This is a genomic window from Mycobacterium florentinum, assembly GCF_010730355.1.
In the GTDB taxonomy this organism is placed as follows: domain Bacteria; phylum Actinomycetota; class Actinomycetes; order Mycobacteriales; family Mycobacteriaceae; genus Mycobacterium; species Mycobacterium florentinum.
The window spans coordinates 1-459496 of record NZ_AP022576.1; the positions used below are offsets into that span (position 1 = coordinate 1).

The 459496-nt window shown below is 66.4% G+C and carries 436 protein-coding genes, 2 tRNA genes, 1 other RNA gene and 20 pseudogenes (1 of these 459 cut by a window edge); 256 read left to right on the forward strand and 203 right to left on the reverse strand.

Features of this window, described 5'->3' with window-relative positions; translation table 11 throughout:
* The first annotated feature begins 233 nt into the window (after positions 1–233).
* The 4 genes from G6N55_RS00005 (at position 234) to G6N55_RS29525 (ending at position 2660) form a co-directional block, all read left to right on the forward strand.
* A complete protein-coding gene (locus G6N55_RS00005) occupies positions 234–632 on the forward strand; it encodes a very short patch repair endonuclease (RefSeq protein WP_163667084.1) in 399 nt (132 codons plus the stop codon).
* A 92-nt stretch (positions 633–724) separates the two neighbouring features.
* Positions 725–1042, forward strand: a complete 318-nt coding sequence (locus G6N55_RS30045) for a DNA cytosine methyltransferase (RefSeq protein ID WP_197747376.1) — start codon at positions 725–727, stop codon at positions 1040–1042.
* On the forward strand, positions 1039–2106 hold the full coding sequence (locus tag G6N55_RS29520; RefSeq protein ID WP_197747377.1) for a DNA cytosine methyltransferase: 1068 nt from the start codon (positions 1039–1041) through the stop codon (positions 2104–2106). The genes G6N55_RS30045 and G6N55_RS29520 overlap by 4 nt, the downstream gene beginning before the upstream one ends.
* A gap of 35 nt (positions 2107–2141) precedes the next feature.
* On the forward strand, positions 2142–2660 hold the full coding sequence (locus G6N55_RS29525; RefSeq protein WP_197747378.1) for an HhH-GPD family protein: 519 nt from the start codon (positions 2142–2144) through the stop codon (positions 2658–2660).
* Here the strand turns inward: G6N55_RS29525 and G6N55_RS00015 are convergent.
* Positions 2657–3940: an ATP-binding protein gene (locus G6N55_RS00015; RefSeq protein ID WP_085224109.1), complete on the reverse strand. Its 1284-nt coding sequence runs from the start codon at positions 3938–3940 to the stop codon at positions 2657–2659. The genes G6N55_RS29525 and G6N55_RS00015 overlap by 4 nt on opposite strands.
* Before the next feature lie 223 nt (positions 3941–4163).
* Between G6N55_RS00015 and G6N55_RS00020 the strand changes: the two genes are divergently transcribed.
* The 8 genes and pseudogenes from G6N55_RS00020 (at position 4164) to G6N55_RS00050 (ending at position 9218) form a co-directional block, all read left to right on the forward strand.
* Positions 4164–4823 carry a hypothetical protein gene (locus tag G6N55_RS00020; protein WP_163667087.1) on the forward strand — a complete coding sequence of 220 codons (660 nt, stop codon included), beginning with the start codon at positions 4164–4166 and terminating at the stop codon, positions 4821–4823.
* A 246-nt stretch (positions 4824–5069) separates the two neighbouring features.
* Positions 5070–5591, forward strand: a complete 522-nt coding sequence (locus tag G6N55_RS29580; protein ID WP_232078875.1) for a hypothetical protein — start codon at positions 5070–5072, stop codon at positions 5589–5591.
* Complete coding sequence (locus tag G6N55_RS29585) at positions 5546–6523, forward strand: EcsC family protein (protein WP_232078876.1); 978 nt, start codon at positions 5546–5548, stop codon at positions 6521–6523. The genes G6N55_RS29580 and G6N55_RS29585 overlap by 46 nt, the downstream gene beginning before the upstream one ends.
* Positions 6524–6664: 141 nt before the next feature.
* Positions 6665–6922, forward strand: a pseudogene (locus G6N55_RS30265) (dioxygenase); the annotation flags it as partial.
* Positions 6811–7326 (forward strand): annotated as a pseudogene (locus G6N55_RS30270) (dioxygenase family protein); the annotation flags it as partial. The pseudogenes G6N55_RS30265 and G6N55_RS30270, both read left to right, overlap by 112 nt.
* Before the next feature lie 205 nt (positions 7327–7531).
* Positions 7532–8050, forward strand: a complete 519-nt coding sequence (locus G6N55_RS00040; protein WP_163667090.1) for a carboxymuconolactone decarboxylase family protein — start codon at positions 7532–7534, stop codon at positions 8048–8050.
* Complete coding sequence (locus tag G6N55_RS00045) at positions 8047–8601, forward strand: carboxymuconolactone decarboxylase family protein (RefSeq protein WP_085224118.1); 555 nt, start codon at positions 8047–8049, stop codon at positions 8599–8601. Before G6N55_RS00040 ends, G6N55_RS00045 begins: the two co-directional genes overlap by 4 nt.
* 18 nt (positions 8602–8619) lie before the next feature.
* A pseudogene (locus tag G6N55_RS00050) lies at positions 8620–9218 on the forward strand (TetR/AcrR family transcriptional regulator).
* Here the strand turns inward: G6N55_RS00050 and G6N55_RS00055 are convergent.
* Positions 9219–10385 (reverse strand): annotated as a pseudogene (locus G6N55_RS00055) (acyl-CoA dehydrogenase family protein).
* A 215-nt stretch (positions 10386–10600) separates the two neighbouring features.
* On the reverse strand, positions 10601–11362 hold the full coding sequence (locus G6N55_RS00060; protein WP_332103776.1) for a cutinase family protein: 762 nt from the start codon (positions 11360–11362) through the stop codon (positions 10601–10603).
* Between the two features lie 145 nt (positions 11363–11507).
* On the opposite strand from G6N55_RS00060, the gene G6N55_RS00065 reads away from it, so the two are divergent.
* Complete coding sequence (locus G6N55_RS00065; RefSeq protein ID WP_163667668.1) at positions 11508–12350, forward strand: Rv3717 family N-acetylmuramoyl-L-alanine amidase; 843 nt, start codon at positions 11508–11510, stop codon at positions 12348–12350.
* 30 nt (positions 12351–12380) lie between these two features.
* Here the strand turns inward: G6N55_RS00065 and G6N55_RS30275 are convergent.
* From G6N55_RS30275 to G6N55_RS00075, 3 genes and pseudogenes are all read right to left on the reverse strand, one after another.
* A pseudogene (locus G6N55_RS30275) lies at positions 12381–12517 on the reverse strand (hypothetical protein); the annotation flags it as partial.
* A 55-nt stretch (positions 12518–12572) separates the two neighbouring features.
* On the reverse strand, positions 12573–12905 hold the full coding sequence (locus tag G6N55_RS00070; protein ID WP_085224128.1) for a DUF202 domain-containing protein: 333 nt from the start codon (positions 12903–12905) through the stop codon (positions 12573–12575).
* Entirely contained in the window at positions 12902–13213 is a 312-nt protein-coding gene (locus tag G6N55_RS00075; protein WP_085224208.1) for a YidH family protein, read from the reverse strand. The genes G6N55_RS00070 and G6N55_RS00075 overlap by 4 nt, the downstream gene beginning before the upstream one ends.
* Before the next feature lie 176 nt (positions 13214–13389).
* Here G6N55_RS00075 and G6N55_RS00080 point away from each other — a divergent pair, with 176 nt between their 5' ends.
* Positions 13390–14115: a haloacid dehalogenase type II gene (locus G6N55_RS00080; RefSeq protein ID WP_085224130.1), complete on the forward strand. Its 726-nt coding sequence runs from the start codon at positions 13390–13392 to the stop codon at positions 14113–14115.
* 4 nt (positions 14116–14119) lie between these two features.
* On the opposite strand, the gene G6N55_RS00085 is transcribed toward G6N55_RS00080, so the two are convergent.
* The 4 genes and pseudogenes from G6N55_RS00085 to G6N55_RS29590 all read right to left on the reverse strand — a co-directional run bounded on the left by G6N55_RS00085 (position 14120) and on the right by G6N55_RS29590 (position 16279).
* The gene (locus tag G6N55_RS00085) at positions 14120–14617 is read right to left on the reverse strand and encodes a hypothetical protein (protein ID WP_085224132.1); all 498 of its coding nucleotides are present in this window, start codon (positions 14615–14617) and stop codon (positions 14120–14122) included.
* A gap of 35 nt (positions 14618–14652) precedes the next feature.
* Positions 14653–15214 (reverse strand): annotated as a pseudogene (locus G6N55_RS00090) (ester cyclase).
* Between the two features lie 28 nt (positions 15215–15242).
* Positions 15243–15947, reverse strand: a complete 705-nt coding sequence (locus G6N55_RS00095; protein WP_232078877.1) for a phosphotransferase family protein — start codon at positions 15945–15947, stop codon at positions 15243–15245.
* A gap of 191 nt (positions 15948–16138) precedes the next feature.
* Positions 16139–16279 (reverse strand): hypothetical protein, encoded by a 141-nt coding sequence (locus G6N55_RS29590; RefSeq protein WP_232078878.1) that lies wholly within the window; start codon positions 16277–16279, stop codon positions 16139–16141.
* An 87-nt stretch (positions 16280–16366) separates the two neighbouring features.
* Between G6N55_RS29590 and G6N55_RS00100 the strand changes: the two genes are divergently transcribed.
* Positions 16367–17242 carry an alpha/beta fold hydrolase gene (locus G6N55_RS00100; RefSeq protein WP_085224210.1) on the forward strand — a complete coding sequence of 292 codons (876 nt, stop codon included), beginning with the start codon at positions 16367–16369 and terminating at the stop codon, positions 17240–17242.
* Here the strand turns inward: G6N55_RS00100 and G6N55_RS00105 are convergent.
* Positions 17202–17762 (reverse strand): TetR/AcrR family transcriptional regulator, encoded by a 561-nt coding sequence (locus tag G6N55_RS00105; protein ID WP_085224138.1) that lies wholly within the window; start codon positions 17760–17762, stop codon positions 17202–17204. The genes G6N55_RS00100 and G6N55_RS00105 overlap by 41 nt on opposite strands.
* An 86-nt stretch (positions 17763–17848) precedes the next feature.
* Between G6N55_RS00105 and G6N55_RS00110 the strand changes: the two genes are divergently transcribed.
* Positions 17849–18745 (forward strand): metal-dependent hydrolase, encoded by an 897-nt coding sequence (locus tag G6N55_RS00110; protein WP_085224140.1) that lies wholly within the window; start codon positions 17849–17851, stop codon positions 18743–18745.
* A 6-nt stretch (positions 18746–18751) separates the two neighbouring features.
* Positions 18752–19915 (forward strand): hypothetical protein, encoded by a 1164-nt coding sequence (locus G6N55_RS00115; protein WP_085224142.1) that lies wholly within the window; start codon positions 18752–18754, stop codon positions 19913–19915.
* Positions 19916–19939: 24 nt separating this feature from the next.
* On the opposite strand, the gene G6N55_RS00120 is transcribed toward G6N55_RS00115, so the two are convergent.
* Both G6N55_RS00120 and G6N55_RS00125 read right to left on the reverse strand, forming a co-directional pair.
* Positions 19940–21238, reverse strand: coding sequence for a cytochrome P450 (locus G6N55_RS00120; protein ID WP_085224144.1), 1299 nt, complete (start codon positions 21236–21238; stop codon positions 19940–19942).
* Entirely contained in the window at positions 21238–21585 is a 348-nt protein-coding gene (locus G6N55_RS00125) for an MmpS family transport accessory protein (protein ID WP_179968106.1), read from the reverse strand. The genes G6N55_RS00120 and G6N55_RS00125 overlap by 1 nt, the downstream gene beginning before the upstream one ends.
* Before the next feature lie 91 nt (positions 21586–21676).
* Between G6N55_RS00125 and G6N55_RS00130 the strand changes: the two genes are divergently transcribed.
* On the forward strand, positions 21677–22762 hold the full coding sequence (locus tag G6N55_RS00130; RefSeq protein ID WP_139826964.1) for an NAD(P)H-dependent amine dehydrogenase family protein: 1086 nt from the start codon (positions 21677–21679) through the stop codon (positions 22760–22762).
* 134 nt (positions 22763–22896) lie between these two features.
* Positions 22897–24729 (forward strand): Hsp70 family protein, encoded by a 1833-nt coding sequence (locus tag G6N55_RS00135; protein ID WP_085224150.1) that lies wholly within the window; start codon positions 22897–22899, stop codon positions 24727–24729.
* Positions 24730–24975: 246 nt separating this feature from the next.
* Here the strand turns inward: G6N55_RS00135 and G6N55_RS00140 are convergent, their stop codons facing one another.
* Positions 24976–25932, reverse strand: a complete 957-nt coding sequence (locus tag G6N55_RS00140) for an SDR family oxidoreductase (protein ID WP_085224152.1) — start codon at positions 25930–25932, stop codon at positions 24976–24978.
* 57 nt (positions 25933–25989) lie between these two features.
* On the opposite strand from G6N55_RS00140, the gene G6N55_RS00145 reads away from it, so the two are divergent.
* Positions 25990–26712: an SHOCT domain-containing protein gene (locus G6N55_RS00145; protein WP_085224153.1), complete on the forward strand. Its 723-nt coding sequence runs from the start codon at positions 25990–25992 to the stop codon at positions 26710–26712.
* An 88-nt stretch (positions 26713–26800) separates the two neighbouring features.
* Here the strand turns inward: G6N55_RS00145 and G6N55_RS00150 are convergent, their stop codons facing one another.
* Complete coding sequence (locus tag G6N55_RS00150; RefSeq protein WP_085224155.1) at positions 26801–27424, reverse strand: MBL fold metallo-hydrolase; 624 nt, start codon at positions 27422–27424, stop codon at positions 26801–26803.
* Positions 27424–28509, reverse strand: a complete 1086-nt coding sequence (locus tag G6N55_RS00155) for an S-(hydroxymethyl)mycothiol dehydrogenase (protein WP_085224156.1) — start codon at positions 28507–28509, stop codon at positions 27424–27426. Before G6N55_RS00155 ends, G6N55_RS00150 begins: the two co-directional genes overlap by 1 nt.
* 78 nt (positions 28510–28587) lie before the next feature.
* Here G6N55_RS00155 and G6N55_RS00160 point away from each other — a divergent pair, with 78 nt between their 5' ends.
* From G6N55_RS00160 to G6N55_RS00170, 3 genes are all read left to right on the forward strand, one after another.
* Positions 28588–29646 carry a class I SAM-dependent methyltransferase gene (locus tag G6N55_RS00160; protein WP_085224212.1) on the forward strand — a complete coding sequence of 353 codons (1059 nt, stop codon included), beginning with the start codon at positions 28588–28590 and terminating at the stop codon, positions 29644–29646.
* A 13-nt stretch (positions 29647–29659) separates the two neighbouring features.
* Positions 29660–30481: a serine hydrolase domain-containing protein gene (locus tag G6N55_RS00165; RefSeq protein ID WP_085224158.1), complete on the forward strand. Its 822-nt coding sequence runs from the start codon at positions 29660–29662 to the stop codon at positions 30479–30481.
* Between the two features lie 127 nt (positions 30482–30608).
* Positions 30609–31121, forward strand: coding sequence for a DUF3145 domain-containing protein (locus G6N55_RS00170; RefSeq protein WP_085224160.1), 513 nt, complete (start codon positions 30609–30611; stop codon positions 31119–31121).
* 8 nt (positions 31122–31129) lie between these two features.
* On the opposite strand, the gene G6N55_RS00175 is transcribed toward G6N55_RS00170, so the two are convergent.
* The 3 genes from G6N55_RS00175 to G6N55_RS00185 all read right to left on the reverse strand — a co-directional run bounded on the left by G6N55_RS00175 (position 31130) and on the right by G6N55_RS00185 (position 34213).
* On the reverse strand, positions 31130–31651 hold the full coding sequence (locus G6N55_RS00175; RefSeq protein WP_085224162.1) for an Rv2253 family sensor-like surface protein: 522 nt from the start codon (positions 31649–31651) through the stop codon (positions 31130–31132).
* Between the two features lie 67 nt (positions 31652–31718).
* The gene (locus G6N55_RS00180) at positions 31719–32630 is read right to left on the reverse strand and encodes a diacylglycerol kinase (RefSeq protein ID WP_085224164.1); all 912 of its coding nucleotides are present in this window, start codon (positions 32628–32630) and stop codon (positions 31719–31721) included.
* Positions 32627–34213 (reverse strand): FAD-binding oxidoreductase, encoded by a 1587-nt coding sequence (locus G6N55_RS00185; protein ID WP_139826969.1) that lies wholly within the window; start codon positions 34211–34213, stop codon positions 32627–32629. The genes G6N55_RS00180 and G6N55_RS00185 overlap by 4 nt, the downstream gene beginning before the upstream one ends.
* 47 nt (positions 34214–34260) lie before the next feature.
* On the opposite strand from G6N55_RS00185, the gene G6N55_RS00190 reads away from it, so the two are divergent.
* From G6N55_RS00190 to G6N55_RS00205, 4 genes are all read left to right on the forward strand, one after another.
* Positions 34261–34833: a TetR/AcrR family transcriptional regulator gene (locus G6N55_RS00190; RefSeq protein ID WP_085224168.1), complete on the forward strand. Its 573-nt coding sequence runs from the start codon at positions 34261–34263 to the stop codon at positions 34831–34833.
* A complete protein-coding gene (locus G6N55_RS00195) occupies positions 34830–36359 on the forward strand; it encodes a glycerol-3-phosphate dehydrogenase/oxidase (RefSeq protein WP_085224170.1) in 1530 nt (509 codons plus the stop codon). Before G6N55_RS00190 ends, G6N55_RS00195 begins: the two co-directional genes overlap by 4 nt.
* A gap of 69 nt (positions 36360–36428) precedes the next feature.
* Complete coding sequence (locus tag G6N55_RS00200; protein WP_085224172.1) at positions 36429–37061, forward strand: TetR/AcrR family transcriptional regulator; 633 nt, start codon at positions 36429–36431, stop codon at positions 37059–37061.
* A gap of 79 nt (positions 37062–37140) precedes the next feature.
* A complete protein-coding gene (locus G6N55_RS00205; RefSeq protein ID WP_085224214.1) occupies positions 37141–38751 on the forward strand; it encodes an FAD-dependent monooxygenase in 1611 nt (536 codons plus the stop codon).
* A 147-nt stretch (positions 38752–38898) separates the two neighbouring features.
* On the opposite strand, the gene G6N55_RS00210 is transcribed toward G6N55_RS00205, so the two are convergent.
* The 7 genes from G6N55_RS00210 to aceE all read right to left on the reverse strand — a co-directional run bounded on the left by G6N55_RS00210 (position 38899) and on the right by aceE (position 48643).
* Positions 38899–40320: an acyl-CoA carboxylase subunit beta gene (locus G6N55_RS00210; RefSeq protein ID WP_085224174.1), complete on the reverse strand. Its 1422-nt coding sequence runs from the start codon at positions 40318–40320 to the stop codon at positions 38899–38901.
* Between the two features lie 48 nt (positions 40321–40368).
* Positions 40369–41622, reverse strand: a complete 1254-nt coding sequence (gene kasB, locus G6N55_RS00215; protein ID WP_085224176.1) for a 3-oxoacyl-ACP synthase KasB — start codon at positions 41620–41622, stop codon at positions 40369–40371.
* A 26-nt stretch (positions 41623–41648) separates the two neighbouring features.
* A complete protein-coding gene (kasA, locus tag G6N55_RS00220) occupies positions 41649–42899 on the reverse strand; it encodes a 3-oxoacyl-ACP synthase KasA (RefSeq protein ID WP_085224178.1) in 1251 nt (416 codons plus the stop codon).
* Positions 42896–43243, reverse strand: coding sequence for a meromycolate extension acyl carrier protein AcpM (gene acpM, locus G6N55_RS00225; RefSeq protein ID WP_085224180.1), 348 nt, complete (start codon positions 43241–43243; stop codon positions 42896–42898). Before acpM ends, kasA begins: the two co-directional genes overlap by 4 nt.
* An 81-nt stretch (positions 43244–43324) precedes the next feature.
* A complete protein-coding gene (locus G6N55_RS00230) occupies positions 43325–44233 on the reverse strand; it encodes an ACP S-malonyltransferase (RefSeq protein WP_085224182.1) in 909 nt (302 codons plus the stop codon).
* A gap of 140 nt (positions 44234–44373) precedes the next feature.
* Entirely contained in the window at positions 44374–45699 is a 1326-nt protein-coding gene (locus tag G6N55_RS00235) for a PucR family transcriptional regulator (RefSeq protein ID WP_085224184.1), read from the reverse strand.
* 154 nt (positions 45700–45853) lie between these two features.
* On the reverse strand, positions 45854–48643 hold the full coding sequence (aceE, locus tag G6N55_RS00240) for a pyruvate dehydrogenase (acetyl-transferring), homodimeric type (RefSeq protein WP_085224186.1): 2790 nt from the start codon (positions 48641–48643) through the stop codon (positions 45854–45856).
* A 172-nt stretch (positions 48644–48815) separates the two neighbouring features.
* Between aceE and G6N55_RS00245 the strand changes: the two genes are divergently transcribed.
* From G6N55_RS00245 to G6N55_RS00255, 3 genes are all read left to right on the forward strand, one after another.
* The gene (locus G6N55_RS00245) at positions 48816–49406 is read left to right on the forward strand and encodes a hypothetical protein (RefSeq protein WP_085224188.1); all 591 of its coding nucleotides are present in this window, start codon (positions 48816–48818) and stop codon (positions 49404–49406) included.
* 86 nt (positions 49407–49492) lie between these two features.
* Entirely contained in the window at positions 49493–49915 is a 423-nt protein-coding gene (locus tag G6N55_RS00250; RefSeq protein ID WP_044506655.1) for a DUF3052 domain-containing protein, read from the forward strand.
* The gene (locus tag G6N55_RS00255; protein WP_085224190.1) at positions 49915–50376 is read left to right on the forward strand and encodes a peroxiredoxin; all 462 of its coding nucleotides are present in this window, start codon (positions 49915–49917) and stop codon (positions 50374–50376) included. The genes G6N55_RS00250 and G6N55_RS00255 overlap by 1 nt, the downstream gene beginning before the upstream one ends.
* Before the next feature lie 12 nt (positions 50377–50388).
* Here the strand turns inward: G6N55_RS00255 and G6N55_RS30050 are convergent, their stop codons facing one another.
* Positions 50389–51591 carry a PPE family protein gene (locus G6N55_RS30050; RefSeq protein WP_179968107.1) on the reverse strand — a complete coding sequence of 401 codons (1203 nt, stop codon included), beginning with the start codon at positions 51589–51591 and terminating at the stop codon, positions 50389–50391.
* A 189-nt stretch (positions 51592–51780) separates the two neighbouring features.
* Here G6N55_RS30050 and G6N55_RS00265 point away from each other — a divergent pair.
* The 3 genes from G6N55_RS00265 (at position 51781) to G6N55_RS00275 (ending at position 54010) form a co-directional block, all read left to right on the forward strand.
* Positions 51781–51852: transfer RNA gene (locus tag G6N55_RS00265), tRNA-Val, on the forward strand.
* A gap of 281 nt (positions 51853–52133) precedes the next feature.
* Positions 52134–53186, forward strand: coding sequence for a 3-deoxy-7-phosphoheptulonate synthase (locus tag G6N55_RS00270; RefSeq protein ID WP_372517605.1), 1053 nt, complete (start codon positions 52134–52136; stop codon positions 53184–53186).
* 74 nt (positions 53187–53260) lie between these two features.
* A complete protein-coding gene (locus G6N55_RS00275; RefSeq protein WP_085220547.1) occupies positions 53261–54010 on the forward strand; it encodes a thioesterase II family protein in 750 nt (249 codons plus the stop codon).
* Between the two features lie 12 nt (positions 54011–54022).
* Here G6N55_RS00275 and G6N55_RS00280 read toward each other — a convergent pair whose 3' ends face one another.
* Both G6N55_RS00280 and G6N55_RS00285 read right to left on the reverse strand, forming a co-directional pair.
* Positions 54023–54418, reverse strand: coding sequence for a DUF6319 family protein (locus G6N55_RS00280; protein ID WP_197747400.1), 396 nt, complete (start codon positions 54416–54418; stop codon positions 54023–54025).
* 180 nt (positions 54419–54598) lie between these two features.
* The gene (locus tag G6N55_RS00285; RefSeq protein WP_232078879.1) at positions 54599–55132 is read right to left on the reverse strand and encodes a helix-turn-helix transcriptional regulator; all 534 of its coding nucleotides are present in this window, start codon (positions 55130–55132) and stop codon (positions 54599–54601) included.
* A gap of 273 nt (positions 55133–55405) precedes the next feature.
* On the opposite strand from G6N55_RS00285, the gene G6N55_RS00290 reads away from it, so the two are divergent.
* The 3 genes from G6N55_RS00290 to G6N55_RS00300 all read left to right on the forward strand — a co-directional run bounded on the left by G6N55_RS00290 (position 55406) and on the right by G6N55_RS00300 (position 58166).
* Complete coding sequence (locus G6N55_RS00290) at positions 55406–55708, forward strand: hypothetical protein (RefSeq protein WP_232078880.1); 303 nt, start codon at positions 55406–55408, stop codon at positions 55706–55708.
* A gap of 462 nt (positions 55709–56170) precedes the next feature.
* Positions 56171–57004: a DUF732 domain-containing protein gene (locus tag G6N55_RS30055; protein WP_085220544.1), complete on the forward strand. Its 834-nt coding sequence runs from the start codon at positions 56171–56173 to the stop codon at positions 57002–57004.
* A gap of 49 nt (positions 57005–57053) precedes the next feature.
* On the forward strand, positions 57054–58166 hold the full coding sequence (locus tag G6N55_RS00300; protein ID WP_085220543.1) for an epoxide hydrolase family protein: 1113 nt from the start codon (positions 57054–57056) through the stop codon (positions 58164–58166).
* A gap of 4 nt (positions 58167–58170) precedes the next feature.
* Here the strand turns inward: G6N55_RS00300 and G6N55_RS00305 are convergent, their stop codons facing one another.
* From G6N55_RS00305 to G6N55_RS00315, 3 genes are read right to left on the reverse strand one after another with little or no spacing between them, the layout of a single operon-like run.
* On the reverse strand, positions 58171–58569 hold the full coding sequence (locus tag G6N55_RS00305; protein ID WP_085220542.1) for a VOC family protein: 399 nt from the start codon (positions 58567–58569) through the stop codon (positions 58171–58173).
* Positions 58566–59354, reverse strand: coding sequence for an SDR family NAD(P)-dependent oxidoreductase (locus G6N55_RS00310; RefSeq protein WP_085220541.1), 789 nt, complete (start codon positions 59352–59354; stop codon positions 58566–58568). Before G6N55_RS00310 ends, G6N55_RS00305 begins: the two co-directional genes overlap by 4 nt.
* A complete protein-coding gene (locus G6N55_RS00315) occupies positions 59355–60167 on the reverse strand; it encodes an oxygenase MpaB family protein (protein ID WP_085220540.1) in 813 nt (270 codons plus the stop codon).
* Positions 60168–60416: 249 nt separating this feature from the next.
* Here G6N55_RS00315 and G6N55_RS00320 point away from each other — a divergent pair, with 249 nt between their 5' ends.
* Positions 60417–61397: a cobalamin biosynthesis protein gene (locus G6N55_RS00320; RefSeq protein WP_085220539.1), complete on the forward strand. Its 981-nt coding sequence runs from the start codon at positions 60417–60419 to the stop codon at positions 61395–61397.
* Here the strand turns inward: G6N55_RS00320 and G6N55_RS00325 are convergent.
* From G6N55_RS00325 to G6N55_RS00335, 3 genes are read right to left on the reverse strand one after another with little or no spacing between them, the layout of a single operon-like run.
* A complete protein-coding gene (locus G6N55_RS00325) occupies positions 61379–62203 on the reverse strand; it encodes an SURF1 family cytochrome oxidase biogenesis protein (RefSeq protein ID WP_085220538.1) in 825 nt (274 codons plus the stop codon). The genes G6N55_RS00320 and G6N55_RS00325 overlap by 19 nt on opposite strands.
* Positions 62203–62727, reverse strand: a complete 525-nt coding sequence (locus tag G6N55_RS00330) for a low molecular weight protein-tyrosine-phosphatase (protein ID WP_139826689.1) — start codon at positions 62725–62727, stop codon at positions 62203–62205. Before G6N55_RS00330 ends, G6N55_RS00325 begins: the two co-directional genes overlap by 1 nt.
* Positions 62684–63313 (reverse strand): HAD-IA family hydrolase, encoded by a 630-nt coding sequence (locus tag G6N55_RS00335; RefSeq protein WP_085220536.1) that lies wholly within the window; start codon positions 63311–63313, stop codon positions 62684–62686. The genes G6N55_RS00330 and G6N55_RS00335 overlap by 44 nt, the downstream gene beginning before the upstream one ends.
* Positions 63314–63503: 190 nt before the next feature.
* Here G6N55_RS00335 and G6N55_RS00340 point away from each other — a divergent pair, with 190 nt between their 5' ends.
* The 7 genes and pseudogenes from G6N55_RS00340 (at position 63504) to G6N55_RS00370 (ending at position 69904) form a co-directional block, all read left to right on the forward strand.
* Entirely contained in the window at positions 63504–64355 is an 852-nt protein-coding gene (locus tag G6N55_RS00340) for an alpha/beta hydrolase (RefSeq protein WP_085220535.1), read from the forward strand.
* 97 nt (positions 64356–64452) lie between these two features.
* Entirely contained in the window at positions 64453–65211 is a 759-nt protein-coding gene (locus G6N55_RS00345; protein WP_085220534.1) for a sensor domain-containing protein, read from the forward strand.
* A 41-nt stretch (positions 65212–65252) separates the two neighbouring features.
* Positions 65253–66308: pseudogene (gene cobC, locus G6N55_RS00350) on the forward strand (Rv2231c family pyridoxal phosphate-dependent protein CobC); the annotation flags it as partial.
* Positions 66305–67444 (forward strand): Nif3-like dinuclear metal center hexameric protein, encoded by a 1140-nt coding sequence (locus G6N55_RS00355; protein WP_085220532.1) that lies wholly within the window; start codon positions 66305–66307, stop codon positions 67442–67444. The pseudogene cobC and the gene G6N55_RS00355, both read left to right, overlap by 4 nt.
* Positions 67441–68178, forward strand: coding sequence for a zinc ribbon domain-containing protein (locus tag G6N55_RS00360; RefSeq protein WP_085220531.1), 738 nt, complete (start codon positions 67441–67443; stop codon positions 68176–68178). The genes G6N55_RS00355 and G6N55_RS00360 overlap by 4 nt, the downstream gene beginning before the upstream one ends.
* A complete protein-coding gene (locus G6N55_RS00365; protein WP_085220530.1) occupies positions 68175–69296 on the forward strand; it encodes a bifunctional RNase H/acid phosphatase in 1122 nt (373 codons plus the stop codon). The genes G6N55_RS00360 and G6N55_RS00365 overlap by 4 nt, the downstream gene beginning before the upstream one ends.
* Before the next feature lie 17 nt (positions 69297–69313).
* Positions 69314–69904, forward strand: coding sequence for a TetR-like C-terminal domain-containing protein (locus tag G6N55_RS00370; RefSeq protein ID WP_085220529.1), 591 nt, complete (start codon positions 69314–69316; stop codon positions 69902–69904).
* 157 nt (positions 69905–70061) lie between these two features.
* Here the strand turns inward: G6N55_RS00370 and G6N55_RS00375 are convergent, their stop codons facing one another.
* From G6N55_RS00375 to G6N55_RS00385, 3 genes are read right to left on the reverse strand one after another with little or no spacing between them, the layout of a single operon-like run.
* Entirely contained in the window at positions 70062–70487 is a 426-nt protein-coding gene (locus G6N55_RS00375) for a DUF6941 family protein (RefSeq protein WP_085220528.1), read from the reverse strand.
* A 29-nt stretch (positions 70488–70516) separates the two neighbouring features.
* Positions 70517–70711, reverse strand: a complete 195-nt coding sequence (locus G6N55_RS00380; protein ID WP_085220527.1) for a ferredoxin — start codon at positions 70709–70711, stop codon at positions 70517–70519.
* The gene (locus tag G6N55_RS00385) at positions 70708–71877 is read right to left on the reverse strand and encodes a cytochrome P450 (RefSeq protein WP_085220526.1); all 1170 of its coding nucleotides are present in this window, start codon (positions 71875–71877) and stop codon (positions 70708–70710) included. Before G6N55_RS00385 ends, G6N55_RS00380 begins: the two co-directional genes overlap by 4 nt.
* A gap of 102 nt (positions 71878–71979) precedes the next feature.
* On the opposite strand from G6N55_RS00385, the gene rnpB reads away from it, so the two are divergent.
* An RNA gene (gene rnpB, locus G6N55_RS00390) (RNase P RNA component class A) lies at positions 71980–72389 on the forward strand.
* 8 nt (positions 72390–72397) lie between these two features.
* On the opposite strand, the gene G6N55_RS00395 is transcribed toward rnpB, so the two are convergent.
* On the reverse strand, positions 72398–73966 hold the full coding sequence (locus G6N55_RS00395) for a CYTH and CHAD domain-containing protein (protein WP_085220525.1): 1569 nt from the start codon (positions 73964–73966) through the stop codon (positions 72398–72400).
* A gap of 163 nt (positions 73967–74129) precedes the next feature.
* Positions 74130–74375: a hypothetical protein gene (locus tag G6N55_RS00400; RefSeq protein WP_085220524.1), complete on the reverse strand. Its 246-nt coding sequence runs from the start codon at positions 74373–74375 to the stop codon at positions 74130–74132.
* A gap of 143 nt (positions 74376–74518) precedes the next feature.
* Between G6N55_RS00400 and G6N55_RS00405 the strand changes: the two genes are divergently transcribed.
* Complete coding sequence (locus G6N55_RS00405; protein ID WP_085220523.1) at positions 74519–74884, forward strand: heme-binding protein; 366 nt, start codon at positions 74519–74521, stop codon at positions 74882–74884.
* Between the two features lies 1 nt (position 74885).
* Here the strand turns inward: G6N55_RS00405 and panB are convergent, their stop codons facing one another.
* On the reverse strand, positions 74886–75728 hold the full coding sequence (gene panB / locus G6N55_RS00410; protein WP_085220617.1) for a 3-methyl-2-oxobutanoate hydroxymethyltransferase: 843 nt from the start codon (positions 75726–75728) through the stop codon (positions 74886–74888).
* Between the two features lie 221 nt (positions 75729–75949).
* On the opposite strand from panB, the gene G6N55_RS00415 reads away from it, so the two are divergent.
* Together G6N55_RS00415 and G6N55_RS00420 are read left to right on the forward strand one after the other, a co-directional pair.
* Positions 75950–77506 (forward strand): alpha/beta hydrolase, encoded by a 1557-nt coding sequence (locus G6N55_RS00415; protein WP_085220522.1) that lies wholly within the window; start codon positions 75950–75952, stop codon positions 77504–77506.
* Positions 77507–77600: 94 nt separating this feature from the next.
* Complete coding sequence (locus tag G6N55_RS00420) at positions 77601–79157, forward strand: alpha/beta hydrolase (protein WP_139826688.1); 1557 nt, start codon at positions 77601–77603, stop codon at positions 79155–79157.
* A 60-nt stretch (positions 79158–79217) separates the two neighbouring features.
* On the opposite strand, the gene G6N55_RS00425 is transcribed toward G6N55_RS00420, so the two are convergent.
* Positions 79218–79415 carry a hypothetical protein gene (locus G6N55_RS00425; protein WP_085220520.1) on the reverse strand — a complete coding sequence of 66 codons (198 nt, stop codon included), beginning with the start codon at positions 79413–79415 and terminating at the stop codon, positions 79218–79220.
* A 537-nt stretch (positions 79416–79952) separates the two neighbouring features.
* Here G6N55_RS00425 and glnA (G6N55_RS00430) point away from each other — a divergent pair.
* The 8 genes from glnA (G6N55_RS00430) to G6N55_RS00465 all read left to right on the forward strand — a co-directional run bounded on the left by glnA (G6N55_RS00430) (position 79953) and on the right by G6N55_RS00465 (position 88867).
* Positions 79953–81293, forward strand: a complete 1341-nt coding sequence (gene glnA / locus G6N55_RS00430; protein WP_085220519.1) for a type I glutamate--ammonia ligase — start codon at positions 79953–79955, stop codon at positions 81291–81293.
* Between the two features lie 51 nt (positions 81294–81344).
* Positions 81345–84329 carry a bifunctional [glutamine synthetase] adenylyltransferase/[glutamine synthetase]-adenylyl-L-tyrosine phosphorylase gene (locus tag G6N55_RS00435; RefSeq protein ID WP_085220518.1) on the forward strand — a complete coding sequence of 995 codons (2985 nt, stop codon included), beginning with the start codon at positions 81345–81347 and terminating at the stop codon, positions 84327–84329.
* Positions 84326–84970: a PaaI family thioesterase gene (locus G6N55_RS00440; RefSeq protein ID WP_085220517.1), complete on the forward strand. Its 645-nt coding sequence runs from the start codon at positions 84326–84328 to the stop codon at positions 84968–84970. Before G6N55_RS00435 ends, G6N55_RS00440 begins: the two co-directional genes overlap by 4 nt.
* Positions 84967–85827 (forward strand): TIGR03619 family F420-dependent LLM class oxidoreductase, encoded by an 861-nt coding sequence (locus tag G6N55_RS00445; RefSeq protein ID WP_085220516.1) that lies wholly within the window; start codon positions 84967–84969, stop codon positions 85825–85827. Before G6N55_RS00440 ends, G6N55_RS00445 begins: the two co-directional genes overlap by 4 nt.
* 32 nt (positions 85828–85859) lie before the next feature.
* Positions 85860–86081: a hypothetical protein gene (locus tag G6N55_RS00450; RefSeq protein ID WP_085220515.1), complete on the forward strand. Its 222-nt coding sequence runs from the start codon at positions 85860–85862 to the stop codon at positions 86079–86081.
* Positions 86082–86114: 33 nt separating this feature from the next.
* Positions 86115–86612 carry a hypothetical protein gene (locus tag G6N55_RS00455; protein WP_085220514.1) on the forward strand — a complete coding sequence of 166 codons (498 nt, stop codon included), beginning with the start codon at positions 86115–86117 and terminating at the stop codon, positions 86610–86612.
* 191 nt (positions 86613–86803) lie between these two features.
* Positions 86804–88201: an FAD-binding oxidoreductase gene (locus G6N55_RS00460; RefSeq protein WP_085220616.1), complete on the forward strand. Its 1398-nt coding sequence runs from the start codon at positions 86804–86806 to the stop codon at positions 88199–88201.
* A 54-nt stretch (positions 88202–88255) separates the two neighbouring features.
* Entirely contained in the window at positions 88256–88867 is a 612-nt protein-coding gene (locus tag G6N55_RS00465; RefSeq protein WP_085220513.1) for a TetR/AcrR family transcriptional regulator, read from the forward strand.
* A gap of 485 nt (positions 88868–89352) precedes the next feature.
* On the opposite strand, the gene hchA is transcribed toward G6N55_RS00465, so the two are convergent.
* Positions 89353–90240, reverse strand: coding sequence for a glyoxalase III HchA (gene hchA, locus G6N55_RS00470; protein WP_085220512.1), 888 nt, complete (start codon positions 90238–90240; stop codon positions 89353–89355).
* A gap of 164 nt (positions 90241–90404) precedes the next feature.
* Complete coding sequence (gene glnA / locus G6N55_RS00475; protein ID WP_085220511.1) at positions 90405–91841, reverse strand: type I glutamate--ammonia ligase; 1437 nt, start codon at positions 91839–91841, stop codon at positions 90405–90407.
* Positions 91842–92059: 218 nt separating this feature from the next.
* Here glnA (G6N55_RS00475) and G6N55_RS00480 point away from each other — a divergent pair, with 218 nt between their 5' ends.
* Positions 92060–92473, forward strand: a complete 414-nt coding sequence (locus G6N55_RS00480) for an RDD family protein (protein ID WP_085220510.1) — start codon at positions 92060–92062, stop codon at positions 92471–92473.
* 12 nt (positions 92474–92485) lie between these two features.
* Here G6N55_RS00480 and G6N55_RS00485 read toward each other — a convergent pair whose 3' ends face one another.
* The 6 genes from G6N55_RS00485 to sucB are packed head-to-tail and all read right to left on the reverse strand — an operon-like array spanning position 92486 to position 98510.
* Positions 92486–93238 carry a DUF4191 domain-containing protein gene (locus tag G6N55_RS00485; RefSeq protein WP_085220509.1) on the reverse strand — a complete coding sequence of 251 codons (753 nt, stop codon included), beginning with the start codon at positions 93236–93238 and terminating at the stop codon, positions 92486–92488.
* Positions 93239–93270: 32 nt separating this feature from the next.
* The gene (lipA, locus tag G6N55_RS00490; RefSeq protein ID WP_085220508.1) at positions 93271–94209 is read right to left on the reverse strand and encodes a lipoyl synthase; all 939 of its coding nucleotides are present in this window, start codon (positions 94207–94209) and stop codon (positions 93271–93273) included.
* On the reverse strand, positions 94206–94895 hold the full coding sequence (lipB, locus tag G6N55_RS00495) for a lipoyl(octanoyl) transferase LipB (RefSeq protein ID WP_139826687.1): 690 nt from the start codon (positions 94893–94895) through the stop codon (positions 94206–94208). Before lipB ends, lipA begins: the two co-directional genes overlap by 4 nt.
* Positions 94896–94906: 11 nt before the next feature.
* Entirely contained in the window at positions 94907–95809 is a 903-nt protein-coding gene (locus G6N55_RS00500; RefSeq protein WP_232078882.1) for an NAD(P)H-binding protein, read from the reverse strand.
* Positions 95809–96720, reverse strand: a complete 912-nt coding sequence (locus G6N55_RS00505) for a TIGR01777 family oxidoreductase (protein ID WP_085220506.1) — start codon at positions 96718–96720, stop codon at positions 95809–95811. Before G6N55_RS00505 ends, G6N55_RS00500 begins: the two co-directional genes overlap by 1 nt.
* A 14-nt stretch (positions 96721–96734) precedes the next feature.
* Positions 96735–98510, reverse strand: a complete 1776-nt coding sequence (gene sucB, locus G6N55_RS00510) for a 2-oxoglutarate dehydrogenase, E2 component, dihydrolipoamide succinyltransferase (protein ID WP_085220505.1) — start codon at positions 98508–98510, stop codon at positions 96735–96737.
* 199 nt (positions 98511–98709) lie between these two features.
* On the opposite strand from sucB, the gene G6N55_RS00515 reads away from it, so the two are divergent.
* On the forward strand, positions 98710–100476 hold the full coding sequence (locus G6N55_RS00515) for an SDR family oxidoreductase (RefSeq protein ID WP_085220504.1): 1767 nt from the start codon (positions 98710–98712) through the stop codon (positions 100474–100476).
* A gap of 7 nt (positions 100477–100483) precedes the next feature.
* Here the strand turns inward: G6N55_RS00515 and G6N55_RS00520 are convergent, their stop codons facing one another.
* The 3 genes from G6N55_RS00520 to G6N55_RS00530 form a co-directional block, all read right to left on the reverse strand.
* On the reverse strand, positions 100484–100819 hold the full coding sequence (locus tag G6N55_RS00520) for an aminopeptidase (RefSeq protein WP_139826686.1): 336 nt from the start codon (positions 100817–100819) through the stop codon (positions 100484–100486).
* A 65-nt stretch (positions 100820–100884) separates the two neighbouring features.
* Entirely contained in the window at positions 100885–102432 is a 1548-nt protein-coding gene (locus G6N55_RS00525; RefSeq protein WP_085220502.1) for a leucyl aminopeptidase, read from the reverse strand.
* A gap of 39 nt (positions 102433–102471) precedes the next feature.
* Entirely contained in the window at positions 102472–103557 is a 1086-nt protein-coding gene (locus tag G6N55_RS00530) for an adenylate/guanylate cyclase domain-containing protein (protein WP_085220501.1), read from the reverse strand.
* Between the two features lie 44 nt (positions 103558–103601).
* On the opposite strand from G6N55_RS00530, the gene gcvT reads away from it, so the two are divergent.
* Both gcvT and G6N55_RS00540 read left to right on the forward strand, forming a co-directional pair.
* Complete coding sequence (gene gcvT, locus G6N55_RS00535; RefSeq protein WP_085220500.1) at positions 103602–104717, forward strand: glycine cleavage system aminomethyltransferase GcvT; 1116 nt, start codon at positions 103602–103604, stop codon at positions 104715–104717.
* A 55-nt stretch (positions 104718–104772) separates the two neighbouring features.
* Complete coding sequence (locus G6N55_RS00540) at positions 104773–105879, forward strand: branched-chain amino acid aminotransferase (protein ID WP_085220499.1); 1107 nt, start codon at positions 104773–104775, stop codon at positions 105877–105879.
* A gap of 53 nt (positions 105880–105932) precedes the next feature.
* Here the strand turns inward: G6N55_RS00540 and G6N55_RS00545 are convergent, their stop codons facing one another.
* Genes G6N55_RS00545 through G6N55_RS00560 form a run of 4 tightly spaced genes read right to left on the reverse strand, consistent with a single transcriptional unit; the run spans position 105933 to position 108993 of the window.
* The gene (locus tag G6N55_RS00545) at positions 105933–106685 is read right to left on the reverse strand and encodes an adenosylcobinamide-GDP ribazoletransferase (RefSeq protein ID WP_085220498.1); all 753 of its coding nucleotides are present in this window, start codon (positions 106683–106685) and stop codon (positions 105933–105935) included.
* The gene (gene cobT / locus G6N55_RS00550) at positions 106682–107746 is read right to left on the reverse strand and encodes a nicotinate-nucleotide--dimethylbenzimidazole phosphoribosyltransferase (RefSeq protein WP_163667671.1); all 1065 of its coding nucleotides are present in this window, start codon (positions 107744–107746) and stop codon (positions 106682–106684) included. Before cobT ends, G6N55_RS00545 begins: the two co-directional genes overlap by 4 nt.
* Positions 107743–108279, reverse strand: coding sequence for a bifunctional adenosylcobinamide kinase/adenosylcobinamide-phosphate guanylyltransferase (locus G6N55_RS00555; protein ID WP_085220496.1), 537 nt, complete (start codon positions 108277–108279; stop codon positions 107743–107745). The genes cobT and G6N55_RS00555 overlap by 4 nt, the downstream gene beginning before the upstream one ends.
* 27 nt (positions 108280–108306) lie before the next feature.
* A complete protein-coding gene (locus tag G6N55_RS00560; protein WP_085220495.1) occupies positions 108307–108993 on the reverse strand; it encodes a DUF3043 domain-containing protein in 687 nt (228 codons plus the stop codon).
* Positions 108994–109185: 192 nt separating this feature from the next.
* Between G6N55_RS00560 and G6N55_RS00565 the strand changes: the two genes are divergently transcribed.
* Together G6N55_RS00565 and G6N55_RS00570 are read left to right on the forward strand one after the other, a co-directional pair.
* Positions 109186–110262, forward strand: a complete 1077-nt coding sequence (locus tag G6N55_RS00565) for a glycerate kinase family protein (protein WP_163667101.1) — start codon at positions 109186–109188, stop codon at positions 110260–110262.
* A 70-nt stretch (positions 110263–110332) separates the two neighbouring features.
* The gene (locus G6N55_RS00570; protein ID WP_085220493.1) at positions 110333–110692 is read left to right on the forward strand and encodes a HesB/IscA family protein; all 360 of its coding nucleotides are present in this window, start codon (positions 110333–110335) and stop codon (positions 110690–110692) included.
* A 23-nt stretch (positions 110693–110715) separates the two neighbouring features.
* Here the strand turns inward: G6N55_RS00570 and G6N55_RS00575 are convergent, their stop codons facing one another.
* Positions 110716–111381 carry an Rv0361 family membrane protein gene (locus G6N55_RS00575; protein WP_085220492.1) on the reverse strand — a complete coding sequence of 222 codons (666 nt, stop codon included), beginning with the start codon at positions 111379–111381 and terminating at the stop codon, positions 110716–110718.
* Between the two features lie 180 nt (positions 111382–111561).
* On the opposite strand from G6N55_RS00575, the gene G6N55_RS00580 reads away from it, so the two are divergent.
* Positions 111562–112536: a carbohydrate kinase family protein gene (locus tag G6N55_RS00580; protein ID WP_085220614.1), complete on the forward strand. Its 975-nt coding sequence runs from the start codon at positions 111562–111564 to the stop codon at positions 112534–112536.
* Positions 112537–112647: 111 nt separating this feature from the next.
* Here the strand turns inward: G6N55_RS00580 and asnB are convergent, their stop codons facing one another.
* Positions 112648–114597, reverse strand: coding sequence for an asparagine synthase (glutamine-hydrolyzing) (gene asnB, locus G6N55_RS00585; protein WP_085220491.1), 1950 nt, complete (start codon positions 114595–114597; stop codon positions 112648–112650).
* A 153-nt stretch (positions 114598–114750) separates the two neighbouring features.
* Here asnB and ctaC point away from each other — a divergent pair, with 153 nt between their 5' ends.
* The 4 genes from ctaC (at position 114751) to G6N55_RS00605 (ending at position 118059) form a co-directional block, all read left to right on the forward strand.
* Complete coding sequence (gene ctaC / locus G6N55_RS00590; RefSeq protein WP_085220490.1) at positions 114751–115851, forward strand: aa3-type cytochrome oxidase subunit II; 1101 nt, start codon at positions 114751–114753, stop codon at positions 115849–115851.
* An 8-nt stretch (positions 115852–115859) separates the two neighbouring features.
* Entirely contained in the window at positions 115860–116279 is a 420-nt protein-coding gene (locus G6N55_RS00595; RefSeq protein WP_085220489.1) for a cytochrome c oxidase subunit 4, read from the forward strand.
* 182 nt (positions 116280–116461) lie between these two features.
* Entirely contained in the window at positions 116462–117427 is a 966-nt protein-coding gene (locus G6N55_RS00600) for an MmpS family transport accessory protein (RefSeq protein WP_163667105.1), read from the forward strand.
* On the forward strand, positions 117427–118059 hold the full coding sequence (locus G6N55_RS00605; protein ID WP_085220487.1) for a DUF2561 family protein: 633 nt from the start codon (positions 117427–117429) through the stop codon (positions 118057–118059). Before G6N55_RS00600 ends, G6N55_RS00605 begins: the two co-directional genes overlap by 1 nt.
* Positions 118060–118082: 23 nt before the next feature.
* Here G6N55_RS00605 and G6N55_RS00610 read toward each other — a convergent pair whose 3' ends face one another.
* Positions 118083–118316, reverse strand: coding sequence for a hypothetical protein (locus G6N55_RS00610; protein WP_085220486.1), 234 nt, complete (start codon positions 118314–118316; stop codon positions 118083–118085).
* A gap of 262 nt (positions 118317–118578) precedes the next feature.
* Between G6N55_RS00610 and G6N55_RS00615 the strand changes: the two genes are divergently transcribed.
* Complete coding sequence (locus tag G6N55_RS00615) at positions 118579–119019, forward strand: DUF5994 family protein (RefSeq protein WP_085220485.1); 441 nt, start codon at positions 118579–118581, stop codon at positions 119017–119019.
* A 6-nt stretch (positions 119020–119025) separates the two neighbouring features.
* On the opposite strand, the gene qcrB is transcribed toward G6N55_RS00615, so the two are convergent.
* From qcrB to ctaE, 4 genes are read right to left on the reverse strand one after another with little or no spacing between them, the layout of a single operon-like run.
* Positions 119026–120672: a cytochrome bc1 complex cytochrome b subunit gene (gene qcrB / locus G6N55_RS00620; RefSeq protein WP_085220484.1), complete on the reverse strand. Its 1647-nt coding sequence runs from the start codon at positions 120670–120672 to the stop codon at positions 119026–119028.
* On the reverse strand, positions 120669–121853 hold the full coding sequence (qcrA, locus tag G6N55_RS00625) for a cytochrome bc1 complex Rieske iron-sulfur subunit (protein WP_085220483.1): 1185 nt from the start codon (positions 121851–121853) through the stop codon (positions 120669–120671). The genes qcrB and qcrA overlap by 4 nt, the downstream gene beginning before the upstream one ends.
* On the reverse strand, positions 121850–122710 hold the full coding sequence (gene qcrC / locus G6N55_RS00630) for a cytochrome bc1 complex diheme cytochrome c subunit (RefSeq protein ID WP_085220482.1): 861 nt from the start codon (positions 122708–122710) through the stop codon (positions 121850–121852). Before qcrC ends, qcrA begins: the two co-directional genes overlap by 4 nt.
* 40 nt (positions 122711–122750) lie before the next feature.
* Positions 122751–123362 (reverse strand): aa3-type cytochrome oxidase subunit III, encoded by a 612-nt coding sequence (gene ctaE, locus G6N55_RS00635; RefSeq protein ID WP_085220481.1) that lies wholly within the window; start codon positions 123360–123362, stop codon positions 122751–122753.
* Between the two features lie 139 nt (positions 123363–123501).
* On the opposite strand from ctaE, the gene trpD reads away from it, so the two are divergent.
* On the forward strand, positions 123502–124608 hold the full coding sequence (gene trpD, locus G6N55_RS29610) for an anthranilate phosphoribosyltransferase (protein WP_139826685.1): 1107 nt from the start codon (positions 123502–123504) through the stop codon (positions 124606–124608).
* On the opposite strand, the pseudogene G6N55_RS00645 reads toward trpD, so the two are convergent.
* A pseudogene (locus tag G6N55_RS00645) lies at positions 124546–126408 on the reverse strand (DEDD exonuclease domain-containing protein); the annotation flags it as partial. The gene trpD and the pseudogene G6N55_RS00645 overlap by 63 nt on opposite strands.
* A gap of 132 nt (positions 126409–126540) precedes the next feature.
* Here G6N55_RS00645 and G6N55_RS00650 point away from each other — a divergent pair.
* From G6N55_RS00650 to pimB, 4 genes are all read left to right on the forward strand, one after another.
* Positions 126541–126795 carry a hypothetical protein gene (locus G6N55_RS00650; protein WP_085220478.1) on the forward strand — a complete coding sequence of 85 codons (255 nt, stop codon included), beginning with the start codon at positions 126541–126543 and terminating at the stop codon, positions 126793–126795.
* Positions 126796–126980: 185 nt separating this feature from the next.
* Positions 126981–128162 (forward strand): peptidoglycan hydrolase RipC, encoded by a 1182-nt coding sequence (ripC, locus tag G6N55_RS00655; RefSeq protein WP_085220477.1) that lies wholly within the window; start codon positions 126981–126983, stop codon positions 128160–128162.
* Between the two features lie 49 nt (positions 128163–128211).
* Positions 128212–129054, forward strand: a complete 843-nt coding sequence (locus tag G6N55_RS00660) for a hypothetical protein (RefSeq protein WP_085220476.1) — start codon at positions 128212–128214, stop codon at positions 129052–129054.
* Positions 129055–129064: 10 nt separating this feature from the next.
* Positions 129065–130225, forward strand: a complete 1161-nt coding sequence (gene pimB / locus G6N55_RS00665; protein ID WP_085220475.1) for a GDP-mannose-dependent alpha-(1-6)-phosphatidylinositol monomannoside mannosyltransferase — start codon at positions 129065–129067, stop codon at positions 130223–130225.
* A 7-nt stretch (positions 130226–130232) separates the two neighbouring features.
* Here pimB and G6N55_RS00670 read toward each other — a convergent pair whose 3' ends face one another.
* Positions 130233–132035, reverse strand: a complete 1803-nt coding sequence (locus G6N55_RS00670) for an AMP-dependent synthetase/ligase (RefSeq protein ID WP_085220474.1) — start codon at positions 132033–132035, stop codon at positions 130233–130235.
* A gap of 182 nt (positions 132036–132217) precedes the next feature.
* On the opposite strand from G6N55_RS00670, the gene G6N55_RS00675 reads away from it, so the two are divergent.
* The 5 genes from G6N55_RS00675 (at position 132218) to G6N55_RS00695 (ending at position 135616) form a co-directional block, all read left to right on the forward strand.
* Positions 132218–132607, forward strand: a complete 390-nt coding sequence (locus tag G6N55_RS00675; RefSeq protein ID WP_085220473.1) for a polyketide cyclase / dehydrase and lipid transport — start codon at positions 132218–132220, stop codon at positions 132605–132607.
* 105 nt (positions 132608–132712) lie between these two features.
* A complete protein-coding gene (locus G6N55_RS00680; protein WP_085220472.1) occupies positions 132713–133150 on the forward strand; it encodes an SRPBCC family protein in 438 nt (145 codons plus the stop codon).
* Positions 133143–134408, forward strand: a complete 1266-nt coding sequence (locus G6N55_RS00685; RefSeq protein ID WP_085220471.1) for an ArsA family ATPase — start codon at positions 133143–133145, stop codon at positions 134406–134408. Before G6N55_RS00680 ends, G6N55_RS00685 begins: the two co-directional genes overlap by 8 nt.
* A complete protein-coding gene (locus tag G6N55_RS00690; protein ID WP_085220470.1) occupies positions 134405–134791 on the forward strand; it encodes a hypothetical protein in 387 nt (128 codons plus the stop codon). The genes G6N55_RS00685 and G6N55_RS00690 overlap by 4 nt, the downstream gene beginning before the upstream one ends.
* 87 nt (positions 134792–134878) lie before the next feature.
* A complete protein-coding gene (locus G6N55_RS00695; protein WP_085220469.1) occupies positions 134879–135616 on the forward strand; it encodes a lysophospholipid acyltransferase family protein in 738 nt (245 codons plus the stop codon).
* On the opposite strand, the gene G6N55_RS00700 is transcribed toward G6N55_RS00695, so the two are convergent.
* Positions 135613–136926 (reverse strand): glycosyltransferase 87 family protein, encoded by a 1314-nt coding sequence (locus G6N55_RS00700; RefSeq protein ID WP_085220468.1) that lies wholly within the window; start codon positions 136924–136926, stop codon positions 135613–135615. The genes G6N55_RS00695 and G6N55_RS00700 overlap by 4 nt on opposite strands.
* A gap of 114 nt (positions 136927–137040) precedes the next feature.
* Here G6N55_RS00700 and G6N55_RS00705 point away from each other — a divergent pair, with 114 nt between their 5' ends.
* The 3 genes from G6N55_RS00705 to G6N55_RS00715 all read left to right on the forward strand — a co-directional run bounded on the left by G6N55_RS00705 (position 137041) and on the right by G6N55_RS00715 (position 139911).
* The gene (locus G6N55_RS00705; protein WP_179968156.1) at positions 137041–137907 is read left to right on the forward strand and encodes a hypothetical protein; all 867 of its coding nucleotides are present in this window, start codon (positions 137041–137043) and stop codon (positions 137905–137907) included.
* Positions 137908–137921: 14 nt separating this feature from the next.
* Complete coding sequence (locus G6N55_RS00710; protein WP_085220466.1) at positions 137922–138437, forward strand: polyadenylate-specific 3'-exoribonuclease AS; 516 nt, start codon at positions 137922–137924, stop codon at positions 138435–138437.
* A gap of 85 nt (positions 138438–138522) precedes the next feature.
* Entirely contained in the window at positions 138523–139911 is a 1389-nt protein-coding gene (locus tag G6N55_RS00715; RefSeq protein WP_085220465.1) for a class II 3-deoxy-7-phosphoheptulonate synthase, read from the forward strand.
* On the opposite strand, the gene G6N55_RS00720 is transcribed toward G6N55_RS00715, so the two are convergent.
* On the reverse strand, positions 139908–141350 hold the full coding sequence (locus G6N55_RS00720; RefSeq protein WP_085220464.1) for an FAD-dependent oxidoreductase: 1443 nt from the start codon (positions 141348–141350) through the stop codon (positions 139908–139910). The two genes, G6N55_RS00715 and G6N55_RS00720, sit on opposite strands and share 4 nt — an antisense overlap.
* A gap of 300 nt (positions 141351–141650) precedes the next feature.
* On the opposite strand from G6N55_RS00720, the gene G6N55_RS30060 reads away from it, so the two are divergent.
* A complete protein-coding gene (locus G6N55_RS30060; protein WP_085220613.1) occupies positions 141651–142862 on the forward strand; it encodes a PPE family protein in 1212 nt (403 codons plus the stop codon).
* A 545-nt stretch (positions 142863–143407) separates the two neighbouring features.
* Complete coding sequence (locus G6N55_RS00730) at positions 143408–144493, forward strand: methyltransferase (protein ID WP_085220612.1); 1086 nt, start codon at positions 143408–143410, stop codon at positions 144491–144493.
* Between the two features lie 27 nt (positions 144494–144520).
* Here the strand turns inward: G6N55_RS00730 and G6N55_RS00735 are convergent, their stop codons facing one another.
* The gene (locus tag G6N55_RS00735) at positions 144521–145156 is read right to left on the reverse strand and encodes a TetR/AcrR family transcriptional regulator (RefSeq protein ID WP_085220463.1); all 636 of its coding nucleotides are present in this window, start codon (positions 145154–145156) and stop codon (positions 144521–144523) included.
* Between the two features lie 65 nt (positions 145157–145221).
* On the reverse strand, positions 145222–146457 hold the full coding sequence (locus G6N55_RS00740) for a protein kinase domain-containing protein (protein WP_163667109.1): 1236 nt from the start codon (positions 146455–146457) through the stop codon (positions 145222–145224).
* 91 nt (positions 146458–146548) lie between these two features.
* Here G6N55_RS00740 and G6N55_RS00745 point away from each other — a divergent pair, with 91 nt between their 5' ends.
* A complete protein-coding gene (locus G6N55_RS00745; RefSeq protein WP_085220610.1) occupies positions 146549–146953 on the forward strand; it encodes an Rv2175c family DNA-binding protein in 405 nt (134 codons plus the stop codon).
* Between the two features lie 7 nt (positions 146954–146960).
* On the opposite strand, the gene G6N55_RS00750 is transcribed toward G6N55_RS00745, so the two are convergent.
* Both G6N55_RS00750 and idsA2 read right to left on the reverse strand, forming a co-directional pair.
* A complete protein-coding gene (locus G6N55_RS00750; protein WP_085220462.1) occupies positions 146961–148487 on the reverse strand; it encodes an alpha-(1->6)-mannopyranosyltransferase A in 1527 nt (508 codons plus the stop codon).
* A 4-nt stretch (positions 148488–148491) separates the two neighbouring features.
* On the reverse strand, positions 148492–149541 hold the full coding sequence (idsA2, locus tag G6N55_RS00755) for a bifunctional (2E,6E)-farnesyl/geranyl diphosphate synthase (RefSeq protein WP_085220609.1): 1050 nt from the start codon (positions 149539–149541) through the stop codon (positions 148492–148494).
* 213 nt (positions 149542–149754) lie between these two features.
* Here idsA2 and G6N55_RS00760 point away from each other — a divergent pair, with 213 nt between their 5' ends.
* On the forward strand, positions 149755–150651 hold the full coding sequence (locus G6N55_RS00760) for a mycobacterial-type methylenetetrahydrofolate reductase (RefSeq protein WP_085220461.1): 897 nt from the start codon (positions 149755–149757) through the stop codon (positions 150649–150651).
* A 52-nt stretch (positions 150652–150703) separates the two neighbouring features.
* Here G6N55_RS00760 and lppM read toward each other — a convergent pair whose 3' ends face one another.
* Both lppM and G6N55_RS00770 read right to left on the reverse strand, forming a co-directional pair.
* Positions 150704–151351 carry a lipoprotein LppM gene (gene lppM / locus G6N55_RS00765; protein WP_085220608.1) on the reverse strand — a complete coding sequence of 216 codons (648 nt, stop codon included), beginning with the start codon at positions 151349–151351 and terminating at the stop codon, positions 150704–150706.
* Between the two features lie 132 nt (positions 151352–151483).
* Positions 151484–152086, reverse strand: coding sequence for a GNAT family N-acetyltransferase (locus tag G6N55_RS00770; protein WP_085220460.1), 603 nt, complete (start codon positions 152084–152086; stop codon positions 151484–151486).
* Positions 152087–152425: 339 nt separating this feature from the next.
* Here G6N55_RS00770 and G6N55_RS00775 point away from each other — a divergent pair, with 339 nt between their 5' ends.
* The 22 genes and pseudogenes from G6N55_RS00775 to G6N55_RS00880 all read left to right on the forward strand — a co-directional run bounded on the left by G6N55_RS00775 (position 152426) and on the right by G6N55_RS00880 (position 176083).
* Entirely contained in the window at positions 152426–152827 is a 402-nt protein-coding gene (locus G6N55_RS00775; protein WP_085220459.1) for a DUF3040 domain-containing protein, read from the forward strand.
* 352 nt (positions 152828–153179) lie between these two features.
* Positions 153180–153611, forward strand: a complete 432-nt coding sequence (gene mraZ / locus G6N55_RS00780) for a division/cell wall cluster transcriptional repressor MraZ (protein WP_085220458.1) — start codon at positions 153180–153182, stop codon at positions 153609–153611.
* On the forward strand, positions 153586–154788 hold the full coding sequence (gene rsmH, locus G6N55_RS00785) for a 16S rRNA (cytosine(1402)-N(4))-methyltransferase RsmH (RefSeq protein ID WP_169718476.1): 1203 nt from the start codon (positions 153586–153588) through the stop codon (positions 154786–154788). The genes mraZ and rsmH overlap by 26 nt, the downstream gene beginning before the upstream one ends.
* Positions 154785–156065: a hypothetical protein gene (locus G6N55_RS00790; protein ID WP_085220457.1), complete on the forward strand. Its 1281-nt coding sequence runs from the start codon at positions 154785–154787 to the stop codon at positions 156063–156065. Before rsmH ends, G6N55_RS00790 begins: the two co-directional genes overlap by 4 nt.
* Positions 156062–158101, forward strand: a complete 2040-nt coding sequence (locus tag G6N55_RS00795) for a peptidoglycan D,D-transpeptidase FtsI family protein (protein WP_085220456.1) — start codon at positions 156062–156064, stop codon at positions 158099–158101. The genes G6N55_RS00790 and G6N55_RS00795 overlap by 4 nt, the downstream gene beginning before the upstream one ends.
* 198 nt (positions 158102–158299) lie before the next feature.
* Positions 158300–158725: pseudogene (locus tag G6N55_RS00800) on the forward strand (sulfite exporter TauE/SafE family protein); the annotation flags it as partial.
* 88 nt (positions 158726–158813) lie between these two features.
* Entirely contained in the window at positions 158814–159449 is a 636-nt protein-coding gene (locus tag G6N55_RS00805) for a TetR/AcrR family transcriptional regulator (RefSeq protein ID WP_179968108.1), read from the forward strand.
* Between the two features lie 16 nt (positions 159450–159465).
* Positions 159466–161024, forward strand: a pseudogene (locus G6N55_RS00810) (UDP-N-acetylmuramoyl-L-alanyl-D-glutamate--2,6-diaminopimelate ligase).
* A complete protein-coding gene (locus tag G6N55_RS00815; protein WP_085220453.1) occupies positions 161021–162568 on the forward strand; it encodes a UDP-N-acetylmuramoyl-tripeptide--D-alanyl-D-alanine ligase in 1548 nt (515 codons plus the stop codon). Before G6N55_RS00810 ends, G6N55_RS00815 begins: the two are co-directional and overlap by 4 nt.
* Positions 162565–163644: a phospho-N-acetylmuramoyl-pentapeptide-transferase gene (mraY, locus tag G6N55_RS00820; protein ID WP_085220452.1), complete on the forward strand. Its 1080-nt coding sequence runs from the start codon at positions 162565–162567 to the stop codon at positions 163642–163644. The genes G6N55_RS00815 and mraY overlap by 4 nt, the downstream gene beginning before the upstream one ends.
* 1 nt (position 163645) lies before the next feature.
* Entirely contained in the window at positions 163646–165094 is a 1449-nt protein-coding gene (gene murD, locus G6N55_RS00825; protein WP_085220451.1) for a UDP-N-acetylmuramoyl-L-alanine--D-glutamate ligase, read from the forward strand.
* Positions 165095–165250: 156 nt separating this feature from the next.
* Entirely contained in the window at positions 165251–166852 is a 1602-nt protein-coding gene (gene ftsW, locus G6N55_RS00830; RefSeq protein ID WP_085220605.1) for a putative lipid II flippase FtsW, read from the forward strand.
* Positions 166849–168066 (forward strand): undecaprenyldiphospho-muramoylpentapeptide beta-N-acetylglucosaminyltransferase, encoded by a 1218-nt coding sequence (gene murG, locus G6N55_RS00835; RefSeq protein ID WP_085220450.1) that lies wholly within the window; start codon positions 166849–166851, stop codon positions 168064–168066. Before ftsW ends, murG begins: the two co-directional genes overlap by 4 nt.
* Positions 168067–168101: 35 nt before the next feature.
* Positions 168102–169529 carry a UDP-N-acetylmuramate--L-alanine ligase gene (gene murC, locus G6N55_RS00840; RefSeq protein WP_232079014.1) on the forward strand — a complete coding sequence of 476 codons (1428 nt, stop codon included), beginning with the start codon at positions 168102–168104 and terminating at the stop codon, positions 169527–169529.
* Positions 169526–170512, forward strand: a complete 987-nt coding sequence (locus G6N55_RS00845) for a cell division protein FtsQ/DivIB (protein WP_085220448.1) — start codon at positions 169526–169528, stop codon at positions 170510–170512. The genes murC and G6N55_RS00845 overlap by 4 nt, the downstream gene beginning before the upstream one ends.
* A 222-nt stretch (positions 170513–170734) precedes the next feature.
* Positions 170735–171895: a cell division protein FtsZ gene (gene ftsZ, locus G6N55_RS00850; protein ID WP_085220603.1), complete on the forward strand. Its 1161-nt coding sequence runs from the start codon at positions 170735–170737 to the stop codon at positions 171893–171895.
* 71 nt (positions 171896–171966) lie between these two features.
* The gene (gene pgeF / locus G6N55_RS00855; RefSeq protein ID WP_085220447.1) at positions 171967–172674 is read left to right on the forward strand and encodes a peptidoglycan editing factor PgeF; all 708 of its coding nucleotides are present in this window, start codon (positions 171967–171969) and stop codon (positions 172672–172674) included.
* Positions 172671–173480 carry a YggS family pyridoxal phosphate-dependent enzyme gene (locus G6N55_RS00860; RefSeq protein WP_372517606.1) on the forward strand — a complete coding sequence of 270 codons (810 nt, stop codon included), beginning with the start codon at positions 172671–172673 and terminating at the stop codon, positions 173478–173480. The genes pgeF and G6N55_RS00860 overlap by 4 nt, the downstream gene beginning before the upstream one ends.
* A 68-nt stretch (positions 173481–173548) precedes the next feature.
* Positions 173549–174190: a cell division protein SepF gene (locus G6N55_RS00865; protein ID WP_085220446.1), complete on the forward strand. Its 642-nt coding sequence runs from the start codon at positions 173549–173551 to the stop codon at positions 174188–174190.
* A gap of 155 nt (positions 174191–174345) precedes the next feature.
* A complete protein-coding gene (locus G6N55_RS00870; RefSeq protein WP_007170773.1) occupies positions 174346–174636 on the forward strand; it encodes a YggT family protein in 291 nt (96 codons plus the stop codon).
* A 248-nt stretch (positions 174637–174884) separates the two neighbouring features.
* On the forward strand, positions 174885–175685 hold the full coding sequence (wag31, locus tag G6N55_RS00875) for a DivIVA-like cell division protein Wag31 (protein ID WP_085220445.1): 801 nt from the start codon (positions 174885–174887) through the stop codon (positions 175683–175685).
* Positions 175686–175768: 83 nt separating this feature from the next.
* On the forward strand, positions 175769–176083 hold the full coding sequence (locus G6N55_RS00880; RefSeq protein WP_085220444.1) for a hypothetical protein: 315 nt from the start codon (positions 175769–175771) through the stop codon (positions 176081–176083).
* 2 nt (positions 176084–176085) lie between these two features.
* On the opposite strand, the pseudogene G6N55_RS00885 reads toward G6N55_RS00880, so the two are convergent.
* Positions 176086–176763 (reverse strand): annotated as a pseudogene (locus G6N55_RS00885) (phosphoribosyltransferase); the annotation flags it as partial.
* Positions 176764–176875: 112 nt separating this feature from the next.
* Here G6N55_RS00885 and G6N55_RS00890 point away from each other — a divergent pair.
* Entirely contained in the window at positions 176876–178249 is a 1374-nt protein-coding gene (locus G6N55_RS00890) for an FAD-dependent oxidoreductase (RefSeq protein WP_232078885.1), read from the forward strand.
* Positions 178250–178344: 95 nt separating this feature from the next.
* On the opposite strand, the gene G6N55_RS00895 is transcribed toward G6N55_RS00890, so the two are convergent.
* Positions 178345–178557: a hypothetical protein gene (locus tag G6N55_RS00895; protein ID WP_085220441.1), complete on the reverse strand. Its 213-nt coding sequence runs from the start codon at positions 178555–178557 to the stop codon at positions 178345–178347.
* Between the two features lie 102 nt (positions 178558–178659).
* Between G6N55_RS00895 and G6N55_RS00900 the strand changes: the two genes are divergently transcribed.
* Positions 178660–178971 (forward strand): MerR family transcriptional regulator, encoded by a 312-nt coding sequence (locus G6N55_RS00900; protein ID WP_085220440.1) that lies wholly within the window; start codon positions 178660–178662, stop codon positions 178969–178971.
* Between the two features lie 35 nt (positions 178972–179006).
* On the forward strand, positions 179007–179219 hold the full coding sequence (locus G6N55_RS00905) for a hypothetical protein (RefSeq protein ID WP_085220439.1): 213 nt from the start codon (positions 179007–179009) through the stop codon (positions 179217–179219).
* Here G6N55_RS00905 and G6N55_RS00910 read toward each other — a convergent pair.
* Positions 179216–179530: an ANTAR domain-containing protein gene (locus tag G6N55_RS00910; RefSeq protein WP_139826681.1), complete on the reverse strand. Its 315-nt coding sequence runs from the start codon at positions 179528–179530 to the stop codon at positions 179216–179218. The genes G6N55_RS00905 and G6N55_RS00910 overlap by 4 nt on opposite strands.
* A gap of 331 nt (positions 179531–179861) precedes the next feature.
* On the opposite strand from G6N55_RS00910, the gene G6N55_RS00915 reads away from it, so the two are divergent.
* The 3 genes from G6N55_RS00915 (at position 179862) to G6N55_RS00925 (ending at position 182936) form a co-directional block, all read left to right on the forward strand.
* A complete protein-coding gene (locus G6N55_RS00915; protein ID WP_085220437.1) occupies positions 179862–180284 on the forward strand; it encodes an Hsp20/alpha crystallin family protein in 423 nt (140 codons plus the stop codon).
* Between the two features lie 714 nt (positions 180285–180998).
* Positions 180999–182234, forward strand: a complete 1236-nt coding sequence (locus G6N55_RS00920; protein ID WP_232078886.1) for an MFS transporter — start codon at positions 180999–181001, stop codon at positions 182232–182234.
* Between the two features lie 240 nt (positions 182235–182474).
* Positions 182475–182936 (forward strand): Hsp20/alpha crystallin family protein, encoded by a 462-nt coding sequence (locus G6N55_RS00925; RefSeq protein WP_085220435.1) that lies wholly within the window; start codon positions 182475–182477, stop codon positions 182934–182936.
* Positions 182937–183040: 104 nt separating this feature from the next.
* Here G6N55_RS00925 and G6N55_RS00930 read toward each other — a convergent pair whose 3' ends face one another.
* Positions 183041–185170: an amylo-alpha-1,6-glucosidase gene (locus tag G6N55_RS00930; protein ID WP_085220434.1), complete on the reverse strand. Its 2130-nt coding sequence runs from the start codon at positions 185168–185170 to the stop codon at positions 183041–183043.
* Positions 185167–186354: a glycosyltransferase family 4 protein gene (locus G6N55_RS00935; RefSeq protein WP_085220433.1), complete on the reverse strand. Its 1188-nt coding sequence runs from the start codon at positions 186352–186354 to the stop codon at positions 185167–185169. Before G6N55_RS00935 ends, G6N55_RS00930 begins: the two co-directional genes overlap by 4 nt.
* 450 nt (positions 186355–186804) lie before the next feature.
* Here G6N55_RS00935 and G6N55_RS00945 point away from each other — a divergent pair, with 450 nt between their 5' ends.
* Entirely contained in the window at positions 186805–187437 is a 633-nt protein-coding gene (locus G6N55_RS00945) for a TetR/AcrR family transcriptional regulator (RefSeq protein WP_085220432.1), read from the forward strand.
* A gap of 197 nt (positions 187438–187634) precedes the next feature.
* Here G6N55_RS00945 and G6N55_RS00950 read toward each other — a convergent pair whose 3' ends face one another.
* From G6N55_RS00950 to G6N55_RS00970, 5 genes and pseudogenes are all read right to left on the reverse strand, one after another.
* Positions 187635–188069, reverse strand: coding sequence for a type II toxin-antitoxin system VapC family toxin (locus G6N55_RS00950; protein WP_085220431.1), 435 nt, complete (start codon positions 188067–188069; stop codon positions 187635–187637).
* A gap of 3 nt (positions 188070–188072) precedes the next feature.
* Positions 188073–188381 (reverse strand): annotated as a pseudogene (locus tag G6N55_RS00955) (type II toxin-antitoxin system Phd/YefM family antitoxin); the annotation flags it as partial.
* A 181-nt stretch (positions 188382–188562) separates the two neighbouring features.
* The gene (locus G6N55_RS29620; protein WP_232078887.1) at positions 188563–188748 is read right to left on the reverse strand and encodes a hypothetical protein; all 186 of its coding nucleotides are present in this window, start codon (positions 188746–188748) and stop codon (positions 188563–188565) included.
* A gap of 568 nt (positions 188749–189316) precedes the next feature.
* Complete coding sequence (locus tag G6N55_RS00965) at positions 189317–190192, reverse strand: zinc-dependent alcohol dehydrogenase family protein (protein WP_085220430.1); 876 nt, start codon at positions 190190–190192, stop codon at positions 189317–189319.
* 5 nt (positions 190193–190197) lie between these two features.
* A tRNA-Leu gene (locus G6N55_RS00970) sits at positions 190198–190283 on the reverse strand.
* A gap of 345 nt (positions 190284–190628) precedes the next feature.
* Between G6N55_RS00970 and G6N55_RS00975 the strand changes: the two genes are divergently transcribed.
* The 4 genes and pseudogenes from G6N55_RS00975 to G6N55_RS00990 all read left to right on the forward strand — a co-directional run bounded on the left by G6N55_RS00975 (position 190629) and on the right by G6N55_RS00990 (position 194521).
* Positions 190629–191975: a M20/M25/M40 family metallo-hydrolase gene (locus G6N55_RS00975; RefSeq protein WP_085220601.1), complete on the forward strand. Its 1347-nt coding sequence runs from the start codon at positions 190629–190631 to the stop codon at positions 191973–191975.
* Between the two features lie 28 nt (positions 191976–192003).
* Positions 192004–192534, forward strand: a complete 531-nt coding sequence (locus tag G6N55_RS00980; RefSeq protein ID WP_085220429.1) for a YbhB/YbcL family Raf kinase inhibitor-like protein — start codon at positions 192004–192006, stop codon at positions 192532–192534.
* Entirely contained in the window at positions 192535–193119 is a 585-nt protein-coding gene (locus G6N55_RS00985; RefSeq protein WP_085220428.1) for an alpha/beta fold hydrolase, read from the forward strand.
* A gap of 47 nt (positions 193120–193166) precedes the next feature.
* A pseudogene (locus G6N55_RS00990) lies at positions 193167–194521 on the forward strand (HNH endonuclease signature motif containing protein).
* Here the strand turns inward: G6N55_RS00990 and G6N55_RS00995 are convergent.
* Genes G6N55_RS00995 through G6N55_RS01005 form a run of 3 tightly spaced genes read right to left on the reverse strand, consistent with a single transcriptional unit; the run spans position 194518 to position 196867 of the window.
* On the reverse strand, positions 194518–195612 hold the full coding sequence (locus G6N55_RS00995) for a quinone-dependent dihydroorotate dehydrogenase (protein WP_232078888.1): 1095 nt from the start codon (positions 195610–195612) through the stop codon (positions 194518–194520). The pseudogene G6N55_RS00990 and the gene G6N55_RS00995 sit on opposite strands and share 4 nt — an antisense overlap.
* Positions 195613–195614: 2 nt before the next feature.
* Positions 195615–195869 (reverse strand): DUF5703 family protein, encoded by a 255-nt coding sequence (locus G6N55_RS01000; protein ID WP_085220427.1) that lies wholly within the window; start codon positions 195867–195869, stop codon positions 195615–195617.
* Complete coding sequence (locus G6N55_RS01005; RefSeq protein WP_179968157.1) at positions 195866–196867, reverse strand: YncE family protein; 1002 nt, start codon at positions 196865–196867, stop codon at positions 195866–195868. The genes G6N55_RS01000 and G6N55_RS01005 overlap by 4 nt, the downstream gene beginning before the upstream one ends.
* A 170-nt stretch (positions 196868–197037) precedes the next feature.
* On the opposite strand from G6N55_RS01005, the gene G6N55_RS01010 reads away from it, so the two are divergent.
* From G6N55_RS01010 to G6N55_RS01045, 8 genes and pseudogenes are all read left to right on the forward strand, one after another.
* Positions 197038–197340, forward strand: a complete 303-nt coding sequence (locus G6N55_RS01010; RefSeq protein ID WP_085220426.1) for a hypothetical protein — start codon at positions 197038–197040, stop codon at positions 197338–197340.
* Positions 197341–197401: 61 nt separating this feature from the next.
* A pseudogene (locus G6N55_RS01015) lies at positions 197402–197485 on the forward strand (undecaprenyl-diphosphate phosphatase); the annotation flags it as partial.
* A 20-nt stretch (positions 197486–197505) separates the two neighbouring features.
* A complete protein-coding gene (locus tag G6N55_RS01020; RefSeq protein ID WP_085220425.1) occupies positions 197506–198246 on the forward strand; it encodes a histidine phosphatase family protein in 741 nt (246 codons plus the stop codon).
* 63 nt (positions 198247–198309) lie between these two features.
* Positions 198310–198897 (forward strand): DUF3090 domain-containing protein, encoded by a 588-nt coding sequence (locus G6N55_RS01025; RefSeq protein WP_085220424.1) that lies wholly within the window; start codon positions 198310–198312, stop codon positions 198895–198897.
* Positions 198881–199696, forward strand: a complete 816-nt coding sequence (locus tag G6N55_RS01030; RefSeq protein ID WP_085220423.1) for an SCO1664 family protein — start codon at positions 198881–198883, stop codon at positions 199694–199696. The genes G6N55_RS01025 and G6N55_RS01030 overlap by 17 nt, the downstream gene beginning before the upstream one ends.
* Before the next feature lie 53 nt (positions 199697–199749).
* A complete protein-coding gene (locus G6N55_RS01035; protein ID WP_085220598.1) occupies positions 199750–200517 on the forward strand; it encodes a 3'(2'),5'-bisphosphate nucleotidase CysQ in 768 nt (255 codons plus the stop codon).
* Between the two features lie 116 nt (positions 200518–200633).
* Positions 200634–201881: a cysteine--1-D-myo-inosityl 2-amino-2-deoxy-alpha-D-glucopyranoside ligase gene (mshC, locus tag G6N55_RS01040; RefSeq protein ID WP_085220422.1), complete on the forward strand. Its 1248-nt coding sequence runs from the start codon at positions 200634–200636 to the stop codon at positions 201879–201881.
* 25 nt (positions 201882–201906) lie between these two features.
* A complete protein-coding gene (locus tag G6N55_RS01045) occupies positions 201907–202788 on the forward strand; it encodes an SDR family oxidoreductase (protein ID WP_085220597.1) in 882 nt (293 codons plus the stop codon).
* Between the two features lie 11 nt (positions 202789–202799).
* Here the strand turns inward: G6N55_RS01045 and G6N55_RS01050 are convergent, their stop codons facing one another.
* Together G6N55_RS01050 and G6N55_RS01055 are read right to left on the reverse strand one after the other, a co-directional pair.
* Complete coding sequence (locus tag G6N55_RS01050) at positions 202800–204233, reverse strand: amino acid permease (protein ID WP_085220421.1); 1434 nt, start codon at positions 204231–204233, stop codon at positions 202800–202802.
* A 101-nt stretch (positions 204234–204334) separates the two neighbouring features.
* Positions 204335–205222: a PAC2 family protein gene (locus G6N55_RS01055; RefSeq protein WP_085220420.1), complete on the reverse strand. Its 888-nt coding sequence runs from the start codon at positions 205220–205222 to the stop codon at positions 204335–204337.
* A gap of 312 nt (positions 205223–205534) precedes the next feature.
* Between G6N55_RS01055 and metH the strand changes: the two genes are divergently transcribed.
* Both metH and G6N55_RS01065 read left to right on the forward strand, forming a co-directional pair.
* Positions 205535–209281, forward strand: a complete 3747-nt coding sequence (metH, locus tag G6N55_RS01060; protein WP_085220419.1) for a methionine synthase — start codon at positions 205535–205537, stop codon at positions 209279–209281.
* Between the two features lie 4 nt (positions 209282–209285).
* Positions 209286–209522 (forward strand): hypothetical protein, encoded by a 237-nt coding sequence (locus G6N55_RS01065; RefSeq protein ID WP_085220418.1) that lies wholly within the window; start codon positions 209286–209288, stop codon positions 209520–209522.
* A 2-nt stretch (positions 209523–209524) separates the two neighbouring features.
* Here the strand turns inward: G6N55_RS01065 and G6N55_RS01070 are convergent, their stop codons facing one another.
* From G6N55_RS01070 to G6N55_RS01120, 11 genes are all read right to left on the reverse strand, one after another.
* The gene (locus G6N55_RS01070; RefSeq protein WP_085220417.1) at positions 209525–210424 is read right to left on the reverse strand and encodes a class I SAM-dependent methyltransferase; all 900 of its coding nucleotides are present in this window, start codon (positions 210422–210424) and stop codon (positions 209525–209527) included.
* 72 nt (positions 210425–210496) lie between these two features.
* Positions 210497–211264: a mannan-binding family protein gene (locus tag G6N55_RS01075; protein ID WP_085220416.1), complete on the reverse strand. Its 768-nt coding sequence runs from the start codon at positions 211262–211264 to the stop codon at positions 210497–210499.
* On the reverse strand, positions 211261–212016 hold the full coding sequence (locus G6N55_RS01080; RefSeq protein WP_372517607.1) for a DUF3329 domain-containing protein: 756 nt from the start codon (positions 212014–212016) through the stop codon (positions 211261–211263). The genes G6N55_RS01075 and G6N55_RS01080 overlap by 4 nt, the downstream gene beginning before the upstream one ends.
* A gap of 22 nt (positions 212017–212038) precedes the next feature.
* A complete protein-coding gene (locus G6N55_RS01085; RefSeq protein ID WP_085220415.1) occupies positions 212039–213289 on the reverse strand; it encodes an MlaD family protein in 1251 nt (416 codons plus the stop codon).
* Positions 213286–214488, reverse strand: coding sequence for an MCE family protein (locus G6N55_RS01090; RefSeq protein WP_085220414.1), 1203 nt, complete (start codon positions 214486–214488; stop codon positions 213286–213288). Before G6N55_RS01090 ends, G6N55_RS01085 begins: the two co-directional genes overlap by 4 nt.
* Positions 214485–215606: an MCE family protein gene (locus G6N55_RS01095; protein WP_085220413.1), complete on the reverse strand. Its 1122-nt coding sequence runs from the start codon at positions 215604–215606 to the stop codon at positions 214485–214487. The genes G6N55_RS01090 and G6N55_RS01095 overlap by 4 nt, the downstream gene beginning before the upstream one ends.
* Positions 215603–216649, reverse strand: a complete 1047-nt coding sequence (locus G6N55_RS01100; RefSeq protein WP_232078889.1) for an MlaD family protein — start codon at positions 216647–216649, stop codon at positions 215603–215605. Before G6N55_RS01100 ends, G6N55_RS01095 begins: the two co-directional genes overlap by 4 nt.
* The gene (locus G6N55_RS01105) at positions 216642–217697 is read right to left on the reverse strand and encodes an MCE family protein (protein ID WP_085220595.1); all 1056 of its coding nucleotides are present in this window, start codon (positions 217695–217697) and stop codon (positions 216642–216644) included. The genes G6N55_RS01100 and G6N55_RS01105 overlap by 8 nt, the downstream gene beginning before the upstream one ends.
* Positions 217698–217704: 7 nt before the next feature.
* The gene (locus G6N55_RS01110; RefSeq protein ID WP_085220411.1) at positions 217705–219261 is read right to left on the reverse strand and encodes an MlaD family protein; all 1557 of its coding nucleotides are present in this window, start codon (positions 219259–219261) and stop codon (positions 217705–217707) included.
* Positions 219261–220124: an ABC transporter permease gene (locus G6N55_RS01115; RefSeq protein WP_085220410.1), complete on the reverse strand. Its 864-nt coding sequence runs from the start codon at positions 220122–220124 to the stop codon at positions 219261–219263. The genes G6N55_RS01110 and G6N55_RS01115 overlap by 1 nt, the downstream gene beginning before the upstream one ends.
* Before the next feature lies 1 nt (position 220125).
* Positions 220126–220965, reverse strand: coding sequence for an MlaE family ABC transporter permease (locus tag G6N55_RS01120; protein WP_085220409.1), 840 nt, complete (start codon positions 220963–220965; stop codon positions 220126–220128).
* A gap of 303 nt (positions 220966–221268) precedes the next feature.
* On the opposite strand from G6N55_RS01120, the gene G6N55_RS01125 reads away from it, so the two are divergent.
* From G6N55_RS01125 to hisG, 3 genes are all read left to right on the forward strand, one after another.
* On the forward strand, positions 221269–221871 hold the full coding sequence (locus tag G6N55_RS01125) for a TetR/AcrR family transcriptional regulator (RefSeq protein ID WP_085220408.1): 603 nt from the start codon (positions 221269–221271) through the stop codon (positions 221869–221871).
* 94 nt (positions 221872–221965) lie between these two features.
* Positions 221966–222247, forward strand: a complete 282-nt coding sequence (locus G6N55_RS01130) for a phosphoribosyl-ATP diphosphatase (protein WP_085220407.1) — start codon at positions 221966–221968, stop codon at positions 222245–222247.
* A 2-nt stretch (positions 222248–222249) separates the two neighbouring features.
* Entirely contained in the window at positions 222250–223107 is an 858-nt protein-coding gene (gene hisG, locus G6N55_RS01135) for an ATP phosphoribosyltransferase (protein WP_085220406.1), read from the forward strand.
* A gap of 64 nt (positions 223108–223171) precedes the next feature.
* On the opposite strand, the gene G6N55_RS01140 is transcribed toward hisG, so the two are convergent.
* Positions 223172–223771 carry a TetR/AcrR family transcriptional regulator gene (locus G6N55_RS01140; protein WP_085220405.1) on the reverse strand — a complete coding sequence of 200 codons (600 nt, stop codon included), beginning with the start codon at positions 223769–223771 and terminating at the stop codon, positions 223172–223174.
* A 301-nt stretch (positions 223772–224072) separates the two neighbouring features.
* On the opposite strand from G6N55_RS01140, the gene G6N55_RS01145 reads away from it, so the two are divergent.
* Entirely contained in the window at positions 224073–224585 is a 513-nt protein-coding gene (locus G6N55_RS01145; protein WP_163667116.1) for a DUF4126 domain-containing protein, read from the forward strand.
* On the forward strand, positions 224582–225952 hold the full coding sequence (locus G6N55_RS01150) for an FAD-containing oxidoreductase (protein WP_085220404.1): 1371 nt from the start codon (positions 224582–224584) through the stop codon (positions 225950–225952). Before G6N55_RS01145 ends, G6N55_RS01150 begins: the two co-directional genes overlap by 4 nt.
* On the opposite strand, the gene G6N55_RS30280 is transcribed toward G6N55_RS01150, so the two are convergent.
* Both G6N55_RS30280 and G6N55_RS01160 read right to left on the reverse strand, forming a co-directional pair.
* The gene (locus tag G6N55_RS30280) at positions 225938–226165 is read right to left on the reverse strand and encodes a protein kinase domain-containing protein (RefSeq protein WP_085220403.1); all 228 of its coding nucleotides are present in this window, start codon (positions 226163–226165) and stop codon (positions 225938–225940) included. The two genes, G6N55_RS01150 and G6N55_RS30280, sit on opposite strands and share 15 nt — an antisense overlap.
* 318 nt (positions 226166–226483) lie before the next feature.
* Entirely contained in the window at positions 226484–227398 is a 915-nt protein-coding gene (locus G6N55_RS01160; protein ID WP_085220402.1) for a RecB family exonuclease, read from the reverse strand.
* Positions 227399–227471: 73 nt separating this feature from the next.
* On the opposite strand from G6N55_RS01160, the gene trmI reads away from it, so the two are divergent.
* Entirely contained in the window at positions 227472–228314 is an 843-nt protein-coding gene (gene trmI / locus G6N55_RS01165; protein ID WP_085220401.1) for a tRNA (adenine(58)-N(1))-methyltransferase TrmI, read from the forward strand.
* 6 nt (positions 228315–228320) lie between these two features.
* Here trmI and G6N55_RS01170 read toward each other — a convergent pair whose 3' ends face one another.
* Both G6N55_RS01170 and G6N55_RS01175 read right to left on the reverse strand, forming a co-directional pair.
* Positions 228321–228623, reverse strand: coding sequence for a DUF503 domain-containing protein (locus G6N55_RS01170; RefSeq protein WP_085220400.1), 303 nt, complete (start codon positions 228621–228623; stop codon positions 228321–228323).
* Between the two features lie 188 nt (positions 228624–228811).
* Positions 228812–229381: pseudogene (locus tag G6N55_RS01175) on the reverse strand (hypothetical protein); the annotation flags it as partial.
* Positions 229382–229692: 311 nt separating this feature from the next.
* On the opposite strand from G6N55_RS01175, the gene arc reads away from it, so the two are divergent.
* Positions 229693–231522: a proteasome ATPase gene (gene arc / locus G6N55_RS01180; RefSeq protein ID WP_085220399.1), complete on the forward strand. Its 1830-nt coding sequence runs from the start codon at positions 229693–229695 to the stop codon at positions 231520–231522.
* A gap of 20 nt (positions 231523–231542) precedes the next feature.
* Here the strand turns inward: arc and G6N55_RS01185 are convergent, their stop codons facing one another.
* Positions 231543–232148, reverse strand: a complete 606-nt coding sequence (locus G6N55_RS01185) for a hypothetical protein (protein ID WP_085220398.1) — start codon at positions 232146–232148, stop codon at positions 231543–231545.
* 4 nt (positions 232149–232152) lie between these two features.
* Positions 232153–233313 (reverse strand): hypothetical protein, encoded by a 1161-nt coding sequence (locus G6N55_RS01190; RefSeq protein WP_085220397.1) that lies wholly within the window; start codon positions 233311–233313, stop codon positions 232153–232155.
* Between the two features lie 196 nt (positions 233314–233509).
* On the opposite strand from G6N55_RS01190, the gene dop reads away from it, so the two are divergent.
* The 11 genes and pseudogenes from dop to G6N55_RS01245 all read left to right on the forward strand — a co-directional run bounded on the left by dop (position 233510) and on the right by G6N55_RS01245 (position 245465).
* Positions 233510–235018: a pup deamidase/depupylase gene (gene dop / locus G6N55_RS01195; RefSeq protein ID WP_085220396.1), complete on the forward strand. Its 1509-nt coding sequence runs from the start codon at positions 233510–233512 to the stop codon at positions 235016–235018.
* A gap of 102 nt (positions 235019–235120) precedes the next feature.
* On the forward strand, positions 235121–235315 hold the full coding sequence (locus G6N55_RS01200; RefSeq protein ID WP_085220395.1) for a ubiquitin-like protein Pup: 195 nt from the start codon (positions 235121–235123) through the stop codon (positions 235313–235315).
* Positions 235312–236193 carry a proteasome subunit beta gene (prcB, locus tag G6N55_RS01205; RefSeq protein WP_085220394.1) on the forward strand — a complete coding sequence of 294 codons (882 nt, stop codon included), beginning with the start codon at positions 235312–235314 and terminating at the stop codon, positions 236191–236193. The genes G6N55_RS01200 and prcB overlap by 4 nt, the downstream gene beginning before the upstream one ends.
* Entirely contained in the window at positions 236190–236957 is a 768-nt protein-coding gene (gene prcA / locus G6N55_RS01210; protein ID WP_085220393.1) for a proteasome subunit alpha, read from the forward strand. The genes prcB and prcA overlap by 4 nt, the downstream gene beginning before the upstream one ends.
* Before the next feature lie 56 nt (positions 236958–237013).
* A complete protein-coding gene (gene pafA, locus G6N55_RS01215) occupies positions 237014–238372 on the forward strand; it encodes a Pup--protein ligase (RefSeq protein ID WP_139826680.1) in 1359 nt (452 codons plus the stop codon).
* Between the two features lie 193 nt (positions 238373–238565).
* Entirely contained in the window at positions 238566–239564 is a 999-nt protein-coding gene (locus G6N55_RS01220) for a helix-turn-helix transcriptional regulator (protein ID WP_085220391.1), read from the forward strand.
* Positions 239561–240526: a helix-turn-helix transcriptional regulator gene (locus G6N55_RS01225; protein WP_085220390.1), complete on the forward strand. Its 966-nt coding sequence runs from the start codon at positions 239561–239563 to the stop codon at positions 240524–240526. The genes G6N55_RS01220 and G6N55_RS01225 overlap by 4 nt, the downstream gene beginning before the upstream one ends.
* Positions 240527–240598: 72 nt before the next feature.
* Entirely contained in the window at positions 240599–240865 is a 267-nt protein-coding gene (gene tatA, locus G6N55_RS01230; RefSeq protein WP_085220389.1) for a Sec-independent protein translocase subunit TatA, read from the forward strand.
* A gap of 43 nt (positions 240866–240908) precedes the next feature.
* Complete coding sequence (gene tatC, locus G6N55_RS01235) at positions 240909–241877, forward strand: twin-arginine translocase subunit TatC (protein ID WP_372517608.1); 969 nt, start codon at positions 240909–240911, stop codon at positions 241875–241877.
* 24 nt (positions 241878–241901) lie between these two features.
* Positions 241902–244660 (forward strand): annotated as a pseudogene (locus tag G6N55_RS01240) (DEAD/DEAH box helicase).
* 55 nt (positions 244661–244715) lie between these two features.
* The gene (locus G6N55_RS01245) at positions 244716–245465 is read left to right on the forward strand and encodes a DUF4333 domain-containing protein (protein ID WP_085220591.1); all 750 of its coding nucleotides are present in this window, start codon (positions 244716–244718) and stop codon (positions 245463–245465) included.
* Position 245466: 1 nt separating this feature from the next.
* Here the strand turns inward: G6N55_RS01245 and G6N55_RS01250 are convergent, their stop codons facing one another.
* Positions 245467–246423, reverse strand: a complete 957-nt coding sequence (locus G6N55_RS01250; protein ID WP_085220388.1) for a 5'-3' exonuclease — start codon at positions 246421–246423, stop codon at positions 245467–245469.
* Positions 246424–246540: 117 nt separating this feature from the next.
* On the opposite strand from G6N55_RS01250, the gene G6N55_RS01255 reads away from it, so the two are divergent.
* A complete protein-coding gene (locus G6N55_RS01255; protein ID WP_085220387.1) occupies positions 246541–247668 on the forward strand; it encodes a M24 family metallopeptidase in 1128 nt (375 codons plus the stop codon).
* Here G6N55_RS01255 and G6N55_RS01260 read toward each other — a convergent pair.
* Both G6N55_RS01260 and G6N55_RS01265 read right to left on the reverse strand, forming a co-directional pair.
* Positions 247665–247970 (reverse strand): DUF2563 family protein, encoded by a 306-nt coding sequence (locus G6N55_RS01260; RefSeq protein WP_085220386.1) that lies wholly within the window; start codon positions 247968–247970, stop codon positions 247665–247667. The genes G6N55_RS01255 and G6N55_RS01260 overlap by 4 nt on opposite strands.
* A 12-nt stretch (positions 247971–247982) precedes the next feature.
* Positions 247983–248756: a DUF5631 domain-containing protein gene (locus G6N55_RS01265; RefSeq protein WP_139826679.1), complete on the reverse strand. Its 774-nt coding sequence runs from the start codon at positions 248754–248756 to the stop codon at positions 247983–247985.
* Between the two features lie 813 nt (positions 248757–249569).
* On the opposite strand from G6N55_RS01265, the gene G6N55_RS01270 reads away from it, so the two are divergent.
* Positions 249570–249950, forward strand: coding sequence for a hypothetical protein (locus G6N55_RS01270; protein ID WP_085220384.1), 381 nt, complete (start codon positions 249570–249572; stop codon positions 249948–249950).
* 191 nt (positions 249951–250141) lie between these two features.
* Here G6N55_RS01270 and G6N55_RS01275 read toward each other — a convergent pair whose 3' ends face one another.
* From G6N55_RS01275 to G6N55_RS01285, 3 genes are all read right to left on the reverse strand, one after another.
* Entirely contained in the window at positions 250142–250594 is a 453-nt protein-coding gene (locus G6N55_RS01275) for a flagellar basal body-associated FliL family protein (RefSeq protein ID WP_139826678.1), read from the reverse strand.
* A 190-nt stretch (positions 250595–250784) separates the two neighbouring features.
* Positions 250785–251540: a hypothetical protein gene (locus G6N55_RS01280; protein ID WP_232078891.1), complete on the reverse strand. Its 756-nt coding sequence runs from the start codon at positions 251538–251540 to the stop codon at positions 250785–250787.
* Between the two features lie 1021 nt (positions 251541–252561).
* The gene (locus G6N55_RS01285; protein ID WP_085220380.1) at positions 252562–254100 is read right to left on the reverse strand and encodes a putative alpha/beta hydrolase; all 1539 of its coding nucleotides are present in this window, start codon (positions 254098–254100) and stop codon (positions 252562–252564) included.
* Positions 254101–254389: 289 nt separating this feature from the next.
* On the opposite strand from G6N55_RS01285, the gene G6N55_RS29630 reads away from it, so the two are divergent.
* Positions 254390–256861, forward strand: coding sequence for an ADP-ribosyltransferase (locus G6N55_RS29630; protein ID WP_232078892.1), 2472 nt, complete (start codon positions 254390–254392; stop codon positions 256859–256861).
* 43 nt (positions 256862–256904) lie between these two features.
* A complete protein-coding gene (locus tag G6N55_RS01295; protein WP_085220379.1) occupies positions 256905–257120 on the forward strand; it encodes a hypothetical protein in 216 nt (71 codons plus the stop codon).
* Positions 257121–257129: 9 nt separating this feature from the next.
* On the opposite strand, the gene G6N55_RS01300 is transcribed toward G6N55_RS01295, so the two are convergent.
* The gene (locus G6N55_RS01300; protein ID WP_085220378.1) at positions 257130–257543 is read right to left on the reverse strand and encodes a F420-dependent biliverdin reductase; all 414 of its coding nucleotides are present in this window, start codon (positions 257541–257543) and stop codon (positions 257130–257132) included.
* 35 nt (positions 257544–257578) lie between these two features.
* Between G6N55_RS01300 and G6N55_RS01305 the strand changes: the two genes are divergently transcribed.
* From G6N55_RS01305 to G6N55_RS01320, 4 genes are read left to right on the forward strand one after another with little or no spacing between them, the layout of a single operon-like run.
* Positions 257579–258328, forward strand: coding sequence for an SDR family NAD(P)-dependent oxidoreductase (locus G6N55_RS01305; RefSeq protein WP_085220377.1), 750 nt, complete (start codon positions 257579–257581; stop codon positions 258326–258328).
* A complete protein-coding gene (cbiE, locus tag G6N55_RS01310) occupies positions 258325–259482 on the forward strand; it encodes a precorrin-6y C5,15-methyltransferase (decarboxylating) subunit CbiE (RefSeq protein WP_085220376.1) in 1158 nt (385 codons plus the stop codon). The genes G6N55_RS01305 and cbiE overlap by 4 nt, the downstream gene beginning before the upstream one ends.
* Positions 259479–260234, forward strand: a complete 756-nt coding sequence (cobM, locus tag G6N55_RS01315) for a precorrin-4 C(11)-methyltransferase (RefSeq protein ID WP_085220588.1) — start codon at positions 259479–259481, stop codon at positions 260232–260234. Before cbiE ends, cobM begins: the two co-directional genes overlap by 4 nt.
* Positions 260234–260959, forward strand: a complete 726-nt coding sequence (locus G6N55_RS01320) for a cobalt-precorrin-6A reductase (RefSeq protein WP_085220375.1) — start codon at positions 260234–260236, stop codon at positions 260957–260959. Before cobM ends, G6N55_RS01320 begins: the two co-directional genes overlap by 1 nt.
* Here G6N55_RS01320 and sigC read toward each other — a convergent pair.
* Positions 260956–261510 (reverse strand): RNA polymerase sigma factor SigC, encoded by a 555-nt coding sequence (gene sigC, locus G6N55_RS29635; protein ID WP_232079016.1) that lies wholly within the window; start codon positions 261508–261510, stop codon positions 260956–260958. The two genes, G6N55_RS01320 and sigC, sit on opposite strands and share 4 nt — an antisense overlap.
* Before the next feature lie 132 nt (positions 261511–261642).
* Positions 261643–262326 (reverse strand): annotated as a pseudogene (locus tag G6N55_RS30065) (DUF2275 domain-containing protein); the annotation flags it as partial.
* 106 nt (positions 262327–262432) lie between these two features.
* Here G6N55_RS30065 and G6N55_RS01330 point away from each other — a divergent pair.
* A complete protein-coding gene (locus tag G6N55_RS01330) occupies positions 262433–264004 on the forward strand; it encodes a PPE family protein (protein ID WP_085220374.1) in 1572 nt (523 codons plus the stop codon).
* Positions 264005–264010: 6 nt separating this feature from the next.
* Here the strand turns inward: G6N55_RS01330 and G6N55_RS01335 are convergent, their stop codons facing one another.
* The 3 genes from G6N55_RS01335 to cobG are packed head-to-tail and all read right to left on the reverse strand — an operon-like array spanning position 264011 to position 267219.
* The gene (locus tag G6N55_RS01335; RefSeq protein WP_085220373.1) at positions 264011–265486 is read right to left on the reverse strand and encodes a precorrin-2 C(20)-methyltransferase; all 1476 of its coding nucleotides are present in this window, start codon (positions 265484–265486) and stop codon (positions 264011–264013) included.
* Entirely contained in the window at positions 265483–266109 is a 627-nt protein-coding gene (locus G6N55_RS01340) for a precorrin-8X methylmutase (protein WP_085220372.1), read from the reverse strand. Before G6N55_RS01340 ends, G6N55_RS01335 begins: the two co-directional genes overlap by 4 nt.
* Positions 266110–266118: 9 nt before the next feature.
* Entirely contained in the window at positions 266119–267219 is a 1101-nt protein-coding gene (gene cobG / locus G6N55_RS01345; protein ID WP_085220586.1) for a precorrin-3B synthase, read from the reverse strand.
* A gap of 123 nt (positions 267220–267342) precedes the next feature.
* Between cobG and G6N55_RS01350 the strand changes: the two genes are divergently transcribed.
* Entirely contained in the window at positions 267343–268800 is a 1458-nt protein-coding gene (locus G6N55_RS01350) for a flavin-containing monooxygenase (protein WP_085220371.1), read from the forward strand.
* A 2-nt stretch (positions 268801–268802) separates the two neighbouring features.
* Here the strand turns inward: G6N55_RS01350 and G6N55_RS01355 are convergent, their stop codons facing one another.
* Entirely contained in the window at positions 268803–270266 is a 1464-nt protein-coding gene (locus G6N55_RS01355; protein WP_332103834.1) for an HNH endonuclease signature motif containing protein, read from the reverse strand.
* Between the two features lie 312 nt (positions 270267–270578).
* Between G6N55_RS01355 and cobN the strand changes: the two genes are divergently transcribed.
* Positions 270579–274154 (forward strand): cobaltochelatase subunit CobN, encoded by a 3576-nt coding sequence (gene cobN, locus G6N55_RS01360; protein WP_085220369.1) that lies wholly within the window; start codon positions 270579–270581, stop codon positions 274152–274154.
* Here cobN and G6N55_RS01365 read toward each other — a convergent pair.
* Genes G6N55_RS01365 through G6N55_RS01380 form a run of 4 tightly spaced genes read right to left on the reverse strand, consistent with a single transcriptional unit; the run spans position 274151 to position 277970 of the window.
* Positions 274151–274954 (reverse strand): SDR family NAD(P)-dependent oxidoreductase, encoded by an 804-nt coding sequence (locus tag G6N55_RS01365; RefSeq protein ID WP_085220368.1) that lies wholly within the window; start codon positions 274952–274954, stop codon positions 274151–274153. The genes cobN and G6N55_RS01365 overlap by 4 nt on opposite strands.
* Positions 274955–274963: 9 nt before the next feature.
* Complete coding sequence (locus G6N55_RS01370) at positions 274964–275602, reverse strand: TetR/AcrR family transcriptional regulator (RefSeq protein ID WP_085220367.1); 639 nt, start codon at positions 275600–275602, stop codon at positions 274964–274966.
* Positions 275599–276744, reverse strand: a complete 1146-nt coding sequence (locus tag G6N55_RS01375) for a sulfotransferase family protein (RefSeq protein ID WP_085220366.1) — start codon at positions 276742–276744, stop codon at positions 275599–275601. Before G6N55_RS01375 ends, G6N55_RS01370 begins: the two co-directional genes overlap by 4 nt.
* Positions 276741–277970: a hypothetical protein gene (locus tag G6N55_RS01380; protein ID WP_179968109.1), complete on the reverse strand. Its 1230-nt coding sequence runs from the start codon at positions 277968–277970 to the stop codon at positions 276741–276743. The genes G6N55_RS01375 and G6N55_RS01380 overlap by 4 nt, the downstream gene beginning before the upstream one ends.
* 101 nt (positions 277971–278071) lie before the next feature.
* Here G6N55_RS01380 and G6N55_RS01385 point away from each other — a divergent pair, with 101 nt between their 5' ends.
* Both G6N55_RS01385 and G6N55_RS01390 read left to right on the forward strand, forming a co-directional pair.
* Complete coding sequence (locus G6N55_RS01385) at positions 278072–278458, forward strand: PPOX class F420-dependent oxidoreductase (protein ID WP_085220365.1); 387 nt, start codon at positions 278072–278074, stop codon at positions 278456–278458.
* A gap of 9 nt (positions 278459–278467) precedes the next feature.
* The gene (locus G6N55_RS01390; protein WP_085220364.1) at positions 278468–279325 is read left to right on the forward strand and encodes a type 1 glutamine amidotransferase domain-containing protein; all 858 of its coding nucleotides are present in this window, start codon (positions 278468–278470) and stop codon (positions 279323–279325) included.
* Here G6N55_RS01390 and G6N55_RS01395 read toward each other — a convergent pair.
* The gene (locus G6N55_RS01395) at positions 279314–280009 is read right to left on the reverse strand and encodes a dienelactone hydrolase family protein (protein WP_085220363.1); all 696 of its coding nucleotides are present in this window, start codon (positions 280007–280009) and stop codon (positions 279314–279316) included. The genes G6N55_RS01390 and G6N55_RS01395 overlap by 12 nt on opposite strands.
* A 73-nt stretch (positions 280010–280082) precedes the next feature.
* Between G6N55_RS01395 and G6N55_RS01400 the strand changes: the two genes are divergently transcribed.
* From G6N55_RS01400 to G6N55_RS30285, 4 genes are read left to right on the forward strand one after another with little or no spacing between them, the layout of a single operon-like run.
* Positions 280083–280640, forward strand: coding sequence for an FxsA family protein (locus tag G6N55_RS01400; protein ID WP_085220362.1), 558 nt, complete (start codon positions 280083–280085; stop codon positions 280638–280640).
* 34 nt (positions 280641–280674) lie between these two features.
* Positions 280675–282279 carry an amidohydrolase gene (locus G6N55_RS01405; protein ID WP_085220361.1) on the forward strand — a complete coding sequence of 535 codons (1605 nt, stop codon included), beginning with the start codon at positions 280675–280677 and terminating at the stop codon, positions 282277–282279.
* On the forward strand, positions 282272–284269 hold the full coding sequence (lnt, locus tag G6N55_RS01410; protein ID WP_163667119.1) for an apolipoprotein N-acyltransferase: 1998 nt from the start codon (positions 282272–282274) through the stop codon (positions 284267–284269). Before G6N55_RS01405 ends, lnt begins: the two co-directional genes overlap by 8 nt.
* A complete protein-coding gene (locus G6N55_RS30285; protein WP_163667122.1) occupies positions 284270–285064 on the forward strand; it encodes a polyprenol monophosphomannose synthase in 795 nt (264 codons plus the stop codon).
* Positions 285065–285088: 24 nt separating this feature from the next.
* Here the strand turns inward: G6N55_RS30285 and G6N55_RS01420 are convergent, their stop codons facing one another.
* Complete coding sequence (locus G6N55_RS01420) at positions 285089–285424, reverse strand: RNA polymerase-binding protein RbpA (protein WP_085220360.1); 336 nt, start codon at positions 285422–285424, stop codon at positions 285089–285091.
* Positions 285425–285594: 170 nt separating this feature from the next.
* Here G6N55_RS01420 and G6N55_RS29440 point away from each other — a divergent pair, with 170 nt between their 5' ends.
* The 3 genes from G6N55_RS29440 (at position 285595) to G6N55_RS01435 (ending at position 301396) form a co-directional block, all read left to right on the forward strand.
* Positions 285595–285945 carry a hypothetical protein gene (locus G6N55_RS29440; RefSeq protein WP_085220359.1) on the forward strand — a complete coding sequence of 117 codons (351 nt, stop codon included), beginning with the start codon at positions 285595–285597 and terminating at the stop codon, positions 285943–285945.
* A gap of 330 nt (positions 285946–286275) precedes the next feature.
* Positions 286276–298782 carry a type I polyketide synthase gene (locus tag G6N55_RS01430; protein ID WP_085220358.1) on the forward strand — a complete coding sequence of 4169 codons (12507 nt, stop codon included), beginning with the start codon at positions 286276–286278 and terminating at the stop codon, positions 298780–298782.
* Between the two features lie 19 nt (positions 298783–298801).
* Positions 298802–301396, forward strand: a complete 2595-nt coding sequence (locus G6N55_RS01435; RefSeq protein ID WP_085220357.1) for a sugar epimerase family protein — start codon at positions 298802–298804, stop codon at positions 301394–301396.
* On the opposite strand, the gene G6N55_RS01440 is transcribed toward G6N55_RS01435, so the two are convergent.
* From G6N55_RS01440 to G6N55_RS01480, 10 genes are all read right to left on the reverse strand, one after another.
* Complete coding sequence (locus G6N55_RS01440; protein ID WP_232078893.1) at positions 301384–302577, reverse strand: cytochrome P450; 1194 nt, start codon at positions 302575–302577, stop codon at positions 301384–301386. The two genes, G6N55_RS01435 and G6N55_RS01440, sit on opposite strands and share 13 nt — an antisense overlap.
* Positions 302574–302990, reverse strand: coding sequence for a hypothetical protein (locus tag G6N55_RS01445; RefSeq protein WP_085220355.1), 417 nt, complete (start codon positions 302988–302990; stop codon positions 302574–302576). Before G6N55_RS01445 ends, G6N55_RS01440 begins: the two co-directional genes overlap by 4 nt.
* On the reverse strand, positions 302987–304222 hold the full coding sequence (locus G6N55_RS01450) for a cytochrome P450 (protein ID WP_085220354.1): 1236 nt from the start codon (positions 304220–304222) through the stop codon (positions 302987–302989). The genes G6N55_RS01445 and G6N55_RS01450 overlap by 4 nt, the downstream gene beginning before the upstream one ends.
* Positions 304219–305286, reverse strand: coding sequence for an NAD(P)H-dependent amine dehydrogenase family protein (locus tag G6N55_RS01455; RefSeq protein WP_085220353.1), 1068 nt, complete (start codon positions 305284–305286; stop codon positions 304219–304221). The genes G6N55_RS01450 and G6N55_RS01455 overlap by 4 nt, the downstream gene beginning before the upstream one ends.
* Positions 305283–305714: a hypothetical protein gene (locus G6N55_RS01460; RefSeq protein ID WP_085220352.1), complete on the reverse strand. Its 432-nt coding sequence runs from the start codon at positions 305712–305714 to the stop codon at positions 305283–305285. The genes G6N55_RS01455 and G6N55_RS01460 overlap by 4 nt, the downstream gene beginning before the upstream one ends.
* Positions 305715–305746: 32 nt before the next feature.
* A complete protein-coding gene (locus G6N55_RS01465; protein WP_085220351.1) occupies positions 305747–306466 on the reverse strand; it encodes a hypothetical protein in 720 nt (239 codons plus the stop codon).
* The gene (locus G6N55_RS30070) at positions 306463–306591 is read right to left on the reverse strand and encodes a hypothetical protein (protein ID WP_255377969.1); all 129 of its coding nucleotides are present in this window, start codon (positions 306589–306591) and stop codon (positions 306463–306465) included. The genes G6N55_RS01465 and G6N55_RS30070 overlap by 4 nt, the downstream gene beginning before the upstream one ends.
* Before the next feature lie 17 nt (positions 306592–306608).
* On the reverse strand, positions 306609–307397 hold the full coding sequence (locus G6N55_RS01470; RefSeq protein ID WP_085220350.1) for a CbbQ/NirQ/NorQ/GpvN family protein: 789 nt from the start codon (positions 307395–307397) through the stop codon (positions 306609–306611).
* 22 nt (positions 307398–307419) lie between these two features.
* Positions 307420–308949 carry a nitric oxide reductase activation protein NorD gene (locus tag G6N55_RS01475; protein ID WP_085220349.1) on the reverse strand — a complete coding sequence of 510 codons (1530 nt, stop codon included), beginning with the start codon at positions 308947–308949 and terminating at the stop codon, positions 307420–307422.
* A gap of 242 nt (positions 308950–309191) precedes the next feature.
* Complete coding sequence (locus G6N55_RS01480; protein WP_139826677.1) at positions 309192–309938, reverse strand: hypothetical protein; 747 nt, start codon at positions 309936–309938, stop codon at positions 309192–309194.
* Between the two features lie 300 nt (positions 309939–310238).
* Here G6N55_RS01480 and G6N55_RS01485 point away from each other — a divergent pair, with 300 nt between their 5' ends.
* Complete coding sequence (locus G6N55_RS01485; RefSeq protein WP_085220583.1) at positions 310239–311342, forward strand: NAD(P)H-dependent amine dehydrogenase family protein; 1104 nt, start codon at positions 310239–310241, stop codon at positions 311340–311342.
* A gap of 10 nt (positions 311343–311352) precedes the next feature.
* Here G6N55_RS01485 and G6N55_RS01490 read toward each other — a convergent pair whose 3' ends face one another.
* On the reverse strand, positions 311353–311952 hold the full coding sequence (locus G6N55_RS01490) for a TetR/AcrR family transcriptional regulator (protein ID WP_085220348.1): 600 nt from the start codon (positions 311950–311952) through the stop codon (positions 311353–311355).
* Between the two features lie 212 nt (positions 311953–312164).
* Between G6N55_RS01490 and G6N55_RS01495 the strand changes: the two genes are divergently transcribed.
* The 3 genes from G6N55_RS01495 to G6N55_RS01505 are packed head-to-tail and all read left to right on the forward strand — an operon-like array spanning position 312165 to position 314892.
* A complete protein-coding gene (locus G6N55_RS01495) occupies positions 312165–312953 on the forward strand; it encodes an SDR family NAD(P)-dependent oxidoreductase (RefSeq protein ID WP_085220347.1) in 789 nt (262 codons plus the stop codon).
* A gap of 55 nt (positions 312954–313008) precedes the next feature.
* Positions 313009–314091 (forward strand): NAD(P)H-dependent amine dehydrogenase family protein, encoded by a 1083-nt coding sequence (locus tag G6N55_RS01500; RefSeq protein ID WP_085220346.1) that lies wholly within the window; start codon positions 313009–313011, stop codon positions 314089–314091.
* Positions 314092–314892, forward strand: a complete 801-nt coding sequence (locus tag G6N55_RS01505; protein ID WP_085220345.1) for a mycofactocin-coupled SDR family oxidoreductase — start codon at positions 314092–314094, stop codon at positions 314890–314892.
* A 6-nt stretch (positions 314893–314898) separates the two neighbouring features.
* Here the strand turns inward: G6N55_RS01505 and G6N55_RS01510 are convergent, their stop codons facing one another.
* Positions 314899–315525, reverse strand: coding sequence for a TetR/AcrR family transcriptional regulator (locus G6N55_RS01510; RefSeq protein ID WP_085220344.1), 627 nt, complete (start codon positions 315523–315525; stop codon positions 314899–314901).
* A gap of 92 nt (positions 315526–315617) precedes the next feature.
* Between G6N55_RS01510 and G6N55_RS01515 the strand changes: the two genes are divergently transcribed.
* From G6N55_RS01515 to G6N55_RS01525, 3 genes are read left to right on the forward strand one after another with little or no spacing between them, the layout of a single operon-like run.
* Positions 315618–316832, forward strand: coding sequence for a cytochrome P450 (locus G6N55_RS01515; RefSeq protein ID WP_085220343.1), 1215 nt, complete (start codon positions 315618–315620; stop codon positions 316830–316832).
* 49 nt (positions 316833–316881) lie between these two features.
* A complete protein-coding gene (locus G6N55_RS01520; protein ID WP_085220582.1) occupies positions 316882–318087 on the forward strand; it encodes a cytochrome P450 in 1206 nt (401 codons plus the stop codon).
* A gap of 2 nt (positions 318088–318089) precedes the next feature.
* The gene (locus tag G6N55_RS01525) at positions 318090–319061 is read left to right on the forward strand and encodes an SDR family NAD(P)-dependent oxidoreductase (protein ID WP_085220342.1); all 972 of its coding nucleotides are present in this window, start codon (positions 318090–318092) and stop codon (positions 319059–319061) included.
* Positions 319062–319066: 5 nt separating this feature from the next.
* On the opposite strand, the gene G6N55_RS01530 is transcribed toward G6N55_RS01525, so the two are convergent.
* A complete protein-coding gene (locus G6N55_RS01530; protein ID WP_264002018.1) occupies positions 319067–320074 on the reverse strand; it encodes an aldo/keto reductase in 1008 nt (335 codons plus the stop codon).
* A gap of 58 nt (positions 320075–320132) precedes the next feature.
* Positions 320133–320837 carry a hypothetical protein gene (locus G6N55_RS01535; RefSeq protein WP_085220340.1) on the reverse strand — a complete coding sequence of 235 codons (705 nt, stop codon included), beginning with the start codon at positions 320835–320837 and terminating at the stop codon, positions 320133–320135.
* 78 nt (positions 320838–320915) lie between these two features.
* Here G6N55_RS01535 and G6N55_RS01540 point away from each other — a divergent pair, with 78 nt between their 5' ends.
* The 3 genes from G6N55_RS01540 to G6N55_RS01550 are packed head-to-tail and all read left to right on the forward strand — an operon-like array spanning position 320916 to position 324983.
* Positions 320916–322433: a carboxylesterase/lipase family protein gene (locus tag G6N55_RS01540; RefSeq protein ID WP_085220339.1), complete on the forward strand. Its 1518-nt coding sequence runs from the start codon at positions 320916–320918 to the stop codon at positions 322431–322433.
* Between the two features lie 57 nt (positions 322434–322490).
* Entirely contained in the window at positions 322491–324485 is a 1995-nt protein-coding gene (locus G6N55_RS01545) for a DUF7064 domain-containing protein (protein WP_085220338.1), read from the forward strand.
* Positions 324486–324521: 36 nt separating this feature from the next.
* Positions 324522–324983: a gluconokinase gene (locus G6N55_RS01550; protein ID WP_085220581.1), complete on the forward strand. Its 462-nt coding sequence runs from the start codon at positions 324522–324524 to the stop codon at positions 324981–324983.
* A 4-nt stretch (positions 324984–324987) separates the two neighbouring features.
* Here the strand turns inward: G6N55_RS01550 and G6N55_RS01555 are convergent, their stop codons facing one another.
* The gene (locus G6N55_RS01555) at positions 324988–325812 is read right to left on the reverse strand and encodes a DoxX family protein (protein WP_085220337.1); all 825 of its coding nucleotides are present in this window, start codon (positions 325810–325812) and stop codon (positions 324988–324990) included.
* Positions 325813–325889: 77 nt separating this feature from the next.
* Here G6N55_RS01555 and pncA point away from each other — a divergent pair, with 77 nt between their 5' ends.
* The 3 genes from pncA (at position 325890) to G6N55_RS01570 (ending at position 327993) form a co-directional block, all read left to right on the forward strand.
* Positions 325890–326450, forward strand: a complete 561-nt coding sequence (gene pncA, locus G6N55_RS01560; RefSeq protein ID WP_163667125.1) for a pyrazinamidase PncA — start codon at positions 325890–325892, stop codon at positions 326448–326450.
* Positions 326450–327250 carry a ketosteroid isomerase family protein gene (locus tag G6N55_RS01565; RefSeq protein WP_085220336.1) on the forward strand — a complete coding sequence of 267 codons (801 nt, stop codon included), beginning with the start codon at positions 326450–326452 and terminating at the stop codon, positions 327248–327250. Before pncA ends, G6N55_RS01565 begins: the two co-directional genes overlap by 1 nt.
* 104 nt (positions 327251–327354) lie before the next feature.
* Positions 327355–327993, forward strand: a complete 639-nt coding sequence (locus G6N55_RS01570; protein WP_163667128.1) for a hypothetical protein — start codon at positions 327355–327357, stop codon at positions 327991–327993.
* Here G6N55_RS01570 and G6N55_RS01575 read toward each other — a convergent pair.
* Entirely contained in the window at positions 327990–328346 is a 357-nt protein-coding gene (locus tag G6N55_RS01575; protein WP_085220335.1) for a DoxX family protein, read from the reverse strand. The genes G6N55_RS01570 and G6N55_RS01575 overlap by 4 nt on opposite strands.
* Positions 328347–328531: 185 nt before the next feature.
* Between G6N55_RS01575 and G6N55_RS01580 the strand changes: the two genes are divergently transcribed.
* From G6N55_RS01580 to G6N55_RS01605, 6 genes are all read left to right on the forward strand, one after another.
* Complete coding sequence (locus G6N55_RS01580) at positions 328532–329530, forward strand: sigma-70 family RNA polymerase sigma factor (RefSeq protein ID WP_085220334.1); 999 nt, start codon at positions 328532–328534, stop codon at positions 329528–329530.
* Positions 329520–330848 carry an ABC transporter substrate-binding protein gene (locus G6N55_RS01585; RefSeq protein WP_085220333.1) on the forward strand — a complete coding sequence of 443 codons (1329 nt, stop codon included), beginning with the start codon at positions 329520–329522 and terminating at the stop codon, positions 330846–330848. Before G6N55_RS01580 ends, G6N55_RS01585 begins: the two co-directional genes overlap by 11 nt.
* A gap of 95 nt (positions 330849–330943) precedes the next feature.
* Positions 330944–331807: a carbohydrate ABC transporter permease gene (locus tag G6N55_RS01590; protein ID WP_232079019.1), complete on the forward strand. Its 864-nt coding sequence runs from the start codon at positions 330944–330946 to the stop codon at positions 331805–331807.
* A complete protein-coding gene (locus G6N55_RS01595) occupies positions 331794–332636 on the forward strand; it encodes a carbohydrate ABC transporter permease (protein ID WP_085220331.1) in 843 nt (280 codons plus the stop codon). The genes G6N55_RS01590 and G6N55_RS01595 overlap by 14 nt, the downstream gene beginning before the upstream one ends.
* A gap of 3 nt (positions 332637–332639) precedes the next feature.
* Positions 332640–333710 (forward strand): ABC transporter ATP-binding protein, encoded by a 1071-nt coding sequence (locus tag G6N55_RS01600; protein WP_085220330.1) that lies wholly within the window; start codon positions 332640–332642, stop codon positions 333708–333710.
* A gap of 43 nt (positions 333711–333753) precedes the next feature.
* Entirely contained in the window at positions 333754–334704 is a 951-nt protein-coding gene (locus G6N55_RS01605) for a patatin-like phospholipase family protein (RefSeq protein WP_085220329.1), read from the forward strand.
* Here G6N55_RS01605 and G6N55_RS01610 read toward each other — a convergent pair.
* On the reverse strand, positions 334701–334988 hold the full coding sequence (locus tag G6N55_RS01610) for a DUF3349 domain-containing protein (RefSeq protein ID WP_085220328.1): 288 nt from the start codon (positions 334986–334988) through the stop codon (positions 334701–334703). The genes G6N55_RS01605 and G6N55_RS01610 overlap by 4 nt on opposite strands.
* Before the next feature lie 190 nt (positions 334989–335178).
* Between G6N55_RS01610 and G6N55_RS01615 the strand changes: the two genes are divergently transcribed.
* On the forward strand, positions 335179–336012 hold the full coding sequence (locus G6N55_RS01615) for a DUF3097 domain-containing protein (RefSeq protein ID WP_085220327.1): 834 nt from the start codon (positions 335179–335181) through the stop codon (positions 336010–336012).
* On the opposite strand, the gene G6N55_RS01620 is transcribed toward G6N55_RS01615, so the two are convergent.
* Complete coding sequence (locus tag G6N55_RS01620; protein WP_232078894.1) at positions 335981–336400, reverse strand: hypothetical protein; 420 nt, start codon at positions 336398–336400, stop codon at positions 335981–335983. The genes G6N55_RS01615 and G6N55_RS01620 overlap by 32 nt on opposite strands.
* A gap of 196 nt (positions 336401–336596) precedes the next feature.
* Here G6N55_RS01620 and efeU point away from each other — a divergent pair.
* From efeU to G6N55_RS01660, 8 genes and pseudogenes are all read left to right on the forward strand, one after another.
* Positions 336597–338205, forward strand: a pseudogene (gene efeU / locus G6N55_RS01625) (iron uptake transporter permease EfeU).
* Between the two features lie 37 nt (positions 338206–338242).
* A complete protein-coding gene (gene efeO, locus G6N55_RS01630) occupies positions 338243–339427 on the forward strand; it encodes an iron uptake system protein EfeO (RefSeq protein ID WP_179968159.1) in 1185 nt (394 codons plus the stop codon).
* Between the two features lie 2 nt (positions 339428–339429).
* Positions 339430–340746, forward strand: a complete 1317-nt coding sequence (gene efeB, locus G6N55_RS01635) for an iron uptake transporter deferrochelatase/peroxidase subunit (protein WP_085220325.1) — start codon at positions 339430–339432, stop codon at positions 340744–340746.
* Positions 340747–340906: 160 nt separating this feature from the next.
* Positions 340907–341431 carry an OsmC family protein gene (locus G6N55_RS01640; RefSeq protein ID WP_085220324.1) on the forward strand — a complete coding sequence of 175 codons (525 nt, stop codon included), beginning with the start codon at positions 340907–340909 and terminating at the stop codon, positions 341429–341431.
* 32 nt (positions 341432–341463) lie between these two features.
* The gene (locus tag G6N55_RS01645; protein WP_085220323.1) at positions 341464–342531 is read left to right on the forward strand and encodes an acyl-CoA dehydrogenase family protein; all 1068 of its coding nucleotides are present in this window, start codon (positions 341464–341466) and stop codon (positions 342529–342531) included.
* A gap of 13 nt (positions 342532–342544) precedes the next feature.
* A complete protein-coding gene (locus tag G6N55_RS01650) occupies positions 342545–343156 on the forward strand; it encodes an RNA polymerase sigma factor (RefSeq protein WP_085220322.1) in 612 nt (203 codons plus the stop codon).
* Positions 343153–343422 (forward strand): hypothetical protein, encoded by a 270-nt coding sequence (locus G6N55_RS01655; RefSeq protein WP_085220321.1) that lies wholly within the window; start codon positions 343153–343155, stop codon positions 343420–343422. The genes G6N55_RS01650 and G6N55_RS01655 overlap by 4 nt, the downstream gene beginning before the upstream one ends.
* Before the next feature lie 98 nt (positions 343423–343520).
* Entirely contained in the window at positions 343521–344408 is an 888-nt protein-coding gene (locus G6N55_RS01660; protein ID WP_085220320.1) for a universal stress protein, read from the forward strand.
* On the opposite strand, the gene mhpA is transcribed toward G6N55_RS01660, so the two are convergent.
* Genes mhpA through G6N55_RS01675 form a run of 3 tightly spaced genes read right to left on the reverse strand, consistent with a single transcriptional unit; the run spans position 344386 to position 348001 of the window.
* Complete coding sequence (gene mhpA, locus G6N55_RS01665) at positions 344386–345939, reverse strand: bifunctional 3-(3-hydroxy-phenyl)propionate/3-hydroxycinnamic acid hydroxylase MhpA (protein WP_139826674.1); 1554 nt, start codon at positions 345937–345939, stop codon at positions 344386–344388. The genes G6N55_RS01660 and mhpA overlap by 23 nt on opposite strands.
* Entirely contained in the window at positions 345936–346871 is a 936-nt protein-coding gene (locus tag G6N55_RS01670) for a fumarylacetoacetate hydrolase family protein (RefSeq protein WP_085220318.1), read from the reverse strand. Before G6N55_RS01670 ends, mhpA begins: the two co-directional genes overlap by 4 nt.
* Positions 346868–348001 (reverse strand): VOC family protein, encoded by a 1134-nt coding sequence (locus G6N55_RS01675; protein WP_085220317.1) that lies wholly within the window; start codon positions 347999–348001, stop codon positions 346868–346870. The genes G6N55_RS01670 and G6N55_RS01675 overlap by 4 nt, the downstream gene beginning before the upstream one ends.
* Before the next feature lie 91 nt (positions 348002–348092).
* Here G6N55_RS01675 and G6N55_RS01680 point away from each other — a divergent pair, with 91 nt between their 5' ends.
* Positions 348093–348734: a TetR/AcrR family transcriptional regulator gene (locus G6N55_RS01680; RefSeq protein ID WP_139826693.1), complete on the forward strand. Its 642-nt coding sequence runs from the start codon at positions 348093–348095 to the stop codon at positions 348732–348734.
* 53 nt (positions 348735–348787) lie between these two features.
* Here the strand turns inward: G6N55_RS01680 and G6N55_RS01685 are convergent, their stop codons facing one another.
* A complete protein-coding gene (locus G6N55_RS01685; RefSeq protein ID WP_085220315.1) occupies positions 348788–349009 on the reverse strand; it encodes a hypothetical protein in 222 nt (73 codons plus the stop codon).
* A gap of 126 nt (positions 349010–349135) precedes the next feature.
* Positions 349136–350464: an acyltransferase family protein gene (locus tag G6N55_RS01690; protein WP_085220314.1), complete on the reverse strand. Its 1329-nt coding sequence runs from the start codon at positions 350462–350464 to the stop codon at positions 349136–349138.
* Positions 350465–350562: 98 nt separating this feature from the next.
* Between G6N55_RS01690 and G6N55_RS01695 the strand changes: the two genes are divergently transcribed.
* Positions 350563–351534 (forward strand): aldo/keto reductase, encoded by a 972-nt coding sequence (locus G6N55_RS01695; RefSeq protein ID WP_085220313.1) that lies wholly within the window; start codon positions 350563–350565, stop codon positions 351532–351534.
* A 7-nt stretch (positions 351535–351541) separates the two neighbouring features.
* Here the strand turns inward: G6N55_RS01695 and G6N55_RS01700 are convergent, their stop codons facing one another.
* Both G6N55_RS01700 and G6N55_RS01705 read right to left on the reverse strand, forming a co-directional pair.
* The gene (locus G6N55_RS01700; RefSeq protein ID WP_085220312.1) at positions 351542–352675 is read right to left on the reverse strand and encodes a phosphotransferase; all 1134 of its coding nucleotides are present in this window, start codon (positions 352673–352675) and stop codon (positions 351542–351544) included.
* 118 nt (positions 352676–352793) lie between these two features.
* Complete coding sequence (locus tag G6N55_RS01705; protein WP_085220311.1) at positions 352794–353402, reverse strand: TetR/AcrR family transcriptional regulator; 609 nt, start codon at positions 353400–353402, stop codon at positions 352794–352796.
* Positions 353403–353540: 138 nt separating this feature from the next.
* Between G6N55_RS01705 and G6N55_RS01710 the strand changes: the two genes are divergently transcribed.
* Genes G6N55_RS01710 through G6N55_RS01720 form a run of 3 tightly spaced genes read left to right on the forward strand, consistent with a single transcriptional unit; the run spans position 353541 to position 356737 of the window.
* Entirely contained in the window at positions 353541–354671 is a 1131-nt protein-coding gene (locus tag G6N55_RS01710) for a DUF7064 domain-containing protein (protein WP_085220310.1), read from the forward strand.
* The gene (locus tag G6N55_RS01715; protein ID WP_085220309.1) at positions 354668–355741 is read left to right on the forward strand and encodes a phosphotransferase family protein; all 1074 of its coding nucleotides are present in this window, start codon (positions 354668–354670) and stop codon (positions 355739–355741) included. Before G6N55_RS01710 ends, G6N55_RS01715 begins: the two co-directional genes overlap by 4 nt.
* Positions 355742–355753: 12 nt before the next feature.
* Complete coding sequence (locus G6N55_RS01720) at positions 355754–356737, forward strand: NAD-dependent epimerase/dehydratase family protein (protein WP_085220308.1); 984 nt, start codon at positions 355754–355756, stop codon at positions 356735–356737.
* On the opposite strand, the gene G6N55_RS01725 is transcribed toward G6N55_RS01720, so the two are convergent.
* Positions 356734–357849: an NAD-dependent epimerase/dehydratase family protein gene (locus tag G6N55_RS01725; RefSeq protein WP_085220307.1), complete on the reverse strand. Its 1116-nt coding sequence runs from the start codon at positions 357847–357849 to the stop codon at positions 356734–356736. The two genes, G6N55_RS01720 and G6N55_RS01725, sit on opposite strands and share 4 nt — an antisense overlap.
* Before the next feature lie 8 nt (positions 357850–357857).
* Entirely contained in the window at positions 357858–358388 is a 531-nt protein-coding gene (locus tag G6N55_RS01730) for a nuclear transport factor 2 family protein (protein WP_085220306.1), read from the reverse strand.
* A gap of 153 nt (positions 358389–358541) precedes the next feature.
* Here G6N55_RS01730 and G6N55_RS01735 point away from each other — a divergent pair, with 153 nt between their 5' ends.
* The 5 genes from G6N55_RS01735 to G6N55_RS01755 all read left to right on the forward strand — a co-directional run bounded on the left by G6N55_RS01735 (position 358542) and on the right by G6N55_RS01755 (position 362596).
* The gene (locus G6N55_RS01735) at positions 358542–358940 is read left to right on the forward strand and encodes a nuclear transport factor 2 family protein (protein WP_085220305.1); all 399 of its coding nucleotides are present in this window, start codon (positions 358542–358544) and stop codon (positions 358938–358940) included.
* Between the two features lie 115 nt (positions 358941–359055).
* The gene (locus tag G6N55_RS01740) at positions 359056–360351 is read left to right on the forward strand and encodes an acyl-CoA dehydrogenase family protein (protein ID WP_085220304.1); all 1296 of its coding nucleotides are present in this window, start codon (positions 359056–359058) and stop codon (positions 360349–360351) included.
* Positions 360348–361367: a zinc-dependent alcohol dehydrogenase family protein gene (locus tag G6N55_RS01745; protein ID WP_085220303.1), complete on the forward strand. Its 1020-nt coding sequence runs from the start codon at positions 360348–360350 to the stop codon at positions 361365–361367. The genes G6N55_RS01740 and G6N55_RS01745 overlap by 4 nt, the downstream gene beginning before the upstream one ends.
* Before the next feature lie 19 nt (positions 361368–361386).
* Positions 361387–361971 carry a TetR/AcrR family transcriptional regulator gene (locus G6N55_RS01750; protein WP_085220302.1) on the forward strand — a complete coding sequence of 195 codons (585 nt, stop codon included), beginning with the start codon at positions 361387–361389 and terminating at the stop codon, positions 361969–361971.
* Between the two features lie 40 nt (positions 361972–362011).
* A complete protein-coding gene (locus tag G6N55_RS01755; protein WP_085220301.1) occupies positions 362012–362596 on the forward strand; it encodes a TetR/AcrR family transcriptional regulator in 585 nt (194 codons plus the stop codon).
* On the opposite strand, the gene G6N55_RS01760 is transcribed toward G6N55_RS01755, so the two are convergent.
* A complete protein-coding gene (locus G6N55_RS01760) occupies positions 362597–363361 on the reverse strand; it encodes an SDR family NAD(P)-dependent oxidoreductase (RefSeq protein WP_085220300.1) in 765 nt (254 codons plus the stop codon).
* Positions 363358–364389, reverse strand: coding sequence for a phosphotransferase family protein (locus tag G6N55_RS01765; RefSeq protein ID WP_163667132.1), 1032 nt, complete (start codon positions 364387–364389; stop codon positions 363358–363360). The genes G6N55_RS01760 and G6N55_RS01765 overlap by 4 nt, the downstream gene beginning before the upstream one ends.
* A gap of 307 nt (positions 364390–364696) precedes the next feature.
* Between G6N55_RS01765 and G6N55_RS01770 the strand changes: the two genes are divergently transcribed.
* Complete coding sequence (locus G6N55_RS01770; protein ID WP_264002019.1) at positions 364697–365938, forward strand: acyl-CoA dehydrogenase family protein; 1242 nt, start codon at positions 364697–364699, stop codon at positions 365936–365938.
* Positions 365939–365965: 27 nt separating this feature from the next.
* The gene (locus G6N55_RS01775) at positions 365966–366832 is read left to right on the forward strand and encodes a hypothetical protein (protein WP_085220298.1); all 867 of its coding nucleotides are present in this window, start codon (positions 365966–365968) and stop codon (positions 366830–366832) included.
* 32 nt (positions 366833–366864) lie between these two features.
* On the opposite strand, the gene G6N55_RS01780 is transcribed toward G6N55_RS01775, so the two are convergent.
* Together G6N55_RS01780 and G6N55_RS01785 are read right to left on the reverse strand one after the other, a co-directional pair.
* A complete protein-coding gene (locus G6N55_RS01780; RefSeq protein WP_085220297.1) occupies positions 366865–367086 on the reverse strand; it encodes a dsRBD fold-containing protein in 222 nt (73 codons plus the stop codon).
* Positions 367087–367094: 8 nt separating this feature from the next.
* Positions 367095–368051, reverse strand: a complete 957-nt coding sequence (locus G6N55_RS01785) for an Acg family FMN-binding oxidoreductase (protein WP_232078897.1) — start codon at positions 368049–368051, stop codon at positions 367095–367097.
* A gap of 408 nt (positions 368052–368459) precedes the next feature.
* On the opposite strand from G6N55_RS01785, the gene G6N55_RS01790 reads away from it, so the two are divergent.
* Together G6N55_RS01790 and G6N55_RS01795 are read left to right on the forward strand one after the other, a co-directional pair.
* Positions 368460–369614 carry a cation:proton antiporter gene (locus tag G6N55_RS01790; protein ID WP_085220295.1) on the forward strand — a complete coding sequence of 385 codons (1155 nt, stop codon included), beginning with the start codon at positions 368460–368462 and terminating at the stop codon, positions 369612–369614.
* Between the two features lie 99 nt (positions 369615–369713).
* The gene (locus G6N55_RS01795; protein ID WP_085220575.1) at positions 369714–370724 is read left to right on the forward strand and encodes an Acg family FMN-binding oxidoreductase; all 1011 of its coding nucleotides are present in this window, start codon (positions 369714–369716) and stop codon (positions 370722–370724) included.
* On the opposite strand, the gene G6N55_RS01800 is transcribed toward G6N55_RS01795, so the two are convergent.
* A complete protein-coding gene (locus G6N55_RS01800; protein WP_085220294.1) occupies positions 370725–371702 on the reverse strand; it encodes an Acg family FMN-binding oxidoreductase in 978 nt (325 codons plus the stop codon).
* A gap of 161 nt (positions 371703–371863) precedes the next feature.
* On the opposite strand from G6N55_RS01800, the gene G6N55_RS01805 reads away from it, so the two are divergent.
* The 6 genes from G6N55_RS01805 (at position 371864) to G6N55_RS01830 (ending at position 377271) form a co-directional block, all read left to right on the forward strand.
* Positions 371864–372628, forward strand: a complete 765-nt coding sequence (locus tag G6N55_RS01805; protein ID WP_085220293.1) for a universal stress protein — start codon at positions 371864–371866, stop codon at positions 372626–372628.
* Between the two features lie 19 nt (positions 372629–372647).
* Positions 372648–373463 carry a universal stress protein gene (locus G6N55_RS01810; RefSeq protein ID WP_085220292.1) on the forward strand — a complete coding sequence of 272 codons (816 nt, stop codon included), beginning with the start codon at positions 372648–372650 and terminating at the stop codon, positions 373461–373463.
* A 59-nt stretch (positions 373464–373522) separates the two neighbouring features.
* Positions 373523–374176, forward strand: coding sequence for a response regulator (locus tag G6N55_RS01815; RefSeq protein WP_085220574.1), 654 nt, complete (start codon positions 373523–373525; stop codon positions 374174–374176).
* 139 nt (positions 374177–374315) lie between these two features.
* Positions 374316–375965 (forward strand): GAF domain-containing sensor histidine kinase, encoded by a 1650-nt coding sequence (locus G6N55_RS01820; protein WP_085220573.1) that lies wholly within the window; start codon positions 374316–374318, stop codon positions 375963–375965.
* A 95-nt stretch (positions 375966–376060) separates the two neighbouring features.
* Complete coding sequence (fdxA, locus tag G6N55_RS01825) at positions 376061–376405, forward strand: ferredoxin (RefSeq protein WP_085220291.1); 345 nt, start codon at positions 376061–376063, stop codon at positions 376403–376405.
* Between the two features lie 83 nt (positions 376406–376488).
* Positions 376489–377271 (forward strand): SDR family oxidoreductase, encoded by a 783-nt coding sequence (locus tag G6N55_RS01830; RefSeq protein WP_085220290.1) that lies wholly within the window; start codon positions 376489–376491, stop codon positions 377269–377271.
* Here G6N55_RS01830 and G6N55_RS01835 read toward each other — a convergent pair.
* The 7 genes from G6N55_RS01835 to G6N55_RS01865 form a co-directional block, all read right to left on the reverse strand.
* Positions 377264–380164 (reverse strand): MMPL/RND family transporter, encoded by a 2901-nt coding sequence (locus tag G6N55_RS01835; protein ID WP_085220289.1) that lies wholly within the window; start codon positions 380162–380164, stop codon positions 377264–377266. The two genes, G6N55_RS01830 and G6N55_RS01835, sit on opposite strands and share 8 nt — an antisense overlap.
* Positions 380161–380577 (reverse strand): MmpS family transport accessory protein, encoded by a 417-nt coding sequence (locus G6N55_RS01840; protein ID WP_085220288.1) that lies wholly within the window; start codon positions 380575–380577, stop codon positions 380161–380163. Before G6N55_RS01840 ends, G6N55_RS01835 begins: the two co-directional genes overlap by 4 nt.
* Positions 380578–380878: 301 nt before the next feature.
* Positions 380879–381487, reverse strand: a complete 609-nt coding sequence (locus G6N55_RS01845) for a TetR family transcriptional regulator (RefSeq protein ID WP_085220287.1) — start codon at positions 381485–381487, stop codon at positions 380879–380881.
* Between the two features lie 145 nt (positions 381488–381632).
* The gene (locus tag G6N55_RS01850) at positions 381633–382574 is read right to left on the reverse strand and encodes an alpha/beta hydrolase (RefSeq protein ID WP_085220286.1); all 942 of its coding nucleotides are present in this window, start codon (positions 382572–382574) and stop codon (positions 381633–381635) included.
* Positions 382575–382646: 72 nt separating this feature from the next.
* Positions 382647–383267, reverse strand: coding sequence for a hypothetical protein (locus G6N55_RS01855; RefSeq protein ID WP_085220285.1), 621 nt, complete (start codon positions 383265–383267; stop codon positions 382647–382649).
* On the reverse strand, positions 383264–383866 hold the full coding sequence (locus G6N55_RS01860) for a methylated-DNA--[protein]-cysteine S-methyltransferase (protein WP_085220284.1): 603 nt from the start codon (positions 383864–383866) through the stop codon (positions 383264–383266). The genes G6N55_RS01855 and G6N55_RS01860 overlap by 4 nt, the downstream gene beginning before the upstream one ends.
* 2 nt (positions 383867–383868) lie before the next feature.
* Positions 383869–384363, reverse strand: coding sequence for an RNA polymerase sigma factor (locus G6N55_RS01865; protein WP_264002020.1), 495 nt, complete (start codon positions 384361–384363; stop codon positions 383869–383871).
* 125 nt (positions 384364–384488) lie between these two features.
* On the opposite strand from G6N55_RS01865, the gene G6N55_RS01870 reads away from it, so the two are divergent.
* Genes G6N55_RS01870 through G6N55_RS01880 form a run of 3 tightly spaced genes read left to right on the forward strand, consistent with a single transcriptional unit; the run spans position 384489 to position 386413 of the window.
* Positions 384489–385001: a methylated-DNA--[protein]-cysteine S-methyltransferase gene (locus G6N55_RS01870; RefSeq protein ID WP_085220283.1), complete on the forward strand. Its 513-nt coding sequence runs from the start codon at positions 384489–384491 to the stop codon at positions 384999–385001.
* Positions 385001–385714, forward strand: a complete 714-nt coding sequence (locus G6N55_RS01875) for a 2OG-Fe(II) oxygenase (RefSeq protein WP_085220282.1) — start codon at positions 385001–385003, stop codon at positions 385712–385714. The genes G6N55_RS01870 and G6N55_RS01875 overlap by 1 nt, the downstream gene beginning before the upstream one ends.
* Positions 385715–385747: 33 nt before the next feature.
* Positions 385748–386413 carry a nitroreductase family protein gene (locus tag G6N55_RS01880; protein ID WP_085220571.1) on the forward strand — a complete coding sequence of 222 codons (666 nt, stop codon included), beginning with the start codon at positions 385748–385750 and terminating at the stop codon, positions 386411–386413.
* 12 nt (positions 386414–386425) lie between these two features.
* Here the strand turns inward: G6N55_RS01880 and G6N55_RS01885 are convergent, their stop codons facing one another.
* From G6N55_RS01885 to G6N55_RS01895, 3 genes are all read right to left on the reverse strand, one after another.
* Complete coding sequence (locus G6N55_RS01885; RefSeq protein ID WP_232078898.1) at positions 386426–386872, reverse strand: cupin domain-containing protein; 447 nt, start codon at positions 386870–386872, stop codon at positions 386426–386428.
* Between the two features lie 23 nt (positions 386873–386895).
* Entirely contained in the window at positions 386896–387528 is a 633-nt protein-coding gene (locus tag G6N55_RS01890; protein ID WP_232078899.1) for a sigma-70 family RNA polymerase sigma factor, read from the reverse strand.
* A gap of 127 nt (positions 387529–387655) precedes the next feature.
* Positions 387656–388573, reverse strand: coding sequence for a LysR family transcriptional regulator (locus G6N55_RS01895; RefSeq protein ID WP_085220279.1), 918 nt, complete (start codon positions 388571–388573; stop codon positions 387656–387658).
* Between the two features lie 212 nt (positions 388574–388785).
* On the opposite strand from G6N55_RS01895, the gene G6N55_RS01900 reads away from it, so the two are divergent.
* The gene (locus G6N55_RS01900) at positions 388786–389364 is read left to right on the forward strand and encodes a carboxymuconolactone decarboxylase family protein (RefSeq protein WP_232078900.1); all 579 of its coding nucleotides are present in this window, start codon (positions 388786–388788) and stop codon (positions 389362–389364) included.
* 78 nt (positions 389365–389442) lie between these two features.
* On the opposite strand, the gene G6N55_RS01905 is transcribed toward G6N55_RS01900, so the two are convergent.
* From G6N55_RS01905 to G6N55_RS01930, 6 genes are all read right to left on the reverse strand, one after another.
* On the reverse strand, positions 389443–390468 hold the full coding sequence (locus G6N55_RS01905) for a CobW family GTP-binding protein (protein ID WP_085220278.1): 1026 nt from the start codon (positions 390466–390468) through the stop codon (positions 389443–389445).
* A gap of 720 nt (positions 390469–391188) precedes the next feature.
* Positions 391189–391500: a type II toxin-antitoxin system PemK/MazF family toxin gene (locus G6N55_RS01910; protein WP_085220277.1), complete on the reverse strand. Its 312-nt coding sequence runs from the start codon at positions 391498–391500 to the stop codon at positions 391189–391191.
* Positions 391490–391723, reverse strand: coding sequence for a hypothetical protein (locus G6N55_RS01915; protein ID WP_085220276.1), 234 nt, complete (start codon positions 391721–391723; stop codon positions 391490–391492). The genes G6N55_RS01910 and G6N55_RS01915 overlap by 11 nt, the downstream gene beginning before the upstream one ends.
* Before the next feature lie 191 nt (positions 391724–391914).
* Positions 391915–392142 carry a type II toxin-antitoxin system Phd/YefM family antitoxin gene (locus tag G6N55_RS01920; RefSeq protein ID WP_308206530.1) on the reverse strand — a complete coding sequence of 76 codons (228 nt, stop codon included), beginning with the start codon at positions 392140–392142 and terminating at the stop codon, positions 391915–391917.
* A 39-nt stretch (positions 392143–392181) separates the two neighbouring features.
* Complete coding sequence (locus G6N55_RS01925) at positions 392182–393255, reverse strand: oxygenase MpaB family protein (RefSeq protein WP_085220568.1); 1074 nt, start codon at positions 393253–393255, stop codon at positions 392182–392184.
* A gap of 431 nt (positions 393256–393686) precedes the next feature.
* Positions 393687–393923 carry a hypothetical protein gene (locus tag G6N55_RS01930; protein WP_085220275.1) on the reverse strand — a complete coding sequence of 79 codons (237 nt, stop codon included), beginning with the start codon at positions 393921–393923 and terminating at the stop codon, positions 393687–393689.
* 225 nt (positions 393924–394148) lie between these two features.
* Between G6N55_RS01930 and G6N55_RS01935 the strand changes: the two genes are divergently transcribed.
* Positions 394149–395834, forward strand: coding sequence for a GMC family oxidoreductase (locus G6N55_RS01935; RefSeq protein ID WP_085220274.1), 1686 nt, complete (start codon positions 394149–394151; stop codon positions 395832–395834).
* A gap of 149 nt (positions 395835–395983) precedes the next feature.
* Positions 395984–396811, forward strand: a complete 828-nt coding sequence (locus G6N55_RS01940) for a DUF1906 domain-containing protein (RefSeq protein ID WP_085220273.1) — start codon at positions 395984–395986, stop codon at positions 396809–396811.
* 27 nt (positions 396812–396838) lie between these two features.
* Here G6N55_RS01940 and G6N55_RS01945 read toward each other — a convergent pair whose 3' ends face one another.
* On the reverse strand, positions 396839–397447 hold the full coding sequence (locus G6N55_RS01945) for an LGFP repeat-containing protein (protein ID WP_085220272.1): 609 nt from the start codon (positions 397445–397447) through the stop codon (positions 396839–396841).
* Positions 397448–397531: 84 nt separating this feature from the next.
* Positions 397532–397867, reverse strand: a pseudogene (locus tag G6N55_RS01950) (EAL domain-containing protein); the annotation flags it as partial.
* Positions 397868–397942: 75 nt separating this feature from the next.
* On the opposite strand from G6N55_RS01950, the gene G6N55_RS01955 reads away from it, so the two are divergent.
* The gene (locus G6N55_RS01955; RefSeq protein ID WP_085220271.1) at positions 397943–398314 is read left to right on the forward strand and encodes a hypothetical protein; all 372 of its coding nucleotides are present in this window, start codon (positions 397943–397945) and stop codon (positions 398312–398314) included.
* A 17-nt stretch (positions 398315–398331) separates the two neighbouring features.
* Here the strand turns inward: G6N55_RS01955 and G6N55_RS01960 are convergent, their stop codons facing one another.
* From G6N55_RS01960 to G6N55_RS01970, 4 genes are all read right to left on the reverse strand, one after another.
* Positions 398332–398538: a hypothetical protein gene (locus G6N55_RS01960; protein ID WP_139826671.1), complete on the reverse strand. Its 207-nt coding sequence runs from the start codon at positions 398536–398538 to the stop codon at positions 398332–398334.
* 12 nt (positions 398539–398550) lie between these two features.
* Positions 398551–398685: a hypothetical protein gene (locus G6N55_RS30075; protein WP_264002021.1), complete on the reverse strand. Its 135-nt coding sequence runs from the start codon at positions 398683–398685 to the stop codon at positions 398551–398553.
* A 321-nt stretch (positions 398686–399006) separates the two neighbouring features.
* Positions 399007–401034: a serine/threonine-protein kinase gene (locus G6N55_RS01965; RefSeq protein ID WP_139826670.1), complete on the reverse strand. Its 2028-nt coding sequence runs from the start codon at positions 401032–401034 to the stop codon at positions 399007–399009.
* Between the two features lie 243 nt (positions 401035–401277).
* Positions 401278–403401 (reverse strand): EAL domain-containing protein, encoded by a 2124-nt coding sequence (locus G6N55_RS01970; RefSeq protein WP_085220267.1) that lies wholly within the window; start codon positions 403399–403401, stop codon positions 401278–401280.
* 214 nt (positions 403402–403615) lie between these two features.
* Between G6N55_RS01970 and G6N55_RS01975 the strand changes: the two genes are divergently transcribed.
* A complete protein-coding gene (locus tag G6N55_RS01975) occupies positions 403616–404092 on the forward strand; it encodes an SRPBCC family protein (RefSeq protein WP_085220266.1) in 477 nt (158 codons plus the stop codon).
* A 17-nt stretch (positions 404093–404109) separates the two neighbouring features.
* On the opposite strand, the gene G6N55_RS01980 is transcribed toward G6N55_RS01975, so the two are convergent.
* Positions 404110–404427, reverse strand: a complete 318-nt coding sequence (locus G6N55_RS01980) for a hypothetical protein (RefSeq protein ID WP_085220265.1) — start codon at positions 404425–404427, stop codon at positions 404110–404112.
* 529 nt (positions 404428–404956) lie between these two features.
* Between G6N55_RS01980 and G6N55_RS01985 the strand changes: the two genes are divergently transcribed.
* The 4 genes from G6N55_RS01985 (at position 404957) to G6N55_RS02000 (ending at position 411527) form a co-directional block, all read left to right on the forward strand.
* Positions 404957–406459: a DUF3375 domain-containing protein gene (locus tag G6N55_RS01985; protein WP_085220264.1), complete on the forward strand. Its 1503-nt coding sequence runs from the start codon at positions 404957–404959 to the stop codon at positions 406457–406459.
* A complete protein-coding gene (locus tag G6N55_RS01990; RefSeq protein ID WP_179968112.1) occupies positions 406456–407178 on the forward strand; it encodes a DUF4194 domain-containing protein in 723 nt (240 codons plus the stop codon). Before G6N55_RS01985 ends, G6N55_RS01990 begins: the two co-directional genes overlap by 4 nt.
* Positions 407171–410533: an ATP-binding protein gene (locus tag G6N55_RS01995; protein ID WP_085220263.1), complete on the forward strand. Its 3363-nt coding sequence runs from the start codon at positions 407171–407173 to the stop codon at positions 410531–410533. The genes G6N55_RS01990 and G6N55_RS01995 overlap by 8 nt, the downstream gene beginning before the upstream one ends.
* Before the next feature lie 184 nt (positions 410534–410717).
* Positions 410718–411527 (forward strand): NlpC/P60 family protein, encoded by an 810-nt coding sequence (locus G6N55_RS02000; RefSeq protein ID WP_085220262.1) that lies wholly within the window; start codon positions 410718–410720, stop codon positions 411525–411527.
* Positions 411528–411561: 34 nt separating this feature from the next.
* Here G6N55_RS02000 and G6N55_RS02005 read toward each other — a convergent pair whose 3' ends face one another.
* A complete protein-coding gene (locus tag G6N55_RS02005; RefSeq protein WP_139826669.1) occupies positions 411562–411918 on the reverse strand; it encodes a DUF732 domain-containing protein in 357 nt (118 codons plus the stop codon).
* A 350-nt stretch (positions 411919–412268) separates the two neighbouring features.
* Here G6N55_RS02005 and G6N55_RS02010 point away from each other — a divergent pair, with 350 nt between their 5' ends.
* From G6N55_RS02010 to G6N55_RS02020, 3 genes are all read left to right on the forward strand, one after another.
* Complete coding sequence (locus G6N55_RS02010) at positions 412269–413687, forward strand: amidase (RefSeq protein ID WP_139826668.1); 1419 nt, start codon at positions 412269–412271, stop codon at positions 413685–413687.
* Positions 413663–415180, forward strand: coding sequence for a wax ester/triacylglycerol synthase family O-acyltransferase (locus G6N55_RS02015; RefSeq protein ID WP_085220260.1), 1518 nt, complete (start codon positions 413663–413665; stop codon positions 415178–415180). Before G6N55_RS02010 ends, G6N55_RS02015 begins: the two co-directional genes overlap by 25 nt.
* A 74-nt stretch (positions 415181–415254) precedes the next feature.
* The gene (locus G6N55_RS02020) at positions 415255–415821 is read left to right on the forward strand and encodes an FKBP-type peptidyl-prolyl cis-trans isomerase (protein ID WP_085220259.1); all 567 of its coding nucleotides are present in this window, start codon (positions 415255–415257) and stop codon (positions 415819–415821) included.
* A 236-nt stretch (positions 415822–416057) separates the two neighbouring features.
* Here the strand turns inward: G6N55_RS02020 and G6N55_RS02025 are convergent, their stop codons facing one another.
* Positions 416058–416504 (reverse strand): hypothetical protein, encoded by a 447-nt coding sequence (locus tag G6N55_RS02025; RefSeq protein ID WP_085220258.1) that lies wholly within the window; start codon positions 416502–416504, stop codon positions 416058–416060.
* On the opposite strand from G6N55_RS02025, the gene G6N55_RS02030 reads away from it, so the two are divergent.
* The 3 genes from G6N55_RS02030 (at position 416494) to G6N55_RS02040 (ending at position 418400) form a co-directional block, all read left to right on the forward strand.
* Positions 416494–416874, forward strand: coding sequence for an MBL fold metallo-hydrolase (locus G6N55_RS02030; protein WP_232078901.1), 381 nt, complete (start codon positions 416494–416496; stop codon positions 416872–416874). The two genes, G6N55_RS02025 and G6N55_RS02030, sit on opposite strands and share 11 nt — an antisense overlap.
* A 68-nt stretch (positions 416875–416942) precedes the next feature.
* Positions 416943–417410, forward strand: coding sequence for a carboxymuconolactone decarboxylase family protein (locus G6N55_RS02035; protein WP_085220257.1), 468 nt, complete (start codon positions 416943–416945; stop codon positions 417408–417410).
* Positions 417411–417449: 39 nt separating this feature from the next.
* Positions 417450–418400, forward strand: coding sequence for a GGDEF domain-containing protein (locus G6N55_RS02040; RefSeq protein WP_232078902.1), 951 nt, complete (start codon positions 417450–417452; stop codon positions 418398–418400).
* On the opposite strand, the gene G6N55_RS02045 is transcribed toward G6N55_RS02040, so the two are convergent.
* Positions 418397–418840 carry a limonene-1,2-epoxide hydrolase family protein gene (locus tag G6N55_RS02045; protein WP_085220255.1) on the reverse strand — a complete coding sequence of 148 codons (444 nt, stop codon included), beginning with the start codon at positions 418838–418840 and terminating at the stop codon, positions 418397–418399. The two genes, G6N55_RS02040 and G6N55_RS02045, sit on opposite strands and share 4 nt — an antisense overlap.
* A gap of 190 nt (positions 418841–419030) precedes the next feature.
* Between G6N55_RS02045 and G6N55_RS02050 the strand changes: the two genes are divergently transcribed.
* The gene (locus G6N55_RS02050; RefSeq protein WP_085220254.1) at positions 419031–420665 is read left to right on the forward strand and encodes an L-lactate permease; all 1635 of its coding nucleotides are present in this window, start codon (positions 419031–419033) and stop codon (positions 420663–420665) included.
* 15 nt (positions 420666–420680) lie between these two features.
* Here the strand turns inward: G6N55_RS02050 and zwf are convergent, their stop codons facing one another.
* On the reverse strand, positions 420681–422180 hold the full coding sequence (gene zwf, locus G6N55_RS02055) for a glucose-6-phosphate dehydrogenase (protein WP_085220565.1): 1500 nt from the start codon (positions 422178–422180) through the stop codon (positions 420681–420683).
* Positions 422181–422292: 112 nt separating this feature from the next.
* Positions 422293–423147 (reverse strand): LLM class F420-dependent oxidoreductase, encoded by an 855-nt coding sequence (locus G6N55_RS02060; protein ID WP_232078903.1) that lies wholly within the window; start codon positions 423145–423147, stop codon positions 422293–422295.
* 193 nt (positions 423148–423340) lie between these two features.
* Between G6N55_RS02060 and G6N55_RS02065 the strand changes: the two genes are divergently transcribed.
* Together G6N55_RS02065 and G6N55_RS02070 are read left to right on the forward strand one after the other, a co-directional pair.
* Positions 423341–423982, forward strand: coding sequence for a cutinase family protein (locus G6N55_RS02065; RefSeq protein ID WP_085220253.1), 642 nt, complete (start codon positions 423341–423343; stop codon positions 423980–423982).
* Between the two features lie 87 nt (positions 423983–424069).
* Positions 424070–425248 carry a glycosyltransferase gene (locus G6N55_RS02070; protein ID WP_085220563.1) on the forward strand — a complete coding sequence of 393 codons (1179 nt, stop codon included), beginning with the start codon at positions 424070–424072 and terminating at the stop codon, positions 425246–425248.
* Here the strand turns inward: G6N55_RS02070 and G6N55_RS02075 are convergent, their stop codons facing one another.
* A complete protein-coding gene (locus G6N55_RS02075; protein ID WP_169718475.1) occupies positions 425249–426181 on the reverse strand; it encodes a DMT family transporter in 933 nt (310 codons plus the stop codon).
* Positions 426182–426296: 115 nt separating this feature from the next.
* Between G6N55_RS02075 and G6N55_RS02080 the strand changes: the two genes are divergently transcribed.
* Positions 426297–426845: a thioredoxin family protein gene (locus G6N55_RS02080; protein ID WP_085220252.1), complete on the forward strand. Its 549-nt coding sequence runs from the start codon at positions 426297–426299 to the stop codon at positions 426843–426845.
* Positions 426846–427031: 186 nt separating this feature from the next.
* Positions 427032–427790: a cutinase family protein gene (locus G6N55_RS02085; RefSeq protein WP_085220251.1), complete on the forward strand. Its 759-nt coding sequence runs from the start codon at positions 427032–427034 to the stop codon at positions 427788–427790.
* A 12-nt stretch (positions 427791–427802) separates the two neighbouring features.
* On the opposite strand, the gene G6N55_RS02090 is transcribed toward G6N55_RS02085, so the two are convergent.
* Positions 427803–428606 carry an MOSC domain-containing protein gene (locus G6N55_RS02090; RefSeq protein ID WP_085220250.1) on the reverse strand — a complete coding sequence of 268 codons (804 nt, stop codon included), beginning with the start codon at positions 428604–428606 and terminating at the stop codon, positions 427803–427805.
* Positions 428607–428890: 284 nt separating this feature from the next.
* Here G6N55_RS02090 and G6N55_RS02095 point away from each other — a divergent pair, with 284 nt between their 5' ends.
* The 4 genes from G6N55_RS02095 to G6N55_RS02110 all read left to right on the forward strand — a co-directional run bounded on the left by G6N55_RS02095 (position 428891) and on the right by G6N55_RS02110 (position 433780).
* A complete protein-coding gene (locus G6N55_RS02095; RefSeq protein ID WP_085220562.1) occupies positions 428891–429934 on the forward strand; it encodes a class I SAM-dependent methyltransferase in 1044 nt (347 codons plus the stop codon).
* A 76-nt stretch (positions 429935–430010) separates the two neighbouring features.
* On the forward strand, positions 430011–430451 hold the full coding sequence (locus G6N55_RS02100) for a Fur family transcriptional regulator (protein WP_085220249.1): 441 nt from the start codon (positions 430011–430013) through the stop codon (positions 430449–430451).
* A gap of 34 nt (positions 430452–430485) precedes the next feature.
* Positions 430486–432705 (forward strand): catalase/peroxidase HPI, encoded by a 2220-nt coding sequence (katG, locus tag G6N55_RS02105; RefSeq protein ID WP_085220248.1) that lies wholly within the window; start codon positions 430486–430488, stop codon positions 432703–432705.
* A gap of 199 nt (positions 432706–432904) precedes the next feature.
* Positions 432905–433780 carry an alpha/beta fold hydrolase gene (locus G6N55_RS02110; RefSeq protein ID WP_085220247.1) on the forward strand — a complete coding sequence of 292 codons (876 nt, stop codon included), beginning with the start codon at positions 432905–432907 and terminating at the stop codon, positions 433778–433780.
* Positions 433781–433788: 8 nt separating this feature from the next.
* Here the strand turns inward: G6N55_RS02110 and G6N55_RS02115 are convergent, their stop codons facing one another.
* The 5 genes and pseudogenes from G6N55_RS02115 to G6N55_RS02130 all read right to left on the reverse strand — a co-directional run bounded on the left by G6N55_RS02115 (position 433789) and on the right by G6N55_RS02130 (position 438242).
* A complete protein-coding gene (locus G6N55_RS02115) occupies positions 433789–434583 on the reverse strand; it encodes a DUF1906 domain-containing protein (protein ID WP_085220246.1) in 795 nt (264 codons plus the stop codon).
* A gap of 22 nt (positions 434584–434605) precedes the next feature.
* Entirely contained in the window at positions 434606–435397 is a 792-nt protein-coding gene (locus G6N55_RS02120; protein ID WP_085220245.1) for an alpha/beta hydrolase, read from the reverse strand.
* A 94-nt stretch (positions 435398–435491) separates the two neighbouring features.
* Positions 435492–437045, reverse strand: coding sequence for a GMC family oxidoreductase (locus G6N55_RS02125; protein WP_085220244.1), 1554 nt, complete (start codon positions 437043–437045; stop codon positions 435492–435494).
* A 189-nt stretch (positions 437046–437234) separates the two neighbouring features.
* Positions 437235–437405 (reverse strand): annotated as a pseudogene (locus G6N55_RS30290) (SRPBCC family protein); the annotation flags it as partial.
* A gap of 24 nt (positions 437406–437429) precedes the next feature.
* Entirely contained in the window at positions 437430–438242 is an 813-nt protein-coding gene (locus G6N55_RS02130) for an SDR family NAD(P)-dependent oxidoreductase (RefSeq protein WP_085220243.1), read from the reverse strand.
* Between the two features lie 61 nt (positions 438243–438303).
* On the opposite strand from G6N55_RS02130, the gene G6N55_RS02135 reads away from it, so the two are divergent.
* From G6N55_RS02135 to G6N55_RS02150, 4 genes are all read left to right on the forward strand, one after another.
* The gene (locus G6N55_RS02135) at positions 438304–438927 is read left to right on the forward strand and encodes a TetR/AcrR family transcriptional regulator (RefSeq protein WP_085220242.1); all 624 of its coding nucleotides are present in this window, start codon (positions 438304–438306) and stop codon (positions 438925–438927) included.
* A gap of 321 nt (positions 438928–439248) precedes the next feature.
* Complete coding sequence (locus tag G6N55_RS02140) at positions 439249–440505, forward strand: glycosyltransferase family 4 protein (protein ID WP_085220241.1); 1257 nt, start codon at positions 439249–439251, stop codon at positions 440503–440505.
* Positions 440499–441251 (forward strand): class I SAM-dependent methyltransferase, encoded by a 753-nt coding sequence (locus G6N55_RS02145; protein ID WP_085220240.1) that lies wholly within the window; start codon positions 440499–440501, stop codon positions 441249–441251. Before G6N55_RS02140 ends, G6N55_RS02145 begins: the two co-directional genes overlap by 7 nt.
* Positions 441238–442314, forward strand: coding sequence for a prenyltransferase (locus tag G6N55_RS02150; protein WP_085220239.1), 1077 nt, complete (start codon positions 441238–441240; stop codon positions 442312–442314). The genes G6N55_RS02145 and G6N55_RS02150 overlap by 14 nt, the downstream gene beginning before the upstream one ends.
* On the opposite strand, the gene G6N55_RS02155 is transcribed toward G6N55_RS02150, so the two are convergent.
* A complete protein-coding gene (locus tag G6N55_RS02155; RefSeq protein ID WP_085220238.1) occupies positions 442295–442978 on the reverse strand; it encodes a class I SAM-dependent methyltransferase in 684 nt (227 codons plus the stop codon). The two genes, G6N55_RS02150 and G6N55_RS02155, sit on opposite strands and share 20 nt — an antisense overlap.
* 110 nt (positions 442979–443088) lie before the next feature.
* On the opposite strand from G6N55_RS02155, the gene G6N55_RS02160 reads away from it, so the two are divergent.
* A complete protein-coding gene (locus G6N55_RS02160; protein WP_085220237.1) occupies positions 443089–443781 on the forward strand; it encodes a cutinase family protein in 693 nt (230 codons plus the stop codon).
* Here G6N55_RS02160 and G6N55_RS02165 read toward each other — a convergent pair whose 3' ends face one another.
* Positions 443782–444552, reverse strand: a complete 771-nt coding sequence (locus tag G6N55_RS02165; protein WP_139826692.1) for a glycerophosphodiester phosphodiesterase family protein — start codon at positions 444550–444552, stop codon at positions 443782–443784.
* Positions 444553–444726: 174 nt separating this feature from the next.
* On the opposite strand from G6N55_RS02165, the gene G6N55_RS02170 reads away from it, so the two are divergent.
* Together G6N55_RS02170 and G6N55_RS02175 are read left to right on the forward strand one after the other, a co-directional pair.
* Entirely contained in the window at positions 444727–445368 is a 642-nt protein-coding gene (locus G6N55_RS02170; protein WP_085220236.1) for a carboxymuconolactone decarboxylase family protein, read from the forward strand.
* Positions 445368–446063, forward strand: a complete 696-nt coding sequence (locus G6N55_RS02175; protein ID WP_085220235.1) for a GntR family transcriptional regulator — start codon at positions 445368–445370, stop codon at positions 446061–446063. The genes G6N55_RS02170 and G6N55_RS02175 overlap by 1 nt, the downstream gene beginning before the upstream one ends.
* 27 nt (positions 446064–446090) lie before the next feature.
* Here G6N55_RS02175 and G6N55_RS02180 read toward each other — a convergent pair whose 3' ends face one another.
* On the reverse strand, positions 446091–446330 hold the full coding sequence (locus tag G6N55_RS02180; RefSeq protein WP_085220234.1) for a hypothetical protein: 240 nt from the start codon (positions 446328–446330) through the stop codon (positions 446091–446093).
* Positions 446331–446341: 11 nt separating this feature from the next.
* Between G6N55_RS02180 and G6N55_RS02185 the strand changes: the two genes are divergently transcribed.
* Positions 446342–446833 carry a hypothetical protein gene (locus G6N55_RS02185; RefSeq protein WP_163667063.1) on the forward strand — a complete coding sequence of 164 codons (492 nt, stop codon included), beginning with the start codon at positions 446342–446344 and terminating at the stop codon, positions 446831–446833.
* Positions 446834–447320: 487 nt separating this feature from the next.
* Entirely contained in the window at positions 447321–448148 is an 828-nt protein-coding gene (locus tag G6N55_RS02190) for a glycoside hydrolase family 16 protein (protein WP_085220231.1), read from the forward strand.
* A 9-nt stretch (positions 448149–448157) separates the two neighbouring features.
* Here G6N55_RS02190 and G6N55_RS02195 read toward each other — a convergent pair whose 3' ends face one another.
* From G6N55_RS02195 to G6N55_RS02205, 3 genes are all read right to left on the reverse strand, one after another.
* Positions 448158–448799, reverse strand: a complete 642-nt coding sequence (locus G6N55_RS02195) for a hypothetical protein (RefSeq protein WP_232078904.1) — start codon at positions 448797–448799, stop codon at positions 448158–448160.
* A gap of 77 nt (positions 448800–448876) precedes the next feature.
* Positions 448877–449728, reverse strand: coding sequence for an LLM class flavin-dependent oxidoreductase (locus G6N55_RS02200; RefSeq protein ID WP_085220229.1), 852 nt, complete (start codon positions 449726–449728; stop codon positions 448877–448879).
* 159 nt (positions 449729–449887) lie between these two features.
* Positions 449888–450727, reverse strand: a complete 840-nt coding sequence (locus tag G6N55_RS02205; protein WP_085220228.1) for a class I SAM-dependent methyltransferase — start codon at positions 450725–450727, stop codon at positions 449888–449890.
* Between the two features lie 44 nt (positions 450728–450771).
* On the opposite strand from G6N55_RS02205, the gene G6N55_RS02210 reads away from it, so the two are divergent.
* Positions 450772–451785 carry an NADP-dependent oxidoreductase gene (locus tag G6N55_RS02210; RefSeq protein ID WP_085220227.1) on the forward strand — a complete coding sequence of 338 codons (1014 nt, stop codon included), beginning with the start codon at positions 450772–450774 and terminating at the stop codon, positions 451783–451785.
* Positions 451786–451788: 3 nt separating this feature from the next.
* On the opposite strand, the gene G6N55_RS02215 is transcribed toward G6N55_RS02210, so the two are convergent.
* A complete protein-coding gene (locus G6N55_RS02215; RefSeq protein ID WP_085220226.1) occupies positions 451789–452157 on the reverse strand; it encodes a hypothetical protein in 369 nt (122 codons plus the stop codon).
* Positions 452158–452286: 129 nt separating this feature from the next.
* Here G6N55_RS02215 and G6N55_RS02220 point away from each other — a divergent pair, with 129 nt between their 5' ends.
* Complete coding sequence (locus tag G6N55_RS02220; protein WP_085220225.1) at positions 452287–453753, forward strand: amino acid permease; 1467 nt, start codon at positions 452287–452289, stop codon at positions 453751–453753.
* Between the two features lie 117 nt (positions 453754–453870).
* A complete protein-coding gene (locus G6N55_RS02225) occupies positions 453871–454125 on the forward strand; it encodes a hypothetical protein (RefSeq protein WP_085220224.1) in 255 nt (84 codons plus the stop codon).
* A 73-nt stretch (positions 454126–454198) separates the two neighbouring features.
* Here G6N55_RS02225 and G6N55_RS02230 read toward each other — a convergent pair whose 3' ends face one another.
* The gene (locus G6N55_RS02230; protein WP_085220223.1) at positions 454199–455653 is read right to left on the reverse strand and encodes an aldehyde dehydrogenase family protein; all 1455 of its coding nucleotides are present in this window, start codon (positions 455651–455653) and stop codon (positions 454199–454201) included.
* A gap of 124 nt (positions 455654–455777) precedes the next feature.
* Positions 455778–456248, reverse strand: coding sequence for a hypothetical protein (locus tag G6N55_RS02235; RefSeq protein ID WP_085220222.1), 471 nt, complete (start codon positions 456246–456248; stop codon positions 455778–455780).
* 71 nt (positions 456249–456319) lie between these two features.
* On the opposite strand from G6N55_RS02235, the gene G6N55_RS02240 reads away from it, so the two are divergent.
* On the forward strand, positions 456320–457627 hold the full coding sequence (locus G6N55_RS02240; RefSeq protein WP_085220221.1) for a hydroxyacid-oxoacid transhydrogenase: 1308 nt from the start codon (positions 456320–456322) through the stop codon (positions 457625–457627).
* A gap of 5 nt (positions 457628–457632) precedes the next feature.
* Here G6N55_RS02240 and G6N55_RS02245 read toward each other — a convergent pair whose 3' ends face one another.
* Positions 457633–458535, reverse strand: coding sequence for an NAD-dependent epimerase/dehydratase family protein (locus tag G6N55_RS02245; protein WP_085220220.1), 903 nt, complete (start codon positions 458533–458535; stop codon positions 457633–457635).
* Between the two features lie 59 nt (positions 458536–458594).
* Between G6N55_RS02245 and G6N55_RS02250 the strand changes: the two genes are divergently transcribed.
* Both G6N55_RS02250 and G6N55_RS29445 read left to right on the forward strand, forming a co-directional pair.
* On the forward strand, positions 458595–459416 hold the full coding sequence (locus G6N55_RS02250; protein WP_085220219.1) for an alpha/beta fold hydrolase: 822 nt from the start codon (positions 458595–458597) through the stop codon (positions 459414–459416).
* A gap of 72 nt (positions 459417–459488) precedes the next feature.
* Positions 459489–459496, forward strand: partial view of a PE domain-containing protein gene (locus G6N55_RS29445; RefSeq protein WP_085220218.1) — the 5' end (the start) only. It continues 787 nt past the right edge of the window; the window shows 8 of its 795 coding nt (coding positions 1–8); its start codon is at positions 459489–459491; its stop codon lies beyond the right edge, outside the window.

Genomic DNA, 459496 nt, shown 5'->3' on the forward strand with positions numbered 1-459496 from the left:
TGAACTCGGAGAAATGGATGTCAGTGCTGCGAGCAGTGAATCCGCCTTGCGCCGACTCCTTCGCAGAGTCAAGTGAAGATCAAATTTCCGTGGCGGTAGGCGTCGCTCCGACGATAAAGGATAGTTAATGGGTTCGCAGGAAGCGCCGCGAGCAGCCGACTCGTCGCCTCCACCGCTCAGCGAGAGCGTCCGCCGCCAGATGAGCGCAATGCCCACGAGACACCGGCACAGAGATGGCTCTCCGGAGAGAGCTTCACAGGCGGGGGTTGCGTTTCCGTGTGCAAGTCCGAACACTTCCTGGGCGGCCCGACGTCGCCTTCACGCGTGCGCGGATAGCGGTGTTCGTCGACGGCTGCTTCTGGCATCGCTGTCCCTCACACGGCACCTCACCAAAAAACAATGCGGAGTGGTGGGCCGCGAAGCTTGAGGCGAACGTGATCAGAGACAAAAAGAAAGACGAGATGCTGCGGTGTCTCGGCTGGCTACCCATCCACATTTGGGAACACGAAGACCCTGGCGAGGCTGCCGAGGCGATTCACAATCTTTGGCGAATGCGGGTCCATCCTCCGAAAGATATGGTGGATGGGTCCGCTAATGCGTGTTCGTGGAACGACATCCAGCGGCCCGAGTGACTGGGCACCTTCGACGTGGGCGGACCACCGCGGCTTCGGCGCGCAACGGCGCGCCTCAGTACTGTGTCGCCCCCCTCACTTAATCTGGCTGTATGACCGCGCGCCAAGTGACGACTTCTGGATCGTCGTATGCGGTTAAGCAGATTCGTGGGCCGTTCGTCGAGCTTGATCCGCACCCATGCCACACGCGTTCGGATACGGATCTCGCCGCGCTCTGCACCGATCTGCGGGCTCACGGTGTGCCGTTGGTGGCAGACCTGTTCAGTGGAGCCGGTGGTATGAGTCTCGGTTTCGAGGAAGCCGGTTTCAGGGTGGTTTTGGGGGTCGACCACTATGGCTTTGCAGTGGAGACGCATCGGCATCATTTCGCCGGGATGTCGTTGGACGACGACCAGCGGACCCAGCAATGATTGAGCGGGTCGCAAAGCTGTTAAAGCGCAACAAAATCGACGTCCTAACCGGCGGCCCGCCGTGCCAGCCGTTTTCTAGGGCGGGACGGTCGATGATTCGGCACCGCGTTTTGACGGGCGTAGCCGATCCGCATGACGAACGTCGTGACCTGTGGCGGTCCTTCTTGGAAGTTGTTCAGTTGGCACGCCCTCGGGCAGTAGTCATGGAGAACGTTCCTGATATGGCGCTAGACCGCGAAATGTTCATCTTGCGCAGCATGACCGAGGAACTCGAACAAATCGGTTATTCGGTCTCCGCGCGCGTAGATAGTTGGCGCTTCGGCGTACCCCAAATGCGGCAGCGCTTGCTATTGGTCGCCCTCAAAAGCCGCATCCGTTTCACTTGGCCGGCAGAATCAGAGAAGCGGGTTACTTTGTGGAACGCTATTGGTGATATGCCTGAAGTCGAAGGTGGATGGCGTCCGGCCGGCGGAGCTTTCGGATGGGCGAATTACGTTGGGCCTCGTACTGAATACCAAACGTGGATGCGACGAAACGTCTCGGCGGCAGATGCCTGCAAACTATTCGACCACATTACTAGGCCCGTTCGCGAGGATGACCGTGCCGCATTTGAATCTATGACCCACAAGACGAAGTACACGGACTTAGCGCCCGAGTACCAGCGCTATCGCAAAGATATCTTTGATGACAAGTACAAGAAGCTCGATGAGAACGATCTTTCTCGCACAATAACAGCACACATTGCGAAAGACGGTTATTGGTATATCCACCCCAGACAGCCGCGTACACTCACGGTCCGTGAGGCCGCTCGGATTCAAACTTTTCCGGATGATTTTCGTTTTGCTGGGCCACCGTCGGCAGCTTTCAAGCAGATCGGTAACGCGGTCCCACCCCTAGTCGGAGAGGTGATTGCTAAGGCGGTAAGGACTTCACTGGCGTCAGGAACGAAGGCTGGGCTTTCCACTCGAGAGACTTCCGGAAGTTGGCACGTTGGTTTCAACAACAGTCTTCCATCGCTGCGATCCCGTGGTTCAAGACTGGGAACCGTTGGAAGTTCCTTCTAGCCGAACTTCTTCTTGACCGCGCGACGCCGACTGTCATGAACGCGGTGTGGCCGATCATCGACAAGCGGCACGACATCCGCCCTGGAGAGTTGCCCGATGACGAGGCGGTCGATCTCCTCGACGAACTCATGTCGGGAGTGGGCCGCGGCCAGCGGATTTCGGCGGTGCGTCAGCTTGTTGCGCAGTTGTCTGCTGCCCCAAATGCGTTGTGGGAGCCAACAATCGACCGCACAGTACTCTCGGTCATACCGTCTGCAGTGGCGGACTTACTGGAGCTCGCTTTGCCAATCAGCCACGAAGGGCGAGATAGCGAGCCTGTACTAATCACTAAGGGTGTTTTGCGCGTCACCAGCCGGTTCCAAGGCAACGACGCCGACAAGAGAAATGTGCAGACTGATGGGCGCATCGCGGTGGCCAGCATGATCGGCTTCGGCGACGATTCGCGGCCTGCGCACTTGGGGCTTATCGCGTTGGCGGCTGACATTTGTCTGGTGGAAAAGCCGCTGTGCGGCGATTGTCCCCTAAGCAGGTGGTGCGCGGCAGCCGGCGGTTAGAAACCTAGCCCCCGGGCAAGCTCGGGGTGTTGGTCTTGCATGAAGGCCATTACCTTCTTGAAGGCTTCGTAGTGACCTGACTGAATTGCCGCTGATTTAAGCGCTAACCCGATCTCCGGCAGCGAGCCGGTGGCTGGTGCTTTGTCGTCGTTCTCAGTCCCGTCGTCAAGGTCGTCAGTTGTGTCCGCGTTGTGGCGGCGGTAAACACGGTCGGCAAGAATGCATAACTCACTGACGGGTCGCTCCAACATCTGTTTGAGCTGGGCAGGTACCGACACCCGCATCTTTGCGACATTGATATTGAAAACCTCATCAAGACTGCTCGTGAAGTCGAGACTCGCGCGGGCCAGCTTTGTGTGTTCGTCGATGCCACGGGTACCCGCCCAGCTACCCCATTGCACCAGCCGGTTCTCCCGATACACATAGAGGCCCTGCTGCCGGTTCCAATTGAGCGGTCCGGCCGCGTTCTCGAATGCGTCGGGAGAGCTAAATGTTCTTTTCCCAGGGAGGATGTAGCGACGGAGCTCGACTGCTCCAACCCCCGTTGCGCTCTCCAACTCGAACTGCTGGGTCGACAGTTGCTGCGTCCCCGGTTCGTGGCGAACGAATGGGTCCCACGCTAAGAGCTTGTCACCATTGACGCTGATAGAAATCCTGGGAGCGTTGTTCTCGCCGGTTATGAACCGGTGGAACACCATCGCCAAGTGACGCTTGGTCTTCTCGACCAGCACCTCGAAACGTCGCTTAGCCCACCCGCCGGCGGCACCAGAAGCGGGAAGTACGCGGTCCAGATTCTGCCATACGACGACGGTGCCCGTCCCTGTGCCGAGCAACTCTTCGCTCCTAGCGACAGCATGATCGCGTGGGTTCTCGGCAAGGACCCAATCGTCCAGCTCGGCAATGAGATCCAAATCCAGCGATCTCCACAGCGGACGTTTGCGATCGGCTGATCTAGAGACAACAGTCACGCAACGAGCTTGGGACAGCGATGCCGTCTTAAGTCCAAGTCCGTATCGCCCAAGGTCGCCCGAACCGTAGGTGCGGCGGCTACCGAAGCGGAGGGCCTCAAGCATGCCCCGCGCGTTCAGGCCAGCACCATTGTCGGCAACATAGACGGTGGAGGCCTGACCAGCGAACTCGATTTCGACTCCCACATCGGTCGCGCCGGCGGCGATACTGTTGTCTATAAGGTCGGCAACCGCGCTGACGAAATCGTACCCAATGTCCCGCAACGACGATGTGAGCCGAGCGGCCGATGGCGCGGCATTGGAAAGTTTCATCGATTCAAGGCTCCAGGTTCCGTCCTGACGTTGGCCTTAAGTTAAACAGCAGGCACAGACAATATCGGACCGACTCGCGCGGCACACCCCAACTTTCGGCGTCTGCTGCGTACCGGGATTTGCCGTAGCGCAGACCACGGCGCCAAGGCCCGATCGGCGCTCCATGTCAAGTCTCGCAAGTTCTAAGAGTAGAAATGCAGGGCCGTCGGTTACGTTCATCGCTGTGGAAGCCAACGACCGAGCGCACGCCTTCGTACAGTGGTTGTCCAGCCTGACGCTACTCACTCGAACGTTCGACGCGTCTAAGGCGTGGCGGGAGCACCGCTATCAGTTCGCCTACCGTTTAGGAGAGCTGCTCGCCGGCGCGACCGATACTGCTGGGGCTGTCCAGGGACCAGTTGTTTACGGTATTTGGCTCGATTGGGGCTGCCTATATATCGGACAGACGACGGAGGCGTCGCGCCGGCTCCGCGACCTACCTGTTGGCGAAAGTCATCACCTCGCCACAACATTTCCTCCCGAGATATGGGATCGCGTGGTCGTCGTGGCCTGGCCAGCCTTGCCGGAAGCCGAAGTACTGATGGCCGACTTCGATTCGAACAGGATTGGTCTAGCGCTCGAGTACCGGCTGCAATCTCGGCTGAAACCATTGGTAAATTCCTGGCGCCGGACACCCAACGGCGGTTGGCGCGCTGTCGACTGGTCTAGAAGTACCTCGGTGGGAGCCCGCGCAGCAGCGCAGATCGACACGCTGTCAGAACGGCTGGATGAGCTCTTCGACCGCGCATCCACCGATGAGATCGGGGACGCGCCATTGGCAAGCCATGTACGTTGCGTAAGACCAAGGCGTCTTTGTATGGTGAGCTGGGTTTGTAGGTGCTAATAAGTCGGCGCTCGATGAGATGATTTGCGTCGCGACCCGGTTGGAAGTCGCGACCCGGTTGGAAATTGTGAAATCAGGTTCCGATCAAGCGGCACGGCCCGACACATGCCGTGGCTGGGAGCGCGGCTAACCGGCTGCCTGCTGTTACAGGCTTCGACTCGGGACAAGCTTTCGATGTCGACACCCTGCCTACTCCTCGCCGCTGTGCTGTGATGTTGCTCAGAAGAATCACGTCGGGAGCATCGGGTGGCGCTATCTGAGTACGAGCAAGAACAGCTGACGAAGGTCAACGCGTACAAGCACCCACCGCGGCGCCCGGAACGGCGCCTGCTTCCCTTCACGGTCGGTGGCCTGGGCTCGGGGGTGGTCAACACGCTGCTGAAGCTGCCGGTACTGCGCGAGGTGAAAAAGCCAGGCGCGGCGGTGCTGGACACCGCGGCCGCGGGCGCCGCCAGGTTCATGACCAAGACGGGTCAACTGGCCACGTCGGAGGCGCGCGTCATCGGCGCCTATGCGAAGAAAGGCCACCCGGTCGAGCATCTCGACGACATCAGGAAGCTCGACCTGCGATCCATCGACGAGGTCGCGTCCTTCGGTCTCCGGCATCGCGCCTACTCGGCATCGGCGGCGGCGGAAGGCGCGGCGGCCCGGCCGTCAGCAGCGGTGAGGCGGCGGCAACCGCCGGTGCGGCGGCCACCGCGGGCGCCGCGGCGGGGCCGGGATTGGGCACCGTCGCCACGGCGATGGGCGTCGACGCCGCGGTGTTGACCGCGTGCAGCGCGGTGGTGGCTCACGATGCTCTCTATTACGGCTACGACCCGCTCGACCCCGCCGAAGAGATCTTCATGATGCACGTCATCGCGTTGGGCCTCGCGGAGACGGAACCGGCGAAAGTCGCCGCCTACCAACAGCTTACGTTGTTGACCGAAAGCCTCGCCCGCAACGCGGCGTGGCAGCAGCTCGACCGGCAGGTGGCCGTCAAGGTCATCCAGAAGTTCGCCGTCAAATTCGCCCAGGACCTGACGCTGAAAAAGCTGGTGCAGCTGGTACCCGGCCTCGGCGTCGGACTGGGCGCGGCCCTGAACTGGACGACGGTCGGCGAGATCGCCGACGCGGCCTACTGGGCTTACCGCGAGCGCTTCCTGTACGAAAGGGCGCCGAATTCGAGCCCATCGCAACCGATATCGAGGGCGCCAAGAACGACGATCGACTATCGCTCGATCTCGAAGACATCCTCAAGTCGGAAGGCGTCCAGCTCGACGGCGAACGCTAACCACGGTGACCCGACGGCGCCCACACATTATCGTGACGGTCAAGCAAACAAAGGACGGGCGCCCGTGGACCACATCGCAACAGCGGACGCGATCGCGGCCGCCGCCCACGCCGGCCAGGTCGACAAGGCCGGCATGCCCTACATCGGACACGTCCGCCGCGTCGCCTCCTACGTCGATCCCGCCAACACCGACGCCGTGGTGGCGGCCCTGCTGCACGACGTCATCGAGGACACCGGCCTCACCGCGGCCGACCTGGCCGAGCGCGGCATCCCGCAGGCCGCGATCGACGCGATCGAGCTGCTGACCCGCCGCGACGACCAGCCGTCGGCCGATTACTACCGTCGCATCAGCGCGCACCCGACCGCCGGGAAGTCAAGCTCGCGGACCTGGCCGACAACACCGATCCCGAACGGATGGCAAACCTGACCGAGTCCGACCGGGCACGGCTGACCAGAGTACGCGGGCGCCTACGCCGCGCTCGGCGCCGACTTCGACGACGGGGCCCGGCGCAGAACCCGTGCGGCACAGTGAAACCCGCCGGTTAGCCGTCGACGTGAAAGGCAGCCCATGCCAGATCTCAACGAACACACCATTACCGAAGCCGTAAAGAAAACCTTCGACACGTCCACCGACGACCGGTTCAGGCAACTGCTCCAAAGCCTGGTTCAGCACCTGCACGACTTCGCCCGCGAGGTGCGGCTGACCGGCGACGAGTGGTTCACCGCAATGGATTTCATCGAACGGCTGGGCAAAATCTCCAGCCCCACCCGCCAGGAGGTGGTGCTGGCCTCCGACATCCTCGGCCTGTCGATGCTGCTGGACACGATGAACGAGAGCCCCGGCGGCTCGGCCACCGCCTCGGCGCTGCTGGGCCGTTCTACGTCGAGGGCCGACCGAGCGCCCCCAACGGCGCCGACATCTCCAACGGCGTCGCGGGCACACCGATGTTCGTCACCGGCCGCGTCGTCGACGAACACGGCGAGCCGGTCGCGAAAGCGCACGTCGACATCTGGCACAGCGACGGCGACGGCGCCTACGACGTCCAGCTGACCGAGCAACTGCACGGCGAGTTCGCGATGCGCGCGCTGCTGACCACCGACGCCGACGGCCGATTCTGGTGCCGCTCGATCACGCCGCGCTACTACCCGGTGCCCACCGACGGCCCGTGTGGGGAGATCATGCGCGCCGCCAACCGATCCGTGATGCGCCCGCAGCACGTGCACTTCTGGTTCCAGGCCGACGGCTACCACCCGCTGATCACCCAGCTGTTCCTCGACGACGACCCTACATCGGGCGCGACGCCGTCTTCGCCGACCGGGCGTCGTTGCAGGCCGACTTCGTGCGCCACGAGCCGGGCGTCGCGCCGGACGGAACAGAAGTCGACGAACCGTTCGTCGCGCTGGACTGGACGTTCACCCTCGCGGCCGAGCGCCCGTGACCCGCATCGCGCTCGACCTCGACCGGCAGCCCGAACCGATCCGCGAGTGGGCGGCCCGGCGCGGCAACCTCAATGTCTTTGCGCTACTCGCCAACGCGCCCAACGTATTTCCCGGTTGGTCGCAAATGGTCGACGAGCTGTACGCCAGCCCGACCTTCACCGCGCGCCTGCGGGAAGTGGTCGTCGTACGGGTCGCGCACCTGCAGGGCTCACCGTATGAGCTCGCCCAGCACGTGCCGCTCGCAACCGCCGCCGGGCTCACCGAGCACGAGCTTGACGCCCTGGCCACCGGCGACCTCGAAGGCTTCAGTGCCGACGAACGCGCGGCCCTCGACGTCGTCGACGAGTTGTGCACCACCCGCCACCTGACCGACGATTCCTTTGCCGCGGCCCGGGCCGTCTTCGGCGACGCGGCGCTCACCGAATTGCTGATGCTCGTCAGCTGCTACTACGGGCTGGCCCTGGTGCTCAACGCCGCCGACCTGGAGATCGACGTTCCGGGCCCGAGCCGATGACCCGGATTCCGTACCGCCGCCCCGAGGACATGACCGACCGGGCCCGCGAATTGACCGAGGAGCGCGGCAATCTCAACGTCTACCGCACGCTGGCCAACGCCGAGCACGTCTACACCGGCTGGATGCTGGCCGGTCGCGACGCCCTGACCAGCCCGGTGCTGACCCGGCGACTGCGCGAACTGGTGACCCTGCGCACCGCCTATCTGATGGACAGCGCCTACGAGCTGGGCCAGCACCGCGACATCGCTCAGACGGCGGGGGTCGGCGTGGCCGAGATCGACGCCGTCACCTCCGAATCCGATTGGCAAACAAGCGATTTCAACGCGACCGAGCTTGCGGTTTTGCGGTTGACAACCGAGCTTGTCACCACCCGCGCCGTCGCCGCCCCGCTCGTCGAACAGGTGCAGCAGGCCCTGGGGCCGGAGGCCACCGTGGAGATACTGCTGGTCATCGGCCGCTACGCCGGTCTGGCGCTGATGCTGAACGCGCTCGACGTCGACCTCGACGAGACTGCCCGTCTACCTACACTGCCAACTGAACGCCGGCGTTAATTTCGCACAAGTCTAACGATGCGGGGCCGATTCCCCGTAACGTTGCACGACGTGGCCGCGCGTAAGCCCTCGACGCGCCTGTCAGCCGACGACTGGCTGCAGGCCGGCTATACATTGCTCGCCGAGGAGGGCGCACGCGCCCTCAAGATCGAACGGCTCTGCCAGCAGGTCGGCGCCACCCGGGGCAGCTTCTACTGGCACTTCGAGGACATGGACGGCTACCGGGCCGCGCTGGTCGAATCGTGGAAGACGTTCCGGGAGCAGGATCGACAATCGTTGAACGAGATCGACACGCTGCCGCCGCGAGAACGGTTGTCGGCCATGATGATTTCCTTGGTGCGGCCGCAACACTGGATACTCGAACGCGCGATGCGGGAGTGGGCCCGCACCGACGAGGCCGCCGCCGCCAACATTCGCGACGCGGATCGGCGCCTGCTGCGTTCGGTCGCAAGGCCTACGGCGACTGCGGATTCAGCCCCGAGGACGCCAAGCTGCGCGCGGAGCTGACGTTCGCGGCCGGAATCGGGCTGCTCCACCTCACCGGCTCGGCCACCCAGGCGCAAAAGCTGGCCAACCACGAGCGCTTCCTGGACCTGATGCTGGGCGAATCGAAGTAATCACACCATCGCGATCGGCGATACCTTGGCGCCAATCGCCAACGCCCCGGCCAACTCCCGGCTCACGTCGTAGTCGAACACCACATGGCCCGCGGCGATGTCCACGTCGCGCTTGGCGCGCTGCAACGGGCTGGACAAGTTATGGGCACTGGCACCGGCGGCCTCCAGCAGATCGGCGATGATCGCCCGGGACTCGTGCACGGTGTACGCCGCGGCCAGCCGGGCGTTGGCCCGCACCGATCGCCGCACGCGTTCACCGCTGACCACGAGTTCGTCGATCTCGGCGGCGGTCTCGGCGACCAGCGAACGCAGCGCGCGCAGCCGCACCGTGGCGTCGGCGAGCCTGATCTGGGCGGCCGGCTGATCCTTTTGCGCCACACCGCTATACGCCAGCACGCGGTCGCCGAGCCGCTCGGCGAACAGCTCGGCCACCCGTTCGGCGGCACCGAGCACCGGCATCGACGCCACCAGCGCCAGCGCGGGCACCAGCGGCCACCGGTAGCTGGCCACCCGTGCACCTGCGCGCCCGGGGCGGTGCCGCCATAGATGTCGGCCACGCCGGCGATGCGATGCGCGGGGACGAACACATCGGTGGCGATCAGATCGTGAGAGCCGGTGCCGCGCATGCCCGCGGTGTGCCACACGTCGTCGACCTCGACGTGGCCGGCGGGCAGCACCACCAGCGACGGGGTGATGGCGTCGTCGCGCTCGATCAGCGCGCCCACGATCACCCAGTCGGCATCCATCGCACCCGTCGCCCGGACCATCGACCGGTCAGGCGCACGCCGCCGTCGGCCGGGTGCCGCGCCCGGTCGGGGCCAGCGGAGCCGGCGCCAGCACCGGGCCCGAGGCGAACACTTCTTCCTGCAGCTGTGGGTCGAACAGCGACAGCAGCCAGTTGTGCAGCGCGTAGAACCCCAACGTCCACGCACTCGACGCGCAGCCGTGCGCCATCAACCGAATCGGTTCCAGCAGTTCGGGAAACGCTGCTTGCAGACCTCCGAACCTGGCCGGCAGCAGCAGCCTAAACAAGTCCGTCTGCCGGAATTCGCTGACCGTCGCCGCGGGCAGCCGGCGCAGCCGCTCGGCTTCCCCGGCGCGCTGCGCTAACCGCGCGACGAATTCGTCGGTGATGCCGTGCAGCGAGCGGCTCGCGACCGCGGACATGCGGCCACCGTAACATACTTTTTAGTACGCAAAGGCGGGCTACGTCGCGCTGTGGGCATGGTTGTGCGGAACCCTTTCGACGTCAGCCTGTCACCAGGCAGACGGCCGGCGCGCCGCGGATGTGAGGCCCGGATCGAAAATTCTTCTGCTACAGCGCAAGACGCATAGAAACACGGGCCACGGCGAAGGGGGACTTCGCCGTGGCCCGTTGAGTTTTAGTTGCCGAAGCCGCCGCCGGTGGGCGGGTGCACGACTACTGCCGGTCCGCCGGAGGCCGCGTCGATTCGGGCGGCGGCAAAGGACGCGCCCTTGTCGATCATGGCGCCGTCGTCGGCGTAGGTGTTGTGGGCGGCGAAGTCCATTCCGTCCGAACACACCGGTCCTCGTTGGCGCAGACCTTGATCGTCTTGCCCGCGTAGGCCGGTCCGATGACCAGCGGCGGTTGACCCAAAGTTCATCGCCCGCGTGTTAGGCGTTCCGAAGAGCACCACCGCGGCGACGTGGTCGGCGATGTCGGGTGACAGCGGCTTGGGCACGGTCGCGGGGTCGTACCCGTCGGGCACTGACGCCGAGGTGACGAAGCCCATCACGGCTGCGCCCTGCGAGAAGCCGCTGAGCACCATCTTGGTCTTCGGGCAGCTGTTTGCCATCGACACCACATGGGCACCGGCGTCCCTGATGCCATCCATGCCGGTGGACCATTCATCGCTGGCGGGGTAGTTGACGGCATAGACGTCGACGGACTTTCCGGCTTCGCGCCCGCGCAGGTTGTCGACGAAGGCCTGCCCCGTCGGGCCGATGCCTGCCGGCTCGCCGGTGCCTCGCGCATACACCACTTGAACGTCGGGGCATGGCTCGGCCGATGCCGAGGGAGTAGGGGAGATAAGGAAACTAGTGCCAAGGCCGACGGCTGCTATTGCCGTGGGTTTGACGAGTTGATTGATGTGACCGGCGATCATGCCGAAATATCTGCCCATCGGTGTCCATCCCAAACCTTTGAGTTCCAAAACCAGTTCACCACCGTTGCCAAAGACCGCAAAAGCGACACGCAGAAGATTGACGCTGGTCTTATTTGGCCTGATATGTCCCCGGTCAATACCGATGGACTGCTGGCCGGTCCCGATGTCGTGCCTTTGCAAATCAATCGGCTTGATCCCGAGGATAGCAGGAGATTGTTACCATCGCGCGGTGAACGATCCTGCGCGACGAGGGTTCGGCCGGCTGAAATCTGTTTCCAGACGCCAGGTCTTGAAACTTGCCGGTTCCGCGCCGGTGCTCCTCGGTGTGACAACGCTTGTTGCCCCGCGCGCATCCGCCGGCCTTGCCGGGGCGTCGGTCTTCCTCGACGCGGGCCACAACGCCGTGAACGACGCCTCGATAAACCAACAGGTTCCGAACGGCCGGGGCGGCACCAAAGCCTGCCAAACGTCGGGCGCCGCGACCAACGACGGCTACCCGGAGCATGCGTTCAATTGGGCCGTCGTCGGCCTCGTCAATGATTCGCTGCGGCAAATGGGCGTTAATACCGCGTTGTCACGCGACAACGACAGCTCCGTCGGTCCTTGCGTCGACGCGCGTGCGGCGCAGGCCAATGCGATGCACCCCAATGCGATCGTCAGTATTCACGCCGACGGTGGTCCGCCGTCCGGCAGCGGATTTCACGTCAACTACTCCAGCCCGCCGCTCAACGATGTCCAGGCCGGCCCGGCCGTGCAGCTGGCGCACACGATGCGTGATGCCCTGGTACAGGCTGGTTTTCACCCGTCGACCTACGTCGGGTCGGACGGCCTGTACGGGCGCGCCGACCTCGCCGGCCTGAACCTGGCGCAGTACCCGGCGGTGCTCGTCGAACTCGGCAACATGAGAAACGCGGAGGAAGCGGCGCTGATGGAAAGCGCGGACGGCCGGGCGAAGTACGCCGCGGCCGTCACCCAGGGGATCGTCGCGTTCCTGAACGGCCGCTGAAACTCAGCCCGGGACAGCCTCTTTGGGGACATCCGTCGGCCAATCGGCCAACGTGTCCAGATAAAGCTGACGCACCTCGGCAAAATGCGATCCGGCAACGTCTCGAGTGTCCAGTCGTCGACCGGGATCGGCGGCAGCACCGCGATTTCGACTGTGCCGGGCGTGATCTTGAGCAACGCGTCGCAAACAGCAGGTTTGACGGTTGTGAACGCTTGGGGTGGCTTACAGCAGCTGCGCGGCCGTGGCCATCGTGATCAGCAGCATGGTGGCTATCCCGATGATGTACACGGGGCGACGGGGGCCGATGTGCGCCGGGAGTGGCCGCCGCTGCAGTAGTGCCTGCCGCCGGAACGCAATCAGGTAGGTGCACAACGCCGCCAGGAGCGCCATGCCCGCCGGGATCAACGGTGCCCATCCGTGGGCGCTGTGAATTTCCTTGATGGCCAGCAGTACGCCGTTGGCCAGGAATGCGAACGACGTCCGGCTCCAGGCGAGTACCGTGCGTTCGGGCTGGAGCCCAGGGACCCGGGTGCCGTGCGCCGCCGCCTGGGTCAACGCGAGACCACCTTGAGAATGATCAACCCGAGCGCGACCAGGCCGACGATGCAGAGACCCACCGCGAGGTAGGCCGGCGAGGGGTGCCGGGGCAAGGCGTCGCCGCGGCGCATCGCGTGATCGGCCTGCTGCCAGCGCAGCAGCCCCATCCCGCTGGTGAGGATCGCGAGCACCACGAGACCCAATCCGATCAGCCGCCGGGCGCCGGGCACCGTCATCTCGGGAACGAGCTGCACCAGGGCGACCGCCGCGGCCAGCAGTCCCAGCGCGGTGCGCTGCCAGGACAGGAAGGTGCGCTCGTTGGCCATCGTGAATCGGTAGTCGGGTTCGAGCTCTTCCGCGCTGAGCGCGTGACGTTCGTCGGCGGGCGTGATGGTGTTATCGGCCACGGGTACCTCGCAAGACGTATGAGAACAAGCATTTTTATACCGTTGATTTTAACTGACCGCGTGCGCCGTGCTGCCGCGGTCTCGAGCCTGGCGGCATGATGAAGGTTGTGGTTAAGGCGTTGTTGTTCGACGTGCAAGGCACCGCGACGGATTTCTTCTCGACGGTCTGCGACGAGGCGCAACGGATCAGCGCTGGACGTCATCCGGATGTCGATTGGCCCGACCTGGTGCGGCGTTGGCGTGCAGGCTACTTCACCGCTCTAGAAGCGGCACGCAGCCGACAGAGCGGATGGGTGTCGGTGCACTCGGTGTACCGCTTTGCTTTGGAGGCTCTGCTGGAGGAGTCCGGCATTGACGGCTTCACCGATGCCGAGCGCGAGGAGCTCACGCTGGCCTGGCAGCGGCTCGAACCCTGGCCGGATGTGGCGCCCGGGCTGTCCTGGCTGAAGAGCGACTTCACGTTGGCGACGCTGTCGAACGCCGACGTGTCCGCGGTCATCAATATCTCCAAGCGAGCGCGATTGCCCTGGGATGCGATCTTCGCCGCGGAGATGGCCGGGGTGTTCAAGCCGGATCCGGCGATCTATCGGATGGCCGCGACCTACCTGGGTCTGGAACCCGCCGAGATCATGATGGTGGCAAGCCACAAATACGACATCCGCGCGGCGGCGGCCCTCGGCTTTCGCACGGCGTTCATCGCGCGTCCTTTGGAGTTCGGGGCCGACGGCGATCCCGATGTGGAGTATTCGGACGAGTTCGACATCAACGCGTCCGATTTTCTCGACCTCGCCGATCAGCTGGGCGTCTGGTGGCCGTCTTAAAGCGTCAGCGATGCGCGGATCCGGTCAGCGGTTGACCGGTGGCGGATTGCAGCAGGCAGATCAGCGTGCTGGGCGTCGGATCGGCGCCGGTGCGATCCTGGTTCGAGTCGATGAGGTACGTGATCGAAAACGCGCTGCCGGCCAGGGATTTGCCGGTGTAGGGCGCAAACCCGGCGGTGCAGTCCCGGTTGGCGACGGTGGAGATGGCGGTGTCCACGGCCATCGGGGCGCGCAGATAGACCTCGGCCAAATGTGCTGTGGCGCAGTCGACGACGGTGATGGTGACGCGGCTGAGGTCGGCCGGCGGAAGATCCGCGGTGCAATCGCCGACTTGAAGGTTGATCCACTTCTCGGTGTGCGAACCCAGCGGGATGGCCGCCATTGTGGAGGGCTTAGCCGTCGCGTGCGGGGTGATCGTGCTCCTGGCCGGCTCTGCACCGCACCCGGTGAGCAGCGAAAGTGCGGCCAGGCCGCATACGGTGTGAAGGCTTCGCGTCCGCATGGCGGCCTCCTCGAGATCTCGCTTAGCGGAGGAGTTTAGCCCTCGGTGAGCGCCGGCGGCACGGTATTGGTCAGCGCCGGGTCCGGCTTCTCCGCGGACATCGACAACAGCCCGCGCACGGCGCGGGCGGCGAGTAGCCAGTTCGACGGCTTCTTCAGGTCCAGCCCGCCGAGGAGCTGCTTGATCATGGTCAGGGTGTCGAAGTAAATACGTTCGCAGACAAGCGTTTCGGCGTCGTCGAACACGAAGTAGGCGTTCATCCGCACCCGGAAGCGACTGCCGGTGGGCGGAACCTTGCCGAGGAAACCCCGATGCGTGCCCATCAACCAGAACTCGACGATCACCGCGTCGGCGCTGTGCCGCAGCGCGATGATTTCGTGGTCCTGATCGGGAAACGCGGTGCGCGTGTAGTTGTAGTAGCCACGCACCGCGTCGTTTCCGTCGTGGATGACCATCTGCGGGATCAGCTCATAGTGGGGGTGCGGGAACGTCGCCAGCACGTCGTCCCAGTCCCGCGGACCTCGTCGTGAAAGTGGTCGAGGACGAGTTTTGGCGCGCGGCCAGCACTTCGGGAGCGGGAAACGCGGGGGCTGTCATCTGGTCAGCGTAATCCCGGGGCGTGCTGCTAATCCCGGATCGCCTCGATGGCCCACGCCGGCATGATCGGCGCCCGGGTGAGTCCGTGGTCGCCCTGGCCCATGCTGCGCAGCAGCCACTGCACGCGCAGAATGCAACAGCCCATCCGGACCATCGCGAAGATCTCGTACCACTTCAGGTCGACCAGCGGGCGCCCGATCAACTCCTCGAAGCGACGGACGATCCGCTCTTGGCTGTCGAAGCCCGGTAGTTCGGGGTCGGCGTCGATCCCGTTGACCTCCATGGTCTGACGCCGCGTGGCCAGCCACCAAGCGAAGTCGGTCTCGGCCGGGCACAGGCAGGCCTGCTCCCAATCCAGCACGCCGATGACCTGACCGGCGTCGTCGAAGATGGCGTTGGACAGCCGGGCATCGCCCCAGCAGATCGCGAGTTCCGGCTGCTCCGACGGCTGGTGCCGGTAGAGCCAGTCGAAGGCATCGGTGATCAGCGCGGGCACCTGCTTGTCGGTCGCCCACTCGATGTAGTCGCGCCACCAGCCGAGCTCGCCGTCATTGCCCACACCTTGCGCACGCTTGAGCCACGGCGCCTCGTCGATCGGAACCCGTTGCAGCGCAACGAGTGTGTCGAGGAAGGAATCGTGCACTCGGCGCTGCACATCGACGCCGGCCCCGTGCAGCCAGCCCTTCGACGCGTACGACGTGTCCGACGGGGTGTGTCCGACGATGCGGGGCATCACCAGAAAGGTCGACCCCAGCCACGAGGTGTCGGCTTCGTAGTAAATGGGGAGGAGTCGCGATCCCGTGGTGGTTCAGCAGCTGCTGGGTTCGGGTCTGACCGGCCAGGTCGTATTCGGCGTAGATGCCGCCACCGGTCGGCGGGATGCGCACGACGAACTCCTTGCGTCGTCGACGCTGAACAACAGGCTTACGCTCGACCACCCGCTGCCCGGTTGGCTGGGCGCATTTCGCCGATGGCGACGGCATTGCCGAACTTGTGCTCGAACCACCGGCCGAGTTGTAGACGAGTGGTGGCCAAGTCGCGTTGGCCCAGAGACAGTCCAGCCATGGACAAACATTTACATATGGATTATCAATTGTAAACACAACTTCTCTTACATCTACGATGTCACATGTCAACCCAAAGGAGATCGCGATGGCCATAGACGTTCCGCTGACGTTCGGGGACATCGCTGACACCACGCGGCCGCTGGCCATCGCCGTCCACGGTTTTCCGGACACTCCGCACACCTGGCGGCACCTCGGTCCGGTGCTCGCCGACCGCGGTTACCGAGTGGCGGCCCCCTGGCTGCCCGCCTATGACGCACCGGCGAGCGGGCCGGTCAGTGTCGGCACGTATGTGCGGCAGATCCGCGCCGTGCGCAAGGCGTTAAAGGCTGACGACCGAGCAATATTGATCGGCCATGATTGGGGCGCGCACGCTTCGTACGGACTGGTGGCTACCGATCCGACCGCCTTTAGCCGGCTGGTGACATTGGCGGTGCCGCCATCGGCGGCGCTGGCGGAGTCGATGTTCAGCTATCCCCAGCTCAAGCGGTCGTTCTACATCTGGCTCATCCAGCAGGTGGGACTGGCCGAGACGCTGGTGCTCGCACCAGGGTTCTGGGAGTCGTTATGGGCGGATTGGTCGCCGGGATACGATGCCCACCAAGATATTTCGTGGCTACGCGAACACGTCACCGCCGAGAACATCGCCGGGGTGATCGGTCCCTACCGCGCCACATTCAACCCCGAGTTCGCCGACCCCCAAGCGGAAGCGGAAGCCGCGGCCACGCTGGTCCCGCCCTCGATCCCCACCCTGTACCTGCACGGCACCAATGACGGCGGGCTGGGCGCGGAGGTCGTCGCTGGCGCGGCCGAGTACCTACCGGCGCCTGGATCGTCATTCCAAATGATCGACGGTGTTGGCCATTTCCTGCATCTCGAGCAGCCCGACTTGATCGCCGAACGGATCTGCAGTTGGCTGGACGCTAAGCCGTCGCAGACCGCGACGCCTGGCGCCGTGGACTGATCCCGGCGGCATAGCGCAGCTCGGCGAGAAATCGTTCCCGGTCGTCAGCGCCAACCAGGTAGTGGCATACCGCAACTCGCACCACCGTCGCCGCGGCCAGATCGGCGTTGTCGCCGTCGATGAGCCGCTCGATGCGCCCGTGCAGGATCGGCATCACCCGCTTCATCTGGAACAGCACATGCTCGGGCTCGGTGTCGACCAGGAATCCCAGCGAGTAGGTGCGCTGGAAGTCGACCACGAATTGTAAAGCCGCATCTAGTCTTTCCACACCGCGCAGGCCCGCCATCGCCGAGGAAATGCCGGCATCGAAGTTGTCCTGCTCGTAGAGGCCGAACGCGTCGAGCAACGCCTCCTTGGAGGGGAAGTACCGGTACAGCGTCGGCCGCGACACCTTGGCCTCGGCGGCCACTTCCGACAGCATCAACTTCTTGCGCCCGGCACGGGCCAGCACCACGAACGTGGCGGCCAGGATGCGCCGCCGGGTCGACTGCTCGGCGCTGGGTGGTACGCGGGTGGCCACACCGAGTACTTTACATCTTGAGGTCTAAATGTCACACTGCAAATCGTTACAGCCGGACCTTGAACGTCAACACGAGGCAGTCACCGATGACAGACCTGGTCGTCCGCAAGATGGCATTCCGGTTCGACGCGACCGTGCCGTTCCTATGGCAACCGGCCAATCCGCAGTTCGGGATCTTCTGCAACGCCTTCACTTTCATCGCGGTGCCGTTCGAGAAATACATCATCGCCGCACTGCGCCAGGCGCAGGACCGGCTCAGCACCGACCCGGCCGTGGCCGAGGAGGCCGAGGCCTTCCTGCGGCAGGAGGCCCAGCACGCGGCCGCCCACCGCAAGCACATGATCGCGCTGATCGAGCAATACCCGGGCCTCGAACAGTGCTACGACGAAACGGTCGCGTCCTACAACGACCTGATCGCGACGCACCCGGTCGAGTTTCACGCCGCCTACATCGCCAACCTCGAAGCCACCTTCACGCCGATGTTCAAGGTGATCCTGGACCACCGGGACTCGCTGTTCGGCGGCGCCGACCCCCGGGTGGCCGCGCTGATGATGTGGCACTTCGTCGAGGAGATCGAGCACCGCAGCTCGGGGCTGAGGCTCTACCGCCATCTGATGCCGGATCCCTGGTATCGCGTCAGACACGTGCGCCAGACGTTCCGGCACGTCGGCGCCATCTCGGCCACGATCGCGAAGGCCATCGACGAACACGTTCCGCCGGCCGAGCGGGGCGCGTGCGCACAGGACGTCATGGAGTCGGCGCTGCGCAGCGAATTCCGGTACCGCATCGGCAAACGCTCCGGTCCGCCGCCGGCTCTCCACGCGGTGCCCAGCGCGCATCTGCTGAGGATGCTTTGGGGCCTGGCGCTGTCGCAGCTGCCTCACCACGATCCGGCCGACCAGCCGCTGCCCGCCTGGGCGGAAACCTGGATGCGCGAATACGACCGCGGCACCGATATGACGACCTTCGTTCCGAAAGGCTGAACGCTTGTGCTGTCCACCAACTACGGCGGTTTGGTCCCCGAAGACGAGCTCCTGACGCATCAGATCGTCGACACCTTCGCGACGGTGAGCCAGTCGGATCCGTCCTGGACCGAGAAGATCTGGAGCACGGCGCATGCGCGCGACAACTCGCTGCAGGTCGCGCTCGGCGTCGGGAAGTACACGAACAGAGGTGTTTTCGACGGCGCGGCGGGGGTGTGCCGCGGGACCGAGCAGTGGACCGTGCGCGGTGGTCGCCGGCTGTCCTCCGACCCGTCGGGCACCGAGGTCGGGCCGATTCACTACAGCGTGGTCGAGCCATTGAAATCGATCCGGATCCGGCTCGACAAGAACGAGCACGCACCGATCGCCTTCGACGTCGAGATGCGGGGCAGCTTTGCGCCGGCGTTGGAGGATCCGTGGCCCGACCGCAGTCCCGACGGATGCCGGGTCACGCATAATGTGTTGCGCTATCACCAGATTGGCGTGGCATCGGGCTGGGTCGAGCTGGACGGTGCGCGCACCGAGATCGTTCCCGACGAGTGGATCTCGATTCGCGATCACTCCTGGGGGCTGCGTCCCGGCGTGGGCAAGCCCATCCCCGGGCTGCCGCGCGGCGGTCGCCGCATCGACCAGATGTTCATGACATGGTGCCCGATGACGCTGACCCGGCCCGACGGCTCGGCCTACTCGCTGTTCGTATTCCTGCAGCAGGAAAAGGGCGACGGATTCGAATCCACCCGCTACCAAGCCGAGCAACAGAACGGCGACGGCACCGCCGTCCGATTCGCCGCCGTCGAGCAGGACCTGCACTTCGAGGACGCGAACCGGCGCCTCACGCATGGGACGATCACGCTCACCGAAAGCGACGGAACGAAGCGGCCGTTGACGATCACCGCCGCCGGGCCGACCGGGTTTCACCTCGGCACCGCGGGATACTACGGCTGGAACGACTGGGTTTACGGGCAGTGGGTCGGCGACTTGAAGGTCGAGGGATACCACACGCCGAACTGCGACCATCCCGAAACCGCCCGCAAGGTGCACCAGCTGCGGGACCTGCTGGTGCGGGTCGAAGATCCCGTCGGCGGTGGAGTCGGGGTGGGCAACGCGGAGACGTTCGCGTTCGGCGCGATTCCCGAACTTGGCCTCAGCGCCGAGAATTCGTTCCTGTAAGGACACAGCCGGGCAAGGGCGACCCTAATGGCTCGGCGAAGTCCAGGACACCGGCAGGGTCTTGATGCCGTGAATGAATTGCGACAGCAGTCGCGACGGCTTGCCGGTGACGGTGATGTCGGGGATTTCGCGGCGCAGTTCGTCGAAGACGACCCGGATCTCGCGTCGAGCCAGGTTGGCGCCCAGGCAGAAATGTGCGCCGCCGCCGCCGAAACCCAGATGCGGGTTGGGATTACGGGCGACGTCGAATGCCCACGGATTGTCGAACCGTGTTTCGTCGCGGTTGGCCGAGTTGTAGTACAGCGCAACCTTGTCGCCGGCGGCCATCTTGACGCCGCTCAACTCGAAGTCCTGAGTCAGGGTGCGGCGCATGTAGATCACCGGGGAGGCCCACCGCACGATCTCCTCGACCGCGGTCGGGGTCAGCTCGTCGAAGCGGGACCACCACTTGTCCCGCTGCTCGGGAAAGCGCGACAAGGCCAGCACGCCATGGCTGATCGCATTGCGGGTGGTCTCGTTGCCGGCCACCACCAGCAGAATGAAGAACGACGCGATCTCCTGGGAGGTGAGCCGGTCGCCGTCGACCTCGGCTTCGACCAGGGCGGTGGTCAGATCGTCGTGATGATTGGACCGGCGGTCCTCGGCCAGCGCGGTGGCGTAGGCGCCGATGTCCATCGACACCTGCATGAACTCCTCGAAGTCCAGCGTCAGATCGGGGTCGCCGAAACCGAGAATCACGTTGGTCCAGTGGAAGACTCGCTGATGGTCTTCCTCGGGAATCCCCATCATGTCGCAGATCACCTGCAGCGGCAGCGGCCCGGCGAGCTCGGTGACCAGGTCCGCCTCGCCGTCGGGATGGTTGGCCTCCAACGAGGTGACCAGCCGATGGGCCCGCTCGCGCACCGAAGCCTCAATGCGGGCAACGACTTTCGGGGTGAAAGCCCTACTGACGATCGAGCGCAGCCGCTGGTGTCGCGGATCGTCGAGCACGATCATCGAGCCGAAGTACTCGGCCAATTCCGGTGTCTGGTCGTTGACCGTAATTCCGCCGGCGGAGCTGAAGATGTCGGGATGACGGCTGGCGAAGTGGACGTCGTCGAGCTTGGTCAGCGCCCAATACCCGTTGCCGGTCTCGAATCCTTCGAACTCGATCGGCGGCCAGAACGAGATCGGGGCCTCGCGGCGCAAGGTGGCGAAAACGGCGTCGCGGACGTCGTCGTTGCGGACCCAGAAGTCGAGCGATTCGAGATGGATATCGGCGAGCGGGATCTCGGGCGGGGGCGTCCCATTGGGACGCGTCACGAAGCCCGCGTCGAGGCTCATCAGTGCGCGCAGACGGTTCTGGCGGGCGCGCCCGTCGTCGCCGTCGCGGCGCTGACCAGGTTGCCGTCCATAAAAATCTTGCAGGAGATGGGGCCCGGCCCCTGGGCGCTGATCGTGAAGACCTGCCCGCCGAACGCGGTGAACTCCGTCGACCAGGGCAGCGGCGCATTCACCTGGTGCAGTTGCCCCGTGTCGGTTTGGTAGTAGATGAATTGGGCGACCGCGGGCCCGTTGACCTCGTAGCGGATCTGGGGCATCTGCGGTATCGCGTGGGCGACGCCGCCGGCATTGGCGAACCCGAGCCCGACAGCCAGCAGCATCGATGGTGCGGCGAGGTGCTTTTTCATGAATTGCATCGTGTCACCTAGCGGGACGGGGTGCTAGAGGTCACATTGGGCGCGCTTACTGTGAATCGAAGTGGGGCCGGCGAACGGAAGGTTGGGCATGACGGGCTCAAAGCGTGTGGTGGTGTTTGGTACCGGCTTCGTGGGCAGGATGGTGATCCCCGAGATCGTCAAGCATCCCTTGTTCGAGCTGGTGGGCGTCGGCGTTAGCAATCCCGACAAGGTCGGCCGCGACGTCGGCGACATCTGCGGGATGTCCGAGAAGGTCGGCGTGCTCGCCACCGACGACGTCGACGCGCTGATTGCGTTGAAGCCCGACGCGCTGGTGCACTACGGCCCGACGGCGATGCACGCCAAGGAGAACATCAAGCTGATCACCGCGTTCCTGCGGGCCGGCATCGACGTATGTTCGACGGCGATGACGCCGTGGGTGTGGCCGACGATGCACCTGAACCCGCCGAACTGGATCGAACCGATCACCGAAGCCTGCGAGCTGGGCGAGTCGTCCTGCTTCACCACCGGCATCGACCCCGGATTCGCCAACGACCTGTTCCCGATGACGCTGATGGGCCTGTGCTCCGAGGTGCGCAAGGTGCGCGCCTCGGAACTGCTCGACTACACCAACTACGAGGGCGACTACGAGTTCGAGATGGGCATCGGGCGCGAACCCGAGTTCAAACCCATGCTCGAGGACCGCGACATGCTGATCTTCGCGTGGGGTGCGACCGTTCCGATGATCGCGCACGCCGCCGGGATCATGCTCGACGAGATCACCACGACCTGGGACAAGTGGGTGACCCCGACCGAGCGCAACTCCGCCCGGGGCGTCATCAAGCCCGGACACGTCGCCGCCGTCCGGTTCACCATCAACGGCGTCTATAAGGGCGAGACCCGCATCCAGCTCGAGCACGTCAACCGCATCGGGCTCGATGCCGCCCCCGACTGGCCGACGGGCCACGACAACGACGTCTACCGGGTGGACATCGAGGGGACGCCGAGCATCTTCCAGGAGACCGCGTTCCGGTTCACCGACGGCTCGGGCCGGGACGCGGCCGCGGCCGGGTGCCTGTCGACCGGGCTGCGGGCGCTGAACGCGGTGCCGGCCGTCAACGATCTGCGGCCCGGCTGGGTGACCCCGCTGGATCTTCCGCTTATCGCCGGAGCAGGCAATATACGGTGACCTGCGCTTATACTGTTCCCGATTCGTTATACAGCTCACGCATAGCCAGCGCAGAGATTGGCTATAGGTATAACCGACAAAATCGGGGATAGGCGGATGCGGGGGTATTCCGCTGGATAACGGGGATTGGGGCCATGTCAGACGGAGCTACGCCCGCGCTGGGGCTCTCGATCGGTGCCACCAACTTCGCCGCGGTCACCGCCGATCACGGCATCACTCGTAAGCCCGTCATGACGCTCTTTCGCGAGCGTCTGCCCGAGATCGGGGTGCCCGCCGAGAACCCGCGGCTGGACCAGCCGGGGCTGGTGATCACCGACTTCGTGGATCGCGTCGGCGACCCGATCGGCATCGTGGCGGCCGACGGCTCGGTGCATCGCAGCGAGGTCTTGGCCGCCGACGGCCTGCGGGCCCTGGCGTATGCCGCCACCAACGGGGGCGGCCTGCCGGACAACGTCGCGGTGACCCACCCCGCGCACTGGGCGTCGACGTCGGTCGACGCCCTGGGTTCCGCGCTGAGCCGGGTGCCCGAATGGGCCAGCCGCGACCGCCCGCTGACGTTGATCCCGGATGCGGCCGCGACGCTGTTCGCCGCGCGCGCCAACCCGGGCATCCCGGCGCGCGGGACCGTGGCGGTGTGCGACTTCGGCGGCAGCGGCAGCAGCATCACGCTGATGGACGCCGCGGGCGACTATCAACCGCTTGCCCCGACCGTGCGGCACCTCGACTTCTCCGGCGACCTGATCGACCAGGCGCTGCTGACGGCCGTGCTGGCCAACCTGCCCAGCGCCGACTCCTTCGACCCGTCCGGCACCTCGGCGATCGGACCGCTGAGCCGGCTGCGGACCGGATGCCGCAACGCCAAAGAGCAGCTCTCGTCGAGCACGGTCGCCACGCTGGCCGAGGGATTGCCGGGCATACCCGGCGAAATCCGGCTCACCAGAAACGAACTCGACGACGCGATCCGGACATCGCTGACGGGCTTCGTGGCGGTCCTGGATGAAACGCTGGCGCGCAACGGAATTCGCGATCTGGTCGCGGTAGTGTCGGTCGGCGGCGGCGCGAACATCCCGGCGGTCACCACGATGCTCTCCGGACACCTGCGGGTTCCGGTCGTGACGACGCCGCGTCCGCACCTGGCGCCGGCCATCGGCGCGGCGTTGCGCGCGACGCGTGGACCGGGGGAGACCAGCGCGACCATGCTGACCCCGGCTGCCTCGCGCGCGACCGCGGCCGCCGTTGCCGCCGCACCGGCGGCCGTCGAAGAGCGCAAGTCCGTGCTCACCCACGCGTCGGAGCCGGTGTCGAGCCTGATGCCCGCGCTGGCCTGGTCGGAGGCCGGCGACGAGTCGCGCGTGATGCCCGCCGTCGGTGGGCAGATCGGTGGGCAGATCCCGAATCATGTTGGCGGGTCGGGCTATACGTCGGCGCGGCCGGCCTTGAGTTTCGATCAGCCTGCCGTGCGGCCACGCCGGGACAAGAAGACCCCGATCGTGCCCTGGTCGCGGATTCCGGGCATGGTCATCATCAGCACGGCCGTGGCGGTGCTGCTGGTCGGCATCGCGTTGGCGATGGCGCTCTCCGACGACAAACCGGCGCCCGCCCCGGGCGTCACCACGACTCCGGCGACCGCGCCGCCCGCCAACGGCGCAGCTCCCTCATCCACGCCGCCGGGCCAAGCGCCGATCACGGGTCAGGCCGCGACTCCGGCGCCGGCGGCAACTCCGGATGCGCCCGCTCCCGGGGCGGTCGACACACCTCCGCCCGCGGCGGTCGACACACCTCCGCCGGTGGCGGTGGATACGCCGGTCCCCGCGGCGCCCCCGCCACCTCCAGCCGTTGAGGCTCCGGCTCCGCCGCCGGTACCCCAAATTCCAGCACCCGCACCGCGGGTCCCGCAGATCCCGGCGATTCCGCCGATCCCGCGGATCCCCGGAATCAGCTTGCCAATTCCGGGATTTGGCCAGTAGAGGATTATCCGGGTCGCTTCTCGCCCTAGTTCTCCTCGGCGGCTTTGTGCTTCGCGTCCTGCTCCGGCTTCGGCTTTTCTTGCTGATCGGCTTCGTGACCAGCTGTTCTGTCGTCCTGCACGCTCATCGGTGTGCCCCCTTGTCGAGTTGCAGTCCGATTTCGGTTTCCCTGGCCGCGCTGTTCGAAACTCTCGTTACCGCAATCTTTCTGCCTGACTGCCGGTCAGGGGAGGGCCCGGTCTGTCGTCAGGTGGTTGCCGGATAGGTGACGCCGGTGAGTCTCTCGGAGACTTCCCACAGTCGCCGGCAATCCTCGTCGTTGCGGGCATTCGCGGGAGTTTTGGCTACTTTCACGCCGCCGCCGGCGAGCTCCATGAAGCCGCGGGGTCCGTAGAACTCGCCGCCCTCGGCCTGCGGCGTGGCCGCCGCATACAAGGCGGGCAGGATCCCCTCGTCGATCTCCTGCCACAGGAACGGCGTGAAGCGCCAGGACGCCTTGTACAACCGCTCCATCAGTGCCGGCTTTTCGCGGCCGTACGACGGTCCGCTGATTTGCAGGTTGGTCTTGGTCAGGCCCGGATGTGCGGCGGTGGAGACGATGCCCCAGCCGCCGGCGCGGCTGCGCTTGTCCAGCTCGCGGGCGAACATCAGCACCGCGATCTTCGACTGGCCGTAGGCCGACATCGCCGCGTACGACTTTTCGAACTGCAAGTCGCCGAAGTGGATCTTGCCGGACTGGCTGGCCGCGAGGCTGCTGAGCGAGACCACGCGAGAGCGTTGCGCGGCGCGCAGCAGCGGCAGCACGTGCCCGGTCAGCGCGAAGTGGCCGAGATGGTTACTGCCGAACTGCAATTCGAAGCCGTCGGAGGTGGTATCGCGTTCCGGGGGCGTCATCACCCCGGCGTTGTTGATCAGGATGTCGATCGGGCGGCCCTCGGCGTTGAGTTGCTCGCCCAACGCGGCGACCGACGCCAGCGACGACAGGTCGAGGGATTTGATGGTCAGCTTCGCGTCGGGCACGCTGTGGCGGATCTCCTCGATCGCGGCCTCACCCTTGGCCCGGTTGCGGATCGCCATGACCACATCGGCGCCGGCCGCCGAGAGCCGCTTGGCCAATCCGAAGCCCAGACCGCTGTTGGCTCCGGTGATGACGACGAGCTTCCCCGACAGGTCCGGCACGGTGGCGACGAGATCGTTTGACATGGCTATCAGTGTGCTCTTTCGCTGGCCTTGGGTCACTACCAATGACACACTGCGTGGATGACCAGCAGACGGCTCGCGAAAGTTTCGCTGGCGACCGCGATCCTGATGATGGTCGTGGCGGTCGGCGGTTTCATCGTCACGCTGGTACTCAACGCGTTTTTCCTGGACAAATACAACGCCTACGGCGAGGTGCCGATCCCCGGCAACGCCAGCTTGTATCTGCCCGCCGGCGAAGTCACCGTCAGCCTGCACGCCGTGGTGATCAGCGGTCCCGACGGCGGCGGCCTGCCGGTGCCGCCGCTCGGGGTGACGATCACCCCGCCCGATGGGGTCGCGCAGCCGTCGATGACCGAAAGTATCGGCAGCACAACAACTGTTAACAATGATGCACATGTGCGGGTGTGGGTGGCCCGGATTCCCACGGCGGGGACCTACAACATCACGACCGACGGCCAGGTCAACGGATTCATCGCGCCGCGACTGGCGTTCGGCCACTCCAGTTCCTACGGCTTTCTGGTGTGGGTGTTCGTGGCGATGTTCGTTGCGGGACTGCTCGATTCGATCGTGTCGGGGTGGTGGCTGTCGCGCACCCGGCGCAAGGTGGCCGCGGCCTTCGTCGCGGGGGCACATCAGGTTGCGCCGCCGACTACGGCGTATGAGCCCAGTGACGAGGGCGTCCGCGTCGAGCGACTCAAAACGCTGGCGGCACTGCGGGATTCCGGAGCCCTGACCGAAGAAGAGTTCCAGACCGAGAAACGGCGGATCCTCGAAGGCCACTGATTTACCGCGTTATTGCCACGAGCGTAACGTCACGCCAAAATTGCGAGCCGAATTGCCCCGTGGCGTTACGCTCGCGGACAGCACGTGACTAATGCCCCCGCGCCACCCACTCCTCGTAGTGGACGATCTCGTCGCCGATGGTGGTGCTGTCACCGTGGCCGGTGTGCACGATCGTCTCGCCGGGCAGCGCGCCCAGGCGCTCCTTGATCGATTTCAGGATGGTCGGGAAGTCGGAGTAGGAACGGCCCGTCGCGCCCGGACCGCCGGAGAACAGCGTGTCGCCGCTGAACACCACACCCAGCTCGGGGGCGTACCAGCACACCGATCCGGGCGAGTGACCCGGCGTGTGCAGCGCCTGCAGCGTGGTATCCGCGACGGTCAGCGTGTCGCCGTCCGCATAGCCGCGAAAGTCCTTGTCCGGGTGCGTCATTCGCCACAGCACCTCGTCGCCGGGATGCAGCAGCACCGGTGCGCCCAGCGTCGCGCCCAGCTCGGGTGCCACCGTGACGTGGTCGTTGTGGCCGTGGGTGCAGATCACCGCGACCACATTGCGGCCCCGCACAGCGTCCAGGATCGGTTGCGCGGTGTGGGCGGCGTCGAACACCACGACGTCGGAGTCGTCGCCGACGATCCAGATGTTGTTGTCGACTTCCCAACTGCCGCCGTCGAGTTCGAACGTTCCGTGTGTGACGAGGTGCTCGATCCCGGCCACTACAACACCACCACCGAGCGCAGCACCTTGCCGGCGTGCATCTTCTCGAACGCCTCCTCGATGTCGGTCAGCCCGATGCGTTCGGAGACGAACTTCTCCAGCGGGAGCCGGCCCTGCAGATACAGATCGACCAGGGTGGGGAAGTCGCGTTCGGGCAGGCAGTCGCCGTACCACGACGACTTCAGTGATCCACCGCGCGAGAAGAAGTCGACGAGTGGCATTTCCAGCTTCATGTCCGGTGTCGGCACGCCTACCAACACTACGGTTCCGGCGAGGTCGCGGGCGTAGAAGGCCTGCTTCCAGGTCTCGGGCCGCCCGACCGCGTCGATGACGACGTCGACGCCGAAGCCGTCGGTGAGGTCCTGGATCGTTTTGATGACGTCGAATTCGCGGGCATTGACGGTGTGGGTGGCACCGAACTTGCGGGCCCAGTCCAGCTTGGTGTTGTCCGTGTCGACGGCGATGATCTTCTTCGCGCCGACCAGCGCCGCGCCGGCGATCGCCGCGTCGCCCACCCCGCCGCAGCCGATCACCGCGACGGTGTCGTCCCGGGTGACCGCGCCGGTGTTGATCGCGGCGCCGATCCCGGCCATCACGCCGCAGCCCAGCAGCCCGGCGACCGCCGGGTCGGCCTCGGGATTGACCTTGGTGCACTGCCCGGCGGCCACCAACGTCTTGTCGGCGAACGCCCCGATGCCCAGCGCGGGCGTCAGCTCGGTGCCGTCGGTCAGTGTCATCTTCTGGGTGGCGTTGAACGTGTCGAAGCACAGCTGTGGCTTGCCCCGCTTGCAGGCCCGGCACTGGCCGCAGACCGCGCGCCAGTTCAGGATCACGAAGTCGCCCGGCGCCACCGACGTCACGCCCGGCCCGACGGCTTCGACCGTGCCCGCGGCCTCGTGGCCGAGCAGGAACGGGTACTCGTCGTTGATGCCGCCCTCCCGGTAAGTCAGGTCGGTGTGGCACACCCCGCAGGCGATGACATCGACCAGGGCCTCGCCGGGCCCCGGATCCGGGACGACGATGTCCACCAACTCCACGGGTTGGCCCTTCTTGCGTGAAATCACTCCTCGCACTGTCTGACTCATGGGCTACAACCTACTGTTCGCCGCCATACATCTCCCGTCGGGCTGTCCACCCATAAACCGGGTGTAGCGTCCGTGAGCGTGACGGCTGTGGAGAATGTCGAAGAATTCGCCGGACGCGTGGTCTCGGCAATCGACGATGCGAGCCTGGTAATCCTGCTGAGTATCGGACACCAAACGGGCCTGCTGGACACGATGGCCGAAGTCGGGCCGGCCACCAGCGCGCAGCTCGCCGACGCGGCGGGCCTCAACGAGCGCTACGTCCGGGAGTGGTTGGGCGGCATGACGACCGGGCATGTCGTCGACTACGACGCCGACACCGGAACCTACTCGCTGCCCACCCATCGTGCGGCGGTGCTGACCCGTGCCGCCGGCCCGGACAACCTGGCCGTGGTGGCCATGTTCCTTCCGCAGCTCGGCGAGGTCGAGCAGAAAATCCTCGGCTGCTTCCGCGAGGGTGGTGGGCTGCCGTACAGCGAGTTCCCGCGTTTCCACGCGCTGATGGCCGAGCAAAGTGCGGCGGTGTTCGACATCGCGCTCGTCGACGTCGTGCTGCCGTTGGTCGAGGGCTTGCCGGACCGCCTGCGCTCCGGTGCCGACGTCGCCGATTTCGGGTGCGGCAGCGGACACGCGATCAACGTGATGGCACAGGCGTTCCCGGCGAGCCGCTTCACCGGTATCGACTTCTCCGAGGAGGCCATCGCGACCGGCGTCGTCGAGGCGGCTCGCCTGGGTCTGACCAATGCGACTTTCGAGAGCCACGATCTGACCGAGCTGGACAAGGCGGACGCCTACGACGTCATCACGGTGTTCGACGCCATCCACGATCAGGCGCAGCCGGCGCGGGTGCTGGAGAACATCCATCGCGCGCTGCGACCCGGTGGCGTGTTCTTGATGGCCGACATCAAGGCATCCAGCCGGCTCGAGGAGAACGTCGACGTCCCCATGAGCACCTACCTCTACACCGTGTCGCTGATGCACTGCATGACGGTGTCGCTGGCACTGGACGGCGCCGGGCTCGGAACGGCCTGGGGCACGCAGCTGGCCACCTCGATGCTCGTCGACGCCGGGTTCGACGACGTCCGGGTGCTCGAGATCGAATCCGACCCGATCAACAACTACTACATCGCGACGAAGTGACGCGCCCGCTTTGATGGCAGCGCTCGATCTACTCGACGACTGGCCGGTGTCGGCTGCCGCCGCGGCGGTGATCGGACCCGCCGGCGTGCTGGCCACCCACGGCGACACCGAGCGGGTGTTCACGCTGGCGTCGGTGACCAAGCCGTTGGTCGCTCGCGCGGCGCAGGTCGCGGTCGAGGAGGGCGTCGTCGAGCTGGACACCCCGGCCGGTCCGCCCGGCTCGACGGTCCGCCACCTGCTGGCGCACGCGTCGGGCCTGGCAATGCTGGACGGACGGGTGCTGGCCAAGCCCGGCACCCGGCGCATGTATTCCAACTACGGCTTCACGGTGCTGGCCGAAACCATCGAGCGCGAGTCGGGCATCGACTTCGGCCGCTATCTCGCCGAGGCGGTGTGCGAGCCGCTGAACATGCGCGCCACCCGGCTGGACGGTGGCGCGGCGGAGGCCGGCTTCGGGGCGACCTCGACGGTCGTCGACCTGGCGGCGTTCGCCGGCGACCTGTTGTGCCCGTCGACCGTCTCGGCGGAGCTGCACGCCGAGGCGACGACCGTGCAATTTCCCGGCCTGGACGGGGTGCTGCCCGGCTACGGCGTGCAGCGGCCCAACGATTGGGGCCTGGGTTTCGAAATCCGGGACGGCAAATCGCCGCACTGGACGGGGGCGCGCAACTCGGCGCGAACCTACGGCCACTTCGGCCAGGCAGGCGGCTTCATCTGGGCAGATCCCGACGCGGAGCTGGTGCTGGTGGCCCTGACGGACCGCGATTTCGGCGACTGGGCGCTCGACTTGTGGCCGGCCGTCGCCGACGCGGTGCTACTCCAATACATCAAATAGGCATCGAGCACTAGCGCAACACGGGTATCACAGGGCACAATAGACACGCACGAAACAAAAGCATCTGCACGTCGGTTCGCCAGGTCGTTGGGGAAGACGTCCCTCGTGGAACCGAAGGAGCAGGTAGATGCGTGCGTCGAACCAATTTGCCGACGTGACGGCTGGTGTGGTGTACGTCCACGCCTCGCCCGCGGCGGTATGCCCGCATGTCGAGTGGGCGTTGTCATCGACCCTGCAGTCCAAGGCCAATTTGGTCTGGACACCGCAGCCGGCGATGCCCGGGCAGCTGCGTGCTGTCACCAACTGGGTCGGTCCGGTGGGTACCGGTGCCCGGTTGGCCAACGCGCTGCGGTCCTGGTCGGTGCTGCGGTTCGAGGTGACCGAGGACCCCAGCCCGGGAGTCGACGGCCACCGCTTCAGCCACACCCCGCAACTGGGCTTGTGGACCGGGGCGATGAGCGCCAACGGCGACATCATGGTCGGGGAGATGCGGCTGCGGTCGATGATGGCGCAGGGCGCCGACACGCTGGCCGCCGAGCTGGACTCGGTGCTGGGCACGGCGTGGGACGAGGCGCTCGAGGTCTACCGCGACGGCGGCGACGCCGGCGAAGTGACCTGGCTCAACCGGGGCGTCGGCTAAACCGCCGGCTAGACGGTTGGCGGCACCGTCGGCGGGTTCGCCGGGGCGGCCGACACCGGCATATCGACATTGCCCTGACACGCGCCGCTTTTGATGTCGGTGTGAAAGACGCCGGTCAGGACGCCGTTCGGCCCGGGCGTGTAGGCCGTGATCGATTTGGCCGGGTCGGATTCGGTTGTCCCGTCGGGCAATAGGCAGTCCCACTGCCAGGTCATCTCGCGCACCCACTGAGACCCATTCCAGGTGAATTCGATCGTCTTCGGCATGGAGTCGTTCTTGGGCGGTGGCGGGTCGTTCACCGTGGCGGTGCAGACATTGGCCGCGCACTTGGAGGTGATCGAGACGCTGGCCCGGTGGGCGAATTCGGGTTGTTTGGCCGCGATGCTGGTGCCGACCTTCGCGTTGGCGGACAGCGTCAGGATGTACTGCCCGTTCCAGAGTGGGTCGGCCGCCTGAGCGGGCGCCGCGGCTAGCGCGCCGCCCAGCGCGAGGGCCGCGGCGACAAGCGTAGTTGTGCGATGTCCCGACATCGTTCCTCCCAGGGCAGCGCTCCCGCGGCGCACGTCTGCCCTGATGTCGCTTTTGTCGCGGCAGTTGTTACACGGCCGGGCGCAGAATCTGCAGTGCGCCGGGCACCGCGGAGAGCTCCGCGGGCAGCAGGCACGCGAAGTCGCCGTCCGCGTAGACGTTGATGCCGGGGCATTCGACGTGGATTGTCTTGGCGCGCGCCGTGGTGACCTCGTCGAGTTCGACGTGCGTGCCCTTCAGCACGGTGGGGAACAGCCGGACGAATTTCGTCCGGGATGCGGTGTGCGCCATCGTGATGTCGAGCAGGCCGTCGGTGTAGTCGGCGTTCGGACAGATCAGCAGCCCGCCGCCGTAGCTTCGGGTATTTCCGAAGGCGGCCAGGGTGATATCGGCGTCGATCTCCTTGGTTCCGTCGAGCACCAAGCGGAACGGCAGCATCCGCAGTTGCGTGAGTTCGGCGAGCATCGCGACGTAGTAGCGCAGCCGTCCGTGCGGCCAGCTCATCCGGTTGGCGCGATCGGTGACCAGGGAATCGAATCCGGCGGCCGCCACGGTGCCGAACCACTTGTCCTGGCCCGTGCCGTCGCGAATCTTGCCGAGGTCGATCGTCTGGGTCCAGCCGTCGACGACGATGTCCGCGGCGGCCTCGGGATCCTTTGTGGGAATGCCGAATTCACGGGCATGATCGTTGCCGGTGCCCGCGGGGATGATGCCCAGCGGAATGTCGGTGCCCGCCAACACTTGTAGCGCGTTGGAGATCACGCCGTCGCCGCCGGTGGCTACCAGTGCGTCGGTGCCGCGTTCGATGGCCGCGGCGGCGAGATGCCGGGCGTCCTCGGCGTCGTCGCCGATGATCTCGTTGACCTCGACACCGCGAGCATGCAACCGGGCGATCGCGGCCTGCGCCGCCTGCACGGCGGTACCGTGCCCCGACAGCGGATTGGTCAGCGCGGTGACCTTGGCGATCTCGCGACGAATCACGGAATGAGCTTGCCGGGGTTGAGGATTCCCGCCGGATCCAGGGTCGCCTTGACCGCGCGCAACACCTGCACGCCCAGGTCGCCCACCTCGTCGCGCATCCAGGGCCGGTGATCGGCGCCGACCGCGTGGTGGTGAGTGATGGTGCCGCCGGTGGCGATGATCGCGTCCGACGCGGCCTTCTTGGCGGCCTGCCACTGCTCGATCGGGTTGCCGCGCTGCCCGGCGACGACGGTGAAGTACAACGACGCGCCGGTGGGATACACGTGCGAAATGTGGCACATCACCAGTGCCGGTGTCCCGGTTTCGGCCAACGCGGTGGTCAGCGCTTCGGTGACGGCGGCCTTGAGTGCCGGGACGTTCGACCAGTCGGTCGCGGTCTCCAGCGTCTCGCAGAGTGCACCTGCGGCGAGCAGCGAGTCCCGCAGATACGGCGCGCCGAACCGGCCGCGCTCCCAGGCCTGCGCGGGACCCTCGCCCAGCGACGTGCCGCCCTGGGCGTTGAGCAATTCGCGGGTTTCGGCGTGCCGGCTCTCGACGTGTTCCTTGGTGCCCTCGAAGACGGTGATGCCCAGGCAGCCGCCGGTGATCTGGTTTTCACCGATCGTCTCGGTGGTGGCCAGGTTGACTCCGGTCTCGGCCTCGTCGGACAGCCGAATCACGGTGGGGCCGGTCGCATTCTGGGTGACCGCCCGTAAGGCGGCCGCCCCGGTCGCGAAATCGGGGAACGACCAGGCTTCGTAGCTGACGGCTTCCGGCGCCGGGTGCACCCGCAGTCGCACCTGCGTGATCACGCCGAAGGTCCCCTCCGACCCGATCAGCAGCTGCCGCAGATCGGGGCCGGCGGCCGATTCGGGTCCGCGGCCCAGGTCCAGCGTCCCCGCCGGGGTGATCATCCGCAGCCCGCGGACCATGTCGTTGAACCGGCCGTAGCCGGCCGAATCCTGGCCGGAGGAGCGGGTGGCGGCGAAGCCGCCGATGGTGGCGTATTGGAAGCTCTGCGGGAAATGTCCGAGCGAGTAGCCACGCTCGCCGAGCAGGCGTTCGGCGTCCGGACCGGTGAGGCCCGCGCCCAGGACGGCCTGGCCGGACACCTCGTCGAGGGAGACCAGCTGATCGAAGCGGCGCAGATCGAGCGACACGACCGCGCCGAAATCGCCGCGGATGGGGTCGAGGCCCCCGACCACGCTGGTGCCGCCGCCGAACGGGACGACGGCGATGCCGTGCTCGGAGCAGTAGCGCAGGATTTCGCGGACGGCGTCTTCGCCGTCGGGACCGCCGGGCAGCAGGATCGCGTCGGGCGCGTCTTGAGCTGCGGCTTTTCGCTTCAGCAGGTCGAGAGTGGACTTGCCGCCGGCATGCAGCAATCGATCGCGATCGTCGGTGCGGCAATACTCGGCGCCGACGATCGCGGCGAGCGCGTCTTTGTCGGCTTGGGACAGCGCCGACGGACGCAGCTGCACCTGGTCGGGGGCGAGCTCGGCGTGCTCCGAGTCGTCCAGGCCGACCGCCTGTTTCAGCAGCGACCGGATGCCGTCGGAGAGTGGTTTGGCGCTGGCGGGATCTCCCCACGCGTTCCATTTCATCGGCGGGAGGAGTTGCTCGGATTGCGTCATGCGTTACAGTATTACATATGCTGTCAATTAGTAACGCAGGTTTGGACGTGGGCGAGCGGATCCTCGCGGCGGCCGCCAGCTGTGTGGTCGATTTCGGGGTGGACCGGGTGACGCTCGCCGAGATCGCGCGGCGCGCGGGCGTGAGCCGGCCGACCGTGTACCGCCGCTGGCCGGACACGCCGTCGATCGTGGCGGCGCTGCTGACCCAGCGGATCACCGATGTGATGGCCGACGCGCCATTGCTGGGCGAGGATCGCGAATCGCTGGTGCGCCAAATCGTTTCAGTGGCCGACCTGTTGCGCCGCGACGAGTTGATCATGTCGGTGATGCACTCGCACCTGGCGCCGATCTACATCACCGAACGCCTCGGCGAAAGCCAGCAGATGTTGATCGGCGCGCTGGCCGAGCGGTTGCGGGTGGCCCAGCGCCAGGGCAGCGTGCGCGCGGGCGATCCGCTGCGGCTGGCCACGATGGTGTTGCTGATCGCGCAGTCGACCATTCAGTCCGAGCGGATCGTGCGCCCGATCCTCGACGCCGACGCGCTGGCCACCGAACTCGCCCACTCGCTGAACGGATACCTGTCGTCATGACCGCTTTGAATGCCGCGCGCCGCACCGCCGACCTGACTGCGCTGGCCGACGGCGCGCCGTTGGACGTGCTGGTGATCGGCGGCGGCATCACCGGGGTGGGGATTGCGCTGGATGCCGCGTCGCGCGGGCTGCGCGTGGCGCTGGTGGAGAAGCGCGATCTGGCGTTCGGCACCAGCCGCTGGAGTTCCAAATTGGTCCACGGCGGGCTGCGCTACCTGGCGACCGGCAACGTGGGAATCGCCCGGCGCAGCGCTATCGAGCGCGGAATCCTGATGACGCACAACGCCCCTCATCTCGTGCACGCGATGCCGCAATTGGTTCCGTTGCTGCCGTCGATGAGTCACCCCAAGCGCGCGCTGGTGCGCGCGGGGTTCCTCGCCGGTGATGCCCTGCGGGTGCTGGCCGGTACCTCGTCGTCGACCCTGCCGCGCTCGCGCCGGGTGTCCGCCGCGCGGGTGGTGGAGATGGCGCCGACGGTGCGCCGCGACGGCCTCGACGGTGGATTGCTGGCCTACGACGGGCAGTTGATCGACGACGCGCGCCTGGTCACCGCGGTTGCACGCACCGCGGCCCAGCACGGCGCCCGGATCCTCACCTACGTCGAGGTATCCGAGGCGACCGGCACCTCGGCGCGGTTGACCGATCGGCGCACCGGGCAGTCGTTCGACGTGTCGGCCGCCGCGGTGATCAACGCGGCCGGGGTGTGGGCGGGGGAGATCGACGGCTCACTGCGGTTGCGGCCCAGCCGGGGCACCCACCTGGTCTTCGATGCCAGTGCGTTCGGGAATCCGACTGCGGCGCTGACGATTCCGATTCCCGGCGAGCTCAATCGTTTCGTGTTCGCGATGCCCGAACAGTTGGGCCGGGTCTACCTCGGGCTCACCGACGAGGCCGCGCCCGGTCCGATTCCCGATGTGCCGGAGCCGTCTTCGGGCGAGGTGGAGTTCCTGCTCGACACCGTGAACACCGCGCTGGGGACCGCGCTGCGGGCCACCGATGTGATCGGTGCCTACGCCGGCCTGCGGCCGTTGATCGACACCGGGGAGGGCCGCACCGCCGACGTGTCGCGCGAGCACGCCGTCGTCGAGTCGCCGTCCGGGGTCATCAGCGTGATCGGCGGCAAGCTGACCGAATACCGCTTCATGGCCGAGGATGTGCTGGACCGTGCCGTCGCCCTGCGTGGGCTGCGGGCCTCTGATTGCCGGACCCGCAGCCTACCGCTGATCGGCGCGCCGGCCAATCCCGGGCCGGTCGCGGGTCCGACGGATGGGCTGCCCGCGTCACTGGTGGCCCGTTACGGTGCCGAGTCGCCCTGCGTCGTCGCGAGCGCTCGTTGCGAGCGTCCGACCGAGCCGGTCGCCGAGGGTATCGACGTGACTCGCGCGGAGTTCGAATACGCCGTCACTCACGAGTGCGCCCTCGACGTCGACGACATCCTCGATCGCCGCACCCGCATTGGCCTGGTGCCTGCCGACCGCGAGCGGGCGTCGGCCGTCGCTGCCGAATTCCTGGCGGGCGTGGGCTGAAGTGGGTCGGGCGATTGCGGCGACGGATACCATAGAACGGAACTAGTTCGTTTCGGTTAGGAGGCGCGCATGGAGTTGGAACGCGGCCAGGCAGCGCCCACTTCGCGCCGGGCTCGAAGCAGAGGACGCCTCGATCGTTCGTTGGACACGGCCATCCTCGACGCGACGCTGCAGGGTGTGGCCGAAGCGGGCTATGACCGATTGAGCATGGACGATGTCGCGTCGCGCGCCGGCGTCGGGAAGGCGGCGATATATCGTCGCTGGCCGTCGAAGGCCGTGGTGGTTGCCGACGCTATCGCGCACTGGAGACGGCGACTGGGACCCGTCGAGCCGCCCAACACCGGGAGCCTCCGCGGCGACATAGACGCGCTGATTGCCACCACACCTGACCTGGATGATGCTGATTCGCACATGATTCGGGTGGTTGTCGGGGTGGCGACGGCAGCCATGCACAACCCCATCCTGGCGGCTGCCCTGGACGACCTTGTGTTATCCACTCCGCGGCAGGTGGTCAGGGCGATACTCGACCATGCGCTGGCACGTGGGGAGATTCCGGCGGGCCGTGACCTGAGCCTGATCCCCGACGTCGCGTTAGGCCTCAACGTACTTCGGGTGATCACGGGACGGCCGATCGACCGCGTCTATGTCCGGCGTGTGCTCGAAGACGTCATCTTGCCGCTTGCCGGCGGACCGGCGCCGTAGGTATTGCGCCTTCCATCGCCGCGTGCCACATTGGAGCTTATACGGAACTATCTAGTTCCGTCTTAATGGGGAGATGGCGATGGATGTGAAGCATGTTCCGGTGCTGATCGTCGGTGCCGGCGCCGCCGGCCTGGCCACCTCTGCGCTGCTCGCCAAACACGGTGTCGGCTCGCTACTGGTCGAAAAGCGCAGTGAGGTGTTCATTTATCCGAAAGCGCGCAACTTGAGCTTCCGCAGCCTGGAGATCCTGCGCGGGCTGGGACTGGCTGACGAGGTCCACGCGATTGCCCAGGGTGTTTCGGCCATGGTGAGCAGGCCGACGCTCAACAGTGCTGAAGAGCATCAGGCGTTCGATGTCGACGCGATCTTCTCGCCATTCAAAGATCTGAGCCCCGAGCCCGGCGGCCAATACTGTCCCCAGAGCGCGTTGGAACCGATCCTGCTCGCGCACATCCGTCGCGGCGGCAGCCAGGCGCGCTACAACACGGAGTTGGGCTCGTTCGTACCGGACGAAAACGGAGTCACTGCGGTGGTACGCGATCGGCAGTCGGGCACAACGGAGACGGTGCGCGCCGACTATCTCGTCGCCGCCGACGGCGTGCACAGCCCGGTCCGCGACGCACTTGGCGTGACGACCTCCGGCTGCGGGGCGCTACCGATCTATGTCGTCTTCGTCTACTTCCGCGGACCGTGGCGAAAGTTCGTCTCGAAGCTCGGCGACGGCGACGGCATCCAAGTCAAAAACCCGGATGTGGAGGGCATCTTTCTCCCGGTACGCGACGACTTCGGCATGTTCATCACCACATACTTTCCCGGCCTAGGGGAGACCGCCGATCAGTTCACCGCACAGCGGTGCGCAGAGCTACTGATCAAAGGGATTGGTGAGCCCATCGATATAGAAGTCATCGACGTTGCCCCGTGGCAGCCCTATGAGCAGGTGGCTGACCAGTTCCGCAGCGGTCGAGTCTTTCTCGTCGGCGACTCTGCTCACACAATGCCTCCATTCAAGGCCGGTGGAGCAAACACCGCTGTCCAGAGTGCGCACAACCTGGCCTGGAAGCTGGCCGCCGTCCTGAACGGGTCCGCCGGCCCGGCGTTGCTGACCACCTACCACACCGAGCGATACCCGGTCGGGCGTTTCAATGCTCGTCAGTCGCTCACGGGACCATCGCTGGCCTTCCTCCGGTTGGACGACAACCGGCCGCAACTGTCGGCGGGCGAAGAGGCGCCGATGTTTCCCTTGCTGATCGGGTACCAATACCGTTCGGCCGCTGTGGTTTCCGATGATCCTGTTCCAGCGGATCCGCACGCCGTGTCACTGGTGGAGGAATTACACGGGCAACCGGGAACCCGTGTCCCGCACGCTTGGGTTGTCGACCGCGGAGAGCGGGTCTGCACCCTCGACTTGCTCGGTCCCGGCTTCACGCTGTTCACCGGAGACGACGACGCGGCATGGTCTGACGCCGCAGCCTCCGTCTCGGCGGACTTATGCGTCCCAATCAGATTGCAGCGTATCGGAACTGAGCTCGACGTCGACGGCTTCTGGTCTGCTGCAGCGGGACTCGCGCCGGACGAAGCGTTGTTGGTGCGCCCCGACGACTTCGTGGCCTGGCGCGCCGACAAGCTTCCGGACTCGCCGAAAAATGAACTCGGCCGGGTGCTGTGTCAGGTCCTCGCCCGGACGGCATGACCGGTAGCCGCTGATCACGATCCGGAAGGCCAGCTGCGTCAAGCGCTCTCGGCGATCCTCAGCCGCTAAAGGTGTCCGCGAGCATAACCAGGCTGCGAGTTTCAGCGCGAAATCTCGCAGTGGGTTAGGTTCGCGGGAAGGATGGGTTTACAGCGGGATGTTCTTGTGGCGGCCGCGACGCGCGGGTGCCTCCGCCAGGGCCGCGGTGAGCTTGCTGCGGGTGTGCGCCGGATCGATCTTCTCGTCGACCACGCCGATCTCGATGGCGCTGTCCACACCACCGGCGATCCGCTCGTGCTCGGCGGCCAACTCATCGTGCAGCGCTTCGCGCTCGTGGTCGGGCGCGGCGGCCAGCTTCTTCTTGTGCAGGATGCCGACCGCGGCCTTGGCGCCCATGACCGCCACTTCGGCGTCCGGCCAGGCGTACACCTTGGTCGCGTTCAGCGAGCGGGAGTTCATCGCAATGTAGGCCCCGCCGTAGGTCTTTCGGGTGACCAGCGTGACCCGCGGAACGGTTGCTTCACCGAACGCGTGCAGCAGTTTGGCGCCGCGGCGCACCACGCCGCCCCATTCCTGGTCGACACCGGGCAGGTAACCCGGCACATCGACGACCACGATCAGCGGAATCCCGAACGCGTCGCACAGCCGCACGAAACGTGCTGCCTTCTCGGCACTTTCGGAGTTCAGGCAGCCACCCAGCCGCAGCGGGTTGTTGGCCAGCACGCCGACCGTACGGCCGGACAACCGGCCCAGGCCGACCACCATCGACGGCGCCCAGTTGGCCTGGAACTCGTCGAACGGCGTCTCGTCGTCAAGGATCGCAGTCACGATCGGGTGCACGTCGTAGGCCCGGCGTGCCGACTCCGGCAGCAACGCGTGGATGTCGGTGTCACCGGCCTCGGCCTTGGTGCGGTCGAAATGCCCTTGCTGGCAGAACAATCCGACCAAGCGACGACCGCGCTCGTAAGCATCGAGCTCGTCGTCGGCGACGATGTGGCACACACCGGACTTCTTGTGGTGGGTTTCGGGCCCACCGAGCGAGCACATGTCCACGTCCTCGCCGGTAACGCTGCGCACCACGTCCGGCCCCGTGACGAACACCCGGCTTTCCGGCGCCATCACGATGACGTCGGTCAGCGCCGGCCCGTACGCGGCGCCGCCGGCGGCGAAGCCGACGACCACCGAGACCTGCGGGATGTAGCCGGACGCCCGAATCATCGCCTCGAACACCAAGCCCACCGCGTGCAGTGCCTTGACGCCCTCGGCCAGCCGGGCGCCACCGGAGTGCCAGATACCCACGATCGGGCTCTGCTCCTCGATGGCGGTGTCGTACGCGTTGACGATGTGCGTGCAGCCCTCGATGCCCATCGCACCGCCCATCACGGTGCCGTCCGTGCAAAAGGCAATGGTGCGAACGCCATTCACGGTTCCCGACGCCGCAAGCACGCCGGAACGGTCACGCTCGTGCAGCAGTTCGACGCTGCCGTCGTCAAAGAAGTTGCTCAGACGCAGCAACGGGTCGCGAGGGTCGAGCGATTCGCCGACCGCCTCGGGGGCCATGAGTGTCATCGCAGATCTCCTGTTTCCGGTGAGCTCGAGGGTTCAATACCGCTGGTTCTAATACCGTCCAAAGGTGATCGCCACGTTGTGACCGCCGAATCCGAACGAGTTGTTAATCGCGAACCGGTAGTTACCCGGCCGCGGCTTACCCGCCACCACGTCCAAATCGATTTCTGGATCGAGGTTTACCAAATTCAGTGTCGGCGGGATGACCTGCTCCCGCAACGCGAGGACCGTCAAGATCGATTCCAATGCGCCGACCGCGCCGACCGAGTGGCCCAGCGCCGCCTTGGGCGCGTAGACCGCGGGGTGGTTGCTGCCCAACGCGCGGTTGATGGCCTTGCCCTCGGCCAGGTCGCCGACCTGGGTGCCGGTGGCGTGGGCGTTGACGTGGTCGATTTCGGCTGGGGTGATGCCCGCGAGCTGGATCGCCCGCGTGATCGCATGCCCGGCACGTTCGCCGTTGGGGTCCGGTGCCACCATGTGGAACCCGTCCGACGTCACGCTGGCCCCCATGATCCGGGCCAGAATGTTGGCGCCCCGGGCCTTCGCGTGCTCCTCGGTCTCGATGACCATCAGCGCGCCGGCCTCACCGAACACAAAACCGTTGCGGTCCTTGTCGAATGGGCGACAAGCACCGGCGGGGTCGTCGTTGGTGGTCGACATCACGACGCGCATCGCGGCGAACGCCGCGATCGGCACCGCCTCGATCTGCGTCTCGACGCCACCGCAGATCGCGATGTCGGCTTCACCCAGCACGATCTGCTGCCAGGCCCGGGCGATGCCCTCGCAACCGGACGCACACGCCGAAATCGGCGTCATGACACCGGCCTTGGCTTGCCGTTCCAGCCCGACCGCCGCGGCCGCGCCGTTGGGCATGTATTTCTGCACGCCCAACGGGGAGACCGCTTTCATGCCGCGCTCGCGCATGTCGTCGTAGCTGAAGACCAGCTCCTCGGACGAGCCGAGACCGGTACCGATCGACACCGCCAACCGGTTGGTGTCGACTTCGGGGGAACCGGCGTTCTCCCACACCCGGCGGCCCAAAATGGTGGACATTCGCTGCAGGTAACCGGTGCGACGCAGCTCGATGCGCGTGAGCTGACTGTCGAACTCCTCCACGAGATGCCCGCCAATACGAACCGGCAGGTTGTACTCCTCGATGAACGGGTCGGTGAGGGTGCGGATTCCACTCTGGCTGTCCAGCAACAACTTCCAGGTGTCTTCCACATCGGGCGCCAAGGCAGTCGTCGCGGCAATGCCGGTGACGACCACATTGGGGAAGGCTTTCCCCGTAACCAGCTCTGTCATGGGAGTGGCGAACGTTCCTCTCGTGCTCAGTAACGCCCGAAGGCGAGGGCCACGTTGTGGCCGCCGAACCCGAATGAGTTATTGATCGCGTATTGGAAATCGCCGGTGCGAGGTTCGCCCGCGACGATATCCAGCGCGATCTCCGGATCGGGTGTTTCGTAGTTGAGGGTTGGCGGAATGACGCCATCCCGCAGTGACAGCACCGTGAGCACCGACTCGAGCGCCCCGACCGCGCCGATAGAGTGCCCCAGCGCCGACTTCGGCGCATACACGGCGGCCCGCTCGCATCCGGCGACCCGGATGGCATTGGCCTCTGCGGTGTCGCCGATCGGCGTCGCCGTCCCGTGTGCGTTCACGTGGTCGATGTCCTTGGCGGATACGCCCGCCAGTTCCAGCGAGCGAGTCATCGCGCGACCGGCGCGCACGCCGTCCGCAGCGGGCGCCACCATGTGGAAAGCGTCCGAGGTGATACCGGCACCCATCAGCCGGGCCAACGGCTTGGCGCCACGGGCCTTGGCGTGCTCTTCGGTCTCGATGAGCATCAGCGCACCTGCCTCGCCGAACACGAAGCCGTCGCGGTCCTTGTCGAACGGCCGCGACGCACGCTCGGGCTCGTCGTTGCGAGTCGACATGGCCCGCATCATCGAGAACGCCGCGATGGGCAGCGCCTCGATCGGTCCCTCGACACCGCCGCAGACGGCGACCTCGGCGTCACCCATGACGATCTGGCGCCACGCGTGAGCGATGGCCTCGGAGCCCGACGAACACGCCGACACCGGGGTGATGACCCCGGCCCGCGCTCCGAGCTCCAGACCGACCACGGCAGCCGCGCCGTTGGGCATGATCATCTGAACGGCGAGCGGCGACACCTTGCGGGGGCCGCCCTCGTTCATCAGGTCATAGCTCTCGACGATCCGCTCGGCGCCGCCCAGTCCGGTGCCAACGACGACGGTGAACCGGTCCGGATCGAGCTCCGGGTTCCCGGCCGACTCCCACAGCTGGCCGCTGAGATATTTAGCCAGACGCTGGACATACGACATACGCCGCAGGTCCAGTCGTCCCATGTGGTTATCGATCGGCTCCTTGAGGTGCCCACCGATCTTGACGGGCAGATCCCATTTGTCGACGAATTCGTCTTCGAGGACGCGGATGCCGCTCTCGCCGGCCAGCAAGCCCTTCCACGTGCTCTCGATGTCCGGCGCGATCGATGTCGTCGCCGCGACAGCGGTTACCACAACACTGGGGTAACCGCCGTTAGCAGTGGAAGGCTTGGTCACTTGCTGTCCGCTTCCAGCCTCGCCTGGACGTTGGCAGCAGCCTCGGGGTTCTCGGCAACCAGCTTGGAGCGCAGCGCCTCGGCGGCCTCGGGGTTCTCTTCCTCGAGCTTCTGGATGTAGGAGACGACGTCACCGACGGTACGCAGACCGGCGAGGTCCTCGTCGGGGATCTTCACGCCGTACTTGTCTTCGGTCTGAACGGCGATTTCCACCATCGACAGCGAGTCGATGTCCAGGTCGTCGACGAAGGACTTCTCCGGGGTGACCTCGGAAGGCTCGATACCGGTGACCTCTTCGATGATCTCGGCGATACCGGCGATGATTTCTTCCTGGCTAACAGACACAGCCTTGATTCCCTTCGTAATGTGTTGAGTGCAAATCGGTTTGATGTGCTCTTATGCGGTTGTACCTAGCCGCGGCTGCCGTTAGATGTCGGCCAGCGCGTCCAGGTCTGCGGGTGTCTTGACGGCACGTACCGTCACCCCCCGAAGCTCTCGTTTGGCGATGCCGGCGAGCGTGCCCGCGGGCGGGAACTCCACAATCGCCTTGACATCGTGCTCGGCGATCGTCGCGGTGCACAGGTCCCACCGCACCGGCTGGATCAGCTGAGCGACCAGCGTTTCCATCGCCACCGCCGCCGTGGTGACCGGCTTTCCGTCGCGGTTGGACAGCAGCGTGGCAGTGGGCTCGGCAGTCGCGATGGCGGCCGCCGCGGCGGCGTAGCCGTCCATAGCGGACGCCATGTACTTGGTGTGAAACGCTCCGGCCACGCCGAGCGCGCGCACCCGGGCCTTGGCCGGCGGGTCTTCGGCGAGTTTTTCCAGCGCGGTCAGCGCGCCGGCGGCGACGATCTGCCCGGCCGCGTTGCGGTTGGCGGGGAACAGGTCGAGCTGCTCGAGGCGGGCCAGGACTTCGGTTTCGTCCCCGCCCAGCACCGCGGACATGCCGGTCGGCTCGGCGGCGCACGCCTTGGCCATCTCGGCGCCACGGGTGGCGGCCAGGGCGACGGCGTCATCGGCGGCGATCACGCCGGCGATCGCGTAGGCAGCGATCTCGCCGACCGAGTGACCGGCCACGATGAAGTCTTCGCCGGCCAGCACGCTGCGCTTGGTCAGCTCCTGGTGCGCGAGCAGGGTGGCCGCGACGACCAGTGGCTGAGTGACCGCCGTGTCGGTGATCTCTTCGTTCGACGCGGTGGTGCCCAGGCGGACCAGGTCCAGGCCGCTGGCCTTGGACCACAGAGTGATCTGCTCGGTCGCCCCCGGCAATTCCAGCCACGCCGAGAGCATTCCCTCGGTCTGCGAACCCTGTCCGGGCGCGAGTAATGCAATCACGTGTCTAAGAGAACACTGTGGAAACGGTTTTGGCGGGTGTAACAGATTATGAACCTCGTCTTAGGTTTTTGTAGGTACTCCACAAAACCGCTCGACAAGCTACGTATTTGATACCGCGCCGCGATCTGTTGCCTGGATCACTATCTCACAGATGACGCCGCGGAACCCCCTCTGACCCGCAGTGGAACCGCTGCTATCGCGCTGTTACCAACACTAGGCGGGCTGGTGGGGTAGTTGAGTTGGCCGACCGTCGCGGCCACTCGCAACACGTACGCATCGCGCGGTTGGGTGGGATCACGCCCGGTGAAGTCGGTGATGCGTTTGAGTCGATATCGCACGGTGTTTGGATGAACGAACAACTTGCGAGCGCAGGCCTCAATCGCGCCGCCGCAATCTAAGTAGGCATCAAGAGTTTCGATCAGCGTGGGCCCGGCGTCGGCCAGGGGCCCCATCACGTCGGTGTGCAGCGCGACGATGGCCGAGGCGTCTCCCATCAGGGCACGTTCCGGTAGCAGCTCTCGGGCGTGTACAGGGCGCGGCGCACCGGCCCAGCCGGGGGCGGCGTTCATCCCGGAGATGGCCTCGCTGGCGCTGTGATGGGCCGCGGTCAGCATCGGGGCGGTGGGCCCGATGACGACGGGGCCCTCGGCGAACGCGCTCAACAGATCGCCCAGAAACTTGTCGGTCGGCGACAACTGTCCCGACACGATGGCCACCAACCAGGTGCCGTGCACGTCGGTGAGGGCCGCGCGCCCGTGATGAGCGGCGGTGTCGCGGACGATCTGGCTGGCCCGCTCGCTGGCCACCTCGCCGTTGGTGTTGTCGCGGCTGGGCGCCGGGGTTCCGACCACGACCGTCGCCGGCGCGGTGGTGTCCCAGTTCAGCGCGGCCGCGCGGGACAACAGCTCGGGGCCGGTGTCGCCGCGCACCACCGCGTCGACGACGCTGGCCTCCATCCGGCTGTCCCAGCTGCCCCGCGCCTCGGCCGCGTCGGCATAGGCCGAGGCGAAGCTGAATGCCAGGTCGCGGCTGTATTTCAGGATGCCCACGGTGAGGGCGCTGAGCTGCTCCTCGGATCGGGCCAGCAGCGGCACGACTTCCTCGAAGAACTCCATGGTCACCCGCACCATGTCCACGCTGTGCCGCAGCGCGATCCGGCGGGTGAGCTCCTGGGGCACCAGCTCGAAGGCCTGCGCGGTGTAGCTGACGTTGCTGTGCGGGTCCTGCATCCACTCGACGAAGTTCACGACGGCGGTCTGTACCACCAGCGCCACGCTGGCCCGTTGGGACGCTTCCAGGTCGGCGAAGAACGGCAGTCGCTCGCCCATGGCCGTGACCGCCTCGGTTGCCAGCCGGCCGGAATACTGCTTGAGCCGCCGCAGCACGGACTCGGGGACCGTGTCCAAGGTCTCGAGTGGCGACCGCGGATGCTTGGCGAACGGGCCGGCGAACGGATTGTCATTCACCCCTAAAACCTACGCCCGATTTCTAGAACTTTCCGCCAAAGCAGGTCTCGGGGTGTGGCGGTGTCTCGCCACGGTCCTTGCCGAGCGTGAAGTTGGTTTCACGTTCGAACACGAGTGTGAGGTTAGTTTCGCACTCGGTGCGCGGCCGGGACGGCTAGGCCACGCCGGGGTCGGACGTCTGCTTGGGAGCGGCCTGCACGTCGTCGATCTTGTACTGACGGGCCGCCGCGACCGGCACCGACGGGTCGATCTCGCCGTCGCGGGCCAGCGCCTCAAGCACCGCCACGACCTGCGACTCCGCGTCGGTGTTGAAGAACCGCCGCGCCGCCGGGCGGGTGTCGGAGAACCCGAACCCGTCGGTGCCCAGCGTGACGTAGGTGCCGGGCACCCACGGCCGGATCTGCTCGGGCACTCCGCGCATCCAGTCCGATACGGCGATCACCGGCCCGGTGGTCCCTTCCAGCGCCTTCGTGATGTACGGGACGCCGGCCTGCTCGCCGGGGTGCCGCAGCTGAGCCCGCTGAATCGCCAGCCCGTCGCGGTTGAGCTCACCCCAGCTGGTCACCGACCACACGTCGGCGGCGACATCCCACTCGGCGGCCAGCATCTCGGCGGCCTTCACCGCCGACGGCATCGCGACGCCGGAGGCCAGGATCTGCGCGGTGTTGGTGCGTCGCTCGGGGGCCGCCTGATAGCGGTAGATCCCGCGCAGCACGCCCTCGGGATCCAGGTTGTGCGGCTGCGGCGGCTGCACATACGGCTCGTTGTAGATGGTGATGTAGAAGTAGATGTTCTCCGGGTTCTGGCCGAACATCCGGGCCAGCCCGCTCTCGACGATGTAGGCGATCTCGTAGGCGAACGCCGGGTCGTAGGAGACCACCGCCGGGTTGGTGGCGGCCAGCAGCAGCGAGTGACCGTCGGCATGCTGCAAGCCCTCACCGGTCAGGGTGGTGCGCCCCGCGGTGGCCCCCAGCACAAAGCCGCGGGCCATCTGGTCGGCCGCGGCCCACAGGCCGTCGCCGGTGCGCTGGAATCCGAACATCGAATAGAAGATGTAGAGCGGGATCATCGGCTCGTTGTGCGTCGCGTACGACGTACCGGCCGCGGTGAACGACGCCGTCGAGCCGGCCTCGTTGATGCCCTCGTGCAGGATCTGGCCGATTTCACTTTCCTTGTACGCCAACATCAATTCGGCGTCGACGGCGGTGTAGAGCTGGCCGAGGCGGTTGTAGATCTTCAGCGACGGGAACCACGAGTCCATGCCGAACGTGCGGGCCTCGTCGGGAATGATCGGCACGATGCGCGGGCCAATCTCCTTGTCCCGCATCACTTCTTTGAAGGTGCGCACCAGCGCCATCGTGGTGGCGACCTCTTGGTGCCCGGACCCCTTCTTCAGCGGGGCGTAGATGTCGCGGCTCGGCAGCTTGAGCACCTTGGCCTTCGTCGGGCGCTCGGGCAGGAAGCCGCCCAGCTGGCGGCGCCGGTCCAGCATGTAGCGGATCTCGGGGGCGTCGGGCCCGGGGTGGTAGTACGGCGGCAGGTAGGGGTCTTCCTCCAGCTGGGCGTCGCTGATCGGAATCCGGATGGCGTCGCGGAAGTACTTAAGGTCTTCTATCGCAAGCTTTTTCATCTGATGCGTGGCGTTGCGGCCCTGGAAGTGCGCGCCCAGCGAGTAGCCCTTGATCGTCTTGGCCAGGATCACCGTCGGCTGTCCCTTGTGGTCGACGGCGGCCCGGTAGGCGGCGTAGACCTTGCGGTAGTCGTGGCCGCCGCGCTTGAGGTTCCAGATCTCCGAATCGGTCATCGCCTCGACGAGCGCCTTGGTGCGCGGGTCGCGGCCGAAGAAGTGGTCGCGGACGTAGGCGCCGTCGTTGGCCTTGTAGGTCTGGTAGTCGCCGTCGGGCGTGGTGTTCATCAGATTCACCAGGGCGCCGTCGCGGTCGGCGTGCAGCAGGGCGTCCCACTCGCGGCCCCAGACCACCTTGATGACGTTCCAGCCGGCGCCGCGGAAGAACGACTCCAGCTCCTGGATGATCTTGCCGTTGCCGCGCACCGGGCCGTCGAGGCGCTGCAGGTTGCAGTTGATGACGAAGGTCAGGTTGTCCAGTGCCTCGTTCGCCGCCACCTGGATCAGGCCGCGGCTTTCCGGCTCGTCCATCTCGCCGTCGCCCAGGAATGCCCAGACGTGCTGGTCCGAGGTGTCCTTGATGCCACGGTCGTGCAGGTAGTGGTTGAAGCGGGCCTGGTAGATGGCGTTCATCGGGCCAAGGCCCATCGACACCGTCGGGAACTCCCAGAAGTCGGGCATCAGCCGCGGGTGCGGGTAGGACGGCAGCCCGCCGCCCGGATGGCTGTGCTCCTGGCGGAAGCCATCGAGCCGGTCCGCGGTCAGCCGGCCTTCCAGGAACGCGCGCGCGTAGATCCCCGGGGACGCGTGGCCCTGAATGAAGATCTGATCCCCGCCGCCGGGATGCTGCTTGCCGCGAAAGAAGTGGTTGAAGCCGACCTCGTACAGCGCCGCCGACGAGGCGTACGTCGAAATGTGGCCGCCCACGCCGATTCCCGGACGCTGAGCGCGGTGCACCATGATCGCGGCGTTCCACCGGATCCAGGCCCGGAAGCGACGTTCGACGTCCTCGTCGCCGGGGAACCACGGCTCCAGCTCGGTCGGGATGGTGTTGACGTAGTCGGTCGACGTGAGCGCCGGGATGGCAACCCGCTGTTCACCCGCTCGTTCCAGCAACCGCAACATCAGGTAGCGCGCCCGCGCCGGACCCGAGCGCTCCAGCAGCGCGTCGAAGGACTCGAGCCACTCCGACGTTTCCTCGGGATCGATGTCGGGCAGATACGACGCGACACCGTCTCGGATCACCCGGACGCGATCGGGTTCGCTTCCGTTGCTTGGGGTTTTGGCCAAATCGTGGCGCGCGAACTCGGTCGTCAACTTCCGCTCCTGCTGTCGGCGGTTTCCTGCATGCGTGTTCGTCTTCCTATCGTGCCGTACCGGCGCCTCGGGCGGGTAGCCGCAACCCCTTGGCTGGCGAACATCACTCGCCGACACGAAACCTCGGTGCGTTGAGGGCGCCGGCATTCGCCACCCGGTAACGTCAGAAACCGTGCTCACCGGATGGAAAGTCGTCCCTCGCAGGCGCGGGGGGCAGTTCCCCAAGCGTGGCGTGCTGGCGCTCGGCTGCATCGCCACCGCACTGATGGGCATCGTGGGATGTACCACCGTGACCAACGGCACGGCAACGCCCGATACGAAGGTGGCGCCGGCCTACCGGCAGTCCGTCTCGTCGTCGGTGTCGGCATCGATCGCGACGTCGAGCGTCCGCGAGTCTCAGCGGCAGCAATCGCTGACCACCAAGGCGGTGCGCAGCTCGTGCGACTCGCTGGCCACCACCAGCAAGGAAGCGATCGACAAGGTGAACGCCTATGTCGGGGCGTTCAACGGGGGCCGCGGCACCGGGCCGTTCGAGGGCCCGGCCATCGACGCGCTCAACAACAGCGCCTCGACGGTGGGCAACAACTTCAACGATGCGCTGTCATCGCAGTTGAAGGACGCGTTCAACGCGTACATCGACGCGGCGCACGGGGTGGCGAACGCGATCGGCACCCATGCGGGGACCGGCGAATTCAACCGTCGGGTCGATCAACTCAACGACACCAAGACCAAGGCGCTCAAACTCTGTCTGGCGTCCTTCTGAGGCGGAGTGTGAACCAGCTTCTGGCTGTGCGACGATAATCCCCAATCGCATGGCGCGCAGGGTTGTGTTGTCGAAGGAGGTCCACGGTGGTCGCGGCGGATGACGCCTCGAACTACGCTCGCAAGCTGGGCGTCCAACGAGATCAGGTTGTCCAGGAGTTTGGCTGGGACGAGGACACCGACGACAACATCCGCGCTGCGGTCGAGGAAGCCTGTGGCTCGGAGCTGCTCGACGAAGACACCGATGAGGTGGTCGACGTGGTGCTGCTCTGGTGGCGTGACGGCGACGGAGACCTGGTGGACACCCTGATGGACGCCATCAGCCCGCTGGCCGAGGACGGCGTGATCTGGGTGTTGACGCCCAAGACCGGCAAGCCGGGCCACGTGCTGCCCGCCGAGATCGCCGAGGCTGCTCCGACCGCCGGCCTGATGCCGACGTCGTCGGTCAACCTGGGCGACTGGAGCGCCAGCCGGCTGGTGCAACCGAAGTCGCGTGCCGGGAAGCGTTGATGCTGCCGGTCGGGACCACGGCCCCCGATTTCACTCTGCGCGACCAGAACCAGCAGCGCGTCGCCCTGAGTAGCTATCGCGGCGACAAGAACGTGCTGCTGGTGTTCTTTCCGTTGGCGTTCACCGGGATCTGCCAGGGTGAGCTGGACCTGCTGCGGGATCACCTGCCCGAATTCGAGAACGACGACAGCGTGGTGCTGGCGATCTCGGTGGGGCCACCGCCGACGCACAAGATCTGGTCCATCGAAAGCGGCTTCACGTTCCCGGTGCTGTCGGACTTCTGGCCACACGGCGAGGTTTCTCAAGAGTATGGCGTGTTCAACGACCACGCCGGCTACTCCAACCGTGGCACGTTCGTTGTCGACCGGTCCGGGATCATCCGGTTTGCCGAGATGAAAGAGCCTGGCGAGGCTCGTGATCAGCGACTGTGGACTCAGGCGCTGGAGGCGTTGCGGGCCTGAGGGTTTCGACTGCTACTCGACTGCTGAGAGCGCGTCCATGAGTGCGTCGACGTCGAGCTGGGGCTGGATTCCCGCGGTTCCCGCCAGCCCCGGCGCGCTGGTTGCCACGGCCGCGGGTGCGGCGGCCAACGCGCTCGACGAGCTGGGAGCGACGGCGGGGAGGAAGTACGGGGTGGCGGTGACGGGGCCGGTGATGACGCCGCCGGCGTTGATCGCGGTGACGAGGCCGGTGCTGGCATTGATCGTGACCTCGACGCCGCTGCTGCCGGCGGTGACGGCGCCGCTGGGAATGGTGAAGCCGCCTTGCGACCCGAAAAAGGGGCTTGGGCTGTTGACGAAGACTTGGCCGCTCGTGATCGTGGCATTGAAGTTGAAGATGTAGACCCCACCGGCTTGGGAAGTGCGTATGACTCCGGCGGAGAGGTTTATATATGTGACGTCGGTGTTGGCGGTGAAGGTGGCGCCGTAGGTGGCGGACACGGGGTTGCCGGGGGTGACGGTGAAGGTGGTGCCGGGCTCGAGGGTGGCGCCGCCGGGTGCGATATTGGCGGTGCTGCCATTGGGCAGGGGCGGGTCGACGAGGTTGGCCTGCTGAGTGGCGAGGCTTTGGGTCAGGGATTGGGTGCGGGCGGCGGTGGTGTTAGCGGTGGTTTGGGCCACCGCACGGGCCTGGTCGTTTTGCCCGGACGGGTTGATGGTCTGCGGTGGTTCGTCGAACGGGGTCATCGTGCTCGCGGTCGCCGAATCGGCGGCGTAGCCGTACATGGCGGCGGCGTCTTGCACCCACATCGCCATGTATTCGGCTTCGGTGGCGGCGATCGCGGCGGTGTTCTGCCCGAAGAAGTTGGTGGCGATCAACGCCATCAGCTGCGCGCGGTTGGCGGCGATCATCGGCGGGGGCACCGTCATGGCGAACGCGGCCTCATAGGCGGCGGCCGCCGCGTACGCCTGGGTGGCGGTGATGCCGGCCTGGGCTGCGGCGGCCTGCAACCACGCCACATACGGTGCCGCCGCGCCGGACATGGCCAGCGCCGACGGGCCGAACCAGGCCAAACCGGTCAGCTCAGACACCGACGTGGAGTAGCCCGCGGCACTGGATTCCAGCTCGGCGGCCACCGCATTCCAGGCCGCCGCGGCGGCCAGCAGCGGCCCCGACCCGGGACCGGCATACATCAACCCCGAATTGACTTCTGGGGGTAACAACCCGAAATCCATGAAATCGTGCTCTCGTCGGCCGGCGCGTTCGCCGACCATCGTCGAACGAAGCCACGGCAGTTCGTTCCGGGACCGACTACTGCATTTTTCGCCCGCATCAGGCAACGACTACTGCATTCATCGTTCGGCGGTACGTTTTGGGCGGCAGGGCCGCGCCAGGTAACCTGCTGCGGGTCCGTTTGGTTACAAGGGCGCGTAGCTCAGTGGTAGAGCTCTGGTTTTACACACCAGCGGTCGGCGGTTCGATACCGTCCGCGCCCACCCAACATCGACCTCGCGCGCTCGGTCGATTGCGTTGCTCGCGTGGTGTATGTTCAACGTCGTGAAAATCGGCGTGCGCGTGTATTGGCGCTTTATCGTGGCTCCGGGTGGGGCCGTGAATAGAGCGTCCGACTGACGTAAGTCCACGACCGATACCCGGAGCCCGGCAGTGACCACAAGGTCGCTGCTTTTTTCATCTCGGGGCATCGGGAACCAGGGGCGTGCCGCGAGAGCAGCACAGGAAGGCACACCCTCCCATGTCGATCACCACCAACCGTGGCATGACAACGGTCCATACGTCCGACCGTCGAATCATCTCGGTTCGAGAACTCCCGGCGCCCAACGTGATTCGCGCCGAACTACTGTTGAAGCCTGCACAAGCTGAGGCGGTCCAACAGGATCGTGACGAAATCGCCGACATCCTGACCGGTTGCGACGATCGATTGCTGGTCGTGGTCGGGCCGTGCTCGGTGCACGATCCAATTGCCGCGCTCGACTACGCACATCGACTCGCGCCATTGGCCGCCGACCTGTCCGACCGGCTGAAAATCGTGATGCGCGTGTACTTCGAGAAACCACGCACCACCGTCGGATGGAAGGGGCTCATCAACGATCCCGGTATGGACGGCAGCTTCGACGTGGAACGCGGGTTACGCACCGCAAGGTCGTTGCTGCTTAACATCGTCGAGCTCGGGCTTCCGGTGGGGTGTGAGTTCCTGGAGCCCACCAGCCCGCAGTACATCGCCGATGCGGTTGCCTGGGGTGCGATCGGCGCTCGGACCACCGAGTCGCAGATCCACCGCCAGTTGGCGTCGGGGTTGTCGATGCCGGTCGGATTCAAGAACGGCACCGACGGCAACATTCAAGCCGCGATCGACGGTGTCAAAGCGGCCGCGGCATCGCATAGCTTCTTCGGGACCGACAGCTGCGGCCGCGTCGCAATCGTCGAAACCGCCGGCAATCCGCACTGCCACGTGATCCTCCGGGGCGGTTCGAGCGGTCCGAATTGCGACGCCCCCTCGGTGTTCAGCACGGCTGCGCGACTGCGCAGGGCGGGCTTGTCCGAGCGAGTCATGATCGATTGTTCGCACGCCAACTCGGGTAAAGACCACGTCCGTCAGGCTGAGCTCGCGGCCGAGCTGACTGCCCGTATCGTCGCGGGCGAACGCGGCATCGCCGGCCTGATGCTGGAGAGCTTTCTGGTAGCTGGGGCCCAATCTGACCGCGGCGAACTGATATACGGCAAATCCGTTACCGATCAGTGCATGGACTTTCCCACCACGGCGGCCTTGCTGACGAACCTCTACCAGGCCAAACGCTTGGCCGCCCGGTAGGAAGCGAGACTGATGCTGCGCTACGTTCCGCTCGCCGTGGGGAGCGTGGCACGGGTTTCAAGATAGGGGTGGATATGCCAGTTGAAGGGACGACGTGGCTTCGCCCGTTGCGGGTCGCGCCGGCTGCCCGTGCGGTCGTGGTGTGCTTTCCGCCCGGCGGGGGATCGGCAGGGGCATACCGAGCGCTGGCGAAGCAAATCGCGGACGGAATCTCGGTGTACGCCGTGCAGTACCCCGGGCGGCAGGATCGGCTGGGCGATCCGCTCGTCACGAGTCTCGCCGAGCTGGCTGAGTACGTGACTGCTGACCTGCTGAGTTGGGGCGCGCTGCCGAATCTGGCGCTGTTCGGGCACAGCATGGGCGCGACGGTTGGATTCGAGGTCGCCCGACGGTTGCAGTCAAAGGACCGCGATCTGCTCCGACTGTTCGTGTCCGGTCGGATCGCGCCGGACGCCCCCAACCGTGGCCGCCTGCACACGGGGTCAGACGCCGACCTGATCGCGGACCTGGAACGCCTGGCCAACGATCCGTCCTCGCTGGCCGTGCTGCGCGCCGAGCAGGCGCTTGCGGAAGTGGTGCTGCCGCCGCTACGGGCCGACTATCAGGCGGTCGAGACCTATGTGTTCGAGGCGAGGGAAAAACTTCGGTGCCCGGTCTCGGTGATGCTCGGTGACGCCGACCCGACGGTCACAGTCGTGCAGGCCGGGGAATGGCGTGCCCATACCGACGGGGAGTTCGAGCTGACGACCTTTCCCGGCCGACATTTCTACCTCGACGAACACGTATCCGAAGTAGCGGCTCACCTCGCCTCCCGCCTGGGGTGAACGCGGTCTCTCTCAGTTCAGCTCGGCGAGGACCTTACGGGCGGCTTCGAGTTCGGCTTCCAAGGCGGCGATCTTCGCGGCTTGCTGGGACCGTGCCTCTTCGATTACCTCGTCGATCGGAGTTGCGAGGTCCTCATGCAGTTCCTTGGCCGCCCGGGAGACAGCCGCGGCGGCGACAGCGAGGTTGCGGGCCAGGTAGGTGGTGCCCTGCTTTAGCTCCGCGTGCCACTCACCGTCGGCGGTGCCGGTGACAGTGAGGGTCAGCTCGAGAGTCTTCGTTTTCTTGCCCGTCGCCTTCTTGGCCGGTGCTTTCTTAGGCTGGTCGCCGGAGGACGTTTCGGCGATTGGCGCCTCGGGTGCCGGTGCACTCCAAGGTGGTGTGTTCTCGACAGACGTTTCTACCGCCATGGTGTCGACGCTCATCGTTGCGATCCCCCTTCTGAGATTGCCCGCGCCGGGCGGGCTGGACTGAGCGACCATTAGAACACACGTTCGACCGTGAATGGTTCAACAAGAGCGACGTGGCGTGTTGACTCCTCGGCGGTCGGCGGTTCGATCCCGTCCGCGCCCACCAATGTTTTGCGGGTATCACCCGAGCCGCGGGGTGCGCCACCGCGACAGATCCGCATCGAGCACCGCAGGATCGCGTTCGGGAAACACCTCTGAAGTGATCTCCAGGTGCCGGATGCGGTCGAGGTGAAATCCGCGGATGCCTTCGCGCAGCCGACACCATCCCACAAACATCCACGAATCGCCTCCGCGCAGCAGGCCCATCGGTTCCACGTCACGGGTGGTGTGGGTCTGGCCGTCCTCGGCGGTGTAGTCCACCCGGACGACCCGGCGCGCGGCGATCGCCTCGGGAATCAGCGAGATCGCCGCCTCCGACGCCGGCTGAGCGTCGATGACGAACATCGACGCCAACGCCTCATCGATCGGCGCGAGCTGGTCCTCGCGGCTGATCGCGAGGACCTTCGCCCGGGCCCGACGCGCCGCCGCACCATACGGCGAGGACTCCAGCAGACCGAGCCCCGCGAGCACCGCCAGCGACTCCGGGACCGTGAGATTCAACGGCGGCAGGGAGTGTTCCCGCAGAATCGAATATCCGCATTGAAAGTTCGCCACGACAACGTTGAGAGCTGACGGCTTCGACAACTCACCACGGCCAACCGATTTTGGGCGGCCGCGGTCACCCGGCTAGGAACCGGATTTGGGGGCGAATTTCGTTCCACGAGTTCGGATTTACCGATCGCCGGGCTGCGCTCGATCCTCGCGCCGGACTGCGTCGCGCGGGCCCGTGAGCTAGCCGCCGCGAAGCCCACCGAAAGCGTTGCCAGGGCAGCCGATCTGCTCGAAGACGCCGCCGGTGCCGGACGTCGCGGCTAAGTAGGCATTTGGATGAACGCGAGGTTTTCCATTGTCGGCAATGACATGGGTATGGCATTGTCTGGGGGCGTGAGCGAGCTACCCGGTTCCGAGAGCGCCAGCGCGGGCCACGCGACGCCTGCCGCCGGGCCGTTATCGGCGGCGAATCAACCGGCGACCAAGGCCGATCTGTATGCCGCGGTCGATGCCCTGCGCGCCGACATGCGCGAGCTGATGAACGAGGTCCGCAAGCTGATTCAGGAAGTGGATCGCCAGGTGACGGACGCCGAGCGCGCCACGGGCGTCGGGGGTCCCGGCCTCGACGATGAATGGTGACGCGGCCTTATTCGAAGTGACTGTGCAGCAATAGTTTTGGTACACGTCAGCCGTTTGAGTTTGTCTCGTCGAATGATGATGCTCGCGCGAATATTCCGCTATGCGGAAGACTTCATTCACTGCTCGGATAGCAGCTAGTCAACGGTAGGGCACCCGCAGTACGATCCCCGATATGCCGTTGACCTGCGGCAATTTGCTCAAAATATCGAGAACCGGCGTCAGCGCGGGCGATGCCTACCGCCTCGTAACAGAGACGGAACCGGGTGCCGCGTTTACGCGTCTTAGCGTGGTGCGCGTCGACGACCGTGGTCGAGCCGCGACGTCCGCTCCACTTCCTCTGGCGATATTCGCAACGCGAACTTGCGTTGGGGTGCGCCGGATTCGTAGGCGATCACGCCTGCGGCGCAGGTGAATATCCGAAGTCCGCAGGGGGACGGGCTCTTGCAGAACGGAAGTACTCTCATGTTTACCCGTACCTCTAGATTCGCTGTCAGCGCCCGCCATGCCGGCAGTTCGGCTACTGCCGTTGTGTTGCTAAGTGCCGCTGCAATTTTGCGCGCCGGCTCGGCAGCGGCTGACGCAAACCAGGACGACCAGTTTCTGGCATTGCTGACCCAGCAAGGCATTCCCGCCCTCGAAGGCGTGCCGAGCCTGGTCGATACCGCCCACAAGGTCTGCCACGCACTGAATGACGGCATTCCGGCGGACCGGGTAAGAGACGCGCTGGTCGACTATGCGGTGAGCAATGATCCGTCTCAGCGCCAACTCGCCCCCGGTCGCCTCGCGCGCACCGAGGCGCGATTCATCGTTGCGGCAGTGGGGGCCTATTGCCCAGCCAATCGCGGCAAGCTTGGTGCCCTCATCACCCATTCCTCGTCGGGATGGAATGCGCCGGCGCGCCCGGTGCCCGACGACATTCGCCCGTCGACGTTCCACGGGCGCGGCGCCGCGCTCGGCGCGCTGATCGCAGCGATTCCTCCTGCAGGGATCATCGAGCCGGACCCGCCGCGAATTCCGGAACCGTCGCCACCGGTGGAGCATCTCCTGGCACCACCCCCGCCGGCGGTCGCCTCGCCCCGACCGCAACAGCCTCCTCGACCGCAGCAGCCGCCGCCGGCTGCCGTTGCTCCGCAGCCGGGGGCCGCTCCCGGTCTTGACGGCGACGGCGGTGTCGGTGGTGGCCACCCGGCCGGGCCGCCGCCCTCGCCAGCGGCACCGCCACCGCCGCCATCGCCCGCGTTACCGCCGCCACCCGCGCCGCCTTTGGCGCCGGGGTATGTCCGGCTCGCGCCCTGAGAGCACGGGCGGCTGTCGGCCGGTTCGCGCGCGGCGGCACTATGAATGCGTGAAGCCGTTTCGAATCGACGTTCCCGACGACGTACTCGATGATCTGCGGTCGCGCCTGGCGCGCACCCGATGGCCGGAAGCCGAATGTGTGGACGACTGGAGTCAGGGCATTCCGCTGGCCTACACCCGCGAACTGGCCGACTACTGGGCCAACGACTACGACTGGCGACCGCGTGAGGCCGCGCTCAACCGCTTCGACCAGTTCGTCACCGAGATCGACGGGCTGGACATCCATTTCATCCACCAGCGATCGCCGCACTCCGACGCCTTCCCGCTGGTGATCACCCACGGCTGGCCGGGCTCAATTGTGGAGTTCCACAAGGTGATTGAGCCGCTGACCAATCCGGCGTCCGGGCGTGCCGAGGACGCGTTTCACGTCGTATGCCCGTCGCTGCCCGGGTACGGCTTCTCCGGCAAGCCCAGCCGCACCGGGTGGGGCGTGGAAAAGATCGCCGAGGCGTGGGAGCAGCTCATGCTTCGCCTCGGCTACGAGCGCTACGGCGCCCAGGGCGGCGACTGGGGTGCCGCGGTCACCACGCAGATCGGCCGCAACGGCGGGCACTGCGCGGGCATTCATCTGAACATGCCCATCGGCCGGCCGGGGAACCTCGACAACCCGACCGAGGAGGAAAAAGCGGCCCTGGCCAGCCTGTCCGAGCACCAAAAGTGGGGCATGGGGTACTCCACGCAGCAGTCCACCCGGCCGCAAACGCTGGGCTACGGCCTGCTCGATTCGCCGGCGGGACAACTGGCGTGGATCGTCGAAAAGTTCTGGGCGTGGGCGGATTGCGACGGGCACCCCGAAAACGCGCTCAGCCGAGACGAGCTGCTCGACAACGTGATGGTGTATTGGGTGACCGGTACCGCCGCGTCCTCGGCTCGCCTGTACTGGGAGAGCTTCCGGGTCTGGCGGGGCGGGGACCGCGTCGAATTGCCCACCGGCGTAGCCGCTTTCCCCGGTGAGTTGTTGAAGCCGCCGCGGAACTGGTGCGAGACGAGCTACAACATCACGCACTGGACCAAGATGCCGCGCGGCGGCCACTTCGCCGCGTTCGAGCAACCGGAACTGTTCGTCGACGACGTCCGCAAGTTCTTCGCGACGGTGCGCTGACGGGCTAGCCCGGAAGCGCGAAGAACTCCAAGGCAATACCGTCGGGGTCGCGGAAACTCAGCCCCGAGCCGTAGGGCGCGTCCACGATGCCACCGTGCTCGATCCCGAGCTCGTCCAGCCGCGCGACCCAGCCCTCGAGCTCGCCGCGGTCGGCGCAGCCGAATGCGACATGATCCAGCCCGACGCGGTGTTCGCTGAACTTCTCGTCCGGGGCCGGGTGGTCGTGCTGATGGATGCCGAACAACGTGCCGCCCGCGATCATCCAAACCTGATGCCGATAGCCGGCGGTGTCGTCGTGCTCGTCGGCGATGGGGTCAGCGTCGAAGAGACGCCGGTACCACGGTCCGCTGACGTCGACATCGCGCACCGTGACCGCAACGTGGTTGAGGGTCGGGAAGGTCATGATCTGACCTTACGCGCGCCGCCCAGCATCGGGCCGCTGGCCGAGTATCCACCGTCGACGGCCAGCGCGGCGCCGGTGACGAATGAGGCTTCGTCGCTGGCGAGAAACAATGCGGCGGCGGCCAATTCGGCGGGCTCGCCCCAGCGGGCCATCGGCGTCGGCAGATATCCGCCCGGCGGCACCTCGTCGTCGGGCTTTGCCCCGGCCAGCCCGGTATAGGTCATGCCGGGGCAGATCGCGTTGATGCGCACGTTCGTCTTGGCGTAGTCGAGCGCCGCGGATTTCGTCATCTGCACCACCGCCGCCTTGGCGGCGGCATAGCTGGACAAGCCCTTCCAGCCGACGAGTCCGGACGCCGACGCGGTGTTGACGATCGAGCCGCCACCGGTGTCGAGCATCGCGGGGATCGCGTATTTCATGCCGAGGAACACGCCCTTGAGATTGATCGCCAGGATCTTGTCGAACAGGGCCTCGTCGGTGTCGGCCAGGGCCACGTGCGGCCCACCGAATCCGGCGTTGTTCAGCAGCACGTCGAGGCGACCGAACCGGTCGACGGCGGTCGCGACCATGCGTGCCACATCGGCGGCGTTCGTGACGTCGACGCGCACCGGTACGGCGACATCGCCGAGCCGATCGGCGATGTCGTTCTCCTGCCCGCTGATGTCGGCACAGACGACGCGGGCTCCTTCGTCGGCGAACCGGCCGGCCGCCGCCCACCCGATACCGGAGCCGGCGCCGGTGACGATGGCGACTTTTCCTTCAAGACGGCGGGCGAAACGGCCCATCTAGACGATCCGCCAGCCGCGACGCGCCCGAAATCGCATGTCCCACAAGTAAAGGCGATAGCCGAAGATCCACGCGCGGTGCGGGATGAACAGGTCGGCCAGCCGCAGGGCGGACACCAGCCACCCGAACCGGCGCTGCTGACGCTCCGACCAGTCCAGCTGCATCATCGCCCGGAACTCCGGGGCCAGGAATCCCGTCGTCGCGAACAGGTTGAGCGGGCCGGCCATTACCCGCAGCGGCCAGGGCAGAAACGCCATCGAGGCCACGCCGCGCAGATGCTCGCGCACCGGCGGGTCGATACGCAGCTCGTCGAGCGAACGCTTCCAGTACTCGTCGAACGCGACGAGGTCTGGCGGCCACATGCGCTCGGGCACCTGCAGCGTCGTACCCAACCGCTTGGCGTCGCGATAGACCGCCTCGGCGCTGGCCTCGTCGAGTGGGCCGTGCAGGAACTCATGCTGGTCGACGAAGTAGCGGTACAGGCAGGCCGCCACCCACAGCTGCAGCTTGGGGTCGAAGGCGTTGTAGGCCACCGGGCTGACCGACGTCGACCGCACCTGGCGGTGCGCGACGTCGACCGCGTCGCGGATCAGCGCCCGGTCGGACTCGGTCCCGATGGTCGCCACCGCGAGGTAGGTACCGGTGGTGCGGGCCCGCTTGAACGGGTGCTTGTAGACGTTGCCGCTGTCCACCGGGCTTTCCAGCACGCCGTAGCCAACACCGGGCAAGGACAGCTGCATGATCACGTTCGCGGCGGGGAGCAGCGGCGCCGCCGCGTTGAGCAGGTCGGCGACCCGGGTCACGGGCTTCATGTAACCGAGTAGACCACGAGAGAGGTCAACGGCCCAGACGTTAGTTCCCGGCGAAAGTGGGCAGACATCGATGATGAGCACCGAACGTGGTGATGGCAGGCCCCCGGACCCCCGGTGCGTGAGCGAGCTCGATACGTCCTCACTGCTGTGGTGGGTGCTGGCCGCGATCGCCGTCGTGGCCGCGGTGCTGATCGTCGTGTCGGTCGCCTAGCGGGGCGACTCGTAGCACGCGTGTGAGACGCTGCCGAAGTGCTTGCGACGCGGACCCGGATCGTCGGCGTGCTGGTCGGGTGCCTGGCCGACCTCGCGCTGAGCGACCCCAAAAGGGGTCATCCGGTCGCGGCATTCGGCCGGGCGGCAGCAACGCTGGAGCAGTTCACCTACCGCGACGCGAAGATCGCCGGCGCGCTGCACGTGAGCCTGGCGGTCGGCACGGTGGGCCTGATCGGAACGGCCGTGCAGCGGGCCACCGCACGCGGGAATCCGATCTTGCCCGTAGCCGCGACCGCCGCGGCCACCTGGGTTGCACTGGGCGGGACGTCGTTGGTGCGCACCGGCCTGGACATGGCACAGCTGCTGGACCGCGACGACATCGAGGCCGCGCGGCGACTGCTGCCGTCGCTGTGTGGCCGGGATCCGGCCCGCCTCGACGGTTCGGGGCTGACCCGGGCGGCGCTGGAATCCGTCGCGGAGAACACCTCCGACGCTCAGGTGGCGCCGCTGCTCTGGGCGGCAGTGGGTGGAGTGCCCGCCGTGCTGGTGTACCGCGCGATCAACACCCTGGACGCGATGATCGGCCATCGATCGCCCCGCTACATCCGATTCGGTTGGGCCGCAGCACGATTGGACGATGTTGCCAACTATGTCGCGGCCCGGGTGACCGCGGCGCTGGTGGTGGCGTGCGCACTGCTGGTCGGCGGATCGCCGTCGGGTGCGGTCGCGGCCTGGCGCCGCGACGCCGTCCGCCATCCCAGCCCGAACGCCGGGGTCGTCGAGGCGGCCTTCGCCGGGGCGCTCGACGTGCGACTGGGCGGGCCCACGCAATATCTTCATGAGCTGCAGATTCGCCCCACCCTGGGCGACGGGCGAGCGCCCACCGCGGCCGACCTGCGCCGCGCGGTGGCGCTGTCGCGGATTGTCCAGCTTGGGGCCGCGGCGTTGGTAGCCATCGGGTGCGCGTCTGGGGCGCCCTCGGCGCACACTCGACGGGCTCAGCGCCGCCGGCCGTAGCGGTCGGCGAGTTTCTCCTCGACGGTCATCGGGGTTTCGGGGGCCTTCGCCTGCTTTTCTTGGCGCCGAATCCGGATCTCGGAGTAGGCGAAATAACCAAGCCCGATCGGGGCGACGATGCCGAACGAAATCCACTGGATGCCGTAGGACAGGAACGGGCCGGCGTCGAGGTGCGGCACGCCGATCACGCCGAGCCCGCCGGGCTGGCTTTCGACCAGCTGCAGGTACGACCCGGCCAGCGGAACCTTGGTCAGCACCGAGACCTGGTCGGTGTTGATCGAATACACCTGCTGTACACCGTCTCTGGAGAACGGCTCCTTGTCCACAACCGCCGGTTCGGAGTCGCGCAGCCGCGCGCTGATGGTCACCGTCTCCTGCGGCGGGCGGGGGATCGGCGGGACGTGCGAGCCCGGCTCGGGGCGCACGTAACCGCGGTCGACGAGAACGGTCGGCCCGCCGTCGACGACGAACGGCGCCAGCACCTCGAAGGCCTGGTCTCCCTCGACGACCCGCAGTCGCGCCAGCACCTCGACGTCGGGCAGGTAGTGCCCGGTCGCGGTCACCCTGCGCCATTGGGCATTCGGCGCCGACGAATCCTGCTGCGGCAACAGGGTTTTCAATGGCACCGGTGCCGTATTGAGGGAGTTCTCGATCTGGTGGTTCTCCCGTGAAGTGCGGGCATTCTTTCCGAGTTGCCACGGCGCGAGCACCATGAAACACAGGTAGGTGAAGGCGATGACTACCAGGATCAGCGCTATCCAGCCTGGTCGTAGCAGGAATGCCAATCTCGCGAGGAAACGTGGCATCAACCGTGCCCGTTTTGCGCTAGTTGCTCGTCGACCCAGTCGTGCAGGCCGGGCAACGCGGCCTCGATGACGGCCAACACCTCTTCAAAGTCGGCGTGGTTGCCGTAGTAGGGATCCTCGACGTCGAGGGCGTGGGCGCCCGAGCGCGGGTCGAACGAGCGCAGCATCCGGATCCGGTCGCTGTCGACGCCGAGCTGCTGCAACATCCGCAGATGATTGCGGCCGAGGGCCACCACCAGGTCGGCGCCCAGGTGGTCGTCGTCGACCTGCGCGGCGCGGTGCTCGGTGGAATAGCCGTGGGCGCGCAGGACCTTGGCCGCCCGCTCGTCGGCGCCACTGCCGACATGCCAGTTGCCGGTGCCCGCACTGGTCACGCGCACCGCGTCGCCGAGACCACGCTGGCGCAGCTGGTCGGCGAACATTTTCTCGGCCATCGGTGAGCGGCAGATGTTGCCGCTGCAGACGAATGTCACGTGCAACTCAGACACCGAGCGCCCTCCGCAGCTCGGAGATCGTGGCGGCATGCGTCACGCCGGTCACGGTGTAGCCGTCGGCGAAATCGGCCTTGCCGTAGCCCCAGCCGACCACCACGGTGTCGATGCCGTGCGCGGCCGCCCCGTCGACGTCGTGGCTGCGGTCGCCGACCATCAGCACTCGCTCGGGCAGCGGTTGCAGCTGGGCCAGCGCGTGCGCCAGGACGTCCTCCTTGCTGCGGCGGGTGCCGTCGGGGAGGGCGCCGGCGATGACCTCGAAGTGCCCGTCGATCGAGAAGTGGGCAAGGACGCGCCGCGCCGTCGGCTCCAGCTTGGAGGTGGCCACGGCCAGCCGTACACCCGCGGCGCGCAGGTCGGCCAGCAGCGGCTCGATCCCGTCGAACAGGCTGTTGATCGCCCAGCCCCGAGCGCCATACTCCTCCCGGAACGCCGCGAACGCCGCGTCGGCGTCCTCCCCGAGCATCAGCTGGAACGTCTCGTCCATCGGCGGGCCGACGATCTGCGCGGCCAGGTCACCGTCGGGCACGGGGGCGCCGATGTGCTCGAGCGCATGGGTGAAGCTGGCGACGATTCCCGCCGCGGAATCGGTCAGGGTGCCGTCGAGGTCGAAGATCACCAGCTGGGGCGCCTGGGAAACTGCTCCTGTCACGTCACCATTCTCGTTGATTGCCAGTAGTGCGGCATCAAGGGCCTCGCTGGAGATGCGCTCAGTTCGCTTCTAGGGGATTCTTAGTCTGGTAGGCAACGGGTTTCGTTGCCTACCGTTTTTGCCAGCGTCTGCGCCAGCAGTTGCGGAAGGAAGCACCATGACCGGTAGCACCATCACGGATTGGGAAAAGGCGGAGATCGACAAAGCCAACGCCTCTGGACTGACTCCGGTGGTGTTCGTGCATGGTCTGTGGTTGCTGTCCAGCAGCTGGCAGCGTTGGCGTGAGTTGTTCGAAGCGAACGGATACGCGACCATCGCCCCCGGTTGGCCCGACGATCCGGCCACCGTCGCCGAGGCGTTCGAGCATCCAGAAGTCTTCGCGCACAAGACAGTTCAAGCCGTCACTGATCACTATCTGGAAGCCATCGGGCAGCTGACGAAGAAACCCGCGGTCGTCGGTCACTCCTTCGGCGGCTTGATCTCCCAGAAGATCGCGGGCACGGGTGCGTCGGTGGCGACCGTGTCGATCGACAACGCCCCGTTCAGAGGGATTCTGCCGCTGCCGATCTCGGCGCTGCGCTCGTCGTTCCCGGTGCTGGGCAACCCCGCCAACCACGGCAAGGCCGTCGCCCTGACCTTCGATCAGTTCAAGTACGGCTGGGCGAACAACCTCGACGAGGCCGAGGCCAAGGAACTGCACGACACCTATCACGTGCCGGCGCCCGGCCTGCCGCTGTTTCAGGCGGCGATTTCGAATTTCAACCCGGCCAGCGAGACCAAGGTGGACTCGAAGAATCCTGACCGCGGCCCGCTGCTGATCATCGCGGGGGAAAACGACCACACCGTGCCGCTGGCGGTCACCGAGGCCACCTTCAAGCTTCAGTCCAAGCACAACCCGGGTGTCACCGAGATCGAGCGGATCCCCGCCCGCGGCCACTCCCTGGTCATCGACAGCGGCTGGAAAGAAGTCGCCGATGCCGCCGTGAAGTTCATTCAGCGCTTCACCTGATTTCGCGCCTGCGCGCAGGCTCGCCGCCAGTTTGCTCGAGACGCAGCGAGCCAGGCTATGCTCAGCCCACGAGGGGGGCTTTGAAGGGTGAAAATGCATGCGCCGATTAACAGTCGGAGTCGTCATCGTTGCTGTCACGTTAGTTGCTGCCTGTGGCAGCGGCGACGGCAACGGCCCGGCTTCGTCGAGTAAGACCACAACCACCACGTCGTCATCGAAGCCGCCGATCGCGCAGGCCGCGCTGTCGAGTCTGTTGCTCACGCCGGCCGAGGTCGACACCGTGCTGGGCGTCACGGGGTCGGCGAGCAAGGACAAAATCGACAAGCTGCAGGACGACTCGACCAAGCAGCCACCGGGACCGCCGGGCTGGAAGTTTCCCGACGAGTGCGTTTACACGCTGGGCCCCGCGGAGGCCCCCGTATACGCGGGCAGCGGCAACACCGCGGTCAGCGGTGACGCCGACTCCACTTCGCTGGGAAACGACCAGGACGTCATGGTGGGCCAGGTGGTGGTGTTGTTCCCCTCCGCCAAGGAGGCGAATGACTTCTTCAGCACCTCCGCCCAGCGCTGGCCTGCCTGTGCGGACCGTCAAATCAACGTGCCTGCCAAAGACGACGGCACCCAGATGACATTCAAGATGGGTCCGTTCGCCAACACCAACGGAATCTTGAGCGTTACGCAGACGACGACCATGACCATGAGTGGCCAACCCGACGCGATGACCATCACCGTTCAGCGGGCGCTGACGGCGCGCAACAACGTTGTCGTCGACGTCGTCCTGATGCGCAAAGACCCGGCGGACTTGGGCGTCAAGGTCGCAGCTCAGATCGCCGGCAAGATCGACAAGCAGCAGTAGCCTCACCCGGGCGGTGCCCGGGGCCGGCAGCGCGCACTAGTGTTTCTCGGATGGCGAGTCCGGAATCGATGGCGCGCTATCACGGTGATCAGGCCGCGGCGCCCGGCATGCTCGATTTCGCGGTCAACGTCCGCCACGCGCATCCACCGCAATGGCTGATCGAGCGGCTGGCCGCGCGGCTGGCGGACCTGGCGCGCTACCCCAGCCTTGAGGACCAGCACCGGGCGCAAGACGCGGCCGCGCGGCGGCACGGCCGGGCGCGCGATGAGGTGCTGCCGCTGGCCGGCGGCGCCGAAGGGTTCGCGTTGCTGCCCAACCTGCGCCCGGCGCTGGCGGCGGTCATCGCGCCCTCGTTCACCGAGCCGGCCGTGGCGCTGCGCGCGGCCGGGGTGCCGGTGCACCACGTCGTCGTCGAACCGCCATTCGGCCTCGACGGCGCTTTGGAAGTGCCGGAGGACGCCGACCTGGTCGTGGTGGGTAATCCGACCAACCCCACCTCGGTGCTGCACCGCCGCGAGCAGCTGCTCGCCTTGCGTCGGCCCGGGCGGATCGTGGTGGTCGACGAGGCATTCGCGGATTCGATTCCGGGCGAGCCGGAGTCGCTGGCCGCAGACTCGCCCGCCGATGTGCTGGTGCTGCGCAGCCTGACCAAGACCTGGGCGCTGGCCGGACTGCGGGTGGGCTACGCGCTGGGCGCGCCAGAGGTGTTGGCGCGCTTGACCTCTCAGCGTGCGCATTGGCCGGTGGGCACCCTGCAACTCACGGCGCTGGCCGCGTGTTGTGCACCCGACGCGGTTGCCGAGGCCGAAGCCGGCGCGGTGCGGCTGGCGCAACTGCGCACCGAGATGGTGGTCGGTTTGACCTCGGTGGGCGCCGACGTGGTCGACGGGCAGGCCCCGTTCGTGCTGTTCCGCGTCCCCGATGCCGTTCGAGTGCGTAATGCTCTGCACGACAAGGGGATTGCGGTGCGTCGCTGTGACACGTTCGTCGGCCTGGACGAGAGCTATCTGCGGGCCGCGGTGCGCCGGGAGTGGCCGCTGCTGGTCCAGGCCATCTCGGAGGCCATGCCCGTCGCGAACAGTGGGAGGCATCGGTGAGCGCACGGCTGTCCGACGTGATCGAAGTCCTGGACGAGGCCTACCCGCCGCGGCTGGCCCAATCGTGGGATTCGGTCGGATTGGTGTGCGGTGACCCGGCTGACGTGCTCGACTCGGTGACGATTGCGGTCGACGCGACGCCGGCGGTCGTCGACGAAGTCCCCGAGGGCGGCCTGCTGCTGGCCCATCACCCACTGCTGTTGCGCGGGGTGGACACGGTCGCGGCCAGCACGCCCAAGGGTGCGCTGGTGCACCGGCTGATCGTAAGTGGGCGCTCCCTGTTCACCGCACACACCAACGCCGACTCGGCATCGCCGGGTGTCTCCGACGCGCTCGCGGACGCCCTCGGCCTCACCGTCGAAGCGGTGCTCGAACCGCTGTCGGAGCCGGCCGATCTCGACAAGTGGGTGATCTACGTGCCGCGCGCGAACGCAGAAGCGGTGCAGGCGGCCGTGTTTGAGGCCGGCGCCGGACACATCGGCGACTACTCGCATTGCAGCTGGAGCGTCTGCGGTATCGGGCAGTTCCTGCCGCACGATGGCGCCACGCCCGCGGTGGGCAGCGTGGGAACCGTCGAGCGGGTGGAGGAAGACCGGTTCGAGGTCGTCGCACCCGCGCGGGCCCGGGCCGCGGTGCTGGCCGCGATGCGCGCCGCCCACCCGTACGAAGAACCGGCGTTCGATATCTTCGCCCTGGTGCCCGCGCCCGGCGATACCGGAATGGGCCGTATCGGCACGCTGGCAAAACCGGAATCGTTGCGCGCCTTCGTCTCCCGGGTCGTTGCCGCGTTGCCGCGGACGTCCTGGGGTGTGCGCGCCGCCGGCGACCCCGACCGGGTCGTCTCGCGGGTCGCGGTGTGTGGCGGTGCCGGGGATTCGCTGTTGAGCATCGCTGCCCGCGCCGACGTGCAGGCCTTTGTGACCGCCGACCTGCGCCACCATCCGGCCGACGAGCATCGCCGGACCTCGGAGGTGGCGCTGATCGACGTCGCGCACTGGGCCAGCGAATTCCCCTGGTGCGCACAAGCCGCTGAGGTGCTGCGGTCCCAGTTCGGTGCGGACCTGCCGGTGCACGTGTCCACCACCCGCACCGACCCTTGGAATCTCGGCCACGAAACATGTGGAGATCAATCATGAAAGCCGAAGTAGCACAGCAGCGTTCGCTCTTGGAGCTGTCCGAGCTGGATGCGGAGCTGTCTCGGATCGCGCATCGGGCCACCCGCCTGCCACAGCGGGAGGCGATCGAGCGGATGCGCAGCGAGCACGACGCGGCCAATGATCGGCTGAGCGCGGTGCGAATCGCTTTGGAAGACTTGGACACTCAGGTGTCGCGGTACGAGTCGGAGATCGCGGCGGTGCGTCAGCGCGAGGACCGCGACCGGGCGTTGCTCGATTCGGGGGCCACCGACGCGAAGCAGTTGGCGGATCTGCAACACGAACTGGAAACCCTGACGCGTCGTCAGAGCAGCCTGGAAGATTCGCTGCTGGAAGTCATGGAACGCCGTGAGGAGTTGCAGGCCCAGGCGGCTGCCGAGCAGGAGACGATGGAGACGCTGCAGGCGGACCTGGCCGGGGCGCAGCAGGGCCTCGATGCCGCGCTGGCCGAAATCGACGAGACCCGCCAGACGCACGCACAGCAACGCGACCGGCTGGCCGCCGCCCTGGACCCCGCGTTGTCCGCGCTCTACGAGCGGCAGCGCGCCGGGGGAGGACCGGGCGCCGGGCCGCTGCTCGGACATCGCTGCGGCGCATGCCGGATCGAGATCGACCGGGGTGAGCTGGCCCGCATCTCGGCGGCGGCCGACGACGACGTGGTGCGCTGCCCGGAATGCGGCGCGATCCTGTTGCGGGTCAAGGGGATCGGTCAGTGAAGGTTGTCATCGAAGCCGATGGCGGGTCCCGAGGCAATCCCGGGCCGGCCGGATACGGCGCGGTGGTGCACACCGAAGACCGCGCGACCGTGCTGGCCGAAAGCAAACAGGCCATCGGCCGGGCGACCAACAACGTTGCCGAATACCGAGGGCTGATAGCCGGTTTGGAAGATGCCGTGCGGCTGGGTGCCCGCGAGGCTGACGTCTTCATGGATTCCAAGCTGGTGGTGGAGCAGATGTCCGGGCGGTGGAAAGTCAAGCACCCCGACCTGATTGAGTTGCACGCCGAGGCCCGGAAGCTGGCGGTGCGCTTCGACCGGATCAGCTATACATGGATCCCGCGCGAACGTAACAAGCATGCCGATCGGCTGGCCAACGAAGCGATGGACGCCGCGGCCGAGGTCAGCGCCGAGATCTCCGAATCGGCGGTCGCCGAGCCCGCGGCAGCCCAGGCCGCGAAAAGTGCTGCGACGCAATCGTCGTCGCCCGGCTGGACCGGCGCGCGTGGCACGCCGACCAGGCTGCTGTTGCTGCGGCACGGGCAGACCGCGCTGTCGGTGCAGCGCCGTTATTCCGGGCGCGGCAACCCGGAACTGACCGACCTGGGCCGCCAACAGGCACAGGCGGCGGCGCGGTATCTGGCCGCGCGTGGCGGCATCGCCGCGGTGATCTCCTCGCCACTGCAACGGGCCTATGACACGGCGACCGTGGCGGCCAAGGCGCTCGGCCTGGACGTGACCGTGGACGACGACCTGATCGAAACCGACTTCGGCGGCTGGGAGGGGCTGACGTTCGCCGAGGCCGCCGAACGCGATCCCGAACTACACACCCGCTGGCTGCGCGACACCAGCACCGAGCCCCCGGGCGGCGAGAGTTTCGATACCGCGCTCGAGCGGGTGTGCCAGGCCCGGGAACGAATCATCGCTGCCTATCCCGGCGCCACGGTGCTTGTCGTTTCGCATGTCACGCCGATCAAGATGCTGTTGCGCCTGGCGCTGGATGCGGGGCCCGGCATCCTGTACAGATTGCACCTTGACCTGGCGTCCTTGAGTATCGCTGAGTTCTATATGGACGGAGAATCTTCGGTGCGGCTCGTGAATCAGACCGGCTATCTTTAGCCTTTGAGGAGTAGCAGATGCCGCCGGATCAACCACCCGAGGACGCGCCGGGCGCCGTTCCCGCAGATATCCGGGCGCAGGTGATGCCGGCGGTGCTCGACGAGTTGGCCCGCTGGGGCGTCGAGCGATTCAGCGTCGAGGCCCTCGCCGAGCGGTACCGTCTCGACGCGGGGATGATCTACCGTCACTGGGGCGATCGCCAGCGGCTGATCGTCGACGCTGCGCTGGCCGATCTCGAGACCTGGGGCGAGGTACCGGACACCGGCTCGTTGCGCGGGGATCTGGAAGCATTGGCCCTCGGCGTCGGTAAGCGCATCAACTCCGAAGTGGGCCGTGCGTTCTTGCGGGCGTTGGTGATGGGTCCGCGTGGGCGTCACGATGAAGAGACCCGAATAATGTTCTGGCGGGCCCGTTTCGCGGTGGTGCGCCAGCTCATCGACCGCGCCAGGAAGCGCGGCGAACTACGCGACGGAATCACCACGGTGGCTGCCACGCAGATTCTCTTGGCGCCGATCAACATTCGCGCGTTGTATTCGGACGCCGCCGTCGACGACGAATACTGCCTGACCGTTGCCGACATGGCTTACCACGCGATCGCCCGGCATTGAGTGTGCTTCGTGGGCGGAGAAATCGCTCGAATTCCGCCCTGAGCGCGCGCTCAACGCCGTCAGCGCTCACTCGATGAGCGGCCTCACTGAACGGACGGAACGACCCGCCCGCCACCAGCCGGGCCGTCGGGCGACATCGTCACGCTTTGCTGACTGATCAGCCGGTAGGGCAGGCGGCGCAGCACGGTGCCGTCAATGCTGACGGCGAACGTGTACGACCCGAGCTCGGCGAACGGAAGAATCGGCACGTTGACGGCCATGCAACATTCTGGCTGGTGCCGGCTTCGAGCAGCGGCGGACGGCCGAGGTTGATCCGCAGATCGATGCCGAACGCCAGATGATCGGTCGAATTCGTCTGTACTGCAACCGGGTTGCCATCAGCGTCGAGCAGAGCGATGTGAACCGGATGGTCTTTGTTCGTCTCGATCCACGGGACTTCGATGATGAGTCCCACGGACAGCGACACCGACCACGGACCGGGCTGGCCGGCCGGAACGACGGATTGATCGATCCCGCCGCCCAATACGTAGAGGCGGTTGTTTTGCACCTCCGCGTGGTTGCACAGCAGGGCGGTCAACTCCATGGCGATCGTCTCCTCCGTTGACGGGCTGATCAGCGCGACACCGTGATTGCCTGCTCCGGACAGTTTTGCTCGCCGACGACGGCCTGGGCTTCCAGCTCACCCGAGACATCCTCGACAAGCACCACACAGTGGCCCAACTCGTCGGCATCGAAGACGCCGGGTGCCAGGCTGTAGCAGCGGCCGTGGCCGGTGCACAGGTCAGGGTCCACCGAGACCCGGCTCATGACACCGCGAAGGTCAGCGGCAGCGATTCCACCGACCTCAACGCGGCGGTGTAGACCAGCTGGGTGCCCGGCTTGATCTCGTAATCCGGTATGCGGCGGTGAAATTCACGCAACGCCACCCGAAGCTCCATCCGGGCGAGGTGAGACCCGAGGCAGCGGTGCGGTCCGCCGCCGAACGCGCGGTGCCGGTTCGGGCTGCGGTTGAAGTCCACCACATCGGGATCGGGGAACTCGGCGGGGTCGGTATTAGCCGCGCCGAGTAACGGGCTGACCCGCTCGCCCTTGCTGATCGGGCATCCGCCCACTTCGACGTCTTGCATCGCGACCCGAACCACTCCGGGAACCGGTGTCTCCCAACGCAATAACTCCTCGATGGCATGCGGCAAGACGTCGGGCTCGGAGACGAGCTGATGGCGGTGTTCGGGGTGTCGCGCCAGGTAGACGAAGAAGCAGTCGAGCGAGTCGGTGACGGTGTCCAGTCCGGCGATCAGGAACAGGAAACAGATGTCGAGCAGCTCCTCGCGCGACAACGGTTCGCCGGCGATCTCGGAGGCGATCATCGCGGACAGCACGTCGTCACGTGGGCTGGCGATGTGGTCGTCGATGGCGCGTTCGAAGTACTCGTAAATCTGTTGCGCTACCGGCGCCGTGGATTCGTGGCGGCGGTTATAGCCGGAGTCGCCCTCGGGGCGGATGACACCGTCCTTCCACAGCAGAAACTGGTCGAGGTCTTCCAGCGGCAGCCCGAGCAATTGCAGGAACACGGTGCACGGCAACGGCACCGCGAACTCTTCGTGGAAGTCGCATTCGCCCCGCCCGGCGAACCGGTCGATCATTTCGTTCACCAGCTCGGCGACGCGCGGCTCACGCCGGGCCATCTCGCGGGGGGTGAACAGGGGATCGAGGATGCGACGGTACTTCGCGTGCTCGGGCGGATCGATTTGCAGCGGGATCAGCGGTCGGACGTTGCCCAGATCGACCGCGTCCATGTTCGAGGAAAACAGTTCGGTGCGCTTGAGCGCCATCTCGATATCGGCCAGGCGGCTGAGCACCACCGCCTGAGGCGACCGGAACACCGGGGTCGATTCGCGCAGCGCCTTGTACATCGGCTGGGGCTCCGCGATGCCCGCTACCGCCTGGTCGACGTAAGCATCGGCTTCTGTCATCTCGACAGCGTGACACCAACATCCTTATTGGGCAATGGTCGAGCAAGCCCCGGGGCGGTCGCTGGCCAGGAGATTGACCAGCGAGTACCGTGTTCGTGCGGACGAGTTGGCCGGGCGGCCGCGGCTCGTGTCCATGCGGCAACGAGTCGAGGAAAGTCCGGACTTCACAGAGCAGGGTGATTGCTAACAGCAATCCGAGGCGACTCGCGGGAAAGTGCCACAGAAAACAAACCGCCACCCTCGCGGTGGTAAGGGTGAAACGGTGCGGTAAGAGCGCACCAGCATCCCGGGTGACCGGGGTGGCTAGGCAAACCCCACCCGAAGCAAGGTCAAGAAGGCCGCACCGAAAGGTGCGGCCGCGCAGGCGATTGAGGGCTGCTCGCCCGAGCCTGCGGGTAGGCCGCTTGAGGCACCCGGCAACGGTGTGTCCAGATGGATGGTCGCCGCCGTGCCGCCGTTGCTTATGCCGCGGCGGTGGGGAACAGAATCCGGCTTACAGGCCAACTCGCCCGCCCCACCGTCAGCGCGTCTTTTTCACCGACTTGTCGAGCTTGCTCAGCGCTTCGTCGAGCTGCTGACGGCAGCTCTCGGCCAGGTCGGACTCCTGCTGGTAGAGCAGACCGTAGGTGAAGGTGTCTTCGCCCGCGGCATGGGCGGCGTCGGCCTGCTGAACCAGGTGGTCGCGGCTGACGACGCTGTCTTGATGATCGCCGAGCAACGTCTGGATCGCCTTGGCCTGCTTGGAGACGTCGTCCGCGCCGGTCGCCGCCGCGGTATAGCGAAGTCGCTTGGCGCGCTTACGAATTACGTGCAGCGCCTCGTCGCGGTCGTGCTCTTCGTCGTCATGATGGTCCTCGTCGGCGGCAGGCCCGACGTGCTCCTCGTGGGCCTCTTGGGCGGCCTGGTCCGCTTCGGCGGCGGCCTTGGCGGCCTTGCGCACTTTCTTATAGGCGGCATCGATGGTGACCGGTGCCGGCTGCTCGCCGGTCGCGGTGACCCGGCTTTCGGCCACGATCGAATCGAGCGCGTCGAGCAGCCGGAAGTAGCGCTGCGACCGCATCGCGATCAACGAACGCCGCAACCCGGACTGGTAGCGGCGTTTGGCGCCCTCGACCAGGCGTTCGCGCACCGGTCCACGCACCAGCTCCGGTGCCAGCCGGTCCAGCTCTTGCTCGTAGCGCTGCGCGAGCACCTCGGCGTCGCGCGCCACGCCCAAGACACCGGCGAGCTCACGCAGTTCGTCGAGGACCCAGGCATGGGTGTCGTCGGACAACCCCGCCTGGGCGTCCTTCAGCAGGCTGCGGATCTTGCGGGTGGTGACCCGCATCTGGTGTACGGAGTCGTAGACGTCGGCGCGCACGGCGCGATCCCATACCAAGAGTTCGTCGATTTGCTCGGCGATCGCCCGCCGCACGGGGTCTTCGGGTGGCTTGGTCCCGTTCGTCGACGCCGTCGTCCCGAGCACCCTCGCCAGCTTGGATGCGTGGTTCGCGGGTTCGCCGCCGGCATCCAGCAGCCGGTTGCTCAGCCGGCCGAGCACCTCGGTGTCCGACGCGCCGCGGGATTCGTCGAGCTCGAGTTCCCATTCGCGCCACTCCTGCACGACCGGTTCCGCGTCGGGGCTATCGGTCGCATTGGTCGACCACGCGCGGACATGGTCGTTGCTGAACTCCGCGAAAGGCGCGCCCTCGATGCCGTACAGCACCTGGCTTTCGCGTTGGGTCGTGATCCGGGCGACGGGTTTGAGCGGCCGGTCGCGCACAATCGCCAGCACCACGTCCAGCAACTGGCCGGGGACGGTGTCGTCGTCCGCGGAGCCCAGCGGCGTGCGGATCTCGGTGCGGGCGTCGGGTCCGGCCGGCAACTTGAGGTGCCAGCCCGCGTCGTGGCCACCGGTGCGGCGCCGCAGCGTGACCTTGTTGCGGGCGAGGTCTTGCGTCTGCGTGTCGAAGTACACCGCGTCCAGCGATTGCGTCGGCAACTTCTCCACCCGGGCCACCGTCGCGATGCCTTCGAACGACGGTGTGACCGTCGAATCGGGGACGTCGAACTTGCGCTCGACCTCCAGATGGCGCGAGGGTTCTGGCATTTTTTCGGCTCCGTTGGGGGGCGCGCCGACGCGGTATTACACGGTCATCGACGCTCGTAAATGGTTACCCATAGGGTGCCACACCGCACCTGCTCCGCTCTCAGCGATCATTGCCGCGGCGTGTCCACCGCCGCTGGCCTGGGCGGACGGATTGAGCCACCGACTACGGGGGCGGGGGAGGCGGCGGCGTGGTGTCCTCCGGCATCGGCGCGTAATCCGCCGGCGGCGGCACATAGCGCTGGATGGCGTCGGCGACATTGGCGCAACCGCTGACCGACACGCGTCGGCCGGCGCCGACACAGATACTGGCTTCCACCCGTCCGGCGGATCCCGTCGCGAAAATGATTCCGGGAATTGAGGTCATCCCCAGCACTGCCAGCAGTGCCCCGATCCAGCGCCGCCGATTCATCTCGCAAGCATATCGACCCCGGCGGCTACCGCGGCGGAGTTTTGCGTGTTTGCCAGATAAATGAATTTGGTCCATGGGATCGCCGCAGCCGCTTATGGTTTTGCGTGCCGGTACGTTTCGCATACCTGAGGGAGGAGCTACCGATGGTGTATTTCGCACTCGCCACGTCGCGCGCGGTCGGCGGCGCAATTGCCGCCGGGGCCATCAGCGGCGCAATGCTTTTCGCTGCCGTGGGCTCGGCTCAAGCGGACCCTGAGCCGCCGCCGCCACCGAACTGCACGGCGGCCGATCTCGCCCAGGTTTCGTCGGGGGTCGCGGCGGCGACGTCGGTGTATCTGTTCAGCCATCCCGACGTCAACGCGTACTTCACCAGCCTAAAAGGCCAGCCGCGCAGCGAGATTGGCGATCAGATCAAGCAGTACATGGACGCCAACCCGCAGGCGCATGCCGACCTGGAAGCAATTCGCCAGCCGCTGACCGATTTCAAGGCTCGCTGCGGAATGCAGTAGCTCAGAAGCAGTGTTCGTCGGCGGGGAAAACGCCGCCGGCCACTTCCTGCGCGTATTGGGTAGCGGCCCGGCGTAATTCGTCGCCGACGTTCGCGAATCGCTTGACGAATCGCGCCGACTTGCCGCTGCTCATACCCGCCATGTCCTGCCAGACCAGCACCTGCGCGTCGCAGTTCGGGCCGGCGCCGATCCCGACGGTCGGGATGGTCAGCTTGCCGGTGATCTGGGTGGCCAGCTCGGCGGGCACCATCTCCATGACGACGGAGAACGCGCCGGCTTCGGCGACGGCGATCGCGTCGTGCACCGTCTGCTCCGCCGCGTCGCCGCGGCCCTGCACCCTGAAGCCGCCCAGGCTGTTGACGCTTTGCGGAGTGAAGCCGATGTGGGCCATCACCGGGATGCCCGCCGCGCTCAGGCAGGCGATCTGCTCGGCCACCCGCTCACCGCCCTCGAGCTTGACCGCGTGCGCGCCGCCTTCCTTCATGAACCGGGTGGCGGCGGCCAGCGCGGCGCTGGGCCCGGCCTCGTAGCTGCCGAACGGCAGGTCGGCGACCACGAGGGCATGTGGCGCACCACGCACGACGCCACGAACCAGCGGGATCAGCTCATCGATGGAGACCGGCACCGTGGTGTCGTAGCCATACACGACGTTGGCCGCCGAGTCGCCGACCAGCAGCACCGGAATGCCGGCCTCGTCGAATACGCGGGCGGTCGAATAGTCGTAGGCCGTGAGCATGGCCCACTTGTGGCCTTCGGCCTTCATTTTCTGGAGATGATGCGTACGGATTTTGGTCCGGGGCGTTTGCGACGCCGCGTTTGAACCGTAGACGTTCTGCTCAGACATCATTGTCCCTAAATGGTGGTCGGGTCGATCCTCGTGGCCGTTGAAGGTCCCCGGGTTCGTCTGACTTTCGCCATTCTGCCATCTCTGCTGCGCAGTTGGAACGTCGCAGGGGTGTGAGACGTGCCATTGTGCGCATCGGTCAACACCGAATAACTACTGGTAGCCGACCGGCGGTGGCCGCTCACGAAAGTCTCAGGTTGTCTCTGGCAGCATGTGTTGGCATGAGTCTGACTCGCCGCGACAGGTTCGCGCGCATGCTTCTGGTCTCGACAGCGATCGCTGCCGTGGCAATCGTTCTGGGGGGCTGCGTGCGCGTCGTCGCCGGGCACCCACTCATGGCGTCGCCGAGACTGGGTCAGCCGGTGGAGTGGACGCAGTGTCGGGTCACCAGGGGATCGGTGAAGCTTCCCGCCGGCGCCATGTGCGGCCACCTCGCCGTGCCCGTCGACTACGACCACCCCGACGGCGACATCGCTTCGCTGGCGATGATTCGTTTCCCCGCGACCGGCGACAAGCTCGGCTCGCTGGTGATCAACCCTGGTGGGCCAGGCGAATCCGGCATCGAAGCCGCGCTCGGCGTCGTTCAGACATTGCCCAAGCGGGTCCGCGAGCGGTTCGACCTGGTCGGTTTCGACCCGCGTGGTGTCGGGTCGTCGCGCCCGGCGATCTGGTGTAACTCCGACGCCGACAACGACCGGCTGCGCACCGAGCCGAACGTCGACTACAGTCCGGCCGGCGTCGCTCACATGGAGGACGAGACCAAGCAGTTCATCGGCCGCTGCGTCGACAAGATGGGCAAGGATTTTCTGGCCAATGTCGGGACGGTCAACGTCGCCAAGGATCTGGATGCCATTCGCGCGGCGCTCGGCGACGACAAACTGACCTACCTGGGCTACTCCTATGGCACCCGGATCGGGGCGGCCTACGCCGAGGCCTTCCCGCACAACGTGCGGGCGATGATCCTCGACGGCGCCGTCGACCCCAACGCCGACCCGATCGAAGCAGACCTGCGTCAGGCCAAGGGATTCCAGGACGCGTTCAACGACTACGCCACCGACTGCGCCAAGCAGTCGAACTGCCCGCTGGGCACCGACCCGTCCAAGGCCGTCGAGGTTTACCACAGCCTGATCGATCCGATGGTCGACCCGAACAACCAAATGGTCGGCAGGCCGATACCGACCAAGGACCAGCGCGGATTGAGCTACAGCGACGCCGTCGTCGGCACCATCATGGCGCTGTACTCGCCGACGCTGTGGCATCACCTCACCGACGGCCTGAGGGAACTGACCGACAACCACGGCGACACCCTGCTGGCCCTGGCGGATATGTATATGCGTCGCGACCCGCACGGCCACTACACCAACGCCACCGACGCGCGGGTTGCGATCAACTGCGTCGATCAGCCGCCAGTTACCGACCGCGCCAAGGTAATTGACGAAGATCGCCGCTCTCGCGAGATCGCTCCGTTCATGAGCTACGGCAAGTTCACCGGTGACGCGCCGCTGGGCACCTGTGCGTTCTGGCCGGTGCCGCCCACCAGCAAGCCGCATGCCGTCTCGGCGCCGGGCCTGGCCCCGACCGTCGTGGTGTCGACCACGCACGATCCGGCGACGCCGTACAAGGCCGGCGTCGATCTGGCGGGTCAGCTGCACGGCTCGCTGCTCACCTTCGACGGCACCCAGCACACAGTCGTGTTCCAGGGCGACAGCTGCATCGACGACTACGTGACCGCGTACCTGATCGGTGGCACCACGCCGCCGAGCGGCGCGAAGTGCTAACCGAGCCGAACGCTGATTCGCGGCGGTGCCGCGCCGAGCCCGAGACCAAGGCGTGACCGATTCGCGCCGTCACAGGTATCGGAGGCTGCGACGATTGACAGCCATGTCGCGCCTGAGATTGTTGAGCTCGGCGCTGCTGTCGTTAGGCCTGCTGGTTGCGCTGCAACCGGCACTGCCCATGGCTGGTGCAACCCCGGAACCCGGTGAGGGTCAAACCCCGAATCCGGGGCCGCCGGCCGTGGCGTCGCCGACCTGGGGCAGTTGCAGCCAAGTTCTCACCGACAGCAGCGACGTCCCCACCGCACAATGCACCACCGTGTCGGTCCCGGTCGACTACAACAATCCCACTGGGGCACAAGCGAAGTTGGCGGTGATCAAGGTGCCGGCCACCGGCCAGCGGATCGGGTCGCTGTTGATCAATCCGGGCGGGCCCGGAGGGTCGGCCGTCGACATGGTGGCCGGGATGGCGCCGGATCTGCAGAACACCGACATCACCCGCCACTTCGATCTGGTCGGGTTCGACCCGCGCGGCGTGGGCCACTCCACCCCGTCGCTGCGCTGCCGCACCGATGCCGAGTTCGACGCATACCGGACCGAACCGATGGTCGATTACAGCCAGGCGGGTGTGACGCATATCGAGCAGATCTACCGGCAGTTGGCGCAGGAATGTGTGAGCCGGATGGGCAAAGACTTCTTGGCCAACGCCGGTACCGCGTCCGTGGCGCGCGATATGGACATGGTGCGTCAGGCGCTGGGCGAGGAGCAGATCAACTACCTCGGCTATAGCTACGGCACCGAGCTGGGCACCGCGTATCTGGAACACTTCGCCGACCACGTGCGGGCGATGGTGCTCGACGGCGCCATCGACCCGACCGTGGACCCGGTTCAGGAAAACATCAGCCAGACGGCGGGATTCCAAACCGCGTTCAACGACTATGCCGCGGACTGCGCGCACTCGCCGGCGTGCCCGCTGGGCACCGATCCGGCCCAGTTCGTCAACCGCTACCACGCACTGATCGACCCGCTCGTCGCCAAGCCGGGCCGCACCTCGGACCCGCGCGGCCTGAGCTACGCCGACGCGACCACCGGCACGATCAATGCGCTCTACACCCCACAGCATTGGAAGTACCTGACCAGCGGCCTGCTCGGGTTGCAGCGCGGCACCGACGCGGGCGACCTGCTGCTGCTCGCCGACGACTACCAGGGCCGCAACAAGCAGGGGCACTACGACAACGACCAGGACGCGTTCAACGCCGTCCGGTGTGTCGACGCGCCGGCGCCGACGGACCCGACGACCTGGATATCGGCCGATCAACGGATCCGCCAGGCCGCGCCGTTCCTGAGCTACGGGCAGTTCACCGGCAACGCGCCCCGCGATCTGTGCGCGTTGTGGCCGGTGCCGGCGACGTCCGCGCCGCACACCACTGCGCCGGTCGCGCTGGGGAAGGTCGTCGTGGTCTCGACGACGCACGACCCGGCCACCCCGTACCAGGCGGGCGTGAGCCTGGCTCGCCAGCTAAGCGCCCCGTTGATCACCTTCGACGGGACCCAGCACACCGCGACGTTCGGCGGCAACCAGTGCGTGGACAGCGCGATCGTGCGGTACTTCGTGACGGACACACCGCCGCCGGCGTTGCACTGCCAGCCCTGAGCCGACCGACGGGTCAGCGGGCGTGAGCCCCTTGAATGCCCCGGCGTGCGGGCTGCTTGATCACCTGGTGAGAGCGTCGTGCAGACCCTGATTGATCCGGTCCTCGGTCGTTTGCCCGGGGGCGGGGGGCGGCGTCTGGCAGGTGCAGCTGAGGTCGTTGAACGCGGGGTCGGCGACTACGGGTGCAGCTTGGCTAGCGGGTTGCGCCATGGCGACGCCGAGACCGATAGCTCCGATGGCTAGCAGTTTGGTGATCACGTTCAGTACCTCCTGGTAATGCGTCTTGCCATGTGTAACTGGCTTGACAGGTTACGTATTTCCGGCCGGAGAACGGTAGCCGCACGAGTCGGTTACTGGTTGGTGCGGTTACGCGGCGGGACTGCGTAACCCGGTGTTGCTCACTGCGCCCGACGGTACGGAGACGCCGCTGAACCAGCGCTGAGAAAACATCGGAATTCGGCCTGTAGCAGCTTTTGTGCGTACCGCAGGGGTTCTTTGCCGCAGGTTGTGGGGCTTTCGGCGACATTTGCTGCGGTCGTCCGGGGACGTTCCGGGCACCGCTGCGCCCGGCTTGGAATGCTGCGGCGGCACCCGGTGGCCGTCGCGAACCGCCCGGCCGGCCTGAGGATCGGATCGGCCGTGAGGCGCAGACAGCGACACACCGAAGCGTGCCGGAACGGTGAGGGCCGCCACGGCGACCGGAAGGGCTGTTTGCGCTGGTGGCCGTAACAGTGGTGCCGAGCACTAAGCACCCGTGTAACACGGTATTAACAGCAATTGCCTACTGTTCGTCGTATGGATCGACAGAAGGAGTTCGTCCTCCGCACGCTGGAGGAACGCGACATTCGCTTCGTCCGGCTCTGGTTCACCGATGTGCTGGGGTACCTCAAGTCGGTCGCCATCGCCCCGGCCGAACTCGAGGGCGCCTTCGAGGAAGGCATCGGGTTCGATGGATCCTCGATCGAGGGCTTCTCCCGGGTTTCGGAATCCGACACCGTGGCAAACCCGGACCCGTCGACCTTCCAAGTGCTGCCCTGGGCGTCGCCCAGCGGCCACCACCACTCGGCGCGGATGTTCTGCGACATCACCATGCCGGACGGCTCGCCGTCCTGGGCCGACCCCCGGCACGTGCTGCGCCGCCAGCTGCAGAAGGCCAACGACCTTGGCTTTTCCTGCTACGTGCACCCCGAAATCGAATTCTTCTTGCTCAAACCCGGTCCCGACGACGGCACGCCGCCGGTGCCCGTCGACAACGCCGGCTACTTCGACCAGGCGATCCACGACTCCGCATCCAACTTCCGCCGGCACGCGATCGAGGCGCTCGAATTCATGGGCATCTCGGTGGAGTTCAGCCACCACGAGGGCGCGCCCGGCCAGCAGGAGATCGACCTGCGATTCGCCGACGCGCTATCGATGGCCGACAACGTGATGACGTTCCGCTACGTCATTAAAGAAGTCGCGATCGAAAATGGTGCGCGGGCGTCGTTCATGCCCAAGCCATTCGGCGAACACCCGGGCTCGGCCATGCACACCCACATGAGCCTGTTCGAGGGCGACGTCAACGCCTTCCACAGTCCCGACGACCCGCTGCAGCTTTCCGACGTGGGCAAGTCGTTCATCGCCGGGATTCTCGAGCATGCCTCCGAGATCAGCGCGGTCACCAATCAATGGGTCAACTCGTATAAGCGCCTGGTTCATGGCGGCGAGGCGCCGACCGCGGCGTCGTGGGGCGCGGCCAACCGGTCCGCTCTGGTGCGGGTGCCGATGTACACCCCGCACAAGACGTCGTCGCGGCGCATCGAAGTTCGCAGCCCCGACTCGGCGTGCAACCCCTACCTGGCGTTCGCCGTGCTGCTGGCCGCCGGACTGCGCGGGGTGGAGAAGGGTTATGTGCTGGGCCCGCAGGCCGAGGACAACGTTTGGGATCTCACCCCCGAAGAGCGCCGCACGATGGGCTACCGCGAACTGCCCACCAGCCTCGACAGTGCGCTGCACGCCATGGAGGCCTCCGAGCTGGTCGCGGAAACGTTGGGGGAGCACGTCTTTGACTTCTTCCTACGCAACAAGCGCACGGAGTGGGCGAACTACCGCAGCCACGTCACGCCGTACGAGCTGAGCACCTACCTGTCGCTGTAGCTCACACGGGGTGCCGCTTGGTCTAAGAGATCGGCGGGTTGCGCTACCGTTTTGGTCGTGACCCGACCAACGACTGAGCGCCCGAAGCTGCCCAGCGTCGGCCGGCTCGGGTTGGTCGACCCGCCCGCCAGTGAGCGTCTGGCGCAACTGGGCTGGACAGCCCGGGACGACAAGGCACACGTCGACCTGTTGTGGGCGTTGTCGCGGGCGCCCGATCCCGACGCCGCACTGCGCGCCCTGGTTCGGCTCGCCGAGAACCCGGACACCGGGTGGGACGAGCTCAACGCCGCGCTGCTCAGCGAACGCGCCCTGCGCGGGCGGCTGTTCTCGGTGCTGGGGTCGTCGCTGGCCCTCGGTGACCATCTGGTCGCCAACCCGAAGTCCTGGAAACTGCTGCGGGGCAAGGTCAAACTGCCGACCCGCGACGAGCTGCACCAGGCATTCGTCGACTGCGTGAACGACGCGCTGGCCGAGCCGAATTCGGTGGTGCCGCGGTTGTGCACGCTGTACCGCGACCACCTGCTGGTGCTGGCTGCCCTCGACCTGGCCGCGACGGTCGAGGACGAGCCGGTGCTGCCGTTCACCGAGGTCGGCGCCCAACTGTCCGACATGGCCGACGCGGTGCTGGCGGCGTCGCTGCGGGCGGCCGAGGTCACCGTGTGCGGCGACCGGACGCCGCCGCGGCTGGCGGTCATCGCGATGGGCAAATGCGGTGCCCGCGAATTGAACTACGTCAGCGACGTCGACATCATCTTCGTCGCCGAGCAGGCCGACACGCTGTCCAGCCGGGTGGCCACCGAGATGATGCGGGTGGCATCGACGGCGTGCTTCCAGGTGGATGCCGGGCTGCGGCCGGAGGGTCGCAGCGGTGAGCTGGTCCGCACCGTCGAGTCGCACGTCGCCTACTACAAGCGCTGGGCGAAAACCTGGGAGTTCCAGGCGTTGCTGAAAGCCCGCGCCGCCGTTGGCGATTCCGAACTCGGCAAGCGCTATCTCGACGAGTTGATGCCGATGGTCTGGATTGCCTGCGAGCGCGAGGACTTCGTCGTCGAAGTGCAGGCCATGCGGCGCCGTGTGGAGCAACTGGTGCCGTCCGAGGTTCGCAACCGCGAGCTCAAGCTCGGCAGCGGCGGACTGCGCGATGTGGAGTTCGCCGTGCAGCTGCTGCAGTTGGTGCACGGGCGCAGCGACGAGTCCCTGCACGTGGCGTCCACGGTCGATGCGCTGGCCGCCCTGGGCGAGGGCGGCTACGTCGGCCGCGAGGACGCCGCGAACTTGACTGCCTCGTATGAGTTTCTGCGATTGCTCGAGCACCGGCTGCAACTGCAGCGGCTCAAGCGCACCCATCTGTTGCCGGAGGCCGACGACGAGGAGGCGGTGCGCTGGCTGGCGCGCGCGGCCCACATCCGTCCGGACGGCCGCCACGATGCGGCCGGCGTGCTGCGCGAGGAGCTCAAGCACCAGAACGTGCGGGTGTCCCAGCTGCACGCCAAGCTCTTCTACCAGCCGCTGCTGGAGTCGATCGGGCCGCCCGGCTTGGAGATCTCGCACGGCATGACGCCCGAAGCCGCCGAGCGCCAGCTGGCCGCGCTGGGCTACGAGGGGCCGCAGACCGCGCTGAACCACATGTCGGCGTTGGTCAACCAGAGCGGCCGCCGCGGGCGGGTGCAGTCGGTGCTGTTGCCCAGGCTGCTGAACTGGATGTCGTACACGCCGGATCCCGACGCCGGGTTGCTCGCCTACCGCCGGCTGTCCGAGGCGCTGGCGTCGGAAACCTGGTACCTGGCCACGCTGCGCGACAAGCCCGCCGTAGCCAGGCGGCTGATGAACGTGCTGGGGACGTCCAGCTACGTGCCGGACCTATTGATGCGCGCGCCCAGGGTGATTCAGGACTACGGCGACACGCCGACCGGCCCCAAGCTGATCGAGACCGAGCCCGCCGCGGTGGCTCGCGCGCTGATCGCCTCGGCGGCCCGGCATCAAGATCCGGTGCGGGCCATCGCCGCCGCCCGCACGCTGCGCCGTCGCGAGCTGGCGCGCATCGGTTCGGCGGACCTGCTCGGCATGCTCGAGGTACGGGACGTGTGCCAGGCGCTCACGTCGGTGTGGGTGGCCGTGCTGCAGGCGGCACTGGACGCACTGACCCGGGCCAACCTCCCCGAAGACCGCAAGGCGCCCGCGGTGATCGCCGTCATCGGCATGGGCAGGCTGGGCGGAGCCGAGCTGGGCTACGGGTCCGACGCCGACGTGATGTTCGTCTGCGAACCCGCCAGTGGCGTCGAGGATTCGGCCGCCGTCAAGTGGGCGACGACGATCGCCGAGCAGGTGCGCACCCTGTTGGGAACGCCCAGCGTCGACCCGCCACTGGAGGTCGACGCGAACCTGCGACCGGAGGGCCGCAGCGGCGCGCTGGTCCGCACCCTGAGCTCCTACGCCGCCTACTACGAGCAGTGGGCACAGCCGTGGGAGATCCAGGCGTTGCTGCGCGCGCACGCGGTGGCCGGTGATGCCGAATTGGGTCAGCGGTTCCTGCTGATGGCCGACAAGACGCGCTACCCGGCCGACGGCGTGTCCGCCGAGGCGGTGCACGAGATCCGCCGGATCAAGGCCCGCGTCGAATCCGAACGACTGCCACGCGGCGCCGACCCCAAAACCCATACCAAGCTCGGTCGCGGGGGACTGGCCGACGTCGAGTGGACGGTGCAGTTGCTGCAACTGCAGCACGCGCACGAGATCCCGGCGCTGCACAACACGTCGACTCTGGAATCGCTCGACGTGATCGCCGAGCAGGGGCTGGTGCCCGCGGACGAGGTGGACCTGCTGCGCCAGGCCTGGTTGACCGCGACGCGCGCCCGCAACGCGCTGGTACTGGTTCGCGGCAAGCCGACCGATCAGCTGCCGGGGCCCGGACGTCAGCTCAATGCGGTTGCGGTCGCCGCGGGCTGGCACAACGACGACGGAAGTGAGTTCTTGGACAACTATCTGCGGGTAACCCGGCGTGCAAAAGCGGTGGTGCGCAAGGTGTTCGGGACTTGAGTCAGGGAGCCGGCGCGTTCGACGCGATGTTCGAGGTGCTCAGCGCCGCCGAGGCTGATCGGGTGACGGGTCTCTACGCTCCGCTGGCCGAGGCGGTTCGCGAACTCATCGACGCCACCATCCGCACCGAGGCCGACGACGATGCCGTCGCTCACGCGCGCACTCAGATCGAGGCCGTCACCCAGCTGCTGCGCCAACGGACCCGGCCGGTCGGAGTCACCTTCCGGGTCGGTGATCGTCCACTGCCGTTGGGCAACGCGGCGATCGGCTTGTGCAACCCGATCGCCCCGCCGGTCGTCGTCCACCACGACGGTAACGGGCGCTGCTGGAGCGAGTTCGTCCTCGGGTCGGCCTACGAGGGCCCGCCCGGCCGGGTGCACGGCGGCGTGAGCGCCCTCGTCCTCGACCACATGCTCGGCGAGGCGGCCAGCGAGGGATTGTCCCGGGCGCGGTTCACCGGAACCATCACCGTGAAGTACCTGCGCGGCACACCCCTGGGCCCGCTTCGTTGCGACGCCTGGATCGACCGCACCGAAGGCGCCAAAGCCTTTGCGAAGGGCTCTATTTCGGATGCGGAAGGGGTGACCGTGGAGGCAGAAGGCGTCTTCATCGAGCCGGCGTGGGCGCGGGACATTCAATGAAGTTCTACATCAGCAGTGCGTTCCTGAACACCCGGGAGATCATCGAGATCGCCAAGGCCGCCGACGAACTCGGCTACGACGGCATCGGCATACCCGATCATGTGGTGAACCTGGAGACGCTCGACACGCCGTACCCGTACACCAAAGACGGCGAACGACGCTGGCAGCCGTTCACCGACTGGCCCGACCCCTGGGTGCTGGCCGGCGCCCTGGCGCAGGTCACCACCCGGCTGCGGTTCGTCACCACGGTCTACATTCCCGCGATGCGCAATCCCTACTCGGCGGCCAAAGCCATTGGTACCGCGGCGGTTTTGGCGTCCGGACGCATCGAGCTCGGTATCGGTGTCGGCTGGTGCCGCGAGGAATTCGCCCTGATGACCGAACAGTTCGACGCCCGCGGCAAGCGCACCGACGAGATGATCGAGCTGATGCGGGCGCTGTGGGCGCCCGGCTGGACGGAGTTCGACGGCGACTTCTACAAGACGCCGCGGCTGGAGATGCAACCGACGCCGCCGCCGATACCCGTCTACGTCGGCGGGCTCAGCGACGCCGCTTTGCGCCGCGCCGCACGCAACGACGGCTGGATCGGCGATCTGATCAAGTCCGAACACGCCATCGAGGCGGTGGGCAAGCTGCGTGAACTGCGCGCTCAAAAGGGTTTAACCATGGATGATTTCACCATCCTGACGCCACTCACCGACGCCTTTACCACCGCCGACTACCAACGCGTCGCCGATGCCGGTATCACCGGCATCATCACGATGCCATGGATGTTCTACTCGGGACCCGACGCCACGCTCGACGACAAGATCGATGGCATGCAGCGCTTCCGCAAGGATCTCGCACTCGACGGCTAGACGGCGAGTTCGGTCGCCGCCATACTCGATGCATGCCCTTCACGGTTGTGTTCAGCAACGGCGAACCGCGCGACTACGGCGTATTCGACAAGTACGAAGTCACGGATGCGGGCGTGTTGGTCATCGACATGCATCGCGAGGACGTCAAGCGGCACTACATCGCTCCCGGAAGTTGGCTGGAGGTTGTCGATATGGCCGACGGGCAGCCCGCCGGCGCATCGCGCGGGATCTTGGGCGTCAGACCTACCCGCTAATCCGCCGCGACGATTCTGCCCAGGGGAGGAAACATGAGGCATCAAACGTGTGTGGTGGCCGCGGTGACCGTCGGTGTGGTCGTCGCGGGCTGCAGCAGTTCGCCGGGGCCGAGCACCGCGTCGGGCACCAGTACCACGAGCGCGAAGACGGTCACCACCACGGTGTCGCAGACCCCGACGGCCTCGGCCGCCGGCACGGATCTGCGGTCGCTGATTCCGACGCCGGCCAGCACGCAGCGGACCGACGGTCCCGATTCCATCGCGGACAACGGCATCCATCTGCACTTCCTCGTCACCGGCTCGCCGAGCGATGTGATGCCCGGTTATAAGACCGCGCTGGAGGCCGCGAGCTGGGCAGTGACCGTCGAGAGCTCGGGCGGCGGTCGCGGCGGCGGTGGTGCGACCTACACCGGAACCAACGGCAGCACCTACGGCGTGTTCTCCGGTGGCGGCTACGGCGCCACGACCGACATCGATGCGTGCGCGTGGCCGGCCAAGCCGGCCAACCCGGACTGCGGTCACCACCAATAGCGGCCGGGCCCCGGCGGTACCGCGCGTTATCGCCCAGCCTTTCAACACCTTTGACGCCAGTCGCGTCCGGCCGGACGGCGTTTGGGCGCCTGGCCTGGTTGTGTCTCCCTGCCTTGCTCGTGCACGCCGTTGAATAAATCGGTATGGTCATACCGTATAGATATACCGATCAGAAGTGAAAGGGACCGGAGATGGAATCGTGGCGTAACAATATTTCGGTGCTTCGGGGCGTGCTGCGGGGACCTGTCTTCACCGCTGACGACTCGGCGTTCGACAGCGAAGTGGCGGTGTTCAACATGGCGGTGCGGCACCGCCCCGCGCTCGTGGTCGGTGCTACGGGCGCCGGAGACGTGTCCGAGGCCGTCAGGTTCGCGGCACGCAACGGCCTTAATGTCGCGGTCCTCAACACCGGTCATGGACCGACCGTCGGGGCCGACGCGGACACATTGATGATCACGATGAGGCGGATGTCGGGAATCATCATTGACGCCGAAAAGCATTGGGCCCGAGTCGATGCCGGAGTTCGATTCGGTCAGCTGGTCGACGCCGCCGCACTCTACGGACTGGCTCCGCTGCCCGGTTCCTCGCCCGGGGTCGGTGTGGTCGGCTACACGCTGGCCGGCGGCGCGAGTTCCACGATGGGGCGCAAGTACGGCTGGGCCGCCGATCATGTCACCGCCATGGATGTGGTCACCGCCGATGGCGAATTACGCCGTGTGTCATCCGAATCAGAATCCGATCTGTTCGGCGCGCTGCTGGGTGGAACGAGCAACTTCGGGGTGGTCGTCGCGATGGAGTTCGGACTCTTCCCGGTGACTTCGTTGTATGCCGGCGCGCTCTTCTATTCCGGTCAGCACACCCGGCAGGTACTGCAGGCTTACCGAGATCTCACTGCGTCCGCGCCTGACGAACTGACGACCGGCTTCGCGCTGCTGAATCTCCCGCCGCTACCCGGACTGCCACCATTCATGAAGGGGCAATTGACCGTATCGGTGCGGATCTCCTATGTCGGGGACGCGTCCGCCGGCTCGGCTCTGATCGATCCGCTGCGGGTGGCGGCCCCCGTGCTGGCCGACAGTGTGGCCAGCATCCCGTACAGCCAGTTCGCCAGCATCAGCAACGACCCGACCGATCCAGCGCCCGCCGTCGAGCATTTCGGGCTGCTTCGCGAACTGACCGATGACACCATTGACGCGATCGTCGACGTGGTCGGTCCCGATTCCGGCAGCGCGATCAACATCGTCGACATCCGGCATCTGCAAGGAGCTTTCAGCAAGCCGGCGCCCTTCCCCAACGCCGTCGGCGCGCGCGACGCCGCGTTCGCCATGTTCGGTCTGACGGTGGTGCCGCCGGGACGGGAAGTGGCGGATTACCGTGACTCGGGCCGCGAACTCCTTGGGGCACTGCGTCCGTGGCTGCACGACATGACCAACCCGAGTTTCGTAGGTCCGGCCGACACGCTCGATGATCGCATCAAGCGGGTCTATCACCCCGAGGTCTACGACAAATTGCAGACGGTCAAGGAACACTATGACCCGTACAACAGGTTCCGGCTCAACCACAACATCCCGCCGCGGTTCGCCGCGTAAGGGCGCGGCCGGTGTTTGGCTTGATTGAGCTCGGTATTACCGTACCATATAGTAATGGCTGTTGATCGTCGAATCCGACGAGCCGGCGGTGCGCGCCGCGCCGCGGCGGTCCAAGCGGCCGCCTCGGTGCTGGCGGATCGGGGGTACGAAAATGCCCGCTTCGCCGATGTCGCGCAGGCAAGCGGCACGGCCATCAGCACGCTGCAGAACTACTTCGGCTCGCGCGAGGACATGCTGATCGAGGCGATGCGGTACACGACCGAGTCCGAGGTGGCCGCCTTCGAGACGGTGGCCGATGCCGAGAGCGACCCGTGGAATCGCCTGGTGGCCATGATCGACCGCAACCTGAACACCCCGGTTCGTAACCACCAGCTGCTGCTCGAATTCTGGCGCTCGGGCATCCGGGACGAGGAGTTGCGTGATTACGGCGAGGAGGGCTGGTCTCGTTACCGGGCTCCCTTCGTGCGAACCGTGATCGAGGGTCGCGACGCCGGCGTCTTCGCGCCGGTGGTCGCGCCCGAGGACGTCGTCGATCTGCTGTTCGCCACGCTCGTCGGCGCCATGATTCCGCGGGTGCTGCGCTTTCCCAGTCCGTCGGCCGATCGCTTCCGAACCGCGTTGCTGCGCCAACTTGCCGGGACGCTCGGGCGCCCCGGGTACGAGTAGGCCGGCGTTCAGCGCCCGGCGGCCCGGCGAAACACTAACGGGGGATTGCCAGCGGCCGAAAACTCCGCGATGCCGCTGTCTGGTTTCGTTGTGCGCGCTAGGTCTTCGCGCAATGACATGACAGCGAAGGACTGCGGATGAGTCACGTGTCGCGCGGCCGCACGGTCGGCCTAGGGCTGGCAGCCAGCTCGATCGTCGCTGCGGCGATCATGGTGGCGGCAGATCCCATCGCCACGGCGGATCCAAACCCCACCCGCGCCGGCGTCGACGTGGAAGCAGCGGCGCTCCGCCTCCCGCCTCGGAGCCGGCAGCGGAGGCCTCACCACAACCGGCGGCCCCGGCGCGGCAGGCTCCCGATGGCTCCGGTCCCGGCCCGGGCGGTGGCATCGGCCCCGGCCGGCGGGGCGGACCCGGTCGCCAAGGACGTGGCCACCCGCGCGGGTGGTGTTCGTCTGCTGCGGACGCTTCTCGCGCTGCGGCTTCCGCTAGCTGGTGGAGTTCGATCGGACGGCTTCAACCAGGGCGCTGGCGGCGAGGTGACCCAGGTTGTTCGACGCCAGGGGGCTGTCACCGGTGAGCAGCTTGCGGTCTTGATGGACCTTGCCGGTCATGTCGTCGTTGAGGACGGTCAACCCCTGCTTGCGGAGTGCGTCGGCGACCAGCCACTGCATATGCCCTGGGAGGTAACCGATGTCGACGTTGAATCCCTCGTCGAGCGCATCTGGGAACACGCAGAGCGAGTATCCCTTGAACGGCGACTCCGTTTCGCCCTGGCCAACGGACAGCAATGCCGCCGGACCGCGGCACAGGGTGATGATGAATTTGTCGTTGGCCAATGCCCAGTCGAGGGTCTGCGCCACCGCGCCGGCGGCCGGCAGCCCGATGACCGCGCCGTGGCCGCCGGGGATGAAGACGGCGATGTAGTCCGAATCGGCGCCGAGATCGTTCTCGACGACCTCGGCGAGCTTCTTGGGTTGCTTGAGCTTGGGCTTGAGTGCTTCGTAGGTCTGCAGCACGGCCTTGTCCTGGCCGGGCAACGCCCACCATTCCAGCTTCGCCGGATAGCCGGCGATCGTGGCGACGTCGACGTCGAAGCCCGCCGTCAGCAGGTGGTGCAGGGGAAGCAGCATCTCGACGGGATGATTGCCAGTGGAGAACATCTTGCCGTTCTCACAAAGCAAGTAGCGTTCCTCGGCGGCGATCATCAGCACCTTCCACCGGCCCTCGGTGTAGGCGCCTTCGTGCTCGACTCCGTCGAAGTCGGTTGTGGGCCGGGTGTACTGGGTCAGCGAATACGGCGAGGGAAAGAACGCGTTGTCCTCGGCGCGATCCGGTGTCGGGTCCTTGCTGAGATCATCTGCATCGTACGACATTTCGTGTCCTAACTGTGTTGTGCCGGAGCGCTTCAAATCTCAGACTTCTTGACCGTAAACCTAGTCTGCGGTTCACAACATTGATGGAATTGCCCGACAACCCAGGCAATAACGAACACCACCCGCGCGGAAATCCGCGCGGGTGGTGTTCGTCTGCTGGGTGGTTACACGTCGTAGTACAGCGCGAACTCGTAGGGGTGCGGCCGGATCTGGACCGGCAGAATCTCGTTGTCGCGCTTGAAGCTGATCCACGTCTCGATCAGGTCGGACGTGAAAACGCCTCCCTCAGTGAGGTATTCGTGGTCCTCTTCCAGCCGGTCGATCACCGCGGACAGCTGAGTCGGTGCCTGCGGGATGTTGGCGGCCTCTTCCGGCGGGAGCTCGTAGAGGTCCTTGTCGACCGGCGCCTGCGGCTCGATCTTGTTCTTGATGCCGTCCAGGCCGGCCATCAGCATGGCCGCGAACGCCAGGTACGGGTTGCCCGACGAGTCGGGGCAACGGAACTCGAGCCGCTTGGCCTTCGGGTTGCTGCCGGTGATCGGGATACGCACACACGCCGAACGGTTGCGCTGGCTGTACACCAAGTTGATCGGGGCCTCGAAGCCCGGCACCAACCGCTTGTATGAGTTCACCGTCGGGTTGGTGAAGGCCAGCAGCGACGGCGCGTGGTGCAGCAGGCCACCGATGTAGTGGCGGGCGGTGTCCGACAGGCCGGCGTACCCGGTCTCGTCGTACATCAACGGGCTGCCGTCTTTCCACAGCGACTGGTGGGTGTGCATGCCGGAGCCGTTGTCACCGAACAGCGGCTTGGGCATGAACGTGACCGTCTTGCCGGCCTGCCACGCGGTGTTCTTGACGATGTACTTGTACAGCTGCATGTCGTCGGCCGCGTGCAGCAGCGTGTTGAACTTGTAGTTGATCTCGGCCTGGCCGCCGGTGCCCACCTCGTGGTGGCCCTTCTCCAGGCTGAAGCCGGCCTTGATCAGGTTTTGCAGCATCCGGCCGCGCAGGTCGACGTAGTGGTCGACCGGGGCAACCGGGAAGTAGCCGCCCTTGGGGCGCACCTTGTAACCGCGGTTGGGGCTGCCGTCGTTCTCGGTCGGCTCGCCGCTGTTCCACCAGCCCGAGATCGCGTCGACCTCGTAGAAGGAGCCGTTGGTGCGCGAGTCGAAGCTGACCGAGTCGAAGATGTAGAACTCGGCCTCGGCACCGAAGTAGGCGGTGTCGGCAACGCCCGTGCTCTTCAGGTAGTTCTCCGCCTTGCGGGCGACGTTGCGGGGGTCGCGCGAGTACGCCTCGAGGGTGAAGGGGTCGTGCACGAAGAAGTTGAGGTTCAGCGTCTTGGCTTCAGTGAACAGGTCGATCTGCGCGGTCGCCGGGTCGGGCAACAGCAACATGTCCGACTCGTGAATCGACTGGAACCCGCGAATCGACGAGCCGTCGAACGCCAGGCCATCGTCGAAAACACTTTGGTCGAAGAACGAAATCGGGATCGTGAAGTGCTGCATGATGCCCGGCAGGTCACAGAACCGCACGTCGACAAACTCGACGTTTTCGTCCTTGGCGAGCTTGAAGACGTCGTCGGGCGTCTTTTCCGTCACTGAAAGCTCCTTTGCTTGATAATCCGCGGCCTGACGCTATGGAGATGATGTTGCCCGCCCGTCAACCCCGTGTTGCGCGCAGGTTACTTGACCACGCGTCCCACAATTCGGGGTGCTGCATCGGCGGGTTCTATTGTGAGGCCCATGGACCGCAAAATCGTAACTGGTCGGCCCTACGGGCGCAGCAGCCTGTCCCGGCCCTTCGCCGCGACGACCTGATGCCGGAATCGCGCCCGGCATATCCCGGCGAGACACTCGGCTTGCCGAAAAGCGGCCCGGGATCGCTGGCATCGATGGGACGCCGCCTGGCGGCGCTGGCGATCGACTGGCTGATTGCCTACGGTCTGGCGGCGCTGGCCATGGCGTTCGGGATGTTCTCCGAACGAATGCTGTCGACGGCGGTGTTGGTGGTCTGGTTTCTGCTCGGTGCGGTGGCGGTGCGGCTGTACGGATTCACACCCGGGCAGCTGGCGCTCGGTCTCCAGGTGGTCGCACTGGACGGACGGCTGGGCATCGGCCGCGTGGCGGCGCGCGGGCTGCTGGTCGCCCTGGTGGTCCCGGCGCTGTTCACCGACTGGGACGGGCGGGGCATTCAAGACCGGGTGACCAACACGGCCGTGGTCCGGCGCTGAATCGCTTGACGCTTACTTGCGGCGCACGGTGCGCTGCACGCCGCGCATCTTGCCGGAGTTGGGCAGCGGCCCCTTCGGCATGACGGCGGCACCGGCCCGCGACCCCAGCGCGGCCAGCCGCGACTCCAGAGCGTCCATCTGCTTGACGCTGATGTTGGCCGGAAGCCGGGTCAGGTGCCGCTCCAGCTTGGACAGCGGAACCTCGCCGTCGCCGCTGCCGATGACGATGTCGTAGATCGGTATGTCGCCGACCAGCCGCGCGGTGCGCTTCTTCTCCTGGGCCAGAAGCGGTTTGACGCGGGTCGTCGACCCCTCACCGACGAAGATGACGCCCGGCCGGCCGATCACCCGGTGCACGGCGTCGAAGTGGCCGGTGGCCGCCACCCCCGGCGTGACCCGCCATTTGCCGCGCAGGTTGTCCAGCACCCAGGCTGCCGCGCCGGTTTGCCCCTCGGCCTGGCGGTAGATCGATTTCTGGGCCCGGCGGCCGAAGATGATGAATGCCACCAGCGCGCCCAGTATCACGCCGAGCGGGATCAGGGTGAACATGGTGAACCCGCCGACCAGCACGCCGACCGTCACCGAGACGGCCACGATCGCGACGAAGGCGCCGATCATGTAGGGGAGCAGGCGCTTGTCCTGTTTGCGCTGAACGTTGAACGCCTGCCACAGCTGGCCGCGGCGCTCCCTGGCCGCCGCCTTGCGTTCGGCTGCCGCCGCCGCCCGGGCGGCCTTGTTCTCGGCGGTACTGCGGGGTTTAGCCATAATCACCAAGGATACGAGGCGCCGGCCCCGCCTTACCCCAGGGCGTCCGACGCGCGGCTGCGTACGACCTGCTCGTAGAGCCGGCCGGCCCGATACGACGAGCGGACCAGCGGCCCGGCCAGCACACCCGCGAAGCCCAGTCCCTCGGCGTACTGCGCGAACTCGTCGAACTCCTCGGGCTTCACCCAGCGCTGCACCGGGTGGTGGCGCGCCGAGGGGCGCAGGTACTGGGTGATGGTGACGATGTCGCAGCCGGCGTCGTGCAGGTCGGCCAGTGCGGTGCGGACCTCGTCGGGAGTCTCGCCGAGACCCAAGATCAGGTTGCTCTTGGTGACCAGCCCGGCCTCGCGCGCCGCGGTGAGCACGCCCAGGCTGCGCTGATAGGTGAACGCCGGCCGAATCCGCTTGAAGATGCGCGGCACGGTTTCGACGTTGTGCGCCAATACTTCCGGGCGCGACTCGAAGACCTCCGCCAGGCGGGCCGGCTCGCCGTTGAAGTCGGGCACCAGCAGCTCGACACCGGTCGACGGGTTGAGCTCCTTGATGGCACGCACCGTCTCGGCGTACAGCCACGCCCCACCGTCGGGCAGGTCGTCGCGGGCGACGCCGGTGACGGTGGCGTAGCGCAACCCCATCGTCTGCACGCTTTCGGCGACCCGCCGGGGCTCGTCGCGGTCCAGCTCGGCGGGCTTGCCGGTGTCGATCTGACAGAAGTCGCAGCGGCGGGTGCACTGGTCGCCGCCGATCAGGAAGGTGGCCTCGCGGTCTTCCCAGCACTCGAAGATGTTTGGGCAGCCGGCCTCTTCGCAGACGGTGTGCAGACCCTCGCGCTTGACCAGGCTTTTGAGCTCGGTGTACTCCGGCCCCATCCGGACCCGTGTCTTGATCCACGGTGGCTTGCGCTCGATCGGGGTCTGCGCGTTGCGCACTTCCAGCCGCAGCAATTTGCGGCCTTCGGGAGCGATCGTCACATCGCTGATGTTACGCGGGCGGCGTCGTGTACCCCCACCGGTAAGACACCGTCGAGCGCATCGCACACGGCCGCCGCGACGGCCGGGCGGACCTCGTCGACGGTGACGGTGCGCCCGAGTTCGGCGGACAACGACGTCACCCCGGCATCGGTGATGCCGCAGGGCACGATGGCCGCATAGGCGCCCAGATCGCAGTCGCAGTTGAGCGCGAACCCGTGCAGCGCGGTCGCCCGCGCGACCCGCACACCGATCGCGGCGATCTTGCGCGCGGGCGCACCGGGCAGCCACACGCCGGAGCGGCCCTCGATCCGGCCGGCGTCCAGGCCTAGATCGCGGCACACCTTGATCAGCGATTCCTCAAGGCGCCGAACATAATTCACCACATTGAGCGGTTCTGCCAGGCCGATGACCGGGTAGCCGACCAACTGTCCCGGACCGTGCCAGGTGATCTTGCCGCCGCGGTCGGTGTCGACGACGGGCGTGCCGTCCACCGGTCGCTCGTGCGGCTCGGTGCGCCGTCCCGCGGTGTAGACCGCGGGGTGCTCCAGCAGCAGCAGGGTGTCGCTGCCGCCGGCCACCCTGGCGTCGGCCAGGTCGCGCTGTAGCTGCCAGGCGGTGCGATATTCGACCGTCCCCAATTGCCGGACGTCGATCGCTGCCGCGCTGGATCGGATCGAACCCATCACGCTGGCCAACGCTACGCGAACAGCTGGTGGTTCGCCGCGATGTACTGCTCGACGCTCAACGCGGGCTGGCCGGTGATCCGCTCGACGTCGTCGGTGGAGCGGTCGTAGCGGCCCGCGCGGTGCAGCTTGGCCATCGTGGCCAGGTGTTGCGCGACGTGTGCGGGCAGGCCCAGCGGCCGCAGAATCTCGGTGACCCAGGTGTCCTGCGCGATGTCGGCGCCGGTGATCGGGCGGCCCAAGGCGCGGGCGTACTGCGCGGCCAGCCCGTCGATGTCGAGGCTTGCCGGGCCGGTCAGCTCGTAGACGGAACCGATGTGGTCCGCCGGGTCCAGCAGGATCGCGCTCACCACGCGGGCGACGTCGCTGGCCGCGATCGGCGAGGTCTTGCCGGTGCCGAACGGCAGCACCAACAGGTTCCGTTCGCGCAGCGACGGCGCCGCCAGCGAGGTCAGGATCGGATTGTCCAGAAACACCGTCGGCCGCACCTGCACGGCCGGCACGCCCGACCAGTTCACCACCTGCTCGGCCAGCCAGTGCAGGCGATGCTGGCGCGACTCGTCGGTGCTCGTCAGCGTCATCTGCGACACCGTCATCTGCGACATGTTGACGAGTACCTCGAGGCGGCCCGATTCCAGCGCCGCCGCGCACACGATTGCCGTCGCCTGCAGGTAGTCGGGCGACACGCTCATCGAAAAGAACATCCGGTCGGCCCCGGCCATCGCGTCGACGACGTCCTGCGGCACGGTCAGGTCGCCGACCACCACCTCGGCGCCCACCGCGCGCAGCGGGTCGGCCCGTTCGTCGTCGCGGTGCACCATGGCACGCACCCGCTCGCCGCGGGACCGCAACTGCTCGACCACCATTCGGCTGACACCGCCGATGCCCCCGCCCGCGCCGGTAATCAAATACATCATCAGTCCTGATCGCGTCGGGCGGTGGCGTAGGCCAGCGCCTCGCCAATGGTGTTGTGGTGGAACTGAAATCCGGCGCGCTCCAGCGCGGACGGGATGGCGCGCTGGCCGGTCAGCAGTCCCTCGTCGGCGAATTCACCAAGCGCCGCGCGCACCGCGAAGGCCGGCAGCATCATCGGGGTCGGGCGGTTGACCGCGCTGCCGAAGGCGGTGGTGAACTCGGCGTTGGTGACGGGCGCGGGCCCGGTCATGTTCACCGGGCCGGACATCGACGGGTGTGAAATTGCGAAGAGCAAGGCCCGCACCTCGTCTTCGAGGCTGATCCACGACATGTACTGACGGCCGCTGCCCAGTCGGGCGCCCAGCCCCGCCGCGAACAGCGGGCGCATCCGGCGCAACGCACCGCCCGCGGCGGCCATCACCAGACCGGTACGGGCCAGCACCACGCGGGCACCGCCGTACTGCGCCGGCAGCGTGGCGGCCTCCCAGTCTTCGCAGAGCCGGGCGAGGAAACCCGCTCCCGCCCGGTCGTTTTCGTCGACCACACGGTCTTTGGTATTGCCGTAGTAGCCCACCGCGCTGGCGTTGATCAGGGTTTCGACGCCGGCGTCGGCGACCGCGGTGGCCAGCACCTCCGTCGGAGTGATGCGGCTGTCGCGCAGGCTCTGCTTGAAGGCGCCCGACCACCGGCGTCGGCCGACGTTGACGCCACACAGGTTGACGACGGCGTCGACCTCGGTGAGGGCGTCCGGATCGAAATCGCCGCTCTCCGGATTCCAGTGCAGCTCATCATGATTCGCCGGTGTCCGGCGGACGATGCGCAACACCCGGTGGTCGGCGGCGCGCAGAGCCGCAGCCAAAGCGGAGCCGATCAGGCCGGAGGAACCCGCAATCGCGACGACGGGCTTGGCCAATTCGCTAAGCCTCTCTACAGCCCTAGGTCGGCCTCGAACGCTCCCTCTTCAAGCCGGTGCTTGATCGTGGTGAGGAATCGTCCGGCGTCGGCCCCATCGATCAGCCGATGGTCGTAGGTCAACGGCAGGTAGCAGATCGAGCGCACCCCGATCGATTCATTGCCGCTGTCGTCGACCACCACCCGCGGGCGCTTGACGATCGCCCCGGTGCCCAGCATCGCCGCCTGCGGCGGGACCAGGATCGGGGTGTCGAACAACGCGCCCTGGCTGCCGATGTTGGTGATCGTGAAGGTGCCCCCGGACAACTCGTCCGGTTTCAGGTTGCCCGTCCGGGCGCGCTCGGCGATGTCGGCGATCGCGCGGGCCAGCCCGGCCAGCGACAGGTCGCCGGCGTTGTGCACCACGGGGGAGAGCAGGCCCTGCTCGGTGTCGACCGCGAAACCGAGGTGCTCGGCGTCGTAGTAGGTGATCTCCTTGGAGTCCTCGTTGTAGCTGGCGTTGACGTTCGGGTGAATCTTCAGCGCGTCGATGACCGCCTTGGCGATGAACGGCAGGTAGGTCAGATTCACGCCCTCACGCTCGGCGAACGACGTCTTGGCCTTGGCGCGCAGGCCCACGATCTTGGTCATGTCGACCTCGTGGGTCTGGGTGAGTTGCGCGGTGGCCTGCAGGGATTCGCGGGTCTTCTTGGCGGTGATCTGGCGGATCCGGTTGGCCTTCTGCGTGGTTCCGCGCAGGTGGGACAGCGCGGGCGCCGGAGTCGGCGCCGCCGCAGCCTTGGCCACGGGCGACGGTGCGGCGGGAGCCGGAGCGGGCGCCTTTGCGGCTTCCTTCTTCTTCTCGGCGGCGGCCAGCACGTCCTGCTTGCGGATGCGGCCACCGACGCCGGTGCCCTTCACCGCGGCAAGGTCGATGTCGTTTTCGGTGGCCAGTTTCCGCACCAGCGGAGTCACGTAAGGGCTGCCGTCACCCCGCGCCTCCGGCGCCGGCCGGGCCGGTGCGGCTTGCGGAGTCGGCTCGGGTTTGGGTTGCGCAGCGGGCTCCGGCGCGGGAGCGGGCTTGGCGGCCGGCTGGGCCTCGGCCTGGGGGGCCGGTTCGGGCGTGGGCTGGGCCGGTGGTTCGGGTTTGGGGGCCGGCGGCGGGGGAGCCGCCGCGGCCGAGCCGGAGCCGATCCGGGCCAGTTCGCCGCCGACCGGCACGGTGTCGTCCTCGTCGGCGGTGATGCTGAGCAGAACTCCGGCCACCGGGGACGGGATCTCGGTGTCCACCTTGTCGGTGGACACCTCCACCAGCGCGTCGTCTACCTGAACCGAATCGCCGACCTTCTTGAGCCAGCGGGTGACGGTGCCCTCGGTGACCGACTCGCCCAGCTCGGGCATCAGCACCGGCGTCGCAGTGCCGTCGCCGGAACTCGCGGCCTGGGTTGCGGGTTCGGGCCGGCGTTCGGGCTCCGGCTGGGCTTTGGTTTCCGGCTCGGGCTCGGGCTCGGGTGCCGGCGCGGCCGCCGGTTGGCTGGGCGCTTCGGCGGGCGCCGCCGCTGCCCCGTTTTCCGAGGCGTCGCCGATGACGGCCAGTTCGCCGCCGACCTCGACGGTGTCGTCCTCCTGGGCGACGATCTTGGTCAGCACACCCGCGGCGGGCGACGGGATTTCGGTATCGACCTTGTCGGTCGACACCTCGACGAGCGGTTCGTCGAGCTCGACCGTGTCGCCTTCCTGCTTGAGCCAGCGGGTGACCGTCCCCTCGGTCACGCTCTCACCGAGTGCCGGCATTTGGACAGAGAAAGCCATCTCTATTGACTCCTCGATTGCTCGTGGGTCCGCGCAGGTCAACATCTGACTTACCACACCGCGGTGTACTGCAAGTTGACGTCGAAACTATCCTGTCATTGCCTCGGCGTCGGCACGCATCCAGGGCTGACCCGCTTGCTACGGTGTGCCGAATTGCCAGGGGGCGGTCATCGCCAGATCGCGGGGAGGCGGAAGTTCTATGCCGGCAACGCGGCAGTTCGTCGACAGCGCGGACGGTGTCCGCATCGCCGTCTACGAGGAAGGCAACCCCGGCGGTCCCACGGTCGTGCTGGTGCACGGCTGGCCCGATTCGCACGTGCTGTGGGACGGCGTCGTACCCCTGCTGGCCGAGCGGTTCCGGATCCTGCGCTATGACAACCGCGGCGTCGGGCTGTCGGCGGCGCCCAAGAAAGTCTCGGCGTACACGATGGCCCACTTCGCCGACGACTTCGCGGCGGTGACAAGCGAGCTGAGCCCGGGCCAGCCGGTGCACGTGCTGGCCCACGACTGGGGTTCGGTGGGTATCTGGGAGTACCTGAAACGGCCGGGCGCCGGTGACCGGGTCGCCTCGTTCACCTCGGTCTCCGGCCCGAGCCACGAGCAACTCGTCGAATACATCTTCAGCGGCCTGCGCACGCCGTGGCGCCCGCGCCGGTTTGCCCGCTCGATCAGTCAGGCGCTGCGGCTGACCTACATGGCGTTCTTCTCGGTCCCGCTGCTGGCGCCGCTGTTGATCCGGGCGGCTTTCTCGGTCCGCGCGCTGCGGCGCAGCGTCGTCGATAACATTCCCGATGAGCAGATCCATCACTGCGCCAACATCGCCGCGGACGCGGCCAGCTCGGTTAAAACCTATCCCGCCAACTACTTTCGCTCATTCTCGGTGCGCGGCCAGCCCATCCACGTCATCGATGTGCCGGTGCAGCTGATCGTCAACACCCGCGACAAATACGTCCGGCCGTACGGCTACGACGAGACCGCGCGGTGGGTGCCGCGGCTGTGGCGGCGCGACATCCGGGCCGGTCACTTTTCGCCGATGTCGCACCCGCAGGTGATGGCGGCCGCGGTGCACGACTTCGCCGACATGACCGAGGGCAAAGCGCCCAGCCGCGCGCTGCTGCGCGCACAGGTGGGCCGTCCTCGCGGGGCGTTCGGCGACACCCTGGTGTCGGTCACCGGCGCCGGCAGCGGCATCGGGCGCGCGACCGCCCACGCCTTCGCGCGCGAGGGCGCCGAGCTGGTCGTCAGCGACATCGACGAGGCCGCCGTCAAGGAGACCGCCGCCCAGATCGCCGCGCGGGGCGGGGTCGCGCACGCCTACGTGCTCGACGTGTCCGACACCGACGCGGTCGAGGCCTTCGCCGAGCGGGTCAGCACCGAACACGGCGTGCCGGACGTCGTGGTCAACAACGCCGGCATCGGGCAGACCGGCCAGTTCTTGGACACCCCCGCCGAACAGTTCGACCGGGTGCTCGACGTCAACCTCGGCGGCGTGGTGAACGGCAGCCGCGCGTTCGGGCGGCGCCTGGTCGAGCGCGGCACCGGCGGGCACATCGTCAACGTGTCGTCGATGGCGGCCTACGCCCCGTTGCAGTCGCTGAACGCCTACTGCACCTCCAAGGCGGCGACTTATATGTTCTCCGACTGCCTGCGCGCCGAACTCGACGCCGCCGACGTCGGGCTGACCACGATCTGCCCGGGTCTCATCGACACCAACATCATCAACGCCACCCGGTTCGACGCGCCTGCCGGCAAGCAGGACTCGCAGGTCGACGGCCGGCGAGGCCAGCTGGGCAAGATGTTCGCGCTGCGCCGCTACGGGCCTGACAAGGTCGCCGACGCGATCCTCTCGTCGGTCCAGAAGAACAAGCCGATCCGCCCGGTAGCGCCGGAAGCCTATGCGCTGTACGGAGTTTCGCGCCTGCTGCCGCAGGCGCTGCGCAGCACCGCGCGCTTCCGGGTGATCTAAAGTCGGCTCAGTCCACGAGTGCCGGTTGCCGCCGCACCAACAGCGCGCCGGCGATCCCGATCGTCCCGACGAATGCCAGGGGCACCGTCCAGATGCGCCGGTTCGTCACCGACGACTGGCAGAGCACCCCGTAATCGGTGCGTGGAACGAATTGGTGAACGATCGGCATGCGTGCCGCACCCTGGTCGGTTGCGCGCGCCGCGGCCGACTCATCGGTGGCGACGGCGTTTCCACACCCGATCGATTCGCCGCCGTCGGACACCGATACCGGCACCAACAACCCGATGACGCCGGCCAGCAAAATCGCGGCGCACGCCGCAATGATCATCCATCGTGAGAACACAATTTCCCCCTGTGTCGAGAACAGACAGGGGAGGTTAGCCGCGTGAACGGTCGTTCAAACCTGGCTCAGCCGTTTTCTGCGATGTCTTCCAGCACCGCGAACATCGTCCGCGTCGGCACGCCGGTGGAGCCCTTGGGCGAGTAGCCCCACGGGCTGCCGGTGTTGAAGGCCGGGCCGGCCACATCGATGTGCGCCCAATCCACGCCATCGGCGACGAACTCGCGCAGGAACACCCCGGCCACCAGCATGCCGGCGAAGCGCTGGCCGCTGATGTTGGACAGGTCGGCGACCGTGGACTTCAGGTCGTCCTTGAGTTCGTCCGGCAGCGGCATCGGCCAGCCGTTTTCGCCCACCCGCTGCGAGATCGCGGCGACCCGGTCGCGGAACTCTTCGCTGCCCATCACGCCGGGGATGCGGGCGCCCAGCGCGACTGTCTGGGCACCGGTCAGCGTGGACGTCTCGATCAGATAGTCGGGCTTGTCCTCGCACGCCCGCACGATGGCGTCGGCCAGGATGAGCCGGCCCTCGGCGTCGGTGTTCTGCACCTCGACCGTGATTCCGCCGTACTGGGTCAGCACGTCGCCCGGGCGCTGCGCCGTCGCCGACGGCATGTTCTCGGCCATCGGCACGGTGGCGATCACGTCGATCGGCAGCTCGAGCTGAGCGGCCAGCGCGACGGTCGCGATCACCGCGGCGGCACCGCCCATGTCCGAGGTCATGTGATGCATCGAGGCAGCGGGCTTGATCGAGATGCCGCCGGTGTCGAACGTGACGCCCTTGCCGACCAGCGCCACCTTCTTGGCCTGCTTCGGCTTCTTGGCCAGCTTCGAACCGCGGTGGATCAACCGGACCAGCCGCGGGGGCCGCGACGAGCCCTGCCCGACGCCGACAATGCCTCCGTAGCCGCCTTTTTGCAGCGCCTTGTCGTCGAGCACCTCGACCTCAAGGCCGACGGACTCGCCCAAAGCCCGTGCGCGCTTGGCAAATTCGGCAGGGAACAAGGCATTGGGCGGGGTGTTGACGAAGTCGCGCGCGGTGGCGACCGCGGTCGCGACGGCCGCACCGTGCGCGGCCTGCTTCTTGGCCTCTTTCGATGTCGTGAGCACGGTGATCTTGCTCAGCCCTTTGTCTTTGGGTGCGGTCTTCTCGCTGCGGAACGCGGTGAACCGGTAGCCGCCCAGGATCAGTCCCTCGACCGCGGCGGACGCGACGTCCTCGCCGGGCAGCTCGGTCAGCGTGGTGATCACCGCTTCGGCCTTGCCGAGTGAGCGCGCGGCCACCCCGGCGGCGCGGCGGATGACGTCGGCGGACCACTCGGACTGCGGCTTGCCCAGACCGATCGTTAGCACGCTGGCCACCGGAAGCGACGGCACCACCAGCCGGTGCACCTGCTCGGTACCGCCGGTGGCCTCCAATGCCCGCAGGCCGGTCAGGATCTCGGCGACAGTCTCCTCGGACAGGAATGCCTCGACGGCTACAACGGACGCGCCCGGCCGCTCGTCGTCACCGGTCGAGACGACCGGCACGACCAATACCGATGAACCCACGCCACGCTTGGGCAGCGTCGCGGCGACAGTGACAGCAGGAGCCTGGTAACCCGGTTCGATACTCACGCGTAAATACCCTAGTCACCGGCGTGCGGCCTGGGTTGGCTACGTCCCCGTGTGCAGGTCGAACGCGGTGACCGGGGCGTCAAAACCCTTGAGCTTCAACGGGCCTTGAGCGACCGCGGGCCGATCGGGCAACGCGTCACGCAGCTCCGACGAGGCCAGGATCTGCTCTGGCGCCGCGGCGGCCACGAGGCGGGCGGCCAGGTTGACCGGGTTGCCGAAATAGTCGCCATTGATGGCCACGACCGCGCCGAAGGCAAGGCCGGCGCGGACTTGCAGGCCCTCCTCGCGCGCTTTGGGGTGCTCGACGAGATGAACCGCCGCCTGCAGCAGCGCCTCGGGCGCCGAACTGACCCACATCACCTCGTCGCCGATGAACTTCACCACCCGGCCGCCGTCGGCGTGCACCACGTCGGACACCGTGCCGGCGAACTCGTTGAGCAGATGCGACAACTGCGCCGGCGTCAGCGCCTGAGTCAACGCGGTGAAGCCGGACAGGTCCGCAAAACCCACACCGCACACCACGGCCGACGACGTGTCGCGCAGGACGCCCTCGAAGTGCGTCCGAGCGCTGGTCAGATGATGGCGGTGCACGATGTCGATCAGCGTCCCGAGCCGGGGGACGAACTCGGCGACCGAGCGGTACGCCTGAGCGGTGGCGAGCTCGTCGTGAGTGTGGTCCATCTGGATGTCCGGCGTCCCGGAGCGAATCATCGTCGACTCGGCCTCAGCGAGCCGGGCCATCGCGGCTCCCAGTACCCGCAGCAGGCCGAAGGCGCCGTCCTGTCCGACCACCGTCCTGACCGCGAGCCAGGTGGCCAGGGCGTCGACGTCGGCCTGGCTCAGCACCGGAATATCGGGACCGGCGGCGGTCAGGCCGAGCAAAGCCCAGGCGCGGGCGACCTCCTCGGGCGCGACCCCGAGCTGCTCGGCGGCGGTCGCGAACGTGTAGATCGGCCGGCCCGACCACGACAGCACATCGCCGGCCAGGCCGAAGAGCCGGCCGCGGCGTTCGGCCTGCACCATCTCGTCGACCGTGAAGCCGAGGTCGTCCAGATACTTGATCAGGTCGGCCCGGTCGCGTGGGTTGGCGATTCCGGCGGCCTCCAGCTCATCGAAATCGAACACCTACCCAAGTGTGCCAGCACCGGACGCGATTAAGGTGGATCGTCGTGAGCGATGCGACGGAGCCCCTCAAAGGACCACTGGAAGATCGTCATCGCGAGTTGGGCGCCAGTTTTGCCGAATTCGGCGGCTGGCTGATGCCGGTTTCCTATGCGGGCACGGTCAGCGAGCACAACGCGACGCGAAATGCGGTGGGCCTGTTCGACGTCAGCCACCTCGGCAAGGCATTGGTCCGCGGTCCGGGTGCCGCGGCGTTCGTCAACTCCGCGCTGACCAACGATCTCGGCCGCATCGAGCCGGGCAAGGCGCAATACACGTTGTGCTGCACCGAATCCGGTGGCGTCATCGACGACCTGATCGCCTATTACGTCAACGACGACGAGATCTTTCTGGTGCCCAACGCCGCCAACACCGCCGCGGTGGTCGAGGCGCTGCAGGCCTCCCTAACCGCAGCTGCGCCCGCCGGCCTGACGATCACCAACGAGCATCGCAACTACGCGGTGCTGGCGGTGCAGGGACCGCGCTCGACCGACGTGCTGGCCGAGTTGGGGCTGCCGACCGACATGGATTACATGGCCTACGCCGACGCCTCCTTCTCGGGAGTGCCGGTGCGGGTCTGCCGAACCGGGTACACAGGCGAGCACGGCTACGAGCTGCTGCCGCGCTGGGACACCGCGGGCGTGGTGTTCGACGCGCTGGTGACGGCGGTGTCCAACGCGGGCGGCGAACCGGCCGGTCTGGGCGCCCGCGACACCCTGCGCACCGAGATGGGCTACCCGCTGCACGGGCACGAGCTGTCGCTCGACATCTCGCCGCTGCAGGCCCGATGCGGCTGGGCGATCGGCTGGAAGAAGGACACGTTCTTCGGCCGCGACGCGCTGCTGGCCGAGAAGGCGGCGGGGCCGCGACGGCTGCTGCGGGGTCTGCGGATGGTGGGCCGCGGCGTGTTGCGGCCCGGGCTGACGGTGCTTGCCGGGGATAAACCGGTCGGGCTCACCACATCCGGGACGTTTTCGCCGACGTTGCAGGCCGGCATCGCGCTGGCGCTGATCGACACCGATGCCGGTGTCGAAGACGGCCGGCAAGTCACCGTCGACGTGCGCGGCCGCGCCGCGGAGTGCGAGGTCGTACGCCCGCCGTTCGTCGAGCTGAAAACCCGCTAGCCGCCGCCCGTTTACGCGGGAAAAACCCATTGGCACGCACATATACAATCGGCGCATGACGAGCGGCCTTCTCGAGTTCACCGTTCAACGCGCGTCTAATCCCGCGAGTGGCGCAGAACGGGACTCCATCCTGGCCGACCCCGGTTTCGGCAAATTCTTCACCGACCACATGGTTTCGGTCGACTACGACGAGGGCCAGGGCTGGCACAACGCGCGGGTTATTCCGTACGGCCCGATCCAGCTGGATCCGTCGGCGATCGTGCTGCACTACGCACAGGAAGTGTTCGAGGGACTCAAGGCTTACCGCTGGGCCGACGGCTCGGTGGTGTCATTTCGCCCGGACGCCAACGCCGCCCGGATGCGCGCGTCGGCCCGGCGGCTCGCGATCCCCGAGCTGCCCGAGGAGATCTTCCTCGAGTCCCTGCGCCAGCTCATCGCCGTGGACAACGCATGGGTGCCCAAGGCGGGCGGCGAAGAAGCGCTGTATCTGCGGCCTTTCGTCTTCGCGACCGAACCCGGGCTGGGAGTACGTCCCGCCAAGCGATACCGGTACCTGCTGATCGGTTCACCGGCGGGCGCGTACTTCAAAAACGGCATCAACCCCGTCGACGTCTGGGTGTCAAAGGATTACGTGCGGGCCTGCCCCGGCGGTACCGGCGCGGCCAAGTTCGGCGGCAACTACGCCGCGTCGCTGGTGGCTCAGGCCGAGGCCGCGGAAAACGGGTGCGACCAAGTGGTTTGGCTCGACGCCGTCGAGCGCCGTTTCGTCGAAGAGATGGGCGGCATGAACCTGTTCTTCGTGTTCGGCAGCGGCGGTACCTCGCGGCTGGTCACCCCGGAGCTGTCCGGCTCGCTGCTGCCCGGCATCACGCGGGATTCGTTGCTGCAGTTGGCACTTGACGCCGGTTTCACCGTCGAAGAGCGCAAGATCGATATCGGCGAGTGGCAGAAGAAGGCCGCCGCGGGGGAGATCACCGAGGTATTCGCCTGCGGCACAGCGGCTGTCATCACGCCGGTGGGTCGGGTCAAGCACGCCGACAGCGAGTTCACCATTGGCGACGGCCGGCCGGGTGAAGTGACGATGGCGCTGCGCAACACGCTGACCCGCATTCAGCGCGGGACCTTCGCCGACACGCACGGCTGGATGACCCGGCTCGGCTAGGGCCTTCGGCCTCGAGTGTGCGGCCCACCGCGCACTCGGCCTTAGCGTTTCGGCTAGTAGCGGACCAATGCCGCCAGCGTGACAGCGCTGACCGTCGTGGTCAGTTCGATTGCGGCGCCCAGCACGTCGCCACTGATCCCGCCGAAGCGGCGCACGCAGTGCCCGACCAACACCGCGGCGCAGCACAACGCCAACACCACGGCGGCCGGCCCTTGCCACGGTTGCGGGCCCGCCACCAGCGACACCCCGAGCAGCACCACGACGCAGCCGGCGACGATGCCGACGGGTTGCGTGCCGGCGACCTGGACGCCCAGTGCGCTACCGTCGGCCGCCGGCACCGAGCGGCGGCAGGCCAGCACGGCACTCACCCGGCCCGCGGCGACCGCGACGACGATCGCGGCCAGCCCGTGTCGCCAGCCCGCGCCGAGTGCCGAAAATGCCAAGCCCTGCAACACGATCACCAGCACGACGGCCGCGACGCCGAAAGGTCCCGTTGTCCCGTCGCGCATCACCGCCAGTGCGCGCGGCGGCGGCCCGTAACAGCCCAGCCCGTCGGCGGTATCGGCGACACCGTCGATGTGCAGTCCCCGGGTCGCCAGCAAAAGCGCTGCCACCGCAAGCAATCCCGGCAGCGGGCTGGACACGCCGAAGGCCAGCGAGCCGCCCCAGGTGATGCCCGCGGCCACCGCTCCCAGCACCGCGCCGACCACCGGCAGCGCGGTCATGGCGCCGCGGCCCATCGGGGCCCGGCTCGGCACGGGCAACACCGTGGCGAATGCGAAAGCCGTTGCCAGCGAACGGATCACGGCGAAGGCATGGTGTCGTCGGGCTGGTTGGACACACCGGCCTCGGTGAACGTCGCCATCGACGACAGCGTGGCCACCGCCGCGCGCAGCACCGGCACGGCCAGCGCCGCGCCGCTGCCTTCGCCCAGCCGCATTCGCAGGTCCAGGATCGGGTCCAGCTCGAGCGCCTTCAGGGCGAGCGCATGACCCGGCTCGGTGGATCGGTGCCCCGCCTGCCACCACTGCCGCGCACCCGGCGCCAGGCGCTCGGCGACCAGGGCGGCGGCCGTCACCGCCATGCCGTCGAGCAGCAGCGGGGTGCGCCGCACCGCGGCCTGCGCGCAAAAGCCGGCCATCGCGGCCAGATCAGCGCCGCCGCACGAGCGCAACAGCGCGACCGGGTCCGGCAGCACCGGCCGGGTCCGGAACAACGCGTCGCGGACCGCGGCCGTCTTACGGGCCCAGCCGGCGTCGTCAATGCCGGATCCGAAGCCGACCACCGCGACCGGCTCGGCGTTCGTCAGCGCCGCCACCAGAACCGCTGCGGCGGTGGTGTTTCCGATGCCCAGGTCGCCGACGATCAGCAGGTCGGCGCCCGCGTCGACCTCTTCGTCGGCGATGCGCCGGCCCGCCGCGATCGCGCGGGCGGTCTCCTCGTCGGTCAGCGCGTCGTGGCTGGCGATGTCGCCGCTGGCGCGGCGCACCTTGTGGGCGCCGATCTCCTCCGAGAGCGGCTCGGCGTCCACCGCCACATCGGCGACGCGCACCGTCGCGTCCGCGATCGCCGCCAGCGTGTTGATCGCGGCCCCACCGGCGTCGATGTTGGCGACCATCTGCGCGGTCACTTCCGGCGGGTAGGCCGACACCCCGGATTTGGCGACGCCGTGATCGCCGGCGAACACCACCACCCGGGCACGCGCGAATTGCTTTGGCGGGCAATGCCCCTGGCACGAGGCGATCCACACGGACAGGTCCTCGAGACGGCCCAGCGCGCCACTCGGCTTGGTCAGGGTGTCCTGGCGGGCGCGGGCGGCCGCGGCGGCGTCCGGGTCGGGCGAGACGATCGGCGCGAATTCCATTATTTCCCTGACGATTTGATTGATACCGGCTGACCGGCCACCACCAGCACCACCCGCTCGCACAATGCCGCGACGCGCTGGTTCAGGGAGCCCAGCTCGTCGGTGAACCGGCGGCCGGCCGCGGTGGCGGGAACCACGGTCAACCCGACCTCGGGGCTGACGAGCATCAGTGTGGATTCGAACGCACCGACGGCGCCGAGCATCTCGTCGACCGGGGTGGCCACCGACCCGTTCTCCCATGCTTGGTGGCGATTCAGCGTTGCCGTCAGCCAGATGCCGAGGTCGTCGACAAGGGTCGGGGTATCCGGCGACTGGCGCAATTCGGTGGTGATGTCGCAGGTTTCGACTGTCGACCAGTGCGCGGGCCGGCGGTCGCGGTGCTTGGCGATGCGGTCTGCCCAGTCCGCATCGTCTGGGCAGCTCGGCCCGGGGGCCAGGTAACGAACCGCCCGGCCCGGTGGTACCGATGCGGCAATGGCCTGTTCGGCCCACTCGGATTTGCCCGACCTGATCCCGCCGAGCACCAGGGTGCGCACTGGGGTCAGACGGCTTTCCGGCAACGTCTAATCGACACTGCTGCCGCGCTGGACTTGTGGCCGGGGTGCCCGCATCCGGCGCATCTGGGAAGCCCGGCCAGCAGCGTAAAGGCCTAGCTTCCAACGGCTTTCGGTGTTGCTCGGGAACTTCGCGTCGACCAGCCTGCTGACCTTGCGGCCCAGGACCACGCCGTCGATGGCCATGATCGCGGTGATCAGCAGCATCGCGGGCGAGATGAACAGCTGCAGCTGCGGAACGGCGAACATGACGAACAGCAGCGCCAGGGTCGACGGCATGAACAGGCCCAGCACGTTGCGTCGGGAATCAACCACGTCGCGCACGTAGCGGCGGATCGGACCCTGGTCGCGCGGCAGCAGGTACGCCTCTTCGCCGGCCATCATGCGTTCGCGGCGGTCTGTCATCCGGGCCCGGCCGGCGGTGCGCTCGGCCTTGCGCTCCTCGCGGCTGAGTTTCGGGCCGGCCAGCGTTTTGCGGCGAGCCCGCGCCTCGGCGGCCGTCTTGGGCGCCGGGGCCACGGGGCCCTTCTTGGCGTTGCGACGCGCGGCTTCGCGCTTGGGTGTGGGCCGGCCCTTGGGGTCGGTTCGGCGTGTCCCGCGAGACGCGGCGTCCAAGGCGGCGTCGTCCACAGTCGGTGTCACGAGGTCACCATCCGGGACTTCCGCATGGGTTTTCTTACGGCCCAACAACTTCACAACCGCCAGGTTACTTCGCGCCCGGCCGGGTTCGGCGAATGGCCCCGTCAGGCATCGCGATAGCTCTGCGGCCGCACGATACTTAGACCTACCCTTATCAGTGATGAACGGCTACGGGTGATGGACAACGGCTCGATGGCCTCGGACGATGTTGCCACTGGTCTTTCTCCGGGTCGTTTGCAATTGCCGGCTATGCGGGTGTTGGTGGCCCCGGATTGCTACGGCGACAGTCTTTCGGCGCTAGAAGCTGCCGCCGCCATCGCGACCGGCTGGACCCGATCCCGCCCGGGCGACCAGTTCATCGTCGCCCCGCAGTCCGACGGCGGCCCCGGTTTCATCGAGGTGCTGGCCAACCGGATCGGGGAGAAGCGGCGCGTCGAGGTGGTTGGGCCGCTGGACACGGCGGTGGAGGCCGAGTGGGTCTGGGATCCGGAGACGGCGACCGCATACCTGGAAATCGCCCAGGCCTGCGGGCTCGGACTGCTCGGCCGGCCGGCCGACCCCGAGACCGCGCTGGCGGCGCACAGCAGGGGAGTCGGACAGCTGATCGCCGAGGCGCTGCAGGCCGGAGCGAGACGAATCGTGGTGGGGCTGGGCGGCAGTGCGTGCACCGACGGCGGCCAAGGCATGATCGCCGAGCTGGGCGGGCTGGAAATCGCCCGCCACCAGCTGGCAGAGGTCGAGCTGATCGCCGCGTCCGACACCGAATATCCGCTGGTGGGACCCTGGGGTGCGGCCCGGGTGTTCGGGCCGCAGAAGGGTGCGGACACGGCGACGGTCGCGGCACTGGAAGTTCGCCTCGAGGCGTGGGCACTGCAACTGGAAGCGGTGGCCGGACGCGACGTGAGCTCCGAACCGGGTGCCGGTGCGGCCGGCGGTATCGGCGCGGGCCTGCTCGCGCTCGGCGGCCGCTGCGAGTCCGGCGCGGCGATCATCGCCGAGCACACCCATTTGGCCGACGACCTCGACATCGCCGAGCTGATCGTCACCGGAGAAGGCAAGTTCGACGAGCAATCCCTGCACGGGAAGGTAGTCGGGCAACTCGCGGCGGCGGCCGGGCCGCTGGGAATTCCGGTGATCGTGCTGGCCGGGCAGGTCGGGCTGGAGAAAACCGCGGTGCGAACGGCGGGCATCATGTCCGCGCTGTCCATGGCCGAGTACGCCGGCTCGGTGGGATTGGCGCTGGCCGACGCGGCAAACCAGCTGATGGGATTAGCGTCACAGGTGGCGGCGCGACTCGGGAATAGCGGTCCCGCGAGGTACCGTTGACGCATTGGGTTTTACCCGAGTGGTTCGGGTGCCCGGGCACCTACCCAACAACAGGCATGTAGGAGAAGTAATGACGGTGCAAAACGAGTCGAGCGCCACGACCACCCACGGCGTAATCCTGACCGAGGCCGCCGCCACCAAGGCGAAGTCCCTGCTGGACCAAGAGGGACGCGACGACCTGGCGCTGCGCATCGCAGTTCAGCCGGGCGGATGCGCAGGCCTGCGCTACAACCTGTTCTTCGACGACCGCGCCCTGGACGGCGACCTGACCGCGGACTTCGGTGGGGTGAAGTTGACCGTGGACCGGATGAGCGCTCCCTACGTGGAAGGCGCGTCGATCGACTTCGTGGACACCATCGAAAAGCAGGGCTTCACGATCGACAACCCGAACGCCACGGGTTCTTGCGCCTGCGGGGACTCCTTCAACTGACCCCGACGGGTTAGTACGCGGGGCTAGTACGAGCCCCCGGTGCGCAGCACGTACGAGCACACCAGGATGTCGCCGCGCTGGAACAGCAGCTGCGCGACGCCCTGGACCTGACCGCGCAGCGGCCCGCCGGTGGCGGGCGATACCTGCATGGTGAACAGCGCCTGAACCTGGTACTGCGACAGGTACACGATCTTGTCGATCGAGGTCAGCTGGACCTGGGAAAACTGCTTGCGGAACGCATCGCTGCTCAGCTTGGCCAGCGCCTGGTCGGACCTGCGGTCCTTCACGCCGTCGTAGAGGCCGCAGAGCGCGTTGCGGGCGATCTCCTCGGTGTTGCGGTTCTCCAGCGCGTCCAGATAGCCCTGAATCGCCGTTTTGGCCGTCGCCTCGGAGAACGCGGCACCGGTGTTGGCGCCGTTGGTGCGCACCCCGTACACGATCGCTGCCGTCATCCCGGCCACCAGGGCGATCGCCGCCAGCACCCCGATGATCATGCGCCGCGGTGAGCGCCGATTCGGGTAGCCCGGTGGCGGCGGTCCCGGGTAGGCGCCCGGCGGCGGCTCGTTGGCGGGCCCGGGCGCGTAGGGCGTCTCGCCGACCGGGGGATCTTGCGGGAAGTCGACCGGCTCGGTGTATGGCACGGGTCCGTCGGCGCCGACAGGGTGGTTCGGCGAGTGCGGACCGCCCATTGTGGTTCTCCTACGTGGTAGACGGGACCACGAGCGGGTACGGCCCGAGCATTCGGTCCCGGCGACTTGGGTGAGTTCCCTAGGGAGGCTAGCGCACCCCCTCCCGCCGACTGCGGACGCAACGGCCGTCGAAACGCGTGGGTAGGCTGGACGCGCTTACCAATGAAGGGTGGAGATTTCGTGACGATCGCGGTAACCGGTTCGATTGCGACCGACAATCTGATGCGCTTTCCCGGCCGGTTTTCCGAGCATCTGCTGGCCGAGCACCTGCAGAAGGTTTCGCTCAGCTTCCTGGTTGACGACCTGGTGATTCATCGTGGCGGCGTGGCGGGCAACATCGCCTTCGCCATCGGCGTGCTCGGCGGTGACGTCGCGCTGGTCGGCGCGGCCGGCGACGACTTCGGCGAATACCGCGAATGGCTGGAGCGCCACGGGGTCAACTGCGAGAACGTGCTGATCTCCAAGACCGCGCACACCGCCAGGTTCACCTGCACCACCGACGAGGACATGGCCCAGATCGCGTCGTTCTACCCCGGCGCCATGTCGGAGGCCCGCAACATCAAGCTCGCCGACGTCGTCTCGTCGGTCGGCAAGCCGGATCTGGTGATCATCGGCGCCAACGACCCCGACGCCATGGTGGTGCACACCGAGGAGTGCCGGAAGCTCGGCCTGGACTTCGCGGCCGACCCGTCCCAGCAGCTGCCCCGCCTGTCCGGGGAAGAGATCAACAAGCTGATCGACGGGGCCGCCTACCTGTTCACCAACGACTACGAGTGGGAGCTGCTGCTCAACAAGACCGGGTGGTCGGAGAACGACGTGCTCGGAAAGGTGGGTCTGCGGGTGACCACGCTCGGTGCCAAGGGCGTGGACATCGTCGATCGCGACGGCACCACCACGCATGTCGGCGTGGTGCCGGAGAACAGCCTCACCGACCCGACCGGCGTCGGCGACGCGTTCCGGGCCGGATTCCTGACCGGCCGCAGCGCCGGGCTGAGCCTCGAGCGCTCGGCGCAGCTGGGCTCGCTGGTCGCCGTGCTGGTGCTGGAGTCGACCGGCACGCAGGAGTGGACGTGGGACCCCGCCGTCGCCAAGGCGCGGCTGGCGGATGCCTACGGCGACGACGCCGCCGCCGAGATCGCCGCGGTGCTCGCCTAGGAGCCGTCGAGTGTGAACTCACGGCGGCGAGTGTGAGCTGGCGGCGTTGAGTGTGCGCTGAGGACGGCGACACGCCGACGAGCTGCGCCCAGGCGTCACACTCAAGCCTGCTTAGAGCTGTACGGGGTATACCGGTTCGCTGATCTGGGGCACCACGGTGTGCTCGACGAAGATCGCGTGCCAAAGCATGAAGATCAGCACCGTCCACAGCCGGCGGCTGTGATCGCTGACGCCGCTTCGGTGTTCGTCGAGCATCCGGCGCACGGCGGCGGTGTCGACGAGATGGCCGGCCTGCGAGGCGTCCACCATCGCGTAGGCCCACTCCAGCAGTTCGCCGGCGCGCAGCCAGTGCCGGATGGGCACCGGGAAGCCGAGCTTGGGCCGGTGCAGCACGTGGGCCGGAACGATCGGTTCCAGTGCCCGTCGCAGCGCGTACTTGGTGGTGGTGCGGGTGATCTTCGCCTCGACGGGTAGCCGGGACGCGACGGCGAACACCTCGGGGTCCAGGAACGGCACCCGCAGCTCCAGCGAGTTGGCCATCGTCATCTTGTCGGCCTTGACCAGAATGTCGCCGCGCAGCCAGGTGAACAGGTCGACATGCTGCATGCGGGCCACCGGATCCCAGCCCGCCGATTCGGCGTACACCGAGGCCGTCACGTCGGTATGCGTCCACTCCTCGCGGAACCCGGTCAGCACGTCGCGCAGCTGGGCATCCGAGAAGCTGCGGGCGTTGCCGTAGTAGCGCTCCTCGAGCGTCAGCGAACCGCGATGCAGCAGGCTCTTGCCGCGCATGCCGTCGGGCAGCGGCTTGCTCATCTTGCCCATCGAGCGCCGCAGCGGCCGCGGGAGATAGTCAAAGGGCTTGAGCGACAGCGGTTCTCGATAGATCGTGTAGCCGCCGAACAGCTCGTCGGCGCCCTCGCCGGAGAGCACTACCTTGACGTGTTTGCGGGCCTCGCGGGCGACGAAGAACAGCGGGACCAGCGCCGGGTCGGCGACGGGCTCGTCGAGGTACCAGACGATCTCGGGCAGGGCGGCGACGAACTCGTCCGCGCTCACCACCTTGGCGATGTGGCGGGCGCCGATCGCCTCGGCCGAGGCCACCGCGACGTCGATCTCGGAGAATCCCTCGCGCTCGAATCCGGTGGTGAACGTGATCAGCCGGGGGTTGTGCCGGATCGCCAGCGCCGCGATCGCGGTGGAGTCGATGCCGCCGGACAGGAACGCCCCGACGGTGACGTCGGCCCGCATGTGCTTGGCCACCGAGTCCTCGAGCACCGCGGTGATCTCGTCGTAGCGGGCCTGCTCGGTGTCGCGGGTCAATGGCACCGCGGCGAAACGCGGCACGAAATAGCGGGTGACCTGCGGTGGCAACCCGGGCCGGATCCGCGCGTAGCAGCCCGATTCCAGCCGGCGCACCCCGCGGTGCAGCGTCTCGGGCTCCGGCACGTACTGCAGCACGGTGTAGTGCTGGACGGCTCGGGTGTCGATCGCGGTGTCGAATCCCACCAGATCGACGAGATCGAGCAGGCATTTCTTCTCGCTGGCTACCGCCGTTCCGCCGGTGCCGGTCGCCATGAACAGCGGCTTGATACCGAAAGGGTCTCGGGCGCAGAACAATTCGCGGGTCACGGTATCCCACAGGGCAAAGGCGAACATGCCGCGCAGCCGCGTCAACACCTCGGTGCCCCAGTGGTGATAGCCGGCGACGATGGCCTCGCCGTCACCGTCGGTGGCGAAGGTGGCGCCGTGCCGGGCGGTCAGTTCGTCGCGCAGCTCGAGGTAGTTGTAGATCTCGCCGTTGAACACCAGGACGTAGCGGTCCGGTGCCTCGGGCGGCCCCCAGCGCAGCGGCTGATGCGAATGCGCGATGTCGATGATGGACAGCCGGTTGAAACCGAACACGACCGACCCGTCGGCGCCAGGATCCGTCCACGTGCCCGGCTCGTCGGGGCCGCGGTGACGCATCAGATGCGACGAGCGGGCGATCGCGCCGTCGGCTCGGGCCGCGTCCGTCTCGACGCCGCCGGGGTCGGCGACAAAGGCCAGCAGTCCACACACGGCCCCCAATATGCCGCACTTCGGCGATGCTTGGGGGCACCGCACCGGGCCGGTTGCGGCGACGCGGCCGCCGACCGGTCGGGGTTTAGTCGCCGGGCTGTGCGGCGTGGTCTACGCTGCGTAGTATTCGACGTTCGAGCAGGAGGCGCCAACGTGACACCCGGCGGGCAGTTCCGTTCGCAGCGTTTGTCGCAGGGCATATTTCAGCGCCGTTCGCCAGACGCATCCAGGGGTATTTCCCGTCGTCTTCGACCGTTGGCGCTGGCCGCGACGCTGGGCGTGCTGGCGGTCACCCTCAGCGGATGCAGCTGGCAGACGGTGTTTGCTCTCGGCTGGCCCGAGGGCATCACGCCGCAGGCTCACCTCAACCGGGAGCTGTGGATCGGCGCGGTGATCGCTTCGCTGGTTGTCGGCATGATCGTGTGGGGCCTGATCTTCTGGTCGGCGGCCTTCCATCGGAAGAAGGCGACGGACACCGAACTGCCCCGGCAGTTCGGCTACAACATGCCGCTCGAGCTGGTGCTGACGGTGACGCCGTTCCTGATCATCTCGGTGCTCTTCTACTTCACCGTCGTGGTGCAGGAGAAGATGCTGCACCTGGACAAGAACCCCGAAGTTGTGATCGACGTCACGGCCTTCCAGTGGAACTGGAAGTTCGGCTATCAGAAGGTCGACTTCAAGGACGGCACGCTGAGCTACGACGGCGCCGATGAGGCCCGCAAGAAGGCGATGGTCTCCAAGCCCGAGGGCAAGGATGAGCACGGCGAGGAGCGCGTCGGGCCGGTGCGCGGAATCAACACCGAGGACCGGACCTACCTGAACTTCGACAAGGTCGAGACCCTCGGGACTCCCCAGGAAATTCCGGTGCTGGTGCTGCCGGCCGGCAAGCGCATCGAATTCGTATTGAATTCAGCCGATGTCATCCACGCTTTCTGGGTGCCGGAATTCCTCTTCAAGCGCGACGTGATGGCCTACCCCAAGCAAAACAACTCGGTCAACGTCTTCCAGGTCGAAGAGATCACCAAGACCGGGGCGTTCGTCGGCCACTGCGCGGAGATGTGCGGCACGTATCACTCGATGATGAACTTCGAGGTCCGCGTCGTTGAGCCCAATGACTTCAAGGCTTATTTGCAGCAACGGATCGACGGAAAGACGAACGCCCAAGCGTTGCAGGCGATCGCCCAGTCTCCGATAGCGGTGACCACTCATCCGTTTGACACTCGCCGCGGCGAACTGACCCAACCAGTAGGTTAGGAGACGCAATGCATATCGAAGCGAGGCTGTTCGAATTCTGCGCCGCGTTCTTCGTCCTGTGCGCGGTGCTTTACGGGATACTGACCGCGCTGTACGCCACGGGCGGCGAGGAGTGGGCCGGTACCACCGCGTTGGCGCTGACCGGCGGTCTGGCGTTGATCACGGCCACCTTCTTCCGGTTTGTGGCCCGCCGCCTCGATACCCGGCCCGAGGACTACGAGGGTGCTGAAATCAGCGACGGTGCAGGGGAATTGGGATTCTTCGCGCCGCACAGCTGGTGGCCGTTGATGCTCGCGTTGTCCGGCTCGGTGGCCGCGGTCGGTATCGCGCTGTGGTTGCCCTGGCTGATCGTCGCCGGCGTGGTGTTCATCCTTGCGTCGGCCGCCGGATTGGTCTTCGAGTATTACGTGGGCCCCGAGAAGCACTGATTTGCATCTCAAAGGTAACAATCCGGGCATCAGTTGAGCCGCCGCCCGTTTGCCAAGACTTCTTTGCGCTACTCGGTTCGGTAGGGTTTGCGCAGGCACATGAGAATCTCCCGAGCACGTGCGACACGGTGTACCCCTGGAGCCCCGTGCGCAGGTGAGGCAGTTGGACAGGGCAGGCAGACATGAGCGGGCCGAAACCCCCGGGATGGGAACCCGACGAACCCGATTCGGACAGTGAGTTCGACCACGAACCGATTTCCGGTGGCGAGCCCGGCGCCGATTTAGCCGAGCACGACGACGAATTGCCTGCCGGTGGCGAACTCGAACCATTCGCCGACAGCGGCGCAATACCGGCGGCAGACCAGACCGGCGAGACGGACGCCTATTCGCGTGCCTACTCCGCGCCCGAGTCCGAGCATTTCATCAGCGGCGCGTATGTGCCGGCCGACCTGAGGCTCTACGACTACGAGAGCTACGAGGACGCATCCGACGACGACGATGACGACGACGGCACCCCGCGCTGGCCGTGGGTGGTCGGCGTCGCTGCCATCGTGGCCGCGATCGCGCTGGTGGTCTCGGTTTCGCTGTTGTTCGCGCGCACCGACACCAATCAACTTGCCAACCCGGGCACCAGCACCTCGTCCACACCGCCGGTGCAGGACGAAATCACCACGACCAAGCCACCGCCACCCCCGCCGCCCACTACCGAACCGCCGCCACCGCCACCGACAGCTACGGAGACCCAGACAGTGACGGTGACGCCACCGCCTCCACCGCCGCCACCGCCGCCCCCGCCGACCACCGCGCCGCCGGCCAGCACGTCGGCGACCGCGGCCCCGCCTCCTGCGCCGCCACCGCCTCCGACGACGCCGGCGGGCCCCCGCCAGGTCACCTATTCGGTGACCGGGACCAAGGCGCCGGGCGACATCATCTCGGTGACGTACGTCGACGCCTCCGGCCGCTCACGCACCCAGCACAACGTGTACATCCCGTGGTCGATGACGGTCACGCCGATCTCGCAATCCGACGTCGGCTCCGTTCAGGCGTCCAGTCTTTTCCGGGTCAGCCGGCTCAATTGCTCCATTACCACCAGCGACGGAACGGTGTTGTCGTCCAACAACACCGACCAGCCGCAGACGAGTTGCTGATGGTCAGCAGATACTCCGCGTATCGACGCGGGTCAGACACCGTTCCGCCCGACGTCATCGATCGCCTTCTGCTGGGCACGTGCGCCGCGATCTGGCTGCTGTTGCTGGGCGTCAGCGTGGCCGCTGTCGTCGCGCTGGCCGACCTGGGCCGGGGCTTCCACAGCGCGGCCAGGAATACGCACAGCACGCCGTGGGTGTTGTACGCCGTCATCATCGTGTCCGCGTTGATCATCGCCGGGGCGGTCCCGGTGCTGTTGCGGGCCCGTCGGATGACCAAGGCCGAACCGCCGGTCGTTCGGTCGACGGCCCTGCAGGGACGTCCACCGGCCCGGCAGACCACCACCCGCACCGTGGTCGAACGGGTGCGCCCGCAGCGTGCTCAGGTGACCGGCGCGGACGGGGAGTGGTCCGGGGAGGCCGTCGACCGAATCTTTTTGCGGGGTGCCGTCGTTTTGACCGGCACCATGGGTCTCGCACTGATCGCCGTGGCCGCCGCGACGTATTCGATGGCCGTCGGGCATGACGGTCCGTCCTGGGTCGGCTACGGGCTGGCCGGGGCCATCACCGCGGCGATGCCGGCGATCGAGTGGCTCTTCGTTCGGCAGCTACGCCGCGAGGTCGCGGCGAGCTAGTCGATCGGCACGCCCGACAAGTCTCACGATGCTTTGGCGTACCTGCGAACCAACTCGTCCTCCCGGAACGTGCTGGTGTGCTGCAGGCCTCCGGCGTCACGGCAGAAAAATGTCCACTTTCCCGGACTTTTCTGCGGCGCACCGATCATCTTCACGGTGTATTGCAGACCGGTGGGCAACAGCGTACCGATGACGTCACCAACCCGGATCTGGGAGGGATGAATCTCGGGTGCGTCAGTCCAGTCTTGTGTCGCCATGTTTTGGCATCCCCACTTCCGTTGCCCCAACACTACGTGGGATGGCGCGATCTATGACCATTATCGATGGTGCGGGTGGTATTCGTCTCACCGTGGCGTAGCGTCAAGCGTGAGTTGTTTTCTTTGTCCGCGGTGGTATGCCGCATCGGCGCGGATGACACCTAGCTCTGCCACCCCGCAATCGTGAGGGCGGTGCCGATGGCGAAGGGAACCCGCCCGTGAATCGTGTAGTCCTCGGCGACGCGGGCCGGCGACGTCCGCGATGACCCGTCCGTTCGGCAGCCGGGGCCGAACCGATCCGGTCCGGCTGTCGGTGGCCCGTAAGCTCGGCCGCGCCATCGACGGCGCCTGGTGGCCGCGCGCGGACCGCATCACCAACGAATTGCCCGCCCTCGTCGCGATGCTGACGCCCCTGTTGGGGGACATCACGGCGATCAACGTCAATTGGCAACCGCTACAACGGCCGCCCGACATCAACTGGCCGGGTTGGGAACTCAAGCGTCACCACATCATGACCATCTGCGGCGAAAATGCTCAGGTCAATCTGCTGATCATCCCGTACGCGACCCACAACCCGCTCGCTCAGATGGTGCTGCGCTGCGCGGCCGACCTACCGGTCGGTGCCGCCGACCGCGAGAAGTCCGCATTCGTGACCGCGGGTTCGATCCTGCGGGCGGCCGAACAGCAGCGCACCGCCAGCTGACGCGGGCTAGTGCTCGCCGTTCGGGGATCCGTTGGTCTCCTGGCGTTCCCGCAGCGCGGTCAGCGCGCGCTGCTCGGAGGCGTGGGCAGCCTCGCGCAGCGCCGCATCCTCGGACGGTGGGTCGGCGAACAAGAAGCTGCCGCTACCCGGCGAACCGGCGGAGCCCAGCTTGTTCATCTTGTTGGGCACCGGCGCCCCCTGGTACTCCAGCGGGAGCGGGTGGCCGTGGTCGTCGACCGGGCCGAGCGGCTGGTGCAGCTCGATGTAGGCACCGTGCGGCAGCCGCTTGATGATGCCGGTCTCGACGCCGTGCTCGAGCAGCGCGCGGTCGCTGCGCTGCAGCCCGACACACCACCGGTAGGTGATGAAGAAGACGAACGGCGGCAGGATCACCATGCCGATGCGCCCGATCCACGTCGTCGCGTTCAGCGAGATGTGGAACGTGAACGCGATGATGTCGTTCATCGCGCACAGGGTCAACAGCATGTAGAAGGAGATCGCCATCGCGCCGATCGAGGTGCGCACCGGGACATCGCGCGGCCGCTGCAGCAGGTTGTGGTGGGCCTTGTCGCCGCTGAACCGCTTCTCCAGGAACGGATAGACGACCAGCAGCCCGAAGACGCCGCCCATGATCAGCGCGACCCAGACCACCGCGGGGATGGTGTGGTGCCAGAAGTAGAACTCCCACGGCGGCCAGATACGGGCCAGGCCTTCCGTCCACATCATGTAGAAGTCGGGCTGCGAGCCAGCCGACACCTGAGATGGCTTGTAGGGGCCCAGGTTCCAGATCGGATTGATCTGCAGCAGGCCACCCATCAGGCCCAGCACGCCGACGATGGCGGCGAAGAATGCGCCGGACTTGACCGCGAACACCGGCATCACGCGCACGCCGACGACGTTGTGCTCGGTGCGTCCGGGGCCGGGGAACTGGGTGTGCTTCTGGAACCACACCATGGCCAGGTGCAGCCCGATCAGCGCCAGGATGATGCCCGGGATCAACAGAATGTGTAGGGCATACATCCGGGGGATCAGGATGGTGCCGGGGAAGTCGCCGCCGAAAAGTGCCCAGTGCAGCCAGGTTCCGATCACCGGCATGCCCAGCGTGATCGACGAGAGTGCGGCCCGCAGACCGATACCCGAGAGCAGGTCGTCGGGCAGTGAGTAACCGAAGTAGCCCTCGAACATGGACAGGATCAGCAGCAGGGAGCCGATGACCCAGTTCGCCTCGCGGGGCCGGCGGAACGCGCCGGTGAAGAAGATGCGGGCCAGGTGCACCATGATCGATGCGGAGAACATCAACGCGGCCCAGTGGTGGATCTGCCGGACGAACAGGCCACCGCGGACCTCGAAGGAGATGTCGAGTGCGGACTGGTAGGCCCGCGACATCTCGACGCCGCGCAGCGGCTGGTAAACGCCGTTGTAGGTGACGTCGACCATCGACGGGTCGAAGAACAGCGTCAGGTACACGCCGGTGATCAGCAGCACGAAGAAGCTGTACATCGCGATCTCACCGAGCAGGAACGACCAGTGCGTCGGGAAGACCTTGTTGAGCTGCCGGCGGACCGCGGCCGACGGGTGATACCGGGTGTCGATGTCCTCGCCCTGGCGGGCCAGGACATCACCGATCTTCGGGGGACTCAGTTTGGGACTCATGTTGTCGTCCTCTCCCAGAATGCCGGACCGACGGGCTCGATGAAGTCACCGTTGGCAACCAGATACCCGTTTGAGTCGATGGTGATCGGCAGTTGCGCCAGCGCACGCGCGGCCGGCCCGAAGATCGGCTTGGCGAAATGCAATGCGTCGAACTGCGACTGGTGGCAGGGGCACAGGATTCGGTAGGACTGCTGCTCGTACAGCGACGACGGGCAGCCCAGGTGCGAGCAGACCTTGGTGAACGCGAAGAACTCGCCGAAGTTGAAGCTCTCCTGATTCTGGCGCTTGACCACCCGCGGCATGTCGGTGGGCCGAATCCGGATAAGCATCACGGGATTACGGACACCCATCTTGATGGCGATCAGCTTCTCGTGCGATTCCACCGTGGTGCCGTCGCCGTCGGACTCCCGCCACGGGAACACCGTCTCCATGCCGCCGGCGTCGATGTCTTCGGGGCGCATCTTGACGAACGGCGCGCCGTCGGTGGCGCCGGTGGCCCGGGCCAGGTAGATGGTCTCGCCGTGGTAGCGCGGGGTCCAGCCCGACGTCCACAGCACCGCCTTGAGGCCGTCGGCGGTGGGCACGACCGGCTTCCAGGGGTTCTTGATCAGGCCGCCGGCAAACGCCACCAGGGTGCCGAGGCCGAACGCGCCCATGCCCAGGCCGAACGATGCTCCGATCAGCTTGCGGCGCCCGATCGTCGACGTCTGGTACGCGTCGGTCAGGTTGGCCACGACCGTCTTGCGGTCGAGTTCGCGGGAGGCGCCGTCATGGCGGTCCTGGATCGAAATCTCTTCGGGGATAAAGCGTTTCTGGTACAGGATCGCGCCGATGGCGATCGACAGCACCGACATCCCGAAGGTGAAGCCGTACAGCGGGGTGGTCAGCGAGTACATGAAGTTACCCGCTTGCTCGTTCGACTTGTACTCCCACGGCCAGAACAAGAAGATCAGCAGCAGCGCCAGACCGAACCCGCCACCCAGCAAAAGCCAGAGGGCGACGCCACGCTCGGCACGCTTCTCGGCCTTGGTGCCCTCGACCGGCCAGCGCGGCTCCTTGAAGACGGTCTCGACGCCGTCGATCTTGCCGCCCAGCTCCAGCAGCTCCTGGTTGGACATCGCGGCCAGCGCGGCCTCGTCCGGCTCGCTGCTTTTACCGACCCCTTTGCTTTCCGCGCTCATGCTCGCGCCCCAATCCACAATGCCAACGCGATGGCCGCGACCATCCCGATGATCCACGCCGCCATGCCCTCGGGCGCGGGTCCGAACCCGCCGAGGCCGTAGCCGCCCGGCGACCGCTCCTCGGTGACGCTCTTGACGTAGCCGATGATGTCCTTCTTGGACTCGAAGGACAGCTGGCGATCGGCGAACTTCGGCATGTTCTGCGGCCCGGTCAGCATCGCGGTCAGGATCTGCTGCTCATTGGCCTCACCCAGGTCCGGCGCGAACTTGCCGGACGACAGCGCGCCGCCCTTACCGGTGAAGTTGTGGCACGAGGCGCAGTTGAGGCGGAACAAGTCGCCGCCGCGGCCCAGGTCCTCGCCGCGCAGCGAGTGCATCGCGATGCTGCCGTCGGGGTTGCGCACCACGGTGGGGCCGCCACCGTTGGCCTGGACGTAGGCGCCGAGCGCGTCGATCTGGGCCTCGTCGAAGATCGGCTCTTTACGCGGGGCCTGGGCCTCGCCGCGCATGGCCGGCATGCGGCCGCTGGACACCTGGAAGTAGACGGCGGCCTCGCCGACCCCGATCAGGCTGGGCCCGTGATCGGGCACGCCCTGCAGGTTGGCGCCGTGGCACGACACACACGAGGTGTCGAAGAGCTGCTTGCCGTTGCGCAGCAGCGCCGAGTTCGACTCGTCGGCGACGGCGACCTGGGGGGTGGGTGTCAGCACGGCGGCCAGCCCGCCGGAGATGGTCAGCGCGATCATCAGCAGCAGACCACCGGACAGCCGGCGGCGAAGACGGCGCCGCGCCTGTTCTTTACGCGGTTGGCTCTGCGGCTTGCGGCCGCGGGATCGGGTGAATCCCAGTTTCTTCAACCGAGCACTCCTGTTCATTCCTTTTTGATAGCGCCGGCCTCTAACGGATGAAATAGATCACGGTGAACAGCGCGATCCACACGATGTCGACGAAATGCCAGTAGTAGGAGACGACGATGCTGGCCGTCGCCTGCGCCGGGGTGAATTTGCTCATCCCGGTGCGGGCCAGCAGGAATATGAAGGCGATCAGTCCGCCGGTGACGTGCAGGCCGTGGAAACCGGTGGCCAGATAGAACACGCTGCCGTAGGCGCTGCCGTGGATGGTCGTCCCGTGGGTGCCCAGGTGGAAGTACTCGTAGGCCTGCCCGAGGACGAAGAACAGTCCCATCAGGAAGGTGATCACGTACCAGCGGCGCAGGCCGAAGACGTCGCCGCGCTCGGCGGCGAACACGCCCATCTGGCAGGTGAACGACGACGCGATCAACACCAGAGTCACCGGCACGGCTTGATACAGATTCAGCTCGGTGGGCGGCGGCGGCCAGTTCCCGCCGGCCTGTGCCCGCGCCGTGAAATAGAACGCGAACAGACCAGCAAAGAACATAAGCTCGCTGGACAGCCACACTATGGTGCCGACACTGACCATGTTGGGCCGGTTCAGCGAATGCACCCGAGACGTGATCGCAGTCCCCGAGGTCCCTACAGCACTCGTCACATCCGCAAGTATGACGCTTTGTAGTTGTTGAACTCTACCCGGGGCGGAAATTCGCTTGGGCGCGTCGTTTTGGGGGGAACTTTTCCGGGTCCGGAAACGACGGTTGGGTCGCGGTTGGTCCGCGTGGGACCATCGGCGCGTGGCTGCGTCATCTGAGGTTCCTTCGCCCCGGTCGTTTTCCGCGACGACTCCCGGGGCCACGCCGACGACCTGGCCACAGCTGCTGGGCCGCCTCACCGACGGGGAGAACCTGGTCCGCGGTCAGGCCGCGTGGGCGATGGACCAGATCATGACCGGCAATGCGCGCCCGGCCCAGATCGCCGCCTTCGTGGTCGCGATGAAGATGAAGGTGCCCACCGCCGCCGAGGTCAGCGAGCTGGCCGACGTGATGCTCAGCCACGCGCGCCGCATCCCCGCCGGGGCGATCCGCGACGACGCCGTCGACATCGTCGGCACCGGTGGCGACGGCGTCAACACCGTCAACCTGTCCACGATGGCCGCGATCGTGGTCGCGGCCGCCGGGGTACCGGTGGTCAAACACGGCAACCGCGCGGCGTCCTCGCTATCCGGCGGCGCCGACACGCTCGAGGCCCTCGGCGTGCGCATCGACCTGGGCCCCGATCAGGTCGCGCGCAGCCTCGCCGAGGTCGGGATCGGGTTCTGCTTCGCGCCGACGTTCCATCCGTCCTACCGGCACGCGTCGGCGGTGCGTCGCGAGATCGGGATACCGACGGTCTTCAATCTCCTTGGGCCGCTTACCAATCCGGCGTTGCCGCGGGCGGGGCTGATCGGCTGCGCGTTCGCCAACCTCGCCGAGGTGATGGCCGGGGTGTTCGCCGCGCGGCGCGCCAGCGTGCTGGTGGTGCACGGCGACGACGGCCTGGACGAATTGACCACGACCACGACCAGCACGATCTGGCGCGTGCAGGCTGGCACGGTGGACAAGCTGACGTTCGACCCCGCGGGATTCGGGTTCGCGCGCGCCGAGCTCGACGAGCTGCTGGGCGGCGACGCGTACGCCAACGCCGAGGAGGTGCGCGGCGTGCTCGGCGGTGTCAAGGGCGCTGTCCGCGATGCCGTCGTGCTCAACGCCGCCGGCGCGATCGTCGCGCATGCGGGCTTATCCAGCCGCGCTGAATGGCTGCCGGCGTGGGAGGACGGGCTGGAGCGGGCCAGCGCGGCCATCGACTCCGGGGCCGCCGAAGAGCTGCTCGCGCGTTGGGTGCGGTTCAGCCAGCAGGTCTGAGTCCGGACCGCGCGCCGCCTGCGCGGGATCCTGTTGTGCGGCCAGCCGCGCCGAGCGCGCCGCCGCCGCCCACCCGGCCCAGGCGCCGGCCGATCGCAGCGGCGAGGCCCAGCCGATGTCGCCGGCGACCCGCACGATGCGCACGCCCGGGGCGACCAGCCAGCGTGCGATCAGCGCGGTCTCTTCGACCGGCGCGCCGCCGAGCGGGGCTGAGGTCGTCAAAATCGCTTGTGCCCCAGCGTGAATAGCGTCAACGACGGGCATCGGCGGCACCCCGCGCCGGGCGTTTCCGGCCGCGGCGAGCTGGCCGTAGCGGATGACGGCGAGGTGATAGCCCCCGCCGCCGTCCGGGGCCGCGGCGATCAGCTCGGGCAGCGCGGCCAGCGCCCGCAGCCGCTGACCCCGCCACAACACCTCGACGGCGGTGGCGGTGCGGTCGCGCAGCCGCGCGGCGCTCTCGAAGTGGCGATGCCCGGCCAGCGCGGTGACCTGGCCGACGGCCGCGTTCAACGCGCTGTCGTCGGCGCCGTCGATCAGGGCCGCGGCCCGCCGTGCCGCCTCGGCGTACTGCGCGGCGCTCAGGTCGCGAGCGGCCGGGCAGGGCGACACTTCGGCCTCGGGACACGCCGGGCCGTGGCGGGCCGAACGGCCGAGTCGCGTTGTGCAGGTGCGGATTCCGGTGAACCTCGCCAGCAGTCGCGCGGTATTGGCCGCGTCGGCGCGGGAGCGAAACGGCCCGATCGCACGGTCGTGTCGCGGGGCTCGCACCACCGACAGCCGCGGGAACGCCTCGTCGCTCAGGGCCACCCACCACCAACGCTGCGGGAACCTCGAGCGACGGTTGTACGGGGGAGCATGTGCGGCCAGCATCCGCAGCTCCCGGACGCCGGCCTCCAGCGCGTGGGCGCACTCGACGTGCTCGACCGCGTCGGCCAGGGCGACCATCTCCTTCATCCGGCCGCGCGGGTCGGCGCCGGTGAAGTACTGGCTCACCCGGCGGCGCAGGTCGACGGCGGTGCCGACGTAGAGCACCTCGCCGGAGGGCCCGCGGAACAGATACACCCCGGGCCGGTGCGGCAGGGCATCGGCGAGCACGCGCTTGCGGCGCTGGGCCGGTGTCACGTTCGGCAGATACGAGCGCAGGTCGGCGTAGGTGTGCACGCCCTGGTTGCCCACCCGCTCGATCAGCGCGTGCAGCACGTCGACGGTGGCGCGGGCGTCGTCGAGCGCGCGGTGGGTGGGTTGGGTGGCGACGGCGAACAGCCGTGCCAAGGCGGCCAGCCGCACGCTGGGCGCCTCCTCGCGGCTCAGCACGCGGCGCGCCAGCCGGACCGTACAGAGCACTTGCGGTCGGGGCCAACGGATTTCGCAGTGCTCGGCGGCGGCCCGCAAGAACCCGATGTCGAATCCCGCGTTGTGGGCGACGAGCACCGCTCCGTGCTCTAAGCCGGCGAACTCCAAGAACATCGGCAGCACGGCGTCGATGGTCGGGGCGTCGCTCACCATCGCCGTCGTGATGCCGGTGAGCTGCACGATCTGGGGCGGGATGCTGCGCTGCGGGTCCACCAGCGTGCCGAACTCACCGAGCACGACGCCGCCGCGGACCTTGACCGCCCCGATCTCGGTGATGGCGTCGGCGGGTGCACCGTCTTTTCCGCGGCTGCGTCCGCCGGTCGTCTCCAGGTCCACCACGACAAAGGTGAGCTCGCGCAGCGGGATTTCGTCGGTGGGCGCCCAGTTCGATTCCCCGCTGGATGCCAAGTCGGCGAAACTCAGTTGAGTCCCACCAGTCACACCCATGGGCGTGACGTTAGGCAGCCGGACCGACACCGGTGGCGTTCCCACGCCGGGTTCGCGGCCGGCAAAACATGTCGGTGCCCGCGGTTAGCGTTCGGGTCAGCACGACCAAACCGGATGAGAGGACCGATTCCGATGGCCGACAACAGCGGACCCGACAGCAAAGGCGTTGCGGCGCCAGAGTCTGGCGCACCGGTGGTGATCGACTGCGACGACTGCGCGGCGCGTGGCCCGGGATGCCGGGATTGCGTGATCAGCGTGCTACTCGGGGTACCGGAAACTCTGTTGCAGGACGAGCGGGCCGCACTCGAGGTACTCGCGGAGGTCGGGTTGGCGCCGCGGTTGCGCCTAGTGCCGATTCATCGAAATCCCGGGTACGGTGTCGCTTAATGACCCTGAGTGCCAAAACCCCTGGCCGCCCCACCTGCCCCGTCTCGTTCACATACTCATGACAGAAATCTTTCCATTTTCTTAACGATCTTGTTTGGACAAACGCCTTTATCGTTTCGTAACCTGTTTGAGACCTAAACCCAGCTCGACCTCGAACGTCGATGGCAGTTTAAGGAAGCAATACTTTGAGTTTCGGCTCCGTGCATTCGATCTCGCGTGTCATCACGCGGTCAGTCATCGGGACGCTGGCAGGCCTCACGGTCTTATCGGGTGTCTGTGCCGCCAATGTGGTGGCCGATCCGGCCGACGACGCATTGGCAAAGCTCAGTGAGCTGTCCCGGCAGGCGGAGCAAACCACCGAGGCCATGCACAGCGCGCAGCTCGACCTCAACGAGAAGCTCGCCGCTCAGCAGGCCGCCGACAAGAAGCACGCCGACGACCAGGCCGCGGTGGATGGGGCGCGAGCCCGGCTGGCCACCTTCCAGAACGCCGTCAACAAACTCGCCGCCGCGACCTACATGGGTGGCCGCGTCGACGGCATGGAGGCCATGCTGACCGCGCAATCGCCGCAGGGGCTGATCGACAAGATGGCCGTCCAGCGCGTGATGGCGACTCAAATGTCCACGCAGATGGCAAGTTTCCGCGTCGCAGGTGACCAGGCCGCCAAGGCCGAGCAGGCATCGGCCAAGTCCGCCGCCGACGCCAAGAGCGCGGCCGAGCAGGCGGCCGCGGTGCGGGCCAGCCTGCAGTCCAAGCAGAGCCAGCTGCAGGTCCAGATCGCCGTGGTGAAGTCGCAGTACGTCTCCCTGACGCCGCAGCAGCGCACCGCGCTGGCCGACCCCGGGCAGATGCCCGCCGCGGTTCCCGGTGCGCCGGCGCCCGACGCGATGATCCCCGGAGCGCCGCCGGCGCCCGGTGCGCTACCGCCGGGTGAGGCTCCGCCTCCGGGTGGAATGCCCGGGATGCCCGGATTTCCCGGAATGCCCCAGATGATTCCTGGCGGCCCTGGTGGCCCCGGCGGTGACCGCGCCAACGTCGTGCAGGCCGCGCTGACCCAGGTCGGAACGCCGTACTCGTGGGGCGGTGCCGCACCAGGCGGGTTCGACTGCTCCGGATTGGTGATGTGGGCCTTCCAGCAGGCCGGCATTTCGCTGCCGCACTCCAGCCAGGCGCAGGCGCACGGCGGTCAGCCGGTCGCGCTGTCCGACCTGCAGCCCGGCGACGTGCTGACCTTCTATTCGGACGCGTCACACAGCGGCATCTATGTCGGTGACGGCATGATGATTCACTCGTCCACCTACGGCGTGCCGGTGCGGGTGGTGCCGATGAACTCGTCCGGCCCGATTTACGACGCCCGCCGTTACTGATCGTTTTCCGCGAGGGCAATTCCGTCGGCGGCGCCGGTGGCTTCCGGTTCTGCTGGCCTGGGTCTTCGTTGTTGAGTTCGTTGCGGCTGTGGCCGTACCGCTCGACGCGCGCGATGGCCGGATAAGACCCGCGCAGCTCGTCGCGCCGGCCCACAGCAACCCGATCGCCACGCGGGCGCCCCTGATCGTCGGCGACCGCGAGGTCCGCTTGATCGGTCACGGCGGCCCGGCCGCCGACCGGCTGCTGGCCCGGGTCGCAGCGGAGATGCCTACCGCGATCGACAAGGTGGAGGCCTTCTGGGGGGCCGACTGGTCGCGCGACATCTCGGTGGTGGTCGCCGCGTCCGACGACGAGTTTCGCGCCGCCGCCGGTGGTGGGCCATCGTCACAGTGGGCCGATATCGCGGCGGTGACCGTCGCCGATCGCATCGATCCGGTGCACCGGGTGGTGGTCGGCCAGCGCATCGTGTTCGCGCCGGGTGCGGCGAACATGAGCGACTCTGCATTGCGAATTGTCTTGACCCATGAGCTTTTTCACTATGCGTCGCGCGCGGACACCGCGCTCGATTCGCCGCAGTGGCTGGCCGAAGCCGTCGCCGATTTCATCGCCCGGCCCAACACCGCCGTCCCGGCCGAGGCGGGCTCGCAGACCGTGTCGCTGCCGTCGGACTTCGACCTGAACAACCCCGGGTCGCAGCGCTCGCTGGCCTACGATCGCGCGTGGTGGTTCGCCCGTTTCGTCGCCGATACCTTCGGAGCGCCCAAGTTGCGCGCCTACTATCTCGCCGTCTGCGGCGTCGCGCACACCGACCCGTTTGACGCCGCCCGCGACGTACTGGGCGTCGACCCGGCGGGCCTGCTCGCGCGTTGGCAGCAGTGGATGGTCGGATAGCCTGACCCTAGTGAGCCGGGTCCTGCTGGTAACCAACGACTTTCCGCCGCGGCGCGGCGGCATTCAGTCCTACCTTGGCGAATTCGTCCGACGGCTGGTGAATACCGGGTCGCACGCGGTGCTGGTGTACGCGCCGCAATGGAAGGGCGCCGACGCCTTCGACGCGGACGCGGCCGGCTACCGCGTGGTGCGTCATCCGGGCACGCTGATGCTGCCCGGGCCGGCGGTCGATGCCCGGATGCGCCGGTTGATCCGCGACCACGGCATCGACACCGTGTGGTTCGGTGCGGCCGCGCCGCTGGCGCTGCTGGCGGCGCGGGCGCGCCAGGCCGGGGCGAGCCGGGTGCTGGCCAGCACGCACGGCCACGAGGTGGGCTGGTCGATGCTTCCGGTGGCGCGGTCGGTGCTGCGGCGCATCGGCAACGACACCGACGTCGTGACGTTCGTCAGTCGCTACACGCGGTCCCGGTTCGCGACGGCGTTCGGGCCCGCGGCGTCGCTGGAGTACCTACCGTCCGGCGTCGACACCGACCGGTTCCGGCCCGACCCGGCCGGCCGCGCGGAGCTGCGCAACCGCTACGGGCTGGGGGAGCGGCCCACCGTCGTCTGCCTGTCCCGGCTGGTGCCACGCAAGGGCCAAGACATGCTGATCAAGGCGCTGCCGTCGATCCGGCAACGCGTCGACGGCGCGGCCCTGGTGATCGTCGGCAGCGGCCCGTACCTGGACGCGCTGCGCAAGCTGGCCTCCGACTGCGGTGTGGCCGACCACGTGACGTTCACCGGCGCGGTGCCGTCGGCCGAGCTGCCCGCCCACTACGCACTGGCCGAAGTGTTCGCGATGCCGTGCCGCACCCGCGGCGCGGGCATGGACGTCGAGGGCTTGGGCATCGTCTTCCTGGAGGCGTCGGCGACCGGCGTACCGGTGGTTGCCGGCGACTCGGGTGGGGCTCCGGAAGCTGTGCAGCACAACAAGACTGGTCTTGTCGTCGACGGGAACTCGGTGCAAAAGGTCGGCGACGCCGTCGCCGAGTTGCTGGCCGACCCGGATCGGGCTGCCGCGATGGGCGCGGCCGGGCGCGAATGGGTGACGTCGCAGTGGCGCTGGGACATTCTGGCCGCCCGGCTGGCCGACCTGCTGCGCGGTCAGCCCTCGCCGGCCACCCTGGCCTGACGGGAGGTTATTCCTTGTCGTAGAGCGCTTCGATATCGGAGGCGAATTTCTCGGCGACCACGTTGCGCTTGAGCTTCATCGTCGGGGTCAGCTCGCCGGTGTCCTCGGTGAAGTCGACCGGAAGAATGCGGAACTTGCGGATCGACTCGGCATGCGACACCGACAGGTTGGCCTGCTTGACCGCGGCGTCGACCTCGGCGACCAGGTCCGGATCGGTGGCCAGATCGCCCACTGACGAGCCCTCGGCCTTGCTGTTGCGGTGCTTCCAGCCGCCGAAGGCCTCCGGGTCGATCGTGATCAGCGCGCCGACAAACGGTTTCGCGTCCCCGACCACCATCGCCTGGCTGATCAGCGGGTGGGCCCGCAGCTGGTCTTCCAGCACGGCGGGCGCGACGTTCTTGCCGCCGGCGGTGACGATGATCTCCTTCTTACGGCCGGTGATCTTCAGGAAGCCGTCCTCGTCGAGCGAGCCGAGATCGCCGGTCTTGAACCAGCCGTCGGCGAACGCCTCGGCGGTGGCCTGCTCGTTGCGCCAGTAGCCGCTGAACACCACGCCGCCGCGCACCAGCAGCTCGCCGTCGTCGGCGATGCGCATGCTGTTGCCCGGCAACAACGTTCCGACGGTCCCGATCTTGACCCGGCCGACCTGGTTGACGGTGATGGCCGAGCTGGTCTCGGTCAGGCCGTAGCCCTCGTGGATGGTCAGACCCACGCCCCGGTAGAAGTGGCCGAGCCGGGCGCCCAGCGGTGCGCCGCCGGACACCGACGCGTGGCAGTCGCCGCCGAGCGCCGCGCGCAGCTTGTGGTAGACCAGCCGGTCGAACAACGCGTGCTTGGCCCGCAGCAGCAGCCCGGGCCCGCCGTTGTCGTGTGCCTCGCTCCAGTCGACCGCGGTCTGCACGGCCCGCGCGAAGATCGGCCCCTTGCCGTCGTTGGCGGCGTTCAGCTCGGCGGTGTTGTAAACCTTCTCGAACACCCGCGGCACCGACACCACAACCGTCGGTTTGAACACCGCCAGCATCGGCAGCAGGTTCTTGATGTCGCTGGTGAAGCCGCAGGTCACCTTGTTGGCGAACGCGGACAGCGTCAGCGACCGGGCCAACACATGCGCCAGCGGCAGGAAGATCAGCAGCCGCTGCCCCTCGTTCAGCAGGGTCGGCAGGCACTCCTTGGCGCCTCGGGTTTCGTACAGCAGGTTGGAATGCGTGAGCTGACAGCCCTTGGGACGGCCGGTGGTCCCCGACGTGTAGATCAGCGTCGCGGGATCTTCGGGGCGCAGCGCCGCGAGGCGGGCTTGCAACTCCGACGGATCGACCGACGCGCCGGCCTCGGCGAGCTGGTCGAGCGCCTTGGGGCCCGCGCCGTCGATATGCAGCACCCGGCGCAGCGCCGGAAGGTCGCCGGTCAGTTCGGTGACGGTCGCGGCATGTGCGTCGGTTTCGGCGAACGCCACGACGGCTTCGGAGTTTTGCAGCACCCAGCGCACCTGCTCGGCCGACGAGGTCTCGTAGATGGGGACAGTGACGGCGCCGATGGACAGGATGGCCAGGTCGAGGATCGCCCACTCGTAGCGGGTGGCCGAGAAAATCGACACCCGATCGCCGGCTTCCACGCCCAGCGAGATCAGGCCCAATGCCGCCGAACGAATCTGCTGGGCGGCCTCGGCGCACGTGACGTCGGTCCACACCCCGTCGATCTGACGTTGATAGATGACAAAGCTGGGGTCGTCGCGCTCGTGCTCGAAGACCATGGCCGCGATGTTGTCGTGCTCGCCGATGGAGAAGCGGGCAGGAACGCTGTACTCACGCACTGTTGACCTCAATTGATCCGGTGGCCGGGTTGCTGTCACCCAGACTAATCGCGGCATTCGCGCAGCAACCAAACAGTCGGTTGGGCCGCGTCGCGATTGTGGCGACGGGCGGCTGGCGCCGCGTTCTTCTCCGGCGTGGCCTCGGCGGCGCGAGGCGGATATAGATATGTGAAGCTGACACGATGCACAGCATCCAGATCGCGGACCAGACGTATGTCGCCGCCGACGGCGCACTGGTCGGCGCCGCGGTAGGCGATCAGCTGAGCTGGCAACGGTGGTGGCCAGATCTGCGGCTGCAGGTCGTCGAGGACCGCGCCGAAAAGGGAATCCGCTGGGCGGTCACCGGCGCGCTGACCGGCACCATGGAGGTCTGGCTGGAGCCGTCGCTGGACGGCGTGGTGCTGCACTATTTCCTGCACGCCGAACCGACCGGCGTGGCGGCCTGGCAACTGGCCAAACTGAACCTGGCGAAAATGACACATCGCCGCCGGGTGGCGGGCAAGAAAATGGCTTTCGAGGTCAAGACGACACTGGAACGGTCACGTCCGGTCGGGGTTTCTCCGGTAGTTTAACTCCGGTCAAGGTTCGCCCGGAGAGTACCGTTTCGGTCCGAAGGCGGGGTACTACCGGAGATGACCGGGGGTGGACCCCCTTGCGGGAGAGAAGGTAACGGCCAGGTGGCGGATAAGACGACCCAGACCATTCACATCGACGCAGATCCCGGCACCGTGCTGCAGGTGATCGCCGACATCGATTCGTACCCGGACTGGATCTCGGAGTACAAGGAAGCCGAAGTGCAGGAGCGCGGCGCCGACGGCTATCCGAAGACCGTGCGATTCGTGATGGACGCCGGCATCATCAAGGACACCATGGTCATGGCCTACCAATGGCCGGCGGACCACAAGTCGCTGAGCTGGACCCTGGTTTCCAGCTCGCTGCTGCGCTCGCTGGAAGGGTCATACCGGTTGGCGGCCAAGGGTTCTGGGACCGACGTCACCTACGAACTCTCGGTCGATCTGGCCCTGCCGATGATCGGGTTGCTCAAGCGCAAGGCCGAGCGCCGGCTGACCGATACCGCTCTGAAGGATCTGAAGAAACGAGTCGAGGCTGAGTGAGTCCGGTTCATCCACCCCGGCCCGAATCAGTCTCTTCGTAGGTAAGGGCGGGGTAGGAAAATCCACCCTCGCTTCTGCCACCGCGGTCTGTGACGCGATCGAGGGGCAGCGCGTGCTGGTGGTCTCAACCGACCAAGCGCACTCGCTGGGCGATGTGCTCGGCATCCCCGTCCCGCCGAGCGGTCGGGGCGATCCGGTTCGGGTGCTCCCCGGCGAGGCCGCCGAGACGGGCAGTGGCTCGCTGGACGCGATGGCACTGGACACCCTGGCCCTGCTCGAGGCCCGCTGGCACGAGGTGGTCACCGCGCTGGATCGGCGGTTTCCCGATTCCGAGCTGAGCAGCATTGCGCCCGAAGAACTCTCGGCATTGCCGGGCATTCAGGAAGTGCTCGGGCTGCACGCGGTCGGCGAGCTCGCGGCGTCCGGACGATGGGATCGCGTCGTCGTCGACTGCGCCTCGACCGCGGACGCGCTGCGCATGCTCACCCTGCCCGCCACATTCGGGCTCTACGTCGAGCGCGCGTGGCCGCGCCATCGCCGGCTGTCCATCACCGCCGACGACGCCCGCTCGGCCGCGGTGGTGGAGCTGATCGAACGCATCAGCTCCAGCGTCGAGCGGCTCAGCGCCCTGCTCACCGACGGGGAGCTGGTCAGCGCGCACCTGGTGCTCACGCCCGAGCGGGTGGTGGCCGCCGAGGCGGTCCGGACGCTGGGCTCGCTGTCGCTGATGGGGGTCCGCGTCGAGGAGCTGATCATCAATCAGGTTCTGGTGGAAGACGAGTCCTACGAGTACCGCAACCTGCCCGAGCATCCGGCGTTCTACTGGTACGGCGAGCGCATCTCGGAGCAGCGCGCGGTGCTCGAGGAGCTCGATGCCACGATCGGCGACGTCGCGCTCGTGATGACCCCGCACTTGGCGGGTGAGCCGATCGGCCCCAAGGCGCTGGGCGGATTGCTTGACAGCGCGCGTCTTCGGCGTGGAGGCGCCCCACCTGGACCGTTGCGTCCTATTGTGGATCTCGAATCGGGGTCGGGACTTGGGTCGATATACCGTATGCGGCTAACGTTGCCCCAGCTCGATCCCGGATCGCTGTCGCTGGGCCGGGTGGACGACGACCTGATCATCAGCGCCGGCGGGTTGCGGCGCAGGGTTCGGTTGGCGTCCGTGCTGCGGCGGTGCACGGTGCTCGACGCGCATCTGCGGGGCGGTGAGCTGATAGTTCGTTTTCGACCAGATCCGGAGGTGTGGCCTAGGTGAGCAAGGCACACCCCGATATCGGTCCGGAACTACGCAAGCTCGCCGAAACGATTCTGAACGGGATCGACCCCGCGGTGCGGATGGCGGCTTCATTGACCGGAGGCGATGGCCCCGGGACCGGCAAGTGTCAGCAGATCTGGTGTCCGGTGTGCGCGCTGGCCGCGCTGGCGACCGGCGATCAGCACCCGCTGCTGACCGTGATCGCGGATCACAGCGTCGCGCTGCTGGAGGTGATTCGCGCGATCGTCGACGACATCGACCGGTCGGCCCAGCCGCCTCCGGACGGCCCGCCCGGTGGCGGAGCGCCGGGTGAGGACGCCCCCGCGGGCGACACGGACGTGCGTACTCGCTACCAGCCCATCCCCGTCACGATCGAAGATTGATCCACACGGTTTGAAAGTGGTCCCCTCCGTCGCGGATGGGTACAGTTGGCGCAGAACATCAGCGGATTTCGGGCGAAAGGGAGGGCCATGGCTTACTGGCTGTTCAAGTACATCCTCCTGGGTCCGTTGCTGCAATTGCTGGGCCGGCCGAAAGTCGAAGGCCTGCACCATGTTCCGAGTACTGGCCCGGCGATCCTGGCCAGTAATCACCTGGCGGTGATGGACAGCTTCTATCTGCCGCTGGTGGTGCGCCGGCGCATCACCTTCCTGGCGAAGTCCGAATATTTCACCGGCACCGGAATCAAGGGCTGGTGGAGTCGGTGGTTCTTCACCGCCGTCGGCCAGGTGCCGATCGACCGCACCAACGCCGATGCCGCCCAGGCCGCACTGCAGACCGCGCAGCGGTTGTTGGGCGAGGGCAAGTTGATGGGCATGTACCCCGAGGGCACCCGGTCGCCCGACGGCAGGCTCTACAAGGGCAAGACCGGTCTGGCCCGCCTCGCCCTGGAGACCGGCGTTCCGGTGATTCCGGTCGCGATGATCGGCACCAACGTCGTCAACCCGCCCGGCACCTCGATGCTGCGCTTCGGCAAGGTGACGGTCCGGTTCGGCAAGCCGATGGACTTCTCCCGATTCGAGGGCATGGCCGGTAACCGCTTCATCGAGCGGGCCGTCGCCGACGAGGTCATCTACGAGCTGATGGGTCTGTCCGGTCAGGAGTACGTCGACGTCTACGCCGCGACGGTCAAGAACCGCGACGACGGCTCGAATGTTCAGGGGCCCGACGACGAGGCCACGCGTATCCCCGAGACGGCTGCCGGCTAGGTCGCGACGTTCACGTCGCGCAAGAGCGCACGGCCGGTGTCGGAATCACTGCGCCCCTGCGCATCCCGAGTAGCAGCCCGGGCGGTGACCGTGAGTCCGGCCGTGACGATCACGGCCAGCGCCCACCACACGTAGGACATCCCGAGCAGCTGATGCCACCAGTTGGCCGTCTCCTCGTGGTGCTTGGGCATCAGCTCCAGCGGTGTCCAGTCGATCTCCAGCACCGCCACGCCGACGACGGTGAGCACGCCCAGCGCGATGTTGCGGCGCCGCCAGCCCAGGATCGCCGTCACCAGCAGCGTCGGGAGCACCCACACCCAATGGTGTGACCACGACACCGGCGACACCATCAACCCGAACAGGGCGACGCAGATGACCGCGAGTGTCGTCTCACCGGCCTGCAGCACCCGCCGCATCGCCCAGATGGTCAACGCGAGCACGGCCAGGCACAGCCCCACCCAGAGCAGGAAACGCAGGTGCTCGGAGAGCCCGATCCGGGCCAGCGCGCCCGCGATGTTCTGGTCGGTGTTCAGCGCCGCGGAGCCGATCCGGTCGGTGTGGTGCACGGTGTGCGTCCAGTACTCCCAGGAGTCGCTCCAGGCCAGGATGAACCCGACCAGCGTCGCCGAGGCGAAAGACGTCAGGGCCGTCAACGCGCTGCGGAAGTCGCGGCGCACCAGGAAATAGAGCAGGAACACCGCGGGGGTGAGTTTGAGCGCGATGCCCAACCCCAGCAGCAGCCCACGCGGCCACGGCGTGCGGCGCGGCACGCAGTCGGCGATCACCAACGTCATCAGCACCACGTTGATCTGGCCGAAGGCGAAGTTCGAGGCGATGGGCTCCAGCCAGATCGAGGCCTGCGCCACGACGACCACCGCGAGCCACCACCGGCGCAGCCAGGCCGGCCCGGGCACCAGCGCCGAGGTGCTCCACACGTCGAGGCGGGTCAGCACGATCACCGTCGAGACGATGAGCAGCACCAGGGTCAGCACCGTGATCGCGACGCTGGCCGCCGGCATGTGCAGCCAGGCGAACGGACAGAACACGATCGCGGCCAGCGGGGGATAGGTGAACGGCAGATTCAGCCCGATGGGTGTGTGGAACAACACGTCACCGGTGTAGAGCGGCCGTCCGTCCAGCCAGGTCTGGCCGCCCATTTGATAGATGTCGATATCGATGCGGTACGGCGTGTGCGCGAACAGGCCCCAGGCCGTGTAACCCAGTGCCGCCGCGGCCACCAGCCACAACAAACCCCACACCAACGCCCGCCCCGGTCGGCTGCCCACGCGGGGCGCCTGCGAAATACTCATGTCGCAGAACAGCGTAATCGGTGTTCCTGGCCGTACTGCCGCGCAGCGCGGCTCCCGCGCTGCCGACAGGTGCGGGCGTAGGTTGCAATCGTGTTGCACTGGTTCGCGCCCAGAGTGGCCCACTGGTTCTCGCACGACATCGTCCACGGCGGCCGGCTGCCCCTGCTGTGCTGCCTGGTCGCCTTCATTCTGACCTTCTTCGTCACCCGAACCTTCGTGCGCTTCATCCGGCACCGCGTCGCCTCCGGACGCCCCGCCAAGTGGTGGCAACCACGCAACGTCCACATCGGGGGACTGCACATCCACCACGTGACATTCGGGGTGGTGCTGGTGATGATCTCCGGGTTGACGCTGGTCACGTTGTCGGTCAACGGCGACGAACCCGAAAACACAGTTTCCGCAATACTTTTCGGAATCGGTGCGGCGCTGGTGCTCGATGAGTACGCGCTGATCCTGCACCTGTCCGACGTCTACTGGGAAGAGGACGGCCGCACCTCGGTGGACGCCGTCTTCGCCGCCGTGGCGGTGGCCGGACTGCTGATCATGGGGCTGCACCCGTTGATGTTTCTCTTCCCGTTTGCCCATGGCACGGTGCCGTCCGCCTGGCACGCCGCGGTGGTCTGCGCGTTGGTGATGACGTTGCCGCTGGCGGTGGTGGTGGTGCTCAAGGGCAAGGTGTGGACCGGCCTGCTCGGCATGTTCATCGTGGTCTTGCTGGTCATCGGGGCGATCCGGCTGTCGCGCCCGCACGCGCCGTGGGCCCGCTGGCGCTACACCACCCAGCCGGACAAGATGCGGCGAGCCCTGGCGCGGGAACGCAGATGGCGCCGGCCGGTGGTGCGGGCCAAGCTGTGGCTGCAGTGCGCGATCGCCGGCACGCCGCGCCTGCCCGACGAGCGCCTGGTCGACGCCCAGCTGGACCATGACGTCCATCCCGCGCCGCCACCCGAGGGAACCGAGCCCATCCTGATCGGCGGCTAGCCTAGGCTTTTTCGGTGCGGTACTTCTACGACACCGAATTCATCGAGGACGGCCGCACCATCGAGCTGGTCTCGATCGGGGTGGTCGCCGAAGACGGCCGCGAGTACTACGCCGTGTCCACCGAATTCGATCCCGAGCGCGCCGGGGCCTGGGTGCGCGCCAACGTACTGCCAAAGCTGCCGCCGCCCGCCTCGCAGGTATGGCGCTCGCGCAAGCAGATTCGCCACGACCTCGAAGAGTTCTTCGGCATCTCCGGCGGCCAGGCCGCCGAGCCGATCGAGCTCTGGGCCTGGGTGGCGGCCTACGACCACGTCGCATTGTGCCAACTGTGGGGGCCGATGCCCGGACTGCCGAAGGCGATACCGCGCTTCACCCGGGAGCTGCGCCAACTCTGGGAGGACCGGGGATCGCCGCGATTGCCGCCGCGACATCGCGACGTCCACGATGCGCTGGTCGATGCCCGCGATCAGATGCGCCGGTTCAGGCTGATAGTGTCCGGCGACGATGCGGGCGCGCAAGCGAGCCGTTAAGCACCCCTCAGCCCCCGCTGGGGGTACCGGTCTGGGTGCACGACGAATGGCGTTGGCCCAGGCTGGCCACGGATATCATGGACCGATGAACTGGACCGTCGACATACCGATCGACCAGCTGCCTGCACTGCCGCCGCTGCCCGCCGACCTGCGGACCCGGCTGGACGCTGCCCTGGCCAAGCCGGCGGCTCAGCAACCGTCCTGGCCCGAAGCGCAGGCCGCGGCGATGCGCACGGTCCTCGAAAGCGTCCCGCCCGTGACGGTGCCGTCCGAAATCGCCCGGCTGCAAGACCAGCTCGCCCAGGTCGCCAAGGGCGAGGCATTCCTGTTGCAGGGCGGCGACTGCGCCGAGACGTTCGTCGACAACACCGAGCCGCATATCCGCGGCAACGTCCGCACCCTGCTGCAGATGGCGGTGGTGCTGACCTACGGCGCCAGCCTGCCGGTGGTCAAGGTGGCCCGCATCGCGGGTCAGTACGCCAAGCCCCGGTCGGCCGACATCGACGCGCTGGGCCTGAAGTCCTACCGCGGCGACATGATCAACGGCTTCGCCCCGGATGGCGCCGCGCGCGAGCATGACCCGTCGCGGCTGGTGCGTGCCTACGCCAACGCCAGCGCGGCGATGAACCTCATGCGGGCGCTGACGTCGTCGGGCCTGGCGTCGCTGCACGGCGTGCACGACTGGAACCGGGAATTCGTCCGGACCTCGCCCGCCGGTGCCCGGTACGAGGCATTGGCGGCCGAGATCGATCGCGCGCTGAGCTTCATGAGCGCCTGCGGCGTGGCCGACCGCAATCTGCAGACCGCCGAGATCTACGCCAGCCACGAGGCCCTGGTGCTCGACTACGAGCGCGCGATGCTGCGGCTGTCGGAAAGCGAAGACGGCAAGCCTCAGCTGTACGACCTGTCGGCGCACACCGTGTGGATCGGGGAGCGGACCCGCCAGCTCGACGGCGCGCATATCGCGTTCGCCGAGGTGATCGCGAACCCGATCGGCATCAAGCTCGGCCCGACGATGACGCCCGAGTTGGCGATGGAGTACGTCGAGCGCCTCGACCCGCAGAACAAGCCGGGCCGGCTCACGCTGGTCAGCCGGATGGGTAACAACAAGGTCCGCGACCTGCTGCCGCCGATCATCGAGAAGGTGCAGGCCACCGGTCACCAGGTGATCTGGCAGTGCGACCCGATGCACGGCAACACCCACGAGTCGTCCACCGGGTACAAGACCCGCCACTTCGACCGCATCGTCGACGAGGTGCAGGGCTTCTTCGAGGTGCATCACGCACTGGGCACGCACCCGGGCGGCATCCACGTCGAGATCACCGGCGAGGATGTCACCGAGTGTTTGGGTGGCGCACAAGACATTTCGGACCATGACCTGGGCGGCCGTTACGAGACGGCGTGCGACCCGCGGCTGAACACCCAGCAGTCGCTGGAGCTCGCGTTCCTGGTCGCCGAGATGCTGCGCGACTAGCTCCGCACGGTAAGTCGCTCGCGCTGCGGGGCGACCGCCGGTCCGGCCGCGCGCTGTGTCGACCGGGTGAACAGCGCCCGCAGGTTGCCCAGCACGATGCGCGGCATCAGGGCGGGATCCCGCAGCCGCGAGGGCGGGTCGACGAAGTTGGAGACCCGAAAGAAGCGCTCAGCCAGCACAACATCATGGCCCGCCGCATTGAGGGCCGCTCTGGACAGTCGGCGGGATAGCCGCTGCCGCATGGATTTCCGGTCGTGAGTCGGGGAAGTGACCCGCGACCTGGCTTGATTGGCGGCCCATGTCTCGCCGAGGTAGTGCGCCGTCGCGCGGAAATAGCGTTGCGCCAGACCGGTTCTGCCCACGCTGAGGCAATCGCGCAGGGTGAGTGCTTCCAGCGCGGCGATCGTCATGCCCTGGCCGTGCGTCGGGTCGAGGCTGCACAGCGCGTCGCCTATCACCAGCAACCCCGCGGGGAATCGGGGCAACTGGTCATAGCGGCGCCAGACCGCGGCGGTGTGGCGATAGGTGACGGCCTCACCGAGGGGCTGGGCATTGCGCAACCCCTCGATGATCGCCGGGGGAAGACTCTGCTCGGCTATCGCGAGCATCGAGGCGAAATCGGTTGGCGGATCGCCGGCCTCGCTGGGCCGGCCGATCGCCAGCATCCACATGTCGTGCTCGCAGGTGAGCAACAGGCCGCCGGGCTGGCCGCCGCCCGGATTGAACACCACCAGCCGCTGGGCGATGGACCCGTCGGGGATGCTCAACTGTTGGGTCGAGTAGCCCAACCTGGCCTCCGCCCGATGCTCGGCCGGCCGTTCGAAACCCAGCTTCTCCAAGAACGCCGGGGTGCGCGCCGCCCGACCCGTGGCGTCCATCACCAGATCGGCGTCCAGCGTCGTGAGAAACCCGTTGTAGCGCCGGATGATTCGCACGCCGTTGACGATGTCGGCGGTGGTGACGAGTTCGGCCACATCGTGCCCGTCGAGGAATGTCACGTTGGGCAGGGCCTTGACGCGCCGGCGCAGGTGAAACTCCACAAACGGCCGGCTCGCCATATGCATCGCCAGCGCGGCCGGGTCGGCGAATCGGCCGGACGTTTTCATTTCATAGCGCCCGAAGCGCACGTAGAAATTCGACAGCTCACCATCGTCGACGACGACCGCCCCGGCTCGGGCCAGGTCCCTCAACAAGCCGGGAAACAACTCGTCCAGCACCTGCAGGCCGCGGCTGTGGAAATTATGTACATGGCGGCCCTGCGGGATGCCCCTGCGATGGCACGGGTAGTCGGGCAACCTGTCCCGCTCGACCACACTGACCGAGTCGTAGAACTCCGAAAGTACGCGCGCCGCAAGCAAACCCGCCATTCCGGCGCCCAGTACGACTGCGTGCTCGCCGAGCCGGTTCGGCGAGTCGATGCCAAGCATTGTCGAACCCATGCAGCAGTACGCTACACGAAAATTAAGAAAAATAAGAGATTCATGAGGCAATGTTAAGAAACGTTTCCCGAGCGTGACCTCGCGCCGGCGCCCGGGGGAGTCATGCGGTGCTGACGCCGGTCCGCCAACCGGGCGCGAAGTCGGGTCAAGTCCTGGGGCCCATCCGTTCGCGGTCGCGGTCACGAAGCGTTTGCCTCGATTTGCTGGTGCTCGACCACTATCGGCGTTATTCTCTCGCTGTTGAAAAAATATTAAATGGTGGTTGAAATAACCACCGCCGTCCGCGGAAGGACTGACGACGTGGACTTTGGGTTGTTGCCGCCGGAGGTCAACTCCGCGCTGATGTATGCCGGTCCCGGTTCGGGGCCATTGCTGACGGCCGCGGCGGGTTGGGATGCGTTGGCCGCGCAGCTGGAGTCGACCGCCAGTGGCTATGCGGCCGAGCTGGCCGGATTGACCGGCCAGGCGTGGTCGGGCCCCTCGTCGGTGCTGATGACGGCCGCGGCCACACCGTATGTGGAGTGGTTGTCTGCTGCCGCGGCGCAGGCCGCGCAGACGGGCGTTCAGGCCTACGCGGCCGCGGGGGCTTACGAGGCGGCGTTCGCGATGACGGTGCCCCCACCGGTGATCGCGGCCAACCGGGCACAGCTGATCGCGCTGATCGCCACCAATTTCTTCGGGCAAAACACCCCGGCGATCGCGGCCACCGAAGCCCAATACATGCAGATGTGGGTGCAAGACGCCACCGCGATGTACGGCTACGCCACCGACTCCGAGACCGCCGGCACCCTGACGTCCTTCGACCAACCACCGCAGACCACCAATTCGACAGGGCAAAACGCCCAGGCTCAGATGGTGGCGCAGGCCACCGGCAACGCCACGCAACAGCTGTCCTCGACCAATGCCACGATGCAAACCCTCAGCTCCACTAGCGCCGACACGGTCGGGCCGGTAGCTCCGGGCCAAACTGTGACCGTCGCGCCGGGCGGCGCCATCGACATCGGCGCCAACACGGGCGTGTACGTCAACAGCGGCTCGATCACGATCACGGGGCCCGGCACCAACCTCGTCAGCTTCGGCAGCGTAATCGTCAACCCCGGCAGCACAATTCACACGCTCGTCGACTGTTCCGAGGGTGGTGTGCTGATCCCCGGCGGCGTCGACGTCACCGCCGACTCGAGCCCCCTCGTCCTGACCCCCGGATCCTTCCAGGAGGTTCTGGTCACCCTCGTCAACGGCTCCGCCACACTCCCCGTTGTCGGTGCGGAACAGGTCGCCATCCAAACACTCGGGAACACCGCCACCGCCATCGCCGGCCCCGCCGGCGCGTCCATCACGAACGTCTTCGGCTCCGTCGCCGTCGCTTCGGTGACCCCCATGCCCGGCTCGTCGAGCACGTTGGCGGCCCCGTTAGGCGGGCTGGCTGCGCCAGGCCTGGCGGGTACCGCGGGAATTCAGCCTCAGCTCAACGTGGATGGGCTGTTGGAGTGGGCTCAAACCGTTTCCGGTTGACGGTCAAGAACGCTGCCGCCCAGACGGTCATCCCAGAACTGTTGCCAGGAAGCAGTTTTCGACAGCACTGACGACGGGACTGGCCGGCACCCGGGATCGTTGACCGACGCGATGTGACCGACAAACGAAGGCACCGCCTACCAGGTGGCACCATCGGGCACCCGGTAGGCGACGCCTGCTTTGCGAAGTGTCGCTTAGGATTTCGGCGCGATGCAGCTTTAACCCGCTGCAACCCCGAGGGGTGGTTCCACGCTGGCCGCGGGAACGCATCCGGTCGCAGCGACGGCGGTGAAGGTGAGGATCGCCGCAACGACGACCTTCGTGGCTAGACGTGACATGACGACTCCGTTCATCCGGCCCCCTGCCAGAACTGTAGCCGGAACCAACGATTATTTCAATAGTTATTGAAATAATCAAAGTTTGCGGGCATAGTTGCCACGCGGACAGGGCGATCGGTCGCGCAGTAGGAACCCTCGGGTGAGCAAGTACTTTTGGGCGCGTTCGCGTCCAGCGTGGCGAAGGTGAGCGAGAAAGAAGGTAGTCAGTTGACCTCTAAGGTCCCGCCGACCAAGGTCGTGCGAGCCGTTGAACGGACCCGCCAGCACCTGTCGCGGCTGCGGCAACGCTTCGCTCCGCCCCCGGCGGTGATGCTGGAATTGATCCTGAATGCCTGGGTCGCTCAGGCGATCACGACCGCAGCGGATCTTGGCGTGGCGGACGCCCTGGCAGCCGGCCCGCTGTCCGGAGATCAGTTGGCAGATCGAGTCGGTGCCGATCCCGACGCCCTGCGGCGACTCATGCGCGCGTTGATCGGCATCGGGATTTTCCGCCGGCGCAGCGACGGATGCTACGCACTCACCCCGCTCGCCGACACGCTGCGCACCGACGCGCCGGTGTCGATGGCCGGGATGGCGCGATGGGTCGGGTCGCCACAGCATCGCGAGCACTGGAGCCACCTGACCGAGGCGATCCGGACCGGAGAACCGGTGATTCCCCAGCTTCGCGGCCAACCAGCATTCGAGTATCTGGCTGGCGAGGCGGAGCTAGGTGGGATTTTCAACTCAGCCATGACCAATATCTCCGAATTCGCGACCGTTCCCTTGACCGCGGCCTATGACTTCAGTGCGTTCGGCACGATCGTTGATGTCGGTGGGGGACACGGTCGGCTGTTGGCGGCGATCCTGGACACGGCTCCGGACTCGCGCGGCGTGCTGTTCGATCTTCCAGAGGTCGTGGCGGGCGCACCGGACTTGTTTCGCAAGTACGCGGTCGACGACCGCGTCCGGATCGAAGAGGGCTCGTTCTTCGATTCCGCCCCGGCGGGCGGCGACGCGTATGTGCTCAAGAACGTCATCCACGACTGGCCCGAGGACGCCGCCGTGCGCATCCTGACGAACGTCCGTGCCGCGGCCCGTACCGGCGCGCGACTATTGCTCTGCGAGTTCGTCATTCCCGACCACGATCGCGACTTCCACGGCAAGTGGGTGGACCTCGAGATGCTGGTCGTCGCGGGCGCCCAAGAACGCAGCGCGGACGAGTATGGCAAGCTGCTCGACCGAGCCGGTTTTCGGTTGAACCGCGTCGTCGACACCGTATCGCCGCTCAGCATCATCGAGGCGACCGCGGTGTAGCCGAGGCTACTTCGTTGCCTTGCAGGGTTATTGCGACGGCAGGTCCAGCCCCAGCTCCTCGGCGGGGGCAGTGAGGAACCGGTGCACCGCAGGCCCCACCAAACTGACCACTTCGTCGACCGCGAGCGACGACAGAGGCGGCACGCGCATGATGTACCGCAACATCGCGGTGCCGACGAGGTTGGTCGCGGCCAGCATTGCGCGCAGTCGCGCTTCCTCGCCACCGCCCAGGACGCTGGACACCGCAGCGAGCAGGTAGTCGTGCACGAAACCGCGAAACGCGTCCCTGGCATCGCTGTTCGACGTCGCCGACTGCACCATCGAGGCCATGCTCGCGGCCGTATCGGGGTGCTCCCAGATGCCGAGGTAGGCCCGCACGATGCGGCAACCCAAGTCGTCGTCCTTCTCGGCGAGCGCCGTTGTCAGCAACTCGGATGGCAGCACCAACTTCATCGACTCGCGAAACAGTGCCGCCTTCGAGCCGAAGAGATAGAGGATCATCGACGGGTCTACTCGTGCATCATCGGCAATCGCCCGCAGGGGCGTCTTGTCATAGCCGTGCATAGCGAACTGCCGCTTTGCTGCGCGCAGGACCGCGTCGCGCGATACCGGCTCGCCTTGGCGTCTGCCCCGGCGCTTTATCGTTTTCCCAGGTGACGGCACGGGCGAACCATATCATTTCAACCCACATTGAAAAGGGATCTGGCAGCTGACGGCGTCGCCTACCGTCACAGCAGCCCGGCCAGGTTGCTGCCAATCGTCCAGCCCGCCGTCGCGGCCAGACCGGCCAGCGCCAGCACCAGCGCCACCCAGATCAGCACCATGCGCCGGTTTTGTTGACGCGCGAGGGTGAATTCGCTGATCGCGATACCGGCGAATTCGCCTGAGACAGGCTGGTATTCGTATTCCTCGTCGGGGTCGGGGCCGACCTGGGCCTGCGGTTCGGATTCCGGCCAGTCGCCGGGTCCGCGCGGCAGCTGACGGGTGGGCTGACGCACCGCGGGCTGAGCCGGCGGCGGTGGCGCCGCGGGCTGCTCGCTGAGCCGACTGTGGTGCAGCGCCGCCGAGCGGTGCTGGGCAGAGTTGCGTGGCGCCGGGACCCGGAAGTCGGGCAGGTCCAGCTCCTCGGCGATCGCCTCCACGTCGGCGAGCATCTCGATCGCGTCGGCGTACCGCTCGGCCGGGTCGCGCGCCGTCGCGCACGCCACGAAATCGTCGAATTGGGTGGGCACTCCTTCGATCACGGCGCCGGGACGCGGCACGTCGTGGTCCAGTCGCTGGTAGGCGACCGACAGCGGGGAGTCGCCGGTGAACGGTGCCCGGCCGGTCATCAGCTCGTAGGTGAGGATCCCGGCGGAGTAGACATCGCTGCGCGGACCGGCGTTACCGTCGCGCACCTGCTCGGGCGACAAGTAGGCCGCGGTGCCCAAAATGACACTGGTGGAGGTGATTCCGGCGGCCGCGACCGCACGTACCAGACCGAAATCGGCGATTTTGACGTCGCCATCATCGGAGATCAGCACGTTCTCGGGTTTGACGTCGCGATGCACCAGCCCGGCGCGATGCGCGGCGGCCAGCCCACCGAGCAGCGGGCGCAGCACCGCCACCACGGCATGGGGCGGCATCGGACCGCGTTCGGCCAGCAGCTCGCGCAGGGTGCCGCCCTCGATGAGCTCCATCACCAGAAATGGGTGCCGCGCGTCCAGGCCCTGGTCGTAGACGGCGACCAGCCCCGGATTCTTCAGCCGGGCCACCGTGCGGGCCTCGAGCTGGAAGCGGGTCATGAACTCGCTGTCGCCGGCATAGCGCGAATCCATCACTTTCAGCGCGACCGGGCGATCGAGCCGGACGTCGAGGCCGCGGTACACCGTCGAGGTGCCGCCGCTGGCGATCTTGCCCTGAACCAGGTAGCGGCCATCCAGCAACGCGCTGTCCAACGGGTCGCCCGTCCCGGGTCTGGTCACGGGGCCATCGTAGGTGCGGGTCGGCGATTGGCGAGGAGAACATCCGCGCAAGCCGCCTCCGCGCCCGGCAACCACGGCCTACACTTGCGCCGTGGGCAGTATTCCGGCCGGCGACGATGTCTTGGATCCCGACGAGCCAACCTACGACCTGCCCCGGGTCGCCGAGTTGCTCGGCGTGCCGGTGAGCAAGGTGCAGCAGCAGCTGCGAGAGGGTCATCTGCTTGCGGTTCGCCGTGCCGGGGGTGTGGTGATTCCGCAGGTCTTCTTCACCAACAGCGGTGAAGTCGTCAAGAGCCTGCCGGGGCTGCTGACCATCCTGCACGACGGCGGTTATCACGAAACCGAGATCGTGCGTTGGCTGTTCACCCCCGATGCGTCGCTGACGGTGACGCGCGACGGGAGCCGCGATGCGATCAGCAACGCCCGTCCGGTCGACGCGTTGCACGCCCACCAGGCCCGCGAGGTGGTCCGCCGGGCCCAGGCGATGGCTTACTGACGGCGTACTAGGCGGCCAGCGGTTCTTCGGCCTGTTCGGCGCGCGCTTCCGGGGCGCGGTACAGCGCCCGCCAGACCAGCAGCGCGGCCACGGTGGCCATCGAAAAGTGCAGCCAGGAATACATGCCGTGCGATCCGTCGGGCTTGAAGATCACCATCGCCCAGGTCGAGAGCCCGCCGATGACGGCGATCGCCCGGCGCGACTGGGCCAGCGGCGACGCCACCGCCAGCGGCCAGGAGTAATACCACGGCAGGGCGGCCGGTACGAACAACACCACGATCAGCATCGACCACGCCATACCGGTCAGTGCGCCCCGGTCGTCGCGCCGGAACCGCCACCACAGCAGCGGCAGCGATACGGCGATGATCCCGATGCCGATCAAGCGGGTGACCCGCAGCGTGGCGTAGAAGTTCACCGGGACAATCCCGTTGACGAGGAAGTGGATCACGTTCGCCGCCGCGGTCGGCACCGTCAGCCAGTTGATGATCTTCACCGATCCGGCCAGCGCGGTCAGCCAGCCCAATCCGACGCCGGCCGCCACGGACAAGACGCCGAACACCGCGACGAAGATCAGCAGGCCCATCGCGGTGGCCGCCGCGAATGCCTGCAACGGCCGATATCCGCGTTGGTCGCGCAGATGGCGCATCCACACCCAGACCAGAAACGGCAACGACAGTGCGGCGGTGGCTTTGACCGCGACCGCGACCGTCACCAGGGTGATACCCAGGCCGTGACGGCCTTGGAAGGTCAGCGCGATCCCGGCGGTCATCAGACCCACCATCAGCATCTCGTTGTGCACCCCGCCCATCAGGTGGATCAACACCAGCGGGTTCAGCACACAGATCCACAACGCCGTGGCGCCGCTGGTGCCGATGTGGTGGGCCAGTCGGGGAGCGGCCCAGATCAACAGCGCCAGCCCGGGCAGCATGCACAGCCGCAGCAGCATGGTCCCGGCGATCACGTGATTGCCGGCCACCACCGTGACGAGCTTGGCAATGAGAATGAACACCGGACCATACGGTGCGGTGGTGATCGTCCAAATGGGACTTACGTTGTCCAACAACACGTTCGGATTCGCGACCGGGCCCACGGCATACGGGTCGAAGCCGTCGCGCAGCAGCGCGCCCTGGGCCAGATAGGAATAGGTGTCGCGGCTGAAAACCGGCACCGACAGCAGCAGGGGCGCCAACCAGAAGCCGGTGGTGGCGCGCATCATGAACTCGGTGGTTTCGCCTGCGATGACGCGGCGGCCCAGCGTCAGCCACGCGAACAACATCAGCGCCACGCCCGTCCACAGCAGAATCGACGACAGCACCAGCCCGTGGCCAAATCGCAGCCAGGACATGTGGATCGACTCCAGCAGGGGGTCGTGTGGCTTGGTGCTGCCCGCGCCCAGGCCGCCGGCGGTGATCAGCACCGAACCCACGAAGCCCAGCTTTGCCGGGCGGGCCTGCGGAGCGGCAGCGAACGCCTTCAGTTCCGAAAGCCGCTGGGCGACAGATCGTTTCGGACCGGTGTCGATCGGCGTGGTCATCAGCTCAGGCGGACCGGTCGGTGGCCATCCGGGCCAGTTCCAAGAGTCCGGCCTTGGCCGACGTGCTGATGGGTGCGGCCGCGAGTTGGGCCAGCGCCCGTTGGGTCAGTTCCGCGATGCGTTGCTCGGCCGCGGTCAGGGCGCCCACCGACTCGATGACGTCGCGCAGCTCGGCCACCTGCGCGTCGGTCAACGGTGCGCCGATAGAGCTCCGTAAGAGTTTGGCCGCCAAGGGATTTGACTTGTCGGCCAACTCCACTGCCTCGGCCAGCAGCACGGTGCGCTTGCCGGAGCGCAAATCGTCACCCGATGGCTTGCCGGTCACCGCCGGATCCCCGAACACGCCCAGCACGTCGTCACGGAGCTGGAACGCCACGCCGAGGTCGTTCCCGAACTGCGCAAAGGCGGCCTGCACATCCGGGCGGTCGGCGGCCGCCGCCACCCCGAGCTGCAGCGGTCGCGTCACCGTGTAGCAGGCGGTCTTGAACGTGTCGACGTTCATCGCCGACGCGATCGACTCCGCGGCGCTGGCCTCCGCGACGATGTCGAGGTACTGCCCGCCCAGCACTTCGGTGCGGATGTCGGCCCACACGCGCCGGACCCGTCGCTGCGTGTCCGGCGGCAGGTCCGCGCCGAAGGCGATGTCGTCGGCCCAGGCCAGGGCCAGGTCGCCGAGCAGGATGGCCGCCGAAACCCCGAAGCGGTCCGCCGAGCCGCGCCAGTTCCGGTCGCGGTGCAGCGCGGCGAATCGGACGTGCACGGTCGGCTTGCCGCGGCGGGTGGAGGAGTCGTCGATGACGTCGTCGTGCACCAGCGCGCAGGCGTGCAACAGCTCCAGCGCGGAAAACAGCAGCAGCACTTGCGCGTCGGGTTCCGCGTCGGCCACCGCGCGCCATCCCCAATAGGCGAAGGCGGGCCGCAGCCGTTTGCCCCCATTGAGCACAAAGTCTTCGAGGGCGGAGATCAACGCGGCGTAGTCGCCACCGATGTAAGCGGTCTCGTCACGCCGGGTGTGCAGGTACTGGCGAAGTTGCTCGGCAATCGCGCCGGTCAACTCGTCGGTTGCCGCCGCTGCCGGAGTTTTCACGCTCAGCGCGGCGCCCCTTTCTGGTCGGCATGCCCCGGTGATCTCCAGGCCCGACCAGTGTATTCGGCTGTATTCGGCGTCACAGCGGTGGCCGTTTCCACGTGGTCCCCCGCCAAGCCGGGCGGTCATCGGACGCACCTATGCTGGCTGGGTGCCATCCGCCCTAGAAAGAGGAACCGCGTGACTCTCAACACCATTGCGCTCGAGCTGGTGCCGCCGAACGCGGACGAGGGTCGGGAGCGGGCGCTTGAAGAGGCAAGCAAGGTTGTGCGGTATTCGGCCGAATCCGGTCTGGCCGGCCGCATCCGTCACGTGATGATTCCCGGCATCATCGCCGAGGACGACGACCGTCCCATCGTGATGAAGCCCAAGTTCGACGTGCTCGACTTCTGGTCGGTCATCAAGCCCGAACTGCCGGGGATCGACGGCCTGTGCACCCAGGTCACCGCCTTCATGGACGAATCGACGTTGCGTGGGCGGCTCACCCAGCTGACCGACGCCGGCATGGAAGGCGTGGTGTTCGTCGGCGTCCCGCGCACGATGAACGACGGCGAGGGCTCCGGGGTCGCGCCGACCGACGCCCTGTCGATCTATCGCGACCTGGTAGTTAACCGCGGCGTGATCCTGATTCCCACCCGCGAGGGCGAGCACGGCCGGTTCAACTTCAAATGCGACCAGGGCGCCACGTACGGCATGACGCAGCTGTTGTACTCCGACGCGATCGTGGGCTTCTTGACCGATTTCGCCAAGACCACTGATCACCGGCCCGAGATCCTGCTGTCGTTCGGCTTCGTACCGAAGATGGAGAACAAGACGGGCCTGATCAACTGGCTCATTCAGGACCCGGGCAACGCCGCGGTGGCAGCCGAGCAAGACTTCGTCAAACAGCTGGCCGGCCGCGAACCGCCGCAGAAGCGCCAGTTGATGCTCGACCTGTACAAGCGGGTGGTGGACGGCGTCGCCGAACTCGGCTTCCCGCTGAGCATCCACCTGGAGGCGACCTACGGGCTGTCCGGTCCGGCGTTTGCGACCTTCGCCGAGATGATCGACTACTGGTCGCCCGCCCAGCGCGTCTAACCCGCTCGGCGACGATGCAGGCCGGGACGGCCTGAGGAGAAGCCGGGCAAATCTAACTGGGCGGCTGATTGCCCGGTGTGGTGAACCGCTCGGAGCGGTCCCGGCTCATCCAGGCCAGTAGCGCGACCACGCCCGCCGCCGCGAACGACGCGATGGCCAGCCATACGCCCGCGCCGGTGAAGGAACGGGTGTTGGGATCGGTGTAGCGCGCCTGGGCGGTCATCGTGCTCACCACGCCCGGCTTGAGCTTCCACGACACCGCATCGGGATCGACGCGGTCGCCGTTGGTCGAGGTCACGACGCCGGGAAAGGCGACGGTCAGCTCGACGTCGGCGTCGGGATCGGTCAGCGACGTCAGATCCGCGCGGCCTTCCAGGATCACCACGTTGCCGTTGCGACGCAGCGACACGTTGACGCCGGCGGCGTCGGAGTTCATGTTGGCCAGCTGCGGTAACTCGCCGAACGTCAAATCGGAGAACACCGCCTGCGACCCGACGTAGCCGTCGCTGTCGTAGTTCGACACCGCGACCTTCTGATTGAACGGCAAGTTATTGGTGTCCAGTTGCGGACCCGTGTCCTTGGGAGTTTTCGGCTTGGCCGCCGCGATGATCTCCCCGGACACCAGGTCATCGGGCGAGATGGTCAGCGAGGCTCTGGCTCGCAGGCATCCGGTCGCCAGGGGGACCAGCAGCATCAGCATGGCGATCGCGAGCACGCGAGTGGATGCTCGGGTTCGACGTGGGGGAGAGCTGGCGCGCACCAGGTCATCGTGCCAGATCCGGCGTCTGGATTGCCCACGTCGTCCGGTGTTCGAGTCGGCCGGGCTCCGCAGCTAGAGCGGCAGCGGGCGGCCCAGGATCGCGAATGCCCGTGGGTCACCGGCGAAGTGGTAGCCGCGGATGATGTCGTTGAAGCCCAACCGTCGATACAACCGCCAGGCGCGATTGGCCTCACCGTTGGTTTCCGGCGTCGAGAGCAGCACATTGCGCTCGCAGCGGCCGGCGAGCAGCCTGCGGGCCAGCGCCTCGCCGATGCCGCGGCCCTGCGCACGCGGATGAATGTGCAGCTCGGTCAGCTCGAAATAGCTGTTCATCAGCTGCGCGATCTCCTGAGGTGGCAGGCCACCGCGCTGCATCCCCAGCACAACCTGCTGCTGCCACCACTGCCCGGGCGCCCCCGGGTAGCCGTAGGCCACTCCGAGCAACGGCGCATCGCTCAGTTCCGACGCCGGCGGCACATCGCCGCCCTCGGCCGCGTCCGCCTCGACCGCGGCGGCGGCCTGCCACCCACGCCGGCGGATGTGTTCGAGCCACATGGCCGCGCGCTGGTTCTCGGTGCCCCGGGGGTATCGCATGGCGTCGACGTAGACCCCGAGGGCGTCACTGAGACGGCGCTCCATATCGTTCGGCGGCAGATCGATGAGGAATATCGCCAACTCGCGGTGTCCTCCTCGTCGCAATGATCGGGCCTCATGCTGTCATCGCCGTCAGGCGCTGCGTCGGCCCCGTGCCCGTATCGCCATTATCGGGTCCGAGGCCGATCGGCTGACGGGCGGTGGCGGCAACCAACCGACGACTCCGTCCGGTTAGGCAAGGCTGTTGTAACGCTTCGTCGTTGCGGCCCGATGATCGTCGGGAAGCAACGGAGATAGAATCGCGGACGAACCAGTGGTACGGGTCTGATTGACCTCGTATCATTTGACTTAGTTGCCCATACAATGGGCATCCGCGTGCTATCGATAGTTACGTGTCACACTGTCGGCAAGGAGGGACGAATGCCACTCTCCGATCATGAGCAGCGGATGCTCGATCAGATCGAGAGCGCTCTCTACGCCGAGGATCCCAAGTTCGCTTCGAGCGTACGTGGTGGGGGATTCCGCGCACCGACCGCGCGGCGTCGTCTGCAGGGTGCGGCTCTCTTCGTTATCGGTCTGGCGATGCTGGTTTCCGGCGTGGCGTTCAAGGCCACGATGATTGGCAGCTTCCCGATTCTCAGCGTGGTTGGCTTCGTTGTGATGTTCGGTGGCGTGGTGTTCGCCATCACCGGTCCGCGAATGTCCGGGCGGCCGAACCAGTCCGGGCCCGCGCCGGGCGCGCGCCCGCGCCGCACCAAGGGTGGCGGCGGCTCGTTCACGAGCCGCATGGAAGACCGCTTCCGCCGCCGCTTCGACGAGTAGCCGAACCACCGAACACGCAAGACCTTAAGGGGTAGCCGAACCGGCTGCCCCTTAATTTTTGTGCTGGAGCCCGATTCGTGTCGCAACCGAGGCCGATCCGAGCCCCACTGCGCCCCACTCGGGCGCCCCACTTCCCCCCACCGAGCAACTTTGGGGTCCTGAAATGCGGTTTCCCCACGCCGCATGCGAGCCCCGCGAGGGTGCTCCGCGGCTGCGGAGCGGCGTGGGGTGGCAAATCATCGGCGAAACACCCCGACGGCACCTCTTTTATGGGGCAAAGTGGGGGACTGTGGGGTATGGTGGCTGAAGTGTTTGGGCGAGGCGCAAGCCGGTCTTCGCAGGAGGTGAGCAGGTGTTTCTCGGCACCTACACGCCCAAGCTCGACGACAAGGGGCGACTGACGTTGCCCGCCAAGTTTCGTGACGCACTGGCAGGGGGGTTGATGGTCACCAAGAGCCAAGATCACAGCCTCGCCGTCTACCCGCGGGCGGAATTCGAGGAGCTGGCCCGCCGGGCGAGCAAGACCTCTCGCAGCAACCCGGAAGCCAGGGCGTTCCTGCGCAATCTGGCCGCCGGCACCGATGAGCAGCACCCCGACGCCCAGGGCCGCATCACCCTGTCGGCCGACCACCGTCGCTACGCGAACCTATCCAAGGACTGCGTGGTGATCGGAGCGGTCGACTACCTGGAAATCTGGGATGCCCAGGCCTGGCAGGACTACCAGCAAGCACACGAAGAGAACTTCTCCGCGGCCAGCGATGAAGCACTCGGCGACATCATCTGAGGCGCATGCCCGTGCATCGTGGCCTCTGCCCGAACCGACCCTGGCGTACTTCCCCAACGCCAGGTTCGTAACTTCGGACAGGGACCTCGGTGCAGGGGCGCGTCTTTCCACTGCCCATCGTTGCGATGTGTTCTTGAAGGCGCGGGGAGGTGTTGCGGTGGCCGACAAGGACTTCGGGCATGTGCCCGTGCTGCTGGAGCGATGCGTCGAACTGCTCGCCCCGGCGCTGACCCGCCACCAGCCCGACGGCTCCGGCGCGGTGCTCGTCGACGCCACGCTTGGCGCGGGCGGGCACGCGCAACGATTCTTGACCGAACTTCCGGGCCTGCGGTTGATCGGGCTCGACCGCGATCCCAGCGCCCTGGACACCGCCGGCGCCCGGCTCGCGCCGTTCGCCGACCGAATCACCCTGGTGCACACCCGGTATGACGGCATCGACGAAGCCCTGGCCGAATCCGGCTACGCCGCAAACGAATCGATCGACGGGGTGTTGTTCGATCTGGGCGTCTCCTCGATGCAGCTCGACCGGGCCGAGCGGGGGTTCGCGTATGCCCAGGACGCGCCGCTGGACATGCGGATGGATCCGTCGTCGCCGCTGACCGCGGCCGACATCGTGAACACCTACGACGAGGCCGAGCTGGCGAACATCCTGCACCGCTACGGCGAGGAGCGATTCGCTCGCCGCATCGCCACCCACATCGTCCGGCAGCGGGCCAGCGCCCCGTTCACCTCGACGGCCGAGTTGGTGGCCCTGCTGTACCAGGCGATTCCGGCTGCGGCCCGGCGTACCGGCGGGCATCCGGCCAAGCGCACCTTCCAGGCGCTGCGGATCGCGGTCAACGACGAGCTGGACACGCTGCGCCGGGCCATCCCGGCCGCACTGGATGCCCTCACCGTGGCCGGTCGCATCGTGGTGATGGCCTACCAGTCGCTGGAAGACCGGATCGTCAAGCGCGAGTTCGCCGACGCGGTGGCCTCCCGCACGCCGGTGGACCTCCCGTTCGAGCTGCCCGGCCGCGGCCCGCGATTCAAATCGCTGACCCGCGGTGCCGAGCGCGCCGACGCCGACGAAATCGAACGTAACCCTCGCAGCACCGCCGTGCGACTACGGGCCTTGCAACGGCTGGAATCCGAGGGACAACCACAGCGGCGGGTGACCAAGAAGGGCGACTCATGAAAGCGAAAGCCAAGCGCGAGACGCCAAAGCGCCGGGGCGGCAGCGACCGTCGCGGTGGGCGTGACGTCGCGGCCCGCAAGCCCCGGCGCAACGCGGCGGACTCGACGGCGCGGCGCACCCGGCCGGCGCAGGGTTCGACGGCCGGGCGCGAGGCGCGGGTATCGAAATCCGGCCCGCAAACCAGCCCCCATGCGCGCCCGGTCGAGCGCAAGGCTCGCCCCAAGAACAGCGGGCAGGCCAAGGCGCGCGCCAAGGCACGGAAGGCAAAGGCGCCCAAGGTTATTCGGCCCCGGCTGACCGAACGGATTGCCATCCGGCTGGCCTCGATCGATCTACGGCCACAGACTCTGCTGGCCAAGGTTCCGTTTGTCGTGCTGATCATCGGCGCGCTTGGCCTCGGGCTGGCGCTCACGCTGTGGTTGTCCACCGATTCCGCCGAGCGCTCCTACCAGTTGAGCCACGCTCGCGAGAAGACCCGGATGCTGCAACAGCAGAAGGAGGCGCTGGAACGCGACGTGCGCGAGGCGGAGGCCGCGCCGGCGCTGGCCGAGGCGGCCCGCAAGCAGGGCATGATCCCGACGCGCGACACCGCTCACCTGGTCCAGGATCCGTCGGGTAGCTGGGTGGTCGTGGGCACGCCCAAGCCCGCCGACGGCGTTCCGCCGCCGCCGCTGAACACCAAGCTGCCCGACGAAGGCTCGCAGCTGCCCCCGAAACCGGCGGCGGTGCCGCCGGAAGTTTCGGTTCGCGTGCAGCCGGATCCCGGTGCGGTTCTGGTGCCGGGCAGGGCCGGTGGGCCCGAAGCGCTGCTGCGCGCCCCGGACGGCTCGACCACGGTGGGTGGCCAGCATCTGCCGCCGGCCGCACCGCTGGTGCCCGGCGCGCCGGGTGCGCCCGGTGCCCCGGTTGGCGGGCAATTTCCGGGTATGCTGCCGACGCCGGGGTTGCCGGCACAAGGACTGCCGACCCTAGGACTTCCTACGCAAGCACTGCCGACACAAGGACTTCCGGCACAGGCGCTGCCGGGTCAGGGGCTGCCCACGCCGGGCCTACCGATGCCGGGGCTGCCCGCGCCCGCGGCCGCTGCGGCGCCCGCCGAAGTACCGATACCGGTTGGCGGACTGCCTCTTTCGGTACCGGCGCCGCTGCCTGCCGAAGTGCCGGTTCCGGTGCAACTGGCGCCGCAGGCCGGTGCTCCGGTCGCACCCGCGTTCGCACCCACTAACGGCGCGCCGTTCGCGCCGCCCGGCGCCGCATTGCCAGGGCCCGCCCGGTGAGTCGCGGCGACGACGGCCGGACACGGCGGTCGGGACCCACGCGGGGTCCGCGTAAACCGCAGGGAGTCAAGGACGTCCGGCAACCGAACCACGCTCGGAAGTCGGAGAAGGCGCAAAACGGACGAAATGCGGAGGAGCCGAAGGGATTCCGCAAGGCCAAGAAATCCGACGAGGCCGCACTTGGCCACTCGGCCCGCGAGCGGCGCACCCGGCAGGTCGTCGAGACCGGTACCCGCGGCGCGTCGTTCGTCTTCCGGCATCGCGCCGGCAACCTGGTCATCTTGGCGCTGACGCTGGTCGCGGCCGCCCAGCTGTTCGTCCTGCAGGTGACCAACGCGCCCAAACTGCGGGCTCAGGCCGCCGGCCAGCTCAAGGTCACCGACGTCTCGAAAGCCGTCCGTGGCAGCATCGTTGACCGCAACAACCAGCAATTGGCGTTCACCATCGAGTCGCGGGCCCTGACGTTTCAGCCGAAGAGGATCCGCCAGCAATTGGAAGAGGCCAAGAAGAAGAACCCGGCCGCTCCCGATCCGCAGGCCCGGCTGCGGGATATCGCCAAAGAGGTTTCCAGCCGGCTGAACAACAAGCCGGACTACGCGACCGTGCTGAAGAAGCTGCAAACCGACGACAATTTCACCTATTTGGCGCGTGCCGTGGACCCGGCCGTCGCCAGCGCGATCTCGGACAAGTACCCCGAGGTCGGCTCCGAGCGCCAAGATCTGCGTCAGTACCCGGGCGGATCGCTGGCGGCCAACATCGTCGGCGGTATCGACTGGGACGGTCATGGCCTGCTCGGACTCGAGGACAGCATGGACTCCGTGTTGTCGGGAACCGACGGCTCGGTCACCTACGACCGCGGCTCGGACGGCGTGGTCATTCCGGGCAGCTACCGCAACCGGCACAAGGCGGTCAACGGTTCGACCGTCCAGCTCACCATCGACGACGACATCCAGTTCTACGTGCAGCAGCAGGTCCAGCAGGCCAAGAATATGTCTGGGGCGCACAACGTTTCGGCCGTCGTCCTGGATGCCAAGACCGGTGACGTGCTGGCCATGGCCAACGACAACACTTTCGACCCGGCCCAGGACATCGGACGTCAGGGCGATCGGCAGCTGGGCAATCTCTCGGTGTCCTCGCCGTTCGAGCCGGGCTCGGTGAACAAGATCGTCACCGCGTCCTCGGTCATCGAATACGGCCTGTCGAATCCCGACGAGGTGCTGCAGGTTCCGGGGTCCATCAACATGGGTGGTGTCACCATTCACGACGCGTGGGACCACGGCGTGATGCCGTACACCACCACCGGCGTGTTCGGGAAATCGTCGAACGTCGGAACGCTGATGCTGGCTCAACGCGTTGGCCCGGAACGTTTTTACGACATGGTCCGCAAGTTCGGGCTGGGGCAGCGCACCAATGTCGGGCTGCCCGGTGAGAGCGCCGGGCTGGTGCCGCCGATCGACCAGTGGTCGGGCAGCACGTTCTCCAACCTGCCCATCGGCCAAGGTCTTTCGATGACCCTGTTGCAGATGACCGACATGTACCAGACGATCGCCAACGACGGGGTGCGGATTCCGCCGCGAATCATCAAGGCCACCATCGCTTCCGACGGCACCCGGACCGAAGAAGCGCGCCCGGAAGGTGTTCGGGTGGTTTCGCCGCAGACCGCGCAGACCGTGCGCCAAATGCTGCGTGCTGTCGTGCAACACGACCCGATGGGCTACCAGCAGGGCACCGGTCCCGCGGCCGCGGTGCCCGGCTACCAGATGGCCGGCAAGACGGGTACCGCTCAGCAGATCAACCCGGGCTGCGGCTGCTACTTCGACAACGTCTACTGGATCACCTTCGCCGGGATGGCCACCGTCGACAACCCGCGCTACGTGATCGGCATCATGATGGACAACCCGGACCGCAACGCGGACGGTACGCCCGGGCACTCGGCGGCTCCGCTGTTCCACAACATCGCGGGCTGGTTGATGCAGCGTGAGAACGTCCCGCTGTCACCCGACCCCGGCCCGCCGCTCACTCTGCAGGTCACTTAGCACATCCAAAGTCAGTGCTATCGGCGCTGATTCGCGAGCGGGGTAGCGTCGGCCCCGATAGCGTCTAGGGTTCCGACGCGCGAGCGTGACTGGTCCGAGCGACGCCACCGCAGCCCCCGACGGGATGCGGTCATCTGAACGGACAAAAGCCTGGAGGATCTCCGGCGGCGCGCCTCGCGCCGTCGAGAAGGTCCGCGCATGTTCGCTCTCACGGTTCTGTTCCTCGTTGCCCTGGCCGCCGGCGCGCTCGGTGGCTTGGTCGGCACCGGATCGTCGCTGGTGCTGTTGCCGATCTTGGTGACGATGTACGGATCACGAATCGCGGTGCCCGTCATGGGCATTGCGGCCGTGATGGCCAACGTCGGCCGGGTCGCGGCCTGGTGGCGCGAGATTCAATGGCGTCCCGTGCTCGTCTACGCCGTGCCGGGCACCCCCGCGGCGGTGCTCGGTGCACACACGCTGCTGACCATCTCCCAGACGATCGTCGACGCCGCGCTGGGCATCTTCTTCCTCGCGATGGTGCCGGTGCGACGGATCGTGGCCGCCCGGCAATGGCGGGTGCGACTGTGGCAACTGGCGGTCGCGGGCACGATCGTCGGCTTTCTCACCGGGTTGATCCTGTCGGACACGAGAATGCGCATCGGACTAATCCCTTCAATTTTAAGATACGTCTTGTGCCCTAGAAACATGGGTCTTGGCGTTAGGAAACGCAATGTCTCTTAACCGCAATGTCGCGCCGCAGCGGCGGCGGGGCCGTGCCCTGGAAGAGGCGCTGCTCTGCGCCGCGTGGGAGGAGCTGACCGAACGCGGCTACGACGACTTCACCATCGACGGTGCGGCCGCACGGGCCGGCACCAGTCGTGCGGTGCTGTACCGGCGTTGGTCGAGCAAGCAGGAGTTGGTGATCGCCGCACTGGCCCATGCGGCGGGCAAAGACGTGGTGGTCGCCCCGGACACGGGAAGCCTGCGTGGCGACGTGATCGGCCTGCTGCAGCAGGCCAATAAGGTCAGGATCGGGTTGGCCGCCCAGGTATTTATCCAGCTCGGCAGCCTCTACCAAGAAACCGGCACCGGCCTGGCCGGTCTCAGCGCTTACGTCCGGGGCGGCCGGGACTCCGCCATGGAGGAGGCGATCCAGCGCGCCGTCGATCGCGGCGAGATCGAGCGCGAACGCGTCACCGAACGCATCGGACGGCTACCCGCGGACCTGTGGCGTCACGAAATCCTGACGACGTTGCAACCGCTGCCTGACGAAGCCATCGAAGAGATCGTCGACACCATCTTTCTGCCGCTGGTGGGCGCGCGGACGCCCGCGGGGAGGACCGCACCCGCGGACCCGGCTCGATAGGGTGTCATGGCTGATCATGACGATCTCGCGGCGTCCCAGGGAGGTGTGAGCGAAGTGCAGGTGTCCGCGGAGCTGCGCCCTAGCAGGGGTGCGGGCGTGCGACTGGCTGCACTGGCCGCTCAGGTGGGTGCGGTGCTGTCCGGCGACGGCGCCGTCCCGGACCTGCCGATCACCGGCGTGACGCTGCGTGCCCAGGAGGTGCAGCCCGGCGACCTGTTCGCCGGGCTGCCCGGCTCGACGACCCACGGTGCCCGTTATGCCGCAGACGCGATCGGGCGCGGTGCCGTCGCTGTGCTGACCGACGCCGCGGGCGTAGCCGAGATGGGCGCCCCGTCGGTGCCGACTCTGGTGCATCCCGAGCCGCGCGGCGTGCTCGGCGGGCTGGCCGCCACGGTGTACGCAAACCCGTCCGACCGGGTGACGGTGGTCGGCATCACCGGCACCTCCGGCAAAACCACCACCACCTATCTGGTCGAGTCGGGTCTGCGCGCCGGCGGCCACACCGCCGGGCTGATCGGCACCATCGGCGTCCGCATCGACGGCGCCGACATCCCCAGCGCCCTGACCACTCCGGAGGCCCCCGCGCTGCAAGCGATGCTGGCCGCGATGGCCGAGCGCGGAGTAGACACCGTCGTGATGGAGGTCTCCAGTCACGCGCTGACACTGGGCCGGGTCGACGGAACCCGTTTCGCGGTGGGCGGTTTCACCAACCTGTCCCGCGACCACCTGGACTTTCACCCCACCATGGCCGACTACTTCGAAGCCAAAGCGGTGCTGTTCGACCCGAATTCGCCGCTGCGCGCGACAAAGGCCGTGGTGTGCGTCGACGACGACGCCGGGCGCGCGATGGCCGAGCGGGCCGCGGATCCGATCACGGTCAGCGCCACCGGCCAACCGGCGCACTGGCGCGCGACGGACGTGACGCCGCTGGGGGCCGGGGGCCAGGAGTTCACCGCCGTGGACCCCAGCGGCGGTCAACACCGTATCGGCATCCGGCTCACCGGCGCCTACAACGTCGCGAATTGCCTTGTGGCACTGGCCATTCTCGATGCGGTTGGGGTCTCCCCGGAGCAGGCTCAAGACGGGTTGCTGAACACCCGGGTTCCGGGGCGGTTGGAAGAAATCGACCGCGGCCAGGATTTCCTGGCTCTTGTCGACTACGCCCACAAGCCGGGCGCATTGCGGGCGGTGTTGACCACCCTGCTGCGTCCCGGGCGGCGGCTGGCGGTGGTATTCGGCGCCGGTGGCGATCGTGACCCGGGCAAGCGGGGGCCGATGGGCGCCGTCGCCGCCGAACTGGCCGACCTGGTCGTCGTCACCGACGACAACCCGCGCCGCGAGGACCCCGCTGCGATCCGGCGCGAAATCCTCACCGGAGCAGCCGGATCCACGGCGGAGGTCGTCGAGATCGGCGACCGGCGCGAGGCGATCAGGCATGCGGTCGGCTGGGCCCGCCCCGGCGACGTGGTGCTGATCGCTGGCAAGGGCCACGAAACCGGGCAGCGCACCGGCGATGTGGTGCGCCCGTTCGACGATCGCGTCGAACTCGCGCACGCCTTGGAAGACCGCGCATGATCGACCTCACCGTGGCGCGGATCGCCGAGATCGTCGGCGGCACCCTGGCCGACATCTCGCCGCAGGACGCCGCGGAAGTGCACGTCACCGGGACCGTCGAATTCGACTCCCGGGCCGTCGGCCCCGGCGGGCTGTTCCTGGCGTTGCCGGGCGCACGCTCGGACGGACACGACCACGCCGCCTCGGCGGTCGAGGCCGGTGCGGTGGTGGTGCTGGCCGCGCGGCCGGTCGGGGTACCGGCCATTGTGGTCGCCCCCGAGGTTGCTTCGGAGTCGCGGGCCGGGGTGCTCGAGCACGACCCCGACGGTTCGGGTGCGGCCGTGCTGGGCGCGCTGGCGAAACTGGCCAAGGCGGTGGCCGAGGAGCTGGTGGCCGGCGGGCTGACCATCATCGGGATCACCGGCTCGTCGGGCAAGACGTCGACCAAAGACCTAGTGGCCGCGCTGCTCGAACCGCTGGGTGAGGTGGTGGCCCCGCCGGGATCGTTCAACAACGAGCTGGGTCATCCCTGGACGGTGCTGCGCGCGACGCGGCGCACCGACTACCTGGTTTTGGAGATGTCGGCACGCCATCCCGGCAACATCGCCGCACTGGCGCGGATCGCCCCGCCCGCGATCGGCGTGGTGCTCAACGTGGGCACCGCGCATCTCGGCGAGTTCGGCTCGCGTGAGGCGATTGCGCGCACTAAATCCGAACTGCCACAAGCGGTTCCATCCTCCGGCGTGGTCATCCTGAACGTCGACGACCCGTCGGTGGCGGCGATGGCGCACGTCACCTCGGGATGGGTGGTTCGGGTCAGCCGGTCCAGCGAGACCGATTCGGGACCCAGCGACGTCTGGGCCGAAGGCGTGTCGCTGGACGAATTGGCCAGGCCGCGATTTACCCTGCACGCGATGGACGCGCGAGGCGCTCTCGAAGCCGAGGTACACCTCGGCGTGTACGGCGAACACCAGGTCACCAACGCGCTGTGTGCCAGCGCGGTCGCCCTGCAGTGCGGCGCCGGCGTCGAGCAGGTCGCCGCCTCGCTGGGCGCGGCCGGCCCGGTGTCGCGGCATCGGATGCAGGTGACCAACCGGGCCGACGGGGTGATCGTCATCGACGACGCCTACAACGCCAACCCCGACTCGATGCGGGCCGGACTGCAAGCGCTGGCTCAGATCGCCCGCGGTGGCCCGACCCAGCGGCGCAGCTGGGCGGTGCTGGGTGAGATGGGCGAGCTCGGCGACGACGCGATAACCGAGCACGATGGCATCGGCCGGCTGGCGGTGCGCTTAGATGTGTCTCGACTTGTTGTCGTGGGAATGGGAAGGTTGGTAACCGCCATGCACCACGCTGCGGTCATGGAGGGCTCGTGGGGCGCCTCTGGAGATAGAGGGGCCGTGCAGGTGGCCGACGGCGACGCCGCCCTCGAGTTGTTGCGGGCCGAACTACAACCCGGCGACGTGGTCCTGGTGAAGGCGTCGAACGCCGCCGGACTCGGCGCTCTGGCCGAGGCGCTGGCCGCCGAGGGGCCGGCAGGCTCGCACGGCGGGGCCCGCCCGTGAGGCAGATCCTCGTCGCCGTCGCGATCGCCCTGACCGTCTCGATTCTGCTGACCCCGGCGCTGATCCGGCTGTTCACCAAGCAGGGATTCGGTCACCAGATCCGCGAGGACGGCCCGCCGAGTCACCACACCAAGCGCGGCACCCCGTCGATGGGCGGCGTGGCGATCGTGGCGGGCATCTGGGCCGGCTACCTGGGCACCCACCTGGCCGGACTGGCGTTCGACGGCGAGGGGGTCTCCGCGTCGGGTCTGCTGGTGCTGGGTCTGGCCACCGTGCTGGGCGGCGTCGGCTTCCTCGACGACCTGATCAAGATCCGCAGATCACGCAACCTGGGGCTGAACAAGACGGCCAAGACGGTCGGTCAGATCGTGGCCGCGGTGCTGTTCGGGGTGCTGGTTCTGCAGTTCCACAACGCCAACGGTTTGACGCCGGCCAGCGCTGATCTGTCCTATGTGCGTGAAATCGCCACCGTCACACTGGCTCCCGGACTTTTCGTGCTGTTCTGCGTGCTCGTCGTCAGCGCTTGGTCCAACGCGGTCAACTTCACCGATGGCCTCGACGGGCTGGCCGCGGGCTGCATGGCGATGGTCACCGGTGCCTACGTGCTGATCACCTTCTGGCAGTACCGCAACGCGTGCGCCACGGCGCCGGGCCTGGGCTGCTACAACGTGCGCGACCCGCTGGACCTGGCCCTCGTGGCCGCCGCGACCGCGGGTGCCTGCATCGGCTTTTTGTGGTGGAATGCCGCGCCCGCCAAGATCTTCATGGGCGACACCGGTTCGCTGGCGCTGGGCGGCATCATCGCCGGTTTGTCGGTGGCCAGCCGGACCGAGCTGCTCGCGGTGGTGCTGGGTTCGCTGTTCGTCGCCGAGGTCGTCTCGGTGGTGCTGCAGATCCTGGCCTTCCGGACCACCGGGCGCCGGGTGTTCCGGATGGCGCCCTTCCACCATCATTTCGAGTTGAGTGGCTGGGCCGAGACCACGGTGATCATCCGCCTCTGGCTGCTCACCGCGATCGCCTGCGGCCTGGGTGTGGCGCTGTTCTACGGTGAATGGCTTGCCACGGTCGGCGCGTGACATGTCCGGGCTCGAACCACTCGTGGCGGGTGCGCCCGTCCTGATCGCCGGCGCCCGGGTGACCGGCCGGGCGATCCTGGGTGCGCTGTCCCGGTTCGGCGCCGTGGCCACGCTGTGCGACGACGATCCGGCCATGCTGGGGCCGTACGCCGAAAGCGGTGTTCCGACAGTCGATCCCGCGACGGCGGTGGCGCGGATCGGCGAGTATGCGCTGGTGGTGACCAGCCCCGGATTCCAGCCGACGGCACCGGTGCTGGCCGCCGCCGCGGCGGCGGGCGTACCGATCTGGGGCGACGTGGAGCTGGCCTGGCGCCTCGACGCCGCAGGGTGCTACGGGACGCCGCGCCGCTGGCTGGTCGTGACCGGCACCAACGGAAAGACCACGACGACGTCGATGCTGCATGCCATGTTGATCGCCGGCGGGCGGCGCAGCCTGCTGTGCGGCAACATCGGCGACCCGGTGCTCGACGTCCTGGACCAGCCGGCCGACCTGCTGGCCGTCGAACTGTCGAGTTTCCAACTGTTTTGGGCGCCGTCGCTACGGCCCGAGGCGGGTGTCGTGCTCAACATCGCCGAGGACCACCTGGACTGGCACAGCTCGATGGCCGAGTACACCGCGGCCAAGGCCCGAGTGCTGGCTGGCCGGGTCGCGGTGGTCGGGCTGGACGACAGCCGGGCCGCCGCACTGTTGAGCACCGCGGCGGCGCCGGTACGGGCGGGTTTCCGGCTGGGCGAGCCGGCCACCGGCGAGCTCGGTGTGCGCGACGGTCAGCTGGTCGACCGCGCGTTTGCCGACGACCTGGCCCTGCTGCCGGCCGCGTCCATCCCGGTGCCGGGCCCGGTCGGCGTGCTCGACACCCTGGCCGCGGCGGCGCTGGCCCGCAGCGTCGGCGTGCCCGCCGACGCGATCGCCGAGGCCATCTCGACGTTTCAGCCGGGCCGGCATCGCAGCGAGGTCGTCGCGGTGGCCGACGGGATCCGGTACGTCGACGATTCGAAGGCGACCAACCCGCACGCCGCCGAGGCGTCGGTGCTGGCCTACCCGCGGGTGGTGTGGGTGGCCGGCGGTTTGCTCAAGGGCGCGTCGCTGGATGCCGAGGTCGGCAGAATCGCGTCTCGGCTGGTCGGCGCGGTGCTCATCGGCAGGGACCGCCAAGAGGTTGCCGAGGCGTTATCGCGACACGCGCCCGATGTCCCCGTCGTCCAGGTTGTGACAGGCGAGGATGCTGGTATGCATGCGACTGCTGATACTAAAGTGACAAAAGTTGACAGTGTGGGGGATAGTCTCGGCGCTCGCGTGATGACCGCTGCTGTGGCGGCGGCTCGTGATTTGGCACAGTCGGGCGACACGGTGTTGCTGGCACCGGCGGGGGCGTCGTTTGACCAGTTCAGCAGCTACGCCGACCGTGGTGACGCATTCGCGGCCGCCGTACGCGCGGCGCTGCGGTAGGCGGGTGTGGGCAACGCGCTGACCCGGCGCCTACGCCGGGGCAAGAAGAAGACCGAGGCCCCGCCGGCCCCGCGGGTCGAGGCGGCGGATTCCGTCGTGGAAGATGCCGCGACAGACACCGCGACCGACACCGATGCCGAGGCGCCGACGGACGCGATGGACGCCGAGGCGCCCGATGCCGCTGGCGTCTCCGAGACTTCCGACACTCCCGAGGCGGATGGGGCACCCCCGGCAAAGCCGGCAAAAGCACAGGTCAAAGATCCGGAGCACACGCCGCGCGCCCGGTTCGGCGCCTGGCTGAACCGGCCCATGACGTCGTTTCACCTGATCGTGGCGATTGCCGGGTTGCTGACCACGCTGGGCCTGACCATGGTGTTGTCGGCGTCGGGCGTGCGGTCCTACGGCGACGACGGGTCGGCGTGGGTGATCTTCGGCAAGCAGGTGTTGTGGACGGTCGTCGGGGTCGTCGGGGCCTATGTCTCGATGCGGCTGCCGGTGCGGTTCATCCGGCGGGTGGCCTTCCCGGGCTATGTCGTCACGATCATCCTGCTGGTGCTGGTGCTGGTTCCCGGCATCGGAAACCTCGCGAACGGCTCGCGGAAGTGGTTCGTCGTCGCGGGCTTCTCGATGCAGCCCTCCGAGCTGGCCAAAATCGCGTTCGCCATCTGGGGTGCGCACCTGCTGGCGTCGCGGCGCGTGGAGCGGGCCTCGTTGCGCGAGATGCTGATTCCGCTGGTTCCGGCGGCCGTCATCGCGCTGGGGCTGATCGTGGCCCAGCCCGACCTCGGGCAGACGGTGTCGATGGGCATCATCCTGCTGGCCCTGCTGTGGTACGCCGGGTTGCCGCTGCGGGTCTTCGGGACGTCGCTGCTCGCGGTGTTCATGGCCGGCGCGGTGCTGGCGATGTCCGCCGGCTACCGGTCGGACCGGGTGCGCTCGTGGATCAACCCCGAGAACGACCCGCAGGACACCGGCTACCAGGCCCGTCAGGCCAAATTCGCGCTGGCCCACGGCGGCATCTTCGGCGACGGCCTCGGCCAGGGCACCGCCAAGTGGAACTACCTGCCCAATGCGCACAACGACTTCATCTTCGCGATCATCGGCGAGGAGCTGGGCTTCATCGGCGCCTTCGGGCTGCTGGCGCTGTTCGGGTTGTTCGCCTACACCGGGATGCGGATCGCGCGCCGCTCGGCCGACCCGTTCCTGCGGTTGCTGACCGCCACCACGACGATGTGGATCCTCGGGCAGGCCTTCATCAACGTCGGCTACGTGATTGGCGTGCTGCCGGTGACCGGCCTGCAGCTACCGCTGATATCTGCCGGCGGAACATCCACGGCCGCAACGCTTTTCATGATCGGCATCATGTGCAACGCGGCACGACATGAGCCCGAGGCGGTGGCCGCGCTGCGTGCCGGGCGCGACGACAAGATGAACCGGCTGCTGCGGCTGCCGCTGCCCGAGCCGTACTCGCCGACCCGCCTCGAGTCATTCCGCGACCGCAAGAAGGCGCAGCCGCGGCCGCCGCGGCCGCCCGCCCCGGGACGCGCCCGCAAGGCCCCTGCCCGGAAAGCTGAGCCACCCGCCCGCAAGGGCGCCCGTCAGCCCGAGCCGCCACTGCGGCCGGTTTTCCCGCGGACAGCCGCCCGCGCGGAACCCCGCTCAAGGCATCATGGATCTGATCAGCGCTACCCCAGACAGGGAGCCGGTCAGCGTCGGACTCGGCGCGCTCGCGCATTGGAAGGTCAGCGTTACGGGTGAACCACACCATCAAGGAGCCGGCCGGCGGGCAGGGGGTTAGTCCCTCGCCCGCCGGTGCCGCATCATCGGCCCGGGCGCCCCTGTCGGTCGTGCTGGCCGGTGGCGGCACCGCCGGCCACGTGGAACCCGCGATGGCCGTCGCCGACGCCCTGCGCGCGCTGGATCCGCAGGTCCGGATCACCGCGCTGGGCACCGCGCGCGGACTCGAGACCAGGCTGGTGCCCGAACGCGGCTACCACCTGGAGCTGATCACCCCAGTGCCGCTGCCGCGCAAACCCAGCGGTGACCTGGCCCGGCTCCCACCGCGGGTGTGGCGCGCCGTGCGCGAGACCCGCGCGGTGCTCGACGTCGTCGACGCCGACGTGGTGGTGGGCTTCGGCGGCTACGTGGCCCTGCCGGCCTACCTCGCGGCCCGCGGTTTCCCGGGGCTCCGCCGCCGTATCCCGGTGGTCATTCACGAGGCCAACGCCCGCGCCGGGCTGGCGAATCGGGTCGGCGCCCGGTCGGCGGACCGGGTGCTGTCCGCGGTGCCGGAGTCCGGGCTGCGGCACGCCGAGGTGGTCGGGGTGCCGGTGCGCGCCACCATCACCACACTGGACCGCGCGGCGCTGCGGGCGCAGGCGCGCAAGCACTTCGGCTTCGCCGACGACGCGAGGGTGTTGCTGGTGTTCGGCGGTTCGCAGGGCGCGGTCTCGCTCAACCGCGCGGTGGCGGCGGCCGCCGCCGACCTGGCCGCCGCGGGCGTGTCCGTCCTGCACGCGCACGGGCCGAAGAACACCCTCGAGCTGCGCGAACCGCAAGCCGGCGATCCGCCGTACCGGGCGGTGCCGTACCTGGACCGGATGGACCTGGCCTATGCGGCCGCCGACCTGGCCATCTGCCGGTCCGGGGCGATGACGGTCGCCGAGGTGTCGGCCGTCGGCCTGCCGGCCATCTACGTTCCGCTCCCGATCGGCAACGGTGAGCAGCGACTCAACGCGCTGCCGGTGGTGAACGCCGGCGGTGGCATGGTCGTGCCCGACGCCGTCCTGACGCCGGACCTGGTGGCCCGGGAGGTGAGCGGGCTGCTGACCGACCCGCCGCGACTGGCGGCGATGACCGCGGCCGCCGCCCGGGTGGGGCATCGGGACGCGGCGCTGCAGGTCGCCGAGGCGGCCCTGGACATCGCGCGACAAGCACGTGATAGGGGGCCGGCAGCCGGGGGGTCGCGGTGACCGACCAGTTGCCGCCCGAACTGCACCGGGTGCACATGGTGGGCATCGGGGGAGCCGGAATGTCGGGCATCGCCCGCATCCTGCTGGATCGGGGCGCGCAGGTATCCGGGTCCGACGCCAAGGAGTCGCGCGGCGTGCACGCATTACGCGCCCGGGGCGCACTGATCAACATCGGACACGACCCGTCGTCGCTGGACCTGCTGCCCGGCGGACCGACCGCGGTGATCACCACCCACGCCGCCATCCCGAAGACGAACCCGGAGCTGGTCGAGGCCCGCCGCCGCGGCATTCCGGTGCTGTTGCGGCCGACCGTGCTGGCCAAACTGATGAACGGGCGCACCACGCTGATGGTCACCGGCACCCACGGCAAGACCACGACGACGTCGATGCTGATCGTGGCGCTGCAGCACTGCGGGGGTGACCCGTCGTTCGCGGTCGGCGGGGACCTCGGCGAGGCGGGCACCAACGCCCACCACGGCAGCGGGGACTGCTTCGTCGCCGAGGCCGACGAAAGCGACGGCTCGCTGCTCGAGTACACGCCCGACGTCGCGGTGGTCACCAATATCGAGACCGATCACCTGGATTTCTACGGCAGCGCCGACGCCTATGTCGGGGTCTTCGACGCGTTCGTCGAGCGGCTGGCCCCGGGCGGGGCGCTGGTGGTGTGCACCGACGACCCGGGCTCGGCGGCGCTGGCACGGCGCAGCAGCGAACTGGGAATCCGGGTGCTGCGCTACGGGTCCGGCCCGCAGGGGGAGCCCGGCCAAGAGCTGGCCGGCACGCTGCTGTCCTGGGAGCAGCAGGGCACCGGGGCCGTCGCCCACGTCCAGCTGGGTGACGAGCCGGTGCGGGCGATGCGGCTGTCGGTGCCCGGACGGCACATGGCGCTCAACGCGCTCGGCGCGTTGCTGGCCGCGATCGAGGTCGGCGCCCCGACCGACGAGGTGCTCGACGGGCTGGCCGGTTTCGAGGGCGTGCGTCGCCGCTTCGAGCTGGTCGCAGCTGTGGGGTCGGTGCGGGTGTTCGACGACTACGCCCACCATCCGACTGAGATCAGTGCGACGCTGGCCGCGGTCCGCACGGTCGTCGAGCAGGGCGGCGAGGGCCGCTCGCTGGTGGTGTTTCAGCCCCATTTATATTCGCGGACAAAGGCTTTCGCTGCGGAGTTCGGTCGCGCGCTGGACGCCGCCGACGAGGTGTTCGTCCTCGACGTGTACGGCGCCCGCGAACAGCCGCTGGCCGGTGTCAGCGGGGCCAGCGTCGTCGAGCACGTCAGCGTGCCGGCGCGCTACCTGGCGGACTTCTCCGCGGTCGCCGAGCAGGTCGCCGCGGCCGCCGGCCCCGGGGACGTGATCGTGACGATGGGCGCCGGCGACGTGACGCTGCTGGGCGCCGAGATCGTCAACGCGCTGCGGGCGCGGGCCAATCGCAGCGCGCCCGGCGCGCCCGGGGTATTGCGATGACCGAGCCCAACGACACCACACCCACCGAACTGGTCGCCGACTCGGCGGCCACCCCGGGTGACCCCAACCCGTCCGTCCGCCCTGCTGAGTCGGCCGAGAACGCGATCACCGAACCGATCCCCGTCGAACACCCGCAAGGCGCTGAACCCGAGGACGAACCAGCCGAATTCGAGGGGCCACGCCGCCGGGCCCGCCGCGAACGGGCCGAGCGCCGCGCGGCGCAGGAACGGGCGACCGCGATCGAGGAAGCGCGCCGCGAAGCCAAGCGCCGGGCCAGTGGACGCGTCGTCAATCAGCCGAAACCCGCTGCGCGCGGCGTCGTCCGGGGCCTGAAGATGCTGCTCGCGACGGTGCTGCTGATCATCGTCGGGGTCGGGCTGGCGCTGATTCTCTACTTCACGCCGGTGATGTCGGCGCGCAACATCGTGGTCACCGGCACCGGCGCGGTAACCCGCGAAGAGGTCCTCGACGCGGCGCAGGTGCGGGTCGGCACACCGCTATTGCAGATCAACACCAACCAGGTCGCCGACCGGGTGGCCGCGATCCGCCGGGTGGCCAGCGCCCGGGTGCAGCGCCAGTACCCGTCCGCGCTGCGGATCACGATCGTCGAGCGAGTTCCGGTGGTAGTGAAGGACTTTGCCGACGGGCCGCACCTGTTCGACCGCGACGGCGTCGACTTCGCGACCGGCCCGCCGCCACCGGCGCTGCCGTACATCGACGTCGCCAACCCCGGGCCGACCGACCCCACGACCAAGGCCGCGCTGCAGGTGCTGCTGGCGCTGCGCCCCGAGGTCGCGGGCCAGGTGGGCCGGATCGCCGCGCCGTCGCTGGCCTCGATCACCCTCACGCTCGGCGACGGGCGCGTGGTGATTTGGGGGACCACCGACCGCACCGATGAGAAGGCCGAAAAGCTCGCCGCCCTGCTCACGCAGCCGGGCAAGACCTACGACGTGTCCAGCCCGGATTTGCCCACCGTCAAGTAGCGACGCGTGTTCCGGGCACGGTAAACGCCGAAAAATTGACCAAAATTTGCGCGCGGCGCGTCGGCGCGCCTGCGGGGTTAGCGCGCGTAGTACCCATACCGTTCTGGTTGCGCGGAACTACTTGACATAACTCTAACTCTATGGTTGAGGTTGAGAGTTTGCCAGGGGAACCGCCACTGTACCGGTAAGAACCGAATCCCCACCAGGGAGGAAGACGAGATGATGACCCCCCCGCACAATTACCTCGCCGTCATCAAGGTTGTGGGTATCGGTGGCGGCGGCGTCAACGCCGTCAACCGGATGATCGAACAGGGCCTCAAGGGCGTTGAGTTCATCGCGATCAACACCGATGCGCAGGCCCTGTTGATGAGCGATGCCGACGTCAAGCTCGACGTGGGCCGCGACTCCACCCGCGGATTGGGCGCCGGCGCCGATCCCGAGGTCGGGCGCAAGGCCGCCGAGGACGCCAAAGACGAGATCGAAGAACTGCTGCGCGGTGCCGACATGGTGTTCGTCACCGCCGGTGAAGGCGGCGGAACCGGTACCGGCGGGGCACCCGTCGTCGCCAGCATCGCGCGCAAGCTGGGCGCGTTGACCGTCGGCGTGGTCACCCGGCCGTTCTCGTTCGAAGGCAAGCGGCGCAGCAACCAGGCCGAAAACGGCATCAACTCGCTGCGCGAGAGCTGCGACACCCTGATCGTGATCCCCAACGATCGACTGCTGCAGATGGGCGATGCCGCGGTGTCGCTGATGGACGCGTTCCGCAGCGCCGACGAGGTGCTGCTCAACGGCGTCCAGGGCATCACCGACCTGATCACCACGCCCGGTCTGATCAACGTGGACTTCGCCGACGTCAAGGGCATCATGTCCGGTGCGGGCACCGCGCTGATGGGCATCGGATCCGCACGCGGAGAAGGCCGTTCGCTCAAGGCCGCCGAGATCGCCATCAACTCGCCGCTGCTGGAAGCCTCGATGGAGGGCGCCCAGGGCGTGCTGATGTCGATCGCCGGCGGCAGCGACCTGGGCCTGTTCGAGATCAACGAGGCGGCCTCGCTGGTGCAGGACGCCGCCCACCAAGACGCCAACATCATCTTCGGCACCGTGATCGACGACTCGCTGGGCGACGAGGTGCGCGTCACCGTCATCGCGGCGGGCTTCGACGCGGCGGGGTCGGGACGCAAACCCGTGATCGGCGCGGGTGCCGACAAGGGGGAGAAGGTCGGCGGTGCGCACCGGATCGAGTCGGCGAAGGCGGGCAAGCTCACCTCGACGCTGTTCGAGCCGGTCGACGCCGTCAGCGTGCCGGTACACACCAATGGCGCGACGCTGAGTATCGGTGGCGATGACGACGACGTCGATGTGCCGCCATTCATGCGCCGCTGAGAACGGGCATGCGCACCCGGCCACCCGACGGGGACGGCCGGCGGGCAACGAAATCTCCGGATACTGGTCCTGTGAGCGTTCGCATCCGGCGAGTGACGACCACCCGCGCGGGCGGCGTCTCGAAGCCGCCCTTCGATACCTTCAACCTCGGCGACCATGTCGGTGACGATCCCGCGGCGGTGGCCGCCAATCGCGCCCGGCTGGCTCGCGGCATTGGGCTGGGAGCACACCGGGTGGTGTGGATGAACCAGGTGCACGGCGATCGGGTTGAGGTCGTCGACAAGCCGCGCGATACCGCGTTCGACGACACCGACGCCGTGGTGACCCGTACGGCCCGGCTGGCGCTGGCGGTGGTGACGGCCGACTGCGTGCCGGTGCTGCTGGCCGACGCGCGCGCCGGGGTGGCCGCGGCGATCCACGCCGGGCGCGTCGGCGCGCAGCGGGGAGTGGTGGCTCGCACGGTCGAGACGATGCTGAAGCTGGGCGCCCAAGCCGGCGACATCTCGGCGCTGCTCGGGCCGGCGGTCAGCGGGCGCAACTACGAGGTGCCCGCGGCAATGGCCGACGAGGTCGAGGCGGCGCTGCCCGGCAGCCGCACCACCACCGCCAAAGGAACGCCCGGCCTCGACCTTCGAGCCGGAATCGCTTGCCAGCTAAAGGATTTGGGCGTCACCTCGATCGACATCGACCCGCGCTGCACGCTGGACGACCCCGCCCTGTTCAGTCATCGCCGGGACGCCCCGACCGGGCGGCTGGCGTCACTGGTCTGGATGGAGTGACCGCCATGGCGGTTGGAATGTCGGACTCGGGGTCGAGTCAGGGCAACCGCGAAACTGAATTGACTCATGCGTTGGCGGCAGTGCGTTCGCGACTAGCGGTGGCAGCGGAAGCCGCGGGTCGCAATGTCAGCGAAATTGAACTACTCCCAATTACCAAATTCTTTCCGGCATCCGATGTCGCGATTTTGTCGCGATTGGGTTGTCGGTCGGTAGGTGAATCTCGGGAACAAGAAGCGGCGGCAAAGGTGGCGGAACTCACTCGCATGGCGGGGTCTTCGGTGGCTTCCGGGCGGCGTCAGGATTGGCGAGAGTTGCACTGGCACATGGTGGGACAGATTCAGCGCAAGAAGGCACGGTCGCTGGCCGGCTGGGCGCACACCGCCCATTCGGTCGACAGCCCGCAACTGGTAGCGGCTCTGGAACGGGCGGTTACGGCGACGTTGGCCGAGGGTGGACGCCAGCACCCGCTGCGCGTCTACGTTCAGGTCAGCCTGGACGGTGATGTCTCGCGCGGCGGCATCGACATCACCGCGCCCGGGCCCCTCGACCGGGTCTTGGCGCAGGTGCAGGAGTCGCAGGCCCTGGAACTGGTGGGGCTGATGGGCATTCCGCCGCTGCACGCGGACCCCGAAGCGGCCTTCGACCGGCTGCAATCCGAACACCGCCGGGTGCTCGAAGCCCACCCCAATGCGGTCGGTTTGTCCGCCGGGATGTCCAACGATTTCGAAATTGCCGTGAAACACGGTTCGACGTGTGTGCGTGTCGGTACCGCGCTATTGGGCCCGCGGAGGCTACCGTCACCGTGAATAGTCACTGTAGTCACACCTTCATCACAGACAACAAAAATCCCAGGGGCTAGAAGGGGTCGCACGCAATGAGCACACTGCACAAGGTCAAGGCCTATTTCGGTATGGCCCCAATGGACGACTACGAAGACGAGTACTACGACGACCGCGCACCCTCCCGCGGTTTCCCGCGTGCTCGCTTTGACGAGGGTTATGGCCGCGGCTATGACGGCCCCGACTATGACGACCCGCGCGGCGAGCCGGGCGACTACGCGCCTCCCGGTTACCGTGGCGGTTACGCGGACGAGCCGCCCCCGTTCCGCGGTCGCGAATTCGACCGCCCGGACATGGGCCGGCCGCGCCTCGGGTCGTGGCTGCGCAGCGGTTCCACTCGCGGCGCGCTGGCCATGGACCCGCGCCGGATGGCGATGATGTTCGAGGAAGGCCACCCGCTGTCGAAGATCACGACGCTGCGGCCCAAGGACTACAGCGAGGCCCGCACCATCGGTGAGCGGTTCCGCGACGGCACCCCGGTGATCATGGACCTGGTGTCGATGGACAACGCCGACGCCAAGCGGCTGGTCGACTTCGCGGCCGGGTTGGCGTTCGCCCTGCGTGGCTCGTTCGACAAGGTCGCAACCAAGGTGTTCCTGCTGTCGCCCGCCGACGTCGACGTCTCGCCGGAAGAGCGCCGCCGGATCGCCGAAACCGGCTTCTACGCATACCAATAACCACATCCGCCCCGCCAGGGCGCGGGGTCAGGCGTCAGGCACGCGTCCGCCGATGCGGCCCATCTGAGATGTCCCCTCAACGGTGAGTCGGTACTCTTGCGGTTGCCGGGCTATCGCGCGCGGTTTGACGTCTCATCGGTAAGGTCGGGCTCTCGTTGGTGCTGTTCTTTCAGATCCTTGGGTTTGCGCTGTTCATCTTTTGGCTGCTGCTCATCGCTCGGGTCGTCGTCGAGTTCATCCGGTCGTTCAGCCGTGACTGGCATCCCACCGGCATCACCGTGGTGATCCTGGAGATCATCATGTCGATCACCGATCCGCCGGTGAAACTGCTGCGTCGGCTGATCCCTCAACTCACCATCGGAGCGGTTCGCTTCGACCTTTCGATCATGGTGCTTCTACTCGTCGCCTTCATCGGCATGCAACTCGCTTTCGGCGCCGCGGCGTGAGCCGCGTTATGTGTCGGGGCCTCTAAGCGACGGTTTGGCCACGGATCGGCCTCGGTTTGATGTGCGCGATTTGCAAATTCTAAGGATTGAGATTTTATGGCTCTTAGTGTTTGAAATTGGTTCTTATTTATTGGGCTAAACGGCAACCGCCGGGTCTGGTGTGACAGGATGGGCGGCAGTTGCACAACCGCTGCCACTCCGTTCTACACTTTCGAGAACGTTTGACGGGAACTTGAGGGGACGAAACAATGCCGCTTACACCAGCCGACGTCCACAATGTGGCGTTCAGTAAGCCGCCTATTGGCAAGCGCGGTTACAACGAGGACGAGGTCGACGCGTTCCTCGACCTGGTGGAAAACGAGCTGACACGGCTGATTGAAGAGAACTCCGATCTGCGCCAGCGGGTCGAGGAACTCGACCGCGAATTGGCCGCCGGTGGCGGCGCCGCCGCTGCCGCCCCCGCTGCTCAGCCGGCCCCCGTTGCACCCGTCTTCGAGCCCGAGCCGGAACCCGTCAAGGCGGCGCCCGCGCCTGTTGCCGCGACCGGCACCAACGAGGAGCAAGCCCTGAAGGCGGCCCGGGTGCTGAGCCTGGCCCAGGACACCGCCGACCGGCTGACCAGTAGCGCGCAGGCCGAATCGGAGAAGCTGCTCTCCGACGCCCGCGCCAACGCCGACCAGATTCTCACCGAGGCCCGGCAGACCGCCGACGCCCAGGTCGCCGATGCCAAGCAGCGTTCCGAAGCGATGCTGGCCGACGCCCAAACCCGCTCCGAGGCGCAATTGCGGCAGGCCCAGGAGAAGGCCGACGCCCTGCAGGCCGACGCCGAGCGCAAGCACTCCGAGATCATGGGCACCATCAACCAGCAGCGCACCGTGCTGGAAGGCCGTCTCGAGCAGCTCCGCACCTTTGAACGCGAATACCGCACTCGGCTCAAGACCTACCTCGAGTCCCAGCTGGAGGAACTCGGCCAGCGCGGTTCGGCGGCTCCCGTCGACTCCAGCGCGGATGCCGGTGGGTTCGATCAATTCAATAGGGGTAGTAACTAGCCGGGAGTAATGCCGGACGTCTTGTTCGGCACACTGGTGTGCACTGGACCTGGCGGTCCCGCCCTGTGGCTGGAGGATGACCGATGCTGATTATTGCGCTGGTATTGGCCCTGATCGGGCTGGTGGCCCTGGTGTTCGCGGTTGTGACCAGCAACGAGCTGGTGGCCTGGGTGTGCATCGGCGCCAGCGTCCTGGGTGTGGTGCTGCTGATCGTCGACGCGCTGCGGGAGCGGCAGCGCCGCGACACGAGTGACGAAGCCCACGACGAGCAGCCGGCCGAAGACGCCGAAGCCGAGGCGGTCGACTACCCAGAGGAAGTCCCGGACGAGAACGCCGACAAGTCGGCCGACGACGAGACGGTCGCGGCGGAGACCCGCGGCGAGGACTCGGCCAAGTAATTTCAGCGCGTCGGCGTATTCAGCAGCTGACGTACCTCGTCGTCGCTGACTTGGTGAAAGTCGCCGTACACCTGCCCAACCGCTTCGAATCCCGGCGGCATCGTGATGCACACGACGTCGTCGGCCACGTGCGCGAGTTCACGGCAAGCCGACGGCGGTCCGACCGGAACCGCGACAACGATCGACTGCGGCCCGGCCGCCCGAATCGCCTGGACGGCGGCCAGCATGCTGGCGCCGGTGGCGATGCCGTCGTCGACCAGGATCACGATCTTGTCCCGCGGGTCGGCGATCGGGCGGCCACCCCGATACGCGTCCTCGCGCCGGGCCAGCTCCACCGTCTCGCTGTCGATGACCTCGCGCACCTGTTCGTCGGTGATCTGCAGGCTGGACACCACGTTGTCGTTCATCACGACACCGCCGCCGCTGGCCAGCGCGCCCATCGCGAGCTCCGACCAGCGCGGCACCCCGAGCTTGCGAACCAGGAACACATCCAGCGGGGCGTGCAACGCAGCGGCGATCTCCCAGGCGACCGGCAGGCCGCCGCGCGCCAGCCCGAGCACCAGCACGTTGTCCTTGTCGCGGTAGGCCATTAGCTGCTCCGCTAGGGCGCGACCGGCGACGCGGCGGTCGCGGAAGGTTCGCGTAGCCGTGCGGCGAAGGAAGCCGTTCCGTGGGTTCATGAGTTCGCCTTAGTTTACCCGCCTGGCCAGTCCTGATCGAATAGCTTGTGCATCAAAGGGATTGGCTTGGGCTAGACAGGCAAACATGCCCCGCCATCAATACACTGCTGACGTGACTTCACTCGAGGTGGATCTGGCGGTCATCGGTTTCGGAAAAGGCGGCAAAACATTGGCGGCCGCGCTGGGCAAGCGCGGCTGGCGGGTGGTGATGATCGAGCAGTCGCCGTTGATGTACGGCGGCACCTGCATCAACATCGGTTGCGTCCCTACGAAATCGATGGTGTTCCGTTCCGAGTACCTCGACGCGGCCACCACCCACCCGGATCGTTACCGCGAGGCCGTTGCGGCCACCGCACACTTGACCGCGTCATTGCGCGACATCAACTACGCGACGCTCGATCGAATCGACACGGTGACGGTGTTGACCGGCCACGCGTCATTCAAAGATTCACATGCGCTGAGCGTCAAAACCGTTGACGGACAAGCCATTACCATAACTGCGCAATGGATCGTAGTCGGCACCGGTTCGCGTCCGGTGTTGCCGCCGGTTCCCGGATTGGCCGACGCGCCCGGTGTGTACACGAGTACGGATCTGCTCAGCACGGCGGAACTGCCGGGGCGGCTGACCGTGCTGGGCGGTGGCTATGTCGGCGTGGAATTCGCGGCCATGTACGCCGCCTACGGGTCGCGGGTCGCGCTCCTCGACCGTGGTCCGCGGGTGCTGGGCCGCGAGGACGACGACGTCGCCGACTGCGCCCGCGACATCCTCGTCGGGCGCGGCATCGACGTCGTCACCTCTGCGGCGGTCACCGCCGTGTCCGGCAACGGCGACGGCGGCTCGACCGTTTCCTACCGGGTCGGCGGCGTCGCGCACGATCTCGACACCGACGCCATCCTGGTGGCGCTGGGACGCGAGCCCGTCACCGACGGGCTCGACCTGGACGCGGCGGGCGTCGAGACGACGGACAGGGGCGCGATTGTCGTCGACGACCACCTGCGCAGCAGCCAGCCGCATATCTTCGCCGTCGGCGATGTCAACGGTGGACCGCAGTTCACCTACATCTCGCTGGACGACTACCGCGTCGTGCTCTCGCAGCTGGCCGGCGATGGCACCCGCAGCACCGCGACCCGCGCGGCGGTGCCCTACGCACTGTTCATGACGCCGCCGCTGGCCCGGGTCGGCCTCACCGAGAAGGCCGCCAGGGAGGCGCACGACGTCAAGGTCGCCACGATGCGGGTCGCCGACATGGCGACGATGCCTCGCGCGCGGATCGTCGACGAGGATGCCGGCCTGATGAAGGTCGTCGTCGATGCCGGCAGTGACACGATTCTGGGTGCGGCGCTGCTGTCTTACGACTCGCACGAAGTCATCAATACGGTGGCGCTGGCGATGCGGCACGGTATTACCGCCTCGGAGCTGCGGGATTCGATCTACACCCACCCGTCGATGACCGAGGGGTTCAACAGCCTGCTCGCGGTGCTCTAGTCGGCTCTCATCGTGGACGACGGACGACGCGTTCTGGATGAACGGCTCGAGCTCGTCGAGCCGGTCGGCACCGGATCCGGCGAACCCGTCCAGGCTCAGTGCGCCCACGCGGCCAAAGCTGTTGCTGGCCAGTTCATCTGATTCGACCCGACCATTGAAAGCCAATTGTGATCGGTTGGGTAGAAGTAGTGCGGCGAGAGGAACACCGCGAAGCCATGCGCGTTGGCGGCGGTGAAGATCTCGACGAGGTGCTCGACGGTTGTGTTCTCGGTGATGCCGGCTTGCCGGACGGCCCGGTTCTTGATCACTAGATCTATGGAAATCGACATAGGTTTTTTGCAGCACCAGATCTAGTTTCATGAAATCATGGATGTGGACCTGATGATTGGTGATGAATTGGAGCTGGTGCAGTGCCTGACGATTCTCTGGCGCGATCTGCGCGCGGCGTGTACGGCATCTCGGTGACCTCGGAGTTGACGGGGATTGATCCACAGACGCTGCGGCTCTACGAGCGGCGCGGACTGCTTACCCCGGCACGTACCGAGGGTGGGACGCGCCGCTACAGCCAGGACGATCTGGATCGCTTGGCGCGGATCGGTGAGCTCGTCGCCGAAGGCGTCAACATCGCTGGGATCGCCCAGATCTTGCACCTGGAACACCGCAACAGTGAACTGGAAGCCGACAATAGCGACCTCAAGTCCGAAAACGCTCGACTGCGCTAGTACGAGCCGACCGCCGGAAGGAGGACGGTCAACCAATGACGATCTACTTCGACGACAATCCGCTTGCCGATGACGTTCCCGTCGCCGACGCGGCCGAACAGCGCCGGCCCGCCGACGTGTCCGCCGAGGCCAGAGAACTCGACACCCGTTGCCTCGCCAACCTTGTGCACCGCGACGCCAACCCGTCCGATGTGATCGACCAAGCCATCATCGTGCCGTTCCCCGACGACGACCCCATGGTGTTCTAGGCGCCGGCAACGCCATCGTGTTCGCCGCCAACTTCCGCGCGGCGGGCGCCGTCCAACAAGTGTCCCCACGCGGCGCGGGCGGCGCTGAACGCGGCATCCTCCCCATTCTGGGAGGGCTCGTCTTGGGCGATCGCCACCAGCGCATCGGCCAGACTCAAAGCACCCACGTTGTGCGCCCGCGCGGTCTCCACGATCTCGACAAACGCCTGATTTGATGTGCAGCCGCGAAGCGCAATGAGCATGCCTTCCGCGGTGTCAAGGATTCGCGCACCCGCCCGGCGAGGATCCCGCAACCGGCCAGACACGTTCACGTCGCACACACCTCCTGTGCTCGATCGGTACCTAATTTTCCCCGGACATAACTTATGAACACAGATACATATTTTCTAAGCTATAGCGGAGAGCGTCGGCGTCGTCAACCAAACCGGGGGCACGGCCCGGTGGCGCCCGCGCGCGGGGCCGTCACCTGCCGCCGCGTCGTTCCTCGGCAGTTCAGAAAGGGGTTGCGAGATGTCTGCGCACCTTGCCGCCGATCCCCGTTGCGCCAAACCTGCTCCTAGATCTTGCGTAAGTCTGCGGGTAGTGGTATCACAAAACTGTATTCATGACCATAGATAATCTTCCTCGATTGGAGGTGAACTCATCGTGTTGATGCGTACAGACCCGTTCCGCGATGTCGACCGTTTCGCCCAACAGGTATTCGGCACCGCGGCCCGGCCCGCGGTTATGCCGATGGATGCCTGGCGCGAGGGCGACCAGTTCATCGTCGAATTCGAGCTGCCTGGCGCCAAGCCGGATTCACTGGATCTCGAGGTCGAGCGCGATGTGCTCACAGTGCGCGCCGAACGACCCGACCTCGATCAAAACCGCGAGATGGTCGCCGCCGAGCGTCCGCGTGGCGTGTTCAGCCGGCGGCTGTTCCTCGGGGACAACCTCGACCTCGACAAGATCGACGCCAACTATTACGACGGCGTGCTCAGACTGACGATCCCGATCGCCGAGCAGGCCAAGCCGCGGCGCATCGAGATCAGCCACGACGGCCAACGAACGGCGATCAACGCCTAACGGCCCAGGGCCGCACCCTTCCTCGGGCGAGCGCGCGGTCGCCGCCCATGCGGCCCTGCCTTTGCAGATTGTCACCCGTGAACGAGGAGGTGATGCGTCGACAGCCGAAACGCCGCATGAGGTGAATCCGTGCCGTCGACAACCACTGATGACGACGGACTGGCGCTACTGACGCATGATTGCGCGCGCATCGCCACTCATCGTGGCCCCGTCAGTGGATGGCACGGAACTTGCCGACAGGGGGTGGGCGCGCGCAACCACTCAGCGTGCGCGACCAGTCACCCGCGCGCGCCCACCCCGACACACGATTGTCGGTCGCGTCTGTCGCCAACCGGATGGCTCGCGATGACGGGCCCGACCCGTACTAAATAGCACACGCCTACCGGCGCCAACTACATGACTATCACCCCGCCCGGCGCCGCGGCGAACCGAATCCTGTTGCGGGCCAACTGCTTCAGCAGATCGTGGGCGCCTGCGCACCGCTTCCAGACCCGCACCGCCGGGCCGCCCACGAGAACCGTGGACCAATTGTGCTGAGAGACAGGGGCTCTGCGCCCGTTTTGATCCCGGACGCCAATGCAAAGGCACAGCACAACCGGTGGGCGAGTGTTGCACAATCATGGATACCGTCGGCGAGCCGTCAGTCGTCCATGCGGACGGGTGGTGTCGGCGAGCAGTGACGAAATCTGATCGGTTGTGGGCACAGGGGATGAGGTGGCACTTCGGGCGGGGCGTGATCGGACAGCCCTCTACGCGGTGAATTTCTTTATGGCCGACATGTCGGCCGGCATGGGCCCGTTTCTGGGTGTGTTGTTGCAAAGCCGTGGTTGGAGCACCGGCGCCATCGGCGCGGTGATCACGCTCGGCGCCATCGTCGGCATGGTCGCGGTCGCCCCGGCGGGAGCGTTCGTTGATGCCACCACCCGCAAGCGGGCATGCGTCATCGCGGTGGCTGTGTGCACGGTGACGGCCTCGGCGCTGATCTTGTCTTCGCGGCAGTTTTGGGTCGTCGCCGCCGCGCAGGCCGCGATGTGCATTGCGGGAGCGACCATCGCCCCGGCGCTGATCGGAATCACCCTCGGTGTGGTGGGCCAGGCGGGCTTCACCGGCCAAAACGGCCGCAACCAGGCCTCTAACCACGCCGGCAACATGGCCGGCGCCGCGCTTTCGGGGTTGCTGGGCTGGCAGTTCGGATACCCCGCGGTGTTCTGGCTGGCCGCCGCGTTCGCGGTGATCACGATCGGCTGCGTGCTGGCCATACCCGCGGGGCACATCGACCACCGGGTTGCGCGCGGCGCGGCGCGTGGCCCCGATCAAGTCGCGGTCAAGGCATCGCGGGTGCTGCTGCGGTCGCGGCCGCTACTCGCCGTGGCCGCGACCATGGTGCTGTTCTGGTTGGGCAACGCGGCCATGTTGCCGCTCTACGGAATGGCGGTGGTCGCTGCCCACGCCAACCCGTTCACCACTGTTGCCGCGACCGTCGTGATCGCCGAAGCGGTGATGATCCCCGCGGCGCTGGTGGCCACCCGCGTCGCGCAAGTGCGAGGCTACTGGCTGGCGATCCTGATCGCGCTGGTCACCCTCCCCATTCGCGGGCTGCTCGCCGCCGGCGTGATCACTACCTGGGGGGTGATCCCGGTGGAGATACTCGACGGCATCGGCGGAGGCATCCTGTCGGTGGCCGTACCCGGACTGGTAGCGCGCATCCTGGACGGCACCGGCCACATCAACGTCGGCCAAGGCGCCATCATGAGCGCGCAGGGCCTCGGTGGTGCACTAAGCCCCGTCCTGGGGGGATTCATCGCCCAAGTATTCGGGTTCCCGGCGGCCTTCATCGCACTCGGGGCGCTTTCGGTGGGTGCGTTGCTGATCTGGGTTCGCTTCGCGCCCATATTGCGCCGCGCCGGCAACCCCGCGGCTACGGCAGCTGCCCGGGCCGAGACGGGCTGAGGGTCGACGAGCCCAGCCGACCGGGTGGTGTCGGCCTCACCCGAACGTGTCTCCCTGGTCTTGCACGCGGTTGCTGATTGCGGTGCGGGGCTACTGGCTGGCGCAACTCGAAACGGGGCTTCTTGCCCGGGTCGGCAGCGTCTGGCACTGCGGCGGTGAGAGCGCTAATGTTGGTGTTACACAGTGGTTTTGCCGCCCACCAGGGTGGCGGGCGGCGAGTGTGACAGGAGGTGAATCGCTGTGTTGCGTTTCGATCCGTTCAGTGAGTTTGATGCGCTTGTCCGAGATGTGCTGGCCGGGCCAACCGGGTCGGGCCGCAGTCCTCGCTTCATGCCGATGGACTTGTGCAAGATTGACGACCACTACGTGCTGACCGCCGATCTGCCGGGGGTTGATCCGGGGTCGGTGGACGTCAGTCTGGAGAGCGGGACCCTGACGGTTTCGGCGCGTCGCACTGCCCGCTCCGAGGATTCGGTGCAGTGGCTTGCCGCCGAACGGTTCTTCGGCGAGTACCGGCGGCACGTAGCACTCGGTGAGGGCATCGATGCGTCGGCGATCAGCGCGACATATGAAAACGGTGTGCTGACGGTGACCATCCCGCTGGCCGAACGGGCCCGGCCGCGCAAGATAGAGATCGCGCACGGCGCGGGACCAAAAGTCATCGAGGGGCAGGTCGTTGACTCCCCCTCGGACACCGCGTAGCGGCCAGTTCCGACACCCGCGGCGGGCGATGCCCGCCGCGGGTTTATCCGCAGCCAACGATCGCGCGGCATATGGCGGCAATTGCGACGCGGCCGCGATCTTGTTCACCGTGGCGCGGTGTGCAGCTGCCAGTCCTCGGGCATGCGCAGTATCTTGACCGTCTCACCCTCGGCCTCCAGGTCGACCGCGATGTTCCCAAGGCGTAGGTCGGTCAGCACGACGCGGCCCCACGCCTCCGGCAGATGCGGCGATACCGCTATTTGGCGGTGCGGCGTGTGCGGCTCGAGTCCCAGGAACGATCTGAGCAGTAGGACTGGCGCGGCGCTGGACCAGGCTTGCGGTGAGCATGAGGTGGGGTACGGGATGGGTGCGCGGAATTGTGATCGGGGAAATCCGCAGTACAGTTCGGGCAGCCGGGCCCCGAACGCGTCGGCGGCATCCAGCAGGCCGGCGGCTAATCGTTGGGCCAGGGCCAGGGCGCCGGGCACGTGGCGGTAGCGCAGCAGTCCGGCGACCGCGATCGCGGTGTCGTGTGGCCAGACCGCGCCGTTGTGGTAGCTCATGGGGTTGTAGGCACCCATCGTGGTGGCCAGGGTGCGCAGCCCGAACCCGGAGTCCATCTGATCGGTTGCCAGGTGTTCGACGAGCGCCGCGGCGTGCTCGTCGGTCGCGATGCCGGTCCACAGGCAATGAGCGACGTTGCTGGTCAACGCATCGACGGGGTGTTTGTGTCCGTCCAGAGCGACTGCGTACCACCCGTGTTGCGGTAGCCAGAACGTCTCGAGGAACCGGGTCCGTAGTGTTTGAGCGCTCTCACGCAGTTGTGCGGCCCGGGCGATGTCGTCGAACGCCTCGGCGAGTTCGGCGCGTGCCAGTAGCGCTGCGTAGTAATAGCCCTGTACCTCGCACAGCGCGACCGGCGGCTCGGCGCTGCGACCACCTGCATCGTTTATGCCATCGAAGCTGTCTTTCCAGCCCTGGTTGATCAGGCCACGGTCGGTGGCACGCTGGTATTCGACGAACCCGTCGCCGTCGCGATCGCCATAACGCTCGGCCCACGCCAGCGCGGCGTCGGCCGCCGGCAGTAGGGCGCGCACCGCCGATTCGTCGGCACCCCAGCGCCAAGCTTCGGCCAGCAGCATCACGAACAACAGGGTGGCATCCACCGACCCGTAATAGATGGCACCGCCGAGCACATCGGTGCTGGCCGGGCCGCGGCGGATCTCATGCATGATCCGCCCGGGCTCTTCTTCGGTGATCGGTTCGACGCGCCGGCCCTGCACCGCGGCCAGCTGCTGCAGGGTGCCCATCGACAGCCCGACATCCAGCGGCAACGCCATCCACGCGGTCAGCAGGCTGTCGCGGCCGAACAGCGTCATGAACCAGGGCGCTCCGGCGGCCACAAACGACCGGCCGCGCCCCGTCTCGTCGTGCATCAGCAGCGCGCCGAGGTCGCTTTCGGTCTGGCGCAGCACCTCGGTGAGCACGCGATGGCCGGCCTCAACGGTCGTCGCCGTATCCCGCCAGGCCTCCAGTCTGCGTGCCGGGGCGCTGGACTCCAGATTCTCGCCGCGACGGAATCGAGCCCTGACGGTCTTGTTGGCCCACGTCGGCTCGGCGTGTATCTCGGTGTGCCATGCCTGGCCCGCCGGCACCACCACCCGCCACGTCAGCAACCCCGGTGACACCATCGGCTCACCAGAGGCGGTTACGGTCAGGCCGCGGAGGCGATCGCCCCACTCGCGCAGCGCGAGTTCGCCGTCGACGACCGCGACCTCGGCGCCACCGGGCGCCGCCCGTCCCTCCTTAACCGAGAACAGGTCGGCGAAGTCGGCATCGACATGCAACTCGAGGACCACCACGGTGGGTTCGTGGTCGAGGTTGTGCACCGAAATGGTCTCGCGTAGCCCATCGGCCACCAACCGCTCCCTCACCAGCAGAAGCGTGCTGTCGACGCCGCCGCCGTGCGGCGCGCGGCGCAGAATGAATTGCGTCGCAAACGCCGCCGACGGCTGCACCGACAACGGTTCGGGCGCCTGACCGTCGACCCTGAGCTCCCACTTCGACAACACCCGCGCGTCGCGGAAGAACAACCCATGCGGGCGCCCCACCACGATGTCGCCCTGGCAATCGGACAGACAAAACGTCGCCCCTTCCACCAACGTGACGGTGGCAGACCCCGCCCCGATGCGCGCCGGCGCACCGGTGTTGAACGCCGCGGGCGGCGCCGTCATGCGGTGGCCTTCTCTCCCGGCGACTCACGCCGCCCGGATATCGGCTTCATCGTCGCCCGGGTCGTCTCGTTGCCGCCCAGCAGCCGGTGATAGATCTTCTCGTATCCCGAACCCAACTGGCCCACACCGAAGTTCGCCGCGACATGGCGACGGCAGGCATGCGGGTCCAGGCTGCCCGCGCGCTCGATCGCGGCCGCCAGCTGGGCTGGCCGCTCGCAAATCACACCTGTGACCCCGTCGACGACCACCTCAGGCACCGCGCCGCCACGCAACGCCACCACCGGTGTGCCGCAGGCCATCGCCTCGATCATCACTACCCCGAACGGTTCCTCCCATTGGATCGGAAACAGCAGACACCGCGCGCCGGCGAGCAGTTTGCGCTTGCTGGCCGCGTCGGCCTCGCCGAACACGTGATCGCTGCTGGCCAGCAGCGGACGCACCCGCTCATCGAAGTAGGCCTTCTCCGCCGGTTCGTTGCACTTGCCGGCCAACACGAGCGGGATGCCCGCGTCGTGCGCGGCTTGCACGGCAAGATGCGCACCTTTGTACGGGGCGAAGCGGCCCAAGAACAGCGCGTAATCGTCCTTGTCGGATTGAAACGGCCACTGCTCGATCTGCAGCGCATTATGCACGCGCCCAACCCAATTCAGGTCCGGGGCCAACTCGCGCTGGCGATCACTGATGGCTACCAGCGCGACGTCGTCGCCCAGCTCGCGATAGTACGGGTACAGGTCCTTGTCGATGGGGCCATGCACCGTCACCACCGTCGACAATCCCAGCTCGTGGTAGACGGGCACGTTGAGCACACCGGCGAAGGTGTGATCGTGAACGATGTCGATCCGCTCGGCCGCGGCGATCCGCGCGATGGTGCTGCGCACCTTCAGTGCGTGCATGACCTCTGGGTAGGGTTCGCCTAGCCGATCGGGAAGCGTCTGATCCCACACCGGCACAAACCTTGCCGTCGTGCCCGGTTGCCCAGCCCCCACCACCGTCACATCGTGGCCACGGGCGACCAGCGCATCAGCAAGATCGGCGAGCACCGCCTCCACACCGCCGTAAGCCTTGGGCGGAATGTCGAAATACGGGGGCGCGACCTGCACAATCCGTAACCGCTGGGCCTGGCCATCGGCTCGGGAATCCATCGAGGCGCACTGCACCCCCTGAACGAAGTCGATGCTGCGCATTCGGGTTTTCCTCCTCTTCCACTTTCACCGGCGTTAGCACTCTCATTCGCTGAGTGCTAATTATGGCGCAGGATGGACCCGTCCGCTACCGCGTCTCGGCACCTCCGGCCCTTGTCCAGCGACGCCGGTCAGCGCAAGTGTGACCACCCAAGGCGCAACTCGGCGATGCCGCGACAATGGCCGCCCGGGCACGAGGTTTTTCTCTCCCAGCATTCCGTGGATGCGGTGCAAGTCGCTATGGCAGACGCCGCAGTAGTCAACCCGCACCGCGACATCGTCGGGGTGCAACTCGCGGCGCTCGATTGTTACGAGAGTCAGTGCGTTGCTGGTCTGGTCCTGACTCTGCCAACCGGTCGTGATTCTCACGCGTGATCCTCTCGACTCAAAACGGAATCTTGATTCAAGATAACATGAATCGGAACATAGATTCCGTTTTGATAGGGTGTGCTTGTGCCCGCCCAGAAGAACCCGCCGGCAGTCGCTCGCCGCCCGCGCCGTGATGCGCTGCGAAACGACGCGGCTGTCATTGCGGCAGCGCGCAGTGTGTTTGCTGAGCAGGGGCCGCAAGCGAGCATGGAGTCGATCGCCGCCCGCGCTGGGCTCGGGGTGGGGACGATCTACCGGCGGTTCGTGGGAAAAGATGCATTACTCGACGCGATCGCGCAACTGTTCGTCGACGAACTCGACGACGCCGCTACAGCAGCACTCAAGGACCCCGATCCCGGCGCGGGATTGCAACGATTTCTCGAATTTGTCGTCGCCTTCAATGCCGAAAAACTCCGGTATGCCGCCGCACTGGCGGATCGCGTCACCAGTGCGGACGCCACCGCGAGAACCAGCGATAAAGTACGACAGCTCACTTCGAAGGCCGTTGAGGCAGGTGCGCTCGCACCTCACGTGACTGCCGAGGACATCAAGGCGCTGATCGTCGCAATTCGGGGAGTGGTGGCGGCCTCCCATGGCGGGGATGAGGTCGCGTGGCGACGCTTCGTGCGCATCCACCTCGTCGGGCTCCGCGCCAACGCACTGACTGACACCGACAACATGTCCTCGCCGAGGCCTGACGAGACTTCGTCAAGTTGATCGGGCCAGCGCCCAGCGCTCGCTTGAAGATCGCTCCACAACTGCGGCAGTACACCGGCAACTGCCGACGTGAGTCGTGTCGCCGGATGTGTCCGAGGGGGGACTTGTCCACCTGCGACACGAGTCCTGACCTGGCGAATCGGTACCTGATCGTCGTCCGCTGCCGGGCTGACGCACTCTAACGTCGAGCGGTCGGGTTAGGGGTCGAGTTGAGCGGGGGCGACGCGGCACCCGGCGGCTTGGGCTCCGGTGTGCAGGCGTCGGTCCCAGACGGCGACGATCAGGCCGGGTTCACCGACAGCCAACGCGCTGGCCAGATGAACAGCGTCGGCTCCGCGCAAGGCATGGGCGCGGGCGAGGCGGCCGGCGTGCTGTTCAATCGTCGCGTTGAGTTCGACTGGGCGGGTGGCGGCCCAGAAGTCCTCCCAGTCACGCTCGGCGTCGGCGAGCTCGGATTCGGTGAGGTCGTGATTGCGGGCCGCTGCGGCGAGCGCGGCGCGGACTTCGGGGTAGGCCAGGCGGCTGGACAATGCGGCATCGCAGCCGTCCCATAGCGCGGACGCCAGCGAACTCCCTGTCTCAGTGGTGAGAAGTTTGACGAAAGCGCTGGCGTCGAAGTAGACGAGCGGCACCGGTCAGCGCCGCTGGTCGCTGACCCGGTCAGACACCGGCCGTCGCGGTCGGGGTCCGGACCGTCCCGCAGCGACGGGCCGCTGCGCGGTGGCCTTGCCGATCACGCCCTCGGCCGTGAGACGCTCCAAGGTGCTTGCGCTGTCCAGCGCGGCCAGTCGCGCGACCGGAATCCCGCGGTCGGTGATGACGACCTCACCACCAGCCCGAGCTCGATCGAGCCAATCGCTGAGGTGCGCGCGCAACTCGGTCACGGATACATCCACACCGTGAACTGTACACTCACTGAACCGTGATTTGTACATGTCACTCTTGAGTGCGGCAGACCCAACCGCCATTCACCGTGGGATTCGACACCACCGTGAATCGCCCCGGTGAGTCCGGACAGGCCGGGGCGATTCAGATGAAGATTTTGGACTCGTCGTCCTGACGACGGGAGAATGCAGATGGCGTTGGCGTGACATCACTTGATTCGAGCGCTAGGAGCAACGGAAGTCAGCCGAAGTCCGCCCATCCCAGCATTTCTCGATAAGGGAGTTCGTTTGGCAACGCGCCCGGCATCGGGCGGGGATCATCTGACCAGCACCCTAGTACGGGGTGCTGTTGGGTCGTGACTCTTGCCAGCGTCTTGTTGCGAATGATGAAGTGCGAGAACTCTTCCAGATAGCGCAGCGTCTCCATGAAGGTGTCGTCGCGAGTGTGGCGATGTCGGCGACATATGCTTTTGGCTGAAATGGATTGGATGACTGCGCTTTCCAGACTCCCAGCCTGTCCAGTTGATCTTGATCGAGCGGCGTGGCAGCGGGGTCGAACTCCTCAAGCCCATTGAGAGTGATCGCTACCGTTGTGGACGAGCCATAGCTTCGCGACAACTGATGTTGGGTATCGAGGGGAATCGCGTGAATTCGGTTGCGCAACTGTCCGATAACCCAAGCGTATGAGCCCAACGATTCCAGCTCTGAGCTGTCTATCGGTTCGAACTTCTCGATAACTGAGCGCAGTTCGTCCACCGAGGTGAGGGATCCACGCTGCTTGTCGGGATCGAGGCTGGTGTCGAACCATGTTCGAGTGACGCGCGCGTACCTGTCCACCAGCTGGGCCTGGGCTCGCCGGGGAGCCACTGGAGGTGGTGGCCTGAGATTTCTACCCTTGTCTCAGCTCTTTCACCCGCGTTTGGTGCTGTCGCGGCGGTCTTACGTCGCCATGATGGCGAAGTGCGATCGAGCGATCCGGGTTCCCGCGGCACGCGCTAGCTTTGGCCAGGGGCGATGACCACCGTGCCGTCGCGGCCGGGGGATTCGGCTTCGGTCACGGCATCGCGGATGAGGTTGAGCGGGTAATTAGCACCTGGGGTGGTCGTGAGGACACCTTCACGGACGAGGGCCACGATCTCGTCGATGAGTTGGGCGACGGCCGAGCGTCCGTTCGAGAAGAAGCCGCTGTCGTCGAGGCGCGGCAGCCAATAGCCTAGCCAGTACACCTCGAGCCGTCGTCGCCCCGACAGGGTAAAGCGGGGGTCCTCGCCGACCCGGACGGGCTGGTCGGTCAATGACCCGTATAGCAGCATCCGGCCGTCGATGCTGAGTGAGCGGAACATTTCGGTTCCGGTCTGCCCCGCCACGGCGTCGACGGCGTAATTGACACCGTCAGGCCCGACGATGTTGCGGACCTGTTCGTCGATGGGTGCCTCGGTCGAAATGAGCACCGCGTCCGCGCCAAGGGCTTGCAGCTCGGCGAGGGCTTCCTTTCGGCGGACGATATTGAGCGTTTTGATTCCGTCTCGTTTGGCCAATCTGATGATCATGCGGCCCAGCTCTGAGCCTGCGGCCGATTGCAAAAGCCACTGTCCAGGTGGCACGGCCAGCACGTGGCGCAACATGAGGATGGCCGTGGCGGGGTTGATGAGGAAAGATGCCACCTGCTCGTCGGGGATGTCGTCGGGTACCGGGTAGGCCTTGGCGGCCTGGATGATGGCGTATTCAGCCCAATTGCCGCCCTGGGAGTTCCGGCAGATGACGCGTTGACCGATCGTGAGATGGTTCACGGCTGGCCCCAGAGCGTCCACGATGCCCACGTCTTCGAACCCGGCCGGTGCTGGGAAACACCGGGGTGACCCCGGACTCAGTCGTGTGTCCGAGGGGGGACTTGAACCCCCACGCCCATTAGTAGGGCACTAGCACCTCAAGCTAGCGCGTCTGCCATTCCGCCACTCGGACCAGGCCAACGAGAGTTGGCAGCTAAGGCTAGCGGATCCGCCCGCGCGGACCCAACTTAGCTGGCCGACAGCGCATCAATTGCACGGCTATCTGTGGTGGTGGCGTACCCGACAGGGCAGACATCCACCTTGATGGCCTTCAATGGCGCGGCCGGCAACCTGGGGGTGCGCAGGCGCGGCGACGGTCACCTCACCGAGCCCCAAAACCGTGGAGCCCAGAACGGTTACGGCAACCAAGCCGGCCAATCGCTTCATGCGCAGAAAATGCCATACCCCCCTGGGGTAAAGTGCGGCGGCGCGCGGCTTGTCGAGCCGGGTAACCCGGGCAGTGGTAGGAAAGGTGGTTGTGACAGTTGAGAACGAAGTTCCCAACCATCCCAGCGACGATGTGGTCGAGGTGGTCAGCAGGCTGATCCGGTTCGACACCACCAACACCGGCGAACCCGAGACCACGCAGGGCGAGGCCGAATGCGCCCACTGGGTCGCCGAGCAGCTCGCCGAGGTCGGCTACCAGCCCGAGTATCTCGAATCCGGCGCCCCCGGGCGCGGCAACGTGTTCGTCCGCCTCAAGGGCGCCGACTCCTCACGTGGCGCACTGCTGATCCACGGGCATCTCGACGTCGTGCCGGCCGAACCGGCCGACTGGAGCGTGCACCCGTTTTCCGGCGCGGTCGAGGATGGCTACGTCTGGGGTCGTGGCGCGGTCGACATGAAGGACATGGTCGGCATGATGATCGTCGTGGCCCGCCAGTTGAAGCAGGCGGGCATCGTGCCGCCCCGCGATTTGGTGTTCGCGTTTGTGGCCGACGAGGAGCACGGCGGCAAGTTCGGGTCGCACTGGCTGGTCGACAACCGTCCCGACCTGTTCGCGGGTATCACCGAGGCGATCGGCGAGGTCGGCGGGTTCTCGCTGACCGTGCCGCGTCGCGACGGCGGAGAACGCCGGCTGTATCTGATCGAGACGGCCGAGAAGGGCATCCAGTGGATGCGGCTGACCGCCCGCGGGCAGGCGGGACATGGCTCGATGGCCAACGAGCGCAACGCGGTCACCCTGCTCGCCGAGGCGGTCGCCCGGATCGGCCGGCACCAGTTTCCGCTGGTGATGACCGACACCGTCGCGCAGTTCCTAGCCGCTATCAGCGACGAGACCGGCCTGGCCTTCGACACCGAGTCCGATGATCTGGACGGCGTGATCGAAAAGCTCGGCCCGATGGCCCGCATGCTGACGGCGGTTTTGCGCGACACGGCCAACCCGACGATGCTCAAGGCCGGATACAAGGCCAACGTGATCCCCGGGAGCGCCGAGGCGGTGGTGGATTGCCGGGTGCTGCCCGGCCGGCAGGCCGCGTTCGAGGCCGAAATCGACGAGCTGCTCGGCCCGGACGTGACCCGGGAGTGGATCAGGGACTTGCCGTCGTACGAGACCAGCTTCGACGGCGACCTCGTCGATGCCATGAACGCCGCGGTGCTGGCGGTCGACCCGGACGGCCGCACGGTGCCCTATATGCTCTCCGGTGGCACCGATGCGAAAGCCTTCGCGCGCTTAGGAATTCGCTGCTTCGGCTTCGCGCCGCTGAAGCTGCCGCCGGAATTGGATTTCGCTGCACTGTTCCACGGCGTCGACGAGCGGGTGCCCGTCGATGCGTTGCGGTTCGGCACCGACGTGATGGCCCACTTCTTGACCCATTGTTAGAAAACTCACCGAAACGAGAGGATCGACCATGAGCTCGCCGCCCGACCCGTATGACGCCCTGCCCAAGCTGCCGTCGTTCAACCTGACCTCGACCTCGATCACCGACGGTCAACCGCTGGCCAAGCCGCAAGTCAGCGGCATCCTGGGCGCCGGGGGAGAAGACGTCAGCCCGCAGCTGAGCTGGTCGGGATTCCCCGCGCAGACACGCAGTTTCGCGGTCACCGTCTATGACCCCGACGCCCCGACGGCCTCCGGGTTCTGGCACTGGGCCGTCGCCAACCTGCCCGTCGACGTCACCGAGCTGCCCGCGGACGCGGGAGACGGTCGTGAGTTGCCCGGCGGCGCGCAGCAGCTGGTCAACGACGCCGGCATGCGCCGCTTCATCGGTGCCGCGCCGCCGCCCGGACACGGCCCGCACCGCTACTACGTCGCCGTGCACGCGGTCGACGTCGACAAGCTGGACCTCACCGAAGACGCCAGCCCGGCATTTCTCGGCTTCAACCTGTTCCAGCACGCGATAGCGCGGGCCTACATCGTTGGCACCTACGAACAGAACTAGGTGAGCGCTCGCGCGTGCGTGCTCGTGCTACCGGGCGGCCGCGTGCGCAGCGCCGAGGCGTCGCGGTGGTGGCAGGCGGCCAACGTCCGGATGATGTTGGTCGCTGCCGCCTTGCGGTGGCGGCTGGGCCGCGGCGTCGAGGTGCGCCGTGTCCAGTACCGGCTGCGCGGGTGGAACAGTCCGCGCTACGACCCGGTGGTCGACGCCAGCGCGGTGCTTGACGCTGTCCGTGCCCGGTTCGAGCCGAAAAATATTGTGCTGGTTGGCCATTCAATGGGCGGTCGAGTCGCCACCCGGCTGGCCGCCGGTGGACGGGTCGGCGCGGTGGTCGCGCTGGCGCCGTACTGGCCCCGCGACGACGGTGACCTGATCGAGGCGCCGACCCGGCTGCTGGTCGTGCACGGCACCGCCGACACCCGGACCGACCCGGGCGCCTCGCGCGTCCAGACGCTGCGGGCCCGTGAGCGCGGGCTGGACGCGCAGTGGGTGGGCATCGAGGGTGCCGGCCATTCCATGGTGCGGCCCTATTTCGAATGGCACCGCCGCGCTACGGATTTCGTCGCCGAGTACCTGTCGGGCGTCTAGTTTCGCGCCCGGGCATTCTTGTCGGTGGGCCGAGTTAAAATTCGAACATGAGTTCGAGTAGTCGCGAGGAGATCCAAGCGGATTTCGACGCGCTGCGTGGCGCGGTGTCACGTGTTGTCGGGCATTCGTTTGACGCGTTGACCACTCCGGAGCGGTTGGCGTTGTTGGGGCGCCTCGAGCACGAGACGCGGCGGCTCCGGGTGCCAGGGCATGAGTTGATCAATCAGATCGCCGAGCAGGCCGCGCCGGAAGAGCTGGGCGGCAAGGCTTCTCATGCCCTGGCCGACTGGCTGCGCATCTCTCGTGGCGAGGCCTGCCGGCGTATTGCCGAGGCCGCAGACTTGGGGCCGCGGCGTGCGATCACCGGCGAGCCGCTGCCACCGCTATTGACCGCGACGGCCGCGGCCCAGCGCGACGGCAAGGTCGGCCCAGCCCACATCGCGGTGATCCGCCAGTTCTTCGATCGGTTGCCGCAGTCGGTAGACATTGAGACCCGGGAATGCGCCGAGAAGGATCTGGCCGAACACGCCACCCAATATCGACCCGACCAGGTGGCCAAGCTCGCCGACCGGCAGGTCGCTTGCCTGAATCCCGACGGCAACTACACCGACGACGACCGGGCCCGCCGACGCGGATTTGTCCTGGGCAACCAAGAAAGCGATGGAATGTCGCCGCTGCGGGGATGGCTGACGCCCGAGGCACGCGCCACCTTGGAGGCGGTGCTGGCCAAGCTCGCCGCACCGGGGATGTGCAACCCGAGGACGAAACGCCTGTCATCGACGGGCCGCCCGATGACGCGCCGCGCGACCTCCGGTCGATGGCCCAACCTAACCACGACGGACTCCATGCCGCGCTACGGGCCGTGTTGGCGAGCGGAAAACTCGGACAGCACAACGGTTTACCCGCCACGATCATCGTGACCACCACGCTAAAGGAGCTCGAAGCGGCGACCGGCACGGGCCTCACCGGTGGCGGCGCCCTACTGCCAATGTCCGATGTGATTCGGATGGCCCGCCACGCCCATCACTACCTGGCGATCTTCGACGAGGGTAATGCCATCGGTCTGTATCAGACCAAGCGATTGGCTTCAGTCGGTCAACGAATAGTGCTCTACGCCAAAGATCGTGGTTGCACCCACCCCGGCTGCGACGTGCCCGGCTACTTGTGCGAGGTCCACCACGTCGAAGACTGGGCCAGCACCCACCGCACCGAGATCGACCAGCTGACCTTCAGGTGCGGCACCCATCACAAACTCCTCGAGGCCGGCTGGACCACCCGAAAACGCAGAGACGGTGCGACCGAATGGATTCCACCGCCGCATCTCGATCGCGGCCAACCGCTAACCAACACCTTTCATCACCCGGAGAATCTGCTAGCCGGCGACGAAGACGCGGCGGCCTAGGCGGGAGGGGTGCCGGGCTGCTGTGCCGCCGAACCGACCGCGTCGCTCAACGAGGCGAAGCCGCCGTCGTGCAGCCGCTTCGCGATGCCGTCGTGAATGTGCTTGGGCCACAAGCCGCCTCCGTAGATGAAGCCGGTATAGCCCTGCAGCAGTGAGGCGCCCGCGGTGATGCGCTGCCACGCGTCGTCGGCGGTCTCGATGCCCCCGACGCTGATCAGCACCAGACGATCGCCGACCCGCCGATACAGCCGGCGCAGTACCTCGACGGCGCGGTGTGCCACCGGCGGCCCGGAGATGCCGCCGGGACCGAGCTCGTCGACGCCCGGGGTGCGCAGCCCGTCGCGCGACACCGTGGTGTTGGTCGCGACGATGCCGGCCAGCCCGAGCTCGACGGCCAGGTCCGCAATGTCGTCGACGTCGGAATCGGAGACGTCCGGGGCGATCTTCACCAGCACCGGCACCGAGGTCTCGGCGAGCACCGCCGACAGGATGGGCCGCAGCGATTCGACGGCCTGCAGATCGCGCAGCCCCGGCGTGTTCGGCGAGCTGACATTGACCACCAGATACGACGCCAGCGGGCCGACCAGCCGGGCGCTGGCCCGATAGTCCTCGACGGCCTCGTCGGCCGGTGTGACCTTCGTCTTGCCGATGTTCACCCCGATCGGCACGTCCGGCTGATGGCGGGCCAGCCGGGCGGCCAGCGCCCCGGCACCGTGATTGTTGAACCCCATCCGGTTCAGCAGGGCCCGATCGTCGGGCAGCCGGAACAGGCGCGGCGCCGGATTGCCGGGCTGTGGGTGCGCGGTGACGGTCCCGACCTCCGCATACCCGAAACCCAAGGCGCCCCAGGTGCTCAGCCCCATGCCGTCCTTGTCGAAGCCGGCGGCCAGTCCCAGCGGCGCGGGGAAGCGCACCCCGAACACCGTGCTGGCCAACACCGGATCGGTCGGGCCGAGCAGCCGGTGTAGCAGCCGACGCGGCACCCCGACGGCCGTCGCGGCGCGCAAAGCGGCGAACACCAGCGTGTGAATGCGTTCGGGCGGGATCAAGAAAAACACCCGGCGCAGCAGACCGTACGGACCGCTATCCACCGTCACAGTTCCGGCTGATCGGGCCAACGGTTGCTGACACGAGACTTCTTGCGGCGCAACAACACTCGTCGACTGCCGTCGTTATACAGCCGCACTCGGGTCAGCTCCCAGCCACGGTATTCCGCCTCGATGGACAGCCGGATGGAGGCGGTCAGCCTGGTCACTTCCGGCGGCAGGCGCAACGGCACCCACTCGTAGTCGTCGGACATGTCCGCGACCCAGCCCGCCGGCAGCCGACTCCACCGCGGCGCCGTCAACGCGTTCCCGCCGCGCGCTCGATGACCTGGACCCCTGCGCCGGACCCCGACACCACGTACAAGGTGTCCGACGCCTCGTCAAAGGCTAACGAGTTGGGTTGCTGCACAGTTGGGTAACGCACCTTCTCGACGGGAATTCCGGTTGATAAATCGTAACCAATAACCATATTCGATGCGGTTTGAGACACCCAGGCCAAATCGCGAGAGCCGGCCAATCCGTACGGGGCCTGTCGCACCGGGTAGGCCTGCCGCAGGAGCAGCGGGTCGACGCCGTACACCAGCAGTTCGTCGCCGCGGGTGTCGGCCACCAGGACCCGGCCCACCGGATCGGCGGCCATCGTGGTCGCGCCCGCGCCGGCCCGCAGCGACTGCGCGACACGGCCGTCGGCGCCGATCGAGGTCACCGAGGTCTGGCCGCGATCCAGCACCACGGTCGTATTTCCGTGTGTCACAAGCCAATCGACCCGAGCGAAGATCGTCGTCCGATTCTCGACCGCAGCGGTACCCGAGCCATCGGGCGAAGCCAGGGTGTACACGGCGCCGTCGGCGCTGCCCAGCACCAGCTTGCCGTCGGCACGGCGCGCGATCGCGGTGAAGTCCACGCCGGCCGAAGCCGCGACGTTCACCGGTGCGGTGTGGCCGCCGGCCAGGTCCAGCACGACGTAGCCGCCGCGGGTGGACAGGTAGGCGGTGCCATGGCCGTCGCCGGTCACCGCGGTCGCCGGCCCCGGCAGCCCGATGACATGCGGCGCGAGCTGCCCTTGACCGAATATCGCGACGCTGGCGCGCGCTGCGGGGTCGCTGCCGGGGGTCAAAACCGCCAGCTGGTGAGTGCCGTCGTCGAAGACCGTCGCCGCCGCGGCTCCGGCCAGCGGCCGCACCGTGCCGGCCGGCTGCTGCGATGCCGGCGGCGACTGGGCGGGGCGCGCCGCTTCGATGGTCGGCGGGGAGCTACCGAGCGGATTCGATGAACAACCAGCGATCAGTGTCAGCAAAATGACCAGGCCAACAGAACATCGTTGAGCTGCGAGTTTCTGGTATCTAAGCCGTGATAGCAACAACCAACCTTGAATCGGTGGACGTGGAATACAAATTCTAAGGAACGGTTCCGCATCCAATAGGGCCATGTCGCCCACATCCGCCCGTACTGGAGAGGTATGGTCGGATTATGACCGTCACCGCTGACCGGCATACCGCAGACAAGGAGTTTGCTGTCGAAGACATTTCGACAGGAATCTTCGCGAGCGGATATGGTCAAGTCGGTGACGGACGCAGTTTTTCGTTTCACATCGAGCATCGCTCGCTCGTCGTCGAAGTTTACCGGCCCTGCCTTGCCGGGCCCGTTCCGCAGGCCGAGGACGTGGTCGCGACGGCGGTGCGCGGTCTGGTCGACATCGACCTCACCGATGAGCGCAGTTTGACCGCAGCGGTGCGTGACTCGGTCGCGGCAGCGGTTCCCGTCCCGCGCTAGTCACTTCGGGTAGCGGCCCACCGCACCAGGTACGGTCGTCGTCGTGGCAGCGGTTTCGGCGATGTCGTGGTGGCAGGTCACCGCGCTGTCGGTAGTTCAGGGTTTGACCGAGTTTCTGCCGGTCTCATCGTCCGGGCACCTGGCGACCGGGACGGTGGCCGCGACATGACCGTCATCCTGTTGCGCCACGGCCGCTCGACCTCGAACACCGCGGGCATCCTGGCCGGCCGTTCCGAGGGCGTCGACCTCGACGACAAGGGCCGCGAGCAGGCCGCGGGGTTGATCGACCGCATCGGTGACCTGCCGATCCGCGCGGTGATCACCTCGCCGCTGCTGCGCTGCCGGAACACGGTCGCGCCGCTGGCCGAGGAGCTGTGCCTGGAGCCGTTCGTCGAAGACCGGCTCGCCGAGGTGGACTACGGCGACTGGACGGGCCGCAAGATCGGCGAGCTGGCCAACGAGCCGCTGTGGCGGGTGGTGCAGGCGCACGCCAGCGCGGCGGTGTTTCCCGGCGGCGAGGGCCTGGCGCAAGTGCAGGCGCGCGCGGTGGCCGCCGTACGGGAACACGACCGGCGGCTGGCCGAGGAGCACGGCGGCGACGCGCTGTGGGTGGCTTGCACTCACGGTGATGTCATCAAGTCGTTGATTGCCGACGCGTACGGCATGCATCTGGACGGCTTCCAGCGCGTCACCGCCGACCCGGCGTCGGTGAGCGTGATCCGGTACACACCGCTGCGGCCGTTCGTGTTACACGTCAACCACACCGGTGGAAGGCTGGCGGCGGCGTTGCGGGCCGGGCCCCCACCCAAGGCCGACGCCGAAAGCGACAAATCGGAAGAGCCGCAACAACAACCGGCCGAAGCGGAGCCGTCGAGCGACGCGGTCGTCGGGGGATCCACTGACTAACTCGGTTGCAGCAACCGAATCGAATCGCCTTGCGACGGCAACAGCCGGTATTTTGGAGGTGCCATGGCTCGCGCAATCCATGTATTCCGTACACCCGACCGCTTCGTGGCCGGGACCGTCGGTCAGCCCGGAAATCGCACCTTCTATATCCAAGCGGTGGGCGATTCCCGAGTGGTGTCGGTGGTGCTGGAGAAGCAACAGGTCGCCGTGCTCGCCGAGCGCATCGGTGCGCTGCTGCTCGAGGTGAACCGCCGGTTCGGCACACCCGTCCCGCCGGAGCCGGCCGAGGTCGACGACCTCAACCCGCTCATCACACCCGTCGACGCGGAGTTCCGGGTCGGGACCATGGGCCTGGGCTGGGATTCCGAGGCCCAGACTGTGGTGGTCGAACTGCTGGCCGTCACCGATGCCGAGTTCGACGCGTCGGTGGTGCTCGACGACACCGACGAAGGCCCCGACGCGGTGCGCGTGTTCTTGACCCCGGAGTCGGCACGGCAGTTCGCCACCCGATCCAATCGGGTGATCTCGGCGGGACGCCCGCCATGCCCCCTGTGCGAGGAACCGCTGGACCCCGAGGGCCACATCTGCCCGCGCGCCAACGGTTACAAGCGCAGTGCGCTACTCGGGTCCACCGATGAACCCGAAGAATGACGATCGAGAGGTCTTGCGGGACGGCGAGCTGACGGTCCTCGGACGGATCCGCTCGGCCAGTAACGCCACCTTCCTGTGCGAGTCCACGCTTGGCGAGTCCAGCGTGCACTGCGTCTACAAGCCGATCTCCGGCGAGCAGCCGCTCTGGGACTTTCCCGACGGAACGTTGGCCGGCCGCGAACTCGCCGCGTATCAGGTGTCGACGCAGTTGGGCTGGAACCTGGTGCCCTACACCATTATTCGTCACGGACCGGCGGGCCCCGGCATGCTGCAGCAGTGGGTGCAGCAGCCCGGGGACGCGGTGGACAGCGATCCGCGGCCGGGGCCGGATCTGGTGGACCTGTTTCCCGCCGACCGGCAGCAGCCGGGTTATCTGCCGGTGCTGCGGGCCCACGACTACAGCGGAGACGAGGTCGTGCTGATGCACGCCGACGACATTCGCCTGTGGCGGATGGCGGTGTTCGACGTGCTCGTCAACAACGCCGACCGCAAGGGCGGACACATCCTGCGCGACCTCGAGGGCCACGTCTACGGCGTCGACCACGGGGTGTGCCTGCACGTCGAGAACAAGCTGCGCACCGTGCTGTGGGGGTGGGCGGGCAAGCCGATTGACGAAGACACGTGCAAGTCGGTCGCCGGCCTAGTCGACGCGCTGGGCGGTGAGTTCGGCGATGCGCTGGCCGGACAGATCACCCGTACCGAGATCGCGGCGCTGAGCATGCGGGCGCACGCGCTGCTGGACAACCCGGTGATGCCGGTCCCCAATCGGCATCGCCCCATTCCCTGGCCCGCGTTTTAGGGTCCGGCATCGGTGTCGGCGATACTGAAGCGGTGAGCCCGGCCACCAATGAGATGACAGATGCCGAATTGGCCGCCGATCTCGCCGCCGACGCGGGGGAGCTGCTGCTCAAGGTGCGCGAGGAGGTCGGGTTCGGTCATCCCTGGATGCTCGGTGATGCGGGCGACAGCATGGCCAACGAGCTGATCCTGCGGCGGCTGCGGGCCGAGCGTCCCGACGACGCGGTGCTCAGCGAGGAAGCCTACGACGATCTCAAGCGGCTCAAGCACGACCGGGTCTGGATCATCGATCCGGTGGACGGCACCCGCGAGTTCTCCACCCCGGGCCGTGACGACTGGGCGGTGCACATCGCGCTGTGGCAGCGTCCCATCGATGGCCGACGCGAAATCACCGATGCCGCAGTCTCTTTGCCCGCGCGTGACAACATCGTGTATCGCAGTGACACGGTAAACGACAGCCAGGCGCGGGTCGGGATTCCGCACACGTTGAGGATCGCCGTCAGTGCCACCCGGCCGCCCGCCGTGCTGCACCGCATCCGGCAGTCGCTGGCGATCCAGCCGGTGGGGATCGGTTCGGCGGGCGCCAAGGCGATGGCCATCATCGACGGCGACGTCGACGCCTACCTGCATGCCGGCGGCCAATGGGAATGGGATTCGGCGGCGCCGGCCGGGGTGGTGATGGCCGCGGGGATGCACGCGTCACGGCTGGACGGCTCGCCGATGCGTTACAACCAGGAGGACCCCTACCTGCCCGACTTCGTGATGTGTCGTGCGGAGGTGGCCCCGATCCTGCTCGGCGCCATCCGCGACGCATGGCGCTGACCGGCCGCGGCTAGCCTGATCGCCCGCCTCGCCCCCTCGCCGCGGTGCGGCTGGGAGGTGCCCCCGCCTCGGCCCGCCGCATGGGCCGCATCGTCGCCGGGCCTAAAGTCGACAGCATGCAGTCGTGGTCTCCCGCACAGGTTCCGGTGGTTCCCGGACGCGGCCCCGAACTACGGCTCTACGACACCTCCGACCGCCAGGTCCGCCCGGTCGCGGCCGGGTCCCCGCCCGGTTCGGCCGCCACCATGTATGTCTGCGGGATCACGCCGTATGACGCCACGCATCTGGGCCACGCGGCCACTTACCTGGCGTTCGACCTGGTGCACCGGCTGTGGCTGGATCTCGGGCACGAGGTGCACTACGTGCAGAACGTCACCGACGTCGACGACCCGCTGTTCGAGCGGGCCAACCGCGACGGCATCGGCTGGCGCGAGCTCGGCGACCGCGAGGTGGCGCTGTTCCGCGAGGACATGGCCGCGCTGCGGGTGTTACCGCCGCGCGAGTACGTGGGGGCGACCGAAGCCATTCCCGAAGTCGTAGAGCTCGTCGAAAAGATGCTGGCGTCCGGGGCGGCGTACGTCGTCGACGACGAATACCCGGACGTCTACTACCGCGCGGATGCCACACCGCAGTTCGGCTACGAGTCGGGCTACGACCGCGACACCATGCTGCGGCTGTTCGCCGAGCGCGGCGGCGACCCGGATCGGGCCGGCAAGACCGACGAACTCGACGCGCTGCTGTGGCGGGCCGAGCGACCCGGGGAGCCCAGCTGGCCGTCGCCGTTCGGCCCCGGCCGGCCGGGCTGGCACGTCGAATGCGCGGCGATTGCACTGAGCCGCATCGGCAGCGGTCTCGACATTCAGGGCGGCGGCACCGACCTGATCTTCCCGCATCACGAGTTCACCGCCGCACATGCCGAATGTGTAAGGGGCGAAAGGCGTTTCGCCCGACATTACGTGCACGCCGGGATGATCGGCTGGGACGGGCACAAGATGTCGAAGAGCCGCGGCAACCTGGTGCTGGTGTCGGGGCTGCGCGCGCAAGGCGTCGAACCGGCGGCCATTCGGCTCGGTCTGCTGGCTGGGCACTATCGCGCGGACCGATCATGGAGCCAGCAGCTGCTCGACGAGTCGGCCGAGAGGGTGCAGCGCTGGCGCACCGCGACGACGCTGCCCGCGGGCCCGGACGCCACCGACGTCATCGCCCGGGTGCGCAAGTATCTGGCCGACGACCTCGACACCCCCAAAGCGATTGCGGCACTTGATGGTTGGGCCACCGACGCACTCGAGTACGGCGGGCACGACGAGAATGCGCCAAAGTTGGTGACCACCGCGATCGACGCGCTACTCGGGGTGGAACTGTAATCGCTGCGAAAGGTAGATGACGGCCATGACAACGCTGCAGGGCAAGGTCGTTCTCATCACGGGAGGCGCCCGCGGAATCGGCGCCGAGGTCGCACGCCGGTTGAGCGCCTTGGGCGCCAAACTCGTGCTGACGGACCTCGACAAGGCCGAGCTGGACACGATGGCCGCCGAACTCGGTGGCGACGAACAGGTGCTGACAATGGTCGCCGACGTGCGCGATCTGCCCGCCATGGAGGCCGTCGTCGACAAGGCGGTGGAACGCTTCGGCGGCCTCGACGTCGCGGTGGCCAACGCCGGCATCGCCAGCTACGGGTCGGTGCTGCAGGTCGACCCGGAGGCATTCAAGCGGGTGCTGGACGTCAATCTGCTCGGGGTCTTTTACACCGCGCGCGCCGCGCTGCCCGCGCTGATCGACCGGCGCGGCTACCTGCTGATCGTCTCATCGCTGGCCGCGTTCGCGGCGTCCCCGGGAATGGCGTCCTACGACATGTCGAAGGCCGGCAACGAGCATCTGGCCAACGCGCTGCGCCTGGAGGTGGGCCACCGCGGCGTCGGCATCGGCGTGGCGCACATGTCCTGGATCGACACCGCGCTGGTCCGCGACACCAAGGCCGACCTGGCGTCGTTCGGCAATTTTCTCAAGGCGCTGCCCTGGCCGTTGAGCAAGACCACGTCGGTGGACAAGTGCGCGACGGCGTTCGTCAAGGGCATCGAGGGCCGCAAGGACCGGGTCTACTGCCCGGGCTGGGTGGCCGTATTCCGCTGGCTCAAGCCGGTGCTGTCCAGCGCCGTCGGTGAACTTCCCGTGCGCAAGTCCTCCGCCGCGCTGGTGACTCAGATGGATGCCGAGGTCGCCGCGCTCGGCCGCTCCACCAGCGCCTACAACGAGGAATTAGGCAAGCACTAGTCCGCGTTCGGTCACCAGCGCGCGACGGCGGCCGCCACCCGCTTGCGAACCAGGAACCAACCCCCGATCAGCGCCGGGATGATGACGATCAACGCCGCGACACTCGAGGTGCCGGCCGGTTCGTCGAAGGCCATCAGCACCACGATGCCGACCAAGAACACCAGGGTGATGTAGCCGCTGTACGGGGTGAATGGCATCCGGAAGCCGGGGCGTTCCAGGGTCCCCGCCTGTGTCTGCTTGTAGAACCGAAGCTGACACAACACGATCATGGCCCAGGACGCGATGATGCCCAAAGCGGCGTCGTGGAGCACGATTTCGAAGGCTTCACCGGGGTTGAACGCGTTGAGCGCGATACCGCCAAGGCAGATGACGGCGGTCATGGCGATGCCCCCGTAGGGCACACCGCGTTTGGTCATTCGCATCGCGAATTTGGGGCCGCTGCCGCTCACCGCCAGTGAGTGCATGACGCGGCCGGTCGAATAGAGTCCGGCGTTCAAGCTGGACAGCGCAGCGGTGAGCACGACGATGTTCATCAGGTCGCCGGCTCCGTGGAAGCCGATCTTGGAGAAGAACGTGACGAACGGGCTCTCGCCGGCGTGAAAGGCGGTGTAGGGCAGCAGCAGCCCCAGCAGGGCGACCGATCCGACATAGAACACCGCGACGCGAAAGATCACCGAATTGATCGCGCGCGGCATGATCTTTTCCGGTTCGGCCGTCTCGCCGGCCGCGATACCCACCAATTCGACGCCGGCGTAAGCGAATACGACTCCGGAGGCCGTCACCAGCAGCGGTATCACACCGGTCGGGAACAACCCGCCGTGGGCATCCCAGATGCCGGGTCCGGTCTCATGCCCTTCGATGTGGAATCGCCCGGCCAGGAACACAATTCCCACGATCAAGAAGGCGACGAGTGCCACAACCTTGATCAGCGCGGCCCAAAACTCGAACTCGCCGAACCACTCGACGGAGATCAAGTTCATCGACAACACCACCACCAGCGCGATGAGCGCGAGGACCCATTGCGGGATCGGCCCGAAGGCCCCCCAGTGATGCAGGTAGGTGGCGATCGCGGTGGTGTCGACGATCGACGTCATCGCCCAGTTGAGGAAGTACATCCAGCCGACGACGTAAGCGGCCTTCTCGCCGAAGAACTCTCGCGCGTAGGAGACGAACGAACCCGACGACGGACGGTGCAGCACCAGCTCGCCCAGCGCTCGCAGCATGAAGAACACAAAGATTCCGCAGAACGCGTACACCAGGAACAGCCCGGGGCCGGCCTTGACGAGTCGCCCGCTGGCGCCGAGGAAAAGCCCCGTACCGATCGCGCCGCCGATCGCGATCATCTGCAGCTGCCGGGGCTTGAGCCCCTTGTGATAACCGGCATCCTCGTTGAGAGGCGCCGCGAGATGCGGATCGGGCTCGGGCGTGTCGGGCAGCGCGGTCATGGGAGTCCAATCGTCGTCGTTCGCCCAATGTCAATCCGGTTGGTTTGCCAGCGATCCTTTCGCAGTCGGCCCAGGAGGGCAACAGGAGAAGCCGCTATCGGTTACCGCCCGAATCCCGGGCGGCGGCGGCGCAGATACCGCTCGAACTCGGCGGCGAGCGCATCGCCGTCGATCTTGCCGAGGGCTTCGTTCACATCGACCTCGGCGTCGCCGCGTTGCTCCAGCGACTGCACGTATTCGGCCAGGTCCTCGTCTTCGGTGGCCATCTCGGTGACCGCCAGCTCCCACTCCTCGGCCTGAGCGGGCAAATCGGCCAGCGGCACCTCGATATCGAGCACGTCCTCGACGCGTCGCAGCAGTGCCACCGTCGCCTTCGGGTTCGGCGGGTGCGACACGTAATGCGGCACCGCCGCCCAGAACGTCACCGCCGGAATCCCGGCGGCCACGCAGGCGTCCTGGAACACCCCGGCGATCCCGGTCGGCCCTTCATAGCGGGTCTCCTGCAGGCCGAAACGTTCCGCGGACTCGGGGGAGTAGGCCGCCCCGGAGACCGGCACGGGCCGCGTGTGCGGAGTGTCGGCCAGCAGCGCGCCGAGGATCACGACCGTGTCGACGTTGAGCTTGTCGGCGATCGCCACCAGCTCGGCACAGAACGTGCGCCAGCGCATGTTGGGCTCCACCCCGTGCATCAACACGATGTCGCGGTCGCTGCCGGGTGGCCGGCAGTGGGTGATCCGCATCGCCGGCCACACCAGTTCGCGCGTCACCCCGTCGACCTGACGGATGACCGGGCGATTCACCTGGTAGTCGTAGTACGCCTCGTCGTCGATCTCCACGATCGGGTGGGCTTCCCAGATCGCATCGAGATGCTCGAGCGCATCGCTGGCCGCGTCACCGGCGTCGTTCCAGCCCTCGAACGCGGCCACAACAATCGTGTTGTGGAGGTCGGGGAGCGCGGAGGCTTCCGGGCCACGATCGGGCGGAGTCACAGAATCAGCCTAAGGCCTGACCGCTCGGCGACGGCCCTCAGCCGCGCGGTGGCCAGCACACCAGGGCATTTGCATAGGACCACTATCCTTGTGGGGTGACTGCTACTTCAACAACCGGCGTCAACGGGGGCGAGACGGAATACGCGCGGCTGCAGTGTGGTCAGCGCTGGTAACTCGAGCTGGGCGTCCAGACGTCGGGTGACGACGTAGACTTTTCACCGTCGAGAGGCGTTGCAACGGTTCGCCGGTCCCCGCCGGTATCCGCCACGCTCGGCAGAGTCAAGGACGCCTTCCGTTACGGAAGGAACGTATGTGAACGCCGTTGAAAAGACCTTCGTGCCGAACATCCGACCCGACTGCACCGACGAACTGACGGCAGCTCTGCGCCAGCGGATCATGGTGATCGACGGCGCGATGGGCACGGCGATTCAGCGGGACCGGCCGGACGAGGCCGGCTACCGCGGCGATCGGTTCACCGAGTGGCCGACGGCTCTTCAGGGCAACAACGACCTGCTCACCCTGACGCAGCCGCAGATCATCGAGGGGATCCACCGGGAGTACCTCGAGGCGGGCGCCGACATCCTGGAGACCAACACGTTCAACGCGAACGCGGTCTCGCTCTCCGACTACGACATGCACGAGCTGGCCTACGAGCTGAACTACGCCGGCGCTGCCCTGGCGCGGGCGGCCGCCGACGAATTCAGCACCCCGTCCAAGCCCCGCTACGTCGCCGGCGCCATCGGACCGACGACGCGGACCGCGTCGATCTCGCCGGACGTCAATGACCCCGGCGCCCGCAACGTCTCCTATGACCAGCTGGTCGCCGCCTACCTCGAAGCCGCCAACGGCCTGGTCGACGGAGGTGCCGACCTCCTGATCATCGAGACGATCTTCGACTCGCTGAACGCGAAGGCGGCGGTGTTCGCCGTCGAGACGCTGTTCGAGGAGCGCGGACGCCGCTGGCCGGTGATCATCTCGGGCACCATCACCGATGCTTCCGGCCGGACATTGTCCGGCCAGGTCACCGAAGCGTTCTGGAACGCGATCAGGCACGCCAGGCCGATCGCGGTGGGCCTCAACTGCGCCCTGGGCGCCCCCGAGATGAGGCCCTACATCGCCGAGATGGCGCGAATCGCGGACACCTTCGTCTCCTGCTACCCGAATGCCGGTCTGCCCAACGCCTTTGGCGAGTACGACGAGTCCCCGGAGGCGCAAGCCGGCTACATCGCCGAGTTCGCCGAGGCCGGCCTGGTCAACCTGGTCGGCGGGTGCTGCGGAACGGCGCCGCCGCACATCGCCGAGATCGCCAAGGTCGTCGAGGGTAAGTCGCCGCGCGAGCTGCCGGAACTCGACATCGCCACCCGGCTCTCAGGCCTGGAACCGCTCAACATCACCGACGACTCGCTGTTCGTGAACATCGGTGAGCGCACCAACATCACCGGCTCGGCCCGGTTCCGCAATTTGATCAAGGCCGAGGACTACGACACCGCGCTGTCGGTGGCCCTGCAGCAGGTCGAGGTCGGTGCGCAGGTCATCGACATCAACATGGACGAGGGCATGATCGACGGCGTCGCCGCGATGGACCGCTTCACCAAGCTGATCGCGGCCGAGCCGGATATCAGCCGCGTCCCGGTGATGATCGACTCCTCCAAGTGGGAGGTCATCGAGGCGGGCCTGAAGAACGTGCAGGGCAAGCCGATCGTCAACTCGATCTCCATGAAGGAGGGTGAGGAGAAGTTCGTCCGCGAGGCACGGCTGTGCCGCAAGTACGGCGCCGCCGTCGTCGTGATGGCCTTCGACGAGCAGGGTCAGGCCGACAACCTGGAGCGCCGCAAGGAGATCTGCGGGCGCGCCTACCGGATCCTGACCGAAGAGGTCGGCTTCCCGGCCGAGGACATCATCTTCGATCCGAACTGCTTCGCGCTGGCGACCGGTATCGAGGAGCACGCGACGTACGGGATCGACTTCATCGAGGCCTGCGCCTGGATCAAGGAGAACCTTCCCGGGGTGCACATCTCCGGCGGTATCTCCAATGTGTCGTTCTCGTTCCGCGGCAACAACCCCGTCCGCGAGGCGATCCACGCGGTGTTCCTGTACCACGCCATCAAGGCCGGCCTGGACATGGGCATCGTCAACGCCGGTGCCCTGGTGCCGTACGACTCGATCGACCCCGAGCTGCGGGACCGCATCGAGGACGTCGTGCTGAACCGTCGCGAGGACGCGGCCGAAAGGCTCCTGGAGATCGCGGAGCGGTTCAACAGCTCGGAGAAGGCCGATGACCCGGTGGCGGCCGAGTGGCGCAGCCTCCCGGTCCGCGAGCGCATCACGCACGCCCTGGTCAAGGGCATCGACGCGCACGTCGACACCGACACCGAGGAACTGCGGGCCGAGATCGCCGCCGCGGGTGGGCGCCCGATCGAGGTGATCGAGGGCCCGTTGATGGACGGCATGAACGTCGTCGGCGATCTGTTCGGCTCGGGCAAGATGTTCCTGCCTCAGGTCGTGAAATCGGCCCGGGTGATGAAGAAGGCGGTGGCGTACCTGCTGCCGTTCATCGAGGAGGAGAAGGAAGCGTCCGGCGCCACCTCATCGAAGGACACCAACGGAACGATCATCATGGCGACCGTCAAGGGCGACGTCCACGACATCGGCAAGAACATCGTCGGGGTCGTCCTGCAGTGCAACAACTTCGAAGTGATCGACCTCGGCGTGATGGTGCCCGCCGAGAAGATCCTGGCTGCAGCCGAAGAGTACGACGCCGACATCATCGGGTTGTCCGGCCTGATCACCCCGTCGCTCGACGAGATGGTCAACTTCGCCGCCGAAATGGAACGGAAAGGGTTGGAGATCCCGCTGCTCATCGGTGGCGCGACCACTTCGCGCGCCCACACCGCCGTGAAGGTCGCGCCGCGGCGCAGCGGACCGGTGGTTTGGGTCAAGGATGCGTCCCGCTCGGTGCCCGTCGCTGCCGCGCTGCTCGACGACAAGCAGCGGCCCAGCCTGCTGGAGGCCACCGCCGCCGACTACGCCTCTCTTCGCGAACGGCACGCCCAGAAGAACGAACGGCCGATGCTGACGCTTCAGATGGCCCGCGCAAACCGGACGCCGATCGATTGGGGCGGTTACACGCCGCCGGTGCCCGCGCAAGGTCTGGGAGTACGAGAATTTCTGGACTACGACCTCGCCGAGTTGCGCGAGTACATCGACTGGCAGCCGTTCTTCAACGCCTGGGAGATGAAGGGCAGATTCCCCGACATCCTCAACAACCCTGCCACCGGCGAGGCGGCCCGCAAGCTGTACGACGACGCCCAGGAGATGCTCGACCGGGCGATCAAGGAGAAGTGGCTGACCGCTAACGGGGTGATCGGGTTCTTCCCGGCGAACGCGGTCGGTGACGACATCGAGGTGTACACCGATGAGACGCGTACCGAGGTGCTGACCACGTTGCACAACCTGCGCCAGCAGGGCGAGCACCGCGACGGCATCCCGAACCGGAGCCTCGGCGACTACGTCGCGCCCAAGGACACCGGTCTGGCCGACCACGTCGGAGCCTTCGCCGTCACCGCGGGGCTCGGCAGCCAGGAGAAGATCGTGGAGTTCAAGGCGGCCCTCGACGACTACAGCGCGATCCTGCTGGAATCGATCGCCGACCGGCTCGCCGAGGCCTTCGCCGAACGGATGCACCAACGGGTCCGCAAGGAGTTCTGGGGATTCCAGCCCGACGAACAGCTGGACAATGAGGCACTCATCGGTGAGAAGTACCGGGGAATCCGCCCCGCCCCCGGCTACCCGGCCTGCCCGGAGCACACCGAGAAGGTGACGCTTTTCCAGTTGATGGACGTGACGGCGCGGACCGGCATCGAACTGACCGAGTCGATGGCGATGTGGCCCGGCGCGGCCGTCAGCGGCTGGTATTTCTCGCACCCGCAGTCGCAGTACTTCGTGGTCGGCCGGATGGCCCAGGACCAGGTTGCCGACTACGCTAAGCGCAAGGGCTGGACGCTGGCCGAAGCCGAGCGCTGGCTCGGCCCCAACCTCGGCTACAACCCGGAGGACTGAGCCCTTGAACCGCATCGCCGATATCGGCGTTGAGGCCGTCAATGTCACGGTCCTGCATGTCCGGCGCATTGTGGCCGCACTGTGCACCGCGCTGGGCCGGACGAAGCGCGAAGTCAGCGACTTAGCTTGGGACTACGGCGAACTGGCGGGAAGGGTCCGTTGGTCGGCGCGCAGGACGACGAGCGATCAGCACGTCGCCGAGGTGATTTCCATCGATCTGGGCCGCCGTCGGGCCAACTGAGTTCAGCTCAGTACCGCCGACAGGTAGCCCGAGGACCCACCGAACGAGGCCAGCTCGTCCTGGGGTACCTGAAAACCGTTGGCGGAGAACGCCTGTTCGGTTGTGCGGATGTCGATCCGCCAACCGCGCTCGCCCAGGTACTCGCCGGCGGAATTGCGATCCCCGGTGTAGAACAACTCGGCCAGATTGATCTTGGAGCCGATGCGCCGCGAGCGTTCGGTGAGCTTTTCCGCCCAATCCGCGGGGATGTTGCGGAAATCCATGTGCTCGCAGGCGATTCGGCTGCCCGGCGCCGATAGCGCGGCGACATTGTCGAACAGGCGGTCCTGCGCCTCCGGCGGCAGATAGACGAGCAGGCCCTCGGCGCTCCACGCGGTCGGCTTGCTGGGATCGAGTCCGGCCGCGACGAGCGCCGCCGGCCAGTCTTCGCGCAAGTCGATCGCGACCGTGCGACGTTGCGCGGGCGGCTGTGCACCCAGGTCGGCCAGCGTGCGGGTTTTGAAGTCGATCACGCCGGGTTGGTCGATCTCGTAGACCACCGTGTCCGCCGGCCACGGCAGCCGGTACGCCCGGGTATCCAGACCGGACGCCAGGATCACGGCCTGCCGGACACCCGCGTCGGTGGCTTGCATGAAGAAGTCGTCGAAGTACCGGGTGCGCACGGTGATCTGTTCGAGCACGGCCTTGCGGTTCATCACGGGATCGTCGGTGTCGCCGAGCTTTCCGTCGATCAGCTTGATGAAGGTGTCGCTGCCCACCGCGCGCACCAGGGGATCGGCCCACGGGTCGTCCAGCAGCGGCTCCGGCCCCTGCGAAGCCATCGCGCGCTGAGTGGCGACCGCGGTCGCGGTCGCGCCTACGTTGGACGCCAAATCCCAGGTGTCGTTCTCGGTGCGCGCCACGCCGTCCCCGCCTCTGCGTTAGTTAGGTGACTTAATTACTGCCACTGTACGTGAGACCGGCGGGGCCGCCGACTAGATACGCAGGATCGGGCCGAGCGCCGAGAGCGGAATGTGCGCCTGCACGGTGCCACCGTCCATATACCACTGCGGCAGGCCGGGGGAGAAGTTGATCGGCTCGTCGTGGCCGACGGGATAGTCCGGCATGTAGAGGATCAATTCGTCGGGCGTCACCGCCCACGCCTTGTACGCGCCGGAGTAGACCTTGTCGGGAGTCCAGCGGTCGACGATGAACGGATAGGTCCCCGGATCGTGCGGCGGCGGCGCCTGATTGAGCGCGGTTTCGATGAAGGGCTGCGCCAGCGGCGGGATCGCGGTCAGCGGATTCGACGTCGTCAGATCCGAGAGCTGCAGCCGTCTGCCGCTGGCCATGTCGAACGTGAAGGTTCGGTAGGCGTTGTTGGGCTTGGGCCCGTCGGCGTGGTAGTCCTCGTGGAACACCGCGCTGAGCAGGCTGCCGTGCTGAAAGATCTGGTAGTTCTCCTCGCCGTAGCTGTCGGCGGCCATGTGCGCGTTGGCGTTACGCCAGTTGTTGACCAGGGTGTGCAGGTAGTCGCGCACCACGCCGCTGGTGGTGGGATTGTCGATGAGCTCGCCGGGCACCGCGACCTTGATGTCGCGCACGGCGTTGCGTTCCGATGTCACCGTGGTGTGGCAGTACTGGCCGTCCCAGTCGCCACCGAGCTCGCCGCAGAACGACGGCGCCGAGGCCCGGGCGATGGCCGCATCGGGAATCGTTGCGGTGCATGCTAATACGAGCGTCGCGAGGAGTCTTGCGATCACAGCAGCTGCACCTTGCTCGCCCGCCAGCGGCCATCGACCATTTCCATCGTCATCTTGATTCGGCTACGGTCGATGCGCGGATCGGGTGACTGTGAATTCGCCACGGTCTGGTCGATAAAGACAAGCACCACAACCTTATTCGTGGATTCGGACTGAATCGCCGAGTCCACGACAACCCCGTGAGCGGACGCCTTGTTGTCGATCAGGAGCTGCCGAAGTTGGACGCTGGATTGGGTGTACATGTCCTTGAATTCGCCGGTCGCGCCGTCGAGTACAGCCCGGAAGTTCTCGTCGACCTTGTTGGAGTCGATGCTCGTCAACACCTGCGCGTAGGCGATCGCGGCCTGTTGAGCCTGCTGACCCGCCTCCTTCACCTCGTGCTCTTGCCACAGCTTCCAGCCCAGGAAGCCGTTGACCGCAAGCGAGGCAATGAGCAACAGCGGCAGCGCGCCGCGGCGCAGATAGCGCCCCCAAGGCCGCTCGCGCAGCGCGATCTTGTCGCCCTTCTCCTTCTTGGCCCCACTCCCGAACGGAATATCCTCGTCGTCCTCGTCCGTCGCCTCGGTGTCCTCGTCGTTCTCGGCGTCCTCGGACTCGGAGTCCGCGTCCTTGGCTTCGGCGTCCGCGTCCTTGACGTCGACGCCGTCGTCTTTGGCATCAACGCCCTCGACGTCTTCGGGTTCGGCGTCGGCGCCTGGTGCTTCGGGCATTTCGGCCTCGGCAACTTTCTCGGATGTGGCGGTCACAATCAACTCCTTAGAGCTTAGGTTGGTCCTAGTGCGGCGGTTCGATCGGCAGCGGGGGACCGCCGTAGGGTGTGGGAATCGTGAAGCGGCCCTTCGGTGTCGGATCGGTTCTGCGGCCCAGGTCGGCTCCCGGCGGCGGACCGGCGGTGTCGTCGCCTCCCGGTCGCGGTGCGTTCTTTGCTCCCCGGATCGAGACGGCGGGATCGGTGTCGCGGCAGTAGGTGTACATGAACGGCTCGTAATAGTCGGCGGCCGAGGGCGCATGCGCGGGCGTTCCGTAGTCGCAGACGTAGCGCGGGTAGAGGTCGGCGATCGCCCAGACCCCGTGGTCGTGAAAGGCACTTGACACCGCGTCCAGCACCGAGCCGCGGTAGTCGGGGAACAGCGCGTTGAGCGCCGGCACCCGCTGATAGAGCAACTGCGACATGGTGGCCATGCTGCCCAGCAGCTGCACCATCGTTTCGGAATTGTCGGAGAACAAATTGTCGACCGCCGACAGGGCGCGCGGCGTCTGCGCGGTCAGCCTTCGGTAGCCGGCCTGCATCCGGGCAACCCCGGACAGCGTGCGGTTGAGTTCGGTTGCGGTGGCGGCCAAACCGGCATTTTTATCGCTCACCAGGGTCAGCACCACCCGGCTGGTCTTGATGACGCTGGTCGTTTGGGGCAGCACCGAATCGAGCGTCGACAGCAGGAACGTGCCGCCGTCGACGATGGCGCTCAGTTTCGCCGGGCCCTCCTTGCTCAGGCTCAGCTCCTTCTTGATCAGTTCGACCTTGCGCGGGTCGACCTGGGCCAGCATGCCGTCGGCGTCGCCGAGCAACCGCGCCAAGCTGACCGGAACATTGGTGTGGGCCAGCGTGATCAGGCTGCCGTCGTGTAGATACGGCCCGGCATCGGATTCGGCTTGGAAGTCGATGTACTGCTCGCCGGCGGGCGATAACGCCGACACGTGCACGACGCTGCTGGCCGGGATCCGCACCTTCGACGTGATGCTGGCGACGGCGTTGACCCCGCTGTCGGTGATCTGCAATGACTCGACGCGGCCGATCCGCACGCCGCGCAGCGCGACATCCTGATTGGGCAGCAGGCCGCCGGATTCGGGCAACTGCACGGTGACCCGATAGGACGACGCCAGCGGTGAGACCCGCAATGCGCCTATCAGCAGGTAAGCGGTTCCGACCACCAGGGTCAGAACCAGACCGGCCACCGACAGCCAGACCTGTTGGCGGTGAGCGGCCCGCACCGCCCGGACCACGACGTTGGCGGCTTCGGCGATCATGGCGGCGGTCCCGGTGGCGGCGGCCCCGGCGCGGGGGCGACGTCGATTTGGCCGGGGACGATCGGGTCGGGCATGACGGGAACCTGCGGCGAGTTTGGTCCCCGCCCGACCACGCGTTCCTGTAGACGCCACAGGGTGTACTTCAGGGTGCCGACGAGCAGGTTCATGTTGTAGTGGTGTGGTCCGTGCAGCCCGATGTCGCCTGGGTATCCGATGTCGGGAAGCGATCCGAGGATCAGCTTGTCGACGCCCACGTGCACCGAAATCGCGCTTCCCGACGTCGATTTGACCAGCGGCGGAATCAGCCGGTTGACGGCGTAGAAGCTGGTATCGGGACTTACCGCAACGTCGTTGGCGGCCCCGGCGATGGTGTTGAGGTCGCGGATGATGCTGCGGCCGCTGGTGTCGGTGCCGCCGATGGACGGGAACCTGGCCAGCAACCGTGAGGTGTCGCCCACCTGCACGGCCAGGTTGGACAGCTCGGCGGTGTTGTCGGCCAGGGTCGCGGTGGCGGGGCGCGCCGCGGTCATCAGGTCGGTGACGGCCGCGTCTTTAGCGTCGAGTTGGTCTGCGAGCCTTGATAATTGGGTCAGGGCCGACGAGATCTGGTCCGACCGGGTGTCGAGCGTGCCGACCAGCTGGTTGGACTTGCGGATCAGCTCCCCGAACGCCTGGCCCTGGTCGCCGGTGGCCTTGCCGAAGCCGTTGATGATGTTGGTGAAGTTGCGCACCGCTCCGCCGTTTACCAGGATCGCCGCCGAACTCAGCACCGATTCGACCGTCGCGGCGGCGGCTGTCGAATCCAGGCCGATGGTGTCGCCGTTGTGCAGCATCGGATCGTCGGCGGGATCGTCAGCGGGTGGCTTCAGCGCCACGAACACGTCGCCCAGTGGTGTGGCGGTGCGCAATTCGGCGGTGCTGCCGCGCGGCAGCCGCACGCCGTTTCTGATCCGCAGCGTGGTGACCGCGGTGTAGTTGCGCGCGACCATCGCTTCGACCTGCCCGACGTCGGCGCCGGCGAGTTTCACCTTGGCGTTCATCGGAAGGTTGAGCGCGTTGGAGAATATCGCGGTCAGGGTGTACCCGCCCGACCCTAGCCCGGGAGCCGGAAGCGGCAGGCTGGCAAGGCCATTCGTGCCACATCCCGAGGTGATCAGCACCGCGGCCGCGATGGCGAGGACTCCCCGGCCGGCCGTCATTTCTGGCCCATCGCGGCCATGCCGTCGAGCACATACGTCAGCCCGAAATCCGGCCCGAAATCCTGGATTGTTCCCGTGCTGCAGCCGAGTTGGCGAAGCCCCATCAGGTTGCAGATCTCTTTGGTGAATTGGCTGTCGAAGACCAATCGGTCGGTGAGGAATCTGGCGCGCACGGCACCGTTGGCGCGGTCGATCATGTTGTAGGCGTTGTCGGCCAGCATCGGTGCCACGTCGAGGAGCTCGGCGAGGTCGCGGCGGTGGTCGGTCACCGTCTTCAGCGTCGAGTTCCCGTTCAGCACCGCCTGCTTGAAAGTGTCCCGGTTGGCGTCGAGCAGCTCGCCGGCCCGTTGGATCAACTGGTCGAATCGTCTTCCGGTACTGCCGGTCCCGATGTCCTCGTCGGCCATGATCTGGCTGACCTGGTGGATGGTGGAGGCGAATTCGCGCAGCTTGCCGTCGTTGGCGGCCACCGCGTCGAACAGCGTGCTGATGTTCTTGACGATCGTGGTGATCTGCTCGCGAGTCTGGGCGCCGCCGTCGCTGGACAGCCGCAGCGCCTTGGACAGTTCGTCGAGCGCCGATTTGATCTGGCCGCCGTTGCCTTCGACAACCTTGGTGCCGTTGTTGAGGACGTCGGCGACGGGCCCGCCGCCGTGGCCGTCTCCCTCGAGCGACTTGGTCACCTTGTCGAGAACGCTGAGCACGCGGCTGAATTCGACGGGTGTCTTGGTCCGGGTCAACCCGATCGTGTCGTGGTTCGCCAGCACCGGACCGCCGCGATACGCCGGAGTGAGCTCGATCTGCCGGTCGGTGAGGATCGAGGTGGACACCGTGACGGCTTGGGCGGTGGCGGGAATCTTGACGTGGCGATCGACGGTGAATTCGACTTCGACGTAGCCGCCCTTGGCGTTGATCTTGGTGATCTTGCCGACCGGCATTCCCAGCACCGCGACCACATTGCCCTCGTAAAGTCCTGAGGCGCTGTCGAATTGGGCCGTCACCGTGATCGTGTCCTGGTCGGGTGCGAGATACCACCAGCCGATGCCGACCGCCGCGGCCAGCACCACCAGGGCGGCGCTGATGGCCACCGCCTTGGACCGCAACTTCGATGCCGTCATTTGCAGTCCTTGAAGTATTGGATCATGCCGAACTGCTTGGCGCGCCCGCTGATTGCGCACATCCACGAGTCGACGAGCGGAACGTTGCTGGCGTTGAAGTTCACCGCGTTGCCCTCGCCGGTGAGGTTGGCCGCCTCGCGGAAGAAGATCGGGCTGATCTGCAGCATGTTGGCCAGCAGGTCGTCGTGCTGGGCCATCAAGCCGGTGAAGTCGCGCATATCGGCGATCAGCGAGTCAAGACCGGGCCGGTCGTTGACCACGATCTGGCTCATCGTATCGACCAGGTTGGTCAGCGACTGCATCATGGCGTGGAAAACGGCTCGCCGCGCGACGAATTGGCCCAGCAGGTCCTGTCCCTGGTTGATGAGATTGCCGATGCCGGCCTGCTGGCGCCGCAACGTGTTGGTCACCCGTTCGGTGCTTGCCAGCAGTTGACCCAGCTGATCGCGTCGCATCGAGATGATGGACGACAGCGAGTGAATGTTCTTCATGGCCTGCGGCACCACCGTGGGCAGACCCTCGAGTTGCTTGCCCAGCACCGCGAGCGACTGGGCGAACCGGTCGGAATTGACCTGCTCGAACGTGGTGGTGGCGTCTCGCAGTGCGGATTGCAGGTCGTAGGGAACCTCGGTGTGGGCCAGATCAAAGGTGTTGTGGGGCAGTGAGTTCAAGCCGTCGGGCTGGACCGATAGGTAGCGCGAGCCCAGGATGGTGGTGACCTTGATGGTGGCTCGGGAATCCTTGCCCAGCACGATGTCGTCGCGAATCTTCAGGCCCGCCTCGACGTGGTCTCCGTCGAGTTTCATGCTGGTCACTTCGCCCACCGGGATGCCCGCGACGACGATCGGGTTGCCGGCCCGCAGCGAGGCCGCCTGCAGAAATTCCGCGGTGTAGTGTCGGTATCCGGCGCCGAGCGCGTGTACCGCCAGCATCGCCCCGATCAGCACCGCCACCACAGCGACGGCGACGAACCCGAGCCACGTCTTGTTGTAGCTCTCCAGCGGACGCGACTTGATGCGCTGCCAAACGGATGAATCAGCCACCGGCTGTACTCCTGCATCTCGGTGTGTGCCACATCTTGTTTCCCGGGGTGGCGGCGGCGACGATGATCGGCACGACGTCATTGAGGCCGGGGAAGAATCCCATGAAGTTGACGTCGCAGACGTAGGCGTTCCCGTAGGCGCCCTGGTTACCCACTCGGACAAGCCCTTTCAGCAGCAGCGGGATGTTGTCGCCGAAAAACGCCACCTGCGGCTCGACATCCATCAGGTGTCTGGCCACACCGGGTTTGCGGTCGATGAATTCGCGCAGCGCCGGGTATACGTCGGTAGCCGAGGTCGACAGCCGGCCCATCACCCGCGACAGTGCACCGACCGAGGACACCAGCTCCGGACGCCGCCGGTCGAGTTGGTCGACCACCTCGCGCGTTTGGGTGATGACGCCGTCGAAATTGTCGTTCTGCCGAGCAAGGTTGCCGACCACCTTGTTGAGGTTGGTGATCACGTCGCCCAGGGCTTGGTCTCGTCCGGCGAAAGTCTCTGTGAGCATTGATGTTTGGTTGATCAGTGTGGTCAGCGACGAGGTATCGCCCTGCAGCGACGCGATGATGCCCTTGGTGAGGTTGTCGGCATCCTGCGGGTTCAGCAGGCTGAACAGCGGCTCGTAGCCGTTGAGCAGCGCGGTGACGTCGAAGGATGGTTCGGTGCGTTCCAGCGGCAGCACACTGCCCGGCGGGAGCAGGCCCTGATTGCCCTCCCGCCCCAAAGACAGCCCGAGGTAACGCTGTCCGACGATGTTTTGGTAAGTGACGGACGCGATGGTGTTGCCGTACAGGTGCTGATCGGTCTGCACCACGAACGCGACGCGCGCGAGTTTCCCGTCGAGCTCGACGCTTTCCACCCGGCCCACCCGCACCCCGGCCATCCGGACGTCGTCGCCTTCGCGCAGCCCGTAGACATCGGTGAACAGTGCCGAGTACTTGGCGGTGTCGCCGGCGACGTCGCGCCGCAGGCTCACGTACACCAGCCAGGTGAGCGTCATCGCGACGACCATGAACAGCGTGAGGCCGATCAGTGGGCCACGAAATCTCATTCCCATGTCACTTCGGTCCTCCGGGTGCGGGTTTCAGCGAGACCGTGGACCCGCGCGCCACGGGGCCCAGCAGTAGCTCGGTGGCCGGCGTCGCGGTCTGGCCGGTGATCACGCTCAGCATGTTTCGCTCGTATTGGCTGCCGACGGGTCCCACGTTGCCGCCGAAGGACGCTTGCGGTATCCAGGGAGCCTTCGGGGCCACCGGCGCGACCCACGGTGCGTTCGGCGACGGCGTCGCGGGAGCCCCGGGCGATGGGTTGTCGGGGTTGGCGCTGCCCGGTACCGGCGGCGACGGCGGAAGCCAAGATGGCAGTGGGGGATTGGGATCGGTCAGGTTGGGGCTCGGGTTGATCAGTGGCGGTCCGACCGCGACGAGGTTTCCGTCCGGACCGATGACCGTGCCCGGCGGCGGCGCCAGATCCTTGGGCGGCTGATAGTTCTGCGGCAGCAGCACCTCCGGCATGTCCGGGCGCACCGGATACTGCGGTGCGGTAAAGCAGCTGGGCCCCTTCAGTTCTCCGTAATGCGGGCAGTCCGCGCGGGTGTAGGTCGACGACGGCGTGAACGTCAGCATCGCGCGCATATTGCCGACATCTGCGCCGGGCCGCCAGACCTCCTCCATGAACCTGTTGGCCAGGTTGTCCAACTTCGTGACGGCGGGCACGAAATTGTTCGACTTCATCGCCAGCACGCCGAGCACCGGTGTGAAATCGGTGGTGATCCGAATGAGCTGGTCGATGTGGTTACCGAACGATTCGCGCGTCGTACCGACCGTGTTCTGCGCCCCGGAGAGCAGCGCGGCCAGCTGCCCGCGTGTCTCGGCGAAGGTCTGCATCGGTTCGACGGCCTGGTGCAAGGAGTCCAGAAGATCGGGTGCCGTCTGTGCGAGTCCACTCGCCGCGTCGACGAGCGCGGACACGGTCGACGGCCCCGTGTCGGTGCTGACAATCGAATTGAGTTGGTCGAGAAGGCGATTCAATTGCGCCCCGGCATTCAGCAGGGAGACGCGGCGGTGGTCGGTGGCCGCACCCAGCGCCGCCAGGATCCCGATCGACCTGTCGTCGCGGCCGCGGCCGGCGGCGGCCAGCAGGTCGCGCAACTTGCTGATGGTGGTCTGAAACAGCACGGTCGGAAGCCTGTTGTCTTCGGGTATGTGCGCGCCCGGTTGGATCGCCCCGCCCGGACCGTTCCCCACCAGCTGTACCGACGACACTGCGAAGACGTTGCTGGGGACCACGCGGGCGGTCACCGCGGCCGGAATCGACTTGGCGAACTCGGGTTTGAGATCGATGTGGACGTAGTTGGGTTTTCCGTTCGATGCGGGAATCACGTCGTCGACCATCCCGACGAGCACGCCGTGATACTTGACGTCGGACTTCTGTGGCAGCCCGTCACCGACGTTGACCAGATCGGCGACCACCCGAACGTAGTCGGTGAGCCGGCCGGTGGACTTGAGCAACATTGCGACGGTTAGCAGCGCCGCGACCACCACCACCGCCGCACCGGCGGCGAGTAGCTGCCGGTCCGAGGGCCCGCGTCCGTCCAGCTCAAAGGAATTCGGCATCAACCACCGAACCTGGCACCGGCGTCTACCCCCCACAACGCCATGGTGAGCAACATGTTCACGATGATCACGACGGTGATGCTGGCTCGCATGCCATGCCCGGCGGCCACCCCGACGCCCTCGGGGCCACCGGTCGCGTAATACCCGAAGTAGCACTGGATCGTGGATGCGATCCACACGAAGATGACGGCCTTGATCAACGAGTAGACGATGTCCTGGCCGGCCAGCATCAGGGTGAAGTAATGCAGGTAGGAGCCGGTCGAGCCGCCGCTGCTGATGCCCACCACGAGCTGCGTCGTCAGGTAGCCGATCGCCAGGCACGCCACATACAGCGGGACGATCGCCGCGACCGATGCGATCAGCCGCGTCGTGACCAGATACGGAATCGGCCGGATCGCGATCGACTCCAGCGCGTCGATTTCCTCGGCGATCCGCATCGACCCGAGCTGAGCGGTGAAACGGCAGCCGCCTTGCATGGCGAAGGCCAGCGACGCCATCAGCGGTGCCAGCTCGCGCGTGTTGACCAACGAGGAGACGAAACCGGTGGCCGGTCCGAGACCTAGCAAGTCGAGGAAGTTGTAACCCTCGATGCCGACCAGTGCGCCCACCGTCATGCCGAGAACAACGGCCACACCGGCGGTTCCGCCACCCACCACGATCGAGCCGTTGCCCCAGGTGATGTTCGACAGCAGGCGCAGGAATTCGCCGCGGTACTGGCGCAACGCGAGTGGTACCGAGACCAGCGCACGGATGAAAAAGACCAGCAGGTGGCCCAGCCGAATGATCGCTACCGTGCCCCTGTCATATAGCCGGACAACCGGGACGATCAACGGCGCAAACGGACGGTAAGCGGAAACCGTCATGTCACAGCCCCGTCCTGGGCACCAACATGATGTAGAGCTGGCTGATCGCGACGTTGACGATCATCAGCAGCAGGATCGCCTCGACGACCGCCGCGTTCACCGAGTTCGCGACGCCCGTCGGACCGCCGACCGTGGACAGGCCTTTTTGGGCCGACACCACGGCCACGATGGCGCCGAAAATCACCGCCTTCAGCAACGCCAGGATCATGTCGTCGGTCGTCGCGAATGACGCGAAGGTCGAGACGAAGCTGCCGGGTGCCCCGTCCTGGAAGTACACGTTGAACATGTAGCTGGCGAAAAAACCGACGAAGCACACGACGCCGGTGAGCGCGACCCCGATCATGATCGCCGCGGCGAAGCGCGGCACCACCAGCCGACGGATCACCGATACGCCCATCACTTCCATCGCGTCGGTTTCTTCGCGCATGGTTCGCGAACCCAGATCGGCGGTGATCGCCGACCCGACGGCAGAGGCCATCAGCACGGCGGCCACCAGCGACGCGCCCTGACGAATGACCGCGAGTCCGCTGGCCGCACCCGCCAGCGAGGTGGCGCCCACCTGCCCGGCGAGCAACGCGAACTGAATGGACAACGTGACACCGATCGGCAATGACACCAGAATCGTCGGCAACACCGCGGTGCCCGCCATAAACGCGCCCTGGCGAACGAATTCGTGCCATTGAAATCGGCCGGTCACCAGGTCGAAAAAGAAATACTGAATGGTGCGCACCCCAAGGACGAACTGTTCGCCGACGGTCGTCAGCGACGCAAGCGGATGACGTTTAACGTATCCGGCGGACCAGTTCTGGATGGCGATGACGCCGTCTTCTCGCGTGGTCATCGAAGCGCAACCGGCAATCTGTCCAGCAAACTCAGGCTACCGGTCATTGCGCACCAGCCACTGCCACCATTGGCGCTCCCCCTCACCAATAAGTGCACGAGCGCAGAACGCGGAGAGCCAGGTGCCGTACAGCGCATGTGCATAAAGGTAGTGCCATCAGGCTCCGTGAACTGCGGTTCTCGGTGTGTGCCGTATCACACTAGCCGACTTGATAGGCGCTTTCAATAGTGTAGAGTCACTCACCTGTGATCGTCACGGGACGGCGCCGACGCGTTGGAATGTCAGCTCAACGAAGGTAATGGCATGCCCTCAGCAAACACCGGCTCGCTGCGGGACCGGCGCCGCGCGGAATTACTCTCCCAGATTCAGCACACCGCGTATGAGCTTTTCGCCAAACACGGATTCGACGCCGTCACCACGGAGGACATTGCCGCGGCCGCCGGGATTTCCATCAGTACCTATTTCCGTCACGCGCCGACGAAAGAAGGCCTGCTGGCCGATCCCGTGCGGGAGGCGATCGGCGAGATCGTGGGTTCGTATCACGCGCGGCCGCCGGGTGAATCGGCCGTCGAGGCATTGCTTGAAGTGTTTGTCACGCGCGCCCGTGACGCCGACGAACTCGACAACATCGACACCTGGCGCCATGCGGTCGCCACCGCGCCCCACCTGCTGAGCAAAACCGTGCTGGTCAGCGAGACCGACCACGACAAGTTCATCGAGCAGGTCGCCGCCCGCATGCGCGTCGACGCGACGACCGACATCCGGCCCGCGCTGTTGGTCCACACCAGTTTGGCCACCGTCAAATTCATTCTCGATCGCTGGCTGACCTCGGATATGCTCGCGGGCCCGCCGCTTCACCTTCAGTTGGAGGGCGCGCTGCGCACCACGCTGGCCGGGTTCGACTGACGGTTCCCGGCTCGGCGAAACAGCCTGCGGGGCTTGCGGATCGCCCGTACCGGCCACCACCACGAGAAACCGCCGTGACTTTACTCGTTGGCACGTGAAACAATCGCTGGCCGTGAAGACATTCGAGGATCTGTTCGCCGAACTCGGCGATCGTGCCCGCACCCGACCGGCCGGCAGTGCCACGGTCGCCGCCCTCGACGGCGGGATTCATGGGCTGGGCAAGAAGATCCTGGAGGAGGCCGGCGAGGTGTGGCTGGCCGCCGAGCACGAATCCGATGACGCGTTGGCCGAGGAGATCAGTCAGTTGCTGTACTGGGCGCAGGTGCTGATGATCGCGCGCGGACTTTCCCTCGACGACGTCTACCGGAAGCTATGAGCATGTTGCGAGTCGCGGTTCCCAACAAGGGCACGCTGAGCGAGCCGGCCAGCGAGATCCTTTCGGAGGCGGGCTACCGGCGGCGTACCGATTCCAAGGACCTCACCGTCATCGACCGGGCCAACCACGTCGAGTTCTTCTTCCTGCGACCCAAAGACATTGCCATCTATGTCGGTTCGGGACAGCTCGACTTCGGCATCACCGGGCGAGACCTGGTGCTCGATTCGGATGCCCCGGTGCGTGAACGCCTGGCGCTGGGTTTCGGGTCGTCCAGCTTCCGTTACGCGGGGCCGGCCGGGCTCGACTGGACGACGGCCGATCTGGCCGGTAAGCGGATCGCCACCGCCTATCCGAATCTGGTACGAAAAGATTTGGCGGACAGGAGAATTGATGCGACCGTCATCAGGCTCGACGGCGCCGTGGAGATTTCGGTGCAACTCGGGGTGGCCGACGCGATTGCCGACGTGGTGGGATCAGGTCGCACCCTGAGCCTGCACGATCTGGTGGCCTTCGGTGAGCCGCTGTGTGATTCGGAGGCGGTGCTGATCGAGCGCGACGGCTCCGACGGCGGCGGCGCAGCTCGAGCGGCGCGCGATCAGCTGGTTGCCCGGATTCAGGGTGTGGTGTTCGGGCAGCAGTATTTGATGCTCGACTACGACTGCCCGCGCTCGGTACTGGACAAGGCCACGTCGATCACGCCGGGGCTGGAGTCGCCGACCATCGCCCCGCTCGCCGACCCGGACTGGGTGGCGATCCGCGCGCTGGTCCCGCGTCGGGGCGTCAACGAAATCATGGACGAGCTTGCGGCCATCGGCGCCAAAGCGATTCTGGCTTCCGATATCAGGTTCTGCCGATTCTGATCGCGCGGTGACTAGGTCCGCATAATCGCGGTCTGCGTTCGCGGTGACCTTGGTGCCGGCAACCTCAGCAGGGGTCCAGAGGCGTGTCGATGATGGTCTGAATAACCGCGGACACCGCATCGGTTAAGCGTTCTGGGGCGGCTTCGATGAGTTCGGGCGTCTGGATGACGCTTCGCATCAACCACACCCCGGCGATGACGGAGAGGATCAGCTCTGTCCGAAGGTGCCGATCCGGTTCCGGTAGCTGGGCGGCGAGCCGTCGTCCCACATGACGTGCGAGAGCGTCGCGCACGATCTGGGCGGCGCGGGGGTTGGGGACCGATCGCAGCATGATCGGGAACCTGCCCAGTTGCTCGGCGTCGGGTGCGCTTAGCGCGATGAGGTTGTGGGCAGCGTCGCGTGCGAGTGCCTCCGGGTCACTAGCGAAGAACGCTGGCGGCGCAAACGCCGCCTCGACCACCTCGGCGAAGAGTTGTTCCTTGGAGCCGAAGTAGCGGTTGATCAGCATTGCCGTGACACCGGCGTCACGGGCGATGTCGCGGACCCCGGCGCCGTCATAGCCGTACCGCGCGAAGGCCTGCAGCGCAGAGGCCAGGATGTCGGCGCGGGTTTTGGCCGCGTTACGGGGGCGAGGGCTCGCAGAGTGCTTTTTCGGATTGACCATATCTACGAGTGTAGACAACAATGCGCACCTTGGTCTACAGTCGTATACATGTATACAAATCTGGCCCTTGATCGCGTCTCTGTGTTGAGCCGATACCACCGGGGTCCGCATCAAGGGCAGGAGTCGATCAAAGGACTCGCTAGTAATCTCGCGTACTCCTAAACTGGCACTTCGCTAACAGATCCATCTGCACGACTGCATTGGGCTACTGCTAGCTACGCTGGCACCGCGCCCACCGATGAACGACTCTTAACCCCGCGGGCCAAAGTTGATGGTCCGACATCTCCTCAGGAGGTTCTCCGTGACACATGTCCTCGTTCTGTTGCTGGCTTTGCTGATTGGCGTTGTCGCCGGGTTGCGCTCCCTCACGGCGCCCGCGGTGGTCGCATGGGCGGCATACCTCGGCTGGATCGACTTGCACGGCACGTGGGCATCCTGGTTCGCCAACATCATCACGGTCGTCGTATTTTCCGTTCTCGCCGTCGGCGAACTGGTCAACGACAAGCTGCCCAAGACGCCACCGCGCACGGCGCCACCGGTGTTCGCCGCCCGGCTCGTCATGGGCGGGCTGGCGGGCGCGGCGCTTGGCGCCTGGCCGCACTGGACCTTTTCCGCACTCGGGGCCGGTGTCATCGGTGCGGTGCTCGGCACCCTCGGCGGCTATCAGGCACGCAAGCGGCTGGTCGCGGTGAGCGGCGGGCGGGACCTGCCGATCGCGCTGCTCGAGGATGCGGTTGCGGTCTTGGGCGGGTTCGCCATCGCTGCGCTGACGGGTCACGTGCTGGTCGAGTACCTCGCCTCGGCCGTTAAGTGACCACGCATTTCGATGCGATCATCGTCGGTGCCGGTCAGGCAGGGCCATCGCTTGCGGGGCGGCTCACCGCCGCCGGGCAGCGCGTCGCGATCGTCGAACGCAAACTGATCGGCGGTACCTGCGTCAACAACGGGTGCATTCCGAGCAAGACGCTGGTCGCCAGCGCGCACGTCGCCCAGCTGGCGCGTCGCAGCACCGAATTCGGTGTCGCGACCGGGTGGATCAGCGTGGACATGGCGAAAGTCAAGGCCCGCAAGGACGGTATCGTGCTGGCCGACCGTAAGGCCATCGAGGACTGGCTGGACGGCATGGACGGATGCACCGTCTTTCGCGGACACGCACGTTTCACCGATCCACACACCATGCGTGTCGACGGCGAGGAGCTGCACGCCGACCGGATCTTCCTCAACGTCGGTGGCCGCGCGGTGGTCCCCAACATCGCGGGCCTGGACGACGTCGACTACCTCACCAACGTGTCCATCCTTGAACTTGACACGCTGCCAACGCATCTCGTCATCATCGGCGGCGGCTACATCGCGCTGGAGTTCGCCCAGATGTACCGGCGCTTCGGCTCGGCGGTCACTGTCGTCGAGCGCGGCCCCCGGTTGGCCTCCCGCGAGGACGAGGACGTCTCGGCCACCATCAAGGAGATCCTGGAGGCCGAAGGCATCAACATCATCCTCAATGCCGACGGCGTACGGGTCAGCAAGAGCGACAACGGATTCGAACTAACGCCCCGCGCCGGTGCCGACCCGACACCGGGCAGCCATCTGTTGCTGGCGGTGGGACGGCGGCCCAACACCGACGACTTGGGCCTCGAGGACGCCGGCGTGCAGACCGACGCACGCGGCTACATCGTTGTCGACGATGCGCTCAAGACCAACGTCGATCACATCTGGGCGATGGGCGATTGCAACGGCAAAGGCGCATTCACCCACACCTCGTACAACGACTACGAGATCGTGGCCGCCAACCTGCTCGACGACGATCCGCGCCGGGTGAGCGACCGCATCACCACCTATGCGCTCTACATCGATCCGCCGTTGAGCCGCGCCGGGATGACCGTCGGCGAGGTCCGTAAGTCGGGCCGCAAGGCGCTACTCGGCAGACGGCCGATGACCAGGGTCGGCCGGGCCGTGGAAAAGGGTGAGACGCAAGGCTTTATGCAGGTCGTCGTCGACGCTGAAACCGATCAGATTCTCGGAGCGACCATCCTCGGGGTCGGTGGCGACGAAGCGATTCACGCCATCCTGGACATCATGTCGGCCAAGGCGCCCTACACCACGCTGTCGCGCACGATGCACATTCACCCCACCGTCAGCGAGCTCATTCCCACGATTCTGCAGGAGATGTCACCGCTCGACTAGGTGCACAACGCCGTGCCGGTGGGCGAACTCGAGTGCGTCGGCGACATCGGCGATGATGCGAACCGCACGGTCGGGGCTCAGCGGGCCCGCGCTGACAGTTTTATCGCAGTCCACACCGGCGATGTAGCGCATCGCGATCCACATCACGCCATTCGTGGTGTCGCGGTCGAAAACAGTGACGATGTTCTCGTGCTCGTCGAGTTGGGCCAGCAGGTCGGCCTCGCCGCGGAACTTCTGCTCTACCTACTTGCGCGCCTGCTCGTCGGAAGTTCGGAAATCCAAGGCCTTGAGCGCGACCAGCTTGTTCAGGTTTGGATGCCGGGCCAGATAAACGGCGCCGAAACCACCGACGCCCAGTGGTTTCAAGATCTGATAGCCCGCGAACACGCTACCCGGTGCCAGTCGATGGATGCCCTCCATCGGTGCGGCCTCCTTTCACCGGATGGCAGTTAGGTCGTGTCACACGTGAGCGCTCGAATGAATGAGTTTGCGGAACGATCCGCAATCACGACGTGCCCGACGGATTCCTGCTCAGGCGGCAGGTTCGGAGTCCCCGGCAACCAGGTGAAGTCCCGCAAGCAACGCCGCGTCCGCGCCGCCTTGCGCCCGAACGCCATCCGGCCAGCCGGGATAGGGCGGCGGGGTGCCGCCGAAAACCGGGCAGTGCTCGTGGTGCGGGCACCAGTCGCACAACCGCGACTTACTGGGGCGGAAATCGCCTGTCGCACCGGCGGATTGGATGGCACGCCAGATCGCCATCAGGGTCTTCTCGAAGCGCAGCAGCTCGTCGAGCTCGGGCGAGTAGTCCAGCACCTGGCCGTCGGCGAGGTAGATCAGCCGCAGCCGGGTGGGCGGCACGCCGCGGCTGCGCAGCAGCGCCACCGCATAGAACTTCATCTGGAACATCGCCTTGAATTCGGCCAGCGCTCGCGCCTCCGGCGGCGCCTTGCCGGTCTTGTAGTCGACCACCCGCAGCTCGCCGGTGGCGGCGACGTCGATCCGGTCGATGAACCCGCGCAGCAGCGTGCCGTCGGCGAGTTCCACCTCCACCCGCTGCTCGCAGCATTGCGGGTCGAATCGGGTCGGGTCTTCCAGGCGGTAATAGCCGGACAGCAGCGCGCGGGCCTCGTCGAGCACCTGCGTCCGCAGCACGGAGTCCAGCTCCGCGAACCGGCCGGGCTCGGCGGCCATCACCTGCTCCCACGCGGGCTCCACGAGCGATATCGCGGTGTCCGGGCCTCGTGATGCCGCGGGCAGGCCGTAGAGCTGTTCGAGTGCGGCGTGCACCACCGACCCGCGGATCTGCGCGGTCGACGGCGGCTCGGGCAGCCGGTCGATCGCCCGGAACCGGTACAGCAACGGGCACTGCTTGAAATCCGCCGCCCGCGAAGGTGACAGCGCGGGCCTGGAAGCCGCCCGTGCCTGGTCTTGCGGCTGGTCGGTCATATTCGCAGCCTAGGACGCAGCGCCGACAACCCCGAGCATCGACAACGGCGAGTCGGCTGGCACGCTGAACGGCGTGTCCAACACCGGTCCATTCGTCGTCGGCGAGCGCGTTCAGCTCACCGACGCCAAGGGCCGGCACTACACGATGGAGCTCACCGAAGGCGCCGAGTTCCACACCCACCGCGGAGCGATCCCGCACGACGCGATCATCGGGCTGGAACAGGGCAGCGTGGTCAAATCCAGCAACGGCAACCCCTACCTGGTGCTGCGCCCCCTGCTGGTCGACTACATCATGTCGATGCCGCGCGGTCCGCAGGTCATCTATCCCAAGGACGCCGCCCAGATCGTGCACGAGGGCGACATCTTCCCGGGTGCCCGTGTACTGGAGGCCGGAGCCGGATCCGGCGCGTTGACCTGTTCGCTGTTGCGCGCGGTGGGGCCCGACGGGCGGGTGGTCTCCTACGAGGTGCGCGCCGATCACGCCGAACACGCACGGCGCAATGTGGACGTCTTTTTCGGTGGGCCGCCCGCCAACTGGGAGCTGATCATCGGCGATGTCGTCGACTCCGGGCTGCCCGACGGCTCGTTCGACCGGGCCGTGCTGGACATGCTCTCGCCGTGGGAGGTGCTGGACTCCGTGTCGCGGCTGGTCGTCGCCGGCGGGGTGCTGGTGATCTACGTGGCCACGGTCACCCAGCTGTCGAAGGTGGTGGAGGCGCTGCGGGCCCAGGAGTGCTGGACCGAACCGCGCGCCTGGGAGACGATGCAGCGCGGTTGGCATGCCGTCGGACTGTCTGTCCGGCCCCAGCACACGATGCGCGGGCACACCGCATTCCTGGTGGCGTCGCGACGGCTCGCGCCGGGGACGGTGGCCCCGATGCCGTTGGGCCGCAAGCGCCCGGGTCGCGACGGCTAGGGCTAGTTAGTCCTCGCTGTCCTCGCTGCGCAGCACCGAGCGTCGCACCGACAGCAGCTCGAACTCGGGATGCGCGGCGACCAGACGCTCGGCCGCGTCCAGAACTTCGACCGCATGGCCACGGTCACCGGACACGACGGCCACCCCGATGCCCGCCCGTCGTAACAGATCCCGCGAACCGGTCTCGGCGGCCGACACGCTGAACTTGCGGCGCAGTTCGGCGACGACGGGACGGATCGCCGACCGCTTCTGCTTGAGCGATCGCACGTCGCCCAGCAACACGTCGAACTCGAGCCAGGCGATCCACATCAGCCGGGCGGAGGTGGCGCGGACTCGGGAGCCGGCGGCTCAGGCGGGGCCGGCGGTGGCTCAGCAGGAGGAGGCGGTGGCTCGGGTGGGGGTGGCGGTGCAGGAGGAGGCGGAGCAGGTGCGGCCGACGGCGGCGGCGCCGGAGGGGGCGTCGGAAGAGGCGGAGGGGGCGGCGGCTCGACGGGTTCCGGCGGCGGTGGCAGGGGAAGCGCGGGTGGCGGAGGCGCCGGAGGCGTCGGGGCGGGCGAGTTGCCCAGTGCCAACAGCATTTCCGCTGTTCGCCGGGACAGCTGCCAGCCGCCTGCCAACGGCGCGAACTCCATCGGGAAGGTGAACGCGCCGTTGTTCGCCTTGGCGGTCTTGACGCTGACGGTGGCCACCACGTTGGCCGGGTTCTTGTCCGACCACGCGATGCTGTTCGTCGCGAAGGTCATCGGCAGGTAGCCGTTGTCGCGCAGCGCGTTGATGAACTTGTCCAGCTGGGCCGCGCTCTCCGGCGTCGCGCCTTCGACGAGGTTCACCTTGTTGGTGCCCGGCACGTTCGGGTCGACAAGCCGGTTCAGCACCTCGACCAGAGCCTCGGGGACGGGCAGGGGCGCGGTCGGGGGAGCCGCGACGAGCAACGGACTGGACGTCGGCGCAACCACCCCCGAACTGGTCGACGGCAGCACCTTGGGTTCGCTGTGTGAGCACGCCGCGATCCCGAGGGCCGCCACTGCGGTGGCGGTGCTCAGTGCTACGGACAGGTGTCGCTGCATCCGTCGAACCGGCCGGGCTATTCGGCCACGCCTGATTCTTGGAGGGCGGTGGTTGCTGCGATCGGGCCAACTGGTGCAATGGAAGTCACAGTTGGAAACATTGCGTTGATGACCGCGACCACGGCAAGGCCTGTGGTGAGGGGTTTTGCGGTCAAGGGGTGTCCTCTCGGTGGTCCCAAATCGACGCCGAGGTTACCAGCGGGAGTAAAGACGCGACTTTTGATGGCTTTTGAGTTCACGCATGAACGGCCAATCGCCGGTAGCGTTGTAAGGATCCACCGCATCAATTCGGGGCGGGAAAGGAGCGCAACATGGGTGACTCAGAGCGTTCTGAAGCATTCGGGATCAATGACGAAACTGGTATGTCCAGCAGCGATGCTGCAGAGCTGGAACAGTTACGACGCGAGGCCGCGGTACTCCGCGAGCAACTCGAGCAAGCCGCCGGGTCGGCGGGCAGTACACGCTCCGCGCGCGATGTGCATCAACTCGAGGCCCGCATCGACTCGCTCGCCGCGCGCAATTCCAAATTAATGGAAACTCTTAAAGAGGCCCGACAGCAGTTACTTGCCTTGCGCGAGGAGGTCGATCGGCTCGGGCAGCCGCCGAGCGGATACGGCGTCTTGCTCTCGTCCCATGAGGATGAAACGGTCGACGTGTTCACCTCGGGTCGCAAGATGCGATTGACATGCTCGCCCAACATCGACGTGTCGTCGCTGCGCAAGGGACAGACGGTCCGGCTCAACGAAGCCCTGACCGTCGTCGAGGCTGGGACGTTCGAATCCGTCGGCGAGATCTCGACTCTGCGCGAGGTGCTCAACGACGGCCACCGCGCGTTGGTCGTCGGCCACGCCGACGAGGAACGGATCGTGTGGCTCGCCGACCCCCTGGTGGCCGAGGACCTGCCGGAGGGGCACCCCGACGCACTCAACGATGACACCAGGCCGCGGAAACTGCGGCCTGGCGATTCTCTACTCGTCGACACCAAAGCCGGCTACGCGTTCGAGCGCATCCCCAAGGCCGAGGTCGAGGACCTGGTGCTGGAAGAGGTGCCCGACGTCAGCTACCAGGACATCGGTGGCCTGACCCGGCAGATCGAGCAGATCCGCGACGCCGTCGAGCTACCGTTCCTGCACAAGGACCTCTACCGGGAGTACGCATTGCGTCCGCCCAAGGGTGTGTTGCTCTACGGCCCGCCGGGGTGCGGTAAGACGTTGATCGCCAAGGCGGTCGCCAACTCGCTGGCCAAGAAGATGGCCGAGGTGCGCGGCGACGACGCCCGCGAGGCCAAGTCGTACTTCTTGAACATCAAGGGCCCCGAGCTGCTGAACAAGTTCGTCGGCGAGACCGAGCGGCACATCCGGCTGATCTTCCAGCGCGCCCGTGAGAAGGCCTCCGAGGGCACACCGGTGATCGTGTTCTTCGACGAGATGGACTCCATCTTCCGCACCCGCGGTACCGGCGTCTCCTCCGACGTCGAGACCACGGTGGTCCCGCAGCTGCTGAGCGAGATCGACGGTGTGGAGGGGCTGGAGAACGTCATCGTGATCGGTGCCTCCAACCGTGAGGACATGATCGACCCCGCGATCCTGCGGCCCGGACGTCTCGACGTGAAGATCAAGATCGAGCGGCCCGATGCCGAAGCGGCACAAGACATCTTCTCGAAGTACTTGGTTGAGACGCTGCCGGTGCACGCCGACGACATCGCCGAGTTCGACGGCGACCGTGGCGCTTGCATCGCCGCGATGATCGAAAAGGTCGTCGAGCGGATGTACGCCGAGATCGACGACAACCGGTTCCTGGAGGTCACCTACGCCAACGGTGACAAGGAAGTCATGTACTTCAAGGACTTCAACTCCGGGGCGATGATCCAGAACGTCGTCGACCGCGCGAAGAAGAACGCGATCAAGGCGGTGCTGGAAACCGGCCAATCGGGCTTGCGGATTCAGCATCTGCTCGACTCGATCGTCGACGAGTTCGCCGAGAACGAGGACCTGCCCAACACCACCAACCCCGACGACTGGGCGCGGATCTCGGGCAAGAAGGGCGAGCGGATCGTGTACATCCGCACCCTGGTCACCGGCAAGTCGTCGAGCGCATCGCGCGCCATCGACACCGAATCGAACCTCGGCCAGTACCTCTAGGGACTCAATCCCTAAGCGGCTCAGTCGAATTCGAACGAGTAGCTGTTCGTCAGGTCGTCCTGCGTCACGCGGGCGGGGCGCGTCGTCGTGTCCACTCGCAGCGTTTCGGCCAGCACGCGCGGCTGATAGCTCCAACCCTGCGGCAGCGTGAGCCGGTCGGCCAGCCCGGCCAGCTCGGCCCGCGACAGGTTGGGGTCGGCGACCTGGCTCCAGGTCTGCATGACCCAGCGCTGGCCGTCGGGATCGATCAGCTCGTAGATCTCTTCGCCGGCGTTGAAGACGAAGACCGTATTGCGGGTCACTTCGTTGACGGTGTACGGCGCGGGGTTCATCGACGACAGCTGCACGGTGGCTTGCTTGATCATCTCGATCCCGCCGAACGTCATCCGCTCCTGCTGAGCGTCGGCCTCCTTTTCGATGGCATTCATCAGCCAGTAGCGCGGGCCGTTCAGCAAGGCCGCCGCGGCGCCGTGCTCCGCCGCGATGGCCTGCGGGTCGAGCTTGGACCACAGCTCGGCCGGGCAGTCGTTGAGCGGGAAGCTGTTGTAGACGGTGGCTTGTGGGCCGGATTCACCGACTTCCACGAGAAGCACTTCGCCGTAACGCTTTCCGGATAGGTCGGGCATTTGGTTACTCGCATTCTATCGTTGCGACATTGCCGAGATAGCGGTTGCGGGCCGCGAGAGCGGTGTGCAGGTCGTCGATCAGCGGGTCGAGGAACATGCCCCGGTATTCGTCGTCGTCGACCGCCCGCGCGCTGATGTACATGAACGTCAGCGCGCCCAGGAACAGGCACATGTGGATCAGTGAAACCGGCGCCGGGAACGTCATGCCGAACACGGTCGCGGTCATGTCCTGGTTGTGCGTCCACTCCTTGAGCAGCGGTGGCGTGAGGATGATGACGCCCAAAATGAGGTACATGGTGGCGCCGACGGAGGCCACCACCAGGATCTCGATGAGTTGCGAGGTCGCGAGCAAGAACACCACATTGAGGCGCTCCGTGCGCTTGAGCGGTGAGCCGGACACGGGGGCGTGCATGGCGGTGAACGGGGTGTCGACGAGGCTCTGGCTGCCCTCGGGCAGCGACGCCGTCGACTTCAGCAGCGGCCGCACCCGTTCCACCGTCTTGGATATCACGAACGCCCCCGCGATGCCCATCAGAAAAGTGATGGCCAGCGTCAGCCGCTCCCCGTTGATATTCGCTGCCATCAGCCAGACGTAGGTGTTGAAGAACACCAACGCGGTCAGCAGCACGATCGGCAGGGCCCGGATCGCCAGCGTGCCGACCGTCGAGAGGTGCTCGAACGTCATCCGCACCGCCCAGGCGAGCACCGACCCGACGCCGCAGCCGGTCAGCAGCAGCACCACGACCAGGATGACGGCGTCCCGGGTCAACTGGATCGGGCCGGATTCGATGACCCCGCAGGCGACCGCGAAGGCCAGCGAGGCGGTCGCCACGGCCGCGCGGGTGCCCCCGCTGGCGATCCGGGACACCAGCCAGCCGATCAGGGCGGCCAGCGGAAGTGCGAGGGCCAGCAACGCCAGGATCGCCCACTGGCGGCTGGTCGGCGTGCCGTTGATGAAGACCTCGTTGCCGTCGCTGATGACGTAGACGCCCAGCAGGCACGCTTCTACCGCCGCCCACGCGGAAAGCATCGGAGCGCACCGTGGCCAGAGCCGGCGCCATCGGCCCCGTCGGGTCAGCACCGACGGCAGGCCGCGCTCCAGGAACCACCGTTCGGCCGCTGCCGTCTTCTGAACGTCCGGCGTGCGGCGCTGAGTTAGACCCACACCGGGTCACCCTAGTGGCGCGGCAACCCGTGCGCTGGCTGTTTAGGCGCAGGTCAGGAATTGTTCTTCGGCACCACCGGCAATCTCTTCGAATTCTCTTTGCGCCGCAGGCTTTTCGACGATCTGCGGACGCTCGACGTCGGCGGTCACCTTGCCCCGGCGCGGGGCGCAACCTCACCCGGCCTACCCTTGACGCATGCAACGGATTATCGGGACGGAGGTCGAGTACGGCATTTCGTCGCCGTCCGACCCGACCGCCAACCCGATCCTTACTTCGACTCAGGCAGTGCTGGCCTACGCGGCCGCCGCCGGCATTCAGCGCGCCAAGCGCACCCGGTGGGACTACGAGGTGGAGTCGCCGCTGCGCGACGCCCGTGGCTTCGACCTGAGCCGCTCGGCCGGGCCGCCGCCGGTGGTCGACGCCGACGAGGTCGGCGCGGCAAACATGATCCTGACCAACGGGGCACGGCTCTATGTCGACCACGCGCACCCCGAGTACTCCGCGCCCGAGTGCACCGACCCGCTCGACGCGGTCATCTGGGACAAGGCCGGCGAGCGGGTGATGGAGGCCGCCGCGCGCCACGTCGCCAGCGTGCCCGGAGCCGCCAAGCTCCAGCTCTACAAGAACAATGTCGACGGCAAGGGCGCCTCGTACGGGTCGCACGAGAACTACCTGATGTCCCGACAGACGCCGTTTTCGGCCATCATCGCAGGTCTGACGCCGTTCTTTGTGTCCCGGCAGGTCGTCACCGGCTCCGGCCGGGTCGGCATCGGCCCCTCGGGTGACGAGCCCGGCTTCCAGCTCTCCCAGCGCTCCGACTACATCGAGGTCGAGGTCGGGCTGGAGACCACGCTCAAGCGCGGCATCATCAACACCCGCGACGAACCGCACGCCGACGCCGACCGGTATCGCCGGCTGCACGTGATCATCGGCGACGCCAACCTCGCCGAGACGTCGACCTACCTGAAGCTGGGCACCACGGCGCTGGTCCTGGATCTGATCGAAGAAGGCCCGCAGCACGGCATCGACCTCAGCGATCTCGCGCTGGCCCGGCCGGTGCATGCGGTCCATGCGATCAGTCGCGATCCGTCGCTGCGGGTGGCGGTGGCCCTGGCCGATGGCCGGGAGCTGACTGCGCTTGCGCTGCAACGGATCTACCTCGACCGGGTGGCCAAACTGGTCGACGGTCGCGACCCCGACCCGCGGGCAGCGCACGTTGTCGAGACCTGGGCGCACGTCCTGGATCTGCTCGAGCGCGACCCGATGGAATGCGCCGAGCTGCTGGACTGGCCGGCCAAGCTGCGCCTGCTCGAGGGTTTCCGGCAGCGGGAGAACCTGAGCTGGTCCGCGCCGCGACTGCACCTGGTGGACCTGCAGTATTCGGATGTCCGGCTGGACAAGGGCCTGTACAACCGGCTGGTCGCGCGTGGCTCGATGAAGCGTCTGGTCAGTGAACATCAGGTGATCGAGGCGGTGGACAACCCGCCGACCGACACCCGCGCGTATTTCCGCGGCGAATGCCTGCGCCGGTTCGGCGCCGACATCGCCGCGGCCAGTTGGGACTCGGTGATTTTCGATCTCGGTGGTGATTCGCTGGTGCGCATCCCGACGCTGGAGCCGCTGCGGGGCAGCAAGGCGCACGTCGGCGCGCTGCTGGACTCGGTCGACAGTGCCGTCGAACTGGTTGAACAACTGACGAGCTGAGCCTGGTTAACCGAAGAAGACCGGCGTTGACCGGTAGGGTAGAGGTACCAGCGGGCGGCTTAAGCGGCCAGTAAGCAAGCCCAGACAAAGCAGGAGGCGGCGATGGCGCAGGAGCAGACCAAACGTGGCGGTGGCGGCGGCGACGAAGATGACGTCGTTGGCACTACCGCTGCGGGCCAAGAGCGTCGCGAGAAACTGACCGAGGAAACCGACGATCTGCTCGACGAGATTGACGACGTCCTGGAGGAAAACGCCGAGGACTTCGTCCGCGCGTACGTCCAAAAGGGCGGACAGTGACCTGGCCTTTTCCCGATCGTCTGTCCACTAACTCGGCACTTCCCGGATTTTCCGCTGTAAATACGTCCTCTTTCGCCGATCTGTTGCGCCGCCAGGCGCCCGAATTACTCCCGGCTGTCCTGGGTGGCGGCGGTAGCCAATCCGGTGGTGACGGTGCGCATCTGCCGCACGGCACCACGATCGTGGCCCTGAAATACCCCGGCGGTGTCCTGATCGCCGGTGACCGGCGTTCGACGCAGGGCAACATGATCGCCGGCCGGGACGTCAAAAAGGTGTACATCACCGACGACTACACGGCGACCGGCATCGCCGGCACGGCCGCCATCGCCGTCGAATTCGCCCGCCTCTACGCCGTGGAGCTCGAGCACTACGAGAAGCTGGAAGGCGTGCCGCTCACGTTCGCCGGCAAGGTGAACCGGCTCGCGATCATGGTGCGCGGCAACCTTGCCGCCGCGATGCAGGGGCTGGTGGCCCTGCCGCTGCTGGCGGGCTACGACATCCACGCCGCCGACCCGGAAAGCGCCGGGCGCATAGTCTCGTTCGACGCCGCGGGCGGCTGGAACATCGAGGAAGAGGGCTACCAGTCGGTGGGGTCGGGATCGATCTTCGCGAAGTCTTCGATCAAGAAGTTGTACGCCCAAGTCACCGACGTCGATTCCGCGGTGCGGGTGGCCGTGGAGGCGTTGTACGACGCCGCCGACGACGATTCCGCCACCGGCGGACCGGATCTGGTGCGCGGGATCTTCCCGACGGCCGTCACCATCGGCGCCGAAGGCGCGGCCGAAGTCCCCGAGAGCCGCATCGCCGAGCTGGCCCGGGAGGTCATCCAAAGCCGCTCGCGCACCGACACTTTCGGCCCGGATGGCGGTGAGAAGTGAGCTTCCCGTATTTCATCTCGCCTGAGCAGGCGATGCGTGAGCGCAGCGAGCTCGCGCGCAAGGGCATCGCCCGGGGCCGCAGCGTCGTGGCGCTGGCCTACGCCGGTGGCGTGCTGTTCGTCGCGGAGAACCCGTCGCGGTCGCTGCAGAAGATCAGCGAACTCTACGACCGCGTGGGCTTCGCGGCCGCGGGCAAGTTCAACGAGTTCGACAATCTGCGGCGCGGCGGCATCCAGTTCGCCGACACCCGCGGCTACGCCTACGACCGCCGCGACGTCACCGGCCGGCAGCTGGCCAACGTCTACGCGCAGACCCTGGGCACCATCTTCACCGAGCAGGCCAAGCCCTACGAGGTGGAGTTGTGCGTCGCCGAGGTCGCGCACTACGGCGAGACCAAACCGCCTGAGTTGTACCGGATCACCTACGACGGTTCCATCGCCGACGAGCCGCACTTCGTGGTGATGGGCGGTACCACCGAGCCGATCGCCACCGCGCTCAAGGAGTCTTACGCCGAAAACGCCGACCTGCACGACGCTTTGGGGATCGCGTTGGAGGCGCTGCGGGCGGGCAGCCCCAACGGCGGCGACGAGCCTTCGCTGGATGTGGCCAGCCTCGAGGTCGCCATCCTGGACGCCAACCGGCCCCGGCGCGCGTTCCGGCGGATCGGCCGGTCCACCCTGGAAAACCTCCTGCAGGAGGTGGATTCGAAGGGCTCGAAATCCGATTCGGAGCCGTCGGATTCCGAAGGCGACACTTCGGATTAGACCCGCGGGCGCGGCTTGCTGACCGTCGCCCTGACACAACAAGTACCCTCGATGTTGTGCAGCGACGAATCATGGGCATCGAGACCGAGTTCGGTGTCACCTGCACGTTCCACGGCCATCGCCGCCTGTCTCCGGACGAGGTGGCCCGCTACCTTTTCCGCCGGGTGGTGTCGTGGGGCCGGAGCTCCAACGTCTTCCTTCGCAACGGCGCCCGACTGTACCTCGATGTGGGCAGCCACCCCGAGTACGCCACCGCCGAATGCGACAGCCTGGTGCAGCTGGTCACCCACGACCGGGCCGGGGAATGGGTGCTGGAAGACCTGCTGGTAGACGCCGAGCAGCGGCTTGCCGACGAGGGCATTGGCGGCGACATCTACCTGTTCAAGAACAACACCGACTCGGCCGGCAACTCCTACGGCTGCCACGAGAATTACCTGATCGTGCGGGCCGGTGAGTTCTCCCGGATCTCCGATGTGCTGCTGCCCTTCCTGGTTACCCGCCAGCTGATTTGCGGGGCCGGCAAGGTACTGCAGACCCCCAAGGCCGCGACGTTCTGCCTATCGCAGCGCGCCGAGCACATCTGGGAAGGCGTGTCGTCGGCCACCACCCGCAGCCGCCCGATCATCAACACCCGCGACGAGCCGCACGCCGACGCCGAGAAGTACCGGCGGCTGCACGTGATCGTCGGCGACTCCAACATGTGCGAGACCACCACGATGCTCAAGGTGGGCACCGCCGCGTTGGTGCTGGAGATGATCGAATCCGGCGTGCCGTTCCGCGACTTCTCGCTGGACAACCCGATCCGCGCGATCCGTGAGGTCAGCCACGACGTCACCGGGCGCCGTCCGGTGCGCCTGGCGGGCGGACGTCAGGCCAGCGCGCTGGACATCCAGCGTGAGTACTACAGCCGCGCCGTCGAGCACCTGCAGACCCGCGAGCCCAACGCCCAGATCGAGCAGGTCGTCGACCTGTGGGGCCGGCAGCTCGACGCCGTGGAAAGCCAGGACTTCGCCAAGGTCGACACCGAGATCGACTGGGTGATCAAGCGCAAGCTGTTCCAGCGCTACCAGGATCGCTACAACATGGAGCTGTCCGACCCGAAGATCGCCCAGCTGGACCTCGCCTACCACGACATCAAGCGCGGACGCGGCGTCTTCGACCTGTTGCAGCGCAAGGGTCTGGCGACCCGGGTGACCACCGACGAGGACATCGCCGAGGCGGTCGACAACCCGCCCCAGACCACCCGCGCCAGGCTGCGCGGCGAATTCATCAGCGCCGCCCAGGCCGCCGGCCGCGACTTCACCGTCGACTGGGTCCACCTCAAGCTCAATGACCAGGCGCAGCGCACCGTGCTGTGCAAGGACCCATTCCGGGCGGTTGACGAGCGGGTGAAGCGGCTCATCGCCAGCATGTAGGTGGCGGCCGACTTCTGGCCACACCGGTCGCACTGGCCTCGCCGCGGTGACCGATGCTTCGAGCAAATGCGATATCGCGTGCGCTATCAGGATTTCGAAGCGGGTGTGCCCCGCCTAACTGTGGCTCATGTGGCCAGAGTGACGTTGGCGAGTCGGTGCGCGCTCTGGGTGGTGGCCATCTAACCTGGAGCAAATGGCGACCTCGAAAGTCGAACGGCTGGTCAATCTCGTCATCGCCCTGCTGTCCACTCGTGGCTACATCACCGCGGAAAAGATCCGGTCCAGCGTCGCCGGCTATTCGGAAAGCCCGAGCCTCGAGGCCTTTTCCCGGATGTTCGAGCGCGACAAGAACGAACTGCGCGACCTCGGCATCCCCCTTGAGGTCGGCCGCGTCTCGGCGCTGGACCCCAGCGAGGGCTACCGCATCAACCGCGACGCGTACTCGCTGCCGCCGGTCGAACTGACCGCCGATGAGGCGGCCGCGGTCGCCGTCGCCACCCAGCTCTGGGAGTCACCCGAGTTGATCACCGCGACCCAGGGCGCGCTGCTCAAGTTGCGGGCCGCCGGCGTCGACGTCGACCCCTTCGATGACGGCACCCCGGTGGCCATCGCCTCCCCGGAGGGCGTGCCGGGATTGCGCGGATCGGAGGATGTGCTCGGAATCCTGTTGTCCGCCATCGATTCTCGACAGGCCGTGCAGTTCCCGCACCGGCCGTCACGCGCCGAGCCCTACACCACGCGCACCGTCGAACCGTGGGGCGTGGTCACCCAGAAGGGCCGCTGGTATCTCGTCGGCCACGACCGTGACCGTGACGCCACTCGCACCTTCCGGCTCTCCCGCATCGGCGCCGACGTCGAGCCGATCGGCCCCGCCGGTGCGGTCACCGTTCCCGACGGCGTCGACCTGCGCAAGATCGTCGCGCAGACCGTCGCCGAGACACCGACCGGCGGGACGGCCCTGGTGTGGGTCGCCGACGGGCGGGCCACCGCGTTGCGTCGCGCCGGGCTCACCACGGGTGAGCGGCAACTGGGTGGCCGCGGTGGCGAGGTGATCGAGCTCGAGATCAGTTCCTCCGACCGGCTGGCCCGCGAAATCGCGGGATACGGGGTCGACGCCGTCGTGCTCGAGCCGCAACCGCTGCGCGACGACGTGCTGGCCCGGTTGCGTGCCCAGGCGGGAGTTTCGGAATGACACCGGTATCCACCCGACTGGTGCGGCTGCTCAACATGGTGCCGTATTTCCAGGCCAACCCGCGGATCACCCGTGCCGAGGCCGCCGCCAAGCTCGGGGTGTCGGCCAAGCAGCTCGAAGAGGACCTCAACCAGCTGTGGATGTGCGGCCTTCCCGGCTACTTCCCGGGTGATCTCATCGACTTCGAGTTCTCCGGCGACACCATCGAGGTGACGTTCTCGGCGGGTATCGACCGCCCGCTCAAGCTCACCTCGCCGGAGGCCACCGGCCTGCTCATAGCACTGCGGGCGCTGGCCGACATCCCCGGCGTGGTCGATCCGGAGGCGGCCCGCAGCGCGATCGCCAAGATCGCCGTCGCGGCCGGGGCCGTCGGGCACGATGCCACGGTGACGGCAATCGACGAGCCGGCGCCGATCGAGAACCGGGCCGCGGCCACCGTACGCACGGCCGTGCAGTACAAACACGCGCTGGCCATCGACTACTACTCGGCCTCGCACGACACCCTGACCAGCCGGATCGTCGATCCCATCCGGGTGTTGCTGATCGGCGGGCACAGCTATCTGGAGGCGTGGTCGCGCGAAGCCGAAGGCGTGCGGCTGTTCCGCTTCGACCGGATCGTCGAGGCCACCGAGCTGGGTGAACCGGCCGCCCCGCCGCAGCCGGCGCTGCAGGCGCCGCCGGACACGTCGCTGTTCGACGGCGATCCGTCGCTGCCGTCGGCCAGGCTGCGAGTGGCGCCGCGCGCGTCGTGGATGTTCGAGTACTACCCGATGCGCGACGTGCAGGAGTTGCCCGACGGATCCTGCGAGGCGGTCATGACGTATGCCTCCGAGGATTGGATGACACGCCTGGTGCTGGGTTTCGGGCCGGATGTGCGGGTGGTCGAACCGCGGTCACTTGCGCAGCGTGTACGGGGTGCCGCGGCCGCGGCCTTGGAGTCTTACCAGGCAACGACCTCCTGACCGCACGGCGCGGGCACACCGGCAGCAGGCCGCGCTGCGGTAGCATCGGGTGGACGTCTGGAGGTAACAAAAGTGGGCAGTCTCAGTCCGTGGCACTGGGCGATCCTCGCGGTCGTCGTGATCCTGCTGTTCGGTGCCAAGAAGCTCCCCGATGCGGCGCGCTCGCTGGGCAAGTCGATGCGCATCTTCAAGTCCGAGCTGCGCGAAATGCAGACGGAGAACAAATCCGACGCGCCTTCCATCGAAACCCCGGCGCCGGCTCCCCAGCCGGTGCAGTCGCAACGTGTCGACCCGTCGGCGGCCTCGGAGCCGGGCCACACCGAAGCGCGCCCCGCTTAGCCGGGATTCGGCCGCGGTGCCTGAGCGCCACTGACCGAGCGTCGTGAAAGCATTCAAGACTCCAGCGCGCACTGCTGCGTTCCTGAAGCATCTCAATCCGCGCAATAGGCGCAGTCGGACCAATCCCGACGCGACGATGTCTCTGGTCGACCATCTGACCGAACTGCGCACCCGGCTGTTGATCTCGCTGGCCGCGATCCTGGTCACCACGATTTTCGGGTTTATCTGGTATTCGCATCCGATCTTCGGGCTCGAAAGCCTGGGCGAGTGGCTACGCCATCCCTATTGCTCGCTGCCGCAGTCGGCGCGCGCGGACATCAGCGCGGACGGGCAGTGCCGGTTGCTGGCCACCGCGCCGTTCGACCAGTTCATGCTGCGGCTCAAGGTCGGGATGACGGCCGGGATCGTGCTGGCCTGCCCGGTGTGGTTTTACGAGCTGTGGGCGTTCATCACCCCCGGGCTGTACCAGAAGGAACGCCGCTTCGCCATCGGGTTCGTGATCCCCGCCGCGCTGCTGTTCGTCGGCGGTGCGGTGCTGGCCTACTTCGTGCTGTCCCAGGCGCTGGGTTTCCTGCTGACCGTCGGAAGCGACGTGCAGGTGACGGCGCTGTCGGGCGACCGCTATTTCGGCTTCCTGATCAACTTGCTGCTGGTGTTCGGATTCAGCTTCGAATTCCCGCTGCTGATCGTCATGCTCAACATGGTTGGCGTGCTGCCGTATGAAAAGCTCAAGGCGTGGCGGCGCGGCCTGATCTTCGGGATGTTCGTGTTCGCGGCGGTGTTCACGCCCGGCTCCGACCCGTTTTCGATGACCGCGCTAGGGGTTGCGCTGTCCGTTCTACAGGAGCTGGCGATTCAGATCGCCCGCATCCACGACAAGCGAAAAGCCAAGCGCGAAGCCCAAACCGCGATCCCCGACGACGAAGCGTCGGTCATCGAGGCGCCCTCACCGCTGTCCGAACCGGCGCCCGAGCCGTCGTTCATCAGCGGGCAACATGACGACGTCACGTAGATGTCAGTGGCATCTGAGGGCGGCGTGACCGAACTGATCGAGCTGCCTCGGTTCACCGCGGAATTGCCATTTGCGCTCGACGATTTCCAGCTGCGGGCCTGCGCGGCGCTTGAGCGGGGTCACGGCGTATTGGTTTGCGCCCCAACGGGTGCCGGTAAGACGGTGGTCGGGGAATTCGCCGTTCATCTGGCGCTGGCCGCCGGCGGTAAATGCTTCTACACGACCCCGATCAAGGCACTGAGCAATCAGAAACACACCGACCTGACGGCGCGCTACGGCCGCGACCGGATCGGCCTGTTGACCGGCGACATGTCGGTCAACGGTGATGCGCCCGTGGTAGTGATGACCACCGAAGTGCTGCGCAACATGCTCTATGCGGATTCGGCTGCGCTGCAAGGGCTTTCCCACGTGGTGATGGACGAGGTGCATTTCCTTGCCGACCGGATGCGGGGCCCGGTCTGGGAAGAGGTGATCCTGCATCTGCCCGACGAGGTGCGGCTGGTCAGCCTGTCGGCGACGGTGAGCAACGCCGAGGAGTTCGGCGGCTGGATCCAGACCGTGCGCGGCGACACGACGGTCGTGGTCGACGAGCACCGGCCGGTGCCGCTGTGGCAACACGTTCTGGTCGGCAGGCGCCTGCTGGACCTGTTCGACTACGAGAACCAGAAACCGGCCGCCGACCGTCATCCGCGTGTGAATCCCGAACTGCTGCAACACATTGCGCACCGCCGCGAGGCGGACCGGATGGGGGACTGGGGGCGTGGTCCGCGCCGGCAGGGCGGAAGGGGCAGGCCGGACCGGCCGCGCTTTTACCGCCCGCCCGCGCGGCCTGACGTCATCGCGACGCTGGACTCCGAAGGGTTGTTGCCGGCGATCACGTTCGTGTTCTCCCGGGCCGGCTGCGACGCCGCAGTGCAACAGTGCCTGCGCTCGCCGCTGCGGCTCACCAGCGAGGAGGAACGCGCCCAGATCGCCGAGGTGATCGAGCACCGGTGCGGAGACCTCGCGGAAAGCGACCTCGCCGTGCTCGGCTATTACGAGTGGCGGGAGGGTTGCTGCGCGGTCTGGCGGCCCACCACGCCGGGATGCTGCCGGCCTTCCGGCACACGGTCGAGGAGCTGTTCACCGCCGGGCTGGTCAAGGCGGTGTTCGCCACCGAAACCCTGGCGCTGGGCATCAATATGCCCGCCCGCACGGTGGTGCTCGAGCGGCTGGTGAAGTTCAACGGCGAGGCGCACGTGCCGCTGACGCCGGGGGAGTACACGCAGCTGACGGGCCGGGCCGGCCGGCGCGGCATCGACGTCGAGGGCCACGCGGTGGTGCTCTGGCACCCCACCGAGGAGACGTCCGAACCGTCCGCCGTGGCCGGGCTGGCGTCCACCCGTACGTTCCCGCTGAAAAGCTCGTTCGCGCCGTCGTACAACATGACGATCAACCTGGTGCAGCACATGGGCCCGGAGCAGGCGCACCAGCTGCTCGAGCAATCGTTCGCGCAATACCAGGCCGACCGCTCCGTCGTCGGGGTGGTGAAAGGCATCGACCGCGGCAAGCGGATGCAAGACGAGATCGCCGCCGACCTCGGTGGTAGCGACGCGCCGATCCTTGAATACGCCCGGATGCGCGCGCGGATCACCGAGATGGAACGGGCGCAGTCCCGGGCGTCGCGGCTGCACCGGCGCCAGGCCGCCAACGAGGCGCTGGCCGGGCTGCGTCGCGGGGACATCATTACGATTGCCAACGGCCGGCACAGCGGCCTGGCGGTGGTGCTGGAATCGGCCCGCGTCGGCGACGACCCCCGGCCGCTGGTGCTCACCGAACACCGTTGGGCAGGGCGGATTTCGTCGGCCGACTACTCGGGTGCCTCGGCGCCGCTCGGGTCGATGCCGTTGCCCAAGCGGGTGGAGCACCGCCAGCCGCGGGTGCGTCGCGATCTTGCTTCGGCGCTGCGCTCGGCCGCCACGCCGCTGGACGTGCCGTCGCGCCGCCGCGCCAAGGACGCCGACGACGGCTTCCACGACCCGGAGCTGGCGTCGTTGCGGGAGGAGCTGCGCCGCCACCCGGCGCACGATAGTCCCGGCGTCGAGGCCCAGGTCCGTGAGGCCGAGCGTTTCCTGCGCATCGAACGCGACAACGCGCAGCTGGAAAAGAAGGTGGCCGCCGCCACCAACTCGCTGGCGCGCACCTTCGACCGGATCGTCGGGCTGCTGACCGAGCGCGAGTTCATCCAGGGCGCTGCGGGCGACCCGCGGGTCACCGACGACGGCCGGCTGCTGGCCCGGATCTACAGCGAGAGCGACCTGCTGGTCGCCGAATGCCTGCGCACCGGGGCGTGGGCGGAGTTGAAGCCGGCCGAACTGGCCGCCGTCGTGTCGTCGGTGCTCTATGAGACCCGCGGCGGCGACGGCCCCAGCGCTCCCTTCGCCGCCGAGGCGCCCACGCCTCGACTGCGGCAGGCGCTGCAGCAGACAGCTAAGTTGTCGTTCGCGCTGCGCGCCGACGAGCAAACACACCGCATCGCGCCGAGCCGCGAACCCGACGACGGTTTTGTCACCGTCATCTACCGCTGGGCCCGGACCGGCGACCTCGCCGCCTCGCTGGCGGCGGCCGACGCGACCGGCAGCGGTTCGCCATTGTTGGCAGGGGATTTCGTACGGTGGTGTCGCCAGGTGCTCGACCTGTTGGACCAGGTTCGCAACGCCGCGCCGGATGCTCAAGTGCGGGCCACGGCAAAGCGCGCTATCAACGATGTTCGGCGCGGCGTCGTCGCAGTTGATGCCGGGTAGGCTGGCTCCGGGCTACCGTTACAGGGCCAGGACACAAGGCGATTGAGGAGAAATGATGAGCGGACCGCAGGGATCGGACCCGGGCCAGCAGTGGCAACCGCCCGGCGAGGGTGGCGATCGCTCCCAGGAACCGACTCAGGTGCGTCAGGTGGGTTCGCCCTGGCAACAGCAGCAACCCCCGGCCCAGGACCCGACGTGGCAGGCGCCGGCCTACACGCCGCCCGCGGAGTACCCGCAGTACCAGCAGCCGACTGAGCACGCATACCAGCAGCCGTATCCCCAGCAACAGCAGCCGGGATACGGGCAACCGGAGCAGCAGCAGTACGGCCAGTACGGCCAGCCGGGCCAGTATGGCCAGCCCGGGCAGTACGCCCAGCCGGGTCAGTACGGTCAGCAGCCCGGCCAGTACGGCCAGCCGGGCCAGTACGGCCAGTACCCGCAGCAGTACCCGGGTCAGCCGCAGAAGAAGCGCTCGACGGGACTGATCCTCGGTGTGGGCGGTGCGATCGCCTTTCTGCTGATCGCGCTCATCCTGGTGCTCGGCTTCTGGGAGCCCGGCTTCTTCGTCACCACCAAGCTGGACATCAACAAGGCGCAGACCGGTGTGCAGCAGGTCCTGACCGACGAGACCAACGGCTACGGCGCCAAGAACGTCAAAGACGTCAAGTGCAACAACGGCACCGACCCGACCGTGAAGAAGGGCGCCACCTTCGACTGCGCCGTCAGCATCGACGGTGCGCAAAAGAAGGTGACCGTGACCTTCCAGGACGACAAGGGCACCTACGAGGTCGGCCGGCCGCAGTAATTCACTGCGGCAGCGAGTCGAGCGCTTTCTGCAGGCGGGCGATCGAGGATCCGACGCCGAATTCCGTCGCGAGCGACGCGGTGCGCTGCGGATCCGCGGCGACCAGCGGTAGCACGTCGGTGGGCGTCGACAGCGTGATGGGCGCGTCGGTGGCCACCCGAACCACCTGGTTCGCGGCCTCGATGTAGTCCGTCGCGCCCAGCAATTTGGCCCGCAAGCCCTTGGCGAGCTTGGATTTCGGGTCGTGTGCGGCGGCCAGGATCTGATCCAGCGAGCCGTGCTGGGCCAGCAGGGTGGCGGCCGTCTTCTCGCCGACACCCGGGACGCCCGGCAGGCCGTCGGACGGGTCGCCGCGCAGCAGCGCGAGTTCGGCGTAGGCGGGCCCGGCCCGGTCGACCGGCACGCCGTACTGTTCGGCCACCTCCGGCGGGCCGTACAGGGTGGCTTTGGCCAGGCCGCGGCCCAGGTAGAGCACCCGCACCGGGACCGGGTCGTCGGTCACCACCTGCAACAGGTCGCGGTCCCCGCTGACCACCACGACCGGGTCGTCGCGTTCCTGGGCGGCGAGCGTGCCCAGCACGTCGTCGGCCTCGAAACCCTCCGAACCGGCCGTCGCAATGCCGAACGCGTCCAGGAGCGCCATGATCATGTCGACCTGCGGCGATAGGTCGTCGGGCACTTCCTCGATGTCGGGGGTGCCTTCGGGTTCGGGCTCGGCCACCCGATGCGCCTTGTACGACGGAATCAGGTCAACCCGGAACTGCGGGCGCCAATCCAGGTCGAGGCAGACCGCCAGCCTTTTCGGTCGCTGCTGAGTGATGACTGTGGCCACCGAGTCGATGAATCCGCGAACGGCGTTGACCGGCCGGCCGTCAGGAGCGGTGATCGACGACGGCACGCCGAAATACGAGCGGAACCACATGCTGGCGCCGTCGAGCAGCAACACAGGTGCAGGCATGCGGCTATCCTGCCAGCGCGGTAATTATCTCCGCGCCGAACGTCGACTTGTTGTTGGCCTCTTCGTTGAATTGGCGCAACAACTCGACGTTCGGCGGGTGCGGTTAGCCTGGCTGCCATGGACTCTCACCGATTCGACGCCGAGGTCTATTCCCGTCGCCTGGCCGCGGCCGCCGCGGCGACCGCCGACGCCGGGCTCGACGGCCTGGTGATCACCCCGGGATACGACCTGCGCTATCTCAGCGGCTCGCGCGCCCAGACGTTTGAGCGGCTGACGGCGCTGGTGGTGCCGGGCGCCGGTGACCCGAGCATCGTGGTGCCGCGGCTGGAGCTCGCTTCGTTGAAGGAGTCGGCCATTGCGGAACTGGGCTTGGCGGTGCGCGATTGGGTCGACGGCGACGACCCCTACCAGTTGGTTCTCGCGGCGTTGGGTGATGGCCCTGTTGCGACGGCCGTCACCGATTCGATGCCGGCGCTGCACCTGCTGCCGTTGGCCGGGGTGCTCGGCGTGTCGCCGGTGCTGGCCACCGACATCCTGCGCACGCTGCGGATGGTCAAGGAGGAGTGCGAGATCGACGCGCTGCGCAAGGCCGGTTCGGCCATCGACCGCGTGCACGCCCGGGTGCCGGAGTTCTTGATCCCGGGCCGCACCGAGGCCGATGTTGCCGCCGATATAGCCGAAGCCATTGTCGCCGAGGGACATTCGGATGTGTCGTTCATCATCGTCGGCTCCGGACCGCATGGGGCCGACCCGCACCACAGCTATTCCGACCGCGAACTGCAGGCCGGTGACATCGTCGTCGTCGATATCGGAGGAGCCTACGAGCCCGGATACCATTCCGATTCGACGCGGACGTATTCTCTTGGCGAGCCTGATGCCGATGTCGCACAACAGTATTCGCTGCTGCAGCGGGCGCAGCGGGCGGCGTATGAGGCGGTTCGTCCGGGGGTGACCGCCGAGCAGGTCGATGCCGCCGCGCGCGACGTGCTGGCCGAGGCCGGGCTTGCGGAGTTTTTCGTGCACCGCACCGGTCACGGCATCGGGCTCTCGGTGCACGAGGAGCCTTACATCGTCAGCGGCAATGATCTGCCTTTGGCTGCGGGAATGGCCTTTTCGATCGAACCGGGCATCTACTTTCCGGGGCGCTGGGGCGCGCGCATCGAAGACATCGTCGTCGTGACCGAGGACGGCGCGTTGCCCCTCAACAATCGGCCGCACGATCTCGTCGTGGTGCCGGTGTCTTAGCCGGGTCGCACTGCCCGCAGGTCTGCGGAGTTGTGCGCTTCCATATCGGTGAAACTCGCGGCGGCCTGGTGTGCCTTGCCGCCCACATCGGTCAGTGTTTCACTGTGGGCCGCAAGGTCTTTCACGTGCTTGCCGTGGGCGACGCTCACCGCTTCGTGAAATTCTTCCGCGGCACTGAAGTCGCCGAACATGCCCGACATCAGCGGCCCCCGCGATAGGCGATCGGCTGCGTCTTGGGCGTGCCCGCCGGCGCGGTGAGACTGGCTTCCGCCCGAGTGCAGTAATCCGGTGTCGACGTACATGGCCGCCCCCTCTTATTGACTAATCGTGGTGTTGCAGGCCCGGAACCAGGCGAGGTGATAGTTGGCGCCCGACTTGTCGCCGGCCACAAGGGCTTCGATCGCGGCCAGCAGCTGCCAGTTGCCGACGTCGTGGAAGTCGACGTTGTCCGGATAGCTGTCCAGCACTCGGGTGCTGACCTCGCGCAGATGTGTCTGGAGGAGGTCCACTTCCTTGTCCAGCACTCCGGTGCCGCTCGTGGCGGCCTTGGCCAGGGTGTGGGCTAGTCGCGGTAGACCATCTCGCCACTGTGTCGCTTGGTTGAGTTCCCAACCGAGTTCGTCGATGTCAGGCAGGTGCCGGGGGCGTGGCGAGGTGGGGACCGGTTCGTCTTCCTCGGCAACGTGGTGGATCGGGGTGTAGCCGGCGGCGAGAGTGACTTCGCCGAGCAGGGTTTCGATATCGCCGCGGCGGCGTTCGGGGGATAGTAGCGTGACCGCGGCTGGGAGCTCGATGCCCGGCGGGATCCATCCGCTGGCGAGATCGGTTGTGAGCACGGTGGTTTCGTCGGGTCGATCACCGGCTGCCCAGGCGAGTCGGGGTTGTTGACGGGCGACGGCAGCCACCAGTCGCTCTAGCCGGGCGCGTTCGGTGGCGTTGGCCGATGCGGCTCCGGCGATCGCGCCGGTGGCCGTGGCCGCGACGGCTTCGGTGCCCAGACTCGACGGCGACGACGGAGCTGCGGGCGGGGGTGTTTGACGGACCATGGTGGGGCCGGCGGGGGTGCCTTGTCCGGCTGAGGGGTGCACCGGTGCAGAGCTTGCCATCGCCGACGGCGATGGGCCCGATGGAAGGACTGGGGCGGAGGCCGCGGGGATCGTCGGCCGTATGTCGGAGGCGTAAGCCGGTAGCGGGCCCGCGGGTGCGGATGGGGCCGGGGCAGCTGCTGACGGTCCCGCGACGACCTGCGGTGCCGGGGTAGCGTCCGGTGCGGCCGCGTGTGCGACCGGAGCAGGGGAGTCGTATGAGGGCGCGTTGACCGGGACGCTGCCACTGCCGGCGGTCGGCGTCGTCGGTATCTGCGGGTCTGTGGGATGGGGTGGCGGCATCGGACTGGCCGTTGCCGAAAGTGGTGTTCCCGCTTGCATTCCCTTGTCGAAGCTGTGCATCAAATCGGCCGGGGTGACCGGCTGGACGGGGCTCGCGGGCGCGGTTGGTGCTGCACCTGCTGCACCAGTCAGCGGGGACACTGAGGACGCTGGTATGTGTGAGCCGCCACCGGGTGCACCTACCCCGGGGCTTGGCATCATCGGTGCGCCAGGCACACGCGGCGACGTGGCGGGAGCCGGCGGTGCCGGTGTTGGACTTGGCGGTGCTGTTCCTCCGAGGTTGCTAGTTAGGCGAGCGGTGGGGGTTGACGGCCGCGGCTGGCCTTCGGGCATAGCTGCGTTTGGCTTTGGGGCCGCGCCGAGATTGCCCGTGAGATTGGCCGTTCCGGTCGCTGGCGGTTGGGAGCCGGGCTGCGCTGGTTGTGGTCCTGGTGCAGTACCAGCGTTGCCCGTGAGATTTTTTGTTGAACCACGGGTGACTGCATCTCGTACTTTGTCGGGCAGGGCCGCGTCGTGATCGGGTGGCCGGAACATGTTGCCGACATCAGCGCCGTGAGATTGCGCGAACTGGCGCGCCGACATGCCGATCCCTTCCGCGTCGAGTACTCGCTGCATTGCATCCAGTACGTTGCCGGAGTATTTTGCAGCGGTGATGCTGGCCATCGCCCGATATTGGTGTATTGCGGCGATGATCTGCGGGACCTTGGCTTCCACGGGCTCTTTGGAGTGTTGGATCTCTTCGATTCGCTGATTGCCTTCGGCAGCCAAATTGGCCAGGTCCTGCCGGAGGCTCGCCATACTGTCGTAGGCAGTGCCGTATGCCCCCTGTTTGATGCCGTTCTTTTCGGCTACCGTCCGCGCTTGTTGTTCACCCTGTCGGAAGGCATCGCGTAGATCGTCGGCAGTAATGCCGCGCTGATCTGCGAGCGGCCCAGTTTGGGCGCTACGAAGCATGTCGCCAAAGTTCGTAAATCCAGCCTTGATGCTTCCGCGGTTGAGCTTGCCATGAGACAGCGCCATTAGATCGTCATCATCGACCCATTGATCTCCGACGATAGCCGCCGACCATTCGCCAGGCGGCAACATTATTTGCAAAGCCGTTCGATCGTGGCGGACGCATCATCGGCTGCCTGGAGTACCGGTTGCAGCTGGGCATCTGAATTTGTGAGGTCGTTAAGATAGCTAATTGCGAGTTCTTGGTATGCGGTCGCTAGGTTTCGGACGGCGATCGCGAGTTCCGGCGATGTTGCTTGTTCTTCAGACAGCTTGGTGACGAGGTACCGACTACCCGCATCCAGCACCTGGCGCCCGCTCGTCGCAACGCCGAGCACAGCAGTTGGGTCGCTGCCGCCGTTTCGTGCGGAACTCAAAACCAGTGCGTGATGGACTTTCTCGTAGGCTGCGCAAATTTTAGTTTTGGCGTCTGTGACTTCTTGGGTGCTGTATGACGGCCCGTGTGAGGCAGGAGTTGATTTGCTGTCCGCCGAGGGGCGGAACCAAGCGCCAACCGCGACGCAGATCGCCAATACGGCGACCACCAGTGAGATAACGGCTAGCCATTGTGTTGAACGGCTGGATGCTGACGGCCACGGAGCTGGTGCAGCCGAAAGCTGAGATGGATTCGACATATCACTCCCGGGTGGTTGCATCTGTCATGTGTGCTCAAGGCCTGGCTGTCTCGGTGGCGATACTCCTCGGTCGCGCGGGTGGGCGCTGAATTGTCTACCTTCAGCGGCCCGCGTCCCTATCGTCTTCATCACGCTTTTGGTCGGGCAGGATGATGCGTCGACTCGCAACCGGCTTGCCTTCAACACGTTTGACGACCTCGGGAGCCGGCGGCGGAGTGGTGATACGTCCCTGGACTGCGGCACCGTTCTTAACTGACGGCGCGACAATGCGTTTGGTGTCGGGCTTTTCGTCCTTGCCGCCGCCACCCGCTCCGTGCATGGCACCCGGCGGCATCATCGGCATCGCGCCCATCGCGCCTCTCGGAGCGGAAGTCGGTGCCGACGCACCCGGCGGCGGGATCGAGCCGGTACGCGATGACGCGGGCTCGGTACCGGCTGACGGAGCGGGAAGCGGATTGAGACTTCCCGTTGGCGTGGTGGCGCCGAGTCCGCCGCCGCCCAAACCGCCACCGCCGGCGCCGCTCGTGGAACCCGTCAATTCGCCTGGAATTGCCGCGCCAGCTGCAGCCGCTTCTCCGCCGTGCTGCATCGCGCCCATGCCCGCTTGCATCATCTGCTGACCAATCTGAGCAGCCTGCTGCGGAAGCTGACTCAACGGTTGGAGCAGACCCTGCATGGCACCTGAGATGCCGCCGGCTACACCGGAGATCATCTGCGGAATCTGCTGCGCCATCTCAACGGGGCTGCCGGCGCCGCCCAGCTTCCCGGCTGACTCTGCTTCATTGGCAGGGAATTTGGCCATGGCGTCACCGATTTTCGCGTCGCGTTCGGCATACCCGGTTTGGGCGTCGCCCATGTCCCGGGGATCGCCGCCATTAGCTGCAAGCCCAAGGGCTCTCAGCAGCTGGCTCAAGGGGACCTGACCCGTGGTTAGCTGATCGGGCGTGATTCCGGGTGGCGGCGGACCGCCGCTCAACTTGGCCAGGTGCTCGAGAATTATGCGAATCTCATCGTCACCACTCATGACGTCCTCCTGGGTGACGTTGAGGGGAGCGTGGCGAGGCCGTTTTAAGGACGAGGCGCAAACGTACCCGCGCAGCACAACTTGCTCGCTTCAGCAGCGAACCAGTGCCGATCAACATCTCTACCCCTGACCATTCGTGCCCCCTGGCCCTGATGGCGAGGCTAACTCCGCCGCCGATGCTGGTCAATTCACCGTGAGCATTCATGACCACACCCTTAGTGCAAACCTGCAGATGGTGGAGGCGTCGATCCAATTGTTAGCGACAATACAATAATCAAGATTGCGGCTGACCCGACGAAAGCAACAACGCCCGCAAACGCCGCTAATGCGCCAACCGAAAATGCTTTTGTGCGTCGGAAGAACATTGTGATCCCGCATAGCATTAAGGGCAAGATGGGCGCGAAGAACCACAAAAACCCGAACGTGAGAAGTGTGGACATAAAACCGGCAAACAGGCCGAATAGGAGCTGGGTCGGATGGTTCTGGGCGTTCTTGAACAAATCGCTGCGCTCCGAGGATGCCACGTCAATGCGCTCCGTGCATGGGCATTACTACGGTCAAAGTAACAAACAATAGAACTGACCAACCGGTCAGAGGGGCCAAAATAATGCCAACAGCTGTGCTGCGCCAGAGCGCAGTTCTCGCCCTTGAGTAGAGGATTATCCCAACGGTGATGACACCTATCGACACGGCGGAGACAAATGTGTAGAAATCGCGCATCGCCTTATCGCCGTGTATCGCAGAAAACGGAACAGTCAGCATGATCGCCCAGAGGAAGCCGCCAGAGATCGCGCCCAAAAAGACTGCGCGTATCCAATCGATAGGCTCTCGCATCGGTCTCAGCCAACTCTTTCTATCTGGTCGGCAGCAGCGGCAAAACCAGAACCGGGTCATGCACGCCGATGTCCGGTGGACGGTCGATAGATCCGAGGGGATACATACCCGGTGGGCTCACAACGAGGGCTGGGCCAATCGGCGCCAAGGATGGCAGGTGACCGCCATGCGGAGGGGTCGGAATCCTCGGAGCCGGGGTCTGATCGTTGAAGGACAGCTCAAGACCTGCGTCACCAATTGGCCTTTGCCACCAGAGACCTGCAGCAGGTCCGCCGGCGTCATCCACAAAGAGGGGCCAAGACTGGATGAGGGGCGAGGTATTTCCATTCGGCATGTCGCTATAGATCTCGATCGCAGGAAAGTTTGTTACGGTGCCGCCTACGCGGGGTCCTCCGGGCGTAGGTTCAATCGCGATCGTGCCATTTACGTCGAAAGGTATTGCCTTGGCGAGGCCTTCACCGCCAGGCGAGAGCGGGTCAGCAGCACTGTACTTGATCAGGACTGCGCCATTGCTCTTTTGGACAGCTGAGATGCTGGGTGATCCCGTGCGAACCTGACCGGTCTTCTCATCAATCGACGGATTTTGCCGGGCAACGATGATGCCGTTCTCGTAGTCGACATAGATCGACACCCTCGACTCCTCGGGACCCGCTGTAGCTGAGAAACCTCGGTTGTCGCCGAGATTGTCATGGTACGGGGGCCAATCAATCTGCGGGTCCCATACCGCGCGGCCCGGAATGAACATGTTTGTCCGTACTACGCCCTGTCCTGGTACCGGTTTGATCCGCCCCACGACAATGTTGGGCGGCGTTCCGCCATTCTTGGCCTCATAGGTGTGTGGATCGAGTGCTGCAGCTGTTTCCCAGTCGGCCGCAGAGCTCGGTGGTCGACCGAAAAGCTTTGTGAAAGCGTCGATTTGATTCTGCCTTCTCTCCGCCTGGGAGCCCGCGTCCGAACCGGATCCCGGCGCGTCCATCGCCTGAATAGCGGTCGCGTCATAGCCCTCGGTACGCAGGGTGTTCAGCGAACTCTGCAGGCAGTCAGAGTACTGACTACGTAGTGACCGGAGTTGACCCAGAGCTGCCTCAGTGTCGGATATCGCTTGGTCTTCGAGGGAAGTGAGCCGGTCGTGATTTTCCAGCGCAAGGGCTACACCGGCCTGGCTGTCGATGACTTCCAGCTGAGTCTCCAAATTCGAGATCAACACGGCGCCGCTTCGCTGCACTCCGGCCAGAGCCGCGGCGATGCGCTCCAACTCGACCCCGATCTTGGGCAACTGCAAGGACTGCCTGCCTAGCGATTTGGCTACTCGCCGCACCTCGGCAGAGTCATTGATCGGGTGGTCGCCGTTCTCGCGATTCCACGCTGCCTCAAACCGGCGACGGGCGTCGTCGAACGCATTGCCAGACTCCGTCGTGCACCTGCCTGCAGCGTGAAATGCCTGTGCCAAGTCCGAAATCTGGGCGGGGCGGCCGACTTGCAGGCTGTCGTTGATCGCCCACGGGTCACCGCCGGCCACAGCGATCAGGTGCGGGACGCTTACGTAGGTGAGCTGCATCGTGAGGCCCGCGGCTTTGCGGGGTTGGCCTCGGCGGTGTCAGCGAACATGGCTACCCCTCCGGCTATTCGCTCTCTCCGAACAGCGACAGGCGAGCCTTTACGTCCCTGGCTGCCCACCCAACAGTCCTTCGGCGTCTCCGCGCTGTGCTGCTGGTGAGGCTAGCCATGGCAATCGATGCGGGTCAATTCACCACCATGGGCGCCGCTTCGAGAAGGGACCCGCGGGGGTCGGCCGGCAGCACAAGGGTGAATAGCGCCGACGGTCAGTTCGGGCAAAAATCTCGCGTGTGGCCCCCCTCGCGGTCGACCCAGAGGCGCTGTTCGATGCGGGCAGCGCCGTGGTTGCAGCGGGCGATGGTTTGGCAGCCGCGATGGCGGTGTTGAGTGCTGGTTTTGGCGCCAACACGGGTCTGGATGTTGCCGGCGAGGTGTTCGGGCTGTCGTACCAAGGGACAGCGGAGTCGTTGGTAAATGCCGCCGCGGCAGCGATTAATGCGTGTCGGCGCAACGGGGTCTTGATCCAAGTCGACGCGTCGAACTGGTCGAAGGCCGAGGCTGCCTCGCGGCTGGGCGGCGGTGCCAGTGTGTTGCAGGCGCCGACGGAGCCCGTCAAAATCAGCGCCCCGGGGCCGCCGGGAACATTAGGCCCAGGCGAGCCGCCTCCGCTGCTGTGGGCGGTGGTGCAGTCATTCGTCGACGACGTGTGGCCTAACGGCGATGTGGCGGCGCTTCATGCCGCAGCCGGGTGTTGGCGCACCTTCAGCTCGGCGGTCAGCGGAATGCGAAATGCGCTCAACGGATCGAGGACGCTCGTCGGTACGCAACAGATCCCCGAGGGCGAAAAGATCGATCACGTGTTGTCGCAAATCGGCGTTGCGATGGAAAAGTTGGGTGCGGGGTGCGTGGGGATGGGCTTGGCCCTCGAGGATTTCGCCAACCAAGTCGCCAAGGCCCAAAACGATATACGAAATCTGTTGCACCGCTTGGAGTCGCTGACCGATATCTGGCATGACGTGGACTCGGTGCTCGATGGCGATGCGTTCGAAGAAATCAAGAAGATCGCGCGGGACGTCAACGCCGTATTGCACGACTTAGGCCGGGAGGCAAGGTCTTTCGAGCAGGGTATACACCTGCTGATGCAGATGGCCGACGGCCTTGTCGTCGACATGGAGAACTACATGCGCGGCCAGTTCACCCACTTTCTCGGTGACGCGGTCGGAAACCAGGTCGCCACTGTCTTCGACACTTTCGTCAACGCGAATGAGGGAGTTGTCAAAGGAGCCGCCCAGGCGGCCGTCGGCTTGGCGGACTTGAGCACGCCGTGGTTGCTCCTTGATCCCAAGGGGGCCGAGGCTACCTGGAAGGACATGGTGCAGAGCCAGTTCAAAGCGAGCTTGCTCAACGAAGTTTTGCATCCGCGCGAGGGCGGCGCAGCCAATCTGCAGATGTGGAAATCGCTTCTACACCTTAAGGATTGGAGTACTGCTCGGCCGGGATTGGGGTTCGGCGAAAACGTGTTCGACGGTGCGACGTTTTTGCTTCCCGGCATCGGAGAAGTTGGCGCGGGGGCGAAAGCGGGGTCTGCGGCTGCCCGTGGCGCCGAAGAGGCCATAGAGGGCGCTGGCGCCGCAGGGCGTGCCGGGGAGCTTGGGGAGTTTGGGTCGACTACCGGTCCGCTGGCAGATCTTGGAAAAGCCGGCACCAACCTGACCAAAGACCTCGACAACCTCAAGCTGGATCTGTCCAAGACGGATTTTCCGTCCGGCGGTCGTCCGGTCAGCCCGCCACGAGTGGAGGCTCCGAGCGGTCCGCCGCCAAGGCCGCTGGAATCCGCGCCGCCCGGTACGCCGGCACCTCACTCGCCGACCACCCCGGGCACTCCACCACCCCCCGGACGCCCCGATGCCCCCGTTGCACCCCACGAGCCCGTATCTCCAACCGAGCCTCGGCCATCCGGAGGTCCACCGGAAGGTCCTCGCGAGCCGGTGCCTGCGCGAGGCGGCGGTCCGCACGAACCGCCGTCATTGCCCGCAGCACCCGCCGGGCCGTTGCCATCGGCCAAATTCCAACCGTTCCCTGCATCAACACCGACGGTGCCCCACGTGCAGGCTCCGGAGTTCGGGGCCCCGACTGGCCATCCGCCTAACCCTCTAGGTCCACCCACCAGCGGTCCACCCGGAATTGAAGAAGGCAAAATTCCCCACGGCCAACCCTCCGAACCGGGTCCACACGGTCCCGGAGATGGAGGCGCGGATAACGGCGGCCTTACCGATAGCGCTGGCGATCCGAACGCGCACATGCCCTGGAACTCCACTCATCAGGCTGCACTCGCCGACTACACTGGGTCCGGTTACACGGACCTAAACTACGCGTTGAGGAACGGGACTTTGGATGCATCGCAAGCTGCTCGGATCGATGCACTGAATCGCGCGTTGGAAAAGTTGCCTAAATATGAAGGTACGGTAATTCGTGGGTCAGACCTCCCGGATGAGGCGTTGGCACAATACAAACCTGGCGAAGTCTTCACAGAGCTCGGATTTTTGAGCACGACAACGGATGTTGCGGTGGCGCGATCGCCGGTGTTCTCGGGAAATGTTGAATTCCAAATTGTTTCGACTTCGGGGCGAGACGTGTCTTCTTACTCGATGTTCCCGGAAGAGCAGGAGATTCTGTTTCCGTCCGGTACGCGATTTTACGTGGTAGACAAGGTCGTTGATCCAGTAACAGGTAAGACAATTATCAAAATGCTCGAATACTAAGATCGTGGGTGGACGGTCAGAATAGGATGGTTGGGACGCCGGTATGAGTAGAAAAATTGGTGGAAGGATTTTCTCCACACTCGAAGAAGCGGGTCTCACCCCACCGGCAGAGGCCGAGTTGACGCGCGCTCGCCGGATGTTCGACGAACTCCAGGAGCGGATAGATGCCGTCCCGCCGGAAGATCGGGCGACGGAGGTATCGCCCAAGTTCTGGGACGACACGTCAGGCACTGAGTTCGAGCGCCGCGAGCCCGAATGAGCGCGAGAATTATTCGCTGCCGCGGTCGAGCAGATCTGACGACCCCAGCACTCGCTCCACCTGAACTTCGATGACCACACGTCGGGGATTGGGCCGCGGAGTGCGGTAGCGCTGTGCATACCGCAGCTCGGCATCGCGCACGGCATCGGCATCGTTGTTGACCTTGGCGCTGCCCTCAAGCGAAAGCCAGCGCGCACCGTCGACCTGGCTGAGTACAGCCACCCCGGCACGATCGGCATTGACGGCCTTCTGCGAGCCCCCGCTGGTGATCACCCGCGCGATGTGAGTCACGGGGTCGAAGGTGAAACCGACTGCCACCACATGCGGCGAATTGTCCACCCGAAGCGTGGTCAGCATCGCCAGATGACGTTCGGACAGAAACGCCAAAGCGTCGTTGGTGAGCCGTGTCGTGGTGTTCGCCATCACCGCTCACGCTAGCGCAGGTGATAATCGCAGCCGTGGACGACACGGGCGCAGGTCCAGTTCTAATTCTGGGCGGCCGCAGCGAGATCGGCATTGAGCTGGCGCGACGGCTCGCTCCAGGCGCGACGGTGGTGCTGGCCGCACGCCGAGCCGATCAGCTCGATGAGCAGGTAGAGACGCTGCACCAAGCCGGCGCGAAGGCGGTTCACACCCGCGAATTCGATGCCGACGACCTGGCCTCGCACGCCCCACTGGTCGCAGCAGTCATCGCCGAGCACGGGCCCATCGGCACCGCGGTGCTCGCCTTCGGGATCCTCGGCGATCAGGCCCGCGCCGAGGCCGATGCCGCTCACGCGGTGGCCGTCGTGCACACCGACTACGTCGCCCAGGTCAGCCTGCTGACCGTCCTCGCACAAGCCATGCGCAAAGCCAACAGCGGCCAATTAATCGTGTTCTCCTCGATCGCCGGCTGGCGCGTGCGTCGGGCCAACTACGTCTACGGGTCAGCGAAGGCCGGCCTGGACGGCTTCGCCGGCGGCCTGGCCGACGCGCTGCACGGCACCGGCGTGCATTTGCTCATCTCGCGCCCCGGATTCGTGATCGGGCGTATGACGGAGGGCATGACTCCGGCACCGTTATCCAGCACACCGGAGCAGGTGGCCGCCGCAACCGCACGCGCGCTCGCCAAGAAAAAGCGCACGGTGTGGATCCCGTGGGCATTGGGGCCCGCGGCGGCGGTCATGCGGATGCTGCCGCAATTCGTCTGGCGCAGGATGCCGCGATGATCGTCGTGGTCGGTATCGGCGCCGACGGCATGGCGGGGCTCTCGGCAATTTCCCGCACTGAATTACAAACGGCCACAGTCATTTACGGCGCCGAAAGGCAATTGAAACTGCTCGACGATACGGTGACCGCCGAGCGCAGGCAGTGGCCGTCGCCGATGATGCCCGCCCTGCAAACGCTTCCCGCCGACGACCGGATCCACATCGTGGCCAGCGGTGACCCGCTCATGCACGGCATCGGCGGCACCCTGATCCGCCTCTTCGGCCCGGAAAAAGTGCGCATCATCCCGCATGTCTCGGCGGTGACGTTGGCGTGCGCCCGAATGGGCTGGAACGTCCACGACACCGAGGTGATCAGCCTGGTCTCCGCGCCACCGCACACCGCAGTGCGCCGCGGCGGACAGGCGATCGTGTTGTCGCAAAACGGATCCACGCCCAAAGCCGTGGCCGCGCTGCTCACAAAGCACGGCCGAGGCGATTCCGAATTCAGCGTGCTCGAACAACTCGGCGGCCCGGCCGAATGTCGTCGTGACGGCATTGCGCGCCAGTGGGGCGAAGACGACGTCGACGACCTCAACGTGATCGCCATTCGCTACCTGCCCGACGAGCGCGTCGCGCCACTGCCCGACGACGTGTTCGCCCACGACGGCCAAATCACCAAACAGGGCATCCGTGCTGTGACCCTGGCGGCGTTAAAGCCACGGCCTGGGCAGCTCCTCTGGGACGTCGGCGCGGGCTCGGGCAGCATCGCCGTCGAATGGTGTCGCAGTTGGCGGGCCTGCCGCGCGGTGGCCTTCGAACAAGACGAAAAGCGGCGCCGCAACATCGAATCCAATGCCGAAGCGTTCGGCGTCAACATCGGGGTACGCGGCGCGGCGCCCGACCAATTCGACGGCGCCCCGCAGCCCGACGCCATCTTCATCGGCGGCGGCCTGACCCATCCCGGCGTCCTCGACGCCTGCCTCGAACAGCTCCCAACGGGCGGCCGCCTGGTTGTCAACGTGGTCACAGCAGAGTCTGAATTAGTTCTACTGCAAGCATATTCGCGGCTGAAAGGTGAGCTGCGACGCTTTCAGCTCTACCACGGCGAGCCGCTGGGCGCGTTCACCGGTTGGCGCCCTCGGCACCCGGTCACCCAGTGGGCGGTGACCAAGTGACGGTGTATTTCATCGGTGCGGGCCCGGGCGCCGCCGACCTGATCACGGTCCGCGGCCAACGCCTGCTCCAGCGATGCCAGACATGCCTGTACGCGGGGTCGATCATGCCCGACGATCTGCTGGCTCTGTGCCCGCCCGACGCGAAAATCGTTGACACCGGGCCGTTGACGCTCGAGCAGATCATCGACGAACTCGCCGCCGCGGACGGTAAAGGTCACGACGTCGCCCGGCTGCACTCCGGTGATCCGTCGCTGTACAGCGCGCTGGCCGAGCAATGCCGACGACTCGACATGCTGGGCATCGGCTATGAAATCGTGCCTGGCGTACCGGCTTTCGCCGCCGCAGCCGCCGCGTTGAAGAGAGAACTCACCGTCCCGGGAGTGGCGCAGACGGTCACTCTGACTCGCATAGCCACCCTGTCGACGCCCATGCCGCCCGGCGAAGACCTGCCAACCCTTGCCCAATCGGGCGGCACCCTGGTGCTGCACCTCGCCGCTGCTCAGATCGTCACGATTGTCGAGCAGCTGCGGACCAACGGCTATAAGCCTGAAACACCCACAGCAGTAGTGGCTTTCGCAAGCTGGCCGCAAGAAATAACACTCCGCGGCACCCTGGAAACCATCGCCGATCAAATGCGCGAGGCCGCCATCACCAAGACCGCCGTCATCATCGTCGGCGATGTGCTTGCCGCCCAGGGCTTCACCGACAGCTACCTGTACTCAAAAGCGCGCCGCGCAAAAGGCCAGCACTGATGCGGGTGCTGCTGCTCGGCGGCACCGCCGAGGGGCGCGCGCTCGCCGAAGTCTTGCACCCGGGCGTCGACGTGGTCAGCTCGCTGGCCGGCCGGGTGCCGGATCCGGCGCTTCCCGTCGGATCGGTGCGCATCGGCGGGTTCGGCGGTGTGGACGGGCTGCACAGCTACCTCCAAGAAGAACACATCGACGCCGTCGTCGACGCGACCCACCCGTTCGCGGCCACCATGACCGCCCACGCCGCCCAGGCATGTGAGCGGGCCAAAATGCCGCTCCTCGTGCTGGCCCGCCCGGCATGGGAACCAGGCACGGCAGAAGTCGTCGCATCAGACAGAGAAGCGGCGGAAATCGTTGCCCGGCAACGCTATAAGCGGGTGTTTCTCACCACTGGCCGCTCCGGAACACGAGCATTCCAAGGCAGTGACGCGTGGTTTTTGATTCGCGCGGTCACCGAACCGGACATCGACTCACTGCCGCACCATCACCAGCTGCTGTTGTCCCGCGGCCCGTATCGCTACGACGATGAAATCGCCACCATGCGCGAGCACCGCATCGACACCCTGGTGACCAAGAACAGCGGCGGCGACATGACCCGGGCCAAGCTGGACGCCGCTGCGGCACTGGACATTCCGGTGGTGATGGTGGACCGTCCAGCACTGCCAGAAGGTATCACCGTGGTCGGTACCGTCCAGCAGGCCGCCGAATGGGTTGCGCGCCAAACCTAACCGGTCAGGTCGTCGCGTTCCGCGTCGGCGAGCAGGGCATCGCGGGCACGGGCGACCCGGGACCGGATGGTGCCCACCGGGCAGCCGCACACGGCGGCGGCGTCGGCGTAGGGCAGCCCGAGCAGCTGGGTCAGCAACAGGGCTTCGCGTTGTTCGCGGGTGAGGTTGGCGATCATTGTCGTCACCTCGACCAGGTCTTCGAAACCGCGCGCGTGCCGGTCGCGGTTGTGCACCTGCTCGGGGTTTGCACCCGCGGCGGAGCGCGGCCGCGACTGGACATGGCGAATGTGATCGGCGACCACGCGGCGCGCGATCGACAGCAGCCAGGTGCGCGCGCTGGAGCGGCCGGAGAATCGCTCGATCGCGCCGATCGCCCGCAGAAACGTCTCCTGGGTCAGATCGTCGGCGCTGCCCGCGTCGGACAGGTAGGTGACGAACCGCCACACGTCTTGCTGGGTGGCCTTGATGAATGCTTCGAGCGCTCGCTCGTTCCCGCGCGCGGCTGCCAAGGCCAGTTCGGTTACGGCCTCGTCATCGCTGGACGCGGTCATGGCCAACCACCTTAGTTCCGCAGGTTCGGTCAGTCTACGACGGGCTGTCGTAGAGTTTGCGGCGAGGTCCGATGGGGACCGGTTGATCGGCCGCAGGTGGCCGCGCCGCCGACCGGCGAACCGGTCGGGCAGCTCGCTGTCGAAAGCGTCGAAATCGGACTGCTGCGGCCGGTGCCCGCCGGTTCGCTCGCGCGCCACCAGCACCGCGAACGCCAGGCCCAACAGCACGGGCACATGACTGGCGACGCGCGTCGCGGTCACCTGTCCGTCGAGGGCGTCGGCGGCTACGTAACCCATCAGCCCAAGCGAATAGGCACCGGCGATCGCCGCGACCCCGGTCGCCATCGCGGGCCAGATACCGGCGGCAACCATCGCGACGCCCAGCGCGAGCACCCACGCGGTGGATTCGTGCAACAAATGTTGGCCAGACATCGCACCGTGCATGTGATGCGACACCATGCCGAAATTGACTCCGCCGATTTGAGCGGCCGCGATCGCCACCTGGAATCCACCCACCGCGATGAGCCCCCATCGCGCGTAGCGGGCCCGCACCGCACGCATCCAGCCGTGACGGGCTTCGGGGTCCCCGTCGATACTCGCCATGATCTGGGCGACCAGATCCGGTCCGTCGCCGGGCTCGATCGAGGCGAGCCGCCGGGTCTGGGTGGCCGCGCCGATCAGCCAGGTGCGACACCCCCGGCATGTCTCCAGGTGAGCATCGACCTGCTGCGCCAGCACTTCCGGACGCTCGCCGTCCAACCGGGCGGAAAGTGCCTCACGCGCAACGTCACACCGCATCCCTGCATCGTTGCGCATGCGTGCGCCCGGCGCAAAGACCTGGGCCAGAAACCCGGCGGGAACTAAATCGTGCCGTCCAACGACCACTAGGAACAGCCCACAACGTCCCGGAAGGCCGCCTTCAATGACCGCCCCGATCTGGCTCGCGTTTCCACCAGAGGTGCACTCCGCCCTGCTGAGCAGCGGGCCAGGACCCGGGCCGCTGCTGGCGGCCGCGGGGGCGTGGTCGGCGTTGAGCACCGAATATGCCGATGCCGCCGACGAACTCACCGGGCTGCTGGGCGCGGTGCAGGCCGGCGAGTGGCAGGGTCCGAGCGCCGAGCAGTACGTCGCCGCCCACGCCCCGTATCTGACCTGGCTGCTTGCCAGCTCCGCGGACAGCACGGCCGCGGCCGCACTGCACGAAACGGCCGCCGGCGCCTACACCGCCGCGCTGGCCGCCATGCCGACGCTGGGCGAGCTCGCAGCGAATCACGCCATCCACGGCGCCCTGGTCGCGACGAACTTCTTCGGCATCAACACGATCCCGATCGCTGTAAACGAGGCCGACTACGCGCGGATGTGGGTGCAGGCCGCAACGACGATGAGCACCTATGAGGCGGTCAGCGAATCCGCGCTCGCCGCGGTTCCGCCGTCCACGCCCGCGCCGCAGATCATGTCGGCGGCCGCCACCACGTCGACGACGGACCAGGCCACCACCACGGCAGCGCAAACGCAGCAATATCCGTCCTGGATGGATCAGCTCGCCAAATGGTTGCAGCAGTACACCAGCAGCTTCGCGTGGCCGGTGTCCAAGGAGCTCAACCCCGGTGGCTGGCCGTTCCCGCCGGTGCCGTGGGTCAACAGCCTTGCGTCATTTTTCGGGCAGCTGGGACTCTCGCCGGCCTTGTCGAGCGCGCTCGGCTGGGCCATCTTCCACACCCTGATGATCTTCTGGCCGTTCATCCAGGTCGCGGTGCAGCTAGCCGTCGTCGCCATCCCGGCCATGATGCTGGTTGCCGCCGCGGCCGGCGCCGGGGCGGCCGCGGGTGCGGCGGCGATCGCGGTGGGCACGGCGGTTCCCCTGGCGATTCAACCGCCATTGCCCGCAATGGCACCCACGCCGATGCCCACCGCGCCGGCCCCGGCGGGATTCGGCAACGTGCCGACCAGCTCGAGTGTCAGCGCCCCCGCGCCTGCCCCCGCTTCCGCGACCGCGGCCCCGGCGAGCGGGGCCCCTCCGGCCGGTGCCCCACCCGGCGTCGGCTTCGGCCCGACCAGCACGAGCGGGCTGGGCGCGGGCCTGTCCGACGCGCTGTGGGCGGTTGGGCTGTCGGGATTGTCGGGGAGCGCCGGCGCGAAGAACCGTTCCCGCCGCAAGTCCGAGGAGCCGGCTCCCGACGACGCGGACGCCCCGGCCGCCGGCGTGGCGGCTTCCGCCAAGGAGAAGTTGAAGGCCCGCCGGCGTCGGGCGCAAGACGCCAAGGACAAGGCCTACCGGTACGAATTCATGGATCTCGAGGACACGCCCGTCGGACCCGTCGACGACGAGCCCCGCACGTCGGCGGGGGAGTCCGGCGCCGGTCCCCTCGGATTTGCCGGGGCCGCAGCCAAATCCGGTGCGGACCACGCGGCAGGCCTGACGACGCTGACCGGTAACGGGCTGAACGACGGCCCGTCGGTGCCGATGCTGCCCAGTAGCTGGGGCAAGGACTGACCAGCCTCAGCTCGGATAACGCCGGGGCGTGAACACCCTGTCGCCGGAATCGACTGTGTACCACTGGGTTTGAGACGATCCGATTATCAGCAGACAGCGCATGTCGACGTCGGCGGGGTCCAGGTCGGCCAGCCGCACCACGCGGACGTCTTCGTCGGGCCCAGACACGTTGCGCCCGATCACCACTGGCGTTCCGGGTTCGCGATGGGTCAGCAACACGTCGCGCATCGCACCGACCTGCCAGGTGCGGCTCTTGGACGCCGGGTTGTAGATGGCCAGCACCAAATCGGCCGCGGCCGCGGCGGCCAGGCGCGCCTCGATCACGTCCCACGGCTTGAGCCGGTCCGACAGCGAAATCACCGCGTAGTCGTGCCCCAGCGGCGCGCCGACCCGGCTGGCGACGGCCTGAGCCGCCGTCATCGCCGGGATCACGCGGACATGTACTCCGGGCCATTGTTTGGCCTCTTCCAGAACCGCGGTGGCCATCGCGAACACGCCCGGATCGCCCGACGACACCACCGCCACGGCGCGGCCCTGTTCGGCCAGCGCGCAGGCCAACCGCGCCCGCGCCGGTTCGTCGGTGTTGTCGCTGGGATGACGCTGCTGACCGTCGCGTACCGGGACGCGATCCAGGTAGTTGCCATAGCCGATCAGGTCGGTCGCGGCGGCCAGCTCGCGTCGGCTCTGCGGTGTCATCCAGTCGTTGTCGCCGGGACCCAGTCCCACGACCGCGACGGCCCCGACCGGCGACCGCTCGAATCGCCGCCTTCCCGGCACCATGGCCAATGAGAAGTACGGCACGCTGGCCTCGTCGACGTCCGCGGCCGGCGAGATGCGTTGCGCGACCGTGCTGGCCCGTTCCACATAGAACGCTTCATCCAGCCGTCCGGATGCCGAAAGTGCCTCCCGGACGGCGTGATACGAACGCCCCAGCTTGAGCACCACGGCGGCGTCCGCGTCGGCGAGCCGACGGGTGAGCTCGGCGACCGGCAAGGTTCCCGGCAGCACCGAGAGCACTTCGTCACCGGCCACCAGCGGGGTGCTCACCGCGGCGGACGCCGCGCTCACCGACGTCACGCCCGGCACGATGACGGCGTCGAACCGCTGCGTCAGCCGGGTGTGCAAATGCATATAGGAGCTGTAGAACAACGGATCGCCCTCGGCCAAGAGCGCCACATTGCGTCCGGCGTCGAGGTGCGCGGCGATGCGATCGGTGGCTTCGACATAGAAGTCCTCGATCGCACCGGCGTAGCCGCCGGGATGATCGGTCGTCTCGGTGGTCACCGGGTAGACGAGGTGTTCCTCGATCTGGCCGGGCCGCAGATACGGTTCGGCGATGCCGCGGGCGATACTTCGCCCGTGCCGGGCGCTGTGATACGCCACCACGTCGGCCTCACCGATCACCCGGGCGGCCTTGACGGTCACCAGTTCCGGATCGCCCGGGCCCAGCCCGACGCCCCAGAGTGTGCCGCGAGTTGTCATTCCGCGTCGCTCGCGATCGCGTTGACGGCGGCTGCGGCCATCGCACTGCCGCCGCGGCGGCCCCGCACCACCAGATACGAAATTCCGCGCGGGTTGTCGATCAGCTCCTGCTTGGACTGCGCCGATCCGACGAATCCGACCGGTCCGCCCAGCACCGCCACCGGCGCCGGGGCGCCCTCGTCAACCAGTTCAAGCAGCCGGAACAGCGCGGTGGGCGCATTGCCGATCGCGAGCACCGCGCCGTCGAGTCGGTCAGCCCACAGTTCCACGGCCGCCGCCGAGCGGGTGGTGTGCCTTCGCTTGGCCAGCTCGGGCGCGCGGGGGTCGGCCACCAGCGATACCACCTCGTTGTCGGCGGGTAGCCGTGCCTTGGTGATCCCGGCGGCCACCATCGACGAATCGCACAGCACGGGAGCGCCATTTCGCAGCGCGGCGCTGGTCCGCGCCACCACGGAGGCGGTGAAGGCGACGTGCTCGGCGACGTCGACCTGCCCGCAGGTGTGAATCAACCGGACCACGACCTGCGCTATGTCGGCGGGGAATCGCGCCAAGTCGGCTTCGGCGCGGATGGTCGCGAATGACTGGCGATAGATCTCCGCCGCATCGCGGATGTAGTCGAGCACCTGCTCACCCTAGTCGCGAAGCAGCCGGTATCCGTCCTCGGTAGCGACCAGCACCTGACCGGTCGGCGGGCTGCCGCACGCGCGCTCGCAGCCGACGAAATGACGATGCACCGCGGAATCCGTCCCGACGAGGTGCGCCGCGTCCGCCCGCACGTCGGCGGCCGAGCGTGCGCAGCCGGGGCTTCCGGTGCAGGCACTGACGTCCAGCCAGGGGGAGTTCTCGTCGAACACCAAACCCAGCGGCGCCAGCACCCGCAAGGCCGCGTCGGCGACACCCTCGTCGAGATCGCACACCAGCACCGAGCGCCACGGCGTGATCACCATCGGGGCCTCGATCACGGCGAGATACTCCGCGACTTGCGCGGGCAGCACGCCCAGCGGCACCGCGGCGCCCAACGCAACCCGGCCGTCATCCTGGGCGATCCAGCCCACCGGCGGTTTGGCGACGGGCGCAAAGGGGGTCGCGCTGAAATCGGCACCGGGCAGTAGATCCTCGATGTCATCCAATTCACTGATCCGCCAGGCAGTTTCGCGTATCTCGGTGAACCGGACCGCGACCCCGACCAGCGTCGCGACCACATCCTCGGCGGCCATGCGCAGACCGGTGTCTCGTCCCATCAGCAGCAGGGCGTAACCGTCTTCGCAGACGTGCACACCGACGTCGGCGCCCAGCCCGGAGACGTCGGCGCGGCCGTCGTCGATGCTGAACCAGAACCGGCCGCCCAGGTCCACCAGCTTGGGTTCGGCGCAGATCGCCGCATCCAGCGCGCCCACCCAGGGGCGCACGTCCGCGCGTCCGCCGGCGCGCCCGGACAGCGGTGAGGCGACGATGTTGCGCACGCGCTCGTGCGTCGCGGACGGCAGCAGCCCGGCCTTGGCGATGCCCTCGGCGACCGCCGTCACGTCGGTGATCGCGCGCAACTGCACATTGCCGCGCACCGTCAGCTCCAGGGTTCCCGAGCCGAAGCCGCTGGACATCGCGGCCAGCGCCGCCAGTTGCGCGACGGTGATCATCCCGCCGGGCAGTCGCACGCGCACGAGTGCGCCGTCGGCGGCCTGATGCACCTGCAACGCACCAGGGCAAGCGTCGGCGTCGCGGGATCGGGGCACGTATTCCACGTTAAGGCAGAACGCTGCCGTGAAAACACCAATTGTCTGGCCGTTGGTCCGCCCCACCGCCGCGGGCCGCGGCGCTACCGTCGGCCTCATACCGGGGGAAGTTGGTGGTTTGCCATGACGCAGCAGCGTCAAATCAAAGTCGCAATAATCGGCGCCGGGGTATCGGGCCTCTGCATGGCGGCTAAATTGCAGGACGCCGGCATTGACTCCTACACCGTTTTCGAAAAGGCCGACGAGGTCGGAGGCACCTGGCGCGACAACACGTATCCGGGTCTTACCTGCGATGTGCCGTCGCGGTACTACTCCTACACGTTTGCACCCAACGCGAAGTGGACAAGTCTGCTGTCCCCGGGCCCGGAACTGCAGGCCTACTTTCGGCGGGTGGCCGACGAACGGGGCATACGGCGACACATCCGTTTCGGCTGCGACGTCACCAAAGCCGAATACCATGCTGGGACATGGCATCTCACCACGACATTCGGTGAGGAGACATTCGACGTTGTGGTCGTCGCGACCGGCGTGCTGCGGATACCGAACTATCCGGACATCCCCGGGCGGGAGACCTTCGCCGGGGCGGCATTCCACTCGTCGCGGTGGGATCACTCGGTCTCGCTGCCGGACAAGCGAATCGGTCTGATCGGAAACGGCTCGAGCGGTGTGCAGATCATTGCGGAGCTCGGCGGCAAGGTGCGCTGGCTGACGCTGTTTCAGCGGACCGCGCAATGGGTGTACCCGATGCCCAACCCGCGGTACTCGGCGGTGACCAGGCACGTGATCTCGCAGTTGCCGGGATTCAACTCGCTGAGCCACTGGTTTTGGGGCGCCTTCTTCCAAAAGGTCTTCGGCGGCGCGCTGATCCATTCGGGATTGCGCCGCGCTCTGGTTCAGGCCACCTGTCGTTGGAACCTGCGGCTGTCGGTGCACGATCCGGAACTGCGGGCCAAACTCACCCCGGATTACCAGCCGGGCTGCAAACGGCTGGCGATGTCGTCACGGTTCTACCGGTCGGTGCAGCACCCGACCGTCGACGTCGTCACCGATCGGATCGAGCGCATCGAGCCCCGCGGCATCGTGACCGTCGACGGCGCCCTGCACGAACTCGATGTGTTGGTCTACGCCACCGGGTTTGACGCCCGGGCCTACCTGCGGCCGATGCAGGTGGTCGGGGAGGGCGGCATCACCCTCGACGAGGCGTGGGCCCACGGTCCGATCGCATATCGGTCGGTCGCGGTACCGCGGTTTCCCAATCTCTTCATGCTGATGGGCCCGCATTCGCCGATCGGCCAGCAGTCCTTCATGTCCATCGCCGAGGACCAGGCCGATTACACGATCTGGTGGATCCGTCGGATCCGCAGTGGTGTGGTACGTGCCGCCGCGCCGACGGAAGCGGCAACCAAGGAATACAACGAGCGCGTGAAAGCCGCTCTGCCGCAAACAATCTGGGCGTCGGGCTGCAACAATTGGTACCTGGGTAAGGATGGTCTGCCGGAGACGTTCCCCTGGGCGCCGGAGACCCACCGCGCACTCTTGCGCCGACCCGAGCCCGCGGACTTCGACGTCCGCACGGCCTAGTTCTAGAACGGCGGCGGCTGATTTCGTTCGGCGACGTGAGCGGCGTTTAGTGAACGCTCGGCGTTGATCCGGTAGATGCGATCTTGCTCCCGCGTGCGCCGCCGCTTGGGCATCATTATCCCGCGACCGTCGGCCGGAGCATAAATCCTTGGCGCCGTAAGTAATTCACCGGTGGACATGCAGAGCGTTGGAAAGAGCAGATGGCTACCCGGCCGTGTGGTGTAGGTGTGGCCGCTAGGCGAAGTCCAGATAACGGTGCCATCGGGGCGTTGCTCGTCGCGCCAGGCTGTCCAGAAAGTCTTGAGCAGATGATGTTTTCGGCATAGGCACTTGAGATTTGAGGGATGCGTGGGGCCGAACGGGTGTGGGATCGTGTGGTCGATGTCGCAGACCTCTGCGGGACGATCGCAATTGGGAAATCGGCAAGTCAGGTCGCGGCATCGGACAAACGCGTCCAGCGCCGCCGAAGGGCGATAGCCCGGTTCCGCCATCTTGCTGTCGCCGGGATGACGCACCGGAAGCACCTGCGCGCCATTGCGAATCAGATCGGCGAGCCGTGGCGCAGGAACCGTTCCGCCACCCGTGATCAACGCTGAAGCGCGACCGGTGTTCGACGTTTCGAGCGCCGATGCCTCGGCGACGACGTGGATGACGACACCCCCCGCCCGCTCGTCGCTCGCTAAGCGCTCCGGGCATTCGGGGTTGTCGCAGCCGCAGCTGAGTCGCTCTGCCCCTGCGGCGAGCGCCCCCAACGCGTCGGCACGGCGCTGGGCGAGGGTGCGCGGGTCTTCATCGCAGACATCGTGGGCCATTTGCAGGAGCCGTCGGTCCAGAGCGGCCGCGTCGGTCGAGTACAGGCGGCCCCACAAAGAGGCGGTTCCCGACTCGTCATTGGCCAGGTCGATGACCACATCGCGGCTGCGCGCGGCGGCGTGAACGCGCCGTAACGCCCCGGGGTCGTGGCGGTCGACTATCGCATCGATGGCTTGTGCCGTCTTGCTGATCGATAGCGGCCCATATCGGACTGCATCGTTGGCCAGCGCAGTATCGACCAGCCGAAGCGTCTCCTCGTCCTTGATCAGATCCGTGTGCCACACGATGGCAGCGGCCAGTCGCGCGCTGATCGCGCCGTCGGCGAAGAGTGCCGACACCCGTGGAAGGCGGTCTCGCAGCGCGACTGCCAAATACATCTGGCCACAGGCCATTCCGTGACTAATGCCTTGCGCGGCAGAGACTTCGGCGGCCATCGCATCCCAGTTGTCGCAAGACCAATCGGCATGAGGGAGCGGGCCCGTAGCGTGGCGGCGCACCAATTCGGCAATGGCGGCCAGCCGGCGCGACGACGCGGCGGATTCGGCGCGCGTCCATTCCGCGATGGCCGCAACCACGGTCGCGTCGTCGGCGCGCACCAGCGCGTCCGGACCCTGTAATCCATCGAACATACTTTCGATACTAGCGACGTCCACTGACAAGATTTGAGATTGCCTAGGGGCGACAAAATCCGGCGGCTAACCCGCGCTCCGGCTCCCTTTGTGGCAATGTTTGCTGAGGGGGCATTCGGTCACCGGCAGTCAGCAGAGCGGCCCAGTGCGGCGAAGGCACGACACGCCATCCAACACGTGCATCGTCGCCGCAGGCACCACCGCCGCCGGCCTGGTCCGCTCCCGCGGCGCGCGTCTGGGTCAGCATCTGCCGCACCGATCCGATTTATCGGCATCTGCACCGGGACCTGAGCGGGCGCTGTGCCCCCATTCGCCGCCTTGCGGTACGAATGGGGAGTGGCTGAGCCGACTATCGTCCTGCTGTCGACGTCCGACACCGACCTGATCAGCGCCCGTTCCAGCGGGAAAAAATATCGGTGGGCCAACCCCGCGCGGCTGTCCGACGAGGAGCTGCCCGACCTCTTAGCTGGCGCGCAGATCGTGGTGGTCCGGATTCTCGGTGGCTATCGCGCCTGGCAAAGCGGCATCGACACGGTGATCGCGAGCGGCATTCCGACGATTCTGGTCAGCGGCGAACAGGCGGCGGACGCCGAATTGACCGGACTGTCCACCCTGGCCGCCGGCATCGCGGTGCAGGCACACATCTACCTCGCGCACGGCGGCGTGGAGAACCTGCGCCAGCTGCATGCCTTCCTGTCCGACACCGTGCTGATGACCGGCGTCGGCTTCACCGAGCCGGTGGTGACCCCGACCTGGGGTGAACTGGAGCGGCCGCAATCGCGGCGCACCGACGGGCCGACGATCGCGGTGCTGTACTACCGCGCGCAACATCTGGCCGGCAACACCTCCTACATCGAATCGCTCTGCACGGCGATCGAGGACGCCGGTGGGCGAGCGCTGCCCGTCTATTGCGCGTCGCTGCGCACCGCCGAACCCGAACTGCTGCATCGCCTCGCCGCTGCCGACGCGATGGTGGTCACTGTGCTGGCCGCCGGGGGACTGAAACCCGCGACAGTGTCAGCCGGCGGGGACGACGACAGCTGGAACGTCGAACACCTTGCCGCCCTGGATGTTCCGATCCTGCAGGGCCTGTGCCTGACGAGCTCGCGGGAGCAGTGGAATGCGAACGACGACGGCCTGTCCCCGCTGGATGTCGCAAGTCAGGTGGCGGTTCCCGAGTTCGACGGGCGCATCATCACCGTCCCGTTCTCGTTCAAAGAGATCGACGACGACGGGCTGATCGCTTATGTCGCCGACCCGGAACGCTGTGCGCGGGTCGCGGGCCTGGCCATCCGGCACGCACAGCTGCGACACGTCGCGCCCGCCGACAAGCGGGTGGCCCTGGTGTTCTCGGCGTATCCCACCAAGCACGCCCGTATCGGCAACGCGGTCGGACTGGACACCCCGGCCAGCGCGGTGGCGCTGGTGCGAGCCATGCGCGACCGCGGTTATCGGGTCGGCGATCTGCCCGGCATCGACGCCAACGACGGTGACGCCCTGATCCACGCGCTGATCGAACGCGGCGGGCAGGATCCCGACTGGCTCACCCAAGAGCAACTGGCCGGCAACCCGATCAGGGTGCCCGCCGACGACTACCGGGCCTGGTTCACCACCTTGCCCGAAGAATTCCGTGAGGCCGTCGAAACCCATTGGGGCCCGGCGCCTGGTGAACTGTTCGTCGATCGCACTAATGACCCCGACGGCGAGATCGTCATCGCCGCAATGCAATCCGACAACCTGGTGCTGCTGGTGCAGCCGCCCCGCGGGTTCGGCGAGAACCCCGTCGCCATCTACCACGATCCGGACCTGCCGCCCAGCCACCACTACCTGGCCGCCTACCACTGGCTGGACGCCGGATTCGGCTCGCACGCCGTCGTGCACCTGGGCAAGCACGGCAACCTGGAGTGGCTGCCCGGCAAGACGCTGGGCATGTCGGCGGCCTGCGGGTCCGATGCCGCGCTGGGCAACCTGCCGTTGATCTACCCGTTCCTCGTCAACGACCCCGGCGAGGGTACTCAGGCCAAGAGGCGGGCGCACGCGGTGCTCGTCGACCATCTGATCCCGCCGATGGCCCGCGCCGAAAGCTACGGCGATATCGCGCGTTTGGAGCAACTGCTCGACGAGCACGCCAACGTCGCCGCCCTGGATCCCGGCAAGTTGCCCGCCATCCGTCAGCAGATCTGGACGCTGATCCGGGCCGCCAAGATGGACCACGATCTGGGTTTGACGGAGCGGCCCGAAGAAGATTCGTTCGACGACATGCTGTTGCACGTCGACGGGTGGCTGTGCGAGATCAAGGATGTGCAGATCCGCGACGGCCTGCACATCCTCGGGCAAAAGCCCACGGGAGAAACAGAACTCGACCTGGTGCTGGCCATCCTGCGGGCCCGGCAGCTGTTCGGCGGTGAGCAGGCGATCCCCGGCTTGCGACAGGCGCTTGGCCTCGCCGAAGACGGCACCGACGACCGGACCGCGGTCGATCAAACCGAGGCCGTCGCCCGAGAATTGGTCGCGTCGCTGCAAGCCACCGGCTGGGACCCCGATGCAGTGGACACGATTACCGACAATGCCGACGTCGCCACTGTTTTGAGGTTCGCGGCCACCGAGGTGGTGCCCCGGCTGTCCGGCACCGACGCCGAAATCGACCAGGTTCTAAGGGCTTTGGATGGCAGGTTCATTCCGGCCGGCCCGTCGGGGTCGCCGCTGCGCGGCCTGGTCAACGTGCTGCCCACCGGCCGCAACTTCTACTCCGTCGACCCGAAGGCCATCCCGTCGCGGCTGGCCTGGGAAGCCGGTGTCGCGCTGGCCGATTCACTGCTGGACCGGTACCGCGACGACCATGGGGAGTTGCCGCAATCGGTCGGGCTGTCGGTGTGGGGCACCTCGGCGATGCGCACCGCGGGCGACGATATCGCCGAAGTCCTTGCACTGCTGGGTGTTCGGCCGGTGTGGGATGAGGCATCGCGCCGCGTGGTCGGTCTGACACCCATCCCGCTGGCCGAGCTGGGCCGCCCGCGGATCGACGTGACCGTCCGGATCTCCGGATTCTTCCGCGACGCGTTCCCGCATGTCGTCACGATGCTCGACGACGCGGTGCGCCTGGTCGCCGAGCTCGACGAGCCCGCCGATGCCAACTTCGTCCGCGCGCACGCGCAGGCCGACCTGGCTCAGCACGGCGACCAACGACGCGCCACCACACGAATTTTCGGGTCAAAACCGGGCACCTATGGCGCCGGGTTGCTGCAGCTCATCGACAGCCGGAACTGGCGCGACGACGCCGATCTCGCGCAGGTGTACACCGCCTGGGGAGGATTCGCCTACGGGCGCGACCTCGACGGCCGCGAGGCGGTCGACGACATGAACCGCCAGTACCGGCGAATTGCGGTGGCCGCCAAGAACACCGACACCCGCGAGCATGACATTGCCGACTCCGACGACTACTTCCAGTACCACGGCGGCATGGTCGCCACGGTGCGAGCGCTGACCGGCAAGGCGCCGGCGGCCTACATCGGCGACAACACCCGGCCCGACGCGATCCGCACCCGCACCCTGTCCGAGGAGACCACGCGGGTGTTTCGCGCCCGGGTGGTCAATCCCCGCTGGATGGCCGCGATGCGCCGGCACGGCTACAAGGGCGCATTCGAGATGGCGGCCACCGTCGACTACCTCTTCGGCTACGACGCGACCGCAGGTGTGATGGCCGACTGGATGTACGAGCAACTGACCGAGCGTTACGTGCTGGATCCCGAGAATCGCAAGTTCATGACGGAATCCAACCCCTGGGCGTTGCACGGCATGGCCGAGCGGCTGCTGGAGGCGGCCGGGCGCGGCATGTGGGCCGAGCCGCAACCGGAAACCCTTGACGGGCTGCGCCAAGCGCTTTTGGAGTCCGAGGGCGACCTCGAAGGCTAGATGAAGTCGGATCCGCCGTCCACGTTCACGGTGGCGCCGGTGACGTAGCCGTTGCGCCGGGATGCCAAGTATGCGGTGATGGATGCGACCTCTTCGGGAAGCCCGGCGCGACCCAAGTCGCAGGGTTGATGAAAGTTGTTGTCGATCCAGGTCATGACGTCGTGCGGATCGGTGGCGTCCAGGCCGTCGGCGGCCAGGATGTCCTTCAGGTTTTCGGTGAAGCTCGCCGTCACAATCGTCCCCGGGCACACACAATTGACCAAGATGCCATCGGAGGCAAGGCTTTTCGAGAGATTCTTGGTGACGCTGGCCAACGCTGCCTTCGATGCCGTGTAGGCGACGATGCGCGGGTTCTGTCGTTGAATCGAGTGCGCGGACAACGTCACAATGCGGGCCCAGTCCGCCGCGCGCAGCAGCGGTAACGCGGCCCGGATCGACCGCACGCCCGACATTGTCCCAAGGGAGAACGCCGCGTCCCACTCGGCGTCGTCCATCTGCTCGAAGTAGCCGTCGCCCGGCCCGATCGTGTGTACCAGGCTGTTGAGTCGGCCCCAGCGCTCGGATACCGCCGCGAAACTGCCGGCGATGGACTGCGCGTCGGTCATATCCACGCTGATTCCCACGGCGTCGGGAGCGCCTGCCTGCAGCAGTGATTCGACCGCGGCGTCGAGTGCGTCTTGGCCGCGCGCCATCACCGCCACGCAAGCCCCTTCGGCCGCAAGGGTTTCGGCTATGGCCAGTCCCATCCCCTTGCTGCCGCCGGTGACCACGGCCGTCGATCCGGCAAAACCCAAGTCCATGGATACTCCTCAGATCTGATTGAGTGCTTCGGGTGCCACGCCCAGCGCGCGTAGGCAGAAACGGAGCGCGTCTTCGCGAACTTCGGCGCGGTCGCAGTCGCCGGTCCGCCACTGCCGGTTGGTGCTTGCCCACACCACGCCCTGGATGAACTCCGCGTCGGTCACCGGGTCGATGTGCTGGAACACTCCGCTCTTCAGGCCGCGCTGCAGCGCTTCGCTCAGTGGCTTGAGCATTTCGGCATATGCGGGCTGAATCAGACCGGGGGAGGTGAACGTTTGCGATTGAGCTTCCAGCGACAGCCGCCGCAAATCGGACTTGACGTTGTCGTCGAACGCCAGGTCGAGCCGCCCGTCGATCCACGCCGCCACTGCCTCGATCTCCGTTGCAGCAGTAGCCATTCGGCGTTGCAGCCGGCGCTTTTCCGCGCGCGCGGTCTCCAGGAAGACCGCGGCGACCAATTCTTCCTTGGAGTCGAAATGCCGATAGAAGGCACGAGTGCTCAACTTGGCGCGGTCCAGCACCGCGGCAATGCTCAGTCCGCGAACTCCCTGCTCGCGCAACGTGGTTGACGCCGCCGCCAGAATCTCGCGGCGCACCGCGGGGTCGGGCTCCAGCTTGTCACGACGCCGCGTCCGGGGAGCGTTCATGCGGTTGCATCGTAGGCGGCGAGGTAGTCGGCGAACCGCTCGCGGACCCCCGCCGACGTCAGACCGTACTCGGCCAGGTCGTAGTCGTGCGCACCACGCGAGCCGGGTTTGTGTCCTTCGGCCCACCGCTTCACTGAGTCCGATGTCGCCTCGGTAAAGCTCAGGCCCAGACGCTCATAACCGGCTTGCACCGTCCGCACCGGATCAGATTGCAAATCGGCGAAGGAGACGTCGGCAAAGCGGTCGTCACCCATCCGGGCACGGAAATCCATTGCCCGCCGGACGGCTTCGACCCAGCTGTTGACCTGCTCGGCGCCCAGCTCCTTGGGGTCATTGCGGTCGCTGCTCCAGCTGCGGACGTACTGGATCAAGCTGCACACCGAACCCATCACCTTGGCCGGATCGCGGTGACTCCACAGGAATTTGGCGTTCGGGTAGGCCTCGACCAGGGCGTCGAGGGCGAACATGTGCACCGGCGTCTTCAGGTGCCACAGTGTCGGCGGGCAGTGCCATTGCAACAACCGCAGCACCCGACGGTGAAAGGTGTACGTCTCGCGCATGTCGCAGTCCATCAGCCACGCCAGGTAACCGGGGGCGCGCACCGCGCCGTCAAAGTGGAAGGTACGAAAGCTCATTCCCATCAGATCCTGGCATTCGGTCGCCGCCGTCGCTTCGGAGTTGTGCATTGTTTTCATCAACGGGAACATGTCGTCGAGCATCTTCAGACCCGCCTCGGCCTGCGCGATCCTCGGGTCGGTGTGCTGCGTGGCGGCCTCCGGCGGCGGTGTGGGGGACTGCGATTCCCACATCCGCAGCGAGCGGAATTGCGGATCGGCGGCCACCAGCTGGCTCAACGCCGTGGTGCCCGTGCGGGGTAACCCGATCACGAAGACGGGGCCGCCGACCACCTCGTCGTCGATCTCGGGATGCTGCCGGTAGGTGTCCTCGATGTGAAGGCGTTGAATCAGCGCGTTGCTGATGGTCGCATGCTGGATGACCCGGCCGATCTCGTTGAGGTCCGCCTCGGTGTTCAACGCCTCGACGATGCGATCGAGTCCTTCGCGGTAGTACGAGGATCCGAAATTATCGAGACCGGTCGCTGCGCGGGCACCGTCCTCCAATTGGTCGGCGTCGAACGTCATCGGGCGAACCTTTCGCGCACGGCCTCGCGGCGCGCCGCAATAGCGGACGACCGCTGCTCGGGGGTCACCGTCGCGGTGTCCGCGGGCAACTGGGCGCGAATGTCGTCGAACGGTACGACTCGCGTCGCCGGAGTCGGTGCCGTCGCGGTACGCACGCAGCGCAGGATGATCGGTCCATTGCTGTGCCCCGCGGTGTCAAGCCAATTCGCGACGCCCGGGTCCTGCGAGCACAACACCACGCGCACCAGGCCGTCGGAGTCCACCGCCGCCTGAAAGGCATTCAGGCTGGACTGATGGCGTCCATAGTGGATCGTCTCCCACCACGGATTGCCGATGGAAAAGCTCCAGTAAATCCCTTCGGGCGGTTCGACTTCCACGACCAGGGCTTCGTCCGGGCCCAGCTCCCAGCGCCCGATCACCGGCCGGTTCTCGGCCGCCGCGCCGATATCCGTGCGGTCGATCGGCGGTAGGAACCCGTTTGCCGGCGCCGCGGCACCGAATTGCAGGAAGAACGCGAGGTTCTCCTGGACGAAATCGCCGAGGGCCACCAGCTGACGCGAAATCGCCACCGCCGGATCGATCGAGCGGTCGTCGGTACCGGCCGCGGGGCCGAGCCGCTCGATGCGCAGCGACGACGCCACTTCGGTGCTCCAGTCGTAGAAGAAGTGCCGCACCGTCAACGTCGGGTGATCGCCTTCGAGCCGCATCCAATTGCCGGCCGGTTGCTCGGCGGCCGACAGCACCACCTCGAAATTCCCGTCGGCATCCACCTCGAGTTCGTCGACAAGTGCGTTGGCCGTGGCGGTGATGCCGTTCATCGTCTGCAGGCCGACATACCGTGCGGTGCCGCGATTGCCGAACAGCCGGTAGCTTTCCCCGCCGCGCAGCACGGCGCTGGTGTAAATGCAGTCCGGACACTCCATTCCCCAGGTCACCAGGTCGTCGGTGCTGGTGGCTTGCACACACAGGACCGGGTCGGTGTCGAATCGCAAGACCTCGTGGATGCCCGCGGCGAGCAGCACCAGCAGGTGACGCATCCCCGCGGCGAGATCGACTCGATTTCGGCTCGCCGGATCCGATTGCACGATCTGCGCCGCGTCGCGAAACCGTTCCTGCAGATATGACCATGCCTGGGGCAGGTCCAGATCGTCGTCGCCGGAGCCCGTCAGCGCCGCCTCGGTGATCGAAAACGGCAGCCATGCCATCGGTTTCTTCGGATCGCTCACGCGCTTCCTCGCTCCGGTTACTTAAGTGAAAACGATGTTTTCACTTAACACGATTGCACCTGAGAGCTGAGAATGTCAACGTTCGCGGGTAGGTTGAGACCGTGATACCCACCTTCGCCGATCTCGCCAAGGCGCAATACATCCTGCTGACCACCTTCACCAAGGATGGGCGAGCCAAGCCGACTCCCATCTGGACCGCCCCGGACAAGGACCGGCTGCTGGTGATCACGCAGGGAAACTCGTGGAAGGTCAAGCGGATTCGCAATACACCCCGCGTGACGATGGCCACCTGCACCATGCGGGGTCGCCCGACGAGCGAGGCGGTCGAGGGCACCGCGGCTCTGCTCGACAAGTCGCAGACCGGCACCGTTTACGACGCGATCGGCAAGCGTTACGGCATCGTTGGGACGGTCTTCAACTTCTTCAGCAAGCTGCGCGGCGGCATGGAAAACAACATCGGACTCGAACTCCGAGTGGCACAAGGCTAAAGCCTCCCGATGGGTACGGTGCTGATCCCGATCCCGGACCGCGACTTCGATCCGACCGAGGTCGCCGTCAGCTGGCGGGTCTTGACCGACAACGGTCACCGGCTGACCTTTGCGACCGAAAGCGGCACCCCCGCCGTCGCCGACGACATCATGGTGACCGGCCGGGGTTTGGATATCTGGTCCGCGCTACCGGTATTGGGCTCGCTTTCGCTCGTCGGGCTGGCGCTGCGCGCCGACAAGAACGGCCGCGATGCCTACGCCGCGATGGTGGGCTCACCGGAGTACCAGCACCCCGTCAGCTGGAGTGCGGCCACGCTGGACGGCATCGACGCGCTGCTGCTGCCCGGCGGTCATCGGGCCCGCGGTATGCGCAGCTACATGGACAGCGACATCCTGCAGAGCTTGGTGGTCGAAGCCTTTGGCCGCGAACTGATCGTGGCCGCGATTTGTCACGGTGTGCTGCTGGCCGCGCGCAGTGTCGATCCCGGCACCGGTCGCTCGGTGCTCTACGGACGCAAGACCACGGCACTGACCTGGGCGATGGAGGGGCTGGCCTGGCGGCTGACCCGGATCACCCGATTCTGGGATCCCGACTACTACCGGACGTACACCGAACAACCCGGCCAGCCCGCCGGCTACATGTCCGTGCAGTCGGAAGTCACACGCGCGCTTGAAGATCCGGCCGATTTCCGCGATGTCGAGCCTGGCACGCCGCACTGGCGGCGCAAGTCCTCCGGGATGGTGCGGGATACGGCGACCGACGCGCGGCCCGCATTCGTCGTCGACGACGGCAACTACGTCTCGGCGCGCTGGCCCGGCGATACGCACACCTTTGCGGGCGTCGTATCGGACAAACTACGTCTTTAGGTGCTCGCCGAAGAACGAGAAGACCCGGCTCCACGCGTCTTCGGTCGCGGCGTCGTCGTAGCCGAAACCGGCGATCCGCAACAGTGGTTGGGCGGGAAGGGCGTTCGCGAAGCTGTGCCCGACGCCGGGGTAAACCTTGACGTCACTGGAGATTTGCTTGGCCGCAATCACTTCGCGCAACTTCTCGGGTGCGCCCTTGCCCAGCGGGTCACGCCCGCCGAAGCTCGCCACGATCGGGCACGCCCCCTGCAGCGTGTCGTTCAGGTGCCGCGGCAGGGGAGCGCCGTAGAACGGTGCCGACGCGCCAAAACCCTTGGGCGACATGACGAGTGCAAACTGACCGCCCATGCAGAAGCCGGCGATCCCCACCTGCCCGGAACAATCCGGCCGGTTTTGCAAGTGATCGCGCGCAGCCAGAATGTCGTCAAGAGCGCGGCCGCGCTGTGTCATCAGCTCGCGCATCACTCGGGTAATGCAGCGGATGCGTCCTCCCCGCGCGTACATGTTCGGCGTCAGCGCCACGTAGCCCGCCCGGGCGATGCGGTCGTTGATCGACTGCTTGTCCCGGCTGTAGCCGAAGGCGTCATGGATCACCACCACACCCGGCCAGGGGCCATTTCCGGGTGGAATGCTCAGCAGCGCATCGATCGGTCCGTCCGGGGTATCGATCTCAATCGTGGTCATATCGTCATCTAACTGCAGCCGCGTCATCGATCACCAGGGGAACTCGAGTGCGATGCGCAGACGTTGGCATCACATGGTGAGCCGGTTGTTACTCCTCTACGCCGTCGTTGAGCTGGCGGCGATCTTCGCGCTGGTCTGGACGGTCGGGTGGGGCTGGACCCTGCTGGGTCTACTGGTCACGTTTGTCCTCGGCTGGGGCCTGCTGGCCCCGATCGCGGGGTCGCAGCTGATTCGCGACATCGGGCGGATGCGTTCGGGTCTGAAGGAACCACGCACCACCCTGGGCGACGGCGCGTTGGTGACCATGGCGACCGCGCTGGTCCTGGTACCCGGATTCGTCACCACGGTGTTGGGCATGCTGCTGCTGTTTCCGCCGGTGCGTAGCGGCGCCGGGCCCGGATTGACCAGGATCGCACTGCGGAATTTTCAGCGACACGCACCGCTGGTCAGCTACACGTCGACCTTCTCCGAGACCTTCACCGGCTACCGTCCCGACTCCGCGGGCGCCGGCCGTGACTTCATCGACGGTGAGGTCATCGACGTACACGACGTCGAGCCGCCCGCGTTCCCGAAGGACCGGCCCGGCGACGAGCACTGGGGCGGCCCCCGATACGCGGCCGGCCCGAACTGATCGCCTCACGCACTGCTGCACGTAGTTTTGCGGTGTGACCCCGATTCCGACGACGCTGCTGCTCAATGGGCGGGTGCACAGCCCTACCCATCCCGACGCGACCGCGATGGCGGTGCGCGGCGGGGTCGTCGCATGGCTGGGCAGCGACGATGTCGGGCGTGGGCAGTTTCCCGACGCCGAGGTGGTGGACCTCGAGGGCGGCTTCGTGGCCCCGGGATTCGTGGACAGCCACATTCATGTGACCGCGACCGGCCTCACGCTCAGCGGGCTGGACTTGCGGGGGGCCACCTCGCGCGGGCAGTGCGTGCGGATGGTCGCCGAGTATGCCGCCGCGCACCCCGGCGAGCCGATCTGGGGACATGGCTGGGATGAGTCGGCATGGCCCGAAACCAGCCCGCCGTCCACCGCCGATCTGGACGCCGTGCTCGGTGACCGGCCGGCCTACCTGGCCCGCGTCGACGTCCACTCCGCGCTGGCTTCGACGGGACTGCGCAGGCGGGTTCCGCAGCTCGCGGCGGCGCGCGGTTTCGCCGCTGACGGGCCGCTGGCCGGCGACGCGCACCACCTGGTCCGGGCCGTCGCCCGTGGCCTGCTCACGGCCGCGCAGCTCGACGATGCCAGATCCGCCGCGCTGGGGGCCGCGGCGGCGTGCGGCATCGTCGCCGTGCACGAATGCGCGGGACCCGAGATCGGTGGCCTCGACGACTGGCTGCAACTGCGCGCCTTCGATCACGGTGTCGAAGTGATCGGCTATTGGGGTGAGGCGGTGACGACCGCCGGGCAGGTCCGCGCGCTGATGGAGCGGACCGGTGCCCGCGGGCTGGCCGGTGACCTGTTCATCGACGGGGCCCTGGGTTCGCACACCGCCTGGCTGCACGAGCCGTACACCGACGCCCCGGACCGCATCGGCACCTGCTACCTCGACGCGGACGTCGTCGAGGCGCATCTACGGGCCTGCACCGAGGCGCAGGTGACGGCCGGTTTCCATGTCATCGGCGACGCCGCGGTCTCGGCGGCGGTCGACGCCTTCGAACGGGTCGTCGCCGACCTCGGAGTGGCCGCCGTCGCCCGCTGCGGGCACCGGCTGGAGCACCTCGAGATGGTGACTGCCGAGCAAGCCGCCAAACTGGGTGCATGGGGCGTCATCGCCGGCGTGCAGCCCAATTTTGATGCGCTCTGGGGTGGTCGCGACGGCATGTATGCCGACCGTCTCGGCGCCGAACGAGCCGGCCGGCTCAACCCACTTGCGCTGTTAGCATCCCAAGGCGTGCCCCTCGCGTTAGGTTCCGACGCCCCCGTGACGGGGCTCGACCCGTGGGCAAGCGTGCGCGCGGCGGTCCATCACCACACCGCGGGCAGCGGCGTGTCGGCCCGGGCCGCGTTCGCCGGCGCCACTCGCGGCGGTTGGCGCGCCTGCGGTGTCCGTGACGACAACATGGGCACCCTGGTGCCCGGCGCTCCCGCCTCCTACGCCGTGTGGGACGCCGGAGACCTCGACGTCCACGCCCCGGACGACAGCGTCCAGCGATGGTCCACCGACCCGAGGTCGCGCGTTCCCGCGTTGCCCCGGCTCGACCCGACCGATGACCTGCCGCGGTGCCGGCGAACCGTCCACCGAGGTGCTGTGATCCATGGCTGAAGACGTCGATCCGGACGTCGACCCGACCGACGACGAGCCGCTCGACGACGAAGCCGAGCCGCTCGACGACGAGCCCGAGACCGAGCCGGAATCCGGCCGTGCGGGCCTCGCGGGTCGCATGGCCGCCGCAACGGGCCACGGCATCACGCGGCTGGGCAAGGGGGCGGTCGCGCGACTCCCCGGCATTGGGGCCGCGCTGCTGCCCCGGCTCACCCGGCTGGTGGCCACCGTCGGGGGCGGCGTGCTGCTGTGCACCAGCTTCCCATCGGTGAACTGGTGGTGGGCCGGCGTCGTCGCCGCCGCGCTGCTGGCCTGGGTGCTCAAACATCCCGCCACCACGCTGGCGGGCGGATTCGGCTACGGGTTCCTGTTCGGGCTCGCGTTCTACGTGCCATTGCTGCCGTGGATCAGCCTGCTGGTGGGCGCCGTCCCATGGCTGGCATTGGCCACGATGTGCGCGCTGTTCCCCGGGCTCTTCGGTTTCTTCGCGATTGTGGTGCGTCGACTGCCCGGCTGGCCGATCTGGTTCGCATTGCTGTGGACCGCCCAGGAGTGGCTGAAGTCGATCGTCCCGTTCGGCGGCTTTCCCTGGGGCTCACTGGCCTACGGCCAGGCCGAAGGCCCACTGCTGCCGTTGGTGCAGCTCGGCGGGGTGGCGCTGCTCTCCCTGGGGGTCGTCCTGATGGGCTTCAGCGTGACCGCGATCGCGCTGGAAATCGCCAAGTGGTGGCGAATCGGCAGCCGAGCCCGCGGTGCCGCCGAGGCCGACGGCGAGGACGCGCCGGATGCCGGGCGCCCGCCCGCCGTGGTGCTGCCCGGTGTCTGCTTCTGTCTGGTGTTGTTTACCGCGGTCATCGTCTGGCCGCAGGTGCGCCACTCCGGTGCCGGATCGGGCGGCGAACCGACGGTGACCGTCGCGGCCGTGCAGGGCAACGTGCCCCGGCTGGGTCTCGGCTTCAACGAGCAGCGCCGGGCGGTGCTGGACAACCACGTCGACGAGACGCTGCGACTGGCCGAGGACGTCCGCGCCGGGTCCGCCCCGCAACCGCAGTTCGTCATCTGGCCCGAGGATTCCTCCGACATCGATCCCTTCGTCAACGCCGACGCCGCCCAACGGATCGCCGAGGCGGCCCATGCGATCAACGCGCCGATCCTGATCGGCTCGGTGCTCGCGGTGCCGGGCCACGATCAAGGACCCGGACCCGTCGAATACACCAACACCGCCATCGTCTGGAATCCGGTCACCGGCCCCGCCGGCCGCCACGACAAGGAGATCGTGCAGCCGTTCGGCGAGTACCTGCCGATGCGGTGGCTTTTCGAGCATCTGTCGAGCCAGGCCGGTCTGGCCGGCAACTTCGTCCCCGGAAAAAGCAGCGATGTGGTGCAGATCGGCGGCGTGCCCGTCGGCGTGGCCACCTGCTGGGAGGTGATCTTCGACCGGGTGCCGCGCAAGGCCGTGCTCAACGGCGCCCAGCTGCTGGCGGTGCCCGCCAACAACGCCACCTTCAACAAGCGCATGAGTGAACAACAGCTGGCCTTCGCCAAGGTGCGGGCCGTCGAGCACGACCGGTACGTGGTGGTCGCCGGCACCACCGGTATCAGTGCGGTGATCGCGCCCGACGGCGCCGAACTGGTGCGCACCGACTTCTTCCAGCCCGCATACCTGGACATCCAGGTGCGCCTCAAGACGGAGCTGACGCCGGCAACGCAATGGGCCCCGATTGTGCAGTGGGTGCTGGTCGCGGCGGCCGGAGCGGTCATGCTGGCCGGAATACGGCACAATGGGAGCTTCCCGCGTTCGATTCGGCTGCGGCCCAGGCCTTCGGCCGAATCGGCAGACGTCGCGGCGGCCCCGGACGAACCCCGATCCGACGAGGAAGCCCCGGCGACCGCGCACGACGCTCCGCCGGACACAGACGGCGGCTACACTCCGCTCCACCAAAAGGGCGGCCGACAACCGCGTTATCTCGGGCGACACAAGAGGAGATAAATGACCACCGGCGAGCAGGCGACCCGGGTTCCGGGCAATCGGCCCAGCCAGCGTGTCCTGGTTATCATCCCGACCTTCAACGAGCGGGAGAACTTACCGCTGATCCATCGGCGGCTGACGGATGCCTGCCCCGACGTGCACGTGCTGATCGTCGACGACGGCAGCCCCGACGGGACCGGCGAACTCGCCGACGAGCTGGCCGCGGCCGACGGCGGTCGTACCCACGTCATGCACCGCACGGCCAAAGACGGCCTGGGCGCCGCCTACCTCGCGGGCTTCGGCTGGGGTTTGAGTCGCGACTACGCGGTGCTCGTCGAGATGGACGCCGACGGCAGCCACGCGCCCGAGCAGCTGCGCCGTCTGCTGGACGCCGTCGACTCTGGAGCCGACCTGGCCATCGGTTCGCGCTATGTCGACGGGGGAGCGGTCCGTAACTGGCCCAAGCGCCGCTGGGCGCTGTCCTGGACCGCCAACACCTACGCGCGACTGGCGCTCGACATCGACATCCATGACATCACCGCCGGCTACCGGGCCTACCGCCGCGAGGTGCTCGAGGCGATCGATCTCGACGGTGTGGACTCCAAGGGCTACTGCTTCCAGATCGACCTGACCCGGCGCAGCCTGGACAACGGATTCATCGTCGTGGAAGTGCCGATCACCTTCACCGAACGCGAACTCGGCGTCTCCAAAATGAGTGGATCCAACATTCGCGAAGCGCTGGTGAAGGTCGCGAAATGGGGTATCGAGAGCCGCAGGAACGGCGCGCGGGCCGCCCGCGCCGCCAATCGCACCTGAATTCGACCGGGTGCGACGGTCGGGTTAGCCGCGACGCTTCGACCGGATCAGGTCGAGGCGCTCCTTGAGCAGCTCTTCGAGCTCTTCGACGGTGCGGCGCTCCAGCAGCATGTCCCAGTGCGTGCGCGGTGGCTTGACCTTCTTCGGCTCGGGCAGGTCGCCCTCGATCAGGGTGCCTTCCATGCCGTTGCGGCACAGCCAGGTGCCGGGGATGTCGGCATCGTCGGCGAACGGAACCTCGAATTCCTCGCCGTTCTCGGTGCGGTACTTGGCGAGCTGACGCGGCGCCAGGTCGTGGTTGCGGTCGGTCTCATAGCTCACGGCTCCGAGGCGACTGCCCCTCAGTACACGATCAGCCATGGCTGCTACTCCTTTTAATTGCTCTGAGCTCTAAGCTCCGGTGACGCGATTCTATTCGCATAGCAAACGTTAAGACGTTATGCGTAGTTCCCGAGTCGACACGCGGCGTACGCGACTCGACCGTCAATGATACCGGGATCGCGGAGTGTGGCCGACTAAAGTCGGCAGGCGTGAGCCGCCGTTCCCACCCACAACCATGCCGTTGGTGCGGTCGAGACGTGACCGAAGTCGGAATGGGTCGGCGCCGTCAGTACTGTCGGCAGTCTTGCCGGCAGCGGGCCTACGAGCAGCGGGCTTCGATCAACCGGGGCGAGGTCACGGCCCTGCCGGTCGATGCCGTGGTGCTGTCGGCTGACGACGCGTCCGACCTGTCGGATCGCGTCTACCAGGTCCGATGCGCCGCGGAGGACGTCGCCACGGCATTGGAAGAAGGCGCCGGGGCGACCGAGCTGCGCGAACTCTGCGAGGTGCTGATCCGCGCGGCCCAGGCCGCCGACGGCTGGCGCCGAGCAGTCGTCTGACCGCGCTGACCACGACCGATGGCTAGCCGGGTACAGTCGCGCCATGGATGGCGTGCCGGGCGGACGGCGCGGTCAGCGGGACCGCAGCGGAACCGGGCGCGCCCGCTTTCCCTCGGATACGGCGTTCCACACGTCGAATCCGATCCTCCTTTAGTGGCCGGGAGCATCGGGCGTTTTGAAATCCTGTCAGAGTTGGCCATACTCACCAGCGACATTCTTGGGTCGGGATGCTGCACGACGCCGCTTCGTGCAGCAACTGCCGTGACTCGGCAGCCGGTGGTTGGCATCCCACGTTTGGGAGAGACCAAATGGTAGGCAAGGGGTACTGAGGTGGATCAACTCCAGCATGCGACCGAGGCGCTGCGCAAAGCGCTGGTCCAGGTTGACCGCCTGAAGCGCACCAACCGTGCGCTGCTGGAGCGCTCGAGCGAGCCGATCGCGATCGTCGGCATGTCCTGCCGCTTCCCGGGCGGGGTCGATACACCCGAGAGCCTATGGCAAATGGTGGCCGACGGTCGCGATGTGACCTCGGACTTTCCCACCGATCGCGGCTGGGATCTGGCGGGCCTGTACGACCCCGATCCCGACGCCCGGCACAAGACCTACGCCCGCACCGGAGGTTTCGTCGACGGCGTCGCCGACTTCGACCCCGCGTTCTTCGGCATCGCACCCACCGAGGCCCTCGCGATGGACCCCCAGCACCGGATGCTGCTGGAGCTGTCGTGGGAGGCATTGGAGCGCGGTGGGATCGACCCCAGCGGGTTGCGCGGCAGCGCCACCGGAGTGTTCGCCGGCCTCATCGTGCAGGGCTACGGCATGCTCGCCGAGGAGATCGAGGGCTACCGGCTGACCGGTATGACCTCCAGCGTCGCCTCCGGGCGGGTGTCGTATGTGCTGGGGCTGGAGGGCCCGGCGGTATCGGTGGACACCGCGTGTTCGTCGTCGCTGGTGGCATTGCACATGGCGGTCCAGTCGCTGCGCTCGGGCGAGTGCGACCTGGCCCTGGTCGGTGGTGCCACCGTCAACGCCACGCCCACCGTTTTCATCGAGTTCAGCCGGCACCGGGGGCTCGCTCCGGACGGCCGGTGCAAGGCCTACGCCGGAGCGGCCGACGGGGTCGGCTGGTCCGAGGGCGGCGCCATGCTGGTGGTGGAGCGGCTCTCGGACGCGCGCCGGCTGGGCCATCCGGTGCTGGCGGTGGTGCGGGGTTCGGCGGTCAATCAGGATGGTGCTTCCAACGGGTTGACCGCGCCCAATGGTCCGTCGCAGCAGCGGGTGGTGCGCGCGGCGTTGGCCAATGCCGGGTTGTCTGCCGCCGAGGTCGATGTGGTCGAAGGCCACGGCACGGGCACCACCTTGGGCGATCCCATTGAGGCGCAAGCGTTGTTGGCGACGTATGGCCAGGATCGCAGCGAGCCACTCTGGTTGGGCTCGATCAAATCGAATATGGGCCACACCCAGGCCGGCGCCGGAGTGGCCGGTGTCATCAAGATGGTGCAGGCGATGCGCCACGAGACGCTGCCGGCGACTCTGCATGTGGATCAGCCCAGCCCGCACGTGGATTGGTCGGCGGGCGCGGTGTCGTTGTTGGTCGAGGCGCGGCCCTGGCCGGCGGCGGATCACCCACGGCGCGCGGGGATCTCGTCGTTCGGGATCAGCGGCACCAACGCCCATGTGATCGTCGAGTCCGCCCCGGAGCAAGAACCACGGGAGCCGAGGGAGCCCGCCGCGACGCCCACCGTCGTGCCGTGGGTGCTGTCGGCGAAATCATTGCGGTCGTTGGCATCTCAGGCCAATCGGTTGGCCGCACACGTAGCCGCCGATGACCAGCTCGACGTCGCCGACGTGGCGTGGTCGTTGGCGGGCCGGGCGACCTTCGAGCATCGGGCCGTCCTGGTCGGTGGTGACCGCGACCAGTTGCTGGCCGGGCTCGCGGAATTGGCCGGCGACGACCCCGCGGGTTCGATCATCCGGGGCGCGGCGCTGCCCGCGGGCAAGCACGTCTTCGTCTTTCCCGGCCAAGGCTCCCAATGGGTGGGCATGGGCATCGAATTGCTCGATACCGCACCGGTATTCGCCCAGCAGATCGAGGCGTGCGAGCAGGCGTTCGCCGAGTTCGTCGACTGGTCGCTGATCGACGTCCTGCGTGGCGCGCCCGGCGCCGCGGGCATGGATCGCGTCGACGTCGTGCAGCCGGTGCTCTTCGCGGTGATGGTGTCGCTGGCCGAACTGTGGAAGTCGGTCGGGGTCAATCCGGACGCGGTGATCGGACACTCGCAGGGCGAGATCGCCGCGGCCTACGTGGCCGGTGCGCTGTCGTTGCGAGATGCCGCACGGGTGGTCACACTGCGCAGCAAACTGCTGCGCTCGCTGGCCCACTCCGGCGGCATGGTCTCGATCGCGTGTAGCACCGAGCGGGCGCGGGAATTGTTGGCGCCCTACGGCAATCGGATCAGCATCGCCGCCGTCAACGGCCCGTCCGCGGTCGTGGTGTCGGGTGAGGTCGCTGCGCTCGAGGAACTCATCGGCTTCTGCACCGACCTGGAGGTGCGCACCCGCCGCATCGATGTGGACTATGCGTCGCATTCGGTTGAGGTCGAGGCGATTCGCGACGAGCTGGCAGCGGCGCTCGCCGGCATCGAGCCGCGTTCCTCACGGGTCGCGTTCTTTTCCACGGTATCCGGAAGCCGTTTGGATACAGCCGGTTTGGATGCCGCGTACTGGTATCGCAACATCCGGCAGACGGTGCAATTCGACCAGGCGGTGCGCACCGCGTGCGAGCACGGGTACCGGACATTCATCGAGTCCAGCCCGCATCCCGCGCTGATCGCCGGCATCGAAGACACCTTCAACGACTCGGGCCTCGCCGGCGACGCCGATGCCATCGTCATTCCCACCCTGGGCCGCGACGACGGCGGCCTGAGGCGGTTCCTGCTGTCGGCCGCCGCAGCCTTCACGGCGGGCGTGAACGTGAATTGGCGCGGGGTGTTGGACGGTGCCGGCTTTGTCGAGCTGCCCACGTATGCCTTTGACCGGCGCCGGTTTTGGCTGTCGGGCGAGGGCATCAGTGCCGACGTCGCCGGCTTCGGACTGGGCGCCAGCGAGCATGCGCTGCTCAGCGCGGTCGTCGATCTGCCGGCCTCGGGCGGGGTGGTGCTGACCGGCAGATTATCGCCCAGCCTGCAGGGATGGTTGGCCGATCACGCCGTGTCCGGCACGGTCGTGTTCCCGGGTGCGGGGTTTGTGGAGCTGGCCATCCGTGCCGGAGACGAAATCGGATGTTCGACGGTCGACGAGCTGACGCTGCGGGCGCCGCTGATGTTGCCGGTCGCCAATTCCGGATTCGGTTCGGTGGCAGTGCAAGTCGTGGTGGGCGCGGAAGAAGAATCGGGCCAGCGCAGTGTTGCGATTTTCTCGCGCGCCGACGCCGAGTCCGCGTGGGTGTGCCATGCCGAGGGGGCGTTGAGCTCCGCTGCGGTCGAGCCGAGTGCCGATCTGTCGGTGTGGCCGCCGGTGGGTGCGGTCGCCGTGAACGCGGCGGACGGCTACGAGAAGCTCGCGGCGCGCGGGTACGGCTACGGCCCGGCGTTCCAGGGATTGACCGCCGCGTGGGTCCGCGGCGACGAGGTGTTCGCCGAGGTGCGGCTGCCGGACGCGGCCGGAGGCGTCAGCGGGTTCGGGGTGCACCCGGCATTGCTCGACGCGGCAATGCACTCCATGGTCATGGCGCAGGCGGCCGACGGCCCGGACGGCGACGTGGTGTTGCCCTTTGCCTGGCAGGGCATTTCACTGCATGCCGCGGGCGCGTCGGCGGTACGCGCGCGGATCGCGCCGGCGAGTCCGTCCGGGGTCTCGATCGAGCTGGCCGACGGGCTGGGCTTGCCGGTGCTCTCGGTCGCGACGATGGTCGCCCGCCCGGTCAACGAGCAGCAACTGCGCGCCGCACTCTCCAGCTCGGGCCCGGACCGGCTGTTCGAGGTGGTGTGGTCACCAACTCAGGCGGCGGCCGCTACCACTCCGGTTCCGTCGCACCAGGTGTTCGAATCCGTTGCAGGCGAGGACGATCCGGTGACGGCTACCTACCAGCGCACCCACCAGGCGCTGGCGGCCGTGCAGTCGTGGCTGACCGAACAGGACTCGGGAGTCCTGATGGTGGCCACCCGCGGCGCGATGGGGTTGCCGGGCGAGGACGTCACCGATCTGGCGGGTGCCGCGGTGTGGGGTCTGGTGCGTTCGGCGCAGACCGAGCATCCCGGCCGGATCGTGCTGGTGGATTCCGATGCGCCCCTTGACGATAAGACGACCGCCGCCGTCGTGGCCGCCGGCGAGCCGCAGGTATTGTTGCGCGGCGAAACCCGTTACAGCGCAAGGGTCAACGGCAGCCGCGCGGTCGACGGCATCCTGGTGCCGCCCGCCGACGGGCCTTGGCGGCTGGGCATCAGCAGCGCGGGCACCTTCGAAAACCTGCGCCTGGAGCCGGTTCCCAATGCGGGCGCGCCGCTGCAGCCGGGCCAGGTCCGAGTGGCCCTGCGCGCGATCGCCACCAATTTCCGCGATGTCATGATCACCCTGGGCATGTTCACCCACGATGCGCTGCTCGGCGGCGAGGGCGCCGGCGTGGTGGTCGAGATCGGGCCGGGGGTCACCGAATTCGCGGTCGGCGATTCGGTCTACGGATTCTTCCCGGACGGCAGCGGCACACTGGTTCCCGGCGACACGCGCCTGCTGCTCCCCAAGCCCGCCGACTGGTCCTACGCCGAAGCCGCCGCGATCTCGGCGGTTTTCACCACCGCGTACATGGCGTTCATCCATCTGGCCGACGTCAAGCCGGGCCAGCGAGTGTTGGTGCATGCCGCCGCCGGCGGCGTGGGCATGGCGGCCGTGCAGTTGGCTCGGCATCTGGGCCTCGAGGTGTTCGGAACCGCGAGTCGCGGCAAGTGGGACACGTTGCGGGCCATTGGCTTTGACGACGACCACATTGGCGACTCGCGCAGCCTGGAATTCGAGGAGAAGTTCCGCGCGGTCACCGGTGGGCGCGGCATGGACGTGGTGCTGGATTCGCTGGCCGGTGAATTCGTCGATGCTTCGCTGCGCCTGGTCGCCCCGGGCGGTGTGTTCCTCGAGATGGGCAAGACCGACATCCGCGACCCCGGCGTGGTCGCCCGGGAGTACCCGGGTGTCCGCTACCGCGCCTTCGACCTGTTCGAGCCGGGCCGTCCGCGGATGCACGAGTGGATGCTCGAGCTCGCCAAACTGTTTGAGACCGGTGTGCTGCGGCCGTTGCCGGTGACGACCTTCGATGTGCGACGGGCCCCTGCGGCGTTGCGGTACCTGAGTCAGGCCCGCCACATCGGCAAGGTCGTCATGACTGTTCCTTCTGGGCCGGCGGGCCCAGAAGGAGCCGGGACCGTCTTGATCACCGGTGGCACCGGGATGGCGGGTTCGACGCTGGCCCGCCACCTGGTGGCGCACCACGGCGTACAGAACCTGCTGCTGCTGAGCCGGCGCGGCGCGGACGCGGCCGGAGCCGCCGAGCTGGTCGCCGAACTGGAGGCGGCCGGGGCCCGGGTGAAGGTGGCCGCCTGCGACGCGGCCGACCGGTCCGCCCTGGCCGCGGTGATCGCCGACATCCCGGCACAGCACCCGCTCTCGGGGGTCGTTCACGCCGCGGGTGTGCTCGACGACGCCGTGGTCACGTCTCTGACACCCGAGCGGGTGGACGCGGTGTTGCGGGCCAAGGTGGACGCGGCCTGGAACCTGCACGAACTCACCCGCGAGCTGGATGTGTCTGTGTTCGTGATGTTTTCGTCGATGGCCGGCCTGGTGGGTTCATCGGGTCAGGCCAACTACGCGGCGGGCAACACGTTCCTCGACGGGTTGGCCGCGCATCGGCGGGCACATGGGCTGCCCGCGATCTCGCTGGGCTGGGGGCTGTGGGACCAGGCCAGCGAGATGACCGGCGGACTCGACGCCGCCGACCTCGCCCGACTGGGCCGCGACGGAATCCTGGCATTGTCGTGCGACGATGCGATGGAATTGTTCGACACGGCTTTGATTGTCGACGAGCCGTTCATCGCGCCCGCCCGCATCGACCTGGCCGCACTGCGGGCGCACGCGGCCGCGGTGCCGCCGATGTTCACCGACCTGCTCAACGCGCCGGCCCGCCGCCAGGTCGACGACTCGCTGGCCGCCGCGAAATCGAAATCCGCTCTGTCGCATCGCCTGCACGGGCTCTCCGAGCCCGAACAGCACGCCGTGCTGCTGGACCTGGTCCGCTCTCACATCGCGACCGTGCTGGGCAACACCACCGTCGAGGCGATCGACCCCGACAAGGCGTTCCAGGATCTGGGCTTCGACTCGCTGACCGCCGTCGAAATGCGTAACAGGCTGAAAACCGCTACCGGACTGGCGCTTTCGCCCACGCTGATCTTCGACTACCCGACGCCGAACGGACTGGCCGGCTACATCCGTCAGGAGCTCGCCGGGGTGCCGCAGGAAATCGCGCCTGCCCCGGTCGCGGCGGTCACCGGCGACGACCCGATCGTGATCGTCGGCATGTCATGCCGCTATCCGGGCGGGGTGACGTCTCCCGAAGACATGTGGGAGATGCTGGCCGAGGGCCGTGACGTGCTCACCGAATTCCCGAGCGACCGCGGCTGGGACATCGCCGGGGTGTACAACCCGGACCCGGACGTTCCGGGTACCTGCTACACCCGCACCGGTGGCTTCGTGGATGGTGTCGCGGACTTCGATCCCGCCTTCTTCGGCATTACGCCGAGCGAGGCACTGGCGATGGATCCGCAACAGCGGATGTTCCTCGAATTGTCGTGGGAAGCCTTGGAGCGAGCCGGGATTGAACCCGGTGCGTTACGCGGCAGCGCCACCGGCATGTTCGCCGGGATCTACACCCAGGGGTACGGGATCGGCGCCGCACCGACCGCGGAGGGTTTCCGGTTGACCGGGCAGTCCTCGAGCGTGGCTTCGGGCCGGGTGTCGTATGTACTGGGGCTGGAGGGCCCGGCGGTGTCGGTGGACACGGCGTGCTCGTCGTCGTTGGTGGCGCTGCACATGGCCGCGCAGTCGCTGCGTTCGGGCGAGTGCGACCTGGCCCTGGCCGGCGGCGTCACGGTCAACGCCACACCCGACATCTTCGTGGAGTTCAGCCGGATGCGCGGCTTGTCGGTGGACGGCCGGTGCAAGGCGTACGCGGGAGCCGCCGACGGCACCGGATTCTCGGAGGGCGGCGGCATGCTCGTCGTCGAGCGGTTGTCGGATGCGCGTCGGCTGGGTCATCCGGTGCTGGCGGTGGTGCGGGGTTCGGCGATCAACCAGGATGGTGCCTCGAACGGGTTGACCGCCCCCAACGGCCCGTCGCAGCAGCGGGTGGTCCGCGCGGCGCTGGCCAGCGCCGGGTTGTCCCCGGCCGAGGTCGACGTGGTGGAAGGCCATGGCACCGGAACCACGTTGGGTGATCCCATTGAGGCCCAGGCACTGTTGGCGACCTACGGGCAACACCGTGCCGAACCGCTCCTGCTGGGATCGATCAAGTCGAACATGGGTCACACCCAGGCCGCCGCGGGCGTGGCCGGTGTGATCAAGATGGTGCTCGCGATGCGCCACGAGCTGCTGCCGGCGACCTTGCACGTGGATCAGCCCAGCCCGCACGTGGATTGGTCGGCGGGCGCGGTGTCGCTGCTGACCGAGGCGCGGCCGTGGAAGGCCGAGTCGGCGGATCACCCTCGCCGCGCGGGGGTTTCGTCATTCGGCATCAGCGGCACCAATGCCCACGTCATCATCGAGGCTGCCCCCGCCGAGGTCGAGCAGGTCGTCGCCCAGCGCACGGCGCCGATGCTGCCGTGGGTGGTATCGGCAAAGTCCTTGTCGGCGTTGGGCGCTCATGCGGCCCGACTGGCCGCGTATCTGCGCCGCGCCGGCGAGCTGGATGTCGCCGATGTGGCGTGGTCGTTGGCGGGCCGGTCGAACTTTGAGCATCGCGCCGTCATCGCCGGTACCGATCGCGACCAGTTGTTGGCCGGCCTCGACGAATTGGCCACCGGCGAGGCCGGATCAGTCGTGCGGGGCACCGTCACAACCGGCGGCAAGACGGTCTTCGTCTTCCCGGGCCAGGGCTCCCAGATTCTGGGTATGGGGCGGGGATTGCACGCCGGGTATCCGGTATTCGCCGAGGCGTTCGACGCCGTTGTGGCGGAACTGGACCGGCACCTGCTGCGTCCCTTGCGCGACGTGGTCTGGGGCGACGACGAAGACCTGTTGAACACCACCGAATTCGCCCAACCGGCGCTGTTCGCGGTGGAAGTCGCTCTGTTCCGGTTACTCGAATCCTGGAGTGTGCGAGCCGATTTCGTGATGGGACACTCCATCGGCGAGTTGGCGGCGGCGCACATCGCCGGTGTCCTGTCGCTGGAGAACGCCGCGGTACTGGTGGCCGCCCGGGGTCGCTTCATGCAAGCGCTGCCGGCGGGCGGGGCGATGATCGCGGTCCAGGCCACCGAAGACGAAGTGCGCCCGCTGCTGGCCCCCTCGGACGGCGTCGGCATCGCTGCGGTCAACGGACCCGGCTCGGTGGTGCTCTCGGGCGATGAAGACGAGGTCAGCGCGATCGCCGAGCGGCTTCGTGCCGATGGCCGCCGCGTGCACCGACTTGCCGTTTCGCATGCGTTCCACTCTCCGTTGATGGATCCGATGATCGATGAATTCGGCACGGTCGCGGCCGGACTCGCCATCGGCAAGCCCACCATCGGCATCGTGTCGAACGTGACCGGTCAGCTGGCCGGGGACGACTACGCCACCGCGGCGTACTGGAAGCGGCACGTGCGCGAGGCGGTGCGATTCGCCGACAGCGTGCGATTCGCGCACTCGGCCGGCGCGACCCGGTTCCTCGAACTCGGGCCCAGCGGCGGACTGACGGCATCGATCGAGGAGACGCTTGCGGACGCACCGATCATCACGATGTCCGCGCTGCGCAAGGATCGCCCGGAGCCGGACACCCTGACCAACGCGCTCGCGCAGGGGTATGCCGCCGGGATGGAGGTGGACTGGCGCGCCGCGATCGGCCGGGCCAATTTCGTCGAGCTACCCACCTATACCTTTGAGCGACGCCGCTTTTGGCTCGCCGGCGACGGCGCCCGGGCCGACGCGGCCGGCCTGGGCCTGGTGGCCGGCGAACACCCCTTGCTGGGTGCGGTGGTCGAGTTGCCGGCGTCGGGCGGAGTTGTGCTCACGGGCCGGTTGTCGCCCGGCCTGCAGACCTGGCTCACCGATCACGCCGTGGGCGGCGTCGTGCTGTTCCCCGGAGCGGGATTCGTCGAGTTGGCGATTCGCGCCGGCGACGAGGTGGGCTGCGGAGTTGTCGAGGAGCTGAATCTTGCGGCGCCCCTGGTGTTGCCGGCCGGCGGGTCGGTCGCGGTCCAAGTGGTGGTCGGCGGTGCCGACGACGCGGGCGCCCGTGCGGTGTCGGTGTTCTCGCGGGCCGAGGCGGGATCCGGCTGGTCGCTGCACGCCGAGGGCGTGCTGCGCGCGGGGTCGGCCGAACCGAGCGCGGACCTGTCGGCCTGGCCACCGCTCGGTGCGGTTCCGGTCGACATCGGCGACGGCTATGAGCGGCTGGCCGAGCGAGGATACGGGTACGGGCCCGCGTTCCGCGGCCTGACCTCGATGTGGCGTCGCGGCGAGGAATTGTTCGCCGAAGTGACGCTGCCCGCGGATGCCGGGGTGTCGGTGGCCGGTTTCGGTGTCCACCCGGTGATACTCGACGCCGCGTTGCACGCGGTGATCCTGGCGTCCGGGGACGAGATCGCCGAAGGCTCGATGATGGTGCCGTTCTCCTGGCAGCAGGTGACTCTGCACGCCGCGGGCGCGGCGGCGGTGCGGGCGCGGATCGTCCCGGTGGGCGATCAGGCGGTCTCGATCGAGCTCGCCGATGGCCTTGGACTGCCGGTGCTTTCGGTGGCTTCGATGGTGGCCCGGCCCGTGACCGATCAGCAACTGCTGGCCGCGGTGTCGAACTCGGGTCCGGACCGGCTCTTCGAAGTCGACTGGATCGCGCAGCCGTCGTCCTCGGTGCCGCCGGTATCGGTATCGGCTTGGGGAGCACCGGAACCCGAGGCCGTCGAGGGACAACGGTCGGCCGTCGTGTTCGAGTCCGCGCCGGTCGCCGATGACATCCTGACCGGGGTGTACGGCGCCACCCGCGCGGTGCTGCCGGTGTTGCAGTCGTGGTTGGCCCGCGAAGGGGCGGGGACACTGGTGGTGGCGACCCGGGGCGCGATGACGTTGCCGGGGGAGGACGTCACCGATCTGGCGGGTGCCGCGGTGTGGGGTTTGGTGCGTTCGGCGCAGACCGAGCATCCGGGTCGCATCGTGCTGGTCGATACCGACGGACCGCTCGACGACGAGGCGGTGGCCGCGGTCCTGGCCGGCGGTGAGCCGCAGGTGTTGCTGCGTGGCGCAACGGTATACATCGCCCGCGTCCACGGCAGCCGCGCCGTCAGCGGTCTGCTGGTGCCGCCGGGCGACGGCGCGTGGCGGCTGGGCATGAGCAGTCGCGGCACATTCGAGAACCTGCGACTGGAACGGATCCCCGACGCCGACGCGCCGCTGGGGCCCGGACAGGTTCGGGTTGCGCTGTCGGCCATCGCGGCCAACTTCCGCGACGTGATGATCGCGCTCGGTCTCTACCCCGACCCGGACGCGGTCATGGGTATCGAGGCGTCCGGAGTGATCGTCGAGACTTCATCGCCGGATGACCGCTTCGCGATCGGCGACCGCGTCATGGGCCTGTTCCCCGACGGAACCGGAACGATCGCGGTCACCGACCAGCGACTGCTGGCCAAGGTGCCGGCCGGATGGTCGCACACCGCCGCCGCGACCACCACAGTGGTTTTCGCCACCGCCTACTACGCGCTGACGGATCTGGCCGCGGCCAAGCCCGGCCAGCGGGTGTTGGTGCACGCGGCCACCGGTGGCGTCGGGATGGCCGCGGTGCAACTGGCCCGGCACCTGGGTCTGGAGGTTTTCGCGACCGCCAGCCGCGGCAAGTGGGACACGTTGCGGGCCATGGGCTTTGACGACAACCATATTTCCGACTCGCGCAGCCTGGAATTCGAGGACAAGTTCCGGGCGGTCACCGCGGGACGTGGCGTGGACGTGGTGCTGGATTCACTGGCCGGCGACTTCGTCGATGCTTCGCTGCGGCTGGTGGCCCCGGGCGGGATCTTCCTCGAGATGGGCAAGACCGACATCCGGGAGCCCGGCGAGATCGCGCAGGAACATCCGGGTGTGCGGTATCGCGCCTTCGATCTCTTCGAGGCGGGACCCGAGCGGATTCAGCAGATGCTCGACGAGCTGGCCGCGCTGTTCGGCGACGACGTGCTGCACCCGTTGCCGGTGACCAGGTTTGACGTGCGACGCGCCCCGGCGGCGTTGCGGTACTTGAGTCAGGCTCGCCATGTCGGCAAGGTCGTGATGAGCATGCCGGACGGCTGGCTGGCCGGCACGGTGCTGATCACGGGTGGGACCGGGATGGCCGGTTCGGCGCTGGCCCGCCATGTGGTGTTCCGGCATGGTGCGCGCAATGTGGTGTTGGTGAGCCGGCGTGGCCTGGATGCTCCCGGTGCCGCGGAGTTGATGACCGAGCTCAGCGCGACCGGCGCCCAGGTGCAGGTGGTCGCGTGTGATGTGGCCGATCGCGAGGCGCTGGCCAAGGTGATCGCCGATATCCCGGTGCAGCGACCGCTGTCCGGCGTGATTCATGCGGCCGGGCTGCTCGATGACGCAGTCATTTCCTCGTTGACCCCGCAGCGGGTGGACGCGGTGTTGCGGGCCAAGGTCGATGGGGCGTGGAACCTGCACGAGTTGACCCGCGCCCTGGATGTCTCTGCCTTCGTTCTGTTTTCGTCGATGGCCGGGTTGGCGGGAGCGTCGGGTCAGGCCAACTACGCGGCCGCCAACTCGTTCCTGGACGGCCTGGCCGCGCACCGGCGCGCGCACGGCCTGCCCGCGATGGCGTTGGGCTGGGGCTTGTGGGATCAGACCAGCGCCATGACCGGCGCGCTGAGCGCCGCCGATCGGGCCCGGTTCGGCCGGGACGGCATCGTCGCGATGTCGTCGGATCAGGCACTGGAATTGATGGACACCGCACTGATCGTCGACGCGCCGTTCCTGTTACCCGCCCACATCGACCTTGCGGCGCTGCGGGTGAAGTTCGACGGGGGAACGTTGCCGCCCATGTTCGTCGATCTGATCAACGCGCCCACCCGGCGCCAGGTGGACGATTCGCTGGCTGCGGCCAAGTCGAAATCGGCTCTGCTGCAACGCCTCGAGGGTCTGCAGGAGGATGAGCAGTATGCCGTGCTGCTGGATCTGGTGCGCTCCAACATCGCCACCGTGCTGGGCAACTCCAGCCCCGAGTCGATCGATCCGGACCGTGCGTTCCAAGAGCTCGGCTTTGACTCGCTGACCGCGGTCGAGATGCGCAACCGGTTGAAGTCCGCCACGGGTCTGGCGCTTTCACCGACGCTGATCTTCGATTACCCCAACTGCGCCGCGCTGGCCGGCTACATGCACTCCGAGCTCGTCGGGACGTCGGAGGAAAGCACTCCGGCCGCCGCGCCCGGGGAAGCCGACATTCAGCGCGTCGTGGGCTCGATTCCGGTGAAGCGACTGCGGCAGGCGGGCGTGCTGGAATTGTTGCTCGCGCTGGCAGCCGAGGACGGCACCGCGCAAGCGGCGCCGGTCGGGGAGAGCACCGAAAAGGACATCGCGGACATGGACCTCGAGGCCCTGGTCAATGCCGCGTTGATGGACGACGACGAATAGCCATGAAAATCGGAATTCAGTGAGAATCGCGGTCACCGGCGCCAGCGGTGTGCTCGGCCGCGGTCTCACCGCCCGATTGCTCAGCCAGGGTCACGACGTCGTCGGGATTGCCCGGCACCGGCCGGAAAGCTGGCCGAGTGCCGCAGATTTCATCGAGGCCGATATCCGGGACGCGGGCGCGGTCACCCGCGGCGTTGCCGGCGCGGACGTCATCGCGCATCTCGCGTGGGCACGCTGTCCCGGACCTCACGAACGTATCGGCCACGAGGTGAATGTCGGTGGCACGCTCAACGTTCTGCAGGCGATGGCCGAGACCGGTTCCCGGCGAATCGTTTTCGCGTCATCCGCACACGTCTATGGCCGCGCCGACACGCGAAGAACCGAACTTGAACCGATGGTTCCGGTGCTGACCGACGGCGTACACCAGGCCCGCGTCGAGGACCTGCTCGACGCAACGGACGCCGAATGGGTCGCGGTCCGCTCTGCGCTCATCGTCGGACGCAATGTCGACAATTGGGTGCGCCGACTGTTCGCGCTGCCGGTGTTTCCCGACGGGTCCGCCGACCGCCGCATGCAGGTCGTGCACCTCGACGATGCGCTGCGGTTGTTCGGCCAAGCCATTCTGGATACCGAAATCGCCAGCGGCCCGGTCAATCTGGCTGCCGCCGGCGAGCAGACGTTTCGTCAGATCGCGGCCGGGCTGGGGCGCCGGCTGGTGCGGTTCAGCGGCCCGTTGACGTCTTCGCGGCGACGCGGCGAACTGGAGCTGGTCCGAACTGCCCCGCTGATGGATACCTCGCGGTTGCGTGAGCAGTGGGGATTCCAGCCGGCCTGGGATTGCGCCGAATCCATTGAGGACTTCGCGCAGGCGGTACGCGGCCGCGTTACGGTGGGCAACCGGATCGTGGCGTTGCCGTGGCGGCTTGCCAACATTCCCGACCTGCCCGCCGTCGATGCGGCGGCAGACGACGGTGTGACACCCAGATTGGCTGGCCCGCAGGGAGATAACGGGGAGTTCGACACCCCGATCGACCCGCGTTTTCCCACTTTCCTGGCCACCAACCTGTCCGAAGCGTTACCGGGACCGTTTTCGCCCGCCTCGGCATCGGCCACCGTACGCGGATTGCGTGCCGGCGGCGTGACGATCGCCGGGCGACTGCGGCCGGGTGGAATGGTGCAGCGCGAAATCGCCATGCGCACCGTGGCGGTGTTCGCGCATCGGCTGTACGGGGCGATCACCTCGGCGCACTTCATGGCCGAGACCGTGCCGTTCGCCAAGCCGTCGATGATCGTCAGCAACAGCGGCTTCTTCGGCCCCAGCATGGCCTCGCTGCCGATCTTCGGCGAACAGCGTCCTGCCGAAATCAGCTGGGCCCGAAAGCAACTGCGCAACGGCCGCAACATCGGCGTGTTCGGTGTCAATCTGGTGGGCTTGAGCTCGGGCGCCACGCGCGACACCGAAGACTTCATCGCCGATGTCGACCGGCTGGAACGGCTGACCGACGAAGTCACCCAGCTCGACGACCGCCGGCTGGCCAGCCTGATCGCGCTGGCACGCGACCACGTCGTGCATGGGTGGGTGCTCGCCTCCGCGTCGTTCATGCTCTGCGCCGCGTTCAATGTGCTGCTGCGCGGCTTGTGCGGGCGAGACACCTTCGGGCCGGCGGGACCGGAACTGGTCAGTGCTCGTTCGGTCGAGGCCATGCAGCGACTGGTGATTGCGGCACAGCGGGATCCGAACGTGGCTCGGATACTGAACGAACCGGGGGAGCGGTTGGACAAGTTGGCCGTCGATGCGCCGGAGTTTCATGCCGCGGTGCTGGCCGAGCTGGCGTTGATCGGGCACCGTGGCCCGGCGGAGCTGGAGATGCTGTCGACCAGCTACGCGGACGACCCCGAGCTGCTGGTCCGGATGGTGGCCAAAGCGATGAGCGCGCCCGGCTCGTCACAGCCGCTGTATCCGCGGGTTCCATTGCGGGCCAAACCGGTAGCACTACTGGCCGCACGCCAACTCCGTGATCGCGAAGCCCGTCGCGACAAGGTGGTGCGGGCCAACTGGGTGCTGCGCGATCTGCTGCGGGAGTACGGGCGCAGGATGGTCGGCGCCGGGATCTTTCACTCCATCGATGACGTGTTCTACCTGTTGGTCGACGAGCTCGACGCTTTGCCCACCGACGTCGCGGGTTTGGTGGCACGGCGACGGGCCGAGCATCGCAGACTGGTCACCGTCGCTCCTCCGACCGTGTTCAGCGGCAGCTGGCAGCCCATCACGGCGTCCTCGCCGGCCCTGACCAGCGGCGGGACCTTACGCGGTGTCGGCGTGTCCGGGGGACGGGTGCGTGGCCGGGTTCGGATCGTGCGGCCCGAAACCATCGATGACCTGCTGCCCGGCGAAATCCTGGTCGCGGCCGTCACCGACGTCGGCTACACCGCGGCATTCTGTTATGCCGCGGCCGTCGTGACCGAGCTCGGCGGACCGATGTCGCATGCAGCGGTGGTGGCCCGCGAATTCGGTTTCCCTTGTGTGGTGGACGTCGAGGGAGCCACCAAGGCGTTGCCGTCGGGCGCTCTGATCGAGGTCGACGGAACCACCGGCGAAATTCAGGTGCTCTGAGCCAGGTTCTTCAACGGCAGCCGCGGTAACGTGCTGGTCGGGGACGGCCAGATGATCTCGGGCCGGTACCCCGGTGCGAGCTCGAAATCGGGTATGCGCTTGAGCCATTCGGTCACGACGACGTTCATCTCCATTCGCGCCAGGTGAGAGCCGACGCAGCGGTGCGGACCGCCACCGAAGCCCCAGTGCTTGTGCACCCGGCCATCGAGCACCAGGTCATCACCGGATGTCGCGTCGCTGCCGTCCCGGTTGATCGCGCCCAGGCACAGCCGCACCCGAGAACCCGCCGGCAAGGTGATGCCGGCGATGGTGACGTCCTCGGTCGTCACCCGGGGGACGACCGGGGCCGACGATTCCAAGCGGACGATCTCCTCGACGAAAACAGCGATGGTCTCCGGATTTTCGCAAAGCCGGGTGCGCAGGTCGGGACGGCGTGCCAATTCGAGCATGGCCGCACCGATGGCCGACGTGACGGTGTCCAGACCCGCCAGCACAAAGAAGAAGGCCATTCCGAGCCCCTCGTCGTCGGTCAGCGCGTCCTCGCCCACCAGCACCGCAGACAGCACGTCGTCGCCCGGATGCTGCCGATGCTCGGCGACCGCCTCGGTGAGGTAGGCGAACAGCTCCAAGGCTGGTGTCAGGTCAGGGGATTTGCCGGCGGCATTCGGAATGCTCAGTTCGATGATGGCGTCCTTCCACCGAATCAGTCGTTCGCGATCCCGCAGCGGCAGGCCGAACAACGTCAGAAATACCTGCGACGGATAGGGAGTCGCCAGCTCGGACATCACCTCGCACTCGCCGTGTTGCGCGATCGAGTCGATGATGTCGATGGCTTGGGCCTGAATCGACGGCAGGATCGCGGCGAGCGCGTGCGGGCTGAAGAACGGCTGCAGAATCCGCCGAAACCGGGTGTGCTCGGGGGGATCGAAGGCCGCCGGCACCAGCGGCAGCGGACTGCCGACCACCTCGAATGCTTTCTTGGACGAAAACACGCTCGGATTACGCAGTGCCGCAAGCACATCAGCGCGGCGGGTCAGGGCGTACCAGCCGTCACTGAGCACCACGGGGCCGGCATCCCGCAATGCGGCCCAGCCGGCACCCCGGTCGAACGACATCGGCAGATCGGTCAAGTCGAGTACCGGGATACCCTCGGTCATGCCTCGTTCCCTTTCGATGCTCATGGCAGGTTGGTAGACAGGAAAGTCAGTGGTAATCCGAACACCGACAAGTCGACTTCCTCGAGATAGTTACCGTCGCCGGAGAAGCCTTGCCGGAAACGGGTTGTCGAGCCGTAACGCTGGGCGATATTCTCCGCGTCCGACGCTCCGGGAACCTGGACCACGACCGTGTAGACACCGTCACCATGGCTCGCCAGGAATTCGCGCACCGAAGTCGCCACCGTCGCGGTGGATTCCGCGTTCGGACTGATCAGTTCGACGCCCCGATTCCAGTCCAGGAGCACGCGAAGCCCGAGTTCGTCCAGACTGATTTCTTCGAAGCTGAAACCCAGTTCCCTGAACAGTTCTCCCACGGCGTCGTGCCGTTCGCGGGCGACGGCGAAGACGACGTGGTGCAACCGCGACGAGTCGCTCATCGTCGCGAGCCGAACTCTATCGGCAGACTTGTCGGTCCACTCATGCCCAGCATCGGCTTCCACGGGGCAGGTCCGGCGCGGCGGGCGTCGGGAATGCGCCGCGCCAAAATCTTCAGCCCTTCGGCCAGCTCCAGTCTGGCCAGGTTCGCGCCGAGGCAGTAGTGCACCCCGCCGCCGAACGTCAACACCGCCGGCGCGTCCTTGCGGGTGATGTCGAACCGGTCGGGGTCCGGATAGATGTCCGGATCACGGTTTGCGGCAAAGGAATTCACAAAGATATAGGTGCCGCCGGGGAAGCTGTAGCCGCCCAACTCGACATCCTCGTTCACGGTGCGGACGGTGTTGCAGACGGCGGGGGAGTGCCGCATGCTTTCCTCGACCGCCGAGGTGGCCAGTTCCGGCTGATCACGCAACAAGGCCCATTGCTCCGGGTGGTCGACCAGCACCTGCATGGACGCGGCCAACTGATTGCGGGTGGTATCCGTTCCGGCGAGCAGTAAACCGGCCACCGTCAACCGCAGTTCGTCGGCGTTGAGCCGGTCGCCGTCGTCCTCGGCTCGAATGAGATTGGAGAGCAGGTCGTCGGTCAAATTCTGTCGGCGGTCGGCGACCATCTCATCGACATACGCATCCAGTTCGGCCCAGCCCCGAAGGACGGCCGGCATTTCGTCGACAAGATTGACCGAGAAGTTGACCATCTTGAAGATCTCTTCGGCCCATCGGTCAAAGTGCGTCCAATCCGCGCGCGGGGCACCAAGAAGAGCGCAGATGATCGGAATGGGGTAGTGCCGGGCGATGTCGGTGACGACGTCGCAGCGGCCCGCGGGGGCAACCTTGTCGATCAGCTCGGTGATCACTTCGCCGATGGTTTCGTCCAGACGTGCAATGGCCCGCGGCGTGAATGCCCGCGATACCAGGCTTCGCAGCCGATGGTGTTCGGCGCCTTCGGCGCAGATGATGCTTCCGACGACCCGGTCCCAGAGTGGTCCCGATGTCACGCCTTGTGCGCTGAGATGAAGCCCCGGGGGGATGATGAATCGGGTGTCGCGCAGAATGTTTCGGGCGAGATCGTAGGAGAGCACTTCGGGACCGAACGGTCCGATGGCGATCGGCGCCCGCCGCTGTGCCGCCCGAATCCGATCGCGGACCGCGTGCGGCGATTCGGTGACGTCGTACTCAAGCGCGGGAAGTCCTGCCTCGAAGATGCTGGGCGCACCGGTGGTGGCGGTCATGTGCACGTCCTTTCAGTTGCGCGCAGGACGCCGCGCGGAAGCAGCAGGGGCAGGTCGTTGTACGTGGCGATCCCGGGCGGCGCCGCGACCACAGCCGGGATCGCGGTGATCGCCGGCATGGCCGTGATGGTCAAGCCGAGCATGATGTAGTCGTCGATCGATTCGCCGGCAAAGTCCGCCGGGGGCTCGAAACTCAACGTGCTCTTGATGGTTGGCCGGCCCTCGACCGTGACGGTGTAACCGAAGTTCGTCGACCAGGCCGGGTCCAGGGTTTGGCCCTTGGTCCACACGCCGCGAACCTCTACCACCTCGCGCGTACCGAGAAATCCCTTCCAGCGAACATCGATGCCCGCGACGCAACCCTGTTTGATGATCCAGTCACCGGGCAACAGCAGATCCTGCGTGGTGTGCGCGTATTCGGCAACACAGCGGACGTCGTCGAGTTCGACCCCGAGGGCGTCGGCAATCAGGTGCACCGCCTCGCGGAAGATGCCGGATCCCTTCTCGGTGATCGCAGGCAGATCGGGCTGGTCGATCGGATAGCCGAAACCCATCGGGATCTCGGTCGTGGGAGAGTTGTAGATAGTGGTGTCAAAGGATTCGACGATGCAGATGCGGTCCACCCGGTCGGAGATACCGGCCGTCACGATCGCGAAGAGCTGGATGAAACCCGGGTTGATGCCGCTACCGAAGATGGTCGAGCCACCGCGCGCACATGCTTGAACGATTCGTTCCCGGTCACGGCCCAATTGATGCCCGGTGATGAACTCCGATGTGGTCACGACGTTGATCCCCGCTTCGAGAATGCGGGTCACTTCGCCGACATCGGCGAACATCGGGTTGTAGACCGCACAATCGGGTTTCAGGTTCAGCAGCGTGTCGACGTCGTGGGTTGCGCGTACGCCCATGGGTTTGATGCCACACAGCTCACCGACATCGCGCCCGACCTTGTCGGGAGACCACGCGTAGCAGCCGACAAGTTCCAGCTGTGAATTTTCGGCGATCGCGTGCACCGACTTCGTGCCGACATTGCCGGTCGTCCACTGGATGACGCGATACGTCATGGATGCGGCGCCGAATGCTGTTGTGCGGCTTGGCGGGCCAGCCGATCGTTATGGATGCGGACCAGTTCTCGAAAGCCCAGCCGGTGGTATTTCGGTATCGGCTGGATACCCCACACGTCCTGCGCGGTGGCCTTACCCTCGGCGCCCTCGGGCGGGCCGAACGGCGGGTAGGGGTACTTGCACTCCAGGGTGTCGTTGGAGTAGCGGATCTTCAGCAGCTCACTGCAGATCTCGGTCAGGCTCAGCGTCGGGTAGCCGTAGTACACCGCCATGAACGGCAGCGTGAAGGCGCCTTCGATCACGAGTGCCACCAGGCAGACCAAGACGGCCCGTTTGATCCATTTGTGCATGCGCGCGTAGTACGGCGTGGTGCCCGGCTCGAGGTCGGGGGCCGGTTCTTTTTCTTCGGTAGGTGACGTGGTGGTCATGGCTTACCTTTCTGGGCTCCGTTGAGCCAGGTTCAGTCGGAGAAGATTTCGCGGTTGACGGTGTGCAGGTACGGAATCGCGAGGAACGGAGTGATGTAGAAGATGTCGTAGAGCCACCATCCGATGACCGGAAATACGACGCCGGCGTAGCGCACGTCGGCGAACATGGTCATGTTGAACACGTAGGCGGACCAGATCACCACGCCCATCCAGCAGGTGACGACCATCCACTGATGGCCCCACCGCTTCATCTGCAGGAACCCGATCGCCGCGGCCACCCGCATGGAGAACACCGTGAAAATCAGCCCTGCGACATAAGCCTTTTCGCCCGGTCCCGCCGCGCCGCCCACCCAGAGTTCGTTGTAGTGCCAGAAGTAGCCCGCGTCGAACATGTTGCCCCAGCCGACCATCAACACCCGGTTGATCAGCGTGTGGTTGGCGACCAGGTCCAGGGCCCACCCCAGACTGTTGAGCATGCCGTCGATCAGGGTCAGGTAACCGATCAGCGTCACGATCATCGGCCGCACCGACAGGCCGGCGCGCAGTGCCTGGCGCTGCAGCCACACGCCGCGCATGAAGATGGGAAAGCCGATCAGGCCCGGTGCCCACATGCCCATCAAGGCGGCGCCGACGATCATCCACTTGTCGGCACGACGCTGGGCTTGCCGGGATTCGTCGTGGTGATCCTCGAGGCTGACCGGGCCGTCCGTGGATCGGGTGCTCGAAGGCCGTTTGAGCAGGGGGAGATTCACAGGTCCCACCACCCACGAGCAAAGGACATGTACAGCTGGATCCCGAACATCGCCAGGAGGTAGCCGTAGATGACTATTTGGAAGACGATCAGCGCCCTCTTGCGCTTCTGCTCCTGTTGGTTCATGGCCAGTACTTCCTTTCTCAGGTGTTCGAGGTGGCCAGCCGGGCTGCCGCAACCTCGCGCAGCCCGTCGTTGATGGCGCCGTCGCTGCTCAGCGGGGCCAGGATGCAGGCGTCGGCGGCGTCCAATTCGCTTGCGCCCGCGGCGATCAACTGTGCCGCGGTGACCAATACCCGGGTGGACGGCGGCTCGAAGTGAAACGCCTCGTCCGCGGTGCGGATGGCGATCGCGCATTGCACCAGCCGCACGGCCGTCGTCATTTCTACCCCGGTCTCGGCGACGATCACCTCGGCCTCGCGGTCGGCGGGCAGGTAATTCATCCCCAGCGTGACGAACCGCTGACGGAAGGATGGTTTGAGTTCCTTGAGGGAGCTGCGGTACGCCGGGTTGTATGAGCACACCAGCATGAATGTCTCTGGGGCCCTGACTACTTCGTCGGCCCGGTCCAGATACAGGGCGCGACGGTGATCGGTGAGCGAATGAAGGATCGCCAGCGAGTCGTGGCGAGCCTCCACGACCTCGTCCAGGTAACAGATCGCACCGGCCTTCACCGCCCGGGTCAGCGGGCCATCGGTCCACACGACGTCACCACCGGTCACCATGAACCGGCCGACGAGGTCCGAGCTGGTGAGGTCGTCGTGGCAGCTGATCGTGACCACGGGGCGGCGCAACAGCACGCCCATGTGCTCGACGAACCTGGTCTTGCCGCACCCCGTCGGACCGGTGAGCATGACCGGCAAGCGCCGCTGGTATGCCTGTTCGAAGAGCTGAACTTCGTTGCCGTTCGCGAAATACGTGTCGGTGCTCATCGTTCCCCCTGTAGGCGGTGGATCATGCGGCGACCAGCTCACGGTGCACGTGGGCCAGCACCCGCGGGAGTTCCTCGATTCGCCGGATGCGCTGGGATCGACGAGGTCCGAACACCTTCGGGAGAGGATCGACCCGAGTGGGTCCGACACCGACGTAGTACAGCGACACGCCAGCGTCGTTGGCCTCCTCGACGGCGTGCGCGGCGTCCGCCCACGCGTAGCGGCCCTCGTAGCCTTCGTCGGATATCAGGCCGTCACCGATGACGATCAGCAGTCGTCGCTCGGACGGCTCCGCGAGCAGCCGGCTCGTCAGATGGCGAAGCGGCGCACCGAGTCGGGTGTACCCACCCGTCTGCAGCCCGAGAGCGCCCGGCCGTACGAAGCGCCGATCCTCGAAGTCCTTCAGGCAGCGGACTTCGACTCGGTGCCGGGTGTTGCCGGTGAACACGAAGATGCCGTGGCGTTCGCGGGCGCGGTTCATCGCGCGCGAAAGTGCGTCCGCACAATCTAATTCCAACCGGAAGATGCGGCCGCCGTGCACTCCCAACGATGAACTCCCGTCCAGGAGCAAAGCGGTGGTGACATCGCGGCTGCCGGGCAGCAGGTCACGGAAAATCCGTGGTTGGCGCGCCTCGCCCGTCACGGTGTCGATGTAGTGCCTGACGTATTGCTCGACGTCCAGATCGGAGCCGTCTTCAAGACGATTCTTCATGGTGCGATGAGTGTGTTCTTCGAACCATTTCCGAAGGTCGGCGGAGATGGAGGCGGGTTGGCGAGTGAGGCCGGTGTGTGCCCGCTCCAGAACCGCGACGTGATCTCGCATGAAACTCTTTGTCCACGAGTTCCATTCGGGATACGGAATTCCGGGCCGGTGGTCCGGCGTGATGTCGAGGTCGTTGTCCTGTGGGCGGCTCGGCGGTGGCAGGTTCGGATTGCGGACGCCGCCGTCGCCACCGACGGCAACCGAGTACGGCCGCGGCACGCGCTGCTGTGTTGTGGTCCAGGGCATCCGGCCGAAGCTGCGTCGCAACTTGTCGGTGAAACCCTGCGGCATGGTGTGGGCCAGCGGCAAGGCGCCCAGCAGCGCGGGAACGGTCAACGGCCGCCCCGTGGCCGCCAGCTCGAGGGCGCGGTTGAGCATCTCCTGGGCGGTCATGTCAGCGTCCTCGGCATCCATCTCCGGTACTACGCGCCGCATCTCGGGCAACAGTCCCGGCCAACGGGACGCCATCCAGCCCAGGGCGACTTGGGCTTCGACAAGTGTGAGCGCGCGCAGTTCACGAGCGGACAGCTCGTTCAAGCGATATTCGGTAATGCGCTCTTTCGACGGCGAACATTGCAGGGCCACACCGCATGTCAGCGTTCTGCGGGTCCAATCGGGCGGTGCGGGGTAGGGGATGTGAACGAAGCGCAGCGCCGTATTGAGCCCAAATCCGCGTCGCGCGCCGGTAACGAGCCGGGCGCCTTCGCGGCGTTGCTCGCTGAGCGCGACCGCCGTCACGGCGCAACTTCGTTCCAGCGCCATGGCGTGGGCATCGGGGCCGTCAGTCATCGGCACAACCGGACGCGCTCAGAACGTGCCGATGTTGGAGAACATCCAGTACCAGAACCAGATGATCAGGCCGGTGCCGCCCCACGCGGCGACGTAGCGAAGAATCTCCCAGACGTAATCCATGATTTGACCTCCTCGGTGCAGCGATGCGACTCGACTGATGCGTGAATGTGACTGGCGGCGAAGGCATCCGGGTCGCAGGCCCCCGGACGGCGCACGGTGATGACGGTCATCAGAGGCTTTCAGTCGGTGAAGAGCTCGCGGTTCACGGTGTGCAGGTAGGGGATGGCGAGAAATGGGGTGATGTAGAAGATGTCGTAGAGCCACCAGCCGACCACCGGCAACACAACGCCGGCAAAGCGCACGTCGGCGAACATGGTCATGTTGAACACGTAGGTAGTCCAGATCACCACGCCCATCCAGCAGGTGACGACCATCCACTGATGACCCCAGCGCTTCATCTGCAGGAAGCCGATGGCGGCGGCGATGCGCATCGTGAAGACGGTCAGGATGAGGCCGACCTCCATGGCTTTTTCGCCGGGGCCGGCCGCGCCGCCGACCCAGAGTTCGTTGTAGTGCCAGAAGTAGCCGGCATCGAACATGTTGCCCCAGCCGTTGAGCAGCACGCGGGCCAGAATCGTGTGGTTGGCCACCAGGTCGAGTGCCCATCCCACGGTATTGATGGCGGCGTCGATGATGACGAGGTAGCCGAGCAAGGTAACCAGCATCGGTCGCACCGAGAGCCCATCGCGCTGCGCGCGGCGCAGCAACTGCACACCCCGCAGGAACAGTGGCAGGCCGAAGACACCCAAGGCCGCGGTGCCGATCAGCAGGCTGCCGGAGATCAGCCATCTATCGGCTCGGCGCTGCGCGAGCCCGGATCGCTCCAGGTGCTCGTCGATACTCAGCCCCGGTAGGGCAGAGTCGCTTTCGCCGGCGGCCGTGGCAATGCCGCCCACATCGCGCTGGCGCAGCTTCGGCAGGTTCACGAACCCTCCGCGTCATCGAGGCTGATCGAGTACGTTTCGTGGACTATAGCACTGACTTAAGTCAGCAATATAGCTACTTCGGCTCACCGGTTTGCGTCGGGCGTGGCCCGACTTGGGACTAATTCTGGCTGATTGACCGCAGACTCGCAGCTAGCAGGGACGGACAGCTGACTTCATAGCTGACAGAAGTCAGCTACAAATCGTTGACACGCTGTTGGAAAAATGCCTACGCTCAGCGAGCGCACGGCGGCTGTCGGTGCATGCAAAGGAGTAGCAATGACGCTCACCCAAGAGAAGACAGTGACGCGAAAGCCGCCGGCCGAGCGGAAGTATCGCGTAATTCAATGGGGCGTAGGCAATGTCGGGACAGTGGCGCTGCGACATTTTGCCCACAACCCGGCCTACGAACTGGTCGGAGTGCTCTGCAATCGTCCGGAAAAGGTCGGCAAGGATGCCGGCGAGCTCTGCGGCAAGCCGCCGACCGGAGTGCTGGCGACCGACGACAAGGCGACCATCGAAGCTATTGATGCCGACTGCGTGTTCTACGCGCCACTGTGGTCTGACCCCGATGAAGTCTGCCGCCTGCTGCGCGGTGGGAAGAACGTGGTCGCATCGGGCGGCGCATGGTGGTATCGAACCGAACACAGTCAAGCGGACATCGACAAGATCCACGCCGCGTGCCTGGAGGGCGGTACGTCGTTCCATGCGGGCGGCATCAACCCCGGATTCGCGGGGGACCTGCTCGTTCTGACGCTGGCCCGGATTGTCAGCCAAATCGACACCATCCACATCTACGAAGTCGTGAATTTCGGCAGGGACACCCTGAAGTACCTGCACGAGATGGGGATGGGCAGCGATCCCGCCGGGTTCGAGGACGGCCCGAATCTACTGGGTCAAGCGTGGCCGCTGTTCGCCCAGTCGATGGCAATGATCGTGGAAGGCATGGGCAAGACGGTCGACAAGTACACGACCGAGGTGGAGCTCGGGGTCGCCACGCGTGACATCGCGTTCGAGGGATCCGAGACCAGCGACATGCCGGGCTTCAAGGGCGTGATCGAGAAGGGTACCGTCGCCCGCCAGCATCACAAATGGACGGCGTGGGTGGACGCCAAGCCGCTGGTCGTCTTTCACGAGATCTACACGATGGACACGTTCGATGCGATTGAACCACAAGAGGATTGGCCGCAGCATTATCACTACCGCATCGTGATCGAGGGCGATTCGTCCACCGAGCTGATTCTGCAAGGGGCTCAGGACCCGGACGGTGGCTACGCGTTGCCCGGCTACACCTGGACCGCGATGGGCCCCGCGAATGCGATTCCCGCTGTCTGCGACGCGGCGCCGGGGTTCATGTCCCACAACGAACTGGGACTGATGCCGCTGCGCGGCGTGATACGACCATGACGCGCCGGCGTCACGGCCGAAGACTGCGTAAATTCCTGGCGACGTAATCTTCCAGCAGGGTGTGGCCGGTCGGCCAATGGTTCGTGGTGATCAACAGTGCGTAGAGCCCGAGTAGGAAGAACACCGCGCTGTTCATGGGATTGACTTGCGGGTCCGCCTCGCCGCGTTCTTGAGCCAGCGCGATCTCCTGGGCGACCAACACGACCAAGGGGTGGTCCCGGCCGTCTTCGGTAGGCGGACGGGTTTGTGAGAAGTGCAGCGCAAGAAAGTCATTGAAGAGCAGATAGCCCAGTCGATGTTCCAATCCGACCACCAGGCGAACCGCCTCGTCCAGGGCGGATGCGAGGTTGTGCTCGGACTTCAAGAATTGCGCGAACTGTTTGGCAATGCGCGCCTCTTCGCGGTGCTCGAGCTCCAGCAGCACGTGTTCCTTGGTGGGGAAGTGGAAGAAGAAGGTTCCGTGGGCGACTCCGGCGGCGGCGACGATCGCACTGACGTCGGCCTCGGCCATCCCGGCGCGGGCGAACTCCGCGATTGAGGCGCCCATCAAGCGCTCTCGCGTCTGTAAGCGCTTGGCTTCTCGCGCAGACACCCGATCCGTGACAGCCATTTCATTTCCTTACAGTTGACCCGACTCATGTAAGAGTATCGAGGCTAACCACACCATTATGCCGTGTGACCGCTAAAAAGGCTTGCATAACTTGATGATTGTCGGCCCATCCTCATTATGGCAGGCAACCACCCCACATATTCATTGACTTTAGTCAGCAAGATTCATAGATTGAACTGCGCGGACGTCACACACGATCAAAGGAGCTCGGCATGGCGTTGGAGCAGTTCCGGCTGGATGGTCAGGTCGCGATCGTCACGGGAGCGGGGAAGGGCGTCGGGGCGGGCATCGCGCGGGTGTTGGCGGAGGCCGGGGCCACGGTCGTCGGCACCGCGCGTACCGAGGCGGATATCGTTGGCACGATTGAAGGTATCGAGGCCGCGGGTGGCACGGGACTGCCGCTTGTCGCGGACGCGATGAGTCGTCCCGACGGAGAGCGCGTCGTGAATACGGCGATGGAGCGCTTCGGCCGCATCGACATTCTCGTCAACAATGTCGGGGGTTCCACCTACGCGCGGTTTCTGGATATCACCGACGAAGATTTCCGGCACACCTTCGACTGGTGTGTGACCTCTGCCTTCATCATGAGTCAGCTCGTGGCACCGCACATGCTCAGTGCCGGGCACGGTTCCATCATCAACATCTCGTCGGGCTCGGCGCGGTTCGGCATCCGGGCACTGACGGCCTATTGCGTCGCGAAGGGTGGCCTCGAAGCGCTCACCCGCGCGATGGCACAGGAACTCGCGCCGAAGATCCGCGTCAACGCCATCGCGTTAGGTTCATTCGCCACCGACGGCCTGAAGGGCAGCCTGGACATGATGCCGGGGTCGCTGGAAAAGATGCAGGAGGCCACGCCGCTGCATCGCCTCGGCGATGTCGAGGACCTGGGGCGGCTCGCGGTGTATCTGTCCACCCGCGACTGCTACGCGACGAACGCGACGTTCCACGTCGACGGCGGCATCGACTCGAACAATTCGCCGCTGCCGATACCCGACTATTAAGCCGCCCGGGGACTGAAAGCGATACAGTATCGTCCACGGGAAGGATGAGGTAACAGTGCGCAGAGTCATTCAATTCTCCACCGGAAACGTGGGCCGGCATTCGTTGCGGGCGATCATCGGCCGTCCAGATCTGGAACTGGTCGGCGTGCACGCCGCCAGCCCCGACAAGGTCGGAAAGGATGCGGCGCGGCTGTGCGGACTCGACGCACCGACCGGCATCGTCGCCACCGACGATATCGACGCCCTGGTGAACCTGGGCGCGGACTGCGTGGTTTACACGTCTCAGGGTGAGACGCGGCCGCTGGAAGCGATCGAGCAGATGTCGAGGTTCCTCGCCGCGGGGACCAACGTCGTCGGTACGTCGATGGTCTGGCTGGTCACGCCGCACCACGCCGAAGACTGGCTGCGCGAGCCCCTGCAGCGCGCCTGCGCCGCCGGCAACACCTCGCTCTACGTCAACGGCATCGATCCCGGCTTCTCCGGCGATACGCTGGTGCACTCGGCGGTCAGCCTGACTACCCGGGTGGATTCGATCACCGTCCAGGAGATCTTCGACTACGGAAATTACGACGATGCCGAGTTCACCGGCGCCGCAATGGGTTTCGGAACAACTGAAGACGACGATTCGCCGATGATGTTTCTGCCCGGGGTGATCGTGTCGATGTGGGGCGGCCAGGTCCGAAGTCTGGCCGACCATCTCGACATCAAACTCGACGAAGTGCGCCAGCGCGTCGAACCGTGGTACACGCCGGAACGAATCGACTGCACGATGATGACGGTGGAGCCGGGGCAGATGGGCGCGGTGCGCTTCGCCACCGAGGGCGTGCGTGACGGCAAGCCGGTGATCACGCTCGAGCACGTCACCAGGCTCACCAACGCCGCGGCGCCGGACTGGGAGTTCCCGCCCGAGGGGCATACCGGCGTGCATCGTGTCGTCGTGGAGGGCGAACCGCGCGTGGAAATCAACACCCACGTCTCCCATCCGCTTTTCGATTCCACTGATGCCGGCTGCATCTCGACGGCCGGGCGTGCCGTCAATGCGATCGACTGGGTGTGTCGCGCGCCGCAGGGACTTGTCGCGGTGGAGGACATTCCGCTGTCCGCGACGATGCGCGGTGCGATGTGGAGTGAGCACTAGGTGCGCGTTGCCGGTAAACGCATTCTGATTACCGGCGCCGCCCGCGGCATGGGGCGCGGCCATGCGTTGCGGCTTGCGCAGGAGGGTGCGGATCTCATCCTGGTCGACATCTGTCGATCCTTGCCGCAGATCGAGTATCCCTTGGCCACGGAAGACGATCTGGCCGAAACGGCGAGACTGGTAAAGGATTTCGGCCGCCGCTGTGTTAGTCGTGTTGTCGATGTTCGTGACGAGGCGCTACTGCGTGCCGTGGTCGATGAGGGTGCAGCCGAGCTGGGGGGACTGGACGGGGCGGTGGCCAACGCCGGTGTCTTGACGGTGGCGCCGTGGGACGGGACAACGGGCGATCAGTGGCGCACGGTGGTCGACGTCAACCTGATCGGCGTGTGGAACACCTGCGCGGCCGCGATACCGCACCTGCTCAACCAAGGGGGAGGCAGCCTGGTCAACATCAGCTCGGCGGGTGCCATCAAAGGGTTTCCGCTGCAGACGCCCTACACGGCGGCCAAGCACGGCGTCGTCGGCCTGACCCTGGCTCTGGCGAATGAACTTGCGGCACAAAACGTGCGGGTCAATACCGTGCTTCCCACCGGCGTGCCGACCGGGATGGTTCCGCCGTCGTTCGGACCACTGCTGGGTGAGCACCGGTCCGACCTGATTCCCATCTTCGTCAACGCGATGCCCACGCCGGCCGTGGAGCCCGCCGACGTCAGCAGCGCCGTGCTGTTCTTGCTGTCCGACGAATCCCGGTACGTGACGGGGCTGGAGTTCAAGGTCGACGCCGGGGTGACGATCAACTGAACCCGCCTACAGCGGCCACCTGTTCGGCTCGGAGGCCTGCAGAGGAGGCGCGGGAGGCAGCGGCTTTCGCTCGCCGGTAGATATCGCGTCGAGAATGAGCGCGAGATAGCGTCGCCAACCGTCGCTGGTCGCCTCCATCGTGGACAGCACGCTGTAGAGCATGCCGATCAGGCGAAGCAGGTCCTCGGCGACCAGGTCGGCGCGGACGATGCCGGACTGTTGGCCCCGGCGGACAAGTTCGTTGAGGGCGTCAAGCAACGAGTCGGAGATGTCGGCGGTCAGTGATCCGGCCCGCTGCGCCGCGATCAGGAGGTTCTGCTCCCGGGCGCCCAGCGATATGGCCGTCTCGATGAGTTCGGTGAGGCCACGCAGGGCGTCTTCGCTGCGCCGCGCGCTGTCGATCACCGGCGTGAGGTCCTCGGCGATGCATTGATCCAGCGCGGCCCGCACCAGATCGGCCTTCGCCGGAAATCTGCGGTACAGGGTGCGCTCACCGACGCCGGCGTGGCGTGCGACCGCTTCGACCGAGGCGTCGGGCCCCAGCTCGGCATAGACCTCGCGCGCCGCGCGCAGGATGCGCTCGACGTTGCGCGCCGCGTCTGCCCGCAACGGCCGGTCTTCAACCGCGGTCATCGTGACAGCCTAACTGAGAGTTGACTGCCAACAGGTGTAGCTCTAGGCTCTATAACTGGCAGAACGCTGACATTTAATGGGAAACGCAGGTTATGTCAACAACTTCCGAAGTCTGCTCTGACGCCGATCTTCCCGTGCTGCCCGTTCCGCGGGCCGCGCGGTGCCCGCTTGCGCCACCCGCCGAGTTCGCGGACTGGCGGGAGCAGCCCGGGTTACGAAAGGCGATGTTTCAGGGCAACCCGATCTGGGTGATCAGCCGCTATCAGGACATCCGGGCGGCGCTGGTCGATCCGCGCCTGTCCGCGAAGACGATCCCGGATTCCATCATGCCGAAGGACGCCGACAACAAGGTCCCGGTGATGTTCGCGCGCGCCGATGATCCCGAGCATCAGCGATTGCGGCGCATGATGACCACCAACTTCACGTTCCGGCGTTGCGAATCGATGCGACCGCAAATCCAGGACACGGTCGACCATTATCTCGGCCGGATGATCGAGAAGGGCGCGCCGGCCGATCTGGTGCTCGAATTTGCCTTGCCGGTACCGTCATTGGTGATCGCGCTGCTGCTGGGAGTCCCGCCGGAAGACCTCGCGATCTTCCAGCACCACACCACCGTGGGGTTGGACCAGAGGTCCTCCGACGAGCAGAAGGGCCAAGCCTTCGGGGCGATGTACGCCTATATCGTGGAGTTGGTCGAGCGCAAAGCACGCGAACCCGGCGACGACCTGATCAGCCGGCTGCTCACCGAATACGTGGCAAAGGGTGAGCTCGACCACGCCACCACGGCGATGAACGCCGTGATCATGATGCAGGCCGGCCATGAGACCACCGCCAACATGATCTCGCTGGGAACCGTTGCGCTGCTGGAACATCCCGACGTATTCGCGCGACTCGGACAAACCGACGATCCCGCCGTCATCGCGAACATCGTCGAGGAGCTGATGCGCTACCTGACGATCGTGCACAGCCAGGTCGACCGGGTGGCCACCGAAGACCTGACGATCGGCGGTCAGCTGATTCGTGCCGGGGAGTTCGTGATGATGAACCTGCCCGCCGGCAACTGGGACGCCGCCTACGCCGACAACCCCGACAGCTTCGACGTCGACCGAAACACCCGCGGGCACTTGGGCTTCGGGTACGGTGCGCACCAGTGCATCGGCGCGAACCTGGCCCGCGTCGAGATGCAGGTCGCGTTCGCCACCCTGGCGCGCCGGCTGCCCGGCCTCACTCTGGCGGTATCGCCGGACGAGTTGAGCTTCAAGCACGCCAACATCTATGGCATGAAAGAACTCCCGGTGAGCTGGTGACGATGAACTCGTGCTGGCACACGAACTCGACGATCACGAAACACCGTTGATGTCAACCGATCTGAGCTCCGACATGGATCTTCCGGTGATCCCCGTACCGCGTGCCGCGCACTGCCCGCTGCATCCGCCGGCCGAATTCGTCGACTGGCGCCAGGAACCCGGACTGCGACGGGTCATGTACCACGGCCGACCGGCCTGGGTGGTGAGCCGGTACCACGACATCCGGGCGGCCCTGGTCGACCCGCGTCTGTCCGCCGACACCATCCCCGAATACCTGAGGCAGAAGAACACGGACAACACGCCGGTCATGTTCGCCCGGGTCGACGACCCCGAGCATCATCGGTTGCGGCGCATGCTGACCGGCGACTTCACCTTCCGGCGTTGCGAAGCGATGCGGCCCCGGATCCAGGAATTGGTCGATCATCATCTTGATGTCATGATCCGTAACGGGCCGCCGGCCGACCTGGTGCGCGACTTCGCCTTGCCGGTGCCGTCCCTGGTAATCGCGCTACTGCTGGGGGTGCCGTCCGAGGATCTCGCGTCCTTCCAGCAATACACCGCGGTTGGGCTGGATACGAGGGCATCCGACGACGAAAAGGCACAGGCCGGTGCCGCGATGTTCGGCTACCTCCTGGAATTGGTGGGGCGCAAGGAACGGGATCCGGCTGACGACCTGATCGGCCGCTTGGTTGCCGACTATGTCGTGACGGGCCAGCTCAACCGCGAGACCGCGGCGTTCTCCGGGATGACGCTGCTGGTCGCCGGCCACGAGACCAGCGCCAACATGATCTCGCTGGGAACGGTTGCGCTGCTGGAACGTCCCGAGATCTTCAAGCGACTCGGGGAGTCCGACGATCCCGCCGTCGTCGCCAACATCGTCGAAGAACTGATGCGTTATCTGTCCATCGTGCACAGTCAGGTGGACCGGGTGGCGACCGAGGACTTCGAACTCGGCGGTCAGTTGATCCAGGCCGGCGACATGGTCTTGATGAATATTCCGGCCGGGAATTGGGACGCTGACTTCGTCGACAATCCGGAATTCTTCGATGTGGAGCGGAATACCCGCGGTCACTTGGGGTTTGGCTATGGCGTGCATCAGTGCATCGGGGCGAATCTCGCTCGCGTCGAAATGCAGTCGGCGTTCACCACATTGGCGAGGCGTTTGCCCGGGCTGAGGCTGGCGGTAGCTCCGGATGAACTGAAATTCAAAGAGGCCGATATCTATGGCATGAAAGAACTTCCGGTGAGTTGGTGACGATGTCCACGAGTCAGTTGCGGTTCGACGATCAGGTTGCCGTCATCACCGGCGCCGGCGGGGGTTTGGGTAAGGAGTACGCGTTGTTGCTGGCGTCCCGTGGTGCGCGCGTCGTCGTCAACGACATCGGCGGCTCGGTGACCGGGGACGGCTCGAGCACCGAAGCGGCGGACGCCGCCGCCCACGAGATTCGCGAGCTCGGCGGTCAGGCCGTCCCGGATAGCCACAGCGTGACCAGTCCCGAAGGGGGGCAAGCGATTATCGATACCGCCCTGAGCGCCTGGGGTCGCGTCGATATCGTGATCAACAATGCCGGAATCGTGCGGGATGCACCGTTCGCGGATATGACCGCCGAGGTGTTCGAACCGCTGTTGGACGTGCACCTGCGGGGCGCGTTCCATGTGACACGGCCGGCGTGGAAGGCGATGCGCGAGCAGGGTTACGGGCGAATACTCAACACGACCTCGGCGGCGGGACTTCTGGGCAATGTCGGCATGAGCAACTATGGGTCTGCCAAGACCGGGCTACTCGGTTTTACCCGCGTGCTGGCTGCCGAGGGCGCCGACCACAACATCAAGGTCAACGCCGTCGCCCCGATCGCCTACACGCGGATGCTGACTCACTCGATCGACGGTGCCGCACCCCCGGCCGACGCGGCGGCGCGGGCGGTGCTGGACGACCTGACCAGCCAGTACCTCAAGAAGCTGGATCCCGCGCTGGTGGCTCCGGTGGTCGCGTTCCTGACCCACCGAGATTGCCCGGTGTCGGGAGAGGTTTATACCGTTGGTGCAGGCCATGTTTCGCGATTCTTCATCGGTCGGACGAAGGGTTTCTACAATCCCGGCCTGTCCATCGAGGATGTGCGGGATCACCTGGCCGAGATCCGCGACGAAGCCGGATACACGGTTCCCGGTGGACCCGCCGACGAGATGGCCGAACTCTTCGCGACGATCATGGCCGAGCAAGCGAACTAACGGCGTCACTCGCGCCCCGCCGACACCCAGCTGAGGTCCTCGAAGCGGTCACCGGAAACCGCCGAACCGGCAGAATCCAACGCCGCCAACTGCTCCGGTGTCAGGGTCACGTTCAGCGAACCGGCGTTCTCGTCGACTCGTGCTGCCCGGCGGGTGCCCGGGATCGGCACGCTGATGACGCCCAACTGTTCGCCGCGGTGACGCAGCCAGGCCAGCGCGACCTGCGCGCCGGTGGCGCCCTGTGCGTCCGCGATCGAGGTCACCACGTCCACGACGGCCAGATTGGCGTCCAGGGCGTCGTGGGCGAACCGCGGCATCCTGCTTCGGAAGTCGGCCGGTGAGGACAAATCCGCGGTGGAGCGGACAGTACCGGTGAGGAAGCCGCGTCCCAGGGGCGAATACGGCACGAATCCGACGCCCAGTTCGGCGGCGGCCGCTACGACGTTGCGCTCGACGTCGCGGCTCCACACCGACCATTCGCTTTGCACGGCGGCGATCGGGTGCACCGCGACCGCCGCGCGCAGCTCATCGGCTGTCACCTCGGACAATCCGAGGTGCCGCACCTTGCCGGCCGATACCAGCTCCGCCATTGCGCCGACCGTCTCTTCAATCGGGACATCGAGGTCGCGTCGGTGCATGTAGTACAAGTCGACGACGTCGGTGTCCAGCCGTCGCAAGCTTTCGTCGATGCACTCGTGGACGTACGCGGCGTCGCCGCGTACCGCTCGAGAACCCGCCAACGGGCTGCCGGCGATACCGAATTTCGTTGCGAGAGTGACCTCGTCGCGACGTTCCGCCAGCAGCTTGGCGATCAGCCGTTCGTTCTCCCCGCCGCCGTAGATGTTTGCGGTGTCGATGAAGGTGACGCCCCGGTCGAGGCAATGGTGCAGGGTGGCAAGCGATTCAGCGTCGTCGACCTCGCCATAGACCGGGGTCAGCGCCATCGCGCCGAACCCGATCGCACTGACGGTAAGCCCGTCGCCAAGTTCGACGGTGGGAATTGCGGTAGGCACGGGTGTACTCCTCGTCGCGGTTTGAGGTAATGAACACCGCCGCCGCGCCAAAAAATCCTCAGCAGCCGAACGCGATCCCGATCCCATCGGGCGGCGGCACCGACCGCAGGCAGCCGAACTGCTGGATCCCGGCGCCGCCGAACCTGGCGGCCGACTGGCGGGCGTAGTTCACGCAGAACAAGCCGGCCTGGTCGGCGCGACAGCGGTAGTCGTCGTAGGACAACGTGTCCCCGGCCGCCAACTCGGCGCCGTTGCCGTTGACGAACGGACCCGGGTCGGCGCGGGCCGCTCCGACCTGCAGATTCGTCCCGTCGAAGGTGACCCACCCGCCTTTCCATTCGCCGTAGGCCGTCTCCGGCCGGGGCGGGGGATTGGCCAGATCGACCAGACAGGTCAGCGTGCCACCGGTGTGCGCGGAATCCGTCGCACACGCGACGGGGCGGCCAGGAGGGCTGGCCGCCACGGTGAAGGCGACGTCGTTACCGAGCTGCGTGGTGACGCCGTCGCGGGTGACGGCGTGATAGCGGGCGGGATCGGCTGGATGACCTGCTTCGATCCACGCGATGACGTCCGAGATCGGCGCGCCGGCGGCGGGCGGGGCCGACGGCCCGGGCGGTTTACTCCCCGGCGAGACCGTGGTGGTCGGGGAGAAACCCGACACCGCCGTCGTGTTCGGGGTCTGGCTTCGCGCCGACTGGCCCCCGCCGCTGTGCGAGCATCCGGCAACCAGTACCGAGAGTGTGACCAACGCGGCCATTCGCATCCCGACAGGCTATCCGTCACAGCGCGGATTTAGCCGCTCCGCGCGCCCTACATATGTAGTGTCGGCTACCGTCGGCGTATGCACGAGCGCACTATCCGCGCACGCACCGCCAACGGCATCGTCGAGGGCTTCACCCGCGATGGCGTCAACCGCTGGCGATCCATTCCCTACGCACGGCCGCCGGTCGGGCGGCTGCGCTTCCGGGCGCCGCAGCCGGTGCAGCCGTGGTCGGGGGTGCGACATTGCCACGGGTTCACCAACTGCGCGCCCCAGCAGCGCCGCTACACGTTGCTCGGCCTCTCGGGTTACGGAGGCAGATACCAGCCGATGAGCGAGGATTGCCTCACCCTCAACGTCGTCGCGCCGGAATCGGGTCACGATGAACCGCTGCCGGTCATGGTCTTCATTCACGGCGGCGGGTACATCCTGGGCAGCTCGGCGGTCCCGCTGTACGACGGCGCGGCGCTGGCCCGCAGCGGTTGCGTGTACGTATCGGTCAACTACCGGCTGGGCGCGCTGGGATGTCTCGACCTGTCGTCCCTGTCCACCGCGGACGTCACCATCGACAGCAACCTGTACCTGCGCGACGTGGTGATGGCATTGCAGTGGGTTCGGGACAACATCGCCGGATTCGGTGGCGATCCCGGCAACGTCACCATCTTTGGTGAAAGTGCGGGCGCCTGCATCGCCGCCACGTTGTTGGCCGTGCCGGCCGCCGGGGGTCTGTTCGCCCGGGCGATCGCCGAAAGTCCGGCGTCCGGGCTGGTGCGGTCGAAGGAGATTTCGGCCCAGTTCGCGACACGATTCGCGAACTTGCTGGGCGCGCGGCCCGAGGACGCCGCCGCCACTTTGATGCAGGTGTCCCCGGCCCAGCTCGTGGAAACCCAAAATCGCCTGATCGAACAGGGCATGGAGAGCAAGCTGGGCGCCTTCCCGATCGGACCGGTCATCGGCGACGACATTCTGCCCGAAGATCCCGTCGAGGCGATGGAGTCCGGCCGGGCGCATCGGCTCCCGCTCATCGTGGGTACCAACGCCGACGAGGGCCGGTTGTTCACCCGATTCCTCAAAATGCTGCCCACCAACAAAACGATGATCGAAGAGTTGTTGGCCGACCTGGAACCGGCTGTCCGAGAACGCATTACCGGCGCCTATCCGGGTTACCCATCGTCGGAGGCGTGTATCCAGCTCGGTGGCGACTTCGCGTTCAGCTCGGCGGCCTGGCAGATCGCCGAGGCGCACTGCGGCCACGCGCCCACCTACCTGTACCGCTACGACTACGCACCGCGGATGCTGCGCTGGTCGGGGTTGGGTGCCACGCACGCCACCGAACTGCTGGCCGTCTTCGATTTCTATCGCACCCGGCTCGGCGCGTTCTTGACTGCCGCAGCCGACCAGCGCGCCGCGCTCAAGGTGAGCAATCAGGTGCAACGTCGTTGGCGAGCGTTCAGTCGAACCGGGGTGCCCGGGGACGACTGGCCCGCTTACACCTTCGACGACCGCGCCGTCTTCGTCTTCGACCGCAAGTCCCGCGTCGAATTCGATCCGCACCCGCATCGCCGGATGGCCTGGGCAGGCTTCTCATTGGCGCAGTGACCTGGCACGCTGACGTGGCACGCTAAATCGTCAGCGAAAATTCGGCAGAGGACGTCAATGCAGACCCAGCCAATCGAACGACCCAGTGATCTGACCGCCTCGTGGCTGACCGCCGCGATCGGTGCCGGAGAGGTCGCCGACTTCGAAACCGAACGCATCGGCACCGGCCAGATGAGCGAGTGCTACCGCGTGCGCCTGCGCTACCGCGACGGCGCCGCGGGGCCCGAGTCGGTGGTGCTGAAGGTCGCCGCCAGCGATCCGGTGAGTCGGCAAACCGGGTTGGCGCTGGGCCTCTACGAGCGCGAGGTTCGCTTCTACGGCGATATCGCGCCACGCCTGGGCGGCCCGATCGCGCCGTGCTATCACGCCGCGATCGACACCTCGACGGGAGTCTTCGATCTGCTACTCGGCGATGCGGTTCCCGCGGTCGTTGGCAACGAAATCGCCGGTGCCACAATAGAACAGGCCGCGATCGGGGTCGTCGAGCTGGGTCGGCTGCACGGCCCCCTGCTCGGTGACACCTCGCTGGCCGAGGCGCCGTGGCTCAATCGCGACACTCCGCTGAACCAAGGCATGATCGCCCCGCTGTACGCGGGCTTTCTCGAGCGTTACGGCGACCAGATCGCTCCGGCGCACCGCCTGGTGTGCGAGCGCCTGGTGGGCTCCTTCGACGCGTATTTGGCCGCCGAAGCGCAGCGCAACACGATCCAGGGCCTGGTTCACGGCGACTACCGACTGGACAACATGTTGTTCGGCGCCCAGCGGGCCGACCGCGCACTGACCGTCGTCGATTGGCAGACCGTCTCCTGGGGTCCGCCATTGACCGACCTGGCGTATTTCCTCGGCTGCGCACTGCCGACGGCGGATCGCCGGGCGCACTACGACGCGTTGCTGCGGGCCTACCACGAGGCGCTCGGGCCGAACGCGCCGATCACGTTCGCCGACATCACCGAAGGTGTTCGCCGACAAGCCTTTTTCGGCGTGATGATGGCGATCGTTTCATCGATGCTGGTGGAACGCACCGAGCGCGGCGACCAGATGTTCATGACGATGCTCGCGCGGCACTGCGACCACGTGCTCGATACCGACGCGCTGGCGACGCTGCCGAATGCGGTGGCACCCGAGCCGCTGCGGCCATCGGACGACGACGAACTCGCACATGCCCCGACCGGCGAACCGCTGTGGAGTGAGAGCTGGTACGCCGATTTCGTCGATGCGGCACAGGGATTCGGCGGCTGGTTCCGGATCGGTCTGGTCGCCAACCAGCAGGCCGCGTGGGTGCAGGTGCTGCTGTGCGGACCCGACCTCCCGACCGTGGCCGTGCTGGATTACGAAGTTCCGCTACCGGAGGACCCGTGGGTGTTGTCCACCGATGCCTTCGAAATCAGGCACTCCGCCGGCGCTGCGCTGCAGACCTATCGTGTCGACGTGCGGGCACAGGGTCAGTCCTACGCGGACCCGTCGGCGATATTGCGTGGCGAAGCGGGAACGCCCGTCGACATCACGATGAATCTGGTGTGGACCACCGACGGTGCCCCGTACAAATACCGGATAACCACCCGCTACGAAATCCCTTGCACCGTAACGGGAACCGTCACCGTTGGCGACACCACCTACCGCATGGATTCCGTTGCGGGACAGCGTGATCACTCGTGGGGTGTCCGCGACTGGTGGAGCATGGATTGGATGTGGAGCGCGCTGCACCTCGGCGATGGCACCCACCTGCACGGATTGGATATCAACATCCCGAATGTCCCTCCGGTGGGTATCGGCTATATCCAGGATTCCGAGGCAAACGTCACCGAACTCCACACCGTGACCAACCCACGTTCCTTCGGCGCCAACGGTTTACCTCTTAAGATGACGCTTAGTCTCGATCCGGGTGCGATCAGCGGCGACGTGGATATCCACGGCCACGCCCCGGTGCTCCTAACCGGCCCCGACGGACAGGTGAGCGAGTTCGCCCGCGCCTGGGTCAGTATCGACACCGCGGACGGCCGCACCGGCGTCGGCTGGATGGAATGGAACCGCAACCTCGCGCGACAGAGCTAGGCGGTGCCGACCGCCGCGGCGTCGCCCATCGTGGTGATGGGTGTGTCCGGATCGGGCAAGTCGACGGTGGGTTCCGCACTCGCACAACGGCTGGGCGTGCCCTTCGTCGACGCCGATCATTTGCATCCGCCGTCCAATGTCGCCAAAATGGCTGCCGGACAACCGCTTAACGACGACGATCGCCATCCGTGGCTGCAACGAGTCGGGGAGTGGCTGGCCGGTCACCGCGACGGTGGGGTGATGAGTTGCTCGGCGCTCAAACGCGCCTACCGCGACCAATTGCGCGCACACTGCTCGCGCACCGAGTTCCTCTACCTGAGTGGCTCACCGCAGCAAATCGGCGCGCGGTTGGCGGCCAGGCCGGACCATTTCATGCCGGCCGCGTTGTTGCGTTCGCAATTCGACGCCTTGGAACCGCTGGGTGACGACGAGCCCGGGGTCACCGTCGATATCGGCCGAAGTGTCGACGCGATCGTCGACACCTTCCTGACGAGCTAGCCGATTACCAGGGACGCTTGCGGCGACGGGTCTTGATCTGACCGCCGACTCGTTCGCGCGCCGCGTCGGCCAATTGGCTGCTGTGCGTGCGCGCGGTTTCGGCCAGTTCCTCACCGCGTACCCGGGCCGTGCTGGCCAGCTTTTCGCCCCGCTTGCGCGCTTTTTCCGCAAGGGGTGCACCACGTTCGGCGGCGGCGCTGGCCAATTCGCGGCCGCGGCCCAGGGCGGCTTCGGCGTACGGCGCGCCCCGCTCGGCCGCCGTGCTGGCCAGTTCGCGACCGCGCTCGGCGCCGAGTTGGAGTCCGTGCGCGATTCTTTCGCCGAGCTCGCCGAAGTCGGTGTCGTCCGATCCGGGTACCCCCGAGGACACCCGGTCGGACAGACGCTCGGCAGCCCGGCGGCCGCGCCATCCCAGCGACGGCTTGCCCGCGGTATCGGCGGACGCGATCATCAGTCCGCCCAACAGGCTCAGATCTTTCAAGAACCCGCGACGCAGCTCGGCTTTGCGCTCCGGGTCCGTCTCGGTCCAGAAGGAGTAGGTGCCGAGGTTCGCCGGCAGCACCGTCAACGCGAGTGCGGCCGAGGCAACGCGGGGCATCTTGCCGGTGGCGAGCAGCAATCCGCCCACGATCTGAACACCCGCGGTGATCTGGGCGAACGTCTGGGGGTCGGCAGGTATGTTGCGGGCCACCTGATCCGGTAGCGCCTGCAGACCGTCCACCGCAGGTGCTGCGGCTTCCGCGGCGGTCTTGGGATTGAGCAGCGATTCCACTCCTTGGCCGACAAAGGCAACCGACAACAGGGGACGCGCGATTCTGCGGATGACCATGGCAGGGGGTTACCCGGGTGGTCGGCAAACAAACCGGCCCGCCCATCGCCGCAGTTGACGGCGATATGGTGGAGCGCGTGCGAGCGTTGATCATCGTCGACGTGCAAAACGACTTTTGCGCGGGTGGCTCGGTGCCCGTCACCGGCGGCGCCGAGGTGGCCGGCGCCATCAACGACTATCTGTCCGGCGAGCCCGGCTACCAGCACGTCGTGGCTACCCAGGATTTCCATATCGACCCGGGGGACCACTTCTCCGAGCACCCGGACTATTCGTCGTCCTGGCCGCCGCACTGCGTCGCCGGAAGTCCGGGGGCGGAATTTCGTCCCGACCTCGACACCCGGCCGATTGAGGCGATATTCCGCAAGGGCGCCCACGCCGCCGCGTACAGCGGCTTCGAGGGCGCCGACGAGAACGGGACGGTGCTACTCGAGTGGTTGCGGCGGCGCGGCGTCGACGAGGTCGACGTCGTCGGCATTGCCACCGACCACTGCGTCCGGCGAACCGCCGAGGACGCGACACGCAACGGGTTGCGCACCCGGGTTCTGGTCGACCTCACGGCGGCGGTTGCGCCCAGTTCGGTCGCGCAAGCTATGGACGAGATGCGAAGTGCCGGAATCGAATTGATAGAGGGCATCTGATGGCGGTGCCGCTGGATCGAGAGACTCTGCTGGCCGCGGTGGAGCGGTCGCCACGGGCGGCCGCCGCGCATGACCGCGCCGGGTGGGTGGGGTTGTTCACCGAGGACGGGCGTATCGAAGACCCGGTCGGCTCACGACCGCACCTGGGCCCGGTCCAGATCGGACACTTCTACGACACCTTCATCGGCCCGCGCGAGATCGCATTCCATCGCGAGCTCGACATCGTCTTCGGCACCGTCGTGCTGCGCGATCTCGAGCTCGAGGTGTCGATGGGGTCGGCCGTCACCATGTACATCCCCGCGTTCCTGCGCTACGACCTTCGAGAAGCGAACGGCAAGTGGCAGATTGCTCATCTACGGGCCTACTGGGAGCTGCCGGCGATGATGCTGCAGTTTCTGCGGACCGGATCGCCGGCGATATCGCCTGCCCTGCAACTGTCGCGAGATCTGCTGGGCAATCAGGGGTTGTCGGGTACGGCGGGCTTCATGAGCGGCCTTCGCCGGCCGGGTGCACGTCACAAGAGGCTGGTGCGCACGTTCCTCGCCGCCGTTGCAAGTGGTGATACGTTGGGCGCCGCGCACGCGCTATCGCCTTCGGCCGCAATCACTTTGGGAGACAGCGACCCGCTCGACATCGGCGAATTCGCGACCGAACTAAACCGGGCGAACTGGACCAAGATGAACGGTGCGGGGTCCACGGTGACCGTTTCGCTCAGTTCGAGTCACGGTCGCGGCATTATCTTCGCCGACCTGGGCCGACGCGGCAAAGCGATCGATCAAATCCGTTATTTTCCAGGCTGAGCGGACCAAGGCGATCGCCACCCGGTGCGCGCCGCATCGTTGCATCTATTGCCGAGGACCTGATGGGTGCCGTAGAAATAGCTGTCATGAGACGGAGGCAAACGATGAGTGTGGTACGAACCGTTGGCGTCGGGGTGGCGATCACCGCATTGCTGACCGTCGCGACAGGCTGTGGCAAAGACGAAAAGCCATCTTCCTCGTCATCGTCGTCGTCGACGTCCTCGTCGACCTCCGCGGCGTCGTCGAGTTCGGCGGCATCCTCATCCGCGTCGAGTGCGGCGCCCTCGGGAACCGCGCCACTGGCCGACTACTCCAACTTGCTGGTCACGGCCGCCGACATCGGCGCCGACACCACGTTGGGTCCGCCGGAGCAGAACCCCGGCGGCGTGGCCGGGGTGGCGGTGACCTTCAGCAACACCTCGAAAACCCACACCATCACCGACCTCCTCGTCGTCTTTACCGACGCGGCTTCGGCCGCCCAAGGCGCCAAGGACCGCCCGGCGTCGCTGGGCAAATACGTCACCGGTGCCCCCCAGCCGTTCGCGGTGGGGACGAACGGGATCATCGTCGTCGGCCCGTCGCCCGATAACACCAAATCGGTGACCTACGTGGTGTTCTCCGAGGGCAAGGTCGTCGTCGACCTGGAGTTCGACAGCGGACCCAACGACGCCGCTCCGCAGGACTTCGTGCTCGACGTTGCCAAGAAGCAGGACGACGCGGTAAAGACCCGCACGACCAGCTAGTAGCGCTGGATCACCAGCAGCGCCAGCGACGCCGCCGACAGGCACAGGAACGCGCCGGGAAAGGCGATGTTGTACAGGACGTGTGCCCTGACGTGAGTCAGCACCGCACCGACGAAGAACAGGACCAGGCCGGCCGCGGCCGCGATGCCTAACGCCGGCAGACCCACCAGCCCGGCGACCAGGCCGACGGCCCCGGCCAGCTTGGTCACCCCCAGCGCCGGTATCCACGAACGCGGCACGCCGACCTCGGCCGAGTTTGCCAGGACGAATTTCGCCGGGATCAGGTCGGCGACGGCGATCCCGCCGGTGGCGATCACGGTGATCAGGGTGATCACCAGGTATGCGGTGTGCATGCGAATCAGGTCCTTTCCATCGTTGTATCCGTTGTGGTGGAGCTATTTCCGCACCGGCGAGCCGCGTGGCCGCGGCGCGCGTCGCGGCGCACAATCGGTAGCGTCATGGTGCTGATCTCTTCTGCGCAGCGAGTTCGATCGACGCGGTCACCTTCTTGACGGCTCCCGTGCGGAAAAGGTGACCCATGACCGAAAATCCGTTGGACCTCGCCGATCTGGCGAAACAGTTCGACGCCGACCGGCAGCACTTGCGGGCGGTGGCATTTCGGCTGCTCGGCTCGCTGGCGGACGCGGACGACGCGGTGCAGTCCGCATGGCTGAAGGCCAGCCGCGCGGCCGGCGTCGGCGACGTCGTCAACCTGACCGGTTGGTTCACGACGATCACCGCCCACGAGGCGTTCGACCAGCTTCGCGCCCGCAAGCGCCGCGCCGAGCAGCCGTTGGCCGACGCGGGAGAGCTCGACCGGCTGGCCACCGCGTCGGCATCGGCGGACGAGGAGGCGCTGCTGGTCGACTCGGTCGGCACCGCGATGCTGGTGGTGCTGGACCGCCTCTCGCCCGCGCAGCGCGTCGCGTTCGTCCTGCACGATCTTTTCGCCGTGCCGTTCGAGACGATCGGTGACGTGCTGGACCGGTCGCCGACGGCCGCGAAGAAGCTGGCGAGTCGGGCCCGGGCACGACTGCACAACGGCTCGCCCGCCCGACCCCGCGGCGAGGCCGAACACCTCGAGGTTGTCGACGCGTTTCTGGCGGCATCCCGCGGCGGTGATATCGCCACGTTGCTCGAGTTGTTGGCCCCCGACGTGGTGCGCCGGGTCGATCGCGTGCTGATTCCCGACGACATGGCGGCCGAGTTGCGCGGGGCCCGCGAGGTCGCCGAGGAGACGCGTCACTTCGCCCAGCGCGCGCGGGCCGGCGTGGTCATGCTGGTCGACGGTGTCCCCGGCATCGTGATCGCGCCGCGGGGCCGCGCGCGGATCCTGTTGCAGCTCGGCATCGGCGCCGACAACCGCATTTGCTTGATCGACATCACCGCCGACGCCGACCGCCTGCACCGGGTGGTTCTCGCGTTGCCGGGGTGGCCGTCTCAGGCGGATGCCAGCCCCATCGGGTACCAAGGACATGGGACACGGCCGGTCGGGCCGTCGGAGATGGGGCGGGAACGGGAGGACGATGCTCGGTAAGCCGTTCGGACGGCGGAGCTTGATGCGGGGCGCTGGCGCACTGACCGCCGCGGCTCTGGCGCCGTGGGCCGGTGGCTGCGCTTCCGACGACGACGACGCGTTGACGTTCTTCTTCGCGGCCAACCCGGACGAGTCCGCCGCCCGGCTGCGTGTCGTCGGCGAATTCGAGCGCCGTCATCCCGACATCAAGGTGCGGGTGGTGCGGTCCGGGCCGGGAGTGATGCAGCAGTTGTCCACGTTTTGCGCGGGCGGCAAATGTCCGGACGTGCTGCAAGCGTGGGAACTGAGCTATGCCGAGTTGGCTACCCGGGGAGTGTTGCAAGACCTCAACGACCCACTGGCGCGCGATCAGGCCTTCGCCGCCGAATTGAAGGCGGACAGCGTTGCGCCGCTGTATGACACGTTCGCGCTCAACGGCGAGCAATCGGCTTTTCCGGAACAGTGGTCCGGAAATTTCCTGTTCTACAACACGCGGCTGTTCGCCGAGGCCGGCGTGGCAGCTCCGCCCACGGCCTGGGACAAGACGTGGACGTTCGCCGAATTCCTGGACGCGGCGAAGGCGTTGACCAAGCGGGACGGATCGGGCCGGGTCACGCAGTGGGGTTTCGTCAACACCTTTGTCTCGTACTACTCGGCCGGATTGTTCGCGCTGAACAATGGCGTGCCGTGGTCGACGCCGCGCCGGAACCCGACCCATTTCAATTTCGACAACCCGGCGTTCATGGAGGCGGTGCAGTTCTATGCCGACCTCGCCAACAAGCACAAGGTGGCACCCAACGCCTCCGAGGTGCAGTCGATGTCGACGCCGGATCTGTTCGCGGCGGGCAAGGCCGCGATCGCGCTGGGGGGTCACTGGCGATACCAGACCTTCATCAGCGCCGAGGGATTGGATTTCGATGTCGCCCCTCTGCCGGTAGGGCCATCCCTGCCCCACGGGCATAGCGCCTGCTCCAATATCGGCACCACCGGACTGGCCATCTCGGCGAGCAGCCGGCACAAGGAGCAGGCATGGCAGTTCGTCAAGTTTGCCTGCGGCCCCGTCGGCCAGGCGATCATCGCCGAATCCAGCCTCTTCGTGCCGGTGCTGCGATCGGTGCTCGCGTCGGACGGATTCGCCAAGGCCCACAACAGGATTCGTAACCTCGCGGTGCTCACCGAGGGGCCGTCCTATTCCGAAGGCCTGCCGGTCACCCCGGCATGGGAAAAAATCGTTGCGCTGATGGATCGCAACATGGGACCCGTCCTGCGCGGGTCCCGCCCCGCGACATCGCTGACGGGGTTGTCGGGCGCAGTCGACGAGGTGTTGCGAAACCCATGACATCGGTGAACCAATCAGCTTTGCTCACCTCGACCACCGCGAAACGCCATCCGCAGGGGCCCTATCCGTCGCGGCGGCGAGCCTGGGCGGGACGCATGTTCGTCGCACCGAACCTGGCGGCGGTCGCGGTGTTCATGCTCTTTCCCCTCGGGTTTTCGCTGTTCATGAGCTTTCAGCAATGGGACGTGTTCAGAGCGCCGAAGTTCGTCGGGTTGAAGAACTTCGAAGACCTGTTCACGTCCGACCCGCTGTTTCTCATCGCCATCCGCAACACCGTGGTCTTCACACTCGGAACGGTCATACCCACCGTTGTCATCAGTCTCGTCGTCGCTGCCGTGCTGAACCGAGAGGCCAAGGGCATAGCCATCGTCCGGACAATCGTCTTCATGCCACTGGCGATCTCGTCGGTGGTGCTGGCGGTCGTCTGGCAATTCGTCTTCAACACCGACAACGGGCTGCTCAACATCATGCTCGGCTGGGTGGGAATCGACCCGGTGCCGTGGCTGGTCGACCCGAATTGGGCGATGGCGTCACTCTGCGTGGTCGCCGTGTGGCGCAGTGTGCCGTTCGCGACCATCATCCTGCTGGCGGCAATGCAGGGAGTGCCGCAAACCGTGTACGAGGCAGCCAAAATCGACGGTGCGGGCGAGATACGGCAGTTCTGGTCGATCACCGTGCCGTTGATCCGCGGCTCGGTGTCGTTCGTCATCGTCATTTCAATCATCCACGCGTTCCAGGCGTTTGACATGGTCTACGTTCTCAACGGCGCCAATGGCGGCCCGGAGACCTCGACCTACGTGCTGGGCATCATGTTGTTCCAGCACGCCTTCTCGTTCCTGGAATTCGGCTATGCGTCGGCGCTGGCATGGGTGATGTTCGCAATATTGCTGATATTGACCGTGGTGCAGTTGCGGCTGACGCATCGGCGATCTTGGGAGGCTTCGCGTGGCCTTAGCTGAGGGACTGTTCAAGCGCATTACTTTTCGCGCCGTGGTGGTCTACGCCGCGCTGGTGACCATCGCCTGGTGCTGGCTTTTCCCGGTTGCCTGGGCGGTGTCGGGCTCGCTGAAGAGGGAGGGTGAGATCAGCGAGCCGAAGCTGTTGCCATCCCACCCGCGGTGGTCGAACTACACCGAGGTGTTCCGCGTGATGCCGTTCTGGCGAATGTTTTTCAATACCGTGCTGTACGCCGGATGCGTGACCGCCGGGCAGGTCTTCTTCTGCTCATTGGCCGGATATGCCTTCGCGCGCCTGCAATTCCGAGGCCGCGACACCCTGTTCGTGCTGTACCTGGGGACGCTGATGGTGCCGCTGACCGTGACGGTGATTCCGCAATTCATCCTGATGCGGACGGTGGGATGGGTCGACACGCCGTGGGCGATGATCGTGCCGGGTTTGTTCGGCAGCGCGTTCGGCACCTACCTGATGCGCCAGTTCTTCCAAACGCTGCCGGGTGATCTCGAGGAAGCCGCGATTCTCGACGGGTGTTCGCCGTGGCAGATCTACTGGAGGATTCTGTTGCCCCATGCCAGGCCCGCCGTGATGGTGCTTGCCGTGCTCACCTGGGTCAACGTCTGGAACGACTTTCTGTGGCCGCTGTTGATGATTCAGCGCAACAGTCTGGCCACGCTGACCCTCGGGCTGGTGCGGCTGCGGGGGGAGTACGTCGCGCGCTGGCCGATCATCATGGCGGCCTCGATCATCATTATGGTGCCGTTGGTGATCATCTATGCGGTGGCGCAGCGCTCCTTTGTGCGCGGCATCGCCGTGACCGGGCTGGGTGGGTGAGTCGTGGCTTCGGTGAGCTGGGAGCAAGCGACTCGACAATTCCCGGGCACGGACCGCCCAGCCCTCGACGGTCTCGACTTGTTCGTCGCGGACGGCGAGTTCGTCGTTCTGGTCGGGCCCTCGGGATGTGGCAAGACGACCTCGTTGCGGATGGTGGCCGGATTGGAGACGCTGGACTCCGGGTGCGTCCGCATCGGTGAGCGCGACGTCACCCATGTCGACCCCAAGGATCGCGACGTGGCGATGGTGTTCCAGAACTACGCGCTGTACCCGCACATGACGGTCGCGCAGAATATGGGTTTCGCGTTGAAGATCGCGAAGACCTCGAAAGCCGAGATCTACGACCGGGTTCTCGCCGCGGCGAAATTGCTCGATCTGGAACCGTATCTGGATCGCAAACCCAAAGACCTCTCCGGTGGGCAACGCCAGCGGGTGGCGATGGGGCGCGCGATCGTGCGGCGCCCGCAGGTGTTCCTGATGGACGAGCCGTTGTCCAATCTCGACGCCAAACTGCGGGTGCAAACCCGCAATCAGATTGCGGCGCTGCAGCGACGGCTGGGGACGACGACCGTCTACGTCACCCACGACCAGGTCGAGGCCATGACGATGGGAGACCGTGTGGCAGTCCTGCGCGACGGCGTGCTGCAGCAGTTCGCGGCGCCACGCGAGCTGTACCGCAACCCGGCGAACGTGTTCGTTGCCGGATTCATCGGATCGCCGGCAATGAACCTGTTCACCTTGCCAATCGTGGATTCGGCTGTGTCACTGGGGGATTGGCCGATCCAGCTACCGCGTGAGATCGCCGGCCATGCCAGCCAGATCGTGGTCGGGGTCCGGCCCGAGCACTTCGAGCTGGGCGGCCTCGGCGTCGAGATGGAGGTCGACGTCGTCGAGGAGCTCGGCGCCGACGCGTACCTGTATGGCCGAATCACCGACTCCGCGAAGGGAATCGACCAGGACGTCGTTGCCCGCGCCGACGGGCGCAATCCGCCGCAGAAGGGCAGTCGGGTGCGGCTGCACCCGGAAGTCGGGCACGTGCATTTCTTCGGGGTCGACGGCGAGCGGATCTCGTGAGCACCGCGCCCGGCGTCGGCCATCTTGATGGTAGGGGCCGGTGATGGATTCGGTCGATCTGGTCTGCGAGGGCGGCGGCGTTCGGGGTATCGGCCTGGTCGGTGCGGTCGACGCGCTGGCGGCGGCCGGTTACCGGTTTCCCCGGGTCGCCGGGACGAGCGCGGGCGCCATCGTCGCGTCGCTGGCGGCCGCCCTGCAGGCGGCAGGCGAACCGCTGACCCGGCTCGCCGAGATCATGCGTTCTCTCGACTATCGAAAGTTCTTGGACCGCAACCTGATCGGGCACGTGCCGCTGATCGGCGGGGGGCTGTCACTGCTGGTTTCGGATGGAGTCTATCGCGGTGCCTATCTCGAACACCTGCTGGCCGGATTGCTCGGCGACCTGGGGGTGCGGACCTTCGGCGACCTGCGCACCGGTGAGGAGCCCGAACAGTTCGCGTGGTCGCTGGTCGTCACCGCCAGCGATCTGTCCCGGCGCCGGCTGGTGCGCATCCCGTGGGACCTCGACTCCTATGGAATCGACCCGGACGAATTTCCGGTGGCACGCGCGGTGCACGCATCGGCGGCGATTCCCTACGTGTTCGAGCCGGTGCGAGTGGGCGGCGCCACCTGGGTCGACGGCGGGTTGTTGTCGAGCTTTCCGGTAGCGCTGTTCGACCGCGCCCAACCGCGGTGGCCGACGTTCGGGATCCGGCTCTCGGCGCGGCCGGGCATTCCGCCCACGCATCCGGTGCACGGGCCGGTTTCGTTGGGCATCGCTGCGATCGAGACCCTGGTGAGCAATCAGGACAATGCCTACATCGACGATCCATGTACGGTGCGACGAACCATTTTCGTGCCCGCGGACGAGGTGAGCCCGATCGACTTCGATATCACCGCCGACCAGCGCGACGCTCTCTACCAGCGCGGATTGCTCGCGGGCCAGGAATTTTTGAAGACGTGGAACTATGCCGACTATCTGAGGGCTTGCGGCGGGCCGGTCGCAGGGGATTAGCCCCGCGTGCACCCGATCGCGTCGAGTCGATGTTCGACGCGCTTGATGTCGTCGAGTGAGGGCATCGCGTTGGTGATCCGGAAGATTGCGACACCGACATCGACGGTGCCGATCGGAGCCGCTCCCCGGGCCATGAATTCGCTTGTAATAGTTGCGATCTCGTCGTCCGTTACCCGGCGGCACAGCAGCGCCGCGAGCGGCAGATAACCCCTCGACGGCATGCCGGTCGGGTAGCCGGCGCGCAGAAACGCGACAGCCCTCGACACCAGACCAGCCATCCCCATGACTCCACCTCGTTAACGACAGCATGTTAAGCGCTCTAAGTAAGGTAGCAGTGGCCTCGCGGTTCGTAGGTAGGGCAACGCAGTCCTTACGCAGATCGCCCCGATTTTTCCGGTCCATTAGCGCCCGCCGCCCCGTGGCACGGGCGCGCCGGTCACGAATTCTGGCCGTGCGTGTTCCTAGTATTGCCGCGTGACGGATCGCTACGGAACCGATGTCCTGGCCGCCGGTCGGCGCAAGCCGCGCTCGACCGAGCACCCCGCTGACCTGGGCCTCGTCGTCGAGGACGTCCAGACGGGCTACGTCGGTGCGGTCGTCCGGGTTGAGTACGGACGCATCGATCTGGAGGACCGGCATGGCCACGTCCGCGGCTTTCCGCTGGGTCCCGGCTATTTGCTGGAGGGCCGCCCGGTGATCCTCACCGAGCCGCACCGCTCGGCACCGGCCGCCGCGAGCCGCACTGCCTCGGGTTCCGTCGCGGTGCCGGGCGCCCGTGCCCGAGTCGCGCGTGCGAGCCGGATCTACGTCGAGGGCCGCCACGATGCGGAACTGATTGCGCAGGTCTGGGGCGAGGATCTGCGCATCGAGGGTGTTGTCGTCGAGCATCTCGGTGGCGTCGACGACCTGGTGGGCATCGTGACGGAGTTCGCTCCCGGTCCGGGGCGCCGGCTCGGTGTTCTCGTCGATCACCTCGTCGCGGGATCGAAAGAGGCGCGGATCGCCGAGGCGGTCCGCCGGGGACCCGGCGGGCCCGACACGCTGGTCGTCGGCCATCCCTACGTCGACATTTGGCAGGCGGTGAAGCCGCAGCGACTCGGACTGCCCGCCTGGCCCGAGGTGCCTCGGCACATCGAATGGAAACACGGCGCGTGCGAGGCACTTCGGTTGCCGCACGCCAGCCAGGCCGATATCGCCAGGGCGTGGCAGCGCATCCGGTCGCGGGTACGCGACTGGAACGACCTGGAACCCGCGCTGATCAGCAAGGTCGAAGAACTCATCGATTTCGTGACCGAGCCCGGCCGCTAGACGCATCCGACCGCGCGGGCAGAGCCAGCGCCGCGGAGCAGAGTAGGACCCCGCCCAGCGCGATCACGTTGAGGACGGCGTCGCGAGTGCCGTACATGTGCAGCATCTGCAGGTGATAGATCAGGTGCAGCAGGTTGAACGTCGTCCAGCTCACCGCGGTGACGATCCGCAGCGTCCGATCAGCCAGGTAGACGAGCGTCAGGGCACTCAACGCGGTCAGCGCCAGGTACATCCCACCGACGTCTTTGACGAGATGCTCGTTGTACGGGCCGAGGACGGGAAGCCACCTCATTCCCAATCCGGGAAAGGTGTTGTACCAGTTCAGCGGAGCGAAATACGCCCAGCTGCCGACGAACGCGCCGCTGAGCGTCAGCACAAAGAGGCACACACGGAAGAGGATGCGATTCATGACAGCTATGACGGTGCAGCGTCGGTAGATGTGACATCGGCCCGGCCGATGCCGGAGAAATCTCCATTGTCTGCGACATTCGCGAGACGATGGGGAAGAACCGCGGCTTAATCGCGGTCGAAAGTTAGGGTAGGCTAAGTCGAACGTCCCGATCCTCGGGATGGGAATCGGACGCATGCAGGGCGTATTCGGCGTTTTCCTCGGCGCGTTCCTTATCGGCCTGCGCGAAGGCCTGGAGGCGACGCTCATCGTGAGCATCGTCGCGGCCTTCCTCAAGCGAAACGCGCGGTCGACCCGTCCGATGTTCGCCGGTGTGGTCTTGGCAGTACTGATCAGTGTCGCGGTCGGCGTCGGATTGGATCTCTTCTCGGCGACGCTGCCCCAGGCCCAGCAGGAGATGATGGAGACGGTCATCAACGCCATCGCCGTGGTGTTTGTGACCTCGATGATCATCTGGATGAACCGCAATGCCATGCGGCTCAAGGGCGAACTCGAGCGTGAAGCCCAACAGGCGCTCAACCGTGGTGGTGCGCTGGCACTCGTGGTGATGGCGTTTCTCGCCGTCCTGAAGGAGGGCTTCGAGACGTCGGTGTTCCTGCTGGCGGCCGCGGAGACCTCGCACGGCAATCGGTGGATCGCCGTGCTGGGCGGCGCGCTGGGGATCGGGGCGGCGATCCTGCTCGGCATCGGTCTGTACTTCGGTGGCCTGAAGCTCAATCTCGGCCGCTTCTTCCGGGTGACCGGGGTGTTTCTCGTGCTGATCGCTGCCGGACTGGTGCTGGGTGCGCTGCGCACCGCACACGAGGCGGGCTGGGTGACCATCGGCCAGCAGCAGGTGCTCGACTTTTCGGCCTGGATACCCAGCCAATCCGTGCTGGGCGCGTTGCTCGCCGGTGTGTTCGGCATACCCACCGACCCACGCCTCATCGAGGTGCTGGGCTGGTTGCTGTACGCGGTGCCGGTGCTGGTCGTCTTCCTGTGGCCCTCGCGCCTTGCCGCGACACCCCGAACCCGCTGCCGGCTGCTGCTGGCCGCCTCGGCGGCGCTGGCCATTGTCGCGGCGGTGCTGGCCATCGCCGTTCCCGCCGGCGGCACCGCACCGGCCACGCGGACTCGGACCGTCACCGACCGGGCCGGCCACACCGCGCAGGTGTCGATGACCACCGGGCCGCACGGACGCGAGCTGACCGTCGTCTCCGCGGGAACGTCGACCGTGCACAGCATCCCGCTGATCCCGGCCGGCGACCAGACCGTCGACGGCTTACCGCTACAGGAATGGCACGCGTCAGAGACCGCTGCGGATGGAGCACCGGCAGTCACGCTGGAGCAGTTGCTGAGTATGGCGGGGGGGCCGGCTGCCGGTCGGTCTCGCGGCCGGCCGCACTCCAGGGCCGTTTCTGGGGCAATGGACAACGACCACCGTGTATTCCGTGTTCACGCAGGGTGATTCCGTGGTCAGCGCGCAAGCGACGAGCAATCGCACGGCGCTGTTGAGCGGCGGCGGGCTGACCGGAGCCAAGACCGTCGGTCTGGGGGCGCTACCCACGGACTGGTCCACGTCCGGTGCCGAAGACCACTCGACTGCGGCCGCGATCGTCGCGAGCGACCGGAATCGTGGGGAGAGTCAGCTATGGCGGGTGTGGCTTCCGTTGGTACTGGCCTGCTTTGCGCTGGCTTGTGCCGCAGGCGCCATAATCTCGATGCGCGGCGACGCGCGATCCGAACAGGAGAGGAAAACGAGTGATAGCGAATCGCACCGCCGGGGCAAGGTCGCGGTCTCGTGAATTCTGGCTGACTGCACCGGTTTTGGTCGCAATCACGGTGCTGGCCGCGACCGCCTGCAGCCACTCGAACGGCTCGTCGAGCCCGTCGAAATCTGGGCAAACCGGTCAACCCGGTGCGACCAAGGCGGTCAAGGTGACGATGGCCAACAGCGGCGGAAAGGACGGCTGCGCGCTCGACGCGACGAGCGTGCCGGCCGGGCCGGTGACCTTCACCGTCGTCAACACCAGCGCGCCGGGCATCACCGAGATGGAGCTGCTCCGGGATCAGCGCATCGTCGGGGAGAAGGAGAACCTCGCGCCCGGCCTGGATCCGGTGTCGTTCACCATCACCCTGGATGGCGGTTCGTATCAGCTGTACTGCCCCGGCGCGAGCGCCGAATATCAAACCCTGACGGTGACGGGCCAGGCCCCGGCCGGGCCGACGGGCACCGTGGCGAGCATCCTCACCCAGGGCACCAAGGACTATGCGACATACATCGTCACTCAGATCGGTCAGCTCGGTGACGGCGTGAAGGCACTCGATGCGGCGATCCAGTCGGGCAACCTCGACGGCGCCAAGGCGGCCTACGCCAAGGCCCGACTGTTCTACGAGCGCGCGGAATCGAGTGTCGAGGGTTTCGTCCTGCCGGGCTTCGCAGTCGGCGACAACGCCGGCAGCCTGGACTACTTGATCGACATGCGTGCGTCGACTCCGGTCGATGCGAAAGTCGGCTGGAAGGGCTTCCACGCCATCGAGCGCGACCTCTGGCAAGGCGGCGCGATAACTCCGGGTACCAGAGCTCTGAGCACCGAATTGGTGGCTAACGTAGGCAAATTGAGCACCGTGGTCGCCGGCCTGCAATACAAGCCGGAGGATCTGGCCAACGGCGCGGCCGATTTGATCGAAGAGGTGCAAAACACCAAGATCACCGGCGAGGAAGAGGCGTTCAGTCATATTGACCTGGTCGATTTTTCCGGCAATGTCGAAGGCGCCCAACAGGCTTACGCGTCGCTGCGGCCGGGGCTGGAGAAGATCGACGCCAATCTGGTCAACCAGATCGATCAGCAGTTCCGGGCGGTACTGAACGTTCTGGACGGCTATCGCGACCCGGCAGCGCTGGGCGGCTACCGGACCTACACTCCCGCGCTGCAGGCCAGCGATGCACCGAAACTGACCGCCGTGATTCAGCCACTGCACCAGAGCCTGTCCACCGTCGCTCAAAAAGTGGTCTCAACCAACTGACCATGGCTGACGACGAGCTGGCCGAACCCGCCGACGGCGCCGAGACGCCGGCCGATGCCGCATCGGTATCGCGGCGCCGGATGCTCGGCGGCGCGATGCTGGCCGGCCTTACCGGGACCGCGGTCGGTGCCGTCGGTGGCGGCTTCGCCGGTTATGCGTCCGCGACCGCGCATCACGGCGGCTCAGGTGATGGTGACGACACCGTGGACATGCGTCGTAGCTATCCCTTCTACGGCCAGGTCCATCAGGGCGGAATCGCCACGCTCCCACAGCGTTACGCCGTCTTCATGTCGTTTTCGCTGGCTCCGGCGGCCGGTCGCACCGACCTGCAGACGCTGTTGGCACGCTGGTCGGCCGCGGCCGCGGTGCTGCAACAGGGCAAACCCGTCGGCACGGTCCAGCCGCAGGTCGAGGTGCAGCCTCCGGCCGATACCGGGGAGGCCTACGGGCTCAGCCCCGCCAGTCTCACCGTCACGATCGGGTTGGGGCCGTCGCTGTTCGGTGATCGGTTCGGGCTTGCCGGACGGCGTCCGGCGGTGTTCACCGATCTGCCCCCGCTCAACGGGGACAACCTCGATCCGCGGCTGCACGGTGGCGACCTGTCGGTGCAAGCCTGTGCCGACGATCCGCAGGTCTGCTACCACGCCGTGCGCAACCTGGCCCGCCTCGGCCGCAATATCGTGTCGCCGTTCTGGGCGGTGTTGGGTTTCGGACGAGCATCGGCCGGTCCCGGTCAGCAAACCCCACGAAACCTGTTGGGATTCAAGGACGGTACCCGCAACGTCAGCACCGAAGCGGAATACGGACGCTTCGTCTGGGTCGACAACAGCGACCAGCCGTGGATGAACGGCGGAACCTATCAGGTGATCCGCAAGATCCGGATGCTGCTGGAGACATGGGACGTCGACCGGATCGGCAACCAGCAGAAGATCTTCGGCCGCACCAAGCAGGAAGGGGCGCCGCTGAGTGGCAAGGCCGAGTTCGACACGCCGAATTTCACCGCCACCGGCCCGAACGGTGAACCGCTCATCGATCCGTTGTCGCACGTCGGCCTGGCCGCCCGGGAAAACAACGACGGCATCATGATCCGTCGCCGCTCGTACAACTACACCGACGGCCTGGACCCGAACGGCCAACTGAACGCGGGATTGCTGTTCATCTCGTACCAAAAAGATCCGCAAGATTTTATTCGTTTGCAGAACCGGCTCGGCGCCAACGATCTACTCAACGAATACATCCGCCACATCGGATCAGCTATCTTCGCGGTCCCGCCCGCGCCCGCGGAAGGCCACTACATCGGCCAAACACTGTTCAGCTGAGCAAACCTCGCCGGCGCCCGGCGGGCGCCGACGGCCGCGGCGTTTCGCGCGAGTGATGTCTGGTGTCGTCGGTGCAAATGAATCCGGCGGCCGTCACGCATCGCGTCTACCGCGCACTAACGACATGAAAGCCAAGATCACCGAGAAACGGAGGAACTCTATGACCGACGCGCTCGTCATCGACTCGGAAGGGCTCGACCGGCTGTCCTGTAACGCCAAGGCGGACCCCGCCACCGGCAAGAAGACCCTGAGAGCCAAGACCGTTTGCGAGGCCGGTTTTCGCAACATGACCTACGTGCGCGACCTCGCACCGCTGCTCGTCGGCGAGCCGCCCGCTCTGCTCGGTGACGACTCCGCGCCCAATCCCTCCGAGACCGCCCTGGCCGCCCTGGGCTCCTGCATCTCGGTCGGTCTGCTGGCCAATGCCACCCACCGCGGCGTGACCCTCACCAAAATCGAGGTGGAGATGGAAGGCGACATCGATATCTCCGCGGTGTGGGGAGTCGGCGACACCCCGGACGGCAAGGTGCTCGGCTTCACCGCGGTCCGCTGCAAGGTGGCGTTGGCCGGGGATACCGACGACGAAACGCTCAAGCAAATCCACGACAACGCCATCGCCTGGTCGCCCGTGGTGAACACGCTCCGCCGCCCGGCCAGCGTCGACTCGACTTTCGTCGTCGCTTAGCGCCGGAAAGACACCGAACAGGAGGCCCTGCCTTGACCGCAACCGCGGACGCCGCCGTCGAGCGGCTCGATCCGGAGCTGCTGGCAGACATTCGAGCCCACGCCAGCGCGCTGGACCGCGGCGAGGAAACCTCGCGCCGCAGCTTCACCCGGCTGGGTGCCGCCGGCCTGCTTGGCCTCGGCGCCCCGGGAAACACCGACGGGCGGCTCCCGCGGATGGCCGACGTGATCGGCCTCATCTCCGGCGAGTGCATGAGCACCGGATTCTCGGTGTGGGCCAATCGGATGGCCCTGGAGTATCTACTCACGGCCGCAACGCCATTCAGCCTCGCGGCGGCCCAGCCCGTGCTTGCCGGAGCCACGCTGGGAGTGACCGGAATGGCTTCGGCGTTCAAGGAGGCGGCCGGTTGCGGCAGCCTGGACCTGACCGCGGAAACGGTCGACGGAGGCTACCGGCTGAGCGGTTCGATCAGGTGGGCGAGCAACCTCTATCCCGACTCGACGATGGTGACCGCGGCGCGCACCGAGGCGGGTGAGAGGTTGATCGTCGCCCTTCGGCTGGATACCCCGGGCGTCGTCCTCGGCGATCACTTCGACCTGTTGGCCATGGGAAGCACCGCGTCGTCGTATCTAAAGCTGGAAAACGCATATGTCGGTGCGGAACAGGTGCTGTCCACGGACTTTGAAGCGTTTCTGCAGACGGTGCGGCCGACGTTTCTTGTTCTGCAGTCGGCGATGTGTCTGGGGCTGACCAGGACCACCGTCGAGCAGAGCAAGCTCGGGCTCACCGGGGTCAAGTCGGTGTTCACCGCCGACGTCGACGCGATCGCGGACAGACTCGCGGCGGCGGAAGCGACGCTGGCCACATTGGCCGGCGCCGTCGGCGGGGCGAAATCGCCGGCGAAGAAGGAGCTGCTGTCGCTGCGCCTTGCCGCTGCCGAATTATCCAGTGCCAGTGCTGATTTAGAAATCCGCACCGCCGGCGGCAAGGGGTATGCGAGCCGGACTTCGGCCAGTCGTCGCTACCGGGAGGCGGCGTTCATCCCGGTGCAGTCGCCGTCGGAGGCCCAACTGCGCTGGGAACTAGGAAGATGCGCTTGAGTTCGGGCCGAGGGTGAACCCGGAGGCGGTGCCCCCGGAGGATCCTGCGCATCTGGTCGGCGGGATTCCGCTGGCAAATCTGGTTCGCGATTTTCACCGGCCGATGGTGAAATTCGCTCGCACGATGGTGGATTCGGCGACCATAGCCGAAGAGGCGGTGCAGGAGGCATGGGTGCAGGTCCTGCAGTCCTCGGGTTCGTTCCAAGGCCGCTCCTCGGTGGGCACCTGGTTGTTCGGAATCGTCAAAAACACCGCGTCGCGGCACCGGCGTCGCGAGTCCCGGATCCGCGACCACGAGGTGCTGGCCGCCACCGAGACCGACCCGCTGTCGGGCCGGATGCATCCCGCCGGCCACCCCGACGCCGGGCATTGGAGTCTCCCGCCGTCGCGGCGCTTTCTTCCCGAAGATCGCACCGTGGCCCAGGAACTCATCGGCTACGTTCGGGCGGCGCTGGACGCGCTGCCCGAACGGCAGCGCCAACTCGTAATCCTGCGTGATCTCGTGGGAACCCCGGCCGAGGAGGCCGCGGAGATTCTTGGCCTCTCCGCAGAGGGGCAGCGCGCACTTCTTTACCGCGCCCGGGGCAACCTTCGCACTGAACTAGAGAAGCGGTACCGCCAATGACCATCCACGACAACGCAGTTCCCGCAATCGACTGCGTCGATTTCGTCCGGCTGGTCGACGACCTGGTCGACTCCGATCCTGCGCAGTGGGGTCCGATCGTGGCCAAACATCTCGACGAGTGCCCGCCATGCCTGGTGTATCTGCAACAAATGGTCGACCTCAAGGTTCTGCTCAACCACGTCTTCGAGGGGGAGAAGCTCAGCGAGGAGCACGTCGCGGGGGTCCTCAAGGCAATCAACGACTTCAGGCGGGGCCAGCACGGCTAGCCTGGGCGAAGGCCCTCCGTCCCGGCGGTTGGGGACTAAAGCCTCACGACCGACGACCCGCTGGTCAATAGCGTTACTCCTGACGAAAGGAGTACGAAATGTCGGCACCTGTCAAGCAACTCGGTATCGTCGTCGCGGTCGACGGCTCACCCGCATCGAACGCCGCCGTTGTCTGGGCGGCCCGTGATGCGGCGATGCGCAGCATTCCGCTCACCCTGTTCCACGCGGTGGTGACCCCCACCTCGACGTGGCCACCCGTTCCCTACCCGGACTCGTTGTTGGTGAAGTTGGAAGATGACTGCCGCCAGCAACTCGCGCACGCGTTCAAGCTGGCCGAAGAGGCGATTCCGGCAGATCGCAAGGTCACCATCACGAAGGAGTTCGTGTATTCGAGCCCGGCGCTGGCCCTGATCAAGCTGTCCGACGACGCCGAGATGATCGTCGTCGGCAGCTCCGGTCGTGGGTTGCTGGCTCGCGGTGTGCTCGGCTCGGTCAGTTCGACCGTGGTGCGCCACGCCAACTGCCCGGTCGCGGTGATCCGTGACGAAGATGTGCCGGACCCGCAGCACGGCCCGGTCCTGGTGGGTGTCGACGGTTCACCGGCTTCCGAACTCGCCACGGCGATCGCGTTCGAGCAAGCGTCGCTTCGCGGCGTGGATCTGGTGGCCTTGCACGCCTGGAGTGACGTTGCGGTGCTGGGACTTCCCGCATTCGACTGGGAGGCGGTCAAAGCCGAGGCCGAGCGCAGTCTCGCCGAGAATCTGGCGGGCTGGCAGGAACGCTATCCCGACGTCACGGTGCGCCGGGTGCTCGTCCGCGATCTGCCCGCCCAACAGCTCATTCAACAAACGAAGTCCATCGAGGCGCAACTGGTGGTCGTGGGCAGCCACGGCCGCGGCGGGCTCACCGGTCTGATCCTGGGCTCGGTCAGCAACACCGTGCTGCATTCGGTGCGCGTTCCGGTCATCGTCGCGCGACCGAGGTAGCGGCCGGGTCCAACGGGCCGGCTACGACGCCGGTTGCCCACGCGCACAGCGCGGAGACGTCGCGCCCGGCGCGCAAGACCGTCCGATCGGGACGGACCAGCGCGCCGGTGGCGCGGCCGTCGCGCAGCCACTGCGCCAGGGCGTCGCCCGGCTGGGTGACCAGCACGACGAAGCCGCGCCGGCGCATGGCGGCTTCGTCGTGCTCGCTCAGGCCGCGGCTGGTGATCAGGGCGAAACCGGTTCCCAGCACGTCGTCGAGCCGCTGACCATCGCCCAGCCTCGGGTTCGGGCACAGCGTGCCGCCGAGTCGGCCGCGTGATTTGCATACCAGCTCCGAGGGTCGCAATGCCGGTGTGGTGGAGTCGACGACCTTCTCGCGCAGGCCCGGGAGCAGCCGCAACCGGGGCAACACCAGGTGGCGCAGCGCGTTGCCCACCCGGGCGCCGCCGGTCATCGCGCGACCGACGTTGAGCGCCAACCTAATCAGGCTTCGGGTATGCGGTTTGCGCTCCCGCTCATAGCTATCCAGAACGGCCGGGTCAAGGGCGCCGTACCGAACCGCGGCAATCTTCCAGGCGAGATTCATCGCGTCGCGCACCCCGGCCCCCATGCCCTGGCCGATGAACGGGGGGGTGAGGTGTGCCGCGTCGCCGAGGATGAAGACGTTGCCGCGGCGCCACCACTGCGCGATCTGGGCGCGAAACGTGTACTCCGCGACACGCACCAGTGTCAGTTCGCGATCCTGCACGCCCGCGGTCCAGGGCCTGATCAATGGTCGCAGGGCGGTCAAAGTCGTGAAGTGATCGGCACATTCGCCGGGCAGCAGCTGAAACTCCCAGCGGTAGCGCGACGTTCCGATGCGCATGTAGGTTCCCGCGCGAACCGGGTCGCACACCTGATGCACGCCTTCCCACTGGCGCAGGTCGGCGTCGGTGGCGACATCGATCACCAACCAACGTTGCTCGAAATTAAAATCCCTTATTGCTGAACCTATTTGGGCGCGCACCAGGCTGTTGGCCCCGTCGCAACCCAGCAGGTAATCGGCATCCACCCGGTGTACCGTGCCGTCGGTACGGTCGGTGAAGGTGACACGGACGTATTCACCGGTGTCGGTCACGTCGGTAACCTCGGCGTCGCCGCGCAGCTGGGCGCGCGGGAACCGCTTCAGGTTGGCCCGCAGCAGGGCCTCCAACTCGGGCTGGTCGAACATGTTGGCCTGCGGGAAGCCGTTGCGGCTGCGGGAGGTGTCGCGGGTGAACTCGGCGAGGACGCGGAATCGGTCGTCGAGCAGGCGCAAGCCCAGCGTGGGCCGCGAAATGGCCGCGAATTCATCGGCTATGCCGAGCCGGGCGATGACTCGGTAGATCTCGTCGTCGAGGTGTACCGCGCGTGGTTGTTGATACACCCCCGGCCAGCGATCGAGGACCAGGCTGTCCACCCCGTATTGCGCCAGCAGGGTGGCGGCGGTGATGCCGGTCGGCCCCGCGCCGACAATGACGACGGGAAGACGGCGAATAGCGTTGGAGGTCAAGCGAATCGGACCGCGTTGCGCTGTGTTCCGAGGTCGATGGCTCCGTCGTCGGTGGCCACCGACGCCTCCACGATGTCGCCATGCTGTAGATAGTTCGGGTTGCCGGCCTGACGGCTGAAGAACACCTTCCATTTGAGGGAGGTCGGCAACAGATTCCCGATCATGGCAAGGGGTTTGGGCGGCGCGCTGAGCGCGGTGCCGGCGGGCGTGCCGGTGAGCACCAAGTCGCCCGGTGCGAGCTCTTGGAATTGGGTGAGCGACTGCAGCGCCTGCAGCGGCCGATACAACATGTCCGGATCGACGAGTGCGTTCTGCCGTTCGACGCCACTGACGCTCAGGCGCAGCCGCAGATCGCCGAAGCGGGCGAGTTCTTCGGCCGTCAGCAATACCAGCGCCGGTCCCACCGGGGTGAACGACGGATAAGACTTGGCCTCGTAAAACTGGGTTTGCGGAAGCTGGACGTCACGGGCAGAAACATCGTTGGTGACCACCAGTCCCGCGATGAATTCGGCCAGGTTCGCGTCGGAAATGCTTGTGCCGACCGGAACCGCGCGCCCGATCACCAATCCGATCTCCACCTCGTAGTCGAGCAGCTGGACGTGCGCGGGCTTGACGATGTCATCGAACGGACCGTTGATCGATGCCGAGGCCTTGCGAAAGAAGGTCAGCGGAACCGATGCGGGATCCATGCCCGCGTCCCTGACGTGTGACTCAAAGTTGGTCATCTGAGCCACTACTCGGCACGGTCGGGTCACCGGCGAGATCAACTTCAGGTCGTCCACCGCGACGGTATCCGCAGTTGCGGCGGCTTCGATCGCTGCCCGATCTGACAGCAGTGCGCCGGTCGTCGTCGCGGTGGTGTCGATCTTCGCGGCCCCGGTCTCGGTCTTGAGCCACCAGGCGTCGGCAGTGCGCAGCACGGATACGGTCATGATGTGGGTACTTTCAGTAGGCCGACGAGGCGGCTGACGTCGAACTCGTTGCGGGCGCGAAGAGCCGTGATCATCGAAACCATTTCGTGGCGAGCTGATTTCAGGTCGGTTCCGAGGAAGTCTTTGGTCGCGCGGGGTCCCCACTGGGCCAGGCCGGACGCGCGCAACGGTGCCCAGCCCGGTTCGACGGTGTTGTCGAACAGGTCGCCGTCGGCGAAGTGCTCGACCAGGAAGCCGTCGGGATCGCGCCAGTAGTCGAAGATCTGACTGCCCTGGATGTGCCGGCCGATTCCCCAGGACCGGAAGTAGCCACGCTCCTGCAGGTATTCGCCGCCCGCCGCCAGGGCATCGAGATCGCTGACCTGATAAGCGGAATGGACATAACGGTTCGCCGGTCCCAAAGCCAACGCCAGCGTGTGGTGATCGGCGGGCGTCGATCCGCGATCACAGCGGATGAAGCTCATGGTCGGTCCTCGTTCGCGCTGCCCGGGAAAAAACAGGAAGTCGCTCACGACCATGCCCAGGTTGTCGAGATACCAGTTCAGCGTTTCGAGGTACTTCGTCGTCTGCACCACCAGGTGGCCCAGACGTTGCACCCGAGCGGGGACGCGTGCCGGACGCTGGCCGTTGTTGATGCGCTGCGGGTGTTCTCCGAAGTTGAACGTGTGAGCCTGCTGGCTCGGCAGTTCGGGCAGCTCGTGCATGCCGGCGACCACTCGTACCGGCATCCCTGCGGGGTCGATCAGGTCGACCGACAGGCCGCCGAGACTCTCCGGCAGCGGGCGCGCGCGGGCGCCGAACTTGTCGGCCAGCCGCAGCACGTCGGCCTCGTCGCCGGCCCGAAAGGCCGCGCCGGTGAATCGCGTTCGCTGCCCGTGCCGCACGATCACGCAGGGTGCACCCGCCCGGGTACCGCGCAGCTGAATTTCGTCGGGACCGTGTTGTGCCGCCTGAAATCCGAAGGCCCGCGCGAACGCCTCGGAGCGGGGCAGCTCCGGCTTCTCGAATTCCAGCCACGCGATGTCGACGACCCTGATCGCCGGATTCCGGGACCGGCCGGTGTGTTCGCCGGGCAGTGCTCCCTGCTCGCTGTGCAGGTCCCGGTGCGTGTGTGCGGCTTGAGGAAACATAACTGACGAAATCGTCACATACGAGACAACGTTCGGTCAAGGTTTCTGACGAAATCCTCAAAAGTGATGCATACTCTGTGGGATGAGCGTGATGCCCGGGGAAGCCGATCCGCCCAACCGTTTGGGGCGGCGCAAGCAGCGCACCCGCGCGGCGCTGATCAAGGCCGCGCAGCGGTTGATCGCCGAGGGAAAGCTCAACGTTCCGGTGCTGGAGATCACCCAGGCCGCCGATGTCGGGATGGGTTCCTTCTACAACCATTTCGACACGAAGGAGCAGTTGTTCGAGGCCGCGGTCGCCGACGTGCTCGACGCCCACGGGGCGATGCTGGACCGGCTCACCGAATCCATTGACGATCCGGCCGAAACCTTCGCCGCCAGTTTTCGGTTGACCGGGCGGCTATTTCGTCAGCGACCGCAGGAGAGCGAGATTCTGCTGGCGCACGGACCGGCATTGCTGTCGTCCGACCGTGGCCTGGCCCCGCGCGCGCTGCGCGATATCAAGGCCGGCGTCGACGCCGGCAGGTTCTCCGTCGACGATCCGGAACTCGCTCTCGCCATGGCCGGCGGTGCGCTGCTGGGACTCGGAAAGCTGTTGCGCGACGACCCCCGCCGCGACGACGCCCAGGCCGCGGACACCGTCACCGAAAATGTGCTGCGCCTGTTCGGACTCAGCGCCGACGAGGCCCGCGAGGTCTGCCGGCGCCCGCTGCCGGATGCGTTCGCCGAAGCCTGAGGCGTTGCATCACACGTAAATCGGTGTCACGTCGAAGAAGCCCTGGCGCAGGCTCAGCGATTACGGGTGTCGATCGACCACAGGGTTGCACAGCCCGGGCATTGGAGGTGGACCCGCATCGCGTGATTGCTCAGCAGGTACTGCCAGTGCGAACCGCAATTGCGGCTGCTGCGGCACTCCGCGCACTTGTCGCGGCCCCAGTCGCAGTTGGGGCAGGGCAGCCACGCGCGCCGAGAAGCATCGGCGTGTGGGTCGATCGGCAACGCAAGTGCCACGGGCAGGCCTCCTGTCGTACATTAGGTTAGGCTACCCAAATTAGAAATGCAAAATGAGTCCACTCCTGCCCGCCGGGGACTACCGCTGGCGGCGCGAAAGCCATTGGGACAACGGCCTTCTGGAGTTCATCCGGTCGTATGAGCGGGCGCAGCCGGTCGCGGGCTGACCTGTTTGGGGCGAAGGGCCACCAGTGCGACTCCGACGGCAAAGATCACGGTGGTCGGCCAGGACAGGCGCCCATCGGGCGCGAAGCCGACGGCGGCGACGTAGTGCAGGCCGTACGCCGCCATCAAGGCGCCCAGCAGCATCACCGGTTCGGCCCAGCGCTCCGGCAGTGGGATGCCAATCAGGGGGAGCGGGGCCGCGAACACCCGTCGTCCCCACCACAACAACACCAGCTCGACCGCCGTGACCAACCCGAGGACGCCAATCCAAACCAGCCGTCCCAGCCACCAGTCGGTCGTGCCCTCGCTCGGTTGCGGCAACAGGCCGGCCGGATAGCCGACGACCGCCACGATCACGACGGGGATCATGTGCCACAGGTACAGGGCCATCACGTTGTTGTTGCCGACGGCGAGCACGCGCCGGATCGGGCCGGCGCGCAGGACTCGGTTGAGCAGCGGTGCGGCCGCCATCGCGATTCCGGCCTGCGCGCATCCGAACGCCAGCATGGCCACCGTCGGTGGTGACGTGTTCTGCACGGCCTCGCCGGGAATGCCGATCATGCTGACCGGATAATCTGCCAGCCAGATCAGTAGTGCGAGTATCGTTCCGGAGCCGGCGGCCAGCAGCAGGGGTCTGCGGCCGGCCAATAGTCCACCATGCCAAGCGATTCCGAGCTGATAAAGCGTTCCCCAGCACAACAGGTAGTTCAGCCAGCCGAGGTCGTGTAGGGGACCTTGCTTCAAGACTGTGTCCACCAGCGTGACCGCGACGGCCAGCGCTGCCGGCACCCAAAGGCCCCAACGGCTTTGTGCGGCAATCGAAATCGGAGTCAACGACACCACCAACACGTATACGGCGAGGAACCACAGGTGCATCGCCACCGCCCAGCCCGCGTACTCGAGCAGCGAAGCGCCGACACCGAACGCCGCCGCGGCCACCACGATCGCCGACACCAGCGCGATGTAGACCACCGTCGGGCCCAGCACTCGGGCGAGCCGGCGCCGAAGCCAGGCCTGGCGCGACACCTCGCCGCTCTCGCGGTGATGCGTCCAGGACACCGCGCCCGCATAACCCGCTACCAGGAAGAACACCGGGACCGCCTGGAACGGCCAGGTCAACCATTGCGTCCAGGGCATGTCGACGAGCGGATTCTGCCGGCCGAAATGTCCGTCGTCATACGTCACGGATCCGGCCAGCCAGTGCCCCAGCACGATCAGGATCACGCCCGAGACGCGGTAGTAGTCGGCCGCCAGATTGCGGTCCGGACGTGCGGTGTTTGCGCGGTCCATCAGATCGCGGGAAGCTCGTCGCGGTACACAGCGCCACGGTACCCGGGTGGCTCGTGCTGCGACGCAGTCGAACCGCGCCTACGACAGGAGAATGTGCCATGAAACAGGCTCAGCTCGGCGACTTGCAGGTCGGCCGGATCGGTTTGGGGGCGATGGGCATGTCGGCCGCCTACTCGATCGGGGGCTTCGACGACGCCGAATCCATCCGGACGGTTCACCGCGCCATCGATCTCGGCGTCACGCTGATCGACACCGCCGAGGTGTACGGCCCCTTCGTCAACGAGGAGCTGCTCGCCCGGGCCCTGCAGGGCAAGCGGGACAGCGTGGTGCTGGCCACCAAGTTCGGCTTGATCTCGCACACCGGACGTGACGGCCTCGACAGCAGCCCCGCCAGCATCCGCGTCGCGGTCGACGGATCGCTGAAAAGGCTGGCGACCGACCACATTGACCTGTACTACCAACACCGCCTCGACCGCGGTACCCCGATCGAGGACACCGTCGGGGCGTTGGCCGAGTTGGTTGACGCGGGCAAGATTCGGCACATCGGTCTTTCCGAAGTCGGTGTGAACACCATCCGCCGCGCGCATGCGGTGCACCCCATTGCCGCGGTGCAATCGGAATACTCGCTGTGGACCCGCGATCCCGAAGACGGGATCCTGGCGGTGCTTCGCGAACTGGGTATCGGGTTCGTCCCGTACTCACCGCTGGGTCGCGGCTTCCTCACCGGCGCAATCCGATCCAACGCGGAGCTGCCCGACACCGACTACCGCAAGACCAATCCGCGCTTCTTCGACGAGAACTTCGGCCACAACCTGCGCAGCGCGGACGAGCTGCGCGAGATCAGCGCCGACGTCGGTGCCACCCCGGCGCAGGTCGCGTTGGCCTGGCTGCTGGCCAAGGGGCCCGACATCGTGCCCATTCCGGGCACCAAAAAGGTTGTACGCCTTGAGGAAAACGTCGGCGCCGACCGCATCGAACTCTCGGCTGGGCAGCTGGCCCGGCTCGACCAACTCACCCCGGCCGCCGGCGGCCATCACGCCGAAGCGCAACTGGGATGGATCGACCGCTAGGCGTTGCCTACAACGAACGCTTCAGTGCGGCAATGGTTTCCAGGTCTTCGAGGGCTGCGACACCGCGCCGCACGCCCTCCATCGCGATGTCTTCGACCTGCATTCCGCCCATTCCCGCGGTGATCAGCGGCGCGACATACGCGTACAGGGCGCCTTGGCGGTAGCGCAGCCAGAGGTCTTCACGGTCCAGGTCGGGTCCACCGGCCGCGGCCAGCGCCTGTCGGTAGACGTCGAGCAGCTCGCGCTGAGCGGCACGGCGGTCTTCCGGTGTCAGGCTGGTGATCAGTGTGTAGGCCAGTTCGCGGGAAGGGTGGCCGCGCCGCACCGCCTGCCAATCCAGCAGGCCGGCCTTGCCGTCGCGGAAGTACATGTTGCCCGGATGGGCGTCGCCGTGCATCACGGTATGCGGGGGAGTGTCGATCACCGCGGCGACCGCGCGATAGTTCTCCGCGATGAACCGACCGTTCTCCACCGGAATGTCGGTGCGCTCGCCGAGTCGCTTCATCGAGGTCGTCATCAGTGAGCCGGTCAACAGAGAAGTGACGTCGCCCGACGGGGTGTACAGCCACCCCAGCGGTCCGCGCCCGTTGTGGCGCATGCGGTCCCAGAAGGTGCCGTGCAGGGTCGCCAGCAGCTCGACGATCAGGCCGGCCTGGTCGGTGCTCAACGGGTGCAACGTGTCGGGGAAGACGCACGACTCGGGGAGGTCTTCGAGCACCAGCAGGTATCGACCCGTCCACGTGTCGAAAGCCGCGCCGTGGGCGACCGGGACGCCGGCCAACTCGGGGGCGAGCTGGCTGTAGAAGCGCACCTCGGTGTTGCCCAGCCGACCCAGCTCACCCATCAACTTCGTCGCGGCCGTCTGCGCGGTGATCTTGACGAACACCGACTCCGGTACGTCATCGCCGGTCAGCACCAGTCGTGCTCGTGACGATGTGCCCGCGTCGCTGGCAAGCACGCGGATCGACCTGACGTTGCGGCCCATGACGCTCGAGAGCGCCGCGGTGTTGAGGTCGCCGACCGTGCGGGGCAGCCCCGCTCGACTGCCGACGACGGCGTCGGCAGTCACCCGGCCGATTCCCCGGCCGAGATGCGCGGCCAGGCCGACGACGGAAAGGGCCTGCTCAACGGCGTTTGTCATGACTGTCCATCCTGTGTGCGCCGATACCGGATCCACCGCCGAGGCGGGCGCGAAAGAGTTGTCAGGACAAAAATAGCCTAATGTCTGGATATCAGACAAAGCGAGACTAATGTCTGATCTATGGCACCAGGGCCCGGACCAGGAACTGCTCGACGAATAGGCGTTTGTCAGCCACGGCGCGGTGCCGCCACGCCGGCGCCAGGAGGAACAGCGTCGTCGCGGTCAGCCACTCGACGATGGAGCGGGGATCGAGGTCGGCGTGGAGCTTGCCCGCTTCCTTCCAGCGCTGCAGCAGCGGCCCATAGTGCGCCAACAGCAGTTCGACCATCGGTTCGGACCCCTGCTGGAGGGCCGCGGGCACCGCGGTGCTCTCCGCGGCGAACAGCGCCTCGTTCAAGGGGTTGCCCGCCACCGACTCCACCCGCGCCAGCACCATCTCGGGCAACGAGCGCGCCGGGTCGTCGGGGTGAGACAGCGAGCCGACCAACTCGCCCAGCGCCGTGTCGACCCGCGCCAGCATCAGGCCGAGCAGCACCTCGTCACGATTGGGGAAGTAGCGGTACACCGTCGAGCGGGATACCCCGGCCTCGTCGGCCACTTCGGCCATCCGGATCTGGGCGTTGCCCCGACGCACGATGCACCGGCCCGCGGCATCCAGCAGACGCCTGCGTGCCTCCTCGTCATCGAGGATTGCGCGGTCGTCGCCCCACCACCGACTCGGCTCCATGGCAGCGATAGTAGGGGATGTGTTGTGTCATTGAGTATCTGATGCGCGAGGTTTCGTCAAAAACTTTTCATCAATGTGGCGGTTTCGCTAAAACCACTCGATGGCAATGGATTTCGCTTTCCGGCAGAAGGGTATTTCATGGGTTACAGCGCCGCCGACGAGTCATTCACCCATCAGCTGCCAACAACATTCGATCACGTGCACGATCCCGATCCGACATGGTCGGACCGCTGCTACTTCTTTGCCGCCTCGCCGGACGGCACTCTGCTGCTGGCCAGTGGCTACGGCAATAACCCGAACACCGGTACCGGGTTGGGATACGTGAAGGTCAGCCTGGCCGACGGCCGACACTGGGATCTGCTGGCCGGCAGGCCGATCAGCGCAGGCGGTCGCGACGACCTGAGTGCCGGGCCGATGCGCTGGACCTGTGTCGAGCCCTTGAAGAAGTGGCGACTCGACGTGGAGCCCAACGATTCCGGCATCGCGTGGGAGCTCTATTACGAGCCCACAGCGCCGATGTGGGAGCTGTTGCCGATGCAGGTGCGCGACTCCGATGGCCGGATGCTGGCCGACATGTACCACATGAAAGAGCCGGGCCGGTGGACCGGCTGGGTGCAGATCGACGGCGAGCGGATCAGCGTCGATGGATTCCACGGCGGCCGGGATCGCACCTTCGGGGTGCGGGTTTCGGACAAGATCGATTTCTGGCTCTGGCTCGACGCCGGCTTCGAAGACTGCGCGATCGAGGCCTGGATCATCGAATCGTCCGATGGCACAGTCAATTACGTAGACGGCGGCATCACCCACCGGGACGGCACGCTATCGAAGCGGTTCGTGAAAATCGAGCACGACGTCGAATTCGACGGTGACAACAAACGGCCCGCCCGAGCGGTGCTCGTCTTCACCGACGAGGACGGCAAGACTTATCGGGTCACCGCCGACGCGCCGCACCAGCACGTCAACGCGTATTACGGGCTGCCCATGGCGCATTGCCAGTACCAGGACCTGGGCGGTGGCGGGTACTTCATCCACTTCCAATGGGACAGCAACGATTCCGCGCAGCTGGCCGAGACGGAGGGCAAATCGATGGCGCTGGATCAGTTGATGCGCTTCGAACTCGACGGCGACACCGGTTGGGGCATCTTCGAGCTGCTGATGGGTGGCCAGTGCTACGCCCGCTACCCGAACTGGGCCGCGATGGACATGTCGGCCTTCACCCAGACCAAGACGCCGGTCGAACGGTTGTCCGACGACGGAGTCCGCCAATGACGCGGGACGCCGATATCGCCGAGCGTTTGACCACCTGGCTGCGCACTCGGCTTCGGGATGCCGACGATGTCCGCGTCGAGGGCCTCGATCGAGTGAACTTCGGGCATTCCGCCGAGATGATGGTGCTCACGGTCGTCACGGGGGAAACCCGCCGGGATGTGGTGCTGCGGCTGCGTCCCAAACCGCCGGCGCTGTTGGAACCCTACGACCTCACCCGCCAGTTCACGATCCTGCGTGCGTTGCAGGACAGCGCGGTTCGTGTTCCGACGGCGTTGTGGCTCGAGGACACCGGCGATGTTCTCGGGAGGCCGTTCTTCGTGATGGAGCGGGTCGGCGGCGAGGTCTATGAAATGCAAGCACCCGCCGATGCGGCCGGCGCGACGGTGGTGCGGATGTGTGAATGCCTGGCCGAACACCTTGCGGCAATCCATTCCGTCGATCTCAAACAGACCGGGCTCGACGCGCTGGATGACGGCAGCAACCACCTGCGCCGCGAACTCGACCATTGGGCAACCGAAATGGACCGGGTCAAGCAGGATTCACTGCCCGCACTGGAGCGGCTGCTGCACGCGCTGCGCGACAGCCAACCGGAGCCGTGCCCGAAAGTCACTCTGGTGCACGGGGACGCCAAGCCGGGCAACTTCGCGTTCACCGGCGGCGAAGTCAGCGCGGTCTTCGACTGGGAGATGACCACCGTCGGTGACCCCCTGACCGACATCGGCTGGCTCGAACTGCTCTGGATGCAGCCCGTCGGCATCACCAGCCACCCCGACGCACTGGACATCGAGGCACTCCTGCGGCACTACCAAATGGCCAGCGGGATCACGCTGCAGAACCGTTCCTGGTATCGGGCGTTCAACGCGTACAAGATGGCGGTCATCTGCCTGATCGGTGCGATGCTGGTCGACGGTGGGCACAGCGACGATCAGAAGCTGATGCTCGCCGCGTACGGCACCTCGATGCTGACCCAAGTCGGGCTGTCCGAACTGGGGATCACCGAGGCGATCGACGACGGCCCGGTGCTGCCGCGCGCAGAGCGCATCCAGCAACTCCAGGCGAACGCCGTCTAGAGGGAGAGAGCCATTACCGGCGAGAAGAAACTGGTGATCGGGGCCAGCGGCTTCCTGGGATCACACGTCACACGTCAGCTCCTCGCCTCGGGTGCCGATGTTCGAGTGATGTTGCGCCGCACCAGTTCCACCAAGGGCATCGATGACCTCGAGGTCCAGCGCTGCTACGGGGACGTCTTCGATGACGAGGCGTTACGTGCCGCGATGGCCGGCTGCGACGTCGTCTACTACTGCGTCGTGGATGCCCGGATGTGGTTGCGAGACCCGGCGCCGTTGTTCCGGACGAATGTGGAGGGTCTGCGCCACGTGCTGGACGCGGCGCTGGACGCCGAACTGAAGAGGTTTGTATTCACCAGCACCGCAGGCACTTTGGCGATCAGCGCTGGCCGGGCGGTGACCGAGGAAGACCCGCACAACTGGGACGAGGGCGGCGCCTACATCGAAGCCCGGGTCGCGGCCGAGAACATGGTGCTGTCGTACGCGCATGACAAGGGCCTGCCCGCCGTCGCGATGTGCATCTCCACCACCTATGGCCCCGGCGATTGGGCGCCCACTCCACACGGCTCGATGCTTTCGCTGGTCGCCAACGGCAAGTTTCCGTTCTACCTCGGGTATTCGTCCGAGGTGGTGGGCATCGAAGACGCCGCCAAGGCAATGCTTCTGGCCGCCGAACACGGACGAAGCGGCGAACGCTACATCGTTTCGGATCGGTACATGAGTGTGCGCGAGTTGCACGGGATCGCTGCCAGCGCCGTCGGCAGGCGGCCACCACGCATCGGCATCCCGATGTCGGTGCTGCGGGCGGGCTCGCGGGTCAACGACGTGTTGGCGCGGCTGCTCGGCCGCGACCTTCCGTTCGCTTACGCCGGAATGCGGATGGCCGAACTGATGTCGCCGCTGGACCACGGCAAGGCCGAACGCGAACTGGGATGGACACCCGAGCCCGTCGAAGACTCGATCCGCAAGGCCGCGGCTTTCTTCACGTCGCGCAACTAGTCCGCTTGCTGATCGGCGTGCGCCAACGCTGCTGGGCCGTACTTGCTTTCGATCATTGCCCACGGGTCGGCGTAGGGACCACGCCCCTCGACGCGGTTCTGCAGCTTGACCGCGATGCGCAACACCGGCCGCAGTAGCGGGCCGAGGGCGCGTAACACGATGCGCATTTTTCCCTGGGATTCACCGACCCAGGCCATGGTCTGCTGCCAGTTGTGCTCTTGAAAGTCAAGCAGCGCTTGCGCTTCGGTGGTGTCGTACCAGCCGGTGAAACTCCAGCCCCGGTCATCGTCGGGATCACCGGGCAGACCCACCGACGGGCCGAGGCGACCCAGGCCGACGGCGGTCATCAGGTCGCCCTCGAGCTCGTGTTCGAGCATCACGCACGTCTCGTTTCCGCCGATCAACAGGGCCTTGCCATTGATCGTGGCTTCGCGGTCGACACCGTTGGCGAACGCCAGCGCCGCGTCTCGTGCGTCCACGGTGTGCAGGCGATTGTCGACGGGCATGGAACGCATGATCGTCAGGTTGTCGACATCGATACCGCCCGATTGGGTATCCGGCGAGATGACCCCGGCCAGTCGGTAGAGCGCGTAGGGGAGACCGCTGGCCCGGATCGCGGCCTCGGCCAGCACTTTGTCCTGCCCGTACTGATCGATGGGGTTCAGCGGGGTATCGGGGGTGATTCGCTCCGGATACCGGTGTGGATTGCGTGAGCCGTAGACAGAGGCACTGGACGCCATCAGGAACAGCGGGGGACGCGGCAGGGCCGTGGCCGCCGCCAGGAGGTTCTCGGTGCCGCCGACGTTGACTTTTCTTGCCAGCGCGGGGTTCCGGTACGACACCGGTGCGACGACCGCCGCGAGGTGAACGATGGCTCCCGGCTGGTGCGTCATGAGCAGCTCACGCACCGCTTCGGCGTCCGTTAGGTCGACGTAGGCGGGAATCAGCGCCTCGCGTTTGGCGCCGGCCGACAATTCTCCTTGCACCGCAAGGGTTTTGTCGTTGCGCAGGTCGGTCGCGATGACCGTCCGGCCCCGATCCAGCAGAATCTGCGCGCAGCGCTTGCCGACCTGTCCGAAAGCTCCGGTAACCAGGATGGTGTCGACGGTCATGAAGTCTCCTATTTCTCCAGCAGCCGATTGGCGAACTTGGCTGCCGTGTTGCGGATCCGGTTGGAGATGTAGAACGAGAAGACCGGCGTGACGATGTCCTCGCGCAGCCGAGTTAGCTTGGAGCTCTTGATAAGCCACTGACCGGAAATATTATTGTATGTCTCGTGGTAGTGCCCGTAGCCCACCAGGCTGAGCCCGGGGCCGAACCGCACGACATCTTGCAATGCCCAGATCCCGCGTGCGGTCGTCGGCGACGTGAGCTCGATCTCGGGGGCATGCACCTGATGTGCGGTGGCCTGCCAACGGCGTCCGATGCTCTTGCGGGTGAACGCGACGAAATCGTCGGCACCGACGATGAGCTTGCCGCCGGCCTCGGAGGTGTCGCTGACAAAGTCGTCGGCGAAGATCGCACGCCACGCGGCCCAGTCCTTGGTGTCCAGGTACCGGCAGTAGCGGGCCTTGAGCTGCTTGATGGACTCGATCGCCAGCAGCGTGGCGGCCCGGCCGTCAGCGATCACATCGTTGGCGCGCTCTGTCATTGCGGGCTCGATTCTGGTGTACCGGTGTTTCCCGAAGTCACGCCAAGCCTGACATTCGCGTACGAGTTGCACGCCAGCGGGGCCGGTCGGCGCTGGTTACGGTGAAATCGGTGTTATTTTAAGAACCCGTTGCGGGTGCCTGGAAGGGCCGGTATGACAGTGTCGTCGACACGCGAGTTGCTCACGGCACTCGTGGCCGCGTTCGGTGATGCCGAGCGCGTCACCGAGTTGCTGGCGCCCAAGGCGCAGTGGTGGATCACCCCGACCGTCGGGGTGCTGGGCAGCCCGACCGTGGGGCGCGACGCGATCCGTGCCGGCATGCGAATCATTTTCGGCCAGCTCTACGCCGACGTGCATACGACGGTGCACCACCTGCTCTGTGACGGCGACATGGGTGCCGCGCGCTTCACGATGCGGGCTACCGCGTTGTTTGCCGCCGGCCAACCATACGAGAACGAATACAGCGTGTGGGTTCAGGTGCAGGACGGATTGATCATCCGGGTGTGGGAGTACCTCGACGTTGCCCACGCCACAAGCCAATTCAGCTCCTGATCACGCTCCCGGAGTGGGGGTGTTGCGCTGGCGCATGACACCATGATTACACTGTGATCTCGGTGTGAGGAAGTGTGCCGATGTCGCGAGTGCGCGACCGATGGTGAGGAACGCGATGGCCTGGGATTTCGAGACGGATCCGGATTTCGCCGAAAAGCTGTCGTGGATGCGCGAATTCATCGATTCGGAGGTCATTCCGCTCGAACCCATCCTCGGAGAGATCTCGCCCGAGGAGTGGCAGCCGGTCAAGCGCTACCTGCAGGACAAGGTCAAGGCGCAAGGGTTGTGGGGCTTGTTCCTGGATCCCAGCCTGGGTGGCGCGGGGCTGGGCCAGCTCAAGCTCGCGCTGATGTCGGAGATCATCGGACGGTGCATGGTGTCCATGGAACTCTTCGGGGTCCAGGCGCCGGACAGCGGGAACATGGAGTTGCTGGCACACGGCGCGACCGAAGCGCAAAAGCAGCGCTGGTTGTTTCCCAACCTCAACGGGGAGATATCCAGTGCGTTCGCGCTGACCGAACCATTCCTGGCCGGCGCCGACCCGACCGTCATCGCCACCACCGCCGTGCTCGACGGTGAAGACTGGATCATCAACGGCCACAAGTGGTTTACCACGAATGCGTCCTGCGCCGACATCATCTTGGTGGTAGCCGAGACCGACCCCGCCGGCCGGCCGCACCGGCACGCTTCGATATTTGTCGTACCGACGGGAACGCCGGGGTGCAACATCGTCCGCGACATCCCGACCATGGCCCACCCCGACCCGGAGTTCGGCAGGCGGGGCAATCACGCCGAGGTGGTGTTCACCGACTGCCGGGTGCCGGCGGATCATCTGGTCGGCCCGCGCGGTGGCGGTTTCGTGCTGGCGCAACAGCGTCTCGGCGGCGGACGTATCCATCACTCGATGCGTTGGCTCGGACAGGCGCAGCGCGCCCTGGACATCATGGGTGAGCGCGCGGTCTCGCGCCGTTCGCACGGCCGATTGCTGGGCGAACATCAGATGGTGCAGGACTTTATCGCGCTGTCGCACACCGAGATTCAGGCTGCGCGACTACTGACTTTCCAGACCGCATGGAAGATGGACCGTTTCGGCGCGGGAGAGGTCCGTGCCGAACTGGGAATGATCAAGGCTCACGTATCGAAGGTGGTGCTCGCGGTCCTCGACCGCACCATCCAGGTGTGTGGGGCGTTGGGGTACTCCGGGGACCTGCCGGTCGAATCTTGGTATCGGATGACGCGATTCGGATCGATCGGCGACGGGCCCGACGAACTGCACAAGTCGGTGCTGGCCCGGCACGTGCTCAAGAAGTATCAGCCGGTGCAGGGTTGGCCGACCGATCATCTACCGTCACGGCGGCCGGCAGCCGAACACAAGTGGCAGTCACTACGCCAGGAGGCAGGCATCGCATGAGCATTCCGGATCGGCAGCGGGCCATCGTCATGACCGGGCCGGGCGAACCCGTGCAGACCGTCGAAATGCCGGTGGAGCGGCCCGGACCCGGACAGGTGCTGGTCAAGGTCAACGCCTCGAGCCTCAACTACCACGACAACGTCAATCTGCTGGGCCTGCTACCCGGGCCCTGGCCGCGCGTGCCGATGACCGACGGCGCCGGGGAAGTGGTGGCCATCGGGACGGGAGTCGGCGAGTTGCGGCCAGGTGATCGCGTGATGGGAGCGTTTCACCCGGGCTGGCACGACGGGCCGCCCACCCCGGAAGCCAAGCACGAGGTGCCCGGCGACAACTGCGACGGGTGGCTGCAGCAATACCGCGTCGCCGAGGTCGCGGGCCTGGTTCGCACCCCGGCGCACCTCAGCGACGTCGAAGCGGCGACGATTCCCTGCGCGGGTGTGACGGCGTGGAGTGCGTTGGTGGAAGCCAACATCGGCGAAGGCGACGTCGTGGTGACCCAGGGCACCGGCGGGGTGTCGCTGTTCGCCGTCCAGCTCGCCCGGGAGCGGGGCGCCACCGTGATCCTGACGTCGTCGTCCGACGACAAACTCAAGGTCGGATCGGATTTGGGGGCAACGCATCTCGTCAACTACCGGACCAACCCGGACTGGGAGACGGAGGTGAAGCGACTGACCGGAGGTCGCGGCGCCCGGCTCGTCGTCGATCTCGGTGGACCCGCGACGCTGGCGCAGTCGTTGCGCTCGGCAGCCGTCGGCGGCACGATCGCGGTGATCGGTGTGCTCAGCGGATTCGACATGGCATCCATCGCGGTCGCCGAGGTGATGCTGAACAACCTGCGCGTCATCGGGATCACGGTCGGCAGCGTGCGCGCTCACCGGGAGATGTGCGAGGTGGTGTCCAAGGCCGGCATCAAACCGCACATCAGCCACGTCTTCGACTGGGAGCAGCTGGACGAGGCGCTGCGGGTGATGCGGGCCAACGAACATATCGGCAAAATCGCCCTGACCATCCCTTAGCCTCACGAGGAGGGTAGACATGCCCAGCGAACTGGAGCTCGACGCGGACCAGATCGTTGCTGCCGCTGTGGAAATCATGCGTGAGAGCGGCCTGGACGCGATCAGCATGCGCAGCGTGGCCAACCGCTTGGGTGTCACCCCGCCGCCGGTCTACTCGCGAATCGGCAACAAGGACGCGCTGATCGATGCGGTTGCCGAGCATATGCTCGACGACCTGGCGCCCGAGCTGGAACGCGATGAACCCTGGCCGGACTATGCGCGCCGCTGGACCCGCCAACTCCGCGCACGACTGACCGACGCGGCCGACTGCCGGCTCTTCCTGCAGGCGAAGCGTCCGGCCTATCTGAAGGCATCGCGCCCGCTGCTGAAAAGCATGCGCCGCGACGGCATGTCGACCGATATGTCGGTGCGTGCCTGCCGGCTCTTGACCTGGGCGGCCGTGGGTTTCGTCGCGATGGATCATCCGCCGAGCACGAACTCGACGCGTCGGCGGGGACGGCTTGCCGGCAGCGACCCGGCGGGGGTGACTCGCGAGGAAGTCGACGAGTTGTTCGCCACGCACATCGACTACCTGATCGAAGGTATTCGCCGCGACAGCGCGTAGCCTGCGGTGTCGGCACGGTCGGGGCTTGTACGATGCAGCGATGGCCAAGCCGCTGATCCCGGCCGACGACATCCTCACGCACGCGCTGGACCTGCTGGATTCCGAAGGCATCGAGGCTCTCAGCGTTCGTCGACTATCGGCCGCATTGAAGATCTCACCGCGGACGCTGTATCAACAGGTCGGCAATCGCGAAGCACTGATCAGGGCGCTGGTCGCCCGTCACTTTGCGCAGCTGAAACTCGACTTCAAGGAGTACGACACCTGGGAATCGACGGCGCTGCACTGGTGTCAGGCGTTGCACGACGCCCTTCGTGCCCATCCGTTTCTGACCGAGCTGATGACCATCGACGACCGCAGCGCAGTCGCCGAGTATGTCAACGCGTTACTCAAAGCCACTCTGCGGGAGGGGATTCCGCGCCCGCTGGCCACCGAATGCTGCCGCGGCCTGGCGCACATGACGATCAACCATTCCATCGTCGACGTGCGCGCGCTGCGTGAGTCGAAACGCTCCGAAGCCGAGACCGCCAAGATCGAGCAGAACTTCCCCCGGCTGGTCGAATGGGTGATCTCGGGGGTGCGGGCGGAGGCGGGCGGCGTCGGCGCCAAGGCGAACCGGTCCCGCTGATCACCCGGAGACGCCGCCGTCAATCGTCATGAGCGATCCGGTGGTGTAGCTCGACGCGGCGGAGAGCAAATAAACGACGGCTCCGACGATCTCGTCGGGTCGGCCAACTCGTCCGAGCGCGATGCGGCGCACCAGCTCCGGCAGCAGGTCGGGGTTGCGGACAAAGCCCGACGCCGCGTCGGTGTCGAAGGTGCCGCAGATGATCCCGTTGACCCGCACGCCGGCGCCGGCGTATTCGATGGCCGAGGCGGTGGTCAGCGCGTTGAGGCCGGCCTTGGCCGCCGCGTAGACCGTGGTGACCGGGGTGGGTTTCACCGACGCCAGCGAACTGATGTTGATGATCGACCCACCGCCGGTCCTGGCCATCGCCGTGGCGGCCAGCGCCGTCAACCGGGTCGGGCCTTTCAGGTTGACCCCGATCACCTTGTCGAACAACACCTCTGAGGTATCCAGCAGCGAGGGCGCAAGTGGGCTCATCCCGGCATTGTTGACCAACCCGTCCAGGCGGCCCCATCGGGAAACGGCCGCCTCGATGACGCCGGGCAACGATTCCCAATCGCCGACATGGCATGTCAACGAATGGGCCTGCCCGCCCGACTCGGTGATGGTGGCGGCCAGCGCCTGGCACGAGGCGATCTTTCGGCTGGCGATCACCACTCGGGCGCCGCGCTCGGCGAGCCCGACACTCATCGCGGCGCCCAGCCCTCGGCTGCCGCCCGTGACGAGGACGACCCGGTCGGCGACATCGAAAAGGGGGTCGGTCATTGCGCGAATCTCCTTGCGCGGCTGAGTAGTTCATCGATAACCGGCCCGAAGAACTCATGGATCGGGTTGCGGGACTCACCGCGCAAGAATTTGGCGTAGGACGCCTCCAGGACGATCGCCAGCTTCCACGCACTGAACACCTGATACCAGTCGAATTGCGACAGATCGCGCCCGGTGGCCTCGGCGTACCGCGTGATCAGTTGATCCGGTGCCTGGCAGTGATCGCGGTCCATGCCGTGCGGCGCGTCCGGCGATCCCAGCGCGATGGGGTTTCCTGCCTCGGGCCAGAAGATCATCGCCCAGGCCAGGTCGATGAGGGGATCACCCACCGTGGTCATCTCGAAGTCGACGACGCAGGCGATCCGGGGTGGCGGTGCCGGCGCCCAGATGACGTTGTCCAGCTTGTAGTCCCCGTGCATCACGGTGAGGTCGCCGCCGGCGGGCAGGTTATCGCGCAGCCAGCCGGCGAGCTCGTCCACGCCGTCCAAATCGCGGGCCCGGTACCCCGCCAGTTGCGCTAGCCATCGATCGACCTGGCGCGGCAGAAACCCCTGAGGGTGCGACAGTTCGGCCAGGGTGGTGCCCGTCCATTCGACCGCATGCAGCGCAACCAGGGTGTCGATCAGCTGTTCGCCGATCAGCCCGTGTGACGACGGATCCCGATGCAGCGCTTCGGGAAGGCCGTCGCGGCGGATCACCCCGCCGTCGACGTAGGACATCACGAAAAACGGGGCGCCCAGGATGGCGGGGTCGTCGCTGCGCGCCAGCACCGTGGGCACCGGGATCCCGGCCGCGCCCAGCGTCTCCATGATCCGCGCCTCGCGGATCACCTGATGAGCGGTGTCGGAAACCGTGGCCAGTGGCGCCCGGCGCACCACCCAGGCCTGCCCGAGCCGGTCGACGCGGAACATCTCGCAACTGCCACCACCGCGAATAGGGGCCACCGACACATCGGCGTCCTCACCCGTCGCCTCGGCCAGCCAATCACGAAACCGCGCGACGTCGAAACCCGTTGCGGCAGCACCCATGCGCCGATCCTCCGATCGCCGGTTAAAATAACGCCGATTCCGTAAAGCTACCAGTCGACGGGATCCATGATCGACCAGGACGGGCGAATCCGTCGAGTCTGCGCAGAGGGCGCAAATTTCGGCGATTTCTCGCCGTGGGCGCGGGCTCGAAGCCGTGAACGCACACTCATTGCCGTCCGACGGCAGGGGATTCTGTACAGTCAATGAGCGGTGCTGTACAGTCGCCCAGCACAGGCTCAAGGTTCGGACACGACGACGGCGTCGGGAGGTCATCGGCGATGACGCACAGACGAATTCGGCACCGCAGGTGAGCGCCGAGACCGCTGAAACCGTGGCGGAGTTTCGCAGCCGGGCCCGAGCCTGGTTGGCCGCCAATATGCCGCGGCAGGGTCCCGCCGAAGCCGCGCTTCTCGAGCGCGACGCTGAGCTGTCCTGGCACCGGGCGCGCGAGCTGCAAAAGAAGTTGTACGACGGGGGATTCGCCGGCATCTGTTTCCCGCGGGAGTACGGCGGGCTAGGGCTGGGCTACGAGTACAAGAAAGCGTTCGACGCCGAGGCGCAGGGCTACGAAACGCCGTTGCTTCTCAACGTGCCATCCTTCGCCATCTGCTGCGCGACCATCCTCGACATGGGCAGCGAGGAACAGAAGCGCACCCACATCCAAGCGGCGCTGCGCGGCGATGAAGTTCTGGTACAGCTGCTGTCCGAACCCAGCGGGGGTTCGGACCTCGCGGGCGTCATCACCCGTGCCGACCGCCGTGACGGACGCTGGATCATCAACGGCGCCAAGACATGGAGCACCTGGGCCTTCGCCGCCGACTACGGGCTGTGCCTGGCCCGGACCGATTGGGACGCACCGAAACACGAGGGACTGACGATGTTCCTGGTGCCGCTTGCGCACCCCGGCATCACGATCAACCGCATCCAGCAGATCAACGGCTCCATCGAATTCTGCGAAGAGTTCTTCGACGATGTCGAGGTGGGAGACGACGCCGTCGTCGGAGTACCGGGCAAAGGATGGGAAGTCGCCTCGCGGCAGCTCTATCACGAACGCCGCAGCATGGGTGACGGCTCGGAGTACACCAGCGGCCCGGGAATCTCTGAGGCCGAGGACGTTTCAATCGACTTGCTGGCGCTGGTCGAGAAGACGAACCAGCAGGGCAGCGAACGCGTGCGGGAGATGACCGGGCGCGCCCTGGTGCACCGCTACGTAGCCCGTCAGCTCAGCGAGCACGTCTTCCACGCGGTGGCGAGCGGGGCCCTGCCGCCCACCGCGGGTTCGATCATCCGGCTGTCGATGGCGGCGGTCCACGACGTCGAGATCGATACCGCGATTGCCGTCACCGGTCCATCGGCCGTCGTCGAGGACGATGCGCAACTGCTCGATATCGGCATCCGATACCTGGGCCGACAGATCGCCAGCATCGGCGGCGGTACCACCGAGATGGCGCGCAATGTGATCGGCGAGCGCGTGCTGAACTTTCCTCGCGAGCACGCCGCCGACCGCGGGGTGCCGTTCAACCAAGTGCGGCGAAACAGACAGTCCTGACCCGCTGCTCGAGAAAGGTGGCCGACATTGAGCGACCAACTGCGAGACATCCGAGAGTTGGCCGGCGACGCCGACGCCTATCGCGATGAGCTGTTCCGCCGCTGGACGGGTCTGCTCAGTTATCGCTACATCGGCCGCAAGCACTCGTCGATGGACATCGGTGACGTCGATGACACCGTCGTGATCCGCCGGGACATGCGCAATGAGGCCGGCGGAATCATGGTTGCGCCACTGGCTATCTCGTCGCCCGAAGGATGTCAGACCGACATGGTCGCGGTGCCCAATCCGGTCATCGCCTCGGTGCAGATCATCGACCCCGGCTACGACGTCTCCCGCGTCGAGATCGTCGGCTCCGGCGTCGTGCACCAGGGCCGGACCATGGGCTACGGACGGTGCAAGATCGTCGACGCCGACAACCCGGATCGGGTGATCGCCTTCAACGAGGGGCAGGGCGCGATCATCGGTATCCCGCCCGAAGGCCTTGACAGAATGGATGTTTCGGGCACCGAACTGATCATTGAGGACTCGCCCGACCTGCCGCCGCTGTGGGCCGCCTTCGGCGCCGCCAAGCGCGACGACGGGCATTGGGTGCTGCCCGCACTCAGCGCCGAACTCGCCTCGCCGGACGCCGCGTTGCACATCGGACCCCAGCACGTCGTGCTGGAGACCGCGGCGATCGACCTTGCCGCCGATCTCGCCGGGACCCGGAAGGTGCAGGTCGTCAGCTGGCACGTCATGTTCATGTCCCGCGGGAAGGTCGGCCCCTTCCGGGTGGAGGGCACCGCCCATGCCGGCGGGCCCGGACGCATCGGGGTGCGCATGCTGCTGCACGACGAAGGCAATGCGGACAAGGCCGTCACCTCCGCCGCGGCGATCTTCGAGGTGGTCGACTGACCCCGCCGAACGCTACCAACGACCTCCCTAGATCACCGACTGATACAGGTCAACTGGTGACCCAGGTCCGAAAAGGCCTGAGCCATCGCAAGTTGCTCGCCAATGTTGTCGACCTCAGCATGCGACAACCCAAAGCCGACAAGCGTGCGACCCCGCCATTGCAGGCGGGCCACCGCGCGACTCGTGCGGGCGCTCTCGTCGGAAGTGATGGTGACCGCGATCGTCTGGCTGTTCTGGGATCTGTTGCGGTTCATAGGGTTTCCTAGAGGTTGACGGTCAGCACATCGGCTAGCGGTCGCCGTGGGGTCGGCGGCGGGCGGTGCTCGTCATCGGGCGTGCGGCCGATCCGGACCAGCACCTCGGGCCGTGGGCGCCCGGTTAGCTTCGCGATGAGGTGTCGGCTGGTTGCGAGCTCGGTCAGATGGGTCAGGGTGCACGTGGCCAGTCCGGCAACGGTGGCTTCCAGCAATATTGTCGACAGCGTTTCTCCGCACCCGAGCAAATCGCGCCGACTGTCGGCATGCGAGGAGATCACCAAGATTGTGGACAGGTCGGCAGGCGTCTGCGCACGTCGTTCAGGATGGTGGCTGACCGGGAAGCTTCGCGCCACGTCCACACGGTCGGCCTCAGCCGCGGACGGCAACGAATCGTAAGGAATGCCCTCGCTCGCCTCAAACGGCGCTGTCCACCGCTGCAATGTCTCGAAATAGGGGGAATCGTAGAGTCGCAAGGAGTCCGTCAGATCGGTTGCATAAGCAAGCTCCTGACGATCGGCGTCGTCGATGACATCGACCAGAGCAACCGTACTGTCGATACGGCTTCGCAACCCGGCTTCGAAGTCGTTCCACCCGGCGACCGGGCCGAACGCGAGGCGATCGGTGCGCCGCGTGGCGATGGCGGCGGCGCGACGTCGTTGTTCCTCGGTCACGGCGGTCATCTCCGTGAATGTGATCGAAGCGAGATGCTCGAGATTGTCAGGGTCGGGACAGCGACAAATATTCGCTTTCCATCCGGTAGCTCTCATCGCGACACGTAGGTGGTCGAGGGCCGCGCCGCTACTGATCAGCGCCTGCCGCTCGGTTGGGTCGGTTTGCACGACGCGGGCCGGATCTAGGAACAAATGTAATCCCGCGCGATCGGCGACCCAGTGCCAAGGCTGGCTGTTGTGGTACGAAGGGGCCCGGCAAGCCAGCGTCACCGCGCCTTTGAGCACGTCCATTGCAACAGTTGTCATTGACGTCACCTGGATCTCCCGCCATGTGCTGAATCGATCTCGATATCGACATTGCTCGAAACAGTTGGGACGGGGCAGAGTCGTTGGTCCCTAATCGCAACAATGGGGCCTATAGGCCCTCCGTGGAGAAGATTTTTTGAGGCTTAATGCCCCCACGAGGGCAAATATGTGCACTTACCCAACCGGGGCTGCGCAGTTACAGACAATTCACAAGTGCTGCAGTAGCTTTGGTTGCCGTCGGGCGACGTTGACGGGATTCCGGCGAATTCGTCCCGAGCGTATGGGGCATCGGACCCGTACGACATGTCCTTCGCGGGGTTATTCGTCAGCTCGGGTACCGCAAATACGATCATCCGATGACAATGCTTCTCGCTCCCGCGAAAGGACGCTGAGATGTCGGGGTTCGGCTTCGACACGCTGGCGCTGCTGACGGCGGTGGCCTTCGTCGGCCCCTTGGTGGCGTCACTGCCGCACCTGCGGATTCCGCTGATCATCGGCGAGCTGGTCGCGGGACTCGTACTCGGCAAGACCGGGTTCGGCATGCTCGACGAGTCCAACCCGACCTTTCAGTTGTTCGCGGACATCGGCTTCGCGCTGGTGATGTTCGTCGCGGGCACACATGTGCCGATCCGCAGCCGCGAGGTGCGCGCCGCGGTGCCCCGGGCGCTGGCGCGAGTGGCACTGTGTGGCGTTCTCGCGGTCGCCCTCGCCATCGGGCTGGCCTGGCAGTTCGGCACCGGCCACGCGGCGCTGTACGCGGTGTTGATGACCTCGTCGTCGGCGGCGCTGGCGCTACCGGTGATGGGTTCGCTGGGATTGAAGGGGCCCGCGGTGCTCTCGGTGACCGCGCAGATCGCCATCGCCGATACCGCCTGTATCGTGTTGCTGCCCTTGGTGATTGACCTGCGCAGAGCGCCGACGGCGGCGCTGGGTGCGCTGGCGATCGCGGCGTGCGCGGCGCTGTTCTTTGTGGTTCTGTTCGTGGCCGATCGCCGGGGCTGGCGCCAGCGTCTGCACGATTACAGCCATAAGAATAAATTCGCGCTGGAACTGCGGACGAATCTGCTGGTGTTGTTCGCACTCGCGGCAGTGGCGCTGCGCACGCACGTGTCGATCATGTTGGCCGGCTTCGCGTTGGGGTTGGTGATCGCGGCGGTCGGGGAACCGCGACGGCTGGCGCGCCAGCTGTTCGGGATCACCGAGGGATTCTTCGGGCCCTTGTTCTTCATCTGGCTCGGCGCATCGCTGCACGTGCGAGAACTGGGTGCGCACCCGAAATTGATCCTGCTGGGCGTGGCGCTGGGGCTGGGCGCCGTGCTGGCGCACTGCGTGGGCCGGCTGCTCGGCCAGCCGATAACCCTTGCCGTGCTCTCGGCCGCCCAGCTCGGTGTGCCGGTGGCCGCGGCCACGATCGGGAACGAGGAAAACCTGCTGGCCCCGGGCGAGGGTTCGGCACTGATGCTCGGCGCCTTGCTGACGATTGCGGCCACCTCGATCGCCGGCGCATTGGCGGCGCGCGTCCAGCCCAAGTCCACCCAACCCGAGTAGTGGCACAAAGTCCTTACCGACTGGGGCCGTCCTGCCCTCGTCCGTCCGTTGGCGCTGCGCAATCGTTGACCTGATGCATCACCGAAGGGAGCAATGGCGATGAATGCGAGCCTTCCCGACGCCGCCACGATCCAGACCGTCTTGGGCCTGGCTTCCCGCGCTCCCTCCGTCCACAACACGCAGCCGTGGCGCTGGCGGGTGGCGGAGGAGAGCCTGCAGCTGTCCTCCGACGCTGGCCGGCAGTTGCCCAACACCGACCCCGATGGCCGGGATTTGATACTGAGTTGCGGTGCGGCACTGAATCACTGTGTCGTTGCCTTGGCGGCGGTCGGGTGGCGGGCGAAGGTAACCCGGCTTCCGGATCCCTCCGATCCCAGCCATCTTGCCGCGATCGAGATGTCGCCGTACCGCGCGGACTCCCTCGATATCGCCCTCGCCGCGGCGATACCTCGGCGGCGAACAGATCGGCGCCACTACAGTTCCTGGCCGGTACCGGTCGGTGATGTCGCGCTGATGGCCGCGCGGGCGGCCCGCAACGGCGTCACGTTGTGCCAAGTCGAAGACATCGATCGGCTGCACAAGATTGTGTCCCAATCGATTTGGGATCATCTCAACCACGACTACCTCGCCGAGCTCACCGAATGGAGCGGGCGGTACGCGTCGGTAGCCGGGGTTCCCGCCCACAGTGTGCCGGTGCCGGATCCACGGGCCAAGATTCCCGGACGTTTGTTCGCCGGTCCCGCCTTGGCGATGCCGGCGGGTGCCTCGGCCGCCGACGACAACGCCGTCGTCCTTGCGCTCGGAACCAGGACCGACGACCGGCTCGCGCAGCTACGTGCCGGTGAAGCCACCAGTGTCGTGCTGCTGACCGCGACGTCGATGGGCTTGGCGTGCTGTCCGGTCACCGAACCCCTGGAGGTGGCCGAAACTCGCGCGGCGGTGCACGCGGATATCTTCGGCGGCAGTCATTATCCGCAGATGTTGCTGCGGGTGGGGTGGGCGGCGATCAATGCCGACCCATTGCCGGCCACACCGCGGCGTGACCTCTCCGACTTCGTGGAGTGGGGCGCCGACGCACATCAACGCGCCGACTTTTTCAGGTCGAAGTAGCTAGCTGATCTCCAGGACCTCGTCCAACGGACGCCGTGGCGTCGGCGGGGGAAGCACTTCCATGGCCGGCGTCACCCCGACACGGACGAGCACCTGCGGCTGGTCCGATCCGTCGATCAGGCCGCGAACAATGTCGCGGCACTCGTCCAGTTCGATCAGGTGCGTCAGGGGGCAGGTGGCCAGGCCGGCCATCGTGCATTCCAGCAAGACGGACGACAGCGCTTCGCCGCACCGCAATGCGTCCGATCTGGTGTCTTCCGGAGTCGACAGCAGCAGAATCTTCGACCAGTCGACCTCGACCTCGGGTCGCCGACTCTGATGGCTCCGGCCCGGGAAGTCGCGCGCCACACCGACCCGCGGGCGTTCTTCGTCGGAAACCAGCGCGCTCGGCGGTATGCCTTCACTCACCACGAAACGCGAAGTCCACCAAGCAAGTTCCTCGTGGTACGGGTAGTCGTCGCGGCGAAGCGCGGCGCTCAGCTGCGAGGCGGCGGCCAACTGCGGGCGCGCATCGTCATCGAGCACATCGAGCCTCACCTCACCGTCGTCGAGCGCACGGCGCAAAACGGGTTCGAACAGCGTCCAGAACGTCGGTTCTGAGAAGGGCAGCCGATCGGTCCGGCGAAGCAGGATCGCCTGGACGCGATCGTCCTGGGACTTGGTGACGTGCTCGACCCGGCGGAATTCGATCGACGCCAGGTGGTCCGGGTTGTTCGGGTTCGGGAACCGTTCGGTGACCGCGTCCCACCCGGCGGCCAGCATGGCGACCCGGAGATGATCCAGGGCGCAACCACAACTGATGAGCGCTTGCCGCCCCGAATGATCCGTGCCCGGCACCAGGTGGCGCCGATCGAGGAACAAGCGCAGAGTGCCGCCTTCGGCCACCCAGTGCCAGGGCTGGCTGTTGAGCACCGACGGTGCACGGCCGGCCAGTCGAACCGCTTCCTTCAGGACCCCGCTGCCCGGTGTCGTGGGCATGCCGTCAACTCCTCGCCGCGCTTGTTGTCGTTCCCATCAACCTAGGGGACGAACGGCGTCGCATGAAGGGCCTTTTGGCCCCTCCGCGGTCGGCCGCATGTCAATAACCTGAAATTGGGCGAATCACATGATCAGCCCGGGCACGCCAGTCAGGAGCGGTCGTGAGTCAGCTGCATTGCAAGTCGGTGGTCGTCGGGGTCGACGGTTCGAAAGCCGCAATCACCGCTGCCAAGTGGGCGATCGACGAGGCGATCAGCCGTGAACTGCCGCTGCGTTTTGTGCACGTCGTCCCGCGCGAAGACGCGCGTGCCACCCAACCTTCCGGCTGGGAGGTCGAGCGCGGCGAGATGGCACTCTGGCAGGCCGACGGCGCCGTCCAGGGTGTGGGAAAGCCGGTCGAGATCGAAACAGCCCTTCTCTCAGGAGATCCCGAAGAAGTCCTGATCCATGAGTCGCAGGATGCGGCCCTGGTGTGCCTGGGCGTCGGCAAGCGCGAATGGGGGAGCGACGAGTTGTTGGGCCCAACTGCCGCGGCGCTGGCCACGCGGGCGCATTGCCCGGTGGCCATCATCCGAAGCGATTCCGACGAGCCGCCGGCGGAAGGTGGCGTGATCGCCGTCGTGGTCAACGACGAACCCGACAACGACGAGGTCGTGCACCACGCCATGGAGGAAGGACGGCTGCGCAAAGCCACTGTGCGCCAGATTGATCGGCGCCTCGACAGCTGGGTACGGCGCTATCCGGATGTTCGCGTCGAGGTCGTCGCCGCCGGGGCCGGCGTGCGAATGACCGAAAACCACAGCAACGCAATAGACCTCGCAGTCGTGGGACAGGCCGATGCCGACGAGATTACCAAACTCGGCGCCCTCAACTGCCATCCGATTCCGGGCTATCCCGACTGCTCGGTGTTGCTGGTCCGCCACTGAATCGCCAAAGGAGCCCGCGATGGCGTTCGTGACGCCCCGATCGATCGTCGTCGGTATCGACGGCTCGAAAGCGGCTCTGCGCGCCGCACACTGGGCGGTCGACGAGGCGGAAAAGGCTGACGTGCGGCTGTGCCTGCTCTATGCGATCGAACAGGATGAGGCGGCCGGGGTGGCGGACAGACTCGCCATCGCCGAATCCGCCCTGCGCCGAGTCTCCGGTGCAATCGAGGCCCTGAACCGGCGGGTCAAGATCGAGACCGAGATCGAGCACGAGCCGCCGGTCAACGCGTTGGTTCGTGCGTCGGCATCGGCGGCCATGGTGTGCGTGGGTGCGGTTGGTTTGCAACACTTTCGGGCAGGCCGGACCAGCTCGACTGCCTCGGCGCTGGCGATGTCGGCGCATTGCCCGGTAGCGATTATTCGGGACCGTGATGTCCATCGCCGGCAGCCCGCGCATGACGTTGTCGTCGAAATCGACTGTGCCCCCGACAACGGTCTGGTGCTGGGTGCCGCGATGGAGGAAGCATTGCTGCGCGATGCACCAATCCAGGCCGTCATGTGCCGGCATGCCGACAACGGTGATCGCCGGGCGCTCGCCGATCTGGATCGCCGGCTCGCCCGGTGGAAGCGCCACTATCCGCAGCTGCGGGTCGAGTCGGTCGGGGTGCACGGCACTCTGATGGAGTACCTGGCAAGGCGGCAGCGGCCGGTGCAGCTCGTCATCGTCGGCTCGCACGACCGCCAGCATCTGGGGGAGTTGGTCGGGCCCGCCGGCAATGCTGTCCTGCACGACGCCGGCTGCTCGTTGCTGATCGTCAATCGTCAACACTTGTGAAAGGGGCGATGATGAAGGTTGCGCAAATCGCCCGGCCCAGCCGGCAGGAAGGACTCGCAATGGTCACGGTATTTCTGGTCGACGACCATGAAGTCGTTCGTCGCGGTCTTGCCGACCTGCTCGCCTCGGACTCTGAGCTCGAAATCGTCGGCGATGCTGGTTCGGTGGCCGAGGCGATGGTGCGAATACCCGCGTTGAAGCCCGACGTCGCGGTGCTCGACGTTCGTCTTCCCGACGGCAATGGAATCGAGTTGTGCCGGGAGCTGCTGTCCGAGCTTCCGGACCTGCGGTGTCTGATGCTGACGTCGTTCACCTCCGACGAGGCAATGCTCGAGGCGATTCTGGCCGGTGCCAGCGGCTACGTCGTCAAGGACATCCGGGGCATGGAGCTGGCTCAGGCGATCAAGGATGTCGGCGCCGGTAAATCGTTGCTGGACAACCGGGCCGCCGCCGTGCTGATGGCGAAACTGCGCGACACCACCGAGCCGCCCGATCCGCTTTCCGGATTGACCGATCGGGAGCGAACTCTGCTTGGACTGCTCAGCGAGGGATTGACCAACAAGCAGATCGCCGCGCGCATGTTTCTCGCCGAGAAGACGGTCAAAAACTACGTATCGCGATTGCTGGCCAAACTCGGTATGGAGCGTCGGACCCAGGCAGCGGTGTTCGCCTCGAAGCTGGACCAGCGATCTACCAAACCCACGTCGCCGTAGCTCGTGTCGTAGCGATCCGCTTAAGCTGGGCCAAGGCGTTTTGCGTTGTCAAGGCTTAGTGGAGGTATCGGGTCGAGTGGCCAGCGATGAGAGCAGCTCGGCCTTTGCCGGACTCGGCCGGCGCGGCTTGGTTGACCGGATGCATGAGCAACTCGACGAGTTGCTGGCGGGCCGCGATCAAATGGAGCAGTTGCTGCGGGTCATCGTCGAGATCGGATCGGATCTCGACCTGGATGCGACCCTGCGTCGGATCATCATGTCGGCCCGGGATTTGACCTCAGCCCCGTACGGCGCCTTGGCAATACGCGACCCCGAGGGTGGGTTGGTCTCATTTGTCCACGATGGAATCGACGCCGAGACGGCGCGACAAATCGGGCCCCTTCCGGTCGGCAAGGGAATTCTGAGCGTGTCGCTGCTCGACACACCGGCTTTACGTTTGGACGATCTGACCACACACCCGGCCGCGGTCGGGTTTCCCGAGCACCACCCGCCGATGCGTGCCTTTCTCGCGGTGCCGATCACGATTCGGGGAACGGTGTTCGGCAATCTGTATCTGACCCACGACGAGCCGGCGCGGGTCTTCTCCGAATCCGACGAAGTCGCCGCGCGGGCGTTGGCGTTTGCGGCCGCGGTCGCGATCGACAATGCGCAAGTATTCGAGCGCGAGCGCACGTCGGTGAAGTGGATGGATGCCAGCCGGGAGATCACCACCGCGCTGCTTTCGAGTGTCGACTCGCGAACGACGCCGTTGCGGCTGATCGCCGAACGGGCCTGCGCCCTCACCGAAGCCGAACAGGCGATCGTGCTCGTCCCGGTTGACGCTGATCTACCGGCTGAGGAAAACGACACGCTCGTCGTCTCTGCCGCGGTCGGGCTCAACTTCGATGAAGTTGTCGGGCAACGGGTTCCGATCGACGGATCCACCAGCGGCCGGGTTTTCCGCTCGGGCGTGCCACTGATCACCGAGTCGCTGAACTATCCGATTCAGGCTTTCACCGATGTCGGCGAACGCTCGGCGATCGTGATGCCGCTGCGCGCACCCGAACAAGTCGTCGGCGTGATCGCCGTTGCCCGCAATGCCGGCCAGCCACCCTTCGACGACAGCTACCTCGACCTGGTCAGTGATTTCGCCACGCACGCCGCGATCGCGCTGATGCTCGCCGAAGGACGCGAGCACTCACGCCAGCTGACCATCGTGGCCGAGCGGGAGCGCATCGCGCACGACCTACACGACCATGTGATCCAGCGGTTGTTCGCCGCCGGCATGGATCTGCAGGGCACCGTCGCCCGAGTGCGTTCACCGGAGGTCGCCGAGCGGCTCAATCGCACCCTCGACGACCTGCAAACCATCATCGAAGAGATCCGCACCACGATCTTCCAGCTGAAATCCCCGCTGGGCGGCGACGGCGGCTTTCGCAATCGGATCCAACGGGTGGTCGCCGACCTGACCGGCAATCGCGACATCGTCACCACGGTGCGCATGCACGGGCCGATGACCGCCGTGGGCGGCGAACTCGCCGAGCATGCCGAAGCGGTCACCGCCGAAGCCGTCAGCAATGTCGTCCGGCACTCGTCCGCGACAAGACTGACCGTGGACGTCAGCGTCGCCGACATGCTGACCGTCGACGTCACCGACAACGGTTGCGGCATTCCCGCCGACAACCCCCGCCGCAGCGGATTGGCCAATTTGACGTACCGCGCCGAACAGGTCGGCGGATCCTGCGAAGTCAGCGCCCCGGACGGCGGCGGCACCAGGGTCCGCTGGACCGCTCCGCTGGATGATCGCTGACCGCGTATCACCGTTGCACGGCAGGGACTTTGGTCCCACGAACCGAGGTCCTTCGCCCGGCGCGACGTTGCGCCCGTCTGCGTAGCGTCATCGTCATGACCTATGTGATCGGCAAGGCCTGCGTCGACGTAATGGAGAAATCCTGCGTTCACGAATGCCCGGTGGACTGCATCTACGAGGGTGACCGAACGATGTACATCAACCCCGACGAGTGCGTGGACTGCGGGGCCTGCAAGCCGGCTTGCCACGCCGGTGCCATTTATTGGGAGGGCGATCTGCCCGACGACGAGCAGGCGCACCTGGCCGACAACGCCGCGTTTTTCGCTCTCCCGCTTGCGGGTCGTTCCGGCCCGCTGGGCTCTCCAGGCGGCGCCAGCGCATTGGGGCGCGTCGGTGTCGACACCCCGATGATCGCGGCAATGCCAGCCGCCGGAGCCTGAACCATCGTCATACATCCCCGCGCATCTGTATGGTGATCGCCAGCGTCTACCCCTGACGCTCCGATACGACGGGAGACATCGCGGTGGCAGAACGATTGGCGGGAAAGGTCGCACTGATCAGTGGGGGTGCGCGGGGGATGGGCGCCTCGCACGTCCGGACGATGGTGGCCGAGGGAGCCAAGGTCGTACTCGGCGACATCCTCGACGACGAAGGCAAGGCGGTAGCGGCAGAGGTCGGGGACTCGGCTCGTTACCTGCACCTCGACGTGACGAAGCCCGATGACTGGGATGCCGCGGTGGCAACCGCGCTCAGCGAGTTCGGCGGCATCGACGTGCTGGTGAACAACGCGGGCATCATCAACATCGGCACCTTTGAGGACTACGCGCTCTCGGAGTGGCAGCGGATCCTCGACATCAATCTGACCGGTGTGTTTCTCGGCATCCGCGCGGTGGTGAAACCGATGAAGGAAGCCGGACGAGGCTCGATCATCAACATCTCCTCGATCGAAGGCATGGCCGGAACCATCGCCTGCCACGGTTACACCGCAACCAAATTCGCCGTGCGGGGCCTGACGAAGTCGGCCGCGCTGGAACTGGGTCCCAGCGGAATCCGGGTGAACTCGATCCATCCCGGTCTGATCAAGACCCCGATGACCGATTGGGTTCCCGACGACATCTTCCAGACCGCGCTGGGGCGGGCCGCCGAACCCAAGGAGGTGTCCAGCCTCGTGATCTATCTGGCCAGCGACGAGTCCAGCTATTCCACCGGTTCGGAGTTCGTGGTCGACGGCGGTTGCACCGCGGGCCTGGGCCACAAGGACTTTTCCGCGGTGGAAACCGAAGAGCAGCCGGAGTGGGTTACCTAGCGGCGGTTGCGGATTCGGGTTCCGTGGCCGGCTTCGGCCACGGCGACGGGACCGGGCGTTGCCGCACTCGTTGCGGCCACCAGAACCACTTGCCCAAGAGTGCGGCAATGGATGGCGTCATCAGCGACCGCACGATCAGGGTGTCGAAGAGCAGGCCCAAGCCGATGGTGGTACCGACTTGACCGATCACGGTCAGCTCGCTGACCGCCATCGTCATCATCGTGAAGGCGAAGACCAACCCGGCAGAGGTGACCACCGAGCCGGTGCCGCCCATCGAACGGATGATTCCGGTGTTCAGGCCGGCGTGGATCTCCTCCTTGAACCGCGCCACCAGCAGCAGGTTGTAGTCGGCACCGACGGCGAGCAGGATGATGACCGACATCGCGAGCACCATCCAGTGCAGCTCGATGCCGATGATGTGCTGCCATATCAGCACCGACAGCCCGAACGACGCGCCCAGTGAGAGCAAGACGGTCCCGACGATGACCGCCGAGGCCACCACACCGCGGGTGATGATCAGCATGATGATGAAAATCAGGCAGAGCGAAGCGATTCCGGCGATCAACAGGTCGTAGGTGTTGCCATCACTGAGGTCTTTGAAAATTGCCGCGGTGCCCCCGAGGTAAATCTTCGAACCCTCCAGCGGGGTGCCCTTGAGTGCTTCGTAAGCGGCCTTCTTGATTGCGGCGATGTGCGAAATACCTTCTTGCGACATCGGATCGCCATCGTGGCTGATGATGAAGCGCACGGCGTGGCCGTCGGGGGAGATGAAGTTCTTCATGCCCTTTTTGAACTCGGTGTTGTTGAAGATCTCCGGCGGCAGGTAGAACGAGTCGTCGTTCTTGGACGCGTCGAACGCCTTACCCATCGCGTTGCCGTTCTTCTGCGCCTCGTTCTGCTGATCCTGCAGACCCTTCTGGGTCGAATACATGGTCAGCATCGTGGTTTTCATGGCCTTCATGTTTTCGATCATGGACGGCATCAGCGCCACCATCTGAGGCATCAGGGTGTCGAGATGATCCATGATCGGCAGCAGGCTCTCGATGTCATCGGTCATCGTGTCGATGCCGTCGAGGGTGTCGAAGACGGAGTGAATCGACCAGCACACGGGGATGTCGAAGCAATGCTTCTCCCAGTAGAAGTAGCTGCGGACAGGCCGGAAGGTGTCCTCGAAATCGGCTATATGGTCCCGTAATTCGTTGATGTCGATGGTCATGTCGTGCATCTTTTTGACCATTTTGTGCATGTCGTTGGACATCTGCACAGTGATGCTGGACATCTTTTCCATGCTGTCGATGGTGGTCTGCATCATGTCGGCCTGCTTGAGCATGTCGGCCATCTGGTCTTCTTGGTACTTCTGGTTCATCTGCTGGGTGACGCCCTGCATGCTCATCTGAAATGGAATCGAGGTGTGCTCGATCGGCGTGCCCTCGGGCCGCGTAATCGCTTGCACGCGGCCGATTCCCGGAACCCGGAAGATCGTCTTCGCGATCTTGTCGATCACCAGGAAGTCCGCGGAGTTGCGCAGGTCGTGATCGCTTTCGATCATCAGCACCTCGGGGTTCATCCGCGCATGCGAGAAGTGGCGATCGGCCGCGGCATATCCCTCGTTGGCCGGTAGATCGGCAGGCAGGTAGTTGCGGTCGTTGTAGTTGGTCCGGTATCCGGGCAGCGTCAGCAAGCCGATGAGCGCGATCCCGATCGTCATGACCAGGATCGGCCCGGGCCACCGCACGATCACGGCGCCGATCTTGCGCCACATCCGAATACGTTGCGTTCGCTTGGGTTCCAGCGTCTTGCCGAACCGCGTCGCCACGGTAATGACCGCGGGCCCGAGCGTCAACGCCGCGGCCACCACGACCACCATGCCGATGGCCAGCGGGATACCCAGCGTCTGGAAATACGGCAGGTTGGTGAAGTGCAGGCAGAACGTCGCGCCGGCGATCGTCAGGCCCGAGCCGAGCACCACGTGTGCGGTGCCGTGAAACATGTCGTAATAGGCGTCTTCGCGGGAATCGCCTTTACCCCGGGCTTCCTGATATCGGCCGATCAAGAAGATCGCATAGTCGGTGGCGGCCGCGATGGCCAGCGTGACGATCAGGTTGGTCGCGAATGTCGAGAGCCCGATGATGTTGTAGTAACCCAGGAATGCGACCATGCCGCGCGCGGCCGACAGCTCGAGCACCACCATCACCATCGTGAGCAACACCGTGACGATGGACCGGTAGACCAACAGCATCATCGCGATGATCACGGTGAAGGTGCACATCGTGATGAGTTGGACGCTGCGGTCACCAGCCACGTGCTGATCCGCCGAGAGCGCCGCGGGTCCGGTGACGTAGGCCTTCACCCCTTTGGGCGTGGGCATGCTTCTGACGATGTCTTGAACGGACTCGACGGATTCGTTGGCCAGCGACTCGCCCTGATTACCGGCGAGGTAAATCTGAACATAGGCGGCCTTGCCGTCGTTGCTCTGCGCACCCGCCCCGGTCAGTGGGTCGCTCCACATGTCCTGAACGTGCTCAACGTGTTTGGTGTCGGCGTCGAGCTTTTTGACGATCTGGTCGTAGTAGGCGTGTGCATCGGCGCCGAGCGGTTGTTGTCCCTCGAGAACGATCATGATCGAGCTGTTGGACTTGTATTCGTTGAACACCGCGCCCATGCGCTTGGTCGCGACCACCGATTGCGCATCGTCGGGGGCCATCGAGACCGAGCGCATCTTCCCGACCGTGTCCAAGTCCGGGACGATCGTGCTGAGCACCGCGATCAGCGCTATCCAGCCCAGGATGACGAATACTGCGTACTTCCGGATGAAACGCGGGATCTTCTCCCGCACTGGCACTGCAGCCGTCGGGATCGCGTCGGTGCGGGTCTCGTTGAACGTCGTGCTCATGCGGATTTCACCAGGCAGAAGGTCAGGGCGTGCACGCCGGTAGTTATCTTCTCGTCCTTGATTTCGTCATCGATGGTGATGCGGCAACCGAGGTAGTCGCCATCGCTTTGCGCGGAGAGATTCGGAAACACCGACGGGGCGGTGGTTTTGAGGACCAGCGTCCACGGCAGTGGCGCGCCGTCGATTCGTTGTGGGTCGGCGGACAGATCCAGATAGTTCACGTTGGCGCGGCTGGCCGAGCCGAACACCTCGTATTTGACGACCTTGGGCTTGAACGGCTTGGAGTCATCCAGCCGCGGGCTCGTCATAACGCCAGTGTCGTTGGCGCCGAAGAAGGACTTGACCCGCACCACGGCAAAGCCGCCGACCACCACAACCGCGACGATCAAGAGCGGCAGCCATGCATTGCGCACGATCTTCGATAACAGCAACTACATGAGTCCTTTTCTCGTCACCGTGTTGTGGCCAGCGCCCGCAAAACCTGGGGGCATTCGCGCGCACGAGCCGCATGACTCGGCATCGGATTTCGGTCCTCGCCGTGACTTGCGCGCCCGATCGTTACGTGCGGATGAAGCTGCCGGCGCGCGTCGCGGTCGTTTCCGGTACCGACGCGTGCCTCGCGTTGCGGAAGCGTCCCCGACCACCGCCACCAGCGCATAGTACATGATGTGCATATCTTGCACATCATGCAACGTTTGCTAGCGGTGTTTCAGATCACTTTGTGAAGATGCTGTTCACGAGCGCGGCGGCCCGCTCGACATAGGGCATCGGCGTGTCGTCAGGATCGACCGGCTCGCTACTCGCCCACTTTTCGAGGCCGGACCGCACCGCGGTCAAAGCGAGGGCGGAAATCAGGGCGGCCATCTCGTCGTCGGGTTTCATGTCCTGGCGGCGCACGATGATGTCGGTCAGCTGAAGCTGAAAGCGCTCCAGGTCGGCGAGGAATGCGGCCAGCACCGCGGGGGAGGTTTTGGCGAGTTCGAGCATGTGGGCGGCCTGCTCGCGCAGTGGGGGCACGTCGCGCAGGTGGTGGGCGGCCAGAGTGATCAGCTCTGCCAGCACCACCGAGTAAGGGGCAGGTCCGGCCGCGACGAAATCCGCGACCAGCTCGGCGGGGATGTCCGAGGGGCCGTAGGCGATAGCGGACTCTTTGTTCGGGAAGTAGTTGAAGAACGTGCGTGTCGAGATTCCGGCCTCGGCGCAGATTTCCTCGATGGTCACCTTGTCGAAGCCGCGCTCGAGGGCCAGCCGCACCGCGGCGTCGCGGATGTCTGCGCTGGTCTCCCGGCGACGTCGCTCGCGCAGTCCCATCGGGTTGGCCATACCCCCATAGTTGCACGTTCTGCACATTTTGCAGTCAACTAGCCAGATTGGCATACCGAATCAGGTCGCCTCGCACGCCCTTTGTCGCGCCGGGTTGGTCGCCAAATCCAAACGTGGACAACACAATTTCGAATGAGCAACGCGCTCAGTGTGGTTGATCTTCGGCCGGTGCGGCCAGGGCGGCCCAGAGGTGGTCGCGCTGGCTGGCGAAGAAATTCACCGAGATCGGCGCCTTGTCGACGATGTGGTCGAACGCGTGGAACGCGCCGGGCGCGATCTCCTCGTGGACCGGCACGCCTGCCTCGCGCAGGCGCCATGCATAGTCCAGACACTCCTGGTGGTAAAGATCCAACGTCCCGACCCCGATCCAGGCCGGAGCCAGCCCGGACAGATCCGGGCGGCGCCCCGGGGCCGCCTCGACCGGGTCTGCTCCGTTCAGGTACCACTGCCAGGCCAGTTGATTGTCCGTTTCGGTCCACATCAGGCGCTTGGGGCCATCGCGGTTTGCGCCCGTGCGATCGTCGAGCATCGGGTAGACCAGCATCTGATAGGCAAGCTTGACCTCGCCGCGGTCGTGCGCCCGCTGCGCCAATGCCGCCGCGAAATGTCCGCCGGCGCTTGCTCCGCCGACCGCGATTCGGTCCGGGTTTACCCACGGTTGGCCCGCCAGCCAGAGCAGCGCCGCATAACAGTCTTCGAGCGGTGTCGGGTATGGGTGCTCGGGTGCAAGTCGATGTTCGACGGCCGCAATTGCGATGCCGGTCAGCCGAGATAGCTTGCGGCAGAACTTATCGTCCTGAACGGCGGTGCCCATGATGGTGCCGCCGCCATGGATCCACAGCAGCGCGGGTGCCCGCGCGGGGAGGCCGGCTGGACGGTGCATGCGAACCTTGACGTGTTCGTTGACCGCGACCACCGGGACATCGCGGAGCCGGCCGGCGTTGCCGAGCGCCAGCATGATGGCCCGTTGGACCTTGTAGCCGCGGTGCAGGGCGTATCCCCGGGGCAGAAAGCGGGCCACCTTACGCAGATCGGGATCCAGCGCCTGCGGCGAGGTGAAGGCATTCTCGGGCAACGCGTTTGCCATGACTGTTCTCTGTTCCCTTATGCCGGCAGGCCAACTTGACCATACACAGCGAGAACACTGTCGATGCCACGGTCATCGGGCAGAGTCGTCAATCTGAACGGGGTATCCGGCACGCAAGATCCGCGTCGTGGACAGCGGGGTCAGCACCGTGGCCTCGCCGATTGCCGGGCGAAGTACCTTGTGCCGATAGGAGTTGTCCGGACCCCAGAGCGCGAGGTGGTCACCGACGACGGCGGCCGGTCCGGAATCGGTGGCGACGAACACTCCGTTGGGCAGGTCGCTCCAGGCGGCGCGGTGGCCGGCCTTGTCCATCCGTTCGCGGTGCAGCCGAGCGTCGATGTCTTTAGCGTAAAGTGTTGTCCCACCGTATATCTCGAACCACAACGATCGGTAGGTCTGGTAGTCGTGGTGTCGGCATTCGCCACATGGGCGATGTCCGGCAGCCAACGCGACCGCCTCGTCGAGGAAGAACAGCGGCGTGTAGCGGTTCGGTTCCCACTGCGCGACTGTGCGGCCCCGGAACGACAGCACACAGGTGATCCAGGTCTGGTGTTGGTGGTTGCGAACGACCGCGCGGGTGCCGCGCCCTTCGTGCAAACGGCCACGGTTGCCCATCCAGGCGCCCCGGCCCGCAACGGCGATGATCTCGCCCAGTGGTGAGACGCGGTTGCACGCCGGCCCTTCCGTCGTCATCTCTCCCGCTCAAGATCGAGCAGCACCCGTTTGGCGTCGGGCCCGCCTCGATAGGCGCCGACGGTTCCGTCGGATCGGATCACCCGATGACAGGGCACGACGATGGGGATCGGGTTTGTTGCGCATGCGGTTCCCACGGCGCGTACCGCCTTGGGGGAGCCGGCCAGTCGCGCCAGCGCCGCGTAGCTCGCCGTGGCGCCGTAGCTGATCTCCGTATTGAGGCGTTCGAGGACCGTGCGCCGAAACCCTTGCGACAGCGTCCAGTCCAGCGCAACGTCGAAGCTGTGCCGGCGGCCGGCAAAGTATTCGTCGAGCTGACGCGCGATCGGATCCAGCCGCATCGGCGCCTCGAGCATCCGCGGGCTGATCCGCTCGGAGAGCGCCAGCAGCACGCCGTCCCGATCCTCGTTCGCGAAGGCCACCCGTACCAGTCCGAGCGGGGTGGCCGCCAGCAGCAGCGGCCCGACGGCGGAGTCCACTGTGCGGTAGGCGATGTCGAGCAGGTCGCCGGCCGCGGCGTCCCTTTCCAAGCGGGCGTGCAGGCGTTGCAGCTGGTCCGGGTCGACGGGGTAGTGGTGGGCGAGGTCAGTCGGGGTCATGGTCACTCCTTTGCAGTGAGGGGATAGGTGCGCCGCAGGGTGGCGATGCCATCGGCCGCGGCGCGCCGGGCAGCGGCAACGCTGCTGTCGAGGATCGTGGCGATCTCCGCGTAGGGCAGGCCCGCCAGATAGTGGTAGGCCACGGCCTGGCGCTGCTTGGGTGGCAGCGCGCCCACGGCCGTTTCGAGGTCGAGGTCGAGGCGATCGGGTCGTGCCCCGGCGGGGGAGTCGGGCGCATCCGCGACCGGGATGGCCCGTCGCGCTGCCGCGCGAGTGATGTCGATGGCCTTGCGGTGGGCGATGGTGACCAGCCACGCCTCGACGTTGGCGTCTCCCGGCAGTTGCGGGTAGGCCTTCAATGCCGCCAGGAAGGTGTCCGACCAGGCGTCGTCGGCATCGCTGTGGCCAACCACGGCGCGCACAACCCGCAACACCATCGCGCCGTGCTGCGCCACGACAGCCTCGAAGGGCAACTTGACGTCCTGTGCGGCCTGCACCGTGAGATTTCCTCCTGCTCCCTGATGTGAAGACGTCGGCGCATCGCGGAATGTGAGAAATCAATTCGCATCCCCATCTCACGCTTGTCGACCGTTCATCGTCTACCACCAAAGGAGGTTGAACGATGACAGCACGACACACGGTGATCGACAGCCGGTTGGGTGAACTGACTTTGGTTGCCGACCAGGGCGCCCTGACGGGCGTGTATTTCCGGCATCATTGGCACCCGCCCACAGCTGAGACCCTCGGCGAGTACGTCGAACCGGCCGCCGATGAATTGTTCAGTCGCACCGGTGAACAGCTGCGGGAGTACCTCGCCGGAGAGCGCACCCAATTCGATCTTGCAATCGCGTTGGTGGGCGACCCGGTTCGACGCCGGATTTGGGATCGGCTTGTCGACATCGGCTACGGGCAGACGAAGACGTACGGATCGCTGGCCGCCGAATTGGCCGACGGCACCACCGCCTACGAAGTCGGTCAGGCCGTCGGACGCAATCCGCTGAGTATCGTGGTCCCGTGCCATCGGGTCGTCGGAAAAGACGGCGCGCTAACCGGTTACGCGGGCGGCCTGGAGCGCAAGCGATTCTTGTTGGATTTGGAGGAGCCGGCACCCGCAGTGGCTGGCAAGCTGTTCTGATGCCACCGAATTGGCGTAACCGCGTTGATGCCGCGGACTGGGAGGCGGTCACCGCCGACATGAACGATGTCGGCGGTGCTCTGCTCCCGGAGTTGATCACGCCTGCCGAGTGCACCTCGGTGATCGAGCTATACGCCGACGACGGTCTGTTTCGGGCCGTCGTGGATATGGGCCAGCACCGTTACGGGCGAGGCGAGTATCGGTACTTCAAACAGCCCTACCCACGTCCTATCGAGGACTTGAAACTGGCGTTGTACCCACGGCTGTTGCCGATCGCCCGCGACTGGTGGACGAAGCTCGGGCGGGAAGCCCCCTGGCCCGACACACTCGACGAATGGCTGGACATGTGCCATCGCGCCGGCCAGACCAAGCCGACGGCCTTGATGCTCGAATACGGCCCGGGTGATTGGAACGCGCTGCATCGAGACCTCTACGGGGACCTCATCTTTCCGCTGCAGGTCGTCATCAATCTCAACCAGCCGGGCGTGGCGCACACCGGAGGTGAGTTCCTGCTCGTCGAGCAACGGGCCCGGGCTCAGTCACGCGGGACGGTCACGACGCTGCCGCAAGGCCACGGCTACATCTTTACCACCAGAGAACGGCCAGTCCGCTCGACCCGAGGATGGTCGGCGGCCTCGGTACGCCACGGTGTGTCCGCCGTCCGCTCCGGGCAGCGCTACGCGCTGGGTCTGATTTTCCACGACGCGGCCTGACCCGTCGTCGCCGGCTGCGGCACGATGGAAGTCATGGAGTTGTACGACGTCATGCGATCTACCCCCGCGGTACGCGAATTCACCGACGATCCGTTTCCCGACGACGTTCTCGAGCGCATCCTCGATAACGCTCGCTTCTCGCCGACCGGTGGTAACCGGCAGGGCGTGCGGGTCATCGTGCTACGTGATCCGGAGACGCGGTCCGCGTTGGCGGATCTCGGGCTCACCGCGGCCCGTCGCTATACGGCGCAGTTGGCCAACGGCGAGTCGCCATGGAATCCGTTGCAGCCGACGGGCTTAGATCCAGCCACGATTGCGGCGGCGGAGCCGGCCGCGCAGATGTCGGCGCCGTTTCGTGAGGCGCCGGTGGTGCTGGCAATCCTGTTGAACCTTGCCGTTGTCGCCGCCACCGATCAGGATCTCGATCGCATCGCGGTGGTACCCGGCGCTTCGGTGTACCCGTTCGTGTGGAATGTGTTGCTGGCGGCGCGCAATGAAGGCTATGGCGGAGTGCTGACCACGATGATTGCCGCCGAAGAGCCGCGGGCAAAAGATATTCTCGGCGTACCCGACACATTTGCCATCGCCGCGTTGGTACCGCTGGGCAAGCCCCTGCGACAGGTGACGAAATTGCGCCGACGACCGGTCTCCGAGTTCGTCACTTCGGACCGGTTCGACGGGGCGCCCTTCGGCGGCTAGCCGGTTGTCCCCTTAAGCGAACGGGCAACCGGGATTTGGTGCATCCTCGGCGGCTGGTTTGCCCACCGGCTGGATGTAGATGACTTCCAGGATCAGCGGCATGGTGCCGAGGTTTCGACCGAGATGCACGTGGTCGGGGCCAGCGGGTTCGATGACGGGATCGCCCGGGTTGTAGACGCCGTCAACCGAGCAATCGGCGGAGTAATGGGTGAGAGTGCCCTGTTTGATTGCTCCGACGAGCGTGCCATCGTGCCAGTGCCAACCGGTGCTGCCGCCCGGGCCGACGGTGATGTCGCGCACGATGAAATCGCGTCCTTCTTGCGACGATTGGGTCTCTTGAGCCGAGTTCACTCCGCTGCCGGGCGTCGCGGCGCTCCGCGCGGGCGGTAAAGCGATTGAAAGTAACAGCAGAAGTGCGACAAGTCCTATGCGGCGTCCACGCATCGCTGTGACCCCCACCCTTAGGCTGATCCTCCGTGCTATTAGGCTGCGGCTATCACCGCATCGTCTTCGCGGATGTATCGCTGTTCAATAGCAAAGTCCAGCAGCAACTTCCGCATGTTCTTGCGGCCGCGATGGATGCGAGACATGACTGAACCCAGTGGTATGTGCAGGATCTCGCCGATTTCCTTGTATCGGAAGCCTTCAACATCGGCGTAGTAGACGGCCAGCTGCTGCGATTCGGGTAGCTGCTGGAGTGCCTGGCGAACCTCCGGGTCGCCGATCGAATCGAGCACCTCCGCCTCGGCCGACAATCGTCCCGCGGTCGACTGCGGGGGTCCCGCGGTCGACTGCGGGGGCCCGGCCGGAATCAGAAAGTCGCTGACGTCGCCGGCCAACCACTCCGCCGGGCGACGTTTCGCGGTGCGGTAGTGATTGATTCGCGTGTGGTTCATGATCGTGAAGAGCCAGGCGCGCAGGTTTGTGCCTTCCTTGAAGGACCCAAATCCGACATAGGCCTTGATCATCGTCTCTTGGACGAGGTCTTCGGCGTCTGCGTGGCTTTGGCTATACCTGCGTGCCGCACGGAATAGCTGATCGCGCAACGGTATGACGTCGCGTTCGAATCGCGCTGCAAGATCATCGAGATGCGGGCTCGGCGGGGACTGCGACATGATCGTCAACCTCGTAATCTTTGCGCTCGGTTGTGTCTCTTCATCAGAGCAACGAAGCATCATCGTGTCCAATGAATGGTTCTGATCCGAGCCATCAAAATTAGAGATGAGCGTCGTGAAACGCTGATCAGGACGATTGGCTTGTCGAGCGATTTCGGGGTCGCGGCGCCGACGCGAGGATCAACTCGGCGAGTTTGGCGGCGGCCGGGGAGATCTGCGCTGGTCCGCCCATCGCGAGGTAGATCGGCCACACGATCTCCGGCTGCAACGGCACGGCGCGGAGGTCCGGAAAACGGCTGACGTCGCTGGCGGGCATGAACATGGTGCCCAATCCGTGCTGGACCAGACTGGATGCGACCCCGTCGTTGACCGCCGCTTCGTACCGGGTGCGCGCCGTGATGCCGGCTGCGGTGAAGGCGTTCTCGACGACGCGGCGCAGGCCGAATTCAGCAGGGAAGCCGATCAGGTTCTCCTGGGCAAGCTCAATGATGCCGACGCGGTCGCGCTGCGCTAAATGATGATCGGGCCGACAGACGAAGAACATCGGCTCCTCAGCCAGGAGTCGCATGTCAATCCCGGTCGGGAAGCGGTCCGGAGCGGAAATGAAGGCAAGGTCGAGCGAGCCGTTGGCAATCGCCGACAGGTGCGGCATGGAACCCGACGTGCTCAGCCGCAGAATGATCTGGACGAACGGATAGGTGCGGTGAAATTCGCCCAATGCCCGTGGGACATCCAGCGCCCCAAACGATATGAGTGAACCCACCTCGACGGTCCCGGAGAGCTCGCCGAGGTAGTCACTGACCGAATCCTTGGCGAGTCGGGCGCTGTGAATGATGCGGCGCGCATGCTCGCGAAACAACTCACCGGCCGGGGTCAATTTGATCTGCTGCTTGGATCGGTTGAACAGTTCGACGCCGAGTTCCCTCTCCAGCTTGCTCACTGACGTGGACAGCGCGGACTGAACGACGTGCACCCGTTGCGCCGCGCGCGAAAAGTTCATTTCGTCTGCCACAGCAATGAAGTACTCGAGCTGACGTAGTTCCATCCCGCACACCCTGTCAATGGAGTTGAGGAACATGTCAGTAGGCGCACCAATGGACCTGATGCGCGCATGCTCCATCGAGATGTAACACCCGTCACGCCACATTGTGTGCGCTGCCGGCGTATAACGGATTCACGGCGACGCGATCATTGCCAGTGATCGCCGCAATGGCGATACTTCAGGGGCCCAGACACGTGCGCAGAGGAGACGTTGAAGTGACACGAATCGCCCCGTCCGCCGCCTTTGCCGCGGTGCCGATTGAAGACCTCGGTCAAGGGGATCGGATAAATCTCGGCGTTGCCTCCATCGTCAGTCGCCTGCCGGCGGCGGCCGAGGCGCTGGGCGCGTTGACCGCCGCGCTTCGCACCAACGGGAGTCTGTCGCCCCGGCTGCTCGAATTGGTGCGACTGCGCATCGCATTTTTCAACCAGTGCCGAAGCTGCATCGCGGTCCGCTATCAAAGCGCCATCGACGACGGGCTCGACGAGGACGCGGTCTGCTCGCTGGAGCGACCGGCCGACGCGGACAATCTCTCCGACGCCGAGCGATCGGCGCTTCGCTTCGCCGAGCTGTTCGCGACCAACCATCTCGCCATCGACGATGCGGTCTACGACGAATTGCGCAAGCACTTCAGCGAGGACGAGCTCGTGGAGCTCGGCCTGCACTGCGCCATAGCTCTGGGAGTCGGGCGGCTCTCCGCGACGTGGGACGTCAGTGATGATCTGCCCGAATCGAACGGTTCGTCCGAGCGTCTGGCGCCGTGGAACTCGGCGTCGGTTGTCGCGACGGGCTAGCCTGGGGGCCGGCCGCAGACAACAAAACGTCACTGTGACGTAATCCGTTGGAGTGCTGTACTTTTCAGTGTCAGGGAGTCAGAGGCTGCGCCGGCGATACTGTCGCAACCGGTGAACATTGGCGAGAGTCGCGGGGCCGGCGAACGGGCGCAGTACGGCATCAAGTCGAGCGCGCACGGCATCGGTGTCGAGGCCGATCCCGATCGCAACGAGACAGTTGGCCGACATCCCGGGCGGTGCGATCACTACGTGAATCACTGAGCCGACCAGATTGACCGCATACGTGTGCGTGGCCGCGCCGTAGCGCACCGCCACGGCACCCTTGATCCGATATGCCCCGGCTGGCGGATCCTCGAGCAGGTCGATGAGCGCGCCCGGGTCGATTTCGCCATCGCTCGTCGCGGTGACCGCGTCGGCGTGCGAATTGTCGTGATCGTGGCCGTGATCGGTCGCGGCGTCGACGAGCAGTTCGCGCAACGAGAGCTGACCCGGCTCTTCGTCAGTTCCCGAGACGTCGTAGAGCAGCGCAGGATCGATCCGGCCGCCGATCGCGCCGACGACGGTGGCTCGTGGATTGCGTTCTCGCACCCGTCGTTCCACCCGCTCAACCGTCACGGTGCGCTGGTCGCGGGTGAGTTGGTCGAGTTTGTTGACGACGACGAGCGAAGCCACACCGTAGCGGGCCGGCGCCGTTTGGCCGACGTCGATGGTGTCGAAGTGTGTCGTGGCATCGATGACATCGACCAATCCGCCGTACCGCACGCCGGGGACCTCGCTGAAGCCGATGATCCGGGCGACCGAAACGGGTTCGGCCAGACCGCTGGCCTCGACGATCACCGCGTCCAGCTTGCGCCGAGGATCGGCGAGCCTAGTCAATGCCTCGTCGATCCCGCCGTCATCGGGCAGGCAACAGATGCAGCCGCCGGCGATGGAGGCAGGCTCGTCGACTTGGCCGGTCACCAGCATGGCATCGACGTTGAGTTCACCGAAGTCATTGATGATGACGCCGATTCGTGCTCCCGGACTGCGAAGCACATGGTTGAGCAGGCTGGTCTTGCCGGCACCAAGATGGCCCGTCAGGCAAATGACAGGGATCGCTCGCACACTTGTCCTTCGCGTCTCATCGGCTCCCGAGGTCCGGCCGGGGCGGTGGCCATAATGCTAATGATTTTCAATAAGGCATGATCAGCCGGGCCTCGAATTCGAGCAGAATGCCTCAGTCGACACGGGATGCCGATCGCGAGAACTAACCCAAAAGCCTTGCAGCCCAGTCCTATTCGTCACAGTGACGTTTTGTCGACGCCGAGCGGGAAGGGGGCGAGCGGTGGGGATGGTCGGGGCATGGGCGTCGAGTCGCTGGTCGCGCGGCTGCAGTCGACGGCGCCGGCCGGTCCGGGGTGGGCGGCATAAGGCCGCCGGGTCAATGTAGACACGCGGGAGCCGATCTTCGCCGGCCATGCGTGGAGCCTCAAGAGCCCTGCCGCACAGAGCAATTCGTCACAGTGACGTTTTGGGGCAATCGCGCGGTCGGGGCAATGGGCCCTTGACTAACTCGATTAGGGATCGCCAACTAACTCCAATAGGGATCGGCCGATCGCGCCGCGGCGGGCCAAGGCCGGCGGTCGTGATCTCACGCCGGGGCCGCGGCGCGCATGACCATGGTGAGTCGAGCAGGCGTCGTCGAGGAGCCTTTCATGTGGGCGTTCGCGGTGGGCGTGACCGACGTTCCGGCCGAACTGCCTATATGGCTTATGCCGATAAGCGACATTATGTCAAGCAGGCGGCTGCACCCCAATTGTTTTCATCCGATGGGTCGCTGCGCGCTCAGAGATCGAGGACGATGCGCAGCGCTGCATCAACGCGGCGCATCTCGTCGAAGTTGAGGAATCCGACGCTTTTGCCGAGTCGGCCCGGGGCGACCGCCGCAGCCTGCTCGGCAAGCACGCGGGTGTTCACGCCGCCGATTTCAACTTCGGGACGAAAGCTGGCGGCACGAGCCGACGTGGATGTTGGCGCCACCAGCCAGGTCGACAAGGGCAGGTGATCTGACTGGACTACGACGGCATAGCGGGAACCGGACTGCTCGTGATCGCGACTCCCCCGCGGGGCCCGCAACTGAAAGACCTCACCACGCACGCAACGTCTCCATGTCGCGCAGCACCTGCATGGCCTCAGCGCGATCGGACTCGTCTTGCGCAAGCCTTTCCGCCTCGGCGCGAGTCGCCGCGCTGGCCTTTCGCCGTGCCGCATCGATAAGAGCAGATCGAACAGCTACCGATACAGCCGTGCCATCCTTGGTCAAGACCTCCAACGCCTTCAATGCGTCTTCGTCCGGCCGGAAGGTAATCGTGTCAGCCATTGCAACAGTGTACGACGTTTTGTAAGACGACCGCTGGATCCGCGGGTCACAAGTAGAGATGTGTAAAGCGGGCCACCGGGCGGAGTTCCAAACCGTGAGATGCAGCGCAGCGCGCGTCCGCAGCACCTACAACAAGCCGCGCTGACTTGGTGAGGTATCCGATCCGACCGAACTGCCGGACGAATCGGTGATTAGCTGTCTGGGTTCACCCGTGGGAGATTCCGGCGGCGACGAATCAGTTCATTCGGGCTGGCGCTGGAACGGGGCAAGGGGGGCAGTTCGGCCACCGGCGCACCGTCGCGCGTAACCACGATCCGCTCGCCGTGCTCAACGCGGCGGAGTACTTCTCTCCCGTGGTTGCGTAGATCGCGCACAGTCACCGTGTTCACGTCCCAAGTGTCTCGCCGGTGAGACGCCACAGCGAGACGTTGATGCCCGCACCACCGCCCAGCAACTTATCAGCTGGAAGCAAGCACCTCATTCGCCTCATCTGCTGGTGCATCTTCTTGTGCGGCGCGGCGGGCGCGGTTTTCCCGCAGTGCTTGCTGTGCGGACTCCAGGGTGATGTTGCGTGGATCGACCCCTTCCCGCTCAAAGCCTTCCACCGCAATCGGCAAGTAGAGATACTTCTGCGGGACTAGACGCTCGAGAACTGCGTAGAGGCGCCGATACATACGCATAAAACGGAGCGTCATCTCCTCGTCCTCGGAGGTCCACTCTAAGTTGAACAACTCCCGCAGATGGGGCGGAAAACTATTGGCAACGACATTCCGCCGCGCCGCCCACCAGGGCCACACAAATTTTTTCATGACTGCAGGCCACCACCGCGGCGCCGGGCGGCTCTCCAAAAATTGTTCCAGCATGACCTGAGTTACCTGTGAGTTCACCAAATAATTATGCTCGATGTTTTCCAGATACCGCTCGAAATCGTCGTAGGTATCCGGCTGAGGGCTATCGTCCACCCCCCACATGCTGTACCACTCCTTGGATTCCTCAAATAGCTGCTCCTTCATCGCACGTGGCATGGAACCGTCGAAATACAGCTGCTCAGTTATTATGATCAATAGGTGATAAAAGAAGGTGACATGGGCAAAGTAGAAGGTCTCCGCATTTAAGGCGTGGTAGGTCCCCTCGTGCAGTGCGCCTTTGACGGATTTGTGCATATTCCGAGTCTTCAGTCCGTATTTCTTCGCGTCTTCCGGAGCGCCGTACACCGCGCCATAAATGTACTCACGAGATCTCTGGCGCCGTTCTTTATATATCTTGGCGCGTGCGCCGAAAGAACTGTCGCCGGTGAAAAGAACAGAATTCGTGGTCGCTTTCGCCATCTGTGGCCACGCCCCCGCAATGGTGCCCACTACCCCGCTGCCGAAAAATATCACATCAAGGCGCCCCCAATACTTCCATATCAGGGAATCGGCGGGAATTGGATGCTGAAAAAGATCTTTCCGCGACAAACTGTTATCGCCGGTAAATTCCGTCACCGTAGCGTCTTGCGGAATCACGAGCTCTGAATCGAACGTTGTTTGCATGATTTTCTTAAGTGCCCTGATACCCCGGACCGCCACGTCGACCCCTTCCGTTGCCCCATACCCATTAATTGGTCACCTCAGTACCCGGACGTGTACACCCCCAGCCTCGGGTAGCTGATGTCTTCATCACCTAACCATCGCTATGTCGACTGTGTCTTGGGTTTGCGTCGTTCCGTGGCGCCGGATTTGGCCGCCTCCCGGCGGCGATGTCGCGTAGAGGGCGTCGTCCGGGCTCGCCGGTAGCTATGCGCCCGCCCAGGAAGTCAAAGCCCTTGTTGCACACGGCATCTAGAGCCTGCTCGGAGAACGCCTCGCCACGAAACCAGCATCGCCCGCTGCCTGACCGAGTGGACGAGAGTGCTATCCCGCCGGAGTCGTACCCCCGGACGACGTCGCCGCGAGGCCGCCGACGGGCCGGGCCGTACCCGCTGCTAACCCATCGTCAAGATTGCGCCCGCGGAGACGCCAATGACCGTCACAAGGGCCACCAAAATCACGGTGATCGACGCGCGCACGATCTCTGCTTCCGTGAGTCGCCAGTGCGGCCTCGATTCGACGAGAACGGTGTTCCTGCGACGAGCACCTGCGTTGATGCTTGCCACCGCCAAAAGGAGATCGTCACGCGCGTCTTGGTCGAATAGGTTGTGCGCGGCGATTGCGGTGGTCATATCAGCCCCCAGGCTCCCGAACGCCGATAGGCGTTGTCGGGATGTCGAAAGTTTCGGCCTTCTCGTGTATCCAAAGATACGAGTGCGAGATCACGATTGCGGTAACGATCCTTAACGGTCACAGCACACAATCGTGCTCCCGCATCGGCGGCGAGGCATACGAGCATCTGGTAGAGAATTCCTTCTTCAGTTGTGCGCCAACCTATTTCGTTGTCCAATATCGGAATGAGCCCGGGCACAGAATTCGACTTCATCATCGTGGGAGCAGGCAGCGCAGGCTGCCTGCTCGCCAATCGGCTCAGCGCCAACCCCGATCGCCGTGTCCTCTTGATAGAGGCCGGCGGCAGAGACGACTGGTTCTGGATCAAAGTGCCGGTGGGCTATCTGTACACAATTGCCAACGCCCGCACCGATTGGTGCTTCACGACCGAGGCCGACCCTGGCCTTGCTGGACGCAGCATTCACTACGCACGCGGCCGGGTGATCGGCGGCTGCTCGTCGATCAACGCCATGATCCACATGCGCGGTCAGGCCAGCGATTACGACCGGTGGGCGCGGGCCACCGGTGACGAGCGATGGCGTTGGGGTGGCCCGGACAGTCCGGGCGAGACACTGGCGATCTACAAAAAGTTGGAGGACTACTTCGGCGGCGCCGACACCTGGCACGGCGCCGGAGGTGAGATCCGCGTCGAGCGGCCACGTGTGCGTTGGAAGATCTTGGACGCCTGGCAGGCCGCCGCCGCCGAGGTCGGCATCTCCCCGATCGATGAATTCAACCGGGGCGTCAACGCCGGCTCTGCGTACTTTCACGTGAACCAGCGGCGTGGCCGTCGCTGGTCGATGGCCGACGCCTTCCTGCATCCCATTGCGCATCGGCCGAATCTCACCGTCTACACGCAGACCCAGGCCCTGCAGCTTCTGATGGATGACCAGGTCCACGAGGATCAGCGTCGCGGTGCCTGGACGACTGCCCAGCGCCGCGTCACCGGAGTGCGGCTTCTCAGAGGCGGCCAGATCGTCGACGTCCGAGCGCGCCGCGAGGTGATCTTGAGCGCCGGTGCTATTGGCTCTCCGCATCTGATGCAGGTCTCGGGTTTGGGCCCGGCCGGGTTGCTTGCCCAGCATCAAGTGCCGGTGGCCGTCGATCTACCGGGAGTGGGCGAAAACCTGCAGGACCACCTGCAGCTTCGAACGATCTACCGGATCCGGGGCGCCCCGACCGTCAACACGCTGTACCGGAACTGGATCACCCGTGCGGGCATGGGACTTCAGTACCTGCTGCTGCGATCGGGGCCCATGACGATGCCGCCGTCCACGTTAGGGGCTTTCGCCAAGAGCGACCCCGCCCTGGAAAGTGCCGATCTGGAATGGCATGTGCAGCCCTTGTCGTTGCCGAAGTTCGGCGAACCGCTGCACCCTTTCGGGGCGATCACTCCTTCGGTCTGCAATCTGCGACCCAGCTCGCGAGGCCATGCGCGCATGGCCAGTGCAGACCCCCTGACCCACCCGAAGATCTTCTGCAATTACCTGTCGACCGACGCCGATCGTCAAATCGCCGTCCGGGGCCTCCGGATGACCCGGCAGATCATGGCGGCGCCGGCGCTGGCGCGGTACGACCCGCAAGAGTTGCTTCCCGGCTCGCAACTGGTGAGCGACGAAGACCTGCAGCGGGCGGCCGGTGAACTCGGTACGACTATTTTCCATCCGGTGGGTACCTGCGCGATGGGAAGTTTCGACGCCCACGGGCGACCGCATTCGGCCGCCACGGTGCTCGACACCGACTGCCGCGTGTATCGCGTCGCCGGCCTTCGAGTGGTCGATGCGTCGGCTATGCCCACGATCATCTCCGGCAACACGAACGCGCCGGTCATGCTCATCGCAGAGCGCGCAGCGCGGGCGATTGTGGGATAAGCACGAATAGCTTTGCGCGCCAACGCCAATCTCGATCGAAGTAAACTCATAGCCGAACGGTCACCGTTCGGTATCCATTTGGGAATGCAACCGCGTTTCGGCTAGCGCAGCTCTATCGGTAACAACAGCCACATCGTTAACATCGCGCGATGCAATGTTTGCCCCCGGCGGCCAGCGATGTACGACTGCGAACGGTTTCCCGCCGCGACGCGCTGCGCTGCGCGACAGCGTTGGCCGGTCTCGCTGCCGCATCGGTAGCCTGCGGCATGCCTACGGCGGCCGCCGCCGCTTCGCCCCAACTGATCGACTTCGCCGCGCGCCAGATTCCGGCGCAGCAGATCCGAGCTGCCGGCTATAGCGGTGTGGTCAACTACGTTTCGGAGTCGCGTCCTGGCACATCGTTTGGCGCCAAGCCGATCACTCGGTCCTACGCCGACTCATTGAAAGCCGCGGGGCTGGTGATCGTCAGTAACTACCAATACGGCAAACCAGGTAGCTCGGCACCGTCGGACTTCACCCGGGGCTACGCCGGCGGCATCGCGGACGCGCGCACCGCCTGGCAGCTGCACACCGCCGCGGGCGGCGGCCAGGGCGCACCGATTTTCTTCACCATCGACGAGGACATAAACCACGACATCTGGAATCGCACCGCGCTGCCGTGGTTTCGCGGAATCAACTCGGTCCTTGGCGTTCAACGCACCGGGGTTTACGGAGGTGTCAGAGTGTGTCAGTGGGCCGTGGCCGATGGCGTTGTCGGATCTTCGACCACACCCGGCCGCCGCTGGCTCTGGCAAACCCGAGCCTGGTCCGGCAATCAGGTCCACCCCGCCGCTGTTCTATACCAGCGAGTCGTGAGCACCTCGTCCAACCCCGGGCCGAAGGTCGGCGGACTCGAAGTCGACGTCAACGACGTCCTAGCTTCCGATTGCGGCCAGTGGAACCTCCACGCGAGCCATCCCAGTGGCGATGTGCGGTAGCGGCGAGATCGCTGCCTGCAATTCGAGTTAGAGCCCGGCTGGCACGACCTTGTCGTTGACCGTCACCGCGACCTGGCCGGTCGTCGGGTTGTACTCGATCTTGCCGTGCTCGAACGTCGACACCCGTAGGTCGCCGACCGTGTTCACGTCGCTGGTGGGCAAGCCCAGCGGACCTGCCGAACCGTTGGTGCCGGTGACCGCAGGCGTGCCGTCCGGGCCTCTTGGAACATTCCAAGCCTCCCGGATCTTGCCCAGGATGATGTATGCGGGCGTGCCGGCCTGATTGTTCTTGGCGGTGATCGCGCCACCCTGGAATTGCTGGAATACCACGCCGCTCTCCCGCGTGCCCGCGTTGCGGTCACCCGTCAGCGGCTTGCCGAGAGCCTGCCTCTGGCCCTCAGTTGCCGACGAGTATTTGGCGGCGATCGGGCCGGTCAGAGTCACCTCGACGCCCCCCTCCCCGATGACCTTCACCTCCGTGGGCTGCGCCGGGGCTGTCGACGTGGAGGTGGCATTCGCACTGACTGGAGGCGGTGCCGACGCGTCGACGCTCTTGCCATGGCTGCAGCCCGCAGTGATCAGCGCGAGGGCGGCCAAGCCGACGACTGCGGTGTGGTGGTGTGCGACCGTTCTCATGGGCTTTCTCCCCCGTCTGCCTGTGGTATGCCGATCGCGCTTTTTCGTAGCTCCGAACGAACCTACAACGACAGCGCTCGATGCTTACCTGCCGGCGGAAGGTATCGCGATGTCGGTCAGGCCGGCCGCCGCACCGAAGAGATGGCCTTGTGCCAATCCGCATCCGGCCATGAACACCGTCTCCGCCTGCTCGGCGGTTTCGATCCCTTCGGCGATCACCTTGAGTCCCAACGCTTCACACAAGCCGATGACCGATCGGTACAGCGTGAGGTTTCGTCCCGGCTCGACGCCCGCCGCGAGGCCACGGTCGCGCTTGACGAATTGCACGGGCAGCTCGTGCAAGTAGGTCAGCGAGTTGTAACCCGTGCCGAAATCGTCCAACGCCACCCCGATGCCGAGTTCGTTCAACCTTCTGATGGCGTTGAAGTTCGATATCCTTGCAGACTAGTTAGACGGTTGGGCGGTTATTGCATAACCAGCGAGGGTCGGCATCACATGCAGGTCGTTAGAGTCAACGGCGACCGCCATAACCGAGATTCTGTGGGCCTGTTCAGAAAGAAGAGGCGGCCCGAAACGGCTCCCGCTGATGCCAAGGTCTACTACTCCACCCCGTTTGGCGACACAAAAGACGGCAAGCAAGAGCCTTTTTTGCTCGAGCGCGAGGGTATTTGGTACGTGCCGGTATTTCGCAGCGTGGAATCGATGAAAGAGTTCTACGAGTGGATGAACCGCGCCGCGTACATGATCCTCGAAGGCGACGTAAAGACGGTGATGGACACCAATCGCTCACTCGAGCTGATGAAGCGGGTAGGTGTCGTGATTGAGCCCTTGAGTGATCATCCGGTTGAGATCGGACCCGACGCTTGACGGACGCTTGGGTGCGATCACTTCTTGAGGTGCTCTTGCAGCTTTGGGTACAGCTCGGCCGCATCCTCCACGCCCACAAGCTCTTTCGGCAGCTCGATTTCGCGGACGGACTGCCCGGGCCCGGCGATGGGCCCACCTGTTCCCGCCTCGGGCTTGGTTGAGGCCCTTTTACCGGCGGTGCCGACGATGTTCCCGCGCTCGTCGGTGATCACGGTGATCTTCATGGTTTTCCTCATTCACGTGTTGAGTGGCAGGTCGCTGAATTTGATGAATTGGAGCAGGAACGGCACGGTGATGCTGCTGTCGTTTCTGATCTTGAATTCGTAGAACACCTCGGGCGCGTGGTCGTCACCCGGGCCGCCGCGACACATCGCGAAATCGTATGTAACCAAGACGTTTCGGGCGGTGTTGTTGCCCCCTTGGGATATCCCCTTGGGTATCGCGCGGAACACGATTGGACCCTGGTTTGGTCCACCGGTCGGGCCCGGGTCCGTGAAGAAATTCCAGGTCCAGTACTGGATAGAGTTCGCTGCGATGGTCCAATTACCGTCGACTTGCCAACGTACGGGCATATCGGCCCCCTAGCCTCGTGGTTGTGCGTCGTTGTTGGCGCCTGCTGGAAAAGTAGTACTGACTCAGTGCGAAAAGCGTGAGTAGTTCACTACCTGAATTGGCGGTCTTCGGGCGCAGCGTCAGCGTTCGATTACCGTCAACGAGCCATGGTTGAGGTCGCTGCTGACATAGGCGAAATGGGTGGTTGGGTCGACGGCGATGGCGAGCGGATTGTTGCCCACCGCAAGGATTCCGGTGACGATGCGCCGCGTGGTGTCGATCACCGACACGGACGCGCCGCTGTAGTTGGCCACGTACGCGGTGTTGGTCGGCGGGTCCACCGCCACACCCGCGGGGCGTTGTCCGACGGGCACACTAGCGGTGACGCCGAGGCCGATGGTGTCGACGAGGGACACCGATGCATCGTCGCCGCTGGCGATGTAGGCGGTGTGCGATGCGCTATCGATGGCGATACCGGCCGGGTGGACGCGAAGTGCGACCGAACCGATAACGGTGCGGTTCGAGGTGTCGATAACCGTCACCGTTGGATCGGTATTGGTGACAAACAAGCGGTGAGCTGTCCGATCGATGGCGACGCGGCTTGGACCCTTTCCGGCGGGCACCGTCGCCGTCACGGTATGCGTCGTCGTGTCGATGAGCGACACCGACGCGTTATCACCGTTGGTGACGTAGGCGATCCGCGCATCCGGGTCGACCACTACTCCGCCCGGATGGCTACCGACGCTTATTTTGGCGATGACCTTGCTGCTGGCCATGTCGATAACCGACACCGAGGCGTCGTCGAAGTTGGTGACGTACACGGTTCGGGCGGACGGATCCACGGCAACACCCACCGGGTGGCGTCCCACGGTGATGGTGGCTGTGACCGTACGGCTGGTGGTATCGACCACCGAGACGGAGCTGGAACCGGTGTTCGCGACATAGGCGCTGTGTCCGGCGGAGTCGACCCCGACGCCGAACGCGCCATTGCCGACCCGTATCGACGCGGCGATCGTAGGCGGACCACTCGGGACTGCCGTCAGTCCCGCGCTGGGCGTGCCTCCCCCGCTAGGCGCCGATGGTGGCGCGGTGGCCGCCGTCGTCTGGGTAGATCCAGGCGTGGATGTGTGTGCGCGCAGCAGGTATACGCTCGCGCCTCCCGACGCCACCACCACCGCAATCACCGCGGCGACCAGCCATGGCCGTTTGACGCGGGTGCGGTTCCCCACCATGTGCTGCGACGGATCGCGGTGTGGTGGTTTCTGTGCGGGCTCCGTCGGTGCATCCGGCCATGAGGCCTCGTGTGTGCGCGCGGGGGCAGTGACGGTGTGTGACTGGGTATTCGGGTCCGGGACGGATAGCGGCACCGTGATCGCGTCGCGCGCGGCGCGTGCCATATCCACCGGGGTGGCGTAACGCCGCTCGGGGTCCTTGGCCATGCCAGTGGCGATGACCGCGTCGAACGCGGGCGGCGCGCCGGAGTCGGACGGTCGCGGCGGCGGCGTCGACAGATGCCCTGCCACTTGTTGTTCGATGCTGTCGCCCGGAAATGGGGAGCCTCCCGTCAAGCACTCATAGAGCACGCAGGCGAGCGCGTAGATGTCCGAGCGTGCATCGGCCTCGCCGACTCTGAAGCGCTCCGGTGCCATGTAGCGCAGCGTGCCGACCACCGCGTCCGTCCCCGTCAGGCCGGTCTCTCCCACCACCCGCGCGATCCCGAAATCGATCAGATACGCGAAGTCGTGTTCATCGAGCAAGATGTTGGAGGGCTTGATATCTCGATGTACCAGTCCAATCTTGTGTGCGGCGTAAACGGCCTGGGCCACCTGCTCGACGATCTGCACCGCGCGTGCGGGCGGCATCGCAGCGGAGGCCAGCACGGTCGCCAAGTCGCGGCCCTCGATCAGCCGCATGTCAACGAATAGCCGCCCGTCGATCTCGCCGTAGGTGTGAATTGGCACCACATGAGGGTTGTTTATTCGTGCCGCTGCGTGGGCCTCGCGACGGAATCGCTGTTGAAACGTCCTATCCGAAGCAAAATGTGCCGGGAGCACTTTCAGCGCGACCATCCGATCGGTGACGGTGTCATAGGCTCGCCAGACCTCCCCCATGCCGCCTCTGCCGAGCAAAGTGATTAGGCGGTATCGGCCGAACGGGGTCCCTTCCATGGAAACCTCCCGACAGCTGCGATTCAGCAACACCATAGTCCACTGTCGGTACGGCGGGCTAGCAACCGTCGCGACAGTGGGCGGCAAGCACCCGCCCTGGCAGGAGATGTAGTAAATGAAACTGGCGGGCTACCACCGATGAATTTCGGCGCATCCTCAATTATGATGTAGCGCAACACAATACATCACAGTGACTGACGCGGCTCTGGTTGCTGCCGCTGAATATGCTGTCCCACGGCAGGATTAATGGCGAAAGACGCCGCTTTGGCTGCGCCGCTGTTCATACATGGCCTGATCGGCGCGCTCGAGGACGGCATCGATGGATCGGCCATCTCCCGGTCGGTGTGCTGCGGAGCCGATCGTCAAGACGATTGAGATCTCGGTGCCGTCGGCAAGCGTGATCGGTGTGAGTTTCACCTGTCGTGTGATTCGGTTCGTGAGGAGCGTGAGCGCCTGATCGTCAACGGCGTTGGTGATAACCAGGAATTCGTCGCCACCCCAGCGGGCGACGAGATCGTCGTGTCCAACGGCCGTGAGTAGGCGGCGAGCGACTTCGATCAATAGTTCGTCGCCGGCTTGGTGGCCGCATCGGTCGTTGATGGACTTGAATTGCTCGATGTCGCAGAACAAGATTCCGTAGCCCTCGTCGGCCGCGTCGAGTTCCTCGAGCGCGCTCCACGCAGCGGAGCGGTTGGCAATCTTCGTCAGCGTGTCGGTGGTGGCTTGGCGGGCCAACTCGGCCTCTCGCATGCGGTCGGCGGTGACGTCGACGATTTGCGATACGAAGCACCGAGGCTGGTTGCGATGGCCTTGTACGAGCACAGCGGTGAGGTTGCACCATACGACGCGTCCGTCGGAGGCGATAAAGCGCTTGTCCATGCGGTAACTGCGGCGGCGCCCCGCCAGGCACTCGCCGAGCAGAGCCAAGTCGGCATCCAGGTCCTCGGGATGCGTGATCTCCTGGAAGGTGAGGTTTGCCAAGGCCTTTCGGCCGTAGCCGAGAATCGTCCTAAGCGCCCGGTTGGTGCGCTGGAACGAACCATCGAGGCCGACGACGGCCATCCCGATGGGCGAATGCGTCAGCGCCAGCTCGAACCGTCGCTCTCCGAGCAGGTCGAAAAGAGCGAAGGACCGATCAACGGGTTCGGCGACGGCGTCGCAGGCCGCAAAACCGTGGGTGTGAGAGTGGGGCCTGCCGAGGTAGTAACCCTGCGCCCAAGGGATGCCGGCGGCACATATGGCGTCCAGTTCGCCCTGGCTCTCCACCCCTTCGGCGACCACGGTCGCACCGATCTGCGCGGCGAATTCGGCAATGGATTGCGCCAGTCGCCGCCGAGCGTCGTCGGCATCGATGTTGCGTGTGATGGACTGATCGATCTTGACGAATTCCGGTGCTAATTCCAGCACGTGAGAGAACGAAGAGAAACCAGCGCCCACGTCATCGACCGCCACCCGCATACCGCGTGCCCGGCATGCTTCGAGCACGTCGTCAAGGGCGTCGTAATTCTCCACGGCATCATGCTCGGTGATTTCCAGCACGAGACGTGACGGGTCGACCTCGGCAAGCAGCTCCGGCCACGGAGTCACCAGCACCGCAGCCGGAGAGATGTTCATGGCGACGAACACATCTTTGGGTAGCTGCGGCAACAGCGACAGGATGCGTGCTATGACCGCCGTCTCCAACTCGATGTTCAAGCCCAACAGCGCGGCCTGGCCGAAAACAAGATCGGGTCGAAACGGTTCGCAGGGGAAGCGCGCCAGCGCTTCGACGCCGACCACTTTGCCTGTCGAGACATCGTGTACCGCCTGGAAGATGACCTCGAAATCGCGCTCGGCCACCACCCGGCGGATGCGCTCGTGCTGCTCGGCACGGATCTTCGTCGAGTCCGCCGGCAATTCCATCAAGGCGCCGATGAGGTCGGCCATTTTGTTGACAATTCGTAAGTCGACGTCGGCGAGATGCGGCTTCGGCTCCCGGCTCACCGCGCACACCATCCCGGCCGTCGAGCCATCCGGGCCGAGCAAAGGAACGCCGACATAAGCGCCCAGCCCCAATTTGTGTGTTCGGGGCAGGACGGAGGCCGTTCTGTCGGCCGACGTGTCCGGGATGACGGCCGGCAGCCGCCCATCGATGACGCGGACGCTATAGGACCCAGACAGCGATGATCGGTCGCCAGGCGAGACACCCAAGGCGTCGGTGTCGCCGTCGATCACCTCGAATACCTGCATGCCCTGGTAAAACGAAGCTATCCACGCGGTCTCAAGACCTAGGCGATGCCGCAACAAGCCCAAAAGGGTTCGAACCAGCTCTAAGGAATTTGCTGGTTCCTCGCTCGCCGGGTGCGCGCCTTGCCCCTCGGCCCCCATAGCGACATGGTAATTGGGCTCGCTGGACCACGGGTTTGGAATCGGTTGGATTTGCCGGCGTGACGGCAGCGTAAAACCCCGGGACGTACACCTAGCCCGAACTCCGGGTGACGCGGAGATCCGGTTTTCAAATACCGTCCCCGGCTACCGATGGATTTCGGGAGCGCGACGAGTCATACCTTTGAGTGGACAATTCGACAGCAAAGGACAACTCATGACCGCCGACGCTGAACGCTATGTCGTCACGCACACGATCGTCGCCAGGCCGGACGAGATCTTCGCCGTCCTCGCGGATCCCACCCGCCACCATGACACCGAGCCCGGCGACTGGGTGCGCGACGCCAAGGACGCCGCACCGATCACCGGTACCGGGCAGATCTTCGCGATGAACATGTTCCTCACGCAGGCCGGCGGGCACTACATCACGTACAACCTGGTGAACGTGTTCGACAAGGACAGAGCCATCGGGTGGATGCCGGGCCAGCTTGACGATTCGGGCAACCACGCTCCCGGCGGCTGGTCGTGGCGATACGACCTCGCGCCCCACGCGGACCGCACCGACGTCACACTCACCTACGACTGGAGCGGCACGTCGCAGGACTTTCGCGAGCGGGTCGGCGCGATGCCCATATTCCCCGAGGACTACCTCGCCGCGTCGCTGGCGACGTTAGAGCAACACGTCGCCGACTGACCGCGGCCCGGCCGCAATCAGCCGGGCGGTACCAGTGGCGGACGGCATACGTTAGCGCCCGGATCCCACCACCAACCGTTGTCGCATGCCAACGGTTGCGGTCCGACGCCGAGCGGCCGGCACACGTTGGCCGTCGGGTCCCACCACTGGCCCGCGTCACAGGCCAACGGCTGCGGCCCGACACCGAGCGGCCGGCAGACCTTGCCCGTTGGATCCCACCACTGGCCATCCGCGCAGTCGGCAGAACTCACCGCCGGCGTTGCGATCGTCGTTGCTGCCATGGGCACCAATGCCACCGAGACGACGGTTGCAAGTCGGCGGACATACGTCCTCACGATGGGCCTCCCCTCGTGGTGTATGCATCATCGAACCGCCACCGGGGACGGAGGTCAACCCCGTCTCGGTGGATGCGATGGCGGTTCGGTGGGGCGCGATCAGCTTTGCCGGATCCGTGATTGTCGGCTTCGCACCATCGCCGTGAAGTCCGGCTTGATGACGAGAGGGACGAAGAAGATCGTGACCAGGGTGGTCCTCCAGTTTAACTGCACGAGAACATATTTCGGCCCTGCCATCGAGCCTGACGCATTGTATCGGCGGGATGTTGCAACGATGCCGACCGGTCCTGGGCTGCGCCACGACGCGTTTCCTCGCACCTAAGAGGGCAACGCGTAGCTGTCGGCGAACGTCGGGCGCCGTTCGGGCTGGCCCGACGAAGGCTCGCAGAGCCGCCGCGCAGGACTGCGACCAATGAGGCTTGAGCGATGACTGTGACCAGTGTGACCGACCAAACCAAACCATCCCCCGACACCCCGCCCACCGAACGCGGATTGTCCCCGCCGTGTCATATCTTGGACCGTCCGAGACATGACCGATCGACACGGAGGGCACGTGCTGGACGACGACACAACGCTGTCGCCCGTCGACCTGCTCGAGTGCAATCGCGGCCTACAGGGCTCGCCGACGATCCGCCTGCTGGCCACCCTGAATCTGAACCTGTACGCGACGCTGATGGAGCGTCAGCTCAGCGGCGGCGTGGTCCCCGAGGCGGACCTTGTCGTGCGCCTCGAACGCGACCTCGCCGAACTCGACCAGGCCGGCGAGCAGTCCGGCCTGGCGCTGATCAAGTCCTGGGCCAGTCAGGGCTGGCTGCACCGGGTCGCCGATCAGCGTTCCGGGGTCGAACGCAACCTGTGCTATCTGACCCAGGAGGCTCGTCGGGCGCTCGATTTTCTGCGGGGCATGCGCCGACAGGACACGATCGCCACCGGGGGCTCGATCAATGGCATCGCGTCGCGGCTCAAGCAGGTCGCGTTGCGGGTCGGCAATGACCCGGACCGCATCCGCGCCAGTATCGAAGCCGAAATCGCCTCACTCCAAACCGAACTCGACGCCTTGGAGCAGGGCGATATCTCAGGTGAGGGCAACGAAGACGTCGATCTCACCGATGCCTACGACGAAGCCCACGCCATCGCCCTGCAGATGGAGCGCCTGATCACCGACATCGGGCAGTACGGGATCATGATCGAACGGGCCACGGCAGCCCTCGACGAGCCGATCGACAGCAACATCGAATATCGCGACCGGCAGCGCCGCATGTACGCCGACTACGAGGCCGCCTGGGACTCCCAGGGCCGCGATTCGCACCGCGCCTTTCTGCGCATGATCAACGACCCCGACCAGCGCGCCGAGTTCGAAGCCGACGTCGCCGCGGTCGCCGCGGCCCTGCCGGCCCTGGACCCGGCGCTGCGCAAGGTGATGGCCGGCTTCTTCGAACTGGTCGGCCACCAGATCGACGAAGTCGAACGCATCCAACAGCGCTGCGCGCAGCGGGTCAAGCGGTTCACCGCGTTCGGCACCCTCGAACAGAGCCGCGGCGTGGCCCGTCAGCTCAACGAAGCCATCGGCGCCGCCCGCAACCTGCTCAAAGCGTCGCTGACCGACTCCCGCCTGGATATCGAACTCCCCCTGGCCCGGCACGCGTTCAGTTCTGTTGGCGCGCTGAGCTTCCGGATCGGCGACTTGTCCAATCCCAAGCCTGCCCAGGTCGCCGAGGGCGAGGTCGATCTGACCAGCTTCGCCGCGCTTACCACCCAGGTCGACGCACCCGCGATGTCCGAAATGATCAACACCGCGATCAGCTCGGGGGCGCAACTGTCCCTGCCGGATGCGGTCGCCATGCTCGATTCCGCCTACCTCGGCCACGTCATCGTGTTGTGGTCCTGGGCGCTCAAACAACCAGAAACCGCACAGGGTTCCGAGTCGGTCACCGTCCGCTTCCAATCCCTGGACGGCCGCGACCGGGAAATGGAAGTGCCGCACTTGATATTCACCGAACCGGTCTCCACGTTGCTGGGGGCAACCGCGTGACCGTCGAAGAGATCTTTGAAGGGACCGCGGACTACAGCGGGTTCTCCGCACTGCCCCAGGTCGATCAGACCGCCCGCACCCCGCACCAGCGCCGGCCCCGGTTCGACGGTGACGTGTCGGAGCTGCCGGACCGGGCGTGCTGGGCGCTGCAGCAGCTGCTGACGCGCCGTTACATCAGCGCCGAAGCCGATCGCGACGTTTACACCTGGGTGCTGGAGTACCGCCCACAGCTGTCCGTCAGACTCTCCGAACTGGATCTCTTGCTGCGTATCGTCGAGGGCGCGGACGTGGCGTTCGTCGAGCAGGCCCGCTACGAATCCTCGCGGGGTGTAAAGCTTTTGCGCCGTGAACCGCTGGGCACGTATGACTCGATTTTGGCGCTGCACCTGGCCCAGATGATGCGCGCCTCGGGTGATCAAGCGGTCGTGATCAGCCGCGACGAAATGCACGGATTGTTCGCCGGTGTGCTCAACGACGTCGACCGCGACGCCGTCACGTTCACCGCCCGCATCGACGCTGCCATCACCCGGCTTGCCTCCCTGGAGATCCTGCGCAAGACCCGCGACGACGAGGACAGCTACACCGTCAGCCCGGTCATCAACGCCGTCATGACCGCCTCGGTGATCACCGAACTACAGCAGCAGTTCGAAGTCCTGCTGGGCGGCAGCATCGCCCAGTTGCAGGACGGCGACGACGAGGAGGAACGCGAGGATGACTGAACAGTTCCACTTGTCGCGCCTGCAGGTCATCAACTGGGGCGTCTTCGACGGGTACCACTCGATCCCGTTCAGCGAAGGCGGAGCGTTGATCGCCGGCGCCTCAGGCAGTGGCAAATCCTCACTGCTGGATGCCATTTCGCTCGGCTTCCTGCCGTTCAACCGACGCAACTTCAACGCCTCCGGCGACGCCACCGCGGCGGGTTCCAGCGCCGGCCGGCGCACCGTCGACAAATACGTTCGCGGCGCGTGGGGTCAGCGCTGCGACGGCGGCACCAGCAAGGTGATGTACCTGCGCGGTGACGGCACCGCCTGGTCGGCGATCGCCGTCACTTACACCAGTAACACCGGCCGCACCGTCACCGGCCTGGTGCTCAAATGGCTCACCGGCGAATCCCGGTCGGATTCCTCGAGCCGGTTTGTCCTGGCTGACGGTGATCGCGACATCGAGAACGTCTGCAACCGCTGGGCCGCCGGCCGTTTCGATGCGGCCGTGTTCAAGGACGACTGGCGCTTCTCCACCAAAGTGGAATCGCAGTACCTCGCCCAGCTTTACGCCACCATCGGCATCCGTGCCTCCGACGCCGCGCAGCAGCTGCTCGGCAAGGCCAAATCACTGAAAAGTGTTGGTGGGCTCGAGCAATTCGTCCGGGAATTCATGCTCGACGAGCCCGGCAGCCTGACCCGGCTACCCGAGGCGCTCAAGCAGATCGATCCACTGGTCGACGCCCGCGAGCTGCTGGCCGTGGCGCAACGCAAGCGCAAGATCCTCGGCGACATCGAGAAGATCCAGCAGCGCTACGCCTCGGAATCTTCGGACCTGGGCATCATCGATCTGGTCGACCAGCCGATGGTGCGGGCCTACACCGATCACCTCCGGCTCGCGCAGTGCCCGGCCCAGATCGAATCGCTCGACACCACCATCGACCAGCTCGGCAACGAATACGAGGACGTCACCCGTCAGCTTAATCTCGCTAAGGCCGAAGGTGATTCGCTCAACGCACAGATCAGCGGATCCAGCACCAGCCTGGGGCCGCTGCAGTCGCAGGTGGCCGGCGCCGAGGCGCACGCTGAGCAGGTGTCGCGTCGGCGCACCGCCTACGAAGCCATGCTCAGCACGCACGATCTCGACGTCCCGGACTCCGCCGACGAATTCTGGAATCTGCGTGAGGAACTCAGCACGCGAGCCACGGAGCTGTTGGCCAAACTGGATCGCGGCCGAGAAGCCTCGACCGATGCCGAATACGCCCAGAAGGTCGCCCGCATCGCCCGCGACGACGCCGCCAAGGAGCTCAAACGTGTTGAACACGTGGGCTCGGCGCTTCCGGAGTTCGCGTTGGCAATGCGCGAACACATCTGTGCCGCCGTCGGTGTCAAACCGGAAGAGCTGCCTTACATCGCTGAGCTGATGGATCTGCGGCCCGAGCAGAGCCGCTGGCGCGTCGCGGTGGAGAAGGTGCTGCGCGGCGTGGGTTTGCGGCTGCTGGTGCCCGACCGCCACTACGCGGCGGTGCTGCGGTTCGTCAACGAGACCAACATGGGTGGGCGGCTTCAGCTGCATCACGTCCGCGCCCGCTTCGTCGGCGCCGAGGTCACCGAGGCCGATCCGAACACGTTGGCCGGCAAGCTGTTTGTGGTCGACCCGACGCATGCCTGCGCCGCCGAGGCCGCCGACGTCGTGGCTGCCGCGGGTGATCACGTCTGCGTGGACAGCCCCGAGGTGTTCCCGCGATTCCGGCGCGCCGTCACCGACACCGGCCTTTATAAGGATTCCGAACGCCTGGCCATCAAGGACGACCGCCGTCCACTCAAACAGGCCGACTACATCTACCAGGGCGACGTTGCCGCCAAGATCGACGCGCTGACAGTGGATTTAGCCAACGCCGAAGAGGCGTTTCGCCGCGCCCGCGGTGTTGCGGACGATATCGCCGCCGAGCGCCAGCAGTGGCGGGACCGCGCCGCCGCGTTCAAGGCGATCTGCGATCAGTTCGAGCAGTGGACCCATGTCGACACCGAGACCGCCGACGGGCACGCCGACCGGCTACGCGAGCAGTTCGAGCTGCTGCTGGCCGACAATCCCGATATCGAGGCGCTCACCGCGCGCGCCGAAGAGTGCTGGGAGCAGATCCAGGCTCTAATGACCCGTCGCGGCGCTATCCAGACCCGTCGCGACGATCTCGACGGTCGCCGCACCCGGCTGCTCGAGCTGCAGGAACGGCTCACCCCCGCATTCGTGTCCGAGCCGCTGACCGATCTGTTGAATCGCTACGGCGCCGACGTGCCGGTTTCGCTGGACCTGCTCAACCCCGAGCCGTACCGCGATGCGGTGTTCACCGCGATCCGTCGCGAACGCGAGCAACTGCGCGAAAGTCGCAGGCGCTCATACGATGAGCTGGCGCGCATCCTGAACACGTTCGATACCGCGTTTCCCGACGCGATCCCCAACGACAGCGAGGTGTTCGACGAACGCGTGCACGATTACGTCGCGTTGTGCCGTCACATCGACGAACGGGAACTCCCCGAGGCCTACGAGCGGATGATGCGGCTGGTCACCGAGCAGGCACCCGACGCCATCCTGACCTTGCACCGGGTCGCCGAGCAGGAGGCCCGGCGGATCAGCGAGCAGATCGAACGGGTCAATACCGGCCTAGGTGCGGTGGAGTTCAACCGCGGTACCCGGCTCACGCTGCGCGCCACCTCGCGCAGCCTGACCGCGGTCGCCGAACTCACCGAGATCGTTCGGGCCATCTCACGGCGCATCGCCGAAGTCGGCCTCGGCGACAAGCAGGCCATCTTGGACCAGTACGCCGACATCCTGCGCCTGCGCAACCGATTGGCGTCGACCGCGCCGGAGGACAAGGCCTGGACCCGCGACGCCCTTGACGTCCGAAACCGGTTCACCTTCGACTGCGCCGAATGGGATGTCAGCAGCGACGAGCTGATCCGAACCCACAGCAACGCCGGCGACAACTCCGGTGGCGAGCAGGAGAAGCTGATGGCTTTCTGCCTGGCCGGGGCGTTGAGCTTCAACCTGGCGACGCCCGAAAGTGCGGATAACAAACCGGTTTTCGCCCAGCTCATGCTGGATGAGGCGTTTTCCAAGTCCGACCCGCAATTCGCCCAGCAGGCGTTGCAGGCGTTCCGTAAGTTCGGCTTCCAGCTCGTCATCGTGGCCACGGTGCAGAACGCCACCACGATTCAGCCCTACATCGACAGCGTGGTGATGGTGTCCAAGCGTGAAGCCACCGGCCGCAATGCCCGCCCGGTGGCGACGGTGACCACAAAGACGATCACGGACTTCAGCGCGCTGCGCCACGAGATGCGGACGTCGGCGGCGCTGGTCCCGGCTGGAGTGTGATGCCCGCGAGCTCAGCCCGAAAACCGAAGGGCGCCATTGCCATCGCCGATGCGAACCGCTGGAATCCTTCGCAATGAACGGGCTCGATTGGGAGATCTTTGCCTCGCTCGTGCGGCTGGTCGGCCTAGTATTGCTTGGTCAGCGCGGACTATTCGACTGAGCAGAGGGGCTGTTGAAGCATCGAATGACGTTTCGTGTTCCGATTCTGTTGGCCGGCTGCGTGGTTGGTTTGGTGACCGGTGGCCAAATCGGAGTTTCGCGGGGCGACACCGGTGCGGCCTACCCTTTTTCGTGTGCGCGAGGCTCGTTGACGGCGGATTTCGCTAGCCGTGACGGGCTACCGCAAAGTTCAGTTCCGCCGTCGGAGTGGTACCGCACGAGTGCCGGGGGCCAGTACCTGAATCAGGGGTGGGGTCCGGCAGCGGACGTCCTCCCGCCGCCGGTCATCCCGCAGGGCGCGGGTTGCGATGCCAACACGTGGAAGCGGGAGCGGATCCTCGCGGTGGCCATGCGCTACATCTACGCGCCGGACAACGCGCTGGGGCTGCAATACCGTCACCATCACATTCCCGGCTGGGACCCGCCGGCCTCGACTCACGCCGATGCCCCCGAGGAGAATCCCGACACTGACACCCCGCACGAGGCGGTTGCCTGGAGTTCCGGGCGGGGCCTGGATTGTTCCAATTTCACCGCGTGGGTCTACAACTACGGGTTGGGCATCAAGTTCAACGGCGACGTCCACCAGCAAAACGACGGCCAGGCGGGTCCGATGGGCGGTCGTATTCCCAAGGAAGGGCCCTTCGCGCCCGGGGACCTGATTTATTTGCATCCCAACGGAAGTGAGAGCCAGGCCTCGCATGTGGTGATCTACATCGACGACCAACACATCATCGATAGCCGCGTCAATGCCCAGAACGTCATTGGGGTTCAGATTCGCAATCGGCAGGGTTGGTACCGGTCCGCTGTCCTCGGCGCGTGGCGGCCGATCGTCTGAGCGGTCCGGGATCAGTTACGGCCTGATTCCCGGGTCAGGTGCAAAGCGAGGGCGCATCGCATACGTTGCCGGGGCAATAGATCGAGTGGGCGGCGTTGACCATCGTTCCGACGTCCGGCAACGTCACGCTCCTCTTGTCCAAGTGGGCGTGGACCTCGTCGGCAATCTGTTGTGGCGTCCAACCCCACACGAGGTCGTAGCAGATGAGGTGCGCCTCGCCGATGAGCGCCTCCTCTGTCTGTGGTGGCCAGCTGAGGCCGACGGCGCGCAGTTGCGCGAGGTATGCCTCGTCTTGGGCGGTGGTGGCGGTTGCTGTGGCGGCGCTACCAACCAGCGCGGCGCCAGCGATCATGGGGATGGCGAGTCCAGCGAGCCAGCGTGCTGAGGGCATTTCATTCCCTTCCGTTCTTTTTGCGTTAGCAAGGGCGCCCGTGGGGGCAAAGCTGCACAAACAAGGAGAATAGCGAACGGCAGGCAAGGCAGCTCCTCAACGACAATGTGTTGACGGACGGAGCTGCGCTCCCCATCCCAATCACGGGTGACCACCGCCCGGGCGCCAGGCAGCTCAGCGTGTTTTGACAACGTCGATAGCCTGCCGGCGAAACGCTCGTCTAGCTGGAATTCCTTGTGCCGAAGCCTATCTCACAGTCTCGATTCACCGAGTGGGCGCATCATCGCCGCCGCGCCGTCGTTTCCAAATTGAAGATGGTCCGCATTTCTGCACCGATTGGAAGTCGTCAGGTGAATGCCGTACATGCCTTTCGCGACGATGCCCTCGGCGAGCTCGACGCCGTCGGAATCGTTGCCGCATTGCAAGCGCGTCAAGTGTCGGTACCCGAAGTTGTCGAGGCCGCGATTACGCGCACCGAAGCGGTTAATCCCATCCTCAACGGGCTGGCCTTCGAGACCTTCGACCGCGCGCGGGCCAGAGCCGGGGAAAGTCATGCTGAACGCTTCTTCGGCGGGGTGCCCAGCTTCCTCAAGGACTGTGAAGCCGTAGCCGGTATGCCGACAATGGCGGGCAGCGACGCCTGGGAGCCTCAACCCGCCTCGGCGGACGGTGAATTCGCTCGCGCGTACCTGGCGATGGGAATGGTGCCGCTCGGCTTGACGCGCATGTCGGAATTCGGGTTCAACGCGGCAACCGAGCACCCGCGGCTCGGCGCGGTACGCACTCCATGGAATCCGGAACACACCGCCGGCGGATCATCGTCGGGCTCGGGGGCGTTCGTCGCGGCCGGCGTCGTGCCGATCGCGCAGGGCAACGACGCCGGTGGATCGATCCGAATTCCGGCCTCCTGCAACGGTTTGGTTGGACTCAAGCCGTCGCGGGGCCGGCTGCCAATGGATAAGCAGATGCGCCGGTTGCCGATCGGTCCCATCGAAAACGGGGTGCTGACCCGCTCCGTGCGCGACACCGCGGCGTTTTATCGCGAGGCCGAGCGGCTTCACCACAATCGGAAGTTGCCGGCCATCGGTGACGTCAGCGCGCCCGGACGTGCCCGGCTCCGGATCGCCGTGTGCACGCAGCCCGGCGTAGGCACATGTAGCAGTGGGATTTCGGAGTTGGCGCTGAAGACCGCCGCCGTCCTCGAAGAACTCGGGCATCGCGTCGAACAGGTTGATCAGCCCTTGGTGCCGGCATCCTTCGCCGACGATTACCTGCTGTTCTGTTCTTATTGTGCGTATTTCGTGATGGCGCAGGTGCGGGTTAGCCGCTATGTCGGTGGTCCCGCCGTCGATAGTGACAAGCTGGACAACTTCACCCGTGGTCTGGCTCAGTTGGGTGGCCGCAACCTGCACCGCATGCCGCGGGTGATCGATCGGCTGAAACGACTGCGACGTCGCAGCGCCGGCTTCTTCAATGACTACGACGCGGTGTTGACCCCCACGCTCAATCGGGAAACTCCACGCGTTGGGTACTTTGACCCCACCGCTGACTGTCAACGGGTCATCGATCGACTCACCGATTGGGTCGTGTTCCTCCCGCAGTACAACATCACCGGGGAGCCGTCGATCTCGCTGCCCCTGGCCGAATCGGGAGCAGGCATGCCGGTGGGAATGATGCTGGCAGCCGACATCGGGCAGGAGGCGCGGCTGCTGGAGCTGGCCTACGAACTTGAAGAGGCGCAACCGTGGCGACAAATCCAGTCCGCCTAAATCCGCACGACGCGGGCCGGCTGCGCTCGGAATTATCCGCGGTTGATCACCTGATGCTTCGGGGTGAGGCAAACCCGCGTTTACGCTCGGGGTTCATCTCGGTGGAAATCCTTGATAACCAGCCGGATTGGGATCGGTTCCGGGCTCGCGCCGAGGATGTCTCTCGGCGGGTGCTGCGGCCGCGGCAGAAGGTGGTCGTGCCGGTCTTACCCACGGCCGCGCCACGCTGGGTGATAGATCCCGAGTTCAATATCGAGTTTCATGTCCGACGGGTGCGCGTGCCGGGACCCGGCACCTTGCGCGAGCTGTTCGACATGGCCGAGGTGATGCTGCAGTCGCCGTTCGACATTGCCCGGCCGTTGTGGACTGCCACCCTCGTCGAAGGTCTGACCGACGGCAGGGCCGCAGCGCTGCTACACCTCAGCCATGCGGTGGTCGACGGTGTCGGCAGCGTGAAGATGTTCGCGCCCATCTACGACCTGGAACGAAATCCGCCCGCGGAACCGACTCCCCCGCAACCGGTCCCACAGGATTTGTCCGCCAAGGAATTGATGCGAGAAGGCGTCGCTCGCCTGCCCGGTGTGTTCGCGTCCGGGGTCCGGGGTGCGCTGTCCACGATCGGCCGTGCGGCCCGTGACCCAGCGGCGACCGTGACGGGGGTCGTTGGCTACGCCCGCTCGAGTGCGCGCATCCTGCAGCCCGCGGCCGGGCCTTCGCCGTTGCTGCGCAGCCGCGGCGTGGCGACCCGGACCGAAGCGCTCGACATGGAACTCCACGACCTGGACCAGGCGGCCAAAGCCTGCGACGGGTCGATCAACGAGGTCTACCTCGCCGGTCTATGCGCCGTGTTGCGGCGCTACCACTGCGCCTTTGGCACTGCGATCAGCACACTGCCCATGGTCGTGCCGGTGAACTTGCGCACCGAAGACGACCCAACCGGCGGCAATAAGTTCGCCGCCGTCGGCCTGGCGGCACCGGTCGGCGCGCCCGACCCGGCGGAGCGCATTCACCAGATCCGCGCGCAGATGACGCGGCGCCGCGAGGAGCCCGCCAAGGGCCTGATCGGCGCCGTTGCGCCCGCACTGAGCATGCTGCCCACGCCGGTGTTGGTACAGCTGATGCTCCGGTCGGCCGCGGCATCGGACGTGCTGGCGACCAACATCCCACTCTACTCGCAGGACACCTACCTTTGCGGCGCAAAGGTATTGCGGCAGTATGGGTTTGGTCCGATGAACGGCACGGCGGTGGAATTTGCCCTGGTGTCCAGGGGCGGGATGTGCACCATCACCGCTCGCTACGACCGGGCCGCCGTCCAGCGGGAAAGGTTGTTCGCCCAATGCCTGCTGGAGGGCTTCAATGAAGTCCTCGCCTTGGCCGGTGAACCCGCCCCGTGTGCCGTGCCGGCATCCTTCAGCGCGCGCGACCCCACTTCCTCAACCAGGTTGGTTGCGATGCGTGACCGCCCCCGAGGAATACCCGCAGGCCAGTCATAGCCAACTGAGACCTCGGGTGCGGGCAAACCACGCGAACACGGGTCCGCGACCCAGGAAAAGCGGGTGGCTGTAGCGTGACGCCCGTGAACTCTCTCCGGGTGTACTCCTCGATCGTGATCGCGGCCTGTGCCGCGGCAACCGTTCTGATGCTCGCTGGAACGGGTACGGCAACCGCGGCCGGCTCGTGCCCAACCGCAGCAGCGCCGGCCGGTGGAACGCCTGATTGGACGCTTTCCGGGACCACCGGCAGCGTCGCCGTCATCGGATCCACCGATACGACCGCCCCGCGCGTGACGGTGACGGCACCGTTCAGCGTGAACCAGACCCAGGTGCATACGCTGCACGCCGGAGACGGACCGGTGGTCTCACCCACTGCCAAGGTTTCCGTCTGCTACATGGGTGTCAACGGACGTGACGGGTCCGTGTTCGACAGCAGCTACGATCGGGGCGCCCCGGTCGACTTCCCGCTCACTGGAGTGGTGCCGGGCTTCCAGAAGGCCATCGCCGGACAGAAGGTCGGGTCTACGGTCGCCGTCGCGATGGTCCCCGCGGATGGGTACCCCGAGGGCCAGCCCAGCGCGGGGATCCGGCCGGGCGACTCGCTGATCTTCGCGATCAAAATCCTCAGCGCCGCCGGCTGAACCGCAGGGCACGCCGGTACATCGGCCAATTGCATTGCCGCCGAGCGTATTCGCTGCGATAGCGGACGATGCTACCGTGGAAACAGGTATGCAATCAGGCTGAGAACGAGTGCTGCGATCCCTGAAATTCCAGCGACGATTGTCCAGGTATCCCTGCGAGGGCGGCGGGCGAAGACGACCAATCGAGGGTCTGACCGCGCCCCGAACATGCAGTCGCCCAGCCGATTTAGCCTGATCTATGCCTCGGCCTTGGCGGCAAACGCATAGACGACGTTGGTCTCTGCGCTGGTGATGCCGGAGTGACGAATGTAATCGAGATTCGCGGTGTGCACCCGGTCGCGATCCTGCGGCGAGAGCTGCTCGATGGTGCCGCGGTACCCCGAGCCGAGTATCGCCGCCCACCATGCCTCGGGCGATGTGATCGCATGCGCCCCGGATTCGGCGATGACTTCGGCCTGACCAACCCCGCCCTCCCGCAACACTTCACGCAGTGACACCGGATCGCAGATGCGATCCCATGGATTGAAGCCCTTGTAGAGATCGGGCCGAACCTCGCGAATCGATGCCCAGAAGGCGGTATTGGCGGGCTCGAGAAACCGTGGTCCCCAGGTGGTGATCGCCAGCGTGCCTCCCCAGCGCACGTTGTCCCACAACGCCCGTACCGCGGCGCCGATGTCGGGCACGAAGAAGACACCGAAAAAGCCGGATCCGCAGATCCTCGACGACCAGGCGCTGGTAGTCCACGTGCGCGGGCTCGGGCTTGTCGTATTGACCGGGTGTGGCCACGGCGGGGCGATCAACATCGCGCGCCACGCGATGCGGCTCACCGGTGTCGATCGGTTGCACGGCCTGCTCGGCGGCTTTCACCTGACCGGTCCCGGCTTCGAGCCGATCATCGAACCCACCGTCGACGTGCTCGTCGAGTTGTCCCCCGGTCTCGTGGTCCCGGCGCACTGCACTGGATGGCGCGCCCAGCACCGCTTCGCCGCATCGCTGCCGGACGCTTTCGTGCCCAACGCCGTCGGTACCTCGTTCGTGCTCGCCGCCGCATAGATCTGGAATACTAAGTGCCACAATAACGTTCGCTTGTCGACCCGTTAGCGCGGGTGTACCGTGCCGCCATGAGGAATAGATTCAAGACGTGCGCGGCCGTATCAGCCGCCGCGCTGATCATCAGTGGGAGCCCATCCATCGCGCCGCGCAGTACTGCCGACGGGTGTGGCGATGTCGCTCCGGCTCTGGTGCCTCCGAGCGGCTCTGCCGGTCCCGTGCCGGTGCCGCAAGCGCCGTCGGGCAATCCGCCGTGGCTTGCGGCGGTGCAACAGCACGACCCTCAATTTGGCGCCTCGTATCAAGGGATGCGGGAGCGGATCCTCAAAGACGGTGCCATTCCAGCCAAGTACAAGTTCCTGATGGGGATGGTCACCGACACGATCGCCGCGCATCCCGATGGTGTCAGGTCGCTCGCCGACAACGCTCGCGCCGCGGGCGCATCGGAGGCTGAAATCACCGAGGCGGTCGAAGTCGGATACCTCTACGGCGGTACCGCCGCGCTCGTGATGGGCGTCAACGCTTTCCCGGGCAACTGATCGTGGGAAAGGAATCCAACGTGCCCTTATTCTGAGCACGTGCCATGGCGTGCCGAACCCCGACCGACAACGAGGGTTTGGCATGGCATCGGCCTGACGGCGTTTCTTTCGATGCTCGTCCTCTATGCGGGGGCGGGGTACTTCTACGATGCGGGATTCAGCCATGGGTTTCTTTGGGTTCTCGGCGGCGGCGTCGTCGTTGCGGGGATCGTCGCGTTCGTCGGCCGGTGGCGAGGTTGGCAAGAGCGGCGCGCCCTGTTGTTCGGGTGGCCGGTGGCGTCGTTGCTCGCGACGGTTCTGGTTGGCGCGGTTGCGCCGGCTGCGACCCGGAACCTTCCCGGCATAATCACCGTCACGTTCGGCTATATCGGCCTCACCTGCTCGCGCTGGCGCTCGCTCGCTTTCGTCCCGCTCGGTGTTGTGGCGTTCGTCGTCGGTGGCAGCAAGGTCCTGCCGGGTGCGTTGACCACCGTCGTGTTGGCCGCGGCCATGTGGGTGATCGTCGCGGAGGTCCCGGCGTGGCTCATCTCGCAACTCGAGGAGCAAAGCGCGCTGCTGCGCAAGATCGCGCACACCGACGCGCTGACCCAACTGTTCGATCGCAGCACGCTCGGACCGCAGTTGACAGCGCACGCCAACACTTCGGCCGTGGTGCTTATCGACCTCGATAACTTCAAGCGCTACAACGACGGTCACGGCCACGAGGCCGGCGACGATCTTTTGATCGCCTTCGCCGACGCGATCCGATGGTCGGTCCGCAACGAGGATGTCGCCTTCCGTATCGGCGGCGACGAATTCCTGCTGATGCTTGTCGACGCCGACCGCACCGAGGCCGAGCAGGTCCTGGATCGGCTTCGGCATCGCTGGGCCGAATTCGGCGAACCGGTGGGCTTCAGCGCTGGGATCGCTTCCGGGGAGCAAGATCTCATGCGACTCGCGGACGAGCACATGTATGCCGACAAGCGTTCCCGCGATTCGTCCGCCGACTAGGCGAGCGCGTCGAACATGTGGGCCGCTTCGATGCCGATCTGCTTTGCGACGTGGCTGGTGTCCCAATACTCACGCCAGTGGGTGATTGCACCGTCGCGGACCTCGAAGACCGCAATGACGTGGAACGTGACGGGCTGGCCACCGCCCAACGCATTCACGTCGATTCGTTCGACGACGACGGTGTCACCGGTCGACACAATGGTGCGGATTTCGCTCCCCTCGATCATTCCCGTCGAGAGGCTGTTGTGCTTCTCCAGCTCGGCGCGTGCGGCGTCGCGTCCGGAGATCACGGGCGAGAGCGGCACATGGAGCTGCCACACGAAGTCCTCGGCCACCAGGGCGATCGCCGCGTCGATGTCGATGGTCTGCCCGTAGAAGGCATGGACGAAGTCGAGCACCAGCTGCTCGGTGTCGTTCTTTGCGGCAACGCTGTGTGGCATGGTCTCTTCCTTTGCTAGTCGCCGGTCTCGTCGAATGCAGCCAGCGGGCTGCCAGTGCGTAAGCTGGTGGAGACTCTACGCCTAAATAAACTGGTTGATTTAATCCTCTTCCAAATCTGGTGTAGACATTCGTGGTTGTCATGTGATTGATCCGAGGCATAGCGTCGTTTGTGATCCATAAGGTGCCTATATGTATCGGCAGATCCTTGATCCACTCGCTCACTCTCTGGGTTTGAGTTCACTCGTCGCGGCCGTGCCATTGGCGATGCTCTTCGTGATGCTTGGCGTTTTGCGTTTGCGAGCGTGGATGGCTTCACTGCTCTCGCTGGCCGTGGCGGTCGCGATCGCGGTTGCCGTGTACCGCATGCCAATCGGCCAGGCGCTGTTGGCCGGTGGCCAGGGCGCCGTCTTCGGGTTCTTCCCGATCCTCTGGATCGTGATCAACGCGATCTGGGTTTACCAGATGACCGTGCAGACAGGACATTTCGACGTGCTGCGGCGCAGTTTCGCAAGCGTCAGCGACGATCACCGCATCCAGGCGATCATTATCGCGTTTTCCTTCGGCGCACTGCTCGAAGCGTTGGCCGGATTCGGCGCGCCGGTGGCGGTCACCTCGGTGATGCTGCTCGCCCTGGGCTTCAAGCCGCTCAAGGCCGCCGTGCTCGCGCTGGTCGCCAACACCGCGCCGGTCGCCTTCGGGGCGATGGCCACACCGATCATCACGCTCGGCAAGGTTTCCGGACTGTCCAGTGACGCGCTCGGCGCGATGGTCGGGCGTCAAACCCCCATCATGGCCGTCTTCGTCCCACTGGCCCTGGTGGCTATCGCCGACGGTCGCCGCGGAATTCGGGAGACCTGGCCCGCGGCCGTGACCGCCGGCGTGGTGTTCGGCATCGGTCAGTACGCCACCTCGAACTTCGTGTCCGTGCCGCTGGCCGACGTGGTGGCCTCGTTGCTATCCGCCGGTGCCGTGGTGTTGCTGCTGCGCGTCACGCGTCCGCAAACGGTACGGCGCGCGGCGGTGGTCGCGGGCGGTGCGGCCGACACGCTATCCCCCGAATTCGAAGCCAACCTCGGGCGGCCGGAATCACGCGCCGAGGTGGCCCGCGCCTACGCGCCCTACGCGATCATCATTGCCATCTTCGTGATCTGTCAGATCGCGGCGGTGAAGCGGTATCTCGAACACGCGACCTTCATCGTGCACTGGCCGGGACTGCACTTGATCACCGCCAAGGGCGGCCCATCGGCGCTTCCGAGCTTCACCTTCAATCTGCTGACCACGCCGGGCACCCAGATGCTCGTGGCGGGCATCGTTTCCATGGTGGTGCTGCGCCTGTCGGTGGCCGGCGCGATCAAGGCCTACGGGGCGACGCTGTATCAGCTCCGCTGGGCAATCATCACCGTAATGGCAGTTCTGGCACTGGCTTTCGTGATGAACGCCTCCGGCCAGACCATCACTTTGGGCACCTGGATGGCCGGGGCGGGGGGCGCTTTCGCGCTGCTCTCCCCCATTCTCGGTTGGCTCGGTGTCGCGGTTACCGGGTCCGATACCTCGTCGAACTCCCTATTCGGTGCCCTCCAGGTGACCGCGGCCGCCAAGGCGGGGCTCTCTCCGCTGCTGATGGTCGCGGGCAACAGCTCCGGTGGTGTGCTGGGCAAGATGATCTCGCCGCAGAACCTCGCGATCGCGGCCGCGGCGGTCGACGTACACGGAAAAGAAGGCGACATTTTCCGCAGGGTTCTGTTGTGGAGCGTGGTGTTCCTGGTCTTCATTTGCATCCTGTCGGGACTGCAGGCATCGGTGCTGTCCTGGATGGTGTCTTGATGCAGGCCCGCGTGACTAGGCTCTGTTTTCGCGCCAGCCCCGCTCGAACGGCAACCGCCACGCGTTGGGCGCGATCAATTGGTGAATAGCGTTGGGGCCCCACGTCCCGGGCGGGTACACCTTGGCCGGCGGCGGGTCGTCGAGCAGCGCTTGCGAACGCTCCCATAGTGATTCGATGCCCTCGGCGGTGGTGAACAGCGTGTGGTCGCCGCGCATCGCATCGAGAAAGAGCCGCTCGTAGGCCTCCAGCGTCTGGTCCGCGGTGTCGATCTCCTGCGACGAGAACTGCATCGACAACTTGTCGAGCTTCATCCCGGGGCCGGGCCGCTTGCCGTAGAAGGACAGCGACACCTTCGAGTTGTCGGCGAGGTCGAATGTCAGGTGGTCGGGTCCCTGGGTTCCCACTCCTGACCCCGGCGGGAACATGCTGCGCGGAGCTTCTTTGAAGGCGATGGAGATGATGCGGATGCCTTCCGCCATCTTCTTGCCGGTGCGTAGGTAGATCGGCACCCCGGCCCAGCGCCAGTTGTCGATGCCGACCTTGAGCGCGATGAAGGTCTCGGTGTCGGAATCGTCTGCCACTCCGGGCTCCCCGCGGTACCCGTTGTATTGGCCGCGCACCACATCGGAGCATTTCACCGGGAGCATCGAGCGGAACACCTTGTTCTTCTCTTCGCTGATGGCATAGGGCTCGAGGGCGGTCGGCGGCTCCATCACCACGAACGCCATCACCTGGAACAGGTGGGTCACCACCATGTCCTTGTAGGCGCCGGTGCTTTCGTAGAAGTTCGCCCGCTGATCCAGCCCCAGGGTTTCGGGAATGTCGATCTGAATGTGGTCGATGAAGTTGCGGTTCCAGATCGGCTCGAAGAGGCCGTTGGCGAAGCGGAACGCCAGGATGTTTTGGGCCGCTTCCTTGCCCAGGAAATGGTCGATGCGGAAAATCTGCGATTCGTCGAACGTCTCGTGCAGGAAGTCGTTGAGGGCCACTGCGCTTTTCAAGTCGGTGCCGAACGGTTTTTCCATCACCACTCGGGAGCGCTCGACGAGATTCGCGTCGCTCAGCATGGTGATGACGTCACGGGCCGCTTTCGGCGGGACTGACAAGTAGTGCAGGCGACGCACTTTCGGCCCCAGGTTGCTTTCGGCTTCGGCGACCGCGGCGGCCAGCGCCGCGGGTCCGGCGCGCTGCGGGACGTAGCGCACGATCTTCGAGAAGTCGGCCCACTGTTCGGGCGTGAGCTTGTGGGTCCCATATGAATCGATCGCGTTCTTCGCGATGTCCCGGAACTCGTCGTCGCTCAACTCTTCCAGCGACGTCGCAACGACCTGGATATCGGGTGCCAGCTCGGACTGATCCAGATAAGCCAGGCCGGAGATCAGCTTGCGCTTCGCCAGGTCCCCCGTCGCACCGAACAGCACGATGACGTGGGGATCGAGCGGGTCGTAGTCGTGGCGGCGCGGACGCGATTCCGGCGCCGGGTAAGAGATCGTCTGCGGTTTCTTATCGGCCACGCCCGTGATACTTCCACTGTCGCGCTGTCTGCGCAGCCGCTGCCGTCGGATCAACTTCTCCAAAATCAGAAGTTCATCTCCGATCGGTAGCGAACTCTGTTTTCAGCGACCGCTATTGCTTGCGCCAGGCGAGCATCTTCTCCAGCTCCGAGAAGTCATATCCGCGTTCATCAGGGTGGATTTCGGTGGTGAACAGCGTGACGCCCTCACCGAGGAAGGCGTCGGCGGTCTTGGCGTCGGTCCACGCCATCGCGCGTTCGATGCCGGCCTCGTCGCGCCCGGCGTCGGTCGCAAGTTGCTTGAGGAGTTCGTTTTTGCGGCGGAATTCGTCGATCGGTTCGAAGCTGTGCCAGATGTGGGCGTGGCGCGCCGCGGCGGGAATGGTGCGCCGCTCACCGCCTCCTCCGATCAGGATCGGGATCTGACGCAGCGGGCTGGGAGTCAAATGGTTGAGCCGATATTCGATGCGCTCCAACCCCGCGTCGAACTGGTCCATCCTCGATCGCACCGTGCCGTATTCGTAGCCGTAGGCGATGAAGTCTTGCGGATACCAGCCGGCCCCCAGGCCCAGTATCAATCGCCCGCCGCTGATGTGATCGACGGTGCGCGCCATATCCGCAACCAGGTCGGGGTTGCGATAGGGCATGCCACTGACCAGCAGCCCGATCTCGGCTCGGCTGGTGATCTCGCCCCACGACGCCAGCGCGGTCCAGGCTTCGAAGTTGTTGACCTCCGGCTGTTCATCCTGGAGCACCGGAGCGCCGTCGACGATGTCGACGAAGGGTTTGTGAAAGTGGTCGTAGCCGAAGATCGCGTCGGCGCCGAGCTCCTCGGCGCGCAGCACCGCCTGCCGCCACGTGCGGTAGTCCGGTGTCCCGCCGGCCCACAGCTGCACGCCTATCCGCACCGGACCCGACCGGTCTGCGGATACCGCGGCGGCCTGGGACCCGCTCGTTGAGTCGGTCACGTTTCCTTCCCTTTCGGAATCGCAGGACGGATCTTTACGGCGTCGCCGGATTACCTAGCTCAAACTGAGCGAACATGCTGTTCCTTCCCGCCGGCAAGTACCTCATTCTGATAGATGCCGCCTTAGCCACCCCGCATCCGGGTAAAGCGAGCCGCCGGTACGGCCGTCTCGGTCGGTATGTCAGCATTTGAGAATGAGTGCACTCAGGCTGGTTCGTATCGTTGGCGTCGCGGCAGTGATGATGTGGGGGCTGGTTAGCGCGCCGATCTCCCCGATCGCGTCCGCCGATCCCTGCTCCGACGTCGAGGTGGTGTTCGCTCGCGGCACCCATCAGGAGCCCGGCCTCGGCAACATCGGTCAAGCCTTCGTCGACTCGCTGACCTCGCAGGTCGGCGGGAAGTCCGTCGGGGTCTACGCGGTCAACTACCCGGCCAACGACGATTACCACGCCAGCGCACCGGCCGGCGCTGACGACGCGAGCGGTCACATCCAGGGCACCGTCGCCAACTGCCCCAAGACGAAGCTCGTGCTCGGCGGGTACTCACAGGGCTCGACGGTGATCGACCTGGCCACTCAGGCGATGCCGGCTCCGGTGGCTGACCATGTTGCCGCGGTCGCGCTCTTCGGCGAACCGACCAGTCAATTCTCCAGCGCGCTGTGGGGCGGCCAGCCGCTGCCGACGATCAACCCGATTTACAGCGGGAAGACGATCAGCCTGTGCGCGCAAGACGATCCGATCTGCTCCGCGGGCGGGAACATCATGGCGCACGTTTCGTATATTCAGTTGGGGATGACCGACCAGGCCGCAACCTTCGCGGCCAACCGGCTCCGCTAACGGTGTCGCCGCACAGCGTCGCACGGCGGATCGCAACCAATGGACCTGGTGCACGGGACAAGCAGCACTGCGAGTGAGGTTCCGCCGATGAAATGCGTGCTGGTCGGCTATGGAAGTCGCGGCGACGTCGAGCCCTTGGCCGCCGCTGGCCGGGAGCTGATGCGACGCGGCCACCACGTGCAGATGGCCGTCGCGCCCAACATGGTGGCCTTCGTCGAATCCGCGGGGTTGCCCGCGGTCGCGTACGGCCGGGACTCGCGGGAACAGATGGACTTCGCCGCGGCGTTCGTCGGCAAGATCTCGAACCCGGTCACCATGTGGGCCGAGATCGCCGAGCATGTCAACGAGGTCAAGTCCGAAAAGACTGCGACGCTGAGATCGGTGGCGGACGGAGCCGACCTGCTGGTCGCCGCCTTCAACGAGCGCGGCCTGGCCGCCAATGTTGCTGAGTATCACGATATTCCGCTCGGCACGCTGCACTACTTCCCGGCGCGGATTTTGGCGTCCGGCGCATTCGGTCCGCAAATCACCAAGGACACCGACGACGCGCAGCGCCGCGCGCTCGGCTTACCGGAGGTCGCCGGGGACTCCGCCCCGCGCATGGTGGAGATCCAGGCCTATGACGAGATCTGCTTGCCGGGACCGGCGGCCGAATGGCTGGAATCGGATGCTGCGCCGCTCTTCGTCGGCGCGCTGACGCTGGGGCGGCCGAGCGACGCCGACGACGAGGTGTTGTCCTGGATCGCTGCCGGAACGCCGCCGATCTACTTCGGTTTCGGCAGCACACCGCTTGCATCCCCAGTGGAGACGATCGCGGTGATCGGCGCCGCCTGCGCGCGGCTGGGCGAGCGGGCGTTGATATGCACCGGCCCCAATGACGTCGCCGGCGCCCCGGACGCCGAGCACGTGAAAATCGTGGCCGAGGTGAACCATGCGGCCGTCTTTCCGGCCTGCCGCGCTGTCGTTCACCATGGCGGTGCCGGCGCTACGGCCGCGGGCCTGCGGGCCGGAGTTCCGACGCTGGTGCTGTGGTTCTGGCTTGATCAGCCGGTCTGGGCGGATGGGGTCACCGAGCTGAAAGTTGGCTCCGGACGGGCCTTTATGGAAAGCACCCTGGACTCGGTGACCGCGGACCTGCAGGGCATCCTCACTCCTGAGTGCGCGGCCCGGGCCCGCGAGGTCGCCGAGCTGATGAGCAAACCCGCCGAAAGCCTTGCGCGCGCAGTCGATTTCCTGGAAGAGGCCGCCCTCAAGCAGCCGCGATGATTACTTGAGGATCACACCGTCTTCTTCGCTGGGACGTGGTGTGTCAACATCTTTCGTGACCGGATGGCCTGCGCCGGGTGCGGTGTCGCGTGCCAGCGCGATGGTGGATGCCACCATCGCGACGACGGCGACGAGCAGGCCCAGTGCCGCCGAGCCTCGCACCGCAAGGTGTTCGCCGAGCACGACGACCCCGAGCAAAACCGCGACGACGGGTTCACCCACCAGCATCAGCGGTACCGAGGCCTGTAACGCGCCGGCGTGAAAGGCGGAGCTTTGCACCATGGTTACCGCCACCGCCAGCACGACGAGCAGGTACGGGGCCGGGACGGTCAGAAGACCATGCCATCCGCCCACGGCGTAGCGGTGCGTGCAGATCTTGGTCAAGACCGCCACCATGCCAAGTAGAACCGCCACCGCGACCGCGAGCAGCATGGCGCGGGTGCGGCCGTGGGTACGCCGGGCCGCGACGAGGCACACGATGACCAGCGGCGCGGTGAGCGCCAGCGCCATCGTCCAGGACGGTATCGGTGACCGGTGATGGCCCTCGCGGGGCTGACCGACGAGCACGAACGCGGCCAGCGCGGCGGTCAACACGATTGCCCAAGCCCATTCGGCTCCGGTGATGCGCTGATGGCAAAGCCGCGCGCTCAACGGCAGGGCGAACAGCAGCGACGAAACCAGCAGCGGCTGCACGAGCAGCAGGGATCCGTTGGCCAGCGCCAGGGCCTGAAACACGAAGCCGGCGACGGCGGCGAGAATCCCGGCCCACCACAACGGTCGGCGAGCCACACTCGTCACCGTCGATCCGGACAGGTCCCCAGCGGCTGGAACGCTTTGGGCGACTCGTTGTCGAACGACGATGCCGACGGCTGCCCAGAACGCGGCGAGTAATCCCGAGAAGATCGCGACGGCGTGCGATATCACCCACCCCATGTTTCGGGCTGGTACACCGGATTGCAACGCGGCTAACTCTGGCCACACCCGATGCAGCCTTCCGCACGCATGATCGGCGGTGGTGGCCGGGTCGCCGCCGACTAGTCTGGCGGGCATGGCTATCGAGTCAACAATGCTCGCCCTCGGCACGCCCGCGCCGCCGTTCACATTGCCCGACCCGGCAACCGGCGCCCAGGTCAGCCTCGACGAGCTCACCGGTCCGGCGCTGGTCGTCACATTCATCTGCAACCACTGCCCGTACGTCCAGCACGTCGCGGCCGGGCTGGCGGCGCTGGGCAGAGACCTCGCCAAGCAAGGTGTCGCGATGGTGGGGATCTCCAGCAATGACGTGGTCACCTACCCACAGGATGGCCCCGACGAGATGGTCGCCGAGGCCCGCCGCCACGGCTGGACGTTTCCGTACCTGTACGACGAGACACAAGACGTCGCCCGCTCCTTCTCCGCGGCGTGCACTCCGGACACGTTTGTGTTCGACGGCGAACGCCGACTCGTGTACCGAGGCCAGCTCGACGACTCCCGTCCCAAAAACGAACTGCCGGTGACGGGCGCCGACATCCGCGCGGCGGTCGACGCGGTGCTGGCGGGGCGGCCGGTCGACCCCGACCAGCGGCCGTCAATAGGCTGCGGCATCAAATGGCGTTGAACCGGCTGCGGGCCGACGTGCGATAGGTTCGGCCTGTTCCGCTAGCCGCCGGCTACGGGTGTTGCCGTGGCGTGAAATCGACTGTGGCCGTGCGCTTCTCATCGCGCGCACGCACCCGTGCGGGTAGCGCTTGGCGCGTTCGGCAGGAACACGAATTGAATATCCCGCGTTTGGTGACCGGCGGGGATGGGCATTTATTTGGGCATGATCGCCGGTTACGTCATCCGTTTCGTGGGCCCGGTGGCCGCAGTAATTTTGAGCTTCGGCGCCTCTGTCCTCTTCTCTCCCGTCCCCTGGTCGTCGGCCGAACCATGCCCCGACGTTCAGGTGGTGTTCGCCCGCGGTACCGGCGAGCCGGACGGGGTCGGCCCGACCGGGCAGGCCTTCGTCGACAACCTGCGCGGGCGCGAGGGCGGGAAATCGGTCGACGTTTACGCGGTCAATTACCCCGCCAGCAATGACTGGGACACCGGGCTCGACGGCATTCGGGATGCGGGTGCTCATGTCGTGTCGATGGCGGGCAGCTGCCCCAAGACCAAGATGGTGCTCGGCGGCTTCTCGCAGGGCGCGGCCGTCATGGGTTTCGTGACGTCGGATGCGGTGCCCGCCGGTGTCGATCCCGCGACAGTGCCCAAGCCGCTGGCGCCCGACATCGCCGACCACGTTGCCGCGGTGGTGCTCTTCGGGATGCCCAACGTGCGGGCGATGAACTTCCTCGGCGAACCGCCGGTGGTGATCGGACCGACCTACCAGGCCAAGACGATCAAGGTCTGTGCGAACGAGGACCCGGTTTGCTCGGACGGCATGAACTTCGCCGCCCATAACACCTACGCCGACGACGGCACGATGATCGACAAGGGAGCGTTCTTCGCCGCGAGCCGACTCGACGCGGGCCCGGCCGGACCGGCGACAGTGGTGCACGCGCCCAGTGGCTTCGGCGAGTAATCGCCTGTCCGGCTAAGGGTCGAGGATGACCTCGTCGCCGACCCGGATGACCCCTGGCGTCGTTGCCTTGAAGTAGATGCCCGCACACGCCGCCACCCCACAAGTGCCTGCCTGCAAACGATTTTCAGCGGCGGGTATGCGCAGCGCCCGCGGAGATTTCGGTAGCGGCCCGTGCTCGAGGGTCGGCACCACGCAGCGTGGCGTGAGTTCCAGGCCGCGCAGCCGTACCTCGCCGATACCGAATTCCCGTTCAACCCAATCGTTTTCGACGTACGGGGGGCAGCCGGTGGGCGTGGCGATCACGAGATTCGGCCGGTAGCGCAGGGTCTCGACGCCGATGTGCTCCGAGGTGGCGGTGGTGATCGCGTGCAGTGGAGCATCATCGGTAAACGAATCGCCTGGCGTGCCCAGGCCGATTTCCAGGATGCGGCCGGCGACGTCGGCGTCCAACCCCCGCTCGAGCAGCTGCTCTGGATCCGGCCGCTCTACCGTCGCGCCATCCGGACGCTGGCTGACCAATCGGACCGCGCGCCCCAACAGCCGCGAGAGCAGCTCGTTGACGCCAGGATCATCGGCAGCGACCGTTGTCCCGTCAGGCAGCCCGATGCTGACCCGGCCGGTATCTCCATTGGCCGTGCACTTCAACAGGCCGCGCCATAGCCGCGCCTGTTTGGCGCTGGCCACATGCCCGGTCGTGGCGTCGAGGAGCGCGAGCCGCCGGTCTCCGTCGGCGCCACGTTCGTCGACGAACAAGCTCTCGACGGCTTCCCCGAGCATCGACTTCACCGGATAACGGCGCAAACTCTCGACTCGCATCTAAACATCTTCCACCAGGTGAGTCCCGTACTCGAAATAGTTCAGCCCTGCGGTTGGCCCAGGAAGCCGCGAATCAGTCCCGCAGACTCGTCAGCACACTCGAGCGGAGTGAAAGGACCTGCGCTGTCATGGAAATGGACCGCGAAGTCGGCGATGCGCTCGGCGGGTGTCGCCGTTGCGCGTGGAGTGAATGCGCGACCGTCCCCCGCCGGCCCGGTAAGACTGGCCCGGCGTCCATCCCGCCCCATCGTGCGGTCGGTGGCCGGTTCGTGTACAAGGGTCTGATGGAGGATCGGGACCCCAGATCTTTCGATCCGTCGACGCTGCGCGAAGCGATGGCCCGGCGGTTGCATCGACGATCGATGGCCGAGGGCACCCTCCATCTGCCGGCCGTTCCGGGCATGCTCGACGAGTACCTCACGATGTGTACGACCATCTTTGCCGGGCTGGGCATCCAGTACACCGAAGAAGAGACGGCTCAGCTAAAAACCGTGCTGCAAGGCGAATTGGCGAAAGCCTTTAAGGCTTCGTCGCGTTCGAACATCGTCCTACAGTTCAGCAAGCCGTTCGGCACAATGCTGAATTACCGCGTCAAACCTCAGTGGGCGACGATCGGGGCCGATTACGACAACTGGGTCGACACCCGCGAGGGGCCGCTGTTCGGCACCGAACCCGATGCCCGGGTCTGGGCGCTCGCCAACGAAGCCCCCGATCCCAGCACTTGTCGGGTGCTCGACGTCGGCGCCGGCACGGGGCGAAATGCGCTGGCCCTGGCGCGGCGTGGTCACCCGGTCGACGCGGTCGAGCTGGCCGGGAAGTTCGCCGACATCATTCGTGCTGAAGCCAAACGGAATTCGGTCGATATCCACGTCATCCAGAGCGACGTCTTTGTGGCCATGGAAGGTGTTCGAGGCGATTATCAGCTGGTCGTGTTCGCCGAGGTGGTGCCGGACTTCCGGAGCCCGCAGGAGCTGCGCGGCATGTTCGAACTCGCCGCGCAGTGTTTGGCCCCCGGCGGACATTTGGTGTTCAACTCTTTCTTGCCGCGCGGGGGCTACATCCCCGACGACGCCGCCCGACAACTCGGGCAGCAATGCCACACCACGATCTTCACCCGCGACGAGGTCAGCGCCGCGGCCGCCGGATTGTCGCTTGAACTCGTCTCCGACGAGTCGGCCTACGAGTACGAGAAAGCCCATCTGCCCGAGGGCGCCTGGCCGCCCACGGCCTGGTTCGACGGATGGGCCAGCGGTCAAGACGTTTTCGACGTCGCTCGTGAGGATTCCCCGATCGAGTTGCGCTGGCTCGTCTACCGCAAAGGAAGTTGAGCCGCGCCAAATATTTACGGGCTGTTGCGGCCAGAAAGTCTTGACTGATTCCAGATAAGTGCGAAGTATTGGCGTTGTGTCGTCAACGTCGGACTACGCGCAGCGGTTGCGTTTGGCCGATCTGCGTGTGACCCGGCCCAGGATTGCCGTCCTGGAGGCGGTGCACGCCCATCCACATGCCGACACCGAGACGATCTTCTCCTCGGTGCGGGTCGGTCTCCCCGAAGTCTCCCGCCAAGCCGTGTACGACGTGCTCAACGCCCTCACGGCGGTAGGCCTGGTCCGGCGCATCCAGCCATCGGGGCTGGTCGCGCGCTACGAGTCCCGGGTCGGCGACAACCACCATCACGTCGTATGCCGGTCCTGCGGTGTGATCGCCGACGTCGACTGCGCGGTCGGCGATGCCCCCTGCCTTACCCCGTCGGACGACGACAACGGTCTCGATGGCTTCGTCCTCGATGAGGCCGAAGTCATCTATTGGGGCCTGTGCCCCGACTGCTCGACAGCAGATTCCTGATCACAGCCCGTGATCACAGCCCAATCACCCACCACTGGAAAGGAATGCTGTGTCATCAGATACGTCCCACAAGAGCGAGAGTGAGAACCCGGCAATCGCGTCGCCAGAGCCGAAATCGGGTGCTCCCCTCACCAACCAGGACTGGTGGCCCAACCAGATCGACGTCTCGCGGCTGCACCCGCATTCGCCGCAGGCCAATCCGCTCGGCGACGACTTCGATTACGCCGAGGAGTTCGCCAAGCTCGATGTCGAGGCTGTCAAGGCCGACCTGGTCTCGGTGCTGACCACCTCACAGGACTGGTGGCCAGCCGACTACGGGCACTACGGCGGCTTCTTCATCCGGATGAGCTGGCACGCCGCGGGCACCTACCGCATCTATGACGGCCGTGGCGGTGGCGGTCAGGGTTTACAACGCTTCGCCCCCCTCAACAGCTGGCCGGACAACGCCAGCCTGGACAAGGCGCGCCGGCTGTTGTGGCCGGTCAAGAAGAAGTACGGCAACAAGATCTCCTGGGCGGACCTGCTGCTGCTGGCCGGCAACGTTGCGCTGGAGTCGATGGGGTTCAAGACCTTTGGCTTCGCCTTTGGTCGCGAAGACGTCTGGGAGCCCGAAGAGATCCTCTTCGGTGAAGAGGACGAATGGTTGGGCACCAACAAGCGCTACTCCGGCACGCGCGATCTCGCGCAACCGTATGGCGCCACCACCATGGGTCTGATCTACGTGAATCCCGAAGGCCCCGAAGGTAAGCCGGATCCCGTCGCCGCGGCGATCGACATCCGCGAGACGTTCGGCCGGATGGCGATGAACGACGAGGAGACCGCCGCGCTGATCGTCGGCGGCCACAGCTTCGGCAAGACGCACGGCGCCGCCAGTGGCGACCTGGTCGGCCCCGAGCCGGAGGCGGCCCCGATCGAGCAGCAGGGGCTGGGCTGGAAGAGCTCCTACGGCAGCGGCTCGGGTGCCGACGCCATCACCAGCGGCCTGGAGGTGGTCTGGACGCCTACCCCCACGAAGTGGGACAACACCTTCCTGGAGACGCTGTACGGCTACGAATGGGAGCTGGTCAAGAGCCCGGGTGATGCCTGGCAGTTCACGGCGAAGGACGGCGCCGGCGCGGGCACCATCCCCGATCCGTTCGGCGGACCGGGCCGTGCTCCGACAATGCTGGTCACGGACATCTCGTTGCGGGAGGACCCGATCTACCGGGAGATCACCCAGCGCTGGCTGAAAAACCCCGATGAGCTGGCCGACGCGTTCGCCAAGGCCTGGTACAAGCTGCTGCACCGTGACATGGGACCGATCTCGCGTTACCTCGGTCCGTGGGTTCCCGAGCCGCAGCTCTGGCAGGACCCGGTTCCGGCCGTCGACCACAAGCTGGTCAACGACAAGGACGTCGCGTCCCTGAAGAGCAAGGTGCTCGAGTCCGGCCTGACGGTTCCCCAGCTGGTCAAGACCGCCTGGGCGGCGGCGGGCAGCTACCGCAACACCGACAAGCGCGGAGGGGCGAACGGCGCGCGGATTCGCCTTGAGCCGCAACGAAATTGGGAGGTCAACGAGCCCTCCGAGCTGGACAAGGTGTTGCCGGTGCTGGAGAAGATCCAGCAGGACTTCAACGCCTCGGCTTCGGGTGGCAAGAAGATCTCGCTGGCCGACGTGATCGTGCTGGCCGGTTCCGCGGCGGTCGAGAAGGCGGCCAAGGACGCCGGGTACGACATCTCGGTGCACTTCGCACCCGGTCGCACCGACGCCACGCAAGAGAACACCGACGTGGAGTCGTTCGCGGTGCTCGAACCGCGTGCCGACGGGTTCCGCAACTACGTCCGGCCCGGCGAGAAGGCCCCGGTGGAGCAGCTGCTGCTGGAGCGGGCGTATCTGCTGGGTGTGACCGGACCGGAGCTGACGGTGCTCGTCGGTGGTCTGCGTGCTCTCGGCGCCAACCATGGCGGCAACAAGCACGGCGTGTTCACCGACAAGCCGGGCGCGTTGACCAACGACTTCTTCGTCAACCTGCTCGACATGGGCACGGAGTGGAAGCCGTCCGAGACCGCGGAGAACGTCTACGAGGGCCGCGACCGGTCGTCGGGGGCTATCAAGTGGACCGCGACCGCGAACGACCTCGTGTTCGGGTCGAACTCGGTGCTGCGCGCCCTGGCCGAGGTTTACGCGCAGGACGACAACGCCGGCAAGTTCGTGGAGGACTTCGTCGCGGCGTGGGTCAAGGTCATGAACAACGATCGGTACGACCTGAAGTGATAACCACCTGATCGTCAGTACTGGCCGACACCCCGCGGGCGCCCAGCTCGCGGGGTGTCGTTCATTTCGGGGCGGGCGCGGCCGACGCGTGAGGCCCACCACACTATTACCCGTGAGTAACCTACGAAGGCGTAAGTTACGTATTCTTGGGTGAGCGCCAACGCATCCAACTGCCAAGACATGGGTAAACGGATTGACCATGAGCGAACTGACGTACCTCGAATTGCACGGCGACCGGATCGCATACCGGGACGCCGGACGTGGCCACGCGCTGTTGCTGATCCACGGCATGGCGGGCAGCTCGGCCACCTGGCGAGCGATCATCCCGCAGCTGGCCAAGAAATACCGCGTTATCGCGCCGGACCTGCTGGGTCATGGGGAGTCGGCGAAACCGCGCGGCGACTACTCGCTGGGGGCATTCGCGGTCTCCCTGCGCGATCTGCTCGACGAACTCGGGGTTGCGCGCGCGACGGTGGTCGGCCAATCGCTCGGCGGCGGCATCGCGATGCAGTTCACGCATCAGCACCGGGACTACTGCGAGCGGCTGGCCCTGATCGGCAGCGGCGGGCTCGGCCCGGAACTCAGTCCGGTGCTGCGGATGCTGGCGGCGCCCGGCGCCGAATTGGTGTTGCCCGTGGTCGCGCCGCAACCGGTGCTCAACCTCGGCAACAAGGTGGGGTCGTGGTTGACCTCGGCAGGGGTTCGGGCACCGCGAGCCGGTGAGATGTGGCAGGCGTACTGCTCGCTGTCGGATGCGCGGACCCGCCAGGCTTTCCTGCGGACATTGCGTTCAGTCGTGGACTACCGCGGCCAGGCCGTCAGCGCGCTCAACAAGCTCCACGTCGCGGCCGGCCTGCCCTCGCTGCTGATCTGGGGCGATCAGGATCGGATCATTCCCGTCGCGCACGCCTACGCCGCCCACGACGCGCTCGAGGGCAGCCGCCTGGAGGTGCTCGAGGGCGTCGGGCACTTCCCCCATGTGGAGGCGCCGATGGCCGTCGCGGACATCCTGGAGAACTTCATCGCCTCCACGACACCCCAGGCGACCGGCAGTTCGGTGCCGCTGGGCAGGTAGTGCGGGGCTCAGCGACCGAGATCCCACTGTCCGTAATCGGCCGCGAGGACGTCGTCCACGTCCACGTTGATGCCGCCCAGCAGCGGGCCGGGGTTCGAGGGCGTGTTGACGATCGCCTGGTACAGCACCGCCATCGGCTCGCGCTGGCCGTGCGACCACGACCTGGTTTGCCACGCCCAGCGGTGCCCCGCGCTGGTCGAGTTGCCGATCACGCCGTCCCTGATCGCCCACCCGCACGCGTTGTAGTGGCCGTAGATACCGGTGCGGCCCACCCCGAGTACCGAGTTGATGCCCCGAAACCATTCGAGTGCAAGGGTATTCCAGGTGTTTTGGTCGATATCGTCGTCGACGCTGAAGAAGATCGGCGCCGAGTTCGGTCCCCCTGCCGCGGCATGCAACTGCTGAGCCGTTTGTGCGTCCGCCACACCGCCGTCGTGTCCACGGGTGAGGTCTGACGGGGTGGCGGGCCATCCGGGCTTGCCGTACTGGAAGTTGCTGACGATCTGCAGACCTGCGGCGCGTAACGAGTCCGCGTACTCGCGGGTGATGGGCTTCGCCTCGAAATGTGCTCCCGGGCGCTCCGCGGAGACGTAGTTGATCACCCCGGCGTACCCGGCCGCCTTGATCTCGTCCGGCGCGATCCGCTTCTCGGCGAAGTCGATCAGCTGAATGTCGGCGGCCGACACGCTGGGCGCCTCGACGGTTGCGGCCAGGCTCAGCAGCGCCGGTGCGAGGGCATACTTGAAGACCTCGCGGCGCGGGACAGTCCGCTGCCCATCGCGTGGTGCAGCCGAATCGGGCACCGCGCGATGGTAGCAAAATCGGCTATAGTCCCCGCTCCTGTAGCCACGACAGGATGCGCTCGGCAACCGTCTCCCACCCAGGCCCCAGCATCATCTCGTGTCCCAAGCCCGGGAAGATGCGTGCTTCGGTGCCATAGGCCCTGGCCGTTGCGCGCACGTCGGGGGGAGGATAAATCCCGTCCTGCTCTGCCCCGAGCACCAGAAGCGGCGTCGTCACGCGGGTGGGCTTGACCAAATTGAGAGCCACCATGTCGCCCAGGATCGCCCGGATGCTGTCGGGTTGAAGCCGCTCCATGCCTTCGACCACTAGGGATTCGGGTGTCGACGGTGAAAAGAACATGTCGCGCGCGCCCGCCAGCGTCCCGCCGCACATGTCGGCCGGCCGGCCGGTCACCGCGAATTTGTTGCAGCCCCATGGGTGTCGGCGCATTGAGCGCAACACAGACCGCAGATGTCCGCGCGGCGGTGCGGACGCCACCAGCACTCCCGCGGGCGCCTCGTTGTGTTCCAGATACTTCTGCACGATGAAGCCGCCCATCGAATGTCCGATCGGAATTGGCTGCGGTGCAACCTTATTGGCAATCGAGGTGACGTCTTCGACGTAGTCCGAGATCGAGCACCAACGCAGGGGTTTGTCCACCGGGCTACCGCCGTGGCCGCGATAGCTGGGCGCTACGACACGAAACCCGTGCTCCGCAAAATAGTCCAGGAAGTGGACATCCCAGCACCATGCGCCTTGGAAGCCGCCGTGCACGAAGAGCAACGGGTGGGGGTGCTCTTCGGTCGGTTGGCCCTTGTCGATGAGTTCCAGCATGAGGTCGAATTCCTATCGTGGCGTGGGTGATTGGTCAGTATGGATTCGCTGCCACACGCGTGGCGGCTGGTCCGCGGCCGGACATCCGTTGTTGTCACATCCGGTGCTGTGACTTGATAAAGTGCGCGGCGCGCTCGCCGATCACCACACAGGGCGCCATGGTGTTGCCGCTGGTGATGCGGGGCATGATCGATGCATCCGCGACGCGCAGATTCTCGATTCCGTAGACGTTGAGGCGTCCGTCGACCACCGACATCGGGTCGCGCCCCATCTTCGCCGTCCCCGATTCGTGCCAGTAGGTGGTCACCGCGTTGCGCAGGTAGGTTTCCAGCTCGTCGCCGGTCAGGTCTCCGGGCATCACCTCGCGCGTGACGAACGGGCGCAGCTCCGCGGAATTGCCGACCTCACGCAGGGCTTCGATGCAGGCGATCCCCGTCTTGACATCGTGGGGATCGGACAACGCATTCGCCTCGATCCGAATCGGGTCGTCGGGGTCCGGGCCCGACAAGTGCAACCGGCCACGGCTTTTGGGATGTGTCGGGGAGCCGAACAAGATCCAGCTATTTTGCGGCAGGCCGTATTTCGCGGTGTTTTCCGGAGTGGACATGGCGAAGGACCCCAAACAGGCGAACAGGTCTGGCCCGTCGAGATCGCCGAGTCCGGAGTCCCAGAACAATGCCGCCCCCGCCTGGGTGCTGCCTTGTACGCCGTCGGGAAATGCCCATACGCAGCTGAAGCCGTAGTGGTCTTGCAGGTTGCGTCCCACCCCGGGCAGGTGCTGGCGAAGCGCGACTCCGGCCGCGCGCAGTTCGTCGGCATCACCGATTCCCGACTGCATCAGCACCTTGGGGGTGTGAATCGCCCCGAGCGAAAGCACCACCTCGGTGTCCGCCGTCACGTGATGGATCTTGCCGTCATGGAGGACTTCGACGCCGGTGGCCCGATTGCCGTGGAATGTCACCCGTTTCACCAGGGCATGCGGCACCACGGTCAGGTTCGGCTTATCCAGATGAGGAGCCGTGTAGGTGCGGAATACCGAGAGGCGCTTGCCGTCGTGGTATCTCACATCGGTGATCGCGGCGCCGCGCATCTCTTCCATCAGGCGACCGTTGGGGCTCTGATAGGTCGGAATTCCCAATGTCCTGGCCGCTTTCACGGTCGCCGTGGCGACCGGATGCGGGTCGGGTGTCGGCTGCACGAAGACGGGCCCTCCCCTGCCGCGATGATTCGGCTCACCCGCGCCCTGCCAGTCCTCAATCTGCCGGTACAGGTCCAGGACCGCGTCGTAGCCCCAGGCCGCTTCACCGGATTCGGACGCGAAATGGTCCCAGTCGCTGCGGTGCCCGCGGGCCCAGATCATCACATTGATGCTGGACCCGCCGCCGAGCACCTTGCCCATCGAGAACGGGACCGAGCGTCCGTGCAGTCTCGGGTCGGGTTCGGACACGAAACCCCAGTCGCGTTCGCTGCCCAGGTTTAACGGCCACTGGGTCGCGTCGGTCACGGTGGGGACGTCATCGCTGCCGCCGGCCTCTAGGAGTAAGACCGTCACATCGGGGTTTTCCGCCAACCGTCCGGCGACGGCTGAACCCGACGACCCCGCCCCGCACACGATGACGTCGTAGCTTGGCTCTAATACCGACTTCACGATGACTCCTTCATCCGGCTAGGTATAGTTATAGATATCTAGCCACGCGGACGTGAGCCGGACGGTTCACCGGTTTCGCGAATTTCCGCGTGACTAAACCCAATTCGGAGTCAGCGGCGACAAGGATGCCCCTTGTGACGTGAATTACTGCCGTTCGGCGGCGTTCATGAGGTGACTGGCGAGAAACCCGGGCCATATCCCCACCTTGCGGACCGCGCCTACGCCGGCAGGTGCTGGATCCCCTTGTTGCTCCCAACTCGATTGGACGATAAGCGGTTTCGCCCATTGCGATCAACGGGCACCGTCGGTTTCCAGGGCGAACGGCGTGGGGGCTGATGCGGTTGTCGTTCGGTTGATCACGAAAGTGAAGACTTTGCGGGCATCTCATCGACTCGCATGCGTCGTCGCGGCGGCGGGCCGCAGCATTCGGGCGCTGATCAAGGCCGCAAGCCAGCCGGGTGAGAAGCGCCCGCCCGTAGTCATGACCCGGTTGCGCCAGCCGGGAACCACGACGGCGCGGCCTCGATCGAGTGCGCGCAGCCCGGCGGTCACCACCGGTTCGGGTGCGGCCAGATGCCGGTAGATCGCGGTGTGCGAGACGTCCGATCCCAGCGCATCGACGAACCCCGTCCGGGTGGGCCCGGGGCACAGCGCGGTCACCGTGACGCCCGAGCCGCGCGTTTCGGCCCACAAGGCCTGGCTGAGCGAGAGCACGAACGCCTTCGAGGCGCCGTAGGTGGCCTGATAAGTCCCGGGCGCAAACGCGATCGTGGAGGCGACGTTGAGGATGCCGCCGCGTCCGCGGGCGAGCATCCCGGGAAGCACCGCGTGGGTCAGGCGGACCAGCGCATCGACATTGACCGCCACCAGTTCGTGCTCGCGGCGGGCGTCCAGCTCCGCAAATGGTCCGTAGGTGCCGAACGCGGCGTTATTGATCAGCACCTCGACCGGCCGTCCGTCGAGACGAGCCGCGAGGCTGTCGAAGCCGGCTTCGGTGCCGAGGTCGCCGACGGCGAGTTCGACGTCGACGCCCGCCGTCTGACGGACGCGCTGCGCGACCGCGCTGAGCCGCGCCTGGTCCCGTCCGGCAAGCAGCAGTGAGAAGCCCCGCTGGGCCAGCAGGTCGGCGAAGATCTCGCCGAAACCGGAGCTGGCGCCCGTGATCACCGCCCAGCCGGTCCTTGGTTGAGATGCCATTTCCGCTCCTTTCGAGGATGTGAATATCATTAACATAGACCTGCATGTTAATGTCGTCAACATGCCAGGAAAGAAGTCCCCCGCGGCGACGAAGACCCGCCGGGACAGTTATCACCACGGCGATCTCAAGCGGGCGCTGACCAGTGCGGCACTGTCGTTGGTGGCGGAGCGGGGACCGAAGGGTTTCACCCTGACCGAGGCCGCACGCCGGGCCGGCGTCAGCGCCGCGGCGCCGTACCGCCACTTCACCGACAAGGCCCACCTGCTCGCTACCGTCGCCGAGCAGGGGTTTGTCGACCTCCATGCGACGTTGACCGCCGCCGTCGGCGCAGTATCGGGGCCGACTGACAAGCTGACCGCAATCGGTCGCGCCTACGTGCGCTGGGCCGTCGACCATCCGGACCAGTACCGGGTCATGTTCGGGGCGGATACCGACAAGGCCCGGCACCCGAGCCTGGCCGTCGCCGCAGGTCAAGCGTTCGGAGTCCTGCTTGACGCGATAGCCGGGTGCCAGGCCGCCGGGCTGCTTCGCGGCCAAGAACCGCTCAAACTGGCCGGACCGCTCTGGTCGCTCGTGCACGGCATCGCTTCGCTTGCGAACGAGGGCGAGCTACGGAATGTGGGGATCGACCAAGACCCCGAGGGCATGGTCTCCGATGCCCTGTCCGGCCTGTTCGATCGCTGAATCGGGGGCCCACTCGGCGGGTGGCCCAGCAAACAAATGCGCCCCCACATCGATCATCGCCGCGCCCATTGGCTCACAACATGTTCCGACTCTCGATTGCTTCCGCGCGACCCGGAGCAGTTATCCAGCGGACCTCGCCGGCACGCGAACATCGCCGAAACCTAACTATTGAAGGGCACCGATGGCGCGTTTGCGTCGATTAGCTGATCGAACTATAGTCTGGACACATGTCCAGTTTGCTGTCAGGGAGTTCGGGAGCCCGTTGATCGCAATGGATTTGGCGCCCTTCCGCGTTCGTTAACCAGCAAAGAAGAGTTGAGTATGCGAATTGCCTTGCTGTCCTACCGTAGTAAGACCCATTGCGGCGGACAGGGCGTCTACATACGACATCTCAGCCACGGTCTGGTGGAACTCGGTCACGATGTCGAAGTGTTCTCCGGGCAGCCCTATCCGGAATTGCTTGATCCCCGGGTGCGACTGACCGAGGTTCCGAGTCTCGATATGTACCGCGAGCCCGACCCGTTCCGCATCCCCCGCCCCAGCGAGATCCACGACTCGATCGATCTCCGGGAGCTGCTGACCGTCTGGACGGCGGGTTTTCCCGAGCCACGTACCTTCACGCTGCGCGCCGCCCGGCTGTTGGCCGAGCGCGCATCCGACTTCGACGTCGTGCACGACAATCAAAGTCTGGGAACTGGACTGTTGAGTATCGCGGCCGCCGGAATGCCGGTGGTGGCCACCGTCCACCACCCCATCACCCGCGACCGTGTGCTCGACGTTGCCGCTGCCAAATGGTGGCGGAAGCCGTTGGTGCGCCGCTGGTATGGCTTCTTGGACATGCAGCAACAAGTGGCGCGTCAGATCCCGGAGCTCTTGACGGTCTCGTCGTCGTCGGCCGCGGATATCATTTCCGATTTCGGTGTCTCCCCCGAACAACTCCACGTGGTGCCGTTGGGTGTGAACACCGAGCTGTTCAAACCGGGTTCGGGTCCACGGCAGCCCGGCCGCGTGATCGCGATCGCCAGCGCCGACACCCCGCTGAAGGGCGTCAGCACCCTGTTACACGCGGTCGCGAAGGCCCGCGTGAGCCGGGATGTCGAGTTGCAGCTGGTCGCCAAAGTGGAGCCAAACGGGCCCACCCACAAACTCATCGCCGAGCTGGGGATCTCGGACATCGTCCACATCACCAGCGGACTTACCGACGCCGAGCTGGCCGCATTGTTCGCCTCGGCCGAGGTCGCCTGCATTCCCTCGCTCTACGAAGGGTTTTCGCTGCCCGCCGTGGAGGCGATGTCGAGTGGTACACCGATCGTCGCGAGCCGGGTTGGCGCACTGCCCGAGGTCCTCGGGACCGACGGCGCCTGCGCCGAGCTGGTGCCGCCCGCCGACGTCGACGCGTTGACCCGCGCACTCGGCGAGCTCCTCGACTCGCCGGAAAAGCGCCGCAGTCTCGGCAAGGCGGGCCGGGCGCGCGCCGTCAGCGTGTTCAGCTGGGAGGCCGTGGCCGCGCAGACCGTGCGGATCTACGAGCAGGCGATCGCACGAAGGGCCGTCGTGCAAGGCGAACGGCAATGCTGACAGTCGATTTCGAACGGCTCGGAATCGGGCCGTCCACCAAGGTGATCGACGTCGGCTGCGGAGCCGGCCGGCACACGTTCGAGGCGTACCGCCGCGGCGCCGACGTCATCGCGTTCGACCGCGACGAAGCCGAATTGGATTCCGTGGACACGATTCTGCAAGCGATGGCCGAAAGCGGTGAGGCGCCCGCCTCGGCGTCGGCGAAAGTGGTTGTCGGCGATGCGTTGAACTTGCCGTACCCCGATCAGACGTTCGACTTCGTCATCGCATCCGAAATTCTGGAACACGTCACGCAAGACGACGCCGCGATCGCGGAATTGATCCGCGTTCTCAAAGTCGGTGGCACACTGGCGGTTTCGGTACCTCGTTGGCTCCCCGAACAAGTGTGCTGGCTGCTGTCCGACGAATACCATGCCAATCTGGGCGGTCACATCCGCATCTACCGGGCCAGCGAATTGCGGGACAAGATCGCCGGCAGCGGGCTGGAATTGACGCATACGCATCATGCGCACGCACTGCACGCGCCGTTCTGGTGGCTGAAATGTGCTGTAGGAGTGGAAAACACAGACCATCCCGCGGTGACCGCCTACCACAGACTCCTGGTGTGGGATCTCATGCAGCGCCCGAGGCTCACCCGGATCGCGGAGTCGGTGCTCAATCCCTTCCTGGGCAAGAGCGTGGCGATGTACTTCACTAAACCGCGACACGCCGAAGCGACCCCGGGGTATTCAGTTGCGTCGATCTAATCTGCCCGCGGTTCCGGGCGTCTTCAGCCCGGAGCAGTGTCGCCAGACAGCCCTGTCCATTGCCGCCGAGCAGGAGTCATCGGGTGCCATCCCGTGGTTTCAGGGCGGTCACACCGACCCATGGGACCACGTGGAATCGGCCATGGCGCTCACCGCGGCCGGATTGTTGGAACCAGCCCGGGCCGCCTATGAGTGGAGCCGTCGTAACCAGCGTTCCGACGGGTCCTGGCCCATCCAATTTCGCGCGGGGACAATCGAGGACGCGAACAGCGACAGCAATTTCTGCGCCTACGTCGCCACGGGTGTCTGGCATTACGTGTCGGTCACCGGTGACGATTCGTTTGCCGCCTCGATGTGGCCGGTGGTGCACAAGGCCATCGACTTCGTCATCGACCTGCAGGTCGGGTACGGCGAAATCTGTTGGGCGCGAAGCGAAACGGGGCCGGTATGCGAAGCCCTGCTAACCGGTTGCGCCAGTGTGTATCACAGCATCCGGTGTGCATTGGCGCTGGCGGCTCTGGTGGGCGACCCGCAGCCGGAGTGGGAGCTGGCCCTGGGACGGCTGGGCCATGCGCTGGTCGCGCATCCCGAGGCATTCACCGAAAAAGACCGCTACTCGATGGATTGGTACTACCCCATCCTCGGTAGTGCGCTACGGGGTCCGGCCGCTGCCACGCGCATCAAGGCACGCTGGGACGACTTTGTCGTCGACGGCCTGGGCATCCGCTGCGTCGGCGACCGCCCCTGGGTGACCGGCGCCGAAACCTGCGAGCTGGTTATGGCGCTCGAGGCCATCGGTCAACGCTCCGGCGCGCACCAGCAATTCGCCGCGATGCAGCACCTGCGTGAACGAGACGGTTCGTACTGGACGGGGTTGGTGTTCGCCGACGGGAAGCGGTGGCCCGAGGAGCGCACCACGTGGACGGGCGCCGCGGTGATCCTGGCCGCGGACGCGCTGTCGGACACCACCAGGGGTGCCGGGATCTTCCGCGCCCACGGCCTGCCGCTGGGCCTGCAGACCGACTTCGACTGCGAGTGCGTCGCTACCGGCCGCGGCCGGTGACGTCGATCGGCTCGCCGACCTGACCGCAGGTGCGTTCGAGCACCCGCAGCGACCCGAGTGCGGAGATCTCCCGGAACTGACCGGAATCGATTGCGCGGCAATAGATGTAATACGGTGGCCGCCCGCCGTCGGCCGGATCGGGAAAAACGTCATGGATGACGAGTGCTCCGCCGACACTCACCCACTTGGCCCATCCGTTGAAGTCCTCGGTGGCCGCGGCCTCGGAGTGGCCGCCGTCGATGAACAAGAACTGCAGCGGTGATCGCCATCCCCGGGCCACGACCGGCGACTTGCCCACGACCGCCACCACGTGCTCGTCGAGCCCGGCGGCGTCGAGCGTGCGACGAAACGTCGGCAGCGTGTCGAACAGTCCGGTGACCTCGTCGACCAGCGAAGCGTCGTGGTATTCCCAGCCGGCCTGATGTTCCTCGGAGCCGTGGTGATGGTCGATCGTGTAGAGGACACCGGCCGTCTGTTGGGCCGCCGCACCGAGCAGCAGGGTGGATTTGCCGCAATAGGTACCGATCTCCACACCGACACCGCCGCCCAGATACCGCAGCGCTGCGTCATAGAGTGCGCGCCCCTCGTCGTCGGGCATGAAGCCCGTCACCTGTTCGGCCAGTGCGAACAAGCGCTCGGGGGCACCCGCGTTGGTGTGGCTCATCAGCTGAACCTATCTGTCGGGCTGCCCTGGCCGACAGCGTGGTCAGGGTCTGCCGGGACCGGAGTTCACCCTGCCCGGCGGCGGCAGCGAGTTCGCCCTACCATCGTGCTGTGCGCGCTTTACTTCTCGGTAAATCATTGGGTGTGTGCCTAGCGGCGGTCGTGATCGCGGGCGCACTGATATTGGCGCCGGCGGCCCTGCCGTCGGGGACGCCGGGTGCGGTGCCGACGGCTGCCGCCAGCTGTCCCCAGGTTCAGGTGGTGTTCGCCCGCGGCCGATACGAATCTCCCGGGCCCGGTGTGCTCGGCAACGCGTTCATCAACGCCCTATCGTCGAAGGTCGGCAACAGGAGCTTCGGCTCGTACGCCGTCAAGTACCCCGCCGACACGCAGGTCGACATCGGCGCCAACGACATGAGTCACCACATCCAGGACATGGCCAACAACTGTCCGGACACCCGCTTGGTTCTGGGCGGCTACTCACTAGGAGCGGCCGTTACCGACGTGGTGCTCGCCGCGCCCATCGGCGCGTTCGGGTTCGACAGCCCGCTGCCGGCGGGTATGGATCAGCACATCGCCGCCGTCGCGCTGTTCGGCAACGGGAGCCAGTGGGTGGGGCCGATCACGAACTTCAACCCGACTTACAACGACCGGACGATCGAGTTGTGCCACGGCGCCGACCCGATCTGCAACCCCGCCGACCCGAACACCTGGAAAGAAAACTGGCCACAGCATCTCGCCGGTGCCTACATCGATGCCGGCATGGCCAACCAGGCCGCCGACTTCGCCGCAAGCAAGCTCTAGCTAGGCCGGCGACCACTCGTCGCGGGCGACCAGCACCTCACGCAGGAGGTCGGCGCGATCGGTGATGATGCCGTCCACGCCGATGTCGAGGAGGGCACGCATCGTTACGGGGTCGTCGACCGTCCACGCGTGCACCTGACGTCCCGAGGCGTGCGCGGCGCGGACCAGGGCGGGCGTGATCACCGGCAGCCGGCCCAGTCGTGGCGGCAGTTGCAAGCAGTCGCTGTCGCGCAGCAACCGCCAGGCGTAGGCGCGGCTGGCCGGCGTTTTCGCCGCGACGAGCGCCGGGAACGCGACCGTGCCGGCCGAACTCGCGACGCGCTTGGACAGCAGGCCCAACGCGCGACGGCGGCGGCGGTCGGAGAACGACGTGACCAGCACCCGGTTGTGCGCGTTCAACCGTTCGATGACCTCGACGGTCGGTTCGATGGCCGACTCGGCCTTGATATCGATATTGACCCGCATGCTCGGCAGCTCGACCAGGAGCTGTTCCAGCGTCGGGATGGTCTCCCCCGCACCGAGATCTGCCGTGCGGACATCCCGCCAAGCAAATCGGTCGATCGCGTCCGGTAGCCCCGACTGCGCGGGGAGCCGGCGATCGTGCAGGATCACGGCCACGCCGTCCCGGGTCGCACGAACGTCCGTCTCGATGTAGCGGAACCCGAGCTTGGCGGCTTCGTGAAACGCGCCCATGGTGTTCATGGGAAACCTGAACGACGTGAATCCCCTGTGCGCCATCGCAATTCGCCCGGCACCGCGAAGGTACTCCAGGTCCGCCGCGTCGCCATCGCTCACGGGGTTCTAGGCTACGGCGTCCCGTCGGGCTCGGTGAAGGAAAGGGACAGACTGTACGCAATCCATGGCACGGCTGAGCCGTGAACTGCATTGACGTGGCAGCTGAGGCTGGGATTGAATGCAATCCGCACCCAGTCGAGAGGACCCGCAATGCCGCGCCTGAATCCTGTTTCCAGGGGTGAGGTCAACGACGAATTCACGCTGAAGATGTACGACTTCATGTTCGGCGACCGTGACCCGGTGGCCGAACCGGGCACCGTAGGCGGGACCCCGGGGAACTGGTGGACGGTGATGGCGCAATCCCCCGCTGCCCTGCGCCACGCCGTGCGGGGCTTTCGCCTGTACCGCGAAGAAGTCAGCATCCGGCCCGACCACCGCGAGCTCGGCCAGATCAGGGCCGGCTGGGTGGTCGGCAGCCAGTTCGTCTACTCCCAACATTGCAAGGCGTGCCGGTCGGCGGGGTTGTCCGAGGAGAAGATCGCGGCGATACCGTCCTGGGAAACCGCCGACTGCTTCGATCACACCGAACGGCTGCTACTGGCATACGCGGATTGCCTTGCGGGCCAACATGGCCGGGTGCCCGAGCAGTTGTTCAACCAACTTCGGGAAGTATTCACCGATACCGAGATCCTGGAATTCACCTACACCACCACCATGTATGTCATGCACGCGATCATGTCGCGGGCGCTGCGCCTGGAGTTCGACGACGTCGATGACCCAATTGTGGAGGTCGAAGACCCCGAGGGCGGTGGAGTGCTCGACATCGGTGCCGCGACGTCGGGGGGTGACTGATGGCCAAGATGGATGGCCGATCGGACCTGGCCTATCGGCTCATCCGGCGCGCGATCACCAAAGGCGATTTCGAGCCGGGTTCGCGGCTCGTCGAACAGCGCATCGGCGAGATGTTCGACCTGTCCCGCACCCCGGTGCGAGAAGCCTTGCGGGCCTTGGCCGCCGACGGCCTGGTCGTCATCGAGCGAAACCGGGGCGCGGTAGTCGCGACAATGTCCGAGAGCGATATCCGCGACCAGTACGAGCTGCGCGCCCGACTGGAATCGCTGGCCGCCGAGCGTGCCGCGACCCGGATGAGCGCCGAGGGCATCGGCGCGCTCGACGCGGCGATCGCGGACTTCGACGCCGGAGTCGAGCTCGTGTCGAGTGGCTCACTGGATGCCGGTTGGCACCGAATCACGGCCGCCAACAGCGCCTTTCATCGAGCCGTCGTGAAGGGGTCGGCACATCGGCGACTGTCGGCGCTGCTCGTGCACGCGGTCGACATTCCATTGGTGTATCAGGTGTTCCGGCATCAGACGCGGCTCGAAAGCGAGCGCTCCAACCTTTTTCATCGGATGGTGCGTGATGCGATTGCCGCCGGTGAATCCGAGCGCGCCGGCGCCCTGATGGCCGAGCACATCATGCAGGGGCGCGACTGTGTGTTGGCGTCGCGTTCGCACACGCGTTCCGAAGCCGAAATCCACGCCTCGTGACCGTTGCCGTCGCTGAACGGGACGGCCTCAGACTTCGTAGGTGACCTGGTACCAGTGCCTGACCGGCTTGTGGGTCTTGTCGGCCTGGCCGGTGTCCGTCACCCTGACCACGTTGACGTCGGTCGCGCCGGGATTGTGGGCTTCGATGTAGCGCTGCAGCTCGTGAATGACCGCGCTATGCGGCTGATCCGGATTGGCCAGCGCCTTTGCTCGGTGTGTTCGCGCTACACCGAGAATTATGCCGACGTACTCTTCGATATGCAGCATTCGCTATTACCTTGTCCCGCAAGCTGGTTGGCGGCCCGTCGCCGCCACCGCAAACCGATATAGCCGTTGATGCGCGGTCCAGAGCTGAAGCTGTCTTGATAACCCGGCAGAAAAGTGGGCAGGACGTACGCGTAGGTGAACAATGCGGCACTGCCGAAACCGACGAACGACGCGAATCCGGGAGCGCAGCGGTGTTGTCGCAGAACCAGCACCAATGCCACAACCACGAAAATGCCCTGGATAGTCCCGGCGGCCGTCACAGCGGCTGGCGATGCCGTCATCCCCCGTCGAAAGTGATCGACGCTATGCAGCCCGACGCCGCGACGAAGGCGATCATTGCCACCGCCAGGGAGCGGTCCGTCGGCAGCGGATTCGAGTTGTTGGGAGAAGCAGACGGCTTTTGGGGTCGCAGGAATGCAACCGTGTTGGATTTACGCGCGCAGGGAGAACCGTCGAATGGTCACAAAACTGAGATCGCCAAATGCCCGGTTATGAGTTGGTGATAGCGGCGCAGTGCGGGATATCGGGGCAGGTAAGCGCTTACGCGGGGGTGTCGCCGCTGGAATACACCTTGAAGTGACGGCTACCGACGGCGACCGCGTGGTCTACCTCGGCAGTGCCCCGACGGGCCCGGGCTGACGGGTGACGACGCATGGATTCGGTGCGTTCGCGTTCGCGTCGCTGGGCCGCAATCCAGGCCGGATGCGACTGAAGGAAAATAACCGTCGACCCTGGTGCATTCGCCATGATTGTCAACTCCTCAGCCGCAAAGCGACGGACATGTTATGTGTTCGTGTCCAGGATGCCCAGGCAATCCTGAGACCAAACCACGCATGATCATGAGAATTGACCGTGAATTCATCCCAAATCCCGAGCTAGTGCCGTTTTGCCGGCCGTTTCGGGCCGTCAGCGATCCAAATGCTAACGACGGCCACCGACACAATTTCCGTTTCGACCCCGTACGACCGGGGCTGCTATCGTCGCTTGCTTATGCCTGAGATGGACCGTCGCCGCATGATGCTGACGACAGGGATCGGCGTGCTGGCGGCCGCGCTGCCAATCCCTGAGGCCAGGGCTTATCCAGGGCGGATGCCACCGCCCAGCGCGCCCAGCGGGCAGGCGGGGAGCTACATCTTCTCCGACGAATTCGACGGTCCGGCCGGGTCGGCGCCCGATCCGTCGAAGTGGGCGATCGCAAAAGCCCGCGAGACGATCAAGGATCCGACCTATTGGGAGCTGCCCGAGCACATCGGGCAGTACCGCGACGACCGCAAGAACGTGTTCGTCGACGGCAATTCCAACCTGGTCCTGCGCGCGGCGAAAGACGGCCCCACCTACTTCAGCGGCAAGGTCCAAAGCCTGTGGCGCGGCGGCGTCGGCCACACCTGGGAAACCCGGGTCAAACTGAACTGCCTGACCCCCGGCGCCTGGCCCGCCTACTGGCTCGGCAATGACGATCAGGGCGAGATCGACGTGATGGAGTGGTACGGCAACCGCAGCTGGCCGTCGGCGACCACCGTCCACGCCAAGGCGAACGGCGGCGAGTGGAAGACCCACAACATCGCGGTTGACGGCGGCTGGCACACCTGGCGATGCCAGTGGGACGAGGCCGGCATCAGGTTTTGGAAAGACTATTCCGACGGCGCCCAGCCGTATTTCGACGTACCGGCCAGCTCGCTACCGGATTGGCCGTTCAACGGCCCCGGCTACACGGTGTATCCGGTGTTCAACCTGGCCGTCGCCGGCTCCGGCGGTGGCGATCCCGGCCCGGGCACCTATCCCGCCGACATGCTCGTCGACTGGATACGCGTCTGGTAGCCGGGCGCGTCAGCCCGGTATGCGATCTCCGGCGAACCACGCGCTCGTCACCGAACGGGTCTGCGGCGGCGGAAAGTGCGCGCCCGGCGCTCCCAATTGACCGACCTTGACCGTCCACGTCGGTCCCGAGCGATCGTCTACGCAGGTCTGCGCGGTTGGCAGGCACAGGACAACGAGATGGGCGCCTCCGTCCCCGCACCAGTAGCCCCCGACGTAGCCGTCGTCTCGGCCGCCCCAGGCGCCGCCGTTGCGCAGCGAACAGCGGGTGCCGTCATCGAGGACGAGCGCATACGGTTCCGGTAAAGCCGGGGGTTGCACCGGCGGAAGCTGGCCGTTGTAGCTGACCCGATGCAATCGCTGGTCCCACGGATCGTCTACGCACAACAGCGCACCCGGCGTCGACGGCCAGCAGGTGCCGGCGCCGGCAGCGCTCGGAGAGCACGAGTAGACGTCTTCGGCCACCGCCGAGGGCGACGCGGTGCAGCCCTCGACGACGGGGACGTTGCCTTGGGCCGGGGTTTCGTGAAAGCCGTTGACGGCCTGCCCCTTGGATCCGACGGCCACCGTGGTGATCTGCTGGGTGGGCGGCGGATCGGCCCACGCAGATCCGGCGAACCCGAGCATCACCATCACCATCACAAAGCTTGGCACCACAGCAACTCGCGACGCGTCCACCGGGCTAACAATCCTCCACGTCGGCCGCAATGTGAATGGCAAACCAGCTCGGCTTAGACGGCCGCGATCGGCCGTGAGCCGGAATCCAGGGTTAGGCAGCGTTTTAGCAGTGTTTCGGTCGGTGGTTGGCGGAACGCCAGCACCATCTCCTCGCAACCGAGCCGCTCGAACTCCGGCAACAATGCCAGCTGTTCGTCCACCTGGCCGGCTTCGGCCGGATGCAGCGACAGCTGCGCCGAACGCAGGATCTCGGCCGGCGCACGCTGCACATCGGCGCACGCCGCGTCGAGCTGGGCGTTGACGGTGCCCCACCGCTGCGGCCCCTCGTGTCCGGGCATGTTCCACATATCTGCGTGACGCGCGATGACGCGCAGCATCTTCGGCTCGCTACCGCCGATCACGATCGGCGGGTGCGGGTACTGCAGAGGTTTGGGCCTGCACCGCGCCTCCTGGAGGGTGAAGAACTCCCCCGTGAAGGTGACCGTTTCCTGCGTCCAGAGCCTGCGAAGCACGGTCAGCGCCTCGTCAACCATCGCGACCCGGGTGCCGGGGCTGGGAAAGGCGATCCCGTACGCGCCATGTTCGTCCTCATGCCAGCCGGCGCCGAGCCCGAAGTAGAGGCGCCCACCGGAAATGTGGTCGACGGTGACCGCCATCTTGGCCATGGCCGCCAGGTTCCGGAACGTCACGCTGGACACCAGGCAGCCGATTCGCGCCCGCTTGGTGACCGCGGCCATCGCGGCCAGGGTGGTCCAGCCCTCGTAGGTCGGGTCGGTGTTTTCCTTCGGCCCGTGGAAATGGTCGTAATCCCACACCGTTTCGAAGCCCATGCGATCGGCGGTGCGCCACAACTGCTCAAGCTCGCGGTATTGGAAGCTCAGGTCGAATTTGACCGTGATGCGCATGCCGTGATCCTAGGATCGGCGGGCGCATTTTGGCAGGCGAACAATCCGCAATCCGATCTTGTCTCTCGATCGTAAGAGGCCGGACTCGCGGCATTAAAGAAACGTCTGGATGCGCGTTTTACTCGGTTAATACGTTGTGCAGGCTGATAGTTGGGCAGCTCAATGCGTGAGGAGGGCGATCGCACTCGAGGGATTGTTGCCCGGACTGCGCAGATCCGGCCGGGGCAGCCAGGCGAGCGGGCGCATCCATATCGGCAAGCGGCGCAATCGGTGGGCGGTGTGCAGTAGCGGTTGCGCTTCGACGGTCTGCCAGCCGAGGTCTTCGAAGAAGGCCAGCCCGTTCTCGGGTGCGAACTTGAACGGTGCGCTTTCGGCAATCCCGGCCATGTTCTTGTTGATTCGCTTCCTCAGGCCGGGAAAGGCGATGTCGAGCATCCACCAGGCGACCTCGGGTCGCTTGATCGCGTCCGAAAGCGCGGTGATGTCACGGTATTCGAGGTACATCGACAGACCCTCCGTCAGGACAAAAGCCTTCGTCGCCCCGTCCAGCGCCTCGTCGAAGAAGGCGTCTCGGGCGTTCGGATCGGCAAGGTCGACGGCGGTGCGGGTCAGCCGGCATCGCGGGGTCTGGTCGGCAAGCAGCTGTGTCTTCTCGGCGAGCAACTGGGGCAGGTCGGCCTCGATCCAGGTGAGCTCGGCCGGCAGGTCGAGCCGATACGGCCGGGTATCCAGGCCGGCGGCCAGATTCAGCACGCGGTCGCAGCCGTTGGCGAGTGCGTCGGCGATGGCGTCGTCGATCAGCTTGGTGCGCGCGACCAGCCACCAGCCGCTGCGATCCCTCCATCGAACTCCGGCAACGATCGCGCGGCCCTGCTCACCGGCCAGGAGCCCGGCGAGCGGGTCGTGGAACAACGCGTCGGTCCGGGCCGACTCGGTGGCCCGATGCAATGCCGTCCACCGGGCGGTGTCGGAAACGTGAGTGATGGTGTGCTCGGCCATAGGCAGCGTTATAGCATTCGCCGTCGCTGGCGTAGCGTGCGCTCATGCCTGATGTGAATCGTCGATTCCTGTTGCGTGAGCGCCCCACCGGACGCATCGGTGCCAACACGTTCGAGCTCACCCAGGAACCGGTTCCCGAGATCGGCGAGGGCGAGGCGCTGGTGCGCGTCGAATGGATTTCGCTCGATCCGACCAACCGGACCTGGATCAACGACACGCCGACCTACCTGCCGCCGGTGGGTATCGGCGAGGTGATGCGGGCCGGTGGGCTCGGCCGGGTCGTCGAATCCAAGAACCCCGATTATTCGGTCGGCCAGATCGTGCAGGGCCTGGTCGGCTGGCAGGAGTACGTCGTCGTCTCCGACACGAACCCGTTGTTCCCGGTCGACGTCGCCGACGGGGTCTCCCCGAGCGCCTACATGGGCGCGCTCGGGACAACCGGGCTGACCGCCTGGGTCGGGATCCGCGACATCGGTAAGCCGCAGCCCGGTGAGACCGTCGTCGTGTCGGCCGCCGCCGGCGCGGTGGGCTCGATCGCCGGCCAGCTTGCCAAGGCCGACGGCGCCCGCGTTGTCGGGATCGCGGGCGGCCCGGACAAATGCCGGCTGCTCACCGAGGAGCTCGGCTTCGACGCGGCCGTCGACTACCGCGCCGACGACTGGGCTGCTCAATTGCGGGCGGCGACGCCCAACGGCATCGACGTCGACTTCGAGAACGTCGGCGGGGTCATCATGGACGCGGTCTTCGCGCGCCTCAACATCCGCGCGCGCGTCGCGTTGTGCGGCCTGATCTCCGGCTATAACGAGTCCGAACCACCGCCCGGTCCGCGCGCGTTCGGCAATCTGCTGATCCAGCGTGCGACGCTGCAGGGCTTCATCGTTCTCGACCACCTGGGCCGGGCTCCCGAGGCGGTCCGCGAGATCTCCGGTCTGATAGCCGCGGGCAAGCTCACGCCGCTCGAGACCGTGGTCGAGGGCTTCGAACAGCTGCCGACCGCGATCAACATGCTGTTCGACGGCAAGAACGTCGGCAAGCTCATGGTCAAGACATCGGGCTAGGGCTCAGAGCGTCGCGACGACAAGAACTTTCGAGCGGTCCCCGGGATCGACTCGCACCGGCACCTCGGCACCGACCGTGATGTGCGGCGCCGTCGACAGCTCGAGTGAAACGCGCCGGGTGGCGCGATAGGGGCCGTGATCGGGCAACCGCACGTCCAGGTCCAGCTCGTGCCACGACCCCAGCACCGTCGTCTCGACGTTTTCGCGGATCGCCACGATCGTCGCGACGCCCGGGAGGCCGTCGCGCAGCAGCCTTTCCCGGTCGGTGCCCCGCGCGTGGAGTTCGGCGACGGCGTCGATCGCGTGCTGCTTGTCGGACCGCGTGACCCGCTGTCCCGCACTGGCTTTCTTTGCTCGTCCGAACCAGCCCATGCCGGTGAGCGTACGTCAATTGACAATCGTCGTGGTCAGCACGGGGTATGAAGGTAACAATTATCGTGTTTAGCTACAGCATTGGTTAGCTGGGATTGCCCAAAGCCCGGAAACTCGAGGACGGGACACATGAGCGAGGAACTCGGCGATCCCAATCCTGCTGCCGCGCAGCTGCACCGGGGCCTGATGAACCGTCACGTTCAGCTGATCGCGATCGGAGGCGCGATCGGAACGGGTCTGTTCATGGGCGCCGGGCGAACCATCTCCCGCGCCGGCCCATCGGTGGTGGTGGTGTACGGGATCATCGGGTTCTTCTTGTTTTTCGTGCTCCGCGCGATGGGCGAACTGCTGTTGTCGAACCTGAACTACAAGTCGTTCGTCGACTTCGCGGGTGACCTATTGGGGCCCGCGGCAGGCTTTTTCGTCGGGTGGTCGTATTGGTTCGCCTGGATCGTCACCGGGATCGCCGAACTCGTCGCGATCGCGGGCTACCTGCAGTTCTGGTGGCCAGGTCTACCGGCCTGGGTGCCGGCGCTGGTCGCGTGCGGGCTGATCCTGCTGTTCAACTTGTTCAGCGTGCGCAACTTCGGCGAGATCGAATTCTGGTTCGCCTTGATCAAAGTCGTTGCGATCATCGGTTTGATTGTCGTCGGCGTAGTCCTGGTGGCCACCAATTTCGTTTCACCGCAAGGTAATCCGGCGACGATCGAAAATCTTTGGAACAGCGGCGGATTCTTCGCGACCGGTTTCATGGGGATGGTCGGTGGATTCCAGATCGCGTTCTTCGCGTTCGTGGGTGTGGAACTGGTCGGCACCGCCGCGGCCGAGACGGCGAACCCACGCCGCACCCTTCCGCGCGCGATCAATGCGGTGCCGCTGCGGGTTTCGATCTTCTACGTCGGCGCGCTGCTGGTGATCCTCACGGTCGTGCCGTGGCGGCGGTTCGCCGGCAACGAGTCCCCCTTCGTCACGATGTTCTCCCTCGCGGGGCTGGCCGGTGCGGCGTCTCTCGTCAACTTCGTCGTCACCACCGCCGCGGCGTCGGCGGCGAATTCCGGGATGTACTCCACCGGCCGCATGCTGTACGGCCTGGCCGACGAAGGCAGCGCTCCGGCGGTGTTCCGCCGGCTGAATCGCGGCGGCGTGCCGGCCCCCGCCCTGTTCGTCACGGCCGTCCTGCTGCTGACCGCCATCCCCGTGCTGCACGTCGGCGGTTCGGTGATTCGTGCTTTCACACTGGTCACCACGATTTCGTCGCTGCTGTTCATGTTCGTGTGGGCGATGATCCTGGTCAGTTACCTCGTCTATCGCCGCCGGCACGCAGCGCGCCACGCGGAATCGGCGTTCAAGATGCCCGGTGGCCGGGTGATGTGCTGGGCCGCCTTCGCTTTCTTCGCATTCGTCGCCTGGACGCTCACGACGGAGAAAGACACCGCGATCGCCCTGGCCTGGTTCCCCGCGTGGTTCGTATTGCTGGCGATCGGCTGGCTGATCGTCCGGCGCCGCCCGAGTCAGGCCGAGCGCTACCGCCAGTTCCTGGCCGAGATGAACGGCCCGGTCGACGACAGGGCAGAAACGACGGCCCCGGCATCCTGACCTGCGGGTGCCCCTCGAAGGCCCGGACGTTGTTGGGATCGGTAGCCGGCGCGGGCGGCTCTACTTATCCCAACGACGCCGCCACCGAGGCGGCACCCCAGGAAAGGAAGACAGCAAATGAACATCGTGCCGACCGGCATCCAGGAGCAGATCAACCGCGTCGATCGCCAACGGAGCCTGTATATCGGGATCAGCACCGGCCTGGTTGCGGTCTGGAGCTTTTTCCGGCTGATCTGGATGCTCTACATCGGAATGACGTTTGGCTGGTTCTTCGGAGCGATGGCCTTCCAGCTGGTGCTGTGGGGTGTGATCGGCACCGCCGCGGCGGTGGCGTCCATCGGGTTCCTGACTCGTTACAACAAAGGTTCTTGAGGCGTCTGACGGCCGTCGGAGGAGTCCCGGACCCGAGGGGGGTCCGGGACTTTCCGCGTTGCGATAGCGGGAATTACAGCTGGATCCAGGCCGACTTCGTCTTCAGGTAGATGTCGAGGCCCTCTTTGCCGAACTCGTGTCCCCAACCCGACTGCTTGTGGCCGCCGAACGGCACGTCGTGGTCGAAGACCAACTGGCAGTTCACCTGGACGCTGCCGGCGTGCAGCCGCTTGAGCATCCGGTGGGCCCGGCTGACGTTCTGCGTCCACGCGGTCGCCGCCAGGCCGTAGGTGGTGTTGTTGGCCAGCGCCACGGCCTCGTCTTCGTCGTCGAACGGCAGAATGGTGACCACGGGCCCGAAGATCTCCTGCTGGTAGAGCCGCATGCCCGTGTCGACGTTGGTGAGCACCGTCGGGTGCACGAAGTAGCCCTTGCGGTCCAGCCGGTAGCCGCCGGTGACCACCTCGACGCCGTCGCTGCGGCCTTCGTCGATGAAGCCCATCACCCGGGTCAACTGCTTCTGGCTGATCAGCGGGCCGCTGACGCAGCCTTCCTCGCTGGGAGCGCCCAGCTTGAAGGTGTTCGCCATCATCGAGATGCCCTCGACGACCTGGTCGTACACGCCGCGCTGAGCGAAGATCCGCGATCCGCAGACGCAGCCCTGGCCGGAGTGCACGAAGATGCCCAGCGACGCCATCAGCAGGGCCTTGCTCATGTCGGCGTCGTCGAAGATCAGCACCGGTGACTTACCCCCGAGTTCGAGCGTGACCTTCTTCAGATTGTCGGCCGAGGCGCGCACGATCTCCTTGCCGACCTCAGTCGACCCGGTGAAGGCGACCTTTTCGACATCGGGATGCGCGGTGATCGCGGCTCCCGCGGTGTGGCCGTAGCCGGTCAGCAGGTTGACGACGCCCTCGGGGACGCCGGCCTCGTGGATCAGCCGGTCCAACAGCACTGCCGACAGCGGTGTCTCCTCGGCGGGCTTGACGAGCAGGCTGCTGCCCGCGGCCAGCGCCGGCGCAAGCTTCGCGCTCGCGTTGAAGATCGGGCCGTTCCACGGGAAGATCAGCCCCACCACGCCGTACGGCTCCTTGAGCGTGTACGCGTGCATGTTGACGAACGTGTCGGTCGCGATGCCGTCGGTCTTCACGTCGTACGCGACGCCGTTGATCTTCGAACACCAACCCGCGTAGTAGCGGAAGAACTCCGAACAGGTCGACATCTGCAGCGTTGCCTGCATCAACGGCATGCCGGTGTTGAGCGAGTCGAGTTGGGCGAACTCGTCGGCGTGCTCGTCGATGAGGTCCGCGATCCGCCACAAGACCTTGGCCCGCTCGCGTCCGGGTAGGTCGGACCAGACACCCGATTCGAAGGAGGCCTTCGCCCGGGAGGCAGCCTCGTCGACGGCCTCCGGACCGCAGTCGGTGAATTCGGTGATCGTCTCTTCGGTCGCGGGGTTGATGATCGGAATGACCTCACCCGATCCGGGGCGCTTGCTGAGGTCGTCCAGTACTGCCTGCAGAGTCATCTGTTCCCTTCCCGATCAACTCTGATCGAGCCCGGCGCTCCCGTGCCCGTATATGCTGAGCACCTGCTTAGCATTGCGGGTGTGGCGCGGTCAAGATTGCGTCGTGCCGGCCGCGTCGGCGCGTCTAGCGCTTGGCCGCGCCGATCGCCTCGTGCACCGCCGAAACGCAGCCCGCCGCATCGGGTTCGGGCCCCAGCCCGACGTAATAACTGCCGGTTTGCTCGCCTGGGAAGCCGGTGATCGTGAATCCGGCCGGATCGCCGTCGATGGTGTGCGTGGTCATCGACGCCTGCGCCAATGGCAGGGAGAGGACCGCGGTCCCGCGCTTGGCGCCTTCGGTGGCCACCAGCAGTTGGGTGGGATGCAGCACCACCGCGGTCCAATGCTCTTCGTCGGGATCGACCGGATTGGCGCGCCGGCGCAGTAGCTTGCCGAATGCCGAACTGGCCGGCGGGTTTTCGCTATGCGTGAGCCACACCCGCACGTCGTTGAGGTCGATCTGGTGGGCCGCGGCGTGCTCGGCCAACTTGCCGCAGATCGGGCGCGGCAGTTCGACGATTCGCGCCGGTCGGGTGTGACGCACATACAGCGGCATGGGTGCATCATGCCCGCGGGCGAACCCGACCGCCATTCGCGCGGCCGGGCGTCGAGGCGTTGGATAGCAGCATGGCGTGTTGCGAATTCCCGGCTGTGATGCAGGGCTGCGACGGAGCCTTCACCGTCGACTCTTCCCGAATCACGTTCGGGCGCGGCTGTCTCGCGGAGTTGGGCGAGCGGGCCGGCGCGCTGGGTATGCGGCGGGTGGCCTTGTTCACCGATGCCAGTGTCGCGGCCCTGCCCATATTTGCGACGGCCCGCGAGTCGCTGGCCGCGGCCGGGGTGGACGTCGTCACCTACGCGGACGTGCACGTCGAACCGACGGACGCGTCGTTCGCCGAGGCGACCCGCTTCGCCCAAGAGGTGCGGCCCGACGGTTACGTCTCACTGGGTGGCGGTTCGGTCATCGACACGTGCAAGGCCGCCAATCTGTACGCCACCTATCCCGCGGACTTCCTAGCTTATGTCAACGCGCCGATCGGCGCAGGCAAACCGGTTCCCGGACCGCTCAAGCCGCACATCGCCTGCCCCACCACCGCCGGCACCGGCAGTGAGGTCACCGGAATCGCGATTTTCGACCTGCTCTCACTGACGGTGAAGACCGGAATCGCATCGCCCGCGTTGCGGCCCACCGAGGCGCTCGTCGACCCCGACTGCACCGCCAGCCTGCCCGCCGGAGTCGTCGCAGCGGCGGGCCTGGACGTGCTGTCGCACGCGTTGGAGTCCTACACCGCGCGCCCCTACGTGCGCCGGCCCGCTCCCCCACGGCCCAGCCTGCGGCCGATGAGTCAGGGCGCCAATCCGTGGAGCGACCTGGGCTGCACCGAGGCGTTGCGAGTGCTGGGCCGCAATCTGGAGTCGGCTGTTCGAGATGCCTGCGACAGTGAAGCGCGTGAACAGATGATGTGGGCCGCGACGCTGGCGGGGATCGCCTTTGGCAACGCGGGCGTGCACGCGCCGCACGGCATGGCCTACGCGGTTGCCGGGCTGGTGCGCGACTTCCACCCCGCGGGCTACCCGCCCGACGAGCCACTGGTCCCGCACGGCATGTCCGTGATCGTCAACGCGCCCGCGGTATTTCGGTTCACCGCGCCGGCCAGCCCGCGGCGGCACACCGAGGCGGCCCGGCTGCTGGGCGCCGACACCCGAGACGCCGGTCCCGACGATGCGGGTGAGGTGCTCGCGACCGAGCTCATCCGGATCATGCGCGCGGTGGGCATGCCCAATGGGCTTGGCGGGGTGGGCTACACCGACGACGACATCGCCGCCCTCACCGAGGGCGCCTTCCCCCAGCAGCGCCTGCTGCAGAACGCGCCGCGCGAGATGAGCAAGCGGGTGCTGGCCGATTTGTTCGGCTCCGCGATGCGCTATTGGTAGGCGCGTTAGGCGCCGACCAGCTCGGGGTGGAACTTGGACGCCATCCGGCGCATGCCGTCGTGCCAGTCGACCGTCGCGGCGCCGACGAGCTCGCGCATCCGGCTTGCGTCGGTGGGGTTGCCGCGCAGCGCCTGCTCGCTCTCCTCGAACACCGGCTCCTTGCCGACCAGTGATCCCAGGAAGGTGCACCACTCCTGCAGGCTGACGGTCTGCTCCCCGCACCAGTTCAGGGTGGTCGCCGGGACCGACGCCACCTCGAACAGCTTCGGGATGGTGGCGATGATGTCGTCCTCGTGGATCGGGTTGTAGCGGGCCGGGCCGCCGGGCGGCACCGGAATCGGGATACTGCCCAGCACCATCTCCATGTGGTAGAACGGCCAGCCGCCGTTGTCGCCGTACGGAACGTTGAGGCGGGCGATGGTCGTCGGTATATCCAGGGCACGCGCCATCGTCCGGGCGACCACCTCGCCGGCGATTTTCGAGATGGAATAGGTGGGGAACAACGGCTTGTGGTTATCGCCCAACGCGGCGTCCTCGGTCCGGATTTCGTCGTCCGGCGGGTCGTAGACGGCCCCAGATGAGCAGTGCACGAACGCTTTTGCGCTACGGCAATGGGCCATCAGGAGTCCGACGGATTCGGCGTTGGCCGCCAGATCCTTGTCCCAGTGCCCGCTCTTGGCCACCGCGAGATTGAGGACGTAGTCGAAGTCGTTTGGCAGACCGGCGAAGTCGCCGGCGGCCAGGTTGACCGTCTGGCACCGCACGCCCGCCTTCTCCAGGTCGTCGCGGACCGCGGGATTGGTGAATCGGGCGATGCCCCACACTTCGTTGTCGGTTGCCAGCGCCTTGGCGACGGGGGTGGCAACTTGTCCGGTCGGACCGGTGATCAGGATCTTTGAGCCGCGCATGCGCTGATGGTAGCGGGGGCTCGCCGTGCCCCGACGATCGGCGTAACGTCGCGCTCGTCATGGCAGATTCGGTGCGGTTCGTCGACGCGAATGGGCTCAGATTCGCCTACCTCGAGGAGGGCTCGGGGCCCCTCGTGCTGATGCTGCACGGGTTCCCCGACACCGCGTATTCCTGGGACTATCTGCGCCCGCGAATCGCCGCCAAGGGCTACCGCGCGGTCAGCCCGTTCATGCGCGGCTATGACCCCAGCGGAATCCCGGAGCGCGACCCGGATCAGGAGACGCTGGCCCGCGACCCGCTGGCGTTGATCGAGGCGCTCGGGGCGCCCGACGCCATCGTGATCGGCCACGACTGGGGCGCGTCGGCCGCCTATGGCGCGGCCGCACTCGGCCCCGATCGCGTCAAAAAGCTTTTCGTCATCGGCATTCCGCACCCGGCGGCGCTCAAACCGACGCTGCGCAAGGTCTGGGGCGTCCGGCATTTCGCGGCCTACAAGCTGCCGGGCGCGCCGAACCGCTTCGCGCGCAATGACTTCGCGGCGCTGCCCGCCATTTACCGGCGCTGGTCCCCGACGTGGAACCCCGATCCGAGCGAGTTCGACGCCGTGCGCGCGACCTTCGCGAATCCGGCGAGTCGCAACGCCGCGTTCGGCTATTACCGCAAGCTCTCCCCGATTCCGAGTCCGTCGCTGAAGGCGCGGATCACGGTGCCCACGGTTGTCTTTGCCGGACTCGATGATCCGGTCGCCGAGCCCTCGGACTACCGGGGTGCCGCGCGGATGTTCGAGAACGACTACGTCGTCGAAGAGGTTCGCGGCGGACACTTCATGCACCGAGAACATCCCGAGGAATTCACCGATCGGTTGTTGACCCACTTGTAAGCGGGTCGCCGCGCGCTGGGGCGGCCCAATTTCTGCTTCCGGCAGCCGGGGGCCTCGGTAGAATCAATGCCCATGACATC

Coding starts and splice junctions, on each gene's coding strand:
- G6N55_RS01525 (WP_085220342.1), top strand. CDS start 318,090: ATGTCCACGAGTCAGTTGCGGTTCGACGATCAGGTTGCCGTCATCACC.
- G6N55_RS01755 (WP_085220301.1), top strand. CDS start 362,012: ATGGCCAAGCCGCTGATCCCGGCCGACGACATCCTCACGCACGCGCTG.
- G6N55_RS01695 (WP_085220313.1), top strand. CDS start 350,563: ATGAAACAGGCTCAGCTCGGCGACTTGCAGGTCGGCCGGATCGGTTTG.
- G6N55_RS01690 (WP_085220314.1), bottom strand. CDS start 350,464: ATGGACCGCGCAAACACCGCACGTCCGGACCGCAATCTGGCGGCCGAC.
- G6N55_RS00980 (WP_085220429.1), top strand. CDS start 192,004: ATGAGCTCGCCGCCCGACCCGTATGACGCCCTGCCCAAGCTGCCGTCG.
- G6N55_RS00880 (WP_085220444.1), top strand. CDS start 175,769: ATGCTGATTATTGCGCTGGTATTGGCCCTGATCGGGCTGGTGGCCCTG.
- G6N55_RS01245 (WP_085220591.1), top strand. CDS start 244,716: ATGAGCGGACCGCAGGGATCGGACCCGGGCCAGCAGTGGCAACCGCCC.
- G6N55_RS01455 (WP_085220353.1), bottom strand. CDS start 305,286: ATGACGTATCGCGTCATCCAGTGGACGACCGGCAATGTCGGCACGAAG.
- G6N55_RS01090 (WP_085220414.1), bottom strand. CDS start 214,488: ATGACGGCCGGCCGGGGAGTCCTCGCCATCGCGGCCGCGGTGCTGATC.
- G6N55_RS00400 (WP_085220524.1), bottom strand. CDS start 74,375: ATGAATCGGCGGCGCTGGATCGGGGCACTGCTGGCAGTGCTGGGGATG.
- G6N55_RS30070 (WP_255377969.1), bottom strand. CDS start 306,591: ATGAACCAACAGGAGCAGAAGCGCAAGAGGGCGCTGATCGTCTTCCAA.
- G6N55_RS01020 (WP_085220425.1), top strand. CDS start 197,506: ATGACCGTCATCCTGTTGCGCCACGGCCGCTCGACCTCGAACACCGCG.
- G6N55_RS00315 (WP_085220540.1), bottom strand. CDS start 60,167: ATGAAGCCCGTGACCCGGGTCGCCGACCTGCTCAACGCGGCGGCGCCG.
- G6N55_RS00415 (WP_085220522.1), top strand. CDS start 75,950: ATGAGTCTGACTCGCCGCGACAGGTTCGCGCGCATGCTTCTGGTCTCG.
- G6N55_RS01940 (WP_085220273.1), top strand. CDS start 395,984: ATGCAATGTTTGCCCCCGGCGGCCAGCGATGTACGACTGCGAACGGTT.
- G6N55_RS01680 (WP_139826693.1), top strand. CDS start 348,093: ATGCCCGGGGAAGCCGATCCGCCCAACCGTTTGGGGCGGCGCAAGCAG.
- G6N55_RS02240 (WP_085220221.1), top strand. CDS start 456,320: ATGGCGTGTTGCGAATTCCCGGCTGTGATGCAGGGCTGCGACGGAGCC.
- G6N55_RS02145 (WP_085220240.1), top strand. CDS start 440,499: ATGCTGACAGTCGATTTCGAACGGCTCGGAATCGGGCCGTCCACCAAG.
- G6N55_RS01140 (WP_085220405.1), bottom strand. CDS start 223,771: ATGGTCAATCCGAAAAAGCACTCTGCGAGCCCTCGCCCCCGTAACGCG.
- G6N55_RS00790 (WP_085220457.1), top strand. CDS start 154,785: ATGAAAGCGAAAGCCAAGCGCGAGACGCCAAAGCGCCGGGGCGGCAGC.
- G6N55_RS00405 (WP_085220523.1), top strand. CDS start 74,519: ATGGTGTATTTCGCACTCGCCACGTCGCGCGCGGTCGGCGGCGCAATT.
- efeB (WP_085220325.1), top strand. CDS start 339,430: ATGGCTGACGACGAGCTGGCCGAACCCGCCGACGGCGCCGAGACGCCG.
- G6N55_RS00060 (WP_332103776.1), bottom strand. CDS start 11,362: ATGGGCAGATATTTCGGCATGATCGCCGGTCACATCAATCAACTCGTC.
- G6N55_RS01025 (WP_085220424.1), top strand. CDS start 198,310: ATGGCTCGCGCAATCCATGTATTCCGTACACCCGACCGCTTCGTGGCC.
- G6N55_RS01820 (WP_085220573.1), top strand. CDS start 374,316: ATGCATGAGCAACTCGACGAGTTGCTGGCGGGCCGCGATCAAATGGAG.
- G6N55_RS00155 (WP_085224156.1), bottom strand. CDS start 28,509: ATGAGTCAGACAGTGCGAGGAGTGATTTCACGCAAGAAGGGCCAACCC.
- G6N55_RS01120 (WP_085220409.1), bottom strand. CDS start 220,965: ATGACCACGCGAGAAGACGGCGTCATCGCCATCCAGAACTGGTCCGCC.
- G6N55_RS01870 (WP_085220283.1), top strand. CDS start 384,489: ATGACAGCACGACACACGGTGATCGACAGCCGGTTGGGTGAACTGACT.
- G6N55_RS00375 (WP_085220528.1), bottom strand. CDS start 70,487: ATGGAGTTGACCGCCCTGCTGTGCAACCACGCGGAGGTGCAAAACAAC.
- dop (WP_085220396.1), top strand. CDS start 233,510: ATGCAACGGATTATCGGGACGGAGGTCGAGTACGGCATTTCGTCGCCG.
- G6N55_RS02095 (WP_085220562.1), top strand. CDS start 428,891: ATGGAGGATCGGGACCCCAGATCTTTCGATCCGTCGACGCTGCGCGAA.
- G6N55_RS02135 (WP_085220242.1), top strand. CDS start 438,304: ATGCCAGGAAAGAAGTCCCCCGCGGCGACGAAGACCCGCCGGGACAGT.
- G6N55_RS01300 (WP_085220378.1), bottom strand. CDS start 257,543: ATGGCGAACACCACGACACGGCTCACCAACGACGCTTTGGCGTTTCTG.
- G6N55_RS01780 (WP_085220297.1), bottom strand. CDS start 367,086: ATGAACCGCAACAGATCCCAGAACAGCCAGACGATCGCGGTCACCATC.
- G6N55_RS01955 (WP_085220271.1), top strand. CDS start 397,943: ATGCAGGTCGTTAGAGTCAACGGCGACCGCCATAACCGAGATTCTGTG.
- G6N55_RS01035 (WP_085220598.1), top strand. CDS start 199,750: ATGACAGATGCCGAATTGGCCGCCGATCTCGCCGCCGACGCGGGGGAG.
- G6N55_RS00145 (WP_085224153.1), top strand. CDS start 25,990: ATGACCAGCAGACGGCTCGCGAAAGTTTCGCTGGCGACCGCGATCCTG.
- G6N55_RS01470 (WP_085220350.1), bottom strand. CDS start 307,397: ATGAGCACCGACACGTATTTCGCGAACGGCAACGAAGTTCAGCTCTTC.
- G6N55_RS00170 (WP_085224160.1), top strand. CDS start 30,609: ATGCGTGCGTCGAACCAATTTGCCGACGTGACGGCTGGTGTGGTGTAC.
- G6N55_RS01390 (WP_085220364.1), top strand. CDS start 278,468: ATGGGTACGGTGCTGATCCCGATCCCGGACCGCGACTTCGATCCGACC.
- qcrA (WP_085220483.1), bottom strand. CDS start 121,853: ATGAGCGCGGAAAGCAAAGGGGTCGGTAAAAGCAGCGAGCCGGACGAG.
- G6N55_RS02070 (WP_085220563.1), top strand. CDS start 424,070: ATGAAATGCGTGCTGGTCGGCTATGGAAGTCGCGGCGACGTCGAGCCC.
- G6N55_RS30045 (WP_197747376.1), top strand. CDS start 725: ATGACCGCGCGCCAAGTGACGACTTCTGGATCGTCGTATGCGGTTAAG.
- G6N55_RS01745 (WP_085220303.1), top strand. CDS start 360,348: ATGAGCATTCCGGATCGGCAGCGGGCCATCGTCATGACCGGGCCGGGC.
- G6N55_RS01285 (WP_085220380.1), bottom strand. CDS start 254,100: ATGCAGCTCACCTACGTAAGCGTCCCGCACCTGATCGCTGTGGCCGGC.
- G6N55_RS01875 (WP_085220282.1), top strand. CDS start 385,001: ATGCCACCGAATTGGCGTAACCGCGTTGATGCCGCGGACTGGGAGGCG.
- G6N55_RS00395 (WP_085220525.1), bottom strand. CDS start 73,966: ATGCCAGAACCCTCGCGCCATCTGGAGGTCGAGCGCAAGTTCGACGTC.
- G6N55_RS01660 (WP_085220320.1), top strand. CDS start 343,521: ATGTCGGCACCTGTCAAGCAACTCGGTATCGTCGTCGCGGTCGACGGC.
- G6N55_RS00715 (WP_085220465.1), top strand. CDS start 138,523: ATGAACTGGACCGTCGACATACCGATCGACCAGCTGCCTGCACTGCCG.
- G6N55_RS01880 (WP_085220571.1), top strand. CDS start 385,748: ATGGAGTTGTACGACGTCATGCGATCTACCCCCGCGGTACGCGAATTC.
- G6N55_RS01570 (WP_163667128.1), top strand. CDS start 327,355: ATGAGTGTGGTACGAACCGTTGGCGTCGGGGTGGCGATCACCGCATTG.
- G6N55_RS01835 (WP_085220289.1), bottom strand. CDS start 380,164: ATGAGCACGACGTTCAACGAGACCCGCACCGACGCGATCCCGACGGCT.
- murD (WP_085220451.1), top strand. CDS start 163,646: ATGTCCGGGCTCGAACCACTCGTGGCGGGTGCGCCCGTCCTGATCGCC.
- G6N55_RS01280 (WP_232078891.1), bottom strand. CDS start 251,540: ATGGGCGACGCCCAAACCGGGTATGCCGAACGCGACGCGAAAATCGGT.
- G6N55_RS01575 (WP_085220335.1), bottom strand. CDS start 328,346: ATGCACACCGCATACCTGGTGATCACCCTGATCACCGTGATCGCCACC.
- rsmH (WP_169718476.1), top strand. CDS start 153,586: ATGAAGCACTCGGCGACATCATCTGAGGCGCATGCCCGTGCATCGTGG.
- G6N55_RS00125 (WP_179968106.1), bottom strand. CDS start 21,585: ATGAAAAAGCACCTCGCCGCACCATCGATGCTGCTGGCTGTCGGGCTC.
- G6N55_RS01850 (WP_085220286.1), bottom strand. CDS start 382,574: ATGGCAAACGCGTTGCCCGAGAATGCCTTCACCTCGCCGCAGGCGCTG.
- G6N55_RS00385 (WP_085220526.1), bottom strand. CDS start 71,877: ATGACAGAAGCCGATGCTTACGTCGACCAGGCGGTAGCGGGCATCGCG.
- G6N55_RS02050 (WP_085220254.1), top strand. CDS start 419,031: ATGTATCGGCAGATCCTTGATCCACTCGCTCACTCTCTGGGTTTGAGT.
- G6N55_RS00290 (WP_232078880.1), top strand. CDS start 55,406: ATGAACGCGAGGTTTTCCATTGTCGGCAATGACATGGGTATGGCATTG.
- ftsZ (WP_085220603.1), top strand. CDS start 170,735: ATGACCCCCCCGCACAATTACCTCGCCGTCATCAAGGTTGTGGGTATC.
- sigC (WP_232079016.1), bottom strand. CDS start 261,510: ATGACCGCGTCCAGCGATGACGAGGCCGTAACCGAACTGGCCTTGGCA.
- G6N55_RS01945 (WP_085220272.1), bottom strand. CDS start 397,447: ATGAGAACGGTCGCACACCACCACACCGCAGTCGTCGGCTTGGCCGCC.
- G6N55_RS00275 (WP_085220547.1), top strand. CDS start 53,261: ATGCCAGTTGAAGGGACGACGTGGCTTCGCCCGTTGCGGGTCGCGCCG.
- G6N55_RS01515 (WP_085220343.1), top strand. CDS start 315,618: ATGTCAACAACTTCCGAAGTCTGCTCTGACGCCGATCTTCCCGTGCTG.
- G6N55_RS00700 (WP_085220468.1), bottom strand. CDS start 136,926: ATGAGTATTTCGCAGGCGCCCCGCGTGGGCAGCCGACCGGGGCGGGCG.
- G6N55_RS01935 (WP_085220274.1), top strand. CDS start 394,149: ATGAGCCCGGGCACAGAATTCGACTTCATCATCGTGGGAGCAGGCAGC.
- G6N55_RS01225 (WP_085220390.1), top strand. CDS start 239,561: ATGACACCGGTATCCACCCGACTGGTGCGGCTGCTCAACATGGTGCCG.
- G6N55_RS01295 (WP_085220379.1), top strand. CDS start 256,905: ATGAGTAGAAAAATTGGTGGAAGGATTTTCTCCACACTCGAAGAAGCG.
- G6N55_RS00340 (WP_085220535.1), top strand. CDS start 63,504: ATGACCGGTAGCACCATCACGGATTGGGAAAAGGCGGAGATCGACAAA.
- G6N55_RS01565 (WP_085220336.1), top strand. CDS start 326,450: ATGGCGGTGCCGCTGGATCGAGAGACTCTGCTGGCCGCGGTGGAGCGG.
- G6N55_RS00455 (WP_085220514.1), top strand. CDS start 86,115: ATGAGGCATCAAACGTGTGTGGTGGCCGCGGTGACCGTCGGTGTGGTC.
- G6N55_RS01605 (WP_085220329.1), top strand. CDS start 333,754: ATGGATTCGGTCGATCTGGTCTGCGAGGGCGGCGGCGTTCGGGGTATC.
- G6N55_RS02035 (WP_085220257.1), top strand. CDS start 416,943: ATGAGGAATAGATTCAAGACGTGCGCGGCCGTATCAGCCGCCGCGCTG.
- G6N55_RS00575 (WP_085220492.1), bottom strand. CDS start 111,381: ATGGGCGGTCCGCACTCGCCGAACCACCCTGTCGGCGCCGACGGACCC.
- G6N55_RS01105 (WP_085220595.1), bottom strand. CDS start 217,697: ATGAGATTTCGTGGCCCACTGATCGGCCTCACGCTGTTCATGGTCGTC.
- G6N55_RS01460 (WP_085220352.1), bottom strand. CDS start 305,714: ATGACCACCACGTCACCTACCGAAGAAAAAGAACCGGCCCCCGACCTC.
- G6N55_RS00080 (WP_085224130.1), top strand. CDS start 13,390: ATGATGAAGGTTGTGGTTAAGGCGTTGTTGTTCGACGTGCAAGGCACC.
- G6N55_RS01450 (WP_085220354.1), bottom strand. CDS start 304,222: ATGACCGCCACCACCGGTGCGCCCAGCATCTTCGAGGCAGGACTTCCC.
- qcrB (WP_085220484.1), bottom strand. CDS start 120,672: ATGAGTCCCAAACTGAGTCCCCCGAAGATCGGTGATGTCCTGGCCCGC.
- G6N55_RS01965 (WP_139826670.1), bottom strand. CDS start 401,034: ATGGAAGGGACCCCGTTCGGCCGATACCGCCTAATCACTTTGCTCGGC.
- G6N55_RS01800 (WP_085220294.1), bottom strand. CDS start 371,702: ATGCCCACGACACCGGGCAGCGGGGTCCTGAAGGAAGCGGTTCGACTG.
- G6N55_RS01750 (WP_085220302.1), top strand. CDS start 361,387: ATGCCCAGCGAACTGGAGCTCGACGCGGACCAGATCGTTGCTGCCGCT.
- G6N55_RS01420 (WP_085220360.1), bottom strand. CDS start 285,424: ATGGCTGATCGTGTACTGAGGGGCAGTCGCCTCGGAGCCGTGAGCTAT.
- G6N55_RS00845 (WP_085220448.1), top strand. CDS start 169,526: ATGACCGAGCCCAACGACACCACACCCACCGAACTGGTCGCCGACTCG.
- G6N55_RS00110 (WP_085224140.1), top strand. CDS start 17,849: ATGACAGACCTGGTCGTCCGCAAGATGGCATTCCGGTTCGACGCGACC.
- G6N55_RS00775 (WP_085220459.1), top strand. CDS start 152,426: ATGCCACTCTCCGATCATGAGCAGCGGATGCTCGATCAGATCGAGAGC.
- G6N55_RS00370 (WP_085220529.1), top strand. CDS start 69,314: ATGCCGCCGGATCAACCACCCGAGGACGCGCCGGGCGCCGTTCCCGCA.
- lnt (WP_163667119.1), top strand. CDS start 282,272: ATGGCTGAAGACGTCGATCCGGACGTCGACCCGACCGACGACGAGCCG.
- G6N55_RS01810 (WP_085220292.1), top strand. CDS start 372,648: ATGGCGTTCGTGACGCCCCGATCGATCGTCGTCGGTATCGACGGCTCG.
- G6N55_RS00005 (WP_163667084.1), top strand. CDS start 234: ATGGCTCTCCGGAGAGAGCTTCACAGGCGGGGGTTGCGTTTCCGTGTG.
- G6N55_RS00255 (WP_085224190.1), top strand. CDS start 49,915: ATGCTGCCGGTCGGGACCACGGCCCCCGATTTCACTCTGCGCGACCAG.
- G6N55_RS01260 (WP_085220386.1), bottom strand. CDS start 247,970: ATGTACGTCGACACCGGATTACTGCACTCGGGCGGAAGCCAGTCTCAC.
- G6N55_RS01045 (WP_085220597.1), top strand. CDS start 201,907: ATGACAACGCTGCAGGGCAAGGTCGTTCTCATCACGGGAGGCGCCCGC.
- G6N55_RS02220 (WP_085220225.1), top strand. CDS start 452,287: ATGAGCGAGGAACTCGGCGATCCCAATCCTGCTGCCGCGCAGCTGCAC.
- cbiE (WP_085220376.1), top strand. CDS start 258,325: ATGATCGTCGTGGTCGGTATCGGCGCCGACGGCATGGCGGGGCTCTCG.
- G6N55_RS01200 (WP_085220395.1), top strand. CDS start 235,121: ATGGCGCAGGAGCAGACCAAACGTGGCGGTGGCGGCGGCGACGAAGAT.
- G6N55_RS29520 (WP_197747377.1), top strand. CDS start 1,039: ATGATTGAGCGGGTCGCAAAGCTGTTAAAGCGCAACAAAATCGACGTC.
- G6N55_RS01785 (WP_232078897.1), bottom strand. CDS start 368,051: ATGGACGTGCTCAAAGGCGCGGTGACGCTGGCTTGCCGGGCCCCTTCG.
- G6N55_RS02120 (WP_085220245.1), bottom strand. CDS start 435,397: ATGCTGGAACTCATCGACAAGGGCCAACCGACCGAAGAGCACCCCCAC.
- G6N55_RS00305 (WP_085220542.1), bottom strand. CDS start 58,569: ATGACCTTCCCGACCCTCAACCACGTTGCGGTCACGGTGCGCGATGTC.
- G6N55_RS00045 (WP_085224118.1), top strand. CDS start 8,047: ATGACCCGGATTCCGTACCGCCGCCCCGAGGACATGACCGACCGGGCC.
- G6N55_RS02155 (WP_085220238.1), bottom strand. CDS start 442,978: ATGAGCCACACCAACGCGGGTGCCCCCGAGCGCTTGTTCGCACTGGCC.
- G6N55_RS30075 (WP_264002021.1), bottom strand. CDS start 398,685: ATGTGTCGCGGCGGCCCGGGTGACGACCACGCGCCCGAGGTGTTCTAC.
- G6N55_RS02005 (WP_139826669.1), bottom strand. CDS start 411,918: ATGCCCTCAGCACGCTGGCTCGCTGGACTCGCCATCCCCATGATCGCT.
- G6N55_RS01540 (WP_085220339.1), top strand. CDS start 320,916: ATGCACGAGCGCACTATCCGCGCACGCACCGCCAACGGCATCGTCGAG.
- G6N55_RS01710 (WP_085220310.1), top strand. CDS start 353,541: ATGGGTTACAGCGCCGCCGACGAGTCATTCACCCATCAGCTGCCAACA.
- G6N55_RS01550 (WP_085220581.1), top strand. CDS start 324,522: ATGGGTGTGTCCGGATCGGGCAAGTCGACGGTGGGTTCCGCACTCGCA.
- G6N55_RS01350 (WP_085220371.1), top strand. CDS start 267,343: ATGACGCAGCAGCGTCAAATCAAAGTCGCAATAATCGGCGCCGGGGTA.
- G6N55_RS01930 (WP_085220275.1), bottom strand. CDS start 393,923: ATGACCACCGCAATCGCCGCGCACAACCTATTCGACCAAGACGCGCGT.
- G6N55_RS00650 (WP_085220478.1), top strand. CDS start 126,541: ATGGCCGACAACAGCGGACCCGACAGCAAAGGCGTTGCGGCGCCAGAG.
- G6N55_RS01590 (WP_232079019.1), top strand. CDS start 330,944: ATGTTCGTCGCACCGAACCTGGCGGCGGTCGCGGTGTTCATGCTCTTT.
- G6N55_RS00195 (WP_085224170.1), top strand. CDS start 34,830: ATGACCGCTTTGAATGCCGCGCGCCGCACCGCCGACCTGACTGCGCTG.
- G6N55_RS00075 (WP_085224208.1), bottom strand. CDS start 13,213: ATGGCCAACGAGCGCACCTTCCTGTCCTGGCAGCGCACCGCGCTGGGA.
- G6N55_RS00330 (WP_139826689.1), bottom strand. CDS start 62,727: ATGCCGCCACGATCTCCGAGCTGCGGAGGGCGCTCGGTGTCTGAGTTG.
- G6N55_RS02140 (WP_085220241.1), top strand. CDS start 439,249: ATGCGAATTGCCTTGCTGTCCTACCGTAGTAAGACCCATTGCGGCGGA.
- G6N55_RS00865 (WP_085220446.1), top strand. CDS start 173,549: ATGAGCACACTGCACAAGGTCAAGGCCTATTTCGGTATGGCCCCAATG.
- G6N55_RS00565 (WP_163667101.1), top strand. CDS start 109,186: ATGCGGGTGTTGGTGGCCCCGGATTGCTACGGCGACAGTCTTTCGGCG.
- G6N55_RS01220 (WP_085220391.1), top strand. CDS start 238,566: ATGGCGACCTCGAAAGTCGAACGGCTGGTCAATCTCGTCATCGCCCTG.
- G6N55_RS01915 (WP_085220276.1), bottom strand. CDS start 391,723: ATGGCTGACACGATTACCTTCCGGCCGGACGAAGACGCATTGAAGGCG.
- G6N55_RS02075 (WP_169718475.1), bottom strand. CDS start 426,181: ATGGGGTGGGTGATATCGCACGCCGTCGCGATCTTCTCGGGATTACTC.
- G6N55_RS01925 (WP_085220568.1), bottom strand. CDS start 393,255: ATGCAAACAACGTTCGATTCAGAGCTCGTGATTCCGCAAGACGCTACG.
- glnA (WP_085220519.1), top strand. CDS start 79,953: ATGGATCGACAGAAGGAGTTCGTCCTCCGCACGCTGGAGGAACGCGAC.
- G6N55_RS02200 (WP_085220229.1), bottom strand. CDS start 449,728: ATGCGCATCACGGTCAAATTCGACCTGAGCTTCCAATACCGCGAGCTT.
- G6N55_RS01655 (WP_085220321.1), top strand. CDS start 343,153: ATGACCATCCACGACAACGCAGTTCCCGCAATCGACTGCGTCGATTTC.
- G6N55_RS00465 (WP_085220513.1), top strand. CDS start 88,256: ATGGCTGTTGATCGTCGAATCCGACGAGCCGGCGGTGCGCGCCGCGCC.
- G6N55_RS00905 (WP_085220439.1), top strand. CDS start 179,007: ATGACGATCTACTTCGACGACAATCCGCTTGCCGATGACGTTCCCGTC.
- G6N55_RS00805 (WP_179968108.1), top strand. CDS start 158,814: ATGTCTCTTAACCGCAATGTCGCGCCGCAGCGGCGGCGGGGCCGTGCC.
- G6N55_RS01370 (WP_085220367.1), bottom strand. CDS start 275,602: ATGAACGCTCCCCGGACGCGGCGTCGTGACAAGCTGGAGCCCGACCCC.
- G6N55_RS01330 (WP_085220374.1), top strand. CDS start 262,433: ATGACCGCCCCGATCTGGCTCGCGTTTCCACCAGAGGTGCACTCCGCC.
- G6N55_RS00480 (WP_085220510.1), top strand. CDS start 92,060: ATGCCGGAATCGCGCCCGGCATATCCCGGCGAGACACTCGGCTTGCCG.
- G6N55_RS00675 (WP_085220473.1), top strand. CDS start 132,218: ATGCACAGCATCCAGATCGCGGACCAGACGTATGTCGCCGCCGACGGC.
- G6N55_RS00500 (WP_232078882.1), bottom strand. CDS start 95,809: ATGATGTATTTGATTACCGGCGCGGGCGGGGGCATCGGCGGTGTCAGC.
- G6N55_RS01160 (WP_085220402.1), bottom strand. CDS start 227,398: ATGACCGACCAGCCGCAAGACCAGGCACGGGCGGCTTCCAGGCCCGCG.
- G6N55_RS01670 (WP_085220318.1), bottom strand. CDS start 346,871: ATGACCGTATCCGTGCTGCGCACTGCCGACGCCTGGTGGCTCAAGACC.
- kasB (WP_085224176.1), bottom strand. CDS start 41,622: ATGACAGAGCTGGTTACGGGGAAAGCCTTCCCCAATGTGGTCGTCACC.
- G6N55_RS30285 (WP_163667122.1), top strand. CDS start 284,270: ATGACCACCGGCGAGCAGGCGACCCGGGTTCCGGGCAATCGGCCCAGC.
- G6N55_RS01125 (WP_085220408.1), top strand. CDS start 221,269: ATGCCCTCAGCAAACACCGGCTCGCTGCGGGACCGGCGCCGCGCGGAA.
- G6N55_RS01675 (WP_085220317.1), bottom strand. CDS start 348,001: ATGTTTCCTCAAGCCGCACACACGCACCGGGACCTGCACAGCGAGCAG.
- G6N55_RS01735 (WP_085220305.1), top strand. CDS start 358,542: ATGACAGTGTCGTCGACACGCGAGTTGCTCACGGCACTCGTGGCCGCG.
- G6N55_RS01705 (WP_085220311.1), bottom strand. CDS start 353,402: ATGGAGCCGAGTCGGTGGTGGGGCGACGACCGCGCAATCCTCGATGAC.
- G6N55_RS00325 (WP_085220538.1), bottom strand. CDS start 62,203: ATGCCACGTTTCCTCGCGAGATTGGCATTCCTGCTACGACCAGGCTGG.
- G6N55_RS01585 (WP_085220333.1), top strand. CDS start 329,520: ATGCTCGGTAAGCCGTTCGGACGGCGGAGCTTGATGCGGGGCGCTGGC.
- G6N55_RS00135 (WP_085224150.1), top strand. CDS start 22,897: ATGTCAGACGGAGCTACGCCCGCGCTGGGGCTCTCGATCGGTGCCACC.
- G6N55_RS02130 (WP_085220243.1), bottom strand. CDS start 438,242: ATGGCATCTCAACCAAGGACCGGCTGGGCGGTGATCACGGGCGCCAGC.
- ftsW (WP_085220605.1), top strand. CDS start 165,251: ATGGACGCCGAGGCGCCCGATGCCGCTGGCGTCTCCGAGACTTCCGAC.
- G6N55_RS02175 (WP_085220235.1), top strand. CDS start 445,368: ATGGCCAAGATGGATGGCCGATCGGACCTGGCCTATCGGCTCATCCGG.
- G6N55_RS01715 (WP_085220309.1), top strand. CDS start 354,668: ATGACGCGGGACGCCGATATCGCCGAGCGTTTGACCACCTGGCTGCGC.
- G6N55_RS01335 (WP_085220373.1), bottom strand. CDS start 265,486: ATGACAACTCGCGGCACACTCTGGGGCGTCGGGCTGGGCCCGGGCGAT.
- G6N55_RS01535 (WP_085220340.1), bottom strand. CDS start 320,837: ATGCGAATGGCCGCGTTGGTCACACTCTCGGTACTGGTTGCCGGATGC.
- G6N55_RS02090 (WP_085220250.1), bottom strand. CDS start 428,606: ATGCGAGTCGAGAGTTTGCGCCGTTATCCGGTGAAGTCGATGCTCGGG.
- G6N55_RS01700 (WP_085220312.1), bottom strand. CDS start 352,675: ATGACAAACGCCGTTGAGCAGGCCCTTTCCGTCGTCGGCCTGGCCGCG.
- G6N55_RS00310 (WP_085220541.1), bottom strand. CDS start 59,354: ATGGGCCGTTTCGCCCGCCGTCTTGAAGGAAAAGTCGCCATCGTCACC.
- G6N55_RS01975 (WP_085220266.1), top strand. CDS start 403,616: ATGACCGCCGACGCTGAACGCTATGTCGTCACGCACACGATCGTCGCC.
- G6N55_RS00485 (WP_085220509.1), bottom strand. CDS start 93,238: ATGGCTAAACCCCGCAGTACCGCCGAGAACAAGGCCGCCCGGGCGGCG.
- G6N55_RS00120 (WP_085224144.1), bottom strand. CDS start 21,238: ATGAGCCTCGACGCGGGCTTCGTGACGCGTCCCAATGGGACGCCCCCG.
- G6N55_RS00175 (WP_085224162.1), bottom strand. CDS start 31,651: ATGTCGGGACATCGCACAACTACGCTTGTCGCCGCGGCCCTCGCGCTG.
- G6N55_RS01445 (WP_085220355.1), bottom strand. CDS start 302,990: ATGAGCGACTCGTCGCGGTTGCACCACGTCGTCTTCGCCGTCGCCCGC.
- G6N55_RS02190 (WP_085220231.1), top strand. CDS start 447,321: ATGCCTGAGATGGACCGTCGCCGCATGATGCTGACGACAGGGATCGGC.
- G6N55_RS00200 (WP_085224172.1), top strand. CDS start 36,429: ATGGAGTTGGAACGCGGCCAGGCAGCGCCCACTTCGCGCCGGGCTCGA.
- G6N55_RS00065 (WP_163667668.1), top strand. CDS start 11,508: ATGTCGTGCCTTTGCAAATCAATCGGCTTGATCCCGAGGATAGCAGGA.
- G6N55_RS01555 (WP_085220337.1), bottom strand. CDS start 325,812: ATGGTCATCCGCAGAATCGCGCGTCCCCTGTTGTCGGTTGCCTTTGTC.
- G6N55_RS01725 (WP_085220307.1), bottom strand. CDS start 357,849: ATGACCGTCGACACCATCCTGGTTACCGGAGCTTTCGGACAGGTCGGC.
- G6N55_RS29620 (WP_232078887.1), bottom strand. CDS start 188,748: ATGGAGACGCTGCGCTATCTGGAAGAGTTCTCGCACTTCATCATTCGC.
- G6N55_RS01640 (WP_085220324.1), top strand. CDS start 340,907: ATGACCGACGCGCTCGTCATCGACTCGGAAGGGCTCGACCGGCTGTCC.
- G6N55_RS00815 (WP_085220453.1), top strand. CDS start 161,021: ATGATCGACCTCACCGTGGCGCGGATCGCCGAGATCGTCGGCGGCACC.
- G6N55_RS01375 (WP_085220366.1), bottom strand. CDS start 276,744: ATGACGTTCGACGCCGACCAATTGGAGGACGGTGCCCGCGCAGCGACC.
- G6N55_RS01545 (WP_085220338.1), top strand. CDS start 322,491: ATGCAGACCCAGCCAATCGAACGACCCAGTGATCTGACCGCCTCGTGG.
- G6N55_RS00930 (WP_085220434.1), bottom strand. CDS start 185,170: ATGACGGCGCCGCCCGCGGCGTTCAACACCGGTGCGCCGGCGCGCATC.
- G6N55_RS01365 (WP_085220368.1), bottom strand. CDS start 274,954: ATGGACTTGGGTTTTGCCGGATCGACGGCCGTGGTCACCGGCGGCAGC.
- G6N55_RS01580 (WP_085220334.1), top strand. CDS start 328,532: ATGACCGAAAATCCGTTGGACCTCGCCGATCTGGCGAAACAGTTCGAC.
- G6N55_RS00595 (WP_085220489.1), top strand. CDS start 115,860: ATGCATATCGAAGCGAGGCTGTTCGAATTCTGCGCCGCGTTCTTCGTC.
- G6N55_RS01815 (WP_085220574.1), top strand. CDS start 373,523: ATGGTCACGGTATTTCTGGTCGACGACCATGAAGTCGTTCGTCGCGGT.
- G6N55_RS02180 (WP_085220234.1), bottom strand. CDS start 446,330: ATGCTGCATATCGAAGAGTACGTCGGCATAATTCTCGGTGTAGCGCGA.
- G6N55_RS01095 (WP_085220413.1), bottom strand. CDS start 215,606: ATGACGGCATCGAAGTTGCGGTCCAAGGCGGTGGCCATCAGCGCCGCC.
- G6N55_RS01010 (WP_085220426.1), top strand. CDS start 197,038: ATGACCGTCACCGCTGACCGGCATACCGCAGACAAGGAGTTTGCTGTC.
- G6N55_RS01610 (WP_085220328.1), bottom strand. CDS start 334,988: ATGGGGATGGCTGGTCTGGTGTCGAGGGCTGTCGCGTTTCTGCGCGCC.
- G6N55_RS02230 (WP_085220223.1), bottom strand. CDS start 455,653: ATGACTCTGCAGGCAGTACTGGACGACCTCAGCAAGCGCCCCGGATCG.
- G6N55_RS00100 (WP_085224210.1), top strand. CDS start 16,367: ATGGCCATAGACGTTCCGCTGACGTTCGGGGACATCGCTGACACCACG.
- G6N55_RS00460 (WP_085220616.1), top strand. CDS start 86,804: ATGGAATCGTGGCGTAACAATATTTCGGTGCTTCGGGGCGTGCTGCGG.
- G6N55_RS02045 (WP_085220255.1), bottom strand. CDS start 418,840: ATGCCACACAGCGTTGCCGCAAAGAACGACACCGAGCAGCTGGTGCTC.
- G6N55_RS29590 (WP_232078878.1), bottom strand. CDS start 16,279: ATGGCTGGACTGTCTCTGGGCCAACGCGACTTGGCCACCACTCGTCTA.
- G6N55_RS01985 (WP_085220264.1), top strand. CDS start 404,957: ATGACCGATCGACACGGAGGGCACGTGCTGGACGACGACACAACGCTG.
- G6N55_RS01890 (WP_232078899.1), bottom strand. CDS start 387,528: ATGTCGCAGTCCCCGCCGAGCCCGCATCTCGATGATCTTGCAGCGCGA.
- fdxA (WP_085220291.1), top strand. CDS start 376,061: ATGACCTATGTGATCGGCAAGGCCTGCGTCGACGTAATGGAGAAATCC.
- G6N55_RS01765 (WP_163667132.1), bottom strand. CDS start 364,389: ATGGGTGCTGCCGCAACGGGTTTCGACGTCGCGCGGTTTCGTGATTGG.
- G6N55_RS00205 (WP_085224214.1), top strand. CDS start 37,141: ATGGATGTGAAGCATGTTCCGGTGCTGATCGTCGGTGCCGGCGCCGCC.
- hchA (WP_085220512.1), bottom strand. CDS start 90,240: ATGTCGTACGATGCAGATGATCTCAGCAAGGACCCGACACCGGATCGC.
- G6N55_RS01995 (WP_085220263.1), top strand. CDS start 407,171: ATGACTGAACAGTTCCACTTGTCGCGCCTGCAGGTCATCAACTGGGGC.
- G6N55_RS00165 (WP_085224158.1), top strand. CDS start 29,660: ATGGCAGCGCTCGATCTACTCGACGACTGGCCGGTGTCGGCTGCCGCC.
- G6N55_RS01495 (WP_085220347.1), top strand. CDS start 312,165: ATGGCGTTGGAGCAGTTCCGGCTGGATGGTCAGGTCGCGATCGTCACG.
- G6N55_RS02235 (WP_085220222.1), bottom strand. CDS start 456,248: ATGCCGCTGTATGTGCGTCACACCCGACCGGCGCGAATCGTCGAACTG.
- hisG (WP_085220406.1), top strand. CDS start 222,250: ATGTTGCGAGTCGCGGTTCCCAACAAGGGCACGCTGAGCGAGCCGGCC.
- G6N55_RS00750 (WP_085220462.1), bottom strand. CDS start 148,487: ATGACCACGCCGATCGACACCGGTCCGAAACGATCTGTCGCCCAGCGG.
- G6N55_RS02250 (WP_085220219.1), top strand. CDS start 458,595: ATGGCAGATTCGGTGCGGTTCGTCGACGCGAATGGGCTCAGATTCGCC.
- G6N55_RS30050 (WP_179968107.1), bottom strand. CDS start 51,591: ATGGATTTCGGGTTGTTACCCCCAGAAGTCAATTCGGGGTTGATGTAT.
- G6N55_RS02215 (WP_085220226.1), bottom strand. CDS start 452,157: ATGGGCTGGTTCGGACGAGCAAAGAAAGCCAGTGCGGGACAGCGGGTC.
- G6N55_RS01085 (WP_085220415.1), bottom strand. CDS start 213,289: ATGATCGCCGAAGCCGCCAACGTCGTGGTCCGGGCGGTGCGGGCCGCT.
- G6N55_RS00450 (WP_085220515.1), top strand. CDS start 85,860: ATGCCCTTCACGGTTGTGTTCAGCAACGGCGAACCGCGCGACTACGGC.
- G6N55_RS02080 (WP_085220252.1), top strand. CDS start 426,297: ATGGCTATCGAGTCAACAATGCTCGCCCTCGGCACGCCCGCGCCGCCG.
- G6N55_RS01250 (WP_085220388.1), bottom strand. CDS start 246,423: ATGCCTGCACCTGTGTTGCTGCTCGACGGCGCCAGCATGTGGTTCCGC.
- G6N55_RS00720 (WP_085220464.1), bottom strand. CDS start 141,350: ATGGGTTCGACAATGCTTGGCATCGACTCGCCGAACCGGCTCGGCGAG.
- G6N55_RS01255 (WP_085220387.1), top strand. CDS start 246,541: ATGGACTCTCACCGATTCGACGCCGAGGTCTATTCCCGTCGCCTGGCC.
- G6N55_RS01740 (WP_085220304.1), top strand. CDS start 359,056: ATGGCCTGGGATTTCGAGACGGATCCGGATTTCGCCGAAAAGCTGTCG.
- G6N55_RS00540 (WP_085220499.1), top strand. CDS start 104,773: ATGACGAGCGGCCTTCTCGAGTTCACCGTTCAACGCGCGTCTAATCCC.
- G6N55_RS01895 (WP_085220279.1), bottom strand. CDS start 388,573: ATGGAACTACGTCAGCTCGAGTACTTCATTGCTGTGGCAGACGAAATG.
- G6N55_RS01115 (WP_085220410.1), bottom strand. CDS start 220,124: ATGACGGTTTCCGCTTACCGTCCGTTTGCGCCGTTGATCGTCCCGGTT.
- G6N55_RS02030 (WP_232078901.1), top strand. CDS start 416,494: ATGTCGGGCACGAAGAAGACACCGAAAAAGCCGGATCCGCAGATCCTC.
- G6N55_RS01845 (WP_085220287.1), bottom strand. CDS start 381,487: ATGGCCAACCCGATGGGACTGCGCGAGCGACGTCGCCGGGAGACCAGC.
- G6N55_RS00600 (WP_163667105.1), top strand. CDS start 116,462: ATGAGCGGGCCGAAACCCCCGGGATGGGAACCCGACGAACCCGATTCG.
- sucB (WP_085220505.1), bottom strand. CDS start 98,510: ATGGCTTTCTCTGTCCAAATGCCGGCACTCGGTGAGAGCGTGACCGAG.
- G6N55_RS00360 (WP_085220531.1), top strand. CDS start 67,441: ATGAAAGCCGAAGTAGCACAGCAGCGTTCGCTCTTGGAGCTGTCCGAG.
- G6N55_RS01520 (WP_085220582.1), top strand. CDS start 316,882: ATGTCAACCGATCTGAGCTCCGACATGGATCTTCCGGTGATCCCCGTA.
- G6N55_RS01050 (WP_085220421.1), bottom strand. CDS start 204,233: ATGACCGCGCTGCCCGACACGCCCGAGCCCGATCCGCATCTCGCGGCG.
- G6N55_RS02110 (WP_085220247.1), top strand. CDS start 432,905: ATGAGCGAACTGACGTACCTCGAATTGCACGGCGACCGGATCGCATAC.
- G6N55_RS02170 (WP_085220236.1), top strand. CDS start 444,727: ATGCCGCGCCTGAATCCTGTTTCCAGGGGTGAGGTCAACGACGAATTC.
- G6N55_RS01185 (WP_085220398.1), bottom strand. CDS start 232,148: ATGCCCGACCTATCCGGAAAGCGTTACGGCGAAGTGCTTCTCGTGGAA.
- mshC (WP_085220422.1), top strand. CDS start 200,634: ATGCAGTCGTGGTCTCCCGCACAGGTTCCGGTGGTTCCCGGACGCGGC.
- G6N55_RS00270 (WP_372517605.1), top strand. CDS start 52,134: ATGACAACGGTCCATACGTCCGACCGTCGAATCATCTCGGTTCGAGAA.
- G6N55_RS29525 (WP_197747378.1), top strand. CDS start 2,142: ATGAACGCGGTGTGGCCGATCATCGACAAGCGGCACGACATCCGCCCT.
- G6N55_RS00935 (WP_085220433.1), bottom strand. CDS start 186,354: ATGCGCAGCATCGACTTCGTTCAGGGGGTGCAGTGCGCCTCGATGGAT.
- G6N55_RS01795 (WP_085220575.1), top strand. CDS start 369,714: ATGAATGCGAGCCTTCCCGACGCCGCCACGATCCAGACCGTCTTGGGC.
- G6N55_RS00345 (WP_085220534.1), top strand. CDS start 64,453: ATGCGCCGATTAACAGTCGGAGTCGTCATCGTTGCTGTCACGTTAGTT.
- G6N55_RS01490 (WP_085220348.1), bottom strand. CDS start 311,952: ATGGCTGTCACGGATCGGGTGTCTGCGCGAGAAGCCAAGCGCTTACAG.
- G6N55_RS00085 (WP_085224132.1), bottom strand. CDS start 14,617: ATGCGGACGCGAAGCCTTCACACCGTATGCGGCCTGGCCGCACTTTCG.
- G6N55_RS00380 (WP_085220527.1), bottom strand. CDS start 70,711: ATGAGCCGGGTCTCGGTGGACCCTGACCTGTGCACCGGCCACGGCCGC.
- G6N55_RS02085 (WP_085220251.1), top strand. CDS start 427,032: ATGGGCATTTATTTGGGCATGATCGCCGGTTACGTCATCCGTTTCGTG.
- G6N55_RS00515 (WP_085220504.1), top strand. CDS start 98,710: ATGCCGGCAACGCGGCAGTTCGTCGACAGCGCGGACGGTGTCCGCATC.
- G6N55_RS01440 (WP_232078893.1), bottom strand. CDS start 302,577: ATGAGCATCGAAAGGGAACGAGGCATGACCGAGGGTATCCCGGTACTC.
- G6N55_RS01510 (WP_085220344.1), bottom strand. CDS start 315,525: ATGACCGCGGTTGAAGACCGGCCGTTGCGGGCAGACGCGGCGCGCAAC.
- G6N55_RS02205 (WP_085220228.1), bottom strand. CDS start 450,727: ATGGCCGAGCACACCATCACTCACGTTTCCGACACCGCCCGGTGGACG.
- G6N55_RS00210 (WP_085224174.1), bottom strand. CDS start 40,320: ATGACACTCATGGCCCCCGAGGCGGTCGGCGAATCGCTCGACCCTCGC.
- wag31 (WP_085220445.1), top strand. CDS start 174,885: ATGCCGCTTACACCAGCCGACGTCCACAATGTGGCGTTCAGTAAGCCG.
- G6N55_RS01730 (WP_085220306.1), bottom strand. CDS start 358,388: ATGACAGAGCGCGCCAACGATGTGATCGCTGACGGCCGGGCCGCCACG.
- G6N55_RS00140 (WP_085224152.1), bottom strand. CDS start 25,932: ATGTCAAACGATCTCGTCGCCACCGTGCCGGACCTGTCGGGGAAGCTC.
- G6N55_RS01960 (WP_139826671.1), bottom strand. CDS start 398,538: ATGAAGATCACCGTGATCACCGACGAGCGCGGGAACATCGTCGGCACC.
- G6N55_RS01170 (WP_085220400.1), bottom strand. CDS start 228,623: ATGTGGATCGCCTGGCTCGAGTTCGACGTGTTGCTGGGCGACGTGCGA.
- lppM (WP_085220608.1), bottom strand. CDS start 151,351: ATGCTGATGCTGCTGGTCCCCCTGGCGACCGGATGCCTGCGAGCCAGA.
- G6N55_RS00610 (WP_085220486.1), bottom strand. CDS start 118,316: ATGGCGACACAAGACTGGACTGACGCACCCGAGATTCATCCCTCCCAG.
- G6N55_RS01030 (WP_085220423.1), top strand. CDS start 198,881: ATGAACCCGAAGAATGACGATCGAGAGGTCTTGCGGGACGGCGAGCTG.
- G6N55_RS30055 (WP_085220544.1), top strand. CDS start 56,171: ATGTTTACCCGTACCTCTAGATTCGCTGTCAGCGCCCGCCATGCCGGC.
- G6N55_RS02065 (WP_085220253.1), top strand. CDS start 423,341: ATGAGTGCACTCAGGCTGGTTCGTATCGTTGGCGTCGCGGCAGTGATG.
- G6N55_RS01320 (WP_085220375.1), top strand. CDS start 260,234: ATGCGGGTGCTGCTGCTCGGCGGCACCGCCGAGGGGCGCGCGCTCGCC.
- G6N55_RS00605 (WP_085220487.1), top strand. CDS start 117,427: ATGGTCAGCAGATACTCCGCGTATCGACGCGGGTCAGACACCGTTCCG.
- G6N55_RS02225 (WP_085220224.1), top strand. CDS start 453,871: ATGAACATCGTGCCGACCGGCATCCAGGAGCAGATCAACCGCGTCGAT.
- G6N55_RS01475 (WP_085220349.1), bottom strand. CDS start 308,949: ATGACTGACGGCCCCGATGCCCACGCCATGGCGCTGGAACGAAGTTGC.
- G6N55_RS00185 (WP_139826969.1), bottom strand. CDS start 34,213: ATGAAATGGAACGCGTGGGGAGATCCCGCCAGCGCCAAACCACTCTCC.
- G6N55_RS01970 (WP_085220267.1), bottom strand. CDS start 403,401: ATGGGGGCCGAGGGGCAAGGCGCGCACCCGGCGAGCGAGGAACCAGCA.
- G6N55_RS01860 (WP_085220284.1), bottom strand. CDS start 383,866: ATGACCCCGACTGACCTCGCCCACCACTACCCCGTCGACCCGGACCAG.
- arc (WP_085220399.1), top strand. CDS start 229,693: ATGGGTGACTCAGAGCGTTCTGAAGCATTCGGGATCAATGACGAAACT.
- G6N55_RS00095 (WP_232078877.1), bottom strand. CDS start 15,947: ATGCCCCGCATCGTCGGACACACCCCGTCGGACACGTCGTACGCGTCG.
- G6N55_RS01110 (WP_085220411.1), bottom strand. CDS start 219,261: ATGCCGAATTCCTTTGAGCTGGACGGACGCGGGCCCTCGGACCGGCAG.
- G6N55_RS02000 (WP_085220262.1), top strand. CDS start 410,718: ATGACGTTTCGTGTTCCGATTCTGTTGGCCGGCTGCGTGGTTGGTTTG.
- G6N55_RS00190 (WP_085224168.1), top strand. CDS start 34,261: ATGCTGTCAATTAGTAACGCAGGTTTGGACGTGGGCGAGCGGATCCTC.
- G6N55_RS00615 (WP_085220485.1), top strand. CDS start 118,579: ATGACCCGTCCGTTCGGCAGCCGGGGCCGAACCGATCCGGTCCGGCTG.
- G6N55_RS00015 (WP_085224109.1), bottom strand. CDS start 3,940: ATGAAACTTTCCAATGCCGCGCCATCGGCCGCTCGGCTCACATCGTCG.
- G6N55_RS01400 (WP_085220362.1), top strand. CDS start 280,083: ATGGTGAGCCGGTTGTTACTCCTCTACGCCGTCGTTGAGCTGGCGGCG.
- G6N55_RS02245 (WP_085220220.1), bottom strand. CDS start 458,535: ATGCGCGGCTCAAAGATCCTGATCACCGGTCCGACCGGACAAGTTGCC.
- G6N55_RS00280 (WP_197747400.1), bottom strand. CDS start 54,418: ATGGCGGTAGAAACGTCTGTCGAGAACACACCACCTTGGAGTGCACCG.
- G6N55_RS00570 (WP_085220493.1), top strand. CDS start 110,333: ATGACGGTGCAAAACGAGTCGAGCGCCACGACCACCCACGGCGTAATC.
- G6N55_RS00445 (WP_085220516.1), top strand. CDS start 84,967: ATGAAGTTCTACATCAGCAGTGCGTTCCTGAACACCCGGGAGATCATC.
- G6N55_RS01760 (WP_085220300.1), bottom strand. CDS start 363,361: ATGACCGACCCCCTTTTCGATGTCGCCGACCGGGTCGTCCTCGTCACG.
- murC (WP_232079014.1), top strand. CDS start 168,102: ATGGTGGGCATCGGGGGAGCCGGAATGTCGGGCATCGCCCGCATCCTG.
- panB (WP_085220617.1), bottom strand. CDS start 75,728: ATGTCTGAGCAGAACGTCTACGGTTCAAACGCGGCGTCGCAAACGCCC.
- G6N55_RS01395 (WP_085220363.1), bottom strand. CDS start 280,009: ATGACCACGATTGAGATCGATACCCCGGACGGACCGATCGATGCGCTG.
- G6N55_RS01790 (WP_085220295.1), top strand. CDS start 368,460: ATGTCGGGGTTCGGCTTCGACACGCTGGCGCTGCTGACGGCGGTGGCC.
- G6N55_RS02210 (WP_085220227.1), top strand. CDS start 450,772: ATGCCTGATGTGAATCGTCGATTCCTGTTGCGTGAGCGCCCCACCGGA.
- G6N55_RS00695 (WP_085220469.1), top strand. CDS start 134,879: ATGGCTTACTGGCTGTTCAAGTACATCCTCCTGGGTCCGTTGCTGCAA.
- G6N55_RS01855 (WP_085220285.1), bottom strand. CDS start 383,267: ATGACGACGGAAGGGCCGGCGTGCAACCGCGTCTCACCACTGGGCGAG.